This is a genomic window from Nocardioides baekrokdamisoli, from assembly GCF_003945325.1.
GTDB classification, from domain to species: Bacteria; Actinomycetota; Actinomycetes; order Propionibacteriales; family Nocardioidaceae; genus Nocardioides; species Nocardioides baekrokdamisoli.
Map to the genome: position 1 here is coordinate 1479866 of NZ_AP019307.1, position 461373 is coordinate 1941238.

The 461373-nt window shown below is 66.7% G+C and carries 452 protein-coding genes, 13 tRNA genes and 3 pseudogenes (2 of these 468 only partly in view); 270 read left to right on the plus strand and 198 right to left on the minus strand.

Translation table 11 applies throughout. The features are described from left to right. From nirD to KCTC_RS15025, 5 genes are all read right to left on the minus strand, one after another. Nucleotides 1-247: the 5' portion of a nitrite reductase small subunit NirD gene (nirD, locus tag KCTC_RS07175; protein WP_125568121.1), read on the minus strand. The gene continues 125 nt to the left of window position 1, outside the view; 247 of the gene's 372 nt are visible here — the first part of the coding sequence; its start codon is at nt 245-247; its stop codon lies beyond the left edge, outside the window. Next, nucleotides 247-2787, minus strand: a complete 2541-nt coding sequence (gene nirB, locus KCTC_RS07180; protein ID WP_125568123.1) for a nitrite reductase large subunit NirB — start codon at nt 2785-2787, stop codon at nt 247-249. The genes nirD and nirB overlap by 1 nt, the downstream gene beginning before the upstream one ends. Next, nucleotides 2784-4214 carry an FAD-dependent oxidoreductase gene (locus KCTC_RS07185; protein WP_231998873.1) on the minus strand — a complete coding sequence of 477 codons (1431 nt, stop codon included), beginning with the start codon at nt 4212-4214 and terminating at the stop codon, nt 2784-2786. The genes nirB and KCTC_RS07185 overlap by 4 nt, the downstream gene beginning before the upstream one ends. 235 nt (nt 4215-4449) lie before the next feature. Then, complete coding sequence (locus KCTC_RS07190) at nt 4450-6522, minus strand: molybdopterin oxidoreductase family protein (RefSeq protein WP_125568126.1); 2073 nt, start codon at nt 6520-6522, stop codon at nt 4450-4452. A gap of 3 nt (nt 6523-6525) precedes the next feature. Then, on the minus strand, nt 6526-8181 hold the full coding sequence (locus tag KCTC_RS15025; protein ID WP_231998630.1) for an MFS transporter: 1656 nt from the start codon (nt 8179-8181) through the stop codon (nt 6526-6528). 333 nt (nt 8182-8514) lie between these two features. Here KCTC_RS15025 and KCTC_RS07200 point away from each other — a divergent pair, with 333 nt between their 5' ends. Continuing rightward, entirely contained in the window at nt 8515-9336 is an 822-nt protein-coding gene (locus KCTC_RS07200; RefSeq protein WP_125568128.1) for an endonuclease domain-containing protein, read from the plus strand. A 119-nt stretch (nt 9337-9455) separates the two neighbouring features. Here KCTC_RS07200 and KCTC_RS07205 read toward each other — a convergent pair whose 3' ends face one another. Then, nucleotides 9456-9659: a cold-shock protein gene (locus tag KCTC_RS07205; RefSeq protein ID WP_125568130.1), complete on the minus strand. Its 204-nt coding sequence runs from the start codon at nt 9657-9659 to the stop codon at nt 9456-9458. A gap of 166 nt (nt 9660-9825) precedes the next feature. On the opposite strand from KCTC_RS07205, the gene KCTC_RS07210 reads away from it, so the two are divergent. From KCTC_RS07210 to KCTC_RS07220, 3 genes are all read left to right on the plus strand, one after another. Further along, on the plus strand, nt 9826-11577 hold the full coding sequence (locus KCTC_RS07210; RefSeq protein ID WP_125568132.1) for an MFS transporter: 1752 nt from the start codon (nt 9826-9828) through the stop codon (nt 11575-11577). A gap of 26 nt (nt 11578-11603) precedes the next feature. Next, a tRNA-Lys gene (locus KCTC_RS07215) sits at nt 11604-11677 on the plus strand. A 31-nt stretch (nt 11678-11708) separates the two neighbouring features. After that, on the plus strand, nt 11709-12248 hold the full coding sequence (locus KCTC_RS07220; RefSeq protein ID WP_125568134.1) for a DUF2510 domain-containing protein: 540 nt from the start codon (nt 11709-11711) through the stop codon (nt 12246-12248). A gap of 24 nt (nt 12249-12272) precedes the next feature. Here KCTC_RS07220 and KCTC_RS07225 read toward each other — a convergent pair whose 3' ends face one another. Then, the gene (locus tag KCTC_RS07225; RefSeq protein WP_125568136.1) at nt 12273-13055 is read right to left on the minus strand and encodes a DUF2127 domain-containing protein; all 783 of its coding nucleotides are present in this window, start codon (nt 13053-13055) and stop codon (nt 12273-12275) included. Nucleotides 13056-13136: 81 nt separating this feature from the next. Next, nucleotides 13137-13430 carry a helix-turn-helix domain-containing protein gene (locus tag KCTC_RS07230; RefSeq protein WP_125568138.1) on the minus strand — a complete coding sequence of 98 codons (294 nt, stop codon included), beginning with the start codon at nt 13428-13430 and terminating at the stop codon, nt 13137-13139. A gap of 148 nt (nt 13431-13578) precedes the next feature. Here KCTC_RS07230 and KCTC_RS07235 point away from each other — a divergent pair, with 148 nt between their 5' ends. The 3 genes from KCTC_RS07235 (at nt 13579) to KCTC_RS07245 (ending at nt 16714) form a co-directional block, all read left to right on the plus strand. After that, nucleotides 13579-14247, plus strand: coding sequence for a response regulator transcription factor (locus KCTC_RS07235; protein ID WP_125568140.1), 669 nt, complete (start codon nt 13579-13581; stop codon nt 14245-14247). Nucleotides 14248-14399: 152 nt separating this feature from the next. Further along, nucleotides 14400-15215, plus strand: a complete 816-nt coding sequence (locus KCTC_RS07240; protein WP_164512519.1) for an alpha/beta fold hydrolase — start codon at nt 14400-14402, stop codon at nt 15213-15215. After that, the gene (locus KCTC_RS07245; protein ID WP_125568144.1) at nt 15212-16714 is read left to right on the plus strand and encodes a flavin-containing monooxygenase; all 1503 of its coding nucleotides are present in this window, start codon (nt 15212-15214) and stop codon (nt 16712-16714) included. The genes KCTC_RS07240 and KCTC_RS07245 overlap by 4 nt, the downstream gene beginning before the upstream one ends. Before the next feature lie 57 nt (nt 16715-16771). Here KCTC_RS07245 and KCTC_RS07250 read toward each other — a convergent pair whose 3' ends face one another. The 3 genes from KCTC_RS07250 to KCTC_RS07260 form a co-directional block, all read right to left on the minus strand. Further along, nucleotides 16772-18337, minus strand: coding sequence for a fibronectin type III domain-containing protein (locus KCTC_RS07250; RefSeq protein WP_125568146.1), 1566 nt, complete (start codon nt 18335-18337; stop codon nt 16772-16774). A gap of 141 nt (nt 18338-18478) precedes the next feature. Beyond that, the gene (locus tag KCTC_RS07255; protein WP_125568148.1) at nt 18479-19999 is read right to left on the minus strand and encodes an adenylate/guanylate cyclase domain-containing protein; all 1521 of its coding nucleotides are present in this window, start codon (nt 19997-19999) and stop codon (nt 18479-18481) included. A gap of 8 nt (nt 20000-20007) precedes the next feature. Further along, complete coding sequence (locus KCTC_RS07260; protein ID WP_125568150.1) at nt 20008-21390, minus strand: NAD(P)/FAD-dependent oxidoreductase; 1383 nt, start codon at nt 21388-21390, stop codon at nt 20008-20010. A 112-nt stretch (nt 21391-21502) separates the two neighbouring features. Here KCTC_RS07260 and KCTC_RS07265 point away from each other — a divergent pair, with 112 nt between their 5' ends. From KCTC_RS07265 to KCTC_RS07275, 3 genes are all read left to right on the plus strand, one after another. Continuing rightward, nucleotides 21503-21991 carry a fluoride efflux transporter FluC gene (locus KCTC_RS07265; protein ID WP_197715153.1) on the plus strand — a complete coding sequence of 163 codons (489 nt, stop codon included), beginning with the start codon at nt 21503-21505 and terminating at the stop codon, nt 21989-21991. Continuing rightward, a complete protein-coding gene (crcB, locus tag KCTC_RS07270; protein ID WP_125568154.1) occupies nt 21988-22344 on the plus strand; it encodes a fluoride efflux transporter CrcB in 357 nt (118 codons plus the stop codon). The genes KCTC_RS07265 and crcB overlap by 4 nt, the downstream gene beginning before the upstream one ends. 86 nt (nt 22345-22430) lie before the next feature. Next, a complete protein-coding gene (locus KCTC_RS07275) occupies nt 22431-24752 on the plus strand; it encodes a right-handed parallel beta-helix repeat-containing protein (RefSeq protein ID WP_125568156.1) in 2322 nt (773 codons plus the stop codon). 55 nt (nt 24753-24807) lie between these two features. On the opposite strand, the gene KCTC_RS07280 is transcribed toward KCTC_RS07275, so the two are convergent. From KCTC_RS07280 to KCTC_RS07290, 3 genes are all read right to left on the minus strand, one after another. Next, a tRNA-Asp gene (locus tag KCTC_RS07280) sits at nt 24808-24881 on the minus strand. Nucleotides 24882-24976: 95 nt separating this feature from the next. Next, nucleotides 24977-25618, minus strand: a complete 642-nt coding sequence (locus KCTC_RS07285) for an Ig-like domain-containing protein (protein ID WP_164512520.1) — start codon at nt 25616-25618, stop codon at nt 24977-24979. A 203-nt stretch (nt 25619-25821) separates the two neighbouring features. After that, nucleotides 25822-25894 (minus strand) — tRNA-Glu (locus KCTC_RS07290). 97 nt (nt 25895-25991) lie between these two features. On the opposite strand from KCTC_RS07290, the gene KCTC_RS07295 reads away from it, so the two are divergent. Continuing rightward, nucleotides 25992-26068: transfer RNA gene (locus KCTC_RS07295), tRNA-Phe, on the plus strand. 103 nt (nt 26069-26171) lie between these two features. Here the strand turns inward: KCTC_RS07295 and KCTC_RS07300 are convergent. Then, nucleotides 26172-27392, minus strand: coding sequence for a DUF6575 domain-containing protein (locus tag KCTC_RS07300; RefSeq protein WP_125568160.1), 1221 nt, complete (start codon nt 27390-27392; stop codon nt 26172-26174). Nucleotides 27393-28174: 782 nt separating this feature from the next. On the opposite strand from KCTC_RS07300, the gene KCTC_RS07305 reads away from it, so the two are divergent. From KCTC_RS07305 to KCTC_RS07325, 6 genes and pseudogenes are all read left to right on the plus strand, one after another. Then, complete coding sequence (locus KCTC_RS07305; RefSeq protein ID WP_125568162.1) at nt 28175-28432, plus strand: helix-turn-helix domain-containing protein; 258 nt, start codon at nt 28175-28177, stop codon at nt 28430-28432. Then, complete coding sequence (locus tag KCTC_RS07310; protein ID WP_125568164.1) at nt 28429-28698, plus strand: hypothetical protein; 270 nt, start codon at nt 28429-28431, stop codon at nt 28696-28698. Before KCTC_RS07305 ends, KCTC_RS07310 begins: the two co-directional genes overlap by 4 nt. Further along, a pseudogene (locus tag KCTC_RS15255) lies at nt 28695-29207 on the plus strand (bifunctional DNA primase/polymerase); the annotation flags it as partial. The gene KCTC_RS07310 and the pseudogene KCTC_RS15255, both read left to right, overlap by 4 nt. A gap of 285 nt (nt 29208-29492) precedes the next feature. Then, nucleotides 29493-31130, plus strand: coding sequence for a DNA primase family protein (locus KCTC_RS07315; protein WP_231998631.1), 1638 nt, complete (start codon nt 29493-29495; stop codon nt 31128-31130). Nucleotides 31131-31465: 335 nt separating this feature from the next. Next, on the plus strand, nt 31466-31696 hold the full coding sequence (locus KCTC_RS07320; protein ID WP_125568168.1) for a hypothetical protein: 231 nt from the start codon (nt 31466-31468) through the stop codon (nt 31694-31696). Nucleotides 31697-31951: 255 nt separating this feature from the next. Continuing rightward, nucleotides 31952-33127, plus strand: coding sequence for a site-specific integrase (locus KCTC_RS07325; protein WP_125568170.1), 1176 nt, complete (start codon nt 31952-31954; stop codon nt 33125-33127). On the opposite strand, the gene KCTC_RS14690 is transcribed toward KCTC_RS07325, so the two are convergent. The 3 genes from KCTC_RS14690 to KCTC_RS14890 are packed head-to-tail and all read right to left on the minus strand — an operon-like array spanning nt 33124 to nt 34318. Then, nucleotides 33124-33288, minus strand: coding sequence for a hypothetical protein (locus tag KCTC_RS14690; protein ID WP_164512521.1), 165 nt, complete (start codon nt 33286-33288; stop codon nt 33124-33126). The genes KCTC_RS07325 and KCTC_RS14690 overlap by 4 nt on opposite strands. Further along, entirely contained in the window at nt 33285-33635 is a 351-nt protein-coding gene (locus KCTC_RS07330) for a hypothetical protein (RefSeq protein ID WP_125568172.1), read from the minus strand. Before KCTC_RS07330 ends, KCTC_RS14690 begins: the two co-directional genes overlap by 4 nt. Further along, complete coding sequence (locus tag KCTC_RS14890) at nt 33632-34318, minus strand: SHOCT domain-containing protein (RefSeq protein WP_197715154.1); 687 nt, start codon at nt 34316-34318, stop codon at nt 33632-33634. The genes KCTC_RS07330 and KCTC_RS14890 overlap by 4 nt, the downstream gene beginning before the upstream one ends. 66 nt (nt 34319-34384) lie before the next feature. Here KCTC_RS14890 and KCTC_RS07340 point away from each other — a divergent pair, with 66 nt between their 5' ends. From KCTC_RS07340 to KCTC_RS07350, 3 genes are read left to right on the plus strand one after another with little or no spacing between them, the layout of a single operon-like run. Then, nucleotides 34385-34603 carry a helix-turn-helix domain-containing protein gene (locus tag KCTC_RS07340; protein WP_125568174.1) on the plus strand — a complete coding sequence of 73 codons (219 nt, stop codon included), beginning with the start codon at nt 34385-34387 and terminating at the stop codon, nt 34601-34603. A 59-nt stretch (nt 34604-34662) separates the two neighbouring features. After that, nucleotides 34663-35394 carry an HAD family hydrolase gene (locus tag KCTC_RS07345; RefSeq protein ID WP_125568177.1) on the plus strand — a complete coding sequence of 244 codons (732 nt, stop codon included), beginning with the start codon at nt 34663-34665 and terminating at the stop codon, nt 35392-35394. Then, nucleotides 35391-36005: a hypothetical protein gene (locus KCTC_RS07350; protein ID WP_125568179.1), complete on the plus strand. Its 615-nt coding sequence runs from the start codon at nt 35391-35393 to the stop codon at nt 36003-36005. Before KCTC_RS07345 ends, KCTC_RS07350 begins: the two co-directional genes overlap by 4 nt. Here KCTC_RS07350 and KCTC_RS07355 read toward each other — a convergent pair. From KCTC_RS07355 to KCTC_RS07365, 3 genes are all read right to left on the minus strand, one after another. Continuing rightward, nucleotides 35981-39346: a Swt1 family HEPN domain-containing protein gene (locus KCTC_RS07355; RefSeq protein WP_125568181.1), complete on the minus strand. Its 3366-nt coding sequence runs from the start codon at nt 39344-39346 to the stop codon at nt 35981-35983. The genes KCTC_RS07350 and KCTC_RS07355 overlap by 25 nt on opposite strands. Nucleotide 39347: 1 nt before the next feature. After that, a complete protein-coding gene (locus KCTC_RS07360; RefSeq protein ID WP_125568183.1) occupies nt 39348-42101 on the minus strand; it encodes a DUF1156 domain-containing protein in 2754 nt (917 codons plus the stop codon). A 133-nt stretch (nt 42102-42234) separates the two neighbouring features. Next, nucleotides 42235-45498, minus strand: a complete 3264-nt coding sequence (locus tag KCTC_RS07365) for a helicase-related protein (RefSeq protein ID WP_231998632.1) — start codon at nt 45496-45498, stop codon at nt 42235-42237. A gap of 272 nt (nt 45499-45770) precedes the next feature. Between KCTC_RS07365 and KCTC_RS07370 the strand changes: the two genes are divergently transcribed. Both KCTC_RS07370 and KCTC_RS07375 read left to right on the plus strand, forming a co-directional pair. Then, the gene (locus KCTC_RS07370; RefSeq protein ID WP_125568187.1) at nt 45771-48401 is read left to right on the plus strand and encodes a DEAD/DEAH box helicase; all 2631 of its coding nucleotides are present in this window, start codon (nt 45771-45773) and stop codon (nt 48399-48401) included. Nucleotides 48402-48572: 171 nt separating this feature from the next. Further along, nucleotides 48573-49382, plus strand: a complete 810-nt coding sequence (locus KCTC_RS07375; RefSeq protein WP_125568189.1) for a hypothetical protein — start codon at nt 48573-48575, stop codon at nt 49380-49382. Between the two features lie 254 nt (nt 49383-49636). Here the strand turns inward: KCTC_RS07375 and KCTC_RS07380 are convergent, their stop codons facing one another. The 17 genes from KCTC_RS07380 to KCTC_RS07460 all read right to left on the minus strand — a co-directional run bounded on the left by KCTC_RS07380 (nt 49637) and on the right by KCTC_RS07460 (nt 66102). Beyond that, entirely contained in the window at nt 49637-51103 is a 1467-nt protein-coding gene (locus KCTC_RS07380; protein WP_125568191.1) for an ArnT family glycosyltransferase, read from the minus strand. Then, complete coding sequence (locus tag KCTC_RS07385) at nt 51100-52533, minus strand: hypothetical protein (protein ID WP_125568193.1); 1434 nt, start codon at nt 52531-52533, stop codon at nt 51100-51102. The genes KCTC_RS07380 and KCTC_RS07385 overlap by 4 nt, the downstream gene beginning before the upstream one ends. Before the next feature lie 8 nt (nt 52534-52541). Beyond that, nucleotides 52542-53426: a type II secretion system F family protein gene (locus KCTC_RS07390; protein ID WP_125568195.1), complete on the minus strand. Its 885-nt coding sequence runs from the start codon at nt 53424-53426 to the stop codon at nt 52542-52544. Nucleotides 53427-53429: 3 nt separating this feature from the next. Then, a complete protein-coding gene (locus tag KCTC_RS07395; protein WP_164512522.1) occupies nt 53430-54416 on the minus strand; it encodes a type II secretion system F family protein in 987 nt (328 codons plus the stop codon). A gap of 2 nt (nt 54417-54418) precedes the next feature. Beyond that, nucleotides 54419-55882, minus strand: a complete 1464-nt coding sequence (locus tag KCTC_RS07400) for a CpaF family protein (protein ID WP_125568199.1) — start codon at nt 55880-55882, stop codon at nt 54419-54421. Then, nucleotides 55879-56715, minus strand: a complete 837-nt coding sequence (locus KCTC_RS07405; RefSeq protein WP_125568201.1) for an AAA family ATPase — start codon at nt 56713-56715, stop codon at nt 55879-55881. Before KCTC_RS07405 ends, KCTC_RS07400 begins: the two co-directional genes overlap by 4 nt. Before the next feature lie 6 nt (nt 56716-56721). Beyond that, nucleotides 56722-57492 (minus strand): Flp pilus assembly protein CpaB, encoded by a 771-nt coding sequence (gene cpaB / locus KCTC_RS07410; RefSeq protein WP_164512523.1) that lies wholly within the window; start codon nt 57490-57492, stop codon nt 56722-56724. 77 nt (nt 57493-57569) lie between these two features. Beyond that, a complete protein-coding gene (locus KCTC_RS07415) occupies nt 57570-57764 on the minus strand; it encodes a Flp family type IVb pilin (protein ID WP_125568206.1) in 195 nt (64 codons plus the stop codon). Nucleotides 57765-57832: 68 nt separating this feature from the next. Continuing rightward, nucleotides 57833-58027, minus strand: a complete 195-nt coding sequence (locus KCTC_RS07420) for a Flp family type IVb pilin (protein WP_125568208.1) — start codon at nt 58025-58027, stop codon at nt 57833-57835. A 264-nt stretch (nt 58028-58291) separates the two neighbouring features. Next, nucleotides 58292-58483 carry a Flp family type IVb pilin gene (locus KCTC_RS07425; RefSeq protein ID WP_125568210.1) on the minus strand — a complete coding sequence of 64 codons (192 nt, stop codon included), beginning with the start codon at nt 58481-58483 and terminating at the stop codon, nt 58292-58294. Nucleotides 58484-58645: 162 nt separating this feature from the next. Then, on the minus strand, nt 58646-59938 hold the full coding sequence (locus KCTC_RS07430; protein ID WP_125568212.1) for a pilus assembly protein TadG-related protein: 1293 nt from the start codon (nt 59936-59938) through the stop codon (nt 58646-58648). Continuing rightward, nucleotides 59926-60324, minus strand: coding sequence for a TadE/TadG family type IV pilus assembly protein (locus tag KCTC_RS07435; protein ID WP_125568214.1), 399 nt, complete (start codon nt 60322-60324; stop codon nt 59926-59928). The genes KCTC_RS07430 and KCTC_RS07435 overlap by 13 nt, the downstream gene beginning before the upstream one ends. A 41-nt stretch (nt 60325-60365) precedes the next feature. Next, nucleotides 60366-60557 carry a Flp family type IVb pilin gene (locus KCTC_RS07440; protein ID WP_125568210.1) on the minus strand — a complete coding sequence of 64 codons (192 nt, stop codon included), beginning with the start codon at nt 60555-60557 and terminating at the stop codon, nt 60366-60368. Nucleotides 60558-60770: 213 nt separating this feature from the next. After that, nucleotides 60771-62189 carry a gamma-aminobutyraldehyde dehydrogenase gene (locus tag KCTC_RS07445; RefSeq protein ID WP_125568216.1) on the minus strand — a complete coding sequence of 473 codons (1419 nt, stop codon included), beginning with the start codon at nt 62187-62189 and terminating at the stop codon, nt 60771-60773. Next, a complete protein-coding gene (locus tag KCTC_RS07450) occupies nt 62186-63556 on the minus strand; it encodes a flavin monoamine oxidase family protein (RefSeq protein WP_125568218.1) in 1371 nt (456 codons plus the stop codon). The genes KCTC_RS07445 and KCTC_RS07450 overlap by 4 nt, the downstream gene beginning before the upstream one ends. Nucleotides 63557-63631: 75 nt before the next feature. Beyond that, nucleotides 63632-64699, minus strand: a complete 1068-nt coding sequence (locus KCTC_RS07455; RefSeq protein WP_125568220.1) for a threonine aldolase family protein — start codon at nt 64697-64699, stop codon at nt 63632-63634. Beyond that, nucleotides 64696-66102: a DUF6421 family protein gene (locus KCTC_RS07460; protein ID WP_125568222.1), complete on the minus strand. Its 1407-nt coding sequence runs from the start codon at nt 66100-66102 to the stop codon at nt 64696-64698. Before KCTC_RS07460 ends, KCTC_RS07455 begins: the two co-directional genes overlap by 4 nt. A gap of 106 nt (nt 66103-66208) precedes the next feature. On the opposite strand from KCTC_RS07460, the gene KCTC_RS07465 reads away from it, so the two are divergent. Then, complete coding sequence (locus tag KCTC_RS07465; protein ID WP_125568224.1) at nt 66209-66679, plus strand: Lrp/AsnC family transcriptional regulator; 471 nt, start codon at nt 66209-66211, stop codon at nt 66677-66679. Nucleotides 66680-66843: 164 nt separating this feature from the next. Here KCTC_RS07465 and KCTC_RS07470 read toward each other — a convergent pair whose 3' ends face one another. The 4 genes from KCTC_RS07470 to KCTC_RS07485 all read right to left on the minus strand — a co-directional run bounded on the left by KCTC_RS07470 (nt 66844) and on the right by KCTC_RS07485 (nt 70174). Next, nucleotides 66844-67053, minus strand: coding sequence for a hypothetical protein (locus KCTC_RS07470; protein ID WP_125568226.1), 210 nt, complete (start codon nt 67051-67053; stop codon nt 66844-66846). Nucleotides 67054-67463: 410 nt separating this feature from the next. After that, nucleotides 67464-68402, minus strand: a complete 939-nt coding sequence (locus tag KCTC_RS07475; protein ID WP_125568228.1) for a nitrilase-related carbon-nitrogen hydrolase — start codon at nt 68400-68402, stop codon at nt 67464-67466. A 25-nt stretch (nt 68403-68427) separates the two neighbouring features. Then, on the minus strand, nt 68428-69474 hold the full coding sequence (locus KCTC_RS07480; protein WP_197715155.1) for an agmatine deiminase family protein: 1047 nt from the start codon (nt 69472-69474) through the stop codon (nt 68428-68430). Between the two features lie 103 nt (nt 69475-69577). Continuing rightward, on the minus strand, nt 69578-70174 hold the full coding sequence (locus KCTC_RS07485) for a TetR/AcrR family transcriptional regulator (protein ID WP_125568230.1): 597 nt from the start codon (nt 70172-70174) through the stop codon (nt 69578-69580). 100 nt (nt 70175-70274) lie between these two features. Here KCTC_RS07485 and KCTC_RS07490 point away from each other — a divergent pair, with 100 nt between their 5' ends. Both KCTC_RS07490 and KCTC_RS07495 read left to right on the plus strand, forming a co-directional pair. Next, nucleotides 70275-71846, plus strand: coding sequence for an APC family permease (locus KCTC_RS07490; protein WP_125568232.1), 1572 nt, complete (start codon nt 70275-70277; stop codon nt 71844-71846). Beyond that, on the plus strand, nt 71843-73219 hold the full coding sequence (locus tag KCTC_RS07495; RefSeq protein WP_125568234.1) for an NAD(P)/FAD-dependent oxidoreductase: 1377 nt from the start codon (nt 71843-71845) through the stop codon (nt 73217-73219). The genes KCTC_RS07490 and KCTC_RS07495 overlap by 4 nt, the downstream gene beginning before the upstream one ends. 20 nt (nt 73220-73239) lie before the next feature. On the opposite strand, the gene KCTC_RS07500 is transcribed toward KCTC_RS07495, so the two are convergent. The 12 genes and pseudogenes from KCTC_RS07500 to KCTC_RS07555 form a co-directional block, all read right to left on the minus strand. Beyond that, nucleotides 73240-74808 carry a lipase family protein gene (locus tag KCTC_RS07500; RefSeq protein ID WP_125568236.1) on the minus strand — a complete coding sequence of 523 codons (1569 nt, stop codon included), beginning with the start codon at nt 74806-74808 and terminating at the stop codon, nt 73240-73242. A 38-nt stretch (nt 74809-74846) separates the two neighbouring features. Further along, nucleotides 74847-75221, minus strand: coding sequence for an ArsR/SmtB family transcription factor (locus tag KCTC_RS07505; RefSeq protein ID WP_197715156.1), 375 nt, complete (start codon nt 75219-75221; stop codon nt 74847-74849). Further along, nucleotides 75205-76500 (minus strand): permease, encoded by a 1296-nt coding sequence (locus KCTC_RS07510; RefSeq protein WP_164512524.1) that lies wholly within the window; start codon nt 76498-76500, stop codon nt 75205-75207. The genes KCTC_RS07505 and KCTC_RS07510 overlap by 17 nt, the downstream gene beginning before the upstream one ends. 302 nt (nt 76501-76802) lie before the next feature. Further along, nucleotides 76803-76988, minus strand: a complete 186-nt coding sequence (locus KCTC_RS07515) for a DUF3073 domain-containing protein (protein ID WP_125568240.1) — start codon at nt 76986-76988, stop codon at nt 76803-76805. 128 nt (nt 76989-77116) lie between these two features. Further along, nucleotides 77117-78172, minus strand: coding sequence for a phosphoribosylformylglycinamidine cyclo-ligase (purM, locus tag KCTC_RS07520; protein WP_125568242.1), 1056 nt, complete (start codon nt 78170-78172; stop codon nt 77117-77119). A gap of 10 nt (nt 78173-78182) precedes the next feature. Beyond that, nucleotides 78183-79625: pseudogene (gene purF / locus KCTC_RS07525) on the minus strand (amidophosphoribosyltransferase); the annotation flags it as partial. An 84-nt stretch (nt 79626-79709) separates the two neighbouring features. Then, a complete protein-coding gene (locus KCTC_RS07530; RefSeq protein WP_125568246.1) occupies nt 79710-81044 on the minus strand; it encodes a dipeptidase in 1335 nt (444 codons plus the stop codon). Nucleotides 81045-81175: 131 nt separating this feature from the next. Then, a complete protein-coding gene (locus KCTC_RS07535) occupies nt 81176-81511 on the minus strand; it encodes a sterol carrier family protein (protein WP_164512525.1) in 336 nt (111 codons plus the stop codon). Continuing rightward, nucleotides 81508-83799: a phosphoribosylformylglycinamidine synthase subunit PurL gene (gene purL / locus KCTC_RS07540; protein ID WP_231998633.1), complete on the minus strand. Its 2292-nt coding sequence runs from the start codon at nt 83797-83799 to the stop codon at nt 81508-81510. Before purL ends, KCTC_RS07535 begins: the two co-directional genes overlap by 4 nt. 59 nt (nt 83800-83858) lie before the next feature. Then, complete coding sequence (locus tag KCTC_RS07545) at nt 83859-85115, minus strand: flagellar basal body-associated FliL family protein (RefSeq protein ID WP_125568248.1); 1257 nt, start codon at nt 85113-85115, stop codon at nt 83859-83861. A gap of 18 nt (nt 85116-85133) precedes the next feature. Then, nucleotides 85134-85568, minus strand: coding sequence for a hypothetical protein (locus KCTC_RS07550; protein WP_125568250.1), 435 nt, complete (start codon nt 85566-85568; stop codon nt 85134-85136). Between the two features lie 81 nt (nt 85569-85649). Further along, on the minus strand, nt 85650-86219 hold the full coding sequence (locus KCTC_RS07555) for a TetR/AcrR family transcriptional regulator (RefSeq protein ID WP_231998634.1): 570 nt from the start codon (nt 86217-86219) through the stop codon (nt 85650-85652). 135 nt (nt 86220-86354) lie between these two features. On the opposite strand from KCTC_RS07555, the gene KCTC_RS07560 reads away from it, so the two are divergent. Both KCTC_RS07560 and KCTC_RS07565 read left to right on the plus strand, forming a co-directional pair. Then, complete coding sequence (locus KCTC_RS07560; protein ID WP_125568252.1) at nt 86355-87782, plus strand: MFS transporter; 1428 nt, start codon at nt 86355-86357, stop codon at nt 87780-87782. A gap of 137 nt (nt 87783-87919) precedes the next feature. Next, entirely contained in the window at nt 87920-89323 is a 1404-nt protein-coding gene (locus KCTC_RS07565; RefSeq protein WP_125568254.1) for a glycoside hydrolase domain-containing protein, read from the plus strand. Here the strand turns inward: KCTC_RS07565 and purQ are convergent. The 14 genes from purQ to ald all read right to left on the minus strand — a co-directional run bounded on the left by purQ (nt 89320) and on the right by ald (nt 103443). Continuing rightward, entirely contained in the window at nt 89320-89988 is a 669-nt protein-coding gene (gene purQ, locus KCTC_RS07570) for a phosphoribosylformylglycinamidine synthase subunit PurQ (RefSeq protein WP_125568256.1), read from the minus strand. The two genes, KCTC_RS07565 and purQ, sit on opposite strands and share 4 nt — an antisense overlap. Further along, entirely contained in the window at nt 89988-90230 is a 243-nt protein-coding gene (purS, locus tag KCTC_RS07575) for a phosphoribosylformylglycinamidine synthase subunit PurS (protein ID WP_125568258.1), read from the minus strand. The genes purQ and purS overlap by 1 nt, the downstream gene beginning before the upstream one ends. 119 nt (nt 90231-90349) lie before the next feature. Continuing rightward, entirely contained in the window at nt 90350-91915 is a 1566-nt protein-coding gene (locus tag KCTC_RS07580) for a long-chain-fatty-acid--CoA ligase (RefSeq protein ID WP_125568260.1), read from the minus strand. Nucleotides 91916-91981: 66 nt separating this feature from the next. Beyond that, nucleotides 91982-92707: a TetR/AcrR family transcriptional regulator gene (locus KCTC_RS07585; RefSeq protein ID WP_125568262.1), complete on the minus strand. Its 726-nt coding sequence runs from the start codon at nt 92705-92707 to the stop codon at nt 91982-91984. A gap of 9 nt (nt 92708-92716) precedes the next feature. Then, entirely contained in the window at nt 92717-94396 is a 1680-nt protein-coding gene (locus tag KCTC_RS07590; RefSeq protein ID WP_125568264.1) for an aldehyde dehydrogenase family protein, read from the minus strand. Between the two features lie 77 nt (nt 94397-94473). Next, complete coding sequence (locus KCTC_RS07595; protein ID WP_125568266.1) at nt 94474-95361, minus strand: phosphoribosylaminoimidazolesuccinocarboxamide synthase; 888 nt, start codon at nt 95359-95361, stop codon at nt 94474-94476. A 32-nt stretch (nt 95362-95393) separates the two neighbouring features. Then, nucleotides 95394-95867 carry a hypothetical protein gene (locus tag KCTC_RS07600; RefSeq protein ID WP_125568268.1) on the minus strand — a complete coding sequence of 158 codons (474 nt, stop codon included), beginning with the start codon at nt 95865-95867 and terminating at the stop codon, nt 95394-95396. 62 nt (nt 95868-95929) lie between these two features. Next, nucleotides 95930-97348 carry an adenylosuccinate lyase gene (gene purB, locus KCTC_RS07605; protein WP_125568270.1) on the minus strand — a complete coding sequence of 473 codons (1419 nt, stop codon included), beginning with the start codon at nt 97346-97348 and terminating at the stop codon, nt 95930-95932. A gap of 18 nt (nt 97349-97366) precedes the next feature. Next, a complete protein-coding gene (locus KCTC_RS07610) occupies nt 97367-98086 on the minus strand; it encodes an ABC transporter ATP-binding protein (RefSeq protein ID WP_125568272.1) in 720 nt (239 codons plus the stop codon). Further along, nucleotides 98076-98858 (minus strand): ABC transporter ATP-binding protein, encoded by a 783-nt coding sequence (locus KCTC_RS07615; RefSeq protein WP_125568274.1) that lies wholly within the window; start codon nt 98856-98858, stop codon nt 98076-98078. Before KCTC_RS07615 ends, KCTC_RS07610 begins: the two co-directional genes overlap by 11 nt. Further along, complete coding sequence (locus KCTC_RS07620) at nt 98851-99990, minus strand: branched-chain amino acid ABC transporter permease (protein ID WP_125568276.1); 1140 nt, start codon at nt 99988-99990, stop codon at nt 98851-98853. The genes KCTC_RS07615 and KCTC_RS07620 overlap by 8 nt, the downstream gene beginning before the upstream one ends. Beyond that, nucleotides 99987-100973 carry a branched-chain amino acid ABC transporter permease gene (locus tag KCTC_RS07625; protein WP_125568279.1) on the minus strand — a complete coding sequence of 329 codons (987 nt, stop codon included), beginning with the start codon at nt 100971-100973 and terminating at the stop codon, nt 99987-99989. The genes KCTC_RS07620 and KCTC_RS07625 overlap by 4 nt, the downstream gene beginning before the upstream one ends. A 72-nt stretch (nt 100974-101045) precedes the next feature. Beyond that, nucleotides 101046-102176: a branched-chain amino acid ABC transporter substrate-binding protein gene (locus tag KCTC_RS07630; protein WP_125568281.1), complete on the minus strand. Its 1131-nt coding sequence runs from the start codon at nt 102174-102176 to the stop codon at nt 101046-101048. A 151-nt stretch (nt 102177-102327) separates the two neighbouring features. Further along, complete coding sequence (ald, locus tag KCTC_RS07635; RefSeq protein ID WP_125570066.1) at nt 102328-103443, minus strand: alanine dehydrogenase; 1116 nt, start codon at nt 103441-103443, stop codon at nt 102328-102330. Between the two features lie 67 nt (nt 103444-103510). On the opposite strand from ald, the gene KCTC_RS07640 reads away from it, so the two are divergent. After that, the gene (locus KCTC_RS07640) at nt 103511-104023 is read left to right on the plus strand and encodes an Lrp/AsnC family transcriptional regulator (RefSeq protein ID WP_125568283.1); all 513 of its coding nucleotides are present in this window, start codon (nt 103511-103513) and stop codon (nt 104021-104023) included. Here KCTC_RS07640 and purD read toward each other — a convergent pair. The 5 genes from purD to lysS all read right to left on the minus strand — a co-directional run bounded on the left by purD (nt 104020) and on the right by lysS (nt 109928). Beyond that, complete coding sequence (gene purD, locus KCTC_RS07645) at nt 104020-105309, minus strand: phosphoribosylamine--glycine ligase (RefSeq protein WP_125570067.1); 1290 nt, start codon at nt 105307-105309, stop codon at nt 104020-104022. The genes KCTC_RS07640 and purD overlap by 4 nt on opposite strands. 29 nt (nt 105310-105338) lie before the next feature. Beyond that, nucleotides 105339-106178, minus strand: coding sequence for an alpha/beta hydrolase (locus KCTC_RS07650; RefSeq protein WP_125568284.1), 840 nt, complete (start codon nt 106176-106178; stop codon nt 105339-105341). Next, nucleotides 106175-106807 carry a hypothetical protein gene (locus tag KCTC_RS07655; RefSeq protein ID WP_125568286.1) on the minus strand — a complete coding sequence of 211 codons (633 nt, stop codon included), beginning with the start codon at nt 106805-106807 and terminating at the stop codon, nt 106175-106177. The genes KCTC_RS07650 and KCTC_RS07655 overlap by 4 nt, the downstream gene beginning before the upstream one ends. A gap of 66 nt (nt 106808-106873) precedes the next feature. Next, a complete protein-coding gene (locus tag KCTC_RS07660; protein WP_125568288.1) occupies nt 106874-108196 on the minus strand; it encodes an adenylosuccinate synthase in 1323 nt (440 codons plus the stop codon). Between the two features lie 199 nt (nt 108197-108395). Continuing rightward, on the minus strand, nt 108396-109928 hold the full coding sequence (gene lysS / locus KCTC_RS07665) for a lysine--tRNA ligase (protein WP_269461413.1): 1533 nt from the start codon (nt 109926-109928) through the stop codon (nt 108396-108398). A 65-nt stretch (nt 109929-109993) separates the two neighbouring features. Between lysS and KCTC_RS07670 the strand changes: the two genes are divergently transcribed. After that, nucleotides 109994-111475 carry an MFS transporter gene (locus KCTC_RS07670; protein WP_197715157.1) on the plus strand — a complete coding sequence of 494 codons (1482 nt, stop codon included), beginning with the start codon at nt 109994-109996 and terminating at the stop codon, nt 111473-111475. A 59-nt stretch (nt 111476-111534) separates the two neighbouring features. On the opposite strand, the gene KCTC_RS07675 is transcribed toward KCTC_RS07670, so the two are convergent. Beyond that, nucleotides 111535-113379: a S53 family peptidase gene (locus KCTC_RS07675; protein WP_164512526.1), complete on the minus strand. Its 1845-nt coding sequence runs from the start codon at nt 113377-113379 to the stop codon at nt 111535-111537. 202 nt (nt 113380-113581) lie between these two features. Here KCTC_RS07675 and KCTC_RS07680 point away from each other — a divergent pair, with 202 nt between their 5' ends. Then, on the plus strand, nt 113582-114433 hold the full coding sequence (locus KCTC_RS07680; protein ID WP_125568292.1) for a hypothetical protein: 852 nt from the start codon (nt 113582-113584) through the stop codon (nt 114431-114433). A 64-nt stretch (nt 114434-114497) separates the two neighbouring features. Here the strand turns inward: KCTC_RS07680 and fbaA are convergent, their stop codons facing one another. Next, the gene (gene fbaA, locus KCTC_RS07685) at nt 114498-115520 is read right to left on the minus strand and encodes a class II fructose-bisphosphate aldolase (RefSeq protein ID WP_125568294.1); all 1023 of its coding nucleotides are present in this window, start codon (nt 115518-115520) and stop codon (nt 114498-114500) included. Nucleotides 115521-115610: 90 nt separating this feature from the next. Further along, complete coding sequence (locus KCTC_RS07690) at nt 115611-116249, minus strand: TrmH family RNA methyltransferase (RefSeq protein ID WP_125570070.1); 639 nt, start codon at nt 116247-116249, stop codon at nt 115611-115613. Between the two features lie 157 nt (nt 116250-116406). Here KCTC_RS07690 and KCTC_RS07695 point away from each other — a divergent pair, with 157 nt between their 5' ends. The 3 genes from KCTC_RS07695 to KCTC_RS07705 all read left to right on the plus strand — a co-directional run bounded on the left by KCTC_RS07695 (nt 116407) and on the right by KCTC_RS07705 (nt 117819). Continuing rightward, the gene (locus KCTC_RS07695; RefSeq protein WP_125568296.1) at nt 116407-117084 is read left to right on the plus strand and encodes a DedA family protein; all 678 of its coding nucleotides are present in this window, start codon (nt 116407-116409) and stop codon (nt 117082-117084) included. An 85-nt stretch (nt 117085-117169) separates the two neighbouring features. Then, the gene (locus KCTC_RS07700) at nt 117170-117418 is read left to right on the plus strand and encodes a type II toxin-antitoxin system Phd/YefM family antitoxin (protein ID WP_125568298.1); all 249 of its coding nucleotides are present in this window, start codon (nt 117170-117172) and stop codon (nt 117416-117418) included. An 8-nt stretch (nt 117419-117426) separates the two neighbouring features. After that, nucleotides 117427-117819: a type II toxin-antitoxin system VapC family toxin gene (locus tag KCTC_RS07705; protein ID WP_197715158.1), complete on the plus strand. Its 393-nt coding sequence runs from the start codon at nt 117427-117429 to the stop codon at nt 117817-117819. Here KCTC_RS07705 and pyrE read toward each other — a convergent pair whose 3' ends face one another. After that, nucleotides 117820-118347 (minus strand): orotate phosphoribosyltransferase, encoded by a 528-nt coding sequence (gene pyrE, locus KCTC_RS07710; protein ID WP_125568302.1) that lies wholly within the window; start codon nt 118345-118347, stop codon nt 117820-117822. Between the two features lie 17 nt (nt 118348-118364). On the opposite strand from pyrE, the gene KCTC_RS07715 reads away from it, so the two are divergent. After that, complete coding sequence (locus tag KCTC_RS07715; protein ID WP_125568304.1) at nt 118365-119522, plus strand: aminotransferase class I/II-fold pyridoxal phosphate-dependent enzyme; 1158 nt, start codon at nt 118365-118367, stop codon at nt 119520-119522. On the opposite strand, the gene KCTC_RS07720 is transcribed toward KCTC_RS07715, so the two are convergent. From KCTC_RS07720 to KCTC_RS07745, 6 genes are read right to left on the minus strand one after another with little or no spacing between them, the layout of a single operon-like run. Further along, nucleotides 119509-120483 (minus strand): hypothetical protein, encoded by a 975-nt coding sequence (locus KCTC_RS07720; RefSeq protein ID WP_125568306.1) that lies wholly within the window; start codon nt 120481-120483, stop codon nt 119509-119511. The genes KCTC_RS07715 and KCTC_RS07720 overlap by 14 nt on opposite strands. Nucleotides 120484-120527: 44 nt before the next feature. Beyond that, complete coding sequence (locus tag KCTC_RS07725; RefSeq protein WP_125568308.1) at nt 120528-120818, minus strand: YciI family protein; 291 nt, start codon at nt 120816-120818, stop codon at nt 120528-120530. A 31-nt stretch (nt 120819-120849) separates the two neighbouring features. Continuing rightward, nucleotides 120850-121071, minus strand: coding sequence for a hypothetical protein (locus KCTC_RS07730; RefSeq protein ID WP_125568310.1), 222 nt, complete (start codon nt 121069-121071; stop codon nt 120850-120852). 8 nt (nt 121072-121079) lie between these two features. After that, the gene (locus KCTC_RS07735) at nt 121080-121421 is read right to left on the minus strand and encodes a TfoX/Sxy family protein (RefSeq protein WP_197715159.1); all 342 of its coding nucleotides are present in this window, start codon (nt 121419-121421) and stop codon (nt 121080-121082) included. An 8-nt stretch (nt 121422-121429) separates the two neighbouring features. Next, a complete protein-coding gene (locus KCTC_RS07740; protein ID WP_125568314.1) occupies nt 121430-122401 on the minus strand; it encodes a TIGR03086 family metal-binding protein in 972 nt (323 codons plus the stop codon). After that, a complete protein-coding gene (locus KCTC_RS07745) occupies nt 122398-122703 on the minus strand; it encodes an ArsR/SmtB family transcription factor (RefSeq protein ID WP_125568315.1) in 306 nt (101 codons plus the stop codon). The genes KCTC_RS07740 and KCTC_RS07745 overlap by 4 nt, the downstream gene beginning before the upstream one ends. 52 nt (nt 122704-122755) lie before the next feature. Between KCTC_RS07745 and KCTC_RS07750 the strand changes: the two genes are divergently transcribed. Both KCTC_RS07750 and KCTC_RS07755 read left to right on the plus strand, forming a co-directional pair. Then, nucleotides 122756-123409 (plus strand): response regulator transcription factor, encoded by a 654-nt coding sequence (locus tag KCTC_RS07750; protein WP_125568317.1) that lies wholly within the window; start codon nt 122756-122758, stop codon nt 123407-123409. Continuing rightward, nucleotides 123400-124671: a HAMP domain-containing sensor histidine kinase gene (locus KCTC_RS07755; RefSeq protein ID WP_125568319.1), complete on the plus strand. Its 1272-nt coding sequence runs from the start codon at nt 123400-123402 to the stop codon at nt 124669-124671. The genes KCTC_RS07750 and KCTC_RS07755 overlap by 10 nt, the downstream gene beginning before the upstream one ends. Before the next feature lie 27 nt (nt 124672-124698). Here KCTC_RS07755 and KCTC_RS07760 read toward each other — a convergent pair whose 3' ends face one another. After that, entirely contained in the window at nt 124699-126006 is a 1308-nt protein-coding gene (locus tag KCTC_RS07760; RefSeq protein ID WP_125568321.1) for a carbohydrate binding domain-containing protein, read from the minus strand. 168 nt (nt 126007-126174) lie between these two features. Between KCTC_RS07760 and KCTC_RS07765 the strand changes: the two genes are divergently transcribed. Next, a complete protein-coding gene (locus tag KCTC_RS07765) occupies nt 126175-127509 on the plus strand; it encodes a COG4705 family protein (protein ID WP_231998635.1) in 1335 nt (444 codons plus the stop codon). 66 nt (nt 127510-127575) lie between these two features. Here the strand turns inward: KCTC_RS07765 and clpB are convergent, their stop codons facing one another. The 11 genes from clpB to KCTC_RS07820 form a co-directional block, all read right to left on the minus strand. Continuing rightward, nucleotides 127576-130158 carry an ATP-dependent chaperone ClpB gene (gene clpB / locus KCTC_RS07770; protein WP_125568323.1) on the minus strand — a complete coding sequence of 861 codons (2583 nt, stop codon included), beginning with the start codon at nt 130156-130158 and terminating at the stop codon, nt 127576-127578. An 80-nt stretch (nt 130159-130238) separates the two neighbouring features. After that, a complete protein-coding gene (locus KCTC_RS07775; protein WP_125568325.1) occupies nt 130239-130919 on the minus strand; it encodes an enoyl-CoA hydratase/isomerase family protein in 681 nt (226 codons plus the stop codon). A 6-nt stretch (nt 130920-130925) separates the two neighbouring features. Beyond that, nucleotides 130926-131786, minus strand: a complete 861-nt coding sequence (locus tag KCTC_RS14895) for an Abi-alpha family protein (RefSeq protein WP_197715160.1) — start codon at nt 131784-131786, stop codon at nt 130926-130928. Nucleotides 131787-131803: 17 nt separating this feature from the next. Beyond that, nucleotides 131804-133126, minus strand: a complete 1323-nt coding sequence (locus KCTC_RS07785; protein WP_125568327.1) for a hypothetical protein — start codon at nt 133124-133126, stop codon at nt 131804-131806. An 87-nt stretch (nt 133127-133213) separates the two neighbouring features. Beyond that, complete coding sequence (locus KCTC_RS07790) at nt 133214-134101, minus strand: Abi-alpha family protein (RefSeq protein WP_125568329.1); 888 nt, start codon at nt 134099-134101, stop codon at nt 133214-133216. Continuing rightward, nucleotides 134101-135381, minus strand: coding sequence for a hypothetical protein (locus KCTC_RS07795; protein ID WP_125568331.1), 1281 nt, complete (start codon nt 135379-135381; stop codon nt 134101-134103). The genes KCTC_RS07790 and KCTC_RS07795 overlap by 1 nt, the downstream gene beginning before the upstream one ends. Nucleotides 135382-135511: 130 nt before the next feature. Then, nucleotides 135512-135952, minus strand: a complete 441-nt coding sequence (locus KCTC_RS07800; RefSeq protein ID WP_125568333.1) for a heat shock protein transcriptional repressor HspR — start codon at nt 135950-135952, stop codon at nt 135512-135514. Then, nucleotides 135949-137088 (minus strand): molecular chaperone DnaJ, encoded by a 1140-nt coding sequence (dnaJ, locus tag KCTC_RS07805; RefSeq protein WP_125568336.1) that lies wholly within the window; start codon nt 137086-137088, stop codon nt 135949-135951. Before dnaJ ends, KCTC_RS07800 begins: the two co-directional genes overlap by 4 nt. Before the next feature lie 135 nt (nt 137089-137223). Beyond that, entirely contained in the window at nt 137224-137814 is a 591-nt protein-coding gene (gene grpE / locus KCTC_RS07810) for a nucleotide exchange factor GrpE (RefSeq protein WP_231998636.1), read from the minus strand. Further along, entirely contained in the window at nt 137811-139649 is a 1839-nt protein-coding gene (gene dnaK / locus KCTC_RS07815) for a molecular chaperone DnaK (protein ID WP_125568338.1), read from the minus strand. Before dnaK ends, grpE begins: the two co-directional genes overlap by 4 nt. Nucleotides 139650-139949: 300 nt before the next feature. Further along, on the minus strand, nt 139950-140561 hold the full coding sequence (locus KCTC_RS07820; protein ID WP_125568339.1) for a hypothetical protein: 612 nt from the start codon (nt 140559-140561) through the stop codon (nt 139950-139952). Between the two features lie 58 nt (nt 140562-140619). Here KCTC_RS07820 and KCTC_RS07825 point away from each other — a divergent pair, with 58 nt between their 5' ends. The 5 genes from KCTC_RS07825 to KCTC_RS15160 all read left to right on the plus strand — a co-directional run bounded on the left by KCTC_RS07825 (nt 140620) and on the right by KCTC_RS15160 (nt 149574). After that, nucleotides 140620-141702: an HpcH/HpaI aldolase/citrate lyase family protein gene (locus KCTC_RS07825; RefSeq protein WP_125568341.1), complete on the plus strand. Its 1083-nt coding sequence runs from the start codon at nt 140620-140622 to the stop codon at nt 141700-141702. 2 nt (nt 141703-141704) lie between these two features. Further along, complete coding sequence (locus KCTC_RS07830) at nt 141705-142565, plus strand: HpcH/HpaI aldolase/citrate lyase family protein (protein ID WP_164512528.1); 861 nt, start codon at nt 141705-141707, stop codon at nt 142563-142565. A 78-nt stretch (nt 142566-142643) separates the two neighbouring features. Further along, nucleotides 142644-145097: a hypothetical protein gene (locus KCTC_RS14900; protein ID WP_125568343.1), complete on the plus strand. Its 2454-nt coding sequence runs from the start codon at nt 142644-142646 to the stop codon at nt 145095-145097. A 12-nt stretch (nt 145098-145109) separates the two neighbouring features. Further along, nucleotides 145110-146270: an MFS transporter gene (locus KCTC_RS07840; protein ID WP_231998637.1), complete on the plus strand. Its 1161-nt coding sequence runs from the start codon at nt 145110-145112 to the stop codon at nt 146268-146270. Between the two features lie 94 nt (nt 146271-146364). Further along, nucleotides 146365-149574, plus strand: a complete 3210-nt coding sequence (locus KCTC_RS15160; protein ID WP_125568345.1) for a (Fe-S)-binding protein — start codon at nt 146365-146367, stop codon at nt 149572-149574. A 216-nt stretch (nt 149575-149790) separates the two neighbouring features. On the opposite strand, the gene KCTC_RS07850 is transcribed toward KCTC_RS15160, so the two are convergent. After that, nucleotides 149791-150399, minus strand: a complete 609-nt coding sequence (locus tag KCTC_RS07850; RefSeq protein WP_125568347.1) for an NAD(P)-dependent oxidoreductase — start codon at nt 150397-150399, stop codon at nt 149791-149793. Nucleotides 150400-150500: 101 nt separating this feature from the next. Here KCTC_RS07850 and KCTC_RS07855 point away from each other — a divergent pair, with 101 nt between their 5' ends. After that, nucleotides 150501-151361: a helix-turn-helix domain-containing protein gene (locus tag KCTC_RS07855; protein WP_164512529.1), complete on the plus strand. Its 861-nt coding sequence runs from the start codon at nt 150501-150503 to the stop codon at nt 151359-151361. On the opposite strand, the gene dcd is transcribed toward KCTC_RS07855, so the two are convergent. Further along, a complete protein-coding gene (gene dcd / locus KCTC_RS07860; RefSeq protein ID WP_125568351.1) occupies nt 151352-151927 on the minus strand; it encodes a dCTP deaminase in 576 nt (191 codons plus the stop codon). The genes KCTC_RS07855 and dcd overlap by 10 nt on opposite strands. Before the next feature lie 67 nt (nt 151928-151994). On the opposite strand from dcd, the gene KCTC_RS07865 reads away from it, so the two are divergent. Together KCTC_RS07865 and KCTC_RS07870 are read left to right on the plus strand one after the other, a co-directional pair. Next, a complete protein-coding gene (locus tag KCTC_RS07865; RefSeq protein ID WP_197715161.1) occupies nt 151995-152765 on the plus strand; it encodes an SGNH/GDSL hydrolase family protein in 771 nt (256 codons plus the stop codon). Between the two features lie 40 nt (nt 152766-152805). After that, a tRNA-Gly gene (locus KCTC_RS07870) sits at nt 152806-152881 on the plus strand. Nucleotides 152882-152902: 21 nt separating this feature from the next. Here the strand turns inward: KCTC_RS07870 and KCTC_RS07875 are convergent. Beyond that, complete coding sequence (locus tag KCTC_RS07875; protein WP_125568355.1) at nt 152903-153826, minus strand: esterase/lipase family protein; 924 nt, start codon at nt 153824-153826, stop codon at nt 152903-152905. A gap of 47 nt (nt 153827-153873) precedes the next feature. On the opposite strand from KCTC_RS07875, the gene KCTC_RS07880 reads away from it, so the two are divergent. The 5 genes from KCTC_RS07880 to KCTC_RS07900 all read left to right on the plus strand — a co-directional run bounded on the left by KCTC_RS07880 (nt 153874) and on the right by KCTC_RS07900 (nt 158650). Further along, nucleotides 153874-154488 carry a DUF2461 domain-containing protein gene (locus KCTC_RS07880; RefSeq protein WP_125568357.1) on the plus strand — a complete coding sequence of 205 codons (615 nt, stop codon included), beginning with the start codon at nt 153874-153876 and terminating at the stop codon, nt 154486-154488. 55 nt (nt 154489-154543) lie between these two features. Then, entirely contained in the window at nt 154544-155035 is a 492-nt protein-coding gene (locus tag KCTC_RS07885; protein ID WP_125568359.1) for a PH domain-containing protein, read from the plus strand. A gap of 98 nt (nt 155036-155133) precedes the next feature. Then, nucleotides 155134-156993, plus strand: coding sequence for an acyl-CoA dehydrogenase (locus tag KCTC_RS07890; protein ID WP_125568361.1), 1860 nt, complete (start codon nt 155134-155136; stop codon nt 156991-156993). Nucleotides 156994-157120: 127 nt separating this feature from the next. Beyond that, nucleotides 157121-157717, plus strand: a complete 597-nt coding sequence (locus tag KCTC_RS07895) for a LysE/ArgO family amino acid transporter (protein WP_125568363.1) — start codon at nt 157121-157123, stop codon at nt 157715-157717. 27 nt (nt 157718-157744) lie between these two features. Then, nucleotides 157745-158650, plus strand: coding sequence for an oxidoreductase (locus KCTC_RS07900; RefSeq protein WP_125568365.1), 906 nt, complete (start codon nt 157745-157747; stop codon nt 158648-158650). A 68-nt stretch (nt 158651-158718) separates the two neighbouring features. Here KCTC_RS07900 and KCTC_RS07905 read toward each other — a convergent pair whose 3' ends face one another. Genes KCTC_RS07905 through KCTC_RS07920 form a run of 4 tightly spaced genes read right to left on the minus strand, consistent with a single transcriptional unit; the run spans nt 158719 to nt 162695 of the window. Then, complete coding sequence (locus KCTC_RS07905) at nt 158719-159513, minus strand: crotonase/enoyl-CoA hydratase family protein (RefSeq protein WP_125568367.1); 795 nt, start codon at nt 159511-159513, stop codon at nt 158719-158721. Between the two features lie 54 nt (nt 159514-159567). Next, nucleotides 159568-160371, minus strand: coding sequence for a lysophospholipid acyltransferase family protein (locus tag KCTC_RS07910; RefSeq protein ID WP_231998638.1), 804 nt, complete (start codon nt 160369-160371; stop codon nt 159568-159570). Beyond that, nucleotides 160368-161570: a fatty acid desaturase family protein gene (locus KCTC_RS07915; protein WP_125568369.1), complete on the minus strand. Its 1203-nt coding sequence runs from the start codon at nt 161568-161570 to the stop codon at nt 160368-160370. Before KCTC_RS07915 ends, KCTC_RS07910 begins: the two co-directional genes overlap by 4 nt. Nucleotides 161571-161573: 3 nt before the next feature. Next, a complete protein-coding gene (locus KCTC_RS07920; RefSeq protein WP_231998639.1) occupies nt 161574-162695 on the minus strand; it encodes a ferredoxin reductase in 1122 nt (373 codons plus the stop codon). Nucleotides 162696-162778: 83 nt separating this feature from the next. Between KCTC_RS07920 and KCTC_RS07925 the strand changes: the two genes are divergently transcribed. Together KCTC_RS07925 and KCTC_RS07930 are read left to right on the plus strand one after the other, a co-directional pair. Beyond that, nucleotides 162779-163906 carry a helix-turn-helix domain-containing protein gene (locus KCTC_RS07925; protein WP_125568373.1) on the plus strand — a complete coding sequence of 376 codons (1128 nt, stop codon included), beginning with the start codon at nt 162779-162781 and terminating at the stop codon, nt 163904-163906. A 25-nt stretch (nt 163907-163931) separates the two neighbouring features. Beyond that, the gene (locus KCTC_RS07930) at nt 163932-165344 is read left to right on the plus strand and encodes a carboxyl transferase domain-containing protein (protein WP_125568375.1); all 1413 of its coding nucleotides are present in this window, start codon (nt 163932-163934) and stop codon (nt 165342-165344) included. 7 nt (nt 165345-165351) lie between these two features. Here KCTC_RS07930 and KCTC_RS07935 read toward each other — a convergent pair whose 3' ends face one another. The 5 genes from KCTC_RS07935 to KCTC_RS07955 form a co-directional block, all read right to left on the minus strand. Then, nucleotides 165352-165735: a hypothetical protein gene (locus tag KCTC_RS07935; protein ID WP_125568377.1), complete on the minus strand. Its 384-nt coding sequence runs from the start codon at nt 165733-165735 to the stop codon at nt 165352-165354. 22 nt (nt 165736-165757) lie between these two features. Next, the gene (locus tag KCTC_RS07940; protein ID WP_197715291.1) at nt 165758-166927 is read right to left on the minus strand and encodes a dihydrolipoamide acetyltransferase family protein; all 1170 of its coding nucleotides are present in this window, start codon (nt 166925-166927) and stop codon (nt 165758-165760) included. Beyond that, a complete protein-coding gene (locus tag KCTC_RS07945) occupies nt 166924-167910 on the minus strand; it encodes an alpha-ketoacid dehydrogenase subunit beta (RefSeq protein WP_125568381.1) in 987 nt (328 codons plus the stop codon). The genes KCTC_RS07940 and KCTC_RS07945 overlap by 4 nt, the downstream gene beginning before the upstream one ends. Beyond that, nucleotides 167907-169025: a pyruvate dehydrogenase (acetyl-transferring) E1 component subunit alpha gene (pdhA, locus tag KCTC_RS07950; RefSeq protein WP_231998640.1), complete on the minus strand. Its 1119-nt coding sequence runs from the start codon at nt 169023-169025 to the stop codon at nt 167907-167909. The genes KCTC_RS07945 and pdhA overlap by 4 nt, the downstream gene beginning before the upstream one ends. Before the next feature lie 123 nt (nt 169026-169148). Further along, the gene (locus KCTC_RS07955) at nt 169149-169598 is read right to left on the minus strand and encodes an Lrp/AsnC family transcriptional regulator (RefSeq protein ID WP_164512530.1); all 450 of its coding nucleotides are present in this window, start codon (nt 169596-169598) and stop codon (nt 169149-169151) included. A gap of 159 nt (nt 169599-169757) precedes the next feature. On the opposite strand from KCTC_RS07955, the gene KCTC_RS07960 reads away from it, so the two are divergent. Further along, the gene (locus tag KCTC_RS07960; RefSeq protein ID WP_125568385.1) at nt 169758-173264 is read left to right on the plus strand and encodes an indolepyruvate ferredoxin oxidoreductase family protein; all 3507 of its coding nucleotides are present in this window, start codon (nt 169758-169760) and stop codon (nt 173262-173264) included. Here KCTC_RS07960 and KCTC_RS07965 read toward each other — a convergent pair. After that, nucleotides 173261-174082 (minus strand): HAD family hydrolase, encoded by an 822-nt coding sequence (locus KCTC_RS07965; protein ID WP_125568387.1) that lies wholly within the window; start codon nt 174080-174082, stop codon nt 173261-173263. The genes KCTC_RS07960 and KCTC_RS07965 overlap by 4 nt on opposite strands. 4 nt (nt 174083-174086) lie before the next feature. After that, nucleotides 174087-175358 (minus strand): serine--tRNA ligase, encoded by a 1272-nt coding sequence (gene serS / locus KCTC_RS07970; RefSeq protein ID WP_125568389.1) that lies wholly within the window; start codon nt 175356-175358, stop codon nt 174087-174089. Between the two features lie 43 nt (nt 175359-175401). On the opposite strand from serS, the gene KCTC_RS07975 reads away from it, so the two are divergent. Further along, nucleotides 175402-176934, plus strand: coding sequence for a diacylglycerol kinase family protein (locus KCTC_RS07975; RefSeq protein ID WP_231998641.1), 1533 nt, complete (start codon nt 175402-175404; stop codon nt 176932-176934). A gap of 38 nt (nt 176935-176972) precedes the next feature. Next, complete coding sequence (locus KCTC_RS07980; RefSeq protein ID WP_125568391.1) at nt 176973-177722, plus strand: hypothetical protein; 750 nt, start codon at nt 176973-176975, stop codon at nt 177720-177722. A gap of 15 nt (nt 177723-177737) precedes the next feature. On the opposite strand, the gene KCTC_RS07985 is transcribed toward KCTC_RS07980, so the two are convergent. Beyond that, nucleotides 177738-178160, minus strand: a complete 423-nt coding sequence (locus KCTC_RS07985; RefSeq protein ID WP_125568393.1) for a DUF4446 family protein — start codon at nt 178158-178160, stop codon at nt 177738-177740. Between the two features lie 22 nt (nt 178161-178182). Between KCTC_RS07985 and KCTC_RS07990 the strand changes: the two genes are divergently transcribed. Then, nucleotides 178183-179034, plus strand: a complete 852-nt coding sequence (locus tag KCTC_RS07990; RefSeq protein ID WP_125568394.1) for a prephenate dehydratase — start codon at nt 178183-178185, stop codon at nt 179032-179034. Then, the gene (locus tag KCTC_RS07995) at nt 179034-179630 is read left to right on the plus strand and encodes a TMEM165/GDT1 family protein (protein ID WP_231998642.1); all 597 of its coding nucleotides are present in this window, start codon (nt 179034-179036) and stop codon (nt 179628-179630) included. The genes KCTC_RS07990 and KCTC_RS07995 overlap by 1 nt, the downstream gene beginning before the upstream one ends. A gap of 54 nt (nt 179631-179684) precedes the next feature. Here KCTC_RS07995 and KCTC_RS08000 read toward each other — a convergent pair whose 3' ends face one another. Next, entirely contained in the window at nt 179685-180296 is a 612-nt protein-coding gene (locus KCTC_RS08000; protein WP_125568398.1) for a nuclease-related domain-containing protein, read from the minus strand. 180 nt (nt 180297-180476) lie between these two features. Between KCTC_RS08000 and KCTC_RS08005 the strand changes: the two genes are divergently transcribed. Both KCTC_RS08005 and KCTC_RS08010 read left to right on the plus strand, forming a co-directional pair. Further along, complete coding sequence (locus KCTC_RS08005) at nt 180477-180851, plus strand: Crp/Fnr family transcriptional regulator (RefSeq protein WP_125568400.1); 375 nt, start codon at nt 180477-180479, stop codon at nt 180849-180851. Then, entirely contained in the window at nt 180852-181847 is a 996-nt protein-coding gene (locus KCTC_RS08010; protein WP_231998643.1) for an adenylate/guanylate cyclase domain-containing protein, read from the plus strand. It begins immediately after the preceding gene. Here KCTC_RS08010 and KCTC_RS08015 read toward each other — a convergent pair. Further along, on the minus strand, nt 181844-182626 hold the full coding sequence (locus tag KCTC_RS08015; protein ID WP_125568402.1) for a glycerophosphodiester phosphodiesterase family protein: 783 nt from the start codon (nt 182624-182626) through the stop codon (nt 181844-181846). The two genes, KCTC_RS08010 and KCTC_RS08015, sit on opposite strands and share 4 nt — an antisense overlap. A 109-nt stretch (nt 182627-182735) precedes the next feature. On the opposite strand from KCTC_RS08015, the gene KCTC_RS08020 reads away from it, so the two are divergent. Next, entirely contained in the window at nt 182736-183602 is an 867-nt protein-coding gene (locus KCTC_RS08020; protein ID WP_125568404.1) for an Fpg/Nei family DNA glycosylase, read from the plus strand. 1 nt (nt 183603) lies between these two features. Here KCTC_RS08020 and KCTC_RS08025 read toward each other — a convergent pair whose 3' ends face one another. Continuing rightward, nucleotides 183604-183942 (minus strand): hypothetical protein, encoded by a 339-nt coding sequence (locus tag KCTC_RS08025; protein ID WP_125568406.1) that lies wholly within the window; start codon nt 183940-183942, stop codon nt 183604-183606. A gap of 20 nt (nt 183943-183962) precedes the next feature. After that, complete coding sequence (locus KCTC_RS08030; RefSeq protein ID WP_125568408.1) at nt 183963-184580, minus strand: TetR/AcrR family transcriptional regulator; 618 nt, start codon at nt 184578-184580, stop codon at nt 183963-183965. Between the two features lie 64 nt (nt 184581-184644). Between KCTC_RS08030 and KCTC_RS08035 the strand changes: the two genes are divergently transcribed. Further along, complete coding sequence (locus KCTC_RS08035; RefSeq protein WP_125568410.1) at nt 184645-186462, plus strand: oxygenase MpaB family protein; 1818 nt, start codon at nt 184645-184647, stop codon at nt 186460-186462. Here KCTC_RS08035 and aat read toward each other — a convergent pair. Beyond that, on the minus strand, nt 186459-187133 hold the full coding sequence (gene aat / locus KCTC_RS08040) for a leucyl/phenylalanyl-tRNA--protein transferase (protein ID WP_231998644.1): 675 nt from the start codon (nt 187131-187133) through the stop codon (nt 186459-186461). The two genes, KCTC_RS08035 and aat, sit on opposite strands and share 4 nt — an antisense overlap. Nucleotides 187134-187187: 54 nt before the next feature. On the opposite strand from aat, the gene KCTC_RS08045 reads away from it, so the two are divergent. After that, nucleotides 187188-187880, plus strand: coding sequence for an EcsC family protein (locus KCTC_RS08045; protein WP_125568414.1), 693 nt, complete (start codon nt 187188-187190; stop codon nt 187878-187880). Nucleotides 187881-187939: 59 nt separating this feature from the next. After that, nucleotides 187940-188398, plus strand: a complete 459-nt coding sequence (locus KCTC_RS08050; RefSeq protein ID WP_125568416.1) for a glutathione peroxidase — start codon at nt 187940-187942, stop codon at nt 188396-188398. A gap of 66 nt (nt 188399-188464) precedes the next feature. Here the strand turns inward: KCTC_RS08050 and KCTC_RS08055 are convergent, their stop codons facing one another. Beyond that, nucleotides 188465-189151: a hypothetical protein gene (locus KCTC_RS08055; RefSeq protein WP_125568418.1), complete on the minus strand. Its 687-nt coding sequence runs from the start codon at nt 189149-189151 to the stop codon at nt 188465-188467. 121 nt (nt 189152-189272) lie between these two features. Here KCTC_RS08055 and KCTC_RS08060 point away from each other — a divergent pair, with 121 nt between their 5' ends. Next, on the plus strand, nt 189273-190778 hold the full coding sequence (locus KCTC_RS08060; RefSeq protein ID WP_231998645.1) for a DHA2 family efflux MFS transporter permease subunit: 1506 nt from the start codon (nt 189273-189275) through the stop codon (nt 190776-190778). A 139-nt stretch (nt 190779-190917) separates the two neighbouring features. Here the strand turns inward: KCTC_RS08060 and KCTC_RS08065 are convergent, their stop codons facing one another. From KCTC_RS08065 to KCTC_RS08075, 3 genes are read right to left on the minus strand one after another with little or no spacing between them, the layout of a single operon-like run. Next, entirely contained in the window at nt 190918-192870 is a 1953-nt protein-coding gene (locus KCTC_RS08065; protein WP_125568420.1) for a M13 family metallopeptidase, read from the minus strand. 3 nt (nt 192871-192873) lie between these two features. Then, nucleotides 192874-193506, minus strand: coding sequence for an alpha/beta hydrolase (locus KCTC_RS08070; protein WP_125568422.1), 633 nt, complete (start codon nt 193504-193506; stop codon nt 192874-192876). A gap of 24 nt (nt 193507-193530) precedes the next feature. Continuing rightward, a complete protein-coding gene (locus tag KCTC_RS08075) occupies nt 193531-194148 on the minus strand; it encodes a nitroreductase family protein (RefSeq protein WP_164512531.1) in 618 nt (205 codons plus the stop codon). A 75-nt stretch (nt 194149-194223) separates the two neighbouring features. Between KCTC_RS08075 and KCTC_RS08080 the strand changes: the two genes are divergently transcribed. Further along, a complete protein-coding gene (locus KCTC_RS08080; RefSeq protein ID WP_164512532.1) occupies nt 194224-196005 on the plus strand; it encodes a phosphatidylglycerol lysyltransferase domain-containing protein in 1782 nt (593 codons plus the stop codon). A gap of 8 nt (nt 196006-196013) precedes the next feature. Here KCTC_RS08080 and KCTC_RS08085 read toward each other — a convergent pair whose 3' ends face one another. The 3 genes from KCTC_RS08085 to KCTC_RS08095 all read right to left on the minus strand — a co-directional run bounded on the left by KCTC_RS08085 (nt 196014) and on the right by KCTC_RS08095 (nt 199946). Continuing rightward, the gene (locus KCTC_RS08085; protein WP_164512533.1) at nt 196014-196898 is read right to left on the minus strand and encodes a glycoside hydrolase family 16 protein; all 885 of its coding nucleotides are present in this window, start codon (nt 196896-196898) and stop codon (nt 196014-196016) included. Between the two features lie 85 nt (nt 196899-196983). Further along, nucleotides 196984-198408, minus strand: coding sequence for a Re/Si-specific NAD(P)(+) transhydrogenase subunit beta (gene pntB, locus KCTC_RS08090; RefSeq protein ID WP_125568430.1), 1425 nt, complete (start codon nt 198406-198408; stop codon nt 196984-196986). A gap of 2 nt (nt 198409-198410) precedes the next feature. Continuing rightward, nucleotides 198411-199946 (minus strand): Re/Si-specific NAD(P)(+) transhydrogenase subunit alpha, encoded by a 1536-nt coding sequence (locus tag KCTC_RS08095; protein ID WP_125568432.1) that lies wholly within the window; start codon nt 199944-199946, stop codon nt 198411-198413. A 135-nt stretch (nt 199947-200081) separates the two neighbouring features. On the opposite strand from KCTC_RS08095, the gene KCTC_RS08100 reads away from it, so the two are divergent. The 4 genes from KCTC_RS08100 (at nt 200082) to KCTC_RS08115 (ending at nt 202533) form a co-directional block, all read left to right on the plus strand. After that, nucleotides 200082-200480 (plus strand): DUF1304 domain-containing protein, encoded by a 399-nt coding sequence (locus KCTC_RS08100; protein WP_231998646.1) that lies wholly within the window; start codon nt 200082-200084, stop codon nt 200478-200480. After that, complete coding sequence (locus KCTC_RS08105; protein WP_197715163.1) at nt 200477-201367, plus strand: SDR family NAD(P)-dependent oxidoreductase; 891 nt, start codon at nt 200477-200479, stop codon at nt 201365-201367. Before KCTC_RS08100 ends, KCTC_RS08105 begins: the two co-directional genes overlap by 4 nt. Nucleotides 201368-201521: 154 nt before the next feature. Then, nucleotides 201522-201749, plus strand: a complete 228-nt coding sequence (locus KCTC_RS08110) for a hypothetical protein (RefSeq protein WP_125568434.1) — start codon at nt 201522-201524, stop codon at nt 201747-201749. Between the two features lie 61 nt (nt 201750-201810). Further along, nucleotides 201811-202533 carry a L,D-transpeptidase family protein gene (locus KCTC_RS08115; RefSeq protein WP_125568436.1) on the plus strand — a complete coding sequence of 241 codons (723 nt, stop codon included), beginning with the start codon at nt 201811-201813 and terminating at the stop codon, nt 202531-202533. A gap of 63 nt (nt 202534-202596) precedes the next feature. Here KCTC_RS08115 and KCTC_RS08120 read toward each other — a convergent pair. Then, a tRNA-Leu gene (locus KCTC_RS08120) sits at nt 202597-202679 on the minus strand. Nucleotides 202680-202823: 144 nt separating this feature from the next. On the opposite strand from KCTC_RS08120, the gene KCTC_RS08125 reads away from it, so the two are divergent. Genes KCTC_RS08125 through pknB form a run of 7 tightly spaced genes read left to right on the plus strand, consistent with a single transcriptional unit; the run spans nt 202824 to nt 211475 of the window. After that, nucleotides 202824-203534: an FhaA domain-containing protein gene (locus KCTC_RS08125; protein WP_164512534.1), complete on the plus strand. Its 711-nt coding sequence runs from the start codon at nt 202824-202826 to the stop codon at nt 203532-203534. Further along, a complete protein-coding gene (locus tag KCTC_RS08130; protein WP_125568440.1) occupies nt 203531-204028 on the plus strand; it encodes an FHA domain-containing protein FhaB/FipA in 498 nt (165 codons plus the stop codon). The genes KCTC_RS08125 and KCTC_RS08130 overlap by 4 nt, the downstream gene beginning before the upstream one ends. Then, nucleotides 204025-205275: a PP2C family protein-serine/threonine phosphatase gene (locus KCTC_RS08135; RefSeq protein ID WP_125568442.1), complete on the plus strand. Its 1251-nt coding sequence runs from the start codon at nt 204025-204027 to the stop codon at nt 205273-205275. The genes KCTC_RS08130 and KCTC_RS08135 overlap by 4 nt, the downstream gene beginning before the upstream one ends. Continuing rightward, complete coding sequence (locus tag KCTC_RS08140) at nt 205272-206675, plus strand: FtsW/RodA/SpoVE family cell cycle protein (protein ID WP_231998647.1); 1404 nt, start codon at nt 205272-205274, stop codon at nt 206673-206675. Before KCTC_RS08135 ends, KCTC_RS08140 begins: the two co-directional genes overlap by 4 nt. Further along, nucleotides 206672-208171, plus strand: a complete 1500-nt coding sequence (locus KCTC_RS08145) for a penicillin-binding transpeptidase domain-containing protein (protein WP_125568445.1) — start codon at nt 206672-206674, stop codon at nt 208169-208171. The genes KCTC_RS08140 and KCTC_RS08145 overlap by 4 nt, the downstream gene beginning before the upstream one ends. Next, nucleotides 208171-209754, plus strand: coding sequence for a serine/threonine-protein kinase (locus KCTC_RS08150; protein WP_125568447.1), 1584 nt, complete (start codon nt 208171-208173; stop codon nt 209752-209754). The genes KCTC_RS08145 and KCTC_RS08150 overlap by 1 nt, the downstream gene beginning before the upstream one ends. Next, nucleotides 209751-211475 carry a Stk1 family PASTA domain-containing Ser/Thr kinase gene (pknB, locus tag KCTC_RS08155; RefSeq protein ID WP_125568449.1) on the plus strand — a complete coding sequence of 575 codons (1725 nt, stop codon included), beginning with the start codon at nt 209751-209753 and terminating at the stop codon, nt 211473-211475. The genes KCTC_RS08150 and pknB overlap by 4 nt, the downstream gene beginning before the upstream one ends. Here pknB and KCTC_RS08160 read toward each other — a convergent pair. After that, nucleotides 211472-212248, minus strand: a complete 777-nt coding sequence (locus KCTC_RS08160) for a DUF881 domain-containing protein (protein WP_231998648.1) — start codon at nt 212246-212248, stop codon at nt 211472-211474. The genes pknB and KCTC_RS08160 overlap by 4 nt on opposite strands. Before the next feature lie 42 nt (nt 212249-212290). Between KCTC_RS08160 and KCTC_RS08165 the strand changes: the two genes are divergently transcribed. Next, complete coding sequence (locus tag KCTC_RS08165) at nt 212291-212761, plus strand: cell division protein CrgA (RefSeq protein WP_125568451.1); 471 nt, start codon at nt 212291-212293, stop codon at nt 212759-212761. A 182-nt stretch (nt 212762-212943) separates the two neighbouring features. On the opposite strand, the gene KCTC_RS08170 is transcribed toward KCTC_RS08165, so the two are convergent. Together KCTC_RS08170 and KCTC_RS08175 are read right to left on the minus strand one after the other, a co-directional pair. Then, nucleotides 212944-213660 (minus strand): rhomboid family intramembrane serine protease, encoded by a 717-nt coding sequence (locus KCTC_RS08170; protein ID WP_164512535.1) that lies wholly within the window; start codon nt 213658-213660, stop codon nt 212944-212946. 116 nt (nt 213661-213776) lie between these two features. After that, the gene (locus tag KCTC_RS08175) at nt 213777-214325 is read right to left on the minus strand and encodes a peptidylprolyl isomerase (RefSeq protein WP_125568456.1); all 549 of its coding nucleotides are present in this window, start codon (nt 214323-214325) and stop codon (nt 213777-213779) included. 86 nt (nt 214326-214411) lie between these two features. Between KCTC_RS08175 and KCTC_RS08180 the strand changes: the two genes are divergently transcribed. Beyond that, entirely contained in the window at nt 214412-214678 is a 267-nt protein-coding gene (locus tag KCTC_RS08180) for a hypothetical protein (RefSeq protein ID WP_125568458.1), read from the plus strand. Here the strand turns inward: KCTC_RS08180 and KCTC_RS08185 are convergent. Beyond that, nucleotides 214639-215016: a DUF3817 domain-containing protein gene (locus tag KCTC_RS08185; RefSeq protein ID WP_125568460.1), complete on the minus strand. Its 378-nt coding sequence runs from the start codon at nt 215014-215016 to the stop codon at nt 214639-214641. The genes KCTC_RS08180 and KCTC_RS08185 overlap by 40 nt on opposite strands. Next, nucleotides 215013-215708 (minus strand): SURF1 family cytochrome oxidase biogenesis protein, encoded by a 696-nt coding sequence (locus KCTC_RS08190; protein WP_125568462.1) that lies wholly within the window; start codon nt 215706-215708, stop codon nt 215013-215015. The genes KCTC_RS08185 and KCTC_RS08190 overlap by 4 nt, the downstream gene beginning before the upstream one ends. Nucleotides 215709-215839: 131 nt before the next feature. Between KCTC_RS08190 and KCTC_RS08195 the strand changes: the two genes are divergently transcribed. Beyond that, nucleotides 215840-217183, plus strand: a complete 1344-nt coding sequence (locus tag KCTC_RS08195) for an FAD-dependent oxidoreductase (protein WP_125568464.1) — start codon at nt 215840-215842, stop codon at nt 217181-217183. A 71-nt stretch (nt 217184-217254) separates the two neighbouring features. On the opposite strand, the gene KCTC_RS08200 is transcribed toward KCTC_RS08195, so the two are convergent. Further along, complete coding sequence (locus KCTC_RS08200) at nt 217255-218175, minus strand: SPFH domain-containing protein (protein WP_125568466.1); 921 nt, start codon at nt 218173-218175, stop codon at nt 217255-217257. 153 nt (nt 218176-218328) lie between these two features. Between KCTC_RS08200 and KCTC_RS08205 the strand changes: the two genes are divergently transcribed. Together KCTC_RS08205 and KCTC_RS08210 are read left to right on the plus strand one after the other, a co-directional pair. Continuing rightward, complete coding sequence (locus KCTC_RS08205) at nt 218329-218604, plus strand: FitA-like ribbon-helix-helix domain-containing protein (protein ID WP_125568468.1); 276 nt, start codon at nt 218329-218331, stop codon at nt 218602-218604. Beyond that, on the plus strand, nt 218601-219014 hold the full coding sequence (locus KCTC_RS08210; protein WP_125568470.1) for a type II toxin-antitoxin system VapC family toxin: 414 nt from the start codon (nt 218601-218603) through the stop codon (nt 219012-219014). The genes KCTC_RS08205 and KCTC_RS08210 overlap by 4 nt, the downstream gene beginning before the upstream one ends. Before the next feature lie 75 nt (nt 219015-219089). Here KCTC_RS08210 and KCTC_RS08215 read toward each other — a convergent pair whose 3' ends face one another. The 4 genes from KCTC_RS08215 to KCTC_RS14695 are packed head-to-tail and all read right to left on the minus strand — an operon-like array spanning nt 219090 to nt 222059. After that, nucleotides 219090-219269, minus strand: a complete 180-nt coding sequence (locus KCTC_RS08215) for a hypothetical protein (protein WP_125568472.1) — start codon at nt 219267-219269, stop codon at nt 219090-219092. 23 nt (nt 219270-219292) lie between these two features. Beyond that, nucleotides 219293-221377, minus strand: coding sequence for an acyltransferase family protein (locus tag KCTC_RS08220; protein WP_125568474.1), 2085 nt, complete (start codon nt 221375-221377; stop codon nt 219293-219295). Between the two features lie 22 nt (nt 221378-221399). Next, on the minus strand, nt 221400-221783 hold the full coding sequence (locus KCTC_RS08225) for a YccF domain-containing protein (RefSeq protein ID WP_125568476.1): 384 nt from the start codon (nt 221781-221783) through the stop codon (nt 221400-221402). Between the two features lie 33 nt (nt 221784-221816). Further along, nucleotides 221817-222059: a mycoredoxin gene (locus tag KCTC_RS14695; protein WP_164512536.1), complete on the minus strand. Its 243-nt coding sequence runs from the start codon at nt 222057-222059 to the stop codon at nt 221817-221819. Nucleotides 222060-222101: 42 nt separating this feature from the next. Between KCTC_RS14695 and KCTC_RS08230 the strand changes: the two genes are divergently transcribed. After that, nucleotides 222102-222890, plus strand: a complete 789-nt coding sequence (locus KCTC_RS08230) for a CHAD domain-containing protein (protein WP_164512537.1) — start codon at nt 222102-222104, stop codon at nt 222888-222890. 54 nt (nt 222891-222944) lie between these two features. Then, on the plus strand, nt 222945-223163 hold the full coding sequence (locus KCTC_RS08235) for a hypothetical protein (RefSeq protein WP_125568481.1): 219 nt from the start codon (nt 222945-222947) through the stop codon (nt 223161-223163). A 22-nt stretch (nt 223164-223185) separates the two neighbouring features. On the opposite strand, the gene KCTC_RS08240 is transcribed toward KCTC_RS08235, so the two are convergent. Together KCTC_RS08240 and arfB are read right to left on the minus strand one after the other, a co-directional pair. Next, nucleotides 223186-223258, minus strand: a tRNA-Ala gene (locus KCTC_RS08240). Nucleotides 223259-223343: 85 nt separating this feature from the next. Next, a complete protein-coding gene (arfB, locus tag KCTC_RS08245) occupies nt 223344-223742 on the minus strand; it encodes an alternative ribosome rescue aminoacyl-tRNA hydrolase ArfB (RefSeq protein ID WP_125568483.1) in 399 nt (132 codons plus the stop codon). Between the two features lie 86 nt (nt 223743-223828). On the opposite strand from arfB, the gene KCTC_RS08250 reads away from it, so the two are divergent. Beyond that, complete coding sequence (locus KCTC_RS08250; protein WP_125568485.1) at nt 223829-226921, plus strand: DUF3427 domain-containing protein; 3093 nt, start codon at nt 223829-223831, stop codon at nt 226919-226921. 68 nt (nt 226922-226989) lie between these two features. Beyond that, nucleotides 226990-227724 (plus strand): nuclease-related domain-containing protein, encoded by a 735-nt coding sequence (locus KCTC_RS08255; protein ID WP_125568487.1) that lies wholly within the window; start codon nt 226990-226992, stop codon nt 227722-227724. A 75-nt stretch (nt 227725-227799) separates the two neighbouring features. Here the strand turns inward: KCTC_RS08255 and KCTC_RS08260 are convergent, their stop codons facing one another. Further along, nucleotides 227800-228207: a hypothetical protein gene (locus KCTC_RS08260; RefSeq protein ID WP_125568489.1), complete on the minus strand. Its 408-nt coding sequence runs from the start codon at nt 228205-228207 to the stop codon at nt 227800-227802. Nucleotides 228208-228592: 385 nt separating this feature from the next. Then, nucleotides 228593-229372 (minus strand): TIGR04255 family protein, encoded by a 780-nt coding sequence (locus tag KCTC_RS08265; RefSeq protein WP_125568491.1) that lies wholly within the window; start codon nt 229370-229372, stop codon nt 228593-228595. A gap of 251 nt (nt 229373-229623) precedes the next feature. On the opposite strand from KCTC_RS08265, the gene KCTC_RS08270 reads away from it, so the two are divergent. Beyond that, nucleotides 229624-231171, plus strand: a complete 1548-nt coding sequence (locus KCTC_RS08270; protein ID WP_125568493.1) for a phytoene desaturase family protein — start codon at nt 229624-229626, stop codon at nt 231169-231171. A gap of 137 nt (nt 231172-231308) precedes the next feature. On the opposite strand, the gene KCTC_RS08275 is transcribed toward KCTC_RS08270, so the two are convergent. The 10 genes from KCTC_RS08275 to dnaA all read right to left on the minus strand — a co-directional run bounded on the left by KCTC_RS08275 (nt 231309) and on the right by dnaA (nt 242937). Next, nucleotides 231309-231382, minus strand: a tRNA-Ile gene (locus KCTC_RS08275). Between the two features lie 78 nt (nt 231383-231460). After that, nucleotides 231461-231871 (minus strand): VOC family protein, encoded by a 411-nt coding sequence (locus KCTC_RS08280; protein WP_125568495.1) that lies wholly within the window; start codon nt 231869-231871, stop codon nt 231461-231463. After that, nucleotides 231864-232346: a DUF3566 domain-containing protein gene (locus tag KCTC_RS08285; RefSeq protein WP_125568497.1), complete on the minus strand. Its 483-nt coding sequence runs from the start codon at nt 232344-232346 to the stop codon at nt 231864-231866. Before KCTC_RS08285 ends, KCTC_RS08280 begins: the two co-directional genes overlap by 8 nt. Next, nucleotides 232346-234919: a DNA gyrase subunit A gene (gene gyrA / locus KCTC_RS08290; RefSeq protein WP_125568499.1), complete on the minus strand. Its 2574-nt coding sequence runs from the start codon at nt 234917-234919 to the stop codon at nt 232346-232348. Before gyrA ends, KCTC_RS08285 begins: the two co-directional genes overlap by 1 nt. A gap of 16 nt (nt 234920-234935) precedes the next feature. Further along, nucleotides 234936-237035 (minus strand): DNA topoisomerase (ATP-hydrolyzing) subunit B, encoded by a 2100-nt coding sequence (gyrB, locus tag KCTC_RS08295; protein WP_125568501.1) that lies wholly within the window; start codon nt 237033-237035, stop codon nt 234936-234938. Nucleotides 237036-237284: 249 nt separating this feature from the next. Beyond that, on the minus strand, nt 237285-237854 hold the full coding sequence (locus KCTC_RS08300) for a DUF721 domain-containing protein (protein WP_231998649.1): 570 nt from the start codon (nt 237852-237854) through the stop codon (nt 237285-237287). Then, nucleotides 237844-238983 carry a DNA replication/repair protein RecF gene (recF, locus tag KCTC_RS08305; protein ID WP_125568503.1) on the minus strand — a complete coding sequence of 380 codons (1140 nt, stop codon included), beginning with the start codon at nt 238981-238983 and terminating at the stop codon, nt 237844-237846. Before recF ends, KCTC_RS08300 begins: the two co-directional genes overlap by 11 nt. 24 nt (nt 238984-239007) lie before the next feature. After that, a complete protein-coding gene (gnd, locus tag KCTC_RS08310) occupies nt 239008-239892 on the minus strand; it encodes a phosphogluconate dehydrogenase (NAD(+)-dependent, decarboxylating) (protein WP_125568504.1) in 885 nt (294 codons plus the stop codon). A gap of 33 nt (nt 239893-239925) precedes the next feature. Continuing rightward, complete coding sequence (gene dnaN, locus KCTC_RS08315; RefSeq protein ID WP_125568506.1) at nt 239926-241065, minus strand: DNA polymerase III subunit beta; 1140 nt, start codon at nt 241063-241065, stop codon at nt 239926-239928. Between the two features lie 408 nt (nt 241066-241473). Further along, complete coding sequence (dnaA, locus tag KCTC_RS08320) at nt 241474-242937, minus strand: chromosomal replication initiator protein DnaA (protein WP_125570086.1); 1464 nt, start codon at nt 242935-242937, stop codon at nt 241474-241476. Nucleotides 242938-243249: 312 nt separating this feature from the next. Between dnaA and rpmH the strand changes: the two genes are divergently transcribed. The 8 genes from rpmH (at nt 243250) to KCTC_RS08360 (ending at nt 248344) form a co-directional block, all read left to right on the plus strand. Continuing rightward, nucleotides 243250-243387, plus strand: a complete 138-nt coding sequence (rpmH, locus tag KCTC_RS08325) for a 50S ribosomal protein L34 (protein WP_125568508.1) — start codon at nt 243250-243252, stop codon at nt 243385-243387. A 17-nt stretch (nt 243388-243404) separates the two neighbouring features. Beyond that, entirely contained in the window at nt 243405-243770 is a 366-nt protein-coding gene (rnpA, locus tag KCTC_RS08330) for a ribonuclease P protein component (RefSeq protein WP_125568510.1), read from the plus strand. After that, entirely contained in the window at nt 243767-244012 is a 246-nt protein-coding gene (yidD, locus tag KCTC_RS08335; RefSeq protein WP_269461414.1) for a membrane protein insertion efficiency factor YidD, read from the plus strand. Before rnpA ends, yidD begins: the two co-directional genes overlap by 4 nt. A gap of 3 nt (nt 244013-244015) precedes the next feature. After that, nucleotides 244016-244978 (plus strand): membrane protein insertase YidC, encoded by a 963-nt coding sequence (yidC, locus tag KCTC_RS08340; RefSeq protein WP_231998651.1) that lies wholly within the window; start codon nt 244016-244018, stop codon nt 244976-244978. After that, entirely contained in the window at nt 244978-245466 is a 489-nt protein-coding gene (locus tag KCTC_RS08345; RefSeq protein WP_125568512.1) for a Jag family protein, read from the plus strand. The genes yidC and KCTC_RS08345 overlap by 1 nt, the downstream gene beginning before the upstream one ends. 17 nt (nt 245467-245483) lie before the next feature. Beyond that, a complete protein-coding gene (gene rsmG, locus KCTC_RS08350; RefSeq protein ID WP_231998652.1) occupies nt 245484-246212 on the plus strand; it encodes a 16S rRNA (guanine(527)-N(7))-methyltransferase RsmG in 729 nt (242 codons plus the stop codon). Nucleotides 246213-246293: 81 nt separating this feature from the next. Beyond that, nucleotides 246294-247307, plus strand: a complete 1014-nt coding sequence (locus tag KCTC_RS08355) for a ParA family protein (RefSeq protein ID WP_125568514.1) — start codon at nt 246294-246296, stop codon at nt 247305-247307. Beyond that, entirely contained in the window at nt 247307-248344 is a 1038-nt protein-coding gene (locus KCTC_RS08360; protein WP_125568516.1) for a ParB/RepB/Spo0J family partition protein, read from the plus strand. The genes KCTC_RS08355 and KCTC_RS08360 overlap by 1 nt, the downstream gene beginning before the upstream one ends. 121 nt (nt 248345-248465) lie before the next feature. Here KCTC_RS08360 and KCTC_RS08365 read toward each other — a convergent pair whose 3' ends face one another. The 6 genes from KCTC_RS08365 to KCTC_RS08390 all read right to left on the minus strand — a co-directional run bounded on the left by KCTC_RS08365 (nt 248466) and on the right by KCTC_RS08390 (nt 256450). Beyond that, entirely contained in the window at nt 248466-249785 is a 1320-nt protein-coding gene (locus tag KCTC_RS08365; protein ID WP_125568518.1) for an aminotransferase-like domain-containing protein, read from the minus strand. A 181-nt stretch (nt 249786-249966) separates the two neighbouring features. Next, nucleotides 249967-250296 (minus strand): thioredoxin, encoded by a 330-nt coding sequence (gene trxA / locus KCTC_RS08370; RefSeq protein WP_125568520.1) that lies wholly within the window; start codon nt 250294-250296, stop codon nt 249967-249969. A gap of 46 nt (nt 250297-250342) precedes the next feature. After that, a complete protein-coding gene (gene trxB, locus KCTC_RS08375) occupies nt 250343-251323 on the minus strand; it encodes a thioredoxin-disulfide reductase (protein ID WP_125568522.1) in 981 nt (326 codons plus the stop codon). A gap of 56 nt (nt 251324-251379) precedes the next feature. After that, nucleotides 251380-252897: a protein kinase family protein gene (locus KCTC_RS08380; protein ID WP_125568524.1), complete on the minus strand. Its 1518-nt coding sequence runs from the start codon at nt 252895-252897 to the stop codon at nt 251380-251382. Next, nucleotides 252894-254504 carry a murein biosynthesis integral membrane protein MurJ gene (gene murJ / locus KCTC_RS08385; protein WP_125568526.1) on the minus strand — a complete coding sequence of 537 codons (1611 nt, stop codon included), beginning with the start codon at nt 254502-254504 and terminating at the stop codon, nt 252894-252896. Before murJ ends, KCTC_RS08380 begins: the two co-directional genes overlap by 4 nt. Beyond that, complete coding sequence (locus KCTC_RS08390) at nt 254501-256450, minus strand: hypothetical protein (RefSeq protein ID WP_125568528.1); 1950 nt, start codon at nt 256448-256450, stop codon at nt 254501-254503. The genes murJ and KCTC_RS08390 overlap by 4 nt, the downstream gene beginning before the upstream one ends. Before the next feature lie 92 nt (nt 256451-256542). On the opposite strand from KCTC_RS08390, the gene KCTC_RS08395 reads away from it, so the two are divergent. Genes KCTC_RS08395 through KCTC_RS08405 form a run of 3 tightly spaced genes read left to right on the plus strand, consistent with a single transcriptional unit; the run spans nt 256543 to nt 260492 of the window. Further along, a complete protein-coding gene (locus tag KCTC_RS08395) occupies nt 256543-257955 on the plus strand; it encodes a CCA tRNA nucleotidyltransferase (RefSeq protein WP_125570088.1) in 1413 nt (470 codons plus the stop codon). Then, nucleotides 257952-259997 (plus strand): acyltransferase family protein, encoded by a 2046-nt coding sequence (locus KCTC_RS08400; protein WP_125568530.1) that lies wholly within the window; start codon nt 257952-257954, stop codon nt 259995-259997. The genes KCTC_RS08395 and KCTC_RS08400 overlap by 4 nt, the downstream gene beginning before the upstream one ends. Before the next feature lie 9 nt (nt 259998-260006). Continuing rightward, nucleotides 260007-260492 carry an SRPBCC family protein gene (locus KCTC_RS08405; RefSeq protein WP_197715165.1) on the plus strand — a complete coding sequence of 162 codons (486 nt, stop codon included), beginning with the start codon at nt 260007-260009 and terminating at the stop codon, nt 260490-260492. 62 nt (nt 260493-260554) lie between these two features. On the opposite strand, the gene KCTC_RS08410 is transcribed toward KCTC_RS08405, so the two are convergent. Next, nucleotides 260555-261637, minus strand: a complete 1083-nt coding sequence (locus KCTC_RS08410; RefSeq protein WP_125568532.1) for an inositol-3-phosphate synthase — start codon at nt 261635-261637, stop codon at nt 260555-260557. Between the two features lie 64 nt (nt 261638-261701). After that, nucleotides 261702-262268, minus strand: a complete 567-nt coding sequence (locus KCTC_RS08415; protein WP_125568534.1) for a PadR family transcriptional regulator — start codon at nt 262266-262268, stop codon at nt 261702-261704. A 133-nt stretch (nt 262269-262401) separates the two neighbouring features. Between KCTC_RS08415 and KCTC_RS08420 the strand changes: the two genes are divergently transcribed. After that, entirely contained in the window at nt 262402-264732 is a 2331-nt protein-coding gene (locus tag KCTC_RS08420; RefSeq protein WP_164512539.1) for a transglycosylase domain-containing protein, read from the plus strand. Between the two features lie 35 nt (nt 264733-264767). Next, entirely contained in the window at nt 264768-265970 is a 1203-nt protein-coding gene (locus tag KCTC_RS08425; protein ID WP_125568539.1) for a glycosyltransferase 87 family protein, read from the plus strand. On the opposite strand, the gene KCTC_RS08430 is transcribed toward KCTC_RS08425, so the two are convergent. Both KCTC_RS08430 and KCTC_RS08435 read right to left on the minus strand, forming a co-directional pair. Further along, nucleotides 265931-266932 (minus strand): alanine racemase, encoded by a 1002-nt coding sequence (locus KCTC_RS08430; protein ID WP_125568541.1) that lies wholly within the window; start codon nt 266930-266932, stop codon nt 265931-265933. The genes KCTC_RS08425 and KCTC_RS08430 overlap by 40 nt on opposite strands. Next, nucleotides 266929-268059, minus strand: a complete 1131-nt coding sequence (locus tag KCTC_RS08435; RefSeq protein WP_164512626.1) for a lipid II:glycine glycyltransferase FemX — start codon at nt 268057-268059, stop codon at nt 266929-266931. The genes KCTC_RS08430 and KCTC_RS08435 overlap by 4 nt, the downstream gene beginning before the upstream one ends. A 151-nt stretch (nt 268060-268210) precedes the next feature. Between KCTC_RS08435 and KCTC_RS08440 the strand changes: the two genes are divergently transcribed. The 10 genes from KCTC_RS08440 (at nt 268211) to KCTC_RS08485 (ending at nt 274736) form a co-directional block, all read left to right on the plus strand. Continuing rightward, nucleotides 268211-268741, plus strand: coding sequence for a hypothetical protein (locus KCTC_RS08440; protein ID WP_125568545.1), 531 nt, complete (start codon nt 268211-268213; stop codon nt 268739-268741). 146 nt (nt 268742-268887) lie between these two features. Then, on the plus strand, nt 268888-269175 hold the full coding sequence (rpsF, locus tag KCTC_RS08445; RefSeq protein ID WP_125568547.1) for a 30S ribosomal protein S6: 288 nt from the start codon (nt 268888-268890) through the stop codon (nt 269173-269175). 114 nt (nt 269176-269289) lie between these two features. Beyond that, a complete protein-coding gene (locus KCTC_RS08450; RefSeq protein ID WP_125568549.1) occupies nt 269290-269811 on the plus strand; it encodes a single-stranded DNA-binding protein in 522 nt (173 codons plus the stop codon). Nucleotides 269812-269873: 62 nt separating this feature from the next. Beyond that, on the plus strand, nt 269874-270110 hold the full coding sequence (gene rpsR / locus KCTC_RS08455) for a 30S ribosomal protein S18 (protein ID WP_125568551.1): 237 nt from the start codon (nt 269874-269876) through the stop codon (nt 270108-270110). A 14-nt stretch (nt 270111-270124) separates the two neighbouring features. Next, entirely contained in the window at nt 270125-270574 is a 450-nt protein-coding gene (gene rplI, locus KCTC_RS08460) for a 50S ribosomal protein L9 (protein WP_125568553.1), read from the plus strand. A gap of 461 nt (nt 270575-271035) precedes the next feature. Beyond that, nucleotides 271036-272433, plus strand: a complete 1398-nt coding sequence (dnaB, locus tag KCTC_RS08465) for a replicative DNA helicase (protein WP_125568555.1) — start codon at nt 271036-271038, stop codon at nt 272431-272433. A 245-nt stretch (nt 272434-272678) separates the two neighbouring features. Then, the gene (locus KCTC_RS08470) at nt 272679-272960 is read left to right on the plus strand and encodes a transposase (RefSeq protein WP_125568557.1); all 282 of its coding nucleotides are present in this window, start codon (nt 272679-272681) and stop codon (nt 272958-272960) included. A gap of 23 nt (nt 272961-272983) precedes the next feature. Further along, nucleotides 272984-273832, plus strand: coding sequence for an IS3 family transposase (locus KCTC_RS08475; RefSeq protein WP_125568559.1), 849 nt, complete (start codon nt 272984-272986; stop codon nt 273830-273832). A 104-nt stretch (nt 273833-273936) separates the two neighbouring features. Continuing rightward, nucleotides 273937-274407, plus strand: coding sequence for a hypothetical protein (locus KCTC_RS08480; RefSeq protein WP_125568561.1), 471 nt, complete (start codon nt 273937-273939; stop codon nt 274405-274407). A gap of 26 nt (nt 274408-274433) precedes the next feature. Next, on the plus strand, nt 274434-274736 hold the full coding sequence (locus tag KCTC_RS08485) for a hypothetical protein (protein WP_125568563.1): 303 nt from the start codon (nt 274434-274436) through the stop codon (nt 274734-274736). 293 nt (nt 274737-275029) lie between these two features. Here the strand turns inward: KCTC_RS08485 and KCTC_RS08490 are convergent, their stop codons facing one another. Both KCTC_RS08490 and KCTC_RS08495 read right to left on the minus strand, forming a co-directional pair. Next, complete coding sequence (locus tag KCTC_RS08490; protein ID WP_125568559.1) at nt 275030-275878, minus strand: IS3 family transposase; 849 nt, start codon at nt 275876-275878, stop codon at nt 275030-275032. A gap of 23 nt (nt 275879-275901) precedes the next feature. Continuing rightward, nucleotides 275902-276183: a transposase gene (locus KCTC_RS08495; protein WP_125568557.1), complete on the minus strand. Its 282-nt coding sequence runs from the start codon at nt 276181-276183 to the stop codon at nt 275902-275904. Between the two features lie 70 nt (nt 276184-276253). On the opposite strand from KCTC_RS08495, the pseudogene KCTC_RS08500 reads away from it, so the two are divergent. After that, nucleotides 276254-276664 (plus strand): annotated as a pseudogene (locus tag KCTC_RS08500) (transposase); the annotation flags it as partial. Nucleotides 276665-277933: 1269 nt separating this feature from the next. Beyond that, nucleotides 277934-279553, plus strand: coding sequence for a hypothetical protein (locus KCTC_RS08505; RefSeq protein WP_125568567.1), 1620 nt, complete (start codon nt 277934-277936; stop codon nt 279551-279553). A 579-nt stretch (nt 279554-280132) separates the two neighbouring features. Here the strand turns inward: KCTC_RS08505 and KCTC_RS15260 are convergent. Continuing rightward, nucleotides 280133-280573, minus strand: coding sequence for a transposase (locus KCTC_RS15260; RefSeq protein ID WP_197715294.1), 441 nt, complete (start codon nt 280571-280573; stop codon nt 280133-280135). On the opposite strand from KCTC_RS15260, the gene KCTC_RS08515 reads away from it, so the two are divergent. From KCTC_RS08515 to KCTC_RS08545, 7 genes are all read left to right on the plus strand, one after another. Then, on the plus strand, nt 280539-280820 hold the full coding sequence (locus tag KCTC_RS08515; RefSeq protein WP_125568569.1) for a transposase: 282 nt from the start codon (nt 280539-280541) through the stop codon (nt 280818-280820). The two genes, KCTC_RS15260 and KCTC_RS08515, sit on opposite strands and share 35 nt — an antisense overlap. 29 nt (nt 280821-280849) lie before the next feature. Continuing rightward, nucleotides 280850-281692: an IS3 family transposase gene (locus KCTC_RS08520; RefSeq protein ID WP_125568571.1), complete on the plus strand. Its 843-nt coding sequence runs from the start codon at nt 280850-280852 to the stop codon at nt 281690-281692. Next, nucleotides 281676-282557, plus strand: a complete 882-nt coding sequence (locus tag KCTC_RS15165) for an RHS repeat-associated core domain-containing protein (protein ID WP_125568573.1) — start codon at nt 281676-281678, stop codon at nt 282555-282557. Before KCTC_RS08520 ends, KCTC_RS15165 begins: the two co-directional genes overlap by 17 nt. A gap of 14 nt (nt 282558-282571) precedes the next feature. Beyond that, nucleotides 282572-282802: a hypothetical protein gene (locus KCTC_RS08530; RefSeq protein ID WP_125568575.1), complete on the plus strand. Its 231-nt coding sequence runs from the start codon at nt 282572-282574 to the stop codon at nt 282800-282802. Nucleotides 282803-283321: 519 nt separating this feature from the next. Continuing rightward, nucleotides 283322-284143, plus strand: a complete 822-nt coding sequence (locus tag KCTC_RS08535) for a sigma-70 family RNA polymerase sigma factor (protein ID WP_125568577.1) — start codon at nt 283322-283324, stop codon at nt 284141-284143. A 60-nt stretch (nt 284144-284203) separates the two neighbouring features. Continuing rightward, nucleotides 284204-284920, plus strand: a complete 717-nt coding sequence (locus KCTC_RS08540) for a GAF and ANTAR domain-containing protein (RefSeq protein WP_269461415.1) — start codon at nt 284204-284206, stop codon at nt 284918-284920. An 84-nt stretch (nt 284921-285004) separates the two neighbouring features. After that, nucleotides 285005-285697, plus strand: a complete 693-nt coding sequence (locus tag KCTC_RS08545) for a GAF and ANTAR domain-containing protein (protein WP_231998653.1) — start codon at nt 285005-285007, stop codon at nt 285695-285697. A gap of 8 nt (nt 285698-285705) precedes the next feature. Here KCTC_RS08545 and KCTC_RS08550 read toward each other — a convergent pair whose 3' ends face one another. Continuing rightward, entirely contained in the window at nt 285706-286197 is a 492-nt protein-coding gene (locus tag KCTC_RS08550) for a DUF1003 domain-containing protein (protein WP_197715166.1), read from the minus strand. Between the two features lie 94 nt (nt 286198-286291). On the opposite strand from KCTC_RS08550, the gene KCTC_RS08555 reads away from it, so the two are divergent. Continuing rightward, nucleotides 286292-286498 carry a hypothetical protein gene (locus KCTC_RS08555; protein ID WP_125568583.1) on the plus strand — a complete coding sequence of 69 codons (207 nt, stop codon included), beginning with the start codon at nt 286292-286294 and terminating at the stop codon, nt 286496-286498. 83 nt (nt 286499-286581) lie between these two features. On the opposite strand, the gene KCTC_RS08560 is transcribed toward KCTC_RS08555, so the two are convergent. Continuing rightward, nucleotides 286582-286767, minus strand: coding sequence for a CsbD family protein (locus KCTC_RS08560; protein WP_125568585.1), 186 nt, complete (start codon nt 286765-286767; stop codon nt 286582-286584). Nucleotides 286768-286956: 189 nt separating this feature from the next. Here KCTC_RS08560 and KCTC_RS08565 point away from each other — a divergent pair, with 189 nt between their 5' ends. Genes KCTC_RS08565 through KCTC_RS08590 form a run of 6 tightly spaced genes read left to right on the plus strand, consistent with a single transcriptional unit; the run spans nt 286957 to nt 293314 of the window. Then, nucleotides 286957-287766 carry an alpha/beta hydrolase gene (locus tag KCTC_RS08565; protein ID WP_125568587.1) on the plus strand — a complete coding sequence of 270 codons (810 nt, stop codon included), beginning with the start codon at nt 286957-286959 and terminating at the stop codon, nt 287764-287766. Beyond that, nucleotides 287763-288566, plus strand: coding sequence for a 1-acyl-sn-glycerol-3-phosphate acyltransferase (locus KCTC_RS08570; RefSeq protein WP_125568589.1), 804 nt, complete (start codon nt 287763-287765; stop codon nt 288564-288566). Before KCTC_RS08565 ends, KCTC_RS08570 begins: the two co-directional genes overlap by 4 nt. Beyond that, a complete protein-coding gene (locus tag KCTC_RS08575) occupies nt 288563-290176 on the plus strand; it encodes an AMP-binding protein (protein ID WP_125568591.1) in 1614 nt (537 codons plus the stop codon). The genes KCTC_RS08570 and KCTC_RS08575 overlap by 4 nt, the downstream gene beginning before the upstream one ends. Further along, nucleotides 290173-291621: a WS/DGAT/MGAT family O-acyltransferase gene (locus tag KCTC_RS08580; RefSeq protein WP_125568593.1), complete on the plus strand. Its 1449-nt coding sequence runs from the start codon at nt 290173-290175 to the stop codon at nt 291619-291621. Before KCTC_RS08575 ends, KCTC_RS08580 begins: the two co-directional genes overlap by 4 nt. Then, a complete protein-coding gene (locus KCTC_RS08585; RefSeq protein WP_125568595.1) occupies nt 291618-292625 on the plus strand; it encodes an alpha/beta fold hydrolase in 1008 nt (335 codons plus the stop codon). Before KCTC_RS08580 ends, KCTC_RS08585 begins: the two co-directional genes overlap by 4 nt. 56 nt (nt 292626-292681) lie before the next feature. Then, nucleotides 292682-293314, plus strand: a complete 633-nt coding sequence (locus tag KCTC_RS08590) for a TetR/AcrR family transcriptional regulator (protein ID WP_164512540.1) — start codon at nt 292682-292684, stop codon at nt 293312-293314. 20 nt (nt 293315-293334) lie between these two features. Here the strand turns inward: KCTC_RS08590 and KCTC_RS08595 are convergent, their stop codons facing one another. Both KCTC_RS08595 and KCTC_RS08600 read right to left on the minus strand, forming a co-directional pair. After that, nucleotides 293335-295020 (minus strand): ricin-type beta-trefoil lectin domain protein, encoded by a 1686-nt coding sequence (locus KCTC_RS08595; RefSeq protein WP_125568599.1) that lies wholly within the window; start codon nt 295018-295020, stop codon nt 293335-293337. Nucleotides 295021-295157: 137 nt separating this feature from the next. After that, entirely contained in the window at nt 295158-295934 is a 777-nt protein-coding gene (locus KCTC_RS08600; RefSeq protein ID WP_125568601.1) for an SDR family NAD(P)-dependent oxidoreductase, read from the minus strand. A gap of 49 nt (nt 295935-295983) precedes the next feature. On the opposite strand from KCTC_RS08600, the gene KCTC_RS08605 reads away from it, so the two are divergent. Then, the gene (locus tag KCTC_RS08605) at nt 295984-296289 is read left to right on the plus strand and encodes a DUF1905 domain-containing protein (protein WP_125568603.1); all 306 of its coding nucleotides are present in this window, start codon (nt 295984-295986) and stop codon (nt 296287-296289) included. A 9-nt stretch (nt 296290-296298) separates the two neighbouring features. Here the strand turns inward: KCTC_RS08605 and KCTC_RS08610 are convergent, their stop codons facing one another. The 3 genes from KCTC_RS08610 to KCTC_RS08620 form a co-directional block, all read right to left on the minus strand. Beyond that, complete coding sequence (locus tag KCTC_RS08610) at nt 296299-297339, minus strand: LLM class F420-dependent oxidoreductase (RefSeq protein ID WP_125568605.1); 1041 nt, start codon at nt 297337-297339, stop codon at nt 296299-296301. Nucleotides 297340-297417: 78 nt separating this feature from the next. Beyond that, entirely contained in the window at nt 297418-298974 is a 1557-nt protein-coding gene (locus KCTC_RS08615) for an acyl-CoA carboxylase subunit beta (protein ID WP_125568607.1), read from the minus strand. After that, complete coding sequence (locus KCTC_RS08620; RefSeq protein ID WP_164512541.1) at nt 298971-299558, minus strand: TetR/AcrR family transcriptional regulator; 588 nt, start codon at nt 299556-299558, stop codon at nt 298971-298973. Before KCTC_RS08620 ends, KCTC_RS08615 begins: the two co-directional genes overlap by 4 nt. 168 nt (nt 299559-299726) lie before the next feature. Between KCTC_RS08620 and KCTC_RS08625 the strand changes: the two genes are divergently transcribed. After that, nucleotides 299727-302222, plus strand: coding sequence for an MMPL family transporter (locus KCTC_RS08625; protein ID WP_125568611.1), 2496 nt, complete (start codon nt 299727-299729; stop codon nt 302220-302222). On the opposite strand, the gene KCTC_RS08630 is transcribed toward KCTC_RS08625, so the two are convergent. After that, nucleotides 302199-303584 (minus strand): alpha/beta fold hydrolase, encoded by a 1386-nt coding sequence (locus tag KCTC_RS08630; RefSeq protein ID WP_164512542.1) that lies wholly within the window; start codon nt 303582-303584, stop codon nt 302199-302201. The two genes, KCTC_RS08625 and KCTC_RS08630, sit on opposite strands and share 24 nt — an antisense overlap. Before the next feature lie 56 nt (nt 303585-303640). Here KCTC_RS08630 and KCTC_RS08635 point away from each other — a divergent pair, with 56 nt between their 5' ends. Then, complete coding sequence (locus KCTC_RS08635; protein ID WP_125568615.1) at nt 303641-304723, plus strand: chromate transporter; 1083 nt, start codon at nt 303641-303643, stop codon at nt 304721-304723. Nucleotides 304724-304755: 32 nt separating this feature from the next. After that, on the plus strand, nt 304756-304938 hold the full coding sequence (locus KCTC_RS08640; RefSeq protein WP_125568617.1) for a hypothetical protein: 183 nt from the start codon (nt 304756-304758) through the stop codon (nt 304936-304938). Between the two features lie 28 nt (nt 304939-304966). On the opposite strand, the gene KCTC_RS08645 is transcribed toward KCTC_RS08640, so the two are convergent. After that, on the minus strand, nt 304967-305470 hold the full coding sequence (locus KCTC_RS08645; protein ID WP_125568619.1) for a bacterial proteasome activator family protein: 504 nt from the start codon (nt 305468-305470) through the stop codon (nt 304967-304969). Next, nucleotides 305467-306462: an NAD(P)H-quinone oxidoreductase gene (locus KCTC_RS08650; RefSeq protein WP_125568621.1), complete on the minus strand. Its 996-nt coding sequence runs from the start codon at nt 306460-306462 to the stop codon at nt 305467-305469. The genes KCTC_RS08645 and KCTC_RS08650 overlap by 4 nt, the downstream gene beginning before the upstream one ends. Before the next feature lie 200 nt (nt 306463-306662). Between KCTC_RS08650 and KCTC_RS08655 the strand changes: the two genes are divergently transcribed. The 4 genes from KCTC_RS08655 (at nt 306663) to KCTC_RS08665 (ending at nt 311578) form a co-directional block, all read left to right on the plus strand. Next, complete coding sequence (locus KCTC_RS08655; RefSeq protein WP_125568623.1) at nt 306663-307442, plus strand: carbon-nitrogen hydrolase family protein; 780 nt, start codon at nt 306663-306665, stop codon at nt 307440-307442. Between the two features lie 18 nt (nt 307443-307460). Next, nucleotides 307461-308495, plus strand: coding sequence for a hypothetical protein (locus KCTC_RS15045; protein ID WP_231998654.1), 1035 nt, complete (start codon nt 307461-307463; stop codon nt 308493-308495). After that, on the plus strand, nt 308492-309391 hold the full coding sequence (locus tag KCTC_RS08660; protein ID WP_231998655.1) for an amidohydrolase family protein: 900 nt from the start codon (nt 308492-308494) through the stop codon (nt 309389-309391). The genes KCTC_RS15045 and KCTC_RS08660 overlap by 4 nt, the downstream gene beginning before the upstream one ends. A gap of 156 nt (nt 309392-309547) precedes the next feature. Further along, nucleotides 309548-311578 (plus strand): phosphocholine-specific phospholipase C, encoded by a 2031-nt coding sequence (locus tag KCTC_RS08665; protein WP_125568627.1) that lies wholly within the window; start codon nt 309548-309550, stop codon nt 311576-311578. A 36-nt stretch (nt 311579-311614) separates the two neighbouring features. On the opposite strand, the gene KCTC_RS08670 is transcribed toward KCTC_RS08665, so the two are convergent. Next, the gene (locus KCTC_RS08670) at nt 311615-312292 is read right to left on the minus strand and encodes a FadR/GntR family transcriptional regulator (protein ID WP_125568629.1); all 678 of its coding nucleotides are present in this window, start codon (nt 312290-312292) and stop codon (nt 311615-311617) included. Between the two features lie 170 nt (nt 312293-312462). Between KCTC_RS08670 and KCTC_RS08675 the strand changes: the two genes are divergently transcribed. From KCTC_RS08675 to KCTC_RS08705, 7 genes are all read left to right on the plus strand, one after another. After that, a complete protein-coding gene (locus KCTC_RS08675) occupies nt 312463-313452 on the plus strand; it encodes a substrate-binding domain-containing protein (RefSeq protein WP_125568631.1) in 990 nt (329 codons plus the stop codon). Between the two features lie 88 nt (nt 313453-313540). After that, entirely contained in the window at nt 313541-315052 is a 1512-nt protein-coding gene (locus KCTC_RS08680; RefSeq protein WP_125568632.1) for a sugar ABC transporter ATP-binding protein, read from the plus strand. Next, a complete protein-coding gene (locus tag KCTC_RS08685; RefSeq protein ID WP_164512543.1) occupies nt 315042-316046 on the plus strand; it encodes an ABC transporter permease in 1005 nt (334 codons plus the stop codon). Before KCTC_RS08680 ends, KCTC_RS08685 begins: the two co-directional genes overlap by 11 nt. Beyond that, complete coding sequence (locus KCTC_RS08690; RefSeq protein WP_125568636.1) at nt 316043-316702, plus strand: RraA family protein; 660 nt, start codon at nt 316043-316045, stop codon at nt 316700-316702. The genes KCTC_RS08685 and KCTC_RS08690 overlap by 4 nt, the downstream gene beginning before the upstream one ends. Before the next feature lie 24 nt (nt 316703-316726). Further along, nucleotides 316727-317812 (plus strand): mannonate dehydratase, encoded by a 1086-nt coding sequence (locus KCTC_RS08695; RefSeq protein WP_125568638.1) that lies wholly within the window; start codon nt 316727-316729, stop codon nt 317810-317812. Continuing rightward, the gene (locus KCTC_RS08700; RefSeq protein ID WP_125568641.1) at nt 317812-318618 is read left to right on the plus strand and encodes an SDR family NAD(P)-dependent oxidoreductase; all 807 of its coding nucleotides are present in this window, start codon (nt 317812-317814) and stop codon (nt 318616-318618) included. The genes KCTC_RS08695 and KCTC_RS08700 overlap by 1 nt, the downstream gene beginning before the upstream one ends. 3 nt (nt 318619-318621) lie before the next feature. Then, the gene (locus KCTC_RS08705; RefSeq protein WP_125568643.1) at nt 318622-319491 is read left to right on the plus strand and encodes an SMP-30/gluconolactonase/LRE family protein; all 870 of its coding nucleotides are present in this window, start codon (nt 318622-318624) and stop codon (nt 319489-319491) included. A gap of 11 nt (nt 319492-319502) precedes the next feature. On the opposite strand, the gene KCTC_RS08710 is transcribed toward KCTC_RS08705, so the two are convergent. Further along, a tRNA-Ser gene (locus KCTC_RS08710) sits at nt 319503-319590 on the minus strand. 29 nt (nt 319591-319619) lie between these two features. Continuing rightward, nucleotides 319620-319994, minus strand: coding sequence for a hypothetical protein (locus KCTC_RS08715; protein WP_125568645.1), 375 nt, complete (start codon nt 319992-319994; stop codon nt 319620-319622). Nucleotides 319995-320072: 78 nt separating this feature from the next. Between KCTC_RS08715 and KCTC_RS08720 the strand changes: the two genes are divergently transcribed. The 3 genes from KCTC_RS08720 to KCTC_RS08730 all read left to right on the plus strand — a co-directional run bounded on the left by KCTC_RS08720 (nt 320073) and on the right by KCTC_RS08730 (nt 320854). Further along, nucleotides 320073-320531: a hypothetical protein gene (locus KCTC_RS08720; protein WP_125568647.1), complete on the plus strand. Its 459-nt coding sequence runs from the start codon at nt 320073-320075 to the stop codon at nt 320529-320531. 44 nt (nt 320532-320575) lie between these two features. Next, nucleotides 320576-320668: transfer RNA gene (locus KCTC_RS08725), tRNA-Ser, on the plus strand. A 112-nt stretch (nt 320669-320780) separates the two neighbouring features. After that, nucleotides 320781-320854, plus strand: a tRNA-Arg gene (locus KCTC_RS08730). On the opposite strand, the gene KCTC_RS15265 is transcribed toward KCTC_RS08730, so the two are convergent. Next, a complete protein-coding gene (locus tag KCTC_RS15265) occupies nt 320813-321157 on the minus strand; it encodes a helix-turn-helix domain-containing protein (RefSeq protein ID WP_408636117.1) in 345 nt (114 codons plus the stop codon). The two genes, KCTC_RS08730 and KCTC_RS15265, sit on opposite strands and share 42 nt — an antisense overlap. A gap of 112 nt (nt 321158-321269) precedes the next feature. On the opposite strand from KCTC_RS15265, the gene KCTC_RS08740 reads away from it, so the two are divergent. From KCTC_RS08740 to KCTC_RS09015, 62 genes are all read left to right on the plus strand, one after another. Continuing rightward, nucleotides 321270-321503, plus strand: a complete 234-nt coding sequence (locus KCTC_RS08740; RefSeq protein WP_125568649.1) for a MerR family transcriptional regulator — start codon at nt 321270-321272, stop codon at nt 321501-321503. 113 nt (nt 321504-321616) lie between these two features. Then, nucleotides 321617-321952, plus strand: a complete 336-nt coding sequence (locus tag KCTC_RS08745) for a hypothetical protein (RefSeq protein WP_125568651.1) — start codon at nt 321617-321619, stop codon at nt 321950-321952. Further along, on the plus strand, nt 321949-322296 hold the full coding sequence (locus tag KCTC_RS08750; RefSeq protein WP_197715167.1) for an HNH endonuclease: 348 nt from the start codon (nt 321949-321951) through the stop codon (nt 322294-322296). Before KCTC_RS08745 ends, KCTC_RS08750 begins: the two co-directional genes overlap by 4 nt. Continuing rightward, nucleotides 322293-322640: a hypothetical protein gene (locus tag KCTC_RS08755; protein ID WP_125568653.1), complete on the plus strand. Its 348-nt coding sequence runs from the start codon at nt 322293-322295 to the stop codon at nt 322638-322640. The genes KCTC_RS08750 and KCTC_RS08755 overlap by 4 nt, the downstream gene beginning before the upstream one ends. Nucleotides 322641-322666: 26 nt before the next feature. Then, nucleotides 322667-322834: a hypothetical protein gene (locus KCTC_RS14700; protein ID WP_164512544.1), complete on the plus strand. Its 168-nt coding sequence runs from the start codon at nt 322667-322669 to the stop codon at nt 322832-322834. Between the two features lie 217 nt (nt 322835-323051). Then, nucleotides 323052-323822, plus strand: a complete 771-nt coding sequence (locus tag KCTC_RS08760; protein WP_125568655.1) for a DNA polymerase III subunit beta family protein — start codon at nt 323052-323054, stop codon at nt 323820-323822. Then, nucleotides 323822-325324 carry a ParB/RepB/Spo0J family partition protein gene (locus tag KCTC_RS08765; RefSeq protein WP_125568657.1) on the plus strand — a complete coding sequence of 501 codons (1503 nt, stop codon included), beginning with the start codon at nt 323822-323824 and terminating at the stop codon, nt 325322-325324. Before KCTC_RS08760 ends, KCTC_RS08765 begins: the two co-directional genes overlap by 1 nt. Next, a complete protein-coding gene (locus KCTC_RS08770) occupies nt 325321-325665 on the plus strand; it encodes a hypothetical protein (protein WP_125568659.1) in 345 nt (114 codons plus the stop codon). The genes KCTC_RS08765 and KCTC_RS08770 overlap by 4 nt, the downstream gene beginning before the upstream one ends. Beyond that, on the plus strand, nt 325662-325919 hold the full coding sequence (locus KCTC_RS08775; protein WP_125568662.1) for a DNA translocase FtsK: 258 nt from the start codon (nt 325662-325664) through the stop codon (nt 325917-325919). The genes KCTC_RS08770 and KCTC_RS08775 overlap by 4 nt, the downstream gene beginning before the upstream one ends. Next, nucleotides 325919-326197: a hypothetical protein gene (locus KCTC_RS08780; RefSeq protein ID WP_125568664.1), complete on the plus strand. Its 279-nt coding sequence runs from the start codon at nt 325919-325921 to the stop codon at nt 326195-326197. The genes KCTC_RS08775 and KCTC_RS08780 overlap by 1 nt, the downstream gene beginning before the upstream one ends. Continuing rightward, nucleotides 326194-326541 (plus strand): hypothetical protein, encoded by a 348-nt coding sequence (locus KCTC_RS08785; RefSeq protein WP_125568666.1) that lies wholly within the window; start codon nt 326194-326196, stop codon nt 326539-326541. The genes KCTC_RS08780 and KCTC_RS08785 overlap by 4 nt, the downstream gene beginning before the upstream one ends. Then, the gene (locus KCTC_RS08790) at nt 326538-327398 is read left to right on the plus strand and encodes a helix-turn-helix domain-containing protein (RefSeq protein WP_125568668.1); all 861 of its coding nucleotides are present in this window, start codon (nt 326538-326540) and stop codon (nt 327396-327398) included. The genes KCTC_RS08785 and KCTC_RS08790 overlap by 4 nt, the downstream gene beginning before the upstream one ends. Then, nucleotides 327395-328672 (plus strand): hypothetical protein, encoded by a 1278-nt coding sequence (locus KCTC_RS08795; RefSeq protein WP_125568670.1) that lies wholly within the window; start codon nt 327395-327397, stop codon nt 328670-328672. Before KCTC_RS08790 ends, KCTC_RS08795 begins: the two co-directional genes overlap by 4 nt. Continuing rightward, nucleotides 328669-329754 (plus strand): ParB/RepB/Spo0J family partition protein, encoded by a 1086-nt coding sequence (locus tag KCTC_RS08800; RefSeq protein WP_125568672.1) that lies wholly within the window; start codon nt 328669-328671, stop codon nt 329752-329754. Before KCTC_RS08795 ends, KCTC_RS08800 begins: the two co-directional genes overlap by 4 nt. Beyond that, on the plus strand, nt 329751-330110 hold the full coding sequence (locus tag KCTC_RS08805; RefSeq protein ID WP_125568675.1) for a hypothetical protein: 360 nt from the start codon (nt 329751-329753) through the stop codon (nt 330108-330110). The genes KCTC_RS08800 and KCTC_RS08805 overlap by 4 nt, the downstream gene beginning before the upstream one ends. Further along, nucleotides 330107-330475, plus strand: coding sequence for a hypothetical protein (locus tag KCTC_RS08810; protein WP_125568677.1), 369 nt, complete (start codon nt 330107-330109; stop codon nt 330473-330475). The genes KCTC_RS08805 and KCTC_RS08810 overlap by 4 nt, the downstream gene beginning before the upstream one ends. A gap of 302 nt (nt 330476-330777) precedes the next feature. Beyond that, nucleotides 330778-330930, plus strand: coding sequence for a hypothetical protein (locus KCTC_RS14705; protein ID WP_164512545.1), 153 nt, complete (start codon nt 330778-330780; stop codon nt 330928-330930). Then, nucleotides 330927-331145, plus strand: coding sequence for a hypothetical protein (locus KCTC_RS08815; protein ID WP_125568679.1), 219 nt, complete (start codon nt 330927-330929; stop codon nt 331143-331145). Before KCTC_RS14705 ends, KCTC_RS08815 begins: the two co-directional genes overlap by 4 nt. Further along, on the plus strand, nt 331145-331435 hold the full coding sequence (locus tag KCTC_RS08820; RefSeq protein ID WP_125568681.1) for a hypothetical protein: 291 nt from the start codon (nt 331145-331147) through the stop codon (nt 331433-331435). The genes KCTC_RS08815 and KCTC_RS08820 overlap by 1 nt, the downstream gene beginning before the upstream one ends. Further along, on the plus strand, nt 331432-331668 hold the full coding sequence (locus KCTC_RS08825) for a hypothetical protein (RefSeq protein WP_125568683.1): 237 nt from the start codon (nt 331432-331434) through the stop codon (nt 331666-331668). The genes KCTC_RS08820 and KCTC_RS08825 overlap by 4 nt, the downstream gene beginning before the upstream one ends. 196 nt (nt 331669-331864) lie before the next feature. Then, nucleotides 331865-332167 (plus strand): HNH endonuclease, encoded by a 303-nt coding sequence (locus tag KCTC_RS08830; protein WP_125568685.1) that lies wholly within the window; start codon nt 331865-331867, stop codon nt 332165-332167. 147 nt (nt 332168-332314) lie between these two features. Further along, entirely contained in the window at nt 332315-332845 is a 531-nt protein-coding gene (locus tag KCTC_RS08835; protein WP_125568687.1) for a hypothetical protein, read from the plus strand. Beyond that, complete coding sequence (locus tag KCTC_RS08840; protein WP_125568689.1) at nt 332826-334547, plus strand: hypothetical protein; 1722 nt, start codon at nt 332826-332828, stop codon at nt 334545-334547. The genes KCTC_RS08835 and KCTC_RS08840 overlap by 20 nt, the downstream gene beginning before the upstream one ends. Nucleotides 334548-334586: 39 nt before the next feature. After that, nucleotides 334587-335960, plus strand: a complete 1374-nt coding sequence (locus KCTC_RS08845) for a phage portal protein family protein (RefSeq protein ID WP_125568691.1) — start codon at nt 334587-334589, stop codon at nt 335958-335960. After that, on the plus strand, nt 335957-337330 hold the full coding sequence (locus KCTC_RS08850; RefSeq protein ID WP_125568693.1) for a head maturation protease, ClpP-related: 1374 nt from the start codon (nt 335957-335959) through the stop codon (nt 337328-337330). Before KCTC_RS08845 ends, KCTC_RS08850 begins: the two co-directional genes overlap by 4 nt. Further along, the gene (locus tag KCTC_RS08855) at nt 337323-337685 is read left to right on the plus strand and encodes a capsid cement protein (protein ID WP_125568695.1); all 363 of its coding nucleotides are present in this window, start codon (nt 337323-337325) and stop codon (nt 337683-337685) included. Before KCTC_RS08850 ends, KCTC_RS08855 begins: the two co-directional genes overlap by 8 nt. 18 nt (nt 337686-337703) lie before the next feature. Further along, nucleotides 337704-338624: a phage major capsid protein gene (locus tag KCTC_RS08860; protein ID WP_125568697.1), complete on the plus strand. Its 921-nt coding sequence runs from the start codon at nt 337704-337706 to the stop codon at nt 338622-338624. A gap of 3 nt (nt 338625-338627) precedes the next feature. Next, the gene (locus KCTC_RS08865) at nt 338628-338948 is read left to right on the plus strand and encodes a hypothetical protein (RefSeq protein ID WP_125568699.1); all 321 of its coding nucleotides are present in this window, start codon (nt 338628-338630) and stop codon (nt 338946-338948) included. After that, entirely contained in the window at nt 338948-339211 is a 264-nt protein-coding gene (locus KCTC_RS08870; protein WP_125568701.1) for a hypothetical protein, read from the plus strand. The genes KCTC_RS08865 and KCTC_RS08870 overlap by 1 nt, the downstream gene beginning before the upstream one ends. Next, complete coding sequence (locus KCTC_RS08875) at nt 339211-339678, plus strand: hypothetical protein (RefSeq protein WP_125568703.1); 468 nt, start codon at nt 339211-339213, stop codon at nt 339676-339678. Before KCTC_RS08870 ends, KCTC_RS08875 begins: the two co-directional genes overlap by 1 nt. Nucleotides 339679-339687: 9 nt before the next feature. Continuing rightward, nucleotides 339688-340107, plus strand: a complete 420-nt coding sequence (locus tag KCTC_RS08880) for a phage virion morphogenesis protein (protein WP_125568705.1) — start codon at nt 339688-339690, stop codon at nt 340105-340107. Beyond that, complete coding sequence (locus tag KCTC_RS08885) at nt 340107-340667, plus strand: hypothetical protein (RefSeq protein ID WP_125568707.1); 561 nt, start codon at nt 340107-340109, stop codon at nt 340665-340667. The genes KCTC_RS08880 and KCTC_RS08885 overlap by 1 nt, the downstream gene beginning before the upstream one ends. Before the next feature lie 42 nt (nt 340668-340709). Then, the gene (locus KCTC_RS08890) at nt 340710-341822 is read left to right on the plus strand and encodes a hypothetical protein (protein ID WP_125568709.1); all 1113 of its coding nucleotides are present in this window, start codon (nt 340710-340712) and stop codon (nt 341820-341822) included. 3 nt (nt 341823-341825) lie between these two features. Then, nucleotides 341826-342227, plus strand: coding sequence for a hypothetical protein (locus KCTC_RS08895; RefSeq protein ID WP_125568711.1), 402 nt, complete (start codon nt 341826-341828; stop codon nt 342225-342227). Beyond that, nucleotides 342227-342733, plus strand: a complete 507-nt coding sequence (locus KCTC_RS08900) for a hypothetical protein (protein WP_125568713.1) — start codon at nt 342227-342229, stop codon at nt 342731-342733. The genes KCTC_RS08895 and KCTC_RS08900 overlap by 1 nt, the downstream gene beginning before the upstream one ends. Before the next feature lie 56 nt (nt 342734-342789). After that, entirely contained in the window at nt 342790-342957 is a 168-nt protein-coding gene (locus tag KCTC_RS14710; protein ID WP_164512546.1) for a hypothetical protein, read from the plus strand. A gap of 6 nt (nt 342958-342963) precedes the next feature. Continuing rightward, a complete protein-coding gene (locus tag KCTC_RS08905; RefSeq protein WP_125568715.1) occupies nt 342964-344853 on the plus strand; it encodes a phage tail tape measure protein in 1890 nt (629 codons plus the stop codon). Beyond that, nucleotides 344850-345410, plus strand: a complete 561-nt coding sequence (locus KCTC_RS14715; RefSeq protein WP_164512547.1) for a hypothetical protein — start codon at nt 344850-344852, stop codon at nt 345408-345410. The genes KCTC_RS08905 and KCTC_RS14715 overlap by 4 nt, the downstream gene beginning before the upstream one ends. Before the next feature lie 7 nt (nt 345411-345417). Next, nucleotides 345418-346728: a C40 family peptidase gene (locus KCTC_RS08910; protein ID WP_164512548.1), complete on the plus strand. Its 1311-nt coding sequence runs from the start codon at nt 345418-345420 to the stop codon at nt 346726-346728. Next, nucleotides 346719-347012, plus strand: a complete 294-nt coding sequence (locus KCTC_RS08915; protein WP_125568719.1) for a hypothetical protein — start codon at nt 346719-346721, stop codon at nt 347010-347012. Before KCTC_RS08910 ends, KCTC_RS08915 begins: the two co-directional genes overlap by 10 nt. 11 nt (nt 347013-347023) lie before the next feature. Beyond that, nucleotides 347024-347500 (plus strand): GPW/gp25 family protein, encoded by a 477-nt coding sequence (locus KCTC_RS08920; protein WP_125568722.1) that lies wholly within the window; start codon nt 347024-347026, stop codon nt 347498-347500. Nucleotides 347501-347513: 13 nt separating this feature from the next. After that, nucleotides 347514-348842, plus strand: coding sequence for a hypothetical protein (locus tag KCTC_RS08925; RefSeq protein WP_125568724.1), 1329 nt, complete (start codon nt 347514-347516; stop codon nt 348840-348842). Between the two features lie 4 nt (nt 348843-348846). Next, complete coding sequence (locus KCTC_RS08930; protein WP_125568726.1) at nt 348847-351693, plus strand: hypothetical protein; 2847 nt, start codon at nt 348847-348849, stop codon at nt 351691-351693. 18 nt (nt 351694-351711) lie between these two features. Further along, the gene (locus KCTC_RS08935) at nt 351712-352857 is read left to right on the plus strand and encodes a baseplate J/gp47 family protein (protein WP_125568728.1); all 1146 of its coding nucleotides are present in this window, start codon (nt 351712-351714) and stop codon (nt 352855-352857) included. Continuing rightward, nucleotides 352854-353468: a hypothetical protein gene (locus tag KCTC_RS08940; RefSeq protein ID WP_125568730.1), complete on the plus strand. Its 615-nt coding sequence runs from the start codon at nt 352854-352856 to the stop codon at nt 353466-353468. Before KCTC_RS08935 ends, KCTC_RS08940 begins: the two co-directional genes overlap by 4 nt. Continuing rightward, nucleotides 353465-354340, plus strand: a complete 876-nt coding sequence (locus KCTC_RS08945; RefSeq protein WP_125568732.1) for a hypothetical protein — start codon at nt 353465-353467, stop codon at nt 354338-354340. Before KCTC_RS08940 ends, KCTC_RS08945 begins: the two co-directional genes overlap by 4 nt. A 6-nt stretch (nt 354341-354346) precedes the next feature. Continuing rightward, entirely contained in the window at nt 354347-354616 is a 270-nt protein-coding gene (locus KCTC_RS08950; protein ID WP_125568734.1) for a hypothetical protein, read from the plus strand. Between the two features lie 106 nt (nt 354617-354722). Next, on the plus strand, nt 354723-355433 hold the full coding sequence (locus KCTC_RS08955) for a C1 family peptidase (RefSeq protein WP_125568736.1): 711 nt from the start codon (nt 354723-354725) through the stop codon (nt 355431-355433). Between the two features lies 1 nt (nt 355434). Further along, entirely contained in the window at nt 355435-356142 is a 708-nt protein-coding gene (locus KCTC_RS08960) for a DUF6424 family protein (protein WP_125568738.1), read from the plus strand. Continuing rightward, complete coding sequence (locus KCTC_RS08965; RefSeq protein WP_125568740.1) at nt 356139-357317, plus strand: glycoside hydrolase domain-containing protein; 1179 nt, start codon at nt 356139-356141, stop codon at nt 357315-357317. Before KCTC_RS08960 ends, KCTC_RS08965 begins: the two co-directional genes overlap by 4 nt. Next, nucleotides 357317-357736 carry a hypothetical protein gene (locus KCTC_RS08970; protein ID WP_125568742.1) on the plus strand — a complete coding sequence of 140 codons (420 nt, stop codon included), beginning with the start codon at nt 357317-357319 and terminating at the stop codon, nt 357734-357736. The genes KCTC_RS08965 and KCTC_RS08970 overlap by 1 nt, the downstream gene beginning before the upstream one ends. 120 nt (nt 357737-357856) lie before the next feature. Further along, nucleotides 357857-358171, plus strand: coding sequence for a DUF4429 domain-containing protein (locus KCTC_RS08975; protein ID WP_125568744.1), 315 nt, complete (start codon nt 357857-357859; stop codon nt 358169-358171). A 354-nt stretch (nt 358172-358525) separates the two neighbouring features. Beyond that, nucleotides 358526-358888 (plus strand): hypothetical protein, encoded by a 363-nt coding sequence (locus tag KCTC_RS08980; protein WP_125568746.1) that lies wholly within the window; start codon nt 358526-358528, stop codon nt 358886-358888. Further along, nucleotides 358885-359049: a translation initiation factor IF-3 C-terminal domain-containing protein gene (locus KCTC_RS14720; RefSeq protein ID WP_164512549.1), complete on the plus strand. Its 165-nt coding sequence runs from the start codon at nt 358885-358887 to the stop codon at nt 359047-359049. The genes KCTC_RS08980 and KCTC_RS14720 overlap by 4 nt, the downstream gene beginning before the upstream one ends. 2 nt (nt 359050-359051) lie before the next feature. Beyond that, entirely contained in the window at nt 359052-359222 is a 171-nt protein-coding gene (locus KCTC_RS14725) for a hypothetical protein (RefSeq protein WP_164512550.1), read from the plus strand. Beyond that, nucleotides 359219-359407: a hypothetical protein gene (locus tag KCTC_RS08985; protein ID WP_125568748.1), complete on the plus strand. Its 189-nt coding sequence runs from the start codon at nt 359219-359221 to the stop codon at nt 359405-359407. The genes KCTC_RS14725 and KCTC_RS08985 overlap by 4 nt, the downstream gene beginning before the upstream one ends. Further along, on the plus strand, nt 359404-359760 hold the full coding sequence (locus tag KCTC_RS08990; RefSeq protein ID WP_125568750.1) for a hypothetical protein: 357 nt from the start codon (nt 359404-359406) through the stop codon (nt 359758-359760). Before KCTC_RS08985 ends, KCTC_RS08990 begins: the two co-directional genes overlap by 4 nt. Further along, nucleotides 359750-360121 carry a hypothetical protein gene (locus tag KCTC_RS08995; protein ID WP_125568752.1) on the plus strand — a complete coding sequence of 124 codons (372 nt, stop codon included), beginning with the start codon at nt 359750-359752 and terminating at the stop codon, nt 360119-360121. The genes KCTC_RS08990 and KCTC_RS08995 overlap by 11 nt, the downstream gene beginning before the upstream one ends. Next, nucleotides 360118-360471, plus strand: a complete 354-nt coding sequence (locus KCTC_RS09000; RefSeq protein WP_125568754.1) for a hypothetical protein — start codon at nt 360118-360120, stop codon at nt 360469-360471. The genes KCTC_RS08995 and KCTC_RS09000 overlap by 4 nt, the downstream gene beginning before the upstream one ends. Next, nucleotides 360464-360739: a hypothetical protein gene (locus KCTC_RS09005; protein WP_125568756.1), complete on the plus strand. Its 276-nt coding sequence runs from the start codon at nt 360464-360466 to the stop codon at nt 360737-360739. Before KCTC_RS09000 ends, KCTC_RS09005 begins: the two co-directional genes overlap by 8 nt. After that, complete coding sequence (locus tag KCTC_RS09010; protein ID WP_164512551.1) at nt 360736-361575, plus strand: tyrosine-type recombinase/integrase; 840 nt, start codon at nt 360736-360738, stop codon at nt 361573-361575. Before KCTC_RS09005 ends, KCTC_RS09010 begins: the two co-directional genes overlap by 4 nt. After that, a complete protein-coding gene (locus KCTC_RS09015; RefSeq protein ID WP_125568760.1) occupies nt 361572-361850 on the plus strand; it encodes a hypothetical protein in 279 nt (92 codons plus the stop codon). Before KCTC_RS09010 ends, KCTC_RS09015 begins: the two co-directional genes overlap by 4 nt. On the opposite strand, the gene KCTC_RS09020 is transcribed toward KCTC_RS09015, so the two are convergent. The 10 genes from KCTC_RS09020 to KCTC_RS09065 form a co-directional block, all read right to left on the minus strand. Then, nucleotides 361847-362764: a tyrosine-type recombinase/integrase gene (locus tag KCTC_RS09020; protein WP_164512552.1), complete on the minus strand. Its 918-nt coding sequence runs from the start codon at nt 362762-362764 to the stop codon at nt 361847-361849. The genes KCTC_RS09015 and KCTC_RS09020 overlap by 4 nt on opposite strands. A gap of 663 nt (nt 362765-363427) precedes the next feature. Then, nucleotides 363428-363652, minus strand: coding sequence for a hypothetical protein (locus KCTC_RS09025; protein ID WP_125568764.1), 225 nt, complete (start codon nt 363650-363652; stop codon nt 363428-363430). Between the two features lie 394 nt (nt 363653-364046). Further along, the gene (locus KCTC_RS09030) at nt 364047-364610 is read right to left on the minus strand and encodes a hypothetical protein (RefSeq protein ID WP_125568766.1); all 564 of its coding nucleotides are present in this window, start codon (nt 364608-364610) and stop codon (nt 364047-364049) included. An 8-nt stretch (nt 364611-364618) separates the two neighbouring features. After that, complete coding sequence (locus KCTC_RS09035; RefSeq protein ID WP_125568768.1) at nt 364619-365203, minus strand: hypothetical protein; 585 nt, start codon at nt 365201-365203, stop codon at nt 364619-364621. A gap of 147 nt (nt 365204-365350) precedes the next feature. Further along, nucleotides 365351-366778: an AAA family ATPase gene (locus KCTC_RS09040; protein WP_125568770.1), complete on the minus strand. Its 1428-nt coding sequence runs from the start codon at nt 366776-366778 to the stop codon at nt 365351-365353. 283 nt (nt 366779-367061) lie between these two features. Further along, entirely contained in the window at nt 367062-367256 is a 195-nt protein-coding gene (locus KCTC_RS09045; RefSeq protein ID WP_125568772.1) for an excisionase family DNA-binding protein, read from the minus strand. A gap of 359 nt (nt 367257-367615) precedes the next feature. Beyond that, nucleotides 367616-368179: an RES family NAD+ phosphorylase gene (locus KCTC_RS09050; protein ID WP_125568775.1), complete on the minus strand. Its 564-nt coding sequence runs from the start codon at nt 368177-368179 to the stop codon at nt 367616-367618. A gap of 5 nt (nt 368180-368184) precedes the next feature. Then, nucleotides 368185-368544, minus strand: coding sequence for a hypothetical protein (locus KCTC_RS09055; RefSeq protein WP_125568777.1), 360 nt, complete (start codon nt 368542-368544; stop codon nt 368185-368187). A 121-nt stretch (nt 368545-368665) separates the two neighbouring features. Beyond that, a complete protein-coding gene (locus KCTC_RS09060) occupies nt 368666-369442 on the minus strand; it encodes a TIGR04255 family protein (protein WP_164512553.1) in 777 nt (258 codons plus the stop codon). A gap of 311 nt (nt 369443-369753) precedes the next feature. Next, nucleotides 369754-371040: a tyrosine-type recombinase/integrase gene (locus KCTC_RS09065; RefSeq protein ID WP_164512554.1), complete on the minus strand. Its 1287-nt coding sequence runs from the start codon at nt 371038-371040 to the stop codon at nt 369754-369756. A 131-nt stretch (nt 371041-371171) separates the two neighbouring features. Between KCTC_RS09065 and KCTC_RS14730 the strand changes: the two genes are divergently transcribed. From KCTC_RS14730 to KCTC_RS09100, 8 genes are all read left to right on the plus strand, one after another. Further along, nucleotides 371172-371246: transfer RNA gene (locus KCTC_RS14730), tRNA-Arg, on the plus strand. Nucleotides 371247-371493: 247 nt separating this feature from the next. Then, nucleotides 371494-374997: an Ig-like domain-containing protein gene (locus KCTC_RS09070; RefSeq protein WP_125568782.1), complete on the plus strand. Its 3504-nt coding sequence runs from the start codon at nt 371494-371496 to the stop codon at nt 374995-374997. A gap of 453 nt (nt 374998-375450) precedes the next feature. Further along, entirely contained in the window at nt 375451-377583 is a 2133-nt protein-coding gene (locus tag KCTC_RS15050) for an ATP-binding protein (RefSeq protein ID WP_164512555.1), read from the plus strand. A 196-nt stretch (nt 377584-377779) separates the two neighbouring features. Continuing rightward, nucleotides 377780-379075 (plus strand): ABC transporter substrate-binding protein, encoded by a 1296-nt coding sequence (locus tag KCTC_RS09080; RefSeq protein ID WP_125568786.1) that lies wholly within the window; start codon nt 377780-377782, stop codon nt 379073-379075. A 4-nt stretch (nt 379076-379079) separates the two neighbouring features. Next, a complete protein-coding gene (locus KCTC_RS09085) occupies nt 379080-380021 on the plus strand; it encodes a carbohydrate ABC transporter permease (RefSeq protein WP_197715168.1) in 942 nt (313 codons plus the stop codon). Then, nucleotides 380014-380844, plus strand: coding sequence for a carbohydrate ABC transporter permease (locus KCTC_RS09090; protein ID WP_125568788.1), 831 nt, complete (start codon nt 380014-380016; stop codon nt 380842-380844). Before KCTC_RS09085 ends, KCTC_RS09090 begins: the two co-directional genes overlap by 8 nt. A gap of 10 nt (nt 380845-380854) precedes the next feature. After that, the gene (locus KCTC_RS09095; protein WP_125568790.1) at nt 380855-381955 is read left to right on the plus strand and encodes an ABC transporter ATP-binding protein; all 1101 of its coding nucleotides are present in this window, start codon (nt 380855-380857) and stop codon (nt 381953-381955) included. Nucleotides 381956-382029: 74 nt separating this feature from the next. Further along, on the plus strand, nt 382030-383061 hold the full coding sequence (locus KCTC_RS09100; RefSeq protein ID WP_125568792.1) for a mannonate dehydratase: 1032 nt from the start codon (nt 382030-382032) through the stop codon (nt 383059-383061). A 19-nt stretch (nt 383062-383080) separates the two neighbouring features. Here KCTC_RS09100 and KCTC_RS09105 read toward each other — a convergent pair whose 3' ends face one another. Then, nucleotides 383081-383788, minus strand: coding sequence for a GntR family transcriptional regulator (locus KCTC_RS09105; protein WP_125568794.1), 708 nt, complete (start codon nt 383786-383788; stop codon nt 383081-383083). A 344-nt stretch (nt 383789-384132) separates the two neighbouring features. Here KCTC_RS09105 and KCTC_RS09110 point away from each other — a divergent pair, with 344 nt between their 5' ends. The 10 genes from KCTC_RS09110 to KCTC_RS09155 are packed head-to-tail and all read left to right on the plus strand — an operon-like array spanning nt 384133 to nt 392512. Next, complete coding sequence (locus KCTC_RS09110; RefSeq protein ID WP_125568796.1) at nt 384133-384897, plus strand: SDR family NAD(P)-dependent oxidoreductase; 765 nt, start codon at nt 384133-384135, stop codon at nt 384895-384897. Nucleotides 384898-384913: 16 nt separating this feature from the next. Next, complete coding sequence (locus tag KCTC_RS09115; RefSeq protein WP_125568798.1) at nt 384914-385792, plus strand: fumarylacetoacetate hydrolase family protein; 879 nt, start codon at nt 384914-384916, stop codon at nt 385790-385792. Continuing rightward, on the plus strand, nt 385770-386795 hold the full coding sequence (locus KCTC_RS09120; RefSeq protein WP_125568800.1) for a phosphotransferase family protein: 1026 nt from the start codon (nt 385770-385772) through the stop codon (nt 386793-386795). Before KCTC_RS09115 ends, KCTC_RS09120 begins: the two co-directional genes overlap by 23 nt. Continuing rightward, nucleotides 386792-388072, plus strand: a complete 1281-nt coding sequence (gene eno / locus KCTC_RS09125) for a phosphopyruvate hydratase (RefSeq protein ID WP_125568802.1) — start codon at nt 386792-386794, stop codon at nt 388070-388072. The genes KCTC_RS09120 and eno overlap by 4 nt, the downstream gene beginning before the upstream one ends. 20 nt (nt 388073-388092) lie before the next feature. Next, complete coding sequence (locus KCTC_RS09130) at nt 388093-389052, plus strand: DUF4432 family protein (protein WP_125568805.1); 960 nt, start codon at nt 388093-388095, stop codon at nt 389050-389052. Beyond that, nucleotides 389049-389864, plus strand: coding sequence for an SDR family NAD(P)-dependent oxidoreductase (locus KCTC_RS09135; protein ID WP_125568807.1), 816 nt, complete (start codon nt 389049-389051; stop codon nt 389862-389864). Before KCTC_RS09130 ends, KCTC_RS09135 begins: the two co-directional genes overlap by 4 nt. 5 nt (nt 389865-389869) lie before the next feature. Continuing rightward, nucleotides 389870-390712 (plus strand): SMP-30/gluconolactonase/LRE family protein, encoded by an 843-nt coding sequence (locus KCTC_RS09140; RefSeq protein ID WP_231998901.1) that lies wholly within the window; start codon nt 389870-389872, stop codon nt 390710-390712. Beyond that, nucleotides 390709-391338, plus strand: a complete 630-nt coding sequence (gene eda / locus KCTC_RS09145) for a bifunctional 4-hydroxy-2-oxoglutarate aldolase/2-dehydro-3-deoxy-phosphogluconate aldolase (RefSeq protein ID WP_125568811.1) — start codon at nt 390709-390711, stop codon at nt 391336-391338. The genes KCTC_RS09140 and eda overlap by 4 nt, the downstream gene beginning before the upstream one ends. Beyond that, complete coding sequence (locus KCTC_RS09150; RefSeq protein WP_125568812.1) at nt 391335-392249, plus strand: sugar kinase; 915 nt, start codon at nt 391335-391337, stop codon at nt 392247-392249. The genes eda and KCTC_RS09150 overlap by 4 nt, the downstream gene beginning before the upstream one ends. Before the next feature lie 26 nt (nt 392250-392275). Next, nucleotides 392276-392512 (plus strand): WhiB family transcriptional regulator, encoded by a 237-nt coding sequence (locus KCTC_RS09155; protein ID WP_125570093.1) that lies wholly within the window; start codon nt 392276-392278, stop codon nt 392510-392512. Here the strand turns inward: KCTC_RS09155 and KCTC_RS09160 are convergent. Further along, nucleotides 392509-393249, minus strand: a complete 741-nt coding sequence (locus tag KCTC_RS09160; protein WP_231998656.1) for a PaaX family transcriptional regulator C-terminal domain-containing protein — start codon at nt 393247-393249, stop codon at nt 392509-392511. The two genes, KCTC_RS09155 and KCTC_RS09160, sit on opposite strands and share 4 nt — an antisense overlap. A 53-nt stretch (nt 393250-393302) precedes the next feature. Between KCTC_RS09160 and KCTC_RS09165 the strand changes: the two genes are divergently transcribed. From KCTC_RS09165 to KCTC_RS09180, 4 genes are read left to right on the plus strand one after another with little or no spacing between them, the layout of a single operon-like run. Then, entirely contained in the window at nt 393303-394961 is a 1659-nt protein-coding gene (locus KCTC_RS09165; RefSeq protein ID WP_125568814.1) for an acyl-CoA dehydrogenase family protein, read from the plus strand. Then, entirely contained in the window at nt 394958-395746 is a 789-nt protein-coding gene (locus KCTC_RS09170; protein WP_125568816.1) for a crotonase/enoyl-CoA hydratase family protein, read from the plus strand. Before KCTC_RS09165 ends, KCTC_RS09170 begins: the two co-directional genes overlap by 4 nt. Next, nucleotides 395743-396723 (plus strand): crotonase/enoyl-CoA hydratase family protein, encoded by a 981-nt coding sequence (locus KCTC_RS09175; protein WP_125568818.1) that lies wholly within the window; start codon nt 395743-395745, stop codon nt 396721-396723. The genes KCTC_RS09170 and KCTC_RS09175 overlap by 4 nt, the downstream gene beginning before the upstream one ends. Nucleotides 396724-396728: 5 nt before the next feature. Then, nucleotides 396729-397190: a DUF4383 domain-containing protein gene (locus tag KCTC_RS09180; protein ID WP_164512556.1), complete on the plus strand. Its 462-nt coding sequence runs from the start codon at nt 396729-396731 to the stop codon at nt 397188-397190. Here the strand turns inward: KCTC_RS09180 and KCTC_RS09185 are convergent. Further along, the gene (locus tag KCTC_RS09185; protein WP_231998657.1) at nt 397147-397749 is read right to left on the minus strand and encodes a TetR/AcrR family transcriptional regulator; all 603 of its coding nucleotides are present in this window, start codon (nt 397747-397749) and stop codon (nt 397147-397149) included. The two genes, KCTC_RS09180 and KCTC_RS09185, sit on opposite strands and share 44 nt — an antisense overlap. Before the next feature lie 86 nt (nt 397750-397835). Here KCTC_RS09185 and KCTC_RS09190 point away from each other — a divergent pair, with 86 nt between their 5' ends. From KCTC_RS09190 to KCTC_RS09295, 22 genes are all read left to right on the plus strand, one after another. Beyond that, nucleotides 397836-399308: a flavin-containing monooxygenase gene (locus KCTC_RS09190; protein WP_231998658.1), complete on the plus strand. Its 1473-nt coding sequence runs from the start codon at nt 397836-397838 to the stop codon at nt 399306-399308. A gap of 11 nt (nt 399309-399319) precedes the next feature. After that, a complete protein-coding gene (locus KCTC_RS09195; RefSeq protein ID WP_125568822.1) occupies nt 399320-400192 on the plus strand; it encodes an SDR family NAD(P)-dependent oxidoreductase in 873 nt (290 codons plus the stop codon). Further along, the gene (locus KCTC_RS09200) at nt 400189-401442 is read left to right on the plus strand and encodes an NADH:flavin oxidoreductase/NADH oxidase family protein (protein ID WP_231998659.1); all 1254 of its coding nucleotides are present in this window, start codon (nt 400189-400191) and stop codon (nt 401440-401442) included. Before KCTC_RS09195 ends, KCTC_RS09200 begins: the two co-directional genes overlap by 4 nt. A 53-nt stretch (nt 401443-401495) precedes the next feature. Next, complete coding sequence (locus tag KCTC_RS09205) at nt 401496-402584, plus strand: lipase family alpha/beta hydrolase (protein ID WP_125568824.1); 1089 nt, start codon at nt 401496-401498, stop codon at nt 402582-402584. A gap of 22 nt (nt 402585-402606) precedes the next feature. Next, entirely contained in the window at nt 402607-403146 is a 540-nt protein-coding gene (locus tag KCTC_RS09210) for a maleylpyruvate isomerase family mycothiol-dependent enzyme (RefSeq protein ID WP_231998660.1), read from the plus strand. Between the two features lie 89 nt (nt 403147-403235). After that, entirely contained in the window at nt 403236-405263 is a 2028-nt protein-coding gene (locus KCTC_RS09215; protein WP_125568826.1) for an ArnT family glycosyltransferase, read from the plus strand. Between the two features lie 65 nt (nt 405264-405328). Continuing rightward, the gene (gene nudC, locus KCTC_RS09220) at nt 405329-406162 is read left to right on the plus strand and encodes an NAD(+) diphosphatase (RefSeq protein WP_125568828.1); all 834 of its coding nucleotides are present in this window, start codon (nt 405329-405331) and stop codon (nt 406160-406162) included. A 208-nt stretch (nt 406163-406370) separates the two neighbouring features. Next, a complete protein-coding gene (locus KCTC_RS09225; RefSeq protein WP_197715169.1) occupies nt 406371-407309 on the plus strand; it encodes an alpha/beta fold hydrolase in 939 nt (312 codons plus the stop codon). A gap of 110 nt (nt 407310-407419) precedes the next feature. Further along, nucleotides 407420-409249, plus strand: coding sequence for a phosphoenolpyruvate carboxykinase (GTP) (locus KCTC_RS09230; protein WP_125568830.1), 1830 nt, complete (start codon nt 407420-407422; stop codon nt 409247-409249). A gap of 118 nt (nt 409250-409367) precedes the next feature. After that, nucleotides 409368-410150, plus strand: coding sequence for a COG4705 family protein (locus tag KCTC_RS09235; protein ID WP_197715170.1), 783 nt, complete (start codon nt 409368-409370; stop codon nt 410148-410150). A 36-nt stretch (nt 410151-410186) separates the two neighbouring features. After that, nucleotides 410187-410792: a DedA family protein gene (locus KCTC_RS09240; RefSeq protein ID WP_125568834.1), complete on the plus strand. Its 606-nt coding sequence runs from the start codon at nt 410187-410189 to the stop codon at nt 410790-410792. 30 nt (nt 410793-410822) lie between these two features. Continuing rightward, nucleotides 410823-411227, plus strand: coding sequence for a DUF805 domain-containing protein (locus KCTC_RS09245; RefSeq protein ID WP_231998661.1), 405 nt, complete (start codon nt 410823-410825; stop codon nt 411225-411227). A gap of 46 nt (nt 411228-411273) precedes the next feature. Beyond that, nucleotides 411274-414525, plus strand: coding sequence for an exodeoxyribonuclease V subunit gamma (gene recC / locus KCTC_RS09250; RefSeq protein WP_125568837.1), 3252 nt, complete (start codon nt 411274-411276; stop codon nt 414523-414525). Then, nucleotides 414522-417752, plus strand: a complete 3231-nt coding sequence (locus KCTC_RS09255; RefSeq protein ID WP_125568839.1) for a UvrD-helicase domain-containing protein — start codon at nt 414522-414524, stop codon at nt 417750-417752. Before recC ends, KCTC_RS09255 begins: the two co-directional genes overlap by 4 nt. Beyond that, nucleotides 417745-419472, plus strand: coding sequence for an exodeoxyribonuclease V subunit alpha (recD, locus tag KCTC_RS09260; RefSeq protein WP_125568841.1), 1728 nt, complete (start codon nt 417745-417747; stop codon nt 419470-419472). The genes KCTC_RS09255 and recD overlap by 8 nt, the downstream gene beginning before the upstream one ends. A 43-nt stretch (nt 419473-419515) precedes the next feature. Further along, entirely contained in the window at nt 419516-420124 is a 609-nt protein-coding gene (locus KCTC_RS09265; protein WP_125568843.1) for an ACT domain-containing protein, read from the plus strand. A 113-nt stretch (nt 420125-420237) separates the two neighbouring features. Further along, complete coding sequence (locus tag KCTC_RS09270; RefSeq protein WP_125568845.1) at nt 420238-421203, plus strand: 1,4-dihydroxy-2-naphthoyl-CoA synthase; 966 nt, start codon at nt 420238-420240, stop codon at nt 421201-421203. A 482-nt stretch (nt 421204-421685) separates the two neighbouring features. Continuing rightward, nucleotides 421686-424139: an Ig domain-containing protein gene (locus tag KCTC_RS09275; protein WP_125568847.1), complete on the plus strand. Its 2454-nt coding sequence runs from the start codon at nt 421686-421688 to the stop codon at nt 424137-424139. A 222-nt stretch (nt 424140-424361) separates the two neighbouring features. Beyond that, on the plus strand, nt 424362-426125 hold the full coding sequence (locus tag KCTC_RS09280) for an RNA polymerase sigma factor (protein WP_164512557.1): 1764 nt from the start codon (nt 424362-424364) through the stop codon (nt 426123-426125). 94 nt (nt 426126-426219) lie between these two features. Next, nucleotides 426220-427434 carry a fatty acid desaturase family protein gene (locus tag KCTC_RS09285; protein ID WP_125568853.1) on the plus strand — a complete coding sequence of 405 codons (1215 nt, stop codon included), beginning with the start codon at nt 426220-426222 and terminating at the stop codon, nt 427432-427434. Nucleotides 427435-427491: 57 nt separating this feature from the next. Then, complete coding sequence (locus KCTC_RS09290) at nt 427492-428199, plus strand: LolA-like protein (protein ID WP_125568855.1); 708 nt, start codon at nt 427492-427494, stop codon at nt 428197-428199. A 60-nt stretch (nt 428200-428259) separates the two neighbouring features. Beyond that, on the plus strand, nt 428260-429405 hold the full coding sequence (locus tag KCTC_RS09295) for an acyl-CoA dehydrogenase family protein (RefSeq protein WP_125568857.1): 1146 nt from the start codon (nt 428260-428262) through the stop codon (nt 429403-429405). 71 nt (nt 429406-429476) lie between these two features. On the opposite strand, the gene KCTC_RS09300 is transcribed toward KCTC_RS09295, so the two are convergent. Further along, the gene (locus KCTC_RS09300; RefSeq protein WP_231998662.1) at nt 429477-431018 is read right to left on the minus strand and encodes a M4 family metallopeptidase; all 1542 of its coding nucleotides are present in this window, start codon (nt 431016-431018) and stop codon (nt 429477-429479) included. Between the two features lie 210 nt (nt 431019-431228). Here KCTC_RS09300 and KCTC_RS09305 point away from each other — a divergent pair, with 210 nt between their 5' ends. The 7 genes from KCTC_RS09305 to KCTC_RS09335 all read left to right on the plus strand — a co-directional run bounded on the left by KCTC_RS09305 (nt 431229) and on the right by KCTC_RS09335 (nt 436309). Then, the gene (locus tag KCTC_RS09305; RefSeq protein WP_125568859.1) at nt 431229-431948 is read left to right on the plus strand and encodes a VIT1/CCC1 transporter family protein; all 720 of its coding nucleotides are present in this window, start codon (nt 431229-431231) and stop codon (nt 431946-431948) included. 116 nt (nt 431949-432064) lie between these two features. Beyond that, nucleotides 432065-433729 carry a fatty acid--CoA ligase gene (locus tag KCTC_RS09310; protein ID WP_125568861.1) on the plus strand — a complete coding sequence of 555 codons (1665 nt, stop codon included), beginning with the start codon at nt 432065-432067 and terminating at the stop codon, nt 433727-433729. A gap of 56 nt (nt 433730-433785) precedes the next feature. Then, on the plus strand, nt 433786-434268 hold the full coding sequence (locus KCTC_RS09315) for a tRNA adenosine deaminase-associated protein (RefSeq protein ID WP_125568864.1): 483 nt from the start codon (nt 433786-433788) through the stop codon (nt 434266-434268). Between the two features lie 14 nt (nt 434269-434282). Next, a complete protein-coding gene (tadA, locus tag KCTC_RS09320; protein ID WP_269461416.1) occupies nt 434283-434729 on the plus strand; it encodes a tRNA adenosine(34) deaminase TadA in 447 nt (148 codons plus the stop codon). A gap of 39 nt (nt 434730-434768) precedes the next feature. Beyond that, nucleotides 434769-434855 (plus strand) — tRNA-Ser (locus tag KCTC_RS09325). Nucleotides 434856-435059: 204 nt separating this feature from the next. Continuing rightward, complete coding sequence (locus tag KCTC_RS09330) at nt 435060-436016, plus strand: hypothetical protein (RefSeq protein WP_125568866.1); 957 nt, start codon at nt 435060-435062, stop codon at nt 436014-436016. 17 nt (nt 436017-436033) lie between these two features. Then, the gene (locus KCTC_RS09335; protein ID WP_125568868.1) at nt 436034-436309 is read left to right on the plus strand and encodes an Lrp/AsnC family transcriptional regulator; all 276 of its coding nucleotides are present in this window, start codon (nt 436034-436036) and stop codon (nt 436307-436309) included. Here KCTC_RS09335 and KCTC_RS09340 read toward each other — a convergent pair. Further along, complete coding sequence (locus tag KCTC_RS09340) at nt 436306-436707, minus strand: phage holin family protein (protein WP_164512558.1); 402 nt, start codon at nt 436705-436707, stop codon at nt 436306-436308. The two genes, KCTC_RS09335 and KCTC_RS09340, sit on opposite strands and share 4 nt — an antisense overlap. A gap of 38 nt (nt 436708-436745) precedes the next feature. Between KCTC_RS09340 and KCTC_RS09345 the strand changes: the two genes are divergently transcribed. After that, a complete protein-coding gene (locus KCTC_RS09345) occupies nt 436746-437336 on the plus strand; it encodes a hypothetical protein (RefSeq protein ID WP_125568872.1) in 591 nt (196 codons plus the stop codon). On the opposite strand, the gene KCTC_RS09350 is transcribed toward KCTC_RS09345, so the two are convergent. Continuing rightward, nucleotides 437287-438222, minus strand: a complete 936-nt coding sequence (locus KCTC_RS09350; protein ID WP_231998663.1) for a sterol desaturase family protein — start codon at nt 438220-438222, stop codon at nt 437287-437289. The genes KCTC_RS09345 and KCTC_RS09350 overlap by 50 nt on opposite strands. A gap of 58 nt (nt 438223-438280) precedes the next feature. Between KCTC_RS09350 and KCTC_RS09355 the strand changes: the two genes are divergently transcribed. Next, nucleotides 438281-438922 carry a TetR/AcrR family transcriptional regulator gene (locus KCTC_RS09355; RefSeq protein WP_125568874.1) on the plus strand — a complete coding sequence of 214 codons (642 nt, stop codon included), beginning with the start codon at nt 438281-438283 and terminating at the stop codon, nt 438920-438922. A 123-nt stretch (nt 438923-439045) separates the two neighbouring features. Here KCTC_RS09355 and KCTC_RS09360 read toward each other — a convergent pair whose 3' ends face one another. Then, nucleotides 439046-440344: an MFS transporter gene (locus KCTC_RS09360; RefSeq protein ID WP_231998664.1), complete on the minus strand. Its 1299-nt coding sequence runs from the start codon at nt 440342-440344 to the stop codon at nt 439046-439048. A 154-nt stretch (nt 440345-440498) separates the two neighbouring features. On the opposite strand from KCTC_RS09360, the gene KCTC_RS09365 reads away from it, so the two are divergent. From KCTC_RS09365 to KCTC_RS09375, 3 genes are read left to right on the plus strand one after another with little or no spacing between them, the layout of a single operon-like run. Further along, nucleotides 440499-440864: a YciI family protein gene (locus tag KCTC_RS09365; RefSeq protein ID WP_125568879.1), complete on the plus strand. Its 366-nt coding sequence runs from the start codon at nt 440499-440501 to the stop codon at nt 440862-440864. A gap of 32 nt (nt 440865-440896) precedes the next feature. After that, nucleotides 440897-442048, plus strand: a complete 1152-nt coding sequence (locus KCTC_RS09370) for an RNA polymerase sigma factor (RefSeq protein WP_231998665.1) — start codon at nt 440897-440899, stop codon at nt 442046-442048. 19 nt (nt 442049-442067) lie between these two features. Further along, nucleotides 442068-443984 carry a M3 family metallopeptidase gene (locus tag KCTC_RS09375; protein ID WP_125568883.1) on the plus strand — a complete coding sequence of 639 codons (1917 nt, stop codon included), beginning with the start codon at nt 442068-442070 and terminating at the stop codon, nt 443982-443984. A gap of 247 nt (nt 443985-444231) precedes the next feature. Here the strand turns inward: KCTC_RS09375 and KCTC_RS15170 are convergent, their stop codons facing one another. Then, complete coding sequence (locus KCTC_RS15170) at nt 444232-444366, minus strand: hypothetical protein (protein ID WP_269461417.1); 135 nt, start codon at nt 444364-444366, stop codon at nt 444232-444234. Nucleotides 444367-444557: 191 nt separating this feature from the next. Here KCTC_RS15170 and KCTC_RS09380 point away from each other — a divergent pair, with 191 nt between their 5' ends. Both KCTC_RS09380 and KCTC_RS09385 read left to right on the plus strand, forming a co-directional pair. Next, nucleotides 444558-446360, plus strand: a complete 1803-nt coding sequence (locus tag KCTC_RS09380; RefSeq protein ID WP_125570103.1) for a DEAD/DEAH box helicase — start codon at nt 444558-444560, stop codon at nt 446358-446360. A 70-nt stretch (nt 446361-446430) separates the two neighbouring features. Then, a complete protein-coding gene (locus KCTC_RS09385) occupies nt 446431-447933 on the plus strand; it encodes a penicillin-binding transpeptidase domain-containing protein (protein ID WP_125568885.1) in 1503 nt (500 codons plus the stop codon). 41 nt (nt 447934-447974) lie between these two features. Here KCTC_RS09385 and KCTC_RS09390 read toward each other — a convergent pair whose 3' ends face one another. From KCTC_RS09390 to KCTC_RS09410, 5 genes are all read right to left on the minus strand, one after another. Next, nucleotides 447975-448607, minus strand: a complete 633-nt coding sequence (locus KCTC_RS09390) for a pirin family protein (RefSeq protein WP_125568887.1) — start codon at nt 448605-448607, stop codon at nt 447975-447977. After that, nucleotides 448604-449014 (minus strand): HIT family protein, encoded by a 411-nt coding sequence (locus tag KCTC_RS09395; RefSeq protein WP_125568889.1) that lies wholly within the window; start codon nt 449012-449014, stop codon nt 448604-448606. Before KCTC_RS09395 ends, KCTC_RS09390 begins: the two co-directional genes overlap by 4 nt. A 96-nt stretch (nt 449015-449110) precedes the next feature. Further along, entirely contained in the window at nt 449111-451129 is a 2019-nt protein-coding gene (locus tag KCTC_RS09400) for an NADPH-dependent 2,4-dienoyl-CoA reductase (protein ID WP_125568891.1), read from the minus strand. Beyond that, nucleotides 451126-451641, minus strand: coding sequence for a PadR family transcriptional regulator (locus tag KCTC_RS09405; protein ID WP_125568893.1), 516 nt, complete (start codon nt 451639-451641; stop codon nt 451126-451128). Before KCTC_RS09405 ends, KCTC_RS09400 begins: the two co-directional genes overlap by 4 nt. 106 nt (nt 451642-451747) lie before the next feature. Further along, nucleotides 451748-452257, minus strand: coding sequence for a helix-turn-helix domain-containing protein (locus tag KCTC_RS09410; RefSeq protein WP_164512559.1), 510 nt, complete (start codon nt 452255-452257; stop codon nt 451748-451750). A gap of 322 nt (nt 452258-452579) precedes the next feature. On the opposite strand from KCTC_RS09410, the gene KCTC_RS09415 reads away from it, so the two are divergent. Together KCTC_RS09415 and KCTC_RS09420 are read left to right on the plus strand one after the other, a co-directional pair. Then, nucleotides 452580-453710, plus strand: coding sequence for a CaiB/BaiF CoA transferase family protein (locus KCTC_RS09415; RefSeq protein ID WP_125568897.1), 1131 nt, complete (start codon nt 452580-452582; stop codon nt 453708-453710). A gap of 10 nt (nt 453711-453720) precedes the next feature. Next, nucleotides 453721-455235 carry a flavin-containing monooxygenase gene (locus KCTC_RS09420; RefSeq protein WP_125568900.1) on the plus strand — a complete coding sequence of 505 codons (1515 nt, stop codon included), beginning with the start codon at nt 453721-453723 and terminating at the stop codon, nt 455233-455235. An 18-nt stretch (nt 455236-455253) separates the two neighbouring features. Here KCTC_RS09420 and KCTC_RS09425 read toward each other — a convergent pair whose 3' ends face one another. Further along, nucleotides 455254-455871, minus strand: a complete 618-nt coding sequence (locus tag KCTC_RS09425; RefSeq protein ID WP_231998666.1) for a TetR/AcrR family transcriptional regulator — start codon at nt 455869-455871, stop codon at nt 455254-455256. 87 nt (nt 455872-455958) lie between these two features. Between KCTC_RS09425 and KCTC_RS09430 the strand changes: the two genes are divergently transcribed. The 5 genes from KCTC_RS09430 to KCTC_RS09450 form a co-directional block, all read left to right on the plus strand. Then, complete coding sequence (locus KCTC_RS09430; RefSeq protein ID WP_231998667.1) at nt 455959-457122, plus strand: acyl-CoA dehydrogenase family protein; 1164 nt, start codon at nt 455959-455961, stop codon at nt 457120-457122. Between the two features lie 110 nt (nt 457123-457232). Then, nucleotides 457233-458276 carry an AurF N-oxygenase family protein gene (locus KCTC_RS09435; protein ID WP_125568904.1) on the plus strand — a complete coding sequence of 348 codons (1044 nt, stop codon included), beginning with the start codon at nt 457233-457235 and terminating at the stop codon, nt 458274-458276. Nucleotides 458277-458368: 92 nt separating this feature from the next. Further along, nucleotides 458369-459442, plus strand: a complete 1074-nt coding sequence (locus KCTC_RS09440) for an AurF N-oxygenase family protein (protein WP_125568906.1) — start codon at nt 458369-458371, stop codon at nt 459440-459442. A gap of 1 nt (nt 459443) precedes the next feature. Further along, nucleotides 459444-460244, plus strand: a complete 801-nt coding sequence (locus tag KCTC_RS09445; protein WP_125568908.1) for an alpha/beta fold hydrolase — start codon at nt 459444-459446, stop codon at nt 460242-460244. Next, a protein-coding gene (locus KCTC_RS09450) for an AMP-binding protein (protein WP_125568911.1) crosses the window boundary here: on the plus strand, nt 460241-461373 show its 5' portion. Its footprint extends 475 nt past the window's final position; only the first 1133 of its 1608 coding nucleotides appear in the window; it begins with the start codon at nt 460241-460243; its stop codon lies off the right edge, out of view. The genes KCTC_RS09445 and KCTC_RS09450 overlap by 4 nt, the downstream gene beginning before the upstream one ends.

Genomic DNA, 461373 nt, shown 5'->3' on the forward strand with positions numbered 1-461373 from the left:
CCTTGTAGATCGGGCTGGCGACGAAGTCGACCGACTCACCGTCGACCGTACGCGTCCCGACGATGCCTCGCGACAACACCGAGGCGTGCGAGAAGGGATCGTAGTTGGACAGCGCGAAGACATCGCCGGCGTACGTCCGGAAGACGGCCACCGCCTCACCGTGTACGAGCGCAGCCACGCCGGTCTCCACGTCGATGGCATCGACGGGACAGATCTCGATCATCTGCCGAGTCGGGTCGAGTGTCATCACAGCGACGCTCCGATCTGCGGCATGCCCAGTGACACTGGCCCGGCTGACTCCTCCGGCACGATCTGGCCGCGGGTCGTCCCGAACGAGATGTTCGGGTCCGGGGTCTCGGGTGCGTTCACGAACGACATGAACCGGCGCACCTTCTCCGGGTCCTCGATCGTCGCCTTCCACTCGTCGAAGTAGGAGTCGATGTGGGAAGCCATCGCGCGCTCGAGTTCCTCGGCAATGCCGAGGGAGTCCTCGATGACCACCTGACGCAGGTAGTCCATCCCGCCCTCGAGCGAGTCGAGCCAGGTCGAGGTGCGCTGGAGGCGATCGGCCGTACGGATGTAGAACATCAGGAACCGGTCGAGGTACTTCCGCAGGTCCTCATCCGACAGGTCCTCGGCGAGCAGCTGTGCGTGCGCCGGGATCGCGCCGCCGTTGCCGCCGACGTACAGGTTCCATCCATTGGTCGTGGCAATGATGCCGAAGTCCTTGCCGCGAGCCTCAGCACACTCACGGGCACAGCCCGAGACGCCGCCCTTGAGCTTGTGCGGGCTCCGCAGACCGCGATAGCGCAGCTCCAGTTCGATGGCCATCGCGACCGAGTCCTGCTGGCCGTACCGGCACCACGTGGAGCCGACGCACGACTTCACCGTACGCAGGGACTTGCCGTACGCGTGGCCACTCTCGAAGCCCGCGTCGACCAGTCGCTTCCACACCGCCGGGAGCTGCTCCAGCCTGGCTCCGAACAGGTCGATCCGCTGGCCGCCGGTGATCTTGGTGTAGAGCCCGAAGTCCTTGGCGACCTCGCCGATCGCGATCAGACCCTCGGGTGTGATCTCGCCCCCCGCGATGCGCGGGACGACCGAGTAGGTGCCGTTCTTCTGCAGGTTGCCGAGGTACGCGTCGTTGGTGTCCTGCAGCTGACGGTTGCCCTGATCGAGTACGTGGCTGTTGAGCTGCGAGGCGAGGATCGAGGCGACCGCGGGCTTGCAGATGTCGCAGCCGCGTCCCTTGCCGTGGGCCTCGATGATCTCGTTGAAGCTCCGGTAGCCGTGCACCAGCACCACGTCGAAGAGCTCGGCCCGCGTCATCGGGAAGTGTTCGCACAGGCTCTTGTCGACGACGACACCCTGAGCGGCGAAGTGGTCCTCGATGATCTTCTTGACCTGCACCTTGCACGAGCCGCAGGTCGACCCGGCCTTGGTCTCCTTGGTGACGTCGGCCTGGGTGGTGCAGCCGTTGTCGGCGGCGCCCTTGATCTGGCCCTTCGTGACGTTGTTGCAGGAGCAGACGACGGCCTCGTCCGGGAGCTCCATCTTCGACAACCCACCTGAACCCGCCGGCAGGATCAGGTCCTCGGGGTTGTCCGGAAGTGGCAGGCCGCTGGCCACCATCGGGCGCAGGATTCCGTACGCGCTCGCGTCACCGACCAGGACGCCGCCGAGGAGTCGCTTGCCGTCCTCCGAGATGACGAGCTTCTTGTAGATGCCGGCGACCGCGTCGGAGTAGACCAGCTCGAGCGATCCCGGGGTCTCAGCGTGCGCGTCGCCGAAGGAGGCGACATCCACGCCTAGCAGCTTGAGCTTGGTGGACATGTCGGCACCCTCGAAGGTGCCCTCGCCACCCAACATCGAGTCGACCACGACCTCGGCCATCTGGTAGCCAGGCGCCACCAAGCCGTACATCTTCCCGTTGGGAGCCGCGCACTCGCCGATGGCCCAGATGTGCTCCTCGGACGTACGGCAGTGCTCATCGACCAGGATGCCGCCGCGCTCCGCGATCTCCAGGTCGGCCGCGCGGCCGAGGGCGTCCTGCGGCCGGATGCCAGCCGAGAACACCACGATGTCGGCGTTGAGCGTCGCGCGATCCTTCAGGGCTAGACCGCTGACCTTGCCCTTGGTGCCGAGGATCGCCTCGGTCATCGCACCGGTGTGGACGGTGAGGCCGAGGTTCTCGATCTCACGGCTCAGGGTCTTGCCGGCGCCGGAGTCGATCTGGACGGCCATCAGGCGGGGAGCGAGCTCCACGACGTGCGTCTCGAGCCCGAGCTGTTTGACGGCGTTGGCCGCCTCCAGGCCGAGGAGTCCGCCGCCGATGACGACACCGGTCTTCGCCTTCTTCGCGGCCTTCTTGATCGCGATGAGGTCCTCGATAGTCCGGTAGACGAAGACGTTCTCGAGGTCCTTGCCGGCCACTGGCGGCACGAACGGGTACGCACCGGTGGCGAGGACGAGCTCGTCGTACTCGACCTGGCGGCCGTCCTCCAGCGTGATGATGCGGGCGCGGGGCGAGACGGCGACGGCCTTCGCGTTGAGTTCGAGGCTGACCCGCGGATCCGCGTACTTGCCACTCGGCAGGAACGAGAGCGCCTTGTCGCCGACCTCGTAGTAGGAGGTGAGTGCGACACGGTCGTACGCCGCCCGCGGCTCCTCGCCCAGGATGACGATGTCGTACGTCTCGGTCAGGCCACGTTCGATGGCGGCCTCGACGAATCGGTGCCCGACCATGCCGTGCCCGATGACGACGATCCTCTTGCGGTAGCTACTCATGCGACCGTCTCCTTCATTCCGAGATTCGTGGTGGTGATGAGCTGTTCACACACGGAGCGGCAACCGCCGCAACCAGTGGTCGCTCGGGTGGTGGTGCGTACGTCCTCCATCGAGGAGCAGGCGCGGATCCGGCCGGCGGTGACGCCTGCGCAGGCGCAGACCTCGGCGTCGTCCGGGAGGTTGATCGTGGCGCTGGCTGCCGACCGCGGCGGCAGCAGGAGCTGGCCGGGCTCGCCCGAGCTCAGCCGGGTGCACTTGTCGAAGTGCTGGGTGATCTGGCCGACGCGACTCAGATCGCCGACGAGCGTCGCAGCGACGATGACACCGTCCTTGACGACCAACTTCTTGTGGACGCCGGTAACCGGGTTGGAGACCTGGACGATCTCCCCCTCGGCGTGCTCCGGGTCGCCCAGCACGGCGACGTCGAGGTCAGTCGCGCGCAACCGGGCGACGACCCGGTGCCCGTCGTACTCGACCGCTTCGCCAGCCAGGCCCGCGGCGAGGACGGCTGCCTGCTCCCAGGCCGGGCTGACGTGGCCGGCGGTACGCCCGTCGTGCTCGACGCAGTCGCCGATGGCGTAGATGTGCTCGTCGCTGGTGCGGAGCTGGTCGTCCACGATGACCCCGCGACGGGTGTCGAGCGATGCGCGGCGGGCGAGGTTGATGCTGGGGCGGCCACCGGCAGTGAGGATGACGAGGTCGGTGCTGAGCACCACCCCGTTGTCGAGGACCAGACCCGTCTCCGCCATCTTGACCGCACGCGTCTCGGTGTAGACCGCCGTGCCGAGTTTGGTGAGGCTGCGCTCGAGCACCTTGCCTGCGGCAGTGTCGACCTGGCTCCGGAGCAGGTGATCGCCACCCTCGACGACCTCGACACTCAGGCCCCGGATGCTCAGCGCCCGCGCCACCTGGAGGCCGAGCAGACCGCCGCCGACCACGACCGCGCTGGCCGCCCCCGGGAGGGCGGCCAGGAGGCCCTCGCAGTCAGCCAGCGTCCGGAACGAGTGCACCTTCTCGTGCAACTGACCATCGACCTGGACGAGACCGCGGATCGGGGGAAGGCTGGGAATGCTGCCGGTCGCCAGCACGAGCCGGTCGTACGCCACCTCTGAGCGGTCGGCGAGTTCGAGGACCCGGCGTTCACGGTGGATGTCGACGACGCGCGTGCCCAGACGCAACTCGACGCCGCGGTGCTCGAACCACTCCTGCTCGGCCATCGTGATGGCGCCGCGACGGTGCGTACCTTCGAGGACCGCGCTCAGCAGGATCCGGTTGTACGGGGCGTACGGCTCCTCGCCGATCACGGTGATGCCGGTGACGCCCCGCGCCAGGAGCTCCTCGACCAGGCGTACGGCGCCCATGCCGCAGCCGACGATCACGGTGCGCACAGGGGTGCCCGTGCGCTCGCGAAGGTCGGAGATGGTCATGACTCGATGGTGTCCCGGCGGCGTAACGGCCTCCCGCGTCCGACGATCACCTCAGAGCAACGTTTTTCTCACAGCCTCACGGCGCGTCGCGAAAGGTGAGGTTTTCACGCTCGAGAGGTGACGTTTTCCTCCTCGACAGGGGCTCGGACGGCGACATGAGGTGCATCACACGGGGCAGTCGCGGCATCTGCTCACCTCTCGGGCCGGAATTCCTCACCTCTCGGAGGTGAAAACCTCACCTTTCGGCGCTGACTTCACAGGCGCACAGCTTGAACTCCGGCATCCGACTCGACGGATCCAACGCGTCGGAGGTGAGCTTGTTGGCTCCCACCCAGTGGAACGGCACGAACACCGTGTCGGGGCGGATCGTGTCGACGACCTTCGCGGGAGCCGTCATCACGCCGCGGCGCGTACGCACCTGCACCGGCTCGCCGTGCGTAGCACCGAGGCGCCCCGCCAACTGCGGGTGCATCTCGACGAAGGCCCCCTCGTCAGGCAGGTCCTTGATCCGCCGCGTCTGCGCCCCCGACTGGTACTGGGCCAGGACCCGGCCGGTGGTGAGGTGCACCGGATAGTCCGCCGACACCGGCTCGGCAGGGCCGAGGTAGTCGACCGGGATGAACTTCGCCCGCCCGTCCGGATGCGCGAACGCCTCGGCGAACAACCGCGGCGTCCCTGGGTGGTCCTCGGTGGGGCAGGGCCAGTAGACCCCGTCCTCCGCCTCGATCCGGGCGTACGTGATCCCGGCGTAGTCGGCTTTGCCGCCGGCGCTGGCGGCACGCAGTTCGGTGAAGACGGTCTCCGGGTCGGTGGACCACGTGCTCGGCGCATCCAGCCGCGAGGCGAGGCCGACGATGATGTCGAGGTCCGACTTCACGCCGTCGGGCGGAGTGACGGCCTGGTTCCGCTTGATCACCCGACCCTCGAGGTTGGTCATGGTGCCGGACTCCTCGGCCCACTGGGTGACCGGGAGGACGACGTCCGCGAGCGCGGCGGTCTCGCTCATCACGATGTCGGCCACGACGAGGAAGTCCAGCGACTGCATGCGCTCGGTGATGTGGGAGGCATTCGGAGCCGACACGACGATGTTGGAGGCGAACACCAACAACGCCTTGACGTCGCTCCCGAGCGAGTCGAGGAGTTCGTACGCACTCCGACCCTTGCCGGGGATGACCGCAGGATCAACGCCCCAGACGCCGGCGACGTGCGCGCGTGCCTCGGGGTTGTCGATCATCCGGTAGCCGGGCAGTTGGTCGGCCTTCTGGCCGTGCTCGCGTCCGCCCTGGCCGTTGCCCTGGCCGGTCAGACAGCCATAGCCCGCGTACGGGCGGCCCGGAAGGCCGAGCGCCAGCGCGAGGTTGAGCCACGCCAGAACGGTCGCGGTGCCGTCGGCGTGCTGCTCGGCTCCGCGGGCGGTGAGGAACATGACCTTCTTGCTGCTCATCACGAGCGCGGCCAACTCGCGCAGCTCATCCGAGCTCACGCCGGTCACCCGCTCCACCCGTTCAGGCCACCACGAGGCGGCCCGCGTACGCGCCTCCTCGAAGCCTGTCGTCCGGGCATCGACGTAGTCGTGGTCGACCGCCCCGGCGGCGTCGACCAGGTGCAGCAGCCCCAGCGCCAGCGGCAGGTCAGCGCCCGGCACCGGCTGGAGGAAAAGATCGGCCCGGTCGCCGGTCGGCGTACCCCGCGGGTCGATGACGACGACCTTGCCGCCACGCGCCTTGAGTTCGTCGAGATGGCGCGCGGCAGGCGGCATCGTCTCGGCCAGGTTGGAGCCGATCAGGACGACCACGTCCGCCTGCTCGATGTCCGCTAGCGGAAACGGCAGGCCGCGATCCACTCCGAACGCCTGGTTGCCGGCTGAGGCAGCCGACGACATGCACCAGCGGCCGTTGTAGTCGATCTGCGAGGTACCCAGCGCCAGCCGGGCGAACTTGCCGAGCGCGTACGCCTTCTCGTTGGTGAGTCCGCCACCGCCGAAGACGGCTGTCGCGTCAGCTCCGTGCTCGGCGCGGACCGCCGACAACCGGGAGGCGATCAGGTCGAGGGCCTCGTCCCAACCGACAGCGCTGAGCTCTCCGGTGGCGCGGTCGCGTACGAGCGGGGTCGTCAGTCGCTCCCGCGAACCGCGAAGGCCGCCCGCCGTCCATCCCTTGCGGCACAGGGCGCCCTCGTTGACCGGGCTGTGCTGATTGCGCTGCGTACGCGCCGCGACCTCCAGCGCGGGACCACGCTGCGACTGCTTGGAAACAGTCAGCGTCATCCCGCACTGGAGGCTGCAGTACGGACAGTGAGTGTCTGTCACGGGTTAGATGTGGCCTTCCGCCAGTTCGAGGACGTGGGCCGGCTTCGGGCGAAGGTAGACCGCTGCCGTCACGATGGCACACAGGACGTAGAAGCCCGTGAAGACCCAGAACGCCTGCTTGGTGGCATCGGTCGGGTTGGCGACCCACGGTGCACCGAACAGCAGCGGGATGAGGAACCCACCGAAGGCACCGATCGCCCCGATGATGCCGAGTGCTGCGGAGGCCTTCTTGCCGGCCGCCAGGACAGCGGCTGCCCGATCGGGGGTGTTCGGCGTGGTCGCCAGCTCGGCGTCCCGACGGAACAGCGACGGGATCATCTTGTAGGTGGAGCCGTTGCCGATGCCGGCCATCGCGAAGAGGAACACGAAGGCGAGCAGGAACCAGATGAAGATGTGCTGGTTGTGGTGCACGGCGGCGTTGATCGCGGCGACCGTCTTGTCGCCGACCGGCAGGCCGGTCTTCGTGTGCCAGCCGGCGGCGGCAGGCGTACCGAGGATGTCCGGCCACTTCGGCAGCGGAGTGCCCGCCTTCTTGGCCGCACCGACCAAGCCCTTGAGCGCCAGCAACGACGGCTTGTCGAGACCCGGGACCTTGGTGAGGGAGTTCAGCGACCACAGGATGCCGGCGGTGCCGGCGATGATGCCGATGAACGAGGCGAAGGTGACCTTGGCGCCGCCGATCTTGTCGGCGAGCAGACCGCCGAGCGGGCGGGTCAGCGAGCCGACCAGACCACCGATGAAGGCGTAGAAGGCGAAGTTGACGCCGAACGGGACGATGCCGATCGGGTTCTTGTCCAGCAGTGGCTGGCTGGCGAAGTTGAGCTTGATCAGCAGCGGCATCGCAGCCGAGTAGCCGATGAACGAACCGAACGTCCCGATGTAGAGGAACGACATCACCCAGACGTGCTTGCTCTTGATGATCTCGACCTGCTCCTTCACGGAAGCCTTCGCCACGACCAGGTTGTCCATGAAGAAGTACGCGCCGAGCGCTGCAGCGATGCAGAGAACGATGTAGATCCAGCCCGCGTACTCGAGGTGCAGGATCGGCTTGCCGTGCACCTTGGTCTGGGTGAGCAGACCGAAGATCGCGGCCGAGCCCACGACCGCCGGCAGGAAGAACTGGATGGTGGCCACACCGAGGTTGCCACCAGCAGCGTTGAGACCGAGCGCGAAGCCCTTCTTGTCAGCCGGGTAGAAGCTGTTGATGTTGGCCATCGAGCTCGCGAAGTTGCCGCCGCCGAGGCCGGCCAGGCAGGAGATCACTGCAAAGACCCAGAAGGGCGTACCGCTGCTAGTGACGGCGATCATGAACGCGACCGTCGGGATCAGGAGCAGCAGGGCCGAGATGATCGTCCAGTTGCGACCGCCGAACTTCGGCACCGCGAAGGTGTACGGGATGCGCAGGAAGGAGCCGATCAGGTTCGGCAGCGAGGTGAGCAGGAAGAGCTGGCTGAAGGTGAAGCTGAAGGACCCGTTCTGGGTGATCAGCAGGGGCGTCGTGACCGACCAGAGCAACCAGATCGAGAAGCCGAGGTGCTCGGCGAAGATCGACCAGATCAAGTTGCGGCGAGCGACCTTCGCGCCGGTCTGTTCCCAGAACTCGGCGTCCTCGGGGCGCCAGTCGTCAATCCAACGGCGGGTGCGGTGAGTAGCTGTCATACCGAGGACTGTGAGGTGCGGAGGTTTCGCCCGGACCGCACTGCACGGGGCCCTTTGATCAACTTGTCCTCACGGCCTCACAGCCCGTTTCCCGGTTTTGTGAATCAGTTCACAAGACTGAAACAGTCCGACAGAGGAGCGTTTCGGCGAGGTCACGGCGCGCTCACGTACGCCCAGCTTGACGCGGACGCAGTGGCACGCGACCGTGCCACTCTCCGGACATCCCGACCCGATGCGTACCACTTTCTTCCACAACCGATGCGGTTGAGTCGGTCCTCCACACGACCCGGCCGCCAGCCGGCGTCAACGGGTCACGACCACAACCCTTGCCGCATGGACATGGAACTCCGCGCCCGGATGGCCAGCCTCGCCCCGAGCCTTCCCCGCGGCGGGATGTTCACCGGACTGGCTGCGTGCGCTGCGTACGAACTGTGGCTCCCTCCCACACCGACCGAGAGCCCACTGAGTGTGTCGGTTCCATCGACCGTCCGGGGAAGCCGACGCGCCGAACTCGGCGTCGTACGGATCGCACACCCACCAGCACCCTGGACGTGGGCAGGGATCCCGGTCGCGCCGGTTGAGGAGGCCATCCTCGTTGCCGCATCCGATCTGGGAATGCTTGACACCGTGGTGCTGATCGATTCGGCGCTGCGCGCGAAAGCTGTCACGCCCGAGGTCCTGACCAATGTCGCCCAGCAGCGGCGACGCGGCGCACCAGCACTGCGGAAGGCGCTTGCCAAGGCGGACGCACGGTCGGAGTCACCGTGGGAGACGCTGTTGCGACTCTTCCACCGTTCCATCAACGTGCCTGTGGAACCCCAGGTCAGACTTCACGCTCCGGATGGCCGCTTCATCGCCCGCGCGGACCTGCTCATCAGCGGCACGCGCACTCTGCAGGAGTACGACGGCGCCGATCACCGCGAGCCCGATCAGTACCGCGAGGACCGTCGGCGCGACGCGGACCTCGCGGCCCATGGCTTCATCCGCCATGGCTGGACCGCTCCAGACGTGACCCGAGATTTCGCCCGGGTCATGGCCTCGGCTGATCGCGCCCTTGGTCGGCGCTCAGAAGATTCCCGGCTGGACACATGGCGTGCTGAACTCGGCCAATCCTGGTTCGGTCGCCGGAAAGTGGTACAGAAGCGTGCCAGTTAGCGGATCTCGGGCCCCTCGACGTGCCACTTCGCCGCACGACGGTTGATACCGAACGCAGAACCGCCCCCGGCCGAGGCCGAAGGGCGGTTCTGTGGACCGTGGTTCTGAAGGAGCAGCGATCAGACGGGGCGTACGTTGCTCGCCTGCGGGCCCTTCGGGCCGGCCTCGATGTCGAACTCCACACGCTGTTCCTCGTTGAGGCTGCGGTAGCCGTCGGTCTTGATCGAGCTGTAGTGCACGAACACGTCCTCGCCGCCGCCATCCTGGGCGATGAAGCCGAAGCCCTTGTCGTTGTTGAACCACTTGACGATGCCTTGAGCCATTGCTCGCCTACTCCTTCAATCTGAATCGCCGTGGACACAAGCCCCGTCGGCGGGTGAGACCACCTGGAGCTTGCACCGATTGCGTTCAGATCATGACCAATCCGGCCCGATCCGTCTACCCCGTCCGGAGGACGTTCAAAAGGTGTTAACCACTAGCATCACCGGGGTGAGTCGCATCGTGTCGCTGGGCCGTACGACTCCGGCGCGGACCATCCTGATCGTCCTCAACGTCTCCCTCGCACTCCACCTCCTGTGGCTGTGGGGTCTGGCCACCACCGGCGGCGATCTGGCTGCCCAGGACTTCTGGGCCGAGCAGGTCCGGGCGCACCCCGGGATCGCGTACAACTTCGCCTGGTACGGCGGGCTGCCCCCGGTGTCCTACAGCGCCATCACGCCGTATGTGATGGGGCACCTCGGCGTACGACCGACGGGCGTCATCTGCGGCGTGATCAGTTCGGTGATCATGGTGCTGATCCTGCGCAGGATGATCGACGTACGTCACGTGTTCTGGCCGTCGATGGTCGCGATGCTCGCGTTGTGGTGCAACACCGTCTCCGGGCGGATCACGTTCTCATTCGGTCTGATGTTCGCGCTGGCCACGCTGTGGGCCCTGGTGAGTCAGCTACGTCCCCGCTGGCTCCGTGCAGCCCTGATCGTGATCGGCGCGGTCGCGGCGACCGCGGGCAGTGCTGTCGCCGGACTCTTCCTCGGGCTCCTCGCGGGCGGTCTCTGGTTGAGCCGCCGACGTACCGAGGCGTACCTGCTCGGTATTCCGCCGGCCGCATACGTCGTGGCTACGACCTTCACGTTCCCGTTCCAGGGCGATCAGCCGTACCCGTGGTACCTGGTGCTGCCGACGGTCGTGGCCGGGTACGCCGTCTGGGCGACGGCGCCACGCGAATGGAAGTGGGTACGCCGGGGCAGCCTGGTCTACATCGCGGCCGTGTTCGGCACGTACGTGATCACGTCCCCGATCGGCAGCAACATCGACCGGATGGCGATGATCTTCGCGCCGGTCATCCTCGTGGTCACGCTCGAGTCCGGACGCGCGCGCAGCCCGTTCACGCGGTTCACCCGACTCCGGGCGATCCCAGTGTGGGGCTTCGTCGCCTTCATGTCCTTGGCATCGTTCTCCTGGAACTTCATCCAGGCCGGCCTCGACCTCGGCACGAACTCGACCGCCACCGTCCTCGACACCGAGCAGCAGACCGTCGTGAAGGTCCTGCAGGCCCACCACGCCGCCACCTGGATGGTCGAGTTCGTCCCGACGGCCAGCCACCGCGAATCATCCGAGTTCGCGTCGTCCTTCAACATGGTGCGGGGTTGGAACCGGCAGGCGGACAAATCTCGCAACGCGCTCTTCTACGACCCCAGCCCGCCTCTGACACCGGAGATCTACAACCGCTGGCTGCATCGATGGCCGGTCGGCTTCGTCGTTCTCCCCCCGGGCAACCTCGACTACGCGGCGAAGCGCGAGGGGCAGATCGTCGCCTCGGAACCGTCGTTCCTGCGTCTGGTGTGGAGCGACAACGGGTGGCGGGTGTACGCAGTGCAGGCGCCGACGCCCGTGATCGCCGCACCGGGCGTGCTCGCGGAGTTCGAGTCCGACCACCTCACAGTCCGCGTGCCTCACCCGGGCAGCTATCTCATTCGGGTCTACTACGCCGGCGTCCTGGCGATCCTCGATCCGGCGGGCGACGCGTACCCGGCCCCGAAGAAGATGGCCGGCGGCGCGTACGAAAACCCCCACGGCTGCCTGCTCGAGACCCACACCGCCATTCCCGACCTCGTGAATCCGGTGCCGACCGGCGCACAGAAAACGGACCAGTGGACGACGCTGGTGGCCCCCAGAGCCGGGAAGTACGTCATCGAGGGTCCGTGGTCGATCGACGCCGGGACCTCCTGCCCGACGAACTGAGATCACCGCGCCGGTAGACTCCGCAGGCCCCCTTAGCTCAGTTGGTTAGAGCAGCGGACTTTTAATCCGCGGGTCGTCGGTTCGAGCCCGACAGGGGGTACCGACGAGCCAACGATGCGCAAGGGGAAGCCGTGTCGAATCCTCCGGCAGGCTGGTATCCCAACCCCGACCTGGGCAATGCGAGCAGTCACCGCTTCTGGGACGGATCACACTGGACCGAGCACGTACACCTGATCCCGGCACGGCGGCGATGGAAGCGTGTCGTGCTCTGGATGGCGATCGCGATTGTCGCGTCGCCTGTCGTGCTGTTCGTCGCATTCATGGTGATCGGCATCGGAGTCGCGGCCGTGACCGGCGACAACTGTGCGTTCGACCCTCCCCCGGGCGATGTCAGCACCATGACGTTGGTCAACGACACCCGCGGGCCGGTCGAATTCGTCGAGTGCGACAACGCCACGTGCAGTGCGTACAACCACGTCGACGGCGGGGGCACGGTGGCGGCCGGTCAGGAAACCGACTGGAACCACGAGAACTGCGGGCGCGAACCGGTCGGCATCGTTGACGGATCGGGCGCGCTGCTCGGCTGCATCATCCTCCCCGTGGATGACCTACCGAAGGTGACGACCTGGCGGGTGTCACATCGCGCTCCCTGTAGCGGACCGATTGGCTGATCGAGCCGCGCAGGGGCCCGACGGCTACGGCGTACGCTCGGCGGCCGTCTCGACCTCCAGCAGGGACACGCTCCGGCGTTCCGCTTCGTACGCGGCCAGCCCACCGCGTACACCGAACAGCCGCTTGGACCAGACGAGGTAGACCACCGCGGCAACGTTGACGAGGAAGAGGACGACTCGCAGAAGCGTGGTCTTGTCGACGATGTCGTAGATCTCCAGGGGCAACAGGACCGACGTACCCACAGCGCCGACGTACTCGCCCCACCGCTTCAACGACCAGAGGCCGACGCCCTCCAGCAGTTCGAGGGCCGCGTAGGCGACCAGCGCGATCGCGACCCAGATCAGGGTGTGATGCGAGTAGGACAGAGCCTTGTCCATGAGCCGCATCGGCGTGGAGTTCGCCAGATTGATGCCGAGTTTGTCCTCCAACGGCTGGAGGAGGGGCAGGTCGGCACTGATCGTCCGAGCGAGGCTCTCCTTGTCAGCCGCGAACCGGAAGACACCGTAGGCCGCGAGACCCAGAAAGAGTGCGCGAATGATTCGCTCGGCAGCCAGAAGTCTCAGGATCGTGGCATCCTTCAACGCCTTGCCGCGCAGCACGATGGGTGCGTCAGCAGCTGGGCCGACCACGACCGAGGCAGCGTCCGGGACGTACGCAGCGCACCGCAGGCACCGCCACGCATCGCCGGCGGGCGTCATCACATGGAGGCGGGCCGCGAGATCTGGCTCAGTCGGTTGGTAGAGGACGTGACCGTGCCGTCCGCAGGCACGGACTTCCCAGTTGTAGCGAGCGAACGGGCGGGGCATTCCAGCAGAATGCAGCATCGGAAGCGGACCCTGCGAACGGCTCGCGGTAACCCATCAGAAGCACGGCACAAGGCCAGACCGCTACGCCTTGCCGTTGCGCCTGGCCCGGATCAGGGCATCGCGCCAGGCACCCACCTCGACCTCCGGGATCCGCAGCGCGCCGAGCAGCGTCGCGAAGACCTTCGGTTGGGTCAGCGGCGGCAAATGCCGACCGCTGAAGTAGCCGCCCAACGTGGACGTCGGAATGCCTGTGGCTCCGGCGACTTCGCGCACAGTCAGACCAAGACGGTTCCGCACCGTGCTCAGAGCAGCCGCAAGGGCAGCTGGTGATTCAACGTTCTCAGGCCCCGAGAGCCCAGATGACTCTGTGCTCATGGTCACAGGGTAAAGGCTTGACGGCGTTTGTACGACCTTGTACGGACTCCGGCGTATCCCGCGAAAAGGGGAGTCTGAAAGGTGTCTGATAGATCTGTTCGACGACTCGGCACCGTCACCCCCAGTTGATCAACGGAAGAGCACGCCGATGTTCGCACTCGAACGGACCCTCACCGCCGACATCATCCCTGCCTCGCGCACCGAGACGACGCTGGTGACGGTCGTCGATCAGGACGAAGTCGTACGCCTCGGCGTGGTGGCCGCCCTGCGGGCCGCCGAAGGTTTCACCGCCTCTGCGGCGCTTGCGCAGGCCGATGAGGTCATTGTCGGCCGTGGCCTGATCCTGCTCGGCGCGCGCGCGATGTCCGCGCACGAGGCCCGGCCAGCAGTACGAAGCCTGACTGCGGGTGGCGCGACCGTGATCCTGCACTCGGCCGACGAGCGCCCCGTCCCGCTCCGCTCGGCCATCGCTGAAGGTGCCAGCGGAGTGGCTCTACGTCGCGACGGCATCGCCGGACTGCTCAGCACCATGCGCGCGGTCCTGGCCGGCCGGCTCGCGTACAGCAGCCAGCACGCCGAACGTCTCTGCACCGAACGAGACCTCGCAGCGCGACTCTCGGCTCGCGAGTCGGACGTCCTGGCGTGCCTGTCGGATGGTCTCACTCACCGCCAAGCCGCGCGCCGTCTCGGTATCGACGAGGAGACCGTGAAGACCCATCTCAAATCGGTCCGGGCCAAGTACATGTCCCTCGGACGCGCCGTCACGAACGTCGGCACGCTGATGCGCGAGGCCCGCACGGACGGCTGGCTCGTCTGAGGTAACCGGGTGAGGCCTGCGCCACACTTTGCGTTTACCTACTGGAAATCTGCAAAGTAACCGATACGCTGTGTCGCAGTAACCGCATCGCCCGCCATCCCGGCCTGCCGATGCGCAAGTCGTTGGCGCGTGTCGCGCAGGGCGGAGCAGTCGTGGTTCTTGCATACGAGGTGCATGGCACCGGCGAGCCGATCGTGTTGATTCACGGCGTCGGCCACCGCCGACAGGCCTGGGACCCGATCGTCCCGTTGCTCGCCAACGACTTCCAGGTCATCACGATCGACCTCCCGGGGTTCGGGGAGTCCGGTCCCCTCGTGATGAAGAAGGGCCACGCCGAGGACGCGCTCCGCAAGGAGCTCATCGAGACGGTGGCTTTCCTCGGCATCGAGAACCCACACGTCGTCGGCAACTCCCTGGGCGGCCTGATCGCCCTCGAGATCGCCCATGACGGTCGCGCGAAGTCGGCGACCGCGCTGTCGCCTGCAGGCTTCTGGGACGGCGAAGCCGACTTCACCTACATCAACCTGCTCTTCAACTCGGTGCTGACCGCCGCCACGTTCGCGCGACCGATCGCCCGGCCCCTCCTGAGCACCGCTCTCGGCCGCAAGGTGCTGCTCTCGTGGTTGAACACCCACGCCGAGAACATCCCGCCCGAGGTGGCGTACGGCGACTTCAAGGCGCTCGCCGCAGCCGCTCCGAACGTACGTCGACTCCTCGCCGAGCACTATCAGTTCGAGGGCGACATCGACGTGCCGGCCACGGTCGCCTGGTCCGAGAAGGACCGAGTACTGCTCCCGTACCAGGCCCGCCGCGCAGCTCGCCTGCTGCCCAACGCCCAGCACATCACCTTGGCCGGCGTCGGTCACGTCCCGATGTGGGATGACCCCGAGCTCGTCGCCGAGACGATCCGCGACACCGTCGCGCGCGCGTCCGCTCCGGCTCGCAAGAAGAAGGTCGCGCGCGCATGAGTACGCGCCACACCACCGACGTCGTCATCATCGGCGCCGGCATCTCCGGCGTCGGCGTGGCCTCCCGCCTGCGGATCGAGCACCCCGAGCTCGACGTCACCCTGTTCGAGCGTCGCGACGCGATGGGCGGCACCTGGGACCTCTTCAAGTACCCCGGCATCCGCTCGGACTCCGACATGCTCACCTTCGGGTTCGGTTTCCGTCCGTGGCACGGCACCAAGGTGCTCTCGGACGGCCCCAGCATCAAGCGGTACGTCGAGGACACCGCGGCCGAGTACGGCATCACCGAGAAGACGTTGTTCGGCACCACTGTCGAGTCGGCGAACTGGGACTCCGAGTCCCAGCGTTGGTCGACGACGGTCGTGAACGCCGCAGGCGAGACCGAGATCTGGACCTCGCAGTACGCCGTCCTGGCCACGGGCTACTACGACTACGACAACGCGCACCGGCCGACGTGGACCGGGGAGAAGTCGTTCAAGGGCGAGTTCGTGCACCCGCAGTTCTGGCCGGAGGACCTCGACGTCGCGGACAAGAAGGTCGTCGTCATCGGCTCCGGCGCCACGGCGATCACATTGGTCCCCAGTCTGGCTGACGCCGGCGCCGAGGTGACCATGCTGCAGCGGTCCCCCACCTACATCGGCACGGTGCCGGAGACCGACCCGGTGTCGATCCTTCTCGACAGGGCCCACGTCCCCAAGATGGTCAGCTATCACGTGGGGCGCGTACGCAACATCGCCCTGCAGCAGGGGCTCTATCGAGCCTGCAAGGCTGCCCCGGGACCGATGCGCGCGCTGCTGCTCGCCCAGCTCAAGGCCCAGATCGGCGACGTCGACATGGAGCACTTCAAGCCGAACTACAAGCCGTGGGACGAGCGTCTCTGCGTGGTTCCGAACGGCGACCTGTTCCGTACGCTGCGCCGCGGCGAGGCCCGGATCGTCACCGACCACATCAAGAAGTTCGACCGCACCGGCATCGTGCTCGAGGGCGGAGAGCACCTGGACGCCGACATCGTCGTCACCGCGACCGGTCTCACCATCAAGGTGGGCGGCGGCATCGACATCACGGTCGACGGCCAGGCGGTTCCGGTGCGCGACCGGATGCTCTACAAGGGCGTCATGCTCGAGGGCGTACCGAACGCGATCCTGGTGCTCGGCTACACGAACGCCTCCTGGACGCTCAAGGTCGACCTGGCCGCGACGTACTTCTCGCGACTGGTGTCGCACCTGCGCAAGGGCGGTTACACCTCGGTCGTCGCGACCGCCGACGCGGACGAGCGTCGCGAGGTCTCGGTGATGGGTGACTCGATGCGCTCGGGCTACATCGCACGCGGCGACGCCGTGATGCCGCGCCAGGGCAAGTCCGGACCGTGGCGGATCAAGAACGACTACTTCCGCGACTGGCCGATGCTCAAGCGCTCGAAGATCGACGACGGTGCACTCACGTTCACACGCCAGGGCACGGCCGTCGAATCCATCGAGTCCGACTCGGTCGGCGTCTGACCGACGTACAAAAGGGGCCCCGGGAGCATTGCTCCTGGGGCCCCTTCTGCGTCTCGGTCAGTTGACCAGATAGAACGAACGGGCGGTGCCGGTGCCCAACCGGTTCACGGCGCGCACCGTGATCAGGTAGCGGCCGCGGCGCAGATTGGACCAGCCGAACGAGCGTGCCGACGGGGACACGTACCGGCTGCCGCCCGGGCCGGTGATCATGTATTTCGTGACCGCGGAGTAGTTCGCGGGCGCGGTGGCCCAGCCGATCACCGGCGACGTGCCGCCGCGGAGCGTACGAATCCACGTGACGGCGCCAGGCGTCGACACTGCCACAGCGTGGGAGGAATTGGACTGCTTCTCCGACGACGGGTCGGTCGCGTCCTGCCCCAGACCCAGAATGTTGAACGTCTGAGTGCTTCCGAGCGTGTAGGCGCCCGTCTGGTAGCTCAGCGTGGTGCTGCCCACCTGCGTGATGTACTGCCACGAGTTGCCGTTGAGTCGGAAGATCGCGTACCCGTGGACCGGGTTCTGGGACGCATCAAGGGGCGCGGCCCACGTCAGGCGGAACCGGCCACCGGGCGTCTGAGCCACGCTGAGACCCCGAGGCGGCGCGGGTACGCACGCTTTCCACTGCGGGGTGAAGATCTGCTGGACCGAGAACCAGGTGCCCGACCCGTCCTGGTAGTTGACGGACTCAACCGAGTTGGCGGCCGGAGACAAGCCGGACTGGCAGATGTCGCCGTTCTCGCCGTAGTTCAGGTCGTACCAACCCAGCGGGGCCTGCGGGCCAGTGGCCAGGGAGACCTGCGGGTCGGTGATGGTTTCGGCCAACTCGTGCGATGCGACCGACTCGGTCGCGTTCAGAGCTCCCGAGTGGGGGCCGCAGCCGCCCTGGTAGTACGCATCGGCGTACGGCAGCACGACGTACAGGATGTGCAGGCCGGTCGCCGGATCGGTTGCCGACGTCGCCCCGTGGTAGCCGCAGAAGGCGTTCGTGTTGTCAGCGCCCTGGACTGGTGAGCAGGCTTCCGGCGAAGCACCCATACCCGCGTCGCAGACGGTGGTGCCCTGCGGGAAGTGCAAGGTGTAGATCGTGTTGGCGGTCGGCGTACCCAGGTGGCCCGCCGCGATCTGACTGAGCAACTCGGCCTGGATCGCCGAGTCCTCGACAGTCGTTCCACTGGCCGCGAGGCTGGGGGTGATGCTGGTCCGGCCGGTCACGGTGCCAGCGCCGATCGTGTAGCCGCCCGCACTGTACGAGGCCAGGTTCTTGCCCCACTGGGAGGCAAACATGTCGCTCATGGCCGTATTGATGTCGCCGGGGGCCACCGGCAGCGCCACCTGGCTGAGATAGGTCCCGGAGGCGCCCCACAACACATTCTCGACAGCAGCACTCGTGACCAGCGGCCCACCGAAGTACTGCAGATTGACGGCTGGGGGGCTCGACCGCGGCGCGAAACTCGCGGTCGACCGACCGACCGCGTGCCGCATCGGCATGAATCCGACCCTCAGGCCCGTACTCGGGTTGATCCGTGAGCCGCCGCCGGCGGCGTCGGCGCGCGAGATCGGAGCGACGGCAAGCGTGGTCGCGATCAGCGTGAATGCAATGACGAAGCGGCGTACCAGCGCCATCTCGAATCCCCCAGGTCAAGATGCCGAGTATCCCTCGGGCGCGCCGACACTATCGACGCCACCTGAGTTTCTGCCAAGAGACTTTCAGATCGGATCGACCTCCGAGCCACCGTGACCGGCCAGAAAGGACCACAGGCCGTCTCAGGTACGCAGCGTCGCCACGGGCGTCGGCTCGGTACGCCCACGGACCACCACCGGATCGATCACCATCCAGCGGTACGCCTCCCCCGCCGGCACGGCCTCCAGCAACGTGGCCCGCGCCAGCACCAGGGTCGGTTGCAGCTTCGCCAACTCGGTGAGCCGGGCAGCCTCGTTCACCGGGTCGCCGATGACGGTGTACTCGTACCTCTCGGCCGCACCGACGTTGCCGGCGACCGCACGGCCCGCAGAGACCCCGATCGCCGCCGGGAGATCGGGCAGTTCGCCACGCAGACGTTCGCTGAGTACGCGAGCGGCGGCGATGATCGAGCCCTCCAACTCGTACGGATCTCCGGGTGCTCCCCAGATGGCGAGGGCGGCGTCGCCCTCGAACTTGTTGATCAGGCCACCGTGGGCGTGCACGACCTCGATCACGACTGCGAAGAACTTGTTGAGCAGCGCGACGACTTCTTCAGGAGGCCGATTGAGCGCGATCGACGTCGACCCCACGACGTCGACGAACAGGGCGCCGACGTGCCGCACCTCACCGCCGAGGCGTACGCCCTTCTTCAGGGCTTGTTGGGCGACGTCGAGTCCGACGTGGCGACCGAAGAGATCGCGGATGCGCTCGCGTTCGCGCATCCCCTTGAGCATGTCGTTGACGCCGGCCTGCAGGATGCCGATCTCGGTGCCGTCGTAGATCGACACGTGCTGATTGAGATCGCCCTTCTGCACCCGACGGATGGTGGCTCGCAACGACCGGATCGGCTCGGACAGCGCATGCGCCTCAAGGATGCTCATGAAGCCGCCCAGACCGACACCGATCAGCCCGAGCACGACCATCGTGAGGGACAACCGCCACGAGCTGACCTGGTGCCCCTCGACGAATCCCGCCAGCCCCACGGCGACGATCCCGATCAGCACGACGCCGGAGCCGAGGAACCAGGCCAGGAAGGAGCGGATGCCGATGCGCATACCCACGCGGGCAGGCACTCCTTGTGCCAGTACGCGTCGGACCAACGGACGCTGCAGGCGCTCGATCATGAGATAGCTGACCGAGCTGGTGATGAGGCCGACGGCGACGCACAGCCCGCTCACCCCGACCCAGACGACCCAGTTGTGGGAGCGCACGAAATCGAAGACCCCGAAGACGACGCCGGCCAGCCACCAGAACACGATCTGCAGGAACGCGACCTTGCGCGGGACGCTCAGGACCAGGCGCCGCTCGGAGAGCTTGGGCCGCCGTCGGTCGATGACCCACCGTGTCGCCCCGGCACTGAGCCGGATGCCGATGATGACGCCGAGGACCGCGGAGACTGCGGCGTAGATGAGCGCCAGCCACAGGTTGTCGATCAGCAACCCGCGCGGGTCGCGGATGGGCGGCCGCGGCAGCACGTACCAGGCGATCAGCGGCACGGCCGCCGCGCCGATCAGGTTGATCCCGGCCACGACCGCGGCGATCAGCAGACGCAACGTCCCGATGTCCATCCGGGAGAGGCGCCTTCGCCAGGTCTGGCGGACCATCTGGGGCTCTAGCTGACCTCGGAGTCGACAGCCCGCGACTCCTCGCGTTCGCGCTGCAGGGCGTTCCGGGCCAGGACCTGCTGCATGGTGACCGTACGCTCCGCGCGGTCGTGGCCCAGGACGAACGAGGTGATCCAGTGCAAGGTCGCGGTCACCCGGTTGCGGAAGCCTGTCAGGTACGCAAGGTGGACGGCGAGCCAGCCGACCCAGGCGAGGAACCCTGACATCTCGAACTTGCCGACCTTCAGAACCGCATTGAAGCGGCTGATCGTCGCCATCGAGCCCTTGTCGAAGTACTTGAACGGCTTGTCGAGACCGTCGCGACCTTGCTGGCGCGCCAGGATCGTCTTTGCGGCGTACTTGCCACCCTGGATCGCCACCTGGGCGACACCGGGCAGCGGGTGGCCGTTGTGCGGGTCGATCAGGTTGATCATGTCGCCGACGACGAAGATCTCCGGGTGGCCCGGAAGGGTGAGGTCCGGAAGCACCGCGATGCGTCCGGCGCGGTCGAGTTCGGCGCCGGTCTGCTCGCTGAGCGTCCGGGAGAGTTCGGAGGCCTGCACGCCGGCGGCCCAGATCTTGGTGGCGGACTCGATGTGCTGGGTACGCCCGTCCTGGAACTTGAGGTCCACGCCACCGGAGTCCAGGTCGGTCACCATGGCGCTGAGGATGATCTCGACGCCACGCTTCTCGAGCGCCTTGTGCGCCTTCCTGCCCAGCTTCGGCCCGAACGGCGGCAGCACCTGAGGCGCACCGTCCACGAGGATGACGCGAGCCTTCTTGGCCTGGATGTGTCGGAAGTCGCTGGCCAGGGTCGTACGGGCGAGCTCGGCGATCTGTCCGGCCATCTCGACACCGGTGGGGCCGGCGCCGACGACGACGAACGTGAGCAGCGACTCGACGTTGTGGCCCATGGCAGCCTCGAGCTCGGCGAACTCGAACGCGCCGAAGATGCGCCCACGCAACTCAAGGGCGTCGTCGATCGACTTCATGCCCGGAGCGTGCTCCGCGAAGTGGTCGTTGCCGAAATAGGACTGACCGGCGCCTGCAGCCACGATCAGGGTGTCGTACGGCGTGACCTTCTCGATGCCCAGCACGTCGCTGGTGACCGTCTTGGCGGCGATGTCGATCGAGGTCACGTGACCCAGCAGCACGGTCGCGTTCTTCTGCCGGTGCAGGATCTCGCGCGTGGTCGGGGCGATCTCGCCCTGGCTGAGGATGCCGGTGGCGACCTGGTAGAGCAGCGGCTGGAAGAGGTGGTGCGACGACTTCGCAATCATCGTGATGTCGAGGTCCGTGCCCTTGAGCTGCTTGGTGGCAAACAGCCCACCGAAGCCGGAACCGATGATCACCACTCGGTGACGTGCGTTCGTTGCTACCGACTCGGTCATGCCGCGCCTTTCAAAACCGTTGCGAACCAGGACTGGCTACGCACGTAGTCTGCCAAAACGCGCGCCGTCGTGCGCATCCCGTCTACGGGAGCGGAACCGTAAACTCCCACACGTGCGATTCGGGAATATCTGGAGGGAAATCGATCTCCTTCCGATCAACCCCGATGTCGAGGCCGCGCCCACTCCCCATCCGTGGTCGCTCGTACGTGCGAACGCCGATCTGCTCCCGTTCATCGCGGTGGGTGGAGCCCTCGGATCGCTGGCTCGGTGGGGCCTCGGCAAGGCCATGCCGCATGCGTCCGAGGCCTTCGCGACCAGCACGCTGGTGACCAACGTCGCCGGCTCCCTGCTGCTCGGGATCCTGATGGCACTGGTGCTCGAGATCTGGTCGCAGACCCGCTACATCCGGCCCTTCGTCGGCACCGGGATCATCGGCGGCTTCACGACCTTCTCGACGTTCGCTCTCGACATCCGATATGAAGTCGCCGACTCGTTCCCGGTGGCAATGGCGTACGCCCTGGCAAGCGTCGGCGGAGGCCTGCTCGCGGTCCTCGTCGGGCTCGTCACCACCCGCGCCGTCATCGACCGGGGACGCGCGTGATCGTCCTCGCCGTCCTGGTCGGCGGTGCGATCGGCTCGACCCTGCGCTACCTCACCGACCTCATCGTCCAGTCCCGGCACGCCTCCCGGATGCCGTGGGGCACCTTCGCCGTCAACGTCACCGGGTCGTTCGTGCTCGGCATGGCGGCTGCCTCCTGGGCGAGCAACAGCACCGCGTACGCGCTGTGGGGGACCGGATTCTGCGGGGGCCTGACGACCTTCTCCACCTTCAGCCTCGAGACCGTGCGGCTCAGCGAGAGCGGCGCGGTCAGGATCGCCGTCCTCAATGTCGTGCTGTCACTCGCGGTCGGCCTGGCGGCCGTATCCCTCGGCTGGTGGCTGGTCCGGCTGTAACACGTTCTAGAAATGTTCCCATTTGTGTGACCTGTGAAGCACCTACGAAGTTAGAGTGACGCGGATCACAACGAAGGAGGACCCTCGTGGCCCAGTTCTCAGGGAAGCGGAAGAAGTTCGGGACGTACGGCCTCGCGATCACGATCGCAACGCTCGTCACCGCGCTCACACCAGGCGCGGCATCGGCCCACGTCGAGCGGCCGTCGTACTGGCCGAACCCGAAGGCCGACTGCTCGATCTCGCCGTGCGCCGGCGGCGCGGTGCCCACAGCCCGCAGCCTGACTTCGGCGCTCCAGCCCTCCTCCAACAGCACCACCCGGGTCGTGTGCCACAACGATTCCCTGACCCGTGCACACACCGCGATCATCAACGCTCTGCACAACGGCTACTACGACCGTCCGACCGTGCACAGCTTCATCTCCAACACCCAGGCGACGGCACTGTGGCGCCTGAACCAGGCGTTGTTCCACACGTGCACCTTCCACGAGATCCAGCCGGCGGTGAATGCGTCGCACAACAACGACCGTGTCGTGGTCATGCCGGGTCTCTACACCGAGCCGACCACCCGCAAGGTGCCGGATCACAGCGCCCAGTGCGCGAAATACTCCGTCAAGTCCGACGGCGGTGACCCCGGCGCACTCAGCCACGACTACCAGGTGCACTGCCCCAACGACGCCAACCTGGTCGCTGTCATCGGCCGCGGCCTCGACACCGGCGCGCCGCCCTCGCCGCCGCTGGTGAACCGGCACGGCATCCCTGACGTCGGCTCCTGCATCCGCTGCAACCTGCAGCTCGAGGGCTCGGGCGTCAGCGCAGATGACGTCATTGTCGAGGCCGGCAACGCGGCCGCTGGCAACGGCGGCCCCTCCGCAGCAGGCCACGCCAAGGACGTCGCCCTGTTCGTGGACCGTGCGGACGGATTCGTCATGCAGGACATGACCTTCCGGCACGCACGTGAGCACGACGTCTACATCCTCGAGACCGACGGGTACCTGTTCAACCGGTTCAAGACGTTCTACGCCGGCGGGTACGGCGTACTGACCTTCGTCGAGGACCACGGGTTGATCCAGAACTGCGACGCCGCGGGCAATGGCGACTCGGGCATCTACCCGGGTGCCGGCGCCGACTCCACGGACAAGCGCTACCTGCCGTTCTACCCGGTCTTCCGCTACAGCCAGACCGTGCAGTACTGCGACAGCCACCACAATGACGGCGGCTTCTCGGGGACCGACAGCCACGGCACCCTGGTGCAGTACAACAACTTCTACGACAACGCTCTCGGCTACACCACGGACGTGTTCACGGCACCCGGCCACCCCGGGTTCCCCCAGCACGGCAACGTCGTCAGGAACAACAACTTCTACTCGAACAACTTCAACGTCTACTCCCCCACGAGTGACGTCCAGCCGTTCGTCGGATCACCGGTCGGCACCGGCCTGTGGCTTGCCGGTGGCAACAACAACTCGGTCGAGGGGAACTACTTCTGGAACAACTGGCGCCGCGGGGCCATGCTGTTCGCGGTCCCTGATGCCACCGTGTGTGGTCCGCCGCCGGTGGGTTCGAGCACCCCGGTCCCGGGCTGCAACCCCCTCGGGATCTCCACCTCGTACCGCAACGTCTTCCACGGCAACACCATGGGCGTCACACCTCACGGGGCGGTGAGCCCGAACGGCGTGGACTTCTGGTGGGACTCGTTCGCCGGCAACACCGGCAACTGTTGGTACGGCAACCACGCAGCGCCCGGAAAGACGCTGAACAACTCGCCGGCCTCACTCCCGGACTGCACTGGCGGTACGAACCCGTCGAGCAGCATCGGCCTGGGCGACGCCGCCAACGAGGTCGAACTGGTCTCCTGCCTGGCCGGCTTCCAGGTGTCCGGTTACCCGAACGGGAACTCGACGATCTGCACGTGGACGGCCACGCCGAGCAAGCCGGCCGTCAGCAGCGCGTCCCCGCGGTTCACGTCAGCCCAGGCGCCCAACCCGGCGATGGCGCAGGAGTACGGAGAGATCTGCTCTGCAGGTCTGGCTGTGCGATTGTGCGGCGGCCTGCCGGACTTCTACACCTCGGTGCTCGGAACGCTGCAGGATCTCTCGATGACGCTGCAGTCACCTGTCCTGACCGCCACGCCGCAGTACACGCCCGGTCGACTCAGCCAGTTCACCTGCGACTGGTGGCGCAAGGCCACGCCGAACCAGAAGCTCGGCATGGTGCAGCGCATCCAGCAGGTCGCGGGTGCGCCGATCAACGGCTCCCCGGGCGACCAACTGCTGGGCTACGGCGCTTCGATGAGTACGAACCGGGCAGCCCTGCTGTTCGAGGACCGCTGCAGCACCGCGTACGCGGGTCCGTTCGCGCTGTACAAGATCTACGGAGCGGCAGCCCCGTTCGCAGCCTCGTCCAACTGATCCGGCACGACAAGCAGAAGAGCCCCTCCCAATCGGGAGGGGCTCTTCGCATCTGCGACCCCGACCGGACTTGAACCGGCGACCTCCGCCGTGACAGGGCGGCGCTCTAACCAACTGAGCTACGGGGCCAATGTGGTGCTCCTTGCGGAACGCCGAAACCTTAGCCGATCACGGCGTCGACGACCCAATCGCGGTCGATGACCGTGCGGTCCCAGCGGGCGGCGTTACTCGCGCACGCGTACGGGTTGCGCCGTGCGGCGGCGACGGTAGACCGCAACGACGCCCATAGCGAGCGTGACGGCGATGCCACTCACGATCATCCGCAGGGTGTTGACGTCTACTCCGGCAATGGTGCCGAACGTCGACAGGCCGGCATCGACGCCATGGGGCAGACCGGATGTCGGTGTCCCTCCGCAGACGGGGTGGACGCCGTTGTTGGCCAGGATCACGACCTGCCCGGTGGAGTGGGAGGGGGCCCAGTTGCCGCTCGGGATGAAGTCGACTGCGAAGTGGTGCGTACCCACTGACAGCGGCGCACTGAGCCTCGAGCCACAGCACCCGACCATCTCGGTGAAGGTCCCGCTGCTGGGCAACGCCCGGGTGTCGACGACGACGCCGTCAATGGAGAACTTGACCGTTCCGGTCGGCGTGCCGGCGTCTGACGTGATGGCGACGCGGACCGGCACGCAACTGCCGTACTTGAAGCTGGGTGCGTTGCTGATCGAAGCGGCCGTCGAAGCCGGCCCCTGATAGGCAGCCTGGGTCAGTCCACCCACAGAAGGCGCGCCGGAGGTGGCCAGCAGGAATGCGGCCGCGAGGACCGCGGCCAGGTTGGTGAGACCGACGAGTCGAGCGAACTTCTGCACCATACGAACCCCCAGTTAAGGACGGCAGTCACGGCCGCACCACTTCTGATGGACATTAGTCGCGAACGTCGTTGTGCGTGTGTCCTTTGTCACAAAGAGAACGACCTTGTCGGCACCGGGGTTACGCGGTGGACTGAGTGCGAACGACGAAGGCCCGCCGATCTGCGTTTCGGCAGATCGACGGGCCGTCACTGAACTCGTCGTACCCCGTACGGGATTCGAACCCGTGCTACCGCCGTGAAAGGGCGGCGTCCTAGGCCGCTAGACGAACGGGGCTAGGGCTGGATCAGAATAGGGCCGCGCCCGACTGCGTACCCAATTGGGCACGATTCGGCGCGTACGGACGGTGTCCGGTAACGTTCACCCTCGGTCCGGCCAGGTAGCTCAGTTGGTACGAGCGTCCGACTGAAAATCGGAAGGTCGGCGGTTCGACCCCGCCCCTGGCCACCAGACAAGAGGTCCCTGACCTGCGGAAACGCGGGACAGGGGCCTCTCTGGTTGCAGCAAGTGTCGAAGCGGCGTCACGGATGTGTCACGGGCGTGGAGTCCACAGCTACTCGGCAAGCGCCGCAATTGCCAGCAGCGTGTAACGCCGGCCCGTCTCCGCGTCGTCGGCGGCAAAGTCGATTTCGACGCGAACTGTGGCGGACACAAAGGCGGTCTGACCGACGTGCAGGCCGTCGACCTGAGAGTAGGCCGCGGGCGCGACCTTGCCCGCGTACCGTTGCGCTGTCGCCAGATCAGTCAATTCAAAGGTGTGCAGTCGGGTATTGAGCCCGATTAGCGCACCTCGGCGCACGGGAATCTCCTCAACCGAAGGCTCCACCGCGTCGATTGCCGTGAGCGCTGCCACAACTTGTCGGGGCGTCATCGTTGCGGCAGAAGCTGGGCCACTCTGTGGCACTGTCACGATGCCGATTCCGCTGCCAGCTCCGTTAACCGCGCGCAGTAGGCTCGCGAATTTGTTACGGGCGCGCGCGCCGTACTGCCTCAGTGCTGCAGTTAGCTCCTCAGCGTTGGCACCGAGACCTACCAGTGTCGTTAGTCGGCTCAGCGTGGCCTCAACGAAAGGACCGCTGTCGACCATCCCGCCGCGCTTATCTGCTCCAATCACCACGGCAAATGAAGCTGCGCGAAGGCCTATCACTGACATCTGAACGTGCTCCGTGATTGCCGGGGAGATGGCCCCTCGCTCTGTCGGACGACCCTGGTGCTCCTGCGCCAATGAATCGACCGAGTCCTGGAGCGCAGCCCCGACCACACCAAGGGACCGAAGCGGGAACTCGGTTGCGTTCTCCGAATAGGCCTCCAGCTCAATCGCGGCAACAGTGCGAAGGCCTTGGACGGCAATCTCACGCAGTTCGCCCAGATCCAAAGCCGCAGCGGTCGGGGTGGGAATTGCCAATCGAGCGCCTCTGGCGGGGAGGTCCGACTCCGGGATCTCCTCAGCCGTTATGAGCCGCGCTGTCACAGAGTCTGAGCGCCCGCCGGAGTAGTGCTCGATGCGCCAAAGACACCCACGATCAGCGGCGAAGATGGCCTCGCGAAGGCTCATGTGCCCTGCTCGAACCTCGAAGTAGCGGCGAGCGCCCATGACGACGTAGATGAAGGCGAGAGAGCTCTCGCGTTCATCCTCGTCGATGCAGATTGCAATGATGCGGAGCCCAAGAACTGCAGAGCGGAGACCGAACAACTTCGGCCCGTCGTGCTCGAAGAACACCTCCTCAAGGGCGAGACGACCGTACGGGAGTGCTGCGGAGGCGTCGAGGTTCATGCGACCTGCTCCGCTACTACCGTGGTCGGGGGCACTAGGTCGTCTGTCGACGGCCACCAATCGTGGTGGCTTGGCCCGATGGGGCTCCACGTTCGAAGCGTCCGTCCGAGCGGCGGGCTCAAGTCAACGCGAGCGATGGTCTTCTTGCGCGCCCAGCCGATCAGTTCTCGTGCGGCAATCAAGTCCTCAATGTCACGGAACACCGAGTACGCGTAAGCGAAGCAGTTATCCAGCTGTTGGTACGCCGCGCTGGTCTTGTTGGCGACAGGGAGAGTCCAGCCTTCGTCCGCTGCCTGCCCGACGGACAGACCTGGACTCGTGAGGCGATAGAAGGTCCCCTGCGCTGCGGCGTGACCTAAGGGCGGGCAGCCCGGCGGGAGTCCGTGACCAGCCTGCATGGCCGCACGTTACCTCGCACGGACACCACCGTCCGGTACTTGGCACAACCGGTCGGCCGACGTCGGTGCTAGAGTTAGCACCGAAGTGCCGCGGTCGCGTGGGGCTTCAAAGCTGTAGCAGGGCTGAAGCGCCCCGGGTTGAGATCCTCTGAGGGTGAGCGACGCTCCGCCTGGTGCGGAGTTAAAGTCAAGTGGTTCTGTCTACGCTGGTTCGAGGCCGAAGACGTGTTGGACGTCGCCCGGGTGGGCGACATGAGCCGACGAAGATAGGCACAAGCTGGCGGCAGCAGCGCACCTCTCCAATGTGCTCCCGTTAGGGGACGCAGGTTCCGGCTGGTTCGAGGGATTGCGCTGCTACCCGACAGCACGGACCTGCACCCCCAGATGGACTACTCCGTCGACCTTCTCGCGTTCAAGGAACGCGAATACCTGTCGCCCGCACAGGCTGCGGCATATCTCGGCATCGCGCTCTCCGTACTGCGCGCGTACGTCAGGGAGGGCGTGCTCCCTGCCGCCCAGTTCGTACGCGGAGGGCGGATCCTCGTTCGTCGCAGCGATTGCGATGCCTTCGTTGATGCCCATCGCGTCGGGGGTTCGGCCGCGGTCGAAGCCTCCCGTCAGCATGCTGGCGGTGCGGCGTGACCACGATCGAGCACGGCACCGGAGAACGCGGCTCGGGAGACCTCGTCTTCATCGATGAGGAGTCCGGCCTCACTCGGATGATCGATGTCCGGAAAATTCAGGGCGTCCGCTATTGGTTCCACGACGGTTGTTTCGAAGGCATGGTCATCGAGTTCGGTGACTGCGACGGCGAACTCGACTCGTTCATGTGCGAAGGAATCCACTCGATTGTCGAGATGACGGACGCGGCATGGGATGAGATCCATCCGATCGAGGTGAAGGGATGACCTCGAAGCGGAAGATTGCGGAGAGGGACCGCGGGCTTGGGTGGGAAGTCATCCCTGTCGTGCCCGGCGGAAAGTCTCCTACCGCGTCGGCGGTCGGTCGCACCGGCCACGCAGGCGTTGCAGCGACCGATGAGGAGTTCGCCGCATGGTGCGAGAACGACTGGTGTGAAGAGTTTGAGGAATCAGCCGCCAATGTTGCTAGGCGTCTGGCCGACACCTTGATCGTGATCGACGTCGACAACATGAAGGGGAAGCTCGGCGGCAAGTACTTGGCCATCCTCGAAAAGACGCTGGGTGTCCTTCCGCGGACCTACAAGGTGACGCGCTACAGCCCCGACGACGTCCATGGGCACCTGTACTTCCGGGTGCCGGGCGGGCGCCGGTGGTTGAGCACGGTTCAGAACAAGTACGACGGCAGGACCGTGTCGTTTAACATCGACATCCGCTCGCGTGGGGTCAGTTACGTCCTGGCACCCGGGTCGACGATCGACGCAACCACCTACGTCGCGTACGACCAGCGCTCTGGGATGCCTGCGTACGACGTGGGGCCGGACTCTAAGGTGATCGCCGACCTTCCGCAGCCGTGGATCGAGTACCTCTCGCGTGGACGTATCTCGGACCGGCCGCCGGCCGCCGCCGACTCGTCGGCGTCACTGTCGGAGTGGGTCGAATTGGTGCGGCCCGGGAAGCAGTCGTCGCGCGTCGAAGCCGTCGTAGCCGGCTTTCGTCAGTCAGTCGCGACAGGGGGTTCGGTTCATGAACTGATGGTTCCGGTCACGGCGAAGCTCGTGGCGATGGCCGCACAGAACGAACCCGGTGTCGTCTCTGCGCTGGAACAGATCAAGTCGGAATTCATTCGGGCCCTTCCCGCGCATCGGGCGCGTGGCTGGACGGATGCACGGTCCGTCGCCGAGTTTGATCGTGCGGTTCTTGGGGCGATCCAGAAGTACGGCAACCTCCCGCAACTGCGGGCCTTGAGCGAGAACAGGTATCGGCTGCCGGACATTGAAGTGGCGCTGCCCGACGGACAGCAGCCCGGTGAATTCACGGACGCCGCGCTCGCGCCGCGCATCGCCCGTGAGCTCTCTGACCTCGGATCGCCTGTGGCATGGAACTCCGGCCTGGGCTGGTTGCAGTGGACCGGCAAGAAGTGGCTCACCTGCGATGTCGCGTCTGTCACCGAGTCGGTGCGCAGGCATGTGCAGGAGTGGTTCGGTCGGGAAGTGAACGCTGGCTTCATCGAGAAGGACCGTTTCGCCGCCCTTCGGGCCATCCAGGCACGCGGGCGTATCAACGCAGTCGTGGCGTTGATGCAGGGTCACGTGGAGCGCGAGCAGGAGGCATTCGATCGCCACCTCGATCTCCTGAACGCACAGAACGGAGTAGTTGATCTTCGTACTGGTGAGGTCAAACCGCACGATCCCGAGTACGGATTCACCCGCATCACCGCGGTCGACTACAACCCGGCCAGCGCTGGAACCAGCGCCGACTGGGCGTTGGCAAAGGAGGCGCTCCCCGAGCTGGAGCGCGAATACCTGCTCGCGCGCTTGGGGCAGGCCGTCACGGGCTATCCGCCCGACGACGACCGGTTGATCTTCCTTGTCGGCGGTGGCGCCAACGGTAAGACGACCCTCATGAAGCCCGTGATTGAAGCGTTGGGCGAGTTCGCTGGGGTTGCTCGCCAGGAGATTCTGATCTCGAGCAGCGGGCAGCATCCTGAAGTCTTCATGGATCTGTTCGGTCGTCGCGTCATGCTCCTCGACGAAACCGCCGAGGGAAGGCTCGATTCACTTCGCCTCAAGCGCCTCGTCGGGACGGAGAAGATGACCGGACGTCACATGTATCGGTCTGCGATCGTGTGGGATCCGACTCACGCCATCTTGGTCGCATCCAACCACCTGGCTGAGATTCCTGATTCCGATCGTGGGACCTGGCGGCGGCTGCTCCTGATCAAGTTCCCATTCGTTTTTGGTGGGAACGAGGACGTCCATGGTGATTTGGCGCGGCCGATTGACGTCAACCTTCGGCATCGCTTGAACAGCACGGTCGTGCGCGAGGCCGTCGTCGCTGAACTGGTCCAGCACGCGATGAACTGGTTCGCCTCAGGAATGAGGCTGCCCGCACCGCCTACGCCGGTCCTGCGGGAGACGCACGCCTGGCGTGACGAGTCCGATCTCGTCGGCCAGTTCGCGGCTGACTGTCTGGTCGCCGATCCTGGCGAAGGGGTGGCACTTAGTCGGGTGACGGCGGCATACAACGCATGGGCCGCCGGTCGTGGTCACGCGGAGATCAGCCAGACCATGCTGAAGAAGCGGCTGATCAGCCATGAGCGCCTGCCCGAAGGGCTGAAGTTCGTCGAGCAGCGCAAGCGGCTTGCCGGCAACAGGAACCCGATTGCGGCCTGGGTCGGAGTTCGTCTCTCGCAGGGCTGACGGCTGTGCCGGGTGTGCTCGCTCGGATTGAAACCTCTCCGAGACCACGTACTTCGAGAACTCCTTCAATCGGCGAGCACACCCGGCACACCACCGCTATTTCGCCTGTCCCCATGGAGTGATTCGCCGTTCCAAGAGGACCGGGGCCTCTACGCGACTTGAATCGCGCAATTTCGTCAACAACACGCGAAGGGAGCAAGCCGATGGCAAAGGCTCTGATCACCTGCAAAGCACGGTCGAAGCAGACCGGGAAGCGGTGCGGCCGTCACCCGGTGCCGTTCTCGTTGGAAGCAGGAAGTCCCCTATGCCACATCCACGGCGGTTGGGCTCCGTCGATGGTCATCAAGACCGACGCGGCGTTTGACCACTACCTGCGCTTCGGCGCCGAGCACTGGGAACCGCCGTGGCTTCGCAACACGAAGATTCGAGCAAAGCTGCGGAGCGACGACCGTCGTAGTGCACGTTGGCTGAAGAAGCATGCGCCGGAGTTGGCGGCCGGCGCAAAGGCGCTTCCACCCATCCCGTACGTGGAGGCCGAAGAGTGGGATTGGTCCGATGTCTGGTGACATTCGCACGCTCAGGGTCGTGACACCGAAGGCTACGCACTGCTCTGACCAGCCCTTTCGCAGCGCTGTCGTCCGACTTCCTGTCGGAAGACTTATAAGTCTCATTTCTGGTAAAATCGCGCTCGCGAACGGCGGTCGTCCTGAGCTGTCGGCGATCCGTGCAGAACCCGGAGCAGACCGGTTGATCGCAGCTCACCACTCAGTCCACGAACCGAGGCCCTTCGCGACTCTTCACCTCCTCGAAGGGAGTTACTCATGACCCGCGTACTCACACCGAAGGCACACGAACCGATCCGGCTGGTCGAGGCAGTTTCTGGCCCCCGGTACCGGGTCGTCATAGACACGGCACCCAAGGGAGTCCCGCGAAAGCAGGTCAGTAGGAACTTCACCTCCTTGCCTGAAGCCCGCGCCTTTGTTCGGAAGACGCGCGAGGAACTCGCCAACGGAAGCTTCACCAAGCCCGCCAAGACCACCGTCAACGAACTGTGCGAGGAGTGGGTGCAGTCGAGGCGGGACGTGCGGGCGAAGACCGCCCGGGGCTACCGCGACGCCCTCGGCCCCGTCCGCGCGCGTCTCGGCAATCGTCCTGCCCAATCCCTTCAGCCGAAGGACGTCGAGGATCTCGTCGATTGGTTGGGAAGCGCCGGCCGCGATGGTCAGCCGTATGCGCAGCGCACGATCGCCCTCACCCTCGGAACGCTGAAGCAAGTCCTCAACTACGGCGTCCGGACCGGCACCCTGCGCTCGAACGCGGCTGACGGGGTGAAGCCTCCTCGGCGAACAAAGCGGGATCAAAAGCGGATCGTTCCTTGGGACCGCGATGAGCTGATGGCCTTCCGGGCCGCGGCCGATGACGACGAGTACGCCGCCGCCTGGCGCCTCACGCTGTGCGGTCTCCGTCGGTCTGAGATCCTCGGGCTCTCCTGGGACGACATCGACTTGGATGTCGGCACCGTTCACGTCGGCTGGTCGCGCGTCGTCGTCGCCAGCGGCGAGACTGCACGAGACGACACGAAGAGCGCAGCCAGCGAGCGGACGGTCTATGTCGACGAGCTCCATCCCGGCACGAGCCGCCTGCTGCGGGGTCTCCGCCGGCAACAGCGCGAAGACGCCCTCGAGTTCAGGGGCACTTATGCCAATGACAGCCGCTTGGCCGTGGTGGACCGGCTCGGCAAGGCGATGTATCCGGACGTGTACAGCGCTCGCTTTCGTGCGCTGTGCGAGAAGGCAGACGTGCCCAGGATCGGCATCCACACCGTTCGCCACTCGGTGGCGCGCATCATGCACTTGGCCGGCGTCGCTCCTGCAGATGCCGCGGCACTCCTCGGCCACACATTGGCGGTGCATCTGAACGTGTACGTGACTCGCACCGAACGCGGCGCACAAGCCGCGGGCGCGGCACTGGGAGCGGCGCTCTCCGCCGCAAACTAGGCCCGAGAGATTCCCAGCACCTCCAGGCTGAAGAGCGCCGAGGGATCTCCAGACGCCGCCCGTCGCCTAAGTTCCGCGGCGGCGCCCGCGTGCCCGTTGGCGGCAGCAGTGAACAACTCACGCTGATCCGCGGCGATCGGATCGAGGTCCTCGACCGTCATGACTCGTCCTCCGGCGCCGAGCGGTACACCTCGTCGGCGTACTGGGGGGTGGAGTACCACTCGGTCTCGCCGTTGTACCGGATGACGATGAAACAACCATCGAGATCCGAACCGCTGTTCGACGCGGCGTAGAAGCACCATCCACCGCCACTTGCAGGGAGGCCCTCGTCGTCATCCACCGTGAGGTCGCCCGCCTCGGCGGCTTGCTGCGCGAAAGCCCGAGCCCGCCTCGCTCTGTCGTGGTCAGCGACATTGACCTCAGTACCGTCAGCACGTCGCACAACGATCCCGACCACGTCGTCGTCACTAGTGGTGAACTTGTCACTCGTCGACCAGTCATTCGTCACGCGTCTACTCCTGCGGCATCGAGCCTGAGCACCTGTCGCTTCTTCGCCGCGAACTCGTCGTCCGTAAGGATTCCGCGCTGATGTAGGTCCGCGAGTTGAGTCAAGGCGGCAACATCCGTATCCGCACCACGGGCGGGCGCCGACACCTCGGTGGGGGCAGATCGCTGATCGTAGGGAGCAACGACCTGCGCACACGCCTCGATGTACTCAGCCAATGTGATGTGACGCAGATCCACCTGTGAGCCGAGCGCCCTCACCTCGGCCAGCATTGCCCGAAACTCTTCCTGCCCTATGACGAGGTCCTGGAAAAGAGACTGAATTCGGGCAAACGTGGGCTCGCCCGCCTTCGACAGCGGCTCCTTGAGTGGCTTACGGACGTGCACCGGCGCAGGCGTGCGCTCGGCTACCGGAACGCCGCGGCGGGTCTTGGCGCCGGGTTGTTTCGGCTCACGGTCGCCTCGCCACCACGTGTAGCCGACGATCAGCAGAGCGAGCCAACCGATTTCGGCCACCGCAGCCAGGACGGCGTGCCCGGTGGTCCAGTGCGCACCGCTCTTCGGCCCGAAGACCGCAATGGGCCACCCGAAGAACAAGATCACGGCCCCGCCGACGAGCAGGAACTTCAGGAACCACCCGAAGCTGCGCACTGCGGCCTTCTCGACTTGGTACTCCAGGTAGCCCACGCATCGCCTCCGCTACTTATAAGTCTGTAGACCTAAGAGTAGCGCCGCGGAAGCGTCGGCGTCGCTATGTATGTCCTCCAACAGCGCCTCGGGCACAACCTGCGGCGTTACCGCGAGGCGCAAGGCCTTTCCCAGGAAAAGTTCGCCGACCAACTCGGCTGGCATAGGACGTACGTCGGCGGGATCGAGCGTGGAACGCGGAATCTGTCGCTTCAGGCCCTTGAGGACCTGGCAGGGAAGCTCGGCGTCGATCCGCTCGTACTCCTTCGCCCCTCGTCCGATTGACCTGCCCTCACCAGCACCTTGCGAGCAAAATGTCGGTGCTGCCCCATACGGTCTAGTACATGACGAAGCAGGCACTCATCGTCTTCGACGCAGACGACACACTTTGGGCGACTGAAGTGCTGTACGACCGTGCCCGTTCAGAAATTGCGCGGCTCGTGGAATGGGCCGGACTCGATCCGCTGCAGTGGGACCGGGATTGTCGGCGACTCGACCTCGAACGCGTCCAGAGGAGTGGCTTTGCGTGGCATCGCTTTCCTGGTTCGTGTGCACTTGCCGTGCTGGCGCAGCACAGGGCACGTCGCCTGCGGACAATCGGCCTCGCACTGCTCGTCATTGCCATCGCTATGCGGGTTTTTTTGCGGCGCGCACAGGTGGATCCTGCTGCCCGCACGGTTCTGGCGAGCCTCAGTGACCAAGCTGATCTAGTGCTCGCAACCAAGGGACAAAGGTGGATTCAGCGGCGCCGAATCCGCGCATCGGGACTACGGGAGTCGTTCACGATGTGTCTCATCGTCGATGACAAGGACTCCTCAACTTTTGCCGCAATCGCCGCCCGGTATCCGGATCACCCCGTGCGTATCTCGGTCGGGAACAGCCCAGCCTCCGACCTCCTGCCCGCGCAGGCCGTTGGGTACTTAACCGTTCTCGTTGAGTCGCACGCATGGACCCACGAGACCCGATCCGGCGCACTCGACGTCTCGCCGACGGCCATCGCGTCTAGCCTTGCCTCCGTGGAACCCATCGCACTCGATCTCGTTGCCGAGCCCACGATGTCGCTCGTTTCGGCATGAGCTCGTCTAAGAACACGGTCGATGTCACCGGTCTGTCGTTCGTCGATCTGCTGTTCGCGCTCGCGGTGTCTGAGTACCTCACCGTCATCGACAATCGCACGCTCAGTGCCGTCGATTGGTGGCATGTCGGCGTCGGGGGGACCCTCACGATTGGCAGTTGGATCGGCTTCCACAACAGTCGGTTCCGGACGACGACGCGGATCGAATTCTTCAACCGCGCACTGTTCGCGACTCTGATCGACATCGCGCTTGTCGTCATCTACTGGCTGCTCCCGTCCAAATGGATCGGCGGAACCAACGGGATCCCGCGCACGCCCGACGCTGTCGGTGTCGCTGTCTTGGTCGGACTAGCGTTCCTTCTCTACAGCGCTTGGGATGCCCTGAGCCGACGACCGAGCGACGCCCGAAGGCACAAGACGCGTCGTGCGGTGACGTACGCATTCACTGCAGCGAGCATCGCGATCGCTGCCGGCGTAATGCTCTGGAGTCCGACCGCGCCCTGCAAGGTGATCGGCGTCGATGTCGCCCTGATCTGTCTACTGCTCGGCTATCGCTGGACAAAGGACGCTGTCCGCGCTCGGACGGCTCAAGCCTCCTCGAATCCGGACTGATCGAACTTCAGCGTCCGCGCGTTCTCTGAGACGGTCCGCACGCGACTCTCGCTGAACCCTTCCGAGTCGACTGCCTCGATTTCGATACGAACCGTGACTTTCGTGTTCTCGCCCGAACGGAGATGGGAAAGCACCTCGTCCGACAGGTTCTTGAAGTCGAGCGCAACCTTGTCCGAGTTGAGCGTCTTGGTTCCAAAGAATCGCGTCTTCGGCTTGGTGAAGCCGATGTCGATCTTCGGGGTATTCGAGTTGCCGGTTTCGCTTCCGCCATGCTCCGCGATATGAGCCGCAAGCTGAGCCTCGGGAGTCGAAGCCGGTCCTGGCTCCTCTAGACGCTGCTTCTGCGCGACGTCGGGACGGACCAACAGCAACGCATCGCTCGCGACCGGAGCTGACTCCTTGTCGTCCGGAGTCCAGAGACCCACATACCGACCGGCGGACTCGTCGTAGCTCGCGGCCAGAGCGAAGGCATCCGTTTGCCAGATCATTGGAAGGTCGTAGATGCCGTCGTTGAGCACGGAGCGATCCCGGAGCCGTGGCATGTAGGGATACTGCGAGTACAGCCCCCACAGAGCCCCGAGCGCTACGTGGCCGTCTTTCCAGATCTGCGGAACCTTGCCGATCGCCAACCGGATGGTGGCCGCCGCCTGGCGGGTGGAGAGGTCACCATCGTTCCCCAGACGCTTCGATACCCGGTCCGCCAGCGACTCGGACTGACCTTCGACCTTGGTCTCGCGGGTGACGAACGGAGCCCCGGGGTCTGGTTGCGCCGGCACCAAAGCCCAGGTGAACGTCTGTAGCAATCGGGAGTGGACCGTCCGATCGGCTTGAGTCGCTCGGTGTGACGCCTGATTCTTTTGGTTTTGAGTCAGGTCGAGATCGACGCTCTCCAATACGTGCTTCCAGCCGAGGTACTCCCGCGCCGCGTTGTCGAGCTCTTCGAGGCGGGCTTCATCTGCAGCCAGGTAGACCAGCGCATTCCGGTGCGTACGGTTTGAGCTGCCGCGATGCTCAGTGGCCTTGTGGGCAAACTCCTTGGCGGCGGACTCGGCTCCGCGCTTGTGAGCAACCTTGGGGTGCAGGATGACGAGACGAGCCTCATCCGTGTCCGGGATGTCGGCGTTGGACTCAGGGCAGACGTGTACGCCGGCGAAGTCGCCTCGCCTGCGGCCTTGGTCCTGAAGTCGTCGAACGATCTCGGCCCAGACGTCCTCCTTGTGCAGGCGCTCGGCCTGGTCCTTCGCTGTACGGGTGATGTTGGGCTGGACGTCGTACCAGTATTTCCCGGACCCCGAGTAGAAGTAGGTCGCGCGGTCGCCCAGCTGAGTCAGCGCGGAATGGAAGTTGCCGGGGACGTCGCCCGGGATCGCCGTCCCGAGGAACACACGCTGAGTGCCGATGCCCTTGTGAACTGAGCCTGGCGCGATCGTGGGCGCTGCCCCGAAGAACACCGTGCGGGCGAGACGCTTGGTGAGCGCGCGTTGCCCAAACAACGGCTTCTCCTTGTCGATACGTGCCGGCTCGGAGTTGGAGCCGTCGACGTCGGCGTCGATGATCGCCTTCCATGAGTCCTGGAGGTACTGAGTGAGCTCGGAGTTCACGTTCGAGGTGGCCAGCGGGATCGAGGCAGGCATGATCATCGGCGACTGGTCCTCGCCGGTCCACAAGGCGTGGATGACAGTGCTCATCAGGCGAAGGACGCCTCGGGTTCGCTGGAAGCGTTCCAGCGATGACCACTCCTCGTAGAGGGTGTCGAACAGTTCCGGGTGGATCGGGTAGGTCCGCTTGATCCGGTCCTCGTACGCACTATCGCGGGCTTCGCGCGGGAAGTCGTCGGAAAACTTGCGATACATCTCGACATACGCCTTGGCGGTCGCGCCGATGGCGGCGAGTGCGGCTGCGTCGGGCTGCTTAAACAGTCGCTGCTTGACGATGTGATATGCCTCGTCGGACGACGCGGGACGCCACTGGTCGGCGACACGGCGCACGACGTTCTGGAGCCGCTTGAGTGCTTCGAGGCCGTTCTGACCGCCCACCTCCTCGGCGTTGCCAACGGCGATCTTGTCGTTCGCGTCTCCGGTCTCCGATGCCGGGATCGAGATAGCGAGCAGGACACCCTTGGTGCCCTTGGCAGCCTCGGTCAAGGACTGGGCGAATGTGAACTGGTCGTCGAAGGTGCCGCCCGCCAGGTCGTCACGCCCGACGAGCGAACGCGCGTAGGCAACCCACTCGTCGATGAGGATGACGGCAGGCGCGTACTTCGCCAGAAGCTCGTGAAGAGCGTCGCCTGGGTGCGTCCGGTCTCGATCGGACTTCGCCACAACCGCATAGGCCTCGGGACCACCGAGCTGCCATGCGAGTTCACCCCAGATGGTGTTGACCTGAGTGCCGTCGTCCTTCGTCGCGCCGGACGGACTGAAGTGGTTGCCGACGATGGCGACCCGGTTGACCTTGGTGCCGGAGTAACCGTTGGCGGTGAGGAGTTCCTGGGTCTCCTGAGGGAAGTTGCCAACTGGAAGACCGGCGGCGACGTGCCAGAGAGAGAGCATCGAGTGGGTCTTGCCACCACCGAAGTTGGTCTGCAGGTTGATGACGGGCGAGGCGTTGTCGTCGCCGGCGAGGCGACGGACGGCCCGGCCGATGAGGTCACGCAGACCTTCAGTCAGGTAGGTGCGCCGGAAGAACTCGACCGGGTCAGCGTAATCGGCGTCGACCTCCCCGCCGGTCGCGACCTTGTAGAGGTCTGCGGCGAACTCGGAGGCGTGGAAGTTGCCTGTAGCGACGTCGTCGTGGGGCTGGAGCACCTCGCGCCATGGGCGCAGGCCTGCGGCCTCGGGGTTGTCGACGGCAGCCTTGAGGACCTTCTTGTCGTCCTTGTCGGCAGTCACCCGGCGGAGGTTCAGCCGAATGCCTCGGACCTCATCCGCCTCCTTGGCAGCACCAATCAGCTTGAGAAGCCGTTCACCGGTGTCGAGGGCGCGGTACGCGTCGTCGTCAGTGAAAGTCTTGTTATGTGCCCACTCGTTGCGCACCTCGCGCAGCTCGCTGGCAAACGTCTCGCCCGCGCGCCCGATCGCCTGGTTGAACGGGTACCAGCCCGGCTTGAACCCGGCTGTGATGTTGCCTTCGGTCAGAATCCTGAACTGCACTTGCGGATCGAGCGCGTCGTACAACTTCGTCGGTGCGGCCCCGTTCTTGCTGTCCTTCGCCTGGACAAGCTTGGTCCAGACGGCACCGAGCGACGGGTCTCCCTGGCCAACGACGGTCGCGATGAAGTCATCGAGCGCCGGAGCCAACACTTGGAACATGCGGTCGATGCGGTCGCGGTTGCTCAGTGCCATGTCAGTCGTCTTCCCCTTCGAAGTCGAATGCGCCCTGTTGCGCGGGCGGCCTCTTCGCCGACCGTGCAACCTCAAGGATCTCGGGCCAAGTCGTGACCAGTGTGTTGAAGTTGAGCGCATCCTTCGTCCACCCGTTGCCCTCAGCGATGCGGAACAGGAGGTGCGCGAGTTCCTTAACCAGGTCGGCGTCAACGGCACCATCCGGACGAGTCAGCGCGGCCTGGAGGAAGTCACCCGCCGGCGCGATGCCGTCACGCTCCAGGACCTTGATCAGATGGTGCAGGGCTTCCCAGTTGCTGGTGTGCAGATCCTTGAGGACGTCGTAGTCCCACGAGAGTTGGGACGACTTGATGAGCTGTACGTTGCCCGCACGACTGGTGAGGATCTCATCGCGATCCATGGTGTCCACACTCGTGTTGCGGGCGCGAGCGAGGTTGTCCGCGTCCCCGAACTTGCCGACTCCGTAGCCGTGCTGTCGGTACCACGCAATCGCAAAACGAGTCGTCGGGTCGAAGTCACCCTCCTGCTCATTCAGCACCTGGTCGAGAATCTCGTTGATCCGCGTTAGCGCGGAACGAACCGTCATCTTCGTACCGTCTGGCTCGAGAACGGCGCCGTAGCGGCTGAACACGGCCATCCCAGGGCCGATGGCCGCCTGAGGGAGGTCGACAGGGGCGATCTGGCCCTGCTGCAGCTTTCTCAGTGCATCTGGCAGCTCAGCTTCGAGGGCTGCGATGAATCCCCTTCGGTCGGCGGTAGGCGCCGAGGGGCGACGTGGACGCAGTGACAGCACGATAGATGACGCCAGTGCATTACGACCGCTCGCAATCATTCGGTTGCTCAACTCGGAGCGATTGGGCCAGGTCGAGGTGATTTCCCAACCTGACCGAATCATGCCTTCAAGCAGGGTTTCCCAACCGGTGGATGCGTCGCCATGCTCATCGCCGTCAGACTGCTTGAACGCATACCAGACGGTGATCGGGAACTGCTGACTTGCGCTCTCCCGGGCATGTGCGAAGACCTTGCGGAAACCGTCCTCAAAGAACGCCTTAGCCTCGTTCTTCCCGTGACGATATGGATTCGCAACGAGTTCCTCTGCCTTGGGGACAAGCATTGTTGCGAGCAGCTCAGGGTAGATGGGGCGAAGCGAGCGTCGGAGCCAAACGTAGAAGAAGTCCGAGAGGTCCGAATAGCCGATGTTGTCGTAGTACGGCGGGTCCGTACTAATGACCAATCCGTCATAGCTACGAGCAGACGCGTCAGCTTGCTGAACCACGCCACGAGGGCCGCCGGTATCGGTGATTGCTTTGGCCAGATTGCCCAGACTGACTTCGAATGACCCCGCCGCCTTTCCAAATGGGCGTGTTTCGGCGAAGTCCCACAACATTGGGATGGCCTGACGTCCGAAGAGGTTGCGGACCTGCTCCTTCGTGTTTTCCCAACGGCACAACGCGTTCGAAATGTCCGTCATACGGCTAACGCCCAGGCCGAGGTAGGTCGCAACAGCATTCGCATATATTTCAGAACCGCCATCGCAGATGACCTTGGCACGAGCCTCAAGGACCAGGTCACTGAAGGCGGTCAACACCACGAGCTGGCGTCGTGTGAACAGGTCAGAGAACTCCGTGAGACCGTACGTCGGCGCCTTCAGATCCCGAGGGTAGTAGCCCAGCGATCCTCCGATGGTGTCTGCCGGTATCTCAACCTCCGCCGCCGCGATCTGTTCAGCCGTTGGCGCAAGATACGCGCGTCGTCGCCCACCATCAGCAACAACCGCCATCATGGAAGCACCGATGCGCTTCGCGCGGCCTTCGTCGCGGATGAATGCCAGCTTCACCGACGTTCCGCAGGCAATGCATGTGGCCCCCGTTCGGCCAACCGTGCCGAGATCGACATTGGCGGGCAGCTTCTGCAGGTCGCGGCCGATCTCGAAGACGACCCGCTGGCCCGCAGGATCATTTGAATCCTGAACAACAGACGCAAGAATGAACGCTTCATTCCCCGTGCGCTTGGAGAGCCACCAAGAGCGCACGAGTGGCATGGCGATACCGCAGGCGGGGTTGGGACAGCGGACCGTCCGCGCCCAGACCCAAGCCACCACCGGCGCCTCTCCACCCCCTGGCATCTTCGCTGCCGGGTAGAGCGAAGCGACCCCGCGTTCGACCTCGCTACTCATCCACGAGCCATACGCACGGACGTCGGCTGCAAGCCCCGCGGCACCGCGCCAGCCACCGATCTCCGACTCCGCAACTCCGGGGAAGACAGGCGGGTGGTTCCGCACATCTACGGGGATCTCGATAAGCGCCTTGTTGATCAGGACTGCAACTGGGTTCAGATCGGATGCATGCGCCTCTAGGCCGAGGCGCTGCGCCTCGAGCGGGATCGTCCCGCCGCCTGCGAACGGATCGAGGATCCGCGGCGGGTGCCCGCCTGTCGACCGGAGAATTTCAGCGTTCGCCTCGGCTAGAAGCGTTTCATCACGGATATTCTCCCAGACCACGAGCCGTTCGATCAGCACGTGCAGCCGATCGCGCTCCTTGCGCTGAAGTTCCTCGGTCGGGAACTCCTCCGGCCGAGCACTCGGGTCGTCAACCAACTGCGCGAACAGAACCGCCCGTGCAGCAGCCAGGGGCCGGCGCGCCCACCACAGGTGCAGCGTCGACGGGTGGCCGTGCCGGATCGACTTCTCGCGAGCTGACTCGCGGTTGATCGCTTCCAGCGGCAAAGCCACCTCGATCAGCTTGCGCTTGTGCACTTGTTCCTCGACCCTCCGCGCCCGAGGTGACGGGCGAACCTCACCGACGATGCGGCGTGTGATGTGTGCATGAACTTACCGGTGACGTCCGACGCTTTGAGTGGAACGGGAGTGGGTGGGGGAGCCGCGAACATCAGAAGGGCCCGGTGCCCTTCGCCCAGGTCTTGGCCCAGTCGCCCCTGATGCCCGTTGCCTCGAAGTCGCCGAGGTCTGTGGTCGCGAAAGGGTCTCCGACATAGCGGACCTCGTCATACTGCGAACCCCGCTGATCGACCCGGACGAGCGCGAGCCGGTAGCGCGGCGCGGCGTTCTTGCCAGTCATGACCTCGTTGTGGGTGACGAAGAAGTCGACAGAGCCCTCAATGCGCGCCTTAACCTCGATCCGATAGGTGTCGCCAGAGGAGTCGGTCGACAAGATGTCGAAGCCTGGGTTGTTGAAGGCCTGTTCGACCGGCTTCCTCCCCAGCTCGCGCTCACGAGCAAGGACTAGATCGACCCCTCTCCGCTCGACCTCTTTTGTCTCCTTTGCGTGGATCGGCGCCACCGCGGAGAGTTCGTTCTCCACCAGCGAGACCGGGAGGACGAGCGCTGCCGTGACGATGTGCGGCGGCTTCGTCGACATCAACTGCTGCTGGTCCAGGAGCGTCAGGCGCCTGCGGAGTCGGGCGTCGAGTTCCACCGCCTTACGGTTGAGGCTGTCCGACGATTCCTTGGGCTTTTCGCCCTTCTGTTCCTTCTCCGAAGCGACGGCCGCCTCTAGCAACAAGCGCTCGCTTTCGCTGCTGAGGCGCTTGCTCACAAGCTCTCGCGCTTTGGTCAGTTCTGCAAGCCGTCGGGGCTGGACCTCCGCCAGATACTCGGGCAGCCGGTTAGCGATGATCCAACTCATCGCCCGGTCCTCAGCGTCCGGCAGCCACGAGAGCGCCCGAGCGGCATCGACCGCGGGGCCTGCTGGTGCGGCGACGCAGTCGAGATACGGTGCGGGACCGGCTGGGGTCACGGTTCCCAGGTGGTCGACATAGGCGTACCCAAAGCGGCGCGAGACGGAGTCTCCTGCTGCGTCAGCCACCTCCTCGACGACGCCCACCAGCAACTGAGGCTCGTCGATCGTTGGCGAAACGAGGACGGTGCCTTGATTGAGGGCTCCGCCAAAGTTGCGGATGGCCTCGGCCATCACCGCGTCGTGCAGGGGGTGGCCCGGCGCGAGCAGGTCGGCGCGAGTTTGGCCGTCAGGCTGGACGTGGCTCAGATCGAACGTGACGCGGTCGTACTTGGTCGCGATCGGACCGCTGACCGCTGACCGAATGTGTTGAGGAACGTTGGCGATTTCGTACCGGCCCTGCTCACGCTTGGCGATCCGGCCGCCAAGCCTCGTGAACGCCGCCTTGAACGCGAGTTCGATGTAATGGGGTTGCAGGCGTCTGGCTCGGGCTTCGTCCATCGCAGCCCGAAGAGCATGGAGGTCAGCTTCGCCCAGGTTGTCCGCAGCGAGCGCTCGCTCATCGAGGAGCTCTCGCAGCCCGTCGCCAACTGAGGAGTCGATGACTTCGTGCATCTTCGCCTTCACGTCGGCCCGCTCGCCGTACTGGATAGCGTCGAGGAGCAACTCGCGCAGCGGGGTGTCGGTGAATGCCTCCCCAAGGACGTCGAAGACCTTGCCTCCGTAGGTCTGGCGCATCTGCTCCAACTTTTCGAGCAAGCGCGTGAAGACCTCGCCTTCGCGGGTATTCGACGCCACGAGATTCCAGAGACGGCAGACTTCCTCCTGGCCAATGCGGTGTACGCGACCGAAGCGCTGCTCGATGCGATTTGGGTTCCAGGGCAGGTCGTAGTTGACCATCAGGTGAGCAGCCTGGAGGTTAAGACCTTCGCCAGCCGCGTCGGTCGCGAGCAGGATCTGGCAGTCGCGGTTCTTCGTGAATTCCTCTGTAATGACCCTGCGCTCGGATCGCCGTACGCCACCGTGAATAGCGCGTACGGCATCCGGTCGACCCAGTAGCGACCCGATCTTGGCTTGTAGGTAGTCCAGGGTGTCTCGGTGCTCTGTGAAGATGATGAACTTTCGCGGCCAACCGTTCCGGTCGGTGACCAGCGCTTCCTCTTGGAGGATGCTCGAAAGTTCCATCCATTTGCGGTCGGTGCCGGCTAGGCGAACGAGACGGGCCGTCTCGACCAGGTCGGCGAGTTCCAGGATCTCGGCGTCCAGCTCCTCAATCGTTTGAGCAGCGGTTGCCGAGTCAAGCAACTCCTCCTCCATCTCCTCGATCTCGGCGGCGTTGAAATCATCGCTGTCGTAATCGGCGAGATCTGCGTTTGGCTCAACGTCGCGCCAGGTGCCGTTGACGATCTCCTGCTTCTTGCGTTCCAGACGCTCTATACGGCGAACTAGGCTTTTGTAGATCGCCTCTGGGCTGGATGCCAGCCGGCGCTGGAGAACGGTGAGCGCGAACCCCACCGTGTTCTTGCGCTTGCCGCCGATGCGGTCGGCGCGATTCATCCCCTCGCGGACGTACTCAGTGACGTCCTCGTAGAGGGACTGTTCGAGAGCGGTGAGCTCGTACGGAACGGTTTCAGCGATGCGCTCAGGGAACAGCTTCTTACCTTCGAAGGTGAGGAGCTCTTCCTTGACCATGCGGCGCCAGATCCCATTGAGGTCGACCTTGGCTTTGCTTTTGCCGGCGAAGCGATCGGGATCCAGCAGCGTCAGGAAGAGTTGGAAGTCTTCCTCCTTTCCCGAGTGCGGGGTGGCTGTCATCAGAAGCAGGTGCCGAGTGATGCCGCCGAGGACCTCGCCGAGCTGGAATCGCTTGGTCTTTCGGAGCTCGCCGCCGAAGTAGTGCGCACCCATGCGGTGCGCTTCGTCGACGATGATCAGGTCCCACTCGGTTTCCTTCAGCTGCGCCTGGAGCTGCTCATTACGAGAGAGCTGGTCCATGCGGGCGATGAGGAGCGGGTGCTGCTCGAAGACGTTGAAATGGAAGTCGCTGTCGATCATCTGGTTAGTCAGAAGCTCGAAGCCGAGGCCGAACTTGAGGAACAACTCGTCCTGCCACTGCTCGACCAGACCACCCGGCGCGATGATCAAGCACTGCTTCACGTCGTCGCGGAGCAGGAGCTCCTTGATGTAGAGGCCAGCCATGATCGTCTTGCCAGCACCCGGGTCGTCAGCGAGCAAGAAGCGGAGCGGCGTGCGCGGAAGCATCTCCCCGTACACCGCTTGAATCTGGTGCGGGAGTGGCTGAACGTCGCTCGTAGCCACGGCGAGCATCGGGTCGAACAGGCCGGCCAGCGAGATGCGCTGAGCCTCAGCCACCAGCTTGAAGTCTCCAGCGCTCGCATCGAACGCGCGGCTTCCCGAACTGGCGATGCTCAGGTCGCCCTCGTCCTTGCGGAACACGACCCGCTGCCCGAGTGTGCCGTCGGCAGTCTTGTAGGTCAGCTCAACAGCGTCAGCGCCGTGATGCTGGGCCGCGATGACCGTGACGACTTCGGCCGGGATCAGACCACCGATCCGCAGACCAGGCTTGAGCTCTTCGAGCAGCACCTTCGAACCTCCTTGTAAGCAGTTGACGAACGTTACGCGGCGGGTCCGACAATTTCGACGACTCGGGCGATTCTGTCGGTATCGATCACTAACCTTCTCAGCAATCGCTTATTCGAGCAGGGGTCATGGATCGGAAAGAACGCCAGAATCTTCGCAGCGGGTCCAAGGACTTCGGCGAACTCATCAAATGGGCTGAGAAGGTTCGCTCCTACCGCGACACGGTCGTCTTCCAGGGGCACGGCTCCCTGGAATACCTGACGGCACGGATCCGGAGCCATGGGAGCCCCACCAGCCCACAATGGCGTTCGCTCCTCCTTTCACCGGGCGACGCCGATCACGGCACAGCAATGGCCCGATGGCACGCGCTTCCAGACCTGAGCGCCGAGGCTCAGCAGACCCTGGCAACCCTCACATCTCCTGAGACCAAGCAAGCTGTCAATCAGGCAAAGGCCGTCTACGGCGGCGCCCGAATGTTCGCCGGCAAGGCCCGGAAGGAAGCTGCCGGGCAGGCCGCACAACGACTCGCGGAGCTGTCAGCGACGCTGCAAAGCGATGGCTATCTCGAGGAGATCAGGGCGATCGCCAGCTGGGATGCCTCAACAGTGGCACCCCTCGATCAGACTGCCATCTTCGGAGCCGAGCTCGGTTTGGCCGAAGTCATCGGTGGCGAGACGAGGCTGATTGACCGACGCGACGCGGAATCCATCGTCGAGGCGATCGGGGCCATCAGCCGCGCAGCCGGTCGAGAGCTCGAGTTTCGAAACGCTGTCGCAAGCGCCGCGACGGCGACTCGGCAAGCAGAGGCACGGAAACTGGTCTCCGAGATGCCAATCGAGCGCCTCAAGGACGCGACGAACGGCCAATTGCGGCTCGGAGCGCTGCAAGGCGCCGGGATTCGCAACGTGCAGCAGGTCATCGATCGCGGGAGCCAGATCCTCTACCTCCCGGGTATCGGGCAGACGACTGGAACAAGGATGGTGGCCGCCGCCCGCACAATCCTCCAGACCACCATCGATGAGATGCCCGTTCGAATCGACATCAAGAACCGGTCGGGCGCCACCGCGGATCTGCTCCGCGCGATGCAGACCTGGGAGGGCTCTCGAACCGTTGCAAGCGGATCGCCCGCCCGAGTCGCTGCGGAGCGCATCCAGCCCGCCTTCACCGGAATGGACCGAGCGACGTCCCACATCGCTCTGATCGAGGGGGCATCCTCCTTCACTGAGTTCGACGCCGCCGTCGACATCGTGAAGAAGCAGGCATCGCTATTCACCTCCACGGGGCCGCAGGCCGCTGATCCTTGGGAAGACTTCCTCGCGCGCCCAGCCGACTACTACGCGATGCTCTCGGAGCTCGGCCTTCTGACCGATGACGAGGACGCGAGCCTAGGCGACCTCCCCGACGAGATCCTCGAAGCAATCCGAGACATGCGGCTCGAGACCCAACATCTGAAGGCTTCCCTCCGCGGCTATCAGTCCTTCGGCGCACGATTCGCGATCGTCCAGAAGAAGGTGATCATCGGCGACGAGATGGGCCTCGGAAAGACCGTCGAGTCGCTTGCGGTTCTTACACATCTGCGGGCTAAGGGATCGACTCATTTCCTGGTCGTGTGCCCAGCCGCCGTGGTTACCAACTGGGTCCGCGAAGTCGCCGGCAAGTCAGACCTTCGCCCGCACAGGCTCCACGGCTTCGGTCGCGATAGCGCCCTGACGTCGTGGATTCGTACCGGCGGAGTTGCCGTCACCACGTACGACACCCTTGCGTGGCTCGAAGGACAGATCCCACCGCGGGTCACCGTCGAATGTGCCGTCTTCGACGAGGCTCACTACATCAAGAACCCCGATGCCCTCCGAACCAGGCGCTCTAGGGCACTGATCCGCCACTCAGAACGAGCGATCCTGCTGACTGGCACACCCCTGGAGAACCGGATCGAGGAATTCCGGAACCTGGTCGGCTACCTCAGACCTGATCTCACGGTGAGCGCGTCAGAGTTCGCGCCCCGTCAGTTCCGCAAGCAGGTCGCTCCGGCTTACCTTCGGCGGAACCAGGAGGACGTTCTCACCGAGCTTCCCGAACTGGTGGAGGTCGATGAGTGGATGCCGATGTCGCCAGAGGACGCGGACCGCTACCGATCGGCCGTGCTCGACAGCAACTTCATGGCCATGCGCCAGGCCGCTCTGCAGTCCGGAGCGAAGTCTCAGAAGATGCAACGCCTTCTAGACATCGTCGAGGAAGCCGAAGAAAACGAAAGACGCGTCCTCGTCTTCTCGCACTTCCGCGGCATCTTGGACGATGTCGCAGCCTCGCTGCCGGGCAAGGTCTTTGGCCCGCTGACGGGCTCCGTGCCGGCCAACAAGCGCCAAGAGATGGTCGACGAGTTCTCCAAGGCCCCCCACGGAGCAGTGCTTGTGGCGCAGATCGTGGCGGGCGGCGTCGGGCTGAACATCCAGTCGGCGTCGGTCGTCGTGATCTGTGAGCCACAGCTGAAGCCGACGACCGAATGGCAAGCCATCGCAAGGGCGCGGAGAATGGGGCAACTGGAGTCAGTCCAGGTCCACCGCTTGCTCTCCGAGGAGAGCGTGGACCAAAGGATCATGGACATCCTGGCTCGCAAGAAGGAACTGTTCGCCGACTTCGCTCGGGTATCGGAGACCGCCGTCAGCGCGCCCGAGGCCTACGACATCACCGATGCTGAGGTCGCCCGAGCGATCGTGGCGGCCGAGCGGGAGCGTGTCCTCGCATTAGAACCAGGCAGATGAGTATGAACCATGCAGTGCACCCGCCGACCGGCACCTTCGGCTCATTGCCTCGCGGCGCGATAGTTTCGTCTCGCACCGCAACCGAACTGACAAACCCACCTATCAGCCTTGGAGCAAGATCGAAGTGTCCCGATTGCCGACGGATCCGATGCGCCGATGACGCACCAAAGAATGTACGCCGACGCTGACGGAAATCCGGCGATCCAGGAATCTGTGCTCCTCTATCTCGACGAACTCGGGACGAAGGCTCGGCTGCCGACCCTCAATGACGATGGATTGCGAGCCTCGCTCCGTGATTACAAAGACATTGACCATTGGTTTATAGGCGATCCAGACCTGGACTCGGTTCAGCGCTCACTGCGATTCAGCGACAACACCGTCGTCGCCAGCCCTGTGACCGACAGTGACGACGGCGGGGCGTTCAACCATGTTTCCGCCGCAGCGCATTATCAATTCGCCTTGGCTCTTCGCGGCCATTTCCTCAGGGGCGCGATAACACGTGGACCGGTGTACATCGCTAGCGGCTACGTCACCGGTCAGGCACTTGCCGAAGCGGTACTTCTAGAAGAGACCCAAGCCATATTTCCACGTGTGCTCCTGCAGCGATCGCTGTGGCACGGAATCATCCGCGAGAGCCAATACGAGGCGATCCCCTCCCACAGCCCGTACAACCAATACGTGCTTGTTGACTCAGACGGAGAACTCTTCGTCAACTATCTAGGCGCCAGCCTCGAAGAGTTGATGCCCGAGGATCCGCTTCACGGCCGCGGGATCGCGGCCAGGCACCGCGACGCCGTTGCGGCAAAGCTAGACGAGCACGCAAACAACGAGCACGTCCGCCGCAAATACGCCTGGACGGCCGGCTATCACAACTGGGTGTGCGCCGCCCTCTTCGATGATCCAGAGGAGTTCCTCATTGGCACATCCCTGGACCACCTTGAGACCACGTACCCGAGAACCTTTCGCACTGTCGTAGCTTGAGGATGAACTGCCAGCGACGTGCCACATTTGTGTCACGGAACGGCCCGAAACACGTCGTCACAGCCCACCAGAGAACAGCGGCCCAGTCTGCCGACCAGTGCTCAGGACACCACGGCGCAGCCCAGCCCGGCACCTCGCCAGCGGCCTGAAAATCGGAAGGTCGGCGGTTCGACCCCGCCCCTGGCCACCACAGACAAGGTCCCTGACCTGCGGAGACGCGGGACAGGGACCTTGCCGTTTCGGCCAGGACGGCGCTACCGACTCACCACCTGCAGGTGCGCGCCAGCGCCGCGATACTGCAACTCCCAACGGACGCCTGCCGGACAGTCGGGAAGCGTCGTGTGGATACCGCAGAACGTCAGCGCGTGCCCGCCGCAGGCGGGATCACGATCTGCGAAATAACGCAGCGCCGATGGATACGCGACCGTCTGGTTGTCGATCATGGATCCGGGAGCCCGAAGGCAGGCCTCGTGCACAGCCTGCTCCTGCTGGTCGATGCCGGGACCGACGCTCGTACGGTCGCCGGCATCGCGGTTCAGCTGCACGTGCCAGGACACCACCAGGAAAGCCTGCAGTGCCACGGCCGTGCAGACCGCCACACCCAGCAGGCGCCGAGCCCGGCTCGGCCGCTCACCTGACGCTCCCAGGAGGAGCACGATCCCGGCAGGCACGATCCACAGCGTCGGCCATTCATAGTGCGGCTGGGGCGGGATGCCCTTCGCGGCTGCGATCACGAACCCGCCGACGGCAGAGCCGATCGCGAGCAGGCTGGTGCGGCGATACATCGGACGAGGACTCCGCAGGCCTGACCGGATGCCAGTTGCTGCACCCAAGGCCACCAGCAGCATCAGGGGCAGGGCGAATCCCGGGCGGGCGGTGACCGCAGCAAGTCCGCGCAGACCTGTCCACGAAGCACTCAAAGGGCTGCTGGCGGACTGCGGCACCCAATCCGCCACGATCCCGACGAGGTACGCGACCCCGTCGCCAAGAGCCGGACCGAACGAATGCTGGGGCGGCGGTTGCTCACCCAGCCACAGCAGCCACGGCACATTCACCGCCACGAACGGCGCCAGGAAGGCCGCCGCAGCCGCGAGGCCACGGCGGGCCTGATGCCGATGCTCGTATCCAAGGACAGCGACCACGCCACCGACCAGCGGCAATGCCATCGGGTGCGACGAGACAGCCAGTCCGCTCAACAGCCCGAGCACAGCCCACCAGCGGATCCGGACCACCGCCAAGCGGACCAGCATGCCGACCATGACTGAGCCGATGACCAGGACCGATTGGTCCCACGCCAGCCGTGACCAGAGGTGGAGATACCGGGACCCGGCGTACGCCGCCACGAGGACTACAAAGGCGACCCGGCGGTGACGAGGAAGCAGTCGGGCGAGCGAGTCGCAGAGGAAGATCTGGCTGGCCGTCACGACCACAGCCATCGCGACGATTGCCGTCCGCGGGTCGGACCCGAAGAGCAGATCCACCAGACCGTAGAACCAGAACACCGTCGGGCCGTAGGTGATGCCCTGAGTCCCGGGGATCGGCGAGTGACTCAGCCAATGACCGGTGACGACCTGCTGATGGGCAGCGGCGAGGAAGGTCGGCTCGTCCTGGATGAACGGCGCGTTGCCGATGTCAAGCAGGCGCCATCCGACGAGGAGAAGGAAGGCGCCGCAGACCCAGGCAAGGGTCGCGCGCTGCTCCCGGTCGAGCCCGCCGGTCACAGATCCGGGGCGTGCAGCAGCTGGTAGGCGGAGTCGGACTCCACGACCTTCCAGTGCAGGGTATGCACCAGACCGTACGCCAACGGCGAATCGGCTGCCAGCAGAGCAACATGCGCGCCGGAGGTACGTACGTCATCGATCCAGCCGGGCTGCAGGTGCACGAGCCGTTCGAACCGGGTGAACTCGGCGTCGGTGTACGTGTCGAAGTATCCGTACGAAGAGATCGACAACCCGGGGTAGCGCCACAGCAGATACCCGCCGAGGGCCTGTTCGTTGAGCACGACGGTCCCGGACGGCATCGCGTCCAGTGCGGTCGTCTCCCAGCTCTTCGGCTGGAACGGTGCTCCCGGTTGGCTGGTCACGCTGAACGCGAGGACCGCAGACATCGCTGCGAGGAGGCCGCCGACGATCCAGCGCTCCCCCGCGAAGGAACGGCGGGTGCGTACGCCTCTCTGCAGGAGCCGTGCCAGATGCGGCACCAGGATCACCGCCGCCACCGGTACGCCCCGGGCGCAGTAGAGCGCCCACCCGAGCCCGAGGACCAGCAGCAACGTCTCCACCCATGGCAACGCTGACTGCCGACGGAGCCCGACGACCAGAACGCCGACGATGCAGACCGCCAGAATTGCGTTCGTCGGCGACATGAAGTTCGTCGGCGCCCATTCGGTGATGTAACTGCGGCGCGATGAGACCGCCAGGACGGCCTCGTACGCCCGGAGGCCCATCGGCGTGACCGCCGCGGCGACCACGACCAGCCCGACAAGGAGGGCCATCCGCCGCGCGATCTCACGACTGCGCGTCTCCAGCACGATCCCGACGGCGCCGACACCGAGGATGGAGAGCCCGACCGGCCACATGCCGTGGGCGGTGACCCAGACCCACATCAGCGGGATCAGCCACCAGCGGATCCGACCGTCCTCGCGCATCCGCATCATTGCAGCGACGAACACAGCGGTGAGGAGGTAGCTGATCAGTTGTGCCCGCAGCGACAGAGACACCGACGCCATGATCATCGTCAGCGTGGTCACCAGCGCCGCCACCAGGGCGCCGCTCTCCATCCGCGCCAGGCGATACAGGGCGACCAGCAGCAGCAACCCGAGCGTTCCCATCACCCAGCAGACCCCGGCCAGACCGAAGTGGTTGTTGAACCACGCCATCACGATCTCGCTGCTCCACTGCGTGGGAGTCCAGTGCGCAGTCGCGAACGGTGTGGGCGAGCCGGGGTTGGTCAGGCTCCAGTGTCCGGACAGGAACTCCTGCCCGTATCTGATGTTGAAGTAGGTGTCCGGCATGACCAGCGGCGCGGCTGCCACCTTGACCCACACCATGAGCGTCAGCCCGAGCAGGACGTACGGTGCCGCGCCCAGCAGGCGGCCGATCCCGGACGACGCCTTCGGCGGGTCCGACGCCACCGAAGGCTGCTCGAGCATGGTCGCCATCATCCTGCCTTGGAGAAGAAGCCGACAATGCTCATGATCGCGGGGCCGAGGACGATGACGAACATCGCGGGCAGGATGCAGAGGATGAGCGGCGGCAGGATCTTGACTGGAAGCTTCTGCGCCTTCTCCTCGGCGCGCTGGCGACGCTTGATACGCATCTGGCCGGCCTGAGCGCGCAGGACGTCACCCATCGAGATACCGAGCTCGGTCGACTGCACGATCGAGGAGACGAAGGTCCGGAACTCGCTGACCGACGCTCTGGCGCCGGCGTCACGGAGAGCGTCGACCCGGGACCGGCCGAGTTGCATCTCCTGCATGACCCGGGCGAACTCAGCCGCGGCGGGATTGTCCAGGTTCGACACGACCCGGCCCAGTGCGGCATCGAAGCCCAGACCCGCCTCGACGCAGACGGTCAGCATGTCGATGACGTCCGGAAGCCCGTTGCGCAGTTCAGTCTGACGACGCTCGCCCAGGTTCCGGATCAGAATGTCCGGGATGAAGAAGCCTGCGGCGGCACCGATGACCGGTCCGAGCAGCGCCCAGATCCCGCCGAGTTTCGCACCGTAGAGCAGGCCGAGGACGACACCGGCGATCAGACCCGCGCCCTTGAGTGCCAGAACGCGATCAGCAGGCCACGCCGGCGGGTTGCCCGCGACGTCCAGCCGATGCTGGAGGCGCGACCGGTATCCGTCCTTCGTCATCCGGGCGGTGAGTCCTGCCGAGCGCTCCAACAAGGACTGGACCAGGCTCGGCGACGGTTCCGTCTCCACGGTGGCACGTCGCGAGGGCATCGAGGCCGGCAGTGCCGCCCGCTGGGGCCCGAGAAGCACGATCAGCATCACAAGCGCCGCGCAGATGCCGACGCATCCAATGATCAACAACATGGATCACACCTCGATCTTGACGAGTCGGCTGAGCCAGAAGACGCCGGTGGACAGAAGGCCAGCTCCCGCGGCCATCAGGATGTAGCCGGTGGTGGTGTGGAACAGCGGAGTGAGGTACGTCGGGTTCATCACCATGACCGCTGCGGCGACGACGAACGGCATCGCCGTCAGGATCTTCGCGGACGTCACGCCCTCGGCACTCAGGCTCTTCACCAGACCGCGGAGCTCGGCCCTCTGACGCATCGTCGTGACGGTGGTTCCGATGACCTCGGAGAGGTTGCCACCGACCTCGCGCGAGACCTTGATCGCGATCACGACCCAGGCAAGGTCCTGGCACCGCATCCGCTGGGCCACACCGTCGAGGGCGTCCTCGAGGTTCGCGCCGAGTCGCGCCTCGGTGAGGGCCCGGTTGAACTCGCCGGCCGTCGGCTCGGTGCCCTCGCGGACCACGGTGCCCAACGACTGGCCGAGCGAGAAGCCCGCCTTCAAAGAGCCGCTGATCAGCTGCAGCGTCTCCGGGATCTGCTCCAGAAACGCAGCCTCGCGCCGTGAGCGGCGCATCCGCAGGTACGCACGGCAGGCGAACCATCCGACGACGGCACCAACCGGCACACCGAAGATCGATCGCACCAGGAAGTAGAAGAGGGCCGCGGCGATGATGATCACGCTGAGCTGGATCGCGGCCCACTCCTCGGGCCGGATCCGTACGCCTGCGCCCTCGAGGTCGGCAGTGATGTCTCCGCGACTGCCCCGGGCCCGGATCGCCCGGTCGAACACGCGCAGCGCTTGCTGGCCGACCGCAGTCGTCTCAGCAGCCCGCTTGCCCGGCGCGATGACCTCTGGCTCACCGATCTTCTGCCGGAATCGCTGCACGTCACCGAGGCGCGCGGATCGCGCCTTGCGCTCGGCAGCGGCCGCCGGCACCCGGAGTGCCAGCAGGACGAGCGCAAGCAGGACGACGAAGACGCCGACCATGAGCAGGAGCACCATCATCAGAACCACCCCTCGAACAGGTTCTCCGGAGTCGCAATACCGTGGTCGGCGAGCTTGTCCAGGAAGTACGGACGGATGCCGGTCGACTTCAGACCCCCGACGAATCGACCCTCGTCGTCGACGCCGGCGCCGTAGTCGAAGGTGAACAGGTCCTGCAGGGTGACCACGTCGCCCTCCATGCCGGTCACCTCGGTGATGTGGGTGATCCGGCGGCTGCCGTCACGCAGTCGGCTCTGCTGGACGATGAGGTCGACAGCGGACGCCACCTGCTCACGAATCGCCCTGGTCGGGAGATCGAAGCCGGCCATCAGCACCATGGTCTCCAGACGCGAGAGTGCGTCACGCGGAGAGTTGGCGTGCAGGGTGGTGAGCGATCCGTCGTGGCCGGTGTTCATGGCCTGCAGCATGTCGAGGGCAGCTCCGTCACGGACCTCACCGACGATGATGCGGTCGGGGCGCATACGCAGCGAGTTGCGCACCAGGTCGCGCGTGGTGATCTCACCGCGGCCCTCGATGTTGGCCGGACGAGTCTCCATCCGGCCGACGTGCTCCTTGTTCAGTTGCAGCTCGGCCGCGTCCTCGATGGTGACGATGCGCTCGCTCTCGGGCAGGAAGGACGAGATCACGTTGAGTGTCGTGGTCTTTCCGGAACCCGTACCGCCGCTGATCAGGATGTTGAGGCGCCCTTCGACGCACGCGCGCAGCAGGTTCGCGGTCGGGCGGCTCAGCGTCCCGAACCGGATCAGGTCCTCGACGCCGTACGGATCGGCGGCGAACTTACGGATCGTGAGCATCGAGCCGTCAAGGGCGATGGGGGCGATGACCGCGTTGACACGGCTGCCATCAGGCAGACGGGCATCGACCATGGGGCTCGCCTCGTCGACGCGACGGCCGACGCGGCTGACGATCTTGTCGATCGTGCGGCGCAGGTGCGACTCGTCGACGAACGCGGCGTCGACCTTGACGAGTCGACCGCTGCGCTCGACGAAGATCGTGTCCGCACCGATGGCCATGACCTCACTGACCGACGGGTCGCGCAGGAACGGCTCGAGCGGGCCGTACCCGAGAATCTCGTCTGAGATCTCAGCCTCGATCCGGCGGCGCTCCGCGCCACCCAACAACGTCCGGTGGTCCTGCATCACCTGAGCCAGTGCCTGCTTGACCCTGCCGTCGAGGTCATCCCCCTCGGCCTGCGGCTCGTAGAGGCTCGGGCCGAGGGACTCGAGCAGGGCGGTGTGCACCTCACGCTTGATCTCCGCGTGCGGGTCAACGCGGGGAGCCGTCGGCTTCTCCTCGCGATGTACGACCGGCGCCGGCACCTCCTCGAACCGCGGCTCCGGCTGCTGGAGCGGTGCCGCAGCGGCGGGGAGGTCGACCAGATCGACCTCGAGGTCCGACAGCGATTCCGGCAGGTCCGGATCCTGGGGCATCCGTCGCGCTGCAAGTCGATCTGCGATGTTCATAGTTTGAATCCCTTCCGACGATGAAGCGGACGCACCTTCGCGGTGCCCTTCTTGCGTGCGACCCAACGGTCGACCAGGCGGTCGATGTCGGAGGTGAACGGCGAGTTCGGCTCGGCCTTGACCATGGCTTCGCCACGGTTGCCGGACCGCGCCACCATCGGGTCACGTGCGATCCGTACGGCGATCTCGACACCCAGTCCGGCGGCGATCTCCTCGGCCGGCATACCCTCGCCGCGCTCGACCTGGTTGAGGACGACCACCGGCCGTGGCGCATTGAGCGCAATGGAGCGGTCGAGCCCGATCGTCAACCCACGCAGCGAGGAGACGTCCGGAGTGGAGACGAGTACGAGCACATCAGCCAGTTCGAAGGCCGTCCGGGTGTGGACGGACATGCTGGTCGGCGTATCGATCACGACGGCGTCGTAGATGCTGCGCAGGTACGGGATGAGGTCCGCCAGCACGTCCCCGGGCAGCTCGGCCGGGTCCGTCGACTGGGCGGGAGCAAGGATGCAGTTGAACCCCGGCTCGACGATCGTCCGCAGGATGTCGATCGGCTCCTCGACCTCCTCGTCGGTGTCGTCGGCGAGGACGTCGAGGATGGTGTTGCGCGGCTCCAACCGGAGCGCGACCGCGACATCCCCACATCCCAGATCGAGGTCCACCAGACAGACCCGCCGACCGCGAGCGTGCATCGCAGCAGCGATGTTGACCGCGACCGTCGTCGTACCGACTCCGCCCTTGGCGGAGTGGACGACCACGACCTTCCCCGCGGCGGCGGAGTCCGGAGCGACAGGATCAGGAGCGACGGAGGGTGCCATGACTTCGGCAGTCATCGCCCATCACCGCGTGAACAGCAGCGATGGGCTGAAGATGCCAGCGGCGATCGTGCCGCCGTCTTCGGCGGTGACCGAGGAGTCGGTCAGGAGCGTCAGGTAGAGGTCGCCGACCTTCTGCGCCACCAGAAGGCGCTCGGCCTGCTGCTGGTCGACCGCGAGCGTGACAAGCAGGCTGCCGGTGGGAGCGGGGCCACCACCGCTGACACTGGTCGGAGCCGGCTGGCTCACCGCGATGACGGTCACCCGAGGGATCAGCAACTTGCTGACGATCGGGTTCGTACCGACCTGCTGGTTGGCGTTGGGCGAGTGCTGCAACTGGACGAGGGCGTAGACCGCGACCTGGGACCCGTTCTGGACAAAGCCCATGACGTCGGCAGGGAGCGGAACGGAGATCGTCAGGGCCTGCAACTTGCCGGGGATCTGGAGCGCGCCGACCGTCGCCGCCTTTGCCGCGAACATCTCGCGCGTCAGCAGCTGACCCGTGTGAATCGCGAACGTGGCCATGAACGTCGGCGTGATGTCGGCGGTGGTCGAGGAGAGGGCGGTGCTGGGCGCGGCTGAGGCCGGGACCGACTCCGTGGTCACGTACCCACCGGAAGCGATCGAGCTCCAGGGGGTGCCGACGGGGATCTCCTTCGAGACCACCAGGACGCTGACGGCCTTCATGCCGTTGACGGCGCGGCTGTCAGCAGTGTGGACGTAGGCGTAGACCGCACCGGTTCCGATCAGCGCGAGCAGAACAGCGAGGGCGATGAGAATGGGGCGACGCTTCATGTGGGATTCCATTCAATGGTGGGAGTTCGTGGAGCAAGTGACGGGCGCTTCGCATGGATGCGCCCGCCATAGTCAGTTCACGGTGAGACGGAACTGGCTGCGTTCGCGAAGAGGGCGGTCAACTGGTTGCCGAACACACTGAGCGACGCGATGATCGCGATGGCGACGAGCGTCAGGAGCAGTGCGTACTCGGTGGAGGTGGCCGCGCGCTCGTCATGGGTGGCGACGATGCGGGCCTGGAGCGTTCCCAGGTGACTGAAGATGGTGTTCATGTGTCCCCTTGTCGTGATGCGCAGCACCCGAGTGCTGCCCATCGCGAACGCTTGAATTTGGTGTTCGATCAGGGAGCGATCGAGCTGGCGGCGTTGTTGAACAGGCCGGTGATGTTGCTGCCGAGCAGGGTCACGGCGACGATGATCACGATGGCGATGAAGGCGAGGAGCAGCGCGTACTCGGTGGCGGTCGCACCACGCTCGTCGTCGATGCCGAAGAAGCGAGCCTGAAGGGCAACGATGGCGGCCTGGATGTTGTTCATGTGAGTTCCCCCTGAGTAATTGATCAAGCACCGAGTAGTGCCACTCCGACGTTATGAAGTTGTGGCCTCGGTCACTTCCCACGCGAGACCAGCGCTTCCTTATCCGAAAGCACTAGACGAGTTGTCTGACCGTTGGTCGCGCTGAGCCGGCGTCCGTCCCTGAAAACGCCGATCGGCGACGCGGGCACAAGCAGGTGGAGCTGCTGTGGCCTGCGCCGCCGATCGAAACCCCAGGAGGGGTGACAACAGCCGCAGTGGGCTCGATCAGGCGATCGAGCTCGCAGCCTTGTTGAAGAGGCCCGTGATGTTGCTGCCGAGCAGGGTCACAGCGGTGATGATGACGATGGCGATGAAGGCGAGCAGCAGCGCGTACTCGGTGGCGGTCGCGCCACGCTCGTCGTCGGTGGCGAAGAAGCGAGACTGCAGGGCAACGAAGGCGGCCAAGATGTTGTTCATGTGGGTTTTCCTCCCCTAGTGGTTGATGTGCAGGTCCCGAGTTCTGCTACTGAGAACGCTATGGACATGTGGCCCGCGCCACTTCCCACACAGGCACTGACCCACCTGATCCGAAACAACCATGCCGACCATCCCGAGAGGCGTACGGCCAGGCGACAACGGTCAGCCTGTGAGCGCGACCGACTCGAGGCCGAGGTTCCCGCCCGGCCCGGGGCCGAACACCCCGGCGGGCACCAGTACGTGGGTGAAGTAGCCATAGACGCAGCTGTTCGACGGCGAGCCTGTGTACGTCTTGCCGCAGTACTGCGTGTCTGAGGCCTTCAGGCCGCTGTCGGCGAGCGCGATCGAGGACGCTGCCTTCCGGGATGACGGCCCGGTGCCCCAAGTGGAACCGCCGGTGCCCACGTCCCAGCCGGTCACGACGAACGCCGCGAGACCGGCCAGGTGGTAGACGGTGCCCGAACCTCCGCCGGTGTAGCTGTCGTACACCGGGATGTAGATCGGTGTGCCATTGGTGCGCGAGGCATCGAAAACCGAGTAGCAGTCGTTCGCCGCGTTGCCCGGGGCGCCGGCATACGTCGAGTTGACGATCGCCGTGGAACACGTCGTGCCGGAACTCGGCGCAGTCCAGCCGAAGCCACCTGCTGGAGTCGAGGCGCCCGGGCAGTTGTTGGTCGACCCACCGTGGATGTACAGCACGGTCTCGCTCCCGGCGATCGAGGCGTTGCTCGGCGCCGGCGGTGAGAGGTTGTACTTGTTGGCGGGGTTGCGCGGATCGTAGATCCCGTCCAGGACGTACAGATTGAGCAACGAGAGGCCGTACGCCGGGTTGCTGCGCCGCGCGGTGATCGTGTCGAGATAGGTCGGAACAGTGCTGGCGGCGAACGAGGTGCCGTTGGCTGTGTCGAGGTTCCACTCGCACAAGGAGATGGTGATCCCCACGCAGGTCACGCAGGACCCGGCGGTGATGAGGCCGGCCTGGGCGCACGCCGAGACGCGTTGGGTCCCCGATGCCAACAAGTTCTTCATGGTCGGGTTGCCGTCAGTCCTGGGCGTGACCAGGACATCGACATAGCCGGTCGAAGGGCCCGTGGCGGGGCAGCCGGTCGAAGAGTTGAGGAATGTCATGGAACACGCGGTCAGACCCGGAAGGGTCCCGCAGACCGTCTGTGCCCACTGGGCGAGTCCGCCGTTGGATGAGCCGTCGGCGTAGTGCGCCGCCACCGTTTGCGCCTGGTCCTGGGAGCAGAGTTGGCCCGCCGAGAGTTGGGTGCCGCACCATTCTGCGACAGCTTCGGCAGCGGAGTCTGCTGCGTTCTGGTCCATGGTCCGGGCGACGTACCAGCCGCCGACCGTGATCACCAGGTAGCCGAGGCTCATCAGGAGGCTGGACACGACGAGCGCCATGATCAGGGCTGTCGCACCGCGGTCATCGGTCGAGTTCAGCCTCCGCATGGCGCGGTCGCCGTTCCGGTCACTGTCGACATCGGTATGAAGGACGGCATCGGGAAGTAGGCGCCGACCGAGACGGTGACGGTGACATCCGCCGCGTAACCCGAGGTCGCGCTACAAGTGGTGGATGCCCAGGTCCACGTCGGCGCAGGTCCCGAGTAGATGGAAAGTGCTCGGGTCTGCGCCGACGTTGGACATCCGGTACCGCTGCTCAGGCAGATCGCCTGAACTCGAGCCGCTTCACGGGCCAGCTCGGCCATCGTGATCTTCTGATGGAGAGCGAAGCCGAGACCGATGATGCCGTAGAGCATGGGTCCGATGACCAACGCGAAGAGCAGTGCGAATTCCACTGCCTGCGCGCCGTGCTCGTCATCGGCCGGCTCAGGCATCGGTGATCCCGTGATGCGGACGTCTTACATGCGCAGCTCGATCAGGCGATCGAGCTGGCGGCCTTGTTGAACAGGCCGGTGATGTTGCTGCCGAGCAGGGTGACGGCGGTGATGATGACGATGGCGATGAAGGCGAGGAGCAGCGCGTACTCGGTGGCGGTCGCGCCACGCTCGTCGTCGGTGGCGAAGAAGCGAGACTGCAGGGCAACGAAGGCGGCGAGGATGTTGTTCATGGTGTTTCCTTTGCTTGTTGTGTGGAACCGGATTTCCCGAGTTCTGCCACTGAGAACGCTATGGAGATGTGGCCCCCGTCACTTCCCACACAGGCACCGACCCGCCTGATCCGAAACAACCACGCCGACCATCCCGTTCTCCGTACGCGTTGACCCGTCGATCGGAGTACGCCGAAGGCCCCGACTCACGTCGGGGCCTTCGGTCGGGAGCCGTCAGATGTGGGCGTGCATCACGTGCTTGACACGCGTGTACTCCTCGACCGCGTAGTGCGAGAGATCCTTGCCATAGCCGGACTGCTTGAAGCCTCCGTGCGGCATCTCCGCGACCAGCGGGATGTGCGTGTTGACCCAGACACAGCCGAAGTCGAGCGTGGCCGAGCAGCGCATCGCCGTACCGTGGTTGCGGGTCCACACGCTGGCCGCCAGCGCGAAGTCGACACCGTTGGCCAGGTCCATCGCCTCGTCCTCGGACGCGAACGTCTGGACCGTGATGACCGGCCCGAAGGTCTCGCCCTGGACGATCGCGTCACTCTGGCGTACGCCCACGACCACGGTCGGTGCGTAGAAGTAGCCCTCGGTCCCGACTCGATGGCCACCGGTGAGTACCCGGGCGTGAGCCGGCAGAGTCTCGACCACGGCCGACACCCGCGCGAACTGTGCCGCGTTGTTGAGCGGGCCGTACGTCGCGTCCGGATCCTCCGGGCCCGCCGTCCGCAGCTCCGAGACGGCCTTCACCAGCCGCTCGGTGAAGTCGTCGGCGATCTCCTCGGCCACCAGGACCCGGGTGACCGCCGTGCAGTCCTGGCCGGCGTTGAAGAATGCTCCGACGCAGATCCCCTCGATCGTGGCGTCGATGTCCGCATCGGCGAAGACGACGGCCGGAGCCTTGCCACCCAACTCGAGATGCGCCCGCTTGAGGTCGACCGCGGCGGCGGCCGCCACCTGCTTGCCAGCGCCGGTCGAGCCGGTGATCGACACCAGCGCCGCGGCCGGGTGCGACACGACCAATCGGCCGGTGTCGCGGTCACCGCAGACGACGTTGAAGACCCCCGGAGGCAGGATGTCGGCGGCGATCTCGGCCATCAAGGACGCCGTCACCGGGGTGGTGTCCGAAGGCTTGAGGACGACCGTGTTGCCCGCGGCCAGCGCGGGTCCGATCTTCCAGATCGCCATCTGCCAGGGGTAGTTCCAGGGAGCGACCTGACCGACGATGCCGACCGGCTCGCGACGCACGTACGAGGTGTGGCCCTCGAGGTATTCGGTCGCCGCCGAGCCCTCGAGGCTGCGCGCTGCACCAGCGAAGAATCGCAGCTGGTCGATGCCGCCGACGATCTCCTCCGAGCGGGTCATCTCGACCGGCTTGCCGGTGTTGCGTACCTCTGCCGCGAGCAGGTCCTCGGCACGGGCGTCGAACGCATCGGCCAGCTTGAGCAGGTACGCCTGGCGTTGGCTCGGCGTCGTCCGACGCCAGGTCACCTGCGCGCGGGCCGCTGCGGCGTACGCGGCGTCGACGTCGGCCTCACGGGAGAGCGCCGCGGTCTCGTACGGCTGCCCTGTGACCGGGTCGACGAGGTCGGTGGTCTGACCGCTCGCAGCCGGCACCAGCTTCCCGTCGATGACGTTGTGGATCATGCGTGGTCTCCTTCAAGGATGGTGCGAGCCAGCAGCGAGCCCATGCGAACGGCACCGTCGACGTGCTGGAAGCCGAGCCCCGCGACGTCGCTGCTGCCGAAGTGGATGCGGCCGACAGGCTCGCGGAGGGTGTGGCCGTACCTGGTCATGCTGCCGACGTCGAACGACGTGGCGTACGCGCCGCCGGTGAGCTCCTGGTGCTGCCAGTCGCTCTCCTTGTAGACGCGCGGGTGCAGGGCGCGCTCGCCGAAGTAGGTCGCCAGGCCCTCGAGGATCCGGGATCGTCGCTCGTCCTCGGGGAGCCGGCCGACCTCGTCGGCGTGAAGGCCTGACACGAATGCGACCAGCATTCCGCCGTCCTCCCCGGCACCGCTGGCCCAGGTGTTGTCGTACACCTCGTGGACCAGTTCGTACGGACCGAACCCGGTGCCCGACAGGCCCGACTCGCGCCAGAACGGGGTGGCGTACTCGGCCTGCACCTTGATCACGAGGCCGAACGACTGGTGTTCGCGACCACTGCGGTGCTCCCACGGAAGGTCGGGGGCGATCCGGATCCGGCGTACGTGCGTCGGCGGGAGCGCGAGGATCACGTGGGCGGCAGCGATGTCCTCACCGTCGACCGTCACGACGACACAGTTGTCGTCCTGGCATACGTGGGTCACATCGGCATTGAGACGGACCTTGCCAGCGAGCCCGGATGCGAGTGCCGCCGGCACCGACGACAGCCCGCCGACGACGCGCTTGTCGAGGATGAAGTCGGCGTCGACGAGGTGCGTGAACGAGCCGGCGCTCGCACACATCAGGACAGCGGTGAGGGCCGAGAAGGACCAGACCGGCTTCGTGATCATCGCTGGGCCGATGTAGAGCGCGATGTTGTCGCGCGCCTCGACGTCGTCGGTCTGCGCCTCGAGCCACTGGCCGAAGGTGACCTGATCGAGCTCGGCGGCCAGCGGGTGAGCCCACGGTCGGTCCGGGTCCATGTCCGCCGACAGCTTGTCGAGGATGTCGATCAGGCGATCGATCTCGGCGTTGGTCTGTTCGCTCACCGGGAGCACCTCGCCGGTGAAGCGTCGGGCGGTCCGGTCGGCGGCGATGTAGAGGGACTCGCCTTCGCGGAAGCGCGAGTACGTCTCGAGACCGAGCTCCTCGACCATCTCGATCAACGCGGTCTGGTCCGGCGAGACCCACTGGCCGCCGATCTCGAAATGGGCGCCGTCGTGCGTCTCGGTACGCAGACGTCCTCCGACCCGGTCGCGGGCTTCGAGGACGAGTACGTCCTGGCCCGCCTCGGTCAGCCGCCGTGCCGCGGTCAGCCCGGTCACGCCGGCGCCGACGATGATCGTGTCGACGGTGTGTGTCTCAGTCATGTGCGATTCCCGTTGTTTGAATGCCGTTCAAAACTGCATTCACTGTACGGCTCGAAGATGTGATGCGCAACACCCTCAGGTTCGGGACGTCTCCTGGGCGACCGCCGCGACAAGTGCGTCGACATCGGCCTCGGTGGTGTCGAAGCTGCACATCCAGCGCACCTCGCCGGTAGCGACATCCCAGTCGTAGAACCGGAACGACTCCCGCAGCCGGTCGGCCACACCGGGCGGCAGCGTCGCGAACACCCCGTTGGCCTGGGTCGGTCGCGACAGCACGACATCGGTGATCGACCCGTCCGCGATCCCGGCCTCGACGCCGGCGCGCAACCGCTGCGCCATCGCGTTCGAGTGGGTCGCGTTGCGCAGCCACAGGTCTCCCTCGAGCAGTGCGATCAGCTGCGCCGACACGAACCGCATCTTCGAGGCGAGCTGCATGTCCAGCTTGCGGAGGTACTTCAGCCCGGTCGACGCCGCAGGATCGAGGATGACCACGGCCTCACCCAGCATGGCTCCGTTCTTGGTGCCGCCGAAGCTGAGCACGTCGACGCCGGCATCGCGGGTGAACGTACGCAATCCGACACCCAGGGCGGCCGCGGCGTTCGAGATCCGCGCACCGTCCATGTGCACGCGCATGCCGAGCCCGTGCGCGTGCGCAGTGATCGCCCGGATCTCCTCGACCGTGTAGAGCGTGCCGAGTTCGGTCGACTGCGTGATCGAGACGACCAGCGGCTGGGCGCGGTGCTCGTCGCCCCAGCCCCAGGCCTCCCGGTCGATCAACTCGGGGGTGAGCTTGCCGTCAGGGGTCGGCACGGTGAGCAGCTTGATCCCGGCGACCCGCTCTGGTGCACCGGCCTCGTCGGTGTTGATGTGCGCGCTGGTCGCGGTCACGACCGCACCCCACCGCGGCAGCATCGACTGCAACCCGACCACGTTGGCGCCGGTCCCGTTGAAGACCGGGTACGCCTCGACTCCGTCGCCGAAGTGGCGTACGAACACCTCCTGCAGGTGCTCGGTGTACGCGTCCTCGCCGTAGGCGACCTGGTGGCCGCCGTTGGCTGCCGCGATCGCCGCCAACACCTCGGGATGGATGCCCGAGTAGTTGTCGGACGCGAAGCCGCGGACGTCGGGGTTGTGCAGACTCATGGTTTCTCCTGGTCGGTGCCGACGATGCCTTCCGTGGACGCGATGACAGCACTCATCTTCTTGTCCAGTGACTCGTAGAACATCGACAACGGGAACTCGTCGTCAAGTACGGAGTCCGTGTAGCCCTTCGGCGGGCCGGCAAGGATCTCGTCCGGCAGGCCACGCGCCCACAGCGACGCCGGAGCCGGCGTCAGGGTCGAGCGGACCAAGTCGTATGCCGCCAGCCAGTGCGCGGTCTTCGGTCGGTCGATCGAGCGCCAGTAGAGCTCGTCGATCGTCTCGCCGAGAGCGACCACGGCGGCCGGGACTCCGTCCCAGTCGAAGGTGAGCGACGTGTCGGTCCAATCGAGTACGCCCCGCTGGTGCAGCCACGCGAAGAGCAGCTGGCCGCCGAGCCCGTCGTAGTTGCGTACGCGTGAGCCGGTGATCGCGAACCGGAAGATCCGGTCGAAGATGATCGCGTACTGGACCAGCCCGGCATGCGTGAGGGTCGTGGCCTCGGCCTCGTCGAGATCGTCGCGGGCGGACAGCACCTGCCGGATGCGTACCGACTCCCGGAACGCAGTCAGGTCGCAGCGCAGCTCCTCGAGGGAGTAGAGGAAGTACGGCATCCGCTGCTTGATCATGAACGGATCGAACGGCAGGTCTCCGCGCATGTGGGTCCGGTCGTGGATGAGGTCCCACATCACGAACGTCTGCTCGGTGAGGGCCTGGTCGTCGAGCATGTGCGCAGCGATCGGCGGGAGCTCGAGCCTGGTGATGTCGGCGGCTGCGCGGACGACGCGGCGGTAGCGAGCGGCCTCACGGTCCTGGAAGATCGCGCCCCACGTGAAGGTCGGGATCTCCCGCATGGCGACCGTCTCCGGGAAGAGGACGGCCGAGTTGGTGTCATAACCGGGCGTGAAGTCGATCAGCCTCAGCGAGAGGAACAGCTTGTTGCCGTAGTCGCCCGCTTCGAGGTCGGCGACGAACGCAGGCCAGATGACCTCGACGATGAGCGCCTCGACGTACCGGTTGCTCGATCCGTTCTGGGTATACATCGGGAACACCACCAGGTGGCGCAGGCCGTCGATGCGGTGCTTCTGCGGCTCGAAGGCGACCAGTGAGTCGAGGAAATCGGGCACACCGAAGCCGCCGTCGGCCCAGCGCTCGAAGTCCTTGACGGAGGCACGCAGGTACGCGTCGTCGTGCGGGAAGTGCGGGCGGAGGGTCTCGATCGCGTCGATGATCGTGGCGACATGTACGCGGGCCTCGGCATAGGCGTCCGGGATCGATCCGTCCTGCTGCTGGAGGGCCTGGAGCTCGATGGCGGCCTGCTTGAGCGCCTTCCACGCGGCGCTGTCCTCGAGGACCTCGGGCTCTCCGATGATGGCTGCGGACGTACGCTGCGTGCTGATGGTCATGGGAACCTCCGATCCTGGGCTTCTATTACAAGCGTAGCCGGAATCTTTCCGTTGTTTATAGTTCCGGACCGGATGTTTTCCGTCTGCATTGCGATAATCTGTGCTCATGCTCGTACTCCCTGAGCCGCTGGGCCCCCTCGACGACACCGTCGACGAAGGGATCGTGCGCGCCCTGTCGGCCGACGCGCGAGCGACGCTCGCCGACCTCTCGACCGCGGTCGGGTTATCGGTGTCGGCGGTCCAGAGCCGCGTACGCCGCCTGGAGGCACGCGGGGTGATCACCGGCTACCGAGCGATCATCGATCCGGCTTCCGCCGGCCGACCACTCTCAGCCTTCATCGAGATCACGCCGCTCGACCCGGCGCAGCCGGACAACGCTCCGGAGTTGGTGGAGCACCTGAGCGAGATCGAGGCATGCCACTCGGTGGCCGGCAAGGCGAGCTACATCCTCTTCGTGCGAGTTGCTTCGCCCCGGCGCCTGGAATCACTGCTCGGCGAGATCCGTACGGCTGCGTCGGTGAGCACCGAGACGACGGTGGTGCTGCAGACGTACTACGAGAACCGGCCGATCGCGTAACTTCTGGCTGGTCATCACTACGAGGCGCAGGGTTCCGATGGCAACAAGAGGCCATACGACGAGTCTTTCAGCCGTCATTCGGGGTTTCGTGTTTTTGCGACGCACACAGTCGTCGCCCGCATGAGAGCATCGGCTCGCTTCGCCACGAGGTCAAGGAACGGCCGTCAGATCCAGCCAACGAAGAGGGAAAAGAGCATGCGCACCAACTGTCGCGATATTGCGATCACGATGACGGCGGCCGCCATCGGCTGCCTCGCACTGGCTGGTTGTGGCGGGTCCAGTTCCACCGCCGCAAGCAGTTCCTCCGTCGCCGTCGCCAGTACCCCCTCGCCGGTCGCGACGACCGCTTCTTCGTCGCCCGCGGCGGCGAACACTCCTCTGGCCGCTGCTCAGGAATTCACGGCGGCGATCCAGGCACATGATGGCGCGCGAGCCTGTGCGGTCGTTGTCGCCAGCGAGCGGGCGATGTGCACATCCCAGTACGTTCCGCTGATGTCAGAAATGACGTTCACACATGCTGCGTTCCATCAAACAGTCGTGTCCGGTAGTCGCGCCCTCGTGTCCATCACGGGGCACATGTGCGTCGCCGGGCACTGCCAGGACATTTCGGACCCGAGCAGCGGGATGCCTTCAGCTGCACTCACTTTTGATCAGGCGTGGGCTCTCACGAAGACCGCGGCGACTGCGGCGACCGCCGCTTCGCCGTGTCAGCGAGTCAGTGGAAAGTGGTATGTCGTCATCGTCTAGCGGTGATGGCGGGCCCGCGAGGTCCGCGCATCTCGCCCTACTGCGCCGTGAGGCTCTCGTACGTGTCAGGCCGCCGCGTCCGCAGGAACGGGAACAGTTCGAGCCAGTCGCTGCGCTGCGCCAGGTCCAATTCCGCCACCAGCGCGTAATCGCCGGCACGCGGTGCCTGGACCAGGATGCGGCCGTACGGGTCGCTGATGAAGGACGAGCCGTAGAAGGTGATCCGGCCCTCGTCACCCCAGCGGTTCGGCACACACATGAACAGCCCGTTGGCGATGCCGTTGCCGACGATCACCGACTGCCACAGCAGTTGGGTGTCGAAATCCGGGTGGTCCGGCTCGGACCCGATCGCGGTCGGGTAGGCGAGCACCTCGGCCCCCGCGAGCGAGTACGCCCGGGCGAGCTCCGGGAACCACTGGTCCCAGCACGTCGGCAGACCGAGCTTGGGAGCGCCGGCCAGATCGACGGTGTGCACCGGGTACGGCACGTCGGCCGGGCCGTGACGGAAGTACTGGTCCTCGAAGTAGCCCTCGGTCACCGGGATGTGGAGTTTGCGCGTACGCGCCACGATCTCGCCGCTCGGCGCCACCAGGATCGCGGTGTTGTAGCCGAGCCCGTCCTCCCCCGCAAGACCTTCGGCTGCTTCGTAGAGCGAGGCGTGCACGTACACGTCCTGAGCAGTGGCGACCCGCGCACAGAACGCGTGCGTCGGTCCACCTTCGAGCGGTTCGGCGGTGTCGGCCGGGCGACCGGCTGGCCGGATGTCGGCCGGGTAGCGCGAGAGCGTCAGCTCCTGGAGGAAGACGACCTGGGCGCCGGCGCCGGCGGCCTGGGCGATGCCGTCCTCAAGCACCGCCTGATGCACGAGGACGTCGTCGTGCCAGCGGGTCTGGATGACGCCGACGGTGAGGGTACGACCGTCGGCAGGCTGCACACGGGCCAGCGACGGCTGGGCGGAAGCGACTCGAAGTTGCATCGGATGTCCTTGTGAGTGATCGAGATCAGACAGCGGGCTGCTGCTGGGTGATGCAGTGGATGCCACCACCGCGGGCGAAGAGGGGCCGGGCGTCGATGCGTACGACCTCGCGACCGGGGTAAGCCTCCGCGAGGATCGCGGCTGCGCCGCCGTCGACCGGGTCGCCGAACGCGCACATGATCACGGCGCCGTTGCAGACGTAGTGGTTGATGTAGCTGTAGTCGACCCACCCCTCGGCGTCGCGGAGGGTGGCCGGAGCCGGCATCCGGACCACCTTGAGCGGCCGACCGTCGGCGTCCGTACTGGCTTCGAGCGTCGCAATCAACTCCGCGCTCACGGCGTGATCCGGGTGCTCAGGGTTGCGCTGGTCGTGGACCAGGACGGTCGCGGGGCTGATGAAGCAGGCCAGCAGATCGACGTGCCCGCGGGTGCCGAACTGTTCGCTGTCGCGGGTCAGGCCGCGCGGCAACCAGATCACCTTGCGGGCACCGATGGTGCGCGCCAACTCAGCCTCGACCTGGGCCTTGGTCCATCCACGGTTGCGACCCGGGTCGAGCTGGACGGTCTCCGTGACGAGGACGGTGCCGGCACCGTCGACCTGGATCCCGCCGCCCTCGTTGACCATACGGCTCTCGATCCGACGTACGCCCGCCTCGCTCAGCGCAGACGCCGCCGCCCACTCGTCCTCGCGCCAGCTGGCCCACTCCTGCTGGCCCCAGCCGTTGAAGATCCAGTCGACGCCGGCGAGTACGCCGTTGTCGATCACGAAGGTCGGACCGATGTCGCGGAACCAGGCGTCGTCCAACTCGACCTCGTGGACCTGGACCTGCGGCTTGAGGAAATGCGCGACGACGTCGCGCTCACTCGGCGGCACCAGCATGTGCACCGGCTCGAACGCGACGATCGCATTCGCCACGGCGGCCCAGGTCGTACGCGCCTCGAGGGCATCCGCCTCGGTCTCGCCCAGCGTGTACGACCTGGACGGCCAGGCCATCCAGGTCGCCTGGTGCGGTTCGGTCTCGGCAGGCATCCGCAGAGTCGCAGGCTGCAGAGTCGTCAGTCGCGCGGTCATCTCGACGCCACCTCTCATGTTCTTCGTCGATGTTTGAACGTCGTTCAAACAAACGTAAGGCACGTCACAGAGCAGCGCAAGCCCCTGCGCCGAAACAGGAGGTTCAGCCTGAGACGCGGAGGTCCTCGGGCAATGAGGCAATCGCGTGCTCGATCGCCTCGTCCACGCTCACGTCGGTCTGGCCGAGCACGATCGCCACGGCGAGCCCGTCCAGCAGCCAGCAGACCCGGCGCGCCAACGACATCGGATCGGGTACGCCGGCGTCAGCCAACATGTCCGCGAGCTCGATCCGCCAGGCTTCGTCGAGTTCGTCGAAGGAACCACGCAGGTCCTCGACCCGCAGTCCGCGGGGCCACAGCTCAAGCCACACCAGCCACCGCGGGTCGCCCTCGCCGGCGGGCAGGAACTGCCGGCAGAAGGCTCGGTACACAGCCAGAAACTCCGCCTCGCCACCGCGTACGAGCCGCCACTGGCGCCAGAGATCGGCCTCGTTGCGCCGCAGCAGGTCGAGCAGCAACTCGTCCTTGCTGCCGAAGTGATAGAGGAGGTGGCCGGCACTGGTCTCGACACGGCGCCCCAGTTCGGCAAGAGTCAGGTCGGCCACGCCGCGCTCGATGAGCAACGCCCAGGCCTCATCGAGTACGCGATCACGCAGACCGTCGAGTTTCCGCTTCGGTCGGACGACCTTTGTTGATGCCACCCCTTGACCTTATCTGTGACTGGGGTCATAGTGGATCCACTATTTGTATGTTGTTCAAATCACATGGGTGACCAAGCCCGCACCAAGACATCGAGGTGATATGTCCACGACCACGACCCTGACGCCCGCATCGAGCAGGGAAAAGGGCCTCAAGCGGGGCGCGGTGGGGCTCGTCGGGAGCGTCGTCGTCGGCATCGCGTCGACGGCACCGGCGTACTCACTGGCAGCCACCCTCGGCCTCGTCGTTGTCAGCGGCGCCGGCCTCAAAGCGCCGGCGATCATGCTGCTGGCCTTCATCCCGATGTACTTCATCGCCGTGGCCTACAAGGAGCTCAACGAGGCGGAGCCCGACTGCGGCACCACCTTCACCTGGGCCAGCCGCGCGTTCGGTCCGATCGTCGGGTTCATGGGCGGCTGGGGGATCGTCATCTCCGACATCATCGTGATGGCCAACCTCGCTCAGATCGCTGGCAAGTACTCCTTCACACTCGCCAACGAGTCAGGGATCCACAACACCCTCGACCAGAGCACCCTGTGGTCGACGATCGCCGGCGTCATCTGGATCGCCGTCATGACCTACATCTGCTTCCGTGGTATTGAGGTCTCGGCCCGACTCCAGTACGCCCTCCTCGGGATCGAGATCGTGACTCTCTCGGTCTTCGCCGCCGTAGCGCTGATCAAGGTCTATGCACACCACGCCACCGCCAGTTCGCTGCATCCGTCACTCAGCTGGTTGTGGCCCGGCGGACTCGGCATGTCCGCGATCGCCTCCACGGTCCTGCTCGCCGTCTTCATCTACTGGGGTTGGGACACTGCTGTCTCCATCAACGAGGAGTCCGACGACCCCGGCCGTACGCCGGGCCGCGCCGCGGTCATCTCCACCGTCATGCTGCTCCTCATCTACGTCCTGGTCACCGTGGCCGCGATCGCGTACGCGGGCGTCGGCACCGACGGCATCGGCCTCGGCAACGGCAACAACGGCAGCGACGTCTTCAGCGCGATCGGTCCGTCGCTCTACGGCCACAGCGCCCTGGGTCACATCGGTCTGGCGCTGCTGGCGATCACGATCCTGACCTCGTCCGCAGCCTCCACCCAGACCACGATCCTGCCAACGGCTCGCACCGCCCTCTCGATGGCCTCGCACCGCGCGATCCCGACGAAGTTCGCCACGATCCACAAGCGGTTCCTGACCCCGACATGGGCAACGATCGGCATGGGTGTCGTTTCGATCGTCTTCTACGTCGCGATGACCCTGATCAGCCAGAACCTGCTGAACGCGATCATCGGCGCGATCGGCCTGCAGATCGCGTTCTACTACGGCCTCACCGGCATCGCATGCTTCTGGTTCTACCGCAAGCAGGTGCTCACCGGACTCACCCTCTTCACACGGGTGCTGTTCCCGCTGCTCGGCGCCATCTTCCTCTTCGTGATGTTCTTCTACGCAGCCCACACCTACCTGGCGGTCGACTACCTCGCCGACGACGCCGGCAACAACGTGACCATCTGGGGCTACGGCGCCGTCGGCGTCGTCGGCATCGTGTCGCTGCTGTTCGGCTTCGTCCTGATGGCCCTGCAGTGGGCATTCTCGCCGGACTACTTCCGCGGCAAGACCCTGCCTCGCAGGAGCGCTGAGGAGCTGAGCGCCGAGGACCTCGCAGCCGATATCGCATGACCCATCCGGCGCTGGTGGGCGCACGTCGGGAGCCGTACTGGCTCGACACCGACCTGCGCCCGCCGGCCCGCTCACACCTGCGAGGCACGGAGCGGTGTGACCTCGCGATCATCGGTGGCGGCTTCACCGGCCTGTGGACTGCGGTCCTGGCGAAGGAGGCCGACCCCGATCGCGACATCGTCCTGATCGATGCCGAGCGGGTCGCGGGCGCCGCCACGGGCCGCAACGGAGGCTTCTGCGATGCCAGCCTCACTCATGGTGAGGCGAACGGCCGCGCCAGGTGGCCCGATGAATTCGAGACTCTGCAGCGATTGGGGCTGGAGAATCTCGACGCCATCGAGGACACGATCCGGCGGTACGGGATCGACTGCGGCTTCGAGCGGACCGGAGAGATCGACATCGCCACCCAGCCGCACCAGATCGACGAACTCCGCGAAGAGGTCCCCGGCAGCGACGCGATCTTCCTCGATGCGGCCGGGCTCCGGGCCAAGGTGGAGTCCCCGACGTACCTTGCCGGCTCGTGGCGTCCGGACTCGGTGGCGATCCTCGACCCCGCAGCACTCGCCTGGGGTCTGGCACGGGTCGCCGAGGCGCTCGGCGTACGCATCTACGAAGACACTCCTGCGCTGAGGCTGCGATCCCGGGGGCATGGAGTCGACGTACGTACGCCCGAGGGTGTCGTCGTCACGCGCCGGGTGGCCATGGCCACCAACGCCCACCGACCCCTGCTGCAGCGGCTCCGCTGGCACATCGCACCGGTCTACGACTACGCGCTCATGACCGAGCCGCTCAGCGACCAGCAGCTGGCAACGATCGGCTGGGAGGGGCGCGAAGGGCTGGCCGATGTCGGCAACTTCTTCCACTACTACCGGCTCACCACGGACAACCGGATCCTGTGGGGCGGCTACGACGCGATCTATCACTTCGGACGGCGGATCAGCCCGGCGTACGACCATCGCGCTGCCACGTACGACGTGCTCGCCGAGCACTTCTTCGAGACCTACCCGACGCTGACCGGCCTGCGATTCTCTCATGCCTGGGGCGGTGCGATCGACGCGTCGACCCGCTTCTGTGCCTTCTTCGGCCTCGCCAGACGCGGCCGGGTGGCGTACGCGCTCGGCTACACCGGGCTGGGCGTGGGCGCCAGCCGTTTCGGAGCCGCGGTGATGCTGGACCTCCTGGACGGGCGCGAGACCGAGCGCACCGCACTACGCATGGTCCGGCGACGCCCCGGCCCGTTCCCGCCGGAGCCGATCGCGGCGCTCGGGATCTGGATGACCCAGTGGTCGCTGGGTCGCGCCGACCGCAACGGCGGACGGCGCAACCTCTGGCTACGACTGCTCGACGCGCTCGGGCTCGGCTTCGAGTCCTGACGCAACGGCCGCTGAGGCGGCTAGGACGCCGTCCGATAGGCCGAGACGCTCGACGGCTGGCAGGTCGTGCTCCCGTGGTAGAACGCCTTGACCGCAACCGATCCCCGAGCCGTGGGCTTCACGTACACGCTGTAGACGCCCTTCATGCTCGGCGTGAGCGTGACTGTCCGCGAGATGTTGATGCCGGGGCCGGTGATCTGGATGGTGAGCTGCCCGGTGACCATCGACATCGGGTGCGCTGCGAACGTGATCCGGTTCGACGCACCAACCTTGAGCGGGTCCGAGCCGTAGGTCAGACCGACATAGGTGCGTGCACGCGCCGGCGGGCAGTTCTGCGGTGCCGGGACGCCGGCGAACCGGGAGGCCAGCCAGGTCTGCGCAGCAGCCATGAACGCCAGACCGACCTCGGTGTGGGCACCGGGAGCCTCCTGGAACTGCACCGGCAGACCCGCCTCGCAGTACTGCTGCTGCAGCCACCGCTGGTCGCTGAGGATCATCACATCGTCACCAGTGCCGTCGTGGTTGCCCGCCATCATGAAGAACGGCGTCTTCGGGTTGCCGGGCGCGGTGCTCATCACCAGTTTGGCGGCGGTGTCACGGAGGAGCGGGACGCTGAAGGGGTCCGCGTACTGCGGCTTCATCAACTGGCTCGCCCGCAGACCCGGCCAGGCGCCCGAGAAGTCCCCGATGCACTGATCGGCGACGATGCCGGTCAGCTTCAAACCGTAGGCGGACAGGTAGGGGGTGAGGTCGATGTGGAACGAGCGCGCGATGCCGACGAGCGCGGCCGGCATGACGTCCGACCAGGCCGGCGTACCGTCTACGTACTTCAGGTTGTGCTGCAGGTTGACGGGGATGCCGCCGATGGCGGTGCCGATCAGGTTGAGCGAGGGCGCGTACGCCGGCGCCAACTCGGCCGCCCAGTCGCTGCCGATCGAGCCGCCGGAGTAGCCCATCAGAGCGATTGGCGTGGACGCCGCGAGCTTGAGGTAGGACTCGGTCGCCTTGAGGGAGTCGAGGGTCGACTGACCGGACTCGGTGCCGGCCACCCAGTCATTGGTGATGTCCTCGAAGTCCGGCACGTTGACGACGTACCCGGTCGCCCACAGCTCCTGGACGACACCCTGCTCGACCGACGACAACTGCCGGTTCGCCGCGCCCGGGTCGCCGCCCTGGAGGGTGTACGACGGGTCGCACTTCTTGCCCAGTGAGTCGTAGAAGCTCTGGTAGCTCACCACCCGGGCGTTCGCCGTCCCGGTCAGCGGGACCAGCACGGTCGTCACGCTGTACGTCGGCTTCCCGGTCGCGTCGGTGGTCTTGTAGAGCAGCTGGGTCGCGGGCACCGTCGTCGGGATCGCCGGGATCCCGGCACCGCCCGAGCTCGCCGGCCCGAGCGAGAGGGTGACCTGCCGCGTACGCAGGATCGCGCCGTTCGCCTTCGACGCCAGCGAGGCGGTCGGGTAGGAGTAGAACGGGTCGCTGTCAGGGGAGACCACGGAAGCCGCCTGGGCGGCGGTCTGGGGAAGGCCCGCCAGGGTGAGCGCCGCGAGGGCAACAGCGAGAAGCAGACGAAGACAGGTGCGGCGCATACAAGTAGAACGAGTTACACCTCAGAACGTGACGGCGATCACCGCCGCGTGATCGCCACCAATTGCCGCAGGCAGTGGTCGCGCAGCGGCTCCGGGAAGTCCTCGGCCAGCCGGTTGAACACCACCCTCCCCTGCTTCCGCGTGACGACGAGCCCCGCGCTGCGCAGCAGTTTCAGCGCGTACGAGACGGAGTCCTCGCTCACCTCCAACGCGATCGCGAGGTCGCCGACGCAGAGCTCCTCGCTGACGTCGAGGGCATAGATCAGTCGCAGCCGGACCGGGTCGGCCATCATCGACAGGAGGCTGGTCAGCCGGCCCGCGTCCTCCGCCGACGGCACCCTGGCCTTCGCGTGTGCGACCCGCTCGGCATCGATCGGGTGCGGGTGCTGCGCCTTGTCAGACATGGTGGCCATGGTCTTCCCTCTCGGTCGGCGGCCGCAGACCGATCTGCAGCAGTGGCTGTTCCGGGACCACGGCGGCCGGCGCCATCGGTGCCGGGCCCTGGCCCTTGTCCCACCGATCCGCACACCGGTCTGCGCAGAAGTACACGGCCCCGTCCGGGCCCTGGCGTACGGCTGGGGCATGGGCGATCTCGACCTGCATGCCGCAGATCGGGTCGATGGCGTACCCACTGGACTCCTGCCGCGTCCGCGCGAGGACGACCACCACGATGAGCAGGATGACGGCGACGATGTTCAAGTACGTGGTGTGGTCCCAGGCCAACTCCATCGAGGCGAAGCCGGCCCGACGCCCGGGCACAATCCCCCACCAGCTGAAGAGGACCTCGACGACCAGACCGGCGACGGACATGATCGCCCACAGCGCAGCGGCCAGCCGGAGCGTGATCGCGGTGCCGTAGTACTTCCGGTAGATCACCAGAAGCGGCAGCGTGATCAGGTCGGCGAAGACGAAGGCAATCACACCGCCGAAGCCGATCCCGCCCGTCCACAGCGCCGCTGCGAGCGGCACGTTGCCGACCGAGCAGACGAAGCTGATGATCGCCAGGAACGGGCCGACGATCGCGTTCTCGACAGCCGTCACCCAGCCGTGCCCCGTCAGGAAGAGCGCCTGCCACACACTGGTCGGGACGGCGGCCGCCAGGATCCCGGCCACCACGAACCCGATCACGAGCTCCTTCCGGAGCATCGTCAGATCGGCGATCGTGTACGACGCGGCGTCCCGGAGGTTGCCGCGCGCCTCCGCAGCTCCGTGATCGTGGGCGCCGTGCGCGTGATCTCCGTGCGCCTGCCCGCCGTTGAGCCGCGTACGCGCCTGATCGATCAGCCGTGCCGGGATCACTCGCGGCAGCACGTACGCCATCAGCACCACCATGACGACCCCACCGACGAACTCGGCGAGCGCGAACTGCCAGCCGAGAAGGAGCCAGAGCACCAACCCCAGTTCCACGACCAGGTTGGTCGAGGCCAGCATGAAGACCATCGCGGCGGTGAAGTCCGCCCCGCGGCTGAAGAGTGTCTTGGCGAGGGCCGCCGCTGCGTACGAACACGACGAGGACACCACCCCGAAGAAGGTCGACCGCCCGATCGCGGCCGGGCCGTGATCCCCGAGCACCGCCTGCATCTTCGAGCGGCTGACGTACGCCTGGACCAGGCCGGACAGGACGAAGCCCAGCACCAATGCCCACAACGTCTGCCAGAACATGAAGAACGCCTGGTGCGCTGCTTCAGCCATCGTGTGCATGGTCATCTCCCTAACATCCAAACATCCGTACGGATATAGCAACAATGACATGCGCCGAATTCATCCGCAAGATGGTACGGATGTTGTGTGCGTGTGGACACTGTCGAACCCCTGCTGGATGCTCCTGGCGTGCCTGACAGCACAGGAGGATATGGAGCACCAACTCACTCACATGTGAGTGAGTTCACGGGAAGGCCTACAGGATGTCGAGGACGAATCCTGACCGGGTCACGCTGACGCGCGGCTGGGCGGCCGCCGAACGAGCAGTGGCGCGCGTCACGCGCCGAGTTGGCTCAAGATCGGTAGTCGGCCCATTTGTCGTCGACACCAGTTTCGTCGAGGTCGTCATCGACCTCGGACGACGCACCCTCGCTGCCGTGAAGCTCACGGGCGAGCGCACCGAAATCGGTGTCGAGCGTCTGGTACTTGAGGTCGCGAGCGACCTTCGTCTGCTTGGCTTTCTGACGGCCGCGACCCATGGCAGCACTCTCCCGCGCCTGGCCGGGATGCAATCCCGGACTTACTCAAAAGGTTTTCGTGGTACCCAAACTACCGGCTCGAGCAAGCATCCCGCACACGGGTCTCGCTTGTCGGCGTCAGCGGACTGTCAGACCCAGCCCTGATAGGTGCCAGAGAGGTTCACGACACCGCCCGGCGTGTCGGTCACGCGACCCGCGACCCAGGCCGAGATGCCGTACCGACCCAGCGCAGCGATCGCCGCGTCGACATCGTCGCCCGGCAGCAGCGCGACCATGCCGACGCCGCAATTGAGGGTCATCTCGAGGTCCGCGAGCGCGACGTCGCCGGTCTTGCGGACGAGGTCGAAGATCGGCTGCGGAGCCCACGTCGAGCGATCGATCTCGACACCGACCGTCTTCGGGAGGACGCGCTCCAGGTTGGCTGCCAGGCCCCCGCCGGTGACGTGCGACAGGGCATGGATGCCGGTCGTACGCGCCAATTCCAGCGACGGCTTGGTGTAGAGGCGGGTCGGGACGAGCAACTCCTCGCCGAGCGTGTGACCGAGCTCGTCGATGTGCCTGTCGAGCGGTATGCCCGCGTTGTTGAGCAGCACGTGCCTGACCAACGAGTACCCGTTGGAGTGCAGGCCGCTGGCGGCCATCGCGAGGACAACGTCTCCGGCACGGACCTTGTCCGGGCCCAACATCGCATCGGCCTCGACGACGCCGGTAGTGGCGCCAGCGACGTCGTACTCACCGGCCTTGAGCAGCCCCGGATGCTCGGCGATCTCGCCGCCGACCAGGGCCACACCGGCCTCGGCGCAGGCGTTGGCGATGCCGGTGACGATCGAGGTGATGACCTCGGGCACGACCTTGCCGGTCGCAATGTAGTCAGTCATGAAGAGCGGCTCGGCGCCACAGACGACGAGGTCATCGACCACCATGCCGACCAGATCGAATCCGATCGTGTCGTGGATGTCCATCGCCTGCGCGATCGCGACCTTCGTGCCGACACCATCGGTCGAGGTCGCCAGAACCGGCTTGTCGAAACGCTTGAGGGCGCTCGCGTCGAACAGACCGGCGAAACCGCCCAACCCCCCAATGACCTCCGGCCGCTTCGTCTTCGCCACGGCGCCCTTGAACATCTCGATCGCCGCATCGGCGGCGTGGATGTCGACACCGGCAGCGGCGTACGCGTTGGTCATCAAGGCTCCGTTACGGGTTGTTGAGGACAGGCAAGGCCTTGCCCTCTGTCGGGGACGTCAGGGTCATCTCGAGCAGGTGCTTGCCGAGCTGGCTCGACTCAGGCAGTTCGATCGGGTACTCGCCGGTGAAGCAAGCCTTGCAGAGCGACTCGGTCGGCTGATGGGTGGCGCCGACCATGCCCTCGAGCGTGATGTAGCCCAGGGAGTCGGCCCCGATCGAGCGGGCGATCTCGTCAATGGCCATGCCATTGGCGATCAGTTCGGCGCGGGTCGCGAAGTCGATGCCGTAGAAGCACGGCCACGTGACCGGCGGGCTCGAGATGCGTACGTGCACCTCGGCAGCACCGGCCTCGCGCAGCATCTTGATCTGCGCCTTCTGGGTGTTGCCGCGGACGATCGAGTCGTCGATCACGACGATCCGCTTGCCCTTGACCACGTGCTCCAGCGCGTTGAGCTTGAGCCGGATGCCGAGCTGACGCAGCGTCTGCGAGGGCTGGATGAAGGTCCGGCCGACGTACGCGTTCTTCACGAAGCCCTGCGCGTACGGAATCCCCGACTGCTCGGCGTAGCCGGTCGCCGCCGGGATGCCCGACTCCGGGACTCCGATGACGACGTCGGCGTCGACGGGGTGCTCGTACGCGAGCTGGCGGCCCATCTCGACGCGTGCCTCGTGCACGTTGCGGCCGGCGATGGTCGCGTCCGGGCGGGCGAGGTAGACGTACTCGAACACGCACCCCTTGGCGCGCGGCTGGGCGAACTTCGTGCTGCGGAGTCCGTTCTCGTTGATCGCGATCAACTCGCCCGGCTCGACCTCGCGGACCACGGTGGCGCCGATGGTCGCAAGTGCCGCGTCCTCGGATGCCACGACCCAACCGCTGGCGAGCCGGCCGAGCACGAGCGGCCGGATGCCCTCGGGGTCGCGCGCGGCGTACAGCGTGTCCTCGGTCATCCAGACCAGCGAGTACGCGCCCTTGATCATCGGGAGCAGCTCCATCGCACGGGTCTCGGCGTCGGAGTCCGGGTGGTACGCGAGCAGCTCGGTGAGCAGGCTGGTGTCGTTGGTGGAGACCGGCGTGTGCCGACCCTCGGCATGCGCCGGGAGCTGGGTGGCCCACTCACGGAGTTCGGGGACGTCCACCAGGTTGCCGTTGTGGGCCAGTGCGACGCTGCCCTCCTGGGTCGGGCAGAAGATCGGCTGGGCGTTCTCCCAGACACTCGCACCGGTGGTGGAGTAGCGGGCGTGGCCGATCGCGAGGTGGCCGCTGAGGGTGTCGAGCGTGGCCTCGTCGAAGACCTGGCTGACCAGACCCATGTCCTTGTAGACCAGGATCTGCCGACCGTTGCTGACCGCGATGCCGGCGCTCTCCTGGCCGCGGTGCTGAAGGGCGTAGAGACCGAAGTAGGTCAACTTCGATACGTCTTCACCTGGGGCCCATACTCCGAAGACGCCGCACACGTGGGTGAGTCTAGTTGGCGGTGCCGCACCGGGGAGATTCGCGGAACGAAATCGGTCGCTCGGACGACCGGATTCGTGCCGTCACAGAGCCCCGAGACGCTGCAGAAGCAGCGCATGAGCGGTCACGACCCGCTCGAACTCAGCCAGGTGCAGACCTTCGTTCGGTCCGTGGGCGCGCGTGTCAGGGTCCTCGACACCCGTCACCAGCACGCTCGCCTGCGGGAAGGTGTCCAGGAACTCCGCAATGAAGGGGATCGAGCCGCCGACACCCATGTCGACCGGCTGCGTACCGTCCCAGGCCTCGGCGAAGGCCGCCCGGGCCATGTCGTACGCCGGGCCGTCGGCCGGGATCGCGATCGGCTCACCGGTGTCGACCACCGTCGTGGAGACATGCGCACCGAACGGAGTGTGTTCCTCGAGGTGCTCCAGGAGCCGCGCCACCGCGTTCTCGCCGCTGTCGCCGGGTGCGATGCGTACCGTCACGCGAGCTCGTGCGGTCGGGATCAGGGTGTTGGAGGCGCCCGCAACCTTGGGGGCGTCGAAGCCGGTGATGCTGATCGCCGGCTTGGTCCACAACCGCTCCACCATGGGGCCGTCGCCGACCCACGAGACGCCGTCGAGGATCCCGGACTCGGCGCGCAGCCGGTCCTCGGGATAGTCCACGTCGGCGGCCGGACCGCCGACAAGCCCCTTGACCGCCGGCGAGCCGTCCTCGGTCCACAGACTGTTGAGCAGTCGGATCATCGCCATGATCGCGTCCGGCGCCAGACCGCCCCACATACCGCTGTGCACGGCGTGGTCGAGGGTCCGGACCTCCACGTCCACGCGGATCAGGCCGCGCAGGCTGGTGGTGAGTGCGGGTACGCCGATGTCCCAGTTGCCGGAGTCGCCGATGACGATCACGTCGGCGCGGAGGCGCTCGACGTTCTGCTCGAGGAGCTGGGGCAGGGTTGCGCTGGCGACTTCCTCCTCGCCCTCGATGAAGAGTCTGACGGTGACGGGAAGGTCGGCACCGAGCGCGCGTACGGCTCCGAGGTGGGTCATGATGCCGGCCTTGTCGTCGGCGGCACCGCGGCCGTAGAGGCGGTCGCCCCGGATGGTCGGCTCGAACGGCGGGCTGTCCCAGTCGGCCGGGTCGTTCTCGGGCTGCACGTCGTGGTGCGCGTACAGAAGCACCGTCGGGGCTCCCTCAGGACCCTTCTTCTCCCCCATGACCGCCGGGGGGGCGCCATCGAACGCACGGACGATGTCGACGTCGAAACCCTCGGCCCGGAACAGGTCAGCGGTCTTCTGCGCGCTGACCTCGACCTGGTCGAGCCGGTCCGGATCCGCGCTCACCGACTGGATCCTGACGAGGTCCTTGAGGTCCTCCAGAATCGCGGGCATGAGGTCGTGAACGGTCGCCTTCAGATCCATGTGACGAACCTATCCCCGCGACCTTGACGCTTCACAAATTGGACGTCAAAGGACCTGCCGCATCGGGGCGGCTCCTGAGGTGTTCTGGCGACGCACCCGGTACGTCGTACGGACACACGAATGAGGAGACCTCACGAGAGCGGCAGGTACGTGGAGAGGTCCGTACGCTCCCCGCTGGCGCGAACCTTCCCGGAGGCCACCGCGTCGGCCCAGGGGAGCGCGCCCGAGGCGGTCGCGATCCAGGTGTCCGGGTCCATCTCGATGACGGCCGGCGGCGTTCCGCGGGTGTGGCGTACGCCCTCGATGCACTGGATCGCCGCGTACGGCGGGATCCGGACCTCGACGGACTTCCCGGGTGCTCGGGACTCGAGCACAGCGAGGTAGTGCTTGGTCAGCGCGCGACGATCGGCCGCCTCGACCGCAGCCGCCAGCGCGACCGGGTCGAGAGGTTGAAGCCGACGGCTCACAGGTGACCGAAGATCGCCTCGCGTACGGGGACGGTCTCACCGAGCGCGTTCGGGAGGGTGCCGCGCCACGCCTCGGCGACCTCGGCGATCGGCAGCTCGAACTCGCCCTCGACGATGATCGACGAGCCGCCGGTCGTGCCGAGCTTCGCCACCGGGACACCGAACTTCGCCGCCAGAGCCTCGAGGTCGGCCTCACGTCCAGCAGCGACGGTCACGATCGCGCGAGCGGTCGACTCCGAGAAGAGGCCGAGGAACGCGTCTCCCTGAAGCGAGACGGATACGCCGACACCGTTGCGGATGGACGACTCGACGAGCGCGTGGGAGAGGCCGCCGTCCGACAGGTCGTGCGCCGCCGTCAGGAGCCCGACGCCTTCGACCAGCACCTCCGCAAGTGCCTGCTCCGCCGCCAGATCCACCTTCGGCGGCAGACCACCGAGGTGGCGGTGCACGACGTGGGCCCACTCCGACCCGGAGAGTTCCTCGCGGGTCTCGCCGAGCAGGAAGACGGTCTCACCCGCGGCGACGAAGGCCGACGGGGTACGACGGGTGACGTCCTGGATGACGCCGAGGACGGCGACCACCGGCGTCGGCAGGATGGCGGTGTCACCGGTCTGGTTGTAGAGCGACACGTTGCCGCCGGTGACCGGCGTACCGAGGACCGCGCAGGCGTCCTTGAGGCCGCGGCAGGCTTCCGCGAACTGCCACATCACCGCCGGGTCCTCCGGCGAGCCGAAGTTCAGGCAGTCCGAGACGGCGAGGGGACGCGCTCCACCAGTGGCGACGTTGCGGTACGACTCCACCAGCGCGAGCTGCGCGCCGGCGTACGGGTCGAGCTTGGCGAACCGTCCGTTGCAGTCGGTCGAGATCGAGACGCCGAGGTTCGTGTCCTCGTCGACCCGGACCATGCCCGAGTCGCTGCCGGCCGAGAGGACGGTGTTGCCGCGTACGTAGTTGTCGTACTGCTGCGTGATCCAGGTCTTGTCGCACAGGTTCGGCGAGGCGGCCAGCGTGATCACGGTCTCCCGGAGCTCGGCACCGGTCGTGGGACGGGTGAGCTTCTCGGCTCCGTCGGCCTGCAGGGTGTCCTGCCAGTCCGGTCGGGCGTACGGCCGGTTGTAGACCGGACCTTCGTGCGCGACCGTGCCCGGCGGAACGTCGACGACGGTCTCGCCGTGCCAGTCGATGACGAGACGGCCGGTTTCGGTGACCTCACCGATGACCGCGGCCTCGACATCCCACTTCGCACACACCGCAAGGAAGGCAGCGACGTGCTCCGGCTCGACGACGGCCATCATCCGCTCCTGCGACTCGCTCATGAGGATCTCCTCGGGCGAGAGCGTGGAGTCGCGCAGCGGCACCTTGTCGAGGTGGACGTACATGCCGCCGTCACCGGCCGACGCGAGCTCGGAGGTGGCGCAGGAGAGGCCAGCGCCACCGAGGTCCTGGATGCCGTTGACCAGACGCTTGGCGAAGAGCTCGAGGGTGCACTCGATCAGGAGCTTCTCCATGAACGGGTCGCCGACCTGGACAGCCGGGCGCTTGGCCGGACCGTCGGCGTCGAAGGTCTCGGACGCAAGGATCGAGACACCGCCGATGCCGTCGCCGCCGGTACGTGCGCCGTACAGGATCACCTGGTTGCCCTCACCGGACGCCTTCGCGAGGTGCAGGTCCTCGTGCTTGAGGACGCCGACGCAGAGAGCGTTGACCAGCGGGTTGCCGAGGTAGGTCTCGTCGAAGACGGCCTCGCCGCCGATGTTCGGCAGGCCGAGGCAGTTGCCGTAGCCACCGACGCCCGCGACGATGCCGGGCAGGACGCGATGGGTGTCCTCGGCATCCAGCGGGCCGAAGCGCAGCGGGTCCATCACCGCGACCGGGCGAGCACCCATCGCGATGATGTCGCGGACGATGCCACCGATACCGGTCGCCGCGCCCTGGTAGGGCTCGACGTACGACGGGTGGTTGTGGGACTCGACCTTGAAGCTGACGGCGTAGCCCTGACCGATGTCGAGCACGCCCGCGTTCTCGCCGATGCCGGCGAGCATCTTGCCCGCCGACGTCTCCTGGGCCAGCTCACCGAACTGCTTGAGGTGCACCTTCGAGGACTTGTACGAGCAGTGCTCGGACCACATCACCGAATACATCGCGAGCTCGGCACCGGTGGGCCGGCGACCGAGGATCTCGCGGATCCTGGCGTACTCGTCCTCCTTGAGGCCGAGCTCCGCCCACGGCTGCGAGCGATCGGGGTCGGAAGAGGCAACGGAGACGGTGTCCAGCTGGGCCTGAGTCACGCCCCTCAATCTACCCGGGGAAGCCCGCGGAACAGCCTTCGCGACCAGCCCCCGGTCCCCTAGGAGGTGGACCCTGACGTACCCGAATCCGACATCGAGGCATTGAACCGCGACGTGAGGTACGAGACCGCCGCCTTCTGCAGTGCGGTCGCGTGGGCAGAGAGCGCGGCAACTGCATTCACGTAGGTCGCGACCGGGTCCAGTTGGTACCCGCCGTTGACACTCTTGAGCATGAGCACGACGCCGTTGAACCCCGCCGCCGAGGCAATCTCCGCGGGCACGCACTGCGGGCCGTTGTCGCTGACCATGCACTTGTCCTTGAACACCTTGGTCGTGGTCCTCCCCGACGAATCCGTCGAACTGAAGGTCCCGCCTGTGAACGTGGCCGCCGTTTCGCCGTTGCGCGGAGCGGTCGTCACCTGGAGGCTGGTGACGCCGACCGAGTCGCCGGACCGTCCGCCCTTGTTCGCCTCGTAGTCGAAGAAGGCACCGAACGGGTAGAGCCCGCGGACCTCGTCCTGGGGCAGGTTGGCCAACAGTTGACTGAGGCTGTGGGCGTTGGCCGCTGTCACGAAGTTCTGCACCACACCGTTGGCGTCCGCACCGACGATCGGCTGAGGCGGATTGGCGTACTTGCTCCAATCGACGGCAGGCACGTTCGCATCACTCTTCTTCGCCTGCTGGTAACCCATGTTCGCGATCGTCGCGAAGAGGGAGACGTACCAGCCGCCGTCGTGCTTGACCACGATGATGTCGCGCGAGGGCAGGTTCGCCCGGTCGAAGAGGTCGACGATGTTGCCCCGGCGCTCGAAGGTCGGCTGCGGCGGCGCGCTCGGCATGCCCTCTGCCATCGAACTCGGCACTGACTTCATCAACGCTGCATAGGCCTTCTTCAGATCGACCTTCAGGTCGTACGTGCCACCCGTGATCGTCACGCCCGAGACACCGTTGGCCAGACTCGTCGTGGCGTAGGTGACGCCCCTGATGTTGAGGTTGACCGCGTTCAGGACATCGGCCCCGTTCCCGCCAGCGCGGCCGAGACTGGCCTTCGCGCTGTCAGCAAGGTTGGTGAGTCCGCCGACCTCGCCCGGATCGATGGCCGAGGCGAGCGCAACCACGTCGTGGCTCTGCAAGGCGCTGACGACCGTACCGACCGCGGCCTCCGGGCTCTTGGCACCGCCGCTCTTCCCGAAAAGCTGCCAGGCTGCGAATCCACCCGCGGCGAGCGCGATCACGGTGACGATCGCAGCGATCAGGACGAAGCGCTTCCGCGACGAAGGACGCGGGCCATCGACGGGTGGATGTTCGGCAATCATGTGAGCGGCCCCCTCGGACTAGGAGGCGGACTCTATCGGCCGACGGCGGATCACGAGGAAGAACCCGTCGATCACGACGCCCGTCGCCGCAGCGACGACGCCGGCCATCGCCAGCCAGGCGCCCGGCCCGAAGGCGGAACCCTCACCCTTCCCGAGACCCGCGATCAGCGCGATGGCCGTACACACTCCGCCTGCGGCCACAGCGATGCGGACCCATGCGACAAGGCGATTGCGCCACGCGCAGAGAGCCCCCAGAGCCGCCCCGAGGACAGGCACGGCGGTGATGGCCATGACGTTGCCGGGCGACACGTGCGCCTCGTGAGCGCGGGCGAGACGCACCACGTCGGCCAGACTGGACGATGCGAGCGTCCCGTGCGTCCGCCAGGTCACGAAGTCGACCATGAGCCAGGAGACGCCGGCGACGGCGTACGCGAGCGTTCGAGCAGCGAACATCCGTGCCTCCGACCGTCGCAGCAACATGTGAGCGCGGTCATCACACCACATCGGGTTCGTGGCGGCCGTCGACGGCGAGGGTCACGCCTCGAGGAAGCCGTCGGCCAGGACGGTGATCAGCGGCTCGACGGCCTCTGCGTTCAACTCGCTCTGATCCGCCACCGCGGCCACGCCACCGACGACCCGGCACATCTGCATCGCATCGACAGTCGGCCGGATCGAGTCCAGCCCGGCAATGACGCGCTCGTTCGCGTGGAGATAGGTCGTGCACTTCGTCGCGTACGCCGACCCCGGGTCGCCCAGCGACGCGGTGATCCGCGCGGCCGCGCCCTTGTGAGCGGTCAGCAGCGATACGTACGTCCGCAGCCAGTTGAGCAACCGTTCGCGGTCGTCGAAGCTGGAGGCCAGCGCTTCATCGGCTCGGGCGTTGACGGTCTCGGCCCAGGCCTGGATCGCGGCGTCGTACAGCTCGTCCTTGGTGGCGAAGTGTCGGTAGAGGGTGCCCGGGCCCACGCCGGCGCGCTTGGCGACCTCGTCCATCGAGGTGGCGTCGAGGCCCTTCTCCCGGATGAGCTCGCGAGCGGCGTCGATGATGCGGCTGCGGTTGCGTTGTGCGTCGGCGCGGAGGGGCTTGTCCGTCGTGATGGTCACTGCGGCTCACCCTTTCTACGATGTCGACTTGCTAAACGGAGACTGTCTCCGTATAGTTCATGGAACCGGAGCCCGTCTCCACATAAGTCTACGTACTTCTCTCCAAAACTCCAGTCCACAGAATGAGGACACACCATGACCTCGCTTCTCGCCGAGAGCCGTAGCGTGCGCACCCAAGCCGCTACTGCGTACCGGTCTCACAACTACGGCATTTACATCGTGCTGCTGGCCCAACTCATGCTCGTACTCGACTCTGCCGTGATGAACGTCGGGCTCCCCCACATCCAGGCCGACCTGCACATGTCGACCGGCGGACTCTCCTGGGTCCTTAACGGGTACGCCCTCACCTTCGGCGGCCTGCTGCTCCTCGGCGGTCGCCTCGGCGATGTCTTCGGACGCCTCCGGGTGTTCTGGTGGGGCCTGGCCGCCTTCACGCTCTTCTCGCTCGTCGGCGGCCTCGCGCCGAATGCCGAGATGCTGATCGCAGCTCGCGCGCTGCAGGGTGCCGGCGCCGCGATCGCGGCCCCGTCCGTACTCGCCCTGCTCACCACGAGTGCTCCCAATGAGCACGCCCGCAACCGCGCGTTGTCGCAGTTCACGGCGGTCTCCGCCGGTGGTGCCGGCCTGGGCCTCCTGCTCGGCGGCGCCCTGACCGACCTGGCGTCGTGGCGCTGGACGCTCTTCATCAACATCCCGATCGGCCTCGCCGTGCTGGCCACCGTCCGTCGCTACGTCACCGAGACACCGCGCCGCCCGGGCAAGTTCGACTTCATCGGGGCGCTCACCGCGACCGGCGGTGCCGCCACGGTCGTCTGGACCGTCATCAAGGCCCAGGATTACGGCTGGGCCTCAGCCCACACGATCGGCGGCTTCGTCCTCGCGGCGCTGCTCTTCACGATCCTCGGTTACACCGAGAGCCGCCACCCGCACCCGCTGCTCCGGCTCAGCCTCCTCAAGGACCGCCGCCGGGTCGCAGCCTTGGTCACCATGTCCGGTGCGTACGGCTCGATGATGGCGATCTTCTTCCTCCTCGTGCTGTTCTTCGAGGGCACGCTGAAGTTCGGTCCGATGACCGCTGGCCTGGCGTTCCTGCCGATGCCGGTGACGATCTTCGTACTCTCGAGGATCGTGCCGAAGCTCGTCGAGCGGTACGGCCAGACCCCGCTGATCCTCATCGGTGCTGCGGGACGCGTCCTGTCCTTCGCTCTGCTGCTCGGCCTGCACGACACCACGAACTACTGGGGCGTCGTTGGTCCGCTGTGGATCATGGCGATCGCCTCCGGCCTGAGCTTCATGCCGCTGACCTCGCTGGCGCTCAAGGGTGTGGAGCCGGAGCATGCCGGGGCCGCCTCCGGACTGCTCCAGACGATGCAGCAGCTCGGTGGCGCGATCGGCTTCGCCGTGATCGCCTCGGTGTACGCGACCTTCGGCAAGGTGGGCGACTTCACCGCCGGCGGTCACCCGGGCTTCATCGCGGCACTGGTGATCGGCTTGATCTCGCTGGCCAGCGCGCTGACCCTGATCCGTTGGCCGTCGCGTACGCCGGCACTCGCCGTCGACTGATCCACCGCACCCGTGGGGGTCCGAGGCGCCACGATCTGGCCGCCCTCGGGCCCCTTCGGCATGCGGCACTGACAGAAACCCTGTGCGCGCCGTGTGATGAATGAGACTGATGTGACTCATGTGGTTACCCTGTTTCGGTGACCACCGAACTTCGGCACCACGAGCGCGCCAGGCCTACGCTCGTCGTCCTCGTGCTCACACTTGCCCTCATCGCAGCCGGCGCGTACGCGTACGGCCCGCGGATCGCGCGGTCGTTGGGGTGGCTGAGTTCGGCTCAGGCCCCGAACCCGATCACACCCGGCAACTTCACCGGGTACGCCTTCGACCAGTGCAACGCACCCTCGCAGACGGCAATGGACGCCTGGATGAAGTCGAGTCCGTACCTCGGCGTCGGCATCTACATCTCCGGCGCCTCCCGCGGCTGCCTCGCCCAGCCGAACCTGACTGCCGGATGGGTGCGTACGCAGCTCGCCAAGGGCTGGAAGCTGTTGCCGATCACCCTCGGACCGCAAGCTTCCTGCAGCGGACACTTCCCGCGCTATGGCAACGATCCGGTGATCAGCGCCAACTCCACGAACTCCTACGCCACGGCGTACAACCAGGGCGTCCTCGAGGCCCGGCGCGCGGTCACGGCCGCGAGTGCACTCGGCATCGTCAAGGGAAGCACGCTCTTCTACGACCTCGAGTCGTACAACACCGGCATCACCTCGTGCAGGGTCTCGGCGCTGCGCTTCCTCACTGGCTGGGTCAAGTACCTGCAGTCGGTCGGGTACGCCTCAGCTGTCTACTCCAGCGCCTCCTCCGGCATCGCCTCCCTGGCCGACGCCAGCTCCGACAAGTCGTTCGCCATGCCACGACAGGTCTGGATCGCGGACTGGGACGGCGTGCCCGGCACGGCCTCGGAGTACATCAGCGACACCGTGTGGAACCCGCACTCGCGGGTCAAGCAGTACCGCGGCGGTCACAACGAGACCCACGGCGGCGTGACGATCAACGTCGACAACGACTTCATCGACACCGGGCTCGGCTCCGTCGCTCCCGGGGTCGCCCACTGCGCCAGCACCCAGAGCCGGTACGGGGTCAAGGTCGACTTCTCCTCGTACGCGCCGCTGCAACCGTCCTTCCCGGGCCACCCGGTCAACGCCGCTCAGGTCCAGGCGCTGCGCTGCCTGCTCAGCGAACGCGCCGGCTTCACCGGCGGGGTGAGCAGCGCGTACGACCGCACCCTGATCAACGCCGTGAAGACCTGGCAGATCTCGAAGGGCTTCACCCCGAGCGGCAAGTTCACGACGCAGAGCTGGATCGCCCTGTTCGCGTCGAACAGTCATCCGCTGCTCAAGTACGGCAGCGGATCGGAGGAGGTCCGCGACCTCCAGCGTGCCCTCGATGCCGCGGACCCGCGGCTCGGACTGCCGGAGACCGGGGTGGCGCTCGACATGACCGCCACGGCCGTACGCGCCTATCGCGCCAGGCACGGTTTGACGCAGGTCAGCGTCGTGGATCCGGCCCTGTGGGCGTTGCTCGCTGCCGGAAAGGCCTAGGCGAAAGCGCCGGCCGCGAGGCTGGTGAAGAAGCCGAGGCCATCGAGGCCGGAGCCGGTCAGGGCCTCAGTGGCGTGCTCCGGGTGCGGCATCAAGCCGACCACGTTGCCGCGGTCGTTGCGGATGCCGGCGATATCGTTCATCGAGCCGTTCGGGTTCACGTCGAGGTAGCGCGCGACCACGAGGCCCTCGCCCTCGAGGCGCTTGATCGTCTCGTCATCGGCGACGTACTGACCCTCTCCGTTCTTGAGGGGGACGACGATCTCCTGATCCTTCGCGTACGCGGCGGTCCACGGCGTCTCGTTGTTCTCGATCCGCAACTTCTGGTCGCGGCAGATGAAGGTCCGGTGGTCGTTGCGCAGCAGGCCGCCCGGAAGCAGGTGGGACTCGACCAGGATCTGGAAACCGTTGCAGATGCCGAGGACCGGAAGGCCCTTGCCTGCCGCCTCGATGACCTCGGTCATGATCGGCGCGAACCGAGAGATCGCGCCGCAGCGGAGGTAGTCGCCGTACGAGAAGCCGCCGGGCAGTACGACCGCGTCGACGCCCTGGAGGTCGTGGTCGGCGTGCCACAGGGCAACCGCCTCGTGGCCACCGATCCGGACGGCGCGCTGGGCGTCGACGTCGTCAAGCGTCCCCGGGAAGGTGACGACCCCGACGCGCATCAGGCGTCGGTCCGGACGACGAAGTTCTCGATGACCGTGTTGGCCAGGAAGGTCTCAGCGAGCTTCTCGACGTCCGCGAGCACCGCGTCGGTGATCTCGGCAACCTCGAGCTCGAACCGCTTGCCCTGGCGTACGTCTGCGACGCCGGTGAAGCCGAGGCGCGGCAGCGCTCCGAGGACGGCCTTGCCCTGGGGATCCAGGATCTCGGGCTTGGGCATGACGTCGACAACGATGCGCGGCATGGATACATCCTACGGGCGGTGTCCTCGGAGGCCGCCTTCGCGGCCCAGCCGCGAGAGGAGCCGGGCGATCGGCGAAGGTTTCGGCCGCCTGATGACCGAAACCTTCGCCGTTGATCAGGTCAGGAGAGTTCGCGCTTGAGGATCTTGCCCGTGGCGGTCATCGGCAGGGAGTCCACGATCGCGACGATCCGCGGGTACTTGTACGCCGCCATCTGGTCCTTGCTCCAGGCGATGATCTCCTCGGCCGTCGCGGACGCACCCGGCTTGAGGATGACGTGCGCCTTGACCTCCTCGCCGTGCGACTCGTGCGGGACACCGATGACGGCAGCGAGCGAGATCGCCGGATGGGTCAGCAGGACCTCCTCGAGCTCACGCGGGTACACGTTGAAGCCGCCGCGAATGATCATGTCCTTGGCTCGGTCGACGATGTAGTACCAACCCTCGGCGTCGCGCTTGCCGAGGTCGCCGGTGCGGAACCAACCGTCCGGGCTGATCGCCTCCTCGGTGGCTTCGGGGCGCTTGTAGTACCCCTTCATGATGTTGTGACCCTTGATCGCGATCTCGCCGATCGCGTCGTCGGTCCACTCCACCTGCTCCCAGGAGCCCGGCTCGATGAGCGTCATCTCCACACCGGGGACCGGCACGCCAATCGAGCCGACCTTCGGCTCGGTCCCGAGGGTGGAGAAGCTGGCGACCGGCGAGGTCTCGGACAGCCCGTACCCCTCGAGGATGGTCACGCCGAGACGCTTCGCAACCTCGCGGTGCACCTCGACCGGCAGGGCTGCACCGCCGGCGACGGCCACCCGCAGGTTCGACCGCAGCGCCTCGACGTCGACGGACCCGTCGAGGGCGCCGAGCAGTCCCCAGTACATCGTCGGGACACCGCCGAAGAAGGTGACCTTCTCGCGCAGCATCAGTGCGAGCGCCTGCTGGGCGTCGAAGCGCGGCAGCATCACGACGGTGCCGCCGTACAGGAAGGCGCCGTTCTGGATGACGGTCTGGCCGAAGGTGTGGAACAGCGGGAGCACGCAGAGGTACGTGTCCGGCGTGTCGGCATTGGCGCCGAACAGCGGCGTCCCGAGCCGGGTGTTGTCGCGCACGTTGCGGTGGCGGAGCTCGGCGCCCTTCGGGCGGCCGGTCGTGCCTGAGGTGTAGAGGATGACGGCGGTGTCGTCCTCGTCGGTGGCCACCGTGTCGAACGTCATCGGCTGCGACCCGACGGCGTGGCCGAAGGTCGTACGCCCCTCAATCGGGGACGGACCGGCCGGGTCTGCGGTGATGACGAAGAGGTGCTCGCAGCTCGGGGTGGCGAGCACACCCGCGTTGGCCTCAACGCCGATGGCGAGGTCCGGGGTGCCCTCGAAGGCGAAGAGGACCTTCGCGTCCGAGTCCTCGAGGTGGTACGCGACCTCGCGGCCCTTGAGAAGCACGTTGAGCGGCACGGCGACCGCGCCGGCCTTGAGGATGCCGAAGTAGATGATCGTGAAGTACGGCAGGTTCGGGCACATCAAGGCGACCTTGTCGCCGGGCTCCACCCCGCTCGCCACGAGCAGGTTCGCCACCTGGTTGGCGACCGCATTCACGGCCGGGTACGACAGCCGGGTGTCGCCGAAGACGATCGCGGTCCGCTCGGGGAACTTGGCTGCGCTGTCCTCGAGAAGGGACGCGAGGTTGTAGGTCGTCATGCGTGGAACCTTAGTGATCGAAGGCGGCGAGCCGCCTGGGTTGTGATGGCTACGTGCGGTGACGAGTCAGGCGCCGATGCCCTGCTCGCGCCAGATGTGGACGAGCCCTGCGAACGGCTCGTCGGCGTCGATCTCCAGCCCGTACCGGGCCGCCAGATCAAGGGTCTGCTTGAGGATCCAGTGGGACAGCAGGCTGGTCAAGGCTTCTGCGCTGACCAAGTGCTGGTCGTGCAACACCCAGTGCGTGGTGGTTGCTCGGACCTGGCCGATCAGGCCGATGTAGAGGAGCCGCGTCTCAGCGATCTGCCGCTCGTCGAGGATCAGCCCGAACCCGCTCGCGATCAGGGCGTTGAGCGCGGTCAGCTGCTCGGCGAACTCGTTGATCGTCCGCGACAACTCGCTCGGCTCGCCGTCACCGAGTTCCTTCTCCACCAGGACGTGCAGTTTCGGATGCTCGGCGACCCAGCTGACGGTCGCGGCGACGAGGTCGTGCGACAGGGCGCGATAGGTCGTGAGGCTTTCGGTAGCGGAGGAGATCCGCGTGAACGCCCGCGCGACCACGTCGGCCTGCACGGCGCGTACGAGGCCGATCCGGCCGCCGAAATGGCGCTGGACGACCGTACGCACCAGGCCGGAGCTGTCGGCGACGTCCTGCAGGGTCAGTTCGGCGCCGATCGGAAGTTCCTCGACCAGGGCGACCGCGGCGTCGACGATGTGCCGGCGCCGCTGCTCGCGGTGGTCGTCCCAGCGCGCGTTGCGCCCGTCGCGGTCGTCGTTGAGGGCAGCAGTCATGACCGCGGCTCAGCCACGCAGGGCCGGCGGGAACACCTTGAGCGTGTTCCACCAGCTCCGCTTGCCTCCGAAGCGGGCCAGCGCTTCGCCGGACTTCGCGGAGGTCTTGTTCGTAACGAACCACGGCGGCTTCGGGCCCAGAGCCATCTCGCCGTTCGCGACTGACCGCGGGAACGGGCGGAACGGGCCGCGAGCGACCGTCTTCTCCGTGTGCGCGATCAGGTGCGTGTTGTGCACGATGCCGATGCCGGAGCCGACCTTGTCCAAGGTGTGACCCGGGTACGCACCCCAAGCAGCGCCGGGGAGCAGAAACGCGATCCCGCTCCAGACGTTGATGCCGACGGCGCCGTACTTCATCTCCGCGACGATCTCGTCGAAGCGTGCACCCATCGCCTTGATGTCCTTGGAGTCCACGATGATCGAGCCACCGAGGGTGCCGTCAAGGCGCTCGTTCGCGAAGTCCACCGCAGCCTTGAAGAACGTGGAACCGATGCCGGCGAGTTCGGTGACGCCGAGGACCGCGGCGAAGTACTCGCCGTCGTACAACTCGCTCGGCGACTCCTTGTCGAGAGTGACGAGCAGGCAGCTGCCGACCTGCTCGGCGTCGGGGTACGTCGCCTTCGCCCGGTCGATGCTGGCCTGGCCGTTGGGGTACCACGGCGCACGCGGCTGGATGGTGGCCAACACGTTGCGCACCTCGGCGAGGAAGGCATCCTTCTGACCCCAGTCACTGCTGACGATGAGTGCCTGACCGCCGATGCAGTTGTGGCCCGCGTTGTGCATCCGCTGGGTGACCGCGTGCTCGGCCTGGAACCGCAGGTCGGCCTTCGTCCAGTCGCCCGGGATCACGATGATCGGCGAGACACCGCCGAGCTCGGAGGTCATCTCCTTGCCGAGCTTCGGCGTACCTGCCGCCTTGTTCTTCTCGCCCTCCTCGCCCGGGCCCCACACGATCGCATCGTGGGTACGCCCCGAGCCGGTGATGTGGACGTGGCTGATCTGCGGGTGATCGGCCAGGTAGCCGCCGACCTCGGGGCCGCCGTTGACGATGCGCAGGAGGTTGCGCTCGATGAGCGGCGCGAGAGCCTGCTCGTACGCGTCCTTCAGGTGGGCGAAGGTCGGGTTCAGTTTGAGGATGCTGGCGCGGTTGTACGCGACCAGTTCGTACGCGATGTCGAGCGGGCCGATCGAGGAGATGTTGCCGGCGCCGAGGACCAGCCCGACGCCACCGTTCTCGCCGACGTTGCGTGCGTGCAGACCGGCGTCGGCCTTCGCCTGCTCCGGGCCGATGCCCTCCTGCAGCCACACGTCAGCGGTGAAACCACTGAACAACAGGACATCCTTCGGGTTGCCCGGCAGCACGCGGACGGCGGTGCGGCCACCCGCCACCGTGCTGAGCTTGAAGCCGTCGATCGTCGACTTGCCTGCGGCCAGCCGATCGAAGCTGAGTGCGTACTCGGCGAACATCGGACCCGTCGCCGCCGGACCAGACATCCACTCCTCGCCCTCGTAGGAACCGGAGGGGACACTCTTGGCGGCGAAGGCGGCCGCCGCCCACGCGTCAGCAGCCCTGCCGACCGCCGCCTGGGTGAGGCGCATCAGGTCGGCGCGCTCGGTGAGCGACATCCGGGCCCATTCCTGGGCGCCGATGGTGAGGTCGTCGATCGCTTGGTCGAGTTCGCGAGTCATGCCGCCAGAGTACACGGTGCGGAACGCACCGGATACTCCCGAACCGAGAAAATCTGCCGCCCCTTTGGAGCTTTCTACTAAAAGCGCTCACCCGTGAGGCGCTCGTACGCCTCGATGTAACGAGCCCGGGTGCGCTCGATCACCTCGGGAGCAAGGGCCGGCGGCCGCGTACCCGACTTGGGGTCCCAGTTGTCGAGCAGCCAGTTGCGCACGATCTGCTTGTCGTACGAGGGCTGGGTCTGGCCGGGCGTCCACTCGTCCTGGGCCCAGAAGCGTGAGGAGTCCGGGGTCAGCACCTCGTCGGCCAGGACGAGAGCGCCGTCCGCGGAACCGAACTCGAACTTCGTGTCGGCCAGGATGATCCCGCGCTCCTCGGCCAGTTCGCGGGCGCGGCCGTAGATCGTCAGGGTGGCCTCGCGCAGCGCGGCTGCATTCGCCTCGCCCGCGGTCGCGACCACGGCCTCGTACGAGACGTTCTCGTCGTGGTCACCGACAGCGGCCTTCGCGGCGGGGGTGAAGATAGGCTCGGCGAGCCGGCTGCCGTCGATGAGACCGGCGGGAAGGGGTACGCCGCAGACCTCGCCGGTGGCGCGGTAGTCGATGAGACCGGAGCCGGTCAGGTAGCCGCGCGCCACGCACTCGACGGGGTACATCTCGAGTTTGCGGCAGATGACCGCACGGCCCTTGACTGCCTCGGGGACGTCGGTGGAGATGACGTGGTTGGGCGCGATGTCCTTGAGCTGGTCGAACCACCACAACGACATCCGGGTGAGCACCTCACCCTTGTCCGGGATCGTGGAGTCCAGGACGTAGTCGAAGGCGCTGATCCGGTCGCTGGCAACCATCAGCAGGTGCCCGGCGTACTCGCCCTCGTTGATCTCGTACAGGTCGCGGACCTTGCCCGAGTGCAGGTGGGTCGTGCCCGGGATCGCGGGGGCATCGGGGATGTTGAGCTCGTTCGCCACTGGCTCAGCCTACTGACCGCGGCGGCCGGGCCTCACGACATGCACTTGCCGGTCGCGGCGGAGTCCGCGTTCGGGTCTTTGCTGTGGTTGATCTCCTTGCCTGCGAAGGCGAAGTACTCGTAGCTGTTCGGCTCGTTGCGGATCCACAGGTTGGGGCCGGTGTTGCAGTCGAGCATGTGCTCGTCGGCCTTCGAGTCTCCGGTGCAGCCGTGGTACGTGGCCGGGAGAGTCCCGCCGTCGACCCAGACGCTGCTGCAGGCAGGCTTCGGGGCATTGGCATCCGGGATCGTCGGGGTGGCGAACGGCGACGGATTGGCCTCGCCGGTCTGCTGCGGGGCGGTCTTGGTAGCCGTCGGGGTGGGCGTGGGCGTCGGAGTGATCACCGTCGTGGTCGAGTCCGTCGGCAGCGGTGACGTCGTCGCCGCGGCGTTGTTGAGCGGATTCGAACAGGCCGCGAGGGCTCCGAGCGTGAGAACCACAGGCCCCATCAACACCATGCGTCGCATGAGTCGACGGTACCTCGGGGCCACACGCACCAGTGAAGAGGCTCGCTGAGGCGCGTTTGTGACTAGAGGATTCCGCCGGGGGCGTAAGCGGCTGCGTCGGCATACCTCGCGACGATCGCGTCGACCTTCGCGACCACCGTCTGCACCTGGGCGACAGCGGCACCGGTGAACTCAATCGGCGCTGCCACCAGCGACGCGAGCTGCTCACTGGTCAGACCGAGCCGCTCATCGGCGGCGAGCTTCGCGAACACATCGTTCTCCGGCTGGCCCTTGCGCATGGCCAGCGCTGTGCCGACGGCTGCCTCCTTGATCGCCTCGTGGGCGTACTCGCGCCCGACACCGTTGCGAACCGCGGCCATCAGCACCTTGGTGGTGGCGAGGTACGGCAGGTAACGGTCCAACTCTCGCTGGATGACCGCCGGGAACGCCCCGAACTCATCGAGCACGGTCAGGAACGTCTCGAACAGCCCGTCGATCGCGAAGAACGCGTCCGGCAGGGCGACGCGGCGTACGACGGAATCGGAGACATCGCCCTCGTTCCACTGGTCGCCGGCGAGCTCGCCGATCATCGACAGGTGGCCGCGCAGGATCACCGACAGGCCGTTCACGCGCTCACAGGAGCGGCTGTTCATCTTGTGCGGCATCGCCGACGAGCCGACCTGGCCCTCCTTGAAGCCCTCGGTGACCAGCTCGTTGCCGGCCATCAGGCGGATGGTGGTCGCCAGGTTGGACGGCGCCGCAGCGAGCTGGACCAGCGCGCTGACCACGTCGAAGTCCAGCGAACGCGGGTAGACCTGACCGACCGACGTGAAGACGTGGTCGAAGCCGAGGTGCCTCGCGACCGCGGTCTCGAGCTGGGCCAACTTGGCCGCGTCGCCGTCGAGCAGGTCGAGCATGTCCTGGGCCGTGCCCATCGGACCCTTGATGCCGCGCAACGGGTAGCGCGCGATGAGTTCCTCGACCCGCTGGAAGGCAACCATCAACTCGTCGGCGACCGTGGCGAACCGCTTGCCGAGGGTGGTCGACTGGGCGGCGACGTTGTGGGAGCGGCCCGCCATCACGGTGGTCTCGTGCTCGGCGGCGAGGCGGCCGAGGCGCGCAAGGACTGCTACGGCGCGGTCACGTACGAGTGTGAGGCTCGACAGGATCTGCAACTGCTCGACGTTCTCGGTGAGGTCGCGCGAGGTCATACCCTTGTGGATGTGCTCGTGGCCCGCGAGGTCGGAGAACTCCTCGATCCGCGCCTTCACGTCATGGCGGGTGATCCGCTCACGAGCGGCGATCGAGCCGAGGTCGACGGTGTCGATGACCTTCTCGTACGCCTCGATGACGCCGTCCGGGACGTCAATGCCGAGCTCACGCTGCGCCTTGAGGACAGCGATCCACAGCTGCCGTTCGAGCACGATCTTGTGCTCCGGCGACCAGATGGCCGCCAGTTCCTTCGAGGCGTAGCGAGCGGCGAGGACATTCGGGACGGTCACAGGAGGATTCTCCCAGACTTAGATATCGCCGCCCAAGTACGCGGCTTTCACCGCAGGATCGGCCGACAGGTCCTTCCCGGTCCCCGACTTCACGATCTCCCCGGTCTCGAGCACATACGCCTGGTGCGCGCGCTTGAGCGCCTGCGCGGCGTTCTGCTCGACCATCAGCACCGTGGTGCCCTGCTGGTTGATCTCGGTGACGATCGAGAAGATCTGCTGGATGAGTTTGGGGGCGAGCCCCATCGACGGCTCATCGAGCAGGAGCAATTTCGGCCGAGCCATCAGGGCGCGACCCATCGCGACCATCTGCTGCTCACCGCCGGACATCGAACCGGCCGCCTGCTTCTCGCGCTCGCGGAGCCGTGGGAAGAGGTCGAAGACCCGGTCGAGGTCGGACCGATATTCGGCTGATTTGCGGTCCTTGCGCGCAAATCCACCCATGTCGAGGTTCTCGCGCACGGTCATCCCGGGGAAACAGCCGCGCCCCTCAGGCGACTGCGAAAGCCCGAGAGAAACGCGCTGGTGTGCCGGCGTCTTGGTGATGTCCTTGCCGTCGAGCAAGATTCGACCGGCTCGTACGGGCCGCAAGCCCGAGAGGGTCTTCAGAGTGGTGGTCTTCCCCGCTCCGTTCGCACCGATGAGAGCCACGACGGTGCCTTGTTCGACGCCGAACGAGACATCACGCAGCGCCTCGATGTGGCCGTAGTTCACTGACAGCCCGGACACCTCAAGAAGCATCGTCGTCCTCCTCCACACCGAGGTACGCAGCGATGACTGCGGGGTTGTCGCGGATCTCCGCCGGCGTACCCTCAGCGATCTTCTTCCCGAACTCCAGCACCACGATCCGGTCGCACACGCCCATGACGAGACGCATGTCGTGCTCGATGACAAGGACCGTGTAGCCGTCGTCGCGAACCTTCCTGATGAGCTGCATGAGCTTCTGCTTCTCGGCCGGGTTGAAGCCTGCAGCCGGCTCGTCCAGACAGAGCAACTTCGGGCCGGTTGCCATCGCGCGCGCGATCTCCAACCGCCGCTGGTCACCGTAGGGAAGGTTGGCTGCCAACTCGTCCTCAAGAGCAGCGACACCGACAAAGTCGAGCAGTTCGCGGGCACGCTCGCGCGACGCGCCTTCGGTCGACCTGAATCGTTTGGTACGCAAGAGCGCGTCCCAGACTCCGACCTTGCTGTGCACGTCGGTGCCGACCATGACGTTCTCCAGAGCCGTCATCGACTTGAAGAGCCGGATGTTCTGGAATGTGCGTGCGAGGCCAAGCTTGGTGATCTGATGCCGTTTGAGCTTGTTCAGCTTCGTACCGTCAAAACGGACTTCACCCGACGTCGCCTCGTAGACCCCGGTCATCACGTTGAAGCACGTGGTCTTGCCGGCACCGTTGGGACCGATCAAGCCCAAGATCTCGCCGGGGACGATGTCGAACGACACGCTGTCGAGCGCAACCAGACCTCCGAACTTGATCGTGACATCGTCGACTTCCAGCAATGCGTCAGGCATCAGCCACCTCCTCAGCCTTGAGTAGCGCTTGAACCGCTTGGGTTCGACGAGTCCGCCGTGGCGGGAACAGGCCTTGTGGCCGCCAGATCGCGAGCGCCATCAATGCAAGACCGAAGAACAGCACCCGCCAGTCAGAGAAGCCGACGAACCGCAATGGCAGGTACGCAACGACGACGCCGCCAGCGATAGCCCCCCAACGGTTTCCCGAGCCGCCGAGAACGACAGCTGCCACAAACAACTCGGACAGGATGATCTGGAACGTCGAAGGATCGATGAAACTCTGCCGGGTGGCAAACATCGCGCCTGACAGCCCGCCGATGGCCGCGCCCATGGAGAACGCGAGCAACTTGAACTTGAAGGTCGGGACGCCCATCAGTTCCGCGGCGTCCTCGTCCTCCCGGGTTGCCTCCCACGCCCGGCCGACCCGGCTGTTCTTGATCAGGATGTCGGCGATCAGGACGACGATCAGAGCAGTCAGCACGAGCCAGTAGAACGGGATCGCGTCCAGTACTCCGAACGTCAGCACCCTGGTCTGCTTGCCGGTATCGATCAGCGGCTGGCCGTTGACCCAGGCGAGGTGTGGAATCTGGAACAGGCCGTTGCTCAACGTGTCGCCGTGGTTCGCCGGGATGCTCGGTGGCGCCGGGATGTTCTTGATACCGGCCGAGCCACCAAGCCACTGTGTGTTGGTGATGACCAGTCGGATGATCTCGCCGAACCCCAGCGTGACGATCGCCAGATAGTCGCCGCGTACGCGCAGCGTCGGAGCACCGAGGATCACTCCGGACAGCATCGTCACCGCGATCGCGACCGGTAGTGCGAGGAAGAACGGCCAGTGCCAGTGGTTCGCCGTGAGCACGCCGGTCGTGTACGCCCCGCAGGCGTAGAAGCCGACGTAGCCGAGGTCCAGCAGCCCGGCGTACCCGATCACGATGTTGAGCCCGAGCGCCACCAACGCGTAGGAAGCGCAGGTGAAGAGGACGCCGCCGAAATCGCTGTCAGGGGTGGTGATGAACGGAATATTCAACAACGGCAGCGCGTACGCGAGGAGCACCGCGAGCGCGATGATCGGAGTCCTGGCGCTCTTCGGAAGCGGACGGCCCGGGCGACGGGTCGGCAGTGCGATCTTCATGCGCGTGCCTTCCCGAGCGACTCACCGAGCAGTCCGGACGGCCGGAACAGCAAGATCACGATGAGAAGGACGAACGCGACGACGTCCTTCCACTGGCTGCCGATGAGGGCCGATCCCCAGTTCTCCGCCACTCCGAGGATCAGGCCGCCGAGAAGTGCTCCCCGCAGGTTGCCAATGCCCCCCATGACCGCGGCGGTGAACGCCTTGACGCCGAGCAGGAAGCCCGAGTTCTGCCGGGTGACTCCGTACTTGACCATGTAGAGCGTTGCAGCGACACCGGCCATGATGCCGCCGATGACGAATGTCCACTGGATGACCCGAGTGGAGTTGACTCCCATGAGCGCCGCGGTCTCCGGGTCCTGGGCCACCGCGCGCATGCTGCGCCCGATTCGCGTACGCCTCACGAACACGTCAAGCGCGAGCATCATCACCAAGGCGGCGGCGAGGATCAACAGGTCGATGTTCGTGACCTGATAGTCACCGATCGTGAAGAGTGGTCTCGGGTTCGGTAGTTGTAGCGCGTAGATGTCGCGGGCATTGGCGACATACGGGGCGAGCGCGTCACCCAGGCCGACAGCGTTGGCGATCTTGTCGCGCAAACCCATCAACTCCGACAGCGCGAACGATGCGCCGATGGCTGAAATGAGGGCCACGAGTTTCGGCGCCTTGTTCTTGATCAAGGGGCGGTACGCGACGCGCTCCAGTACGAGGGCGACTCCCGCGGACATCGCGGCGGCCGCCAAGGCGCCGACGATCACCATCCCGATCAGGGCCCATGCCCCGGTCTGCGGACTCGCGCCGAACGCGACCAGTACCCAGGCGAAGGCAAAGGTGCCGAACATGAAGACTTCGGAGTGAGCGAAGTTGATCAGTTGCAGCACGCCGTACACGAGTGTGTAGCCCAGGGCGACCAGGGCGTAGACCGAGCCGAGCACCAGGCCGGTGATCGTCAGTTCGAAGAAGGAATGGATGAGGGTATGCACGCAGGCTCTCCGTCATGTGGCCGCGGCCGGGAAGGTGATTGCCTTCCCGGCCGCGGTCTTGTGGTGGTTCTTTTACTCGATCGGCTTGCCGGGCTGGATCACGCCACCCTTGACGACGTACGCGTAGATCGTCTGCGTGGTGACCTCGCCGGTCGAGGTGAACTTGATCTGCTTCGTCACGCCCGGCTTGTCGTAGCTGTTCACGAAGGCGAGAACGTCGGCGCGGGTGGTCTTGCCGGCGGCGATCGCATCCAGGAACACGTTCGTGGCGTCGTAGGCCTCAGCGGAGTAGAGGCCCGGCTCCTTGCCACCGTTCGCAGCCTTGTAGGCGGCCGTGAAGTCGGCCGTCGCGGGTGCCGCAGCCGCAGTCAAGATGGCGCCCTCTGCCGCAGCCTTGCCCGCGACGTCGATGAACTTCGGGTCCTCGGAGCCGTCACCGGACTCGAACTTGCCGGTCCAGCCGGCCTGACGCAGCTGCTTGGCGATGAGTCCGGCCTCCTGGTAGTAGCCGCCGACGAAGACCGCGTCCGCACCCGAACTCTTCACCTTCGTCACCGTGGCTGCGAAGTCGGTCTGCTTCTGCTGGATGCTGTCGGTGCCAGCCACGGACGAACCGAGGGCCTTCTTGACCGCAGTGGCCAAGCCGGTGCCGTAGTCCTCCGAGTCATCGATGACGAAAACCTTCTTGGCGCCGGCAGCGGTGAGGTACTTCGCCGCAGCCGGTCCCTGAGCGTCATCGTTGGCGAGTACGCGGTGGAAGGTCTTCCAGCCGTTCGTGGTCAGCTTCACGTTGGTGGCCGACGGCGACACAGTCGCAAGCCCCGCCTGTGAGAAGGAACCTCCGGTTGCCGCCGACTCCTTGGAGAAGCCGGGACCGACAACACCGATGACGTTGGCGTCATCGATCAGGGTCTTTGCCAACGGAGTCGCCTGCGCTGCGTCACCCTGCGAGTCCTCAGACATCACGCTGACCTTGCAGTCGGAGTGTGCGGCGTTGTACTTCGCGAGCGCGGTGTTGATCCCGCCGAGCATGTTCTGACCAAGAGCACCCGCGTCGCCGGTCAGGGCACCCAGATAGCCGATCTTGACGCTGCATGCGCCTCCACCGGTGCTCGAGTTGGTGGTGCCGCAGGCGGTCAGCGCCAGGGCCGCGGTCGCTCCGACGGCTGCGAAGACCGCGCCGCTCCGGGAGATGCGAGACATGAGAATCCTCCAAAGTTGTGAACTGCGTCACGGCGCGCAGTTCCCTGACCGGGAACGTACTCCTGTGCGGCCGCTGAGGCGAGCACCCCTGACAAGTGGATACATAACCTTTACCTGAAAAGGTCGTTAGCAACCGCCCGGGGCGACGGTGTTAACCGAGGACGGACTCCGGGTCGGTGGAGTCCAATCCGAGGGCAGTGCCGACGGGCAGATTCGTCAGCAGTCCGGCGTGCGTGTTGAGGCCGCGGGCCAGCGCCGAATCGTTCCGCAGTGCCGCTTCCCAGCCGCGGTCGGCGATCGCCGTCACATACGGCAACGTCACATTCGTGAGGGCGTACGTACTGGTGTTCGGCACGGCCCCCGGCATGTTCGTCACGCAGTAGAAGACACTGTCGTGGACCCGGAACGTGGGGTCGGCGTGGGTGGTCGGGCGCGAGTCCTCGAAGCAACCACCCTGATCGATGGCGATGTCGACCAGCACGCTGCCGGGCAGCATCCGTCGGACGAGGTCGTTGCTCACCAGTCGCGGGGCCTTCGCCCCCGCCACCAGGACGGCACCGATGACCAGATCGGCGCTCAGACACTGCTCCTCGATGGCGTACGGGCTGGACGCGATCGTCTGGATCCGGCTGCCGAAGATCTGTTCGGCGCGGTGCAGTGCGGGGACCGAGACATCCAGGACGGCGACGTCGGCGCCCATGCCGGTTGCGATCCTGGCCGCGTTGAGACCGGATACGCCGGCGCCGAGGATGACGACCTTGCCCTGCTTCACGCCGGGCACGCCTCCAAGGAGTACGCCGCGCCCGCCGTTGGCGCGTTGCAGAGTCGCTGCGCCCACCTGAGGTGCCAACCGGCCCGCGACCTCGGACATCGGCGCCAGCAAGGGCAGCGAACGGTCGGCCAGCTCCACGGTCTCGTACGCCAGCGCGGTCACCTGGTTGGCGAGCAACTCCTTCGTGAGGTGCTCATCAGCCGCGAGGTGCAGGTAGGTGAAGAGGACGAGGCCGGGGCGGAGGCGGGAGTACTCCTCGGCGATCGGTTCCTTGACCTTGAGGACGAGCTCGGCCTCTGCCCAGACCTTGTCCGGATCCGGCTCGATCTGCGCACCGGCGGCACGGAAGTCGTCGTCGGAGATGCTCGACCCGATCCCGGCTCCGGCCTGGACCGTGACCGTGTGACCTCGAGACACCAGCGCATGGACACCGGCCGGCGTGATCGCGACGCGATACTCGTGGTTCTTCAGTTCCTTGGGCACACCGATCCTCATGCCCTCATGGTTGATGTTCTTCGTCACATTGGCCAGATGGTCAGCGATCATTTTGTAGAATGACCTCATGGTCACTGTTTCTTCGGTCCAAGGATTCGCAGTCGGCGACCAGCCGAAGGATCTTCGGCTCGATCTCGATGAGATCGACATCCGACTGCTCCGCCAGTTGGCCGAACACGCGCGTACGCCCAACAACGCCCTCGCCGATGCCGCCGGTGTCGCGCCCTCGACCGCCCACGCGCGGCTGCGGGCGCTTCAGGACAACGGGGTCATCCGCGGCTTCCACGCGGACATCGATCCGGCCCGCGTCGGGCGCTCACTCCAGGCGATGATCTGCGTCCGGATGCAGGGGCACGCGCGCGCGAAACTGTCGGCGTACCTCCGCGGTTTCGCGAAGCTGCCCGGCGTACTCAACGTCTATCTGCTCGGCGGGGCCCACGACTTCTTCATCCACGTCGCAGTGCCGGACACCGAAGCCCTCAACGACTTCGTGATCGAGCATCTGTCAGCCAACCCGGACGTGGCCCTGACGGAGACCAACCTGATCTTCCAGCACGGGCACGCGCCGGCATTCCACTAGAGGACTGACGCACCTTCGACGACACCCAGCGGCTCGGCCGCGATGTCGCTACGGCGCTGCATGCCGCGGAACGAGATCAGGTCAGCGGCCGCGTACGCACGGGTCCGCGCGTCCTCGACGTCGTAGCCGCGAGCCCGGACGGCGAGTACGCGACCGCCTGCCGTCACCAAGTGCTTGTGGTCCGGGTCGTTCTCCTCGGGGGCAGCGATGATCGCGGTACCCGCGTGGATGACGTCGACGTCGTTGACCCCGTTGGCGTTGCCGACGCCCCTGATCACGTCACCCTTGGAGGACGACTCCGGGTAGCCCTCCGAGGCCAGCACGACGGTCACGGCCGCATCAGCGCTGAACATCGGCGCCGCGACGGTCTCGAGACGTCCCTCGGCAGCTGCTAGCAGCAACTCCCCCAGAGAGGACTCGAGGACAGCGAGCACCGGCTGGATGTCCGGGTCGCCGAAGCGGCAGTTGAACTCGATGACCCGCGGGCCCTTGGCGGTCAGCGCAAGGCCGACGTAGAGGCACCCGACGAACGGGGTCCCGCGCTTGTTCATCTCGGCGAGGGTGGGGCGTACGACCTGCGCCAGCACGACCTCGGCAAGGTCGGGCTGCGCCCAGCTGAGCGGCGTGTACGAACCCATGCCGCCGGTGTTCGGGCCACGGCCGCCGTCGAAGATGCGCTTGAAGTCCTGTGCCGGTTGGAGTGCGTACGCACGCTCGCCGTCGCAGATCGCGAACAGCGAGACCTCGGGGCCGTCGAGGAATTCCTCGATGACAACCCGCCCGCAGGACGCAGCGTGGGCGAGCGCCTCGTCGCGATCACGGGTGACCACGACGCCCTTGCCGGCGGCCAATGCGTCGTCCTTCACCACGTACGGAGCCCCGAACTCGTCGAGGGCGGCGGCGGCTTCCTCCGGCGTGGTGGCGACGCGCGAGCCGGCAGTCGGCACGCCCGCAGCGGCCATGACCTCCTTGGAGAACACCTTCGAACCCTCGAGCTGCGCCCCGGCCTTCGACGGTCCGAAGACTGCGATGCCGGCCGCGCGTACGGCATCGGCGACGCCCGCCACCAGCGGAGCCTCGGGCCCGATCACGACCAGATCGGCGCCGAGCTGCCGGGCCAGCGCGGCGACAGCGGCGCCATCCATCGGGTCGACGTCGTGAAGTGTCGCAACGGCCTTGATCCCCGGGTTGCCCGGCGCGGCGTGCACCTCCGCGCCTTCGTCGGAAGCCAACTTGAGAGCCAGTGCGTGCTCGCGGCCGCCGGTACCGATCACCAGAGTCTTCAAACCCACAGTCTTCACGGGGGTCAAGCCTCTCAGAGACCGTGCTTCGCGAGGAACTCGATGGACCGCTCGGCCAGGTCCGCCCAGTTGTGGTCGACCACGAAGGAGTGCCCGGCACCGAGGATCTCGACGAGTTCGGTCGGGTGCGGGTTCTTCTTCTGGCGCTTGTACGCGGCCTCCACGATCGCGTACGGGGTCACGGTGTCGTTCTCGCCCGCGACCATCAACAACGGGCCGCGGTCGGGCTGCCGGGTGTCGACCGCGGTCACCGAACGCGGGGTCAGGTTGGCCGTGCCGACCTCGAAGAGAGGCTTCGCCGGCGCCGGTACGCACTCCTGATAAAGCTCGCGAGCCTCGGCCTCATCGAGCGTGGTCGCGAAGATGTACTTGTGCTGGTCCTCGCTCAGCATCACCGTCCGGTTGATGTTGCGCGGGTCGCCGAGGATCGGCAGCAGGGCCTTCAGGACGCTCGCTGGCAGCGTCCAGACGCCCTTCATCTGGGCCGGGCCGATGGCGATCGTGGCTGCCGCAACACCGGCGCCCGCGACGATCTCGACCACGAGGCCACCCATCGAGTGGCCGATCAGGATCGGCTTGCGCTCCAGGAGCGCGACGACCTCGCGTACGTGCACGGCGACCGTCGCGGCCGAGATCCCGGCCAGGCTCCCGCCGCCCTCACGAGCCGACTCGACCGTGACCGGGTCACCCGGCCAGTCGACCGCCACCACGGCGTACCCGCGGTCCTCGAGGAACGCCTGCCAGTTGCGCCAACTCGATGCGAGACACCACAGTCCGTGCACGAGCACGATCGGCCGACGGCCGGAGGTGTTCGCGGCGGTGATCTGGTTGAACTCGCGGGCGGTGACGCTCATGCGCGCATGGTGTCAGACCGCGACGTGCTGCGTCTGCCCCTCATCCCGGCGAACAACACCAACGCGGCCACAGCCATTTGGACAAGGACCCCCACAGCAGCAGAGCGGTCGAGGGTGTAGCCGGTGAGCGGGCCGCTCCGTGGGACCGCAAAGTGCCACATCGGTTCGATGAACCCGAGCACGGCCACACCGACCAGCAGGAGACGACCGCGGCCGCGGCGCTCCAGCAACGAATACGACGTCGCCATCCCGACGCCCACGACCACACTGATAGTGATCCAGCCGTCAGGACGCAGGACGTTCAGCCGGAGGTAGTTGTCGATCGCGGCCCGCAGCACCTCGCTATGGGAGGCGGACCGGGGCAGCCCCAACTGATCGGCAGTCGCCGACAGCAGCCGGAAGACGTTGTAGAACCCGAGGACCATCGATGCCATCGCGGTCGGCGCAAGCAGGAGGCGCGTCCACCAGCGCCGAGCGAGCACACACCCGAGTCCACCGGCGAGCAGGTACGGCCAGGACCAGTTGCCATTCCAGAAGTGCGCGGTGTCCGGCACTCCAGGAATGCTTGCGGCGGCCCATCCGAACAGGAACGCAACGGGGATCAGACCAATGGCAGCTGCACGCCTCACAGGTTCACTCTGCCACGACTCGCTGCACGAATTGGGTCACCGGAGCGACCAGATCCGTGTAGCCAATCAGCCAGATCCGACGAGTGAGTGGATGACCACCGTCTCGTCGCGGGCCGGGCCGACCCCGACGACCGAGATCCGCGCACCCGAGATCGACTCGAGGTACGCGATGTAGTCCTGGGCGTTCTTCGGCAGATCGCTCAGGGTGCGGCAGCCGGAGATGTCCTCGGTCCAGCCGGGGAGGTATTCGTAGATCGGCTTCGCGTGGTGGAAGTCGGTCTGGCTCGACGGCATCTCGTCGTGGCGTACACCGTTGACGTCGTAGGCCACGCAGACCGGGATCTGCTCCAGGCCGGTGAGCACGTCGAGCTTGGTGAGCACGAAGTCCGTGACCCCGTTGATCCGCGCGGCGTACCGGCTGATCACCGCGTCGTACCAACCGCAGCGACGCGGGCGCCCGGTGGTGGTGCCGAACTCGAAGCCCGTCTGGCGCAGGAACTCGCCGGGACCCGGGTCCTGAGCCGTGTCGAAGAGTTCGGTCGGGAACGGACCCTCGCCAACGCGAGTCGTGTACGCCTTGACGATGCCGACGATGGTGGTGAGGCGCCTCGGCGGAATCCCGGACCCGGTGCAGGCGCCGCCCGCGGTCGCGCTGGACGAGGTCACGAACGGGTACGTGCCGTGGTCGATGTCGAGCAGGGTCGCCTGGCCGGCCTCGAGCAGCACCATCTTGTCGTCGTTGAGCGCCTCGTGCAGCAGCAGTGAGGTGTCGCAGACGTACGGCGCGAGGCGCTCGTTGTACTGCGTCAGGTCCGCGACGATCGCATCGACGGTGAAGCCGCGACGGTTGTAGATCTTGGTGAGGATCTGGTTCTTGAACTCCAGAGCGGCCTCGACCTTGGCGCGCAGGATCTTCTCGTCGAAGAGGTCCTGGACGCGGATCCCGATCCGGTTCATCTTGTCGGCGTACGTCGGGCCGATGCCGCGGCCGGTGGTGCCGATCTTGCGGGACCCGAGGAACCGCTCGTGCACCTTGTCGAGGTTGCGGTTGTAGTCGGGGATGACGTGGGCGTTGGAGCTCAGCTTGAGGAGGCTCGTGTCGACGCCGCGCGCCTCCAGCCCGTCGATCTCGTGGAACAGCACACCGAGGTCGACGACGACCCCGTTGCCGATCACCGGGACGACGCCCGGCGTCAGGATGCCGCTCGGCAGCAGGTGCAGCGCGTACTTCTCGCTGGTGCCGTCGGCCTGCTTGATGACCACGGTGTGCCCGGCGTTGTTGCCGCCGTTGAACTTCACGACGTAGTCGGTGTGCTCACCGAGCAGGTCGGTCGCCTTGCCCTTGCCTTCGTCGCCCCACTGGGCGCCGATGATCGCGATTGCTGGCATGTTCTACCTCCAGTCGGCGGAGCCGACTCCACGTTAGGCGGAGTCCCTCTGGCGGTAGTTCTTCACATGCCAGCTGCTCGACGCGGTCCTGCTGTTGAAACAACCCTGTTTGAAATGCCGAAAGCCCCGGCAAGACCGGGGCTCTTGCGACAGGAGACTACCCCGACCGCCCGGACGTTGTCACACGCTTGCGCGCAGATCAGGCCTCCGGCTTGAGCAGCGGGAAGAGGATCGTCTCCCGGATGCCGGCTCCGGTGAAGAGCATGACCATCCGGTCGAGGCCGAGTCCGAGGCCGCCCATCGGCGGCGCTCCGTACTCCAGTGCACGCAGGAAGTCCTCGTCGAGTTGCATGGCCTCCGGGTCGCCGCCGGCTGCGAGCAGCGACTGCTGGGTCAGGACCTCGCGCTGGACGACCGGGTCGACGAGTTCGGTGAAGGCCGTACCCCGCTCGACGCCGCCGATGATCAGGTCCCAGGCGAGCACCTTGCGCGGGTCCTCGGAGTTGAGGCGCGCCAGCGGCTGCGCGATGGCAGGGAAGTCGCAGAGGAACGTCGGCTGGATCAGGTACGGCTCGACGAGCTCGCCGCAGAGCTCCATGACGACCTTGCCGGCCGACCACTTGGGGTCGATCTCGACCTCGTGCTTGGCCGCGAGAGCGACCAGGTCCTCCAGCGAGGTGTCGGGAGTGACCGTCACGCCAACGGCTTCGGACACGCCCTCGTACACCGGGAGCCAACGCCAGTCACCGTCGAGATCAATCGTGATCGTCTCCGGCTCGCCGGCCTCGTCGGTCGCACCCGTCGGGACCTCGATCTGCCGGGAGCCGATCGCGTCGGCGGCGTTGAGGTAGAGGGTCCGCATGATCTCCGCCATGGAGAACTGGTCGCCGTAGGACTCGTACGCCTCGAGCATCGTGAACTCGGGGCTGTGGGTGGAGTCGACGCCCTCGTTGCGGAAGATCCGGCCGATCTCGAAGACCTTGTCGACACCGCCGACGACGGCCTTCTTGAGGTTGAGCTCGAGCGCGATCCGCAGCGTCATCGGCTGGTCGAACGCGTTGAGATGGGTCTTGAACGGGCGCGCATGCGCACCGCCGTGGATGAGCTGCAGCACCGGCGTCTCGATCTCGAGATAGCCCGCGTCCTCGAGCGTGTGCCGGACAGTGCGAGTGATCAACGACCTCATACGAACGATGTCGCGTGCCTCCTGGCGGACGATGAGGTCGGCGTACCGCTGACGGACGCGGAACTCCTCGGAGGTCTCCTTGTGGAACACCGGCAGCGGCCGCAGTGCCTTCGACGCCATCTCCCACGACGTCGCCATGATCGACAGCTCACCGCGACGCGACTGGATCACCCGTCCGGTGACGAACACGTGGTCACCGAGGTCGACCGATGCCTTCCAGTCCTCGAGCGACTCCTCGCCGACCTCGGCCAGCGACAGCATCACCTGCAGGCGGATACCGATGCCCTCCTGGATGGTGGCGAAGCAGAGCTTGCCGGTGTTGCGTACGAAGATCACCCGACCGGCGATGCCGACCACGTCCTGCGTCTCCTCGCCGGCCTCGAGGTGGGCGTACGCCTCGCGGATCTGCTCAAGGGTGTGTGTGCGCTTCACGCCGGCCGGGTACGCCTCGCGACCCGCGTCGAGGAGGCGCTGCCGCTTCGCTCGGCGCACCAGCATCTGCTCGTTGAGATCCAGCTCGGGCAGCTCGGGGGTCGTGTCGCTCACCCGCCCAGATTAGTGAGTGTGCACGGGGTGGACTAACTGTCGGCGGTTGGGTGTTGACTCCTCTTGTGACCCAGACGACCGCGGCTCAGGCCCCCTCCACCGAGAAGGACCCGTGGCCAGCGCTGTTCGCGCTCGTCGTCGGCTTCTTCATGATCATGGTCGACACGACCATCACCGCGGTGGCAACGCCCGCGATCATCAAGGACCTCAACGCGAGCGTCACGTCCGTGGTCTGGGTGACCAGCGCCTACCTGCTGGCGTACGCAGTCCCCGTGCTGATCACCGGTCGACTCGGTGACCGGTACGGCCCGAAGAACCTCTACATCATCGGTCTGACGGTCTTCACGGCCGCGTCGCTGTGGTGCGGTCTGACCACGACCGTCGGCGCGCTGATCGTCGCTCGGGTGGTGCAGGGCCTCGGTGCCTCGATGATCACCCCGCAGACGATGGCGATCATCACCCGCATCTTCCCGGCCGAACGGCGGGGCAAGGCGACCGCACTGTGGGGCGCGACCGCGGGTGTCGCCCTGGTCGTCGGCCCGCTGCTCGGCGGCATCCTGGTCGACTGGCAGGGCTGGCAGTGGATCTTCTACGTCAACATCCCGGTCGGCGTCATCGCTCTGGCGATGGCCGTACGCCTGCTGCCGAAGTTGGACAACCGCAGCCATCACTTCGACTGGTTGGGCGTCGTCCTCAGCGGTATCGCGATGTTCGGCATCGTGTTCGGCATCCAGGAGGGCCACGACTATCACTGGGGCAAGGTCACCGGCTTCATCTCGGTGCCGCTCTTCATCATCGGCGGCCTTCTCTTCGGTGCGGTGTTCGTGCTGTGGCAGGCGCGTGGTGCAGCCGAGCCGCTGGTGCCGCTCTCGCTCTTCCGCGAGCGGAACTTCAGCCTCTCCAATGTCGGCATCATGGCGATCAGCTTCTCGTTCACCGCGATGGGCTTCCCGCTGATGATCTGGGCGCAGGTCGTACGCGGCCTCAGCCCGACCCACGCGGCGATGATGATGCTCCCGCTCGCGATCATGTCGATCGTGCTCGCGCCGAAGGTCGGCCAGTTGACCGACCGCATCCATCCGAGCCTGATCGTCGGCACCGGCTTCGCGGGCGTGATCCTCGGCTTCGTCAGCCTGTCACTGCTGATGAACCCGCACCGCAGCCTCTTCATCCTCGCGATCCCGATGGCGATCATGGGCGCCGGCTCGGCCGGTGTCTGGGCGCCGCTGACGGCGACGGCGACCCGAGGTCTGCCGATGTCGCTCGCCGGTGCGGGCGCGGGCGTCTACAACGCGGCCCGTCAGATCGGAGCCGTCCTCGGCTCGGCGGCGATCGCAGTGCTCATGGACTCTCGGCTCGCAGCCCACGGTCTCGACCAGGATCTGAGCAAACTCCAGCAATTGAAGCCGACCCCGGCCCAACTCGAGGCGTTCCACCAGCACTTCAGCGACTCGATGGCCCAGTCATTGTTGTTGCCGCCGGCGATCCTCGTGCTCGGCCTCGCTGCGGTCCTGTTCTACCGGAAGCTGCCGACTCCGACCGCCTGAGTCGTACGCATTGCAGAAGGGGCTCCGCTTGTCGGCGGAGCCCCTTCGCGTTGTTCGACTTATTGGACCCAACCCGAGCGGGGACTACCCCAGCCCGTCTCGGAGTCCCAACCGGCCCCGACCTTGAGTGAGGTCGTGGCGCCGTTGAAGGTGCGGATCGAGTAGAGGTAGCCACCCGACGGATCCAGCCCGTTCGCGTAGTCGACCCGGATGTTGCCCGCGTCCATTCCAGCACCGGTCACGTCGGTGAAGCCGGAGTGATCGGTGTAGATCAGGTTGTTGAGCAGACCGAGCCCGTGTCCGGACGACTGAATCTTCAGAGCCGTCATGCCGGCAAACAACGGCGACGCCAAGCTGGTGCCACCGATCCGGTAGGTGTCGTAGTAGCCCCCGTCCGGGAACGCCTGCGTCTGACCGACGAGCATGCCCGTCGTCGGGTCGGCATCCATCGAGATGTCCGGGACAGCGCGGCCGCCGTTCGGGCTCACGATGCCGGCGGCCGTCTGATAGGCCGGCTCAGGGATGTTGGACGAGTAGCCGCCGCCACCGCCGTACTGGAACGGCGCGACCAGGCTCCACGCCCCGTTCACGAGTGAGTACTTCGATGTCTGCCAACCGGTCTCACCGGTGATGCCCGCCGAGGTGATCTGGGTCGAGGTGCCACCGACAGCGGTGACGTACGGGTCGGACGCCGGATAGTCGGTCTGCGGCGTACCGAGGTTGGTGGACTCGTCGCCGCTGTCGCCGGAGGAGAACGTGTAACTGATGCCTTCGGCGGCGGCTTGGAGGAACGTCGCCTCGTACGCCTGGAACAGGCTCGGCTTCACGACGTCACCGACGCCGCCCCACGAGTTCGAGACGATCGTCGCGATGCCCTCGTCGTTGACCCGCGCGAGGGCGGCCAACAGGTCGGGGTCACTGCAACTCTTGCCTCCGTAGTAGCGGACGTTCGCATCAGGTGCCATCGCGTGTGCCGCCTCGACGTCGAGGGTTTCCTCTCCGTACCAACCGTTCGCGGTGCACCCGTGCTTGCCGCTGCCCACGTGGGTGTAGCTGGCTGGCAGGTTCTGGCTGAACTGACCTCGCCTGAACGCCTTGTCGCCCGTCGAGATCGCATATTGATTCGCATCAGCGAGGATCGTCGGGGAGGCGTACGCGTCCACGATCGCGACTGTGACACCTCGGCCGGTGAGCCCGTGGACACCGGCCTCGTACGCCGTACGCAACTGCTTCCCGGTGTAACCACAGACCGCGAACGGAAGTGTGGTGCCGTTGTACTTCGGGAGGGCGGTGCCGTCGGGGCCAGTCGCCGACGAACTGTCGCCGTACGCCGCCGAGCACGGCTTCCCGTTGCGGAAGCCGGCCGGAGGAGGTGACGGCTTCGTGGTTGCCGGAGCGTTCACCTCGGGCGTGGTGTCGACTCCGCTGATGGAGAGCACCGCGGACGCGAGCCCGCCGGGAACACTGAGGGGGCCGGTCGGGGCCTGGACGGTGATGTCGTCGTGGGTGAAGGTCCCGATGCTGGCGCCGAAGGCCTGCTGCGCGGCGGCGACGGTGCCGGAGATCTCGACGTAGCGAGCTTGGGCCTCAGTCCCGGTGACCTTGAACCCGGCGCTCGTCAGCCACTGCTTGACCGCAGCGATCGTGGCGGGCGACGCGTCGAACTGCGCGTGGTACTGCGCCGGCGTCAGATACCGCCCGTAGTTCGCCGATCCCGGTGTGGAGACCGACTGGGCGAAGGACTGGAGCGCCGAGAAGCCGCCGTTCGGCGCGAGGTAGACCCGGGCGTTCACAGCAGCGTTGGCGGCGGGGGTGCCAACCCGGTGGGCATGGGCCAACCAGCCCGGCGAGGAGCCGGGGAGCTGGTGTGGACCGGGAGCGGCCTGGCTGGGTGTGGCGGCCATGAAACCGAGTCCAAGAGTTGTTGCTGCGAGCAGCGAGCACGTTGTGACATGTCTACGCATCGAGATTCCCTCCGAGTGTGGGTGTGGCTGTGCGCGGTGGCGCACCGTTCCTCAACGTAGACCTCGTTGGACGCCCAAGTAACCCCCCGGATCGGACACCCAGGTGGATGACAACGGCCTCCGCCGTACCCACAATGCGAGCATGGAACCTGCCACCGCCCCGCGCCGAGCTGTCGTCGTTCTGGTCGCCGCTGTCGCCCTCGCCGCCACCGCCGTCAGCGCAGACGCGTTGAGTACGCCCCGCACCACCCCGAAGGGGTGGGTGGGCATCAACCCCTGCCGCGTGGCCGACACCAGGACAGCGGGCGGGGTGTTCTCCGGCATCAAGATGTTCTCGATGAGCGACGGCACCGGCCAGGGCGGTGCGTCCGGCTGCGGTGTCCCGACCGGAGCCTCGGCTGTCACCGTCAACGTGACCGTGACCGGCACGACCGGCGGAGGGTACGTGGCCGCCTATCCGGGCGGTACGCCCTGGCCCGGCAACTCGACCGTCAACTTCAGTGGCGCAGGAGTGACCGTGGCGAATGGTGCGACGGTCCTCATGGGGTCCGGGGCGAAGGTCGCGATCAAGGCGTCGACCGCAACCAACGTCCTCATCGATGTCACCGGCTACTACGTGGACGCGCCGGCTCCAAAGGTCTCGGAACAGGTGAACGCCGTGGACATTCCCCGCGGCAACGCCGGCGTGATCGCCACGACCACCACGACCGCGCCAGGCTCGTACGTGGTCACGGCGTCGGTCCAGGGCTCGAGCACGGCAGCAGCCCTGAACTGCACGCTGTTCGACCAGTTCGGCAGTACGCAGTACGGGGCCTTCGGCGTACCCGCGGCGGCGTTGTCCGTGCCCGGCTCGGGAACGATGGTGACCGTCGTGACCGTGGCAACCACCGCCACCTGGCAGGTCTCCTGCACCGACACCGGAACGGCCACCCAGCAGAACCCGTCCGATCACGTGTCCGGAACCGTCATCGCCCAGCAGGTCACCACGCAATGACGTACGGCATCTGACGCACGAAGAGCCCTGCCGGAGTGGCAGGGCTCTTCGGGTCAGGCTGGATTCAGCCGATGGTCTGACCGGCGCTGAGCAAGTTCTGGGCTCCCTCGACGACGCGAGCTGCCATGCCCGCCTCGGCCGCCTTGCCGTACGCGCGCGGGTCGTAGGCCTTCTTGTCGCCGACCTCGCCGTCGACCTTCAGGACGCCGTCGTAGTTGTTGAACATGTGCGCGGCGACCGGACGCGTGAAGGCGTACTGGGTGTCGGTGTCGATGTTCATCTTCACCACCCCGTACGAGACTGCGGCGGCGATCTCCTCGGGGGTCGAGCCGGAGCCGCCGTGGAAGACCAGCGAGAGCGGCTTGTCCCCAGCGGCCGAGCCGTACTTGGCGACGATCGCAGCCTGAGCGTCCTTGAGGATCTCCGGGCGGAGCTTGACGTTGCCCGGCTTGTAGACGCCGTGCACGTTGCCGAAGGTGAGGGCGGTCAGGTAGCCCTCGAGGCCGAGCGCCTCGACAGTCGCGAGCGCGTCCTCAGGGGTCGTGTAGAGCTTCTCGTCGATGGCTCCGACGATGCCGTCCTCCTCGCCACCGACGACGCCGACCTCGATCTCGAGGACCACGTTCGCGGCCTTCGACTTCGTGAGCAGGTCCTCGGCGATCCGCAGGTTCTCGTCCAGCGGCACGGCCGAGCCGTCCCACATGTGCGACTGGAAGTACGGCAGACCGCCCTGCGACACCCGCTCGGCCGAGGCAGCGAGCAGCGGACGTACGAAGCCGTCGAGCTTGTCCTTGGGGCAGTGGTCGGTGTGCAGCGCGATGTTGACCGAGTAGCTCTTCGCGACCTCGGCGGCGTACGCGGCGAACGCGAGCGAGCCGGTGACCATGTCCTTGATTGTCGGACCAGACAGATACTCGGCGCCCCCGGTGGAGATCTGGATGATGCCGTCGGACCCGGCTGCCTGGAAGCCCGCCAGCGCAGCGTTCAGGGTCTGCGAGGAGGAGACGTTGATCGCCGGGAACGCAAAGCCCTTGGCCTTCGCGGTGGCCAGCATCTCGGCGTACTTCTCGGGGGTTGCGATGGGCATGCGAGGAGCTCCTGGACTGAATACCTGGGTGCGTCAGCGACGCACCGGCGGGTGGAGGCTCGTACGAGGCCTCCCGGACCGCGGGTGACTCTACCCGCGCCAGGCGTCCGTGGACGAGAGGTCGGCGTACGTCCTGATCCAGCTGTGCATCGCGATCGCTGCCGCAGCCGACGCGTTGATCGACCGGGTGGATCCGAACTGCGCGATCGAGAACGTGCCGTCACACGCCTCCCGCGCCTGCTCCGACAGGCCGGGACCCTCCTGACCGAAGAGGAAGCAGACCTTCTCGGGGATCTCCATCGACTCCAGGTGCAGGCTGCCGGGCAGGTTGTCGATGCCGAGCAACTGGACCCCCTGCTCGTGGAGGTACGCCGCGAGTTCGGGGACGGTGTCATGGTGCTTGAGGTGCTGGTAGCGGTCGGTCACCATCGCCCCGCGGCGGTTCCAGCGTTTGTTGCCGACGATGTGCACCTCGGCCGCAAGAAATGCGTTCGCGGTCCGGACGATGGTGCCGATGTTGAAGTCGTGCTGCCAGTTCTCGATCGCCACGTGGAACGTGTGCCGGCGACTGTCGAGGTCGGCGACGATCGCCTCCATCGTCCAGTAGCGATAACGGTCGACGACGTTGCGGCGGTCGCCGTTGCTCAGCAGCTCAGGGTCGTACTCGGGGCCGGTCGGCCAGTCGCCCTCCCACGGGCCGAGTCCGACCTCGGCCTGCCCGTAGGGCATCGGGTCGTAGGGCGACCGAGCGAGGTCGATGTCGACGCTCGCGTCGGCATCGCGCCGAGAGAGGGAGCCCGCCGCGCCCGCGGCGCGGCCCGGCGCGCGCTCCTCGTTGCCGTCGTTCACCGCACGAACGGTAGACCCTTCCCCGTACAGTGACCGCGTGCACGATCTCCTGATTCAGCTGCCCAGCCTCTCGATCACGAGTTGGATCTCCCCTGACTTCCTGCTGACGAAGTTCGGCGGAGACCTCTTCTGGCTCGGCATCATCCTGCTGGTCGTCGAGTGCGGGCTCTTCTTCCCGTTCCTGCCGGGCGACACCTTGCTGTTCGCGATGGGTCTGTTCATCGGGGTGGACAAGATCCACTTCCTCGGCGGACACCGTTGGGTCGAACTGGTCGGACTGCTGGTGATCTACACCGCGTCCGCCTTCGCCGGGAACGTGCTCGGGTACGAGATCGGCCGAAAACTCGGGCCGTCGTTCTACAACCACACCGGCAAGATCATGAAGCGCGAGTACCTCGACGACACCCAGGCGTTCTTCGAGAAGCACGGTCACTCCGCGCTGGTCATCGGCCGGTTCGTGCCGCTGGTGCGTACGTACATCACCGTCGTAGCGGGCATCACCAAGATGGACCGCCGCGGGTTCTTCGTATGGAGCTTCATCGGCGCGGCCGGCTGGGTCGCCTCGATCTCGCTGATCGGCTACTTCCTCGGCAAGCAGTTCCCGGGCCTGGGCCACTACATCGACCTCATCACGTACGGCCTGCTCGCGGTGACCGTGGTCGTGATCGGCTTCGAGTTCCTGCGGAAGAAGATGCAGGACAGCAAGACCGCCTGATCCAACAAGAACGGTCCTTCCCGACCCCGGGGAGAGCCGTTCTCGTTTCGGTTGGTTCAGACTGGTCTACGACTAGTCTGAAACCATGACCGCAGCAACCGTGGGCGCCTATGAAGCGAAGACCCATCTGCCCGCCCTCTTGGCACGGGTGGAAGCAGGCGAGACCGTCACCATCACCCGGCACGGCCACCCGGTCGCGAAGTTGGTCCCGATCAGCGACGTACGCATGAGCGATGCCGAGTGGGAAGCCCTGCTCGCGCGGCGCTCAACCACCAAGGTGCTGAACCCGGGCGAGACAATGCGCGACCTCATTCACGAGGGCCACCGGGTTTGATGCCATTGGTGGTGGATGCCAGCGTTGCCCTGGCTTGGGTCATCCCCGATGAACGGACCGCGGCGACCGACGGACTCCTCATGACCGCGCGATCCGACGGAATCGTCGTACCGACGATGTGGACCTACGAGGTGGCCAACGCGCTCACTCTCAGTCTGCGACGCGGCCGTCTTGGGCGAGACAGCCTCGACGATGCCTTCGCCGTGCTCGGAGCCCTTCCCACCGTGGCGATCCCTGATCCCGGGGTCGAGCGGTTGGCACGGCTTGCCGTCCAGACAGGCCTGACCGCCTACGACGCTGGCTACATCTGGGTCGCTGAGCGTGAAGCGCTCCCCCTGGCAACGTTTGACGGCCGTATCAGGGACGCCGCATCCGCGCGCGGCATCACCGTCCTGCTCTGATCAGCCCTCGGCGGCGTCCAGATCGGCGCGCGTCAACACCGACCGGATCTCGAGGTCGACATCGCGCAGCGACTCCCCCGGCTCCGGGGAGCGGTCGATCGCACAGATCACCGTCTCGACGATCGCACCCGCGGGACGCAACTCGTTCACGGCGTCGCGGACTGCACCGCCCGAGGTGATCACGTCCTCGATGAGGGTGACCCGCTTGCCGTTGAAGTCCGGGCCCTCCGCGAGCTTCGCGGTGCCGTACTCCTTGGCCTTCTTGCGGATGAAGATCGCCGGGATCCCGGTCTTGGCCGACACCATGGTGGCGATCGGGATGCCGCCCATCTCGAGACCGCCGAGCAGTTCGGTGCCCTCGGGCAGGAGTTCGACCATCCGGGACGCCACCCGCTCCAGCAACTCCGGCTGCGCCTCGAAGAGGTATTTGTCGAAGTAGGTGTCGGACACCTTGCCCGAGCGCAGCGTGAACGTGCCGTGCAGGCGGCAGGTTGCGTTGATATCGGCGGCAAGGGAGGCGTCGGTCATGGCTCTAGGTTATTGACATGACTCTGTCGCAGCGTCTGCACGGTATCCCGCCGACGATCTTCACCGAGATCTCGGCGTTGGCCGTACGCACCGGGGCGGTCAACCTGGGCCAGGGATTCCCGGATGAGGACGGACCGGCGACGGTCCTCGAGGCAGCCGCAAGGGCGATGCGCGACGGTGCGAACCAGTACCCACCCGGTCCGGGCATCCCGGTGTTGCGGGAGGCGCTCGCACGCCACCAGCAGCGGACGTACGGGCTCGAACTCGACCCGTTCTCGCAGGTCGTGGTCACCACCGGTGCCACCGAGGCGATCGCCGCCGCGATCCTGGGGCTGATCAATCCGGGCGATGAGGTGCTGGTCCTCGAGCCGTACTACGACTCGTACGCCGCAACGATCCAGATGGCCGGCGGCGTCCGACGGACAGTGCCACTGCGCGCACCCGACTTCCGGCTCGATCCCCAGGAGTTCGCCGCGGCCGTGACGCCGCGTACGAAGGCAATCCTGCTCAACACCCCGCACAACCCGACCGGCACCGTCCTGTCGGCCGACGAACTGCGAGCGATCCGCGACCTCGCCGTCGCGCACGACCTGATCGTGATCAGCGACGAGGTGTACGAACACCTCACCTACGAGACACCGCACACGCCGATCGCCACCCTGCCCGGCATGGCCGAACGGACGCTGACGATCTCGAGCCTCGGCAAGTCGTACTCACTCACCGGTTGGAAGGTCGGTTGGGCCACCGGTCCGCAGCACCTCGTCGCCGCCACGCTGTCAGCCAAGCAGTGGCTCACCTTCACCACCGCGAGTCCCCTGCAGCACGCCGCGGCGTACGCCCTCGACAGCGAACCGACCTGGCCTGACCACCTGCGCGACGAGCTCCACGAGAAGCGGGACCGCCTCGTGTCCGGGCTCAACGGCCTCGGCATCCCGACGACAACTCCTCAAGGCACCTACTTCGCCGTGTCCGACGTCAGGACGCTCGGCTGGAGCGACGGCGACGCGTTCGCGCGTACGCTCCCCGACCGAGCCGGAGTGGCCTGCATCCCACTGAAGGGATTCCACGATTCCGACGCCGGCGCAACTCTGGTGCGGTGGGCCTTCTGCAAGAAGTACGACGTGGTCGACGGTGCGCTCGAACGCCTCGCGAGGGCTGATCTCAGCGCTGTTTGAACCACTCGGCCGAGTCCGATGCGCCGAGGCCGAGGAGCACGGACACGGCGCCGGCCAGCCAGATGATGCTGATGACCGAGGTGATCATGAGCACGCTGATCACCGCGGAGATCGCGGACAGGACGATCAGCGCGATCCGCGCCTGCGGGGAGCCGCGGAGCACCAGTACGCCCGCGAGGACGCCGGCCAGACCAAGGATGACTATGACGGCGGCTGCGATCGCCGCAAAGGGCAACTCGCGGTTCAGGTCGGACAGCGACACCGACATTTGAAGCGCTTGCGTCCGGTCAACGACGCTCTGACGAAGGTCCGGTTGAGCCAGAAGCGCGACCAGACCGATCCCGCTCAGAAGCCCGCCGATGGCCGCGAGCGAGGAGAGCACGATCGCCACCACAGCCGAGTAGGTCACTCGCGATGGACGCGGAGGCTGGGTTGCAGACATTGCCGCTGGCGGTGGCGGCAAGGGGGCCGGGTACGAGTACCCGGGCGGGCTGGTCCGAGCCGGAACGGTCGGAGGCGAAGACACCCGAGGCGCGACCGCAGCTTCGCCCGCGAACCACGGAGCGGCGTTGCGGGACCACAGCAGCCCGATCCCGACGAGCATGCCCAGCCCTGCGAACCCGCTCGCCATCAGGCACACGATCAGGATCGGCAGGGCAAGTACGGCGAGCGCGATCCGGGACTGACGCGATCCGCGGCTGGCAAAGATCGCCAGGACGGCGACCGCGGCGGCCAGCACCGCCGAGATGTTCGCGCTCACGCGGAGAAGGTCCTGAAGGGTCGTCACGCTGAGGTGCGACGACTTCGCCCAGCCCATCGACAGTGCCTTGTTGAGCGCGGCGACCGTCTCCATGGAACCGATGTTCCGCAGCGTCGAGACAGCCTTGATGACCGTCAGCACCGCCGACACCACGATCAGGGCCGTGGCGGCGCGTACGACAGGAGGTTGTGGGGCTGGCACCCTCAGAGTCTCCCAGAATCGGACGCGCCGTCAGGCCCCGACGATCACATGCCCGGCATGGCCAGGAACTCGGCGACCTCGATGGTGCCGATCTGCAGGTGCGGGTGGCCTTCAAGGACCGCGTCGAGGGCCTCGCGCGAGTCGGCCTGCAGGATCGAGTAGCCACCGATCTCGCCACCGTCGACCGGCGAGCCGCCGTCGACGATCGCGTCGCCAGCCTTGCCGAACCACTGCATCCACGCGTCCATGCCAGCCTGGGCCTGCTCGGGGGTGCCGTTCGCGATCTGCTCGCGAGCAGTCGTGTCGGACTTGTACAGAACGAGGAACTTGCTCATCTCATGTCTCCTTGATTCGTCGGGTTGTCGGTCAGGCCAGGGAGGCCTGAGCCCTCGCCCAGGCGGCGTCAGCTCGCGCAGCGCTGCCCGGGATGATCTGGAACAGCGTCTTCGGCACGGCGCCGAGGAAGCCGTACGTGGTGCCGTTCTTCTCCACGAAGTACTTCGGGTTGGCGTCGGGGGCGCTCCTGATGCCACCGACCGACACTGCGAACGCGCACTTGCCGTCGAAGGCCATGGTCTGATCCGTCATGTCTCTGCTCACTTCTTCTTGGGGGTCTTGGGAGGGAGGGCGCCGACGTACGCCAGCGCGCGCTCGATCCACGGCTCGGCAGCAGCGTTCGCGGGGATGGTGAGGTAGCCCCCCATCGGTCGGACCTCCGGTCCGAAGGGGTTTCCGCCGACCGCTTCGAGAGCGCTGAGCCCATCGGCGTCAAGTTTCACGCCGGTGGTGTCGCCGAACAGGCCGGCGAACATGTTGCCGTTCACGAAGGCGCCCAGCTGGCCGAACATTGGCTTCACCTCGACGCTGGGGGACGCCGCGGCGAACGGCTCGAGCAGATCCCGGAATGCCTGCTTCGAAGCCTCAGAGGCTTTGGGCATCTGCATGCTCAGGCCGCCTGCTCGATCCGGGTCCGACCAGCGAACGCGGCCAATCGGTCGAGCGCCGACCCGCTCCCGGACACCGCGACCTCGGGCTTGAACGAACCGCGGTCGCGACCAGCCACGATGATCGGCGTGACAAGCTCGGTCACGTACGCCACCAGCTCGTCGCTCACCCGCATCTGCTGACCCGACGCCTCGGCAAGGTCCCATCCGTGCAGCAGCAGTTCGAGCGAGATGATCGCCTGCGCCATCGACGAAGGCAGGTGCCCACCGACCGCCATGTCCTCGTCGTACGCGAGCCAGGCCGTGATGACCTGAGCGGCCATCACGGACACCTTGTCCTCCAACGACCCAGCCTCGGGTCGGGTGACCGTCACGCCGGCCATCTCCCCCAGCGAGGCCAGGCTGCCCATGAGGTGTTCGGCGAGGCCGTGGCAGTCGAAGTCCTCGCACGGGGTCTGCTTCGGTCGATCCTCGGCGGTCAGTCCGCGCAGGATCGGCTGGAGGACGGCCAGCGACGCCTCTGCCGCGATCAGCGGGTCGATCGGGTCCGGCGCCCAGGCCCATTCGTCGGGACCTGCGTCGCCGGTCGTCGCCAGCTTCTCGAGGCGATCGAGGAAGTGGGTCCAGCCCTCGGCATGAGCCGCAGCTTCCTCCAAGGTCAGATCCTCATGGGTCAGCGTCACCCGGGTCCCGCTGTCGGTCGGCTCCAATGTGATGGTCACGGTGGACGCATCGGGTGCCAGGTCGCCGTCCTCCCAGCCCCAGCCGAAGACGACCCGCTTGCCGGGCTCGATCTCCTTGAAGGTGCCCGCCGCGCGGTGGCCGGGGGTCACGGTCCAGCGGTATTCGCCGCCGACGCGCAGGTCGACAGTCGCGGCCACCGTCTGCCAGCGGCGAAGCCGCTCGGGCTGGGTGACCAGTGCGTACGCCTCGTCGAGTCCGACAGGGAGGTCGGCGCTCTTGGTGAACGTCATGCGTGTTTCCTCATCTCGTGAGCATCGGCGACGAGCTGGTCGAGCTCGTCGGTCCAGAAACGATCGATCTCGGCCTGCAGCGCTCGCAGACCGGACGGCACGACTCGGTAGTGCCGTTCGCGCCCGACCTTCTCGGCCTCGACCAGCCCCACTCCGGCGAGCAGGAGGAGGTGTTGGGAGATGGCCGAGCGGGTGACGGTGAACTCCGCGCTGATCTGACCGACCGTGCGGGGCCCCCGAGCCAACAACTGCAGGATCCGACGCCTGGTCGGCTCCGCAGCTGCACTCAGCGGGTCGTTCACGTGAAATACGTTAGTCACCACTAACGCATTTCGCAAGTGTACGGTTTCCCGCATGGCGCTGGTCGCGGTCTGCGAGGACGACAACGCTGTACGCAGCGTCCTGCGACGCGCACTCGAACAGGACGGCCACGAGGTGGTGGCGGTGGGCTCCGCCGAGACACTCCTCGCGCGCCTGGAGCCGCGGCCGCAGGTCGTCATTCTCGACCTCGGCCTCCCCGATGCCGACGGGCGCGACGTGGCCGTGGCTCTGCGTGCCCGCGGCTGCGACGCCCCGATCCTGATGCTCACGGCTCTCGACGGGCTGCACCACAAGATCCAGGGCTTCGAGGCCGGCGCCGACGACTACATGACCAAGCCGTTCGACATCCCCGAACTGCTCGTCCGGGTCCGCGCGCTGGTCCGCCGGAGCTCGGTCGATGTCGGCGTGGACGACCTCGTCCTCGATCCGGCGCGGCACGTCCTCTCCCACGGTGCGGTCACGGTCGATCTCACGCCGACGGAGTTCAGGGTGGCGGGTCGACTGCTGGCCGCCCGAGGAGAGGCCGTACGCCGGCACGCGTTGGTCGCCGCCGGGTGGCCGCACGGCGCGTACGTCAGCGACAACACGCTCGACTCCTATGTGCGTCGTCTGCGGACAAAACTGGGGACACTGGGCATGGCCGAACGACTGGTCACCGTCCGTGGGGTCGGCTACCGATGGGACTGAACCGGTTCCGTGCCCAGGTCGTCTCTCTGGCGGTGGTGATCGCCACCTGCGTGATCGGCGTCGGCGTGGTGGTCACCGATGTCCTCGTCGGACACATCACGAGCGCCGAGGCCGACGCGCTGGCTCGTACCCGCGCCGAAGCAGTCGCAGCCAACGTCGAACTGCTCGGCGGCCGGGTGGCGTTGACCGAGGGCGGCAGCGAGGCCCTCGACTCCGTCACCTGGGTGTACGCCGACGGCCGACTGATCGACGGGACCGTGCCGAAAGCTCTCGCCACCGAGGTCGCGGCGCTCTCGACGAGCACCCGCGAGCAGATCACCCGCGGTCCGCAGTATCTGTTGCTCGCCCGACCTGTTGACGTCCCGGGCCACCGGGTGGCGGTCGTGGTCGGCGTGGATCTCACCGCGTTCCGGACCTCCGAACACCGAACGCTGGCGGTCACCCTGATCCTCGGCGCCCTGACCGTGCTGCTCGTCGGCGTGATCGCGTACATCGCGATCCGGCGGGTGCTCCGGGTGGTCCGCGAGATGGCTGCGCTTGCCGACGAGTGGGGCGATCACGATCTCGGCCGGCGGTTCGCGCTCGGCGAACCGCGCGACGAGTTCGGGGAGCTCGCGCGCACGCTCGATCACCTGCTGGATCGGGTCGAGGACGCACTGGCCGACGAACGGCGGCTGACCGACGAGATCGCGCACGAGTTGCGTACGCCGCTGACCGTGCTCCGCGGAGAAGCCCAGCTGGCGCACATGTCCGGAGAGGCCCTCGATCCGACCGTCGTGGTGGCATCGGTCGACCGGCTGACGAGCTCTGTCCAGACGATTCTGAGTGCGGCGCGTACCCGACTGCACGGCAGTACGTCCTGCGAGTTGCGACCGGCCGTCGTCGCAGCCGTGGCGGACCGCCGGATCGCGGTGGACGTACCAGCGGGTCTGCGCGTCGGCGTGGCCGACGACGTCGTACGCGCGGTCCTCGGACCGCTGCTCGACAACGCTCTGCGGCACGCGCGGTCCGAGGTACGCGTGGACGCGATCGGAGACCCGGACGGTGTCATCGTGAGCGTGCTCGACGACGGTCCCGGGTTCAGCGACGACAGCGTCGAGAGTGCGTTCGAGGTCGGCGCCTCCGGCGGGCCCGGACACGGTCTCGGCCTGGCGGTGGTACGACGGATCGCGAACGCGACCGGCCTGGACGTGCAGGCCGTCGCCAGCGGACGAGGCGAGGTCACGGTGCGGTTCCCGGCACCGAACACCCCAACCCAGTGACCGCCCGCACAGGGCACGGTTTGCGTGCTACTTGACGTTGATCGCCGAACTCCCGGCCTGCGCGTACCCGGGGGCAGCCAGCGCGATCGCGCGATAGGTGCCAGCCGGAACGGCCACCGCCCACGCCTTCGACCAGCCGGTCGAGGGCGCCACCCACGTACGAATGACCGCCCAGGTGCTCCCGACACGGCGGAGCAGCTCGACCTTCTGGCCGCCGACTCCGGTGACGGTGGTGGTGACCGTCCGGGCCTTGGCGGAGACGGTCACGTGGGTCACCGCAGTCATGCTGACGTCGTCGACGTACGTTGCAGACGGCGTGTTCGCTCCGGTGATGAAGAACGTCGCCGTATGACCGGAACCGGTGGTGAAGGTCCTCGTCGTACGAACCCAGAACCTGTTGCTGACATTCGTCGTCGCGAGCCTCAACACGTTCCCCGGGTTTCCGGACACGTTGGAGAGGACGAAGTGGAGGTCGTTCTTCGCAGGTGCCGTGTTGGAGTTGTACTCCACCCAGAACGACAGCGTGTACTGGGTGTTCGGGTGCACGGCGAAGATCTGGTACCACACGTCATCAGCACCTGACGATGCGAACGCCAGTGACCTACCACCGGTGTTGGCGGTGGACGACGAAACGAACGAATCAATCGGGGTCCCGTTGCGGACCCACGGGCTCAAGGACCCGGCCTCGAAGCCGCAGTCGCCGATCAGATTGTTCTTGATCGGTGCGCAGCCGACCGTCTGCTGCGCGACGACATAGACGTCATCGACGTACGACCCGGACGGCACGTTGGCGGCACTGACGGTGAGCGTCATCGTGTGGGCCGAGCCGGTCGTGACGATGCTCGACCCCGTGACCCAGTCCAGGTCGACGTTGTTGGAGCTGAAGATCGTGGCAGCAGCGCCGGGCGCACCAGCCACATTCGTGACCGTGAAACGGATGTGGTCCTGGGCAGAAGCCGCACTGCTGTGACCGGAGGAGAAGCGCGCGCCGACCAGGTACTGAGTGTTCGGGGCGACCGCGATGGTCTGGGTCCATACGTCATCGGCACCGGACGAATAGAAGCCGAGCGCATGGGTTCCGCTGTGTGCCTCGATGGTGTTGACATTCGAGAAGTCGCTGACGTTGTGTGTCCAACCGGGAACGACCCCGCCGGTGACGGGAGCCTCGAATCCACAGTTCTGGACGAGGTTGCCGGCTACCACCGCGCAGTTTCCACCGAGGATCGGATCGGTGAGCAGGAATGCGTTCGCAGGCGCGCTGCACAACCCTGTCACCACCGTGACCACGAGGGCCGTCACCAGCGCGCCCCTACGAATCCGACGGATGTTCGCCATGGTGTTGCTCCCTCTGCTCCACCGCACTACGAGCCCCCGACAGGTCACGCTAGACCTCCGGGCGGCATCGCAGGAGGGGTCGCAGCGACCTTCCTTCGGTGACCGGGGTCACCCGTTCAGGGGATACCAGTCAGGTTAAAAGCAGGTTCTCGCCGCCACCATCGGGCTATGACGACCACTGATGTCACACCCCGCGGCGCCGCCACCGGCCGCGCGATGCTCAACAAGGTCCCCGAGGTCACCATCTGGTTCTGGATCATCAAGATCCTGTGCACCACGGTCGGTGAGAGCTTCGCGGACTTCATCAACGGCAAGTTGGCCAACGGCCTCGGCCTGAGCGACCCCGCCGCACTCGGCTGGACCGCGGTGATCTTCACCGCCGTGTTCGTCGCCGTGATCGGCTGGCAGTTCGCCACCAAGCGCTACACCCCGTTCCCGTACTGGCTGACCGTCGTCGTGGTGAGCGTCACCGGCACGCTCTACACCGATCTCCTCACCGACAACCTGCACGTACGCCTGTGGGTGTCCTCGGCGGTCTTCTCGGTCCTGCTCGCGATCGTGTTCGGCATCTGGTGGCTGCGGGAGCGTACGCTCTCGATCCACTCGATCACGACCGTGCCGCGCGAGGCGTTCTACTGGCTGACCGTCCTGGTCACGTTCGCCCTCGGCACCGCGACCGGCGACTGGACGCTGGAGCTCACCAACTGGACCCCGGCCCACTCCGTGCTGCTGCCGTTGGGCCTGATCATCTCGATCACCGCCCTGTGGAAGTTCGGCGCCAACCCGGTGCTGTCCTTCTGGCTCGCGTACATCCTGACCCGGCCACTGGGCGCGAACATCGGCGACTGGCTGGCTGCCCCCAAGGTCGCCGTCAACGCCGGCGACCCGACCGGTCTCGGCCTCGGCACCCTGGTCACCTCGCTGATCTTCCTGAGCGCGATCCTCGCCACGGTCGTCTATCTGACGATCAGCCGCAGCGACGTCGTCGAGACGTACGAGGCGACCCACGTGCCGACGGTGACGACCACTCCGCTCAAGGAGCGCCTCGGTCTGGTCGGCTTCGTCGTCGTCGCCGTCGCCACCGCGGGCATCATGATCTGGGCCCACAACCAGCCGCACGCCACCTGCGACCCGAGCGGTGCCAGCGAGACCATGCCGGCCTGCCCGAAGGCTGCGGCCACGAGTGCCTCGGCTGCGAGCGACGTCGCTCACTACGAGCTGCTCGCCCAGCAGACTCTGGCAGCGACGAAGTCCGGCGACTCGGCGGCCGCGAAGGCCAGCGCCCAGAGCCTGCTGGACGCGTGGGACGCCGATGCGACCTCGCTCCAGGTGCTCGACCACGGCACGGTCGACCAGCCGAACGCGGTCTGGACGCTGTTCGACGACCAGCTCAACACCATCTCGACCGACTACGCGCTCGACCACGGCAAGCCGGTCGCCGCCGCCACCCAGGAGAAGGACCTGAACGCGCTCCTCGCGCTGTTCAAGGCGCACGCGTTCTGATCCGTACGAACCAGGAAGGGCGCCTCCTCTCGGGGAGGCGCCCTTCTGTTCGTTCTCGAGGCTGTTTCAGACGGTCAGGGTCAAACCGTGTTCGCCACGATCGATCCGCACTGAACCACCATCGGCCACCTGACCGCTGATCAACAGCTTGGCCAGCTCGTCCCCGATCGCACTCTGGATCAGGCGGCGCAAAGGCCGGGCCCCGTACGCCGGGTCGTACCCGGTCTCGGCCAGCCACGCCTTCGCGGCGTCCGTGACATCGAGGTCGATCCGCCGCGACGCCAGCCGCGAGGTGAGGCCGGCGAGCAGCAGCTCGACGATGTGGGTCAGCTCGTCCTTCGACAGCGCCTCGAAGATCACGATCTCGTCGAGCCGGTTGAGGAACTCCGGCTTGAACGATGCGCGTACGACTGCCATCACCGACTCGTCCCGTACCTCCGGCGCCAGACTCGGGTCGATCAGATACTGCGATCCGAGGTTGGAGGTCAGGATCAGGATCGTGTTGCGGAAGTCGACCGTACGCCCCTGGCCGTCGGTGAGCCGTCCGTCATCCAGCACCTGCAGCAGGACGTCGAAGACTTCCGGATGCGCCTTCTCGACCTCGTCGAGCAGCACCACGGAGTACGGCCGGCGACGAACCGCCTCGGTGAGCTGACCACCCTCGTCGTACCCGACATAGCCGGGAGGCGCACCGACCAGACGTGAGACCGAGTGCTTCTCGCCGTACTCACTCATGTCGATGCGGACCATCGCGTGTTCGTCATCGAAGAGGAAGTCAGCGAGGGCCTTGGCGAGCTCGGTCTTGCCGGTGCCCGTCGGGCCGAGGAACAGGAACGACCCCATCGGCCGGTTCGGGTCCGCGATGCCGGCGCGCGAGCGGCGTACCGCATCGGACACCGCCTCAACGGCGGCCTTCTGACCGATCAGGCGTTGGCCGATCACGGATTCCATCTCCAGCAGCTTCTGGGTCTCGCCCTGCAGCAGCCGCCCGGTCGGGATGCCCGTCCAGGCCTCCACGACATCAGCGATCTGCTCGGCTCCGACCTCCTCGCCGACGAGCTTGTCGTCGATCTGCGCTGCCTCATCAGCCGCTTCGATCCGATGCTGCATCTCGGGGATCTGCCCGTACAGGATCGCGCTGGCACCAGCCAGGTCGCCCTCACGTTGCAGCCGCTCGGCGTCGATCTTGAGCTGGTCGAGCTGGCGACGCAGTTCGCCGGCACCCTCGTTGGCCGACTTCTCGCGCTCCCAGCGGACGTTCAGCGCGTCGAGTTCCTCGAAGCGGTCCGCGAGGTCGCGGCGCAACGACGCCAACCGGGCCACCGATGCCTCGTCCGACTCCTTCGCGAGGGCGTACTCCTCCATCTGCATCCGGTCGACCTGACGTTGCAGCTGGTCGATCTCCTCCGGGCGTGACTCCTGCTCCATCCGCAGACGCGAGGACGCCTCGTCGATCAGGTCGATGGCCTTGTCCGGCAGTTGGCGACCCGGGATATATCGCGCCGATAGAGTCGCAGCGGCTACCAGCGCAGCATCAGTGATGCGTACGCCATGGTGCGCCTCGTACTTCTCCTGGATGCCCCGCAGGATCTGGATGGTGTCCTCGACCGTCGGCTCGCCGACGAACACCTGCTGGAAGCGCCGCTCCAGCGCCGGGTCCTTCTCGATCCGCTCGCGGTACTCATCCAGCGTGGTCGCGCCGACCATGTGTAGTTCCCCACGGGCCAGCATCGGCTTGAGCATGTTGCCGGCGTCCATCGAGGAGTCGCCACCGGCACCAGCGCCGACCACCGTGTGCAGTTCGTCGATGAAGGTGATGACCTGGCCCTCGGCTGCCTTGATGTCCTCCAGGACCGCCTTCAGGCGCTCCTCGAACTCACCGCGGTACTTCGCTCCCGCGACCATGCCCATCAGGTCGAGGCTGAGTACGCGCCGGCCCTTGAGGCTGTCCGGGACATCGCCGGCCACGATCCGCTGAGCCAGCCCCTCGACCACAGCGGTCTTGCCGACGCCCGGTTCGCCGATGAGCACCGGGTTGTTCTTCGTACGCCGGGACAGGACCTGGATCACCCGGCGGATCTCCTGGTCGCGGCCGATGACGGGGTCGAGCCTCCCCGACTCCGCGGCAGCGGTCAGGTCTACGGAGAACTTGTCCAGGGCGTCGTACGTGGCCTCGGCCGCCTTGCTGGTGACACGGCGGTCGCCGCGGAGGGCCTTGAGCGCATCGGTGAGCAAGTCGGCCGTGAGGCCGGCGTTCGCGATCACCTTCTGGGCGCTACTGGTGACCTCGGCCAGCCCGAGGAACAGGTGCTGGGTCGCGGCGAACTGGTCTCCCCGCTTCTCCGCGACCGTGATCGAGCGACCGAGGACCTCCTCGAGCGCGGGGTTGGCACCGGCCTGGCGCACGGTCGTACCGGTCGCCTTCGGGAGCGCGTCAGCAGCGGCACGTGCGGCAGCGGCGAAGGCTGTCGGCTCGGCCCCGGCCTGGCGGGCCATCTGGGTGGCCATCCCCTCGGTGTCCGACAGCAGCACGACCAACAGGTGGAGCGGATCGACCACGGGGCTGCCCGCAGCAGTGGCTGCTGCCTGGGCCGATGCCACGGCCTCGATCGCCGCGTCGGTGAACTTGTCCTGGGTGAACTGACTCATGCCTGCTTCCGTCGATCTCGAGGACGCACCGGATGTGCGCTACTGATCTGTCAACGTCCTCAGAGTTGAGTCTGTTCCACTCAACTCTGAGGAAGCGTGACGCCACCCGGCTGAGCCAGCCGAGCAACGGCGACGTCGTACATCTGCGCCTTGATCGCTGCGATCGTCGCGGGGTCCTTGTCCCCCAGCGGCACGACCCTTGCGAGCGCGCTGGCCACCAGGTCGGCCTCGGCGGCAACGTCATCGACGATGCCGACAGCCTCCGCCTCAGCGCCGCCGTAACGGTGCCCGGTCGACATCGAGTCCAGAGCCGTGCGCGGTGACACCTTCGCCTGGATGAGGGCCGCCATGCCCGGCGTGAACGGGATCCGGATGTCGGCCTCGGGGAAGCAGAAGAAGCCCCGGTCCTCGCGCATGAAGCGCCAGTCGCACGCCATCGCCAGCATCGCTCCGGCACCGAAGGCGTGTCCGTTGATCGCGGCCACGGTGGGTACCGGCATCACCAGCAGGCGCGCGAGCAAGCCCTGGACGCGCCCGACGTACCACGTCGCCTCATCGGCATGAGTCAACAACCAGTCCAGGTCGAGGCCATTGGAGAAGAACTTGCCCTCGCCGGTGACGACCAGCGGCAGCGGCTCGGCGACCACCTGATCGAGCGCGGCATCCGCGGCGTCGAGCCACTCCGGCGAGAAACGGTTCTCGTCGTCGCCGAGCGTGAGGACGTACGCACCCTCGCGGGGGAGAAGGGAAGGAGTCGACATGATCGGTCAGCCCTTGGGTGGAGCCGACTCCTCCGAGGCCAGCGGCGCGGCGTGCTCCGGCAGCTCCTTGTCGGCGTTCGCGAGCAGCACCATCCGTGCGAAGCCCTCACCGAACGGGGTGAGGTGGATCGAGCGACGGACGACCTTGGGGAATCGCACCGAATGGAACGCGTGCAGTACCTCGGGCTGGGCCTCCAGCACCTGGTAACCCTCAGGGTCGTCGATCGGTTCCTTGGAGAACCAGATCAGACCCAGGCGGAACAGGTTGTTGAGGTACGCCGGCACGTTGCCCACCTTGCGTACGCCGGCGCGCGGCCCGATCATCTGCAGCCCGGACGCCACCAGTTCGCTCGAGCCGAACCCACCCGTACGCACGTCGACCGACGGCTGCGGGCCACCCTCGATCATGAGGCGCAGGATGCGGGCCTCGTCCGGGGCCAGCTCGGTCAGGATGCGTGAGTACGCGGGGTGGCCGTCGTCCTGGATGGTCACATCGGCCGAGCGGTCGAGCAGCGCGGCACCGCGGCGACGCAGGCCTTCGGGGCTCTCATCGACCGGTCCGTCGAATCCCAGCGGGACCAGTTCGGTGACAGCGGCGACACCCGGGACCCGGGCCAGGCTGGCGACAGGTGTGCCGAGGACAGCGTTTGCGAAGACGACGACGTTGTCCAGGACACCGATCGCATCACGGGTGAGTGCGGTCAGCTCACCGCGGTCGACCGTCGCCTTGGCCAGGCGCCAGGAGGTGCGCAGAGACGTACGCGCCCCCCAGAGGGCAGTGTTCGCAGCAGCGGCGCCGGCGACGCGGGCCAGACCGGGAACAGTGGCGGCGACGGGTACGACGGAGCCGCTGGGGTCGCTGGCCACCGCCGAGGCGGCATCGGTCAGCCGATTCCGAACAGAGCCAAGTGAAGGAATCCGCCCGCCAGTCCCATGATCGCCCCGTGGGCGTACAGCATCCACTCGTCCTCCTTGATCGCCGACCGCATCATGTCCACAAAGTCTGCGGGCGGAAGTTCTCGTGTCCGTTGTGCGACGAGCCGTTGGATGTTGCCGGCCTGCTTCTGGCTGAACTCCGCGTCACGGAATGGCACCAGCGTACGGTCAGCGGCTTCCTGCGCGACACTCGCGCTGATCCGTGCGTACCGGTCCTTGCCCATGATCGCCCAGGCGGCCGGGCGGTAGAAGCCGATCGCCTGATCGACGACCGGTGCCAGCGCAACGCCGAGGAGTCGCTTCGTGGCGTCGCCGTGCGGGCCCTCCATCAGGAAGTCGCCGATCCGCTCCAACGTGATCACCTCGGCGGCGATCAGGTCCGCGTAGACCTCCGCGGCCTCGGACTGTCGGCGGGGGAACAAGCCCTGGATCTTGATGCCCAGGAAGTAGCGCGGCTCGGCCGGGTCGAAGATCAGCCACATGCCGAGCAGGTTGGTGATCCAACCGACGACGATGCCCATGCACGGCAGCAGCCAGACCAACTGCGACTTCCACGAGGTCTCGTGCACCAGCGAGTCGATGATCGCCACCGGGATCCCGAGCAGGAATCCGAAGATGAAGCCGAAGACGACCATGAGGCGCAGTTCCTTGGCGCCGAAGTCGCGGAAGATCCGGACGACCAGCTCGGGATGGTCCCGGAAGTGGTCGATGACCATCAGCTTCGGGTCGAGCAGTTCGTCGATATTCTCGCCGATCTGATCGGTGACCCGCCCGACGATCGATGGCAACTGGCCCTGGACCCGGTCGATCATCGCGGCCTTGAGCGGTGCCGGGATGTCATTCCAGAGGCGCGGGTGCTCCTCCTGCATGATCTGGTCGACGATGACCGGCAGCTGCGGCTCGAAGATCGTGACGATGTGCTCGGCGATCTTGTCCGGCTCCAGTTGCTGGAAGAACTCGGCGGGAGTGCCCAACTTGGCGATGGCCTTGTCGACGGCGATCGACCCCATCTTGGCCGCGCGGGCCGGGACGATGCCCTGCCAGCCGACCTTGCCGAGCGGAAGCCCCGGGACCTCGTGGATCTTGCGTGGAAGCGGCGCGATGATCGCCTTCAGACCGGGCACGTTCCAGCCGTGGAAGTGGACCGGGGAGAACAACATCCACAGGCCCGACCAGTTGATCAGCCAACCGATGACACCCGTGAAGACCGGGATCGTTGCCATCTGGACCCAGTTGATGTGGTGGAACCACTCATTCAGCCAGTGCAGCACGTCCGCATCCCTTCGCCGGTGGGGGCTTCCAGCCGGGCGAGCCTAGCGTTCAGCACGCGGCGGACGCCATGAACCATCTCAGGGCGTCTAGTCACCCACGCGGCGCAACGGATCCGGATCCGCGGGGACCGCGTGCTGGGGACGATCGACCAGACCCTCGAAGTCGGCGAAGCAGGCGACCGCGAAATCCACGCCGAAGGGAGTCAGGTGCAGGCTCTTGCGCAGCACCTTCGAGCGGCGTACGGACCTGGCCGCCTCGAGCACATCCGGCTGGGCTTCGACGACCTGGTAGCGCAGCAGGTCCTTGACCGGATCGTCGCTCTCCCAGACCAGCCCGAGTCGGGTCAGGTTGATGAGGTAGGTCGGGATCGAGTCCGGCGAGCGGAGCGAGGCTCGGCCCCCGATCATGCTCAGGCCGCTGGCGAGTACGCGCTTGGAGTTGGAGACGATCACGTCGACGGTCGGCTGCGGGCCTTCCTTGAGCAGCAGGACGAGCATGCGTGCCTCGTCTGGCGCGATGCTCTTGAGGATCCCCTCGAACGCCGGGTGCCGCTCCTCCTCGTGCCAGACGTCACGCGAGCGGCGCAGCAGGTCCTCGCCGGCCCGCCGCAGGCGATCGGAGTCGCTCTGCTCGACCGGCTCCCCGGTGCCGAGTTGCTCGGCGATGCCCTTCGCGCGGTCCAGCAGGATCGCGCCGAACTCGGCAGCCCCAGCCAACGGCGTGTTCGCGGTGACCGCGCGGGCGAAGTCGGCGACCTGACCGGTCACCTTCGCGACGTCGTCCGCCAACTCGGCCGCGGCGATCGGGTCCACCGCCGCCTGGGCGATCCGGCGAGCACCCTTGCTGTACTGGGTCACACCCCAACCAGCGGTGCGTACGAGCGTGGTGGCGCCGATCCGCGCCAGACCCAGGCCCGACGTCAGGACCAGCCCGCCGTTCGTCTGCGGTGTCTCCTTCTTGCGTGCTCCAGCCATCAGCCAACTCCGAAGATCGAGAGGTGAATCAACCCGCCGACGAAGCCCATGATCGCCCCGTGGGCGTAGAGCATCCACTCATCCTCTTTGATGGCGGCGCGCATCATTTCAACGAACACCGGCGCCGGAAGTGACCGGCATCGGTCGGCGATGAGCGCACGGATCTTGTGCGCCTGCGCGGTGGAGAACTCGACGTCCCGCAGCGGCTCCATCGTGAGCTCGACCGCCTGCTCGGCGACCGAACTCCGGATCGCGTCGAAGCGGCTGCGACCCATGGCGATGCGTACCGCCGGCGCGACGAAGCCCAGGGCATCGTTGATCGCAGGCTCCAGTGCCTCGACCAGCATCTGCCGGGTACGGTCCGCCGACGGGCCGACCAGGAGGTGGTCGCCGATCCGCTCAAGCGTGATCACGTCCATCGCGATGTGGCGACCGTAGACGTCGGAGGCCTCCCACTGGCGTCGGGCGAACAGCGCGTGGATCTTGAACGGGCCGAACCTCTTGGGCTCGGCCGGCTCGAAGATCAGCCACATGCCGAGCAGGTTGGTCATCCAGCCGACGCCGACGCCCAGCACCGGCAGCAGCCACCACTGACCGAAGATCTGATCGGCCAATGCCACCGGAACGCCGAGCAGGAATCCGAAGATGGCGCCGAAGAGCACCATCAGGCGCAACTCGCGCGCACCGAACTCCTTGAAGATCCGGACCACGATCTCCGGGTTCTCCTCAAAGTTGTCGATCACCATGATCTTGGGATCGATCAACTGATCGATGTGCGTCCCGATCTCGGTGGTGACGTTGCGTACGACGCCCGGCAACTGCTTCTGGACCCGGGAGATGACCGCGTTGCGCAGCGGCTCGGGCAGATCGCCCCACAGCCGCGGGTGCTCCTGCCACATGATCTCGTCGACCAATACGGGGAGCTCGGGGCGGAAGGCCTTGACGATGTGCTCGGCGATCAGCTCCGGATCGAGATGCTCGTAGAAGTCCGACGCGGTCGCCATCTTCGACAGAGCCCGGTCCACCGCGATCGAACCCATCTTGGCTGCCCGCGCCGGGACGATGCCCTGCCAGCCGAGGTCACCGCGCAACCAGCCGGGAATCTCCTGGAACTTCCGCGGCAGCCGGAGTGCAAGCTCGCGCAGGCCGGGCACGTGCCTGCCGTGGAACCGGATTGGGGCGAAGAGCATCCACAGACCGGTCCAGTTGATGAGCCAACCGATGATCGCGGTGAAGATCGGGACGGACCAGAAGTGCACCCAGTCGATGTGCAGTGACATCTGGGGGCCTCCTTCGTCCGGTCGTCAGTGGTACGAACCGGCCCCCGACAGTTCTCGTCGCCGAATTTTACGGTCCGGCTTCCGTGAGAACTAACCCGAAAGGGCTACTGAGACCACTCTCACACAGCCTTCACGACGGGTTGCGCCGCCAGACGACGACGGACTGACCGGGCTCCGGCGCCCGCAACACCGGGAGACGCGAGGCTGGCGCGCTCGTCTGGGAAGCGCGAGTGAGCGCCACCGTCTGGCGAGTGACCTCCAGTTCGGCGGCGAGCTCGCGCACGCGCGTACGCAGGGCGTCAACCTGGTGCTCCAGATCCATGATCCGGCGTACGCCCTCAATGCCGATGCCGGTCGACGTCAGCGCTGCGATGTGGCGCAGGACGTCGATGTCGTGCGCGCTGTACCGACGGCCGCCGCCCCCGGTCCGGCCCGGAGTGATCAGGCCGAGACGTTCATACGTCCGCAGGGTCTGCGGGTGCAGGCCGGTGAGCTCGGCCGCCACCGAGATCACGTAGACGGCGTGGTCACGCTCCGGTTCGGGAGTGTGGCCGTACAACCCGGTGGTCATGCTTCCTCGAACAGATTGGCGCGCAGCGGCTTGTCGGCGGTTGCGGTGCGGTACGCCTCGACGGCGGCGCGCGTGGCCTCATCGAGATGCGCAGGCACCTGGACCTGGACGGTCGCCAGCAGGTCGCCGCGTACGCCGTCCTTGCCGGGGACGCCCTTCCCGCGGACGCGGAAGGTGCGGCCGGTCGGGGTGCCGGCCGGGATCTTCAGCGTGACCGGAGCGCCACCGAGCGTGGGGATCTTGATCTCGGCGCCGAGTGCGGCCTCGTCGAAGGCCACCGGGACGTCGATCGTCAGGTTGCTCGCCTTGCGGCCGAAGATCCGGTGCGGGCTGACCCGGACCGTCACGTACAGATCGCCGGCCGGACCGCCGTTCGACCCGGCGCCACCCTTGCGCGGCAGCCTGATCCGCTGGCCGTCGTTCACGCCGGCCGGGATGCGGGCCTGGATCACCCGATCGCTCTGCCCGCGACCGGTGCCGTGGCAGGTCGGGCAGGCCTCGTCGTAGACGAGTTGGCGTCCGCCGCACGTCGGGCAGGTCTCATTGATCGAGAAGCCGCCGAGGTTGTTGATGACCTGGCCGGCTCCCTCACAGGTCGGACAGATGTGCGGGCGCGTACCCGGCTTGCCGCCCGTGCCGCTGCAGGTCGCGCAGGGTGCCTCGCTGGCCAGCCGGAGACTGACGGTCACCCCGTCAACGGCGTCGGTGAAGCCGATCGTGGTGGTCGTCTCCGCGTCCGCGCCCTTGCGTGCGGCCGGCCGCGCCTGCTGGCGGCGCTGCGTACCGAAGAGGTCTCCGAACATGTCGCCGAGACCGCCCTGCTGGCCGCCGAACAGGTCACCGAAGTTGACCCCCTGGCCGCCGCCGGCGCCACCGAAGCCGAACCCGCCGCGTGACATCGAGCGGAACTCGTCGTACTTCTTCCGCTTCGCCGGGTCACTGACGACGTCGTTGGCCTCGGACGCAACCTTGTAACGGTTGTGCCGCTCGGTGTCGCCAGGGTGGGTGTCAGGGTGGTTGTCCTTGGCGATCTTGCGCCAGGCCTTCTTGATCTCCGTCTCGGTGGCGTCCTTCTTGACGCCGAGTACGGCGTAGAAGTCCTTGTCGGCCCAGTCGGCGCGGTATTCGTCACTCATCCTGACCTCCTCCCAAAGTCGAAAGGTGAAGAAATTCGGTTCGAGAGGTGAATGGATCCGGGACCACTGCAGAAGACGGGCGGCGCGTACGCGATCCGCTCACCTCTCGAACCGAACTTCTTCACCTTTCGATCTCTATTCGGGGTCGACGACGAGGACCTGGGCGGCGCGTACGACGCGGTCGCCGATCCGGTAGCCGGACTTCGCCAGCAACTTGATCGTGGTGACCTCGACGTCCGGGTCGGTGCCCAGATGGCTGAGCGCCTCGTGGAACGTCGGGTCGAACGGCTCGCCGACCTCGCCGAACTTCGCGAGCCCCTGTGCTGCCACGACCCGCTCGAGCTGGTCGGCGACCTGCTTCAGGTCCTCACCCAGGTCGCCGTGCTCGCGGGCACGGTCGATGGTGTCGAGGACCTCGACGATCGGCGAGAGCGCCCGGTACGCCGCGTTCTCCGCGATCAGGTCGCGGTCGCGATCGACACGACGCTTGTAGTTCACGTACTCGGCCTGCAGACGCTGGAGGTCCTCGGTGAGCTCGGCGACGCGTGCATCGAGGAGTGCGTCGATCGACTGGGTGTCCACCGGCACTTCCACCTCGGTGTCAGGGATCGGCTCGTCCGTCGGGTCGACGTTCAGGGTGTATGCCGATTCCGGCTGAGGGGCCGGGGTCTCCTCGACCCCGGCCACCTCCTCCGGCTGCTCGCCGTTCAGCGGCTGATCGGTCACTTGCCGTCCTCGTCGACGATCTCGGCGTCGACCACGTCGTCGTCCGACTCGCCGGTCGCTCCGGTGGAGCCACCCGCAGCCGAGGCATCCGCGTCAGCGGCGGCGTACAGGGCCGCGCCGAGCTTCTGCGAGGACTGACCGAGCTTGGCGATCGCCGTCTCGAGCTCCTCCTTGGTGGCGTCCTCCTTGGCGAGGACCTCCTTGAGCGCATCGACGTCGCCCTGGACCTCGGTCTTGAGGTCGTCGGCCAACTTGTCGGCGTTCTCGGTGAGGAACTTCTCGGTCGAGTAGACCAGCGAGTCCCCCTGGTTGCGGGCTTCGACGGACTCACGACGGGCGGCGTCCTCGGCGGCGTACTGCTCCGCCTCCTTCACCATCCGGTCGATCTCGTCCTTCGACAGGGCTGAGCCACCCGAGATGGTCATGGACTGCTCCTTGCCGGAGGCGGTGTCCTTGGCCGTCACGTGCACGATGCCGTTGGCGTCGATGTCGAAGGTGACCTCGATCTTCGGGATGCCCCGCGGTGCCGGCGGCAGACCGGTGAGCTCGAAGTTGCCGAGGGCCTGGTTCTGGGCCCAGATCGCACGCTCGCCCTGGGCGACCTTGATCTCCACCGACGGCTGGTTGTCGTCGGCGGTGGTGAAGACCTCTGAACGCTTGGTCGGGATCGTGGTGTTGCGCTCGATCAGGGTGGTGAAGACGCCGCCCTTGGTCTCGATGCCCAGCGAGAGCGGGGTGACGTCGAGCAGGAGTACGTCCTTGACCTCGCCGCGGAGCACGCCGGCCTGCAGCGCGGCACCGACGGCCACGACCTCGTCCGGGTTGACACCCTTGTTCGGCTGCTTGCCGCCGAGCAGGCTGGTCACAACCTCGGTGACCGCCGGCATACGGGTGGAGCCACCGACGAGGACGACGTGGTCGATGTCCTTGATCGCGATGCCGCCGTCCTTGAGGACCTGCTGGAACGGAACCTTCGTACGCTCCAGAAGGTCCTCGGTCAGCTTCTGGAACTCCGAGCGCGAGAGACGCTCCTCGAAGTGCAGCGGGCCGTTCTCGCCGTGGGTGATGTACGGCAGGTGCACGGTGGTGTCGCTGGAGGACGAGAGCTCGATCTTCGCCTTCTCAGCCGCCTCCTCAAGGCGCTGAAGGGCAATCTTGTCGGCCGAGAGGTCGACGCCGTGAGCGGCCTTGAACTTCTTGACCATCCACTCCACGACGCGGGCGTCCCAGTCGTCACCACCGAGGTGGTTGTCACCGGAGGTCGCCTTGACCTCGACGACACCGTCGCCGATCTCGAGCAGGGACACGTCGAAGGTGCCGCCACCGAGGTCGAAGACGAGGATCGTCTGGTCGTCACCCTTGTCCAGGCCGTACGCGAGCGCAGCCGCGGTCGGCTCGTTGACGATGCGCGCCACGCTCAGGCCCGCGATCTCGCCGGCCTCCTTGGTGGCCTGGCGCTGGGCGTCGTTGAAGTACGCCGGGACGGTGATGACGGCGTCGGTGACGGTCTCACCGAGGTATGCCTCGGCGTCCCGCTTGAGCTTCTGGAGGACGAACGCGCTGATCTGCTGCGGCGTGAAGTCCTTGCCGTCGATGTCGACCTTCCAGTCGGTGCCCATGTGGCGCTTGACCGACTTGATGGTGCGGTCGACGTTGGTCACGGCCTGACGCTTGGCGACCTCGCCGACGAGCACCTCGCCCGACTTGCTGAATGCGACGACCGACGGCGTCGTACGCGCGCCCTCGGCGTTGGTGATGACGGTGGGCTCGCCACCCTCCAGAACTGACACCACGGAGTTGGTGGTGCCGAGGTCGATGCCGACCGCTCGTGCCATGGGATTTCCTCCTGTTGGGCGCTGAATGTCTCCATCCTGCGCCGCTCGTCCTGATCTGGCAATTTAGTTGAGTCGGAATGACTCAACTTCACTGAGTGCAACGGGCGACTTCAGGAAAAGATTCCCCTCAGAAGGGGAAATCTGCGAGCCAGGGGCCACAACCGGCCCCGACCCAGCCAGGACACGCCGGCGCGGTCGGCGAGTCGGCACACATTCCGGGCCCGATGCGGCCGTCCGGTTCTCCGTCGATCAGCGATGCCAGGGCCGCCAGCGGAAATACGCGCCCACGGCTCTGCCGACTCAGCCGACATTGACGGAGACGGAGTTGCTCACGTCGCCGTTGCTGACATTGCGTACCCGGAACTGCTCGAGGCCCTTGCCCGTCGGCGTGATCGACCCGGAGAACAACCCGCCCCCGACGACGAACTGGCCGGTCTGACCCGGCGGAGCGAAATCGACCCAGGTGCCGGTGACGAGTTGTTGCACCTGGAGCACCGCACCCTCACCCTGCGGATACGTGCCACTCAGATCCAGCAGGATCGTGACGTTGCGCTCCCCGCTCTGCAGGTTGATCGGGAACACCCCGGACTGGTCGGACGGCAGCGGCTGACTCGAGACGGTCGGAGTTGAGGAGTCGGTGTACTCATCAGTCGGCGTGGCACTGGCGGTCGGCGGCACGGATCGCAGCACGACCGGCTGCAACTGGTTCGGTTCCGACGTGAAGGGCGGCATCGACAGCGTCATCCCGGAGTCGATCGCACTGCGATCGCGACCGATGGCCGACGTCTTCACCGCCACCGCCACGGCACCCGCGGCGACGACTCCACCGATGACGGCAACCAGCACGAGAGCGCGTACGCCCGCGGCAATCGGCCGGTCCTGCATGGTGGCCCTCCCCGAGTCAGTGGACACGGGCGCATTCTGCCCCGCGAGGGAACGGTACGCTGCCGGGGTTCGTGAGGAGACTGACATGAGCCTGAAGAGCCCCAAGGCCTTCTTCGCCCCACTCGCTGTGGGCGCCCCCCAACCGCTGCGTGAGATCCCGGCCCGTCCGAGCCGCGCGATCCACTTCTTCGACCCGTCCAACCCGAAGATGGTCGACAAGATCCCGCAGATGGTCGGGACCGTGGACGTACTCCTGGGCAACCTCGAGGACGCGGTCAAGGCGGACAAGAAGATCGACGCCCGCAACGGCCTGATCGAGATCGCGAAGAACACCGACTTCGGTCCGACCCAGCTGTGGACCCGGATCAACTCGCTCGACTCGCCGTGGGTCCTGGACGACCTCAACGAGCTCATCCCGGCGATCGGCCAGAAGCTCGACGTCGTCATGGTCCCGAAGGTCCAGGGACCCGAGGACATCCACTACATCGACCGGATCCTGGCCCAGCTCGAGGCCAAGGCCGGGATCACCAAGCCGATCCTCGTCCACGCGATCCTGGAGACGGCTCGTGGTGTGGCCGAGGTCGAAGCCATCGCGCTCGCCTCCCCGCGTATGCAGGGCATCTCGCTCGGCCCGGCCGACCTGGCTGCGGACCGCAAGATGAAGACCACCCGCGTCGGCGGCGGCCACCCCGGCTATCTCGTACGCCAGGACGCACCGAAGGGCGCGGACGGGACCGCCGACATCCACGCGGCCCGCGCAATCTTCCAGCAGGACCTGTGGCACTACACGATCGCCAAGATGGTCGATGCCTGCGCCGCCGCCGGGATCTACCCGTACTACGGCCCGTTCGGCGACATCACCGACGTGGTCGCCTGCGAGGACCAGTTCCGCAACGCCTTCCTGCTCGGCTGCGTCGGCACCTGGTCGCTGCATCCCAAGCAGATCGAGATCGCCAACCGTGTCTTCTCCCCTTCGGTCGAGGACATCAAGCACGCCCGCCGCGTGGTCGCTGCCATGGGCGACGGCACCGGTGCCGTGATGCTCGACGGCAAGATGGAGGACGACGCCTCGCTCAAGCAGTGCCTCGTACTCGTCAAGCTGGCCGAGGAGCTCGCGGCGATCGACCCTGCTCTCAAGGCGACGTACGACGCGATCGAGGTGGACTGACCGTGACTGAATTTCGTCCCCGCCGCTCGGTCCTCTATATGCCGAGCTCCAACGAGCGCGCCCTGGAGAAGGCCAAGACCCTCGCCGTGGACGCGCTGATCCTCGACCTCGAGGACGCCGTCGCGCCGGACGCCAAGGCCGAGGGCCGCGTGAACGCCTGCGCGGCCGTCACCTCCGGTGAGTACGGCGCCAAGGAGCTCGCGATCCGCATCAACGGAGCCGACACCGAGTGGCACGTCGAGGATCTCAAGGCCGCGGCCGCCGCCGGCCCGCACGCGATCCTCGTACCGAAGGTGAACTCCGCCGACGAGGTCCGCTCGCTGGTCGCGTCGATGGAGGCAGCGGGCGTCCCCGAGTCGACGAAGCTCTGGGCGATGATCGAGAGCCCGTACGCGATCCTGCACGCCGAGGAGATCATGGGTGCCTCCGAGCGCCTCACCGTTCTCGTCCTCGGCACCAACGACCTGGTCAAGGAACTCTTCGTCGACCACGTCCCCGGTCGTACCAACCTGGTGACGTCGCTGCAGCTCGCGGTCCTGGCTGCACGCGCCACCGGCAAGGTCATCCTCGACGGCGTCTACAACAACGTGAAGGACGAGGACGGCTTCCTCGCGGAGGTCGAACAGGGCCGTCAGTACGGCTTCGACGGCAAGACGATCATTCACCCGGGCCAGATCGAGGGCGCGAACAACGGTTTCGCTCCGTCGCCGGAAGCCGTCGAGAACGCCAAGGGCCTGATCGAGGCCTGGGACGCGCGTACGACCGGCGTCGCCACGTACAACGGCAAGCTCGTCGAGAGCCTTCACGTCGAGTCGGCGCAGCGTACGCTCTCTATCGCGGAGGCCATCGCCTCACTGGGATGATCAGGTATACGTGACGATAGTCACGGAGAACCGTTGAACATTCCGGGCGGTCGCCGTCCCGGATTCTTGGAGGAAGTCTTGGCGGGCAACGAAGAACACCCGTTTGCCAGCATCGTTGCTGCGTATCGCGAGTCGCAGGCGCCTGCCCCCGACACGGACGACGCTGCGACGGAGACTGCACCCATCGACGAACCGGCCGTTGTCGCCGCCTCACCCCAGGCTGCGACCGTCGAGCAGCCCGCTCCGATCCAGGAGCCGGCTGCCGTGGAGACCGCCGCAGCCTCCGAAGAGCTGACCGACGACCCGACCCCGGCCGAGCCGACTGCGACATCGGCCGCCGAACCTGCAGCCGAGACAGACGTCGTGGCGCCCGTCGAGGAGCCAACCCCGGCCATGGCGGCCGAGGATGTCCCGGAGGCCGAGAAACCGTCAGCACTCGTGGACCCGTTCAAGAGCATCCTCGCGGCGTACTACGCCCAGAGTGTCGAGGAACCGTCGGCGCCGAAGGTTGACCCAGCGCCTGTCGACACTCAGCCAGAACCGGAGCCGGTCGAGCCCGAGGCGGTCGAGCCCGAGCCCGTTGTCGAAGCATCCGACGCAGCGGCGAGCGTTCTGGCGGCGTACTACGCCGACCCACCCGAAACACCCGCGGACGTGTCCGCCGTTGAGCCTGCCGCTGAAGCCAGCGCAGAGCCGTTCGTGACCCCCGAGGAACCGGCCATCGTCGACGCCGTCGAGATGCCGGCGGAGATCGCGGCCGTCGAGGAGCCCCCTGCGGACGAGCCCGAGCCCCCGTCCGACGCGCATGCGACGGGCGCCTGGGGCCGCCACGCGGTGCCCGCGGCCGCAACTGGAGCGGCGGCGAGCGTTCTCGCTGCGTACTACGCCGGCTCGCCGGAAACGCCTGAGGACGTGCCGGCCGCTGAGCCTGTCGATGAAGCCGCCCGCTCAGTCATCGAGACCGCAGCTGCCGAGGCCGCACCGACCAGCACCGACGCCACCGCTGTGCTGCCCACGGTCACCGACACCAGCTTCCTCGCCACCCCGGCAAATCCGCTGGGCAACCGGCCGGCCAGCCGGGGCTGGGGCGAGCAGGCGCTCGCAGCTGCGGCGGGCGGAGCGACCTCGCCGATCGAGCCGGCCAACGAAACCCTGCCGGCGGCAGTACAGCACCGAGCGACCGAGTTCATCGACACCTCAGCTGAGGAGGAGAAGAACAAGGAACGCTCCGAGGCGCGTCGCAAGTTCCTCATGCTGGCTCCGATCGGCGCCATCGCGGCACTGGCCGTCCTTGCCGTCCTCCTGTGGAACGGCGACAAGTCCACGCCGAAGTCCACCCAGTCCCCGTCGACGACACCGTCGATCGTCCTCGTGGGCAGCCCGCTCAAGCGCACGCAGGAGGCGTACGCCAGCGTGCTGACCCGGTTCAACAATGCCAACGACGCCGGCAGTGCCGTGGTCGCCGGCGGTGCCGCTCACGACACGCTCAAGCTCCTGAAGGACTTCAAGGGCGCGACCGCTCACGAGAAGGCCCTGCTCGCCGCCGAGCGGGCCCACCTCACCTCGCTCTCCGACCTCGCGACCGCCTCGCCCGGCGGTTTCGGCGGAGCGGCGGGTCAGGCGAAGAACGCTCTCGCGGCGGTACGGAAGGCTGCCGCCGCAGACCCCAAGGCCGGAGCGCCCAACGGCAGCGCGGCGACGGCCCAGGCGATCGACCTGCTCGGCGAGGGCAACGTCAACAAGCTCCAGGTCTCGCTCAACAGCCTGGTCTCGCGCGCAGACACCGCCCTGCTCACCGCGCAACTCCGCGGTGTCGCTTCGGACGCGGCCGGGGATGCCGACGCGGCCAACAGCATCTCGTCGGTCATCAAGAACCCGAGCGTGCAGACCACCGCATCGCAGTTGGCCACCAAGTTCTCCGCCATGGCGCCGATGGCTCGGCTCAGCGGCGACACCCTGAGCGACTGGTACAACATTCGGCCCGGAATGGCCTCCGCGTTGGGCGCGGACCCGGTCAACCACATCGACAACCTGATCGCGAGCGCGAAGCAGAAGATCGCGGCGTGGCAGGCGAATCAGGGCAACAACGCGGACACGCAGGCCATCAACGCGTACGCCAGCGCGATGCGGTCGCACTTCGGGGCATTCGGCAGCGCACTCGGCCAGATCCCGTCGCTCAACCCCGGCGAGAGTTGCTCCGCGGGTGCAAAGGACGGCACCCGATCCCGCGCCGGCAACGCCGCCCTCGCGGTCAGCCGGGCCGCCTTCGGCGGCAATCCGCCGGCCTCGCTCGTGGCCGCCCACAACTCCTTGGTCAACGCGATCAACGCCGGCACTGCCGCAGCCACGGCGGGCCAGAACGTCACCGTCCTCTGCGGCAACGGCACCTACGGTTCCAGCAGTGACTGGGGCACGTACTCCAACAACATCTGGATCAAGGGTGGTTGGGGCGGCAAGGTCGGTGCCTGGGAGTCGGCGGTCTCCGCCGCGTTGCAGCAAGCCTCGGCGTCCGGCACCAAGCCGGTCGTCTGACACCTCGAACTGGTGAGCTCCCGCCCCTGGACGATCCTCGGCGTCAGCACGTTCGCCCAGACGGCCGCCTCGGCCTCGATGAGCGGTGCGCCGTTCCTGATTCCGGCGCTGCACCATCAGGGTCTGACGGTGGCACAGGCGTCGCTGCTCGTCGCCGCGCCTGTAGCCGGCGTGATGCTCACGCTGGTCGCGTGGGGATGGTTCGCCGACCACGTCGGTGAACGCGTGGCGCTCATGGCTGGCCTGTCGCTCACGGTCCTGGCCGACGTGGGTGCAGCCTTCGCCCATTCGCACCTCCTCCTCGGCATCTGCTGGCTGATCGCCGGTGCGTCCGCGGCGGCCGTCCCGTCTGCCAGCGGCCGCGTGGTGGTCGGCTGGTTCCCCCCGCACCGCCGCGGACTGGCGATGGGCATTCGACAGATGGCACAGCCCGCCGGGTTGGCCGTCGCCTCAGCGACGCTTCCTGCGGTCGCGGCGGCGTACGACCTGCGGACGGCGCTCCTGATCCCGGCTGCCTTCGCGGCGGCCGCACTGGTCGCCGTGGCGATCTGGGTGGTCGATCCGCCTCGCGGGGAACGCACGGCACACGTCGCGACGAATCCATACCGGGGAGACCTCTTCCTGACCCGCGTACACGTCGTGTCGGTGCTGTTGGTGATTCCTCAGTTCGTGGTGTGGACGTTCTCGCTCGTCTGGCTCGTCGACGGTCGCGGATGGGCACCGGCCGCCGCCGGGCTTGCGGTCTCGATCGCCAATCTCCTCGGCGCCTTCGGTCGCATTGCCGCGGGCCAACTGTCGGATGCCGTTGCCAGCCGGATGCGGCCGATCAGGTGGATCGCGTACGCCGCTGCAGCGACGATGACCATCCTGGGCCTCATCGCCGGTGGACCGATCTGGGTCGCGGTCGCCGTGATGTTCATCGCATCCGTACTGACCGTGGCGGACAACGGCCTCGCCTTCACCGCTGTCGCCGAACGCGCCGGGCCCTGGTGGAGCGGGCGCGCCCTCGGCGTCCAGAACACCTCCCAGTTCCTCGCCAGCGCGATCGTCGCGCCGCTCGGCGGCCTCGCGATCACCCATCTCGGCTTCGGGTGGACGTTCGGCCTGGCCGCGATCCCTGCACTCGCGGCGATCGCACTGGTGCCGGTACGCGACGAACGTCCGCTGAGTTAGGTCCGGCTCGGCTGGCCGGTCGGCCCGCCGCGGACGATAGGATCCGGGTCATCGTGGGCGCCCTGCGCCCGCCGGCAGATCCAGAGGAGTCGCCTTGCTGCAGACCATCGCCATCGTGGTGAGCCTGGCCATCAGCGCCGTAGCCATCTTCCTGACGGTCAAGGCCGTCCGGTCGATGCTCGCGGTGATCAAGGTCGGGCAACCGGCCGTTGGCCGCACCGACAAGCCGGGCAAGCGCCTGCTGACCATGCTGAAGGAGACCGCGCTCCACACCCGGATGCTGCAGTGGACCTGGGTCGGCATTCTGCACTGGTTCGCCTTCGCGGCGTTCCTGATCCTCTCGACTGCCGTCATGCAGGGCCTGGTCCAGCTCTTCGACCCGGAGTTCTCGTGGCCTCTGATCGGTCACTTCTTCCTCTTCGAGTGGGTCGAGGAGTTCATCGGTCTCCTCGGTGCGGTCGCGATCCTCCCGCTCATCGCGTACCGCCTGATGCACCGCCCCGGCACCATGTCGGCCCGGCGTACGCGTTTCTACGGCTCGACCATGTGGCAGGCGTACTTCGTCGAAGCGATGGTCTTCATCGAGTCGATCGCGATCCTGTTCATCCGCGGCGCGGAGCGGAACCTCGAGCGGCTCACCGAGCCGGGCAAGTACTCCGACTTCCACTACCCGCTGTCGCAGGGCTTCTCGGGCCTCTACTCCACGACCAACGAGCACGACATCAAGAACGCCATCGTCGTGATCGCAGCGTTCAAGGTGATCTCGGCGATGGTCTGGCTGATCGTCATCTCCTCGAACCTGACGATGGGTGTCGCCTGGCACCGCTTCACCGCTTGGTTCAACATCTACTTCAAGCGCGAGTCGACCGGCCGCGACACTGACGGCGCGACTCTGGCGCTGGGCGCACTCAAGCCGCTCGTCTCGGCCGGCAAGGTGATCACCCTCGAGGACGTCGACGACCTCGATGAGGACGCGAAGCTCGGTGTCGGCGCGATCGAGGACTTCTCCTGGAAGGGCATCCTCGACTTCACCACCTGCACGGAGTGTGGCCGTTGCCAGTCGCAGTGCCCGGCGTGGAACACGGAGAAGCCGCTCTCCCCGAAGCTCATGATGATGGGCCTGCGCCAGCACGCGTACGAGAAGGCCGCCGGTGTCGAGGGTGCTGCCGACCGTCAGCTCGTCGGCGCGGTCGACCTCGAGGACGGTCACCTCGATGACGCCCAGTCGTACTTCTACAACCCCGAGGGCGGCAACTTCGTCATCTCCGAAGACGCCCTGTGGTCCTGCACGACCTGTGGTGCCTGTGTCCAGCAGTGTCCGGTCGACATCGAGCACGTCGACCACTTCGTCGACATGCGTCGCTACCAGGTGCTGGTCGAGTCGAACTTCCCGTCCGAGCTCAACGGCCTCTTCAAGGGCCTGGAGAACAAGGGCAACCCGTGGAACATGGCGCCGAACGCCCGTATGGACTGGGCCAAGGACCTGCCGTTCGACGTCAACATTGTTGGTGAAGACATCGATGACCTGGACAGCGTCGAGTGGCTGTTCTGGATCGGTTGCGCCGGTGCGTACGAGGACCGCGCGAAGAAGACGGCCCGCGCCGTCGCCGAGCTCCTCAACATCTCCGGCACCACATTCGGCGTGCTCGGCAATGGCGAGACGTGTACGGGTGACTCCGCGCGTCGCGCCGGCAACGAGTTCCTGTTCCAGAGCCTGGCGGCCCAGAACGTGGAGACGTTCAAGGAGTTCAAGGTCAAGAAGGTCGTCTCGACCTGTGCTCACTGCTTCAACACGTTGAAGAACGAGTACAAGGAGTTCGGTATCGAACTCGAGGTCGTGCACCACACCCAGCTGCTGAACCGCCTCGTACGCGAGAAGAAGCTCAAGCCGGTTGCCGGCGGCGCCGGCGCGCACAGCCGCTCGATCACGTACCACGACCCCTGCTACATCGGTCGTCACAACGGTGTCTACAACCCGCCTCGCGAGCTGCTGGAGATCCTTCCCGGCGCCAAGGTCGTCGAGATGGAGCGCAACTCCGAGAAGTCCTTCTGCTGTGGCGCCGGTGGCGCCCGGATGTGGATGGAGGAGACGATCGGTGAGCGGATCAACCTCAACCGCACGGCCGAGGCCGTCGGTACGAACGCCGACCAGATCGCTGTCGGTTGCCCGTTCTGCCGCGTGATGTTGGCCGATGGTCTGACGAAGATGCAGGCCGACGGCGCTGCTCGCGAAGAGGTCGAGGTCCTCGACGTCGCGCAGATGCTGCTGGCATCGGTCAAGGGCGAGCAGGCCACCAAGTTGCTTCCGGGTCAGGGAACGCCCGTCGGCGCCCCCGTTGCTGCTCCGCCTGCCGCTCCCGTCACCGCGCCGGCTGCTGCTGTCGCGGTCGAGGAAGCTCCGGCTGCTCCGGTGGCACCCGCAGGTCCGGCTGGTGGCTCGCTCTTCGGCGACGCCCCGGCTGCGGCTCCGGCAGCTCCTGCCTCGACTGGTTCGTCCCTCTTCGATGCTGTTCCGGCTGCTCCCGCCGAGACCAAGCCGGCTGGTGGGTCGCTGTTCGACACCCCGGCGTCCACGGGCGGATCGCTGTTCGACACCCCAGCACCGGCGGCAGAGTCGGCGCCGGCGACTGGTGGCTCGCTCTTCGACGTCGCTCCGACCGAAACCGCCCCGGCTGCTGCGCCTGTGGCTCCTGCGGAGCCCGCAGAGCTTGCGTCGGACCTCAACGCCGGCGGTTCGCTGTTTGATCTGGCGCCGACCGAGGCCGCTCCGGCTGCCGTACCGGCCGCTCCCGCCGAGGCACCGAAGGCGGCCGAACCCGCAGCCCCGGCTCAGGACCTGAACTCGGGTGGCTCGCTGTTCGACCTCTCCGCGCCGGCTGCTCCAGCTGCTCCTCCGACCCCGGCGGTCGAGGAGCCGAAGGTCGCGGCACCTGCCGCAGAGGCTCCAGCAGCTCCCGCGTCGAGCGGTGCTGCGAGTGCGCCAGCCACGGACGTGGACATCCACGCGATGGGTTCGCTGTTCGACATCGCGGCTCCGGCCGGCGGTGTCGCTGCTGCGCCCGCTGCAGATGAACCTGTCGTAGCCGCGGTGCCGGAAACCGCTCCGGCGGAGGAAACTCCGTCGGAGGCTGTCGCCGAGGTACCGACCGATGCCGCGCCAGCAGATGAGCCGGTGGAGACCTCGACCGAGGCGGAGCCAGCCGCGGCGCCGACACCGGCCGAGGCCCCGAAGTCATCAGGCGCGACGAACACGCCGCGTACCGACGCCGACATCCACGGTGCAGGCTCGCTGTTCGATCTCTGATCGCAGGCAACTGAAAGGCCCGCTCCCCCACATGAGGGGAGCGGGCCTTTCGTCGTCCTGCGGGTGCTGATTCACTCCGATCGGTGACGGAGGTCCCGACGGCGGTCAACGTCGAAGCTTTCGGTCACCTGGTGGCTGAAACCTTCGACATTGAGCGCCAGGTGCCGTGAGGTAGCCGACCGAATTGCCACGCGGAGAGCGCTCCGTCCGTCACCATCAGTAGGCGACGTGGAGGCGCTTGTTCTTGTGCTTTCCGTTCTCGATCTCGTCGACGTACGCCTTGGCGTAGTCGGCTCCACCGATGGTCGAGTTCCCCTCGGCGTCGGTGATCAGCACGTCATCCGACACGCGGTACGAGCCGGTCTTCTCACCCTCGGCCCAGGCGCCGAAGGCCGCGGCCGGCGAGACGTAGAACCACTCGGCGTCCTTGGCGTCTGCCCGAAGCGCATCCAGCACCGCGCCGTGCGCCAGCGCGACGGCTTTGTACTCCGCGGGGAAGGTCGGTGTCTCGACGAGCTGCGGCCCGCCCTCGGCGACGAGCGTCGAACCCGCACCGCCGACGAAGCTCAGCCGCGCTCCACCGGTGCGCGCGCCCTCCAGGAGAGTCGGCAGAGCGTCGAGGAGACCGTCAGGCTGGGTCGCAATGACGATCTGGTCGTGGTCGCGGGCGACGCCGTTCACGAAGTCGGCATCGGCGAACGAGCCCTGGAGGTCCGCCCCCGCAGAGCGAGAGATGACCGAAACGGTGTGGCCGCGCTCAGCAGCCTCGCGTGCGATGTGGCCGCCGGCGTACCCGGTGCCTCCGAAAATGGCGATCTTGGCCATGTCTGTGTCCTCTCCATGGGGTTGCTTGTAGAGGGTTCAACGGTGAAATCGGTCCGCCCCATCCCTCAAATGCGGTCGGTGGGCGACGTACGATGGTAAATATGCGACACGCTGCGATCACTCCGGTCGCCTACCAGCCTCCCGAGGGCAAGGCCGGCGAGGTCGAGGTGACCACCGTCGCGACGATGCTGGCGCGCGGCGGGGCGCAGTTGTTCGACCACGTGCAGCGCCCGGAGTTCAACTTCGTGCTCCTCACCACCCGTGGCCGCGGAACCCACATGCTCGACTTCACCGACCATCCGCTCACGCCGGGTTCGGTTCTCTGGGTACGCCCGGGGCAGGTCCAGCGGTGGGGCGACACAGCGGCGTACGACGCGTGGGTACTCATCTTCCCGGCCGGACTGTTGGCGACCACCACCGCACAGCTCACTGAGGCAGGCTCACCCGGCGCGCCGTGTTGGTGGTCGCCGGGCGACGCGGCGGCTGCAGACGCGGCGACCTTGGTCGAGGCGATCGCCTCCCTGGCCGACGACGCATCGATCCCCCGAGAGCTGCGTGCCGCGACCCTGACGCACCTGCTCTCGGCGATGCTGCTCCGGCTCACCGCGCAGGCGCGTACACGCCCGGACGCACCGACCGGCTCCGAACCCTGGGTCGCCTTCCGCGACCTGCTGGACCGGGAGCACGTACGCCATCACGACGTCGCCTGGTACGCCCAACGCCTCGGCTGGTCCACACGGACGCTGGCGCGAGCGGCGCGAGTGGCCACCGGCAAGAGCCCCAAGGATCTGATCGACGAGCGCGTACTCCTCGAGGCGCGGCGCTTGCTGGCACACACGGACCTCACCGTCAGGCGGGTGGGTGAATCAACCGGCTTCGACGACGCGTCGAACTTCGGCGCCTGGTTCAGGCTGCGGACCGGTCAGACCCCGAAGGAGTTCCGCCGACAGGCTCAGATCTGAGTCCGATGGAAGTTCTGGAAGGACCGCGAGGCGGTCGGACCGCGCTGGCCCTGATACCGCGAGCCGTACTTGGCCGACCCGTACGGGTTCTCCGAGGCCGACGTCAGCTTGAAGAAGCAGAACTGACCGATCTTCATCCCCGGATAGAGCTTGATCGGCAGGGTCGCGACGTTGGCGAGCTCCAGCGTCACGTGCCCCGAGAAGCCCGGGTCGACGAAGCCGGCGGTGGCATGGGTCAGCAGGCCGAGGCGCCCGAGGGAGGACTTCCCCTCGACACGAGCAGCGATGTCGTTCGGGAGAGTGATGACCTCATAGGTCGAGGCGAGGACGAACTCTCCCGGGTGCAGGATGAACGGCTCGTCACCCTCGGTCTCGACCATGCGGGTCAGGTCGGACTGGTCGGCGGCCGGATCGATCGCGGCGTACTTGTGGTTGTCGAAGACCCGGAAGAAGCGGTCCAGGCGTACGTCGATCGACGAGGGCTGGAGCATCTCCTGGTCCCACGGGGCGAGCTTGATCCGCTCGGCATCGATCTCGGCGAGGATGTCCCGGTCACTCAACAGCACGCGCCACACGCTACCTGTTGCGCACGTCACGCTCACGCGCAGCCACGGATCGGCCACAATCGAGAACGTGACTTTTCATCGGTACGTGGCACTGGGGGACTCGTTCACCGAAGGCGTGGGCGATCCGTCCCCGACCGCGCCCAACGGGTGGCTCGGCTGGGCCGACCGCGTCGCCGGAGCCCTGGCAGCCAGGACGGATGACTTCGCGTACGCCAACCTGGCGATCCGCGGCCGCAAACTGCCGGCGATTCTGGCCGAGCAGGTCGAGCCGGCGATCGCGTTGCAGCCGGACCTGATCTCCATCCATGGCGGCGGCAACGACCTGCTGCGACCCAACATCGACATCGACGCGCTCGCGGCCGCGTACGACGAGGCAATCGGTCGGCTGGCCGCCAACGGCACCCACGTGATGATGTTCACCGTCGCGGATCCGGGCCTCAACTCGGCCATCAAAGTCATCCGCGGACGTACCGCGATCTTCAACGAGTGGATCCGCGAGATCGCGGAGAAGCACGACGCGACGCTGGTCGACACCTGGCGGATGCGCGGCTGGAAGGTCGCCGAGGTGATGGACGTGGACCGTCTGCACCTGAACCCGGTCGGCCATCAGAACATCGCCATTGCCGCGCTCGATGCGCTCGGCGTCGAGCACGACCTGCAAGCCCTGCCGGTCGTCGAGGCTTCCGAACTGACCCGGCGCGAACAGCGGGCGGTCGACATCGCCTGGGCTCGCGACCACTTGGCTCCGTGGGTGAAGCGCCGGATCACCGGCCGCTCGTCAGGTGACGGCGTGAGCCCGAAGTATCCGGTTCTGACTCCGCTCCACCCGGTGGGATAGCATCGCCCCGCACCCGCTGCTGCAAGGCGAGCGGGGGTACGCGGACGTAGCTCAGTTGGTAGAGCGCAACCTTCCCAAGGTTGATGTCGCGAGTTCGAGTCTCGTCGTCCGCTCCACTGATTCCCGCCGTGCCGGGGCTAGAAGCCCCCGACGAACGGCAGCACCAGACTGCAGGTCACCGGCTTGGCGTGCGCCGGGTCCAGAGTGTTGAGCACGATCTGGGTGGCGTTGCGGTCAGCCGCGATCTCGAAGTGCTCGGTGTAGTCCATCGCGCAGACGTTCTGCAGCACGTAGTTCTTCATGCCGGACTGCAGACCGCTGGTGTACGGCACGACCAGCTCGTCGTACTTGCTGGTGATGTTCGTGTAGCGGACCCCCGGTGTCGCCACGACCCCTCCGGCCCGGATCTTCCCCATGAACGCCGACGTCGGCGCGAATTCGCCGCAGGCTACGCAGACCGGCACCAACGTGTCGACCGGGACGCCGCCGACTGCCGCCAGCACGCTGGCCGCGGCGGAGACATTGGTCCCGTGCCACAGCGGAGCGAGCGAGATGTAGTTGTCGACGTACTTCGCACCGCCGAGGTAACGCACGTAGTACTGCGGCATCAACGTGCCCTGCGAGTGCCCGACGAGGTCGACCTTGGTGGCACCGGTCGCCTTGAGCACCTTCGCGACGAACGCGGCCAACTGCTTGGCGCTCTGCTCCATCGGACCCATTCCGCCGGCGACGTACGAGATCGGCAGGTTGCCGTACGTGCCGTAGGTCAGGGCGAACACGCAGTAGCCGTTGTTCTTCAGCAGCGGCCCGTACGTCTGCCAGTTGGTCGCCTGGTTGCCGATCGTGCCGTGGACGAGGATGACCGGCCGCGGGTGCGCGGCGCTGGGCTTGCAGGTCCAGATGTTCGTGCCCGGCGCGTTGGCACCGGGGGCACCTCCGGCGATCGCCGACGGCAGGAATTGGTACGGCACCGGCAGCGGTGCGGTCGCCGCACGAGCAGGGCCGATCAAGGAGGCAAGGGTGACAAGGCTCACGGCAGCAGCAAGCAGCATTCGGCGCATCATCCGATCGTAGGTGCCCGGACCCGTCTGAGAGGCAGAATGTGTCGGTGACCTTCTCCGGCATCCCGATCGCGGCGCTCGATTTCTATGACGATCTCGAACAGGACAACACCAAGACCTTCTGGGAAGCCCACAAACACGTGTACCAGGAGTCGGTGCTGGAGCCGATGAAGGCGCTGACCGGGGCACTGGCCGAGGAATTCGGGTCCGCCAAGATCTTCCGGCCGTATCGGGACGTCCGCTTCGCCAAGGACAAGACTCCGTACAAGACCGCACAGGGCGCGTTCGTCGGCGTCGCACCCGAGACCGGCTTCTACGTGCAGATCTCAGCTGCGGGTGTACGCACCGGGGCGGGCAGTTATCACCTCGAACCGACCCGACTCGCTCACTTCCGTGCCGATGTCGCCAACGAGCTCCGGGGGCCGGAGTTGGAGCGGATCCTGGCGGAGTTGGGTGCGTACGAGATCGGCGGCGAGACGCTCAAGACGACACCGAAGGGCTACGACAAGGAGCACCCGCGGCTTGAGCTCCTGCGGCACAAGTCGCTGACTGCGGGTCGGAACCTGGGCTTCGAAGCGGTCATCCACACGCCGGAGTTGCTCGATGTCGTACGCGCTGACTGGCAATCGCTGACGCCGCTCGTCGAGTGGCTGTCGCGCTGACCTGACCGTCGTGATTCGCCTCATCTGGTGATGCGCGCAGTGCCATGATGCGACCATGGCGATCTCTCCCCGGCTGCTCAGCGACGGCGAATCCGTCGTACTCAGCGTGCGTACGCACCCCAAGGCGCTGGTGCTTCCGGGACTTGCCCTGACCGTCCTCCTCGCGATCGGCATCACCGCACAGGTCGAGCTGCACTCCGCGGTCCTTCGCTACCTCATCTGGGCCGTCGCCCTGGTCGGCGCCATCTGGTTCTTCGTCCGGCCGCTCCTGACGTGGTTGGCCGCGACGTACACGATCACCAATCACCGGTTGCTCACCCGCCATGGCGTCCTCACCCGCCGCGGCCACGACATCCCGCTCACCAGGATCAGCGACGTCGCGTACGAGATGGATCTGCTGGATCGCCTGCTCGGCTGCGGCACGCTCAGGATCAGCGATGCCAGCACCGACGGGGAGGTCACCCTGCCGGACATCCCGCACGTCGAGGACGTCCAGCGCACGCTCAACGAATTGATCCAGCGCGGCAGTGGCGCAACACACACCTGAGCGCAAACACGCCGTCTTGCAAGCACTTGCAAGCGGATTTATGATTCCTAAGTTACTGGCGAGTAGCCTTTTCGGCTCCGACACACAAAGGTGAATCTGTGACTCACTACAAGAGCAACCTCCGCGACATCGAGTTCAACCTCTTCGAGGTCTTCGGACGCGACAAGGTCTACGGCACCGGTCCGTTCGCCGAGCTCGACGTGGACACCGCCAAGGAGATCCTGGCGCAGATCGAGCGTCTCTCGAGCAACGAGCTGAGCTCCTCCTACGTCGAGGGTGACCGCACCCCGCCGGTCTTCGACCCGAAGACCAACACGGCCCCGGTCCCGCCGCTGTTCAAGAAGTCGTACGACGCCCTCGTCGAGTCGGGCATGTGGGCCATCCAGACCCCGTCCGCCATCGGCGGCATGGACGCACCGGCCTCGCTCGTGTGGGGCTCCGGCGAGATGATGCTCGGCGCGAACGCCCCGGTGTGGATGTTCTGCATCGGCCCGTTCTTCGCGAGCGTCGTCTACAAGAACGCCAACGGCGTCGAGCGTGACATCAAGATCGCCAAGCACATGGTCGAGCGCATGTGGGGCGCCACCATGGTCCTGACCGAGCCCGAGGCCGGTTCGGACGTCGGCAACGGCAAGACGTACGCCACCGACAACGGTGACGGCACCTGGAACATCTCCGGCGTGAAGCGCTTCATCACCAGCGCCGAGTCGGACCTGCAGGAGAACATCGTCCACCTCGTCCTCGCCCGCCCGCGCGGCGTGGACGGCGTCGGCGGCCCGGGCACGAAGGGCCTCTCGCTCTTCCTCGTCCCGAAGTTCCACTTCGACGTCGAGACCGGTGAGCTCACCGGCGAGCGCAACGGTGCGTACGTCACGAACGTCGAGCACAAGATGGGCATCAAGGCCTCCAACACCTGCGAGATCACCTTCGGCGACCCGCAGATCGGCGGCGGCGAGGCGGCCCGCGGTTACCTCCTCGGCGAGGTCCACGACGGCATCCGTCAGATGTTCGATGTCATCGAGAACGCTCGCATGATGGTGGGTACGAAGGCGATCGCGACGCTGTCGACCGGTTACCTCAACGCGCTCGAGTTCGCGAAGAGCCGCGTCCAGGGTGCCGACCTCACCGACGCTGCGAAGGACGCCCCCCGTGTGACGATCACGCACCACCCGGACGTCCGCCGCTCGCTGCTGGTGCAGAAGACGCACGCCGAGGGCATGCGCGCGCTGGTCCACTACACGACCTCGTGGCAGGACGACGTCCTGATCTCCAAGGCGAACGGCGAGAAGAACGAGCTCGCGGAGGCGGTCAACGACCTGCTCCTCCCGATCGTCAAGGGCTACGGCTCGGAGCGGTCGTGGGTGCTCCTCGGCACCGAGTCGCTGCAGACCCTCGGTGGCTCGGGCTTCCTCCAGGAGTACCCGATCGAGCAGTACATCCGTGACGCCAAGATCGACTCGATCTACGAGGGCACCACGGCGATCCAGGGCCAGGACTTCTTCTTCCGCAAGATCGTGAAGAACCAGGGCGCCGCGCTGGGCCACCTGTCCAACGAGATCAAGGCGACCATCGATGCTGCGTCGCAGGCCGAGCTGAAGGAGACGTACGCGCTCCTCCAGACCGCCCTGGATGACGTCACCGCGATCGTCGGCCACATGTTCAACGACCTGATGTCGGCTCAGAACGAGATCCGCAACATCTACAAGGTCGCTCAGAACACCTCGCGTCTGCTGCTGGCCGTCGGCGACCTCGTCGTCAGTTGGCTGCTCGTCCGCCAGGCGGAGGTCGCGCTCGAGGCGCTGGCCACCAACGCCGGCAAGGACACCGACTTCTACACCGGCAAGGTCGCGGGCGCGAAGTTCTTCGGCTCGTACGTGCTGCCGAAGTTGACGTCGGAGCGCGCGATCGCGGAGTCGATCGACAACTCGATCATGGACCTCCCGCTCGAGGCCTTCTGATCGCAGGCGCCTCGGCGCCGACATCCTCCACGCCCCGTCCGGCGCCGCATCCTCCAGATGCGGCTCGGGCGGGGCGTCGGTGCTTTCCGGTGTCGGTTGCACCGGCCGCGGCGCCTAAGGTGCACGGGTGGCTGGTCTCGTCGTCGTCGGTTTCTTCACCGGACTCTCGCTGATCATCGCGATCGGGGCGCAGAACGCGTACGTGCTCCGACAGGGGATCCTCCGCTCCCACGTGCTGCCACTGGTCGCCCTGTGCGCACTGTCCGACGTCGTCCTGGAGTTCTCCGGGGTGGCCGGCATCGGTGTCCTCATCACGAACGCTTCGTGGGTCCTGACCGTCGTGCGATGGTTCGGCGTCGCCTTCCTGCTCTGGTACGCGGCATCGTCGCTTCGTCGTGCCCGGCACGCAACTGGCCTGGCGGCTGCGGCCGGCGAACCGCCCCGCAAGGTCCTGGTCCGAGCGGCGGCGCTCACCTGGCTGAATCCGCACGTCTATCTGGACACCGTGATCCTGCTGGGCTCGATCGCGAACGCCCACGGCAGCAGCGGTCGGTGGTGGTTCGCCGCCGGCTCGGCACTGGGCAGCATCGTCTGGTTCACGCTTCTGGGCTATGGGGCGCGCCTGCTGGCTCCGCTCCTGGCGCGACCGCGGGCCTGGCAGATCCTGGACGTCCTCATTGCGATCCTGATGGTGGGTATCGCCGCCGGACTCGCATTCCCCTAGTCATCGGGCCGGGACTAGGTTTGAGCCATGCCGTGGACCACTGCTCAGATCCCGAACCTTTCCGGCAGGACCGCTCTGGTCACCGGCCCGAGCACCGGCGGGATCGGCTTCTACACCGCCCGTGAACTGGCTCGCGCGGGCGCACACGTCCTCCTCGCGGGGCGTACGCCGGCCAAGTTGGACGAGGCGGCAGCGGCGATCAGCGCCGAGGTGCCGAAGGCGTCCACAGCGCCGGTCGTCGTCGACATGGCTTCACTGGAGTCGATCCGGTCGGCAGCGGCCTCGGTCACCGGTCCGTTGGACATCCTGGTCAACAACGCCGGCGTGATGGCGACGCCGCACACCCGCACCGTCGACGGGTTCGAGCAGCAGTTCGGCACCAACCACCTCGGCCCGTTCCTGCTGACCGGACTCCTGCTCCCCCAGCTCGCCGAGGCGGGCGGCCGCGTGGTCAACGTCGCCAGCATCGGTCACAACGCCGCCGTACGTGCGCCCCTGCGGGACCCGTCGGTCGCCCCGCAGGTCTACAGCCGCTGGCAGGCGTACTTCCAGTCGAAACTGGCGAACCTCTACTTCACCTATGAGGGCGCTCGCCGCTTCGCCGCAGCCGGCCTCGACGTGAGCACGTATGCAGCCCACCCCGGTTTCGCCGGGACCCACCTGGTCGGGAACGGGACCAGTTTCGGGTTCCTGTCGGCACCGGGCGATCGGGCCTACAAAGCGATGTCGCAGTCAGCCGAGGACGGCGCCCAGCCGTCGCTGATGGCGGCCACGGCCGAGCTGCCCTCGGGCACGTTCGTCGGCCCGTCCCGTCGGATGACTCTCATCGGCCACCCCGAGGTGCAGAAGTCGTCCAAGCTCTCCTACAACGAGGCGTACGCCGCCCGGCTGTGGGAGATCTCGGAGAAGGCCACCGGAATCACCTACCCCTGACAATCTTCCGAACGTTCGGATGGCAGGCGGGACGACCTTCCGAACGTTCGGAAGATCGGCGGAGGGGGTCAGCGGGAGCGGGGCTTGAAGGCCGGCTCCACCTTCTTGGCGACGGCCTTCTGGATGATCTTGGTGTTCGCCCCGAAGAGCAGCGGGAGTTGCTCCCGGCGCTCGCGGGCGAACGTACGCCGCGGTGAGGCCGACCAGGTGTCGTTGAAGAGCCGCTTGGCAGCTGCCAGAGCATCGGGTGACTTGGTGGCCAACTGCTGGGCGAACGCAGTTGCGGCGGTGATCGGGTCCTCGGCGATCTCGGTGACCAGACCGAGTTCGGCAGCGCGCGTACCGGAGAACATCTCGGCGGTCATGGTGAGGCGCTTGGCGGTGTCGATGCCGACGACCTCCGACAGCGACTGGATGCCGCTCATGTCCGGGATGATGCCCCACTTGCCCTCGAGCACCGACCAGTTGGAGTCAGCGGTCGCGAAGCGGAAGTCCGCACCGAGCGCGATCTGGACACCGCCGCCCAAGCAGTGACCCTTGACCGCGGCGATCACGGGTACCGGGATCCGGCGCCACGCCCAGGCGGCGTCCTGGAAGATGTTGGTGCCGTGCCACGGGCGAGGGATGAAGGTACGCGCGACGCGGCCGGGCTGCTTCATCACGGTCGCGAAGTCGAGGCCGGCACAGAAGGCGTCGCCGTTGCCCGCGATGACGACCGCGCGCACGGACTTGTCCTTGCGCAACCGGTGGGCGACCGCGACCAGTTCCTCGAGGACGTCGAGGGTGAGTGCATTGAGCTTGTCGGGCCGGTTCAGCCGGACCTGGGCAATGCCGTCGGTGATCTCGCAGGTGACTACAGACATGCAGACAATGCTACTCGCGAGTAACTTAGCCGCGCCATGTGAAGCAGCACACGCCTAGCGGCCGGCTGCGGCTTTCGCTGCCTTGCGCTCGGCCCGCAGGCGGAGCTCCTCGGTGTACGCGGCAGCCGCCTCGTCCAGCGTCGGGGCGCCACCCCCGTACGCGGCCGGAAGCCACCACGCCTTCTCCGCGACACCCTGCTCGAAGTTCGGGTCGGCGAAGATCATCGGCTCCAGGAGTGCTTCCATCCGACGCCGGAGTTCGGCGGTCTCGGCGACCGGGTCCTCCCCCGTGACGGCCAGCGGCTCGCCCACGGCGATCTGCACGTGGTGGTGGCGCGGCTCAAGTTTGCGGCCCTTGGCCATGATCCGCTGCGTACCCCACACGACGACCGGGATGACCGGCACGCCGGCCTCGGCGGCGATGCGTACGGTGCCGGTCTTGACGTCCTTGATGACGTAGCTCTGGGAGATGGTGCCCTCGGAGAAGATCCCGACGACCTCACCGTTCTTGAGGCGTACGACGCACTCAGCCATGCCGTCCGCGCCGGCTGCCCGGTCGAGGCTGATGTGGTTGCAGCCGCGCATGATCGGACCGGTCTTGCTGTTGTCGAACAGCTCCGACTTCGCCACGAACCGGGTGAAACGACCACGCTTGACCCCCGGGAAGCCCTGGATCAGGTAGTCGACGAACGACAGGTGGTTGCACGCCAGCAACGCCGGCCCATCAGCCGGAATGTGCTCGAGGCCGGACATCTCAACGGTGATGTCACCGACCCGGAACCACGCCAGCGCGGCACGAATGATCGTGCGGTACGTCCGGTCGCGGTTCTTGTAGGGACTCTTCTCCATACGCATCATGCGTCGAGTTCCTTCTGTAGCGCCTCACGGGTCGCCTGGTCGGAGTTGGTCATCTGCTTCAACAGCCGGAGCTGCTTCGGAAGGGTGCGGACGGTCGTCTTCTGCAGCCAGTTGTTGGGCAGCGACAACCGGACGATGCGGTGCCAGGCCGAAGCGACCTGAGGAATGAACGGGCGGCTGTTGTAGTCCAGCGCGTACCGCTCGAAGAGGTTGCGCACCCGCGGAGCGACCTGGGCGTACCGGTTCGACGGCAGGTCCGGCCAGATGTGGTGCTCGATCTGGTGCGACAGGTTGCCGCTCATCAGGTGCAGCAACGGCGGGCCGGAGATGTTGGCCGAGCCGAGCATCTGGCGCAGGTACCACTCGCCGCGGGTCTCGTCGGGGTCGATCGCCTCGGTCTCGAAGGTCTGGACGCCCTCGGGGAAGTGCCCGCACATGATGATCGCGTGGGACCAGACGTTGCGGATCACGTCGGCGGTGAAGTTGGCTGCGAGCGTCGTCAGGAACGAGGGGCCGGACAGGGCCGGCAGGAGTACGTACTCCTTGAACGCCTGGCGCTTCACCTTGTCGAGCGTGCGCTTGGCATCGCTGTGCCATTCGGGGGAACGGTCCTTCATCGGTACGCCCTTGAGCTGACCGACGTTCAGGTCGTACGCCGCGATGCCGTACTGGAAGAACAGCATGTTGAAGAAGTTCAGGACTGGCTGCGCGAGATGACGCGGCTCCCAGGTCTGGTCCTCATCGACCCGCATGATCCCGTAGCCGAGGTCGTTGTCCTGGCCGACGATGTTCGTGTACGTGTGGTGGGTCTCGTTGTGGCTGCGCTGCCAGAGGTCCGTCGGGGTGGCGGAGTCCCAGTCCCAGACCGTCGAATGGATCTTCGAGTCCCGCATCCAGTCCCACTGACCGTGCAAGACGTTGTGGCCGATCTCCATGTTGTCGAGGATCTTGGCGATCGACAGGCCAGCGGTGCCGAGCAGCCAGGCCGGCGGGAAGATGCTCACCATCAGGACCGCGCGCGACCCGATCTCGAGGTAGCGCTGCGCCTTGATCACTCGACGGATGTACGCCGCGTCCGCTGCACCACGACTCTCCATGACCTCGCGGCGGATCTCGTCCAACTCACGGCCGATCGCCTCGATGTCAGCGGCGGTCAGGTGTGAGATCGGCGAGTTCGCCTGCTTCGTCACAGCGGTCATGAATCATTTCCTCGCGGTAATGGCGCAGGCCCCGGCAGCACCGTTGATGCAAGTCTGCACCGAGACGCCGTTTTCCGCAGTCTCCCCCGGACGCGCCTCGACAATCGTGCCAGTCCGGAGGTCGCGCACCGCGCCCTCGGTCATCGGCAAGACGCATCCCATGCAGATGCCCATCCGGCAACCGCTCGGCATCAGGACCCCCGCTGCCTCTGCAGCGTCGAGGATCGTGCTGCCCGCCGGAACGTCGATGACCTGGCCGGCGATCGCGACAGTGCCGCCTTCTGCCGGGGTGATCGTCGAGACCCGGAACTGTTCGATCTGGAGTTCGAGACCACGCTCGTCGTGGTGCGTACGCAGTGCGTCCAGGAGGGGGCCGGGACCGCAGGCGTACGTGACGCGCTCGGCGAGGTCCGGGACCAAGGACCCGAGCTGCTCGACGTCGAAGAAGCCGTACTCGTCGTCATAGTGGGTGATCAGGTTGATCGCGCCAGCGGACCCGAGCTCCTCGAGGTTGCGCACGAAGATCGAGTCCGGGTGGCTGGGCGCGAGGTGGACCACGGTGACGTCGAGGTCGGAGTGCGGGCGCACCCCCTCGTCGGTCACCGGGTAGAGGTTTCGCAGCATCCCGATGACCGGGGTGATGCCCGACCCGGCGGTCACGAACAGCAGTCGTCGGTGGCTCTGATCGAGGACGAACTCGCCGGCTGCCTGCTCGAGGTGCACGATCGTGCCGGGCTTGGTCTGATGCACCAAGAACGGACTGACCACGCCATCCCGGACGGCCTTGACGGTGATCGAGATCCGACGATCGCGACGCGGTCCGTGGGTCAGTGAGTACGCCCGCCAGTGGCGTACTCCGTCGACATCGATGCCGATCCGGATGTACTGCCCCGGAACGTGCCCGGCCCAGTCACGACCGGGCTGCAGCACGATCGTGGCGGCGTCGCGGGTCTCCGGCTGGACCTCGACGATCCGGGCACGGAGCGGTGCACCGGAGCGCAACGGGGCGACCAGGTCGAGGAAGTCGTCGGGGTCGTGCGGCGTCAGCGCCATCTCGGCGAACCGGCGTCCGCGGGCACGGACGAGCGCGCCGAACCCGCTGGGTACGTCGTTGGTGATGGCCATGTATCCCATCCTGAATCGGGATGCGTCTAAAGTCCTGTGTATCAGGCGTGAATAACCAGCCGCAGATTGTTCGTGGAGAACAAATGAGTACGAGTTTTGAAACGCTACCCCCGGAGCTGATCGATCAACTCCGGACGAGTCTGCCGACCGTCGCCGACGAGGTGGTAGCGGCGGTGATCGCGGGGGTGCCCAGCTATCAGCGGGCGCTGCAGGGACCGATGGGCCAGACCATCGCCAACGCGGTCCATCTGGCCCTCGACGGCTTCCTCAACCTGGGGCCCACCGAGGCCGGCCCCACGCCGCCGGCCGTCGACGGCGCCTTCAAGTTGGGTCGGGGCGAGGCTCGGTCCGGGCGTACGACGGAGGCGCTGCTGGCCGCGTACCGGATCGGCGCGCGTACGGCGTGGGAGCGCCTGTCCGGGATCGCCGTGGACAACGGCATGAGCCCGAAGGCTCTGGCCGAGTTCGCTGGCATGACCTTTGCGTACATCGACGTACTCTCGGACGCCTCCGCGGCCGGCCATGCCGAGGAGCAGGCGACCGCCGGGCGTGCGCGGCAGCGGTATCTCGAGCAGCTCGCGCGGCTGCTCGTCGAAGGCGCCTCAGCCGACGCGATCGAGGCCTCTGCGGAAGCCGCCGAATGGCCCCTCCCGACCAACCTCACCGCGATCATCACGCCGCTGGCGCAGACCGGGACCGTGCTCGCGGGCCTGCCGGCAGCGACCCTGGCGTTGGCCGAGGCGCCCGGCGCGGCAGACGCATTGCTGCTCTGGGTGCCCGATGCGGGCAGGGGCCTACTGAAACGCGCAGCCAGCGGGCTCGGCGCCGTGATCGGCCCGACGCGTCCGTGGCGCGAGGCCGACGCGTCCTTCAACCGGGCCGTACGCGCCTGGCAGAACAACCTCCTCGGTGACACCGACGACCATCTGGTCACCCTGCTGCTGCGCTCGGATCCTGCGGCGCTCGCGGATCTGCGCGTACGCATGCTGGCGCCGCTGGAATCGCTGCGGCCCTCGGCCGCCGAGAAGCTGACCGAGACGCTGCGGTCGTGGCTGCTGCACCACGGGCGCCGTGAGGACATCGCGGCGGCACTGTTCGTGCACCCGCAGACCGTGCGATACCGGATGCAGCAACTGCGGGATCTGTATGGCGATCGGCTCGAGGATCCGGAGACCGTACTCGCGCTGACCGTGGCGCTGGGTGATGGCTGATGCGCGGAGTCATTAGGGTTTCGCCGTGCCTCGCGTGACCGCCCGTGACCTGATCGGCCAGCTCTTCGACTCCTGGGAGTCGTGGGATGTGCCGGCGTCGTACGTCGGGCTGCCCGAGACCTACTCGTACGAACTGGCGACCGCGGCACACAAGGCGGGCGTCGATGAGTCCGTGCTGACCGGCGAGGCCGTGCTCGGTGGGATCCGGGTCGCGGTGCTGGTGTCGGAGTTCGGGTTCCTGGCAGGGTCGGTCGGGCGGGCTGCGTCCGAGCGGCTGATCGCGGCGATCGAGCGGGCCACTGCCGAAGGCCTCCCGCTGATCGGGCTGCCCTGCTCCGGCGGGACCCGGATGCAGGAGGGCACTCCGGCTTTCGTGCAGATGGTGCGGATCGGTGCCGCCATCGCAGCCCATCGGGCCGCGCACCTGCCGTATGTTGTCTGGCTGCGGAACCCGACCACCGGTGGCGTGATGGCCACCTGGGCGTCACTGGGTCAGATCGTGTGGGCGGAGCCGGGCGCGCTCGCCGGCTTCCTCGGACCGCGGGTGTACGAGGCGATCCACGGCGAGCCGTTCCCCGAAGGAGTGCAGGTCGCGGAGAACCTTGCCGCGCGCGGCGTGATCGACGAGGTCGTGCCTCTGGCATCGCTCCGGTCGCGGCTGATCGAGGTGACGTCGGTGCTGGCGCCTCCCGCCGGACCGCGCGCGGGCGAGCTGAGCCAGGTCGCGAGCTCCACCGATCCCGATGCGTGGGACTCGATCCTCACCACCCGATCAGCCCGCCGCCCCGGGATCCGCGAACTCCTCACCGGCGTCCCGCACGTACCCCTCAGCGGCACCCAGGCCGGCGAGGCCGACCCGGGCATCCTGCTGGCCGTGGCTCGATTCGGTGACCAGCCGTGCGTCGTCGCCGCCCAGGACCGGGCGATGCAGGCGCGTACGCCGTTCGGGCCCGCGGGGCTTCGGACGGTACGTCGCGGGATCCAGCTCGCGTCAGAGCTGGGCGTCCCGCTCGTGACAGTGATCGACACCCGAGGGGCAGCTCTGTCGGCCGAGGCCGAGAACGGGGCGATGGCTGGCGAGATCGCCCGCACCCTGTCCGACCTCGTCAGTGCAACCTGTCCCACCGTGTCGGTGATGCTCGGCGAGGGCAACGGCGGCGGCGCGCTCGCGATCCTGCCGGCCGATCGGATCATCGCCACCGAGGCTGGCTGGCTCTCACCGCTGCCACCCGAAGGTGCCTCGGCGATCGTGCACCGCGACATCGCCCATGCCGACCAGATGGCTCGCGCGCAGAAGGTACGGGTCCAGGATCTGCCGATCGACGTGTTCGTTCCGGAGGGCGAGCGCCTCACCCAGCGCGTACGCGCCGCGATCGGTGCGGCCGTCGCCGGACTGGTGGCCGGGACCGCGCAGAGCCGCGCCGACCGGTTCGCCTGAGTGCTGCCTAGCAGCCCGTGACCGTACCTAGGACCACTGGATCGACGTCCGGAGCGTCGTAGCCGTAGTGGATGTCGGACGGCACCGACTTCAGCAGTCCGGCAAAGACCAGCGTCTTCATGTCAGGGGCATAGATCCCGTTCTGCCGGTGGTAGAGCTCGGTCGCATTCGTCACCTCGGTGACATCAACGCGGCACTGCGCGACCGCGGCCTCGTCGCTCGGAGCCACCGAGACCGTCGGGAACGGTGACGTCCGGATCGGCGGCAGGCCGTCGGGCGTGCTCGGCCCGATCGTCGGAGACGATCCGCCACCTGCCGACGAACTGCCGCACGCCGTCAACACCGCCATGGCGACAGCCATGCCGAGGGCGTACGCACTGCGAGAAGTCATTGCTCCATCATCGCGTGTCGGCCTAGAAGGTGAGAGCCGTACCCGGTTCCTCGATCATCCGGACGATGTCCCGGAGGAAGCGCGAACCAGCCTCGCCGTCGATGTGACGGTGGTCGAAGGTGAGGCTGACAGTGACCACATCGCGCGGAACGACCGCGTCACCCACGACCCACGGGCGCTTGGCGACCGCGCCGATACACAGGATCCCGCTCTCGCCCGGGTTGAGCAGCGGCGTACCACCCTCGATCCCGAACGGGCCGATGTTGGTGATCGTGAAGGTCCCGGCGACCTGCGCCTCGGGTTGGGTACGCCCGGCGCGCGCGACGGCGACGAGGTCATCGAGCGCCGACTCGAGGCTCGCGAGGTCGAGACGATCGGCTTCGCGGATGTTCGGCACGATCAGGCCGCGTGGGGTAGCCGCCGCGATGCCGAGGTTCACGCGTTCGTGCAGGGTCACCCCGTCCGCGGTGAACGTCGAGTTCAGCAACGGGTGTCGCTGCAGCGCGATGACCGTCATCCGGGCGATGACGGTGAGCAATCGACGGCCGACCCGCTCGGCGAGCTCGAGAGTCCGGGTGGCGTCCGTGCTCGCCCAGATGGTCACGTGTGGCACCGCTGCGGAGGCGACCATCGCCTCGGCCATTGCCTTGCGTACGCCGCGGATCGGCTCGAAGGTCTCCATCGGCGGCTCGGCGACGCGCGTGAGATCGTCGGTGGTGATCACGCCGTCAGCGCGGGTGGCGACCACCGCCTCGAGCTCGATGCCGCGCTCTCGGGCAGCCAGCCGAGCCGCAGGTTTGGCGAGGACGACGCGGGAGGCCCGGATCTCCTTCGGCCCGGACCCGACCAGCGTGAGGGGTTGTGCCGAATCGTCCGAACGTTCGGATGATGCAGAGGGGACCGTCCGAACGTTCGGAAGATCGGCGGGGGGTGTTGATGGGACCGACACCACCTCGTCCACCGCTCCGATCCGGACCAACGCAGTCCCCACGGGCACCGTGGTGCCGACTGGCACGAGGATCTCCGAGACCACGCCGGCGTACGGCGTCGGCAACTCGACGACCGACTTCGCGGTCTCGATCTCGCAGATGATGTCGTTGATCGCGACGGTGTCGCCGACGTCGACCCGCCAGGTCACCAACTCGGCCTCGGTCAGGCCCTCACCGACATCGGGCAGCGCGAACTCATTCACCACGACCAACTCCGATCGATCGCCTCCAGCACCCGGTCCACATCAGGCAACCACGACTCCTCGACCCGGGAAGGCGGATACGGGGTGTCGTACCCGCCGACCCGCAGCACCGGCGCCTCCAACGAGTGGAAGCACTCCTGCATGACACGGGCCGCGACCTCGGACCCCATGCCGAGATTCACATGCGCTTCATGCACCACCACCACATGACCGGTGGCGCGGGCGGCGGCGAGGACCGGGTCGAGGTCGAGCGGCGAGAGCGTACGCAGATCGATGACGCCGACCGACCGCCCTTGACGTTCGGCCTCCTCGGCCGCCGCGACACAGGTCGCCACCGTCGGCCCGTACGCCACCAACGTGGCCTCCGAGCCCTCGCGTACGACCCTGGACGCCCACAGCGACTGCGGGCTCTCGTCGAGGGAGATGTCCGCCTTCGCGGCGTGATACTGGCGCTTGGGTTCGAGGAAGATCACGGGGTCGTCCGAGGCGATCGCCTGCTGGATCATCCAGTAGCCGTCGACCGGGTTGGAACAGGCGACGACGTTCAGCCCCGGGGTGTGCGCGAACTGCGCCTCGGGCGACTCCGAGTGATGCTCGACTGCGCCGATGCCGCCGCCGAACGGGATCCTGATCACCACCGGCAGACTCCACCGACCGCCCGAGCGATAGTGCAGCTTCGCGAGCTGGCACACGATCTGGTCGTACGCGGGGTAGACGAAGCCATCGAACTGGATCTCGACCACCGGCCGGTAGCCACGCATCGCCAGGCCAATCGCGGTGCCGACGATCCCGGACTCGGCCAACGGGGTGTCGATGACCCGCCCCTCGCCGAAGTCCTTGAGCAGGCCGTCCGTGACCCGGAAGACGCCACCCAACGCGCCGATGTCCTCCCCGAGGAGGACCACCTTGGGGTCGTCCTCCATCGCCTTCCGGAGGCCAGCGTTGAGCGCCTTCGCCAGTGTGATCGACGTGAGGGTGGTCATCGCGCCGCACCAGCCCGCTGCAAGAACGCCGCCTGCTGGGCCGCCAACTCATCGGTCTGTTCGACGAAGACGCGGTCGAAGAGCGCCGCGGGATCAGGATCGGGCAACGCCTTGCAGCCCTCGCGCATCTTCACGCCCAGCGCGTCAGCTTCAGCCGCCAGCGACTCGAAGAACTCCTCGCCCGCCAGACCACGACGGCGTACGTACGCCTCGACCCGCGCGAGCGGATCCTTCAACTTCCAGTGCTCGACGTCCTCGCTGAGCCGGTAGCGGGTCGCGTCGTCGGAGGTGGTGTGCGCGCCCATCCGATAGGTGTACGCCTCGACGAACGTCGGGCCGCCGCCCTCGCGAGCCCGCTGCAGAGCGGCCGACATGACGGCGTGCACAGCCAGCACGTCGTTGCCGTCGACGCGTACGCCGGGAAAACCAAAGCCTTCCGCGCGGTGATACAGCGGGATCCGGGACTGGCGTTCGGTCGGCTCACTGATCGCGAAGTGGTTGTTCTGGCAGAAGAACACCACCGGCGTCTGGAAGGACGCGGCAAAGACAAAGGCCTCGTTGACGTCACCTTGGGAAGTGGCGCCATCACCGAGGTGCGCGACCACCGCCGTGTCGCGGTTCGAGTCGCCGGTGCCGACGGCACCGTCGTGGAGCACCCCGAGCGCGTACCCGACGGCGTGCAGCGTCTGGGCGCCGATGACGATCGTGTACGGCGCCAGCCTCGTCGTGGTCGGGTCCCAGGTGCCCTGGTCGACCCCGCGGTAGAGCGCCAGCAACTTGAGCGGATCGACACCGCGACACCAGGCGACGCCGTGTTCGCGGTAGGTCGGGAAGACGAAGTCCTGCGTCCTGAGCGCGCGACCCGCACCAATCTGCGCGGCCTCCTGGCCGAGCAACGGCGGCCACAGCCCGAGTTCGCCGTGACGCTGGAGGGCAGTCGCCTCCCGGTCGAGTCGGCGTACGAGATGCATGTCCCGGTACAGGCCGAGGATCTGGTTGTCGGTCCCCGCGAAGGTGTAGTCCGGATGGCTGACTCGTTCCCCTTCGGGAGTGAGCAACTGGACCATTTCGGCCTCGCTCGGCATCGGTGCGAGGTAGTCATCCAGAGACGTCATTACGTACTCCTTCAAGGGCGGTGCGGGGTCTCCGCGAGTGCCGTCAGGTGCCTGGCGGGGTGAGCCAGATCACTTGATTCGAGAGTACTCCCGAGGTTGCCGGGAACGGCGACACCAGAGCGGTCAGACCGCCTGACTCCAACGGTCCAGGACGACCATCGTCTTCGTACTGGCCACCCGTCCGGACGCACGGAGTTGCCGCACGATCCGGCCCAACTCGTGCACGCCGGACACATTGATCCGCACCATCGCGTCCGGATCGCCGGCGAGGGTCAGCACCTCGCCGACCTCGGGGATGTCGCCGATGAGCTCGAGCAGCGCAGGCAGTTCGAGGCCTGCCTGATAGCGGAGTTCGACGACCGCCTCGATCCCGGAGGCGACCCGGCTCTGGTCGACCTGGACCGTGTAGCGCTCGATGACGCCGGCGTCCTCGAGCCGGGCGATCCTTCGCTGGACCGGAGCGACGGTGAGCCCGACCTGTTCAGCGATCGAGCGCAACGGTCGGCGCGCATTCTCCTTCAGGAGCCGCAGGATCTGGTGGTCGACATCGTCGAGGGCAATCGGATCGCTCACGCATAAAAGAATACGTCGCTCGCAACAAATGAGACAGGTTGGCGCCTCCAACGTCGGGATTGTCACGCATTTTCGCTAAATGCCGAGGCCGCACTGGTGAGCCACGCCACATATCGCGCATGGTGGTCACGCGCCCCCGCGAACACCCCTTGGAGCATCATGGCAACGATCCCGACCGTAGGCCCGGCCCCGAGAGACACCGCCGTCGAGCCGATCGCCGACTACGACCTCGGTCGACGCTTCCGGGTCGGGAGCCAGCCGATGCTGCTCACCGGGGTACAGGCACTGGTGCGGATGATGGTCGAGCACAGGGCGTTGGACCGACGCCGGGGTCGCCACACGGCCTCCTTCGTGTCCGGCTACCAGGGCAGCCCTCTCGGCGGGTTCGATACCTTGCTGAACGGCATGCCCGACGTACTCGAGGACAGCGCGATCACGTTCGTACCCGGGCTGAACGAGGAGCTCGCGGCCACGGCCGTGTGGGGCTCGCAGTCGGTGATCCCTGGTGCCGCTGCGCGCTACGACGGTGTCACCGGCTTCTGGTACGGCAAGGGTCCGGGCTTCGACCGGGCGACGGACTCGTTCCGCCACGCCAACATGTACGGCGCCAACGCTGACGGCGGCGCCGTGCTCCTGGTCGGCGACGACCCGGCGTCCAAGTCCTCGACCGTCCCGGCGGTCAGCGAGCGGACCGCGTCCACGCTCGGCATTCCGGTGCTGTTCCCGCGCAATGCCGCCGAAGTCGTCACGCTCGGTATGCATGCGGTCGAGATGTCCCGTGCGTCCGGTTGCCTGGTCGCGCTCAAGATCGTGGCGGACGTGGCCGACGGCGCGTGGTTGGTCGACTACCGAGCCAGCGACATCGACCCGGTCCTTCCGGAGATCGAGTGGAACGGCAAGCCGTGGACGTACACCCAACGACAGGTGATCGTCCGGCCCGACGCGATCATCGGCGCCGAGGCCGAGATGGTCGGCCCGCGTACCGAGATGGTCAAGGCGTACGCGGCGGCCAACGGACTCAACGTGATCGAACTCGACGCCCCGAACGCCACGATGGGCTTCGTCGCCTCCGGCAGTTGCTACGACTCACTGCGGCAGGCCTTCCGCGATCTCGGCGTCAGCGACGACGACCTCGCACTCGGCGGCATCCGGATCCTGCGCCTGGGGATGATGAGCCCGATCGAGCCGACGATCATCGAGACCTTCGCCGACGGGCTCGACACGATCGTGGTGGTGGAGGACAAGACCTCCTTCATCGAGACCCAGATCCGCGACATCCTGTACCGCACCCCGAACGCCCCGAGGATCATCGGCAAGAAGGACGCCCAGGGCGCTCGTTTCATCCCCGACGACGGCGAACTCACCTCCGGCCGACTGTTGTCGCCGATGCGCCACCTGCTCCAGGGCCGCCTCACGGTGACCCCGCCGGCCCCGAGCCGTACGCCACTGCCGATGCTCTCGACGAGCCGCGCGGCGTACTTCTGTTCGGGCTGCCCGCACAACCGCTCGACCGCGATCCCGGAGGGCTCCATCGGCGCCGGCGGCATCGGCTGCCACGTCATGGTGACCACCTCGCAGCGCCAGGACAGCGCGGTGGTCGGCGTGACCCAGATGGGCGGCGAGGGCTCTCAGTGGATCGGTCAGGCGCCGTTCACCGAGGTCGACCACATCTTCCAGAACCTCGGCGACGGCACGTTCTTCCACTCCGGACAGCTCGCGCTGCAGGCCTGCGTGGCCGCCGGAGTGAACATCACCTACAAGCTGCTCTTCAACGAGGTCGTCGCGATGACCGGCGCCCAGGACGCCGAGGGCGCCCTCGACGTCCCGCACCTCACCCACAAGCTCGCTGCGGAGAAGGTCGCCAGGATCATCGTCTGCAGCGACGAGCCGACGAAGTACCGCAAGCGTGACCTCGCCGCGGGCACGGTCCTGTGGGATCGCGACCGGCTCGACGAAGCGCAGCGCATTCTGCGGGAGATCCCCGGCGTCACCGTGCTCATCTACGACCAGCACTGCGCGGCCGACGCCCGCCGTCAGCGCAAGCGCGGCGGCATCAAGGAGCGTACGAAGCGCATCGTCATCAACGAGGCGGTCTGCGAGGGCTGCGGCGACTGCGGCGTGAAGTCGAACTGCCTCTCGGTCCAGCCCGTCGAGACCGAGTACGGCCGCAAGACCCAGATCGAGCAGACGTCCTGCAACACCGACTACAGCTGCCTCGACGGCGAGTGCCCGTCCTTCGTCTCGATCGAGACCGCGCCCAAGCGACGCAAGAAGATCAGGTCGAAGAAGCGCGTCATCCCGACGCCGCCGGAGGTTGCTCCTGCCGCGGGCGAAGTCAGGGTCACCACCACCCAGAACGCTTTCCTCGTCGGCGTGGGCGGCACCGGGATCGTGACCGTCAACCAGGTGCTGGCGACGGCCGCCGTCCGCGCCGGCTACCAAGCCGAGTCCCTCGACCAGACCGGCGTCAGTCAGAAGGCCGGCCCGGTCGTCGGTCACCTGCGTTTCAGCGGGGCCGACCTCGAGCCGGCGAACCGGCTGACCCCCGGATCAGCCGATGTGTTCCTGGGATTCGACCTGCTCACGCTGGCCGAGGCCCGCAACCTCGCCTACGGCGACGCATCGCGTACGCACACGATCGTGTCCACGTCGCGCACGGCCACCGGTGCAATGGTCTACGACCCCGCGGTGCAGCACCCGGACGAGGCGGACCTGCTCGACCGCGTACGCAGCGTCAGCGCTGCGCTGTGGGACTTCGACGGGCTCCACGCCGCCGACGCGATCTTCGGGAACCGGCTCGCCGCCAACTTCCTGTTGGTCGGGGCCGCGTACCAGGCGGGCGCTCTCCTGCTCCCCGCCGCCGCGATCGAGGACGCCATCACCATCAACGGCACCGCAGTCGCGTCGAACATCGCCGCCTTCCGCTGGGGCCGGGCTGCCGTCGCCGAGCCGGCAGCTTTTGCCGCAGCCATCGCCGGTCGCACTCCGCGACCGCTACCGGCCCCGCCGGCCTCGGTCGCAGCGGCCTCGCTGCCGGCCGATGTCGCTGAGGTCGTCGGGCGGCGTGCTGCGGACCTGGTCGCGTTCCAGAACGAGGGGCTGGCTGACTCGTACGTCGCCGTCGTTGAGCGCGTCGCGACTGCTGAGGCCTCACTCGGCGTGGGCACCGATCTCGCCCAGGCTGTCGCGCGGAACCTGTTCAAGCTGACTGCCTACAAGGACGAGTACGAGGTCGCGCGGCTCATCACCGACCCGGGCTTCCTGGCCGACACCGAGGCCGCGTACCCGGGTGCCACTGCCTCCTTCATGCTCCACCCGCCGGTCCTGGCCGCGATGGGACGCAAGAAGAAGATCGCTTTCGGCCCGCGCAGCCGACCGGTGCTGCGGACCCTGGCGAAGATGAAGGGGCTGCGAGGGACGGCCTTCGACCCGTTCGGGTACGCCGAGGTTCGGAAGGTGGAGCGCGAGCTGCGCGACCACTACCTCGGGCTGGTCACGGAGCTGACCGCCTCGCTGACCGCCGACAACCACGACCGCGCGGTGGAGATCGCCGGACTGCCGGACATGGTGCGTGGGTACGAGTCGGTCAAGCTCGGCAACGTCGAGCGCTACCGCCAGGCGTTGGCCGACCACGGCGTCGAGCTGGGCACGCTGGCACGGAGCTAGGCCGGGAACCAGCGACGCAGTTCGACCGCGACGCCGTCGTCCTCACAGCTCGCGGTGACCGCGTCGGCCGCTGCGATCGCCTCGGGCAGTGCGTTGCCCATCGCGACGCCACGGCCGGCCCATTGCAACATTTCGACGTCGTTGCGACCGTCACCCATGGCCAGGACGTCGGCAGCGTCAACGCCGATCTCCCGGCAGACGTACGCCAGGCCCGAGGCCTTGTTGACTCCGGCGGCAGCGATGTCCATCCAGGCGGTGAAGCCGACCACGTACTCGATGTCATGCAGCCCGAGTCGCTCCGCGGCGCGTACGAAATCCTCGACCGACGCACCGGGATCGCGGACGATCACCCGGTCGACCGGCTGGGCCAGGAGCTCATCGAGAGGCACGACCCGCATCTCCCCGATGAGTTCACCCGGCGGGAAGAGGCCGTTGAGCCGGTAGCCGACGCCACGCTCCTGGACGGCGACCAGTGCGTCGGGATGCATCTGCAGGATCTCCGCGACCACCGGCCCGGCGTCAAAGGTCGTCTCGTGGACGGCCTCAAGCGGCGGCCACGTCATGACGGTCGAGCCGTTGCCGACGACGAGCCAGATCCGGTCACCCTCGTCCGGCAGGCCAAGCAGGTCGGCGGCGTTGATCATGCCGAGCGCGGAGCGCCCCGAGCAGAGTGCGATCGTCGCGCCTGCGTCGTACGCAGCCCTGACCGCAGCGACCACCGCGGGCGAGACCTGTGTCGACGCCTGACCGACGCCGTCAATCCACTGGACGACCGTCCCGTCGAGATCGAGAGCGACGACGCGCGGCTTCCAGGTCACGCCGTCACGCTAGCGGCGTGAGGACCTCGCGGCCCATCCATTTCTGCAGGGCCAGGGGCACGCGTACGGAACCGTCCGGCTGCTGGTGGGTCTCCAGGATGGCGACGATCGCGCGCGTGATCGCGGTCAGCGTGCCGTTGAGGGTAGCCACAGGCGTGGTGCCGTTCTCGCCACGCATCCGGGTGTCGAGGCGCCGGGCCTGGTAGTCGAGACAGTTCGAGGTCGAAGTCAGTTCGCGGTACTTGCCCTGCGTCGGGATCCACGCCTCACAGTCGAACTTGCGGCTGGCGGAGTTGCCGAGGTCGCCGGCGGCCACGTCGATCACCCGGTACGCGAGTTCGAGCTTGTCGAGGAAGGCCTTCTCCCACGCCAGCAACCGCTCGTGCTCCGCGTACGACTCCTCGAGGGTGGTGTAGACGAACATCTCCACCTTCTCGAACTGGTGGACGCGGATGATGCCCTTGGTGTCCTTGCCGGCCGAGCCGGCTTCCTTGCGGAAGCAGCTGCTGAAGGCCGCGTACCGGCGCGGAAGGGTCTCGGGATCGAGGATCTCGCCGGAGTGGTAGGCCGCCATCGGCACCTCGGACGTACCGACGAGGTAGAGGTCCTCGCCCTCGATCCGGTAGACGTTCTCCTCGGCCTGCTCGAGGAAGCCGGTGCCCTCCATCGCCTCGGGGCGGACCAGGGCAGGGGCGATCACCGGAATGAAGCCGGCCTCGCGGGCCTGCTCCATCGCCAGGTTGATCAGGGCGAACTCCAACTCGGCACCGACACCGGTCAAGTAGTAGAACCGGCTGCCGGAGACCTTGGCGCCACGCTCCAGGTCGATGGCGCCCAGCAACTTCCCCAGCTCGACGTGGTCACGCGGCTCGAAACCCTCCGCCGCGAAGTCACGGGGGGTGCCGACGGTCTCGACCAGAGCGAAGTCGTCCTCGCCGCCCGCCGGGGTCTCCTCAGCCGTCACGTTGTGGATCGACTTGAGCAGCCGGGTGTAGTCGGCCTCAGCGGCACGCTGGGTCTCCTCGAGCGCCTTGACCTCGGCCGAGAGCTCCTTGGTGCGAGCCAGCAGCACCTGCTTCTCCTCGCCCTGGGCCTTCGCGACCTGGCCTCCGAGCTGCTTCTGCTCGGCGCGCTTGGCCTCGAACGATCCGATCGCCTCGCGGCGTGCCTTGTCGGCGGCCAGCGCCTCATCGACCACGGACCCGCTCAGCCCCCGCTTGGCCTGCGAGGCGCGTACGCGGTCGGGCTCGTCACGGAGAATGCGCGGGTCGATCACGCGCAGAGCCTATCGGCCCCAGCGGGGCCCCTAAACTTCTCGCGTGCTGCGTCGGACCCGTCTGCTGGTGCTCGAAGGGGCTGGGATCGCGTACGCCCTGATGGTCCTGCTCGGTGTCGGCGTCCGGCACGGTTGGTTGTCCGGGATCGACCGATGGCACCCCGCCGTACGGCTGAGCGACACCTGGCGCCTGGTCGAGGTCCTCGGTGGCACTGTCGGTGCCCTGGTCGCCGCCGCCGCCGTCGCGGCTCTGCTCTTCCGGAGGCACCGCCGGGCCAGTCTCTATGTGCTCGGTGTGGTGATCGTCGCCGAGATCCTGCACCGGATTGTCGCGTCGTCCTTCGACCGCGCCCGACCACCGTGGCAGTTCGCTGAGCATCATCTGTCCTCGCCCGGCTATCCGAGCGGGCACGTCACCGGCGCGATGGCCGTGGTCGGCGCAACGCTGGTGACGGTCAAGATGCTCACGCGTCGTCCAGCCTTCCGTCGGCTCTGGTACCTCGTCGGTGCCGTCATCGTCGTCCTCATCGCGTACGACCGACTCGCACTCGGCCGCCACTACGTGACCGACGTCGTCGGTGGGCTACTGCTCGGCGGAGGGACCGTCCTGCTCGGCCTGATGCTCTACAGCCCGTTGCCGAAGCCCGAGTGGCAACCGGAGATGGATTCAGCGCCCCGCGGGCGGCGGCTGGCGGTCGTACTCAATCCGATCAAGGTCGAGTCGGTACGCCAGTTCCGGCACACGGTGCGCCAGGTCGCGCGCGAGACCGGTTGGGACGAGCCCGACTGGTACTTCACCACCGTCGAGGACTCAGGCACCGGGATGGCCGCAGCCGCCGCCGTGGCGGGAGCCGACCTCGTGGTCGTCTGTGGTGGCGACGGCACCGTACGCGAGGTCTGCGCCGAACTGGCGTCGACGGGCATCCCGGTCGGGATCATTCCGGCCGGCACCGGCAACCTGCTCGCCCGCAACCTGCAGATCCCGCTCTACCTCCGCGCTGCGATCGGCGTCGCCCTGACCGGCCAGGACAGGGCGATCGATCTGGTCGAGGTCAGTGGCGACGGGTTCGAGGACAGCGCCTTTCTGGTGATGGCCGGGATGGGCTTCGACGCCGCGATCATGTCCGGCGTCGACGAGGGCCTGAAGGCCCGGATCGGCTGGATGGCGTACATCCTGTCGGGTCTGAAGGCACTGATGTTCCCGGCCATGAAGCTCGAGGTCTCGGTCGACGAAGGCCCCTGGACCAAGCACCGTGCACGCACCGTCGTGATCGGCAACGTCGGCCAGCTCCAGGGCGGCATGCCGCTCATCCCGGACGCGGAGATCGACGACGGCCTGATTGACGTCGTCCTGCTTCACCCTCAGCGATTCCTGTCGTGGCTGCCGCTGTCGTACCGGATCATCACCAAGCGCCCGCACGTCGACGAGACGGTCATGCGGCTCCGCGGACGTACGGTCCACGTCCGGGCGTCCGCGGACAACCCGCGCCAGCTCGACGGCGACCCGATCGCCGACGGCCGCGAACTCCTCGCGCGCTGTGCACAGGGACGGTTGCTGGTGCGTGTTCCGCGCTAGCAGGGAACCGAATGGCCGATCTCGCGCATCATGTCCTTGTGAATCGGTTGCTCACCGCCCTTGCTGCGACCCTTGCGATCGGGGTCACCGGGTGCGGATCGAAGGCGAGCGCACCTGGACCAACCGGCTCGGCGATCAGCGCTCACGCGGCTCCACAGACCGAAGCATCGCTGCGTTCGATCCTCCTCGAGCAGGCACGTCTCGCGCGAGACACGCATCCGACCAGCCTCTTCTACGCACAGCCGACGCCTCAGCGGGCCTCGTACGTCCTGCTCGCCAAGGGCTGGTTCACCGGCGGGCAGCCGAAGGCCACTGGTGTGGTGCTCTGCCTCACGGTGCCCGTCGGTACGACCAGCCCGAGTTCGGTCGTCGTCGGCGAAGCCGACCTGTGCGCCCACGACATCGGTCCGTTCGTTCGCCTCGCCGGCGTCCCGCAGCCGCACGATCCTGTCGATGAGCTTCGGGCAGTCGTTCTGGAAGCAGCAGCAGAGTGCCGGGCCACCCACCCGACTGGGATGGCCTATCGGCGGACGACGCTGGGGGTTGCTCAGCGTCTCTTCGGCCGTTCATCAGTCGATCCACCGCCGACCACGCCGAAATATCTCCTGGTCGCGCACGGCACGTTCCGGTGCCCGTGGGGAGGGACGCTCTACCAACCGTTCGCAACCGGTGACGTGCTCCTGATCGCCGTGGACGTCCACAAACCGTTCGTCAAGCCATGGCCGGAAGAGCTGCCACCAACCAGCGCAGTCACCTCAATCATCGGCCCGATGACCAGTCTTGAATGAGCCAGCCCGTGCCACTCAAGCCGCAGGCTTCGCCTGACTGAGGGCGGCTTCTTCCTGGGGCGACAGCGTGGTGGAGCACTCCCACCCCCGCAGAGCCTTGGCGTACGAGCGACCCTCGGTGCGGCCATGGATCGAGGTCAGCAGCAGGCCGTCTCCGGTGCCGTCGGCGATGACGAGCGACCAGGACAGCTGCCCTCCGACGTCGCCGAAGGCGTCGTAGCGCACGATCGCGATGTGCTGCAGGTTGCGCGAGTTCTCCACCCCGAGAGCTGCGACCTCTGACCGCAGCGCAGCCACCTCGGCCCGCAGACCGGGTACGTCCTCCGGCAGACCGTTCAGGATCAGGGGCGAGGACGCCAACCGCTGCCGGCGCTCGAACACGGCCAACCCGAGGGCAGCACCGGCGATCAGCAGCGAAATCAATGCGAGGACGACCACGTGTCGACCCTAAACTGCCACCGTGTCGTCCCCTCGAAGCATCGCCTACCAGGGCGAGCCCGGTTCCAACTCACACAGCGTCTGTGTACGCGACTACCCGGAACTGGAGTCCATCCCGTGCGCGTCCTTCGAGGACGTCTTCGCGCTGGTCGAGGGCGGCGAGGCCGATCTCGCACTGATCCCGATCGACAACTCCCTCGCCGGCCGGGTCGCCGACATCCACCATTTCCTGCCCACCAGCAGTCTCTTCATCATCGCCGAGAAGTTCCTCCGGATCCGGTTCAGCCTGCTCGGCCTGCCGGGCACGGACATCAGCGAGATCCGGACCGTACACAGCCATGTCCACGCGCTCGGCCAGTGCCGGAAGGTGATCAAGGAGCTCGGCCTCAAGCCGATCATCTCCGGCGACACCGCCGGCGCGGCACGCGAGATCGTCGAGGCCGGTGACAAGAGCCAGGCCGCGATCAGCCCGCCGTTGGCCGCCGGGATCTACGGCCTCGACGTGCTGCGTGAGGAGGTCGAGGACGAGGACCACAACACGACCCGCTTCGTCGTCCTGAGCCGCGAGTTCGTCCCGGCGCCGACCGATGCGCCGGCGGTGACGACGTTCATCTTCAACGTCCGCAACATTCCGGCTGCGCTCTACAAGGCCCTCGGCGGGTTCGCGACCAACGGCGTCAACATGACCAAGCTGGAGTCGTACATGGTGGGCGGGCACTTCGCCGCGACGCAGTTCCTCGCCGAGGTCGACGGCCACCCGGATGATCCGGGACTCAAGCGCGCCCTCGACGAGCTGGCGTTCTTCACCACCGACATCAAGGTGATCGGCGTCTATCCCGCCGATGCCGCACGTGACGAGCACAGCCGCGGCTGATGCTGACCATCGCAGCCGTCACGTTCGCGGCGATCTTCATCGTCGAACTGCCGGACAAGACGTTCTTCGCGGCACTGATGCTGGCGACCCGTTACAAGGCCCTCAACGTCTGGGCCGGCGTCTCGCTGGCGTTTGCTGTCCAGACACTGGTCGCGGTCGCCGCAGGCACGGTGATCTCGAAGCTCCCTGCCCATTGGGTGCACCTCGGTGCTGGCATCGGCTTCCTCATCGGTGCGGGATGGCTCCTGTACGAGGGCCTCAATTCACGCAAGGGCAGCGACGACGACAGCGGCGATGAGTACGCCGAGAAGGCCGTGGCTGCAGCTGGCTGGCACCAGATCGGGAAGTCGTTCCTGATCCTCTTCGCGGCCGAGTGGGGCGATCTCTCTCAGATCCTGACCGCGGTCTTCGTGAGCAAGTACCACGAGCCGATCCCGGTCTTCATCGGCGCGCTCGCGGCCCTTGTCACGGTGAGCGGGCTCGCGGTCCTGCTCGGCGGCCAGATCACGAAGTTCCTCCGCCTGCACGTCCTCCACTTCGCCGGTGCCACGCTGTGCACCGTGCTGGGCATCTGGACGTTGGCCACCGCCTTCTAGGCAGGGTGGCACTCGGCCGGCGCAACTCCCACCAGCGCGCCGACCGAGAGTTCTCTAGGCCGCTTCCCAGGTGGAGGAGCGGCGCGCGATGTCGTACGCGCTGTCGGCCACGTCGCTGGGCCACGGCGAGGCCAACTGGCCCAGCCACCAGGTGAGGGCGTCCGGCTCGACGACGGCGACTCCCTCGGACATCAGCGGAATATCGACGTGCGAAGCGCCGACCGGGACGACGATGGCGCTGACCGGCACGTTGAAGCCGAGCTTGAGCTCCATCAGAGCGCGGGCGCACAGCGCCGTCGCGCGAGCATCGACGATGGTCGAGCGGCGGCGGCCCTCGACGATGAAGGCGTCACCGCCGGCCCAGACGCGAGCGTCGTGCGTGTACACGGCCTGGACGATGAAGACACCGGCCGGGCCGACGACGACGGCATCCAGGTCGACGTCCATGGACGGGATGTGGACCGAGTGCAGCACGTGCCAGCCCTCGTGCGAGTCGGCGAAGGTGTTGAGGTGCCGACCGATGATCATCTCGTCGTCGGTGTCGCCCCACCAAGCCTGCTTCTTGCGAACCCGAGCCCCGTAGCCCGGCTCGTTCAGAGCCAGGTCGATCGAGCCGTCGTCGGCGAGCAGCCCGCCGAGGTCGTGGGGAAAGCTCAGGATCGTCATGTGAACAGGCTCACGTACTCGGGAGCGTGGAGCCTCCCCGCAACGTACGAACGTGCGGTAGTACCTTCGAACTATTCCAGTGGTCGCGATTTCTCGGCATTCCTAGCGGGCCGTCCTCCGATCCCACTAGCATCTGCTTGATGTAGCCGGCGTCACAACGCCAGACCGAAGGGACACCCCGTGGCCGAGACCTTCTTCTCCCTGTTCACTCCGCAGGAGATTGCCAAGATCAGCTCCTCTGGCACCCGCGTGAGCCTGCCCGAGGGCTGGTCGCCGATCTGGAAGGACACCCCGGCGGACAAGGCGTACATCATCCTGTCCGGCACGGTCAGCGTTCGGATCAAGGGCCAGGAGATCGCCCAGCTCGGCCCCGGCGACATCATGGGCGAGCAGGCGATCCTCAACCACTCGCTGCGTACCGCCTCGTTGGTCGCCCTCACGCCGCTGGACCTGATCCACCTCACCGCCGAGACGCTCACGAAGCTGTACATCGAGATGCCGTCGTTCCACAACGCGCTCGAGAAGGTCGCGGCTGAGCGCTTCGGCGACAAGTAAGTGCCCGACGAGGTCGCCCCGCCGGACTGGGCGGGCTACCTCGACCTGATCGAGGCATTCCTCCTCGGTGAACCACCGACCCTGACTCGGCATCAACTGTCCGAGTTGTCCGGAGTCCCCACCGAGGAGGCTGCGGAGCTGTGGCGCGAGCTCGGTTTCCCGCAGGTGCCCGACGATGTCGTCGCCTTCACCCCGGCCGACGCCGACGCTGAGCGCGAGGCTCAGGAACTGATCAACCTGGGGATCCTGTCCGAGGACCGAAAAGCGGCCTTGGTACGCACCTGGGGCCGGTCGTACGCCCGCCTGGCGGAATGGCAGTCGGCGCTCCTGCTCGACGTGGCGACCGAACGCAAGGGCAACCCGACCGACGAACTCGTCTGGCTGGCGGCTGAGATCGTGCCGCGGGTGGAGCGGCTGCAGGCGTACGTCTGGCGTCGTCACCTGATCTCCGCCGCGGCCAGGATCGTCGCGGATCCCGAGGCGCTGGGCAGCGCCAAGCAGCAGCTCGCGGTCGGGTTCGTGGACATCGTCGGCTACACAGCGCGATCCAAGACGTTGTCGGAGGAGGACCTCGTCGCCTGGATCGAGCAGTTCGAGGACGCGATGACGCATCTGGTCACCGATGCCGGCGGACGGGTGATCAAGAACCTCGGCGACGCGGTGCTGTACGTGTGCGAGAGCCCCCTCGCCGCTGCCGAAGTGGCCCTCACCGCGGTCACCCGCGGGGCTGACGACGAGGACTCCTTCCCCGAGGTCCGGGCAGGGGTCGCGTACGGCGACGTGGTCACCCGCCTGGGCGATGTGTTCGGACCGACAGTGAATATCGCCTCGCGGCTCACTTCGGTCGCCCGACCGAGCACGGTGGTGGTCGACGAGGGCATGGTCGACGAACTCGAGGACGTCCCGACGATCGAGACCCGGAAGCTTCGGAGGGTGGGCGTGAAGGGCTACTCCCGGCTGACCATGTGGCACCTGCGAAGTGCCGGCGGGTCCTAGCCAGCTGCGCCCATGGGCGTACGCCCCAACTGCTCCATCACGTACGCCGGCCGATCGGTGATGATCCCGGCGACTCCGAGACGGAGACAGCGCTGGACGTCGGCGGCCTCGTTGACGGTCCACACGTGGACCGGCCGCCCGGTCTCGACCAGACGGCGCGCCCACTTGGGGTGGTCGCGGATCTCCTTGATCCCCGGCCCGAGCCACCAGTCCTCTCCGATCACGCGACGGAGCATCGGCCAGTACTGCGCCTTGTCCATGAGCATGACCATGTTGAGGTCGGGCGTGAGCCTGCGCATGCGGTGCAGCGCGGCGTAGTTGAAGCTCATCACCCTGACCGGACTGTCAGCACCGTCGAGCCCGTGATACTTCAACGTCCGAGCCAGTTTGTGCTCAACCAGGCCCCCGAAGCGGGTCGGGTGCTTGGTCTCGATGGCCACCTCGACGCGCCGACCCGCGTTCATCACCGTCTCGAGGAGGGTGTCGAGCGTCAGGATCCGGGTGTAGCGGTCATCGATGTCCGGCTGAAACGGTCCTTTCCAACTGGCGAACTCGAAGCTCTCGAGATCTTTCAGTTCCATCTCGGACACCAGGGCCGGCACCCCGGCCGTCCGATTCAGGGACCGGTCGTGGACACACACCAGATGGCCATCGGCCGTCAGGCGTACGTCGCACTCCACGGCATCGGCACCGATCCGGAGAGCTTCCACGTACGCACCGAGCGTGTGCTCGGCGATGTCATGACTCGCGCCTCGATGGGCCACCACTTGCGGGCTCATGCTTGCCATGGTGAAGCCTCCGGGGCGAGGAAAGGCGCATTACGGGCTACAAATCGGCGAACCCCCTGTGAATCTAGTGGGGAGAATCCGGCTTCACTACGCTGAACCCGTGCCCGAACTGCCCGAAGTTGACGCTCTCGTCGCCGACCTCCGGCGCCGGTTGGACGGCCGGGCCATCGTGAAACTGCACGTGCCGCAGTTCAGCGCGCTCAAGACGTTCGACCCGCCGCTGCACGCACTGGAGGGGACCCTGGTCGACGGGGTCTCGCGCCACGGGAAGTTCCTCGACATCGAGGCGTCCGGGCTGCACCTGGTGATCCACCTGGCGCGGGCGGGCTGGATCCGATGGCGCGACTCCATGCCCCCGGTGCCACCGAAGCCGTCGACCAAGTCGACGCTGGCCGTACGCGTGGTCCTCGACGACGACTCGGGCATCGACATCACCGAGGCCGGCACCAAGAAGTCGCTGGCCGTCCATGTCGTACGCGACCCGCAGGACGTGCCGGGCATCGCCTCGCTCGGCCCTGATCCGCTCACCGACGACTTCACGGTCGACGTCCTGGCCGGCATCCTCAGCGACGCCGGCGGGAAGCAGTTGAAGGGCGTTCTGCGTCACCAGGGGACGATCGCAGGGATCGGCAACGCGTACTCCGACGAGATCCTGCATGCGGCGAGGATGTCGCCGTTCAAGCCGTCGAACGGCCTGTCGCCCGACGAGGTCGAGGTGCTCTGGCAGGCGATCCGGACGACGTTGTTCGACGCCGTGAAGCGTGCCGACGGCGTCGCCGCGAGCGAACTCAAGGGCGAGAAGAAGTCCAACATGGCCGTGCACGGACGGACCGGGTTGCCGTGTCCGGTGTGCGGCGACACCGTACGCGAGGTGTCGTTCGCGGACTCGTCGTTGCAGTACTGCGCGACGTGCCAGACCGGCGGGAAGCCGTTGGCGGATCGCCGGATGTCGAAGCTGCTGAAGTAGCTCAGGCCTGGGCGGCCAGGTGGCTCTCCATCAGGGCCAGGGTCTGCTGCGTCTGGAGCAATGTCGCCTCGGCGACGGCCACCATCTGCTGGACCTTCTCGCTGACGCTCACAATCTCGGCGAGGCGGGCATCGACGTCAGCGAGGCGCGCGTCCACGCTCGCCAGCACATGGTCGACCGATGTCAGGGTCCCCTCAACCGTGCCCAACGTCCCCTCGACCGTCGCGAGCGTGCCGTCGACCGTGGAGAGGGTGCCACCGACCGACGAGAGCACCTTCTCGGCGTCGTTGAGCGTACGGCTGGCGGTCTTGAGGACCTCACCGATCGGGTTCAGTGCCATGGATCTTCCTTCCGAATGGTTCAGTCGCGACGCGGCCGGAGACCGCGTACGAGGTCATCGAAGAGCTGGCCCACGACGTCGACATCGACCGAGTCGGGGGAGGCGACGAAGGAGCGGCCGAAGTGTTCGGCTGCCGCGACGAACGCCTGCGCTGCAGCGAGGTGGCGGGGCATCTGGTCGCTGCCGTACGCACCGGCGAGGGCCTGCGCCAGGGCGGCCGTCACGGTGTCACGTCCCTGACCGATCCGCTGCAGCACCGCGTCGGGCGTACCCGGCCCGATCCTGAGGATCGGCGCCCACGTGTTCGGGTGCTCCCGGACGATCGTCAGCCAGGCGCGAGTCATCTGCGAGGGCAGCATCGAGGGACCCGTCACAGCTGCCAGTAGCTGCGAGAGGGCGTCGTTCTGGGTGCGGTCGAGCAGATCCTTCAGGAGGGCAGCCACGGTTGGATAGGCGGAGTACAGGACGGGCTTTGTGACCCCGGCGGCGGCCGCGATCGCCTCGACGGTCAGCCCCTGGTACCCCTGCTCGCCGATGAGACGCAGCGCGGCTGAGCGCAGCTGTTCGCGGCGCTCCTCGACCGGCATGCGAGGCGCGTACGCCCGCCGCTGGCGCGGTGCCGCGGGTGCTGTCGTCATGGCCACGAACGTAATCCAATCGCTGGTTCTTCACAATACTACTCCACGGTAGTAATCTGCCGTCATGAACTCGACCACTCCTGCACACCCCGGCCGCGGCCTCGCCGCCGGACTCGCCGGCGCAGCAGCTCTCGCCGCAGTGGTGCTCCTCTTCACCGACACCTGGGTGATGTGGGCGTGGCGGATCAACGAGCACGCCTCTGCCACTGCTCTGGCGGTGGCGTTCCTCGCCGGCGCACTTCTGCTCGGCGCCGCCGCATTCGTGGGGACCGCCGGCGCGATGCGACTCGCGTTCGCGACGATGCTCGTCTTCAGCGGCATCGCCCTGTGGGTGACCTTCGGTCACCACCTCGTCGGGGACACCAGCCCGGGCATCCCCAAGAGCGTGGCCTTCCTCTGGGAGGCGATCCTGATCGTCGGCGTACTCGGGTCGGCGGTTCAGCTGATCACCGCAGGGCGGCGCGGACCGCGTACGCCCAACGCCGAACTGCCGCTCGTCCTCGTCGCCCCGGCCCTGATCCCGGGCGTGCTTTTCGGGTACGCAGGGCTGAAGCTCCTGTCCGGGCCCGAGTCGGCACACTCCTTCATCCCGTGGCAGGCCCAGCCGAACGACCTGCGCCTGTTCGGCGCGGTCCTGGTCGCAGTCGCCGTCGGAAGCCTGATGGCGATCCTCGAGCGCGACGCCAACAGCATTGCCGGCGGAGCCTTCGGCGCCGGCGCCCTGGGCATCGGGATGCTCGTGGTCGCCGCGCAGGACCGGCACACCTTCGGTTGGCAGACCGCCGACGGGATCCGCTACCTGGTCGCGGCGGGCGTACTCATGGTGCTCGGCGCGATCGGCACGACGCTCCACGCCGTGATGCCGAACGCCCAGCGCTGGGAGGCGTTCGTACGCGCCGACCACGGCCCGCGCTCGACCAAGGTCGGCGCCGCTGCGGACGCCGGGTTCTTCGGCCCCGACTCCGTGGCCTGGCGGGTCTGGTCGTACCCCACCTCCCCGGTCATGGGCTTCCAGCGAGCTGTCGGCATCGAGGAGCTGGACCCGTTCCTCGTGGCCGCCGTCGATGCGACCAAGCGCATCCGCGAGTACCCGGCCAAGCGTTACGACTACACGCTGCTGTACTTCGCCACTGTTGCCTTCGGTGACACCCGTTCGGTGGTGAAGGCCTCGCAGGCGCTCACCCGGATGCACGCCCGCAACACCGGCACCGAACCGTTGTCGGGCAAGCCCTTCGATGCCAACAACCCCGACTCACAGCTGTGGATCCTGGTCACCGGCTGGCACTCCGTCCTGAAGGCGTACGAAATGTACGGCCCGGGCCCGCTCACGGAGGCCGACGAAGCCGAGTGGTGGGCAGCCTGCGCGCTCGCCGCGGAGTTCCAGACCTGCGACCCCGCCGCCGTGCCACGCAATCGCGCCGAGCTCCGGGCGTACTACGCCCGGGTGAACCCGGGTCTGGTCGCCAGTCCGGTCGCCGTCGACACCTTCGAATACCTGCTCAACCCGATCAACCTGATGCCCGACCTGCCGGCGATCCTGCGGCCCGGCGCGAAGGTGATCAACGCGATCGGGCGTGCCGCGGTCATCGCCACGTTGCCGACGTGGATGCGTCAGCAGACCGGCATCAACCAGCCCGCTTGGGTGGACAAGGCTGTGGCTCCATGGATCCGGATGTCCTTCGGGTTCGTCTCGCGGCTCCCGTGGCTCGAGATCCAGATCCTCAAACTGATCTCACCCAGCACCATCAAGGTCGTCGAGCCGGTCCTGTACGGCGTCCACCCCAGCCGCACGCAGGTGTCGTCGCCGGCCGCAGCCTTCGCTGCACACGACGTCCCGACGCCGGCGGCGATCATCGCCGGGAACGACCGCCAGGAGGCCTAGGAAGGCGCCGAAGGCCACGCCGGCGAGGGCTTGTCCAATGCGACCCCGAGCAGGGTCAGGTAGTCAGCTCGACTGATCTCGATGACCCCGAGGCTGGCCAGATGATCGGTCTGCCACTGGACGTCGAGCAGACGGGAAGTCCCGTCGGCCCCGAGGAGGTCGACCAGCCCGACGAGAGCCGCCTTCGAGGCATCGCGTACGTGGTGGAACATCGACTCACCGGCGAACAGCCCGCCGATCGACAGCCCGTACAGACCGCCCACGAGGACACCGTCCTGCCACGCCTCCACGGAGTGGGCCCAGCCGAGCTCATGCAGCTGCGCGTACGCGCTGATGATCTCCTCATCGATCCAGGCTCCGTCGCGGGACGGATCGGCGCAAGCGCGTACGACCTCCACGAACGCGGTGTCGACCCGGATCTCGAAGCGCTTGAGGGACTTCGTCAACGACCGGGTCACACGCAGACCGTCCAGCGGCAGAATTCCGCGGTGGACCGGGGAGTACCACCAGATCTCACCCTGGGGGCCCGGCATCGGGAAGAGGCCACTGCGGTACGCGGCGAGCAGGGTCCCGGGCGCCAGGTCGGCTCCGACCGCGACCAGATCGTCGTCGAACTCCGGCGAACGTGCGTCCGGGAAGATCCAGGGCGACGGCTCGGGCTCGATCGGCACGCCCCAAGGCTCCCACAGGGTGGCCGCGACCAGATCCCTCCTAGGCTTGCCCCCATGAGTCGCAGGACCAACTACGCCAAGGCCATCGGTGGGGCCCTCGCCCCCAAGGCCATCGAGCTCGCGCCCGGCGCGACCGCCTCGGTCATCCAGGCCGCCCTGCATCGCGCGATCGTCGGCGTGGGCCCACTGCCCGGCGCAGCCGAGTCCGCCGAGCGGCAGCTCGTACGCAATGACGGCGACGTCAATCGCGCGATCAGTGACCTCATCCGCATCCACGTCGCGATGGCAGGGACCGCGGGCTTCGCCACCAACATCGGCGGCCTGGTCACCGTGGCCGTCACGCTCCCGGCGAACCTCACCGGCCTCGCCGTGATCGAGAGTCGGCTGGTCGCCTGCATCGCGCACCTGCGGGGCTACGACATCAATGACCCGCGGGTACGCAACGCCATCCTCATGGCCGAGCTCGGTGACGAACGCGTACGCAAGCAGATCAAGGCCAAGAAGCTCCCGGGGACGCCGATGGCGGTCGCGACTGCTCCGGCGTACGACCCGAACCTCGACCGTGTGGTCGCGGCCGAGGTCGCGGCCGAGATGCTCACTGCGATCGCCGGCAAGCGATTGGCGACCACGATCGGCAAGCACGTCCCGATCATCGGCGGCGCGGTCGGAGCCAGCACCGACGGCTGGGAGACGTACCAGATCGGGCGGTACGCCCGACGCGAGTTCCTGCCGCGCCCCAAGGCCTGACCCTCGATCATCGACTCCCACCCGGTCATCGAGCTTGTCGGGATGCCTAGGCTGGCCGCATGAGTCTTCTCGACCTGCCCATCGCCACGCTCGACGGAACGCCCGGCACGCTCGCCGACCTCACCGGCGGCAAGCCCGCCCTTCTGGTCAACGTCGCCTCCAAGTGCGGTCTCACGCCGCAGTATTCAGGCCTTGAGGAGTTGGCGCGGACGAACCCGGACGTGGCTGTCGTCGGCTTCCCGTGCAACCAGTTCGGCGGCCAGGAGCCGGGCTCGGCCGAGGAGATCGCCGAATTCTGCTCCGCGACGTACGGAGTCACCTTCCCGATGAGCGAGAAGATCGACGTCAACGGACCGGGTCGGCACCCGATCTACCAGGCACTGGTCGGCGACGGACCGGACATCGCCTGGAACTTCGGCAAGTTCCTCATCTCCGCCGACGGCACGCATGTCCAGCGTTTCGAGCCGGGCGTCACCACCGCCGATGCCGAGCTGATCGACGCCATCGCCGCACTCTGACCGAGCAACAACCAAAGAGGCTCCCCCGCCAACCGGCAGGGGAGCCTCTTTGGTTGTTGCTGGGTGTCAGCGAACGACGAGGTCCGGCAGAGCGGTCTGACCGTTGACGTCGACGAACGCGCCGAGGTCGTGGGCGGCGTTGAGGTAGTACGTCCGCAGCGTGCTGACAGCGCCGGCGGCCGACCCGTGGGCCGAGTCGACAGTGAGGTACGGGCGGAGTCGAGCGTCCGGGAAGTTTGCCGTCGAGACGGTGACCACGAAGTGGTTGCCCCAGGTGGACACCTTCGTCACGGTGAAATTCCGCGTGAAGGAGGAGCTCAGCGACTCGACCCGGGGGTGCTGAGCGCTCACGCCGAGCAGCGGCTGGAAACCGAGCTCGTACGAGTAGGAGTTCAGGCGTCCGGTGGTCGTGTTGACTCCGCGGAAGGCCACCAGCACCACGCAGCTGCGTCCACCCGTGCGCACGCAGTTCGTCGAGTTGATCGGGGCGTTGGTGGTGATGCTGATCGTCATCGTCCGCGCAGCGCGATCGGCGGTGATCGACGCGGCCCGCAGGTCCATCACGGTGCTCGCCGGGGGCGGCGGCACTTCTGTGCCGGTGTCGAAGTTGAACGACTCCGCCGACGTGTCACCCGGCAGAGCCGGGTCGGTCAGCGAGAGCGAGGTGCCCACGGCGGCGTCGGCCGAAGACAGCGGAAGAATGAGCAGGGCGCTGACAAAGGCAAGCGCCAAGGTGCGTACGCGAGTGGACATGCGACCAATAGAACGCCATTCGGCATCTCAGACAAAATTCAGGTGGCGTTTCATCGAATGTGAGCGAGCACTCACTCACTAGGACTGGGAGATTGTCGGCTCTCGCAGTTAGCGTTGCTCCGTGACTACCGCCGTCAAGACGCCCGACGCCGCTGATGCGGCCCTTCCCGCCGCAGACGAAGGCTTCTCCAAGCACGTCTGGCTGACTGCCGGTGTGATCGTGCTCGGCGCCATCATGTCGATCCTGGACATGACGGTCGTCTCCGTCGCGCAGCAGAAGTTCATCGACGTGTTCCACTCCAACCAGGCGCAGGTGGCCTGGACGGTCACCGGATACACGCTCGCGCTCGCTGCGGTCATTCCGCTGACCGGGTGGGCCGCTGACCGCTTCGGCACGAAGCGCCTCTACCTGATTGCGATCGCGGCGTTCGCCGTCGGTTCCGCGCTCTGTGCTGCGGCCACGACGCTTCCGATGCTCGTCGCGTTCCGCGTCCTGCAGGGTCTCGGCGGCGGAATGCTGATGCCGCTCGGCATGACGATCATGACCAAGGCCGCCGGGCCGGACAAGGTCGGCCGGATCATGGCCGTCCTGGGCATCCCGATGATGGTCGGCCCGATTGCGGGACCGATCCTCGGTGGCTGGCTGATCGACGCGGCGTCGTGGCAGTGGATCTTCCTGATCAACATCCCGGTCGGCATCGCGGCGTTCGTCTACTCGCTCGCCGTCCTCGAGAAGGACGACCCGAAGCCGTCCGAGTCCTTCGACTTCGTCGGCATGCTGCTGCTGTCCCCCGGTCTGGCGACCCTCCTCTACGGCATCAGCTCAATCCCGGAGAAGGGCACGTTCTTCACTCCGAAGGTCGAGATCTTCACGGCAATCGGCGCCGTACTGACCATCGCCTTCATCCCGTGGGCGTTGCGCAAGAAGAACATCCACCCCCTGATGGACCTGCGTCTCTTCAAGAACAAGGAGATGACCATCGCAGCCGTCTCGATGACGCTCTTCATGTTGGCGTTCATGGGCGCCAGCCTGTTGTTCCCGCAGTACTTCCAGTTCGTACGCCACGAGAACTCGCTGCACGCCGGTCTGATGCTGGCCCCGCAAGCCGTCGGCTCGATGCTGACGATGCCGATCGCCGGGATCATCTCCGACAAGCGCGGACCGGGCAAGGTCGTCCTGGTCGGCATCGTCGTGACGGTCGCCGGCCTCGCGATGTTCTCGATGCTCACCGACACCACGCCGTACTGGTACCTGCTGCTGGCCCTCTTCATCATGGGCCTCGGCATGGGATCCACGATGATGCCGATCTTCTCGGCAGCTCTCGCCACCCTGCGCGATGCGACCATCGCCCGCGGCTCGACCCTGACCAACATCATTCAGCAGGTCGCCGCCTCCATCGGCACGGCGATCTTCGCAGTGGTGCTCACCAACGGCCTGCGAGCCAAGGGCCTGGGTCAGGGGATGACCCCGACCGGGACGAACCCGCTCCATGACATGGCGCACGCCTACAGCAGCACGATGTGGATCGCGACGATCCTCGTCGCCCTCGTCTTCATCCCGGCGCTGTTCCTGCCGAGGACCAAGATCGAGAACCCGGATGCGGCCAACATCCCGATGGGGCACTGACCCTCTGCAGCCGGACCCACTGGCATCGGCTGCCGCCGATAGGGCATGATCGCAGTCACAAGAGCCACCCGGCTCGCTCGGACCCGAGACCGAGCGAGTCGGGTCTTGTGTTTCTGAGCGCGTGCGGGTCAGCCCGCGATCACCAGATGCGTACGCGCTCCGCCGGGTCGAGCCAGAGGCCGTCGCCGGGCTTGGTCTCGAAGAGGTCGTGGAACTCGTCGAGATTCCGCACGATGTTGGCCCGGAACTCCGCAGGGCTGTGCGGGTCGACGGTGATCAACTGCAACAGCTGCTCCTTGCGCCGCTTGCCGCGCCACACGTGAGCCCAGTTGAGGAACAGCTTCGTCTGGTCCTCGGCACTGGCTGATCCGCCTGCGGCGAGATTGAACGCCTTCAGGGCGATGGTCAGGCCGCCGAGGTCACCGATGTTCTCGCCAACGGTGAGCTGCCCGTTGACGTGCTCGCCCGGGAGGTCGCGCGGGGAGAACCCGTCGTACTGCGCCACGAGAGCCTTTGTCTTCACCTCGAAGGCGGCCTTGTCCTCCGCCGTCCACCAGTCATTGAGGTTGCCGTCCGGGTCGAACTGCGCACCCTGGTCGTCGAACCCGTGGCCGACCTCGTGGCCGATCACCGCACCGATGCCGCCGTAGTTCTCAGCCACCTCCGCATCGGGGGCGAAGAACGGCTTCTGCAGGATGCCGGCAGGGAAGCAGATCTCGTTGGTGCCCGGGTTGTAGTAGGCGTTGACCGTCTGCGGAAGCATGAACCACTCGTCGCGGTCGACCGGCTTGCCGATCTTCTCCAGCTCACGGTCCGTTCCCCAGGCGGACGTGGCGACGATGTTGGTGAGGAGGTCGTCGGCAGTGATCGTCAGCGCCGAGTAGTCCTTCCACTTGTTCGGGTAGCCGATCTTCGGCATGAAGGTGTCGAGCTTCGCGTACGCCTTCTGCTTGGTCTCCTCGCCCATCCAGTCGAGCTTCTCGATCGAGGCGCGGTACGCGGCAAGCAGGTTGGCGACGAGGTCCTCCATCATCGCCTTGGACTCGGCCGGGAAGTGCCGGGCCGCGTACTCCTTGCCAACGGCTTCGCCGAGGGCTCCCTCGACGAGCGAGACGCCGCGCTTCCAGCGCTCGCGCAGCTCCGGGGTGCCGTTGAGCGTACGTCCGTAGAAGTCGAAGTTGAGTTCGACGAAGTCATCGGTCAGGTACGAGGCAGCCCACTTGAGCACCTTGCACTTCAGGTAGATCCTGACGTCCTCGATCGGGGTCGCGGCGAGGACCTTGGAGAGATGGTCGAAGAAGCTCGGCTCACGGACAGTGGCCTCGGCCAGCAGCTGCTCGGCGGTCCGGGCGCCGCCGGCGAGCGCGCCGATGTACGCGCCGAAGTCGAACCCCGCGGCGAGCTCGGTGATCTCGGCGAGGGTCTTGAGGTTGTACGTCTTCTGCGAGTCACGGGTCAGCTCGCGTGCCCAGTGACCCAGGGCGATCTCGGTCTCCAGCCCGATCACGGTCCGGGCGCAGGTGAGGCCGTCCGGCAGGCCGCCGAGGGTGAAGAGCTTGTCCAGGTAGGTCTCGTACGCCGCTCGGATGTCGGCGAACTTCTCCTCGCGGTAGTACGACTCGTCCGGCAGCCCGATCCCGCCCTGGAGCAGATTGAAGATGTAGCGGCTGGAGTCCTTGTCGTCGTTGTCGATGTAGGACCCGAAGAAGCCGCCACCGCCGAGGCGCTCGAACTCACCCAGGAACGCAGCGACGTCGTGGAGATCGACGATGGCATCCACCTTCGCGAACCACGGCTCCAACGGTGCGGCGCCACGAGCGTTGACCGCGTCGATGTCCATGAAGGAGGCGAACAGATCACCGATCTTCTGGGCCTCCGATCCGGGCTCGCCGCCCGAAGCAGCGAGCTCCTCGATGATCGCGCGGACCTGCGCCTCGGACTGATCGGCCAACATCGCGAACGGTCCCCACGCCGACTTGTCGGCGGGAATCTCCGCCGTGGCGAGCCAGGTGCCGTTGACGTGACCGAACAGGTCATCCTGCGGGCGTACGGACAGATCCATGCCCTCGCGGGCGTCATCAAGGATGGTCACACCTCACACCGTATCCGCGCCGACAACCAGCTCGGTCACGGTGTGCAACAGATAGGTCTCCCAGCGCTTGCTCCGCAACATGTAGTGCGTGTCGCGACCCATGTTCTGGACACGGACATCCGCGGTCTCGCTCGCCCTGGCCAGGAACTTCTTCATCGAGGGGTAGGGGCAGTCCCAGTCCCACTCCGCGAAGGCGACCCGCAACGGCATTCGCGCCGGCGGTACGACCTCGTTCGCCGGGTACCAGGGGCAGAGCGCGATCAGGCCGATGAGAGAGGGATCTTCGGCCACCCGCAGGGACGTACGCGCCCCCATCGAATGACCGACGAGGATGACCGGCACCCCCGGCCGCAGTCGGCGTGCTTCGTCCAGCGCCCATTGCAGATCGGGGACCGGTGACGGGTGGGCGTCGGAATTCCACCCGGCATAGCGATGCAGAAGCCCCCACATCTCGACGCCTCGCGCGGCGAACCTGGTGGACAGCCGGTCCTGGAAGTACCGGGTGTGGGGCCAGCCGATCGAGGGATGCCCCTCGTGCACGGGCAACTTGGAACGCACCAGCCCGCCGTGGACCAGCAACACCAGCGCGCGCGGCTGATCGACCTCGATCACCCGGCGCAGACGAGGTGCTCCCATGGCGAGTGAGGGTACGCCCGCGGATCAGTCGGTGAGCGTCGAGTCGTACGGCACGCCGAAGCGGTCGCCGAAGGCGAAGGCCGCGAGCGGTTTGCGGGTCCGCGGACGGTTCTGCTTCTCGACCAACGCGTCGGTCGCGGCTGACACGTCCCCGGGCGCCCCGACGGCGACGGCGCACACGATCTGGAACCAGTCGGGTACGCCGAGGGCGAGGGCCAACTCGCCCGCGTTGTATCCGCCGAACGGATGCGTGGCCAGGCCGAGGGCGGTGGCCTCGATGAGCAGCGAGGCCGCCGACAGGCCGGTGTCGAAAGCCGCTGTCAACGGACGGTCGCGACCGTTGCCATCCGGGTCGGTCGCGATCTGCGCAGCCGCGACCAGGACGGCCGATGCCGCCGGCACCCAAGGCACGTTCCCGTCGCTCAGTGTCTCCAGGAGACGACGGTGACCCTCCGACCCGCGAGGCAGTACGAACCATGCCCACGGCTGGGTGTTGCCACCGCTCGGCGCCCACTGCGCCGCACGGAGCAGTCGTTCGAGGTCGTCGCGGCGCAACTCGTACGCGGGGTCGAAGATCGTCACGCTGTGGCGGTCGCGCAGCGCCGGCGTCAACCCTTCGACGCTCGGGTGGGGGGTGGTCACCACATCATTCTTGCCGACCGGCCCCGGCCTCGACCTCGCGGGCTGGCACGGTCCGAGGCACTAGGCTCATCCTCCGTGGCTACCACTGGTTTGAAGCGCTTCTGGGACGGCGTTCGTACGCCTGTCTGGGTGAGTCGCATCGTCTTCTTCGTCGGCCTTGCGAACCTGTTGAGCGCGTACTTCCCGATCGAGGTGGGCCACCGCGTCCGCTGGATCGAGCAGATGGTGCCGGATGCGTTCCCGGCGGCCGCGACCACCGGTTCTGCGGCCCTCGGTCTGCTCCTGATGGTCCTGTCCCGAGCGATCCGTCGCGGCAAGTTCCGCGCATGGCTGGTGGTCACGATCTCGACGGTGCTGACCATCGCGCTGCACTTCTTCCGCGGCGTACGCGGCACGCCGGAACTCCTCTGCATCCTGTTGCTCATCCTGCTGCTCGCCGCCCGGCCGAACTTCCAGGCCCGACCCGACCGCCGCTCGGTGCGCCGGTTCCTGACGGTCGTCGTCCTGGGCCCGATCGTGGCCACCGGAATGGGTTGGCTGTGGCTGCAGGTGTTCGACGGGCAGCAGGCTCACGGCACCACCTCCTGGGAGCGCCTCCAGCATGCGTTCGTCGGACTTGCTGGGTTCACCGGGCCGGTCAACTACGTCGCCAGCAACCGCCACCCGGCGTCCTACTACGCCGACCACGCCGCGGTCGCTCTGGTGGTCCTCGGAGCAGCCGTGCTGATCGCAGCCATTCTGACGGCGATGGAACCGGCCGACGGGCCGACGTTCATGTCTGCCGACGACAGCGAGCGCGTCCGAGCCATGCTCGACAAGTACGGCAGCAACGACTCGCTGGGCTACTTCGCGACTCGCGACGATCGGCACGTCATCTTCAGCCCGTCGGGTCAGTCCGCGATCTCCTACCGGGTCGTGGGCGCAGTCTCGTTCGCAGCCGGGGACCCGCTCGGCGTACCGGCAGACTGGCCGGAGGCGATCAATGCCTGGCTGGCCGAGGCCAAGACGTACGGGTGGACGCCCGCCAACCTCGGCGCCAGCGAGCGCGGCGCCGCCGCGTTCCACAAGGCCGGGCTCGACGTGCTCGAGCTCGGCGACGAGGCGATCCTGCACACGGATGACTTCTCGCTGGAGGGCCGCTCGATGCGCGGCGTACGCCAGGCGGTCGCGCGGGTCAACCGCGCCGGGATCACCGCCGAGTGCCACCGCCTCGCCGACCTGACCCCGGAGCAGCGTCGTGCGCTGCGCCAGAAGGCGGTCGAATGGCGTGAGGGCCCAGTGGAGCGCGGCTTCTCGATGGCGCTCGGCCGGTTCGGGCAGATGCGCGACAGCCAGTCGGTCGTCGTCGTCGCCACCCAGACCACCGAGAACTCCCAGGAACAGGTCGGCCTGCTCTCACTCGCCCCCTGGGGCAAGGACGGCGCCTCGCTGGACCTGATGCGGCGGACTCGTGGCGCCGCCGGGTTCGGCACCGAGAACGGCATCGTCGAGCTCATGGTCACCCAGCTGATGGCAGACGCTCCCACCCTGGGCATCAAGCACGTCTCGCTCAACTTCGCGGTCTTCCGGAGCGCGTTCGAGCGCGGCGAGCGCCTCGGCGCCGGCCCGTCGACGCGGTTGTGGCGCGGCGTACTCATGCAGGCCTCGAAGTTCGCCCAGATCGAGTCGCTCTACCGTTCCAACGCGAAGTACCAGCCCGAGTGGCTGCCGCGCTTCATCGTCTATCCGAGCGTGAGCGACATTCCCAAGATCGCCACCGCGGCCCTGCGGGCCGAGGCGTTCCTGGTCGCCCCGAACTGGTACCTGCGCCTCACCGGTCAGGCTCCGTCGGACATCGACACGATCGAGCGGGACTAGGTCGCGAACTACTTCCAGACGCGTACGTAGTCGACCAGCGTCGTCGCCGGGATCGGCGTCTTGTCGCTCATCGAGTTGTGTGACTCACCCAGCGCTGCCGTGAGGTTGAGGATGTAGCGCTCGGCGAATGCCACCGGGTGTGCGGTGTTGACCAGACACACCTTGCCGTTCATCGAGATCGTGAGCGCCTTCCGGTCCCACTCGAGCGTGTACGTGTTCCACTCGCCACGCTCGGCGGCGCAGGTCCACTGGGTGTTGACTCCCTTGATCCAGCCGTCGTTGTCAGTCGCGCCGTAGTGGAGGTATGGCAGCCCCACATGCGGATAGAGGGAGTACGTCTCCACGACGTCGAACTCGCCGGTGGAGGGCCAGTTCAGCTTCACGTAGCGGTCGTCGGGCCAGAGCCAGAACGCCTCATGCAAGCCCGGGACCACTGTCGCCGTGTTCTTCATCCGGACCTCGAAGCGTCCGTACTGCTGACTGAACCGGTGATAGGTGTTGACCATGCCGGCGATGTACGGGGTCGGCTTCGGGAGCCCTTGGCAGCTGCGCATCGTTCCGGTCTTGCGCACGGTCAGATGGAGGGTGCCGCCGCCGACGCTCACCGCAGCAGGGTCGTCGATGTAACAGGCATACCCGTCGTGCACGCTTCCCGAGACGAACTCGGTCTGCACCTGCCACTTGCTGCGGTCGAGCGACGTGCCGTCGAACTCGTCGTCGAACGTGCAGGCCCACGCAGTGCCGTCGGCCTTGTAGATCGGCGGGCCGCAGGGCTGGGTCAGAAGAGCCGCGACGTCAGCCTGGCGTTGGTGCTGCCAGAGCAGCGCGGCCACGACCGCGACGAGCACGAGGGCGGCCGCCAGTGCCGGCGCAGCACGGCGCGCGTTGATCACTTGCGCCCTCCCCCGTGGCTGATGACGCACCCATGGCCCGAGGAGTGCACGTACACCCTAACGACCGGACCATGCGGTGAGTTATTCAGCGAGCGAGAGCTCCCACGATCTCGTCGACCTTGGTCTTGGCGTCGCCGAAGAGCATCGCCGAGTTCTCACGGAAGAAGAGCGGGTTCTGCACACCTGCGTAGCCCGCGGCCATCGACCGCTTGAACACGATCACGTCCTTGGCCTCCCACACCTTCAGCACCGGCATGCCGGCGATCGGGGAGGTGGGGTCCTCGGATGCGGCCGGGTTCACCGTGTCGTTGGCGCCGATGACCAGCACCACGTCCGTCGAGGCCAGGTCGTCGTTGATCTCGTCCATCTCCAGGACGATGTCGTACGGCACCTTCGCCTCGGCGAGCAGGACGTTCATGTGACCCGGCAGACGACCCGCGACCGGGTGAATGCCGAACCTGACGTTGACGCCCTTCTCCCGCAGGATCCGGGTCATCTCCGCGACCGGGTACTGCGCCTGGGCGACGGCCATGCCGTACCCCGGGGTGATGACGACCGACGAGGCGTTCTTGAGCATGTCCGCGACGGTCTCGGCGTCCACCTCGCGGTGCTCGCCGTAGTCCTTGTCCTCCGCAGGGCCCGCCTCGATACCGAAACCACCCGCGATGACGGAGATGAACGACCGGTTCATGGCCTTGCACATGATGAAGGAGAGGTACGCACCGGAGGAACCCACCAGGGCACCGGTGACGATCAGCAGGTCGTTGTCGAGCAGGAAGCCCGACGCCGCCGCAGCCCAGCCGGAGTACGAGTTGAGCATCGACACGACGACCGGCATGTCGCCTCCGCCGATCGAGGCGACCAGGTGCCAGCCGAGGCCGAGGGCCAGGATCGTGATCAGCGCGAGGATGAACCCGTCGGTGCCGTGGTTGTCCACGGCTACGTAGACCGCAGTCAGGACCGCGAACAGCCCCAACGAACCGACGTTGATGAAGTTCTTCCCAGGCAGCATCAGCGGGGCCGACTTGATCCGCGCCGAGAGCTTGAGGTTGGCCACGATCGACCCGGTGAAGGTGACCGCACCGATGAAGATCCCGATGGCGACCTCGGCCTTGTGAATGTTCACCAGGCTGCTCAGCTCGCCGGCGGGAGCGCCGAGGAGGTGGCCGTTCCAGCCGATCGCGACCGCTGCGAGACCCACGAACGAGTGCAGCAGCGCGATGAGTTCCGGCATCCCGGTCATCTCGACGATCTTCGCGCGCCAGAACCCGATGCCGGCGCCGATGCCGACCGCAAGCAGCATCAGCACGATCGCCAGGGTGCGGCCCGATTCGCCGTTGCTCAGTTTGATGACGGCAACGACCGTGGCGGCGAGCGCCACACCCATACCGACCATGCCGTACGTCAGCCCGTGACGGGCAGAGGTCTGCTTGGAGAGCCCGGCCAGGGCCAGGATGAAGAGCAGAGCGGCAACGATGTACGCCGCCTCAGTGATCGACACGATTCCCATGGTCAGTGCCCCTTGCTGAACATCACGAGCATGCGGCGGGTCACCGCAAAGCCACCGAACACGTTGATCGACGCGAGCAGGATCGCGACTGCGGACAGGATCGTCACCGTGGTGTTGCCCTGCGCCACCGACAGCAGCGCGCCCACGACCACGACACCGGAGATGGCGTTCGTCACCGACATCAGCGGGGTGTGCAGCGCGTGCGCGACCTTGCCGATCACGTAGTAACCGATCACGATCGAGAGCATCAGCACGGTGAAGTGCGTACGCAGCTCCGTGGTCGGTGCGATGGCATTGAGCAGGCCGAAGACGGCGATTCCGGCCAGGGCAAGGATGAGCTTGCCGCGCGGGGTCATGGTCGCCTTCTCGGGCGCCTTCTCCACGACGGCTGCTGGAGCAGCGGCGGGCGCGGCCGAGACCTGGACCTGGGGCGGAGGCCACATCTTCTCGCCGCGTACGACCACGGCGATGCCGCGCTGGACGACGTCCTCGAGGTCGAGGGTGAACTGACCGTCCTTGCCCGGGGTGACGAGCTTGGTGAGGTTGACCAGGTTCTGGCCGTACAACTGCGACGACTGCTGCGGCAGGCGACCGACGAGGTCGGTGTAGCCGATGATCGTGACGCCGTTGGCGGTCGTGACGACCTCACCGGCGACGGTGCCCTCGACGTTGCCACCGTTGGAGGCGGCCATGTCGACGATGACCGAACCGGACTTCATCGACGCGACATCAGCCGCGGTGAGCAGCCGAGGCGCCGGACGTCCCGGGATCAGAGCGGTGGTGATGATGATGTCGCAGTCCGCGGCTTGCTCGGAGTAGATCTCCGCCGCACGGCGGTCATACGCCTCCGAGGTCGCCTTGGCGTACCCGTCGGTCGACTGCTCCTGCTCGACATCGACCAGCAGGTACTCGCCACCGAGCGACTTCACCTGGTCAGCGACCTCGGCGCGGGGGTCCGTGGCGCGCACGATCGCGCCGAGCGAAGATGCGGCACCGATCGCAGCCAGACCGGCCACGCCCGCACCGGCGACCAGGACCTTGGCCGGCGGGACCTTGCCCGCAGCGGTGACCTGACCGGTGAAGAACCGACCGAACTGGTGGGCCGCCTCGACCACAGCACGGTAACCCGCGATGTTGGCCATCGAGGACAGCACGTCGAGCGACTGGGCACGAGAGATACGCGGCACCGCATCCATCGCCAACACCGTGACCGGGCGCCCCGCCAGGGCGTCGACCAACTCCGGGTTCAACGCCGGAGCGAGGGTGCAGACGATCGTCACCCCGTCCGGGATGGAGGCAACCTCGTCCAACGTCGGGCCGTTGACCCGGAACACGACGTCGGAGTTCCACGCATCGGCGTTGGAACCGACCGTCGCGCCGGCAGCGGCGTACGCGTCGTCGAGGAAAGAGGCAAGGGATCCGGCTCCGGCTTCGACGATGACGTCGTAGCCGAGACCGATCAATTGAGCGACAGTCGCCGGGGTCGCGGCAACGCGCGTCTCTCCGGGCTTGCTTTCGCGGGGCACGCCGATTCGCATCGTCAGGCTCCTTTTGTCTGAGGGTGCAGACGATCAGAGTGCCAGTGAATCTGTGCGTTTTGCGATCCCTCACCGCAAACTGAGACACCGAGTTACGCATGTCTCATTCGGTTGCGTACGCGTAGATTGCTGCGCGTGACCTCCCTCTTCTGGGGCCTGACGCTGACATTCGCGTCCTTGGCTGCCGTTCTGCACGTCTACATCTTCTGGATGGAGTCCCTCGCCTGGGAGACGCCGAAGGTCCGTCGTACGTTCGGCGTGACCGCTGAACAAGCCGCTGCCAACAAGCAGTTCGCGTACAACCAGGGCTTCTACAACCTGTTCCTGGCGATCATCACCGGCGTCGGAGTCGGCATCGCCTGCCGGTCGCACGCGCCGGGGATCGCACTGATCATCGCCGGTCTCGGCTCGATGGTCGGTGCTGCCGCGGTACTCATCTCCAACGACCGCAGCAAGCTGCGCGCGGCGATGGTGCAGGCGACCTTCGCCAAGCTCGGCCTGATCTCGCTGCTCGTCTGGGCGCTGGTCAAGTGAAGTTCTCACCCGCCGACCTGCCGGACCTGACCGGCACTTCCTCGATCGTCACCGGCGCCAACGCGGGGATCGGTCTGATCACGGCCCGCGAACTCGCTGCCAAGGGCGCTTCGGTCGTCCTCGCGTGCCGCAACGTCGTCGCCGGTGAGGCTGCCATCAAGGACATGACCGGAGACGTACGCGTCGAGGAACTCGACCTTGCCTCGCTCGCATCGGTACGTGCCTTCGCGGCCCGCTGGCGCGGCCCGCTGGATCTGCTGATCAACAACGCCGGCGTGATGAACCCGCCGACGTACCGCGAAACGGCCGACGGTCACGAGCTGATGTTCGGCACCAACCACCTCGGCCACTTCGCCCTCACCGGTCTGCTGCTGCCGACGCTGCTGCACTCCACCCGGGCTCGTGTGGTGACGGTGTCCTCGATCGCCCACCACGGCGGCAACGAGAAGGTCCTGCTGGCCAACCCGAAGGACAAGTACAAGCCGGAGCCGTACTACGGGAACTCCAAGCTCGCCAACCTGCTGTTCGGGCTCGAACTCGGTCGTCGCGCGACCCGCACCGGCCTGATCTCGACGATGGCGCACCCCGGCATCTCGGCCACCAACCTCGTCGCCTCTCAGGACGGGATGGGTGCCAACCGGGCGATTCGGGCCGCTGCTCCGTTCGTGATGCCGCTGATCTTCCAGTCGGCCGACAAGGGCGCGAACCCCACGCTGTACGCGGCCACGCTCGGCGAGCCCGGGTCGTACACCGGTCCGCAGAAAATGGGCGAGAGCCGGGGTCCGCTCGGCCCGGCCAGGTTGAGCACGTACGCCCAGGATGCCGATCTGGCAGCGAAGCTGTGGGACCTCAGCGAGGACCTGACCGGGGTCGAGTTCGCGCTCTGAGTGGTCCGCCGACGCGCTGGGCGGCATGGTCCGTTCGGGTCATCTGATCGAGTACGCACTGCGATCCCTCGGGCATCCGCGTCGGCGTAGCGTCCAAAACCTCGGACAGGCCGCTCGCCCACACTGGGCGGACCTTTGGGGGAAGGACCGAGAGATGACCAAGATCGATCAGCACTTGCTCGCCCACACGCGCGGCGACATCGCCGTCTGTGCCGCCGCCTACATCGCCGGATTCTTCCTGCTCGTGGCCGGCATCAAGCTCGGTGACATCTGGGCGCTGGCCCTCTGTACGCCGCTCGCCGCGATGCTGATGTTCGCCGCGAGTGCAGGCCTGCTCGAGGCCGGTCGGGTCGCCAACGCGTACGCGGAGAAGACGTTCTGAACCCACCCCGGTGGCCGCGATCAGCGGCTAGCGTCGGACCGTCGAGGGTTCGGGGGACGACATGAAGTTCGGGGCAATGATCACGTCGACGGCGGTGGTCGCCGCGACCGTGGTGACATTCGGGTCGCAGGCAGCAGGCGCCGCGGTGGCACCGGTCTGCGGGCAGGTACGCGCTCCCGGCACGACCATCTACTCGAACACCTCCGCGAAGGTGAGCCAGGTCCTCCTGGCCCATGTCGTCTCCGGCCACGCCGGTTGGTACAACCGCTTCCAGTGGGACCCGGCGACGTGCCGGTGGGTGAAGGTCGGCAGCTCCTCGGCCGTGTTCGGCTCCGCCGGGATCATCGCCGCGAAGAACCGCGTCGCCAACGACAACAAGACCCCGGCGGGCACCTTCCAGCTGTACGGCGCCTTCGGCGTCGGCAATCCGGGGACGACCTGGCCGTACACCCGGTTGACACCCAACCTGTGGTGGGACGGTCGGCAGTGGGCGTGGTCGTACAACCACATGCTCGCCAGCCAGAGCGGATGCGACCTGGTGAACTGCGAGCAGCTGATCCGCGACACCCCTGCCTGGGGCGGCTACCAGTACACACAGGCCGTTGAGATCGGCTACAACATGCCGGTCCGGCACCGCTACGGCGGCGGCTCGGGGGACGGCATCTTCCTGCACTATGCGCACTACTTCACGACAGGTTGCGTCGGGCTCGCCAACCTGACTGAACTCACCAACACCTTGCGCTGGTTGAAACAGTCGGCGAACCCGCGCATCGTGATCAACTGACCGGCTCCGCACACCGGAGAACGACGAAGGCCCCCGGGATGAACCGGGGGCCTTTCGTTCGCGTGCGCGAGGGGGGATTTGAACCCCCACGCCCTTTCGGACACTGGCACCTGAAGCCAGCGCGTCTGCCGTTCCGCCACTCGCGCGCAATGCGACTGAATCCAATTCAGCGCATCGGAAGGCTAGCCCACCCCGAGGGACAGACCCAAACCGCCGCCGCACGGTCCCACAGCCTCCCGATGCCTACCCGATACGATCGCCGAGGACACACGTGCCTTGAGGAGGTGACGATGAGCGGGTTGCAACGGTTCGAGCGCAAGCTCGAGACGATGATTTCGGGTGGTTTCGCAAGGGTCTTCCGGAGCGCCGTACAGCCCGTGGAGATCGCCGCCGCGCTCCAGCGCGAGGTCGACAACAACGCCCAGATCCTGTCCCGTGAGCGCCGGATCGTGCCGAACGAGTTCCACGTCGAACTCTCGTCGGCCGACCTGCAGCGCTTCGGCCAGTTCGGCCCAGCATTGACGCAGGAACTCAGCGATCAGATCACCGAGTACGCCCGCACCCAGGGCTACGTGTTCCCGGGTGTCGTCAGCATCCGTTTCGCCGAGGCAGCCGACCTGACCGTCGGCCGCTTCCGCGTACGCAGCAGCGCCAAGGCCAAGGTCGAGTCCGATGCGATGACCAACACCCAGATCGGGCGTGCGTACGCCTGGCTCGAGGTCAACAACGGTCGTCATCCGCTCACCGGCAACGTCGTCGTGGGTCGCGGCGCAGACGCCGACCTGCGGATCAACGACCCCGGCATCAGTCGCCGCCACATCGAGTTCGTCGCCCGCACAGACCACATCGAGGTACGCGACCTCGGCTCGACCAACGGCATGCTTGTCAACGGCGCCAAGATCCCCGCTGCGACGGTCGTCGACGGCACTCACGTACGCATCGGCAACACCACGTTGATCGTCAGGGTTTCGCAAGAACCCAGTGAGGGGGCGTCCGCGTGAGCCAACTGACCCTGTTCCTGATCCGCATCGGCTACCTGGTGGCCCTGTGGATCTTCGTGTTCGCCGCGCTGAGTGTCGTCCGCACCGACCTCTTCGGCGTACGCGCATCCAAGGCTCAGAAGGCTTCCGCCAACGTCAACACGAGGTCCAAGACGCAGGGTTCATCCAAACGGGCGGCCAAACCAGCGAAGAAGAGCAAGCGCACCCCGACCCAACTCGTCGTGACGGCCGGATCGAGCGCGGGCACCAGCGTGCCGCTCACCGAGGTCCCGATCGTGATCGGTCGTGGCGCAGACGCGCGGATCATCCTGGACGACGACTACGTCTCGACCCGGCACGCGCGCGTGGGCTATTCGGGCGACCAGTGGTTCGTGGAGGACCTCGGATCGACCAACGGCACGTATCTCGGCTCGGCGCGCATCCATCAGGCAACGGCTCTCGTGATGGGTGCCCAGATCCGGATCGGCAAGACCATCCTGGAGCTTCGCCCGTGAAGTTGGCCTTCGCTGCGCTCTCCGACGTCGGACGGATCCGCAAAGACAACCAGGACAGTGGATACGCCGGCCCCTGGCTGATCGCGATCTGCGACGGCGTCGGCGGCGCCGCCCGCGGCGACATCGCCTCGGCGACCGCGATCGGCCAGATCAAGCGACTCGACATCCGGCCGCCGGAGGGCACCTCCGAGGACGACCTGATGAGTCTGGTCGCGAACGCGCTGCACCGCGCACACGACCGGATCGGTGAGCTGGTCGAGGTCGACCCCAACCTCAACGGCACCTCGACGACGGCGACCATTGGCCTCTTCGACGGCTCGCGGTTCGCGATCGGCCACGTCGGCGACAGTCGGGCGTACTTGCTCCGTGGCGGACTGTTGCATCAGCTCAGCAAGGACCACACCTTCGTCCAGAGCCTCGTCGACGACGGTCGGATCACCGAGGAGGAGGCGCGGGTTCACCCGCACAAGAACCTCATCCTCAACGCGCTCGACGGCGTACGCGACCTGGACCCCGACCTGTCCGTGATGGACCTGGAGATCGGCGACCGACTCCTGTTCTGCAGCGACGGTGTCAACGGCTTCCTCACCGATCCGCGGATCGCGGACATCCTCGGCACCTCGACCCCGTCGTACGCCACCGTCGAACTGCTGCGCGCGAGTCTCGAGGCCGGCAGCACCGACAACGTCACCTGTCTCGTGGCCGACGTCGTCGAGGACGACGCCCCGGCGCCCACGATGCCGATGACCGTCGGTGCCGCGGCCGAGATGCGTCGCAAGCCGAGCCTGACGTCGAAGTTCCGCGGTCACCGGATGGGCGACACCGGCGAGCTCGAGCCGATCGACAGCGAGATCCCCGAAGGCGCGGTGGACTCGGACCCCGCCGAGCGCGAGCAGGCTCGGTACGCACTCCTGGCGCCGACCCGGCAGACCTGGGTGCGCCGCGTCCTGGCTCTCCTGCTGATCGTCGGGCTGTTCTGGACCGCCGTCGCCGGCGCGTACTCGTGGACCCAGACCCGCTACTTCGTCAAGGGTGGCGGCGACGGGTACGTGACCATCTACCGCGGCATCAACGCGAACGTCCTCGGCCTCCAGTTGTACGACGCCTACGAGACCAGCACGCTCAAGGTCTCGGACCTCAGCAGCACCGGCCAAGCCACCGTGGACAAGGGTGTCGACAAGGGCAGCCTGACCAACGCCGAGACCTGGGTCCACCAACTCGCCAGCCAGTTCGGCGCGGCTCAGTGAGCGGCACCACGCCCGGCGCCCCGCTGGAGTACGGCCAACGCCGCGGCTCGGAATTCTGGCTGTGTCTCCTTGCCCTGCTGATCAGCGTGGCTGGCTACGCCGCGATGAGCGTTGGAGTGAACGGTCGCGTCGGCACGGACATCGCCACCTTCAGCGGATGGCTCGCCGGCCTGACGCTCGTGGCGCACGTGGCCGTACGCCGACTGGCGCCGCACGCAGACCCGGTGATCCTGCCGATCGCTCTCTTCCTCAACGGTCTCGGCCTGGTCATGATCCAGCGCCTGCACCTCGGCCCGCGAGGCACCGCAGAGCACTACTTCCCGCAGGGCTACACGCTGCAACTGATGTGGATGTCCGTCGGGGTGGTGCTCTTCGTCGCCGCCCTGTGGGTGATCCGTGACCACCGCATGCTGCAACGGTTCACTTACACCTTCGGCCTCGCGGCGGTCGTCCTGCTGCTCCTTCCCGCGATGCCCGTGATCGGACGTACCGTGAATGGCGCCCCGGTGTGGATCCACATCGGTCCGCTCACCGCCCAGCCGGGCGAGGTCGCGAAGGTGCTCCTGGTGATCGCCTTCTCGGGTTACCTCGTCGTCCACCGCGATGCTCTGGCGTTGGCCGGTCGTCGTGTCCTGGGCATCGACCTTCCGCGCGGTCGGGATCTCGGTCCGATCCTGGCGATGTGGCTCATCGCCGTGGCCGTCCTGGTGTGGGAGTCCGACCTCGGCATGAGCCTGCTGTTCTTCGGCGTCTTCGTGATCCTGCTGTACGTCTCGACGGAGCGCCGCGGTTGGATCGTCGTCGGAGGGGCACTGTTCGTCGTGGGTCTCGCCGCCGCGTACACAGCCGTCGGACACGTCCGGGTCCGCTTCGAGATCTGGCTGCATCCGTGGCAGTACTTCCACGCGGCGTCGGGGCCACAGTCCGACCAACTCGTGTCCTCGCTCTACGGGATGGCGTGGGGCGGCCTCCTGGGCCGCGGCTACGGCAACGGCATGCCCCGGCTGACGTCCTTCGCGAACTCCGACTTCGTCATCGGCTCCATCGGTGAGGAGCTCGGACTGACGACTCTCTTCGTCATCCTGGTGTGCTACGCGCTGATCGTCGCGCGCGGGCTGCGGACCGCGATCATCTGCCGCGACGACTTCGGCAAGTTGCTGGCCGTGGGGCTGTCCACGTCGATCGCGATCCAGGTGTTCGTCATCGTCGGCGGCGTCACCCGCCTGATCCCGCTCACCGGTCTCACCACGCCGTTCCTGGCGTACGGCGGATCCAGTCTGGTGGTCAACTGGGTGATCATCGCGCTCCTGCTACGGATCTCCGACCAGGCGCGTCGCCCGGCCCCGACCTTCTCGATCGACTCCTCGATGGAGGAGACGCAGGTGGTGAAGCTCGGATGAACCGACAGATCCGCGTACTGACGATCGCCTCGCTCTGCCTCCTGCTCGCCCTGATGGCGAACATCACCTACGTCCAGTACTTCAAGCAATCGGAGTACAACAAGAAGGCCGACAACGCTCGGGTGATCCTGGAGGGCCTCAAGCGCCAGCGCGGCGAGATCCTGGCCGGCTCGATGGTGATCGCCAAGAGCGTCCCGTCCAAGGACGGGTTCAACTTCCTGCGGGTCTACGGCAACAAGATCGACCCCAAGTACGCCGCCGACGCTGCCGCCGAGTACGCGCCCGTCACCGGCTACCTGACGCTGGGAGCCGACTGGGGAACCGAACAGGCGCAGAACTCGATCCTCTCGGGCACCGACGACCGGCTGTTCATCGACCGGGTCAGCGACCTGCTCAACAACAACCAGCCCCAGGGCGGCAACGTCGAGCTCACCATCGACCCGAAGGTCCAGGACGCTGCGTACCAGGGTCTGGCGTCGCGCGGGTTCACCGGTGCGGCGGTCGCGATCGACCCGACCACCGGCAAGATCCTCGCGATGGCGAGTACGCCCTCCTACGACCCGAACCGGGTGGCCTCGCACGACGCGTCCGCCTCGGCGAAGGCGTACGCGGAGATCCTGAAGAGCAACGCGCTGCTCAACCGCGGCGCCCAGCGACCGCTGTTCCCCGGGTCGACGTTCAAGTTGGTGACTGCGGCGGCGGCGATCCAGGACCTGCACATGAACCCGCAGTCTCTGGTCAACGGCAACGCCACCACCACGATCCAGGGCACCAACCGGATCACCCAGAACGAGGACAAGGTCTCCTGCGGCTTCCTCAACCAGCCGCAGGTCAGCTTCATGACCGCGCTCGACTACTCGTGCAACGTGGCGTTCGCGGAGATCGGCGCCCGACTGAGCGCCGACCAGCTGACCTCCATGGCTGACTCCTTCGGCTTCAACACCAACCCGTTCCTCGACGTGTGGCCCTCGAGCGCCAGCAGCTACCCGAACGAGACGGACAAGGCGCTGCGCGCGCTGTCGGCGTACGGCCAACTGAGCGTCCAGGCGACGCCGCTGCAGATGGCGATGGTGGCGGCTGCGATCGGCAACCACGGCAAGCTGATGAAGCCGTACATGATCAACCGGCTCACCTCGCCGACGCTCGACGTCATCTCGCAGACGCAGCCGACGGCACTGTCGAACCCCATCTCCGGCTCCACCGCCGACCAGCTCACCCAGATGATGGTCGACGTCGTGAACCGCGGCACGGGTACGCGGGCGCAGATCCCCGGGATCAGCGTCGCCGGCAAGACCGGTACCGCCGAGACGGGCACCGGCGGGTCGCCGTACGCGTGGTTCGTCTCGTTCGGTCCGTCGGACAACGCGAAGATCGCGATCGCGGTGCTGGTGGAGAGTTCCAGCACCGTCAAGGACAACGTCGCCGGCGGGGCGCTCTGCGCGCCGATCGCCAAGGCGATGATGCAGGCTTATCTCAGCGAAACGGGGACGCAGTAATGGCAGGGCGTTACGTCTTCGGCGATTTCATCGCCTCCGGTGGCATGGCGGAGGTGTGGCGAGCGCGTGACAACGACTACAGCCGCGACGTCGCCATCAAGCTCCTCAAGCCGGAGTACGCGGACGACCCCGCGAGCCGTGCCCGCTTCGACGCCGAAGCGCGTCACGTGCAGAGCATCGATCACCCCAACGTGGCCGCGGTGTACGACGTCGGCGAGATGCCGACTGCGTCCGGGCTGATCCGGCCGTACCTGACGATGGAGTACGTCGCGGGCCGGCCGCTCTCGGCGATCATCGGCGACGGTCCGCTGGCTCCCGAACTGGTGCAGTCGTTGCTCGCGCAGGCAGGCGATGGTCTCGCTGCTGCCCACGGGTCCGGGATCGTGCACCGTGACGTCAAGCCGGCGAACCTGCTGGTCACTGACTCCGGGACGCTCAAGATCACCGACTTCGGGATCGCCCGGTCGGCATCCCAGGGTGCTGTCACGGTGACCGGCCAGGTGGTCGGCACGCCGCAGTACCTGTCTCCCGAGCAGGCGCGCGGCGAGGTCGCCACGCCAGCGTCCGACGTGTACGGCCTCGGTGTGGTCGCCTTCGAAGCCCTCACCGGCTCACGTCCGTTCGACCGTCCGACCGCCGTCGCCACGGCCCTGGCCCACCTGGAGGACCCGGTCCCGGCGCTGCCGGACACCGTCCCCGCTGGTCTTGCCGCCGTGGTCGAGCGCTCACTCGCCAAGGATCCGGCCGACCGGTACGCCACCGGTGCGGAGTTCGCGGACGCGATGCGGGCCGCGAAGCTGACCTCGGCGTCATCGGTGCCGGTCGACAATGCCGAGCCGACTGTGGTGGTCGCGCCCGTGGTTCGGGGTGGGCACGAGGACGTCCCGACGCAGGCGATCGCCGCGATCGACGTCCCGATCCCGATGACGCCGGTCGCGGACGCAGCGCCAACCGACTTCGTACCGGCCACCCAGGCACCCCTCGCGCAGCCGATCGATCCGCTCGCGCCGCAGCGTTCCAACGCCAAGCCGGCTGTCGAGCCCGAGGCCCGCGCCGACGGACCGACCCATTCGCGGACCACGGTCGTACGCCTCCCGAAGTCGGTCAAGCCGCTGGCCTCAGCCGTCAACAAGAAGACGAGCGCCTGGCCGTTCGGCACCCTCGACACGGTGCTGGTGGTGCTCGGCGCGCTCACCATCCTGGCCCTGGGCTGGGTCGCGTACTTCCTCAATTCCGGAGCGCCCACCTCTCCGACAACGCCGACACCGACGGCGACCCAGACGTCCCACCCGACGAAGACGTCCAGTGCCGCTCCCACTCCGCCGGCTTTGGTCAACATGACCTGCGGACCGGTGACGGCTGACGGCAAATACCTCAAGGGGCGGCAGTTGAGCGACGTCGAGTCGATCCTCACCGGCCTGGGCGTGAAGGTGCAGGCCAACGCCGAGAAGGGCACCCCGATCAACACCGTCAGCCGGGTCACGCCGTGCCGCGGCGTACACGTCGGTGACACCGTCCAGATCTACTACTGGTCCGACCTGGCCACGAGCAGCAGCAGCCCAACGAGCGGAGCAACACCATGACGGACGGCCTGATCGGCGGACGGTACGAGCTGGGCGAGCTCCTCGGGCGTGGCGGTATGGCGGAGGTCCGCAAGGGGACCGACAGCCGACTCGGACGTACGGTCGCCATCAAGCGCCTGCGGACCGACCTCGCCAGCGACGCCACGTTCCAGGCGCGCTTCCGTCGCGAGGCCCAGTCCTCCGCGGCGCTCAACCACCCCGCGATCGTCGCCGTGTACGACACCGGCGAGGAGATCACGGCCGACGGGATCCATCAGCCGTACATCGTGATGGAGTACGTCGCCGGGCGTACGCTGCGCGACATCCTCCGCGAGGGACGCAAGATCCTCCCCGAGCGCGCACTCGAGATCGGCTCGGACGTGCTGTCGGCGCTGGAATACAGCCACAAGGCCGGCATCATCCACCGCGACATCAAGCCCGGCAACGTGATGCTCACGCCGAACGGCGACGTCAAGGTGATGGACTTCGGCATCGCCCGGGCGATGAGCGACGGCCAGCAGACGATGACCCAGACGGCGGCTGTCGTCGGCACCGCGCAGTACCTCTCCCCGGAGCAGGCGCGCGGCGAGACGGTGGACTCCCGTTCGGACGTCTACTCCGCCGGCTGTCTGTTGTACGAGCTCCTCACCGGTCGGCCGCCGTTCGTCGGCGATTCGCCGGTGGCGGTCGCGTACCAGCACGTGCGCGAGAACCCGCAGCCGCCGTCGGCGCTCGACCCCTCGCTGCCCGGTGCGATCGACGCGATCGTGCTGACCTCGCTCGCGAAGCGCGTCGGCGATCGCTACCAGTCGGCTGCCGCCATGCGCGACGACATCGAGCGCTACCTCGGCGGGCGCCCGGTGACCGCATCGATCCCAGCCGTCGTGGCACCGCTCGCTGCCCCGGCGGCCGCCGCTCCGACCGGAGTCGTGCCGGCAGTCTGGGAGACGCGTCCCGAGGAGCCCAGCGGCCCACGTACGGGTCTGCTGATCGGACTCGCCCTGCTGGTGCTGGCGCTGATCGTCGGCGGAGTGCTGCTGATGCCAAAGCTCTTCCACCACAAGGCCGCCCAGATCTGCATCGACTCGACCGTCAACGGGATGAGCCCTGCCCAGGCGCAGCAGAAGCTGAGCGGGCTGACCACGTCCGTGCAGCCGAAGACAGGCACCGCCCAGGACAAGGGCCAGATCATCGATGTCCTCGACAGCAGCAACAACGAGGCCGTCGGGCGCTGCTTCGACAGCGGCGCAGCGGTGATCCTGGTCAAGTCGGTCGGCCCGGCCAACGTGAGCGTCCCGGACGTACGCGGCTACACCCAGCAGGGTGCTCAGAACGCGCTCGGCGGTGCGCCGTACAACCTCGTCGTGAAGATCAGCCAGGTGTTTGACCCGTCGGCGGCGGGCAACGTGCTCAGCACCGATCCGGTCGCTGGCACCAGCGTGGCGCCGGGCTCGACCGTCACGATCACGGTGTCCAAGGGGCCGCAGCCCGTGGTGCCGAGTGAGGTCGGTCAGACGAAGGACGCGGCCACCAGCGCCCTGCAGGCCCTGGGTTACAAGGTGAAGTGGCTGGCGGACCCGACGTCGTCGCTGCCCGCCAACACGGTGTCGCAGCAGGATCCGCCCGCGGGACAGGCGGTCGACGACCCGACGAAGACGACGGTCACGCTCTACATCTCGTCCGGCTCCGCTGGCGGACCGACGGACTCGGGCTCGCCGACTCCGAGCGGCTCACCTACCTAAGGCGTCGGCTCGGTGGCGTACGACAGCGCGGTGATGCCGGTGTACGCCGGAGCGCTCACCTGCGTCTGACGTACGCTCCAGCCGAGCTGGATGTCGGGGCTGGTGGCCGCCTCGACGATGAACCCGACGTCGCGGCTCGCGGCCAGGGCGGCGTTCAGCTTCGTCGGATCGCCGACTGCCTGGACGACGAACGGCTCCGGGTACGGCACCCCGCCCAGGAGGACGGTGCTGCCCGAGCACTTGATGCCGGTGGTGGAGATGATCCGTTGTCCCTGGATCGTGATCGCCGTCGCGCCTCCGGACCAGAGTGCGTTGACGACCGCCTGGATGTCCTGCTGGTGGATCACGAAGAGGTTCGGGTCGAGTCGGGTGGTGTTGACCAGTGAGGTGGGCGAGTCCGCCAGGGAGATCGACAATCCGGGGCCATTGACCTTGGCCAGGCCGGCAGCCGGCATCGCCTTCTCCCGCAGCGCCTGCGCAGCGCGTACGGCCGCATCCGGGACGGCATTGGTGAGGGCGTTGATCTCGTCCTGGAGTGTGGCGGCCTGGCGCTGGTACGCATCGGCCTGTTGCTTCTCCGACGCGACCAGCCCGCTGACGCCGACGTAGCGACCCGGACGGAGGTCGGTGCCGTGGCTGTTGACGGCGCTGATGATGAACAGCGCCCCGCAGGCCGCAGCGACAGCAGGGGTGGCCCACCGCCACCGCCGGGCCCGCCACGGCATGCCCGAAACCGGCTCCGTCGGCCCTGTCTCGGTCGGCGGTGTGGTCATGGTGGCTAGGGTATGCCGTTGTTGACTACGAGGAGGACGACGATGGTCAAGGCGAAGCGTTCAGATCTTGCGTTGGGTGGCACCGGGGAACCGATCTTCACAGTTCGGTTCATGGCCGCGCTGGCGCTGGTCGTACTCGGGCTCGCATGGGTCCTGTACTACTACTTCGGCGTGCACCCGTCGCACAACGCGAACGCGGTCAACCCGCCGTTCCGCGGGATCCAGCCGCTGAAGTGGCTGAAGGACTGGAACTACCTGATCGGCTTCGGACTGTTCTTCCTCGGCCTGATCATCACCGCCGACAAGAGCACCCCCCTGGGTCGCAACCGTGGCGTCGTGGTCTCGATGCTCTCGTGCTTCCTCTGCGCGCTGGTATGGATCTGCGTGTTCTACATCTTCAACGGCACGCATCTGGACAAGGTCTGGGTGTTCAACGACCTCGGCCAGAAGAACCTGTTCGTCGGGTTCGGCTTCCTGATCTGCGGGTTCTTCTTCGCCACCCGGTGGGAGTGAGCCTGCGCTGACTCCGATCAGCGCCCTCTTGCCTCGAAGCCCCGTCGGCTCAGGTCGGCGGGGTTTCGGCGTTCGTCCACAGGTGGTCTAGTCATCCACAGGTTATGCACGATCTGTGGAGAATTACACGTGTGTAGTTCTCCACATGACAGTCCACAGCTGTGTACAAGTCGTGCTGTCGATCAGCGCTGGAGGATGCGGCGGCGTCGCCCGAGAGGCGTGTACGCGTACAGCGCGCCGATCGCGAGGCCCGTGAGCAGCCCGCCGATGTGGCCCTGCCACGACACGACGTTGTGCAGCGCGAAGGTCAGGACCAGGTTCAGAGCGAGAACCGACCCCAGTTGCTGCAGGGGTAGCCCCCGACGAATGAAGAGGACGACGAGGATCCCGAGCAGTCCGAAGATCGCTCCTGAGGCCCCCAACGTGTAGCCCACCTGCGGTCCTGCTGCCACAACCAGGAGCGATCCGCCGAGACCGCACACGAGATACGCCACGAGATAGCGCCAGCGCCCAAGGGCCTGCTCCACCAGAGGCCCGATCATCCACAGCGAGATCATGTTCGTGGCGATGTGCCACGCCTGTTGATGGGTGAACGCCGAGGTGATCAGCTCCCAAGGGCCGCCATGCCATACGCCTGGCGCGAACGTGCCGCCGTAAGCAGCGCATCCAGCGCTGTCGAAGCCCAGCCGTGGATAACCCTGAGAGGAGCAGTAGTCGGCCAGGTGCAGGCTCAACAGGTGAGCCACAGACGGCGCGATCAGGATCAGTGCCCACACGGCCAGGTTGATCCCGATCAGCGCGTACGTCACCACAGGTCCCGAGGGCCCGAAGTTCAGCGGTCGGCCCTGACGGACCGACCGCTGACCCTCGCGTACGCACTCCGGGCACTGAAAACCCACAGCCGCCGACTTCATGCAGTCGGGGCAGATCGGCCGCTCGCACCGTTGGCACCGGATGTGGGACTCCCGGTCGGTGTGCCGATAACAAACCGGCGCGGCCTCAACGCTCATCGAGGTCAGATGATCTCGACGGAGTTGATGACGACGTCCTCGACCGGGCGGTCGCCCGGTCGGGTCGCCACGACACCGATGGCGTCGACGACGGCGCGCGACGCGTCATCGGCGACCTCGCCGAAGATCGTGTGCTTGCCGGTCAACCACGGCGTGGCCGCGACGGTGATGAAGAACTGCGAGCCGTTGGTGCCGCGACCGCCGTGCGAGCCCGCGTTGGCCATGGCCAGCAGGTACGGCTTGGTGAAGGCGAGGTCGTTCTGGACCTCGTCGTTGAAGTTGTAGCCCGGGCCGCCGGTGCCGGTGCCCTGCGGGCAACCGCCCTGGAGCATGAAGTCGGCGATGACGCGGTGGAAGACGAGACCGTCGTAGAACGGACCCTCACCAACCGAACCCTCGCGCGGCGAGGGGAAGTACGGGCCCTCGGGGGAGACCGTCACCGGGTTGCCGGTGGCCAGACCGACGAAGCTGTCGACGGTACGCGGCGCGTGGTCCGGGAACAGGTTGACGGCGATGTCGCCCTTGGACGTGTGGAAGATGGCCTGGGTTGCCATGACGTGCCCTTCTGCTGTCTGCATTGACGCCCACATCCTTCCACGGCCCCCTGACGGCTGGTCCGGGGATGTGGTGGGATGGGGGGATGAAGTTCGTGAAGCTCCTGCTCGGGTCAGGCCTGATCGCCGGTATCGCGTACCTGCTCTACCAGCAGTGGCACGACGAGTCCGCCGGGGCAGCCGAGTGGATCTCGACCGGTCCGGCGGAGCGTACGTCCTCGGCCGTCCAGTCGATCCCGCAGACCGAGGACGAACTGGCCTTCAGCGACGCCGAGGAAGAAGGCTGGCCCGACGTCAAGGACCCGTTCGAGGGTCAGGACCCGTTGACCGCGCCCTTGCCCGAGGACATCTGAGCCGCTTCGGCTTCTTCCTTGATCCAGGGCTGTACGCGCTCCTCGACGAGGCGCTCGACCCAGAAGATCAGGCCCGGCACCAGGCCCGCGATCAGCAGCACCGCGAGGAACCGCAATGTCCAGCCTGCGTGCCGGCTGAGGACGAACGCGACGATCACGTACACGATGTAGATGAAGCCGTGTCCGGTGAAGACGAGTCGGTCCCAGGTGGAGCAGAAGTGCTGCAGTGAGCTGCCGTCGGTGACCGCGTACTTGCCGATCAGGAAGATCGTGCCGAGCAGCAGCAGTACGCCGACGATGTAGGCCAGCGGACGGTAGAGGTTGAAGAGCTTCTTCACGACTCAGAGGGTACGGGTGTCGCGGTCATGTCCCGGACTTGTCGCGACCAGATGAACGCCGCGAAACACGCGAAGAACCACCACTCGATGGCATAGAGCCAGTTCCGCAGGCCGGTCCAGAAGTCCGCCTTCGGCAGCGTCGGCTCGGGTACCGCCGTCATCCACCCCGGCGGCGCGGACGCCACCACGTACGCGTCCAGCAGGGGCGTCGACGCGAACGCTGCGGTGAGACCGTTCGACATCACCGGGAGTACGCGGCCCTGCGCCGGGTCGATCGAGGACTGGTCCGGCTGGAGCCAGCCGACGACATCCGCCGTCAACGGGCTACCCACCCAGGAACGGTCCTCGGGCCGGTCGGTGGCTCCACGGACGACGTAGATCGAGGAGTCGCCGGAGCGTACGGCTGTGGCCACCCAGTAGCCGGAGCCCGCGTGGACGAAGACCGTCGAGGACGGCACCCATTGGCCCGTCACCCGCACCGGTCGACCGAACTCGGAGGCGGGGAACGAGGCTCCCGGCGCGATCACCGACGCCAGCGGTGCCGGAGCGGCGTGTGCATACTCGTGGGACTGCGTGCTCTTGCGGCCGTCGCCGACGTTCCACTGCCAGATCCCGAGGATGACCGCCGCGGCCACAGCGGCGAGGCCGAGTGCATGCACACCCCACAGGCGGGGGTGGAGAGCAGCGATCACGCGGCGAGCGTACGCGGGCCTCGGCTGGCTCGTTCCATCGCCGGACGACGAATCGGGAGGCGGGCCGTACCGCCGGTACCCTCAACGGTGGTTTTGCACGACCAGAGGCAGCCACGGAGGTAGTAGGACACATGCGCAACATCCGCGTCGCAGTCATCGGCGCCGGCCCTGCCGGCATCTACGCCAGTGACATCCTCTGTCGCGAGCACGAGGGTGCGACCGTCGACATCTTCGACCGGCTGCCGGCCCCGTACGGACTCGTCCGGTACGGCGTGGCCCCCGACCACCCGCGCATCAAGGAGATCATCAAGGCTCTGCGCCGCGTCCTGGGCAACGAGCGGATCCGCTTCTTCGGCAACGTCGAGTTCGGCAAGGACCTGAGCGTCGACGACATCCACGAGTTCTACGACGCGGTCATCTACGCCACCGGCGCGATCGGTGACAAGGAGCTCACCATCCCGGGCATCGACCTGCCGGAGTCGCACGGCGCGGCCGACTTCGTCAGCTGGTACGCCGGGCACCCGGACTACCCGCTCGAGTGGCCGCTCGAGGCCGACGCGGTTGCCGTCCTCGGCGCCGGCAACGTGGCGCTCGACGTCGCCCGCATGCTCGCGAAGACCGCGGACGAGCAACTCGTCACCGAGATCTCCGACAACATCTACCAGGGCCTGGCGAAGAACCCGGCGAAGAAGATCCACGTCTTCGCCCGCCGCGGGCCGGCACACATCAAGTTCTCCCCGATGGAGCTGCGCGAGCTGTCGCACAGCCCGAACGTCGACGTCTTCGTCACCGAGGAGGGCTTCCAGATCGACGACGCCGGTCAGGCCGAGATCGGCAAGCACAAAGCCACCAAGCTCGTGGTCGACGGCCTGCTCAAGTACCTCGAGTCCGAGGGCACCGGCGCTCCGCACCAGATCCACATCCACATGATGCAGAACCCGGTCGAGGTCCTCGGCGAGGACGGTCATGTCGTCGCCCTCCGCACCGAGGTCACCGAGTACCAGGGCGATGGCTCGGTCAAGGGCACCGGCGAATTCATCGACACGCCCGTCCAGGCCGTCTACCGCGCCATCGGTTACCGCTCCGACGCGCTGCCCGGCGTACCTTTCGACAACCGCGACGACGTCATCCCCAACATCGAGGGGCGCGTCACCGACGAGGACGGCCAACACATCGCCGGTACGTACGCCACCGGCTGGATCAAGCGCGGTCCGGTCGGTCTCATCGGCCACACCAAGTCGGACGCCACCGAGACGATCCGTCACCTGATGGAGGACCTCGACCAGCTTCCGGTCCCGATCCACGGGTCGCCGGACGCCGTCCTGGAGAACCTCGCCGCCAAGGGTGTCGAGTTCACCACCTCGGAGGGCTGGGACAAGCTCGACGCGTACGAGATCGCGCTCGGTGAGCCGCAGGGCCGCGAGCGGGTCAAGGTGCAGTCACGCGACGAGATGATGCGGGTCTCGCGCGGCTGACCAGTCGCTGCATCCGAAGGCCCGCCCCTAGAACCCAAGTAGTGGAGGCGGGCCTTCGGCGTTTCGCAGGACTACTTGGTGGCCGACGGGATCACGACGCCGCTGCCGGAACCCGGCCAGCACGAGAAGCCTGCCGGCGGGACGAAGGCACCAGCGGCGAGCTCGTCAAGACACTTCGAGACCAGGACGGCCGGATCGCGCAGGCTCGCTGCCAGCAGCTGGTTCGCCTTGGCCTGGGCACGCGCGGTCTGCTCGGCCTGGATTGCCTGCTCTGTCTTCGCAGCCTGCGCCACGATGCTGTTGATGCGCTGCTCCGTCGCCGGCGAGTACTGGATGCCCGCGACCGTGACGCCGTCCAGGACGACCAGTGGTTCACCGGTTGCGTCCTTGACGCGGTCGATCATCGACGCGGTGATCGCCTTGCCCATCTCCGCGTAGTTCGGTGAGAAGCTCAGCGCCGTGATGTTCGCCGTCGGGTTGTAGCTGGAGAAGACCTGATTCACCGCCGCCTTGAACTGGGTGTCGACAACGGCGTCGCGCAGACTCTCGGCCGGGTTGTCCGAGCGGTAGTTGGCATAGATGTAGTCAGCCGCCGTCGGGTCGACGTGCCAGCGGATCGTGGCAGACACGCTCGCGGTGTTGCCGTCGCCGAGGCGCACGGGCAGGGCATTGTTGTCGGAATAGGTGTCGGTGAAGATCGTCTCGTTGATCTTGGTGACTGACTGCCACGGCCATTTCAGGTGCAGTCCGGCGCCGATCTCGCCGGTCGGCCGGCCGAAGGCGGTGACGACTCCGATCTCCTTCGCGTGAACCTGTACGACGGTCGATCCGATGAGGATCACCCCGCTGACCACGATCGGGATGACGGCGAGGAACCGTAGCGGCTTGCGTGGCGACGCCGCCGCGCGTACGCCGGGGAAGCCGTTGATCGGCCGCAGCCACAGGAAGACGCCGACGGCGATGAAGAGGACGGAGAAGACGAGAGCACCCACCGCACGAACTTCTCACGCTGTGGTTTGCGCCGCGCGTGGACGCGCCGACCGGCTATTTCTTGCGGCTGAACTTCGCCAGATTGAACCCGTAGCCCCGCCAGAGCTGGTCGTTGAGGTCGACGAATGTTTGCTGTCATTGCTAGCATTGCTGTCGTGGCCACGATCACCGTCCGTCAGCTCTCTGACGACACCCACGCCCGCCTACGGATGAGGGCGGCCGAGCATGGTCGTTCGGTGGAGGCCGAGGTGCGAGCGATCCTCGATGAGGTTGTGGAGCCGCCACGAGTCGACTTCAGTTGGAGAGACGACCTGTTGGCGCTCGGCGACAAGTACGGCGACGCAGGCCTGGAACTCGAAAGCCTCATTCCGCCTCGGACGGGAAATGCCTGGGACTCTCCACGCATCCCCGACTTCTCCGACTTCGAATGATCGTCGTCGATACCAACGTTCTCTCCGAGCTCATGAAAGGGACGCAAGCGCGCAGCGCGCGAGTGACGTCGTGGCTCGGAGAGCAGGACAAGCGACCAGTGACCGCCGTTGTCTGCCTGGCTGAACTCCTTGAAGGTGCGCACAGGCTCGTCCCGGGACGCCGTCGCGAAGCCTTGCTCGCCGCGATCGGTGAAGCGGTCAGCCTGCTCGCCGGGGTGCTCCCCTTCAACGAACCGTGCGCCGAGGCGTACGCGATGGTGGTCGCATCGCGACGGACCATGGGGCGCCCCATCAGCATCCCGGACGCGCAGATCGCGGCGATCGCGCTCGTCAATGGTGCGACGCTGGTCACGCGGAACACGAAGGACTTCGCAGGTCTGGGGATCACGCTCGTCAACCCCTGGGACTGACGCCTTTTGGGGCCGCGCGACGGCTCTCGTGCGCATCTCCGGGGGCTATGACCCCCGCTGGTGCGCACGAGCCGGCTACTTCTTGCGGCTGAACGTCGCGAGGTTGAACGCATAGCCCCAGCCGTACGCCCGCGGGACGACGAATTTGTCGTTCTCCGGGTCCCACCAGGTCTTCTTCTCGCGCTGCATCGTCGGCCTGTTCCAGTTGTACGGAATGCCGAGGAACGTGCCGGTCTTGTCTCCGTTGGATGCCATGCCTCGAGCCTACGGACCGGTGCTCAGCGCAACAATGCCGCGATCGCGGGGCGCAGGTACGGCGCGAGGGTGGCGTTGAAGGTCGTCGTCATGTGCGAGTCGTCGTAGTAGACGATCATGTCGCCGATGACCGCGGGGCAGATCGTCGCGGTGCAGAGGTGGTCGTTGAGATCAACCAACCTGACGCGCGGCGAAGCAGTCGCCGCGACTGCTGCCGCCCACGGGTCCGGCCGGATCCAGGCCCGGGTGCCGTCACAGGCTGCGAGGTTCCCGTGGTGAGCGTCGAGGCACTGCGGGATGGACACCTCGGGGGTCGGGGCGTCGCGGATCACCAGTACGGGGATCCCTGCCGCGGCGAAGCGCCGCAGGACCACGGTCGCTGCAGTCGTGTACGTCCCACCGGCTTGCTTGCGGGACACCCCTTCGATCGCGAGGAAGGTGCGGTTGGAGAGCACCACGAGGTCCGGTCGTTCCTGGATCACTCGTGCGAGCGTCCCCGCCTGCCAGCGCTGGCACCCGTCGATCCAGGCCGCGTTGCCACCCAACTGCCGTACTGGCGCGAAGTTGCACCCCGAGGCGACGTGGGTGGTGATCCGGAACCCGTCCTGCGCGGCCACACCCATCAGAGCCGCAAGCCACTGCTGGGCGTGGGAGTCCCCGACGAGCGCGACCGTCCTGGGTGCGGCGGCCGGGCCGAAGGTGCACTCCAGCAACGACCAGTTGTTCTGCGCGTTGCCGGGACAGTCGCGTACGCCGTTGATGCTCTTGTGCGTCTGCGGTTGGTCGGACATCGCGACCTGAGGCGGTTCGACCAGCGTGGCGAAGGTGCTGGCAGGACAAGTGGTACGCCCCAGCGCCGCGGCGCCCACACACGAACCCGGCTGGAGGGCGTGGTTGACCACGTCGTTGCGGTGGGCCAGGAACGCGTCGAGCTGATCCTGCTGGTGCTGGATCTGCATGCTGGTCACACCGACGACGACACCCATGCCGAGCACGCCGGCGGCGTACACCCACCCCAAGGCGGCGTGCGGGCGCCAGAACTGCGCCGGGTCCTCGACGAGGCGCTTGGTGAGCGCTGCGAGCACCAGGGTCGCCGCGATGATCAGCGCCTTCGAGGTGGCGCCCGTGATGTGCGGGAAGACGGACGGCCACAGGATCAGCAGCGGCCAGTGCCACAAATAGATCGAGTACGAGATGTCGCCGAGCCACTGGATCGGGCGGACCGCGAGTACGCGCGCGATCCGGGACCGGTTGGGCACCATTCCGGTCAGTGACGGCTGGGCCGCGATCACCGCGGCGGCGCCGAGCACCGGCAGCAACGCCGAGTAGCCGGGGAACGGAGTGCTCGCGTCGAACGTCACGAACGTCACGACGATCGCTGCGAGGCCGGCGGCGGCCACCGCGGTCCGCGCCGGGGGCGTCCAGGTCGGGTGCCACGTGACCCAGGCACCGAGGAGCGCGCCGACGCCGAGCTCCCAGATCCGGGTCTCGGTGACGAAGTACGCAGCGGACGGGTTGGTGGTCGTGAGGTGGATCGAGGCTGCGAGCGATGCGGCCGTGACGACGCCGAGGCCGAGCGTGACCGTCAGCTTCGGTCCCCGTCGGACGGCTCGCGCCAGGAGGACGAGGACGAGGAGCAGCACCGGCCAGAACGCGTAGAACTGCTCCTCGACCGACAGGGACCAGAAGTGCTGGACGGCGGTCGGAGCGTCGGACGAATGCAGATAGTCGACCGAGTCGCCGGCGAGCAGCCAGTTGATCCAGTACGTCGAGGCAGCTCGGGCCATCCGCGCGGTCGGCGCGATCTGGGATCCCTCGCCGAGCCACTGCACCGCAGCCACGGTCGTGATCAGCACGAGCAGCGCGGCCGGCAGAAGCCGCCGGATCCGCCTCGCCCAGAACGCGGCCAGATGGCGGGGTGTGGTCGGCGGGGACGCCACCAGATGGGAGGTGATCAGGAATCCGGAGATCACGAAGAAGAGATCGACTCCGGTGAATCCGCCCGGCAGGGCACCCGGGAAGCAGTGGTAGACGACGACGGCTCCGACTGCGAGCGCGCGGAGGGCCTGGACGTCAGTACGGAAGCCCCGTTGAGATGCCCCCGTCACGAGGACCGATGGTAGTCGTCGGTCAGAGCCAACTGCCGTTCGAGACGATCTCGCGACCCAGCGGGGTCAGCGACACCGGGATGAGCTTGAAGTTCGCGAGGCCGAGCGGGATGCCGATGATGGTCAGGCAGAGAGCGACGCCGGTGACGAGGTGGCCGATCGCGAGCCACACTCCGCCGAAGATGAACCAGATGACGTTGCCGATCGTGCTGCCCGCACCAGCGGTCGGCTTGCGTACGATCTGCCGGCCGAACGGCCACAGCGCGAAGCCGGCGATCCGGAAGCACGCGATCCCGAACGGGATGCCGAGGATCGTGATGGACCACAGCAGTCCGACCAGGACGTACCCGCAGAACATCCAGAAACCGCTGAGGACCAGCCAGATCAGATTGAGCAGCAGTCGCATGTCGCTGACTCTGCCACGGACCGCCGACAACCGTCAGAGTGCAGCGAGCTTGGCTCTCACCTGGGCGACCGAGGGGTTCGTGTGGGCGCTGCCGTCGGCGTACACGAGCGTCGGCACGGTCTGGTTGCCGTTGTTGACCGCCTCGACGATCTCAGCCGCGCCGGGGGTCTTCTCGATGTCGATGACCTGGTAGGCGATGCCCTCGCGGTCGAGCTGGGACTTGAGGCGGTGGCAGTAGCCGCACCAGGTGGTGCTGTACATCGTGACGGCAGTCATGCGCCCATTCTCCGGACGCGGCCAAGGGCGGATGATGGAGGGGTGCGGGTACGCCGCCTGCTGCAACCGCGGATCCGGTCGCTGGTCGACCGGATCGTTGACGGGTGCGCCCGGTTGGAGGGCGGATCGGGCGACGTGCACGACCTGCGTACGGACTGTCGGCGGCTGCGCTCGATCCTCAGCGCGTACGCACCGATGCTCAAGGCGTCTCCGGCGCGTCGGGTCGACCGGGATCTGCAGCGGTTGATGGCGATGCTGGGCGTCTGCCGCGATGCCGAGGTCGCCCGCGACTTGCTCGAGGCGCTCGACCCGGACGGTCGGGACGAACTCGATGCCTTGGAGGCAGCCTTTGCTGGTGCTCTGGCGCAATTGAGGTCGTGGCTGGTGTCTCCCGAGGGCCGCCACGCGACCGAGCGGCTGCGGGCGTACGCGGCGAACGTGCCGTGGACGCACCACGCGGAGCGTCCCGCGAAGCGCGCGGTGGCTCGCACCCTCGATCACGAACGTCGTCGGATCCGCCGGCGCGCTCACCGCGCCCGTCACACCCATCCGGGCGACACCCAGGATCGGCGGTTGCATGCTGTACGCAGGGCGGTGAAGCAGGCGAACGACGCCTCCGCCGTCGCCTCTCTCGCCCGGTCGCAGCGACGCCTGTCGAAGGAGTGGCGCGAGGCGCAGGACGTCCTCGGTCGGCATCACGATCTGGTGATGCTCCGAGCAGAACTGCGCCGCTACGAGGCCGACGAACAGGTCCATCTCGAGGCCGTGAACGCGGAGGCCGAGGCAGCTCATGCGGACGCGATGCGTACCGTCCGGAGCCTGGGTCGGTAGCCGGCGGAGGTCGCCAATCCTCGCGTACGCCCGCGAGGGCGCATACTCATCATGATGAGCACCTCACCCCCGAAGCGTCGACACCTCGCCAGCAGCCCGTTCCGGCCGGATCCCGAGCCCTTCATCGAGACGTTCGTGTTCGATGAGCTCGTCAACCACGACTCGTACGGGATGGGCCGGATCATTGCGGTCGAGGCCCATGCGGTGACCGTCGACTTCCGCCCCGAGGTGGTCCGGATCGTCAGCCCGTACAAGAAGCTGTCGAGGCTCTGACCTGCGGCGTTGCCGTGATCGGTGGAGCCTAGGAGATTCGAACTCCTGACATCTGCCTTGCAAAGGCAGCGCTCTACCAGCTGAGCTAAGGCCCCTCGGCAACGAGTGCCTTGGTTGTGGCGCCGAGTTTAGCGGCGAGTACGCGTCCCTCCGAATCGCGCGCGGAGCCTCGGACTGGGGTCAGTCCTCCGGACGACCTCGCAACCGCTTGGTCTCGCCCCGCGCCTTCTTCTCGTCGAGCCGCCGTCGTTGCGAACCCTTCGATGGCTTCGTCGGTACGCGCTTGCGCGGAGGTGGCTTCATCGCCGCCTCCAGGATCGCGACAAGCCGTTCCTCGGCCGCACGCCGATTGCTCAACTGCGTGCGATGCTCCGAAGCTGTGACCACGACCTGATCGCCAACGCGGGCGAGCATCCGCTGCTTGAGGTGCTCCGGGAAGGCGTCTGAATTCGCAAGGTCGAAGGTCAGTTGCACGCGACTGTCGGTGGTGTTGACGCCCTGACCGCCCGGCCCGGATGCGCGGGAGAAGCGCCAGGCGAGGTCGGCGTCCGGGATGTCGTACGCGCCTACCGTGATCACCGGCGAGCTCCCCTCAACACCCTGCCATCATGCACGCAGACGCCGAATCCGGACGAAGTGTCAGCGGGAGCTACTACGGTGCGGACATGCGTATTGAACGGATCGAATCAGGCATCCACGAATCCCTGATCACGTCCGACCTCAACGCGAAGATCATCGCTCTCGACGGCGTCGATGCCTCCACAGCTGAAGTGGACGCAGCGGACCTCGCACACGTCCTCGCGCAGCACGTGTACGCCTCGGCGCAGCGGGCGTTCGCAGGACGCAAGCCGGTTGAGGCAGTCGCGCTTGCTAACGAACTCGTCGCCGCCCTCGAAGGCGCAGGCTCCCAGGTCGACTCGCCGGCTGCTCAGTTGCTGCGCGTCAGCCCGTCGCCCGGACCCGGGGTTGTGACCTATCCCAACGTTCGGCCGCGAACCCCACTGGCCGAGGCCGCCTTGATGACAAACGCCAAGAGCGAGCCGAGTCTCGGGCCTGAACTCCGCACCGAGATCGATACCTCTGACCACGTCGATCTCCTCTGCGCGTTCGTTCGGTGGGCGGGCTTGCGGCTGCTCGATCCTGAGCTCCGCCGACTGCGGGAGCGCGGCGGCAAGCTTCGGGTCATCACGACCACTTACACCGGCTCGACCGAGCGGCGCGCACTCGATCACCTGATTCGTGAGTACGGAGCGGAGGTCCGCGTTCAGTACGACGCCCAGCGGACCAGGCTCCACGCCAAGGCATGGATGTTCCACCGGGCCACTGGTTTCGACACGGCTTACGTCGGCTCATCGAATCTGACCCACACCGCCATGCTTGAGGGCGTTGAGTGGAACGTACGACTCTCCCGCATCGCCACGCCCACGCTGCTTGAGAAGTTCAACGCCACCTTCGACACCTACTGGAACGACTCCGCGTTCGAACTGTACGACCCAGATCGGGATGCAGATCGCCTCGATCTCGCGCTCGCAGAAGCTGGCGGCCGGGCGTCATCGGGTCGCGTCACTCTGTCGCTCTCCGGCTTGGAAGTCACGCCGTACCCCTACCAGCAAGAGATGCTGGACGAACTCGAAGCTGAACGCGAGATCCACGGACGGCATCGCAATTTGCTGGTCGCCGCGACCGGCACCGGCAAGACCGTCATTGCGGCGCTTGACTACAAGAGGCTGTGCCGCGGAGGATCCGATCGACCTCCCCTTCTCTTCGTTGCGCACCGCAAAGAGATCCTCACTCAGTCACTGCGTACGTATCGCGAGGTCCTGTCGGACGCGAACTTTGGCGAGCTCTACGTCGACGGCGCCTTCCCCACTGAATGGAAGCACGTCTTCGCCAGCGTTCAATCTCTGACCGCATATGGCGTCGATCAACTTCCTCTGGATGCTTTCGACATTGTCGTGATCGACGAGTTCCACCATGCGGCCGCCGTGACCTATCGGCGTCTTCTCGACCATCTCACGCCCAAGGAACTCCTCGGTCTCACGGCGACTCCCGAGCGCGCCGACGGAGTGAACGTCCGCGACGCATTCTTCGACGGCCGCATCGCGTCAGAGCTACGTCTCTGGGATGCCCTCGGTGCCGAGCTGCTGTGTCCGTTCCATTACTTCGGCGTAGCCGACAACACCGACTTGAGTCAGGTGACGTGGCGTCAAGGGCGCTACGACGACCGCGAGCTTTCCAACCTCCTCACCGGCAACGACGCACGTACACGCATCGTTCTCAAGCAGCTGAACGACAAGGTTCTCGACACGGGATCGATGCGCGCACTTGGCTTCTGCATCACCATCGAGCACGCCCGCTACATGACCCAGGCATTCAACGATGCCGGTATCAGCGCGAGGGCTGTGACGGGCAACAGCTCAGCCGAGGAGCGCGCATCCGCGCTCGAAGCGCTCCGCGAAGGTTCGGTCAACGTCCTCTTCACGGTCGACCTCTTCAACGAGGGTCTCGACATTCCAGGGGTGGACACGATCCTGTTCCTCCGCCCAACCGAAAGCGCCACGATCTTCCTTCAGCAGTTGGGTCGCGGACTTCGGCGGACTGCAGACAAGGCCGTCCTGACCGTGCTCGACTTCGTCGGCTTCCAGCACAAGTCGTTTAGGTGGGACCTCAAACTCACCGCCCTCACTGGTCTGTCTCGCAGCCGCCTGGAACCTGCAGTCGGGCAAGAGTTCCCGTTCCTCCCAAGTGGCTGTCAGATCGTGATGGACAAGGAGACGCAAGCCGCGGTCCTGGCGAACCTTCGAAGGCAGCTGGGTAATCGCTGGAGCGATCTGCTCACGGAGCTCCGGTCCATCGGGAACGTCGACCTCAACGAGTACCTCACCGAGTCCGGCGCCTCCTTGCCTGACGTCCTTCGAGCGAACCGCTCGTGGACGCGGTTGCGTCGCGAAGCTGGATTCGAAACGCGCCCTGCCGGACCTCGCGAGGACGAGTTGCTCAAGCGTGGCCGCTCGCTCGTGCATGTCGACGACCCAAATCGGGCCGCTGTCTACCGAAGTCTCCTGACACACGACTCCGACATCGTCGGCTGGGCGGAACACGAGCGTCGTCTGGCGGAGATGCTGTTCTTCTCCCTCTGGCCAAACGGCGGTGGCTTCGCCAGCATCAGCGAAGGTCTCAAGGCCGTCGCCGCTGAGCGACCGGCCGCCGGCGAACTGTCCTCAGTCGTCGATATCGGGTTCGACCGAGCGCGGCGGGCGACAGTCGCCCTCTCGGGAGACCTCGCCGCTGTACCTCTTCAGGTCCATGCACGGTACCGACGCGAGGAGGTGCTCGCTGCCCTGGGCGATGCCACCCTCGCGAAGCCGCCCGTGAACTTCCGCGAAGGCGTCCTCTGGGTCCCGCATCTCAACGCCGATGTGTTCTTCATTCAGTTGAAGAAGTCCGAGGCTGCGTTTTCTCCCACGACGATGTACCGCGACTTCCCGATCAGTCCACTCCTGTTCCATTGGGAGTCACAGAGCCGGACGACAACCTCGTCGCCGACCGGTCAGCGATACCTCAGCGGATCCAGCAACGTCCTGCTTTTCGTCCGCGAAACCTCTGTCGACGAGTACGGCACGGGCGCTCCTTACCTGTTCCTCGGCCCCGCTAAGTATGTGAAGCACGAGGGCGAGCGTCCGATCGCAATCACGTGGAAGCTGGAAACCACAATGCCGATCGACTTCTTTACTGCCGCAAAGATCGTCACGAGCTAATGCGACTGAGCCAACCGCGGTTTAGGCCGTTTCCTCGGCGGGTGTATCGAAGACTGTTCAAAGCGTGGATGCTGCGCAACAAGCGGTTGCTCGCGGCCACGTCTGCCGCTGTGGTCGTACTGATGGCCGTCGAGACGGTGGTCGCTGTGTACTTCATGCGTGGTGGCGGGTTCAGGTGGTGGCTCCTTGGCGTGCTTCAGACAACCTTCGTGGCGGTGGCGCTAAACCTCGTCCTCACAGCATTCCTGACATACGAGGGATCGGCGATCCATCAACTGCGTGGTGCGTGGGGCGAGGAAGCAACACGTGACGAGCTCGCGCGTGCCAAGCGCAAACGCATCATTTGGGGCTGGGTTGACAGCATCGATCTACAGATCGGGGACATCGACCACATCGTTGTCAGTCGAGCTGGTGGCCTCATTGCGATCGACTCGAAGTGGCGAAGCGATGTCGGTGACGTCGATGGGATCGTGCGGACGGCGGTCCGCTTACGTACACGCGCGGAGGGCGTCATTCGCACCCAATTCACCTATGAACGCGGTGGCCACCGGGCCAGGGTCAACCCGCTGCCGGTCAAGGTTGTAGTTGTGATCTGGGGAGCTGCCCGTACGCAGATGCCAGCGTCCGCGAACGGGGTCGAATTCGTCGATGGCGCGAAGCTCGGGACGTGGCTCGGTTCTCTCCGGGGCGATGTCGTCGACCAGGCCTACGCCGGGGACGTGCTTTCGAAGTTCGAAGAGTTCCGAACAAGGTCACGCACGGCCAGCGAACAACAGGCCAATCGGTCGATACATCGGGCCTGATTCGATGATCGGGCCGTTGCAATCCGGCAGTCAGAGACCACGTCCCGAACGAAATCTCGACGTCGGCCTAGCGAACTACTCGTCGCCAGAAGCAGTGGGCTCGAGCTCTACACCGATCCACGTAGCTGCCCACTTCTGGTGGAACAGATCGAGATCCTGATTGGTCAGCTTCTCGACTCGCGAATCATTGAAGGTGATGGTCAACCGTAGGTCGGTCAAATCCTCATTGACGGCGACCAGCTCCGGCTGAAACAGAACCGCGGGCAAGGTGAACGGCTCTGCTAATGAGGCGTATGACTCTCCGACCTCTGCGACGTCCCCGATGTACTGGACGGCGTGCGGGGCGACCGCACGACGCACCCCGCACCGGCGGAGTTCGGCCGCAGCGTGCGCGTTCTCTGCTGCTTTCGCCGCGACACTTAGCAGCGGTACAAACGTTAGAAACTCGCAACGCGACTTACCGGCACCCGTGCGCTTATCCATGATGCATCCGTGGCTCACAAGCATCGCTGGACCGCGTTGCATTTCTTGCCGAGAGAGTGCACCCGCTCGAATGATCGGCACCGTTTTGAAGATGTCGCCTTGGCTCAGCCACGAATCATGAGGACACGTCGCGCTGAACGCGGAACCGGCTGTCACCAGTATTCGGAGTCATCTTCCGCTGCCGGTCGGGCCTTGACCTTCGGCAGAACTACCTCGTCGAAACACATCGAAACGACGCGTTCAAATGCCGCGCCGCTCGACCTGGCGACCGACGCGTCTATCGCCGAGCCGCTGAGCGCAGGCAACTGATACGTGCGAAGCGCGCGACTCGGAACGAGGGCTGACTCGCGGATCGCTTCTCTCGCCACACCTGCGTAGATTGGCATCAGCCGATCAGCCCTCTCGTCGCGTCGGTAATACAAGCCTCGAACACGTAGTTCTTAGTGTTGCGCAGAGTGGCAAGAGTAGCGCGCAAATCTGCGTCAAATGACTCGGAGCGCGGAGAGAGCGCCACATCAGCTCGAACGTCAATATCGAGCAGCAGCGCTAGCGAGTCCGCGTTTTGGGTGAACGCGGAGCTGATCCTTGCGATCGTTCCGACCTCGACGAACGGAACCTCTACCTGCATGAACATGTCACTCACGCTCTGCGGTAGGTACGCAGACACCTCAACGGTGGTTCGCAGATAGTCACGGATCTCGACCACCTGGGTCGGCATCGGAATGTGGTTCACGAACCGAACGCTCGCGCCCGACACTAAGACAGGCCGAGTTACCGCCTTGTACCTAGACCAAGCAGCATCCGCGGCGGAGTCGAAGGAGTCCCACCCCACGTAGTGCCCACGTTGCGCAAATGCGAATCGATCCAGCGACACGAAGGACATGTGCGACTGCTCGCGGAGACCCAAGGAATATCCAACTAGCTCGCCAGTGGCGTCGAGCCCGTCGGTTACTAACGGAACGAACTGGCCACCGACGAGCTGCATTGGCATCGCCGTCTCTCCTGGACCGGCAACTGCCGGGAGGTTGGCGAGCACACTCGACTCCTCGCATTCCACCCTGAGCTCCACGATGGCTTCCACGATCGGAGCGTTGGCGTAATGACAACCAAGCGTGAGACCACCTGGAAGGCGATCCCAGAACTCGTGTGGTGTGTTCGCGGTCAGCGCTCCTCCTCAGACAACGACGCACGCTCCGCCGGATATCGGCAGCCTATCCGGCGAGCTCTGCACCAGTGAGCAACTCGACCACACGGCGTCGATCGATGGCACCAGTTCCGAAGCTGAGTACCGGATCCACGTTCGCGCTTCACTAACTGCTGAACCGTCCGTGCGTCCGCAACCTCGTATTGGCTCAGCACGCGCAACGCCCTCACGGAGCATCGCCTCTAGGCGTCTCGGCGACATAACCTTCGAGCATGACCGATGCCTGGCTCAAGTACAACGCGGTCATCATCGGCGGCGGACACAACGGCCTCACCGCAGCCGCGTACCTCGCCAAGGCCGGACTCACCACACTCCTGCTCGAGCGCGACGACCACCTCGGCGGCGCGACGATGTCTGCGCAGGCGTTCAGGGGCGTCGACGCCCGGCTGTCGCGCTACTCGTACCTGGTCAGCCTCATGCCGCGCCAGATCATCGACGACCTCGGCCTCGATATCACGCTCGCGCGGCGTCGGTACGCCTCGTACACGCCGCTGCCCGGGACTGACACCGGGCTGCTGATCGACCACGGCGACCCGGCGGCAACCGCGGCATCGTTCAATGCCGTCGGAGCAGAAGCCGACGCTGGCGCCTGGTCCGACTTCTACGCACGCACCAGCCACCTCGCCGCCACGATCTGGCCGACCATGACCCAGCCGCTCCAGCGCCGGTCCGCCATCGAACAGGCGATCGGCGACAACGAGATCGTCGCCGACTTCATCGACCGCCCACTCGGCGAGGTCCTCGAAGATACGTTCACCGACGACCTCGTCCGCGGCGTCGTCGCTACCGACGCCCTGATCGGGACGTTCGCCGACGTGCACGAGCCCGACCTGCGGCAGAACATCTGCTTCCTCTACCACGTGATCGGCGGCGGCACCGGTGACTGGGACGTGCCGATCGGAGGCATGGGCGCGGTCGCTGGCGAGCTCCACCAGGCGGCGGCCCGGGAAGGCGCCGACCTCCGGACCAGCTGCGACGTCACCCACGCAGCACCCGACCAGGTCACCTGGATCCAGGACGGCGTGGAGCACACCGTCACCACCGACCACCTGCTCTGGGCGGCCTCGCCCGCGGCGCTCGACCAACTTCGGGGCCAGGAGCCGGGGCTGTACGAAGGCTCCCAGATCAAGGTCAACCTGATGCTCACCCGACTCCCGAAACTCAAGGACGGGGTCGAGCCGGCAGCGGCCTTCGGCGGTACGTTCCACATCAACGAGTCGTACTCACAGTTGCAGGACGCCTACCAACAGGCGCTCGACGGTGAGTTCCCCGACCCGATGCCCGCGGAGATCTACTGCCACTCATTGACCGACCCGAGCATCCTCGGCCCGGATCTCCGCGCCTCAGGCGCCCAGACCCTCACAGTGTTCGCCCTGCACGTGCCCCACCGACTCATCACAGGCACCGACAAGGAACGCGCTGACCTGCAGCAGCGCGTACTCAACTCCCTCTCAGCGGTCCTGGCCGAGCCGATCGAGGACGTCCTCCTGCGCGACGCCGATGGCAACCCGTGCGTCGAGACGAAGACCACCCTGGACATCGAGAACGCGGTCGGCATGACGGGCGGCAACATCTTCCACGGACCGCTCACCTGGCCATGGGCCGAGGAGGACGAACCCCTCGACACCCCGGCTCAACGCTGGGGAGTGACCAGCAAGTACGACGGGATCCTGCTCGCGGGTGCCGCGACGCGACGCGGCGGCGGAGTCAGTGGCCTCGGCGGATATCACGCAGCGCAGGCCGTGCTGGAGAGCCGCTGATCACACCTCGTCAGTCACCTGAGCCCACACCTGAACTGGCGGGGCAGGAGACAGCGAACGCTTCGCGAGGATGGCAGTTGCGGCAGCCAGAGCCACCAGAGCGATGCGCTTCATGGGGCTCCTGGAAGGAGAAGGGGTGGGCCTAGGAGGACTTGAACCTCCGACCCCCACATTATCAGTGTGGTGCTCTAACCGTCTGAGCTATAGGCCCGGGTGGAACGTAGGTGGAAGCCCTACGAACCGAGGTGGAACGTTACCGGAGCGCGGCCCGTACGGACAAAACGACGGATCAGCGCCGCACTTCCTGGAGCACCCAGCCGTTGCCGTCCGGGTCGGTGAAGTCGGCGAAGGAGTTGTACGTGGTGTGCTCCGGGTCCACGCCCGGCTGCCGGCCCGAGGCCGTCATGTGCCGGACCGCGGAGACGTCGACGCCGCGGTCGACCAACTCCGCCCGAGTCGCCTCGATGTCGGTGACGACGAGGTGGAGCCCCTGTACGGATCCGGGCGGCGTGGTCACCAGACCGACACCGAAGGAGACCGAGCATGCCGAGCCGGGCGGCGTCACCTGGACGACCCGGAACGATTCACCCGCGGTGTGGTCGACGTCCAGGACGAATCCGCACGCATCCACGTAGAAGGCCTTCGCCCGATCCACATCGGTGACCGGGAGGAGGACGAGCTCGAGCCGGAACTCAGTCATCTTCCGGTCCGGGGACCTCGCCTGCCAACGTCAGGTTGATGCCACCCACCGTCTCGGCCGCCAGGTTGTAGAGGTACGCCCCCAGGGTTGCGCCGGTGGTCACCACGACAACCTCGACGAGCGACACGACCAACATGAATCCGATCACCCGGAACGTCGACAGGTAGTCCGTCACCGAGAACGTCGAGCCGTTGTTGAGGATCGTCTGGACCGACCGGTTGATGTCGTCCCAGACCCCGATCGCACCCAGCACCCACCACAGCACGACGGTCGCGATCATCATCGCGATGCCGATCCCGATCGAGATGACGAAGGCGATCCGCCCGACCGACCACGGGTCGACGCGTACGACCTTGACCTTGGCGAAGCCTTGATGAGTCTCCGGCGTCACCGAGCGTACGGCGGCCGCGATCCGGCCCATCCGGGTCTGGGTGTCGTCCACAGACTCATGCACGCGGGTGGCGTCGTCGTTCATCAGGCCTCAGTCTCCTCCACGGTCTCGACAGGCTCGACCACCGAACCTTCGTCGCCTTCGGCCTCCTCGTCGGCTGCCTCCACCGAGCGTGCGACCACAGCGACCGTGTCGCCCTTCTTGGGCGACACGAACTTCACGCCCTGAGTATCGCGGCCCGTCGGGCGGAAGTCATCGTTGATCGGGGAGCGTACGACCTGGCCCGATGCGGTGATCGAGAGCACCTCGTCGCCGTCGCGGACGATGAACGCACCGACCAGGCCGCCACGGTCCTCGTTCGCCAGCTTCATCGCCTTGATGCCGATGCCGCCACGGGACTGGGTCCGGTAGTCCGAGATCCGGCTGCGCTTGGCGAAACCGCCGTCGGTGATCGTGAAGACGTACTGGACGTTCTCGTCCGACTCCTCCGCCGCGACATCCTCGGCGCGGATGATCGACATCGAGAGCAACGAGTCGTCACCGCGGAACTTCATGCCCGTGACACCACCCGTGACACGACCCATCGGCCGCAGCTGCGAGTCGTCCGCCCGGAAGCGCACAGACTGACCGCGACGCGACACCAGCAGGATGTCGTCCTCACCGTTGACCAGTTCGGCACCGATCAGCTCGTCGTCGTCCTCGCGGAAGTTGATCGCGATGACGCCGGCCTGGCGCGGAGAGTTGTAGTCACCGAGCTTCGTCTTCTTCACCAGACCCGACCGCGTCGCCAGCACCAGGTACGGCGCCTGCTCGTAGTCGCGGATGGCGAGGACCTGGGCGATCGACTCGTCCGGCAGGAAGCTCAGCAGCCCGGCCACGTGACCACCCTTCGCGTCACGCGACGCCTCCGGGAGGTTGTACGCCTTGGTCCGGTAGACCCGACCGGCCGTGGTGAAGAACAACAACCAGTGGTGGTTGGTCGTGGAGATGAAGTGCTCGACCACGTCGTCACCGCGCAGCGACGCACCGCGTACGCCCTTGCCGCCACGCTTCTGGGTCCGGTACTGGTCCGCGCGGGTGCGCTTGGCGTACCCACCGCGGGTGATCGAGACGACGAGCTCCTCATCGGGGATGAGGTCCTCCATCGACAGGTCGCCCTCGGACGCGATGAACTGCGAGCGACGGTCGTTGCCGAACTTGTCCGTGATCTCGCCGAGCTCGGTGATGACGATCGAACGCTGACGCTCCGGGCGGGCGAGGATGTCATTGAGGTCGGCGATGATGAGCTCGAGCTCAGCCAACTCGTCGAGGATCTTCTGACGCTGCAGCGCTGCCAGTTGGCGCAGCTGCATGTCGAGGATGGCGGTCGCCTGGATCTCGTCGATGTCGAGCAACGCGATCAAGCCGGTGCGAGCCTCGGCGACGTCCGGCGACCGACGGATGAGCGCGATGACCTCGTCGAGCATGTCCAGCGCCTTGGCCAGACCCCGGAAGATGTGCGCGCGCTCCTCGGCCTTGCGCAGCCGGAAGGCCGTACGCCGCTGGATGACCTCGATCTGGTGGGCCACCCAGTTGGAGATGAACTGGTCGATGGTCAACGTACGCGGGACGCCGTCGACCAGCGCGAGCATGTTCGCGCTGAAGTTGGTCTGCAGCTCGGTGTGCTTGAGCAGGTTGTTGAGGACGACGCGGGCGACGGCGTCGCGCTTGAGTACGACGACGAGACGCTGACCCGTACGCGAGGAGGTGTCGTCGCGTACGTCCGCGATGCCCTGGACCTTGCCGGAGTCGGCCAGCTCGGCGATCTTCAGCGCGAGGTTGTCCGGGTTCACCATGTACGGCAACTCGGTGATGATCAGGCAGGTGCGGCCCTTGTTGTCCTCATCGACCTCGATGACAGCGCGCTGGGTGATCGAGCCGCGACCGGTGCGGTACGCCTGCTCGATGCCGGAGCGACCAACGATGAGCGCACCGTTGGGGAAGTCCGGGCCCTTGATCCGCTCGACGAGAGCATCCTGGAGTTCCTCACGCGAGGCATCCGGGTGCTCCAGCGCCCACTTCGCGCCTTCGGCCACCTCACGCAGGTTGTGCGGCGGGATGTTCGTGGCCATGCCGACCGCGATGCCGGCGGAACCGTTGACGAGCAGGTTCGGGAACCGGGCCGGCAGGATGACCGGCTCCTCGGTCTTGCCGTCGTAGTTCGGCTGCATGTTGACGGTGTCTTCATCGATGTCGCGCACCATCTCCATGGCCAGCGGCGCCATCTTGCATTCGGTGTATCGCATCGCAGCCGCGGGGTCGTTGCCCGGCGAACCGAAGTTGCCCTGCCCGCTGATCAGCGGCGCCCGCATCACCCACGGCTGCGCCAACCGGACCAAGGTGTCGTAGATCGCCGAGTCGCCGTGCGGGTGGTACTGACCCATCACGTCACCGACGATGCGGGAACACTTGTTGAAGCCACGGTCCGGGCGGTAGCCGCCGTCGTACATCGCGTAGAGCACTCGACGGTGCACCGGCTTCAGGCCGTCGCGTACGTCCGGGAGGGCTCGGCCGACAATGACGGCCATCGCGTAGTCGATGTAGCTGCGCTGCATCGAGGTCTGCAGTTCGATCGGGCGGATGCGAGCGTCGCCCAGGTCGTTGTTGATCTCAGTCATCAGTCTTCAGTCCAGATCAGATATCGAGGAAACGTACGTCTTTGGCGTTGCGCTGGATGAACGTCCGTCGCTGCTCGACGTCCTCTCCCATGAGGATCGAGAAGATCTCGTCCGCGGCAGCGGCGTCCTCCAGCGTGACCTGCAGCATCAGCCGTTGGTCCGGATCCATCGTGGTCTCCCACAACTCATCGGCGTTCATCTCACCAAGACCCTTGTAGCGCTGGACCGGGTTGTCCTTCGGCAACTTCTTGCCCTGGCCGAGACCGTCCGCCATCACCGCGTCGCGCTCGGCGTCGGAGTAGACGAACTCGTGCTCGTGCGGCTTGTTCCACCGGAGTCGGTAGAGCGGCGGCTGCGCGAGGTAGACGTACCCACCCTCGATCAGCGGACGCATGAAACGGAACAGCAGCGTCAGCAGCAGGGTGTTGATGTGGTGGCCGTCGACATCTGCATCGGCCATCAGCACGACCTTGTGATACCGCAGTTTGGCGATGTCGAAGTCGTCACTCACGCCCGTGCCGAGTGCGGAGATGATCGCCTGGACCTCGGTGTTGGCAAGCACCTTGTCCAGGCGCGCCTTCTCGACGTTGAGGATCTTGCCTCGGATCGGGAGGATTGCCTGTATCCGCGGATCGCGACCGGACTTCGCCGACCCACCTGCGGAGTCACCCTCGACGACGAAGACCTCGCACTCCTCCGGGTTGGTCGACTGGCAGTCAGCCAACTTGCCCGGGAGCGAGCCCTTGCCGAGCAGCCCCTTGCGATCACGCGCGAGGTCGCGAGCCTTGCGAGCCGCGATACGTGCGGTCGCGGCTGCCATGGCCTTGCGGATGATCTCCTTGCCGTCGTTCGGATTCTGCTCGAGCCAGGCACCGAGCTGGTCGTTGACGATGCCCTGGGTGAACCCCTTGGCCTCGGTGTTGCCGAGCTTGGACTTGGTCTGCCCTTCGAACTGCGGCTCGCCGATCTTGAGGCTGATGATCGCGGTGAGGCCCTCACGGATGTCGTCACCGGTGAGGCGGTCCTCCTTCTTCTTGATCAGACCCCAGGTCTCGCCCCACTTGTTCATCAGGGTGGTGAGCGCCGCCCGGAAGCCCTCTTCGTGCGTACCGCCCTCAGGTGTGTTGATCGTGTTCGCGAAGGTGTGGACGCTCTCGTTGTACGTCGAGACCTGCCACTGCATCGCGACCTCGAGGCTCATGTGGTTGTCGACCTCGGGGCCGGTCTCCGCCTCGAACGAGATGATCGAACTGACCGGGCTCTTGCGCTTGTTGAGGTGCTCGACGTAGTCGACCAGCCCGCGCTCGTACAGGAAGACCTGCTCGAGTACGCGCTCCGCGCCTTCGGCCGCGTGCAGCTCATCGGCTTCGTGCTTGGTGTCGTCGACGTACTCGGCGTCCTCCTCCAGCGCCTCGACGATGTCGGCCACCTCGGGCCGCTCGTCGCGGAGCACGATCGTCAGGCCCTTGTTGAGGAAGGCCATCTCGCGGAACCGGGTCGAGATCGTCTCGAGGTTGTATTCGGTGGTCTCGAACGTGTCCTTGCTGGCGAACCAGGTGACGCTCGTTCCGGTCTTCTCGTCGTCCGCGAGGTCGCGGACCTCGCGCAGGGCGTAGTCCGGGGCGCCGTGGGTGAATTCCTGCTCCCAGAGCTTGCCGCGGTTCTTCACCTCGAGGTGGAGCTTGCTCGAGAGCGCGTTCACCACGGAGACGCCGACGCCGTGCAGACCGCCGGACACCTTGTAGCCGCCGCCACCGAACTTGCCACCGGCGTGCAGGACGGTGAGCGCGAGCGTTGCCGCCGGCAACTCCTGACCGGGCGCGGTCCCGGTCGGGATGCCTCGACCGTTGTCGTCGACCCGGACGCTGCCATCAGCCTGAAGGGTGACGGTGATCGTGTCGCAGTAGCCGGCCAGTGCCTCGTCGACGGAGTTGTCGACGATCTCCCAGATCAGGTGGTGAAGGCCCCGTACGCCGGTGGAACCGATGTACATACCGGGCCGCTTGCGTACGGCCTCCAGACCTTCCAGGACCTGGATGGCGGAAGCGTCGTACTCGACACCTTCGACCGTTCCCGACCCCTTGACCTCGCCTGCGGGCTGGTTCTCGTCGACCACTCCGGACCCCTTCTGTACGCGAATCGGGCCGACCCTGCTTTGCGCACCCTGGTGGTGCACACGTGAGGGGCTGGCCCGGAGGCTCAGTTTAGCCTTCAAGGGCCCAGAACCGAGTGAAGTGCGTACGGAATCTGGGGATCTGGGACGAAAAGTGTCCCTCTGTGGCCAAAAAATGGCCTTTCGCGGCACTTTCCAGGGTCCAGACGACTCCCTATACGTCCCTCCCGCCGCTGACGCGCCCACGAGCGATCATCCGTAGGTGTCGCGCGGCCCTCTCCCCTTGACCGAATAGCGGCCCTTTTTCCACGTCGGTCCCTGGGGTCCGACGACGGCGATCGCGGTCACCGTGCCGTGGCCGAGTTCGTCGTTGAGACGAGCCACGATCTGGGGCGCGAGCAGGGTCAACTGCGTCGCCCACGGCGTGGAATCCGTACGCACCGTGAGCACGCCGTCGTTGAACGACTCGGGTGTCGCATGCTCGCCGATGTCGTCCCCGACGAGCTCGGTCCACCTTCCGAACAGGCTGTGGACCCGCAGGTTCACGTCCCACCCGTGGTCGCCGATCAGGCGCTCAAGGAGGTTCTTGACCAGCTGAGGGTCGCGGTCGTCCGGCCCGCTCCCGGTCGTCCTGGTGTTCCGGATGGGGTAGCTGGTGCGCAGCCGGGCGCGGGTCGCCGGGGTCGTGCCCTGGACCACGCGGTTCATGGTCCGGGCGAGATCCAGACCGTCCACCTCGTGCTCGTCGTCGACCTCGGCGGGCTCGGCGGCGTCTGCATCGTCTGTTGATCCCGTCGAAACCACCGGGTCGTCAGGATTCACGTGAAACCTCGCCCTCCGACACCCGGTACCGCACCGCGTGTTCGCCCAGCGACTTCGGTACGTCCTCCGCGACTGCCGCCGTCACCAGGACCTGCTCGGCTCCAGCGACCAACTCGCCCAATTGCTCGCGTCGAGCCGCATCGAGCTCGGCAAACACATCATCAAGAATCAGGATCGGGTCGTCGCCCTCGGAACGCAACAGGTCGTACGACGCCAACCGGAGCGCCAACGAGAACGACCAGCTCTCGCCGTGGCTGGCGTAGCCCTTCACCGGAAGGGTCCCGAGCTCGCAGACCAACTCGTCGCGATGTGGTCCGACGAGCGTGATCCCGCGCGCGAGCTCCTCGTTGCGTCGGGTGCCGATCGCGAGCAGCAACGACGTCTCGATCGACTCAGCGGCATCGCCTTCCGAGATCGCTTCGACGCGCGGCGCGTACGCGATCTTGGCGTCGTCACGGGTGGACCCCTTGGCTACCGTCGCGTACGCCTCGCCGAGGTGAGGCCGTAGTGCGGCGACCAGCTCGAGCCGTGCATGAGTCAGCTCGGCACCGAGTCGGGCCAGTTGCTCATCCCAGACCAGCAGGGTATCGAGCGCTGCTTCGCGCGAGGAACCCCGGGCGAGGCCAGCCGTCTTGAGCAGCGAGTTCCGCTGGCGGAGCACCCGGTCATAGTCCGACTTCGTGCCCGCGAGCCGCGGAGTACGCAGGACCAGCAGGTCATCGAGGAACCGTCGCCGCTCGGACGGATCGCCCTTGACGAGAGCCAGATCCTCGGGCGAGAAGATCACGGTGCGTACGAGGCCGATCAGGTCGCGCGTACGCGGGACCGGCGACTTGTTGATCCGTGCACGGTTGGCGCGTCCGGGATTGAGTTCGATCTCGAGCGTCGCGGAGCGACCGTCCCTGATCACGGCGGCGCGGACAACAGCCTGATCCGCTCCCTGCTTGATGAGTGGGGCGTCGGTCGCGACGCGGTGCGATTCGAGCCGCGACAAGTAGTCGATCGCCTCGACGAGATTGGTCTTGCCTTGTCCGTTGCGGCCGATGAACGCCGTCACGCCCGCCTCAAGCGGCACGTCCGCCGAGGTGTACGACCGGAAGTTGTGGAGGGACAGGTGGGATACGTGCACTAGGAGCCGTCCATGAGCCGGAAGCTATTCGCTTCGGACAGCATGGCCGCCGAAGCCGTTGCGCATGGCCGCGATTGCCTTCATTGCGGGCGAATCGTCCTGGCGGGAGGAGAAGCGGGCAAATAGCGAGGCTGAGATCGCCGGCATCGGCACCGCGTTGTCGATCGCGGCCTCGACGGTCCATCGGCCTTCGCCGGAGTCCTCGGCGTAGCCCGCGATCTTGTCGAGATGTTCGTCGGCGTGGAGTTGGTCGACGAGCAGGTCGAGCAGCCACGAACGGACCACCGTGCCCGTCCGCCAGGAGGCGAAGACCTCCGGCACGTTCTCGACGATGTCGACCTTGTCGAGCAGTTCCCAGCCCTCGGCGTAGGCCTGCATCATCGCGTACTCGATACCGTTGTGGACCATCTTGGCGAAGTGGCCAGCCCCCGGCGTCCTGCCCGCATGGACGCAGCCATCGGTGGTGTCCGCGGGTTTGAGGGCGTCGAACGCCCATTGGACCTTCGCGACATCGGCGTCGGATCCACCGAACATCAAGGCGTACCCGTTCTGCAGACCCCAGACGCCACCGGAGGTACCGCAGTCGACGAACCCGATCCCCTTCGTCGCCAGGTACGCAGCGTTCTCCGCATCGTCGGTGTACTTCGAGTTGCCACCGTCGATGACGACGTCGCCCTCGCCCAGCAGATCGCCGAGCTCCATGATCGTGGAGAGTGTGGGGTCACCCGCCGGCACCATCAGCCAGACGATCTTCGGGCTAGGCAGCGCATCCACCATCTCCTGCAAGGAGTGGACGTCGGCGAGGTCGGGATTGCGGTCGTACCCCACCACCGTGTGTCCGGCGTTGCGGATCCGGGTCCGCATGTTGCCGCCCATCTTGCCGAGTCCGACGAGTCCGAGCGTGGCCATGGCGTACTTCCTTGGGTGGATCGTCGGGGTGGATCAGTTCAGCAGGCGACGCGGCATCAGGAGGTAGCGGAACCCCGGGTCATCCTGGTCCTCCGCCGGCTTGCCACTGATCACCACGGGCTTTGAGGCCTGCGTGAACGACAGGACGACCTCGGCCTCGTCGATCGCACCCAAACCATCGAGCAGGTACGCCGGGTTGAAGCCGGTGGTCAGCGACTCACCGTTGATGACCGCCTCGACGGACTCGGTCGCCTGGGCCTCGTCGCTGGAGCCGGCGTCGAGAGTGATCCCACCGTCGCCGAACGTCATCTGGACCGCGGTGTTGCGGCCGGCGACGAGCGCCACGCGCTTGACGGACTCGACCAACTCAGCCTTCGAGACCACTGCGGTGGTCAGGTGCTCGGCCGGGAACAGCGCCCGGACCTTCGGGAACTCGCCGTCGAGCAGCCGAGTGGTGGTCCGCCGTACGCCGCCGGCGACCTGACCTTCGAAACCGATGATCCCGTCGCCCTGTCCACCGGCGCTGAGCGCAATGGTGATCTCCGAACCCGTGGTGAGGCTCTTGGCTGTGTCGGCCAGGATCTTGGCTGGCACCAACGCGGCGAAGCTCGCGTCGGGAGTCTGCGGAGTCCAGGTCAGCTCGGTGCTGCTCAGACGGAAGCGGTCGGTCGCCAGGAGTGCGATGGTGTCGCCCTCGATCTCGATCCGGACACCGGTGAGCACCGGCAGCATGTCGTCGCGACCGGCCGCGGTGACCGCTTGGCTGACAGCGTGCGCGAAGTCGTCGCTCTTGACCGTGCCGGAGGCCGTCGGCATGTCCGGCAGGCTCGGGTACTCATCCACGGGCATCGACGGGATGCTGAACCGCGCGCTGCCACAGGTGAGCTGGACGCGGGAACCGTCGAGCGACACGTCGACCGGCTTGGCCGGGAGGGCGCGAACGATGTCGGCGAGCATGCGGCCGGGCACCAGGACGGTGCCTTCTTCGATGACGTCCGCGTTGAGCGTTGCCCGCGCAGAGGTCTCGTAGTCGAACGAGTTGAGGATGAGGCCGTCACCGGCCGTGATCATGAGACCGGCGAGAACTGGCTGGCTGCCGGGGCGGGTCGGGAGAGTACGCGCGGCCCAGGCCACAGCGTCGGCGAATACGTCGCGGTCAACGCGGAACTTCACGTCGCATGTCCTTTTGTTGTCCAAAGGTCACACCCGCGCGGCTAGGCCTGCAGGTATGCGGACTTGAATCCTGCCACGAGTACGGAAGGGACGCAGCCACGAGGTGTGATGCCAGGCCGTTGGATTGAAGGTTTTCCCCAGATCGGGCGGTTGGTGGTGTTTTCGGGATCTTGGACCTAGTAACAGTACGTAGGAGTAGTAGGGCCTGTGGATCCTGTGGATGAAGGGCGTTTGTGCAGGTCATCGTGGGTGTGGGTGTGGGACGTACCTGTGGATCAAGGACGCATCGCGTGGCCCGGCGTGTGTGCGAACGACACGTTGTGGAGGGGCGTTGCGAGGACTCCGCAAATCCTCCCCGTGTAGTTCGTACCTCCGGGGTGGGGTTTATCCACAGGACGTGGCGTGGTCTCAACCCTGTCGGGCCTGCAACTTGATCCGGTTCGTCAGCTCGGTGACCTGGTTGAACACCGCGCGACGCTCAGCGAGGAGTTGGTTGATCTTCCGCTCGGCGTACATCACCGTCGTGTGGTCGCGCTTGAACTGCTCACCGATCTTCGGGAGGCTCAGCTGGGTCATCTCGCGGCACAGATACATGGCGATCTGTCGTGCCATGACCAGGTGTCGCCCACGGCTCGGCCCGGTGAGCTCCTCGATAGAGAGGCCGAAGTACGCCGCCGTCTGGGCGATGATCAGGCCGGCCGTGATCTCGGGCTCAGCACCTTCGGGGATCAGATCCTTGAGGACGATCTCCGCCAGCGTCATGTCGACTTCTTGACGGTTGAGGTTGGCGAACGCGGTTACACGGATGAGTGCGCCCTCGAGCTCGCGGATGTTCGTCTGGATCTTGGTGGCGATGAATTCGAGTACGTCCGGCGGCGCGGACAGCCGCTCCATCGCTGCCTTCTTGCGAAGGATGGCGATCCTGGTCTCGACGTCGGGGGGCTGCACGTCGGTGATCAGGCCCCACTCGAACCGGTTGCGGAGCCGATCCTCCAGCGCCTCGAGTCGCTTCGGGCTCCGGTCGGACGTCAGCACGATCTGCTTGTTCGCGTTGTGGAGCGCGTTGAACGTGTGGAAGAACTCTTCCTGAGTCTGGGTCTTGCCCTCGAGGAACTGGATGTCGTCGATCAGCAAGACGTCGACATCGCGGTAACGACGCTTGAAACGGTCCTGTCGGTCGTCGCGAATGGCGTTGATGAACTCGTTGGTGAATTCCTCGCTGGAGACGTACCGAACCTTCGCGCTCTTGTAGAGCGACCGGACGTAATGACCGATCGCGTGCAGGAGGTGGGTCTTGCCCAGGCCACTGTCTCCGTAGACGAGCAGCGGGTTGTACGCCTTGCCCGGCGCCTCGGCGACAGCGACGGCGGCAGCGTGCGGGAAGCGGTTGCTGCTGCCGATGACGAAGGTGTCGAACGTGTACTTCGGGTTCAGGCGCGTCTCGATCGGACGCTCGATGTGCTTGGGCCGTTCATGGCTCGGCGTCGGAATGAAGACTTCGTCAGCCGATCTAAAAGTCGATAAAGCACTTTGTTCACTTGTCGACAGATCTACGAGCTCATGTCTGGGTTCGGGAGCCGGGCTCTGGTCGGTGTCGAGGCTCGAGTCGACGGTGACCGCAATGCTGATGGGTCGGCCGAGCAGGGAGGTCAGCGCGTCGTCGATCTCGGCACGTAGCCGGCCCTCGAGTTGATTGCGGGCGAACTCGCTCGGCACTGCGATGATCGCGCTGCTGCTGTGAAGGGCGACCGGGTGTCCCATGCGTGCCCAGGCGGATTGGTTGGGCTGGAGCTCATCGACGACCTTGGGCCATGCCGCAATCAGTTCGTCGGTGCCGGCGCTATTCGCGTCCACGCTCTCGTTCCCTCCCAGGTGCGTACGCCCCCAAGGTCCCGAGTCAGTTCTCCACAAGGTTGTCCACAGAATGTGGGGTTGCCAAGGGGAAGGGGGCAATCCCTGCGAACCTAGACGCTCCGGCAGTGTGCAGCAACCCTTATCCACAGGGTGGAGACTTGTCAGAGGACGTCATTCGGCGTGTCTGTCGGTGCGTTCGGCAGTTTGACCCGGCGGAGTGGTAGCGCGTACCGTTTGGCGGTCGCTGGAAGGTCATTCGTGACCGCCGCGACCATTGACTTCGACCATGGCTCCGGGCAATTTCCGGGGCGAGAAACAAGGGGTAAACCCATGAGCAAGCGTACGTACCAGCCGAACAACCGTCGTCGGGCCAAGGTGCACGGCTTCCGCCTGCGTATGCGCACCCGGGCCGGCCGCTCGATCCTTTCGGCGCGCCGCCGCAAGGGCCGCAACAAGCTCGCTGTCTGACGGTTCTCGCCAGACTCGTGCTGCCGCGGGCGCATCGGATCACCGAGCCCGCCGAGTTCCGCACAACTGTGCGCGCCGGCAGGCGATGCGGTGGGGCTCTGCTCACCGTTCATCTCGCGTCACCTTCTGTGGATGACACAGGTGAGGCTGACGCTGCTCGAGTCGGTTTCGTCACGTCCAAGGCCGTTGGTTCGGCCGTCGCCCGCAATCGGGTGAAGCGGCGGCTGCGTGAACTCGCTCGGACCGAGCTCGATTCACTTCCGCCTGGGTCGCGCCTGGTCGTACGTGCTCAGCCCGCGTCCGGCGCTTCCTCGTATGAGGAACTTCGCGGGGAGTTCCGACGTTGCCTCGATCGAGTGCTGTCGTCTGGGAGGACCGTGTGAAGTACCTCCTGATCGGGTTTCTCAAGGCGTACCGGACTGTTGTCAGCCCGATGTACGGCCAAGTCTGTCGCTATCACCCCTCGTGCTCGGCGTACGCACTTGAAGCTGTCCAGGTCCATGGATCTGTCCGCGGCGTCTGGCTCGCCATCAAGCGACTCGCTCGCTGCCATCCATGGGCTCCCGGGGGTTACGACCCGGTGCCTCACCGTCGTAACACCTCAACCATGACTCAAGGAGTCTGATCCGTGGGCGCGTTATTCCATGCCATTGCTTTGCCGCTGTATTGGGTGATCTCAGGGATCCTGGTGCTCTGGCACAAGATCTTTGCGTTCTTGCCATCGGAGGGTTGGGCCTGGGCGCTCGCCATCGTTGGTCTGACGGTCACGATCCGCGCCCTCCTCATCCCGGTGATGGTCAAGCAGATCAAATCCATGCGCAACATGCAGCTGATCCAGCCGCAGATGAAGGCCGTGCAGGAGAAGTACAAGCACGACCGTGAGCGCATGTCGCAAGAGATGATGAAGCTCTACAAGGACAACGGCACGAACCCGTTCGCCTCGTGTCTTCCGATCCTGATCCAGATGCCGATCTTCTTCTCACTGTTCGCGTTGCTGCGGCACGCGGTTCAGGGTCATGGCAACGGCTTCCTCAGCGACAGCGCAGCCGCCTCATTCGGCCAGTCGCACTGGCTCGGCACGCTTCTGGGCGCCTCGCTCACCAATACCCACGGCTACCACAGCACCCAGATCATCGCCCCGGTGCTTGTGGTGCTGATGACGCTCACGCAGTTCCTCACGTCGCGCCAGATCCTCACCAAGAACATGCCGCCGGCGGCGATGACTGGCCAGTACGCGCAGCAGCAGAAGATCATGATGTACGTCCTGCCGGTGGTCTTCTCGGTCGGTTCGTTCGGCTTCCCGATCGGCTTGATGCTGTACTGGACGGTCTCGAACCTGTGGACGATGGGCCAGCAGTACGTCGTGATCAAGGCGTCTCCGACGCCGGGTTCACCCGCGGCCATCGCCAAGGAGAAGCGTGACCGTGAGAAGGCCGCGCAGAAGGGCGCCGTGGCAACCACGAGCAGCGCTGTGTTCAACGGTGAGGAAGCCGTCGAGGCTCCCCGTGCGGCGCAGCGCGCTCAACCCAAGCGCCAGACGAAGGCTCAGCGCCAGTCCGGCACCAAGACTCCGAAGAAGAAGGACGACTGATGACTGAAACGACTGAAGCAGCCGCTCCCGCCCTGAAGTTGCTCGAGCGCGAGGGCGATATTGCTGCCGACTACCTCGAGGGCCTGCTCGATATCGCTGACCTTGATGGCGATCTGGACATGGACGTGGACGGCAACCGGGCAGCGGTGTCGATTGTCGGTGCTGACCTGGCGCAGTTGGTGGGCGACCATGGCCAGGTGCTCGATGCCCTCCAGGAGCTCACCCGCCTCGCCGTGTACCGCGAGACCGGCGAGCGCTCGCGTCTGATCCTCGACGTATCCGGGTTCCGGGCTTCGCGCCGTGAGGTGTTGACCGCGCTGGCCTCTGAGGTGGTCGCTCGGGTCAAGGAATCCGGCGAGAAGGAGTCCCTGAAGGCGATGTCTGCATATGAGCGGAAGATCGTTCACGACGCAGTCGCTGCTGCCGGCCTCACGTCGGAGTCTGAAGGCGCCGAGCCGCGCCGCCGCGTCGTAGTCCTCCCAGCCTGACGTTTCACGTGAAACCAGTGACGACCGAACTCCCCGACATTCCGGAGGTCGGTCGTTCGCTGTTTCACGTGAAACAACTGCCTCTGGTTGAGAAGTACGCAGCCTTGCTGGCCACTGACGGTGTCATCCGCGGGTTGATCGGGCCACGTGAAGTGCCCCGCCTGTGGGATCGACACATTCTCAACTGCGTCGTGATGGCTGATCTGTTGGTGACAGATTCGACTCTCGCCGACATCGGTTCGGGCGCCGGCCTCCCTGGCCTTGTGCTGGCTATCGCGCGGACGGACGTGCGAGTCACGCTGATTGAGCCCCTGCTGCGCCGGACCACCTTCTTGTCCGAGGTAGTTGCAGAGCTGGCTCTCGAAAATGTCGAAGTCGTGCGCGGACGGGCGGACGAGCTGCATGGCAAGCGCACCTTCGACGCGGTGACTTCGCGCGCTCTGGCACCTCTGCCGCGGCTGCTCACGTGGTCGATGCCGTTGGTGGCCCAAGAGGGCAAGTTGCTCGCCCTCAAGGGATCGAACGTCGCAGATGAACTGCAGGAGGTCCGTGACGTTCTGCAGCTCGGCAGGTGTGCGGAGCCCGTCATCCACACGCTGGGCGGTTCCGACGGGTTGTCCACAACACATGTTCTTCAGGTGGCCTGGGCAGGTCCGCGCTCGGTAGATTGGCCCCCTACCCACAGAGCAGCCGGATCTGGTGCTCGTGGTCGTACGTCACGTCAAGGTTCGGGTCGGCGCAGATAGCGCCTGGCTTATCCACCGCTTCGCCACCCGGCTCACGCGTGACATCCACAGATCAACGCAACTTATCCACAAGGTAGGCCGATGGACGACAGCACCAGCGAGACCCCGCAAACCGACGTTTCACGTGAAACCAGCGGCCTCGGCGGCCTTACCGCCGGCCTCGGTGCCACGCGGACGGCAGCCGATATCGCCGCGAACTCGACGCTTCTGGACGACACGGAGACTCCTCTCGCCCGCGCTGCCGAACATTCCGTGCTGGCGCGCCAGTCCGTCTTGAACCGACCGGCCATCCCACGCCCGGCCACGCCACGCATCTTTGTGGTGGCGAACCAGAAGGGTGGTGTCGGCAAGACCACCTCGACGGTCAATCTCGCGGCGGGGCTGGCACAGCTGGGTCAGCGCGTACTGGTCATCGACCTTGACCCACAGGGCAATGCGTCAACAGCTCTCGGTGTCCCGCACCCTGTCGGGACGCCTGGCACATACGAAGTGGTCGTCGATGGCGCGGCCATCGACGACGTGGCCGTTCCGTGCCCCGACGTGGATGGCATTGATGTGGTGCCGGCGACGATCGATCTGGCAGGTGCCGAAATCGAGCTGGTACCGGCAGTTGCACGTGAATTCCGGCTCAAGAACGCCCTCACAGCCTCCAAGCGCACGTCGCCGGACAACGAAGACCGCTGGGACTTCGTCTTCGTTGACTGCCCACCGTCGCTCGGTCTGTTGACGATCAACGCTCTGACGGCGGGCAGTGAGGTCCTGATCCCCATTCAGGCCGAGTACTACGCCCTGGAGGGCCTCGCACAGCTCCTGAACACGGTCGAACTGGCGCGGAAGGCCCTCAACCCGGTGATCAGGGTCTCCGCGATGCTGATCACCATGTACGACGCGCGTACGCGCCTGGCGGCTGGAGTCGCCGATCAGGTGAGGGACAGCTTCGGTGACATCGTCCTCAACACGTACATTCCGCGCTCAGTCCGCGTCTCCGAGGCTCCGTCGTACGGGGAGAGCGTCATGACGTATGACCCGGGATCACCAGGTGCACTGTCGTATCTTGAGGCTGCACGTGAACTCGCTCTGAAGGGAACCAGCTGATGTCCCAGCCGCCGCGCCGTGGTCTTGGTCGAGGCCTTGGCTCCCTGATCCCCAGCGCTCCTATCGAAACCACTTCCCCGGCCTCGGCGTTCGCAGAGGGCGTACCAGCGACGTCGGGGGCGCCCGCTCCGGCGCCTTTTGAGCGCACTTCCCAAGGATTCGGGGGCCCGGCCACACAGCCGCCTACGGCTCAGCGCGACCTGTTGCCGGTCGACGGCGCCTACTTCGCTGAACTCCCAGTGGAGAAGATCCACCCGAACCACGCCCAGCCTCGTACGGTCTTCGATGAGACCGACATGGCGGAGTTGGTCCACTCGGTGCGTGAGATCGGCGTCCTGCAGCCCATCGTGGTCCGTCCCGACGGTGACGGCTTCGAGTTGGTCATGGGTGAGCGCCGCTGGCGTGCGACCCAGGCTGCCGGCCTCGCCACGATTCCGGCGATCGTCCGTCAGACCGACGACGTCGACATGCTTCGGGACGCCCTTCTGGAGAACCTGCATCGCTCGCAGCTGAACCCACTCGAAGAGGCGGCGGCATACCAACAGCTCCTCGATGACTTCGGTTGCACGCACGAGGAGCTGGCGGAGCGGATCGGTCGCTCACGTCCGACCATCAGCAACACCTTGCGGCTCCTGAAGCTCTCGCCGGGCGTCCAGCGCCGTGTCGCCGCCGGCGTTCTCTCAGCTGGCCACGCGAGAGCACTCGTCGCCGTCCAGGACGCCGAGGTGCAGGACCGCTTGGCCTCCCGCGTTGTCGCTGAGGGCATCAGCGTCCGCGGCCTCGAGGAGCTCGTCTCGCTGGGTGACGACGGCGGCCCGAAGCTGCGGGCGACTCCGGGTCCGAAGGTGAACGCGCCTGGTCTCGGTGACCTGAGCGACCGCCTCGCCGACCGCCTGGACACACGAGTGAAGGTCGAACTGGGGCGTACCAAAGGCAAGGTGACCATCGAGTTCGCGACCTTCGGTGACCTCCAGCGCATCGTGAATCTCATCGACCCGCGCCCGGTTCAGGCCACGCCGCAACCCTATGGCGATTGATCAATAAGTCGATAAAACGATAAAACGCTAAATAGATACTGTTGACGAAACCGCAGGTCAGCGGCCACAAGCAGAAGGACCCGCTCCCCGTTGGGGGCGGGTCCAGTGCGTTGGAGAGCGGCTATCGCAGGTCGGTAGGGGGAGCTTCGTCGCCGCGGATGGGTAGCCCGGGGATGCCCTCGGCGGTGCCGAACGTCTGCAGCATGTCGAGCTGCCGCTCCACGACACCGGCAAGCCGACGTACGCCCTCGCGAATCTTGTCCGGCGGCGGGTAGCAGTACGACAGCCGCATCGCACCCGACCCGAAGCCATCGGTGAAGAACGCCGTGCCCGGCACGTACGCAACGCGCTCCTTGACGGCGTTCGGGAGCATGGTCTTGGTGTTGACGCCCAGCGGCATCGTCATCCAGACGTAGAAGCCACCGTCCGGGACGTTCCACGAACACCCGGCGGGCATCAGGTCGGTGAGGGCGCCGACCATCGCGTCACGGCGTTCGCGGTACATCTCGCGGAACTGCTTGATCTGGCCCTGCCAGTCAGCCTTGTCGAGGTAGGTGGAGATCGCCATCTGCGAGAACTGCGGCGGACACAGCGTCGCCGACTCCTGTGCCAGGACGAGCTTCTCGCGTACGGACGCCGGCGCCAACGCCCAGCCGACCCGAAAACCGGGGGCGAACGTCTTGGAGAAGGACCCCAGGTAGATGATCCCCTCGGACTCCTCGGCCCGCATGGCCCGCATCGGGTCGCGGTCGAAACCCAGGAGGCCGTACGGATTGTCCTCGAGGACCAGTACGCCCTCAGTGCGACAGATCTCGAGGATCTCCAGCCGGCGCTGCGCAGACAGCGTCACACCGGCGGGGTTGTGGAAGTTCGGGATCGTGTAGAGGAACTTGATCTTCTTGCCAGCGGCCTTCGTGGCAGCGATCGCCTGACGCACGGCTTCCGGGATGAGACCGTCGGCGTCCATCTCTGCGTGCACGATCTCGCACTGGTAGGACTTGAAGACGCCGAGGGCGCCGACATACGACGGCGCCTCACAGATGATCACGTCGCCCGGGTCGCAGAACACACGCGTCACGAGGTCGACCGCCTGCTGGGAGCCCACGGTGACCACGACGTCGTCCGCGTGGGCCTCGATGCCCTCCAGACGCATGATGTCGGTGATCTTCTCGCGCAGCTCGGGGAGTCCCTGGCCGGAGCCGTACTGCATCGCCACCGGGCCGTTGGTCAGCACGAGCTCACGGAGCGCCTCACCGACCACGTCCAGTGGCAGGCCAGAGATGTTGGGCATGCCGCCCGCGAGGGATACCACCTCGGGGCGTGAAGCCACCGCGAATAGTGCCCGGATCTCCGAGGCCGTCATTCCGGCCGTACGCGCTGCGTAGCGATCGACGTAGGGGTCTAGTCGATGGGCGGGCCGGGAGACAGGAAGATCGCTCATGGGAGCAACCATGGTCGCATACCGACGGCATGCCTGCCGAGATTAGATCGCCGTTGAAACGGTCACACAACGACAGAACCCCGCCACCCGAAGGTGACGGGGTTCCACGTGGAACAGGCTCAGCCGATACTGCACCCTTGGTACATCGGGTCAGCCGATACTGAACTCTTGGTACATCGGCTCAGCCGATGTACGGAGCGAGCTCCGCGAGCAGCGCGGCCTTCGGCTTGGCGCCGACGATCGTCTTCACGACCTGGCCGCCCTGGTAGACGTTGAGCGTCGGGATGCCGGTCACCCGGTAGGAAGCCGGGGTCACCGGGTTCTCGTCGACGTTCATCTTGAGGAACGTGATCTTGTCGCCGTGCTGCGACGCGATCTCGTCGAGAATCGGGGAGACCTGGCGGCACGGGCCACACCACTCGGCCCAGAAGTCGACCAGGACCGGCTTGTCGGACTGCAGCACGTTCGCGGTGAACTCGGCGTCGGTAACGGCGGAAATGTTGTCAGCCACGGTGGGCCCCTTCTTTCAAGTTGGACGGAACGTCTGCGGGTAGAACCTACGCGGTCGCGGGGACATTCCCGGCAGACGCACGATTCTGGGAAGCGTGGTGCTCCCGGACTGCCAGCCAGCGCTCAGCGTCGAGCGCAGCGGCGCAGCCTGACCCGGCAGCGGTGACCGCCTGGCGGTAGGTGTGGTCGACCAGATCGCCGGCCGCGAAGACGCCCTCGAGGTTCGTCGCAGTCGAACCCGGCTGCGTGAGGACGTACCCCTCGTCGTCGAGGTCGACCTGGCCCCCGATGAGTTCGGACCGCGGCTCGTGGCCGATCGCGATGAAGAGGCCGGTGGCGTCGAGCTCACGCTTCTCGCCGGTGACGGTGTCGACCAGCGTGACCGAGTCCAGGCCGTTCTCGCCGTTGAGCGAATCCACGGCCGAGTTCCAGACGATCTCGATCTTCTCGTCCGCGATCGCGCGATCCTGCATGATCTTGGATCCACGCAGCTCGTCGCGACGGACCAGCAGGGACACCTTCGAGCCGAACCGCGACAGGAACGTCGCCTCCTCCAAGGCCGAATCGCCGCCGCCGACGACGGCGATGTGCTGGTTGCGGAAGAAGAAGCCGTCGCAGGTCGCGCACCAGGACACGCCACGGCCGGACAGCCGGTCCTCGTCGGGCAGACCGAGCTTCTTGTAGCCCGAACCCATCGCCAGGATGACGGCCGTGGCCTCGTAGGTCGCCTCGGCGGTCTTCACGATCTTGATGTCGCCGGTCAGGTCGACCTCGATGACGTCGTCAGCGATCAGTTCGGCACCGAACCGCTCCGCCTGGGCGCGCATGTTCTCCATCAGCTCAGGACCCATGATCCCGTCGCGGAAGCCGGGGAAGTTCTCGACCTCGGTGGTGTTCATCAAGGCACCGCCAGCCGTCACCGAGCCTTCGAAGACGAGGGGGTTCAACGCAGCCCGGGCGGCGTACACCGCGGCGGTGTAGCCGGACGGGCCGGAGCCGATGATGATGACGTTGCGGGGCTCGCTCACGCTGGATCCTTCGAGACGGTTGTACGCGGTGGAACGGTGCTTTGTAGCAACGGAGTCTAAGGCGCGGGTGTTCCCGTCACGTCCACCTCGGCGATCGCTCCACGGTATGAACCACCCACCTTCGGCAGGGCGGTGAACCAGACGACGACGTACCGACCCTTGGTCCCGGCCGGGAGCGTGATCGTCGGGTGCGTGCCCCACGGACCGGACGCTGCCGGCGCCACACCTGCCATCGTGATCGGGTTGCCGGTCCCGACGGTGCTCGCTGCCAGTGCGGGTTGGTCCGGAAGCACGTAGATGGAACCGGCGCTGCCGTCGCCGACCAGGGTCAGCTCGACCGAGGTGACGTTCGACGACTGGTGCAGGTCGAGGACCAGCCCGACACCGAGCTTGTCGCCCTTGGGTCCGAGCTGCTGCAGATAGGTCATGGTCGTCCAGGAGGTGGACGGATAGCCGTCGACGGCGTACTTCACCTGGTCGGGGTTCTCCTGCAGATTCCCGAGCGGATCGAAGTCGGTGGCACCGAAGGACATCTGCGGACCAGGGCCGGCGGCGCCAGAGCCGCTCTTGTCATGCCCGAGTTGGAAGGCGAAGAACACGCCCACCACGAGGAAGAGCACCATCGCGGCCGCAAGGGCGATCTGCATCCAACGGCTGCCGGGCAACGAGCTCGGTGCGTCCGGGGCGGGAGCGATCGCGGACGGCATGGGGTCGTCCCGGCGTACGATCCGCGGCTCTGGGGCGGTCGCGGCGGGTGGTGCCGCGTGCCGACCGGTGTCCCTGATCGGCGTCAGGTCGAGCGCGGTGTCCGTGGTCACGTCGCCCGCGTGAGCCTCGACGTGTACGCCGAGCCACGTGGCCAGCGTCGCCTGCAGATCCGACAGCGATCCGCCGGGCTTCGCGACCCGCGCGACCGCCTCGTCGAGGACTGGGGGTACGCCGGCGCGTACCTGGCGTACGCGAAGGAACCGTCCGTCCGGCCCCCGCGGAGCCGTCGGCAGACTCGACTCGGATCGCCCGGCCCACTTGCCGGTCAGGGCCGCGTACAGCAGGCCGACGACGTCGGCGGTGTCCTGGGCGACCGTGGAGCGGGGCAGGCCCAGGAGGGCAGCCTCGATGGCAGTGCCGATGATGCGTACTTCGCCGGCCTCGTCGACGAGGACGTTCTCAGGCGCGAGCCGACCGTGGGTGACCCCGGCCGAGTGCGCGTGACTGATCGCTCGGGAGATGTGTTCGGCCATCCTGGCGGCACGTTCATGGTCGAGAGGACCGTGCGCGACTGCGTGGTTGAGGGTGAGGCCCGCGCCCCACTCGCTGACCACGTAGAGCGTGCCGGCCTCGACGTCGAAATCCAGGACGCGCAGCAGACGTGGGTCGTTGGCCAGGGCGGCCGCCCGCGCGGCGTTGCGCATCTTCTCCGCGCGGACATCGGTCTCGGGCACTTCGTGGATCGAGATCGATCGGCCGAGCACCTTGTCGTGGGCGAGCCACGCGGCACCGGCCCCGGCGTCGACCAGCAACTCCGCCAACTGATAGCGCCGACCGAGGACATCTCCTGCGTGATGAACGGTCATCGGAGCCCTGGTAGACGTCGCGTCACGGAATCCACGATGCTCGTGATCTCGGCGAGACGGAAGAGATGAGCCGACACGATCAGCGCGACGGCGCCCGCACCGCCGGCAACGACGAGGGTCACGAGCGATCCGCCGATGGTGTGACCCAGCCCGACGCCGAGTTCGACCACGTACGCCGCGCCCGCGGCCAGTGCCGACACGAGCGTGATGCGTACGCAGAAACGAATCGGTTCGGCCCACGACCAGCCGCCGAGCCTGCGGGCGAGGTAGGTGACAGAGAGCGTCGTGCCGACGAGGTACGAGAGTGAGTACGCCAGTGCCAGCGCGCCGGCGGTGTCCTTGCTGGGGATGCCGTTCACCAGCCAGAGTGCGGCGCCGATGTTGACCGAGGCGATCGCGATCTGGATGAGCAGCGCCTGCCGGTTGAGTTCGTACGCGTAGAAGGCGCGGAGCACCAGGTACTGGATCGTCCAGAGCAGCAGGCCCGGGGCGAACCAGGCCAGCGCCGGCGCGTACATGTCGATCGTGGCGACGTCGCGGGAGGCGCCGTAACCGAACAGCAGGCGCGCCACCGGGACGGCGAGGAGCGGCAGGAGGGCGGCGATGGGCACGATCAGAGCCATCGCATTGCGCATCGTCCGGCCGAGCTGCTGCTTCACCGCGGCTGTGTCGTTGTCGGCCGCGAACCGCGACAGCATCGGCAGGATGGCGGTGGCGAGCGACACAGTGATGATCGAGTGCGGGACCTGCACGACCAGCCACGCGTTTGAGTAGACGGTGTAACCGGCGCCGCCGCCGACTGATCCATCGCTCGCCAGCGCGGTGATCACCAGGAATGCCACCTGGTTGACGATCACGAAAAGGATCGTCCAGGCACCCAACTTCGCCGTCTGGGACAGGCCGACACCGCGGAAGTCCCACCGGGGCGAATAGCGGAACCCGGCGGCGCGGAGGGCGGGAAGCAGGACCACGAACTGGGCCACGATCCCCAGCGTCGAACCCAGACCGAGCAGAGTCTCCTCACCGGAGCTGTAACCACCCGTGCTGGAGGTCCCGAAGGCGACCAGGTACGCGATCAGCACCCCGATCGCGATGATGTTGTTCGCGATCGGCGCCCACATCATCGGCCCGAAACTGCCGCGAGAGTTCAGGATCTGGCCGACGAGCACGTACATCCCGTAGAAGAAGATCTGTGGCAGGCACCAGCGCGCGAAGGCAATCGTCGAGTGCAGTTGGGCGGCGTGGTCCGGGGCGTACCAGGATCCGTGCAACCAGAGGTGGAGCAGCAGCGGGGCGGCGATCACCAGGAGCGCGGTGACCACGGCAAGGAACGCCCCGGCCAGCGTGATGATCCGGTCGGCGTACGCCTGGCCGCCGTCGGCGTCGTTCTTCATCGACCGCACGAGTTGCGGGACCAGTACGGCGTTGAACACCCCGCCCGCCAACAGGATGTAGAGCATGTTGGGAATCGTGTTCGCGAGATTGAACACGTCGGCGTGCAACGTGGAGCCGATCGCCGCGGCCAGCAGGGCGGTGCGTACGAACCCGCTCGCGCGGGAGAAGATCGTGCCGACCGCCATCACGGCGCTGCTGCGCGCGACGCTCATGCGCGGCTCCTGATCCGGCGGACCAGTCTCATCGAGATCGCGATGCCGAGCAGGGCCAGCCCGCCGGCGATGAAGGCCCAGATCAGTCCGCTCACCTGCACGGATCGAACGGCGACGTCCACCGTGACGCCGATCGGATGTCCTGCGGAGTCAGTCACCGAGAAGTGCACTCGGTGATTGCCATGGGCGTTGATGGACACGTTCGCGAGCGGCGCTGCGGCCCCGTGAGCCGGCAGCGGGACGTTGCCGAAATGGCCGATCGAGGTGTCCTGGTCCGTCCAGGCCTTGAGGCTGACCGTGATGGGCACCGCGAGCTTGTTCTCCAGGGCGAGCGAGAAGCGACCACTCGACCCGGACAGGGTGACACCGCGGGGCGCCGTGACGGTGATGTTGTTGGAGATCAGGTCGGCGAGCTGAACGCTGACGCTCTGCGCGGACGGGCCGTGCACCATCGCCCGCGACATCGCGGGGAGCACCGTACGGCTCACCGGTCCGTTGACGTCCAGGCCGGTGAGGTTGTGCAGCGTCGCTGCTGTTCGGATGGCAGCGACGTACGCGGCCACACTGAGGTGGACGAGCGGTGACTCGGCGGCGGCCTTTGGCTGGTCGGGGAAGGTGCCCATGGTCAGGCCGTTGAGCGCCTGCGGCAGCGTGTCGAGCGACACCCACGGGGCTGCCAGGCTGGCTGCGAAGCCCGCTGGGTCCGCCGGAGAGAACGTCGACGGGATGACCACGACGACCGGGGCGGTGGTGCCGAGGTGCAGCGCGGCCTCGGCGAGGATCTGCTGGCGCAGTGGCACCGGCGCGTACGCCTCCCCGGGCTTCGGGGCGCCGAGCGAGGCGAGGGCTGTGCCGACGACGCGTACGCCGTTGGCGCTCGATTGTGAGCCGGCAACCCGCGCGTCCACGAATGCCGTACTGCCCTCTGGTCCCAGGACTGCCGCTCCGGATGCGGTGAGGTCGGCGGAACGCCGGGCGGGTGCGGCATGGACACCGATCGCCGTGAACGGCGCCATCGCGATGCTCTCGGCCGAGGCCGCGATGTCCGGGCGGTCCGCGGTGGCGGTGATGTCGACGTCGCCGTACGGAAGGCCCCACACCTGATGGGTCCGGGCGACGTACTTGAACGACGCCAGCCAGGACTGGGCGGCGGCCTTGGTGTCGGCCAGGGCACCGGCGTCGCCGAGCCAACCGGGGTTACCGTCAGCCAACCGGCTCGCAGCATCCACGACCGCGGGATCGACGAGCAGATCTGCACCCGGAGTGCTGTTCACGACCTTCAGGAGTCGGGCCAGATGACCGCTGAACTCGCTGACCCACGTCGGAGCACCGGGTGCGTACGAGGTCGTCTCGAGCAGGTGACCGGTGGCGTCGTACTCGATGGGCTCGGTGATCTCGACGATCAGATGAACTCGCGCCTTCTGGGTGGTCGGTCCAACCACCGGGAGGAACGTACGCGCGCGGCCATCGGCGGTCTGGCTGACACCCGCGCTGCTCGTGCCGAGGGCATGGACGCCGAACCAGTAGACGCCGCCATGGACGTGTGGCAGCACCGAACTCGGCACGGTCAGGGACCAGGTGGTCGTCTGGCCGGGGTCGAGCTGCTTGATGGTGGTGAAGACACTGAGGATCCGCTTGCCGACGGGCGCATCCTCGGGCATCTGCATCGCAGCGGCGAGCGCGTCCGTGGTCTGAATGGGAGTCGGCGCCAGGAACGGAAGGACCTGGATCTGCGTCCACGTCTGGTCGTCCGCGTTCGTGATGTGGCCGCTCAGACGGATGTCCCCGCTGGAGGTGCTCGGGGTCATCGCATCGATGGTGATCGTCAGCGGGTCCGTCGTCCCCGCGGCGTGCGCACGACCGCTCACGGTTGGAAGGAGCGCGCAGATCAGCGCGATGAGAGCCACGAGACCCGCCCGGATGCGGACGGTACTGGCCCCAGACATGCTGGCGAGGATATCGGGCCGTTGGCCCTGCGCTTCTAGACTCGGTGGCTGTGTCCGGACCTGTGCAGCCAATCTCGTGGTCCGTGGTCGACATGCAACGGGCCGTGGAGGCCCAGCTCGACCTCCTGGCACCAGTCCTCGAGCCGCTCGGAGAGGCCTTCGCCGCCGAAGGACACGAACTCGCCCTCGTCGGCGGACCGGTCCGTGACGCGCTCCTCGGTCGTCCGGTGACCGACCTCGACCTGACCACCTCAGCGCGCCCGGAGCAGACCGAGGCCATCCTCAAGCGCGAGCGCGGACCGATCTGGGACATGGGCCGTGCCTTCGGCACGATCGGTACCCGCCGCGGCGAGTGGACGATCGAGATCACCACCTATCGCTCGGAGATCTACGACCCGTCCTCCCGCAAGCCGGAGGTCGACTTCGGCGACTCGCTGCCCGGAGACCTCGGCCGCCGAGACTTCACGATCAACGCGATGGCGGTGTCACTGCCGTCCCGCGAGATCGTCGATCCGTACGGTGGCGTCGTCGATCTGGCCCAGCGCGTGATTCGTACGCCGGGCGCACCTGAGTCGTCGTTCTCCGACGATCCGCTGCGGATGATGCGCGCAGCCCGGTTTGCCGCGCAGCTCGGCTTCACCGTCGCCCCCGAGGTGATCGCCGCGATGACCGCGATGGCCGCCCGCATCGAGATCATCTCCGCGGAGCGCGTACGCGATGAACTGGTCAAGCTGATCCTGGCTCCGTACCCGCGCCTCGGCCTGACGTTGCTGGTCGAGACCGGGCTGGCTGACCATGTCCTGCCCGAACTGCCTGCGCTGAAACTCGAATCCGACGAGCACCACCGGCACAAGGACGTCTACGAGCATTCGTTGACCGTGCTGGAACAGGCGATTGCCCAGGAGTCGCGCCTGGGTGGCCCCGACTTCGTGTCCCGCTTCGCCGCGCTCATGCACGACGTCGGCAAGCCGCGTACGCGCCGCTTCGTCGACGGCGGTGTCGTGACGTTCCACAACCACGACGTGGTCGGCGCCAAGCTCACCCGCAAGCGGATGCAGGCACTGAAGTTCTCCAACGATGAGATCGCGGCGGTGTCGCGGCTGGTCGAGCTGCACCTGCGGTTCCACGGGTACGGCGAAGGCCAGTGGACCGATTCAGCGGTCCGGCGGTACGTACGCGACGCCGACGACCTGCTCGAGCGGCTGCACATCCTGACCCGTGCCGACTGCACGACCCGCAACGCCCGCAAGGCGGCACGGCTCGCGGCCACGTACGACGAGCTCGAGTCCAGGATCGCGCGGCTGTCCGAGGAGGAGTCGTTGGCGTCGCTGCGGCCCGACCTCGACGGCAACCAGATCATGGAGATCCTCGGACTGGCACCCGGTCGCGAGGTCGGCGAGGCGTACGCCTTCCTGATGGAGCGCCGCCTGGATCACGGTCCGTCGACGCCCGAGGAGGCCGAGGCCGCGCTGCGTACCTGGTGGGCGGAGCGCCAGGCCCGGTGAGCACGTCCACCGGCTTGCGCGGGGAGATCCAGGCGCTGCGAGCACTCGCGGCGTCGATGGTCGTCCTGTTCCACGTGTGGCCGGCCCTCGTGCCGGGTGGGTACGCCGGGGTCGACGTCTTCTTCGTCATCTCCGGCTACCTGATCACGGCGCACCTGTTGACCGAGCGCGAGCGGCACGGCCGGATCCACTTCGGTGCGTTCTGGGCCCGGCGGGCGCGGCGCCTCCTGCCGGCGGCGTACACGGTGATCGTGGTGTCGGCGATCGGCGTGCTGCTGTGGATCCCGCTCGGTGAGCGGGTGGTGAACTTCCGCGAGCTCGTGGCCTCCTCGGCGTACTTCGAGAACTGGCGGCTGGCCCACGACGCGGTCGACTACCTCGCTCAGGCCAACGCACCGTCGGTGATCCAGCACTACTGGACGCTCTCGGTGGAGGAGCAGTTCTACCTGGTGTGGCCGCTGCTGATCGCGGGTGCGCTGATGTTGCGCCGTTGGCTGCGCTGGGGTGTCCCGGCCGTGGTCGGGACCGTCACGGTGGCGAGCTTCGCGTACTCGCTGTGGATGACCGCGACGCATCCCGCGACGGCGTACTTCGTCACGCCGGTCCGGGTGTGGGAGTTCGGCGTCGGCGCGCTCGTGGTCATGGGCGATCGTCGCCTGTGGCCGTCGCTGCCGCCCTGGCTGGCGGACCTGCTCGTCTGGGGCGGGATCATCCTCGTCGGACTGACGTCCTTCGAACTGTCTGGGTCGACGGCGTTCCCCGGGTGGGCCGCCTTGATGCCGACCCTGGGCGCGGCCGCCGTGATCGCAGGCGGTACGCGGCCCGGCCGACTGTCGCCGCAGCGACTGCTCGGACTGTGGCCGATCCAGGAGCTCGGGGCGATCTCGTACGCGGTCTATCTGTGGCACTGGCCGCTGCTGATCCTTGCTCCGCACGCGCTCGGCCATCGGCTCACCGAACTCGACCGCTGGGTCATCGTCGTGCTGACGCTTGTGTTCGCCGAATTGTCCACGCGGACCATCGAGCAGTGGTTCCGCACGACCCCGCGGATCGCCGGGGCGAAGCCGGTGTGGGCGCTGAGCGGCGCTGCGATCGCCGCTGCGGTGACGGTCGGCCTGTTGGCCTCGGCGCAGTCGAACGCCTCGTCGCAGATCTCGGCGAACGAGGCCCGCGTCGCCGCGATGATCGCGCATCCGCCGCCGTGCTTCGGTGCCGCAGCGATGGACCCGACGCAGTCGTGCCCTGTCGGCCCCATCGGCCAACTGGTCCCCACCCCCGCGACGGCGAACGCTGATTTCCCGTCGATGCCGAACTGCTTCAACGACTACACGACCTCGACCCTGCTCTCCTGCACCTACGGACCCGTCGGTGACCCACGCGTCCCGGTGGTCGCGCTCATCGGCGACTCGCACGCGCTCTCGTACCTGCCGCCGCTGATCCGCCTCGCACAGGAGCACAAGCTTGTCGTGATGGCTCAGTTGAAGGCGCACTGTCCGTGGGTCGACACCGCGTACGCGGCGGCGATCTCGGCGTCGTGCGGCCAGTTCCAGCAGAAGGTCGACGGCTGGTTGCGGACGAACGCTCACCGCATCGACGTGGTGCTGACGCTCGGCCGGTACGACACCATGCCCGGTGACCTCGCCGCGCGGGTCAAGGCGGTGGCGGCGGCCTGGCGTACGGCCAATGCCGATGGCATCCCGGTCGCCGGAATCGTCGACCAGCCGTACCGCGCCGACGCGCCCACGCCCTGTCTGGCGCTGCTCGACCGGGTGGAGGCGACGAGTTGTTCGGTGCCGCGCGGCGGCCCGATCGGTGCGCTGCGCGCGGGCGACCCGACGCGGGGTGCGGTGGCAGCAGTACGGCGCGCGGTCGCGATCGATCTCACCGACTTCTTCTGCGGGCCGACGATCTGCCCGGCGGTGATCGGTGGGGTCACTGTCTATCGCGACCCGAGCCACATGACGTCGACGTTCGCGGCAACGCTGGGCCCGTACGTCTGGCGCGACCTGGTTGCCACCGGCTGGCTCACAGCGGCGCACTAGGGTCGACGCGTGACTGAAGCTTCTGCCTCTGCCCGTGGCACCGAACTCTGCGCGATCATCGACGTCGCTGCGGCTCCTGAGGACGTCTGGCGGTTCGTGACCGACGTCGCCGCCTTGTCGCGGCGCTCACCGCAGGTACTGCGCACCAAGGTCGTTCCCGTGCCCGTACGCCTCGGCAGCTGGATGTTCAACGTCAACCGCTCCGGCTGGCGGGTCTGGCCGACGTCGGCCCGCGTCGTGCGCTACTCCCCGTTCGAGGAGTTCGCCTTCCGGATGAACGAGAACTTCACGATCTGGTCGTTCCGCCTGGAGGCGGTCGAGGGCGGGACCCGGATCACCCATCGCCGGGAAACACCGCAGGGCATCTCCGCGCCGGTACGCGCTGCGATCCCGGTCGTGTTCGGCGGCCATGAAGCATTCACTGCGACGTTGCTGGAGGGCATGGCGCAGACACTCGAGGCCCTCAAGGCCGAGATCGAGTCCGCCGCAGTCTGACGGTCCTACAAACGAACGAAGGCCCGCCTCCCTCGCAAGGGAAGCGGGCCTTCGTGTTGAGATCACTCGCCGCGGATGAACGCCTCGAGCTGGGAGCGACCGAGGTCGTCCTCCATCTGCACCGGGGGGGACTTCATCAGGTACGCCGAGGCTGACAGGATCGGACCACCGATGCCACGGTCCTTGGCGATCTTCGCCGCCCGAACGGCGTCGATGATCACACCGGCCGAGTTCGGGGAGTCCCACACCTCGAGCTTGTATTCAAGGTTGAGCGGAACGTCACCGAACGCGCGACCCTCGAGGCGGACGTACGCCCACTTGCGGTCATCGAGCCACGCCACGTAGTCCGACGGACCGATGTGCACGTTCTTCGAGTCCACCAGGCCAGACAGCGGGCCGGTGAGGTTGGACGTCACGGCCTGGGTCTTGGAGACCTTCTTGGACTCAAGACGCTCGCGCTCGAGCATGTTCTTGAAGTCCATGTTGCCGCCGACGTTGAGCTGGTACGTACGGTCGAGCACGACACCACGGTCTTCGAAGAGCTTCGCCATCACGCGGTGCGTGATGGTGGCGCCGACCTGCGACTTGATGTCGTCGCCGACGATCGGGACGCCAGCGTCCTCGAACTTCTTGGCCCACGCGGGGTCAGAGGCGATGAAGACCGGCAGGGCGTTGACGAACGCCACGCCTGCGTCGATCGCGCACTGGGCGTAGAACTTGTCGGCCTCTTCCGAGCCCACCGGGAGGTAGGACACGAGCACGTCGACTTCGGCCGCCTTGAGGGCAGCAACCACGTCGACCGGCTCAGCAGCCGACTCCTCGATGGTCATCCGGTAGTACTTGCCGAGACCGTCGAGCGTCGGGCCGCGCTGGACCTCGACGTTCGCGAACGGGACGTCCGCGATCTTGATCGTGTTGTTCTCAGAAGCGTTGATCGCCTCCGAGAGGTCCTTGCCGACCTTCTTGTCGTCGACGTCGAACGCCGCGACGAAGGTCACGTCGGAGACGTGGTAGTCGCCGAACTTGACGTGCATCAGTCCAGGGACGGTGCCACTCGGGTCCGCGTCCTTGTAGAACTCGACACCCTGCACCAGGGACGTGGCGCAGTTGCCTACGCCGACGATTGCTACTCGTACCGAACCCATGAGGGCTCCCTTCCTCTTACTTCTCTTTGTGCTGTTCCAGACCAGGTGGGCTGGTCGGTGGCTCTTAGGTGTTCTCGACGGACGCGGGTGCGGCCGACGTACGCTCTGCATCGATCAGCGAGGACAGCCAGCGCACTTCGCGCTCAGCCGACTCCAGACCGTGGCGCTGGAGCTCCGCGGCATACTGATTGACTTCCTTCTGGGTCATCGCCAGCTGCTGCTGGACCCGATCCAGTCGCTCCTGCAACCTGCTGCGCCGACCCTCGAGCACGCGGAGACGGATCTCCATGTCCGTTCGGCCGAAGAAGGCGAAACGGATGTCGAAGTTGTCGTCCTCCCAAGCGATGGGGCCGACCTCCGACATCAACTCGGTGAAGGCCCGCTGTCCTGCTTCGGTGATCTCGTAGACGATCTTCGGGCGGCGGCTCAGGCCGGCGTCGCGAACCGTGGTCTCCTCGATCAGATCAGCGCGGAGCATCCGCTTGAGCGTGGGGTAGAGCGAGCCGTACGACAGCAGGCGACCCCACCCGAGCATCAGGTTGAGTCGCTTGCGCAACTCGTATCCGTGCATGGGTCCTTCGTGCAGCAGTCCGAGGACTGCGAGCTCGATTGACTCTGCACGACGTGCCATGCGACATATCGTACCGATATATCTGTCGTAGATAGCAAATCGATAGGACATGTGCGAGATACCTCGTGTTCACCTGCTGTCTGAGAGCCGGAATTCACGGGGCACTCAGGGCAAGTGCGTACGCTGCTCTCTCGTGAGCAACCCTGCGAAGAAGCCCGCTGCGCGCCGACCGGCCGCACCGCAGGGCGCCTGGGACAAGTTCCGCGCCATGAACAGCAAGAGGCGGTGGATCCTTGCCCTCAAGTGGTCCACCGTGATCAGCCTGAGCTTCGTCCTGTTCATCGTCGCCGCGGGCTTCGTGATGTATGAGACCACCAAGATCCCGGACCCCAACGCGGCGTACGAGTCGCAGGCATCGCTGGTCTACTACAGCGACGGCAAGACCGTGATCGGCGACTTCTCGAACCAGTACCGAATCTCGTTGACCTACAACCAGATGCCGGCCACCATCAAGGACGCGGTCGTCGCTGCCGAGGACCGTACGTTCTGGACCAACAACGGCATCGACCTGCGCGGCATCCTGCGCGCCCTGGTCAACAACGCTGGCGGCAATTCTCTGCAGGGCGCCTCCACGATCACCCAGCAGTACGTGAAGTTGGTGTACCTGAACTCGGAGCGGTCCTACACCCGCAAGGTCAAGGAAGCCATCCTGGCGTTGAAGCTCGAGCAGTCGATCTCGAAGCAGGAGATCCTCACCCGCTACCTCAACGCCGTCTACTTCGGGCGGAGCGCGTACGGCATCGAGGCGGCCTCCGAGGCGTACTTCGGCATCCACGCCGCGAAGCTCAACACTCGCCAGGCCGCGATGCTCGCCTCGATCATCAACAACCCGAACAACCTCGACCCGCGAGGGAGCAAGGCGGAGAAGACCAACCTGACCAAGAGGTACGACTACGTCCTCCAGGGCATGGTCAGCACCGGCAACTTGAAGGAGGCCGTGGCGCAGCACTACATCGCGCTGGGCCTGCCGGACAGCAAGCCACAGTCGGTGAACCGCAACACCCTCGGTGACCAGAAGGGTCACATCCTCCAGTTGGTCAAGAACCAGCTGCTCAGCCTCGGATTCTCCTCGGAGCAGATCGATCGCGGCGGTCTGCGGATCACCACGACCCTGCAGAAGAAGGGGATGGACGCGGCCGAATGCGGCGTCATCGGCCGTCCCGGCCCGAACGAGACTCGCGCAGATCCGTGCCAGGAATTCGGCGCAGCTGTGCCTGCGAACTACAGCGGGGAGCGTCCCAGCTCGTGCTACTACGGCACAGGCGACGCCTGCCTGTCGGACAAGAACCTGCACATCGGTGTCGCGATGGTGAAGCCCGGCACCGGTGACCTCGTCGGCTTCTACGGCGGCCAGGACTATGTCGAGTCCCAGCTCAACTGGGCTGCCACCGGTGGCATGGCGGGTTCCTCGATGAAGCCGATCACCTTGGCGACGGCCATCGAGGCCGGTTACACACTCAAGTCCACCTGGACCGGTGGCGCGACGTACGGCTTCTACGGCGCGAGCTGCCAGCCGTTCGTACCGTCGAGCTGCGTACAGAATGAAGCCGACGCTGCCGGTCAGCCGACCGGATATGGCCACCCGCTGACGTCCGTCGAGGCGTTGGAGAACTCGGTCAACACTGCGTTCTCGGACATGACTATGTCGATCCCCAACGGTCCGAAGGCGATCTACAACAACGCATTGGCCATGGGCCTGACGCCGAACACGGCCGACCCGAAGCACCCCGTCGGCATCCCGACCAGCACCACCGACCTGCTGCCGGACGACGTACGCATCACGCTCGGCAAGGCGCACGTGAGCCCGATCAACATGGCCAACACGTACGCGACCATTGCCGACGGCGGCCAGCGCGCGGACGTGCACGTGGTCCAGACGGTGACCGACGCCAACGGTGCTGTGAAGTATCAGTTCAAGCAGCACACCACGCAGGCCATTCCTCAGGACGTGTCTGACGACGTCTCGTACGCGATGCAGCAGGTGGTCCTGAACGGAACCGGTAAGAATGCGATGGCGTTGGGCCGCCCGGCAGCCGGCAAGACCGGTACGGCGACCAACGGCAACAACGACGTGTCGTCGGCCTGGTTCAGTGGATTCACGCCGCAGATGGCCACATCGGTGATGTACGTACGCGGCAACGGCACCGAGAAGATCGACCGGTGGATGCCGTCGTACTTCGGCGCCGACTACCCGACCCGGACGTGGACCGAGGTGATGAAGCTCTACCTGACCGGGGAGCCGACGGAGCAGTTCCCGCCGCCGGCCAATGTGAGCGGTACGGCTCCGCAGTCCGGCCACACGTACACGCCGCCTCCGCCGCCTCCGCCGGCCCCGAAGCCGACGAAGACGCCGACCAGCAAGCCGACCAAGACGAAGACGCCGAAGCCGAACCCCGGTGGCGGCAACAGCAGCGGCACGCCTTCCAGCAGCCCGACCGGCCTCATCCTGCCTCGTAAGCCGTGATCGAACCCGCGCAGGCTGACCCTCTCGTCGCGACCATGAGTGCCGCGATCGGTGGCCCGCGCGGTCGGCACGCTCACGGCTACGTCGACTGGTTGCCTGCTGGCGCGGTCGTGCTCGTGCTGACCACGCTCACGTTCGCGGTCGGGATGCTGCAGAAGACGTCCTGTGCGACGAGGGGGTGGGACTCCGGGATCCGTTACACGCATCTGTGTGCCTCGGAGGTGCCAGGTGCGTACGCGGCCCAGGGTCTCGACCACCCGGTCCTGACGACGTACTGGGCCTCGGTCATGGCGCAGCTCACGCGCTGGATCCATGACTCGACGACCATGTTCGTCATCGTCAATGGAGTCGGGTTCGCTCTCCTGGCGGTCCTTGCCGCCTTTCTGCTGACCCGGGTCCGGCCCGATCGGCCGTGGGAGATCGCGGCCTTCGCCGTGTCGCCTGCGCTCCTGCTCACCGGCCTGGTGAGTTGGGAACTGCTCGCGGTCGCGGCCGTCGCGGCGGCGCTCTGGGCGTACTCGCGCGGCGATCTCGGCCTCACCGGCGTAGCGATCGGCCTCGGCACCGCTGCAGATGTCTATCCCGTAGCGCTGCTCGTGGCTCTGCTGATCCTGTCGATCCGACGCCGTGAGCTGGGCTCCTGGGCCATCGTCACCCTGGTCGCTGGGGCGTCGTGGTTCATCCTCAACGTGCCGGCGATGTTGAATCGGTGGGACGCCTGGAAGGGGTTCTGGTCCCAGCTGATCCATCACGGTGCCGGTGCCGGTTCGTTCTGGTTGCTGCTCCAGGACTCATCCGGGACCTCGATCGCCCCAGCCACGCTCAACATCTGCGCGGGGATCGTCCTCGGAGCGCTCCTCGTCGGCATCCTGACGCTCGGCGTACTCGCACACCGCGAGCCGACGTTCGCCGAACTCGGGCTGCTGTGCGTGCTGGCCGTCGTCCTGGTGGACAAGGTGTACGCACCTCAGTACGTGCTGTGGCTGCTCCCGCTCGCCGTCCTGGCTCGGCCGCGGTGGCGCGACCAGTTGGCCTGGCAGGGAGCCGAGGTGCTGTTCTTCTGCGCCACTGCCTGGAACCTCGCGGGGCTGATGTCCTCCGGCGACGGGCCGGCGGCGATGTATGACATCACGATCGCGATCCGCCTGTGTGCCGAGATCGGTCTTGGCGGCGCGGTCGTGTTCAGCCTGCTGAGGCCTCAGACGATGACGGTTTCGTCGAATGTCGTCGTGGTGTAGCGGATCCTGAGATCGAGGCGATCGCCGCGATCAGGGACGCGGGCGCCCATCGGCAGCCAGAGCAGCGAGGCCTGCATGTGCGGCGGCTCGGCGAATCGGAGCGGCTCGCCGTCCCAGATGAACGGTGACCGGTGCCAGCCGGTGGCTTCCAAGGTGCCCTTGATTGCGGTCTTTGCCCGGGTCTTCAGCGAGGTGTCGCCGGCGGGCGCCTCCAGCCCGATGCCGTGTGCCGTGCCGCCGCTGACGACCAGGAGTCGCCCGGGCCGAGGTGCGTGGCGTCGGCGGTAGCCGAACTCATCACCGCGGCTGACCTCGTGCACCTCGAGCACCGTCGCGCTCACCTTGAACGCGGCCAGGTCACCGAGCCACAGCTTGGTGCCGACGCGCGGCCGGATCCTGAGGTCGTCGCGCTCGAGCTCCAGCACATCGGCGCCTGACAAGTGACTCACGTACGCGGTGCCCCGGTGATGCGCGAGCAACTCCCGTGCTTCGGAGAGGTTGTCGCCGACGAGCGGAAGGTGCAGGGTGACGCCGTCCTGCAGGTGATGCTCGCTCCGGAGTTCGGCGGCCGTCATGCCGTGCCGGCGCATCGAGGTCGCCATCTCCAGGACGTACCGGATCCGCGGGTGGATGTCGCGGAGCGCCTGGGCATCGCCGGGGTGGGCGATCGTGTGGATCAGCCGCCGCGCGACCTTGGAGTCCTCGGGGATCGCCTGACCTGGTGTCCACGGTGTGAGGACGAGGACATCGCCGCTGAAGCGGTCGATGACCTCCGGGATCTCGGTGTACGTCCCGACCGCGATGGTGTCCACGCCGAGCCATTCGGCCCGGCGTGCGAGCGAGGCCAGGCCGAAGCCGTACCCATTGCCCTTCGCGACCGGGACCAGTCCAGGGTTGGTGAGCGCGACCCGGCGCAAGTGCGTACGCCAGCGGTCGCCGTCGATCTCGAGGCGGACGGTCATCGGGAACCCATGTACATCTGGAAGGCCTTGTGGATCAGCGGCCGGAGCGGCAGGTCCCACTCGCCGACGTACTGCACGGCCTGCCCGCCGGTGCCGACCTTGAACTGGATCAACCCGACGTGACTGTCCGCGGGATCCAGCGTCGGGGTGATGCCGCGCAGGTCGTACACCGCGGCGCCGTCCTCGAGCGCGGCCCGGATCATCGCCCACTGGATCGCGTTGGAGCCGCGTACGTCGCGCTTCTCGGTCGAGGAGGCGCCGTAGGAGTACCAGGTGTGGGCGCCGACCTGGACGTAGATGGTGGCCGCGACGAGGTCGCCCTCGTGGTGGGCGAGGAAGAGTTGGAAGCGCTGGTTGCTCTCGCTCTGCATGGCGTCGCGCATGACCTTGAAATACGTCACTCCCCGCGGGGTGAAGTGGTCGCGCTCGGCCGTGTGGACGTACAGGTCATGGAATGCCTGCAGGTCGTCGTCGGTGCCGCCGAGGACCCGGGTGACGACGACGCCCTCCTTGTCGGCCTTCTTGATGTTGCGGCGCCAGAGCTGGTTCATCCCGCTCAGCAGGTCCTGCTCCGTCCTGCCGGCGAGCGGGATCTCGTACGTGAATTGCGGCTGGCCGGCACCGAACCCGTCCTCGGGGCTCTGCAACTGCCAGCCCGCGGCCTTGAGTTCGGTGGTCAGCTTCGCACCGGCCTCGTTGGTGGTGCTCGGCGTGAGGTCGGTCAGACGCGCGATCGATTCGTCGGCGATGCCTTGCTTGACCTGCTCGGCGGTCCACGTCGCGACGACGACCGGAGGGCCGATGCGTACCGCGAAGGCGCCGCCCTTCTTGAGGTACGCCGCGAGGCTGGTCAGTGCGTCGGCGGTGTCACCTTCCCAGTCAAGGACGGGCCCCTCGGGGACGTACGCCAGCGTCGTCTTCTTCAACTTCGGGACGGGGCGGTGCAGGACGAGCGCGACGCCGCTGAGAACCTCGCCGGGGAAGAAGCCGAGTGATTCCGCACGCCATTCGGTCTTGACCCGCGCCCAGGCCGGCGTCTGCAGGAAGCTGACGCTGGCGTCACCGATGCGTTGATCCAGGTACGCCAGATGCTCGGCGGCGCTGATGGGTCGAACGATCACGGCCAGAACGCTACCCGTCCGCGCAGGTACGGCCGGGGACCGGCGCACGGTCCAATGTCGCGTGAACTGGTCGACATTGATCGTGATTTGAGCCGGACCTGTTGATTTCACAGGATCGGTGCGAGAAATTGAGAACCCCCAACCTGAAGGGTTCGTCATGTCCGATCAGATGGTTCCTCCTCCTCCTCCGCCCCCGCCGTCACCGTCGTCCGGAGGCGGTGGCTTCGACGCCAACGCGGCCGTTGACCAGTTCAAGGGCGCCGACCCGCTCGACCTCGCGGTCGTGGGTGCGGGCGTACTGGCGCTGATCTTCTCCTGGTTCAGCAGCTTCTACACCGTGCACGTCTCCTTCGCGGGTTACAGCGCAGGCGGCGGTACCTCGGCGTGGCACGGATTCTTCGGCTGGGCCGGCGTACTGCTGCTGCTCGCGGCTTCGGCCGTGGTAGCTGCCAAGATCGTGAACATCACTGTCCCGAACGAGGACCTCATCGTTGTCGGGACGTCGGTCGTCGGACTGCTGTTCGTACTTCTTGCGCTCTTCGTCGACGTCGGCAACACCGGAGCGCTGGCAGGCACGGGCATCAGCGAGGGCCGTGGCTGGAGCTACTGGATCGTGCTGATCCTGGCGATTGCCTCCGGCGGCATCTCTGGCATGAAGTTCGCGAAGGCTCGCGGCCTGATGAAGTAGCCCAATACCCCGCGTACGGGATTGGACCGGCGGGCGCGCAGGCAGTTAGCCTTGCGCGTCCGCCGGTTTCGTTTCCGGTGGGCAACGCAGTAGTCCTCCTGCCATGGAAAGACCATGGCCGCTGAGTCCGTAGGAGGTGGAGACACATGCGTGCATACGAGCTCCTGGTCATCCTTGACCCGAGCACCGACGAGCGTACGGTTGCCCCGTCGCTCGACAAGTACCTCAACGTGGTCCGGAACGACGGTGGCACCGTCGAGTCCCTGGACGTGTGGGGCAAGCGTCGTCTTGCCTACGAGGTCAAGAAGAACGCCGAGGGCATCTACGCTCTGGTGAACCTCACCGCCGAGCCGGCGACCGTCAAGGAGCTGGACCGCCAGCTGACCCTGAACGAGTCGATCCTGCGCACCAAGGTCATCCGCCCGTCCAAGTGACGCGCGGCTGATCCCCGTTGCGGCGACCGGCATCCGGTCCTCACCGAAATTGTCGGGGCTCCCTGCTTAGGTAGGGGCTATCGCTGCAACAACGATCGGAACTAGGGAGACACCATGGCAGGCGAGACCACACTCACCGTGATCGGCAACCTCACTGACGACCCGGAGCTGCGTTTCACGCCCTCCGGCGCGGCGGTGGCCAACTTCACGGTGGCCTCGACCCCGCGCACGTTCAACAAGCAGACGAACGCGTGGGATGACGGCGAAACGCTGTTCCTGCGGTGCTCGATCTGGCGTCAGGCCGCCGAGAACGTGGCCGAGTCCCTCACCCGAGGCACTCGCGTCATCGTCTCGGGTCGCCTCAAGGCCCGTTCGTACGAGACTCGCGAAGGCGAGAAGCGTACGGTCATGGAGCTTGAGGTCGACGAGATCGGTCCGTCGCTGACCTGGGCAACTGCCAAGGTCACCCGTGCAAGCCGCTCCGGCGGTGGCGCGGGCGGTGGCTTCGGTGGTGGCGGCCAGCAGGCTGCTCCCGCCAACGACCCGTGGGCAACTCCGGCTCAGTCGGCTCCGGCCGCTGCAGCCAACGACCCGTGGGCGACTCCGGGCGCGAGCAACGACGAACCCCCGTTCTGATCCACAACCCATCACCTCAACCATTCCGACTTCGGTCGGGCTTCTAGAAAGGAAGCACCACAATGGCCAAGGCAGTGATTCGCAAGCCCAAGAAGAAGGTTTGCCAGTTCTGCAAGGAGAAGGCGACTGGCGTCGACTACAAGGACGCCAACCTCCTTCGCAAGTTCATCTCCGACCGCGGCAAGATCCGCGCCCGTCGCGTCACCGGTTGCTGCGTGCAGCACCAGCGCGACGTTGCGATCGCCGTCAAGAACGCGCGTGAGGTAGCCCTGCTGCCGTACACGTCCACCGGTCGCTGAGAGGAGGCACCACCATGGCGAAGATCATCCTGACCCAGGAAGTGTCCGGTCTCGGCTCCGCTGGCGATGTCATCGAGGTCAAGGACGGGTACGCCCGCAACTTCCTGCTCCCGCAGGGCCACGCCATCGCGTGGACCCGTGGCGCGGAGAAGGAAGTCGAGTCGATCAAGGCGGCCCGCAAGGCCCGCTCGGCTCGCGACCTCGGCCACGCTGGCGAGATCAAGGCGAAGCTTGAGGCTGCTCCGGTGGCCGTCAAGGTTCGCGCGGGCAAGGACGGCCGTCTCTTCGGCGCCGTCACCGTTGCTGACATCGCCGGCGCCCTCGAGGCGTCGACGGGCGAGGCGATCGACAAGCGTGCCATCGCTGTCGGCGCCGCGATCAAGTCGCTCGGCGCCCACTCGGTTGCCGTGAAGCTGCACGACGAGGTGTCGGCCCAGGTCTCGCTCAACGTTGTGAGCGCCTGAGTCACCACACCGTCAATCAATCGCTGATTGAGGCACTGCAAAGGGCCGGTCCTTCGGGGCCGGCTCTTTGTGTTTCTCTGGTCTAGACAACCGGTGGAAAAGGTGTGCAGAAGCACGGTTTCCGACGCTTTGTCGACATACCGCCAGAATGACGGCGTGTGTACGCCGGGTGAACTGGGTCACAGTCGAGATATTTTTCCTCCACAATGTCCACAATGCGTTTCCGCAGGTCAGAGGCATGTTACGCGTGAGTACTCCACAGTTATCCACATCTTGTTCCGCAGTCCTCCCAACCCCCGTCGCGTGTCCTCCACGGTGAACGGACAGTTATCCCCACCCCCTGTGGATAACCAGGGCCTCGCCGCTTTCCCCGCACACACCGCCGGCCGTAGCCTCATCAAAACTGTCGGACCTCAGACCTACGGTGTGAGAGACGGTCCAGGCTGATCGGGGAGGGAAGCATGAGCGTCACCGAGGCACCTGCGTACGACACCTGGGGCGACGGTCCAGCACCGTATGAGCCGGGCGAGGCTCCCCGCGGCGAGAACGATCGGACGCCGCCGCAGGACATGGCGGCTGAGCAGTGCGTACTCGGCGCGATGCTCATCTCCAAGGACGCGATCGCCAACGTGACCGAAGAGCTCAAGGGCTCTGACTTCTACCGGCCGTCGCACGAGGCGATCTACGACGCGATCACCGATCTGTACGGCCGCGGCGACGCCGTCGACATGATCACCGTCAAGAACGAGCTGGAGCGTCAGGGCGAGCTGCAGCGCATCGGTGGCGCTGCGTACCTGCACACCCTGGCTGCCAACGTGCCGATTGCCGCGAACGCTCCGTATTACGCGCAGATCGTGCGCGACAAGGCCGTCCTGCGCCGCCTGGTGACGGCCGGCACCAAGATCGTCCAGACCGGGTACGCCGGCGAGGGCGAGGTCGACATGATCGTCGACGCGGCCGAGGCCGAGATCTTCGGGGTGAAGGACAAGCGCAGGACCGAGGACTACGCCCCGCTCGGCGACTTCATGGACAAGGTCCTCGAGGAGATCGAGGCGCTGAGCAACCGCGAGCAGGGGACGTACGGCGTCCCCACAGGCTTCGCGGACCTGGACGAACTCACCAACGGCTTCCAGCCCGGCCAGATGATCATCGTGGCGGCCCGTCCCGCGATGGGCAAGTCCACTCTTGCTCTCGACTTCTGCCGGTCGGCCTCGATCGCCAACAACATGACGAGCGTCTTCTTCAGCCTCGAAATGACGCGCTCGGAGATCGCGATGCGCATGCTGGCGGCAGAGGCGCGCGTCCCGCTCGGTCACATCCGCGGCGGCCAGATGGCTGAGGACGACTGGACGAAGCTCGCCTCCAAGATGGGCAAGGTTTCGGGCGCTCCGCTCTTCATCGACGACTCGCCGAACATGACGATGATGGAGATCCGGTCGAAGGCCCGCCGCCTCAAGCAGCGGCACGATCTGCGGCTCGTGGTCATCGACTACATGCAACTCATGTCGAGCGGCAAGAAGGTCGAGAGCCGTCAGCTCGAGGTCTCGGAGTTCTCGCGTCAGATCAAGCTGCTGGCGAAAGAGCTGGAGGTCCCGATCATCGCGCTGTCGCAGCTCAACCGTGGTCCCGAGCAGCGCGCCGACAAGCGCCCGATGCCGTCAGACCTGCGTGAGTCCGGCTCGCTCGAGCAGGACGCCGACATGGTGATCCTGCTGCACCGCGAGGACCACTACGAGAAGGAGTCGAGCCGCCCCGGGGAGGCCGACCTGATCGTGGCCAAGAACCGTAACGGGCCCACCCGCGACGTCATCGTCACCTTCCAGGGGCACTACAGCCGGTTCGCCGACATGGCGCGTTGATCCCCCACACGTGTCGAGATGCAGCGAACTTGTCATTTCTCGTCGGGCAGGACGTCATACCGGCGGTATGAGTGGGCGAGGGTAGACGGGTGCCTAGAAGCATGGGATGTATGAGGTTGCGGGCCGCAAGCGCGGAATGGCAGTAGATCGAGCCCCGAGCTACTTGATCCCCGGTGTCCGGCCCCCCGAAAACTGGTCCAAAACTTGTGAGGATCCATCCATGAGTGAGAGGACCGGTGTCAGTGATGGCTGCGGCGAAGAGGTTGTCGCCTGAGCAGATCGTGGCGAAGTTGCGGGATGCGGAGAAGCTCCAGGGCCAAGGCGCGACGATTCCGCAGGTGTGTAAACGGCTCGGCGTCAGCGAGCAGACGTTCTATCGGTGGCGTTCGAAGTACGGGGCGTTGAAGGAGGACGAGGCGATCCGGCTCAAGACGCTGGAACAGGAGAACGCCCGGCTGAAGCGGATCGTTGCTGAGCAGGCGTTGGACATCTCGATGTTGAAGGACCTGTCCAAGGGAAACTTCTAAGCCCGGCTCGTCGACGCGATGCGGTGGCTCACCTTGAGAAGAAGTTCAAGGTCAGTGAACGGCGTGCGTGTCGTCTTGTCGGGCAGCCCCGATCCTCCAACCGTTACGCCCCGGTGCCGTCGGATTTCGAAGCTCATTTGGTCGCGCGGATGACCAAGCTGGCCGGTCGGCATCCGAAGTGGGGCTACCGGATCATCCACGCACTCTTGGTCGAGGAAGGCTGGGAGATCAACCGGAAACGCATCGAGCGGTTGTGGCGCCAAGAAGGGCTCCAAGTGCCCCCACGACGGAGCAAAGATGCAGGTCAGAAGGCACGTGGGGACGACGAGAACTCGTTGTGGAAGCTGCCACCGTTACGTCGCAATCACATCTGGTCCTATGACTTCGTGACCCGTAGGACCGATGACGGCCGCGCGGTGCGGGTGCTGAACGTGATCGATGAGTTCACCCGTGTCGCGCTCGGGTCGTGGGTGGCCAGGTCGATCGGTGCCGTCCATGTCCAACGTCACTTGGAGGTCCTCTTCGAACGTCACGGGAAGCCTTCGTTGATCCGAGCCGACAACGGCCGGGAGTTCGTGGCCGACTCCCTGCGTGAGTGGCTGACCGAGCAAGGCGTTCGGGCGGTGTTCGTGGCCAAGGCCTCGCCGCAGCAGAACGGGTACATCGAACGCTTCAACGGCACGATGTCGCGGGAGCTGTTCGGGCACGAGATCTACCACTCGGTCCTGGAAGTTCGACACGTCGTCAACGAGTGGACGCAGATGTACAACACCCGCCGACCCCACCGGGGATTGGGTGGCAAGACCCCAGCGGCGTACGCGAAGATGTACCCCGACACAGTCGATCCCGAAGAGGATGGTGGTTGCCCGTGAGAGGGACTACCACCACTGCGCCTGGACCAGTCCGATCGCAGCCCAGGATCGGAGAGTCAGCCCGGAAGTCTCACACCGGGCGGACCAGAAAACAGGGGCCGGACATGGGACTCCTGCTCGGAGGGTTTAAGCAGTACTGCTTCGTCGTGGCGATCGACGACACAAACGGAAACCTGACCGCAGGCACGACCGAGACCACTACCACTGGTCGTGCACTACAAACGCCCGGAGTTGGGGTCTCGCTGAGTGGAGGGCCGTCGAGTGCTCGGACCGTCGACCAACAGGGAGGTCCGTTCTACTACGGCGGCGGGTCGGCGGAGATACGTTCCCACGTCAGCGTCGGCGGCGGCGGCTACTACGGTACGAATCCGTGTGCGCCGGGAGGATTTGTTGCAGGTTACGAGGGTTCCGTTGGGACGGGCCTTGGGCCTAGCTTTGAGGTCCACGGAGGAGTCAGCAACACGACTACACACACGTTCCTGAGCGTTCCACTAGTACCGTTGCTTCAGGGGATCATGACGTCTCCGTCGACGGTAGTGACCAGTATGTGGGGTTTGGTTGGTGGCTTCCTATGAGGCGGACGTATGTAGGTGGCTTGTGGATGTCGGTGTGGATGAGACTCAGCTGGCCACTTGTTCGCCTCCAGGCCACGGAGGACCGGATCACGTTCGAGGCGCGCTTCGGAATCGGCATCTTCCTCGGGCCATGGATTGTTAAGAAAGAGGAGATCTCCGCGATCCGCATGAACCCTTCGTGGGGCGACATCGAGATTCACTTCCGAGAGCCGAGGCGGACCTTTCTTTTCAGTTCAAAGAAGTACACATTCGGATCGCCGGTGTTCCGTCCGGCCGAGTTGCTCTCAGAGCTCCACAGTCTCGGGTACCCGGTCGAACTCGGACACTGATGGTAGCCAGCCCTAGCGGTGTCCCAAATGTGCTGTGCTCGACATTCCGGTTACCCGCGTGTCCTACCCCCGATTTTCGGTCCACATCTCGCGTGGGTGCTCGAAACGTTGAGAGTGCTGTGGAGGTGTGTGATGGCTGCAGTTGAGCGGTTCATTTTGGGTTACCGAGGGTGCACGATTTTAGGATTTGTCCGGCCCCTGTTTTCTGGTCCGCCCGGTGTGAGACTTCCGGGCTGACTCTCCGATCCTGGGCTGCGATCGGACTGGTCCAGGCGCAGTGGTGGTAGTCCCTCTCACGGGCAACCACCATCCTCTTCGGGATCGACTGTGTCGGGGTACATCTTCGCGTACGCCGCTGGGGTCTTGCCACCCAATCCCCGGTGGGGTCGGCGGGTGTTGTACATCTGCGTCCACTCGTTGACGACGTGTCGAACTTCCAGGACCGAGTGGTAGATCTCGTGCCCGAACAGCTCCCGCGACATCGTGCCGTTGAAGCGTTCGATGTACCCGTTCTGCTGCGGCGAGGCCTTGGCCACGAACACCGCCCGAACGCCTTGCTCGGTCAGCCACTCACGCAGGGAGTCGGCCACGAACTCCCGGCCGTTGTCGGCTCGGATCAACGAAGGCTTCCCGTGACGTTCGAAGAGGACCTCCAAGTGACGTTGGACATGGACGGCACCGATCGACCTGGCCACCCACGACCCGAGCGCGACACGGGTGAACTCATCGATCACGTTCAGCACCCGCACCGCGCGGCCGTCATCGGTCCTACGGGTCACGAAGTCATAGGACCAGATGTGATTGCGACGTAACGGTGGCAGCTTCCACAACGAGTTCTCGTCGTCCCCACGTGCCTTCTGACCTGCATCTTTGCTCCGTCGTGGGGGCACTTGGAGCCCTTCTTGGCGCCACAACCGCTCGATGCGTTTCCGGTTGATCTCCCAGCCTTCCTCGACCAAGAGTGCGTGGATGATCCGGTAGCCCCACTTCGGATGCCGACCGGCCAGCTTGGTCATCCGCGCGACCAAATGAGCTTCGAAATCCGACGGCACCGGGGCGTAACGGTTGGAGGATCGGGGCTGCCCGACAAGACGACACGCACGCCGTTCACTGACCTTGAACTTCTTCTCAAGGTGAGCCACCGCATCGCGTCGACGAGCCGGGCTTAGAAGTTTCCCTTGGACAGGTCCTTCAACATCGAGATGTCCAACGCCTGCTCAGCAACGATCCGCTTCAGCCGGGCGTTCTCCTGTTCCAGCGTCTTGAGCCGGATCGCCTCGTCCTCCTTCAACGCCCCGTACTTCGAACGCCACCGATAGAACGTCTGCTCGCTGACGCCGAGCCGTTTACACACCTGCGGAATCGTCGCGCCTTGGCCCTGGAGCTTCTCCGCATCCCGCAACTTCGCCACGATCTGCTCAGGCGACAACCTCTTCGCCGCAGCCATCACTGACACCGGTCCTCTCACTCATGGATGGATCCTCACAAGTTTTGGACCAGTTTTCGGGGGGCCGGACAGTAACAAGATCGTCGGCTACTCCATCGACTCACGGATGAAGTCGAGCCTGGCCGCGTCTGCGATGCGCAACGCGATCGCGCTGCGATCACCGGTCGCGACGGTGTGCCATTCGGACAGAGGCGGTCAATTTCGCGCGAAACGGGTTCAGCGACTGCTCGCGAACAACGGGCTCGTCGGATCGATGGGCCGCTCCTACGGTGCCGGCGACAACGCCTTCATGGAGAGCTTCTTCTCCCTGCTCCAGAAGAACGTCCTCAACACCAGGCGGTGGGAAACCCGGGAGGAACTGCGCCAGGCGATCGTGACCTGGATCGAAACCAAGTACAACCGTCGACGTCGTCAACGCGGCCTCGGGAAGCTCACCCCGGTCGAGTTTGAGATGATCTACCAGGCCGCAGAAGCGGCCTGATCAACGCAAACCCTGCGTGTCAACCAAAGCGGGGGCAGACCCTCGCGGCAAAAGAGTGCACTTGGGCTTAGCCGGGCGAGCACTGCCGATTGCAGATTGCGGCAATGGTCGGGGTTGAGCGACCTTGGCTCTAGAACCCGCCCTTCTGATGCTGAGCCTGATGGTCGGTTCATGCTCTCGGGCGCGTAGGAGATGTCGCGGTTTCCGTGCTCCACCCCCGTCTTGTTGGCGGAGTTGTGCGTGGTCGTCTTAGGCTGCTGAGGTAGCTATTTTGGGGTGGGAGAGTAGATGCGCAAGGGATGTGGTTTCGCACGGCGGCGGCTGGCCTTGGCGCGCACTGTTAGTGCCGTGGCGGCGAGCCTGTTTGCTGCTGGGCTTGCGTTGACGATCGAACCCTCGACCCTCGGAGCCAGCGCACTGACTAGTTCGCTGACAGCACCCGCCATCGCACAGGGCGGCCGGGTGAACATTCATGGGGGCGTGCTTCACCGGACCGGCTGCCTGCGCCCGGTCGTCGTGCAACAGCACGCGTCGGGTGCTTGGCGTCCAATCGCGCAGGCGAACGCGACCGTGAACGGCTACTTCTCGATCGCATTGCCGACCTCTCACGTCGGCACGTTTTCGTTTCGAGCGGTGGCTCCGGGGCGGTGTGGCTATGCGGCGGCGTTTGGATCACCGCTATCGCTGAACGTGACTGTACCGATGCCACCGAGGCCAGCGAACCCGATCACACATGCAACGGCATCACCTACTGATCCAGGAGTGGCTGTCCAACTTGTGTGGACGCCGACAACTATCGGCGCAACTCAGATAGTGATCCGACGTGTCTCCGGATCAACTCCCGCGTCGTCGCCCGTTCAGGGGACATTGGTTGACACGTTGACTCCCGCCGATCAGACGGTCGGTAGCTTTATTGACACGCAGGGTCTGACTCCCGGCGGAACCTATTCATATTCTTGGTTCTATCAGGACTCGACCGGCGCGTGGTCTCCGCCGGTCTCGGCAACCGCCGTCGCCTCTGCGCCCCCAGCGGGCTTTAGTTGGACCCCCGGGGCCGTACTGGAGCCAATGACGTCGGCCGCCCGAGGGTTCTCGTGCGCTACCACCAATTTTTGCATGGCTACCAACGGGCACTCTTACTACACGTTCAATGGCACTGCGTGGAGTTCCCCGGCAACCTTCCCCCTCGACGTCCCTTCTATGACCGCGTCGGCGCTTGGCCCCACCGGTGAGCTCCTCAGCTGCGGCAGCCCCACCTTCTGCGTCGCTGTGGGTGCCGACCAGATGTCGATTTGGGACGGGACCTCCTGGGCGCCTGCCACCTCGCTCGATTCGATCTTTCCCACGAACGTCAGCCTTTCCGGCCCGGACGTCCACGCTCGGGCTGCGGGGCTGTCGTGCGTGTCGGCAACCTGGTGCATGCTGGTGAACGAGGACCTTCAGTCGGCGATTTGGGACGGCTCGACCTGGACGACACTCGCCTCAATCAGACCGGGTGAGAACGCTTTTGCCATGGGCCTGTGGTGCAATTCCCCGACCGCATGCATTCTTGATGGTTTCGATTCGATCGATGCCGCATGGAACGGGTCCACTTGGACCAACCTCGGGCCCTCCATCGGCCTCGCCGCTGACGCCTGTGGATCCGCCACGATGTGCATCGGATTTACCAATGACGGCACGCCCCTCACCTCGTCTGGCAATACCGGATCGTGGTCACGCGGCCAGGCGTCCCTGTGGCCCGGCCAGCAGGTCAACGGAATCAGAGCCAGTTGCAGTTCGGCGACTTCGTGCGTAGCCGTAGCTGCGGTCGGATCGGACCTTGAGCGCACGTCCTACAACGGCATTGCCTGGTCTACGCCGGCAGTGTTGCTAGCAGGAGCCAACAACACCGGGTTCGTGCAATGCGACTCGAGTCGATGCGTCGCGATCGCACACGAGGCAGGCGACTTCTCCAACGAAGTAGCGTTTACTGAGACTCTCGGACTCTGGGGCGGCCCTCACACCATCGTTCACGACAACGTGGAAGTAGCTGCCGCCTGCAAGCCCGGCGGGGCATGCGCGGTCGTCGACTCGACCGGCAATGTCCGCGCGCTCCTTGGCTCAACATGGTCCGCGCCGCTCAACGTTGATCCGTCAGCCCAGGTGACCGGCGTCGCTTGTAACGCAGTCGTCTGCGGTGTGATCGATGCCGGAGGCGGTGCGGTGATGTATTCGGCGAACGGCTGGCAGGCCCGACAAGTTGTTGACTCGGTCGGTTTGGACGCAATCACCTGCGCCTCGGACGGTTCATGTGTAGCGGTCGACGGGAACGGCGGAACTGTCCGCTACGAGAATGGCGTCTGGTCGCCGCCCGCTCCGCGCCCGGCGCCGCAGAACAACCCGATGGCGACAGCGGGCTGGAAGATCGGCTGCGGTTCGGCCAACTATTGCGTTCTCGCCGATCCTTACAACGCGTGGATAAATGCGGGTACTGGCTGGACCCTCCTCACAAGTCCGCCAGGCGAAGGCGTCGACACTACGACCGCATTCGCAGCGCCAGGCGCGTTGGCATGCTCTGCTCCGACAACGTGCACATTGACCGGTGACCAGATCCCGTACCTGTACGCGAACTGGTTGCCAGATGATTCATGGTCCGGGCGACCGATTCAACTTCAGGACACCTACGCCCCGCAGTACTTGAGCGATGGACTCTCGATGGCCTGCCCCGCCGCTGACCTATGCGTCGTGACCGAAACCGCAAATGGAGATATCGCCACCATTTCTCAAACAGGTGCCACATCCACCAGCAGCCCTATCAACCTCAACGGAGCCGACAGCGTCGCGTGCTCATCCACGAGCTTTTGCCTCGGACTCGACAACTACGGAGTTATCGCGACCGCTACCCGATGAGCGGAACGAGGTGCGCAGCGATGTGGATGGCTATTGACCTTCACAGGCGGCGCCATCCGCTCGGTGACGGCCACGCGAACTAACATCCCTCCAGTCACGTTGCGGCAGATCAGGATGGATCGCCGTGTCACGATTGCGCCATGCAATCCGGCGCGCAAGTCGTGAGAGCCAAGTACGCCTTCCGGGGGATGGCGGCTTCCCTAGGAGCAACCATCCCGCTTGCTCCCAACACGCGAATAACTCTCAGCGGGATTGCCCGATGGCACGTGCAGGGCATGCCGCGCACTGCCTATGTTCGACTCAGCGACGATCGCCTCTCAGTGCTCCTGCATTTCGCGTTCAGGCCCGACCAGGTCATCGACATGCCACGGACGGCGATTCGGTCTGTTCGGTGGAGTGGCGGAATCACTGAGATCGACTACCAAATGTCTTCTGGAGCAGAAGAACTGCTGCGGCTGGGTGATTGGCGCGGTCGGTTCGGCGCTCCTTCCCAGCCCATCGAGTGCCGAGCCCTGGCCAGCGCACTCGGCTGGGATGCGTCCTGACTCGTCGCGGCAGACATCCCAGGTTCTGTTTGTGTCAAGCAGCGCGGTCGATGATGTGTGACCAGGCTGCTTTCTCGTCGTAGAGGGTGTCGGTTTTGAGGCAGCCGTGGAGGATGCCGATCCACCGGTTCGCGAGTTGTCGTAGGGCGGCTTGGTGGCCGGTCCCGCGGGCACGGATTTGTTGGTAGTAGGCCTTCGCGCCGGGTGATCCCCGCATCGATGAGAACGCCCACAACTGGGCGGCGTCCCCGAGGCGTTTGTTGCGGGCATAGCGAGCCAGGACGACCTTCTTCGTCCCGGACGCACGGGTGATGGGTGCGGTGCCGGCGTAGGCCTTTCGGGCCTTGGCGTCGGCGTATCGGTTCGGGTTGTCCGGCCCCCCGATTTCTGGTCCAAAACTTGTGAGAATCCATCCATGAGTGAGAGGACCGGTGTCAGTGATGGCTGCCGCTAAGAGGTTGTCGCCTGAGCAGATCGTGGCGAAGTTGCGGGATGCGGAGAAGCTTCAGGGGCAGGGCGCGACGATCCCGCAGGTGTGCAAACGGCTCGGGGTGTCTGAGCAGACGTTCTATCGCTGGCGTCAGAAGTACGGGGCGTTGAAGGAAGACGAGGCGATCCGGCTCAAAACCCTGGAGCAGGAGAACGCTCGGTTGAAACGGATCGTGGCTGAGCAGGCGCTCGACATCTCGATGTTGAAGGACCTTGCGAAGGGAAACTTCTGAGCCCGTCCCGTCGACGCGACGCGGTGGCGATGCTGACCAGGAAGCACAAGGTCAGCGAACGTCGCGCGTGCCGGCTGGTCGGGCAGAACCGATCCTCGAACCGCTACGTCGCGGTGCCTTCGGATTTCGAAGTCAAGCTCGTAGCGCGGATGACGAAGTTAGCTGCGCGGCATCCGAAGTGGGGTTACCGGATGATCCATCTGATTCTGGTTGAGGAGGGCTGGGAGGTGAACCGCAAACGGATCGAGCGGTTGTGGCGCCAAGAAGGCCTGCAAGTGCCCCCGTCGAGGGCTAAAGACGCAGGTCAGAAGGCGTTGGGGGCCGATGAGAACAGTTTGTGGAAGCTGCCACCGCTGCGTCGTAATCACATCTGGTCCTATGACTTCGTGACCCGCAGGACCGATGACGGGCGGGCGGTGCGGGTGCTGAACGTCATCGATGAGTTCACTCGGGTCGCGTTGGGGTCGTGGGTGGCGCGGTCGATCGGGGCGATGCACGTCCAGGAACACCTTGAAGCGCTGTTCGAGGTCCACGGGAAGCCGTCGCTGATCCGGGCCGACAACGGTCGGGAGTTCGTGGCTGATTCGCTGCGTGAATGGCTCACCGAGCAGGGCGTCCGGGCAGTGTTCGTGGCGAAGGCGTCGCCGCAGCAGAACGGGTACATCGAACGGTTCAACGGCTCGATGTCACGCGAGGTGTTCGGGCACGAGATCTACCACTCGGTGCTCGAGGTTCGACACGTGGTGAACGAGTGGACCGAGGTGTACAACACCCGCCGGCCTCATCGAGGACTTGGTGGCAAGACCCCGGCGGCGTACGCGAAGATGCATCCAGACACAGAAGATCCGGAAGAGGATGGTGGTTGCCCGTGAGAGGGACTACCACCACTGCGCGTGGACCAGTCCGCCCACGGGCCCGGATCGGATGTTCTGCCCGGAACTCTCACACCGGGCGGACCAGTTTCTTGGGGCCGGACACTACGACTCTCAGCACGGCACCACTCGACTCATCAATGATCAAACCGGTGATTACATCTACGGGCCCGACAACCAACTTCTCGAAACCACCACCGACCTCGTCATCCCCTCCCAAGACGGCTTCCCAGGTGCACCCACCAGCTACGCCCTCACCGACGCCATCGGCTCCACCCGAGCCCAAATCAGCCCCACCAACACCATCACCGGACACAACTTCAGCCCCTACGGCACCAGCACCGACCCAGGTGCCCCGCAATACGCCCAAGGCAACACCGACCCACTCACCGGCTACAACTACCTCCTCAACCGCAACTACGACCCCGCCACCGGCACCTTCACCAGCATCGACCCGATGGTTGATCTCACCGGCCAGCCCTACACCTACGCCGGCAACGACCCCACCAACCGCATAGACCCCACCGGACTCTGCGTCGGCTGTGGCCACGGCTTGAGTCCGATGAAGGGAGACGTGACCGGGAGATGTGATCACGGTGCAACCGACCAGGCATCAGATTCGGGCGACCTTCCCGCGGACCCTAGCCAGCAGTCGGCCGATGACTCTGGACAACAGTTCGGAGCCGGTCTGGCCGGCGGGAGCCTGGGATTTGGAGGTGCTGAACTCGCATCGACTGGCGTCGAGGCAGCGACCCTCGGCGTGGAGGTAGGGTCGACGGCGGCGATCGTCTCTGGGGCGGTTTTGGTGACAGGCGGAGCCGCCCTCATCGTTGTTGCAGTCTTTGTCGTCGCGAATTGGTGGTAAACAGGATGGTTAATATGTCCCTGACCTCCGACCGCGATCGTCTCGTTCGTCTGTCTCGGTACGTTGCCCTCGGCGCAGGTGTGCTGGGTCTGGTCGTGTCGGTGGCTTTGCACAGCCGCCTGCTGATGCTGATAACAATCGGCGTAGAAGTGACGGCGATCCTTGGGACGAGGGTCTTTCTCGTCGTTGCTGGTAGCGGGCATCGCGCCGAAGGGCGTCGACTTAAGGCTGACCTGGACAAGTAGTCGGTATCCGCGTTGCCTGGCCTCCCGAAAGCAGGTGCCGGACCGTTGGTTGATGGTGTCGTTTGTTGAACTGTCTCGGGGATTCGAATGGCTTACCGGTGGATCGGGAACGGACACGATGGTCGGCTTGTGGAGTCAATGACCTGTAGGCGCTTACCCGGACGCTGAGTGAGGCGCAGATTGACCCGCCCCGGGTGGCTCAGTTTCTCGGGACCGGACACCGGATCGCTTTGACTGCGCCCGCCTCGATCCGGCCAACGGCGCCAACAACGCATGTGAGTGGCTGCCTCGCTACTTTGACGCCGCGGCGCCAGCACAGTTATCTCGTCAAAGTTCCCTGCGGGAGGGTCTTCAATCTTCGGTGCATCTCGACAACGCCATGTCAGGAGCTGGTGAGCTGGCGTACGAGGTGCTGAGCATCTCGTAGCGGTGGCGGAGGGTGCCGACGTCGGAGTACGGTGAAAAGGCAGTTCTGCCTCGGACCCCGGCGGACCATTTCCGTACGAAGGCGATGAGGGTTTGAACACCCAGGTGGTTTCCGAGCAGTACGTGACGCGCGCGCGTGGACAGACTGTAGGTGACCTGCTCCAGCGCGAGCAGACGAGCGGCTATTTCGCGCAGGCGTGCCATGCCACTGATCCGGCAGCCAAGGTCAGATCACTCAACCAGGTCGTACTGGTGAACCTTCCTGTCGCCGATCGTCTGGCGCGGCACTACTCGGACCGAGGGATCCTGGTGCAGGACCTGATCCAGGTTGCTCGACTCGGATTGGTTCTCGCGGTCCGCCGGTTCGATCCCGATCTCGGGTCCGACTTCCTCTCCTTTGCGGTGCCGACGATCCGCGGTGAGTTGAAGCGACATTTCCGCGACCGCGGTTGGGTCGTGCGTCCGCCCCGGGCGGTTCAGGAGTTGTGCCCGAGGATTGTCGACGCGTCGTCGCTGTTGACTCAGCGGTTCGGCCGGACCCCGACCCGTGTCGAGATGGCGACACATCTCGGGGTCGATGAGCTTTCCGTCGCTCGTGCCTTGCTCGCCGACGGCTGTTTCGCGCCACCTTCTCTTGACTCCACGCTCAACGTCGAGGCAGGAGAAGACGGCGGCGGGCCGTGGGGCGCGAGAGTGGGTCGCATCGATCCGGGTCTGGAGTGGGTCGATGCGAAGGTGACGCTCGCTCCTCTGTTCCGGGGCTTGTGTGAGCGTGACAGGCGTGTGCTCCGGTTGCGGTTCGTTGATGAGATGACGCAGGAAGAGATCGGCGAGGTAGTCGGTGTCAGTCAGATGCAGGTCTCGCGGATTCTGGCTCGCATTCTGTGGCTCGCGCGGAACGAACTCGCCGCGTGAACTGATGGCCTGCCTCCGTGACGGCGACGCCAGCCTCCGGGCCGCACTCGGGGTGCCGTCGTGAGGACGGCCGGCCAGATCCTTGCGTCGCTGGAGTTCGCCGGATGTGACTCGCGCTCCCTGCCTGATCACCTGTGTCATCAGTGCATGGAGGCACTGCCGGTCAACGGAGTCGGGCTGGCGCTGATGAACGACGCCGGCCATCAGGGGGTCATCGCAGCAACAGATGGCCCGGCGAGGCTGATGGAGGAACTGCAGTTCACACTCGGTGAGGGACCGTGCCTGGATGCCTCGCGCAGCCGTCGACCGATCATGGAACCCGATCTCGCCGGGACCGCACGCACGCGATGGCCGGGCTTCGGGCCGGCAGTCCTGGAGGCTGGGATCGCTGCCATTTTTGCTTTCCCTCTCCAGATTGGAGCGATTCGGCTCGGGATCCTTGATCTCTACCGGGCGACTCCCGGCGCCCTTGATGACGAGCAGCTCGGCGACGCACTCGCCTATGGCGATGCCGCGGCGGTCGTCTTGTTGCGCATGCAGAGCAAGGTGCCACCTGGAGGTGGATTGCACCCGCTACTCGGGGCGTCGGTTCAGAGCCACGCCGAGGTGCACCAGGCCACCGGCGCGGTCGCTGTGCAAGCGGGCGTCAGCCTGAGCGAGGCATTGCTGCTGTTGCAGGCTCACGCGTACGCCGCCGACCGATCACTACGCGCGGTCGCACGGGACGTGCTTGAAGGAGCCCTTCGCTTCCAGCTCTCGGCGGAGGATCATGAATGAATCGGATCCAGCCTTGCAGTGCCGAGGGTGGTCCAGACAGGAACAAACAGAATGAACGCAGAGCGGCGTATCACGCAGGTTTTCGTGGAGCTCGCAGACACACTGGTCGATGAATTCGATGCGTTGGACTTCCTCCACACGCTGACCGAGCGGAGTGTCGAGCTCCTCAATGCCGACGCCGCCGGGGTGATCCTCAGCGACCAACACGGCCGCCTGCAAGTTGCGGCCTCGACGAGCAATCAGGCGCAAGTACTCGAACTCTTCGAGTTGCAGAGTGCTGAGGGTCCCTGCCTGGACTGCTTCAACAGTGGACACGTGATCGCCAATGTCGACCTCGCTCAGGCCGAAACTCGCTGGCCCAGGTTCACCGAAGCCTCTCTTCTCGCTGGCTACAGATCCACCCACGCGATCCCGCTGCGCTTGCGCGACCACGTCATTGGCGCGATGAATCTCTTCTGCCTCCACCAGTCGACCCTGAGCGAGGACGACCTGGCACTTGCGCAAGCTCTCGCTGATGTGGCGGCGATCGGCCTGCTTCAGGAGCGAGCGGTACGCGAGTCCCAGCTCATCGCCGAGCAGTTGCAGACCGCACTCAACAGTCGGGTGCTCATCGAGCAGGCAAAGGGGGTTCTGTTGGCACGGTCGGGAGTCAGCGTTGATGACGCCTTCAGGTTGATGCGGGCCCACAGTCGCAGAAACAACCAACGATTGAGCGACGTCGCTCTGGCCGTGATCAACGGAACCCTCACGCCGCGTCCGCCGGGAATCAGCGACTGAGTTCAGCGCTAGCCAGCAGAGTGGTTGCCGCACACGTGCTCGTGGATCTGCGTCGCAAGTTCAGCGACGGTCGTGGTGAGCACGGTGTTCGCCTCGATCAGTTCCTGCAGTTGCTTCGTGTTGTCGAGGGTGTGAATAGCCACCTCGCTGCTGATCGAGTCGGCGCGTTTGGCCGAGATCAGCAAGATCGCACCCTGCAGTCCGGCGACCATCGACAGGAACAGGTTCAGGAGGATGAACGGGTAGGGGTCAACGCCGTGCTTGCCGTTGACGGCCGCCCAGACGGCCATGAAGCACAGGAAGACAAAGACAAACGGCCATGACCCCATGCCATTGCGCATCAGATCTGCGGCCCGTTCGCCGACGGTGAGCTGACTGTGGTGGCGGACGCCGGGATGTTCGTGCCAACGATTCATGGTGGGCTCGGTTTCGTTCGAGACGGCGCCACCGGGGTCCGGGGTAGCAGGACATCTCCAACCTACCCGCAGGTCGGCCCGCACCTCCCGAGTTCCTGTCGCTCGCCTGTTTGAGGTTCGTCGGATACGGGTAAGGAAGACGTGCCCGGCCCTCGTCCATCAGCCTTGGAGGATCACCATGCGTATTGGCGGAAGTCTCGCCCTGATCTTTCTCGGCGCCGTTCTGAGATGGGCGATCACGTACACGCCTGCGGGAGTCAGCATCCCCACGGTCGGCACGATCGTGATCGTCGTAGGTGTCATCGGGCTGCTCCTGACGTTGACCTTGATGCTGACGAGGCGCCGCGGCGACGTCGTTCTCGACGACACGGACCCGAACGAGTAGCCGATGACGGCGTCCCTCTGATCGGGGTGGCGCGATGCTGGGGGCGCCGCGCAACGGTCGTCACGCGGCGCTCAAGCTTCACATCAACGGACTTCGTCGGCTCTCGCCTGGAGTCTGTCCTTCAGGCGACTGATCCTGTCTTTCAGGTCGGCCTTGCGTTGGTCAGCCCGCCCCGCGGCCTTCAAGTCGTCGTCATCAACAACGACGCCCGCTGCTTCCTTGGCGCGACCCGCGATTCGTTGGGTGCTGTTCTTGGACTGGTCATTCATGGTGGTGTGCCTCCGTGCTTGCGATTGTTCGGTCACCACCGCCCGTACCCGCTTTTCAGCCGCCCACTCACCGCCGTTCCGCCTCTTGCCGGTACGCGGTGCAGATCCAGGCGCTCACCCGGTTGCCGAACCGCCCTCCGCCGCTCATAATCCTTATCAAACTAGAACGTGTTCTAGAAAGGGGTTGGGGTGTACGACTTTGAGGGCGAGACCGGGCACGGCGGCGACGGGACGATGCCGTCGCGGTCACTGCTGTTGTTGGAGCTTCCGCGCTGGATCGGTGAGTACGCGGCGTCGAGCACGCTCGACCGGGTCCGCCCACGTCGAGGAATCGGCTCTGGCCGCCCTGTCCTTGTGCTGCCGGGATTCTCCGCAACCGATGGAATGACCGGTCGCCTCCGGTCGCACCTCGATCACCGCGGGTTCGCAGCGCACGGGTGGGGCCAGGGCCGGAACATCGGCCTGACCGACACCCTCATCGACGGTCTCCACGCTCGCTTCGAGGACTTGCGCACGCGCTACGACCAACCGGTGAGCGTGGTGGGGTGGAGCTTCGGAGGAGTGCTCGCCAGGCACCTCGCGCACACGTACCCCGACGACGTCCGGCAGATCATCTGCCTCGGCTCACCGTGGCGTCCCGACGGCGAACGTACGCGCGCGACTGCGATGTTCGAGAAGTCCCGCGAGAAGCACGGCATCTCGGACCGGGCGCGGCCGATCGTGGAGCAACTCCGTCAGCCCGTCCCGGTGCCGACCACCGCAGTCTGGTCGAAGAGCGACGGCGTCGTGCCTTGGCGCGGCTGCATGGTGGACGCCTCGTCGGATCCGATCGCCGAGAACATCGAGGTCGTGAGCAGCCACGTCGGCATGGTCGCGAGTCCGCTGACGCTGATGGCGACCGTTGACCGACTCTCACAGGACCCCAACGGGTGGCAGGCCTTCTCGTGGCGAACCTGCGCAAGCGGTCAGGGCGCCCCGCGTACGGAGGTGTCGGCATGACGAGCGCTGAGAACCTCGAGATCCTCGCGCACCGCGACCCGGCGTACGTCGCGAAGTTGATGCCGCTGCTGCGCCTGCCGATGAAGCGGTACTTCCGCTCGCAGGTGCGCGACATCGGCCGGGTGCCAGCCGGCGGAGCACTCGTCGTCGGGAATCACTCCGGCGGGCTGCTCGCGATGGACGTCCCGATCTTCGCGGTCGCCTTCTTCGAGGAGTTCGGAAGCGAACGCCCGCTGTACTGCCTCGCACACGACCTGCTGTTCACCGGCGCGGCGCGCGCGGTCATGCTCCGCTGCGGCTTCGTGCCCGCGACCCGCGACAACGCGCACGCGGTGCTGTCGTCGGGCGCGGTGACCATCGTGTTCCCTGGCGGCGACTACGACGCGTACCGCCCGTCCTCGAAGGCGAACGTCATCGACTTCAACGGGCGCTCAGGCTACGTACGCACGGCGCTCGAGACGGGCGTGCCGATCGTGCCGATCGTCAGCATCGGTGGCCAGGAGGCGCAGATCCACCTCAGTCGAGGCGAGTGGATCGCGAAGCTCCTGCGTCTCGATTCGTTGGTACGCAGCAAGTACTTCCCGATCACGTTCGGATTCCCCTTCGGCCTGACCGCCGCGTTCCCGCCGAACCTGCCGCTGCCGACCAAGATCGTCACGCAGGTGCTCGAGCCCATCGACCTGATGGCGGAGTTCGGGGCCGACCCCGACATCGCTGAGGTCGACGCCGAGATCCGGCGCCGGATGCAGGTTGCTCTGGATCAGTTGGCATCCGAGCGCCGATTCCCGGTGCTCGGATGAGTGCGCCGGGGCGCCTTCGTTCGCAGTTGTGGGCAGCCCGTCAGTTGACGCGCAGCGGCATGCTCGCGCCGCTGCGGCCCGACAAGTACGTACAGATGGCCAAGGTCCTGCGGAACTACGGCCCGCATGCGACCTCCGGCTTCGCGCTGGCCGCGGCGCGGCGACCCGACGGTGTCGCGCTGATCGATGAGCTCGGGTCGCTCACCTGGCGTCAACTCCAGGACCGGGCCGATGCCCTCGCCGCAGGACTCAGCGGACTGATCGAGGACGGCGCGCCGATCGCGATTCTGTGTCGCAACCACCGTGGGTTCGTGGACTCGCTTCTTGCGAGCGCGCGGGTGGGGTCGTCAGCGTTGCTGCTGAACACCGGATTCTCCGGCCCGCAACTGCTGGACGTCATGCGGCGCGAACAGGCTGGCGTCCTGATCTACGACGACGAGTTCGCGGGGGTCGTCGACGCGGTTGCCGCGGGCTTGCCGGAGTTGAAGCTCGTACGTGCGTGGATCGACGGTCCCGGAGAGACCCCGACGGTCGAGGGCCTGATCACGGCGCATGCCGGAGAAACCCCTCCCGTACGCCGCCCCGGCCGGATCGTGCTGCTGACCTCGGGCACCACGGGGACGCCGAAGGGCGCCAGCCGTAGCGGAGGGTCGACCTCGGAGTTGGCCGCCATGCTCGAGCGGATCCCGTGGCAGGCGGAGCAGACGGTCGTTGTCGCCGCGCCGACCTTCCACGCCTGGGGATTCGGACAGCTCGTGATCGCGGCGACGATGACCTGCACGGTCGTGATGCGTCGTCGGTTCGACCCCGAAGCGACCCTCGCTCTCGCCCAGGAGCATGGCGCAGCCGGCATCTCCGTCGTGCCGGTGATGTTGGAGCGGATCATCGACCTCCCGCCGGACGTGCTCGATCGTTACCCGCTGCCGGCGCTCCGATTCGTCTCGGCGAGTGGCTCGCGGATGCGTGCCGATGCTGTCGTCGCGTTCCTCAGGCGCTTCGGCCCGGTCGTCTTCAACAGCTACAACGCGACCGAGGCCGGTCAGATCACGGTGGCATCTCCTGCCGATCTCGCCGAGGCTCCGGACACCGCCGGCCGCGCGGTGACCGGCACGCTGCTGCGCATCCTCGACGATGACGGCCAGGTCGTCGCACCGGGACAGGTGGGTCGGATTGCGGTGCGCGGCGCGTCCGAGTTCGACGGTTACACGTCTGGCGGCAGCAAGGCGTCGGCTGATGGCTACATGATCTCCGGAGACCTCGGCAGGATGGACGACCACGGCCGTCTCTTCGTGGTCGGTCGCGACGACGACATGATCGTCAGCGGCGGCGAGAACGTGTACCCCAGCGAGGTCGAGCGGGCGATCGCCGACATGGATGCGGTACGCGAGGTCGTGGTCATCGGAGTCGACGACGAGGCCTTCGGCCAAAGGCTGGCGGCGTACGTCGTCCTGCACGACGATGTGACCGTGACTGCTGATGCGGTGAAGGCCCACGTCAGGGACCGGCTCGCCGGCTACAAGGTGCCTCGTGACGTGATCGCGCTGGACCAACTGCCCCGCAACGCCTCCGGCAAGGTGGTCGTACGAGAGCTCCCCGGAGTGGTGTCGTGACGACGCCGAATGACCGCAGGCGGATCGTGCGGATGACAGGTGTGGACGCGGGGTTCCTGTACATGGAGACGCCCACGACCCACATGCACACACTCAAGATCGCGATCGTCGAGGCATCCAGCGGGATGACGTACGACCGGCTGGTCGCGGGCACTCTGGCGCGGCTGGATCGACTGCCACCGATGAGGCGGCGGATCGTACCGATCCCGGGCGCACTGAATCACCCAGTCATGATCACCCAGCGCAAGATCGATCCGACGCGCCACTTCTTCCACCACCAGGTCGGTGGGGGCGGATCGATGGCAGATCTGGAGCAGTTGATCGGCGAGATCGCGAGCGTCCCGCTGGACCGCTCCGTGCCGCTGTGGGAGATCCACCTGTGCGAGGGGCTGGCGACCGGCGAGACCGCGGTCGTGTGCAAGTTGCACCACGCCCTCGCCGATGGGATCGCAGCGAATGCGCTGCTCGCCAACGTCATGGATCTCTCCTCCTCGGAAATCAGGCGGGCGGTTTTCACCGACACCGAGGAGGGCCAGGACCTCCCCGATCGCGGATTCCTGATGAGGGGTGCCGTACGCGACGCTGCGAGGCAGGCGCCGTCGCTGCTCGGGCTGGTGCGTAGAACGGTTGCTGCACTGTTCGGCGTGGTCAAGCTCCGACGCTCGTCTACCAGCAAGGTGCCGATGCCGATCAAGGACGCGCCACGGGTGTCGTTCAACGGGCCGCTGACCGCACGCCGGAGCTTCGCCACGGTGAGCCTTCCGCTCGCATCTCTCAAGGATGTACGCAGTGCACACGCGGCCGACTGCGAGGCCACGCTCAATGACGTCGTCCTGGCGGTCATCTCCGGTGCGCTGCGGCGCTGGCTGGAGCATCAGGGCGAACACCCGCGGGCATCGCTGACCGCGGGGGTGCCGGTGGGCCTCGACCCGCGCGACAGCGATCCGCGCCTGTTCGGCAACAACGTCTCGAACATGTTCACCACGCTGGCGACCGACATCGATGACCCCGTGGAGCGGCTCCGGACGATCGCGGAGACCACGCGGGCTGCGAAGGCGATCAGCGCACAGCTCGGGTCGTCCTTCGGGGACTGGTCGCAGTTCGCGATGCCTGGGCCGTTCGCCGCCTTCATGCGTGCGTACACGCGGTTGCGTGGCGCCCGCTTGCACCCGGCCCCATTCTCCGTGATCGCATCCAACGTCCCGGGCCCGCGCGAGCGGGTGAAGGTCGGTGGCGCGATGTTCTCCGACGTCTTCAGCGTCGGACCGCTGATCGAGGGTGTCGGTCTCAACGTGACGGTCTGGTCCTACATCGACCGGATGAATTTTTCCTTGCTCGCGTGTCCAGACCTCCTTCCCGACGTCTATGTACTGGCAGGTTTCTTCCCGGCCGCCCTGGCTGAACTCATGCCCGGGGAGCACCACGATTCGAGGGAGTCAGCATGAGGTTCGAGTTGCTGCGCAGCACAGCCGGCCAGGTCGTCGGCGTGGTCGGCCGAGCCGCGGCCACCCGGCTGCGTGAGTACGTGGAGAGCGCGGCGGACGTCGAGTCGTTGCCGACGATCGACTCGTTGCCGCCGGCCGTGCTCCTCGAGGTGCCCGGGTACGGCCCGATGCACATCGTCGACATCCCGGGTCCGACTCCCGAGGCGCCGACCATCCTGCTGTTCCACGCCATCGGAACCACCGGCTACCTGACCTGGTTCCCGGTCGTCCATCGCCTCGCGGAGAGCCATCGGGTCGTGTTGCTCGACCATCGTTGGCATGGTCGCGGGACAGCGTCGGACGCCTTCAGCCTCGAGGACTGCGCCGACGACGCCGCTGCGGTCCTGCGTCATCTGGAGATCGAGCAGGCGATCGTGGCCGGCTACTCCATGGGCGGAGCCACCGCCCAGATGATGTGGCACCGGCACCCGGACCTGGTCGGCGGTCTCGTGCTGTGTTCGACCTCAGCGCAGTGGAGCCACAACCGGCTCGACCACGGCTTCTTCACGGTGCTCGGCGTCCTGAATCGCACCGTTCTCGGCGGCGCTGCCGGTCACGTCCAGGCGTACCAGGAACGGCAGGCCGAGGCTGACGAGGCCGTGACGGACATCGTCGGGTGGTGCGTACGCGAACTCCGCAGCACGAGTCTGTGGGCCTTCTCGGGTGCGTTGCATGCCCTTGGCGTCTTCGATTCCACGGGCTGGCTCCCCGACGTCGACACCGCGACTGCGGTGGTCATCACGACCAAGGATCGGGTGATCCGGCCTCAGCATCAGCGCGAACTGGCTGCGGCAGTCCCGGACGCGACCGTCTATGAGGTCGCCAGTGGTCATGCTGCGCTGATGTTCGCCAGGGACACCTGGCAGGCGGCCTTCCTCGCTGCGGTCGCTGACATCACCGAGGTATCGGCTCTGTCCGGACGTACGTCAACCCGGTACGCGACCTCCGGCAGCGCCAGCCAGTAGCTGCGTCAACCCGCGCCACCGCGGGCGAGCAACCGTTCATGTGTCACTATCCGCACATGAGCGAGGGAGTCATCGGCGCGCGGCCGTACGGGGGCGTTTCTGCCGAATCGCGTACCGCTGAACGCAGGAAGCGGATGATCGCGGCGGGCGTCGAGGTCTTCGGCAGCGTCGGCTACCGAGCTGCCACGCTGGCTGCAGTCTGCGCGGAAGCGGGGCTCGCGAAGCGCTACTTCTACGAGTCCTTCGAGACCATGGAGGACCTGCTCGTCGCGGTGTACGACCACGTCCTTGCCGACCTGCGCCAGCGGGTTGCAGAGGGTGTCGCGGAGGCTTCGGATGGCCTCGCGGTGGTCACCGGCGCCCTTGACGGGCTCTTCGCCTGGGTTGAGGACAACCCGCGTGCCGGCCGGGTCCACCTCTTCGAGGTGCTCGGCGTGAGCCCCCGGGTTGACGCCGTGTATCGAGCGGCGACCCGGGAGTTCGCCGATCTGCTCGTGCTTGTCCTTCAAGCGACCGAGCCCACGATCGCCCTGACCGAAGGTCAGCAGAAGACCCTTGGCATGGCGATCGTGGGCAGCGGCCTGCAACTTGCTCAGGACTGGGTGCTCGGAGAGTTCCACCCGAGTCGTGCGGAATTGGTCGAGGACGCCCGAGGGCTCCTCGTCGCCCTGGCGACAGGTGGCGCCTGAAGGCGCCACCTGTCAACGGGTCAGGCCTCTCCGTACCACCACTTCTGGTTGTCCGTACCGCCGCAACCCCAGATCAGGAGCTGCGTACCGTTGGACTGGCCACCGCCGTTGGCGTCGAAGCACGCGCCCGTGGCGTCGTTGATGATCTGCTGACTGGCGTTGAGCGTCCACCGCTGCAGGCTGTTGTTGGCATCACAGTTCTGCATGATCACGCGCGTGGCCCAGGCCGTGGAGTTGTTCTGCAGCCCGAAGCACAGGCCGGTCTGGCTCCCGGTGCCGTGCAGTTGCCGTGCGGTCAGGTCGTAGGTGAAGTTCTGGTTGCCGCCCCCGTTGCAGTCGTACAACTCCAACACCGATCCGCTCGACGAGGAGTTCCCGGGTACGTCGATGCAACGACTCGATTGCGGTCCACCGATGTTGAACAGGCGGTGCGGGGGCTGGTAGCCCGCCGCGTACGTGCTCGAGAACGTCATGTTCGGCTCGCCACCGGCGTTGTTGCCCCAGGCGTACGAGGGCTGGCACCAGCCACTGGTCGGGCTGCCGTTGTTCCACGCCTGGCGCAGGCAGTTGCGCAGCGCCAGCTGGCCCCAGTAGTTCGGGTGCAGGGACTCCTGGATGAAGAAGTCGCTGTTGGACGCGGACACCGTGTGGATCTGGTTGATCCACTCCTCCTTGGCCGAGGCCAGCGGGTCCTGCCACGGGCTGCTGTAACCCATGTTGTCCGCCAGGTCGACCCCACGCTGACACAGCCGGTGGTTGTCCATGGCGTGGTCGAGGTAGAGCCGCTTCAGGTTCGGCAGGTTGGCAGCGTCGGCCGCAGCCCACACCGTGTTGTTGATCATCGGCAGCATCACGTTCGCCGCGTAGTTGAGGTCGCCCTTCCAGAACCCGCAACCGCCGGTGCTCTGCGCGGTGTAGCCGGAGTCGCCGTAGCGAGCCTCGGTCGAGCGCTCCAGCGGCATGGGGTAGTCCTGCAACATCAACGTCCACTGCGAGGAGGTGTAGCCCGCGTTGGTCATGGCGGTGTTGATGTTGAGCAGGGCGTCGCGGATCCGGTCGCGGATCGCGTTGGCGTTGGTCTGGTTGATCCGCGACGTCGTGGTGTTGTCGTCGTAGCAGTAGTCGGGCGACGAACTCGGCGAGTAGAGGAAGTCGGTCACACAGTTCTGGACGATGTCAGCGAAGCCGAAGTCGTTGCCGCCGATGCTGAGCACGACCATCGTGACGTTGTGGCCGGCCGCGAAGTTCTGCAGCATCTTGGCCTGGCCCTGGTGGCCGCTGCCGTCATCGTAGAAGTCGATGCCGGGCTTGAAGTTGTTCTTGCTGTCCCAGTGGGTCGCGGTCGTCGCCCCCGAGCAGGCGAGGTTCTGGCCGTACGTACCGCCGCCAGCGGTCCGGTCGAGGTAGATCTCGGCCGAGCCGGAGCGGTGACACCGGGTGATGGTCTCCGCACTGTGGTCCGGGGTGTCGTTGTACGCGCCGCTACCGAGGGCGTCGATCGGCGGCTCGTTGGTGCCGCTGACGTTGCCGGCCCAGCGGCCGGCCTCACCGGAGATGTAGGAGTCTCCCAGGGCCACTGAGTAGGCGGTCCCGCTGCCCGGACCGTCGGCGTGCGCAGCCGGAGCGGCGACAAGGCTGAGACCCGACGCCACCATCGCAACCGCGGCTGCGACCCTGAGGCGTCTGTGCGGACGAAGAACTGACATTGAAGCACCTTCCTGAACTGATCCCCCGCGGTCGCATTCTGCGACCAGCCGGACTCAGTTTGGAGTAGAAAGGTGTGATTGGGAACACATTCGGGCAACGAATTCATGAACCCCGGGCTCGACGGCCCCTTCGTCGCCTACTTCGGAGGCAGCCGCGCACCGCCGTCGACGCGTACGACCTCGCCATTCATGAACGAGTTCGTCAGCAGTTCGACGGTCATGCTGGCCAGCTCACTGGCGCTGCCGAGACGCTTGGGGAAGAGGACGTTCTGGGCGAGGTTCGCCTTGAACGCCTCCGCCGGCTCACCCTCTCCGTAGATCGGGGTGTCGATCAGACCGGGCGCGACGGTGTTGACCCGGATACCGGTGGCGGCGAGGTCGCGCGCGATGGGCAGTGTCATTGAGACGATGCCGCCCTTGGAGGCCGAGTACGACGCCTGGCCGATCTGGCCGTCGAACGCCGCGACGCTGGCCATGTTGACGATGGATCCGCGCTCGCCGGACTCGAGAGCGTCGTGTCGGCTCATGGCGGTGGCCGCGATCCGGATCGCGTCGAACGAACCGACGAGGTTGATCGCGATCACGTCCTGGAACGCCTTGAGGCTGTGCGCGGAGGCGTACGTGCCGTCGCGACCGATGGTGCGCTGCGCCCAGCCGATGCCGGCCGAGTTCACCAGGATCCGCAGCGGTGCCAGCGCATCCGCGGCCTCGACAGCCGCCTCGATCTGCTCGGTCTTCGTCACGTTGACCTCGACGAAGGCGCCGCCGACCTCAGCCGCGAGGGCGGTGCCCTTCTCCACATTGAGGTCGGCCACGACCACCTTCACCCCGCGAGCAGCGAGGGCGCGTACGACCCCCTCGCCGATGCCCGATGCTCCACCTGTGACGACGGCGCTTGCGCCTGAGATCTCCATGGTCCGCAGACTAGAACAGGTTCTTCGGACAACTGGGCAGAATCACCTCATGGGTCCGACCGTGTATGCCTTCGAAGCCGAACTCTGGCGCTGGCGCCCGGAGGAGGGTGGCAGCTGGTTCTTCGTCAGCGTTCCGTTCGAGATCGCCGACGAGATCGACGAGACCTCCGGCCCCAAACGGGGCTTCGGGAGCGTACGCGTCGGGGTCACGGTCGGGAGCGTGACGTGGCGTACGTCCTTGTTCCCCAGCAAGGAACACAAGACGTACGTCCTCCCGGTGAAGGCGGCAGTACGCAAGGCCAACGATCTGGCCGAGGGCGACCTCGCGAAGGTACGACTGACCCTCGTCGATTGACGTCGGGGGTCAGCCCCCGATGAGTTCCTTCATCTTCGCCACCAGCGCGGGGGCGTCATCGGCAGCCGGGGTGATCTGCAGGTTCGTGACGCCGCTCTCCCGGAAGGCTTCGATGCGCTCCTTCACGTACGACTCCGGCCCGACCAGGTTCATCGCCTCGAGGAAGTCCAGCGGGATGGCCGCCTCGGCCTCGCGCTTCTTGCCGTCGAGGTAGAGGTCCTGGATCTCCTTGGCCTCGGCCTCGTACCCGTAGGAGACGAAGAGATCGTTGTAGAAGTTCTTGCCGCGAGCGCCCATGCCGCCGACGTACAGCGCGACCAGGGGACGGGCGAAGTCGAGCAGCGACTTGGTCTCAGGTCCTTCGCCGATCGCGCACATGCCGCCAGCGACGACCTCGAGCGGTGCCAGGGCGTCGGGCCGCCTGGCCGCTCCGAGGGCCAGCGAATCTCCCCACACCTGCGAGGCGCGCTCAGGGTGGTAGAGGAACGGCAGCCAGCCGTCGGCGTACTCGGCCGCTCCCTCGACGGACTTGCCGCCGAGCGCGGCGACGTAGAGCGGGACCGAGGAGCGCTGCGGGTGGACGAGGATCTTCAGCGCCTTGCCGAGGCCGTTGCCGCCGTGCTCCTTGGTGAGCGGGAGGTGGAAGATGCCGTCCGACGTGAGGGGTTCGCGACGCATGCCGCTGCGGATGATGTCGATGACCTCGCGGGTACGCGCGACCGGGGTCGCGTACGGCAGACCGTGGAAGCCCTCGATCACCTGCGGGCCTGAGGCGCCGAGGCCGATGATCGCGCGACCGCCGCTGACGTTGTCGAGGCCGGCCGCGGTCTGCAGCAGCGCGCCGGGCGTACGCGAGTAGACGTTGAGGATCGCCGACCCGATCTCGATGGTCTCGGTCTTGGCGGCCAGATACCCCATGAGAGTCGGGGAGTCGAAGCCGTACGCCTCGGCGACCCAGATGGTGTCGAGGCCGGCCTTCTCGAGGGAGGCGACCTGGTCGGCGGCGTCTCGGGGATTGCCGGCGTACATCAGTGCGCTGGAGAGTTTCATGTCGGGATCGTCCTCACGATTGTCACTGGCAGTGATGCTGTCAGCATCCTGCACAGTTGTCGGATGTGTCGACTGCGGTCAGATTGGAGAGATCGTGCGGCGCCGCCCCGGCACCCGTTCCGGCCGCCGTCGCGGTGTTCGGGTCAAGGTCTCGGCGATCAACGCTCGCGTGTGCGAGGGGAGTACTACGTCGTCGATGCCGAAGCTGTCGGCGGCGATGAGCGGATCGATGTTCGCGCCGAAGAGCTTGATGAGCTCTGCGCGCCGTGCGGCGGGGTCGGCCGCCGACTCCCAGTCACTACGGAACGCCAGATCGACCGCGCTCTCGACCGGGATCGCGCAGATCTCGGCCGTCGGCCACGCCAGGGAGAGGGTCGCCCCCAGCGACCGTCCACCGCCCATGACGACGTACGCGGCGCCGTACGCCTTGCGCATCGTGATCACGATCAGCGGCACCGTCGCGATTGACAGTTCGTACGCGAGCCGGCCGCTGCGGCGGGCAAGGCCGGTGGCCTCGGCCTCCGGGCCGACGAGGAAGCCGGGCATGTCGATCAGGTTGACGATCGGAAGCCCGAAGGTGTCGCAGATGGCGATGAAGTGGGCGGCCTTCTCGCACGCGAAGACGTCGATGGCGCCCGCGCTGAACTGGGGCTGGTTGGCGACGAAGCCGACGGCGCGACCCTCGACGCGGCCGAAGGCAGTGACCATGTTCCGCGCCCAGTCGGGCTTGATCTCGAAGACGGTCTCGTCGTCACACAGGCCTTCGATGACGTCCCGGACGTCGTACGCCTCGCGCGTGTTGGCCGGGACGATCGTGTCGATCTCCTCTGCCGTCCCGCCGAGGACGAAGGGTCCGACTGCGGTGTTCGGGTCGCCGTCGCACCATGACGGCAGGTAGGAGAGGTAGAGGCGGATCGCGTCGAGCGCCTCCTGCTCCTCGTCCACGACCAGGTCGACGATGCCGCGGGAGGCCTGGAGGTCGGCGTCCCCGAGTTCGTCGTTGGTGACGTCGAGTCCGGTGCCGGCCTTGACCAGGATGTCCGAGGACATTCCGATGTGGGCCGCCTTGCGCCGGATGACGACGAAGTCGCAGCCGGCCGCCATGTTGGCCGGGGCGCCGAAGCCGGGGCCGAGGAACGCCGCGATCGTGGGGACATAGCCGTTGAGGTCGCCGAGTTGGATGAATACGGGCGCGCCCGGAGCGGCCAGACGGGAGTCGAGCGCCTCCTGCATCCGGTGTCCGCCGCCGTCCATGATTGCGATGAACGGGATCCGGTCGATCAGCGCCCGCTCGGCCATCCGGCCGAGTTTGGCGTTGCCTGCGGCACCCTGGCTGCCGCCGAGCACGGTGAAGTCGAACGCTGCGATCGCGACCGGGCGGCCGTCGACGTACCCGATCCCGGTGACGATGCCGTCGGCCGGCGCGACCAGCGGCGGTGCGCCGTTCTGGCTCGGTCCCGGGCCGGCGAGGCCACCGAACTCGGTGAAGCAGCCGCCGGTGAGGTACGCGATCCGCTCGCGAGCGGTCCATTTGTCGCGTTCGTGCTGCTTGGCGATCTTGTCCGCGCGAGCCTCGTCCGTGAGGGCCGCGTGGGCAGCGACGATGCGCTCGTTGAGCTCGTGGGAGGTGGTCATGAGAGTGCCTTCAGGAGGAGGGGCTTCATCTGGGTCCAGGCGTAGTCGATGCCGGTGTCGCCGTAGAGCGCGCGCCGCATCGCCAGGCCGCGCATCGACGCGACCGCGAATCGGGTGCCGCGGATATCCTCCTCGCCGACCGCGCCGGAGGCGAGCTCGGACATGAGGGCCAGGGCCTCGCGGTCGATGTTCTCCTCGACGCGCAGCAGGTGGTCGCGCAGTTCGGGGTCCGTACGCGCTGCATTCCACAGCTCGAGGGCGACCAGGAACGTCGGGCCGCGATAGAAGGACCAGCCGATGTCGAGGGCAGCGTCGAGGCCCGAACGGGGGTGCTCGACGAGTTCTGCGCGCATCGCCGTGATCCGCACGTCCGCGAGATGGTCGACCGCCGCAGCGACGAGCGCAGACTTGGTGCCGAAATGGTGCAGATGAGTGCCGACCGAACGGCCCGCGCGTTCGCAGATGTCGGCGACTGACAGGTTTGCGTACCCGACCTCGTCGAGGAGCTCGAGCGTCGCGCCGATGAGCGCGGTGCGGCTGGCGTCGCGGCGCTCGTGCTGCGTACGCCGGGGCGCGGAGGTCACGGTCACATCTCCTACGATAACAACAATCCGATACGTACGTAATGTTTTGTGAATGGTGGAGTGTCATGCGGCACAGGCGACTCGTGACACCTGTCATGGAAGAGTGAGCGGACGCTCACTTAGGCTCGACCGGACGCGGGATTCTGCCGCGACGTGGAGGAGACGTACATGCACAAGTTCTTTGCCTGGATCGGCGAGTTCTCCGTGAGGTTCCGGTGGGCCATCGTGGCGTTCTGGATCGCTGCCCTCACCGGCGCGATCTTCGCGATGATCAACGGCCACTCGCTCACCAGTGTGAGCCAGAGCGACAACAGCTCGTTCCTGCCTGACAAGGCTCCGAGCCAGCACGCGATCAAGTTGTCCGAGGTGCTGCAGCCGAAGAACACGCAGAGCATCCCGATCATCGTCGCGAACAAGAACGGCCTCACCGCGAAGGACAACGCCGCAATCGCTGCGCTGATCGCCAAGGTGTCGAAGATCGACAAGGTCACGGACGCGGTGATCGCGCCCGGCGGCAACGCGAACGCACAGATCATCAACGTGCAGGTCACCGGCATCAAGAACGGTCCGAGTTCGCAGAAGGACTACGAGACCCTGGTGAAAGCGCTGCGATCGTCGATCACGGCGACCGAGAACAGCAGTGTCACTCCTCATGACAGCGGCTTCGAGGCCCACGTGATCGGTGCGATCGCGGATGAGGTCGACAACGCAGCCAAGTCGGGCAACAACAACACGCAGATCGAAATCTTCTCGTTCGTGCTGATCCTGCTGATCCTCTTCCTGATCTACCGGTCGATCCTCGCTCCGTTCGTGACCCTGCTGCCGGCCGCCGCTGTCGCGATCATCGCGCAGCCGGTGACCGCGGTCGCCGCCGAGAACGGCCTCAAGGTGTCGGCCCTGGCCACCATCCTGATGTCGGTCCTCGTCCTGGGGGCCGGCACCGACTACGGGCTCTTCCTGGTCTTCCGCGTACGCGAGGAGGTCGAAGCGGGCCGCTCGCCGCGGAACGCAGTGGCCTACTCGGTTGCCAAGGTCGGCGAGTCCGTCGCCTTCTCCGCTGGCACGGTCATCGCGGCGTTGCTGTCACTGCTCGTGGCCAGCTTCGGTATGTACAAGACGCTCGGCGCCCCTCTCGCCATCGGCATCGTCTTGATGCTGCTGGCCGGTCTGACGCTGACGCCGGCGCTGTTGGCCATCCTGGGCCCGAGCGCCTTCTGGCGTCCGCGTACCTGGAAGCACCGCTTGATCTTCCTCGCAGTCGGCGTTGTCGCCGGCCTGCTCTCCGGAGTTGCTGGTGCCGTCGTTCCATCCGGCTGGGTGCGGACGCTCTTCAGCGTGATCCTCGGCATTCCTGCCGGCGTCGCGCTCGCCCTGTTCGTGATGAGCTTGATCTGGTGGCTCCTCGACGTGATCGGCGCCAAGATCGGTGGCCGCGGACCGAAGATCTCGTGGGGCCGCATCTCGGCGGCGGTGGTCCAGAAGCCGGTGCCCGTCCTCCTCGTGGGAGTCGTGCTCTTCAGTGCACTCGCATCGTTCACGTTCGGCTTCAAGGCCTCCGGTTTCGGCGACGGTGCGAGTGCTCCCACGGGTACCGACTCGGCTGTCGGCGAGGCGCTTCAGAAGCAGTACTTCCAGGGTCGTACGGGCGACCAGACCACGGTCATCATGGTGTTCAAACAGGACGTCTGGACCGATGGCTCGGTCATCAAGGACGCGAAGGACGCACTGGCAGCTCACACCGAAGCCTTCACTTCGGTGAGTAGCCCGCTCGACCTCGGCGCGAAGCAGCTCAGCCCGGCCGTACTGCCGCTCCTCAAGGCTGGCACTCCGATCCCCGGATTGACCCCTGTCGTGGAGGACAGCCTCCGCAAGGCGCTGGCGCACTCGATCAGCGCGGACGGCCACACCGTCTTCTTCGCAGCGAACCTGACGGCTGGAGATCCGTCGAAGACGGCCGCTCTGGACGCGACGCCGACGATCCGGAATGCGGTCAACGCCGTGGCCGGCAAGGTCGGCGCTGCTGACAGCGGAGTCATCGGCATGTCGACGGCGGTCTACGACATCAGCCACATCTCCTCGGACGACCTCAAGAAGGTCGTTCCGATCGCGATCGTGGTGATCGGCCTCCTGTTGATGATCGTGATGCGCAGCGTGGTCGCCCCGCTCTACCTGATCGTGTCGGTCGGCCTGTCCTACCTGGCAGCGCTCGGCACGGCGGTGCTGGTGTTCATGACGATCGGCGGTGAGCCCGGCCTCGTCTTCTTCCTGCCGTTCATGATGTTCATCTTCTTGCTGGCACTCGGCGAGGACTACAACATCCTGGTCATGACCCGTATCCGCGAGGAGGCGCACCACAAGCCGCTGAAGGAGGCCGTACGTGACGCGCTCAGCGCGACCGGAACGACAGTCACCTCAGCCGGACTTGTGCTGGCGGCGACCTTCTCCGTGTTCGCGGTCGTCGGAGGCAGCGGCGGTGGGTCACAGATCCGCGACCTCGGCGTGGGCATGGTCGTAGGCATCCTGATGGACACGTTCCTCGTCCGGACCTTGCTGGTGCCGTCGACCGTGATCCTGCTCGGCAAGTGGAACTGGTGGCCGTCGAAGTTCAGTCACGACCACCAGAAGGAGGTCGTCGTACCGTCAGGGGCGGAGCTCGCCGACTAGCGCGAGGATCTGCTCTACCGTCGTGGCCGCGGGCTGACTGTCCGCGGCCACGACGGCGACGCGTACGCCGTCCCGCGCGAAGTCGGTGCGCAGACGCTTGGTCGAACGCTCCAGCACGGTGTGCGGCGGCTGCGCGACGTTGATGATCGTGCCGCCCTCGGCGTACGAGGCGATCAACTCGGCGAAGCCTCGAGCCAGAGTGCGGCCCGCGTTGTTGATGACGACGTCGGGTACGCCCCATGACTCGCTGACTCGAGAGACCAGGTCAGCGTCGACGTCATCGCCCAGAACGGTGCCGTTCTCGCCGACCAGGGCGGCGGTCTCTGCCAGCGCCGCCTCATGAGTCCCGCTGAGACCGACGCGGGCGCCCTCGCGGGCGAATGCCAGCGCCGCGACCCGACCGATCGCCGAGTCGGCGCCCGTCACCAGCACGCGCTGGTCGGAGTACGCACCGTTGCCGGTCGGGTGGTGCAGCGTGGCCGGGAGTTCGCCGCCCTCGGCGTACGCCATGAACTCGCGGACCTTCGTCGCGATCATGTCCGGCCGGTGCTGGACGACCCAGTGGTTGCCGACGACCGTGCGGGTGTGCAAGTCCGTCACGAATGGTTTCGGAGCCTGCGTCTGCAGGGCCACGGTCACGTGCGGGTCATGGATCGGGGCCAAGACCTGGACCGGCACCGTGGTCGAGCGCGGCTTGGGTGAGAGCAGCGCATCCACGAAGTTGGCGCGATAGAGGTTCACGCCGTTGGTGACGTTCTGCTCGGGGCGCCGCTCGGAGCCGATCTTCAGCGGCAGGCCCTTGCGGAATGACAGGTTCGCGAGGCTGTCGATGAGACCGATCCGCGCCATCAACTCCGGCACCACCGGGACCTGGAAGATCCCGATGTAGTAGCTGTGCAGCAGTTGACCGACGCTCGCGCGGGCGTTGAGCGGGTTGCGCAGCCAGCGTGACGCGTGGTCCAGGCACGGCCCAGAGATGCTCGTGTACGAGATCAGCCGGTCGCGAGCATCGGGGTCGGTCACGGTCTCCCAGGCTTGGATCGAGCCCCAGTCGTGGGCGACCAGGTGGACCGGGGCGTCCGGGCTGACCGAGTCGATGACCGCGACCAGGTCGGCGGAGAGCTGCTCCATCCGGTAGTCGGCAATCTTCGCCGGCACCTCTGACTGGCCGGCACCGCGTACGTCGTAGGTCACGACGCGGGCGTGCGGCTTGAGCTCCGCGACGACGCCGTCCCAGACGGTGTGGTCGTCGGGGTAGCCGTGGACCAGAACGACGGTCGGGGCGTCGGCCGAGGGGCCGGCGGTGACGTAGACCTTCAGTTTGAGGTCGTCGGAGGTGGTGACCGTACGTGCTCTGCTCACCCGGGAACGGTACCGCTCGGCCTCGTGGCCGTCGCCGCCTCTCATAGGCTGGCCCCGTGGTCGCGATCCGGCAGATCCTCCTGGGCTGGGGTCGCATCGGGATCGTCGGCTTCGGCGGCCCTCCCGCGCACATCCGGCTGCTGCGGGAGTTGTGCGTCGAACGCAACGAGTGGATCGACGCGGTTGAGTTCGAGGACGCGATCGCCGTGTGCAATCTGCTGCCCGGACCGGCCTCGACACAGCTGTCGATCTGGTCGGCATGGCGGGTCGGCGGGCGCCTGGGTGGTCTGGTCGGTGGACTCGCGTTCATCGTCCCGGGCTTCGTGGTGATCCTCGCCCTGTCGATGGTGTTCCTCTCCGGTCATCCGCCCCGCTGGATCCTCGGAGCCGGTGCGGGAGCCGGCGCAGCCGTGGCCGCCGTCGCGCTGCATGCGGGCTGGACGCTGACACCCACGTCCTGGCAACGCACACCGTCGCGTGTCCGCTGGGGGGCGTACGCACTGGCGGCCGCCGTGGCCGCAGCTGTGCTCGGGCCGTGGGTGGTGGTCGTGCTCCTCGGCTGCGGCGTTGCGGAGCTGGGGTGGTCCCGGTACGGCCTCCGGCGTACTCAAGGGACGATCAACGCCTGGACCCTGCCGGCACTCCTGTGGACCGCGGTCAAGGTCGGTGCGCTGTCGTACGGCGGGGGCTTCGTCATCATCCCGCTGATGCGGGGGGATGCGGTCGACAAGTACGGGTGGCTGAGCTCGCAGCGGTTCCTCGACGCGGTCGCGCTCGGTCAGATCACCCCGGGTCCGGTGGTCCACACAGTCGGCGCTGTCGGGTACGCCGCGGCCGGGGTGCCGGGGGCAGTCCTCGCGACAGTGGTCGCCTTCACGCCGTCGTTCCTGTTCGTACTCCTCGGGGCACCCAGGTTCGACCGGATCCGTGGCGCGCGCGGACCCCGGGCGTTCCTAGCCGGTGCCGGTCCTGCCGCGATCGGTGCCATCGTCGGCTCGTCGATCCCGCTGGCTCGCGCCCTCAACGAGCCCTGGCAGTGGGTGGTCCTGGCCACCGCCCTCATCCTGCTGTTCGTGGGTCGGGTCGGCATCGTCACGACGTTGGTGATCGCGGCAGTCGCCGGAGTACTTGCGCTCTGAGCGCGCTCAGGTGCGTCTGGCAGGCTGGAACCATGGCCACCAAGGCACCGCGCTCGTGGGCGCCGTACGCACTGATCGCGATCGTGATCGGCGTGCTGATCCTGCTGGCGAAGCTGATCATCAGCATCATCTGGGCGCTGTTCGTCGTGGTGCTCGTGGTGATCTGTGCCGCGGGTCTGGGGCTGCTGATCGCCGGTCGACTCTCGAAGAGATGACCGCCACCTCACTCACATGTGAGTGAGGTCAGAGGTACAGACCTCCTTGCGGACCCTGGTCGGGCCCACCCTCGAGATCGCTGTGGCCGGTCGGCAAGCCGCGGCGCATCTGCTCGAACTGTGCCCGCGAAGCGACCTGCTGGGCATAGATCGCGGTCTGGATGCCGTGGAACAGACCCTCGAGCCAGCCGACGAGTTGCGCCTGGGCGATCCGCAGCTCGCCGTCCGACGGCGTCTGCTCGTTGAACGGCAACGAGAGCCGCTCCAGCTCCTCGACGAGCTCGGGCGCGAGTCCGCTCTCAAGCTCTTTGATCGACGCCTTGTGGATCTCCCGCAGACGATTGCGGGAGGCCTCGTCGAGCGGAGCCGCCTTCACCTCTTCGAGCAGTTGACGGATCATCGAGCCGATCCGCATCACCTTCGCCGGCTGCTCCACGAGGTCCGCCAGGTTGGTCTCGTCACTGTCCGACAGGGCGCCCGGCTCGACTGCCTGGCCGACGATGATCTGCGAGTCCTGCGGCTGCTCGGTCATGCATCCACCTTAGAGGCGCCCATGGTGAGGATCAGTTTGCCGACGTGGGACCCGGACTCCATCCGACGATGCGCGGCGGCGGCGTCCTCGAGGGCGTACGCACTGTCGATCGGCACCTCGATCTCGCCGGCGGCGACCAGCGGCCAGACGTTGGCCTCGACCTCGGCGCAGATCTCCGACTTGGACTCCACCGAGCGTGACCGCAGCGTCGTACCGATCAGCGAGGCTCGCTTGCGCATCAGGGCGTTGAGGTCGACCTCGCCGCGTACGCCGCCCTGGAGGCCGATCACGACGATGCGGCCACCGTCGCGAAGGGCAGTGAGGTTCTTTTCGAGGTATGCAGCGCCCATCACGTCGAGGATGACGTCTGCGCCGCCGAGCGCCTGGACCTCCGCGACCCAGTCGCCTGCGTAGTCGATCGCCACCTCGGCACCGAAGCCGCGGCAGGCGTCCAGCTTGCCGGCCGACGCCGTGGCGATCACCCGGATCCCGCGCGCCCGCAGCAGTTGCAACGCGAACGACCCGACCCCGCCCGCGCCCCCGTGGATCAGGACGGTCTCGTGCGGCTGGACGCGCGCGATCATGAAGAGGTTCGACCAGACCGTGGCAGCGACCTCGGGCAGTGCCGCCGCCTTCTCGAGCGAGACGCCCGGGACGGGCAGACACTGGCCTTCCGGCACGGCCACCTTCGATGCGTACGCTCCGCCGGCGAGCAGGCAGCAGACCTCGTCGCCCACCTGCCAGCGGGTCACCCCGGCCCCGACGGCCGAGACGATCCCGGAGCACTCGAGCCCGATGACGTCGGAGGCGCCGGGCGGCGGCGGGTAGAACCCCATCCGCTGCAGCAGGTCCGCTCGGTTGAGTCCCGCCGCGGCGACGTCCACGACCACCTCGCCCGAGGCCGGCGTGGGGTCGTCGAGCTCGACGACATGAAGGGAATCGGGACCTGGGATCTGGCCCGGCTCTGCCGGGCTCACCGCTACGGCGCGCATGATGGTCAGCCTAGGAGCCACGACCTAGGGCTTGTCTGACATATCGGTGGCCTGCTGCGCGCCGCCCCGCCAGGCCGTCGGCTTCGTTGTCGTCCCTCGGCGTGGCCACCGCCACGCCTCCCTCCTCCGCCTTGCCCACGGCACAGCCGGAACGCCGCTCGCTACGGCCAGATATGTCAGACAAGCCCTAGGGTGAACGAGTGGCCTGGGATCGAGTACGCATCGCGCTGGTTCAGGCCGCGTCCAGCCTTGAACCCACCGAGAACGAGCAAGCCCTCGATGCGCTGGCCCCACGCGACGCCGACCTCATCGTCTTCCCGGAGGCGTACGCGCGCGACTTCGGCTCGATCGGCAGCGATCTGAGTCCGTACGCGCAACCGCTCGACGGACCCTTCGCCACCGAGGTCGCCCGGGTCGCGGCGGACCGTGGCGCGACCGTGATCGCCGGAATGTTCGAGACGAGCGACGATGGCGATCGGCCGCTGAACACACTGGTGGTCCGGGGAGCGGCAGACACGGAGTATCGCAAGATCCATCTCTACGACTCGTTCGGCTATCGCGAGTCCGACTCCGTCCAGCACGGCCCGATCGTGCCGACTGTCATCGACGTCAATGGTCTGCCTGTCGGACTGATGACCTGCTACGACCTGCGATTCCCGGAGATGGCGCGAGCCCTTGTCGAGCGCGGCGCCGAGCTGATCGTGGTCCCGGCGGCGTGGACTGCCGGCACCGACAAGGTGACGCACTGGGAGACGCTGCTGCGCGCGCGGGCCATCGAGAACACCGTGTTCGTGGTCGGAGTCGGGCAGCCCGGACCTCGCTACTGCGGGCACTCAATGGTGGTGGATCCCGCGGGGCACGTCCTGGCCGAGGCCGGTCCGGACGCTGCGATCGTCAGCGGCACCATCGACCGCGAACGACTCGAGGACGTACGCGCCATCAATCCGTCGCTCGCGAACCGTCGGTTCGCGGGTCACTAGGACTACTCTGCTCGCGTCATGACACAGGTCGCTTCTCGCCGTGCATCCAGGTCGGTGCTGCCGCCTCGGCTGCAGATCCCGATGTCGGAGATGGCGACCTGGTGGTCGGTCTTCGGTGTCGGCATCGGGCTGATGGCCCTCGGCATGGTGACCCCGCGCGTGGTCGCCGAGTTCGGCGGCGCGTGTGTCGGACTCGCGTTCACGTGGGCGCTGGCGGCGCGTACCGGCGGGCCCAAGTTGCTGGTCTCCGGGCTGGCCGCCGCGGTCGGGCTGGTCGCGATCGCCTCCGATCTGGATGCGTTGCGCACGGGAGCCTCGATCACGACAGCCGTCATCGCCTCGATCCTCGGCATCGTCGTGACCCGGCCCGCGACCAACCTGTTCGGTGCGCTCAAGGAGACCTTGCTGGCGCTGGTCGTACCGCTCATCGGCGGCTTCGCTGCGCTGGCGTTTGCGCCGCGGTACGAGAGTTTTGCGCAATACAAGTGGGGCGTCGGCGGGATCGCGGCCGTTGGACTGTTCTGGTTGGTGTTCCGGCTCGGTGCGGGCCTGCACGGCCTCGGTCGTCGTGGTGTCGTCATTGTGATCGGCGGCGCGTTCGCGCTCGCGATGGTGCTGGCGTACGCAGAATTCCTCCGGACGTACGGCTCGCACGACGTCGTGAACTGGATGCAGGTGCGTACGCAGTGGATGCGCGCGCATCTGGGTGCGTATCCCCGACCGATGATGGCCCTGATCGGCATCCCGGCGCTGATGCTGGGCGTGCACATGCGGTCGCGTCGCGGGCAGGGATGGTGGGTCAGCGCGTACGGCGTCGCCGCGACAGCCACGCTCGCCGCCACGATCAACAACCCGGACGTCGGCTTGCGCGAATCCGGCCTGGAGCTCGTCTACTCACTCGTGGTCGGCGTGCTGATCGGTGTACTCCTGATCCGTGTAGACCTCGTCCTGAGCTCAGTCGGTCGGCGATCCTCCGGCCGTCGGGTCGCCGATGTGGATCCCGAGGCCGCCGGCGTACGCACCGAACCGGCCCGGACCCAACCGCTGCTGTGACCTCTGCCTCCGACCACGGCGGCGAGGCCGCCTGCCTCCACACGATCGCTGCCGACCTGGCGATTCCCGGGATCATCGATGTCCACACCCACTTCATGCCGAAGCCGATGCTGGACAAGGTCTGGGCGTATTTCGACGGCATCGGGCCGCTCACCGGTGCACCGTGGCCGATCGCGTACCGCCTCGAGGAGGACCGTCGGCTGGCGATCCTGCGCGAGTTCGGAGTGATGGGTTTCACCGCGCTGAGCTATCCGCACAAGCCGGGCATGGCTGAGTGGCTCAACGGCTGGGGCCGCGACTTCGCCGCTGCTCATCCGGATGTGATCTCGTCCGCCACGTTCTACCCGGAGCCCGGTGCCGGTGCGTACGTCCTCGACGCGATCGAGGACGGGGCGCGGGTGTTCAAGGCGCACGTCCAGGTCGGCGACTACGACCCGAACGACCCGCTGCTCGACGACGTGTGGGACCTGCTGCAGCAGACGTCGGTCCCGGTGGTGATCCACAGCGGTCACGGCCCGGCCGCGGGTCGGTTCACCGGCCCGGAGGGGATGGCTGCGCTGCTCGCGCGGTTCCCGCAGCTGGTTCTGGTGATCGCGCACATGGGGATGCCCGACTACACGCCGTTCCTGGACCTCGCCACGCGGTTCGAGGGCGTCCATCTCGACACCACGATGGCGTTCACCGACTTCGCGGAGGGGCGTACGCCCTTCCCGGTCGGCGAACGTGGGCGGCTGCTCGAGGTGGGGCCGAAGGTGCTCTTCGGCAGTGATTTCCCGAACATCCCGTACCCGTACCAGCACGCGGTCGAATCGATCCTGCGCCTGGATCTGGGTGACGACTGGGCGCGGGGCGTGCTGCACGACAACGCCGCCCGGCTGCTCTCGTTGGCCGAGTAGCGGACGTTCGCATCCGGAGCCAGAATCCTCGGTTGTCTGTACACCTTTGATTGTTGTTCACGCTTCAGATACCGCGATTCCACCCCCACCCACTTCGCTTGTACATACAACTTGCCCCGATGCCGGGGAACTCGCGAATCAGACAAGGTGGTCACGATGTCAGACGTAGTGGATCGACGTACGCTACTCGCCGGTGCTGCCGGCGCGGCCTTGGCAGGCGCCCTGGGTGGACCGCTCGTTGAGGCACTCACCCAGTCCGCGACCGCGGCCACCGGGACGATCGCCGACGTCAAGCACGTGGTCATCCTGATGCAGGAGAACCGGAGCTTTGACCACTACTTCGGCTCCCTGAACGGCGTACGCGGCTTCGCGGACCGCAGCACGATTCTTCTGCCTGGTGGCAACTCGGTGTTCAACCAGCCGAACGGCGCTGGGCGTCAGTACCCCTTCGCGCTGGCAGCCTCCAATGGTGAGTTGTACGCGCAGTGCCAGGGCGATATCGATCACGGCTGGTCGTCCCAGCACGCCGCCTGGAACCACGGCAAGATGGATTCCTGGATGTCCGCGAAGGGCAAGATCGGCGCGCTGGGTTACCTGACCCGCGCGGATCTGCCGCTCCACTACGCACTTGCCGACAACTACACGATCTGCGACGCGTACCACTGCTCCGGCCTGACCGCCACGGGACCGAACCGCACCTACCTGTGGAGCGGATCGATCCATGCCGGAGGCGGACAGGGTGGCCCGGCGTACGACGGGGGCGACGAGTCCGGGCTGAGCTGGCAGACCTACGCCGAAACCCTGCAGAACGCCGGCGTCTCGTGGCGGGTCTACCAGAACGCCAGCGACAACTTCGGTGACAACGCTCTGGCGTACTTCACGCAGTTCGCCAATGCCTCGCACACGTCTCCGCTGTGGGTCAACGGGATGTCGAGCGTGCCGGCCACCAGCGGTGTCACGCCGACCGACATCCTTTCGGCCATCCAGGCCGACGTCACCAACAACACGCTTCCGCAGGTGTCGTGGGTGGTCACCGATCAGATCACGTCCGAGCACCCGATCGGTCCGCCGGTCAACGGTGAGCGGTTCATCTCGGGTCTGCTGCAGGCGCTCGCCGCCAACCCGGCGGTGCTCAACAGCACCGTGCTGCTGATCAACTACGACGAGAACGACGGCTTCTTCGACCATGTTCCTCCGCCGGTGCCCTCGGGCGGCCAGGCTGACGAGTTCATGAACGGAACGCCCGTGGGCCTCGGCTTCCGGGTCCCGATGATGGTGATCTCGCCGTGGAGTCGCGGTGGCTGGGTGGACTCCCAGGTGTTCGACCACACCTCGGTGATCCAGTTCCTCGAAAAATGGACCGCGGCCATCGGCACGCCGGCCACCTGCCCGAACATCAGCGCCTGGAGGCGGTCGGTCTCGGGGGACCTGACCTCGGCCTTCGACTTCACCAGTCCAGTGACAGGGCTCCCGACGCTACCTACCCCCGGGGCGGCCGTCAGCGGGGCGACCTGCAACCCGTTGCCGAATCCGTCGCCGACCACCAACGCCCAACCAACCCAGGAATCGGGCACCCGCAAGGCGCGCCCGTTGCCGTACCAGCTGAACGCGGACGTCTCGTCGTGGTACTACTCCGGCAGCACGATCCAGCTCAACATCGCCATGACGAACAGCGGTGCATCAGGCACCAACGCAGCACACTTCGCCGTGTACGCAAACGCGTTCCGGTCCGGTGGTCCCTGGCAGTACACCGTCCCCGCGGGCACGACGACCACGGACTTCTTCAACGTCGGGGCCGGGTACGGAAACGGCCCCTACGATTTCACCGTCGTCGGCCCCAACCGCTTCTTGCGACGGCTCACCGGCAACGCCACCAGCGCCAGCAAGAACGTCGAAGTGGCGACCCGCATTGCGACCGCCCCGAGCACCGGCAAACTGGCGATCTGGCTCGACATGGCAAACAACTCCAACCAGAGCGTCACCGTCACCGTCGCGGCCGGCAACTACCGCAGTGATGGTCCGTGGACCTACACGATCCCCGCCGGTACGACCACATCCGACTATTGGAACGCCGTCGCCTACACCGATGGCTGGTACGACCTGACCGCGACAGTCGACGTCGATTCGACCTGGTCGCGACGATTCGTCGGACACATCGAGACGGGCCTGCCCAGCGTGACCGGCTGACACCGCTCTACGTGACGACGTTCAGCGCTTCGGCGGTTACGCCTGGATCTGACCCAGCGCCCAGATCGCCGACCGGATGTGCGTGGTCATGGCGCGGCGGGCTGCTCGGCTGTCCCTGGCCTCGATCGCGTCGGCTATGACGCCGTGCTCATGAAGCGCCCGTTGAGCTGCGGCTGGGATCGCCCCGGTGGCGATGCGTGAGTTGATGAGGAGGTCCTGCATCGGCGCGAGGATCCGCGGCAGGACCGAGTTGTGGCTCGCCACGGCCACGGCGTCGTGAAACTCAAGATCCGCCTGCCAGATCGGCTGCTTGCTCTCGTGCGCAAGACGGAAGTGGGCGTGGGCACGCTTGATCGCGACGAGTTCCGCGTCGGTCCGGTGGGTTGCGGCGAGAGCTGCGGCTGACGGTTCCAGCATCAGACGTACGTCGTACAACTCGCGGAGAGTTTGGCTCCCGAGTGTGATCGCGAGAGCCGAGCTCGCAAGGGCGTTCTCGGCGCTTCCATCGAGCACGCGCGCACCCAGGCGGGGTCTGATCTCGACGAGGCCCAAGGCCCGGAGACCCTGCATGGCCTCTCGCACAGTGTTGCGTCCGACCGTGTATTCGGCCATGAGTTCCTGCTCGGAGGGAAGCCGTGAGCCCGGGGGGAACTCACCCGTCGAGATGCGCGCGAGCAGTGCATCGGCAACTTCCTTGCTCAGACGTTCGCTCACTCCGCCCCCTTTTCGAGCATTTTTTGGTGTGACGCTTGACACTAGCGGAATCAGGACTAGTTTTGTCCCAATCGTAGGACAAATAGAACTAGCGGCGTACGCCCCGACTGCCCGGCAAATCGGTCGACTCGGTGCGAAACTCGCCCAGGTTCGGAAGGAGCAGACAGTTGATGAAGAAGTTCACGGCACTGGTCGGCCTCGTGGCCTCGGCCGCAACACTTGCCGCGTGCGGCTCGACGTCGGGACCCTCGGGCTCGGGGAGCACGGGCTCCCATGGTGGTGGCGCAACGATCGGCCTCGTCATGCTGCAGAGCGACGACTACTTCCAGAGTATTCAGAAGACCGTTGAGGCTCAGGCGTCTGCGGCTGGCGATTCGGTCATCGCCGTCACGAGCAACGGCGACGCGGGCACCGAAGCCTCCAACGTCCAGACCTTGATCCAGCGCGGCGTCAAAGCGATCATCATGCAGCCGGTCGACCCGACTGCTGGCTCGGTGGCCACGATGAAGTCGATCGCTGCGGCCGGGATTCCGTTGATCTGTTACGGCAACTGCACGGGCGACGCCGCCAGCAACGTGGTGGTCAAGGGCGTCGTCCAGTCGGACAACACCGCGCTGGGTACCGGAACCGGAAAGGTTGCCGCTGACTACATCAAGGCAAAGCTCGGCGGCAAGGCGACGATCGCGATCCTCAACTGTGATGTGGCTGCGGTGTGCAAGCTGCGCAAGGCAGGTTTCAAGGCTGCCCTCGCTGCTGCCGGCGTTCAGGCGGACTACGTGTCCGACCAGTCCGGATTCCTCGTGGACAAGGCCACGCCGGTGGCGACGAACATCCTTGCGGGCAACCCGAACATCAACCTCGTCTGGTCGGCCAATGAGGGCGGCACCGAAGGTTGGGTTGCATCCGAGGTCAACAGCGGCAAGCAGATCCCGGTCTTCGGCACCGACATCAGCAAGCAGTTGGCTCAGGAAGTCCTGGCGAGCAACAACCTCCTGCAGGCGACGACTGGTCAGGACTCCGTCGGGACGGCGACCAAGGCCTTCGAGATGGCGTCGAACGCAGTCGCCGGCACCGCCAACACCCCGTTCGAGGTTGACCTTCCCGGTATCACGTACACCCGCGCGGACCCCGCTCCGGTGAACAAGTACCTGGGTAAGTGACCCTCTCGTCGGGTGGGCGCGGGCATCCTCCTCGCCGGCGCCCACCCGGCACCCAACGTCAGATTTCGATCAAGGAGCTACGTGCGACATGAGTGCCTCTCCGGTAGCGCTCGAACTCAAGCAACTGCACAAGAGCTACGGCGAAGTGCAGGCGCTGCGCGGCATCGACTTCACGGTGCAGTTCGGTGAAGTACGAGCCCTGCTCGGCAAGAACGGTGCCGGAAAGTCCACCCTGGTCAATCTGGTCTCCGGCGGTGAGCGACCGACCAGTGGCGAGATCTGGCTGGCTGGGGAGAAGGTCGCGTGGCACTCGCCCGGGGCGGCGCGCGACGGCGGAGTCAGCGTTGTCCACCAGGAGCTGTCACTCGCCCCGAACCTGTCGGTCGCCGAGAACATCAGTCTGGGTCAGTGGACGCGCAAGGGCATCATGGTCGATCGAGCCGCCATGGCTCGACGGGCCGAGACAGCCCTGGCTCGACTCGGGATCGACCTGCCCTTGTGGCGTGAGGCGTCGAAACTCAGCCTCGCGCAGCAGCAATTGGTCGAGATCGCCAAGGCCGTGGCTCAGGACGCCCGCCTTCTCATCCTCGATGAACCCACCTCGGCCCTGAACGCCAAAGAGGTCGACGAGCTCATCGGTCTGGTGCGCAGGCTGGCGGGTGATGGCATTGCCGTCATCTACGTCTCGCACCGCATGCAGGAGATCCCGCGGGTCGCGGACAGTCTGACCGTGCTTCGTGATGGTCAGGAGGTCGCGACGCTGGCGAGCAGCGATGCCTCCCCGGAGCGGGTGGCGGCTCTGATCGCCGGTGACGAACTGGGCCATCGTCGTGCCGCGAACGTGTCGGCCTCGTCCGACGAGGTACTGCTCGAGGTCCGTGACCTCGTGCCGGAGGGTGGGAATCACACCGGCAGAGCATCGTTCGACGTGCGCGCCGGTGAGGTCCTGGGCCTCGCCGGGGTGCTCGGGTCGGGCCGGTCGGAGATCCTCGAAGCCATCTACGGAGCCCGGCGGGCCACGGGGACGGTGGTGCTTTCGGGCCGCAAGCTCACCCGACGTCAACCGGCACGAATGCTGAGCCTGGGAATCGGCATGACCCCTGAGGACCGCAAGGGCGCCGGCATCATCGCGCCCCTGTCGGTCGGGGAGAACTTGTTGCTCTCGGCTCGCGGTCGCACGCTGCCGGCCGGACTTCTCAGACTGCGACGTGAGCGCGCCATCGTGGACGAATCCATTGCCGCCTTCAGCATCGCCACCTCCACATCACACAAGCTCATCGCGAAGCTCTCCGGCGGGAACCAGCAGAAGGCCGTCATCGGACGCCTGCTGGCCAGCCATCCGAAGGTCCTCCTTCTGGATGAACCGACTCGCGGGGTCGATCTCCACGCCAAGGCACAGATCTATGAACTCGTCCGAAACCTCGCGGTCCAAGGGGTCGGGGTCGTATTCGTCTCCTCGGAACTCGAGGAACTCGGCGAGGTGTGCGACCGGGTCCTCGTCATTCGCGAGGGCCGCGTCACCGCCGAGGTTCTGGGCGCCGATGCGTCCGCCGAAAATCTTCTTTCTCTATCCATCGCAGGAGCCACCCATGCTGACTGACGCAGCCCAACCGCCAACCACCGCGGCCACCCGAGCCGCATCTGCCCTCCGTCGACTCGTCGAATGGGAGAGTTTCGGGCTGCTCGTCGTGGTCGCGGCCGTCTTCTTCTGGCTGACGGCGTACGCGCCCTACTTCCTGACGCAGTCGAATCTGCTGAACGTCCTTCAACAGGCCGCGTTCTTCGGGATCATCGCGCTGGCGATGACCCTGGTCATCGTGGCCGGCGAGATCGACATCTCGGTCGGGTCACAAACGGCGCTGACATCGGCGCTCCTCGGCGTACTGATCGGCAACCACGGCTGGCCACTGTGGCTGGCCTGCCTGGCAGTCATGGCCGAGGCGATGGCGCTGGGAGCCGTCGCCGGCTGGATCCGCTCGAAGTTCGAGGTCCCGACATTCATCATCACGCTCGCGCTCTACATGGCACTGCGCGGCGCGGCTCAGCTGATCACCAACAACTACTCCATCCCGATCAACGGCCACTTCTTCTACTGGGGGACCGGACACGTCTTCGGCAAGATCCCGATTGCCGCCGTCTACTTCGTGGTCGCCTTCATCGTGTTCGGCTTCCTTGCCCGCTACACGGTGCTCGGGCGGTCCGTGTACGCAGTCGGCGGTAACGCCCGGTCCGCCGAGATGTCCGGCATTCGCGTACGACGTATCCGCGTCCTCGTCCTGGTCATGTGCGGATTCACCGCAGCTCTCACGGGCATGCTCCAGACCGCCCAACTCTCGTCCGGCACACCCACGATCGGTGTCGGTCTCGAGTTCAGCGCCATCTCCGCGGCGATCATCGGCGGCTGCTCGTTGGCCGGCGGCAAGGGGACGATCACCGGGACGTTCATGGGCGTGATCTTCGTGGCGATGCTCAACGACGGGATGGTGCTGAGGGGCATCAACCCGAATGCGCAACCGGTCGTCCTGGGTGTCGTCGTCCTGGTTGCTGTCCTGATCAACGTGGTCCGTGCGAACCGGGTGGCGAAGCGTTCATGAGTACTCCTGACGAGGTGCTGTTCAGCACGATCAACGACCGCTTGTACACAGCCGTCATCGGCGATGTCATGGACACGATGGGCTACTACCACCAGTTCCTGCCCCCGAGCATCCGCCCGTTGCGCCCGGAGATGCGGGTCGCAGGCCGCGCGATGCCCGTGCTGGTGGCCGACGTGTACGGCCCCCAGACGAAGCCCTTCGGGCTTCTCACCGAGGCGCTGGACGATCTGCGACCCGGCGAGGTCTACCTGGCCCGAGGCGGCGCCCAGCCGGCGGCGATGTGGGGCGAGATCCTCACCGCGACCGCCCAGAAGCGCGGTGCCGTCGGTGCCGTCGTGAACGGGTACCACCGCGACGCAGCCAAGGTGCTCGGCCAGGGATTCCCCGTCTTCAGTGCCGGCGCGTACGCACTCGACTCGAGCGTTCGTACCGTGGTCCTCGACTTCCGGGTGCCGATCGAGGTCGGCGAGGTACGCGTGACGCCGGGGGACCTCGTGGTGGGGGACATCGATGGCGTGCTCGTGGTTCCGAAGAGCATCGAGGCGGAAGTCATCGAGCGAGCCATGGAGAAGGCCAGTACGGAGAACGTCGTACGTGCGGCGATCGAACGCGGAATGTCAGCGACCGAGGCGTTCGCGCGCCACGGCGTGCTGTGATGTCACGGATCTAGGAGACGGACGATGGTTCAGCTGAGCGAAATGCTTCCCCCGCGCCCAGAGGCGTGGTGGCCGCTGCTCAAACAGTGCGGTGTCGACACGGTTGTCGGTCTGCTCAACGGCGCGGAACAGGACCAGCGGATGTTCGCCGCGGTCGGCGCCCAGGACTTCGGCGCCGCTGGGAGTGGGCCTGCCCCCTGGAGTTTCGAAGCGATCAGGCGTGACAAGGCGTTGTTCGCCGAGCACGGCTTCAAGCTGATTGGGCTCGAGGACACCGCGCCGATGGACAACGCGCGGCTCGGCCTCCCGGGCCGCGACCAGGAGATCGAGAGCGTGATCGAGCAGATCCGCGCCATGGGCCGGCTGGAGATCCCGACGCTTTGCTACAACTGGATGGCGATCAGGACCTGGGGACGCACCGACGTCTCGATTCCCGCACGCGGCGGTGCTCTGGTCTCGGGGTTCCGGCTCGCGGATTCAGAGGCTCTGCCCCCGTTCGTCGCGCCGGGTGAGGTCACGTCGGACCAGCTGTGGTCGGCGCTGAAGTACTTCCTCGACGCGGTCATCCCGGAGGCCGAGGCGGCTGGCGTACGCCTTGGACTGCATCCGGACGACCCGCCACGGCCGCCGAGTCGCCAGCTCGACCGCAACCTTCCCCGCATCATGGGGACGGTCGATGCCTACCGGAAGTTGCTGGCGCTGCATCCCTCGCCGAGCAACGGCATCACGTTCTGTCAGGGCAACTGGGCGTTGATGGAGGAGGTCATCTCGGGCCAGACGTCGTTGCCGGACCTGATCACCGAACTGGCACCGGAGCACATCGCCTTCGTCCACTTCCGCGACGTACGCGGCACCTTGGACGACTTCCGCGAGACCTTCCACGACGAGGGTCAGACCGATCTCCCGTCCTGCATGAAGGCCTACGCCGGGGCGGGCTTCGCGGGGCCGATGCGACCCGACCACGTCCCCACCATGGAGGGCGAGTCGAATGCGCGGCCCGGCTACGAGACCCTCGGTCGCCTGTTCGCGCTCGGCTATATCCGCGGTCTGCATCAGGCCGCGTACGGCTGCCACCCCGCGGCCGGACACCACGCGGAGGAGGTCTCCTGATGAGTGAGCTCGACGGCTGCGTTGCGCTGGTGACCGGCGGTTCCAGCGGGATCGGCGAGGGGGCCTCGTACGCCCTTGCACGACACGGAGCTGCGGTGGCGGTCCACGGGCGCGACCTGGCGGAGGCTGAAGGTGTCGCCGCCGGCATCCGGGCTCTCGGTGGACGGGCGATCGCCGTCGCCGGGCCCATCGATGTGGCACAGACCTCGATCGACGCGGTTGCTGCGACGGTCGCTGCCTTCGGGCGACTCGACGTCCTCGTGACCAGTGCGGGCATCCAGCGCTACGGCGATGCGGTGAGTACGACGGAAGCGCTGTGGGACGAGGTGCTGGACGTCAACACCAAGGGTGTCTTCCTCGCCGCGAACGCCGCACTTCCCGTGATCAGACAAAGCCCCGGAGGAAGTGTCGTCATCGTCGCCTCCGTCCAGGGCTCGGCCTCGCAGGCCAACGTCGTCGCGTACACGACGAGCAAAGGTGCGCTGCACTCCATGGGGCGGGCGATGGCGATCGATGAAGCTGCCTACGGCGTCCGGGTCAACACGGTCAGCCCCGGGTCGGTCGACACCCCGATGCTGCGCCACTCCGCAGCCGAGTGGAGCGACGGTACGCCTGAGGGCGTCGAGCGCACGATCGCGAACTGGGGCACTGCGCATGCGCTGGGACGAGTCGCGTCCATCGATGAGGTCGGCGAGGTGATCGCCTTCCTCTCTGGTTCCCGGGCGAGTTTCATCACGGGTTCCGACGTCCGGGTCGATGGCGGTCTGCTCGCCAGGATCGCGGCCGCGCTTCCCGAGAAGGAGTGAGTCATGTCGGGCGACCTCACCATCACGACCGTGGTCCGATCCCACGCTCGAGTGGGTGAAGGACCGGTCTGGCGCGAAGGCCAACTGCACTGGGTGGACATCCTGGGCGGGCAGGTGCACGTCAGTGATCTCGAGGCAGGTGCCACGTCCACGTCGACGGTGCCCACCTGGGTGGGTGCTGCGGTGCCGATGGCGGGCGGCGGCCATGTCGCGGCGACGCGGGAGGGCTTCGCGACGATCGTCGACGGTGTCCTCGACACGGTCAGCGGGTTCCTTCCCGAAGGGATCCGGATGAACGACGCCAAGTGCGATCCGACCGGCCGGTTCTGGGCAGGAAGTTGCGCTGAGGACTTCGCTCCTGGCGCTGGCGCGCTGCACTGTCTGGAGGCGGACTGGACGCACCGTACGGTGCTCGACGGGCTCACCCAGCCGAACGGCATCGGGTGGAGCCCCGATGCCTCGACGATGTACCTGATCGACACTCAGGACCTCGCGCTCTACGCCTACGCCTTCACGGCGGCGGACGGATCCGTCGGCGGTCGTCGCGTCGTCGCTCGCTTCGACGTGGAGCGCGATGGCTACCCGGACGGGTTGGCCGTTGATGCCGACGGCGCTGTCTGGATTGCGATGTGGGGCGGCGGTGCCGTGATCAGGGTCAGCCCCACGGGTGAGGTGCTGCGCCGAGTAGCGATGCCGGTGCTCCAGACGAGTTCATGCGCCTTCGTCGGGCCGGACCTCAGCGAACTCTGTGTCACCAGTGCGTCGGAGGGACTGGAGATCGGCGAGGACTCCCTCGATGGTTCGGTCTTCGTCGTTGCGGGCCTGGGCGTACGGGGGACTCCGGTGGCGACCTTCGCCGGGACGCGATCCTGAGATCGAGTTCGTGGCAGAGGGTGAGGGATTTGAACCCCCGGTGGGTCTCCCCACGACCGCTTTCAAGGCGGTTCCGATAGGCCGCTCCGGCAACCCTCCACGCCGCGGCAGGACCGCGACGCCTCAGCCTATCCGGCAGCGGTGGCAGCCCGGGATTCGGCTGCGACATCCTGCAACAGGCGGACGTAACGGGATGCGTCTGCCATCAACCGACGCAGATCGGTGCGTACGTCCTCGATGTCGGCTCGATCAAGGACTCCGTCGGCCAGGTCCGAGGCGCGGGTCAGGAGAGCCCCGCGCTCGCGCAGAGCGGTGTGGGCGGATGGCGTGTCCGAACTCCCGGCGGGCGCCCCGTTGACCACTGCCTCGCGTACGCCGCCGAGCCTCTGACGTACGCTCCATCGCCAGTTGCCGAGGGACGAGCCGGGTCGCGGCGGCGCGATCGCAGCCTCCAGCGCACGGAGGGCCGCGGTGAGCGCGACGATCTCCCGAGTCGGATCCATTCGGCCAGTGTGAGTCAGGTCACGCCATCCGGCAAGAGGGTGTGCTAACTGGTTGTTTGCATGCGGGAGAATGCCCCGGTGAGCAGCGCCCCCCAGATCTACCGTCCGCATCGCGCCCTGATCGCCCGCCTCCTGGGCACCGGCATCCTCGTGCTGGCCCTGTTGGTGATCGTCGCGACGGTCGTGCTGACGGTCATCGGCGCACCGGAATGGGTGCTGGTCATCCTGGTCCTGATCTACATCGCCGCGTTCGCTGCGCTGGCCGCCTGGGCGGTGAAGACCGTCTGGTTCGTGAGGCTCGACGAGGTCGGTTATCGGGTCCGGTTCGTCCGAGGGGCCGGCGTACGCTCCGCTGCCTGGACCGACGTCGCCGGCCTCGCCGCGACCGAGCCGAAGGGGATCCCCTGCCTCGAACTCACCCTGAACGACGGTGGTGTCACACTCATCCCGGTCGAGGTGCTGGATGCCGATCGGGAGCAGTTCGTACGCGATGTGCGCGAGCACCTGCGGGCCACGGAGCCCAGACTTCAGCCCTGATTCGCCGCAGTCGCTGGGACGTTAGTAGTCTGTGCGGGCTGTATGGAGACGTCGCATAGTCCGGTCGAGTGCGCTTCACTGCTAATGAGGTATGGGTTAAAAGCCCATCGAGGGTTCAAATCCCTCCGTCTCCGCCAGCGAAGCCCCCGGGGAGTGATCGCCGGGGGCTTCTTCATTGGCCGATCGTGCTGAGGATTTCGGACGTACGGCACTCCGCGCTAGAGTTCCACGGTCGTCCTCGGACGGCATGCGGCTGTAGCTCAGCTGGATAGAGCATCTGACTACGGATCAGAAGGTCTGGGGTTCGAATCCCTACAGCCGCGCAACATCGCGGAGCCACGCTCCGCAACGAGGAATAGAGAGCCTCCGCCAGCACCACGGCGGGGGCTCTCTGCATTTGTGAGCCACTCGATCGGTACGCCGGTCTTGAGCGCCCAGACGACGAGCGTCGCCCGGTTCGGGACTCCGCGACCGTTGATGTAGCGGCCGACAGTGTTCCGCTCCACCTCCAGCTCGTCAGCCATTTCCTGAACGCCGACGCCTGAGACGCGGAGCGCCTTCCGCAGCCGGTCGGCCAGGTCCCATTGCAGATCGGCCCCAAGGCCCTCTGTTGTCGCTTCCGTCATGCATCAAGTGTTGCATTCCGATGTAGCGAAGCGCAACGGATACCGCATTGCGACACGCCCAAACATCCCGACATCCATCGCTATCGAATGCAGCAATGCAACAGTTCCCCGCATGGCTACCAGTGAGACCGAGATGGTCGGCACCGCGGAGATGACGGCGGCGCTCGACGTCGACCGCGCGACCGTCGCTCGCTGGGTCCAGCGCGGGATCGCGCAGCCTGCCGGGAAACTCCCCGGACCGAACGGCGCCTACTTCTTCGATCGCTCCGAGATCGAGCGCCTCCGCGTGCTGCGCGGCGACCGGAAGCAGATGCCAGCCCCGGAGGCGCTCATGCGCACCGCCTAGAGCCGGGACGCGGCCGCCGGCACTCACCGGATCACACGGCAGCCGATCATCTGCCGCCACGCCGCCGGCCGCGCCCCAACAACAGAACGAACCCGACAACCAAGGAGCCACCCTTGAACAGCAACACCCCCAACGCGCACTACGACGTGATGCAGGGCGAGCCACTGGTCGCCCGATCCCACATCGGCCAGGTCGTCCGAGCGGGCCGCACCCCCGACGGCGACGTCGTCCTCCTCCTCAGCCCCTACGCGGCCGAGCAGCTCGCGAAGAACCTCAGCCACTACGACATGCCCTGTCTATGCGGCAACCGCGACAAGGTCGACGGGTACGACACGGACCTCTGGGGTCACCATGTCCCACTCGGACTCCAGATGGCCACTGCTCTCAGCCTCCACGCGGCGGACGCGGCGGCGAAGGTCGTACATGTGCCCTTCGGGGAGCCGAAGTGAGCGCCGCGATGCTCGAGCGGCCGGCGACCCGCGGCACCTCGAACAGCAACCAGCGCGGCTCGTCCTATTCGCGGCGTCGGCGCCGTGAGTGGCTCGTCGAGAACTATCGGGCCGACGAGGACGCGGTCTACTACGTCGCCGGTCCATACGGACCTGAGCGTGAGGTGCGTCCCGCGTGCCGCTGCTACCGGTGTGGAGATCTCCTGACCGTCGACGACGTCACAGTCGACCGGATCATCCCGGGATGCCAAGGCGGGACATACCGCCGCAACAACATCCGGCCGGCCTGCATGGCTTGCAACAGCGAGACCGGCGGCTCGACCCGATCGAAGGCCAAGCGATGAGCGCCGCCGAGGGCGCGACCCTGCGCGACCAGGGGATGGAGCTCGCGACCTGCGCCGCCGACTCCCGCGTCGTGGCGATCATCGACCAGAAGATCCAGGACGCGATCGACTCCGGCCGGAAGTTCTCCGCGAACACGATCCGCCACCAGCTGCCGACCAGCGATGGCCACCTCGTCGGCGCCCGGATGAACTCCTTCGCCTTCCGCCGGGTCGACGGCCACCCAGTCATGAAGCGCATCGGGACCGAGCCATCAACCCTCGCGTCCACCCACCACGCCGAAGTCAAGGTCTGGCTCGGCTGGGACGCCTTCCAGACCCTCAACAACCTCCGCACCACCGTCTGAGCCACCAGAACAGAGAGAGCAGTCCCATGCCCAAGACCAGTCCCAACCCGGACCTCGAATTCACATTCGAGAAGTTCCAGGTCTCCCAGACCGACATCAACCAAGCGATCACCTCGATCCTCTACGTCATCTGGCTCGCCCTCATCGTGACGGCACCGGCGGCGGTCATCTTCGCCTGGAAGGCCGCACTCTGATGGGCGTCCTAAACCCGACCTACACGCGCGGTCCAGGCGGCATCGCAGCCTGGCTTTACCGGAAGTCGCGTCGCGCGGACGTGGAGTACGCGTTCAACGGCGACTCCTACAAGACCGCTGGCCGCCGCACTCGCCGGCGTCCCAAGTTCACTCCCACGGTCCGTGACCGATCCCTCAGCGGCAAGACGCGCCGCGTGGCCAGGAAGGCGGCTAGCTGATGAGCGACCGCGACAAGCAGATGCAGATCTCCATCACCGTGCGGCAGCTCCAGGAGCTCGTCGGACCGGTACTTCCCTGCGCGGGCGTCGACGAGATGCTGCCGGTGCTGACCGCGGTCGACGTGTGGACAGACGGCAAGTGGATCTTCGCGGCGACCACTGACAGATTCCGTGCCGCCCTGAAGCGTGTCGCCGCAGCCGAGGGCGCATCCTTCCCGGAGTTCCACGCCCTGATCCCGACACGGGTCCTCGAGTCGATCACCAAGCTCTTCCAGGGCCAGCGCGGCTCGGACCCGATGCTCACCCTCACGGTCCACAAGGACCAGCTGACGGTCGAAGCTGGCGGCGGACTTGTGGACCTGGGATCAGCAAAGGCCACCTACTGGCTGATGACGGCGGACAACTTCCCCGACGTCGTCTCCCTGATCGCCAAGGCGATCGCCGCCCAGGGCGACGACCTCGGTAGCCAGTCGGGGTTCAACTTCGAATACCTCGCCTCGTTCAAGAGCGCCACGGTGCGCCGGCACGAGCCGCTCCAGCTCAAGCTGACGTCCACCGCCAGTGGCAAGGCAGGGCCGGCGTTGATCCTTGGCGAGGACTTCGCCGGGATCCTCATGCCGCGCGTGTTCATCGGCGATGTCGCCGACGCTGCCTACGACGGGTCTGACTGGCTGCCATCGATCGAGCGACGCTCGGCGGCCATCAAGGCCTCCCATAAGGACCGGAACGCTGCCGCTCAGAAGAAGCTCCAGAAGGCAGGGGTCGCCTGATGGCCAAGACAGCCGCCGAGATCCCGGCAGAGACCAACATGGCGCAGCGGTCGGAGTACGACGCGAACGTCCTCTTGGGCCTGATCAAGCCTCACCCGAAGAACATCCGCCGCAAGGCCGTCGCTGACGACGAGCTGGTGGCCTCCATCGAATCGCAGGGACTCCTGCAGCCCCTGGTCGTCGTACCCCACGGCACCACCCAGGACGGCAAGCCATTCGGCGCGGCGGCACCTTCGCTCGCCAACCAGACGTACCTCCTGATCGCCGGACACCGACGCCTCGACGGACTCAAGAAGGCCGGCTTCACCCATGCGCCGGTGATCATCCGTCACGACCTCACGAACGAGGGCGACCAGATCGCCGCGATGCTCGTCGAGAACGGGCGCCGCACCGACCTCACCGCGCTCGAGGAAGCCGAAGGGTACGGCCAGCTGAAGTTCGACTACGGGTGGAAGCCTGGAGCGATCGCCAAGATGTCCGGCCACACCGCGGAGACCATCAACAAGCGACTCAAGCTCCTCAAGCTCGACGACGGCATCAAGACCAAGGTCGACAAGGGACAACTCAACCTCGAGGACGCCGCGGCGATCGCCGACCTCCCCGCTGCAGAGCAGGCCAGAGTCGCCCGCACCATCAACGGCGGCTACTCGAGCGTGAAGTTCGAACTCGCCCAGGCACGGGAACGGGTCAAGCTCGGCGCAGAGGCAGACAAGCTCGGCGCCGACCTGAAGGCCCAGGGCATCGAGCAGCGAAGGATGCCGGCGACCAAGAGCCGGTACAACCTCAACGACGCCGACGACGGCATGACGCCACTGGGTCAGACGTTCTCGGCCGAACCGTCCGATCACGACGGCTGTCTCGCGTTCATCGATGACAACAACGGGCACCGGCGCGAGATCGTCTATGTCTGCACCGATGTCGCCCGGCATGACGACCAGCTCGACGATGTGCGGCGAGCGAAGCGCCTCGAGGAAGAGCGCCTGCAGCGTGAGTACGACGCCCACCATGCGGCGCTCGAGATCGCACGCAACCTGCGACTCGACGCGGTCATCGACTCCATCAAGCCGGGCATCAAGATCGACCCAGCTCTCGCACGGATCGTGAAGGTCCTCGTGGGCTACCGACTGCGGCAACTCGACACCGCGGCGCTGACCTACTACTTCGACCGCGCTGGCCTCGCCGACGAGCAGCGTTGGAGCACCGGTGTGTGGAACCGGAAGAAGGTCGACGTCGAGCGCTTCGAAGCCCACCTGCAGGCGATCCTCGACGGCCCGGCCTACGGGATCCTCCGCACCCTGATCGAGATCGACCTGGTCCACCTCGAGACCTGGGCGGTCAACAGCGTGAACCACGACGCGAAGTCCACCGAAGCCTGGACTCACGCCAACGTCAACCAGGTCGCGGCCTACCTCGGAATGACCTTCGAAGCCGGCCACGAGCCAACGCCGATCGACGACGAGATCCTCGCCACGATCGCCGGCACCGAGGAGGCAGAGTCATGAGCGACGCAGCGCACTCGATCCTCTGGACAGCAGGGATCATCCTGTTCGTCATCCTCGCGATCTGGCTCGGCGACAACGTCAACGTGTCCCCGGGCGGCATCGTCCGTCAGCAGCCCAAGGAGCCGCGACCACTGCTCTGGTGCGACCCCGCGACCGGGAACGTCTACCAACGCGACGACGCCGGCACCTGGACACTCGCCGACGCCGGCGCCCGACGCTCCGCTGGTCGACCGGACCCGACCGGCCAGATGGCATCCCAGGCCGACGACGCCGCCACGTTCCCGTACCTCTGGGATGAAGCCCTCCCGTCGCTCGTCGCACGCGAGAGCGGTGCCGCATGACGGGCAACGACGCCACCCTGAGTGGCCCGCTCCTGCGTGCCGGCTGCGAACTCGTGGTGACCCACCAGCTCGCCTCAGCCACCTACCTGCACCGCAAGCTCGGGATCCCCTTCGATGGAGCGCTCGCCCTCATCGCTGAACTCGAGAGAGCCGGCGTCATAGAGCCCCACAACGGCATGGCCGCCTCCCGAGGGATCAGGTACAGGGCCGACCAACTCCGCGATGCTCTTGCGGCACTGGAAGGGGCGAACTGATGGGTGACCTCAACCTGCCGTTCGAGGCACACGACCCGACGCCATTCATGGATCAGGAGTATTTGCTCGCTGGTGGCGTCGTCGTCATGCCTGCGGTCGTGAGACCGCCAGGCATCGACCCACTGCCAGCACTGGTCTTCCGCTTCGCTCGAGCTGACGGCGAAGGCTTTTACACCGCGACCATGCTCGCGACGGCCGCCGACGACCTGAAACTCCTGACGCCATTGATCGCACAAGCCGTCGACAGCGCCGTGACCACGGCCCAGGCGGCACGATGAGCAGCCCAAGTCGCCGCCGGCAGCGCAAGGAGAAGGCGCGCCAGCTGCGGCGCATGGAGGCGCTGCTCAAGCAGTCCGGTGTCCGCCTCGAGCCGTGGCAGCGTTCGCGGCTCGAGGCCGCGATCGCGCAGGAGAAGCTCGAGGACGCGGTACAGGTCGACACGCGGTCACGCGTCGCAGAGATCGAGCGGTTCCGCCATCTTCAGCAGGTCATGGACGCCCTGATGGTCAACGGCCACGCCTTCGTGAGCACGCCGCGACGTGGCGGCCGCCAAGCACTCCAGAACCTTGTCGCCGCGGAACTCCGATCCCGAACCAACCGCTCCGAGGGAGAGAACCAATGAGCGGCCACCTGATCGGGTGCGTCAAGGGCCAGAACCTGGCACCCAGCCACAAGCTCGCGCTCCTGGCGTTCGCGGACTCAGCCGACGACCGCACTCACATCGGCTTCGCCGGCTACGAAGGCGTACAGGCCTGGACCGGGTGCTCCCGAGCACGCGCAGCGAAGCTGATCAAGGACCTCGTCGAATGGGGGCTCCTGAAGCGCCACAAGACCGCTAGGCCCGGCCAGCGAGCCGAATACGTCGTCTTCCCCGCCGGCTGCTGCGACGTCCACCGCACGCCCGCCGAGGAGCCGCCTCTCGACCTCGAGCACATCGCTCGCGCTGCTGGCGTCGACGTCGAACGGGTGCGCCAGATGTTCGACGCGATGGCGCGCGTACAACTCGACGCCGAAGACGGATATCCACAGGAAAACGGGTCTACAGGAATGGACACGTCGAGCGTGGACGCGTCTACAGGAATGGACCCATTTGGCGGCGCGTACACCGAAACAGCCGCTGAGGCTGTGGATAACCCGGGAATGGGTCCACAACGGGTCTCGGAGTCACGCTCAAATCGGAACGCCTTCACTTCTTCAAACAACAATTCCCCCCTTCCCCCGCCGGCAAGCCGGCAGGGGCGATGCCCGGCACATCCCAACGGCCGAGCCAACTGCCGGTTCTGTGGCACCACGCCACGCCAGATCGCCGCAGCAGCGAAGAAGGCAGCGGCCGACCAGGCCGCCGGCACCAAGGTCGCCAAGCAGCTCGAGAACCGCGTGGCCGCAACCGAGCGCAAGCGCAACGCCGCCGCCGTGAGCACCGGCATGGCCAAGGCGCTCCAGGAGCGGGCACGACTCGACCGTGAGGCCGGCCGATGAGCGGCAACGCCAAGCACCAGACCGCGATCGCTACCGCCGAGGACCGGACCATCGGCCTGCGGGCCGAGATCTCTGAGTGGATTCGACTGATCCTCGAGGCCACCAGCCACCTCGAGGCGCTCGTCGATACCAAGCAGGCGATCGCGATCGGCCACCAGAACGCCGACACCGCCGCCGCCAGGGCCAAGCAGGAAGCCACCGACCGGAAGGCCGCTAGGACACCCGTCAGTCAGCTCGCAGACGCCCGCCCGGGCCTCGACTGGCTCCGCGCCGTCCCGGGCCGCGCAGGGGCCAACACGAAGACGCCAGGCACGATGCCGGCACTCTCTGCGCTCGCCGAGATCTCCTTCACCCTCCAGCACAACGTCCGCCGCATCGGCCGCAAGCACCTCCTCGCAGTCCTCGAGGCTGAGCAGACCGCGATCGAGGACCACGAGTACTGCATCTGGCCACCACGACGCCTCGCCCTCACGGTCGACCACGACGCCGGCAGCTACCAGGTCACCCAGGTCCTCGCCGCCAACGACGTCGTCTGCGCCTGGCCACGCCGCTACTTCGTCCACTTCAAGCAGGGCGACGAGAACGGCATCCGCCACCTAGCGCAGCACCTCACCGCCCTGGCCGCCGTCCTGAACAACCGCCGCGAGCTCCACGCGATCGTCCGCGACCTCGAGCACCTCCACGACATGGCCACCACCGTCATCGACGGCGAACCCGCCAAGCAACCCGCACCACGCCCCACATGCCCCTGGTGCGGTCGCGACAGCCTCGTCCTGGTCAACCGCGACCCGAAGAAGCCGTGGCAGACCTACAAGGTCATCCGCTGCGAAGGAACCCACCCCTGCGAATGCCCAGGCGACCGCGACTGGTGCAGCTGCCACCGCAACGCCACCGCCAACCGTCACGAATGGGTCAACGCCGGCCGACACGGATCCGCCGGCGCCAGCTTCAGCCTGCTCAACGAACTACAGAACGACTACGAGGAGATCAGCCGCATGGAAACCGCCGCTCTCGACGCCGTCGACCGGATCAAGCAGCTGCACACACCCATCGACATCTACCCGTGGTCCAGCTACTGCCAATCGCCCCAGGAGCACGGCAACGCCTGGATCGAAGCCGAGGACGGCCCCGACGTCTGCACTGCGTGCGAGCCACGAGCCACGATCTGCGCCCATTGCCGCAACCACTACGCCGAGAACGACCTCGACTGGGGCACCTACCCCTGCCCGACCATCCGAACGCTTGAGCCACCAACCGAAGGAGAAGACCGATGACGACCACAGCCACCGATACGCCGAAGATCATCATCAACACCCCGCCTGGCACGCAGGCCGGGATTCTCGAGCGCGTACTGAACGCCCCGCACCCACGGATCGCGCTCCCCGAGATCGCTCACCACTTCGACATGTCGCTGGCCGACCTCCAGACGCTTCTGAACTACCGCGGCTACCCCAACCCCGGTGCCATGCGGAGCAGCGTCACAACCCTGCGCAGCCTGGCGAGCCCGTCGGCCCCACCGGACCGCGTGAACGCCATCATCGAAGCCAACGAGCAGACCACGCTGGTTCGTGTCGCTGTCGCTGACCTGCAGCCGGATCCCAGCAACCTTCGGGAGGACGTCCACGGCCGATCTCCCGACAGCAACGGCACCAACCGCATCGACGACATCGAGCAGCTCGCCGACTCCATTCGCGAGGTCGGTCTCCTGCAGCCCATCGTCGTCCGACGCACCGGATCCGGCCGATTGGTCGTCGTCGCCGGCCACCGGCGTCTTGCTGCCATCCAGCGCCTTCGCTGGACCGACGTCGACGTCATCGTCCGACCACCCATGCGCCCAGACGACGTCATCGCCGCCATGCTCATCGAGAACGGCCAACGCCGCGACCTCGACCCGATCGAGGAGGCCCGTGGAATCCGCCGCCTCAAGGCCGAACACCACATGACCGACATCGAGCTCGCACGCAAGATCGGACGTTCGCAGTCCTACGTCTCGGCGCGACTGGCGCTCCTGAACCTCACACCGCAGGAACAGGAAGGCATCCGCTCTGGAGAACTCACCCTCGGCGGCGCGACCAACCTCGGCCGACTGAACGCCGGCAAGGTCCGCCACGGATCCAAGGGCAACATCAGCATCGCCCACTACGGACCAACCCACGAGCTCGCAAGCCGAGCAACCGCGCGCTGCAAGCGCCTCGGTCACACCCACAAGCTCGCCGGCGGCGTCGCCTGCGGACCGTGCTGGGAATCCGTCATCCGTGCCGACGAGCGCGACCACCTCCAGGAGCTCAACGCCCACCGCACCGACTGTGTGACCTGTGGAGAGCCCATCGACCAGAATCACGCGGCCGAACTGTGACCGAGGAAGCAGCGCTCGCCACCGAGCAAGCACTGCTCATGAGCTACGAACTCACGATGCTGGACAGGGTAATTTCTGGCTCATCAACCCGCGAGCGACTTGCCCTCTATGACGCGGTGACCGCAATCGTCACCGCCCGCACCGCCGAGGCTCACGAGGCAGGCCGTCGCGACGAGGCCGAGAGCCGTGAGTGGCACAACAAGGTTGTCGCGCAGCGGGATGCTCTCTCGGGTCAAGTCGGACGGGTCGAGCGCCTCCTCAGGAGCGATGGCAACAGCGCCGCGCCCGGCTGGCATGCGGTGGTTCGGCACGCTCTGGCTGACCCACGCTCACGGGACGCCGAGGCGACGCCATGAGCATGTGGGCCGATGACGCTGAGGTGTGCGCCAACTGCGGACTCCGGGTCGAGAAGACGGGCGCATCACCCTCGGGATGGAGCCACTATCAAGGCGACGAGTCGTCGTGGATGGGACCGCGCTGCTTCCAACGCATGACATTCGCCGAGGGCAGCGGCAAGCGATGGACCGACCGCAACAAAGGGGACGCTGAGGTGTGCGCGAACTGCGGACGCCGGGTCGAGAAGACGGGTGCTTCGCCCTCGGGATGGAGCCACTATCAAGGCGTCGAGTCCTCGTGGATGGGACCGCGCTGCTTCCAACGCATGACATTCGCCAAGGGCAGCGGCAAGCGGTGGATCGACCGCAACTCTAGGGACGCTTAGATCGGCCCGATCCTCCGGGAAACTGATTGTGTTTACAAGTAGACACAGAGGGAATTGGCGTGTAAACTTGTAAACACAACAGAAGAAAGGAGGACCGCAAGATGAGCGAATCTCAGATCGCGTTGCTGATCGCAGCAGCCAGCGTCATCGTCCAAGCGGTCGGGGTCTGGCAAAGCCGGAACCCGAAACGCAAGCGGAAGAAACGCAGGCGGTAAGCCAAAGCCCCGGATCGACGGTAACGATCCGGGGCCACGGCCCCACCAGTGTCACACGGCCCTCCATAAACACGAAAGGATCAACCAATGTCCATCATCACCAACCGAGGCGTGCAGGTATCAGCGGCGGCCGGCGCCACCCTTGCGGCTACCTCGGTCGTCACACCGCTCCCGTGGGCGCTCTGGGCCGCCTGGACAGCCCTGTCGCTCATTGCAGTAGCGAAGTCCTTCCGCGGATGACGCACGACGAGATCGTCGCCGAGCTCGAAGCGGCCGGGCGCGAGCTCGAGGCTGCCGACACTGCACGAGCAGCGGCCTTGGCGCGCATGAAGGCCGCGATGCTCGAAGGTGACAAGGACCAGCTCGTCGACGTCAAGACGATGGCTGCGGCAGCCGGCGTCAGTCGGGTAACGACCTACCGGCTGCTCGGCCGGACCAAGGTTGGCGATCGCTGATGGGCTACCAGGTCATCAAGCAGCCAGACGGCAAGCTCGCGATCTTCTCGAGCGGCACCGACCGTTGGGCCGTCTATGACGGAACTCCTGAGGAGATCATCCAGTTCTTCGTCGACCGAGCTGCCCGCGATGCGAAGCGGTCGGCTGAGCAAGTTGTGGATGCGGTGATCGCCGACGAGCCGAGGAGCATCTACTTCCAGTTCGCGCTCACGTTCAAGGAAGCCGACGAGACCCACCGTAAGAGTGGCGGCGAGACTGTGCCGTTCGAATACCTCCAGCAGCATCCATGACGGGCAGCAGCCGACGCCTGACGGCGGCCGAGTTGAGTGAGGCCACTGGTGTGCCCATCAAGCGGATCGAGCGGTGGCGCGCTCAGGGCTGGATCGCATCGGCCGGGCAGATCCCGAGCCGCGGCCGTGGGGCGCTTGCCCATGTGTACGACCCGCACGCGGCTGACGTTGAGCGCGAGATCGCTCGCTACCGTGAGCGCGGAATGAAGGACGACACGCCGACCAAGGGTTGACATCCCGCCACGACGGTCCACCGTTTCGTACCATTTCGCCAGCGGGACAACTGTCTCCACACCAAGGCCGGGACGCATCAAGCGCCCGGCCTTCCTCGTTCTCCTGGCTGGCCCACGCAATCCTCCGGGTCGGTGGCTCGGCCACGTTGAGCAGGCGATGCGGCCAGCCAGGACGACCCGGCCCAACGGAGCGGCCATGACCACCACTTCGGATCCACGAGGCACGCGCGCCTGGCGCGCGCTCCGCGATCGCGTCGTCGCTGAGGAACCAGACTGCACGCTGCGCCTGCCAGGCTGCACCCGAGCCAGCCAGACCGGCGACCACATCAAGCCAGTCGAGACCCACCCGCACCTGGCGCTCGAGCGGACCAACGTCCGCGGCGCGTGCACCAGCTGCAACCGGCTGCGGGGAAGCATCCCCAACGAGTCTCTCGTCCTGGGCGACCCCACGACACACCGCGCACGAGCGCTTGACATCTTCAGGCCGCTCACTCCCTGATCGACGGCCGAAAAATCTAGGCCCCCGGCCTTGCAGAGACGGAGAGAGGTCTGGCCGTCGTTATCCCCCCGGAGCATCGACAAGTTGACCTGAGCGCGTACTGCACGCCGCCTTATCTGTCAACCAGCGACGCGCCGGGAGGTCTCGATGGCCAATTGCCTCCGTTGTCAGACCGTTATCCAGGGTCGAGCGAAGATCTGTCCCCCGTGCAAGGCGGGCACCGAGCCGCCGCTGGCGCAGGCTGAACCGGCCCCGACTCCCGAGGGCCTGCACCGCCGCGGTGCCGCTCTGTGGAAGTCCCTCGACCTCGAGGCTGGCACCCACCTCGGCGAGATCGGACTCGAAGCCTGTCGCGCGGCCGACCGACTCCAGGAACTCGACCGGATCATCGCCGGCAAGGGTGTGCTCAATCTCCTGACGTTCCGACTCCACCCCGACTGGTGGGATCACAACGGCGACCAGCACGTCAGCGTCACGGTCGGCTTCCAGTCCGTCCTGCAGGAAGCACGGATGCAGCAGATCGCCTTCAAGGAGCTCCTGAAGGACATCCGAGTCGCCAAGGCCGCCGCCGCGGCCAACACCCCGGCTGCTCCTGCGCCTGCCGCCCAGGCCGCACCATCGACAGGACTGGATCAGCTCGCGGAGAGACGCGCAGCTCGTGAGCAAACGACCAGCTGAACCGGACCTCCGCCGGCTCCAGGGCATCCCTCGAGTCAAGTGGTGCCAGACCACCGGGGCGAGCAACTACGAGGACGCCGACGATGCCGTCTTTCTGGCCGGTCAGTACGGGCTCATCCCAGATCCCTGGCAGGTCGACATCCTCCGCCAGTGGCTGGCACGCCGCGGCCGCGGGAACGCGCGCTGGGTGCACCGGTCCTGCGGGCTCGCCGTGCCCCGCCAGAATGGCAAGAACGGCGCTGTCGAGGTCCTCGAGCTCTACTGCCTCATCGTCCTGGGCGAGTGGATCCTCCACACCGCTCACGAGCTCAAGACCAGTCGGAAGGCCTTCAAGCGGCTCAAGCACTTCTTCGGCGAGAAGCGCGATGACCCCAACGCCAAGTTCCCCGAGCTCAACGCGCTCGTTGCTGACGTCCGCAACGTCAACGGCCAAGAAGCCATCATCCTCAAGGACCTGTGGCGAGTCGATGGCGCACTTGTCCGATCCATCGGGCGTCCGCTCGGGACCACCGTCGAGCACGTCGCTCGCGGCGGCCTCATCGAGTTCGCTACCCGAACCGGCGGCGGCGCGCGAGGCACCACCTACGACCGGCTGATCATCGACGAAGGTCAACACCTCGCAGAGGAAGACCTCGCCGCCGTTCGGCCGGTTATCTCGTCGGGCGCCCTGGGCAACAGCCAGATCGTCTACCTCGGGACGCCTCCCGACCCCGACAAGTTGGGCGACGGCTTCGGCGCCGCCTTCTCACGAATCCGTTCCAACGCAGGCAACGACAAGGGTCTGTGCTGGATCGAATACGGGGCGCCCGACGGACCAAGACCCGACCTCGAAGATCTCGTCCTCCTCTACGCCTGCAACCCGTCACTCGACATTCGACACGGCAACGGCGACCACGGCCTGGACTGGGAAACCGTCGAAGGCGAACGCCTCGAGCTCAACCCGGACGCATATGCGCGCGAGCGCTACGGATGGTGGGGGAACCCCGAAGCAAAGAGCCACCGGGGAGTGATCGACATGGACCAGTGGCGTTCGCTCCGAGTCGCCGGCGACACGCTCCCCGCGCGCGGCCTCATCGTCGTCGACGTCGACCCACACCTCGAGTGGACCAGCGTCGCGATCGCCACTGACGGTCCCAACGGTCGACCACTTGGCCTCGTTGATCGCCACGAAGGGCAGGGCTGGGTCGTCAAGCGCGTCAAGCAGCTGTACGACGACCTGGGCAAGAAGAACGTCCTCGAGGTAGCGCTCACGCCCACAGCCAAGATGTTCTCCGCTCCGCTGACCGCCGCCGGCATCGACCACAAGCAGCTCACGGCCGGCGACGTCGGCGCGGCCTGTATGGCCACCCAGAAGATGATCAAAGACGGCGAGCTCGCGCACGTTGCCCAGCCCGAGCTCGACGACGCAGCTCGATCGGCGATCACGAAGCTCACCAGCGAAACCCAGCAATGGGAACGCCGCGGCAACAAGACCGACATCAGCGCGCTGGTCGCCTTCTCGGTAGCGATCCATCGATGGGCGCTCACCGTCGCCGTGAAGCCCCGGACGGTGCCGGCGCCACGCACCAAGAGCAGCGCCGGGACAACAGCAAGAACGAAGCGTCCGGCCGAAGCCGCCAACCCCCTCGAGCAGAGCCCCAGCAGCCCTGCGCGGCCGCGCAGGGCCACAGGCGGGTTCGACCCCCGCTCGTCCGGCTTCTAGGCCGCGTTGCGGGCCCACAGAGACCCAGAGGGAGGCGTAGTGGCCACCAAGAAGAAGGCTGCCCCGAAGGCCGCAACCTCAGCGGTCCGCGAGATGGGCTACACCGTCTCCACCCCCGGCCCGTTCTGGGCGATGCTGCAGACCGAGAAGACTCCCGAGCTGCGCTGGCCTCAGTCGCTGCAGGTCTTCGAGGACATGCTGGCTCAGGACGGCCAGGTCGACGCAACACTGAAGTCGATCACGACCCCGATCCTCCGGGCCGGCTGGCGTCTGGACGGTGCCGGGTGCCGTCCAGAGGTTGTCGCCCACGTCGCCAAGGACCTCGGCCTTCCCGTGGTCGGCCAGGACACCGACGTGCCGGCGACTCGCACCCGCGGCCGGTTCTCCTGGACCGAGCACCTGCAGATCGCCGTCCAGGATCACCTGCAGTTCGGTCACGCTGTCTTCGAGCAGCTGTACTACCTCGACCCCAACGACAACCTGCTGCACCTCCGCAAACTGGGCTTCCGTCCGCAGCGATCCATCTTCGCCTGGGACATCGCCTCCGACGGCGGTCTCGTGTCCATCACGCAGTACGCCCGGGGCTTCCTCGCGCCGGCGTTCGGTGAGTGGGCCGGCGGCGGCGCAGTGGGCGCGACGCTGCCGGTGAGCCGACTCGTCGTGTACGTCAACGAGAAGCGCGGCGGGAACTGGATTGGCCGCTCCGTCCTCCGGTCGTGCTACAAGAACTGGCTCCTCAAGGACCGGCTCCTGCGAATCCACGCACAGTCCGCCGACCGCAACGGAATGGGCATCCCGGTCTACACCGCCGCCACCGATGGCGACACCGAGATCGAGGCCGGCCTGGAGATCGCCAGCAACATCCGCGCAGGCGACAACTCGGGCGTCTCGATCCCTAAGGACGCCGAGCTCGAGCTCATGGGTGTCACCGGGCAACTGATCGACCCGCTGAACGGCGTGAAGTACCACGACGAGCAGATCAGCCGCTCGATGCTGGCGAACGTCCTCAACCTCGGGCAAGCGAAGGCCACCGGATCCTGGGCGCTCGGGACGACCCTTATGGACATCCTGTCGCTCGCGATCGAGGCCATCGCCGAGAACGTCCGGGACACCGCGACGAAGCACATCATCGAAGACCTCGTGGACGTCAACTACGGCCCCGAGGAACCCGCACCGCGGCTCGTGTTTGACGAGATCGGATCCAAGAACGAGCAGGTAATCGCGGCAATCGCCTCCCTCGTTGAGGCCGGCGTGCTTCAGCCCGACGAAACCCTCGAGACCTTCATCCGCACCACCATCGGTCTTCCCTCCCGCGGCGGCAAGATCCTGCCCCCGCCAGCCACGGGCGCACCCAAGCCGCCACCCCAGATCTCTGTCGAGAACGACACCAGTGACCCCCAGGAGGACTCGTGACTCGTCGAGTGAACACCGCCGCACCGATTGAGCTTTCGGCCGCGCTGCCCGCAGCGGGCAGGCTCGCGATCGGCCGTGAGGCGCAGGCCTCCGCGGTCCCGAAGGTGTCGGTCGACGGCACCAAGGCCACGATCCGCATCTACGGGTCGATCGTGTCGTACTCCAGCTGGTGGGGCTCGGCGTCGGTGTGCGCGAACGACGTCGCCCAGGCGCTCGACGAACTCGACCCGGCCGTCACCGAGATCCAGGTCCGACTCAACAGTCCGGGCGGCGCCGCCTTCGAGGGCGTCGCCATCCTGAACCTCCTGCGCGCCCACCCCGCCAAGATCACCGCAGTCGTCGACGGCCTCGCAGCCTCGGCCGCGTCGGTGATCGCCGTGGGCTGTGACGAAACGATCATGTCGCCCGGCTCCGCACTGATGGTCCACAACCCGTCCGGCGGCGCCTGGGGCGAGGTCTCCGACCTCCAGAAGGTCATCAACCAGCTCAACTCGCTCACCGGCAACATGGCCGCCCTGTACGCCGAAGCCACCGGCTCCGGAACCGCCGATGACTGGGCCGCCGTCATGGACGCAGAGACCTGGTACACGGCCACCGAGGCCGTCGAGGCCGGCCTCGCGGACTCCACCCAAGTCGTGCCCGACGCCGGCAAGACAATCACCGCCGGCGGCACCGACGACGAGTCTGAGATCGAGGTCGACTTCGAGGACGACGAGCTGATGTCGGCGCTCTTCGCACGCTTCGGCTACCGCTACGCCGGCCGCGACGCCGCCCCGGCACCCACCCAGATCGCCGCCGCGGCGCTGGCCCACATTCCCCCGACCGCGTCCGCGGACGGGCACACCAAAACCGCACAGAAGGAGACCGCGATGGCATTGCCGGAGCTGATCACCAACGCGCGGCAGGAGCTCGGCCTTGCCGAGACCGCGGACGAGGCCACCGTTGTGGCGGCTCTCTCCGAGGCTCTTGGCATCCAGCCGGCCGCCCCTGTCGCAACCGCCACGGCGGCGATCCCGGAGGGCATGTCCCTCATCGAGACCGACGTCCTCACCGAGCTGCGCACCGGCGCCGAAGACGGCCGCGCAGCCCGCGCCCAGCAGATCGCGTCCCACCGCGACAGCCTGATCACCGCGGCCATCGCCGCAGGCAAGATCTCGCCGGCCCGCAAGGACCATTGGATCAAGCAGTTCGCGGCCGACGCGGAAGGTGCCGAGCAGGTGCTCGCGCAGCTCGAGCCCGGCCTGATCCCGGTCGACGAGCGTGGCCACGCCGGCGACGTCGACTCGTCCTCTACGCCGCAAGTCAGCGCCGACGCCCTCGACGCCCTCGGCGCGACGTTCGGCCTCCAGAAGGGAGCCCTCAATGGCTGAGTACCTGCCCAAGACCGATGACGCGATCGCGTGGAAGGTTCTTGCGACCGCAGCGATCACCGGCGGCCTCATGGTCGACAACAACGGTGCGATCGCCGGTGCCAACTCCGCGATCTGGCTTGGCATCGCCGGCCACGACGCGAACATCGGCGACACCGTGACCACCTTCCTCGACGACATTCAGCGGCCGATCGCGGCCGCTGGCGGTGTCGCCAAGAACGACCGCCTCAAGTGCGCTGCCGGCGGAACGCTCACCACCTGGGTCTCCGGCACCGACGCCGCCGACCTCCTCGTGGGCTTCGCCCTCGAGGCAGGCGCCGCAGGCGCCAAGTTCGCCGCGAAGTTCATCCGCTGAAAGGGGTCTGAATTAGCCATGGCAAACCAGGACTACTCGACCAACCCGTCCCTCAACAACGGTCAGATCACCGTTGACTACCTGATGAACAACCCGGTCATCCTCTACCGCCTGCTGCGCACCCTCGTGCAGCAGCGACTGGTCGGCGGGCGGCTGCTCACGGGTCGCGTCAACCTGACCGGCACCGGTTCGGTCGTCTACGAGACGAACGAGTCGATCTTCACGAACGACGTTCCGGAGATCATCGACCAGCTTGGTGAGTACCCGCTCACCGACACGACCGGCGCGGTCACCAACATCGCCACGAGCCTGAAGCGCGGCCAGGCGACGCTCGTCTCCGACGAGCTCGTCGCACGCAACCGCATGGACGTGCTCCAGCGCAAGCTGATCAAGCTCGCGAACTTCCTGGTGTTCAACTTCGACTCTGTCACCCTCTCGGCGATCGCCACCGCGGTCACCCAGACGCAGGGTGCGAGCGTCGCGTGGAACGCCGCGGGTGCCGACCAGTTCCTCGACCTCCTGCTTTCGGGCGCCAAGGTCGACGCGTTGAACCAGGGGTACGCCGTCGACAGTGTCGCGGCCGAGCCGATCTCGTGGGCGCGACTGGTCGCATCGCTGGCGAAGACCTTCGCGGGCGCGCTGGACTTCGAGGGCATCCTTCGGACGGGCACGGTCGTCGAGATCGCGGGCCTGACCCTGATGAAGACCACGAACCTGCCGTCCGGCGTCAAGGTCATGGTCGCCGACTCCACCCAGCTCGGCTCCATCGGCTGGGAGGACCTCGGTGGCGGCTACCAGGGCGACCCGTCCGACCCGACCGCGGCCGAGTTCAAGCGGATCCGCAAGGACGAGAACGACGGCTGGAAGATCCAGGGTCGCAAGACCGGCGTCCCGCTCGTCCAGGAGCCGAACGCGGCCGTCATCGTGACGGGGGTCTGAGCCATGGCGAAGATCCTCATCGGCAAGTCCCCGCTAACCATCGTCAAGAACCTCGACGGGACGCACCGGTACGTCTACCAGGGCAGCGGCGTTGACGCCGCAGCACTGGACCAGGCGGACGCCGAGCGCCTCATCGAGGGCGGCCACCTGGCCGTGGCCGACGCAGTTCCGTCGGACGGCGACATCGACCTGGCAAAGGCGAACAAGGCCGCGCTCCTGGCGCACGCCGAGACGCTGGGGCTCAGCCTCAACGAGTCGGCGACCAAGGCCCAGATCGTCGAAGCCATCGAGGCCCATGTGGCTGAGCAGGACGACGAGGCCTGATGTCCACCGCGACGGTCCCGACCCACATCCGCACGACGGACGGGGTCGTCAAGGTCGACGCTGGGCAGCGCATCCCTGAGGGTGCGCTGCCCAGCGAGGTCGTCCGCCTCGCGGCCGCCGGCATCATCCAGCCGGATGCCGTCAACTTCAAGGCGATGAACCTCGCCGACTTGAAGGCCTGGGCGGCCGACCATGGCGTCGACCTGGGCGAGGCGACCAAGAAGGCCGACATCATCGCTGCGCTCGAGGCCGCAGGCGTCTGATGGCCCTCGTAGACGACATCACCCAGACGAAGGTCGCCGGCCTGCTCGAGGAACGCGAGCCCGCGATCCTCACCAGCACCGACTCCGACGAGATCGCTCGCTTCCAGGCGCGCGTGCTGGGTGCCTCTGTCTACGTCCGTGTCCTCACTGGCGGCGACCCGCCGGCTGGTCCCATCCGGGACCTGGCTGTCGAGGCGATCGCCGTGCAGACGGCGTCGGAGATCGAATACGCCGAGTACCCCGAACAGCAGGCTCCCGGCGACCCCGGCCGCGGATACCACCTGCACCAGCGGTACCTCGAGCTGCTTGGTCAGCTCACGAACCTCATCAAGAACCTCGGCGGGATTCCCACCGACGGCGGTGCCAACGGCGTGAACATCACACCGAGGCCGCGAGGGAACTTCCCGCCGGCGGAGTGCTACCCCGACCGGGTCATCGACTACACGCGTCGCCGCGGCCCGAACTGACAGGTCGCGATGTCCCTCGACATCGTCGTTGACGACACCCGGGTACTGCATCGCCTGCAGACCGTCCAGGAACGCCTCGAGGACGACAAGCGCCTCCTCGGCCACCTGTCCGAACTTCTGACTGGCTACATCAAGGAGACCTACGACACCGCGGACGACGGCAAGTGGGCGCCCGACGACGTCGTCACCACGTCAGAGAAGGGCAGTAGCCGCATCCTCATCGACACCGGACTCCTGCTCCGCAGCCTCACCGACCCGCACATCGACGGGGAAGCCGTGAAGGCCACCAGCGGGCCCGCCAAGTACGCCGGGTACCTCAAGGCCGGCGCCCGTGGAACCGCGAAGCGCGACCCCCTCCCCGCGCCGTCGGAGCGGCTGGTCATCGACTGGGCGTCGTCCCTCCTGAAGCACATCGTCGAGGAGCTCTGATGGTCACACCGATCCGCTCCGTCGACGAGCTCTGCACTGCAGCCGAGACGATCCTCAAGACCTACCTGGTCAACACGATGACCGGCTTCGGGTACACCACCGGTGCTGGCTACAAGCCGATCAAGACATGGCAGCAAGTCCCGACCGTCACAGCGCTGTCGACCGCCGACCTCCCGGGCATCGCGATCGTCGCCTCCGACACCGTGGGCGACCCCATCTACCAGGCGGTCACCGACACCTGGCTCACGACCTGGCGGATCTCCACCGGCCTGTACGTCCGGGGCGGCACTCACGACGAAACCCAGGCCCGCGTGCGGAACTACATCGCCGCGATCCGAGCCACCTACCTGACCCACAAGAGCCTCGGCGGGTACTGCAGGCCTATCCAGTGGAAGGGCGAGGGCTACAACCTTCTCCCGGCCCGCAACGAGGCCCGCACGATCGCCGCCGGCGCCTGCACGTTCGACGCCACCGTCGAAGTCACCACCAAGCCGCTGCAGCTCGACCTGCCGACTGTGGCCACCACACAGACCACCGTCACCGCCCACCCGGGCTCCTGACGGCCAAGTGCAACACCCCAACTCACCCCTCAAGGAGGAACCGTGACGCGACCCCAGGTCCTCGTCAACGTCGCCGCCGCTCTTCAAGAGCGCGGCGCACCCACCGACACCGGTGTCGCCTTCATGGTGTACGCCGGCGCCACCGGCTCGACCACCCCGGTCGACTGCTACAGCAAGACCGACGCCCTCGCATCGTTGGCGCCGGACGCGATCGCGACCTACGTCGGGGATGCCCTCACGCAGGGTGCCCCGAAGGTGACGCTCCTGCGCGCGGCCGCGGTCGACGCGTCCGCCGTCACGCAGGCTGAATGGGCGACGGCCCTGGCGATGCTCACCATCGACCTCGGCCCCGGTCAGGTCCTCATCCCGGGCATCACCACCACGGCAGCCCACGACGCTCTGTTGGCTCACGGGGCGGCGACCGGGCGCTGTGTGCTCCTCGACGCCGCAGAGGACGCTGCCGCCGCCGACATCGCCACCCTCGCGGTGTCGTTGGCCGCGGCCGCCGGATCCACCAACGCCGGCCTCATCGCCGGATGGTCGGTCTTCCCGACGACCAGCGGCGCTACCCGTGTCGTCCCCGGATCCGTCATCGCTGCTGGCCTGTGCGGCCGCGGTGACGCTGCCGCCGGGCACGCCAACAACGCACCCGCCGCCGACCAGGGCCGCGGAGCTGGCTACGTCCACGGTGCGTCGACCCTGTCGGTGCTCTACAGCGACAGCGATCACGACACCCTCAACGACGCCGGCGTCTGCGTCTTCAGGGTGTACCTCGGCCAGCCCCAGCTCTACGGATGGGTCAGCCTCTCCACCGACCCGAACTACCGGCAGCTCAACTGGGGCCGCATGGCGATGCAGCTCCGAGCCGGTATTGCCGCCGCCGCATCCACGTTCCTCTTCCGGCAGATCGACGCCCAGGGCTTCCTGTACAGCGAACTCGCCGGGATGCTGCGCGGCTACCTCGCCCCGCTGTGGGCCGCCGGCGCCCTCTTCGGCACCAGTGCCGCCGATGCCTTCGGCGTCGACGTCGCCGGCGTCAACACGCCCAGCACGGTCGCCGCCGGCGAGCTGCACGCCGCCGTCGACGCCTCCCTGTCCCCGCACACCGAGAAGGTCGTCATCGACGTGGTGACCAACATCGCCCAAGGAGCCTGAGCCATGGCAAGCAAGAACCAGTTCCGCACCACGGTCGTCGTCGACGGGAAGTCGATCGGCGCGTTCAACGACCGCACCGGCGGCGACACCGACTCCGACCTCAACAAGCGGATCACCGTCGACGGAGTCCGCATCTACAACGGGCGCCCGACCGTCAACGACGTCACCGTCACCCGCGACTACGACCGCGAGCGCGACGTCGAACTGCTTCGCACCCTCGAGCAGCGGGCAGGCAAGGCCCCCATGTCGGTCACCGAGCAGCCGCTCGATGACGACGGGAACCCGTGGGGCAAGCCGAAGGTGTGGACGGGCAAGCTCAAGTCCGTCAACACCGGCGAGGCCAATGCTGCCGGCGCGGACCCGCGGGACTACACCCTCGTCATGATGTGCGACGCGGTCCACTGATGGGCACCGAGAAGGATCAGGTTGCCGGCGCACCCGGAAGCCTCCTCAGCTCGATCCGCGATCGGCGAGCCAAGGCCAAGGAAGAACTCTTCATCGACTACCCCGTCCCGGGATACGAACCGAAGATTTTCGTCCGGTACGCCCCGCTCGACCAGCCCACCATCGCTACCGGCTACAAGGTCATCGAGAACAAGAAGAAGGACCAGGACGCCGTCATGCGCGTCCACGCCACCTTCCTCGTCAACGCCTGCATCGGGATCTACGAGCTCGACGACGACGGCGACCCGATCTCGATCGACCCGGAGGACCGCAGCCCGGACCCGGCCGACTGGGTCAAGTTCGACCACCGGCTCGCAGAGATCCTGGGCGACGACGTAACGCGGGCGGCCGACATCGTGAGGGCGCTCTACATCAAGGACGGCGACGTCCTCGCCACGTCCAACAAGCTGTCGGAGTTCTCCGGCTACACCGGCGAGCAGCTCGACGAGGACTACGAGGGAAACTGAGTAGCGACGGCGGCATCGAGACAGCCGCCGTCGCGCTCACCCACGGGTTCGACCCCATGGCCTTCCTAGGCCTCGGGCCTGACGACCTACGCATCGCCGCCGCGACGCTGCGGCGCGCCCAAGAGATGCGCATCGAACGCGAAGACCGCCTGGTTAAGAACCTCGCCATCGAGACCGCCAACAACCTCGGCAAGGTCCTCGCACCGCTGTTCAAAGGGGGGTGATCCGGCATGGGCAACGCCAACGACGCCGAGATCTCCATCCGGATCTCCATCAAGGACCGCCGCGCCGCAGCCAAGGACCTCGGCGACACGAGCAAGGACGTCGAGAACGTCGGCGCCAAGGCCGAGAAGTCGGCCAAGGGCCTCGCCCGCTTCGGCGGCGGACTCAAGAAGGCTGCCGAGGGCGGCCACTCTTGGATCAAGTCCGCGGCCGGAGTACTCGGCGCGTTCGCTGGATTCGAGGCGATCGAGAAGGGCACCGAGTTCCTCAAGGAGTCGGCCCGATCGGCGATCGAGGACGAGGCGGCTCAGCGGAAGCTCACGATCGCGTTGCGCAACAGCGTCGGCGCGAACGAGGAGCAGGCCAAGGCGGTTGGTGAGTCGCTCGGCAAGATGTCCGAGCAGTACGGCGTGTCCAAGGACGAGCTCATGCCGGCCTACGAGCGACTCATCGAGTCCACCCACAACACGGCCCGGGCCCACGCCGAGCTGAAGCTCGCCATGGACGTCTCAGCTGGCACCGGGAAGTCGCTCAGCGTCGTCTCCGCGGCCCTGATGAAGGCCAACAACGGCACCACCGCGTCGCTGGCCAAGCTTGGGCTCAAGACGAAGGACGCCCAAGGGCACACCCTGAAGTTGACCGACGCCCTGAAGCTGATGGCTCAGACGTTCAAGGGTCAGGCCGAGGCGAAGGCCAACAGCCTCGACGGCAAGATGCAGCGGCTGCACATGACGATCCACGAGCTCCAGGTGCGCATCGGGACGTGGCTCCTCCCGATCCTCACCAAGGTCGCGGACTTCATCATCGGCAAGGGCATTCCGATGCTCGAGCACTTCGCCGACCAGTGGCAGAAGAACGAGGGCGTCCTCGGGAAGGTCCACCAGGCTCTCAACTTCGTTGGCGGTCTCGTCAAGGACGTCGGCGGCTGGATGAAGAAGCACAGCGAGGACGTGAAGACCTTCGCGACGGTGATGGGGATCCTCGTCGGCGTCACCTGGGGGCTGTCGTTCGCTCTCGACGCCATCGAGGCGATCCTTGCCATCAACCCCTTCGTGCTCCTGGGCATCGCGATCGCCCTGGTAATCACCTGGTTCGTGCATCTCTACAAGCACTCGACCGGGTTCCGGAACTTCATCAACGGCATCGGCAACGTGCTCAAGATCGTCTGGAACTGGATCAAGCACAACTGGCCCTATCTCCTCGGCGCCCTCATCGGCCCGATCGGGATCGCCGGCGTGTGGATCGCCAAGCACTGGACCCAGATCACCAACGGCATCAAGCACGGTTGGAACAACGTGATGGGGTTCCTGAAGAAGATCCCCGGCGAAGTCGGCGGCCTCTTCGCGGACGCCGGGAAGTGGCTCCTCCACTCCGGCGAGGACCTGATGAACGGCCTCTGGAAGGGCATCAAGAAGGGCGCGTCCACTGTCGGCGGGTTCGTGACCGACCTCGGCAAGCTCATCGTCAACGCCGTCATCGGGTTCATCAACTCCACTGTGATCGACCCGTTCGACTCCGCCCTCCACGGCATCGGCGCCTTCGGCGTCCACCCGTTCGGCAACAAGACGATCCCTGACATCCCCGCCCTCGCCGAGGGCGGCATCATCAAGGCCCGCCCCGGCGGCACCATCGTGACGATGGCCGAAGTCGGCCACGACGAAGCAGCCGTCCCGCTCAACGGGCAGCGGTACTACATCGATGGCAGCGGCGTCACGAAGCTCCCGGCGGTCAAGCCCCTGCAGGCGAAGCCCGCCAAGCTCGACGAGCGCCATCTGGCTCTCGCCGGCGCACCCGGCAATAGAGATCGCCGCGACCTGCACGTCCACCTCGAGGTCGACGGGCACGAGCTCACCGAGGCTGTGCTCGAGGACATCGACAAGCGAGTGGGTCGCAAGTGAAGCCCGGTGACATCAAGGTCAGCCAGATCTCCCCGCCGGGCCCCTACGTCCTCCTCGAGCCAACTGACTTCCCGGGCCTTTCCGGTGGCGTCGGCGGCTGGACCAGCGTCGCCAGGCCTCGCCAGGTCGCGGCGACCAGCTGGGCTGGGGGCACAGAGAAGACGCTGCGACTCCCGGTCATCCTCGACGGGGTCGAGGCCGGCGGTACGGGCATCGACAGGTCCGTGGAGCACCGGTGCGCGGTCCTGATGTCGTGGGGCAATGCCATGACCAACGCACCCGAGCCGCCCTGGCTCACGATCCAAGGGGTCCCCGGTGTCTCCCCGCACGAGCGGTGGGTACTTCAGGACATCGCATGGGCAGACGCGTTGATCAACGGCCACGGGCAGCGGATCCAGCAGGCGATGGAGCTCGCGTTCACGTCCTATGTCCCGCCGAAGAAGACGAAGAGTCCGGCCCAAGGTTCTCGCCGGCGCACCAGCAAGGGCAAGAAGTCGTCAGGCACTCCGCAGCCCACGGCGGCTGACTGGGCGTCGTTCATCTCCGCAGAGGGCTGAGGTCCCCGTGACAATCGACACCACGGCACTCGTCGCCGGGCTGCAGCTCGTCGGATGCCCGAACGCCGACGCGATCCTCGAGGCCGTGACGCAGCCGCCGAAGCTCGACCTGAGTATCGAGTCGGCCTCAACCCTGAAGCTGTACCTCGACGACAAAGACCGCGCGCTCATCACCAGCACAGCGGCGATCGACCGCCGCTGCTGGGCCGTACTCGGCGGACTGCACTACGAACTCGTCGGGGTCAAGAAGGTCGGCAGCGGCATCTCGGTCACCTTCGAGGACGCGATCCCCGCGGCGCTTCGACGTCGCACGAGCCCCCTCGCCGTCCCGCCCGGCACGGTATCCCGCCACGGCTGGTTCACCCGCCTCGCCCACGAAGCACGCGTACCGCACGCCGTCGACAACATCACCGAGCTCGGGAAGGTAGACACCGTCCTTGAACGCTCCAGCAGCGGTGTCATCACCAACAGCTGGGACGTCCTGGGAGACAGTGCCCAAGCCGCCATCACACCCTGGCGAAGGTTCTCCGACGGCACCCAACTGGTCGCAGGATCCGACGAGTGGCTCACGACCCTCTACAAGACGCCCATCGCCGTCAACGAGAACAGTGACGGAGTCCAGCACATCGACTTCGACCTTGACGCCGCCACGCCAGCGTCCAAGGCCACGATTCACGTCGACACCGAGACGGTCACCTACGCCGCCGGCCAGCCGATAATCCTCGAGGACTGCGGCCCCGCAGACGGGCTCTGGATCGTCTCGAGCTTCAAGGCAGCAGTGACGACCAACCGCGGGCACGCGACGCTCACCCGCGGTCCCCACGTCCTCGACGAACCCACCCTGCGGCCCGGCACGATCCCGAACAGTCGCGACAGCGACTCAGGGGACACCGACTACCTCCCCGGCCAGACGGCCACCGACCTCGGCGGCGTCGTCGACGGCGCAGCGCGCGCCCGCCTGGTCGCGTTCGCACTGCGACAGGTCGGCAAGCCGTACCAGTGGGGCGCGACCGGACCGGGAGGCTTCGACTGCTCCGGCCTCATCGCAGCGGCGGCCGCGGCCGCCGGGAAGCCGGTCGAGCGGCCTGCCGCAGCTCAATGGATCGCCTGCGAGGCAGCTGGCGCAACCATCCCCGTTGCCCAGGCACTTCAGATCCGCGGCGCTCTCCTGTTCCGGATCGTCGCCGGCGGACCGAACCACGTAGCCATCAGCCTCGGCAACGACCTCACAGTCGACGCCCGCGGCCCCGGCTACGGCGTCGACGTCTTCACCAACGCGGCGCTGCAGGGATGGACAGGGGCGGCGCTATGGGTGTGAACGACCCGATCCAGAAACTCTGGCGCGGCTACCAGGCGATCGAACGCCCACCGGTCACCGCCAAGGTCGTCAAGATCAACAGCCGCGGCATCTATGCCACACCGCTGCGTGGAGACACCCGAACCCCCATCGGGCCATGCCGCGGATCCAGTGACACCGCCGTCGGCGACATCTGCCTGGTCATCTTCACCCTCGAGCGTCCCTGGGCAATCACCGACGGCGCGCCCGGACCTGGATCGATCGGCATCCGAATCGACACCGACGGGGTTCCCTACTTCACCTGATGGAGGCGACCGTGCCCGCACATCTCGCGTTCCCGCTGACCGTTGGCGCCAAGGGGCTCAGGACGGTTGTCCAGGACAGCGCTGCAGACATCGTGCAGTCGGTCGCGTTGCTCCTCGACACACGCCCGACCGATCGACGCAGCGTGCCCGACTACGGGCTGCCGGATCCGACGTTCAGCGGGCTTGGAGTGTCCACACTGGCTGCGCTGATCGACGAGTGGGAACCCCGCGCCGAGCCAGCAATCCTCGAACAGGTCCTCGCCGGCGTACTCGAGGTGATCAACGTCGCCCCCCTCGGCGCTGCCGCGTCGGCGACCTTCGCTCCGCCAGCCCGCGCCGGGATCGCCTTCGACGCCGACACCATCCCGTTCATCGGCCCGAAGGGGTCGCTCGGCGTCGGAACCGATCTCGACGGCGTCCCCTACATCACGTCCAGCGACACCACGGTCTTCGGGACCGAGGCCGACGGCGTTCCGTACTACAGCTGAGAGGGCACTCGACATGACGCAACCCCCCAACAGGCGCCTCATCACCGAGGCGACCGTCGAAGGCAAAGTGGCGACGAAGGTTGGTACCGGAGGCGCCCTGGACGCTGCTCTCGGCGAGGCATTCGTTCCAGTGGGTTCGGCCGCCCCGCTCGCACGAGCAGGCCAGACGCCCGCCCAGGAGCCCGTCGCAGCGTCCGGAACCGTCGGCCATGTTGGCGTACTCGGAATCGCGGCTCGAGCCGACCACATCCACCCGGCGCCACCTGGGATGGGCTTCGGGACCTTCCTTGGTACCCCTGCTGGTTCGTACCCGTCGATCGTGCTGGACGGCACTGATCAGACCCAGGACTGGTACTCGCGTCTGAGCCTGGTGGATCTGGCGCTGAGTCACTGGCTCGGACGTGCGGGCAGCGTCTACTACCCCCAGTTCCTCGGCGGGGGCCAGTTTGGCGGGGCAGCCCCGTTCCACTGCGGCGACCTCACCATCGACGCCGGCGTGACCTTGGAGGGCTACTACTGGGGCGGTGGGATCTCCCGAGCTGGGATGCCCGTCGTGATCGTGTCCAACGGCACCGTCACGATCAACGGCACGATCGACACTCGCGGCGAGTCCCCGGCCGCCGGGGCAGCGCCGGCGCAGGCTGGTGGAGCAGGAACCCCGACCCCGAACGACCTCTGGTACGGCGGATATGCGGGTGCGGTCGGTGGCACCGGTGCCGGTGCTGCAGCACCAGCAGGCGCCGACCCAACATGGTGGGGGCTCGGCGGCTGCGGAGGTGCCGGCGGGGCCTCCGGTGGCAACGCCGGCGGTGCAGGCGGTGGTCAGTACCACGTCGCGAACTCCGCGTGGAACCCGGAGGCCGGACCGGTTGGCCTGATGTTCCTGATGAATCCGTCTGTGGAGTACCCGCAGGAGAACACCTCCCCGCGTGGCGCAACCGGTGGGCTCGGCGGCGCGGCCGGCGCGGGTGACGGGGCAAACAAGGGCGGATCCGGAGGCGGTGGCGGCGGCAACATCGTGATCATCGCCAAGCGGATCGTCATCGGTGCGACCGGGATCCTCAACGCGTCCGGCGGCAATGGTGCACCAGGTGCTGGCGGCAACGCTGCAGGTGGCGGCGGCGGCGGTACCGGGATCATCAACCTGCACGCCACCGAGATCGACATCGACCCTGCTGCCCAGCTGATCACACTCCCGGGCAACGGCGGCGCAGGGGTGGGCACAGGTGCGGCTGGATCCGCCGGCCCGACCTTCACTGGCTTGGTCCCGGTCGTCGGGGATCCGCCGCCGCCGTTCGGCCGCGGGTACGGGGCCGGCAAGATCATCATGGCGTGGGCATAGCCCGATGACTTGGGCCTTCCCGTATGGGGCAGCGGCCTCCGCCGCCAACCCGACGCTGAACGCGGCCACTGGGGTCTACTACGCCGACCAGAACCCGGTCATCCGGGTCACCCCTGCACGACAGACCGTGACCCGGATCGAGGTCCGCGACTGGTACGACAACGTCGTCACGTCGCTCCCCTTCGTGGCGGGTCGGGTCGTCAGTGGTGACGAGTACTCGGCCACCACGACGCCCGGAACGATGTACGCCATCCCGGCACCGTCCGGCGGGTGGAAGCCGGGCTGGTACCGGCTCTACCAGTACGACGACATCAACACCGCCGACGTCGGCGCCTATGGCACCTGGAACGGCGGGGTTGCGGTCGGAGCCACAAACATCGTCATCCTTCGCACACAGCTGGCGTCGTTCCCGCCATTCGACCCGACAGTTCACCCCGCCGACTGGACGGTCCCCACCACCGGGTCACAGGGCACGACCGACTTCCTCACCGCCCTCTTCCCCACCGGGGCGCCCGGGCTCGGTGGCGGGAGCATCAACCTGCGCCTCCGGGCCGCGATCGGCGCCTCCACTGCGAGGTTGACGATGGACAGCGCCCTGGACTTCAAGGGCGGCGCCTACCACGTCACCCAGAAGCAGATCACCGGCAACGTCGCTACGTTGACCCTCGGCGAGGCACACACGCTGCAGGTCGGCGCCGCGATGGGCGCCTACGGCATCGGTGCGCCGTTCACCGACGGCGCGTACACGATCACCGCGAAGACCTCCACCACGGTGTCATTCGCGCTCACCGCCGCCGACCTGGTCGCCACGGCCGGATCTGGGTACGTCTACAGCAGCCAGTCGGATGCTCTGGTCAACAACCGGATCCAGCAGGCCATCAGCAACGAGGTCTATACGGTCCCGAACACGTCGCCGCACTACGACCCCGCTCGGTCGGCGCTTCGGCAGACATGGGTGGAGTTCCCGAACCTCGCCGTGGACTTCCTCCAGGTCATCGTCGGGGGAGCCGGGTTCAACGTCCTGCCGGCCGACCCGTCGCGCGATCCAGCCACGTACAGGGTGGTCGTGACCGCTGGCACCGTGTCGGGGTTCAAGATCGTGGTCACGCAGGCCGATGGGGTGACGCCGATCGAGACCTACGACAACGTCGCGGACATCGCACATGCGCAGGCGGCAATCAACTGGGTGTCGGCCTACATCTGGCTCAACGGCCCCGAGCTGGTCAACACGCCGGCACCGGTCCAGGTGCCGAACGCGGCGTACCTCGGCGTCCGGGCGACCGTCGCGGCACTCACTTCCTTGGGCCTTGACCGGTTCGAGGGCCCGGTCAACGAGCCGTCGCCACAGCCGCAGTTCATCACCGACAACCTCAAGGTCTGGCAGCTGTTCCACAAGGCCGTGAAGGACGAGAACTCGTCCGCGAAGGTGCTCGGCCCCGGGTACGTGGAACTGTTCGGGGTCAATCCTCTCGACCCGACCGACACGCCCGCCAGCTGCTGGTTCGGGCAACTGCTCGCGGCAGGGTTCGCGGACTACGTGGACGAGTGGTCGACCCACATCTACAACGTGCAACCCGGCGGTGACTTCAACGTCGCGCGAGCCTTGATCCAGGGCTGGTTCGACGTCCTGGACCACTTCGGCGTCAACGACCGACCTGTCTGGGTCACCGAAGGGCTGAACCCCGAGCACATCATCCACAACGGGGGCGTGTGGTCCCCACGGTTCGGCCGCGAGATGACGCTGCAGACCCTGCTGTGGGAGCAGTTCGGTGTCCCCCGCGAGCGGGCGGTCCTCTGGTACGACATCAGCCACGGGTTCTGGGACTACCCGACGTGGATGCTCGACGCCGACCAGACGTGGGAACCGGGCATGGTGCTCATGCGGGTCCTGGCCGAAGAGACCTGGGGCAAGCTCCACCACACGGCGATGTCGTTCGGCCCGATCGGCGACCGCATCTTCCTTGGATCCGTCTACCGGAACCCCTCGGACCTGACGTCGGTCGCCGTGATGCAGGCGCAGAGTTCGCTGCAGGTCGACGGCGGCTCATCCGTCACCCTCGAGGTGTCTGACTCCACCGTCCTCGACTTGGAGGTCGTCAACGGCCTCGGCCACCAAAGCACTCTCGAGCGCGACGTCCACGGATACTTCCGCGTCCCCGTCGAGGACATCCCCACCTACGTCCACCTCCCTGCGCACGTGACCGCAACGGTGGTCACCTGCAACGACTGGCCCCACACAATGAGTGCGCTCATCAACAGCGCTAGCGCGGCCAGCGGCGTCGTCCCGACAGGTCGCACGGGAGGCGTGTTCGTCAAGGCCATCAACGACGACCAGTGGGAGCTCTACCCGGTGCAGTCGACCCAGCCCGGGTCGGTGTATTGGGCCGACACCGCGAACTCGGGGACCACGCTCCCGGACACCGTCACGCTGGACTGGCCGAGGCTCACGCGCGTCGACCGGGTGATCGTGTGGTCCGGCAACCTCTCTCTCAACCAGAACGCTCTGTCCGACTTCGACGTCCAGACGTCGATGGACGGCACCACCTGGACCACACGGGCCACTGTCGCCCGCGAAGCCACCTGCCGGCAGTGGTCGACCGACAGCAGTTCCCACGGCTGCAGGTACGAGACGTACTGGAGCCGCCAGTGGATCCACGACGTGAAGTTCCCCGACGGGCCGGTGTACGCCAAGTACGTCCGGCTCTACGTCCGGCACACATCCCACGGCGAACTCCCCGACGCCACCGGCTTGTCCTACGTCGCCGACCCGTTCAAACCGTCGGTCGTGCTCCAAGAGGTCGCTGTGCTATGCGACCGGAACGCGCAACCCACCTACGCAACGCTCACCTAGACCAGGGAGGCCCAGGCCATGTCGTTCCAACCGCCGCAGCTCGAGACCGACGAGGACGCCGTCACCGCCAGGATCCTCGACGGCCTCGCCACTCGGCTGCCCGGCTGGGTTGCCATCGAAGGGGCCCCGGAGGTCGCCCTCGCCGAGGAGCTCGGCCGCGAGATCGCCAACCTCAACCAGGCCACGGCCCTCGTCATCGACACTGCGGCCGCCGCCGGCCTCGGACAGACAGCGTTCCAGTTCCCTGCCTACACCGGAGCCACCGCCACGATCGCGGCCGAGGTCACAGTCGCCAGCATCGGCGTCATCATCCCCGCAGGGTTCACCGTCATCGGGACCAACCTCAATGGCGACGAGGTCGCGTTCGTTCTGCCGGCAGACGTCGCCGCCACCAGCGTGACCATGCCCGTGACGATGAACGCTCTCGTTCCCGGCGACGTCGGCAACGGCGTCCCGATCGGGTCGCTGGAGATCCTTAGCGCCAACACCAACATCGCCGCGGTCGACGCGACGGCAGCGTCCTCCAACGGGGCAGACGCCGAGGACGTCAACACCTACCTCGGCCGACTCGTCGACTACCTCTCCGCACTGCGACCCGGCGGCGTCAACGGAGCCGACCTGGCCGCACTCGCCCGAACCGTCCCGGGCGTCCACCGTGCACTCGGCGTAGACCTCTACGACCCGGCCGCCCCCACGACCCCGACCGAGCGCACCGTCACGGTCTTTCCGATCGACACCGCCGGCCGGCCAGTCAGCTCGCCGATCGCCACGCAGGTCCAAGCGGTCATCGAGGGCGCCCGCGAGGTCAACTTCATCGTCCACGTCGCCGACCCGGAGTACACCGCCGTGCACATCGCCTTCGCGATCGTTGCCGAGACGGGGGCGGACACCAGCCTCGTGCACACCGAAGTGATCGCCGCCCTCTCAAAGTGGCTCAGCCAGTGGGGCGTCACGAGCTCAGATGATCAGGCATGGGTCGCTACCAACACCGTCAGGTTCACTGACGCCATCCGGGTCGCGGGCGCCGTCGCCGGCGTCGCGTACATCTCGTCCCTCACCGTCAACGGCAGCACCGCCGACCTGGTGCTCGCCGGCGTCGCTGCACTTCCCGCGCCGCTCGACGACCCCACTGCACCGTCGACGGTGACAGGGACAGTGTCTTGACCAGCACGGCCGTCGCGGCCCGCGTCTACGCGGCCCTCGGCCAGGCGTTCGCGGCCCACGCTGGGCCGCTCTTGGACCCACTGGTCGACGTCCTCGCGGCACCTCTCGACGACAGCGACCAGCGCTTGCAGCTCACAGCCGCGGGATGGGCTCGTGCGTTCGACCTCAACCAGAGCCCGGACCCGGCTTGGATCGGGAGACTGCTCGGCACAGCCGTACCTGCAGGTCTCACCGCCGACCAAGACCGCGCCTTCATCATCGGCCGGGCCTACTGGAAGCGCGGAACGCCAGCGGCGATCGTCGCGGCCATCAAGCCCCTCCTCGGAGGACAGCAGACAGTCACCCTCGTCGAGCGTGACGGTTCGCCCTGGCGACTGACAGTCCGCGTCTACGCCAGCGAGGTCCTGCCCGGCGTCACCGTCGACGACATCGCCGCGGCCGCCGCAACTCAGAAGCCCGTCGGGATCATCCTCACGGCCCAGATCTCGGCCGCCGCAACGTTCGCCCACCTGAAGGCCGAGCACGGGCCGACCTTCACAGCCGAAGCCGCCGCCTTCCCGACATTCGAAGCCGAGATGACCCACATCCCCGAGGAGGGCACGATCGCATGAGCACGACGACCAGCAAGGGAATTGAGAAGCCCAGCCTCGACGGGAGCGACACCAACGACGCCCCGTACTACATCGGGAAGGTCGCCGACTGGCTCAACGCCAACCCAGGCGTCGCCAGCCACACGACCGCAGAACGCAACGCACTGGTCGGAATCGACATCTGGCAAGGCCGGATCATCGTCAACGCCGACACCGGACTGCTCGAGGTCAACGACGGAACCGCCGGCGCCGCCCACTGGCACCCCCTCGCCCTCACCTCCTACGTCGATGCGTCGATCAACACCGAGGCGACGCGTGCCACCGCGGCCGAAGGCTCCCTCGCTGGGGCAATCAACACCGAGGCGACGCGTGCCACCGCGGCCGAAGGCTCCCTCAGCACCCGGATCAACACCGAGGCGACGCGTGCCACCGCGGCCGAAGGTTCGCTTGGAGGGGCGATCGGCTCTGAGACGTCGCGTGCGACAGCCGCCGAAGGCACACTGGCGGCCGCGATCGCGAACGAGATCACTCGCGCCCAAGCCGTCGAAGGGGCACTGGGTGCCGGCGCTCGCTTCACAGGCAACGAGCCCGCCCCACTCGCCGGCGCCGCACCCGGCAACGGGACCGTCAAGATCACTCGGCAAGGCTCCGTCATCGTCTCCGTCGTCAACGGGTCTGGTGGATTCGCCTTCGGTTTCCACGATGCCTTCGCGAACGGGGTCGTGTCAGTGCTGATCTCGCCCGGCGACAACGCTTCGGGTCTGGCATCGGTCGTACCGCTGGCGTCGAACTACACCCTCCACGGGGGTAGCGGCGTCGCACACCAGGCATCCGGAGCGGCCGTCCCCAACGGGGCCAACATCCGCGTGAACTACATCGCTGTCGGCTGGTAACCGCCCGTGCTTCACCTGAGCTCCACCGTCGGAGCTGCCCTCATCGCCGCCGTCCCCGCGACCATCGCCGCCGGCGCAGCCTGGCGTGCCCAGCGCGCCGTCACCCGCAATGGCGGCAAGAGCAAGAAGCCGACCATCCAGGACAAGCTCTCCAACCTCACCGCAGGTCAGGCCGAGTTCGTCTCGCTCCTCTCTGACCACATCGCGTGGTGCGAGACCGAAAACCAGCGGCTCTGGAAAGCCGTCAGCCGTCGCCGGCGTGGGCCTTTCCAGTAGACCGCTCCACCGCCTAGCGCCCTGGTAAGCCGTCGGCCGATACAGCCTCGGACCTTTCCAGGCGCCGTCGCACCACCCCAGACAACTCAACAGAGAGCAGGCCCACATGACCGTCATCCGTCATCGCTACGAGCCCACCGACCCGCGGCTCGGCCGCCACGTCGAGCACGACGAACGCAGCCGCGACTACACCATCCCTGAGCCTGCCGGCGTCGCCCATCTCGTGTCGATCAAGCACCCCCGGTACGTGCCCGTGTTCGACCAGGGCAAGATCGGCTCCTGCACCGCGAACGCCGCGATCGGCTGCCTCGGCACCGGCCCCTTCTACGAGGCGATCGGCAAGAAGCTCCTCAGCGGGTCGTCGCTGGCCGACGAGTCCTTCGCGCTGGCCTGCTACAGCGACGAGCAGCAGCTCCTCGGCTACGGCCCGTTCCCGCCGAACGACCACGGCGGCAGCGGTCTGGCGATCGCCAAGGTCCTCAAACGCCGCGGCTTCATCCCGAGCTACCACCACGCGCTCTCTCTGCACGCCACCCTCGCCGCCCTGGCCAAGCAGCCGGTCATCATCGGCATCCCGTGGCTGTCCGGCATGTCCACCCCGGACCTCACTGGGAAGCTCACCGTCGCAGGCACCGTCCGGGGCGGTCACGAGATCGTTCTCGACGAACTCGACGTGGAGAACCAGCGCGTCTGGCTCACCAACTCCTGGAGCACCAGCTGGGGCGTCAACGGCCGCGCATGGCTCGCCTGGACCGACCTCGAGCAGCTGCTCGCCGACCGCGGCGACTGCACCGTGTTCACGGTTCCCGGGGCCTGACATGCCCAAGGAATCGGTAGGAGAGGCCGCGGTCCTCTACACGGCCGACCACCCGGCCCGGAAGGACTCTCCGGAGTACATCGCTGCCCGCAAGGTCCTGATGAACCAGCGGAAGGGCGGCTGCATCGTCTGCGGTGGCATCCCCGACATGACCCACCCCGAGATGGAGAAGGTCGGCAGCCCGAAGGGGTTGCAGGACCACCACGGCGGCGGGATCTACGTCAAGGACGTCCTCGTCGGGCTCACGCCGTTCGGGATGGAGTGGTCACTCGGCTGGTCGGCATCGCCGGCGAAGGTCGCACAGTTCGTCGCCAACCTCAATGTCGTGCTCGAGGCGCTCGGCGAACCCACCTACGACTCGGTCATCAAGGACACCCCGAGTGTGATGGCGTTCGTCGACTCGAAGTACAACGCCAACGTCAAGCTCTGCGCCCCGCACCACGTCGGGCGCATGGACAAGCCGTCGAAGGACGCCCAGGGCCACGAGGCGGTCGGGATCCACGAGATCCCCTACCCGATCTGGCTCGGCCAGATGACGTGCGACTGGGACCGATGGGACATGTGGGCCGGCACGTCCGGCACGATCGCCGTCGCCCCGAACCCCGACGGCACCGTCGCAGTACTCCACGCCAGCGACGCCCACCCGGACCTCAACCGCGGCGACGTCCTCAAGGCCGACCACCCGCTCGCCATGGCGGCACGGCGATGACGACGTTCCGAGGGCTCCCGACCTGCGAGTGCATGGCCGAGTGGCTACCCCGCTATGAGGCCGAGCTCCAGCGCCGCGGCCTGATCGTCGGACCACTGCACATCTACCAGCTGACCGGCAACGCCACCCAGTCCGCCGGCGTCGCGGCCGGAGGCGGCCACTGCGACTACGTCCCGCGGAACAACAGTCCAGCCGACGCCGAGGTCTGGGTCGCCGACGAGATGGGCGCCCATTGCGAGGCCCGGTACACGCCGACCTTCTCGATCCGGCACAACCACCTCCTGCTCCGAGGCTGCCCGCACCTCGCGCAGGTGGCGAAGGACCAGATGGCCGAGTTCGACCGGGGCGAGGACGGACTCCTCGACCACAAACCATCCGCCGGTCCGACCGGCATCCCCAAGCGCACCTGGCAACAGGGCCTCGCCTGGGCCGACCAACAGAGAAAGGCAGCGCCCATGAAGACCATCGTCGACACCGCGCTCGAGTTCGACGCCGAGCACATGACCCGAGCCTGGCTGGCCAGCTACATCACCAAGATCAAGGCCAAGGGCCACGAGGGCGTCGCGCTCTACGCCGGCCCTGATCCCGAGAAGGTCCCGCCCAAGTGGGCCGTCCTGATGTTCCTCCAGGCCCAACTGGCGCTGACTGCCGTCTACGAGCACACCACCGAAGACGCCCTCGCCGGCTACCAGGCTGGCGTGGACAACGCCAAGATGACCATCGCCCAGTGGGTCGGCTACGGCTGTCCGCACAACATCGTGCTCTGGGCCTCCTCCGACAAATCCGACGCCACCGTGGCGCAGACCAAGGACTACGCCCGCGGGTGGATCGACACCGTCACGGCCGCAGCGTTCCTCGACGGCGGCTACGGCGACTCGGCGTTCATCCAGCTCTTCCGCTACCGCTGGCGCCCCGCCACCTGGGGGACCGCGTCCGCCCACATGATCCAGCTCGTCGGCGCCCAGCCCAACGATGTCGAGGGCTGCGATGTCAACGTCGTTGTCCACGGCTTCCCGATGTGGATGCCGATCCCGCCGGCGGTCGCACCACTCGCGCAGACCGCTGTCCACGTCCACAACGCGCTCCGTGAGCTCGCGATGGTCCCCGCCACCGAGACCGCGTCCCGGCTCGCCCTGATTCACCACGCACAAACCGACCTGAAGGGAATCCACTGATGAAACTGACCCCCGCCCAGGCGCGCACCATCGTGTACGCGGCCGCCTCGATCGCATCGCTGATCGCTGCCTACCTCCTGACCAAGCACGTCATCGGCCAGGACGAGGTCACCCTCGAGGCCGGCATCGTCTCCGTCGTGCTCGGCCTCGCCGGGTTCAAGGCCATGAACCCGGACGCACCCAGCGTCCCGATCGCCGAGCCGACCCCCGACCCGATCGTGACCACCGTCGGCAGCCTCGGCCCGAACACGCCCCTGGCCGACGACCCAGCCCCGGTCGCCCAGGACGGCACCGTGGTCAACCCTGACGCAGCACCCGAGGTCGCCACGCTGCTCCCGGCGACCCTGCGTGCTCCGGCGAAGAAGGCGGCAGCTCGTCGAGCGCCTGCCAAGAAGAACTCCAGCGCGCCCACCACCTGAAGGAGCCACGAGCTCCTGTAGTCCGCGCTCGAGAGCGAAGACGCCCCCGCCCACCGTGGCGGGGGCGTTCTTTCGCGTTGGCCTTCCCTGGTCGACCGCGGCGCCGCTACGTTGTCGGGCATGACCACCGTCAAGGGCTACATGGGCAGCGTCTCGTTCGACGGCACGACCGTCATCCTGAAGAAGTCGATGCGCGGTGAGCAGATCATCCCGCTCGCCGGCATCGCAGCCGTCCAGATCGAAGCCGCCGGGCTCGGCATGAAGGCGATCCGGTTCTCTGTCGCCGGCGGCAGCGCCGCGGGCACCATCAAGGCGATGGGCAACCACAAGAAGGCCGCCGAGGACCCGTTCGCTCTGACGTTCATGGTCACCAAGCAGGCCGAGTTCCGAGCACTCGCCTCGGAGATCCTGACGGCTAAGGCTGCGAGCGCGTGATCCAATAGCGTCATGGCCAGAACCAGAAGCTGCGGCGAGCCCTTGGTGCTCGTCGACGGTACGGCGCTTGGCAGGTGCGATCTGGATCTGGACCCGACTCCACGAACGCGCCTCGGGCTCCGCATCGGCGGAGACCGTCCGCACCCAGGGGCGCACCGCACTTGGATCCGCGGTCCGATCGGCCCAGACGCGCGCACGTTTGCCCAGCCGGTCTTCTGGGGAGATCCGGCTGAAGAAGCCGCCCTCCTCGATAGGTTCTTTCCATCCCTATAACAACAGTTACAGGGATTCCGGCGTGGCGGGCGCCCGAACGACCCCGCCGGCAGCGAGCATGGGACACATGATCAAGACCCAGTGACCCGCGTCGTTGCCCGCCTCCAGCAGCCGAGCAACCACGAACTCGTCGCTCTCGCACGCGACGGCCGCCAGATTCTCTACGTCGCGGAGAACCATGTCCGGCTCCGCGATCGCCTCCACGGTCTGGACGCCGCCGCTCAGCCGCTCCATCGAGGCGACCGCATCCGTCGCGCCTTCGGTGCCGAAGCATTCAGGTCCGTCAACGACGGCTCCATCGTGCTCTGCGCCCCGCTACGTGATCGGTGGCGCGGAAGGCGCTACGACCTGATCTACATCGAGGTCGGCGTCTCAGAGTCGTTGGTCGAGCTCCTGCAGCCGGCACTCCGACCGGACGGCACGCTGATCCGGATCTGGTCGTGATGCCGCAGCTCACCGTCCGGTTCCTCGGCCGCGAGATCGTCCACCTGAACCTCGGCTCGTCGACGTCGGCCGAGGATGGCCACAGCGACGTCGTCACCAGCCTCGTCACGTTCGGCTTCCACGCTGATGACCTGCCCGACGGCCACCGGCGGGGATGGTGACCGTGGAGGGCACGTCGACCAGGCGCTGGCGGCTCCGTGGGTACGCGGCCGACGACAACAAGAAGCTCGTCCACCAGTCGATCTGCCGCGGCGATCGCGCACTCGACGAGTCGATGGCCGCACTCGAGCGCGACAAGAACGTCGGCCGCATCACCGTGGAGCCCGGCCGATGATGCGCGCCGTCGTGACCGCGGCCGCCGCCACCTTCGGCACCATGCTCGCGCTGGCCGGCGCCGCGGTCTGGACTGCAGGCGGCAACCTCGCGACGCACCTCGGAGAGAGCGCCGCCCTCGCGTTCTTCCTCACCTTCGTCCTGGCACTGGTCGCGGTGGCCCTCAAGTACGGGGACCGGGAATGACTGCGCGCGATCGCCTCCGCGCCGAGCTGCTCGAGGTAGCGGAGTACTTGCACCCGCGGCTCCGCGACGAGATCGAGTGGCTTTACGGCGAGCACGACGTCCTGCAGGCCCGCAACGAGGAGTACTCCGAGCTCGCGCGCCGGCATCACGTCGCCTCCGTCATGGTCGGCGAGCTCCGGCAGCAGCTCGTCCGCGCCGAGCGCAAGCTCGAGGACTGCGCGGTGCAGGAAGTCGCGAAGGCCAAGCGGGTGGCCACCTTCCGAGGCAACGGCTACCTGCAGGTCACATCCCTGGGCGGTGGCAAGTACACGATCAAGCATGTCTGGATCGACGAGGTGCGCCGTGCAGACTGACCCGAACAACCTTCGTGAGATCCCCGCGCCGGCGAACGCCCGCCACTCCTGCAGCTCTTGTGGCCGACCGATCATCTGGGCCATCACCGTCGCCAGCCCGAACGGCCGCGGCGGGAAGCTCATGCCACTCGACCCGCTCGAGGACTCCGCCGGCAACGTCGCCATAACCCAGCCCCACGGCCGCGGATCCAGACTCCACGCCCGCGTCCTCATGAAGGACGAAGCCCGGGACCGCTCCGGAACCCAGTGGATCGCGATGCCGCACTTCGCGACCTGCGCCGGCAAGACCAAGCCCGAACTACCCGACAACGTGATCGACATGGCAGCTCACCGGCGACGTCGACGAGGAGGAAGACGATGACCAGCATCGCCCACATCGAGACCGCCTGGGCCCGGGGCGGCGTCAAGATCGGGATCGGCCGCCGACCAGACTCCAGCCAAGGCCCCCGACTGGTCCTGCGGTTCGCTCCACCCGAACTCGAGACGGCCCCTGACGACTTCGAGTCGATCGACGGCAGGCTGTTCCTCGCCGATGAGGACGCCCGGGCCCTGTACGAGGCGCTCGCGGAGCATTACGGGCACGCGGAGAACGACGTCAGGGCCCTGCGCCGGGACTACGACGCCGAGCGCTCACGCGTCGACCGTCTCGTCGGCGCTCTGATTGATGGCGTCGGGGTCTTGTCGCGAAACGGGGGCCAGAGCCATGGCTGACCTACCTGAGCTGAACCGAGGCGCGCTGGGGACTGCCGTGCTGGCGTTCATCGAAAACGACGGAATCCCTGCACAGCGACTCGAGACGGCCATCCGCGCCTACCTCTGGTCGATGGAGGAGGCCGACGCGACGGGTCTGCACCCGTCGTACAACGATCTGCGTCGGGCGCTCGGCAAGGAACCGATCCCGACGTGCCCGAAGTGCGGCGAGCGCGTACCGCACCGCGATGACAGTCGATGCGTACAGCCTCACGCGGGGCGCGAGTGACTCGAGGGCCGCAACCTCTCGCGGATCCGATCGCCCAGGCGTTCGTCGACTGGTCGACCGCTGAGAGGCATCCCGACACGACGGTGTCGCGGCGTCGTAGCGTGCTCCGATCGGTCGGCAACCCGGGGACGGCCACGCGCGAGGAGATCGAGGAGTGGTGGGCCTCCCAGCGGCACCTGAAGGACTCCAGCCGGGCCAACGCCCTGGCGATCCTGCGCGGGTTCATCAAGTGGTGCCAGATCTGGGAGTACCGCACCGACGATCCTACGGTCCGGATCCAGGCCCCGAAGGTGAACCCGGGCAAGCCGAACCCCACAAAGAAGCACGAGCTCGACCTCATCTTCGAGCATCTGCGCGACCCGGCCGTCCGCGACTATGTGCAGCTGCGCCGCGCAGTACTCCTCGGCGTCGCGGCCGGCCTGCGGCGTGCGGAGGCCGCCGGGCAGGACTGGTGCGACATCGACCCGGCGACCAGGACTGCGCGCGTGACCGGGAAGGGCGGGAAGGTCCGTAACGTCAAACTCTCCGCGAAGTTGCTCGAGGAACTCGGACCGCCGATGCCGCGCGGGAACGTCATCACCCGCGAGGAAGCCGCGTGGCGGCCGGACACGCTCGGGCGGAAGGTCAACCGGGAGATCCGTGCCGCCGGCGTCGCCTCGACCATGCACAAACTGCGCCACCGGTACGGCACCGACGCATTCAGGGCCACCAAGGACCCGCGGGCAGTCGCCGAGCAACTCGGGCACGCGTCCCCGTCGACGGCCCTGCTGTTCTACATCGACGCCGACGACGAAGCAGCCGACATCATCGCGACCGCGGCCTCGGCGAACTGGTGAGGCGGCTCGACCTCAGGCCGAAGCCGAGGCACCTGTACGACCCTCTCGCTGACGAACCTGAACTCAGCGACGAGGACCGCGTCGACGGCGAACCGCTCACCCAGCACTACGAGGCCGCGCGCCGCCGGATCCAGCAGCATCTTGAGCGCACCGATCTCGACGAGGAGACCAGGACCAAACTGACCGGCCACCTGCAGATCTTCCGGCTCCTCTGGGAGCGGGAGACGATCGAGGATCACTGGACCAGCGGCGAGGGCGACAGGAAGCTCTTCTAGACCGCGGTGGACTCCCCGTCGTGCCGCGCCATCGGGACGACCACGTTCTCGCCCATGCGGCGCTCATACTGCCGCTCCTGGGCCGCCGCCCGCGTCGAGTAACCGGCGTTGACGGCCGCCCGCCACCGCTTCTGGTTGACCTTCACGTACAGCATCGTCGTGTTGAGGCCGGCGTGCCCAAGCAGTTCCTGCACGACGCGCATGTCCCCACCGGACGCCTCGGCCATGTTCGTGCCGGCACGGTGCCGCAGCTTGTGCATCGTCCACCCACCCTCGAGAGCGCGGGAGACTAGGTTCCCCACCCTCTGGGGCGACAGGTGCCCGTCGATCCGACCAGGGAATGCGTATCCGGCTGGTGCCCGGAGCAGCTTCATGGCTGTCGTTGCCTCGAGGGGAACGATTCGAGTCTTGCCGCCCTTCCCGTGCACGATCAACGACCAGCCGTCCAGGTCCTCAACGAGGTCGCGCTCCGGCCACACCAACGTAACCTCGCCGCGACGTAGACCATGGCCAGCCGCGAGCTCGAGCATCAACTGCAGCCGGTCATCGGCGTCGAGAAGCGCGTTGTCGTAGACCCGGTCCGGGCACGGCATCGGATTGGGCGGCGGCGGATCCACCTTCGGGATCACATTCGCCGGCGACGCCACGACGAACTCGGCGTCCATGGCCCAGCGGTAGAACGCCCGCATCGTGGTCCGCTTCGACCGGTACGTGTTGGCGGCCCAGTCATGCGCCGCGAACCAGTGCAGCAGCTCGTCGCCGGTCAACTCCCAGGGCCCGACCTCGATGCCTTTCGCCAGCTGCTGAAGGTGGTCAGAGCGGGTGCGGATAGTGGCCGGCGGGTAGCGGTGAAGCCGGCCCCATTCTGAGAACTCCGCGATCGCGGCGCGCCAGGACGCCAGATGATGCGTCAAACCCCCAGCCCCCCAACTCGCCCGAGAACCCATCCATGTCTAGTCCTCAATGACGGCTGAGAAAGGGCCCGAGGAACATTACGGAGCGGTCCATCTGAAACCTATGAACCGATCGGGCGAACACTGCCTAGTTCAAACGAACTAGAGTGCAATGCCGCATAGCGAGCGTGCCGAGAACACACATGAGTCCAGCGGGCGAGGCCTCCGCCGGCGTCGCGCTGGCGGACGCTCTCGGTCGCTTGCGCGAGACATAGCCCGAAGGCGCAGCGCTCATTCAAGCCGACGCCTTGCCGGATTCTGGCCGAACGGAGGATGCGCGAGCAGCCCGGATCTCGGAAAGATAGATGACCTCGGCTACCCTCGGCTCAGCGAGGGAGGGAACCATGCCAGACCACAGATCAGAAGGTCTGGGGTTCGAATCCCTACAGCCGCGCAAGACGGGAAACCGCCTCTGAACTGCGAAAACGTGGGTATCAGAGGCGGTTTTCTTTTCGCAAAGCACTCGCCGTGCGCTCGGTCGTGCAATCTCCGTGCAATCAGACCCGGCCTGATACGGCCCCAGACGCACGAACGCCGGGCGGTCGCTTCCGTTGCTGGCGCGAGCCGTCCGGCGTCGTGTTTGGCCACCTATTTGGCCGGCCACCTGTTTGGCCGTGGTTCTGGTCAGACCAGCGCGAACAGGTCGCTGAACTCCTTGCCTGTGGCGATCATCAGCGCGGCGACAAGTTCGGGGGTAGCGCCGCCCTCGTCGTCGAGCAGCCCATAGGAGTGGAGAGACTCCGACGAGTGCAGTGCGGCCAGCGGGGCGAGGTTGCTGGCCAGTCGGGCGCGCCCCGGGTCGATGGTCTGGAGCGCCTCAAGGGCGGTGGGCTTCGGTTTGATGGTCATGCTGCGAGCCTTGCTGGCCAGTCCACAAAACGCCAGGCGATCTCACTAGCCGGGGGTGCTCTCCGGCGTGTCGCAGTTGCCGTGGACATCCCCCCGGGTTTCTTACGCTCAAAACCAACCAGATGCTTCCACTATCGCCAGGCTGGCTCACAAACTTCTGCCACTTCGGCATCCGCTTTCTATTTACCTGGAGCAGCGAGAGGGGCATTGTGTGGCCCCGTAGCGAGCGCGCCAGCGCTCAGCGAAGCGGGACGCATTGTGCCCCGGCAGTGTCAGTGCCAACACCGAATGGTTCTCGCTCGCTGACCGCGCCCGCACTCAATGCTCGGCAGAGGGCCCAGCGCAAGCGGCGAGCTGGTTGCTCTTTGGTGCGACCACGCGTCGCCGGGTTCGTTCAGCCGATTTCGGCAACCAGCCGGCGGGCGGCCATGTTTGCTCGCCCGTAGACGAGCAGCCAGTTGTGCTTGGCCGTTTCAGTGAACTTGCCGGGGTTGAGCGCGTCCAAGACGATAGCGCCGTAGACCTGGTGGGCGTTCACTAAGTGCTTCCGCAGTTCGACCCAATCAGCGCTTGTCGCAGCGGTCCCCGAGCTTGCGGCCAGGTCCGACAACAGCCGTGGCATCCGAGCCGTTATGTCGGTGACGTCGTTATAGAGCTGCTTCGCCTGCTCATGTGTGTCTTCGCTGGGTTGTTCCCTCCAAAAGCGCCAGTTGTCGCTAAGCATTTGCACGCCGGCAGACATAAAGGCGAGTTCATCCATGACGTTCTGGCACAGCGCGCGAGCGTCGTCCCGGTTGCGTGATTGCCGTTCGTATTCGTGTTTGTCGCGATCATGCTGGAGGCGTTCTCGGTCCAGGTCGCGTTGACCACCAGCGACCTTCAAGGAGATAGCGGCCGACACGGCTGCGGCGACAACCGATGAGGAAGCTGCGGCTGCCGCGATTGCTTCGAAACTCATGTGACGTCCTAGTTCGGTGGCTCGCCTTGAGCGAGCAGTCGACGCGCCTCATTCTCCTCAAGATCGAAGTCGGAGTCGTACCAGTGCTCCCAGCCAGCCGCTCGGGCGATCACGACCAGCCCGGCAACCATGCCGGCGAGGCTGCCGACTGGGAGATTGCCGCCGATCAGTGCAAGGGCTTCAATCTTGTCGATCACTGCATTGAGTTCGCGTGCACAAACCACGTCAACGAACCCGGTGCGTTCTACTTCTCTGGCAATCGACTCCATCGCATCGGTCACGAGCGCATTGAAGCCGTCGAAGCCGTTGTCGAAAGTGACTGCAGCGTCATTGCCTCCGAGCGTCACTGCAGCGCTGGGAAGTTCGGGACGGGAGAGGATCTCGAGACTCTCGTCGTAAGCGGCCCTGTGGTCGGCGTTGAGCAGCAAGACAGCGGCTCGCGCCCTGCTGGAGTCGGCCTCAAAATCGTGCGATGCGCCGTTCGCCTTGATGTCAGTGATCGACTCGGCGACGAATCGCTGAGTCGCCTCGGCAATCTCGACAATCGTTGCGCTCTGACGGACTCCCAGGAGGTCGTACAGGGTCGTGGGCACCGTTGCGGCTCCTGAACGGTTTCGAGGGGCCCGCCTGGCCCGAGATGGCGCGCATCGCAACGTATCGCGTCCAAGGCTGCCTGTGCGCGGTTTCCGTACTCCGCTAGCGCCGAAGAATCCTCCGAAGGGACCGAAGAATCCACGCCTCTAAGACGTGGATTCTTCGGGTTCTTCGTCGTCCCTTGGTGGCAGGGAGTCGCTGAGAGACCAGACCCACCCGGACCCGAAACCGGCTTTGCTCGTCACCACACCAGCGGCTTTCCGAGCGCGTGTCAGGGCCGTCTTGCCGATGCCCGCAGCAGCGCCGGCCTTGATCGTTTCGCCGGCGCCGGACGATCCTCCGTGCTCCGACAGGTAGCCCTTCAACCACTCAGCGGCTTCTGACGCCTCGTCAGCCGCATCAGGGTCCCGACCGGACTCACGGAGGATCTGCTCCACACTGCGATCTGATGTCCCAGTGAACACGAGGCGGCCTGTCTCGGCCTGTCCTCGCGGAGTCGCGATTGCCGCCGTCTCAATGGCGTAGGTCAGTGACGGCAGGTTGTCCCGGCCGAGGCTGTTCTTCACTTGCGACATCACGCGTCGTCCGGCGTCGTCCTCGGACTCGTCCCGGGCGAAACCGAAGATGGCGCGTGGCACGTCCTTGAATGCGCCAGAGCCAGAGATGAGGCTGGCCGGGTCGCTGCCGTTGCTCTTGCCGAAGTGGGCGATACCCAAGATGATCGCGCCCGTTGATGAGGCCATCAGAGCCAAGGGGTCGAGAGCTCTCCTGACCTCCCGGTTCTTGTGGGTGTCGATCCCTTCGCCCATCACCGACATGAGCGGGTCGATGACCACCAGCGCCGCGGCGTGTTCGGCGATTGCTGCCTCGAGCTGCTTGTTGTCCGTGGGGAGCGAGAGGGTCACTTCGCTGTCGTCAGACCGCACAGCGTCTACCCGATAGATCCGTGACAGGTCCGCTCCGGCGGCCATCAGTCTCGGCACGAGGGTATGACTCCAGGAGTCCTCCACCGCGACGTAGAAGACCACGCGCGGTCCCCCGTAGAGGTTCCCTGGCAGCGTGCCCGTGCTGATCCTGGCGGCCTTCCAGATCCCAAACGACGACTTGCCAGTGCCCTCGCGCCCCGCAGCCATGACGAGCGAGCCAGACGGGATCCGGCCCTCCCCGCCGTCCTTCCAGGCCCACACAACCGGCTCAGGGTCGATGTCGCTGGCACGCGTCAGTCGGAGCGTACGGACCTCGCCGCGCCGGGCCTGCTGGTCGGTAGACGCCTCCTGCGGCCCAATGGCAGAGCCTTCCGGCGACCAATCGACCCCCACGCGCTTGCATGCCCACGCCCACCGTTCGTCGTGTTCTTTCCCAGCATGGCCGGGCGGTGTGTGCGCCCTAAGGTCGGCCTCAGCCCTCGCCAGCGAGTAGCCCGACTGTGTCGAATTGGCAATCCGGACCAGGCTTTCGGCCGCATCGGCGGCGGCCTGCTGCGAGGAGGCGTCCGCCCAGACCGCCGGGAGGCTGGCAAGGCGCCCCAGCGCGTGGTCGACCATTCTCGGCGCGTGCGCTCCGAGGCCGCTCATGGGGCAAGGGTGAGATGGGTAGGGATCTGGAGGCAGGCCAGCGGGTAGACCCGCGTGCCTGCAGCCCTGGCCCGCCGAATCGCTGCCCTGGCGCCGTCGACCGTGTGATAGGTGCGGTGACTCGTTGTGCCCGCTGCCGAATGGAATGAGAGTTGGAGGACCAAGTCACTGCCGACGCGCTGCTCCTCCTCTTCGGTGAGGTGACGGTGTGTTGCCGGGGGTGTCAGGTCGAAGCTCTCCGTGGCGGGCGGGGTCTTCAGGGAAATCTGGGGGCCCTTGCTCATTACGAGGCGCCGTTCTGGATCGGAGCCATCCATGCGTCGACCGATGCGACGCTGAGGCGGATGATTCTCCCGACCTGGAATCCCTCGATCTCTCCTCGCGAGAGGGCTCGGCGGATCGTCCTGTCGTTGATCTGGTTGCGTGCGGCGGCTTGCTGGATGGATTCCAGGGGCCCGCGCGGGGTGCGGTTGGTCATTGACCGTCCTTCCGATAGGTATCAGAGAGGTCTTCGTCGTACGGCTCGCAGGAACGCAGTACGCGAGTCCAGTCAGGCGCACGCCAGACATGCCCCGACGTCCTCGCCGGATCTGGTCTCACGCTGAGTCGGACCGCTTTCGCTAGTCGCTACCGGGTCCAGAGAAAGCGAGTATCCCGGCGTACTCAATTGCGTTTCCGCAGGTCAGGGGCATATTTCGGCCCACCCACCAAGGGCGAATATGTGCCGACGAGGCACCTTCCCATTCGGGGAGCGCACAATCCGAGGTCCCAACTCCTCCGCCAAGCCTGAGGACTGACGCACTGCGTACCGCCCAGAACGACGCTCTCTCCCTCTGCTCACGAGCCGGTCAAGAAGCAGACGACGGCGGGATCGATCGTCGGGCGTCCAACCTCAGCAACGTCCACGACGGTCCACGTGGAGACGTCGGGCTCGTCGAATAGAACTAAGTTCCACGAACCCGCTGACGCGGCAGACGGATACACGATCCCGACGGCGCCGTCAGCCCGGGCAGCAGCGGCGAACTCTTGGCAGGCCTTCCACCTCTTGGCCGGCTCTGGATCCGACGAAACCAATTCCGCTGGGTCTATGCCTGCAGCAAACGCATCAGCGGTACTCCGCACGTCGACTAGTCGTCCCCAGACCTCAATCTCGATTTCAAAGACGGTGACCTTGACACCACCCTGAACGCTAAGAAGCGAGGGATTGATCCTGAAGAACTCCGCCATTGCTGCCGCCGATGACTCTGCGAGGTAGAGCGTGGGCCAGCCTCCGGCACCGAAGCGGCCGACTGAGTAGGGGTTCGGCGCCGCCGGTGAATAGACGGGCACGTCGACGTCCCGCATGAATTTGTATAGACGCAGCCTGGTCTCGGGCGCGCCCGATCCCGACTCCGACGACATGTTGGCTAGCTAAAGGATGTCTGCGAGAAGTGCTCAGCTAAGGCGGCGACTTTCGCGCGGTCCCGCGAGTTGCCGGTCAGGCACTTAAGCGGTGTGTTTCCTTGCAGATCGGGAGTTGGCGTCCTAAGCCAGGTTTCCAGATACTCGTCCTCTAGCACCAGCCGGACCTGAGCGAGCACGTCGGCGAGCGGTTTCCATTTGGCAGCGACCGTCTTAGGAATCGAAGTGCGCCCGTGAACGAGTCGCTCGAGGTGCGCGGGCTTAACGTCCAAAAGCTTGTAGAGCGTCTCGCTCTCGACGCTAGCAAGCTGACCGACGACTAGGCCTAGTAGGGCGAGCCCATCCCCAGACTTCAGCGACTCCACTGCCTTGATCTGAGTTGCATCGAGGGGAGTCTCGCGTACTTCTGTCGCTCGCATACTTCGCTGAGCCTCCACTGCTCCTGCAACGGAAGAAGGACGGGTCACATCTAGATCGACGGTCAAACTATTCACCCCTCGGGGTCGGCCGCAGTGTTTCTTTGTACGGTTCTTTCAATGCCCACTCGAAGAAGCTAGTTATACCGTTCGACAGGTGTCGAACCAGGTCGCGGATATCAGCCGAGTCCTTAACCGCATACGGCACTTCGGTGTGGTAATCCATATCCAAGATGAAGAAGGCCTTGTCCTCGACGCTTCCTTCGATCGCGTAGCGAACCGCGAGTTGCTTCAGGTCTTCCTCAAAAATCAGCTGGCCGCTGGCACCTTTCACAAGCGCGGGCCAGTCATCACGTGCAATCGGACCCAGTAGGTCCTCGCGGATGCGCGCCGTGAGCGATGCGGGGCTCGACGGATCAGGCAGGGGTACGGCGTTGATTTTTCGCAGGCCGATCCGCCGACTAGTCGACGGCATTAGCGTTCGGTCAATTGCGGCGAGAAGGAAACCCAGTTGGCCGAGAAAATCGCCGAAGTTGGTGTAACTGGGAGTCTCAAGCGCGATGAAGTCGTGCGACAGGCTTGCCTTGTAGTCCGCCGCCGCCGTCGAGAAGGACCACACCGGTGCGGTCTGTCGCACGCTCATGTGCCGCGGGGCCATCTCGAGCGCTAGTTCTTCGATCTTCTTGGGACCTTCTGGATAACGGCTTCGGATCACGCTATGGAATCCAGTTGTGCCGGCCTCAGTGAGAAGCGAAGGAATCGGGTCGAAACGGATCTGTGCGAGCACAGACCTAAGTGGAGCGTCCTTGAAGACGCGGTCGGGATGCTCGCCGAAATCGAGGGCCACTCCGACTCCCTTCGCGCCTACTTGGTTACCAATGCGGCATGCGGCTCACAACCGATCGTAGTGCGGCCTGCACAAGACAGTATGAGATGCGGACCCGACCCTCGGTCATGTGGCGCCGTCGGGCGCGTCAGATCGCCGCGACCACAGCGGGGCCGGAGTTCTAGCGTGGTGTTCTCTGCCTCGTGCCGGTGAGGCGACGCTGGGCGGGGTTCCGCCTCCGTCGCCAGGTGAACACCGATGACCGCGACGACACTTCTCCCGTACCAACCAGACACGATGACCACGGCCCAGCTCGCGCGCTGGCGGCGTCCTTACTGACGCTTCCTGATCGGCGATGCGGTGGGTTTCGTCGTCGGCGTGGGTGCGGGCATTCGGTCTGCGATCTCGCGAAGCCGATCCTCCGCGGCGTGCTGATAGGCCATTGCCGCCTGTGTCGTGGAGTGTCCGAGGAAGGCCATCGTTTCCTTCTGGGTCGCGCCACTCTGGGCGTGCAGCGTTCCGGCGAACCCTCGGAGGTCGTGTTCACGAACAACGTTCTCCCAGGCGATGACGTTGCCGTTCTTGTCGTGCTTGGTCGCGAGGCGTAGTCCCGCGGCTTCGCGTGCTGGGTTCCAGGCGTCGCGGAACGCGCTGTCGTGGATGAACTCGGAGCGGCCCTGCGGGGCGAACACTAGGTCGTCTGGGAAGGGCCCTACATGCGCGGCCAGATGGGCCGAGACGTCTTTGCTCGCCCACGCAGGCAGGCTTACGACACGGACCCCTTCCGCACTCTTTGGCGGCCCGACCACCCATGATCCGCCGATGTACTGGGCCTGCCGTTCGATGTTCAACAGGTAGCGGTCGCCGTCTTTGATCAGGTCTTTGCGGCGGAGCGCGCGCCACTCAGACAGGCGCAAGCCTCCGTACGCGCTCAGGAGGACCGCAAGGACGTAGCGAGACTCGATCACGCCGAGGATCACGTTGAGTTCGGCTTGCGTCGGAGGACGGTGCGCCTTGCCTGTTGTGGTCCGTGTGAGGTTTGTTGGCACCGGGTTCCGGTCCACGATCCCATCAAGGGCGGCGGTATTCATGATGGCCCGCAGTAACCGGGCCTCTGCGCCTGCCGCGGTCGGTGCGACGCCGGCGCGCGTTGCATGCCAAGCCCGCACCCTGGCGGGAGTGATTGCGGGCAGGCGGTCGCTGGAGAACTCCGCGAGGCCCCTGCTCAGTTGGCGGCGGTACTCGGTCGCGGTCTTCGGTCGGAGCGCGTCACCCTTGCCGGATCGGCGTTGCTCGACCCATGCCGCCGCGTACTCGCCGAACGTCTCCGCGTGGGCCGTCTTCTCCTCTTCGGCCTGACGGCGCGCCACCTCGTACGGGTTCTCCCATTGGCTGCGCTCAATGTCGACGCGGATCCCTCGCAGCCAGTCGCGCGCCTTGTCCTCGCCTGTCACGACTCTCGTCTTGCCCGGCAGCGGCTTCGCATCGTCGCTGAATGTGTGCGGCGCTTTGAAGCGCTCTCCGTCTACGACGTACGTCGCTTGGTAGCGGCCAGACGGCAGGCGGCGGATCGCGCCCCATGATTCTGGCTTGCGCCTCGCCTTTGCTGGCTCCGCCATGGCTCGGCTCCCGTTCGTGCAACCTACGTGCAATCGGCTGAGTGCATCTGAGTTCATCCTAGGGTACCGAATCAGAAGGTTTGCGAATCGTATCCGCGAATCTACGCGTGAAATGGCATCTGAGTCCGCCAGTGTCTATGTATGCAATCCGGCTCGCTGGCTGACTACGGATCAGAAGGTCTGGGGTTCGAATCCCTACAGCCGCGCAGAACCAAGAGAGGCCCGTGCGAATGCACGAGGCCTCTTTTGCGTCGGGCACGTGAAGCGGCTCTGGCCGCGGAAACGCAGAGACAAGGCGCTTCACTGTTGCGCGCACCCTGCCTGTGGAAACTGCCAGGTTCAGGAAGCAACCATGGTCAGTTCGGGTGATGGCGATGCGTCACTCGGCCGATGCCGGTGGACCGCCCGCTCTAGTTGGATCGAGCCTGTTGTGTCCGTATCTGGGAGGCCTTGATGTCCCTGCGTGTCCGAGAACGGATTGCCGTGCTCGCCTTGTCCACCGTGGTGATGGGCGCCAGCGCAGTGCTGATCGTTCCGGCGGCCGCCAATGCCTCGGTGGCCACGCCAACGATGCTCGCGCCGATCGGAGCGGCCCCCTCGAGCGCCCCCACCTTCAGTTGGGCTCGTGTTGCCGGAGCGGTCAACTACCAGATCGTGGTGCAGAACAGCTCGGGCCAGCAGGTCGTCAATCAAACGACGGCCAATAGTCGATACGCTCCGACGTCCCTTCTGGCTGACGGCTCATACACCTGGGAGGTCCGAGCCAATGGGTCCGCTGGCAGCGGTTCGTGGGCAAGCGCGACCATGACGGTCTCTCCGACAGCCCCACCGACGCTGATCAGCCCGGTCGGCGGACAGACGTTGGCACAGCCGACTCAGCCGGTCCTGTTGAAATGGTCGTCGGTGGGCGGAGCCGTGGACTATCAGATCCAGGTCGACAGCTCCGGTACGACATGGACGAGCCCCACGAATTACGAAGCGAAGGGCAACCAGTACTTCGTGGACACTCCGGCGGCTCCGGGGACGTGGTACTGGCGCGTCCGTGCGGTACGCGGCCAGGGTCTCTACACGTCGTGGAGCGACCCGGCGAGCTACATGGTGGGCACGCTCGCCGACCCGACTGCGGGTGCGGACGTGAGTGGCAGTCCGGTGATGCAGGACGTACGCATCGACTGGCAGCCCGTGCCGGGAGCGATGACCTATCAGGTGCAGGTCGGACGTGACACGGACTTCAACAATCTGGTCGATGACCGGGTCGTGGACGGCACCGCGTACTCACCCTCGACCACGTACGACAACGGCCAGTACTACTGGCGGGTCCGGGCCATCGACGCCGGGCAGAACCGGATGCCCTGGACGACTGCGGCACCGTTCACGTTCCAGCGGAACTGGCCTGACCGACCGACCCTGGAGTATCCGGCGGATCGGCTCTCGCCGGCCGTGAGCAAGCCGATGTTCTATCAGTGGACGCCGGTTCGGCATGCCACCCGGTACCAGGTGGATGCCTCGACCGATGTGAACTTCTCGCCGGCAACGGTACGAACGTGCGTCACCTCGTCGACGACGTTGTCGCCGTTCGAGTCCGCCCCGGTCGACGACGGCGGATGCGGGCCGGCCGCCTTTGGGCAAGGAGTCGCGATCTACTGGCGCGTCCGCGCGATCGACGACCCGCGAGGGGTGCTGGGGATCTACTCCACCATCCGCAAATACGTCTATGACAGCGGAGCGGTCGTCCAGACTGCGCCCGCCAATGGCGCGACCGTGGACGTCCCCACCTTGCAGTGGAACCCGGTCCGGGATGTTGAGGCGTACGAGGTCATCGTCAGCGACAAGAACGGTGGGCGGGTCGCCGACGTCACCACCCGATCGACGTCCTGGACGCCGGAGGGGCAGTGGCCGAGCGCGAGCAGCCCCTACTCCTGGACTGTGCAATCGGTCGATGCTCGCGGCTCCAAGTCGCCCCTGTCGGTGTCGGGCGCACCAACGTTCACGCTCTCAGGCAACCTTCCGACGTCGACCCAACCGCCGCTCACCCCGCTCACCGGCGTGGCCGGTGACCCGCCCACACTTCAATTTCCGAATCTGACGTGGTCGCCCATGCCGGGTGCGGCGTACTACCGGATCAAGATCGGGGCCGCCGGGTCCCAGTTCTGGGACGCAGCGAACATCTCCCACATCACGGCCGCGAACTACTACTATCCGGCAGCCACTGACACCGACACCCACTACCTGGCCGCGGGTGACTACGTCTGGCAGGTGACGGCGTACAACGGCTCCAACGTGCCGCTCGGCACCAGCCCGGGCAACGGCGCGTTCACGATCGCACCTCTGGCAGCGGCCACAGGGCAGCGGATCAGCCTCGCCGGCACCGACAGCACCGCCGGCGCGACCTGCGACGCTGCGCTGTCCAACTCCGACCCCGCCCACCAGGTCTGCAACGGAGTGCCGGCCACGCCAGTGCTGAGTTGGAGTCCAGTGCCCCAGGCGTCGGGCTACTTGGTGTACTTGGCGAATGATCAAGCGCTGACGAACGCGGTGATCAACCCGTACGCGATCACGACCAACACGATGTTCCGTCCGCCGTCGGACCTGGCGGACAACACGGCGGGCAGTTCGTACTACTGGTACATCCGGCCGTGCAAGAGCATGGCTCCGCTTCTCGGCTGCACCGCAGACCCGGCTTCGTCCTCGGCAGAGGCCACCAACGCCTTCCGCAAGGTGTCCCCGGCAGTGAGCCCGACGTCCCCCGGAGTGCTGGTCGGTGGGTCTGCTCCGGTCCCGAGCGTTGTGAGTCCGCCGACCTTCTCGTGGACGGACTACTGGGACACCAACCAGGGGATCACCTATGCGAACGGCGTTGAGCATTCCCCGCAGGCGGCCCGCTCGTACCACCTGCAGATCTCACAGTCTCCGACCTTCACCAATCTGGTCGATGATCAAGGAGAGCTGGACCAGCCGTTCTACTCCCCGTGGGGCAGGACTCTCCCGCAGGGATTGCTGTACTGGCGGGTCCAGGCACTCGACTCTGCGTCGAACCGACTGATCTGGAGTCCGACGTGGACCTTCAGCAACGACCAGCCAGCCATCGACCTTGCCAACGCCACCACGGCGCCCGCCGCCGGTTCGACAGCCACGGGGACGCCGACATTCCAGTGGGCGCCTGCGAACGGCGCGAGCTCGTACCAGATCGAGGTCTATCGGAGCGGCGACCTGACCCATTCCGATGCCAACCGCTTGATCCAGGCAACGGTCCGGGTCTCGGCGTACGTTCCGCAGAACTATCTGCCCGCTTCCTCCAGCGCGTACGTCTGGCGGGTTCGCTGGTTTGATGCCGATGGTCAGCCTCGCCCGTGGTCCCATGACTCGCTGTTCACCGTGAGTCCCGGGGGTGTCACGCAGACGGCTCCGGCGAACGGCAGTTACCAACCGGCAAAGGGGCTGTATCTGAGTTGGCAGCAAGTGCCGCTGGCCGCCTCGTACAGCGTCACGCTCCGTGACGCCCGGAGCCAGAACGTCCTGGCGCAATGGTCAACGGCTGCCACTTCGTACGCGCCGGACCAGGTGGCCGACGGCGGGTACCAGTGGCGCGTCACAGCGTTGGACCCGAATGGGAACCCGCTCGCGTACGGCAGCTGGCTCTCCTTCGCCGTGGACAGTCAGCCCCCGACGGTGGCTGCGTACTCGCCGCACACGACGGCGTTGCCGAAATCACCGGTGAAGGTGAATTTCAGTGAGCGCGTGCTCGGGGTGTCAGCCGCGACGGTTCTCCTGACGATGCGCGGCAGTACGAGACCGCTTCCCGCCCGCCTCCAGCTGGACAGCTCAGGTCGCTTCCTCACCGTTGCCCCGAGTGCGGCGTTGGTGAAGGGCCGCATCTACACCGTGCGTCTGACGTCCGCGATCCATGACTTGGCAGGCAACCGCTTCGCCGGGCTCGCGTGGTCGTTCCGAGTCTGACCACCGACCCTCCCGAATGCGTACCCCACATCCGTAGGACTACGGATGTGGCACGAGGCACGGATCCCGCACCATGAGCGCGGGTCGGCCTCGCTCCCTCAGTTCGGTGCTGGCCCGTTCCTGATCACGGTTGTGATCTCGGGACGGCTGGGAGGTTGTCATTGGGGGCCCTCCCGGCCGCCTTCCGAGTGGTCAGGAATGACGACCCGGGGTATCGGATTCTTTCGCATTGCGATGGCTGTCCGCCGGCCACCGTCAGGGCCCCGACGCATCACGGACAGAAGCGTCGGGGCTCTCCGGGGGCGCTCCGGGATCATGCGAGCTCAAGTGCTTGCCAGGCGTCTACTGAAGGCAGTACGAAAGAGCGTGGCGCGAACCTTTTTCCTGACGTCCTTCGTTGGTCGGGCCGACGAGACACGGGATCTCAGAGCCCTACTGGGCCAGCATCGGCTCGTGACGCTGGTAGGTCCCGGAGGCGTGGGCAAGACCCGGCTCGGTTACGAGGTCTTCGACCTGGTGGGTGCCGCTCTCGACGAGGCGGCATGGGCCGTTGAGTTGGCTGACCTCACCGATCCGGCGCTGATCGGTCACGAGGTCGCGGCCGCTGTCGGCGCACCGGTGTTGACCGAGGAGTTCGACCCGTCGGTGCTGGCGGATCGGATCGGCAGTCACTCCGCACTGCTCTACCTCGACAACTGCGAACACCTCATCGACGAGTGCGCCGAGTTGATCAGCGTGATGTTGGCCAGGTGTCCGGGACTCCGCGTACTCGTCTCGAGCCGTCAGACGCTCGGGATCGTGGGCGAGTACGTCTTCGCGGTGCCGCCGTTGGGTCAGACCGACTCCGTCGCACTCTTCGTCGCCCGGGCCCGTGAGGTCGTTCCGAACTGGGAGCCGAGTGCACGCGAGGCGAGCACGGTTGCCTCCCTGTGTACGCGGCTCGACGGGATCGCGCTCGGCATCGAGTTGGCTGCGTCCCTGACGCGGAGCCTCCCGCCCGAGGTCATCGATGCCCAACTGAGCGGGCGCTTGAGTTCGGCGCTGCCGGACTCGCGGTCGTCCGCGGCTCGGCACGTGTCGCTGGACGCCTGCTTCGAGTGGAGCTACGACCTGTGTACGCCCGAGGAACGGCTGTTGTGGGCCCGTGCCTCCGTCTTCGCCGGTAGTTTCGCCCTCTCGTCGGCTCAGGACGTCTGCGGCGTCGACGGCCTCACGCCTGAGTCGGTCACGCTCGCCGCCGGTGGACTCGTCCAGAAGTCGCTCCTCGAGCGCGACTACACGGATCCGCAGGGGCGCTATCGGATGCTGGAAGTGGTCCGCCAGTTCGGCACCGCCCAGCTCGGCGACGCCGAGGCGACCCGGGCCTGGCACGTTCGACACCGCGACCACTACCTCGGCCTTGCCGAGGAGTTCGATGCGACGTGGCTCGGGCCCGGCCAGTTGGCGTGGATGGATCGCTTCCGAGCCGACGTGGCGAACCTGCGCCTGGCCTTCGAGTTCAGTTCTGCCAGTGCCGATGAGGCGGTGGCGGCTCTGCGGATGTGCGCCGTACTCGAACACTTCTTTGCCTCCACCGGCGGCGGCAGCGAGGCACTGCACTGGCTGCGACTGTCGATCAAACAAGGCGGCGGTACGGAGCGCGAGCGGGCTGCGGCTCTCCGCGTCGGATGCTTCATCGCGTGCCTGCTCCAGGAACTGGGCGTCGCGGCTGAGTTCCACGAGGAGTTGGTGCCGCTGGTCGCCGCCACCGACGACCCGTACGTGCATGCTCACGCCTTGTACGCCGAGGCCGTACTGCGGACCTGGCAGAACGACGCCGAGACCGGTGCCCAGGTGGCCGCGAAGGCGATCACGGTGTTTGCCGAGCTCGGAGACCTGAATCGCGGGACCAACATGCATTTCCTCCGGGGAATGATGCTGGGCTGGGCAGACCGACCGGTGGAAGCCGCCGAGGCCTATCAGCGGTGCCTCGACGCCACGCAGCCGCTGGGCGAGCGCTGGCTGTCGAGCTACTCCCAGTGGGGGCTCGGCGTGGATCGCCTCTTGACTGGACATCTCGAAGAGGCGATCGATCTCGAACGACGCGCCCTGGCGACCAAGGTGGAGTTCGGCGACCAACTGGGTACGGGCCTCGCCATCGAGGCGCTTGCGTGGGCAGCCGTCGAGCAGGATGCGGTGCCGTTGGCGGCCCTTCTGTCAGGGGCCGCTGATGCCATCTGGGAAACGCTCGGCGTGCCGGTGGCGGGGATGCCGTACCTCCTGCGTCGTCGCGAGCGGGCAGGCCAGGCGCTGGTGGAGAGCGATGTCCCTGATCTGAGCGAGTTGCGTGCCCTCGGTGCGACGTTGCCGCTCGCCCAGGTCGTGGAGATCGCGTGCGGTCGCGCGCCCGTCCCGGATGCCCGGCAGACGTACGACCTCACTCGTCGCGAGCGGGAGGTCGCCTCCCTGATCGCCGGCGGGGCGTCGAACCAGGCCGTCGCGGACACCTTGGTCATCTCTCGTCGGACCGCGGAGTCGCACGTCGAACGGATCATGCGCAAACTCGGCGTGCGCTCGCGCGGCGAGATCCGCGATCTGCTGCGGTAGCTCGGCCGTCGCCCGCAAGTGCGTGCGAAACAGTTCGAAAAGGATGCTTGTTGTTTGCGTGCTTGTATGCAAGTATGCGACTATCCGGACTGTGTGATCCAACTCACTCCGGGGTCGCAGTACACAACCGGACACCGGGCGCGGACGTTCAACCACCGCAACCGATGACTAAAGCAAACGCACATATGGAGGACTCATGGCCTTGTTTGAAACGCGCAAGCGGCGCTCGATCGTCGCTGCGGGTGCGGCGGCCGCCGTTGCGCTCATCGGCCTGACTGCCTGTGGCAGTTCAGGCGGCAGTGGAAGCGCCACCGGCGTCACCCTGAATCTTTACAGCGACAACCCGCAGTGGGCCGATGGCTTCGCCAAGACCGGCGCTGCGATCAAGACCGTGACGGGCAACGACTGGAAGTCGATCGCGCTGCCGTCGACGGCCAACTACACCCAGGTCGTCCAGAACTCGCTCAGCACGAGCAAGCCCGGTGACATCATCAAGTGGTGGAGCGGCCTGCAGATCCAGAAGCTCGCCGCAACCGGCAAGCTGACGGACCTCACCGCGATCTGGGACGCCGACGTCAAGAAGGGCTGGCTGAACGACAGCCTCAAGCCGTACTACACCTACAACGGCAAGGTGTACGCGCTTCCGCTGACCAACGCCAACTGGGTCGTCTACTACAGCAAGTCCGCCTTCAAGAAGGCCGGCATCGCTGCCCCGCCGACCACGTACGCCGAGTTCGAGGCGGACGCCGCGAAGCTCAAGGCCTCGGGAACGACCCCGATCTGGACCGGCCAGGCCGACCAGTGGACCTCGTTCATCCCGTACATGCTGCTCGCCGGTTCGGCGTCGCCGGACTACTACACCAAGCTGACCTCGAACCAGGCCTCCTTCGGTGACGCGACCGGCAAGCAGATCCTGCAGACCTGGCAGACCTGGATCAAGAACGGTTGGACGGCTTCGCCGGACACCAAGTTCACGGACGCTCCGGCCATGATGAAGTCGGGCAAGGTCGCCATGTTCCCGATCGGAACGTGGGACGGCTCGGGCATGAAGGCGGCTGGGATGACTCCCGACGTCGACTACGGAGCCTTCCTGCTGCCGCCGGCAGCCGGCCAGCAGCAGGCGCTCTTCAACGAGGGTGGTGCGCTCGCAGTACCGACCGGTGCTCCGAACCACGCCGCTGCGATGAAGGTCATGGAGAGCTGGCTCGACCCGACCGTCCAGACCGTGTGGTCGGACTACCTCGGTGACAGCTCGCCGAACCCGATGGTTCCGGTCAAGGACCCGGTGATCGCTGGCCTCAACAAGCAGATCGCAGCCGCCAAGCCGGTGCTCCTCAACCGCTACTTCGAGGCGCTCCCGCCGAGCCTGGTGACGGACTCGACCACGATCCTCGACGGCTTCATGGTTGACCCGAGCAACATCGACAAGGTGATCAGCGACCTCGTCTCAGCGGAGACGAAGGACTGGACCGCTTGGAAGTCAGGAAACTGACACAGTGGCACAAACAACCATCGCTGCTGCCCCGGGTGACCCCCGGGGCAGCAGCGGGGCTGCCTTGAAGGTCCGTCACCCGAGGCGTCCCGCCGTCGAATTTGTGGGACCGGTCGTCTGCCTGACGCTGGCAGTCGTCCTGATCGTCGGCGTTCTGCTCGTCCCGTTCGGTTTCACCGGCTATCGCAGCTTCTTCTCGAACGGCCTGAACCCCGTCTACGTGGGATTCGCCAACTACAAGACCATTTTCCACGACCCGATCCTGGTCAAGTCTCTGATCAACACCCTGATGTGGGTCGTGGGCTCGCTCGTCCTGCCCGTGGGGGTCGGCCTCGGCATCGCCGTGATGACCAACCAGTTGAAGTGGGGCAAGGCGGCTCGCCTTGCGATCGTTCTTCCCTACGCGCTGTCGGGCACCGCAGTCGCTGTCGTCGGTGGCTTCATGCTCCGCTCCGACGGTGCCATCAACCAGATGCTCGGCGCCTTCGGGCTCGGCGGACTGCAGCACCAATGGCTGCTGACGTGGCCCAGCAACACGATCTGCGCGATCCTGGTGAGCGTCTGGCAGGCGACCGGCGTCGCCGTCGTGCTCTACATGGTCGGCCTGCAAGGCATTCCGGCCGAGACCCTCGAAGCCGCCGCCCTCGACGGCGCTGCCGGCCTCAAGCGGTTCCGCTACATCATCATTCCGCAGTTGCGTCCCGTCACAGCGGTCGTCGTGGGGATCACGCTCGCCAACGCCCTGAGGGCCTTCGACGTGACCTGGGTCCTGACCAACGGTGGGCCCGCTCGAACGTCGGAGACGCTCGCGCTCTCGATGTACAGCGAGACATTCCTCGCCGAACGGCCCGGCGTCGGCGCCGCGATCGCGATCCTGTTGACCGCCATCGTCCTGGCGAGTTCGTGGGCGTACCTGCGCAAGCAAACAGGAGATGCACATGAGTAGGCCTCGACTCCGCCTCAGCAGCGTGGCGCTCAACCTGTCGGTCGCGGGCCTCGCCCTGATCTGGCTGGTTCCGGTCTACCTGATCATCGTCAACGCGATCAGCGACCAGTCCAAGTACACCGGAACCCCGCGGTGGTTCCCCGCCAAGTTCGGCTTCTTCGGGAACCTCAAGTCGGCCTGGCAGGCCGCGAACTTCGGCCAGACGGCCGTCAACAGCCTGATCTACGCGACCTTCTGTGCCGCTGCGGCTGTCCTGATCGCCACCTTGGCGGCGTACGCGCTGGTGGCTCTCGACCTGCGCCGCCCGTCATTGTGGTTCTGGATCATCTACTCCGGCACCCTGCTGCCGCTCCAGGTATTCGCGCGTCCACTGTTCCTCGCCGAGGCCCAGGTGAACCTGTACGACACCAAGTGGGGCCTGTCGATCGTCTACATCGCGCTGTGCATCCCGTTCGCGATGTTCGTGGTGCGCAATGTGCTGGTGTCGGTCCCCAAGGAGATCCCCGAGGCTGCGCGCCTCGACGGAGCCAACTGGTTCCGGATGTTCCTGCACGTCCACCTGCCGCTGGCGCGTTCGGCGATGGCTGCCGCGTTCGTGTTCCAGTTCGTCTACATCTGGAACGAGTTGTTCTTCGGCATCACGCTGTCGATCAGCCCCAACGTCCAGCCGGTGATGGCCTCGCTCGCCACGCTTGAAGGTCCGTACAGCACGACGAGCCAGCCGGCGGTCCTCGCCGTCGCGATCGTCGTTGCCCTGCCCACGATCGCGCTGTTCCTCGGATTCCAGCGGTTCTTCGTTTCCAGTCTCAAGACCAATCTCTAGGAGGCCAGCGATGGCTGATGTCGAATACGTCAACGCGACGTGTCACTACCCCGGAACTCCGACACCTGCGGTGAGCGACCTCAACCTCACCATCAACGAGGGCGAGTTCATGGTCCTCGTCGGACCGTCCGGATCCGGCAAGTCCACCGCCATGCGCATGCTCGCGGGGCTCGAGAACGTCACCAGTGGTGAGATCCGGGTCAACGGCACGGACGTGTCCCGCGTCCAGCCCAAGGACCGCGACATCGCGATGGTCTTCCAGAACTATGCCCTGTATCCGCACATGAGCGTGCGCGACAACATGGCCTTCGCGCTCAAGCTGCGCGGGGTCAGCAAGGCCGACCGTGAGGTCAAGGTTCTCGAGGCCGCGCGGCTGTTGGACCTCGAGCGCTTCCTTGACCGCAAGCCGAAGGCCCTCTCCGGGGGCCAGCGGCAGCGCGTCGCCATGGGGCGCGCCATCGTGCGCGAGCCGAGCGTCTTCCTGATGGACGAGCCGCTCTCCAACCTCGACGCGAAGTTGCGTGTCGAGACCCGTGCGAACATCGCCGAGATCCAGGCGCGGCTCGCGACGACCACCCTGTACGTCACCCACGACCAGGTCGAAGCGATGACGATGGGTCACCGGGTCGCCGTCCTCAAGGACGGCATCCTGCAGCAGGTCGACACTCCGCGGGCGTTGTACGACACCCCGGCCAACGTCTTCGTCGCCGGCTTCATCGGCTCGCCGTCGATGAACCTGCGACCGGTCACGGTCGAGGGTGCCGGTCGGGTCAAGCTGGCCGAGGCCTCGGTGACCCTGCCCGGTGCACTGGGCGCAGCTGTCGTGGCCCAGGGACTGGACCACCTCACGATCGGGTTGCGCCCGGAGTCGTTCAGGGTGAGCGAAGTCCAGGCCGACGGTGCCCTGCGCCTGCAGGTCACGTTGGTCGAGGAGCTCGGTTCGGACTCGTTCATCTACGGGTCCCTCACCACCGATTCCGGAGATCAGGCACGCCTGATCGTGCGCTCGCACGCCCGCACCGTCCCGCGGATCGGCGACGACGTCGCCATCGACATCGATCCGGCCCAGATCCATGGCTTCCATCCGGAGTCCGGGCTGCGGCTCGCCTAGAACCTCTCTCCTCGACCACCTTCTCCGGCTCCAGCCGGGGACGGTCTGATCACCTCACCCTCAGGAAGGCCCGCATGCGCGTCTCGCTCGGACACATTGACATCTACGACGATCGCGTTGCCACGTTCGCCAAGCAGCTCGGCCTGCGCAGCGTTCAGTTGCACACGCCGAACCTGCTCCCCGGTACGGGCGGCCACTGGACCCTGGAGGAACTCACCTCCCTGCGGGAGCGGTGTGATCGTGACGGCCTGATGATCGAAGGCCTGGAGAACGTCCCGCTGGCGCACTTCTACAAGGTGCAGCGCGGTCTCCCGGGACGCGACGAGCAACTGGAGAATTACCAGAAGACGATCCGCAACATCGCGGCCGTCGGCATCCCGTTGCTGGGCTACAACTTCCTGCCGACGTTCGTGTGGCGTACCAACATGCTCGACACAGGTCGAGGCGGCGCCATGGTGACGAGTTTCAACCTCGACGACGCGGTCCACGGGAACGCGCTGGAGGGCTATCGGCTGACCCCGTCCGAGCCGCTCACCGAGCCGATCGACGCGGACCAGATGTGGGCCAACCACCAGTACTTCCTCGACGCGGTACTGCCGGTGGCAGAAGAGGTCGGCGTACGGCTTGCCCTGCACCCGGACGACCCGCCGGTGGATGCTCCTCTCGGCGGAGCGGCGCGGATCTTCACGACGCCGACCGCCTTGGTGAAGGCGTGGGATCAGGCTGGACGCAGCTCCGCGTGGGGCCTGAACTTCTGCCTGGGGACGGTCTCGGAGATGGGCGGCGAGGACGCCGTCAACGCGGTGATCGACGCTCTCGGTCCGGACGGCGCGATCGCGTACCTGCACTTCCGTGACGTGCAGGGGACGGTGCCGGCGTTCAAGGAATGCTTCCTCGGCGAGGGCAACTACTCACCGACGCGGGTCCTGAAGCGGTTGCACTCGGTGGGCTTCGACGGCTTCCTCATCGACGACCACGTGCCTGCGGTGATCGGTGACCCCGACACGTGGATGGACATCAGCCCGGAGGCGTACTGCAGCCGCGGCCGCTCGCACGCGATCGGCTACCTCCAGGGCATCCTGGAGGCTCTGGAGATCGCGAACTGACGGTGCTCCGGGGCTGCGCTCAGGCGAACAGGTCGGGGTGCTCGCGGCGCAGCTCCGGGCCGTAGCGCAGGACGCGGCGGGCGTGCTTGCTGACCGCCGCCTTGCCGCGGCGAATGTCTGCAGTCTCGAGCGCCGCCAGGATCGCGCGGTGCTCGTCGATCAGTTCGGCGACCGTGCTCGGCTCCGGCAGGCTGAGTCGGCGCAGCCGGTCGAGCTGCAGCTTCACCGGCTGGAGTGCGCGCCAGGCTCCCGGATAGCCGCTCAGTTCGAAGATCGCGGCGTGGAAGGCCTCGTCCGCTGCGAAGAACGCGGCGTAGTCGAGGTGCTTGCGGGCACGCTCCTGGCGATCGAGGGTTGCGTAGATCTCGCTGAAGTCGCGGTCCTCCTTGCGGCAGGCCGCGTCGAAGGCCGCCACCTCGAGGTGCTCGCGTACGAACTGCGCCTGCTCGACATCGGAGAGCTTGATCAGCGCCACGTGGGTGCCGACCTGCGGCACCACCGTGACCAGACCGACCTCGACCAGGCGCGCGATCGCTTCGCGCAGGGGCGTACGCGAGACCTGGAGGTGCTCGGACAGTTCGGTCTCCGACAGGGAGGCACCCGGGCGCAGGCGAAGATCGCGGATCCCGGTCAAAAGTTCGTCGTAGACGCGATCAGACGTCCGGACCCGAACTGCGGGCCGGGCGACAGGAGTCAGGCTCGAAATCGCCGATGCGCGGCTGGTCATCGTTCCACCTCCACAGTCGGATCTTGTCATGGTTGCACCTTTCAATACTTGTATGCAAGTACGGAGGCTTCGCCTCATCCCGGCATGGCGGGACCGAGCCGACATGACGCTTGAACAGTGGTGCTGGCTCGAGTATGTTGGAATCTATTCGTAGGACAAATAGGACTAGAAGTGGACATGCAGAACTCGTTCGTGTCGACCGGCACCCAGAGAAGTTCCAAAACCGCGATGCCTCTAGCCGTCCGTATACTTGTATGCAAGTATGATTTCGAACACATGATCTCTCGCCTCGCCACGCACTTACGGCGTACGCACATGAAGGCCTCAAGAAGAAGGGTTACCGCATGACCACGGCAGAGGGCGCTCGATCGAGTGGCGCCGACAACTTCGAGGGCCGACGCGCACTTGTCACCGGGGCCGGCTCCGGCATCGGGCTGTCGATCGTGACGAAGCTGCTCGAGCGCGGCGCCGACGTGGTCGCGTTCGACCTGGACCCCAGTGCCGTGCCGGCCGAGGTCACGAAGGTTGCCGTGGACCTCAGCGACGTGACCGCGGTCCGGGAAGCGGTGGCATCGCTCAACCCCGACGAGCCGATCGACACCTTGTTCAACAACGCCGGCATCGGCTCCACCAAGAATCTGGTCGACTGCAGCGTCGAGGAGTGGGACCGGGTCTTCGACGTCAACGTCCGCGCGACGTTCCTGATGTGCCAGCTCCTGCTGCCGTCCATGCTCGAGCGGCAGCACGGCGTGATCGTCAACACGGCCTCGGTCGCAGGAATGATCGGACTCACCGATCGCGCCGCGTACTGCGCCAGCAAGGGCGCCGTCATCGCCCTCACCAAGCAGATCGCCGTCCAATGGGCCGGCCACGGGATCCGCTGCAATTCGGTCTGTCCGGGGACGGTCGACTCCCCGTGGGTCGGACGCCTGATGGCCGAGGCCGAGGACCCCGAGGCGCGTCGCGCCCAGTTGGTCGGCCGACAGCCGCTGGGCCGACTCGGCAAGCCCGAGGAGATCGCCTCAGCGGCGATCTATCTCGCCAGCGATGCAGCGGCCTTCATCACTGGCACCGATCTCGTCATCGACGGCGGCATCACCGCCGCCTGAAAGGAACACAACAGACATGAAGTTGGTCAACCACCGAGGCTCCGCAGCCCTTCTCGTCAACAGCGGCGTCGTCGACATCGCGCGAGCCAGCGCCGGACAGTTCGGTCCGGGCATCCACGACGTCCTCGAGGACTGGCCGGCGTTCGTCGCCTGGGCCTCGGAGCCGCGTCCGTACGACGCCGTCAGTGCGCTGGAGGGGGACGCACTGGACGCCGTCGTGCCCAACCCGAGCCAGATCCTGGCCGTCGGGCTCAACTACCGCCTGCACGCTCTGGAATCCGGTCTGCCGCTCCCCGAGGTCCCGCTGGTCTTCACCAAGTTTCCGAGCTCGGTTGCGGCTCCGGTCGGGATCGTCGAGCTCCCCACCGATGCAGTCGACTGGGAGGTCGAGGTCGCCGTCGTGATCGGTGTCGAGGCTCGCCGCGTGTCCAAGGCCGATGCGTGGAGCCACGTCGCCGGCATCACCGCGGCGCAGGACTACTCCGCGCGCGACGTCCAGCTGGCCGGCGGCGCCAAGCCGCAGTTCAGCCTCGGCAAGTCGTTCGAGGGCTTCACCCCGCTCGGCCCGGTTCTGGTGACGCCGGATGAGTACGAGGACCGTGACGCGATCGCGCTGTCGTGCAGTATCAACGGTGAGGTGCTGCAGAACAGCTCGACCTCTGACCTCGTCTTCGACGTCGCGACCCTGGTCTCGTACCTGTCGCACATCGTCACCCTGCGTCCGGGCGACGTGATCCTCACGGGTACGCCCTCGGGAGTCGGTCTCGGGTTCAACCCGCCGCGCTACCTCTCCGACGGCGACGTCGTCGTCACCACCGTCGAACTCGCAGGCGAGTTGCGGCAGGTCGCGCGTACGCCCGCCGAGGCCTTCGATGCCGTCGCCCTCCTCGCCTGAGGCCGCGGTCGCCGCGTCGCAGCAGGCCCGGGTGGAGGCGTTCCTGGTCGATGCCGGGATCGTCTCCGACGTGAGCGACCTGACGATCGAGCCGCTCAGTGGCGGGGTCTCCTCCGACATCTGGCTCGTCTCCGACGGGGCCACTGACGTGGTCGTCAAGACGCCGCTCCAGCAGCTGCGGGTCGCGGCTGACTGGCAGGCGCCGCTGACGAGGTCCGACGCCGAGGCGCGGTGGCTGGCAACGTCATCGCGCCTCGTCCCCGGCATCTGCCCGGACGTCCTGGCTTACGACGCTGACCAGCATCTGCTGGCTCTCAGCTATCTGGAGCCGTCCGACCATGAGGTCTGGAAGACGGCGATGCTCCACGGTGACGTCGTTCCGGACGTGGCTGCCCAGGTCGGGACCCGCCTGGGACTCCTGCACCGACTGGCAGCAGCCGAGCCGGCCCTTGCTGAGGAGTTCGCGAACGAGGACCTCTTCCGGGCTCTGCGGATCGCGCCGTACTTCGAGAGTCTCTTCGACAAGCACCCCGATCTGGTCGCGCAGATCAGCGCCGTGATCGAGACGACCCTGGCGACGCGTACGACCCTGGTCCACGGCGATGTGAGCCCGAAGAACATCCTCGTCGGACCGAACGGCCCGGTGCTGCTCGACGCCGAGACCGCGCACTGGGGCGACCCGGCGTTCGACGTCGCGTTCTGCGTCAACCACCTGCTGCTCAAGTGTCTGCTCCCCGAGGCGCCCGTCGGCGACCTGATGGAGGCGGCCGAGCAGCTCCTCCAGGGCTACCGCAGCGCCTCCGACGCCGACGTCGCGCTCGAGACCCGGGTCGCACACCTGCTGCCGCTGCTCATGCTCGCCAGGGTCGACGGCCGCTCGCCGTTGGAGTACCTCGCCGAGGCCCAGCGTGGCCTGGTCAGAGAGTTCGCGGCCGCGTTGATCCTTCAGCCGCACAGTCAGATCGCCGCGGTTTTCGCGGCATGGAAAGAGGTAGTTCGATGACCGAGAAGATCACCCGCGTCCAGGGACGTCGGGTCTGGGACTCCCGGGGCCGCCCGACGGTCGAGGCCGAGATCACCACGACGTCCGGCCGCCGCGGTCGAGCGATCGCACCTGCCGGCGCTTCGCGCGGGTCCGGCGAGGCCACCGATCTTCGTGACGGTGGCGTACGCCTGGGCGGTCTGGACGTGCGCGGTGCCGTGCACAACGTCGAGACGCGTATCGCCGACGCACTGATCGGACACCCCGTGGCCGATCAGGAGGGGATCGACGGGATCCTCGATGCCCTCGACCCCACACCGACCCGCAGCGACCTCGGCGGGAACGCCACGGTGTCGGTCTCCCTGGCTGCCCTGCACGCGGCGGCCGCTGTCGCAGACCTCCCGGTGTGGCGACACCTCAACCCCAGCCCGACCCGGATCCCGCGTCCGCAGATCCAGATCATTGGCGGCGGGGCGCACGCCGCCCGTCGAGTCGACCTGCAGGACTTCATGGTCGTCCCGTTGTCCGCGACCCGGATCGACGATGCGCTGGAGCAGGTGGCCGAGGTCTACCTGAGCGTCGGCCGAATCTTCGCCGAGCGCGGTCCGTCGCTCGGCGTGGCCGACGAGGGCGGCTTCTGGCCGGCAGTCGCCGCCAATGAGGAGGCCCTCTCGATCCTGACCCGCGGGATCGAGCAGACTGGTCTGGTGCCAGGCGTGGACGTCGCGATCTCCCTCGACATCGCTGCCAGCGAGTTCGAGACGCACGGCCGTTACACGCTGGCGTCGGAAGACCGTGTCCTCGACGGTGACGCCTGGCGCTCGGTCGTCGAGGGATGGCTCGCCGTGTATCCGATCGTCGCCGTGGAGGACCCGGCCGGCGAGCACGACGCCCCGGGCATGCGTGCGTTCACCCGTTCGCTCGGCGACCGTTCCCTCGTGGTCGGTGACGACTACCTGGTGACCGATCCGCAGCGCATCGAGCGGGCCGCAGCCGAAGGCGCCTGCAACACGGCGCTGATCAAGGTCAACCAGGCCGGCACGGTGACGCGTACGTCCCAGGCCCACGCCGCGGCACGTCGCGCCGGATGGTCCACCATCGTGTCGGCCCGGTCCGGTGAGACCGAGGACATCTCGGTGGCGCATCTGGCGGTCGGCTGGGACGCCGACATCCTCAAGGTCGGGTCGATCACTCGCGGGGAGCGTACGGCGAAGTGGAACGAGCTGATCCGGATCGACTCCGAGATGGGCGGTCTGCCGCTGGCACCGTTCCCGACGACCGCGGCGCGCGTGGGCTGACGCAGCGAGAGGACGAGACCATGCGTACGACGACGAACTCCCGATTGATCACGCTCACCGACGAGCTCATCGAGGTCGTCGTCGACCCTGCGAACGGTGCCGATGTGCTGTCGGTGCGGCACCGTCCGTCAGGTCTCGACGTCCTCTTCACCACCCCGTGGCGGTCGCACGCCGATGACGTCGTCTCGGGCACGCGTACGCCGACGACCACTGATCCCGTCGCGGGCTACCTCGAGCGCTACCGGGGCGGGTGGAACACCTTGTGCCCCAACGCCGGCGCTCCGCGTACGGTGCACGGCGCGCCGCTGGGCTTCCACGGTGAGGTCGTCACCGCGCAATGGGACGTCATCGACCGGTCGACGACCTCGCTCCGTCTGCGACTGAAGCTGTTCTCGGTGCCGGTGCTCCTCGAGCGGGAGTTGCAGGTCGAGGATGGCGGGCTCGTGATCATCGACCGGCTCCGCAACCTCAGCGATGTCCCACTCGACATCGACTACGTCTCGCACCCGGTCTTCGGTGGCGCGTTCCTCGACGGTCACGTGACGCTGGACTCGAACGCAGGGACGTTCACCGCCGACCCGGGGACGCCGAATGGACCGGTGCCGGCAGGAACGTCCGTGGCCTGGCCCGGCTCCGACGCTGAGGTGGACCTGCGGGTGTTGCCCGCGTCTCCGCACGTGGCCTTCGGCTGGCTCTCCGGCTTCGACGGCCGCCCGTGGGCGATGGTGACCAACCACGATCTCGGCCTCGCCGTCCGGGTCACGTGGGACGGGACGAACCTCCCACATGCCTGGTTCTGGCAGGAGTTGGGCTGGACCGAAGGGTTCCCCTGGCATCGCCGCGCCCGAGCGGTGGCCATCGAACCGGCCAGCACGGTCACGAGCGGCCCCGGCCGTGGTCACACGCTTCACTTGGACCCGCGGCAGGTGGTCACGCTCCCGGTCGCGCTCTGCCTCATCGAAACGGAGGATCGCTCATGACGGACGAACTCGAGGGCACGGTCGCCCTGATCACCGGTGCTTCCCGCGGGATCGGAGAGGGCGCCGCCTTCGCCCTGGCCCGCCGCGGTGCGGCAGTCGTCGTCCACGGGCTCGACCTCGCTGAGGCGGAGGGGATCGCGGCGCGTATCCGGGATGAGGGCGGGCGTGCGATCGCCGTCGCCGGCCCGATTGATGCGGCAGCGACGTCGACAGAGGCCGTGGCGGCCGCGATCGAGCACTTCGGTCGACTGGACGTACTCGTGACCAGTGCCGGGATCCAGCGGTACGGCGATGCCGTCGAGACCACTGAGCAAGTGTGGAACGAGGTCCTCGACGTCAACCTGAAGGGTGTCTTCCTGGCGGCGAAGGCGGCGCTTCCCGAGATCCGGAAGAGCCCGGTCGGCAGCGTTGTCATCGTGGCCTCGGTCCAGGGCTTCGCCTCGCAGGCCAACGTGGTGGCGTACACCGCGAGCAAGGGCGCGCTGCACGCGATGGGGCGCGCGATGGCGGTCGACGAGGCCGCGTACGGCGTGCGCGTCAACACCGTCAGTCCCGGGTCAGTCGACACCCCGATGCTTCGCCATGCCGCCGCTGAATGGAGCGACGGGACCCCGGAAGGGGTCGAGAGCACCATCGCCGACTGGGGCCTGGCGCACGCACTGGGTCGGGTGGCGACGATCAACGAGGTGGGTGAGGTGATCGCGTTCCTCGCCGGGTCGCGGTCCAGCTTCGTCACCGGCACGGACGTACGCGTGGACGGCGGCATGCTGGCCCGGATCGCGGCCGCGCTCCCGGAGAAGAATCGCTCGTGACGTCCATGAGCGTGGCGGTGAAGGTACGCAGTCGGGTCGGGGAAGGTCCGACCTGGTCCGGCGACGCCCTGCACTGGGTGGACATCCTCGCCGGCCGGATCCACCGCAGCGACCTGGCCTCCGGCACGACCTCGACGATCGAGGTGCCGACGTGGGTCGGTGCCGCGGTCCCCATGGCCGGCGGCGGATATGTCGCCGCGACCAGGGAGGGGTTTGCGACCGTCGTCGACGGGCACCTCGACACGTTCGGTGCCCACCTGCCCGACGGCATTCGGATGAACGACGCGAAATGCGATCCCGCCGGCCGTCTCTGGGCTGGAAGTTGCGCCGAGGACTTCGCCCGGGGAGCCGGTGCGCTCGAATGCCTCGACGTCAACTGGACCCATCGCACGGTGCTCACCGGCCTCACCCAGCCGAACGGCATCGGGTGGAGCCCGGACGCGACCACCATGTATCTCATCGACACCCAGGACGGAGCGCTGTACGCGTACGAGTTCGATCTCGAACGCGGATCGGTCGGAGAGCGCCGGACCGTGGTCACGTTCGACGTCGAGACCGACGGCTACCCCGACGGACTGGCGGTCGACGCCGAGGGCTTCGTCTGGATCGCGATGTGGAGCGGGTCTGCCGTCGTACGCGTGAGTCCTGACGGAGTGATTGTTCGGCGGATCGCCCTCCCGGTGTCACAACCGACCTCGTGCGCGTTCATCGGTCCCCGGTTGGATGCGCTGTGTGTCACCAGCGCTGCCGAAGGACTGGCACCTGATGATGCGTCGGACGACGGATCCGTGTTCGTGCTGCGCGACCTCGATGTCGTCGGCCTTCCTGTCGCGACGTTTGGGGGATGACGATGATCACCATGCTTGAGGGCTTCCGCACGATCCCCGTCTGCACTCTTCGCTCGCCTGCAGAGGCGCGACCGCTCGGAGAGGCCCTGGTCGCGGGCGGTCTTCCGGTGGTCGAGGTCACCCTGCGTACGCCGGACGCCCTCGCCGGGCTTGCGGAGATGTGCAAGGTCCCGGGACTGACCGTCGGGGCCGGCACCGTACGCACGGCACAGCAGATGCATGAGGTCCTCGAGGCGGGGGCTGCATTTGCCGTGAGTCCTGCGCTGACCGCTTCGCTGGCGGACGCAGCGCACGCGCTCGGGTTGCCGTTCATCCCGGGCGTCGCGACGCCGACCGAGATCCAGACAGCGGTGGACGCGGGCTTCGACACGGTCAAATTCTTCCCGGCGGAGGCGTCCGGGGGCGTACGCGCTTTGAAGGCGCTGACCGACGTCTTCGTCGATGTGCGGTTCATGCCGACCGGGGGGATCACCCAGGACAGCGCGCGCGATTACCGCGCACTGGACCAGGTGTTCGCCGTCGGCGGGAGCTGGATGCTGCCTCTCGCCGCCCGCGAGGCCGAGGACTGGGAGGCCGTACGCCTCGCCGTTGCCGCCTGCGTGGCCTCCGCGGAGGCGGAGCGATGACGGTCGTCCAGTCAATCGGTGAGTGCATGGTCGAGGTGGCGCGAGGAACGGGCCAGGCGCGCATCGACTACTCGGGCGATACGTTCAACACCGCCGTCTATCTCGCACGGGCCGCGCGCAGTCGGCAGACCCCCGTCGACGTCCGCTACCTCACTGGCGTCGGCGACGATGCCGAGTCAGCCCGGATGCGCGCGCGTTGGCGTGAGGAGGGCATCTCGGACGACGCGCTCGTGGTGCCCGGCCGTACGCCTGGCCTCTACATGATCACCACCGACGGCGGCGGCGAGCGGTCGTTCTCGTACTGGCGCAGTGAGTCGGCTGCCGCGGCGATGTTCGCCGGCTCCGAGTGGGTCGATCTGGTCTGCGGCGACTATGTCTATCTCTCCGGCATCACACTCCAACTGACCTCGGCCATCAGTCGGCACCGGCTGGTGTCCCGACTGTCCGCGCTGCGCGAGAGCGGCACGAAGGTCGTGTTCGACAGCAACTTCCGCCCCCAGGGGTGGGCTTCGGTCGAGCACGCGCGAACTGCCATGGATGAGGTGCTCCACGTCACCGACATTGCGCTGGTCACGTGGGAGGACGAACACATGCTCACCGGGTGCGAGGACATCGTCGGCTGCGTGGAGCGACTGGTCGAGCTCGGCATCCACGAGATCGTCGTCAAGGACGGCGAGCAGGGGTCCTGGGTGGCCGGGGACGGACATCTGACGCACGTCGCGACTCAGGCGGTCGTACCGGTGGACACCACCGCGGCCGGTGACAGTTTCAACGGCGCTTACCTGGCGGCGCGCATCGCCGGTGAACCACCACTGGTTGCCGCTGCCGCCGGCAGCGTGCTCGCCTCCGAGGTGGTCCGCCATCGCGGCGCGATCATCGATCTCTCCCACGCTGTCAGCGGGCTGGCGTGAAGGGCGACCTCAGCCCGCTCCCGTGGATGCGCGAGGCTGCCTGTCGGAACGAGGACCCCGACCTGTTCTTTCCTCCGGGAGAGTCGAAGAGGGGAGCCGCGCAGTCGGACGAGGCCCGCGGAGTGTGCGGAGTCTGCGGTGTCCGTCAGCCGTGCCTCGAGCTCGCGCTGCGGACGAACGCGGAATACGGCATCTGGGGCGGTTTCAGCCCCAAGGAGGTCGGTCGCATCCGTGGCCCGCGATCGAGAACCGTCCGCTTCTAGGCCCCGCGGAATGAATCGGCGAGCGCGATGACCTCGGTCTGATAGGCCGCGTACGTCTCGCGCAGCTCCCCACCCGGCCACTCGGCCGGGAGCAACTCCGCCGGCAGGACCGGGTCGCTCGTGAGGTGGTGCACCATCGCGGCAGCGGCGGTGAGGCGTACGAGCGGGTCTGCCGCGTCGACGAAATGGGTGAGCAGGGCGCGTCCGGTGGCCGCCCAGGACGGCAGATCCCACAGCGTGGCGGCCAGATCTGACGCGCCGCCGGCGGGGCGGACCGTGAAGCGAGCCAACTGGGCAAGATCATCAGGCCAGGGGCGGTCCAGGTTGGCAGGACGCATCCAGACGCCTTCCCGCAGTTCTGCCAGCCGAAGTCGCGTGAGGTCCGTACGCAGCTGAGCACGATCGGCCGCCGTGCGACCACTCGCCATCACGACGACCTGCTCCCAGTCGCCGTTCCAAGGCACCGTTCGGGAGCTGATCGCCTCGTCCTGTCGACGCTGGCGCTCGAGCAGTCGTGCGTTCAATCGGTAGACGCCGTCGTTGCGTTCCAGCTCGCCGGCCGAAGCCATCCGGGTGAGTGCGACCCGTAGCGCGGACTCGGACACCCCGAACTGCTCGGACGCCAGCAGCAGGTGGCGTACGTGCATCTGCGGCGGGTGCGCGCCGAGCAGCAGGCTGAGCACGATCGACCGGGCGGAGAGCGGCTGAAGGAGCGACGGGTCGACAGCGGCGGGCACGACCGAAGATTACACTATCGACACGATCGTTGCAGATATGTAATGATCGAATCATGACTGAGCTCTCTGCTCCCCGCACGGCCACCCACGACGTCACGAACCAGGCGCCGCCGCTGGCACCGTACGACTCCTCGCAGGACGCAGCCCTGATCGAGGCCCTCCGCCGCGAGGGTGGCGGCTGGGCCGAGGACGACGTACGCCGAGTCGGCCGTCTCGCCGGCGGTGAAGAGGCGCAGCGCTGGGCCCAGGACGCGAACACCTTCACGCCCGTGCTCAAGACCGTCGACCGGTACGGCAACCGGATCGACGAGGTCGAGTTCCATCCGGCCTGGCACAACCTGATGCGCGTCTCGGTTGCCGAGGGCGGAGCGGGTGCGACGTGGGCTGAGAACAAGCCGGGAGGCCACGTCGCGCGGGCCGCGACCGGTCTCGTCTGGCAGCACACCGAGGCTGGACACGGCTGCCCGATCACGATGACGTACGCCGTCATCCCGGCCCTTCGGCATGAGCCGGCTCTGGCTGCGGTGTATGAGCCGCTGCTCACGTCACGCGTGTACGACCCGGGTCTGCGGATCCCCACGGAGAAGCGCGGTCTGCTCGCCGGCATGGGCATGACCGAGAAGCAGGGCGGTTCGGACGTACGCACGAACACGACCGTCGCGGTGCCGCACGGCGACCACTACCTGCTCACCGGTCACAAATGGTTCACCTCTGCCCCGATGTGCGACCTCTTCCTCGTCCTGGCCCAGGCTCCGGGTGGGCTCTCCTGCTTCCTGGTCCCGCGGATCCTGCCCGATGGCACCCGCAACACGTTCCGGATCGTGCGGCTCAAGGACAAGCTCGGCGACCGGTCGAATGCCTCGAGCGAGCCGGAGTTCGACAACACCGTCGCCTGGCTCGTCGGCGGTGAGGGCAACGGCGTCAAGACGATCATCGACATGGTCAACTTCACCCGCCTTGACTGTGTCATCGGTTCAGCTGGACTGATGCGCAAGACGTTGGTCGAGGCCGGACACCACGCCCGTCACCGCGCCGCCTTCGGTGCGAACCTGATCGACCAGCCGCTGATGCGCAACGTCCTGGCCGACCTGGCCCTGGAGTCCGAGGCCGCCACCACGCTCGGGATGCGCCTGGCAGGTGCTGCAGACCGGTCGATGCACGGCGACGAGGCCGAGACGTCCTTCCGTCGGATCGCCAACGCGGTCGGCAAGTACTGGGTCACGAAGCGGACCCCGGCCTTCACTGCGGAGGCCCTCGAGTGCCTCGGCGGCAACGGCTACGTGGAGGAGTCGGGCATGCCGCGGCACTACCGCCAGGCGCCGCTCAACTCGGTGTGGGAGGGCTCGGGCAACGTCAATGCGCTCGATGTCCTGCGCGCGCTGGGCCGCGAGCCCGACACCGCGGAGGCCTTCCTCGGCGAGCTCACGCTGGCCGCCGGTGCCAACCAGCACCTCGATGCCGCCGTCGGCAGGATCCAGCGCGACCTGATGGCGTCGGCCGCCGACCCGACAGGCGCGCAATTGCTCGCCCGTCGCCTGGTCGAGTCGATGGCGCTGGCGCTGCAGGGCTCCCTGCTCGTACGCCACGCTCCGGAGGCCGTCGCCGACGCGTTCTGTGCCAGCCGTCTAGGCGGCGACTGGGGCCACGCTTTCGGCACCCTGCCGGCCTCGGCCGACGTCGCTGCGATCCTCGACCGCGCGCTGCCGGCATGACGATCGTCGTTGAGAAGCGCGGGCCGATCACCGTTGTCGCGATGGACCGCCCCGAGGCTCGAAACGCTGTCGATGACGAGCACAGTGCGGCCCTTGCAGAGGCGTTCGCCGAGTTCGATGCCGACCCCGATCAATCGGTGGCGATTCTGCACGGGCGCGGCGGCCACTTCTGTGCGGGCGCTGACCTCAAGGCTGTCGCAGCGGGGGAGCGTACGGTCACTGAACCGGGCTCTGGTCATGGCCCGATGGGGCCCACACGGATGGCGTTGTCCAAGCCGGTCATCGCTGCCGTCGATGGATACGCGGTGGCCGGTGGGCTCGAGCTTGCGATCTGGGCCGATCTCAGAATCGTCGATCCGGAGGTCACGTTCGGTGTCTTCTGCAGACGGTGGGGAGTTCCGCTGATTGATGGCGGCACGGTTCGGCTGCCGCGGCTGATCGGCCACTCGCATGCGCTGGACATGATCTTGACGGGCCGGCCCGTGGGGGCCGAAGAGGCGCATCGGATGGGTCTGGCGAACCGGATCAGTCAGCCGGGTAGGGCGTTGGAGGAGGCCATCGAACTGGCCGAGCAACTCGCCGCGTTCCCGCAGACGTGTCTGCGTCAGGACCGCCTGTCGATGTTCGAGCAGGAGGGGCTGACGTTGGAGGCGGCGATCGCGAACGAGTGGGGTCATGGTGCGTTGTCCCTCGTCGATGCCTTCGCTGGAGCTGCACGTTTTGCCGAGGGCGCAGGGCGACACGGCAGTTTCGGGCAGACGGCCGTCTCAGGCATTCAGGCATGACCGACGTCGGAGCCGCGGTGTGGCGCGGCGGATCTGGCGACGACAGCACTGACGCGCCGATCGACTACGCGACCCTCACCTACCAGCGCACCGGACGGGTCGCGCGGCTCACCTTCAATCGTCCCGAGCAGGGCAACTCGATCACGCCTGACACTCCGCTGGACCTGACGGCCGCAGTCGAGCGCGCTGACCTCGACCCACGGGTCCGGGTGATCCTGGTGAGCGGCCGCGGGAAGGGATTCTGCGGCGGTTACGACCTGGCTGCCAGCGCCGAGGGTCTGATGGACGGGGACATGGTCGGCAGTCGTGATGCCACCGGCACCGTCCTGGATCCGCTCGTGCAGATGGCCAACCACGACCCGTCCGGGACCTGGGACCCGATGGTCGACTACGCGATGATGAGTCGCTTCACCCGCGGCTTCGCGAGCCTGCTCCACGCCAACAAGCCGACGGTCGCGAAGATTCACGGCTTCTGCGTGGCGGGTGGCACCGACATTGCGCTGCACTGCGACCAGATCCTGATCGCGAGCGACGCGAAGATCGGCTACCCGCCGACGCGGGTGTGGGGCGTACCCAGCGCCGGCATGTGGGCACACCGACTCGGCGATCAGCGCGCGAAGCGGCTCCTGCTGACCGGCGACTGCCTCAGCGGCAAGGAGGCGTACGAATGGGGTCTTGCGATCGAGGCGCCAGAGCCCGATGACCTCGACGTACGTACGGAGAATCTCGTCGAACGCATCGCCGCGATGCCGCTGAATCAGTTGATGATGGTCAAGCTGGCGCTGAACTCGGCACTGCTGAGTCAGGGCGTCGAGAACAGCCGGATGATCAGCACCGTCTTCGACGGCATCTCCCGCCACACCCGCGAGGGGTACGCGTTCCAGCAACGGGCTGCCGAGGTCGGTTTCCGTCAGGCCGTACGCGAGCGCGACGGAGCGCCGTACGACGACGCCGGTCCATCAACCAATAAGGGATGAGCCAGATGACCAGCCAAGCTCTGCATCGCCTCGGATCTGCCAGGACCGCGGCTCAGTGGACCGCCCTTCTGTTCGGGCTGTGGTTCACCGTCGGCAACTACGTCGCCGGCACGGTCATCTGGCCGGGAACCATCACGGACCCGAACGGCATGTATTTCATGCACCTGTTCGGCTTCATCCCGGTGATGGTCAACGGCTGGCACCTGTACTTCCACCTGATCACCGGCCTGATCTGCCTGCTGGTCGCATCGAGCGATCGTCGCGCCCGGATCGGTTGCGGAGCAGTCGCGGCGATCTATCTGGCGACGGGCATCGTCGGGCTGGTGACTCGAGGGGACATCTACGGGTTGATCATGGCCGACACGTTCGGCAACGGGGTCCACGTCGTTGAGGGCACCGGACTCGCGTTGGGCGCCGTCGTGGTCAGGCCGAGACCGCTCCGAGCACTCCTGCGAGTGAGCGGGTGAGTGAGGCGACGATCTCGTCCTCGCTCAGGTCCTGCGGGTCGTTGATCCAGTTGAGGACGACGTCCTCGACCATGGCAGCCCAGCTCCGGGCGAACATCCGCACGCGGGGGAGGTCGCTGATGCCGTATGCGGCGAGTTCCTCCGCGGAGCAGGAGTCGAAGATCCGGTCGGTGAGTGCCGCGCGTGCCGACAGGTAGATGTCGCGCACCTCGTTGTTGCCGCGCTGTGCCTCCTGCAGGAATGACACATACCCGGTGAGATTCGCGCCCACCCACCGCAGGTAAGCCTGGATCGAGACGCGGAGTCGTACCTCCAGGGACGGGTCGTCGACGGGCGCGGTCGCCTCGAACAGGCCGTCGGCCATCCGGCGCAGGACGGCGCGTACGAAGTCCTGCTTGCTGCCGAAGTAGTGATAGAGCAGGCCGCGCGAGATCGAGGCGTCGTGGGCGAGCGCATCGATGGAGAACTCGTCGATCGGGCGCTCGCCGATCATCGCCACGCCGAGCTCGAGCAACTGCTCGCGGCGGTCCTCGGGCGTCAGGCGGATGCGGGTGCTCACGAGCCCAGCCTAGGCGCAATTCTCACTACTGAATGTGATTCAGTAGATATTGACACTCGTTCAACAGTGCACGTACCGTCGACGTCATGAGTATGGAAACCATCTCCGTCGACCACCTGATCGTCGGCGCCGGCTTCGCCGGACTGTGCGCGGCGATCAAGTTGGACGAGGCGGGGGAGCGCGACTTCGTCGTCATCGAGAAGGACAGCGACGTCGGCGGGACCTGGCACATCAACACGTATCCGGGTGCGGAATGCGACGTCCCGAGCCAGCTGTACAGCTACTCCTTCGCGCTCAACCCGGACTGGTCGCGGGTTTACTCACCGCAGCAGGAGATCTGGGAGTACACCAAGCGTGTCGCCACCGAGGCCGGCATCCTCGACCGGGTCGTGCTCGACACCTCGGTGCAGAACTCGACCTGGGACGCCGCCCAGCAGCGCTGGATCGTGACGACCAGTGGCGCGACGTACGCCGCGCGCACCCTGATCTCCGGTTCGGGCGGGCTCTCGGAGCCGTCGCTCCCGGACATCAAGGGCATCGAGTCGTACACCGGTGAGACGTTCCACTCCGCCCGCTGGGACCACAGCGTCGACCTGGAGGGCAAGCGCATCGCTGTCATTGGCACCGGTGCCTCCGCCATCCAGCTGGTGCCCGAGCTGCAGAAGATGGCTGCGCGGGTCGATGTCTACCAGCGCACGCCGAACTGGATCATCCCCCGCAACGAGCGCCGGTTCACGGCCATCGAGAAGCAGGTCTTCCGCCGGGTCCCGCTGGCGCAGCGCGCTGTTCGCGCCGCGGTGTACGCCACCCTCGAGGGTCGCGTCCCGGCGTTCAACCGGTTCCCGGTCTTGTTGAAGGCGGTCGAGGCGCAGGGGAAGGCCAACATCGCGAAGGCGATCAGTGACCCGGAGCTTCGCGCCAAGGTCACCCCTGCGTACCGCGCCGGCTGCAAGCGCATCCTGGTCTCCAACAAGTGGTACCCGGCGATTGCCGCCGACAACGTCGAGCTGATCACCGACGGCATCGCCGAGATCCGCTCCGGCTCCATCGTCACGACGGCCGGTGAGGAGCGGGAGATCGACGTCCTCGTCATCGCCACCGGCTTCCACGTGACCGACCCGCCGATCGCGCAGCACGTCGTCGGCGCCGATGGCCGGACCCTGGCCGAGCAGTGGCGTGAGACCGGCATGCGGGCATACAAGGGCACCACCATCCACGGGTTCCCGAACCTGTTCCAGCTTGTCGGCCCTAACACCGCGCTCGGCCACAGCTCGATGATCTTCCAGATCGAGTCGCAGGTCCGGTACGTCGTCGACGCGGTCGTGACGATGCGCCGCACGGGGCTGGCGACGGTGCAGCCGAAGCTCGAGGCGCAGGACTCCTGGACCGGTGCCGTTCAGGAGCGGATGAAGCCGACCGTCTGGCTCACCGGCGGCTGCGCCAGCTGGTACGTCGACGAGCACGGCAACAACACCACCCTCTGGCCCGGCCAGACCTTCACCTTCCGTCAGCAGCTCTCCTCCTTCGACGTCGACCAGTACGTCGTCACCTCCGCCTGAAAGGCACAGCCATGAAGACCCTCAACAACAAGGTCGCCGTCGTCACCGGAGCCGGATCCGGCATCGGCCGCTCGCTCGCGCTGGCGCTCACCAAGGCAGGCGCCCGCGTAGCGATCAGCGACTGGAGCGAGGCCGGTTTGGCCGAGACCGTTGCCCTCTGTGCCGAGATCGGCGAGGCGCCGCACTCGCGGATCCTCGACGTACGCGACCGCGCTGCGGTGACGGCGTACGCGGCCGACGTCGCCGAGCACTTCGGTGGCGTCAACGTGGTGATCAACAACGCCGGCATCACCATCTTCGGCACGGTGGAGGAGTCGCCGTACGAGGACATCGAGAAGGTCATGGACGTCGACTTCTGGGGTGTGGTGCACGGGACGAAGGCGTTCCTGCCGCACCTGATCGCCTCGGGCGACGGCCACGTCGTCAACATCTCGAGCATCTTCGGCTTGTTCGGCGTGCCGACGCAGAGCTCGTACAACGCGGCGAAGTTCGCGGTCCGTGGGTTCACCGAGTCGCTGCGCCAGGAGATGCTCATCGCCGGTCACAAGGTCGGTGTCACGTCGGTCCACCCGGGTGGCATCAGGACCAACATCGTCAACAACGCGGTGGCCAGCAACGCCGCCGACCTCGGCTCGATGCAGAAGCTCTTCGACACCGTCCTCACCCGCACGTCGGCTGATGAGGCCGCCGCGACGATCCTGCGGGGCGTACGCGGCAACAGGGCCAAGGTGCTGATCGGCCTCGACGCCCACGTGGTCGACCTGCTGATCCGTGCCCTCGGCTCGGCGTACCAGCGTCCGTTCGCCGCCGTCTCGCGCCGCCTCACGAGCAAGCTCCAGGCTCCGGCCGCAGCCCCGGCTTCCGCGAAGGTCTCGGCCAAGTGACCTCCTCGACCCACCATCTCGCTCAGCCGCTCCTCCTTCCGGGCGGCCACAAGCTCCCCAACCGCTTCATGAAGTCGGCGTTGAGCGAGTCGCTCGGCGACCGTGACTGCGGCCCGACTCCGGAACTGGAACGGCTCTACGCGCGCTGGGCGAACGGCGGCTACGGCCTCGTCGTCACCGGCAACGTGATGGTCGATCGCCGTCAGCGCGGTGAACCCGGCAACGTGGTCGTCGAGGACGAGCGGCATCTGGAGGGGCTGCGTCGGTGGGCGGCGACCTTCGCCGACAGCGAGGCGCAGTTGTGGGCCCAGATCAACCACCCGGGCCGCCAGGCGAATGCCATGGTCAGCAAGAATCGGCCGGTCGCGCCCAGTGCGATCCAGGTGAAGATGCCCGGATCCACCAAGCCGCGGGCGCTGAGTGATGCCGAGATCCGCGAGCTCATCGAGCGGTACGCGACCACGGCGGCGGTTCTGGAGAAGGCCGGCTTCGACGGTGTGCAGCTGCACGGGGCGCACGGGTACCTGATCACTCAGTTCCTGTCGCCGCTCGCCAACCAGCGCGATGACGCGTGGGGCGGCGACGCCGAACGTCGACGCCGCTTCGTCCTCGAGGTGCTGCGCGCCGTCCGGGCTGCGACCGGCAAGGACTTCGCGGTCGGGATCAAGCTCAACTCGGCCGACTTCCAGCGCGGCGGCTTCTCCGAGGAGGAGTCGCGGGAGGTCGTACGCGCGCTCGTCGCCGAGGGCATCGACCTGATCGAGGTCAGTGGCGGTACGTACGAGAACCCGATCATGATGGGCAAGATCGCGGAGTCCACCCGTGCCCGGGAGGCCTTCTTCCTGGAGTACGCGGCGGCGCTGCGCGATTTGGCGCCGAACACGCCGATCGCGGTCACCGGCGGCTTCCGCTCGACGGCAGCCATGGACGGTGCGATCGCGAACGGCGACTGCGACATCGTCGGGCTCGGGCGTCCGACGTGTGTCTTCCCGGATGCGGCTGCGCAGATCCTCAGCGGCGCGACCGATCGGCTGGAGAGCCCTGGCGTACGCGTCGGCCTGCGACCGGTCATGGGTCGGGTCCTGGACCTGAAGCAGATGGACGGGGGCCTCGACCTGTCGTGGCACACCGACCAGTTGCACCGTCTCGGCGCCGGCAAGGAGCCCGATCTCAACCGTGGCTGGAAGACGGCGCTGGGAGCCATGGTCCTGCGCAACGGACCCGAGGCCTTCCGCGCCAAGCGCGGCTGAAGCAGTTGTCGACCCGGCCGACCGAACACCCCCACAAGAACGAGGAACCTGTCATGCGATCCGTGTGCACACCCGTGGCAAAGCTCGCTGTCGTCGCCGCAGTCTCGACCCTGGTCGTCGGGCTTCTTGTCGGTACGACCGGGGCGCCTGCACTGGGCTCGACAGCCCGAGCATGGGCCCCACTGACCCAAGCGGGACCGGCGTTGTCGGTGCCGTCGGCGAGCTTGACCAAGGCTGTGGCCTGTTCTGGTCCGTTCCGCGGCAACAACCTCGAGCCGGTTCTCCTCGAGCCGGCCACCGGCGTCACCCCGACGGAGAACTACTCCTGGAACTGGGAGCGCGTGTTCACGGCGCAGCACCGACCGTGGTGCGCGGTCACCGAGCCGTTCCACACACTCGGGGATCTCCAGGTGGGCGGTGAGTACGTCGTCTACGCGATCCGACGCTTGCACGCCCTCACTGGTCGCAAGATCGCCGTTATGGGTCACAGCCAAGGCGGACAGACGATGCGCTGGGCCCTGCGCTTCTGGCCCGACACCCGTTCCATGGTCGACGACGTCATCGGGATGGCCGGCGACAACCACGGCACCACGTTGCTCGATGGCTTCTGCGTGGCCAGCTTGACGACGTGCACTCCGCAGGGGTGGCAGCAACGGAGTACCTCCAACTACCTCCGCGCCCTCAACAGTGTGACGGAGACGTTCGCCGGCATCTCGTACACGGAGATCTACAGCCACAACGACGAGGTGGTCCTCCCCAGCACCGGGCCGCGGCCGTCGTCGGCCCTGCACAGCGGCGCCGGCCTGATCACCAACGTAGCGACGCAGGACCTCTGCCCGTCCGACGTGTACGAGCACCTCGCGGTCGGGACGATCGATCCGGTCACCTACGCCCTGGCGACGGATGCACTCAGCCACCCCGGACCGGCGCTGCCCAGTCGGATCAGCCGGTCCGCGTGTTCGCAGATCCTCATGCCCGGCGTGAGTGCCGCTGCCGCCCAGCAGAACCTCAGCCTCCTCGGTGGGCTCCCCAACGTCCTGTTGGTGCCGGTTCCGTTCGTCAATCTCGGTGGCGCACCCCAACTGTCGAACGAGCCAGCTCTTGCGTGTTACGTCTACGCCGGTGGATGCCGCGGCCGCTGAACCGCTGTGACACCCTGAACCGGTGCCGATCGATCCCATGGGCGTACTAGCGCTCCAACGAGCCCTCACCCAGGCCGCCGAGCTCCTCGACACCGTCACCGAGGCGGATCTTGCCAAGCCGACGCCGTGCGAGGAATGGGACGTACGCAAGCTCGCCAACCATCTGATCGCGCAGCCTCGGATCTTCGTGACGATGCTCCAGGGGTCGCCTCCCGGGTGGAACGGTCGCGAGGACTACACGGCGCACCTCGGTGAGGAGCTCCGTACGCGTGGAAATGTGCTGGTCAACCTGTGGCGCCAGATCGATGATGCGATGCTCGACCCGGACTGGCATGCGGCCGAGATCGCGACCCACACCTGGGATCTCGCGGTCGCCCTCGGCCGGACCACGGACGACCTCGACCAGTCCGTCGCGCAACGTGCCGTGATCACCATGGACCGGGTCCTGGGACCGGCACGCAAGGGCCGCGCCTTCGCCGACGCGAAGGCTGCGCCGGCCGGTTCGGACGCGTACACCCACCTGGCCGCGTACGCGGGCCGCACCGTGCCCTTCGCCGGCTGAGTCGGTCACAGGATCTTCCCGACAACCTGCCAAGGAGGTCTGGGGAGCGACACAGGATCACCACAGATCCCGGTCGGATCGTCGGTGGCATGACATCAACACTGCCCCCTCCCGAGCCGTCCACTCGGGCCCGCTGGGAACGCCCGGCACATCTCGGCCTGCTCCTGTCGACGGCGGTCCTCTACGTCTGGAACCTGTCGGCCAGCGGATGGGCGAACTCGTTCTACTCCGCGGCCGTCCAGGCCGGATCGGTCAGCTGGAAGGCGTTCTTCTTCGGTTCCAGCGACGCCGCCAACTCGATCACCGTCGACAAGCCGCCGGCCAGCCTCTGGCCGATGGAACTCTCGGTCCGCATCTTCGGCCTGAACTCCTGGGCCATCCTCATTCCCGAGGCTCTGATGGGCGTCGCGACAGTTGCGATCGTGTACGCCTCGGTCCGGCGGTACTTCTCCGCGCAGGCCGCCCTCTTCGCGGGTGCTGCGCTGGCACTCACTCCCGTCGCGGCGCTCATGTTCAAGTTCAACAACCCTGACGCGATGCTGGCTCTGCTGCTCACAGCGGCGACCGCGCTGACCGTCAAGGCCATCGGCACCGGCAAGGCACGCTGGCTGGTCTGGGCCGGCGTCGCGATCGGCTTCGGGTTCCTCACCAAACAGTTGCAGGCGTTCCTGGTGCTCCCGGCCCTGATCGTCGTTTACGCGTACGCCGCTCCGCACCCGTTCCTCGTCCGGGTCAGGCACTTGCTGTACGCGTTCGGCGCGATGATCGTCGCCGGCGGCTGGTGGGTGGCGATCGTCGAACTGGTCCCGGCGTCCGATCGGCCCTACATCGGTGGCTCCCAGACCAACGACTTCCTCAACCTGACCTTCGGCTACAACGGGCTCGGTCGGATCACCGGCAGCGAGACCGGCAGTGTCACGCCGGGTGGCGGTGGTGCCGGCCGTGGCATGTGGGGTGTGACCGGGCTGTGGCGCCTGTTCGAGAACGAGATCGGCGGACAGATCGCCTGGTTGCTGCCGGCGGCGCTGGCACTCACGCTGGTCGCCCTGTGGGTCACTCGAGCGGCGCCGCGTACCGATGCCCGTCGGGCCCTGGTCCTCGCCTACAGCGTGTCGATGCTGACGACCGCGATCGCGTTCAGCTTCATGGCCGGGATCTTCCACGCCTACTACACGGTCGCTCTAGCGCCCGGGATCGCCGTCGCGGTGGCGGTCGGCGGCGAACTCCTCTGGGAGCGCCGCGAGGCGTGGTGGGCCCGGATCGTCGCGGCGGCAGTCGTGCTCGGCAGCGCGTGGTGGGCGTGGATCCTGCTGGATCGCGCCTCGGGTTGGAACCCGTGGGTCAAGGTCCTCGCCGTCGTCCTAGCGGTGGTCGCCTCGGCTCTGATCGTGCTGGGGTCGAAGGTGCGGATCGCGACCGCTGGCGCGGTCCTTGTGGCGATGGCCGCTGTGCTGGTCGCCCCCACCGCGTACAGCCTGGAGACTGTGGGGGTCGGGCACTCCGGCTCGATCGTCACCGCCGGTCCGACGGTTGCCTCCGGTATGGGCGGCCCGGGTGGCGGGGGCGGGATGCGCGGCGGGCGAGGCTTCGCGGGAGGTACGCCGCCGGCGGGCCGGATGATGGCAGCTGGGCACATGCCACCCATGCCGACCGGCGGTCAGATGCCGGCCTTCCCTGGCGGGCAGGTGGGTACGCAGGCCGGCGCGACGCGGGGCGGGTTCGGCGTCGGGGGCGGGCTGCTCAACAGTTCCAGCGTCAGCGCGGAACTGAGGACGCTGCTGGAGCAGAACGGCACGACGTACACCTGGGTGGCTGCCGCGGTCGGCTCCAACGAGGCCTCCGGCTACCAACTCGCGACGCAGTTCCCAGTGATGCCGATCGGTGGTTTCAACGGCTCCGACCCCTCACCGACGCTCGCGCAGTTCCAGGCGTACGTGGCCGCCAAGAAGATTCACTACTTCTTGGGCGGGCACGGCATTGCGGGTGGGATGGGGATCGGCCGGTCGAACGGCGGCAGCAATGTCTCCTCGCAGATCAGCACCTGGGTCGAGGCGCACTTCACCGCGAAGACGGTTGGCGGGGTGACGCTCTACGACCTCACCACGCCCAAGGCCTGATCCTCGTGTGGTTGGGCGGGTGTCACGGCGCCCGCTCAACCACACGAGGCTCCTAGGCTGGCCGGGTGGATCCCGCCTCGTACGTCCTTGCCTCCCACGATCGCGCCGCTCATCTGCGCGCCGATCCGGTCGAGGCTGATGTCTGGATCACCGTCGGCAACGGTCGAGTCCGGGTTTCGAACGGCCGGTTGGATCGCGGCGATACGTCGGCAGGCGGCGCTGATGTGTTCCTCGGAGTGATCGACGGCACCCGAGTCGCAGCCAGCGTGGTGGAACGGATCGAGCCGAAGGAGGAGGCCGTCGACCTGCGGGCAGGCTTCGGTCTGCTCGACACCGCCGAGATCGGCCTTGCCGCACACGCCGTCGCGATGGCCCGCTGGATCGAGGCGACCAGATTCTGCGCCAAGTGCGGTCATGCCCTCACTCTCACCAAGGGCGGCCACATCGCCCTGTGCGCGAGCTGCTCCACGGAGCACTACCCGCGTACCGACTCCGCCGTCATCATGGCGCTGACCGATCAGGACGACCGGCTCCTGTTGGCCCGCAACACCGCCTGGCCCGCCGGGATGATGTCGGTGCTCGCCGGCTTCGTGGAGCCCGGTGAATCGCTGGAGGACGCCGTACGCCGAGAGATCGCCGAGGAGGTCGGCCTCCACGCGACTGACGTCGAGTACGTCGGGAGCCAGCCGTGGCCGTTCCCGAGTTCGATCATGTTGGGCTTCGCGGCGCGTACGTCCGAGGTCGAGATCACCATCGACCCCACCGAGATCGCCGAGGCGCGCTGGTTCACCCGCGCGGAGCTGCAGCAGGCCGTCAAGGAGGACGGCCTCTGGGTGCCTCCGCGCGGTGTCTCGATCTCCACGCATCTCATCGAACGCTGGTACGGCGGCCCGGTCTGAGGCCCTGACGGCGCGTCTGCTGCGTTGCTCTTCGGTCGCGGGCCCGCGAGGCCCGCTTCCCTCCGGCGCCTTGCAGCCGCGCGCGTCAGGACCTCAGACCCCCGAGGCCAGCTTCGCTCGCGCTCCTTGTGACCGCGCGCGTCAGGGCCTCAGGCTCTCAGGGCCGTGCCTCTGGCGCCCGCCGCGGTCCACGCGGGAGAGTGGCGTCGTGGATTACACGGAGCAGACCGCGTGGCGCGACATCCAGGCCCACCTGCCGGCCGACTTCCAGCTCACGCCGGCGACCATGCCGGACACCGAGTGGTGGTCGCACAACGGCCACCGCATTCATCTGGACACTTATCGCAACCCCGACGCGAAGGTGAAGGTGATCCTCTTCCACGGCGTCGGCACCAACGGTCGTCAGATGACCACGATCCTCGGCCGACCACTCGCCGCACGCGGTCACGAGACCATCGCCATCGACATGCCGACGTACGGCGTCACCGAGGTCGCTGCCCATGCGCTCGTGACCTACGACGACTGGGTGCAGATCGGGTCCGATCTGATCGACCGCGAACTCGCCCGCGACGATCGTCCGATCGTCCTCTACGGCCTGTCAGCGGGCGGAATGGAGACCTTCCACGTGGCTGCGGTCAACGCCAAGGTCCACGGGATCGTCGGGATGACGTTCCTCGATCAGCGAGTGCCGCAGGTCGCCCGCGAGACAGCGTTCGACCCGGTGACCGGTGCCATCGGCGGCAGGCTGATGCGGCTGCTGGCGCGTACTCCGCTGCGTCGGCTGCGGTTGCCGATGCGTCTGGTCAGCAAGATGCGGGCGCTGGTGAACGACAAGGCCGCGCTGCGTACGTGCTTGAAGGACAAGACCTCGGCAGGCAATTCGGCTTCCGTCGCGTTCCTCGACTCCTACCTGAACTACCAGCCTGCGATGGAGCCTGAGGACTTCGATGTCTGCCCGATCCTGCTCACCCAGCCGGCCGCGGATCGGTGGACGCCGAAGTACCTCTCCGATCTCGTGCTGGACCGGGTCCGCAAGGTCCCGGTGAGCGTCGTGGAGCTCGAGAACGGCAGTCACTACCCGATCGAGGAGACGGCGCTGCGACAGATGGTCGACGCTGTGGACGCGTTCGTCGCCGGTGTCGGATAGGTCACAGAGGTACGCCCGCCCACGCGTTCGCGCGTGTCTCACGATGCAGCGCCGACGCGTAGGTCCGGTAACGTGCCTGCAATCCATCCGTTCGCGAAGGGCTCTTTTTCATGGTTGACGTTCAGTCTGTGCTCGCTGATGCGGGCCTGACCAACCCCCACGTCGTCGAGTTCGTGACCTACTGGGCCGGTATCACCCAGCCCGACCGTGTCGAGGTCGTCAGCGCCTCCGACGACGCGCGCCTGCTCGAGGAGTCCCTCGCAGCCGGTGAGTTGCTTCCGGTTTCGGGTGACCGCTACTTCTCCCGCTCGTACTACAAGGACACCGCCCGCTCCGAGGAGCGCACGGTCGTCGCCACGAGCAACCCGGCCGACAAGGGCATCTACAACAACTGGAAGCCCGCCGAGGACACCGTCGCCACGCTCACCGAGCGGATGACCGGTCAGTCCAAGGGCAAGACCATGTACGTGATCCCGTACCTGATGGCTCCGCAGGGCAGCCCGCTGGAGGCGTACGCCGCCGGCGTCGAGCTGACTGACAGCCGACCGGTCGTGCAGCAGATGATCCGGATGTCGCGCGTCGGTGTGCACTACATCAACGAGCTCGCGGACCAGTCCTCGTTCGTCAAGGCCGTGCACGTCACGGGCGACCTGCCGAACCTCGGCCAGGGCACTGCCGACGACCAGCGTCTCTTCGCGACCGTCGCCGACCAGCGAACGATCCTGCACTTCGGCTCCTCGTACGGCGGCAACGCGCTTCTGGGCAAGATCGCCCACGGTCTGCGTCAGGCCTGCTACGACGGCCGCGCCTCGGGCAAGTTCCTGGCCGAGCAGTTCCTGCTCCTGGGGATCAAGGACAAGGAGACCGGCAAGACGTTCCACGTCGTCGGTGGTTTCCCGTCGGCCTCGGGCAAGACCAACCTGTCGATGACGATGTCGCCCGACGAGCTCGGTGACCGGTACGAGGTCACCTTCTACGGCGACGACATCGCCTGGATCTGGGTCGACGAGGACGGCAAGCTCCGCGCGTTCAACCCGGAGAACGGCGTCTTCGGTGTCGCCAAGGACACCAACGAGGCCACCAACCCCGGCGCCGTCGACGCGATCGTGCCGGGCACCGGCGCCATCTTCACCAACGTCGCGTACAACGAGAAGACGCAGGACGTGTGGTGGGAGGGCAAGACCAAGCACCACCCGGACGACCTCGACGGCTGGATCGACTGGAAGGGCGAGCGCATCGCAGCCCGCAACCCGGACGAAGCCGGCGACCCGTGGGCGCACCCGAACAGCCGCTTCACCACGACCATCGCGCACGTCCCGAACGCTGCCGATGACTACAACGACCCGGCCGGTGTCGTCGTTGACGCGATCATCTTCGGTGGGCGTACGCGTGACCGCGAGCCGCTGATCCGCGCGATCACCGACGTCGCCGAGGGTGTGTACGACGGTATGACGCTCGGCGCCGAGGCGACGTTCGCCGCGGAGGGTGTCGAGGGCATGCTGCGCTACGACCCGATGTCGATGCGTCCGTTCATGGCGTACGAAGAGGGCGACTACGCCGGCCACTGGCTGAAGATCATCGGTGAAGCCACGGTCAAGCCGATCTTCGCGCACGTCAACTGGTTCCAGCGCGGCACCGACGGCCACTTCCTGTGGAACGGCTACCGCGACAACGTCCGCGCGCTGCTGTGGCTGTGGAAGTTCCAGAACGGCGAGGTCAAGGGCAACCCGACCGCCGTTGGTGTCATTCCGACTGCGGACGAGCTCAACGTCGACGGCATGTCCTTCCAGCCCGGCGACCTCGAGACGCTGCTCTCGATCGACGTCGACCGCTGGAAGCAGGAGATGGGCTTCCGCGAGGAGCACCTCAAGCAGTTCAACCTGCCGGAGGCGATCTGGGAGGCCCACCGCCGCGTGGCGGGCGACCTCGACAAGGCCTGATCTCTCAGCAACTCGAAACAAACGTCGAAGGTTCCGGTCACGTGGTGGCCGGAACCTTCGACGTTCTGCATCCGGGCGCTTTCAGGATTCAGACAGGTTGAGTACGTACCGTCGGCGCGTGCGCCAGTTCGTAGCCCCGAAGGTCCCCGCCGTCCTCCTGTTCTTCTGGGTGACGAAGCTGCTCACCACGGGGATCGGCGAGGCGGCCGCAGACTTCATGGCCAACGACAGCGTGGTCATCGCCGCGGGCATCGGTCTGATCGGGTTCGCCGCTGCGCTGCTGTGGCAGTTCCGGTCGAACACGTACCACCCGATCCGCTACTGGATCACGGTGCTCATGGTCGCAGTCTTCGGCACGATGGTGGCCGACGGTCCCCACAAGCTCCTCGGGACCCCGTACTGGCTGAACGCGCTCGGCTGTTTCGTGGCTCTCGTCGCTGTGTTCGCCATCTGGCACCGCTCCGAGGGCACCCTGTCGGTCCACTCGATCGTGACCGAACTCCGGGAGGCGTACTACTGGCTCGCGGTCCTGCTCACCTTCGGCCTCGGCACCGCGCTCGGCGACCTGACCGCGTCGACGTTCCACCTCGGGTACGGCGGGTCGATCCTGTTGTTCGCGGGAGCGATCCTGGTCCCGCTCGTCGCCTGGCGCGGCGGGGTGAACAGCGTGCTCTGCTTCTGGGCGGCGTACGTGCTGACCAGGCCGCTCGGTGCCAGCGTCGCCGACTGGCTCGGCAAGCCGGCCGCGAAGACCGGCCTCGGATGGGGCGACGGCACCGTGACGATCATCGGTCTGGTCCTGTTCGCTGGGCTGGTGGCGTACGCGGCGATCACCCACAGCGACGAGGATCATGAGGCTGCGGCGGCGCAGTACGCGGAGCTCGCGAACTCCGGGGCGTAGCCCCACGGCGTTGGTGTCAGGGTCCAGACTGGGGCCGTGACCCACCTGCTGGAGCGGCTGCTGAACGTGCCCGACTGGGTCGTTCTGACGGTGGTCTTCCTGCTCCCTGCGGCCGAGGCGGCGATCCTGCTCGGCATGTTCATTCCCGGCGAGATCGCGCTGATCCTCGGTGGTGTGGCCGCGTCGGTCGGGCACGTCTCGGTGCTCTGGGTCCTGGTCTGCGGTGTGCTCGGGGCGATCATCGGCGATTCGATCGGCTACTTCGTGGGGGAGCGCTGGGGTATTCAGTTGCTGCATTCCACGCTCGGGCGCAAGGTCCCTATCGAGAAGCTCGATGCGGCTCGCGCCTTCATCGCCAGGCGTGGCGGTCGCGCGGTCTTCATCGGACGGTTCACCGCGGCGCTCCGGGCCCTGGTGCCGGGCCTGGCGGGGATGTCCGGCGTCCCGTACCGGGTCTTCCTGCCGTGGAACATCGCCGGCGGTGCGGTGTGGGCGTGCGGATCGGTCGGGTTGGGGTACGCCGCCGGTACGAGTTGGGAGCTCGCCGCGCACTACGCCTCGATCTTCGGGGCGACTGTCCTCGGGCTGGTGGCGGTGGCAGTTGCGCTGACTTGGTGGCGCCACAAGCGGAGCCTTGGCTAGTGTGCAAGCATCCAAGCGAAAGGCTTTCCAGTGAGCTATCCCCCTCCTCCGCCCCTCCAGCCGATGTACTCGGCCGACTCCAGCGCGCTTCGTGGCGCGAGCTTCGGACAGGCAGTCCAGCGCTTCTGGACGAAGTACGCGACGTTCGACGGTCGGGCGAGCCGGTCGGAGTTCTGGTACTCCGTCCTGTTCGGTGTGCTCGTCAGCATTGTGTTTGATGTCCTGGAGTTGGCGAGCAACGCCTTCTATTTCCTCGCGATCATCTATGTTCTCGCAGCGCTCGTGCCGAACATCGCCATCGGTGCGCGCCGCCTCCACGACATCGGCAAGTCGGGCTGGTGGCAGTTGATCGCGCTCACGTGCGTCGGCATCATCGTCCTCATCGTCTGGTTCGCCACCGCCGAAAAGGCTGAGGGCGACAAGTACAACGTGTGACCCGGCACGCGCCGGATCTGTCGGAGGTCTCCGTTAGGTTCGGCGCGTGACCATCCACCTCCATCGCGCATCGCGGACGGATCAACTCGCCGAGGGTCTCGGCGAACTCCTCGCGACGCCGCTCGCGGATCCGTTTGCGACCGATGTGGTGGTCGTGCCGACCCACGGTGTGGAGCGGTGGCTCTCCCAGCGGTTGGCCGATCGGCTCGGCGTCTGCGCCGGGGTCGACTTCAAGACTCCGTGGTCGTTGTTCGCAGCACTGCGTGACGACGACGATCCCTGGTCTCCCGACGCGATCGTGTGGCCCCTTCTCGACGTCATCGACGAATCCCTGGGTGAGGACTGGGCCGCGCCGCTGGCCCATCACCTCGGGGAGGACCGCGAGGGTGAGGAGCGCGAGCTGCGCCGCGGTCGGCGGTTCGCGACTGCGCGTCGGCTGAGTCGCTTGTTCGGTGCGTACGCGACGCAGCGACCGAGCCTGATCGTCGACTGGGCCGCGGGGAAGGACACAGACGGGGCCGGGTCCGTACTACCCACGGATCTTGCCTGGCAGCCGCGATTGTGGCGGGCTCTGGCTGGACGGATGGAGGCGGTTCCGCCGCACGTACGCCAGGCGGAAGCAATCCGCCAACTGCGCGAGGAGCCCGGGGCGAGTGACCTTCCGCCGCGGCTGTCACTGTTCGGCCACACCCGGATGTCCGTGGTCGATGCCGAACTGGTCGGGGCCCTGGGCGTGCATCGCGACGTGCACCTCTGGCTGCCGCACCCCTCAGCGCCGATGTGGGAGTCACTGCAGGACCTGAGCGGGTCCGTCGCTCGTGCGGACGACCGATCGCATGAACGCCTGGGCCACCCGTTGTTGCGGTCGCTCGGCCGTGACGTCCGGGAGCTGCAGCGCACCGTCGGCCCGATCGCCGACGAGGTCTCGGTGTTGCCTGACCCGGCCGCGACGGACACGTTGCTCGGCTGGTTGCAGAGTGACCTCCGCGCGGATGCCGTGTCGACACCGCGGACCCTGACGGCCGACGACCGATCGGTCCAGATCCACGGCTGCCACGGGCCGGCTCGTCAGGTCGAGGTTCTCCGTGAGGTCCTGCTCGGACTTCTCGCCGACGATCCGACGCTCGAGCCGCGCGACATCGTGGTGATGTGCCCGGATGTGGAGGCGTACGCCCCGCTGATCCTGTCGGTCTTCGGCTCTGACGGCACCCACCCGGCAGGTCGACTGCGACTCAGCCTTGCCGACCGCGCCGCGGACCAGATCAACCCACTGCTGGACGTCCTGATGCGACTGGTCGACCTGGCCGACGGCAGGGCAGCCGCGGACGTGTTGCTCGACCTCGCTGCGGCGGCCCCTGTGCGGCGCCGGTTCGGCTGGGACGACAGCGATCTGGAAACGCTGGAGGCCTGGGTGCGCGAAGCCGGGATCCGCTGGGGATTCGACGTGGCCCACCGCGCCGAGTTCGGCCTCGGTGAGTTCGTGTCGAACACCTGGGAGTTCGGTCTGGACCGGCTCGCGCTGGGCGCAGCGATGTCCGCGGACTCGCGGGCGTGGGTCGACCGCACCCTGCCTCTCGACGCGGTCGGCAGTGCGGATCTGGAGACTGCCGGTCGGGTGATGGAATTCGTCGACCGGGTCCAGATGGCTGCGGACTCGCTTCGTGGTTACGGGACCGCCTCCGACTGGCGCGACTCACTCGAACGAGCTCTGGACGCGATCGCGTCACCCACCGACACCTGGCAGCGAGGCCATGTGCAGCGGACGCTGCGTGAGCGGCTTCCAGCAACGAGCGCCCATCTCCAGTTGGCGGATGTACGCGCGCTGCTCGCCGACGCCTTCGCCGGTCGACCGACCCGCTCGAGTTTCCGAACTGGGGCGATCACGGTCTGCACGATGGCTCCGATGCGGTCGGTGCCGCACCGCGTCGTCTGTGTCGTCGGCATCGACGACGGTGTGTTCCCCCGCGTCGGCATCACGGATGGCGACGACGTCCTGGCTCGGGCCCCACGGACCGGTGAGCGCGACGTCCGCAGCGAGGACCGTCAACTGCTGCTCGACGCGGTGATGGCGGCGACTCAGACCCTGGTGATCACGTACACGGGCGCCGACGTCCACTCGGGTCAGACCCGTCCGCCGTCCGTCCCCCTCGGTGAACTGCTCGACGCTCTCGATGACACGGCCACGGCGGCCGGCGGCCGAGCGAGCGAGGTTGTCACTCGGCACCATCCGTTGCAGCCGCATGACGCGCGCAATTTCGCCTCGACCGCGCCCTTCAGCTTCGACCGGGTGGCCCTGGCGGCGGCACAGGCAAGCGTGGGCGTACGCACGCGCCACCTCAAGCCGGTGGATGACCAGCTGCCGGCGGAGACGGGCGACATCAACCTTGCGGATCTCGTCGCCTTCTTCGGAGGCCCGACGAGGGCGTACTTCAAGCAGCGTCTCGAGGTCACCCTGCCGCGGGACGAGGAGCCCCTCGACGTGGCCATCCCGATCGAGGCCGTCGGTCTGGATGAGTGGTCGATCGGCGACTGCGTGCTGCGCGATCTGCTGAGCGGTGCGTCGATCGAGGACGTACGCCAGCGGGAGTGGCGCCGGGGCGCGCTCCCACCGGGTCGACTCGGTTGGCGGCGGCTGACTGAGATCATCGAGAACGCCCTGCCCGTCGCCCGCGGGATCGTCGGGCACCGCCAGTCCGAGCCCCGGGTGGTCGATGTCGATGTCGATCTCGGGGCCGGTCGTCGGTTGCGCGGAAGCGTGGCGGATCTGTACGGCCACCGCATCGCGGCCGCGTCGTACTCACGTCTCAATGGCAAGGCTCGTCTGCAGTCCTGGGTCCGCCTCCTGGCTCTGACTGCCGCCGATCCCGATCACGCGTGGGCCTCCGTCACCGTCGGACGGGGTCGGGGCGGCACCGCGGAGATGTCCCAGTTCGGCCACCTCGACCACCGCGCCGACGAGTGGCTGCGCGAGCTGATTGCGGTGTTCGACGCGGGCAGGCGACAGCCGATCCCGCTGCCGTTGAAGAGTTCGTACGCCTATGCCGAGCAGCGACACAGTCGCCGGTCGGTCGAGGATGCCATCAAGCGCGCCGACACGTACTGGTACGCAGACCAGAAGTTCAACCGCCCGGGCGAGCGGGACGAGCCGGTGGCCGTGGCTGCGTGGGGCCACGGTGCCACGCTGCTCGACTTCGGTCCACCGCTGCCGGGTGAGGAGTTCCCCGGCGAGACCACGCGGTTCGGGGCCCTCGCGATGCGGGTCTGGAGCCCGCTCTTCGCGGCGGAGGTCGGCCGATGAAGACCTTCGACATCTGCGGTCCGCTGCCGACGGGGACGACGCTGCTCGAGGCCAGCGCCGGCACCGGGAAGACGTACACGATCGGCGCGTTGGTCACGAGATACGTCGCTGAAGGCGCAGCGCGCCTGGACCAGATTCTCGTCATCACCTTCAGTCGCGCCGCGAGCCAGGAGCTTCGTGAACGGGTCCGGCAGCATCTCGCTGAGGCGGACCGTGCGTTCGAGCGCGGCGCGTCGACCGACGCGCTGCATCAGTTGCTTCTGGACGGCAACGCGGGGACCGTCGAGGAGCGTCACCAGCGCGTACGCGACGCCCTCGCGAATTTCGACGCCGCGACCATCGCCACCACGCATCAGTTCTGTGAGCTGGTCAGACGCTCGCTCGGTGTCGCGGGCGACAGCGACACGTCTGCCCGGTTCGTCGAGTCGCTGGCGGACCTGACTCAGGAGGTCGTTGACGACCTCTACCTCAAGACGTTCGGCGGGCATGACACCGCCGACTTCAATGTGTCCGTCGCTCGACAGGTCGCCAGGGCCGCCGTCGAGGACCCGCATGCTGAATTGGCCGATGCCGACCCGAAGTCGGTCGTCGGGGTCGCTCGAGTGGAGTTCGCCCGCCAGGTTCGTGCGGAGCTCTCGCTGCGCAAACGCAGGGGCGGGTTGTTGTCGTACGACGACATGCTGAGTCAGGTGCGCGATGCGCTGGCAGTGGCAGATTCGCCGGCCGCACAGCGGATGCGTGAGCGCTGGAGGATCGTGCTCGTCGACGAGTTCCAGGACACCGATCCGGTGCAGTGGGACGTCCTCGACCTCGGGTTCCGTGGCCATTCGACGCTGGTGCTCATCGGTGACCCGAAGCAGGCCATCTACGGGTTCCGCGGCGGGGATGTCGTCACGTACCTGCGGGCTGCGGAGACGACATCGGAACAACACGCGCTGGGTAAGAACTGGCGCTCCGACCCCGGGCTGATCGCTCGGCTCAACGACTTCCTGTCGCCGGCGGAGCTCGGTGACCAGCGCATCGCGGTGCACCCCGTCCAGGCGGCGCACGCCGGACCAAGGTTGGAGGGCGCGCCCCGTCCCGAGCCACTTCGACTGCGCCAGGTGGGACGGGGGAAGCTGCCGCGGTCCAACGGAGGCTCGATCCTGGCTGCCGCTGCGCGACAGTTCGTGGCGACCGACTGCGCTGCCGACATCGCTGAGCTGCTGACCTCCACGGCCACGTGGGACGGGCGCAAGATCGCGCCCGGTGATGTGGCGGTGCTCGTCGCCAAACGCACCGAGGGCGCCCTGATCCAGGAAGCTCTGCGCGACCGAGGCATTCCTGCCGTCTTCGCAGGCGGCGACGACGTCTTCTCCTCCGAAGCCGGGGATGACTGGCTGACGCTGCTGAAGGCGATGGAGTCGCCGCAGCGTGGTCCGTTGGTCCGCGCCGCAGCGCTCGGACCGTTCTTCAACGTGCCGGCGAGCGAGGTCGCTCAGGACCCCGAAGGAGTGGCCGCGCGTGCGGCCGATGCCCTGCGTAGCTGGGCTGCGCTGATGCGTACGCGCGGGATCGCCGGCGTCATGGAGGCCGCAGAGGAAGCAGGCCTCGGTGCCCGGACCCTCGCCAGGGTCGACGGCGACCGCTTGATCACCGACCTGCGACACCTGGGCGAGTCACTCCATCATGCGGCGACGGTCCGGCGTCTGGGACTGACGGCGCTCATCCACTGGTTCAGCGACGAACGCTCCGCCGACCGCAAGGAACGTCCGAGGCGGCTCGAGTCCGACGCACAGGCGGTCCAGATCATGACGCTGTTCGCCAGCAAGGGGCTGGAGTTCCCGGTTGTCCACGTCCCGTTCGCGTTCGACTTCTACCGGATGCCGACCTCGGCGGTGAGGTTCCACGACGCGGCGGGCCTCCGTCGCATTGACGTCAGTGGCTCGGGAAGCACATGGAACGCCAACAAGGCACAGGCCGAGGTCGAGGAGGACGGTGAGGAGCTGCGCAAGCTTTACGTCGCCCTCACCCGTGCCCAGTCGCAGGTGGTGATGTGGTGGGCGCCGAGCAACAACGCGAAGTCGGCCTCCCTCCACCGGCTGCTGTTCGGGCGGATGCCCGGAAGTGGCGACGTGCTGCGCGAGGTCCCGGTCGGGCAGGACCAGGATGCGGCGGCACGTTTTGCGAAGATGACGGAGGTCGGCTGGCTGTCTGCCGAGGCGGCGGTCCCAGCGGCTGCCGGACCGTTCAAGACGCTCGCGGAGACCCCCGAGCTGTCGGCCCGCCGGTTCAACCGGACCCTCGACACGGTGTGGCGCAGGACCTCGTACTCCGGGCTCGTGCGCGCGGCTGAGGAGGCTGGTCCGGCCGTGAGTTCGGAGCCTGCAGCCGACCTGATGGCCGACGAGCCTGACGAACTCGCTGACGAGACGCCCGTCAACCCCGACGACCTGGCTCCGATCGGCCGGCTGCCGAGGGGAGCGACGTTTGGTTCGTTGGTGCACGCGGTCCTGGAGCATGCGGATCCTCAGGCCGAGGACCTGCTCACAGAGCTGGCGGCCCATGCCGCGGAGCAGTTGCGTTGGTGGCCGGTCGATGTGACCCCGGACCAGCTGGCCGAGGCTCTGCTGCCGGTCTACGACACTGATCTGGGTCCGGTGGCCGAGGGGTTGACCCTGCGCGAGGTCGGGTTCGGTGACCGGCTCCGGGAACTCGACTTTGAGTTCCCGCTCGCGGGTGGCGACAGACCGATCGCAGCTGAGGAGGTACGCCTCCGAGATCTCGCCTCGGTGCTGCGCGAGCACCTGGCGGCGGACGATCCGATGCGGGCGTACGCCGATGTCCTGGAGACCACGCTTCTCGGTGAACAGGCGCTCCGCGGGTATCTCAGCGGCTCGATCGACGTCGTGTTGCGGTTGCCCTCGGGCCGGTTCGTGATCGCTGACTACAAGACGAACTTCCTCGGCACCGGCCTACCGGAGGAGTACGAGCCACAGCGCCTCGCCGAGGCGATGCTGCACTCGCACTACCCGCTGCAGGCGATGCTCTACTCGGTCGTCCTGCACAGGTATCTGTCACTGCGACTCCCGGGGTACGTGCCGCAGACCCATCTCGGAGGGGTCCAGTACTACTACCTCCGCGGCATGACCGGCGTCGATGCGACCGGCGGCGTCTTCAGTTGGACTCCGTCCGCCGCACTCGTGACGGCCCTTTCCGACACGCTGGGAGGTGGCGCCCATGCTTGAGCGGTGGCAGTCCGATGATGCGTACGACGTCCGTCGAGCCCAGCGCGCTGATGGGCCCCTGGCCGCGTTCAACGCCGCCGGCATCCTGACCTCCGCGGACGTCCACATCGCCCGCCGCATCTGTGACATCGTCCGCGAGACGGACCCCGATGTCCTGCTCGCGCTCGCGTTGACGGTCCGGTCGGTGCGGCACGGGTCGGTCTGTCTCCGCCTGGACGAGTTGGACCGCGACCCCGACCTTCCATGGCCCGAGCTCGACGGTTGGACCGCGAAGGTGGCCGGCTCAGCGATCGTCGGCTCGGGTGCGGTGACTGTTGTCGACGGTGCGATCTATCTGGAGCGGTTCCACCGGGAGGAGACGCAGGTCCGCGACGATCTGTGGAGACGCCTCGATGCTCCGCCGCCGGTCGTCGGTGACCTCACCGCTGCAGCCGAGCGGCTGTTCCCAGTCGGCTACGACGAGCAGCGTGCGGCCGCGATGGCTGCGGCCGGCCAATGGACCACAGTTCTCACGGGCGGGCCGGGCACCGGCAAGACGACGACCGTCGCTGGCCTGCTCGCCCTGTTGCTCAGTGACAACCCCGAGCTGCGGATCGGGCTGGCGGCGCCGACGGGCAAGGCGGCCGCTCGCCTTCAGGAGTCCATCGACCAGGCGCGTACGCGGCTCGCCCCCGAGGACGCAGCCCGCATCGAAGGGCTCACCGCGAGCACCCTGCACCGGCTCCTCGGCCGCGAGCCCGGCCACACGACCCGCTTCCGGCACCATCGGAAGAACACGCTGCCCCACGACGTGGTCGTCGTCGACGAGACGTCGATGGTGTCCTTGTCGATGATGGCGAGCCTGATCGGTGCGGTGCGTACCGATGCCCGATTGATCCTGGTCGGCGACCCGGCCCAGTTGGCCTCCGTCGAGGCCGGTGCCGTGCTGGCGGATCTGGTCGAGGGATTGGAAGTACGCGCGCCGGGTGCCGTCGCCGCACTCACCACGACCCACCGTTTCGGCGGCGAGATCGGTGCATTGGCGGATGCGGTACGCCGCGGCGACGTGGACGCAGCCATGGACGTCCTGCGCTCCGGGACGAACGTGCGTCTGCTGGACTCGGACGCACGGACCACGGTCGCGTCGGTCCGTCGGGACCTGACCCGGCATGCGTTGTCCGTCCGCCGGGATGCGTTGACGGGCGACGCGTCAGCGACGGCGGCGGTGGCCGACGAGCACCGGCTTCTCTGCGCACATCGCGACGGCCCGTACGGCGCTGCCCACTGGAACCGTCAGGTCGAGCGCTGGCTGGCTGAGGAGACCGGAGAGCCGATCGGATCCGGCTGGGGGCGTGAGTGGTACGCGGGCCGCCCGGTCCTGGTCACGACCAACGATTACGGTCTCGGCCTGTTCAACGGGGACACCGGCGTCGTCGTCGCCCGCGACGATGCGCTGGCCGTACGGGTCGGCGAGCGGGAGTTCGCGCCGAGCCGCCTGATGGATGTCGAGACGGTTCACGCGATGACGGTGCACAAGAGCCAGGGCGGACAAGCCAGTCGGATCACCGTCCTGCTGCCCGATGTGGAGTCCCCGCTGCTCACCCGCGAGTTGCTCTACACCGCCATCACTCGCGCCGAGGAGAGCGTCACGATCGTGGCTCCGGCGGGGGCGGTTGAGGCCGCGATCACCAGGCCAGTCCGCCGGGCCAGCGGTCTGGCCCAGAGGCTGGGTGCCCGCTGAGACCTTCGACCGGCCGTAACAATCGAGGGCTAAGGTCGAGATCGTGCCGTACCTGCTTCGCGTTGAGTTGCCCGACGTCCCCGGTTCCCTGGGTCGTCTCGCGACCGCGATCGGTGAGGCCGGCGGCGACATCGAGGCCATCGAGATCGTCGAGAAGGGTCACGGCGGCACCGCAGTCGACGACGTGCTTCTGGAGACGGCGACCGGCGTCATGCCCGACTCCGTCGTCTCGGCCTGCAACGCGCTCGACGGCGTACGCGTCATCTGGATCAGCCGGTACGCGGCGGGCGGCAACCTGTTCCTCGATCTCGAAGCCGTGGAGACGATCACCGAGAGCCCGTACGACGCCCTGAACCGGCTCGTCGAGGTGCTGCCGGTGACCTTCCGTTCGGACTGGGCCATCCGGGTCCAGCGCAGCCACGGCATCGTGTCGAGGACTGACGGCGCGCCGGAGACCCTGGAGTTCCCGGAGGTCGAGCGCGCCGAGCGCCTTCCCGAACTGGACGACGCGCTACGCGCCGCGGTACGCGTCGACGGCAACGAGGTGGTCATCATCGGCCGTCGTGGCGGTCCGGAATTCCTTGACAGCGAGCTGGCTCGGTTGAGTCACCTGGTCTCCCTCGCCTCCTCCATCGCCGGCTCGACGGTCTGACGGCGCGTCCGCTTCGTCGCTCCTCGCTCGACGGCCCGCAAAGGCCGCCTTCGCTCGGGCTTCTGGCGGCCGCGCGCGTCAGACCATCGAGCATTCACCGATAACGTGGCCGCATGAGCGCGCTCCCGTACGTCAGTGACACGTTCGACCCCGAGGTCTGGCAGGACGTCCCCGGTTTCGAGGATCTGACCGACCTCACGTACCACCGCGCGAAGGCACACGGCACCGTCCGGATCGCCTTCGACCGCCCCGATGTGCTCAACGCGTTCCGTCCGCACACCGTCGACGAACTGCTCCGCGTCCTCGATCACGCGCGGATGAGCGCGGACGTCGGCTGTGTCCTGCTCACCGGCAACGGCCCGAGCCCGAAGAACGGCAAGCACTCGTTCTGCACCGGCGGTGACCAGCGCATCCGGGGCCGCGCCGGCTACCAGTACGAGGCCGACACCACAGCGGCGAGCGACGCGACGTACGACGCCGCGAAGACGGGCGCCGAAGAGCCGAGCGTCATCGACAAGGCGAAGCTCAGCCGCCTGCACATCCTGGAGTGCCAGCGGATCATCCGGTTCATGCCGAAGGTCGTCGTCTGCGTGGTCCCGGGTTGGGCGGCCGGTGGCGGCCACTCGCTGCACGTCGTCAGCGACCTCACGCTGGCCAGCCTCGAGCACGCTCGCTTCAAGCAGACCGATGCCGACGTCGGCTCCTTTGACGGCGGGTACGGCTCGGCCTACCTCGCCCGCCAGGTGGGGCAGAAGTTCGCGCGCGAGATCTTCTTCCTCGCTGATGAATACAGCGCTGAGGACGGCATGCGGATGGGTACGGTCAACAAGGCCGTGCCACACGCCGAGCTCGAGGCGACGGCGCTGGAGTGGGGTCGCAAGATCAACGGCAAGAGCCCGACCGCCCAGCGGATGCTCAAGTACTCCTTCAATCTGCTCGATGACGGTCTCGTCGGCCAGCAGCTGTTCGCCGGTGAGACCACCCGGCTGGCGTACATGACCGATGAGGCGCAGGAGGGCCGCGACCAGTTCCTGGAGAAGCGCGAGCCCGACTGGAGCCCGTACCCCTGGTACTACTGAGCTTCCGACGCGCCTCTGGCGCGCAGAGCCGGGGACTCGCGTAGGCCGAAATGCCTAGCCGACACCCTTGGACGGCTGATGCGTCGCCGGTCGGCTCCCCGCTGGAATGTCACCCGGAGCAGCCTCCTGCCCTCCCGCAGGAGGCCGCTCCGCACTCTCCTCGGTCCGCGCTCTCCCCTGCTCGGACAGTCCGTACTGACGCACGTCCTTCCGCGTCGCCGTCGGCAGTAACGGCATCGGAAATTCATCGGAATCCGTTTCGGAAAACGCTGTAATCGTGGCCTGGATCACACGTCTAAGAGGTAGCCGAACCTCGTTCGCGAGGCCGGCTGGGGCGGGGGAGGCTGCCTTTCTTGGTGCTGTTGGCGACCTGTGTCGACAACAGAGGTAGATCGCAACGACGTGCGCGGAGGTCCCGCACACGCGTGAACTCTCGGAGGGAGAATTCGATGCTACTGAGCACAACTTCCCGCGCTCGACGCATGGCCGGCCTTGCCGGCATCGCCGCGCTCGCCACTGGCGCCGTCATGGTGCCCGTCGCCCCGGTCGCCGCGGCTACGCATGGTCACGGATCGTCGCAGGGGTCCGGTGCCATTCCGCCTGAGGAAGGCACCTACCACCACTCGCACTCGACCGTGCGCCACTACACCACCAAGAACCCCGCTGCCCCCCAGGCCGGCGCTGTCGGCACCACTGCAGGCAAGACGCTCTCCTGGCAGGGAGGCAGCAACATCAACGGCCAGGCGGCACAGGGCGTCACCAGCAGCACTCCGAAGGTCTATCTCGTCTACTGGGGCAACCAGTGGGGTACGCAGGGCACCAATGCTGCGGGCAACGTCACGATGTCCAACGACTACGCCGGCGGCGCACCGGTCGCGGAGGCTCTGTTCAAGGGCCTGGGCACCGGTGGCGAGAAGTGGTCGGGCGTGCTGACCCAGTACTGCGATGGCACCTCGGTCGCTGTCGGTGCGACGTCGTGTCCGGCTGCTGCCCCGCACGTCGGCTATCCGACCGGTGGCGCGCTGGCAGGAGTCTGGTACGACAACTCCGCTGCTGAGCCTGTCCCCGCATCGGGCGATCAGCTCAGCAACGAGGCCCTTGCCGCGGCTGCGCACTTCGGCAACACCACCGCAGCCTCCAACCGCTACGCCCAATACATCATCCTGTCGGCTCCGGGCACGGACCCGGACAGCTACAAGGCCGGGAACTCCGGGTGTGCGTGGCACACCGCCGCGTGGTCGAGCACCATGCAGACGCAGGTCGCGTTCACCAACCAGCCGTACAACATGGACACCAACTTCTGCGGCAAGAACTTCCTGACCGCAGGGTCCGGCGGCACCCTCGACGGCTACACGATGACCATGGGTCATGAGTACGCCGAGACCGTCACCGATCAGTACCCGAGCTCGGGGTGGGTCAACACCCAGGCCACCGACGGTGGTGAGAACGGTGACGACTGTGCGTGGTCGGGCTCCTCTGCGTACGTGCAGATGAGCACCGGCTCCTTCGCAATGCAGCCGACCTGGTCGAACGACACGAACGCGTGCGACATCTCGCACGTGATCGTCGGTGGCCAGCAGGCGAACACCGTGACGGTGACCAACCCCGGATCCCAGACCGGCACCGTCGGCACGGCCAAGAGCCTTCAGATCGCTGCGAACGACTCCGGCGGCGCGGCGATGACGTACGCAGCCACCGGCCTTCCGGCTGGCTTGTCGATCAACGCGAACACCGGCCTGATCTCGGGTACGCCGACCACGTCCGGCACCTCGAACGTCACGGTCACGGCCACGGACACCACCGGCGTCTCCGGGTCCACGTCCTTCGCGTTCACCGTCAACCCGGTGGCGCCGCAGGGCAACACGGTCACGGTGACCAACCCCGGCAACCAGACCGCCACGGTCGGCACCGGCAAGAGCGTGCAGATCCACGCAACGGACAGCTCCTCGAGCGCGACGCTGACGTACTCGGCCACCGGTCTTCCGGCTGGCCTGTCGATCAACGCGAACACGGGCCTGATCTCGGGTACGCCCTCAGCGGCGGGTACCTCGAGCACGACCGTGAAGGCCACCGACAACACCGGCGTCTCGAGTTCGGCCACGTTCTCCTGGTCGGTCAGCCCGAAGGCGGCCAACACCGTCGCGGTCACCAACCCGGGCAACCAGACGGGCACCGTGGGCACCGCCGCAAACCTTCAGATGCACGGCACGGACAGCGCCAGCGCAGCGCTGACGTACTCGGCGATCGGCCTGCCGGCTGGCCTGTCGATCAACGCCAGCACGGGTCTGATCTCGGGTACGCCGACGGCTGCAGCGACCACGACGGTCACCGTCAAGGCCACTGACAGCACCGGTGCCTCGGGCTCGGCGCCGTTCACCTGGACGGTCAACCCGAAGCCGAGCGGCAGCTGCACCTCGGCGCAGTTGTTCGCCAACCCGGGCTTCGAGTCGGGCTCCGCGAACTGGGCGGCGACCTTCGGTGTGATCAACAGCGACAACTGGATGTCCCGTTCCGGGAACGGTTACGCGTGGCTTGACGGCTACAGCTCGGCCGGGACCGACACGCTGAGCCAGAAGGTCACCATCCCGGCCGGTTGCAAGGCAACGCTGAGCTACTGGGCGTACATCTACACCGACCAGACCAGCGCCTCCGCGATCGACACCATGTCGGTCACCGTCAACGGCACCAAGGTGCAGACGTTGTCGAACGCCAACGCGAGCAACGACTACGTCCAGCACACCATCGATCTGTCGGCGTATGCCGGCCAGACCGTCACGGTGCAGTGGACGGGTGTCCAGGTCGGATCGACGTCCACGTCGTTCCTGATCGACGACACGGCGCTGAACGTGGCTCCGTCGGCGGCGAGCACGGTGGCGCGGCCGGCGAACGTCAGTGGCTCGTTCGCCAGCTGGTTCGGCTCGGTCTTCGGTATCTGATCGAGGCAAGCGGAACTGACCTCCCACAGAGGCCAAGCTGCGGCAGGACCGTCATCTCGGGCGGCGGTCCTGCCGCACAGGCATGTGTGGCAGGGCATCAGTAGTCAAGATGGGTAGTACGGAGATCGGCGAACGCATCTGTTGTCGAAGGAGCCGCGCATGGCAGGCTCGCAGGGCAATTCGGGTGCAACGGGGGTGATACGAGACGTGGACGAACCATCGATGGTGGACCCCCAAGCGACCCCGGTCGGCGCAGGTTCTGTAAGGGACCGTGACGCCGGACTGCTCGAGGCAGCGCAACGGGGTGATTCATGCGCCTTCGGCGAGCTCTGGACCCTGTACGAATCCACCGCTCGGCAGGTCGCCTCGGCCGTCACGGCGTCAGACCTGGTGGACGACGTGGTCGCCGAGGCGTTCGCGCGGGTGCTGACCCGGATGCGACGCGGCCATCAGATCGACCACTTTCGTGCGTACCTGTTGCAGGTGGTCCGCAGTGTTGCTGTCGACCACTACCGCGCGGTCGGGTCGAAGGTCGTCCCGATCGGCGGTGGGGACGAGTTCGAGCCGCTCACCCAACCATGGCTCCCGCCGGAGCCGGCTGACGGCACGTACGCACGCAGCGCCTATCTCGACTTGTGCAAGTCCGATCGCGAGATCATCCGGATCACGGTCCTGGAAGGGGCTCGGCCTGCCGAGGTGGCCCAGGCGCTGGGCGTGACTGCCGGCGCGGCCGCGGTGAGAGCCTTCCGGGCGCGCGAACGCCTGAGGGAACGGTGGCTCGTCGCGCACGCGCGGGCTGCGGAATCAGTGGAGTGTGCTCGCCAGCGAGCCCGCCTGGGCGCGTACAGCCGCGGGAATCTGGGGACCGCCCGAGTGATCGTGCTCGAGCGGCACCTTGCGTGCTGCGACTCCTGCGCGGCTGCGCTGGATGAGGTCACCTGGGTCAACCGCACTCTGCGCGCGTCGGTGACGCTGCCGGTGGCCGCAGTTCTGGCCGGCGGGAGCCTGGCCCCGAAGGCACTGTTCGGGTCGTTGGCCCATGCCTTCGCGCGGCATTCGGCTGTGCCGTTCGCGACGCGCCCGTTGCGGATCGTGTCGCGCCACGGGTGGGCTCATGCCGCCAGCGGCGGGTGGCTCGTACCGGCGGCGATTGTCGTCACCCCAGCGATGATCGGCGCACTGGTTCTGCCGGTTGCTCCGACGCGAACCGAGTCACAGTCCTCCGCAGCGGTCCAGCCTGTTGCGGTCAGGCCGAAGGTCATGGCACATCGGACTCCCGCGGTCGTGCCGCCTGCCCCTACGCACAAGTCCGTGCCCGCGTCGGCGCCGACTGAGGTGCCGACAGTGCGACCCGTGCCGGTGCGGCCCTCCTCGCCGGCGGTGGTGATTCCCGCTCGTCCGACGCCGCGTCCGACTCCGACGGCGACGCCGACAACGGGGCCGAATCTCGTCGCTCAACGGCGCTTCAACAACCCGTACGTCTCGAACAACGTGGCCACCTTCTGCTCTCCGACCACTGCCGTGACGACGTGCGACGGCACCTCCCTCGCGGGCTGGTCGGTGTCCGGCGACTCGGTCGACCTCAATGCGGCCTTCTACGTGCCGGCGCCGCCGGGCGACCCCGCGGGTACGCAGTGCGTGGACCTGATCGGTCAGGACCAGAACGAGAGCGGACACGACGGTCTGGCACAGACCTTCGCGACGGTTCCCGGCGGGACGTACATGGTGAAGTTCGCGATGGCGCCGGACCCGCGCGCCAACGTGCCGACGTCCTCGGCCTCCATCCGGGTGGCCGGGACCGATGTCGCCAACCTCACGTTCGACAACACGTCGGCGAGTACGGCCAGTTCGCAGGCCATGGGCTGGACGACCAAGGTCTATCGGGTCGTGGCGACCTCGTCGTCCACCACCGTGGAGATCTTCGCGACGAATGCGGGCGACGGCGGTCCGGAACTCACCGACGTAACCTTCCAACGAGTCGGCTGACGTCGCAGAAACTGTCCTTCGCGAACAATTTCGTGAGGATCGATTCACTCCTGAGGCACATGCGTTATCTCGGCTGAGCGCGCACGCTGGACACATGACCGCGATTCAGAAGTTGGCCGACAACCCGATCGCCCACCTCACCCCTCAGGACATTCAGGCGATCGGTGAGGAACTGGACGCGATCCGCCAGTCGGTCATCGACACCCGCGGTGAGCGCGACTCGGCGTACATCCGCCGGGTCATCAAGACCCAGCGCTACCTCGAGATCGGCTCGCGGGCGGTCCTGCTCGCCAGCGTGTTCCCGCCGGCGTTCGTCGCCGGCACCGTCGGTCTCACGATCTCCAAGATTCTCGACAACATGGAGATCGGCCACAACATCATGCATGGCCAGTGGGACTGGATGCGTGACCCGAAGATCCACTCGACGACCTGGGAGTGGGACAACGCCACCCCGTCGGACCAGTGGAAGCACAGCCACAACGAGCTGCACCACACGTACACGAACGTGCTCGGCAAGGACAACGACCTCGGGTACTCGATCATGCGGGTCGACGAGGACCAGCGCTGGCACCCGTTCTTCCTCGCGCAGCCGTTCTGGAACGCGCTCAACGCGTTGATCTTCGAGTACGGCATCGCCGCGTACGACCTCGAACTCGGCAAGAACCTGCCGATCCCGAAGCACAAGCGCAGCCAGGAGTTCAAGACCGCCGCCGCGGGCGTACGCCGCAAGATCCGCGGCCAGGTGATGAAGGACTACGTCATCCACCCGCTCCTCGCCCTTCCGTTCGGCGGAGCGCTCCCGACGCTGGCCGCCAACGCGATCGCCAATGTCGGCCGCAACCTGTGGACCCACTCCGTGATCATGTGCGGGCACTTCCCCGAGGGCGTCGCAGTGTTCGAGAAGGCCAGCATCGAGGGCGAGACCAAGGCCGAGTGGTACCTGCGTCAGATGCTCGGCTCGGCCAACATCACCGGCGGCAACGCCTTCCATATGATGACCGGCAACCTGAGCTTCCAGATCGAGCACCACGTCTTCCCGGACCTGCCGTCCAACCGCTACAAGGAAGTCGCGCCGCAGGTGCAGGCCGTGTTCGAGAAGTACGGCCTGCCGTACGTCACCGGTCCGTTCCACAAGCAGCTCGGCAGCGCCTGGAAGAAGGTCGTACGGCTCTCGCTGCCGAACGGCTTCCTGGCCTCGACGACGACCAAGAACGCCCCGAAGCGGGTGGCGCAGCTCTACAAGATGTCGACCGGTGGCGGGAAGGTACGCCGCGAGATCGGCGCCCAGATCGAGGCCGAGGCAGCCTGATCCGCCGTTCCTGATCACCACGTCCGCCCCGTTGACGGCCGTGGCAGGATCGCCCGCATGCGCAATGCCCTCGGTGCTCTGGCGGCCGTCGTCCTCATCGGAGTGGCCGCCTGCGGCAGCAACCCGACCGACTCGTACAAGAAGACGGACCCGGCGACGATCGCGGCCGATGCGCTCACTGCGCTCAAGGCCACCACGGGCATCCACCTGGCTGGCACGGTCCAGTTGGGCAGCGAGACGATGACCGTCGACCTGACCTCGGACCTGTCCGGTGGTGTCACCGGCACGGTGGTCCTTGCGGGGTCGACGTTGCAGATCCTCGGCACTGGTGGGCCCAGGCGCACGGTCTACATCAAGGCCGGGACGGACTTCTGGGGGAAGATTGCGCCGGCATCCAGCGCACAGCTCGCCGGGAAGTGGGTCCAGAACGTGACCCTGCTGCCGGACGTCATCAAGCAGCTCACGCTGCCGAATCTGATGGCGAATGAAGCCAAGTACCCCTGGGAGTCGGCGAAGCCGCAGCTGCTGGGCATCGGGAACGTCAACGGCACCGCGTCGGTGCAGATCACCGTCACCGACAGAGCCAGCACGAACGGCGCACAGGAGACCTTGGACGTCTCCGCTTCGGTGCCGCACCGTGTGCTCCGGGAGTCGGAGGGAACGGCGTTCAGCCTCACCTTTGATCGCTTTGATGCCACCGTCAGCGCTCCTGCACCCGCAGCGGCCGACGTGGTCGACCTGGTGAAGGTGCTCGCGAAGAAGTAGCCGACCACGTGGTTACTGGTGGGTAGGCCGTCGCGCTCAGGCCGCCCTACACTGAGCGCCATGAAGCGCGAGATCTACAACGAGGACCACGAGGACTTCCGCAGCGCGGTGCGCTCGTGGCTCGAGCGGGACGTGATCCCCAACAGCGAGCAGTACATCAAGGACAAGGCGCTGCCGCGCGAGTTCTGGCTCAAGGCCGGCGAGAACGGCTTCCTCGGCCTGGCGATTCCCGAGGAGTACGGCGGCGCTGGCGCTGACGACTTCCGGTTCAACGCGGTCCTGGCGGAGGAGCTGGCCAAGGTCAACGCGGCCCTGCCCACCTGTGTCGGCATCCACTCCGACATCACGGCCCCGTACCTCGTCGAGCTCGGCACCGAGGAGCAGAAGCAGAAGTATCTGCCGAAGGTTGCCTCCGGGGAGTGCCTGCTCGCGATCGGCATGACCGAGCCGTCTGGTGGCTCGGACCTGGCCGCGCTCAAGACCACGGCCGTACGCGACGGCGATGAGTGGGTCATCAACGGCTCGAAGACCTTCATCACCAACGGGTACTCCTGCGACCTGGTGATCACTGCGGTGCGTACGGCTCCGGAGCTCGGGCCGAAGGGCATCACGCTGTTCGCGATCCCGGCCGACGCCCCGGGCTTCTCGCGCGGGCGCAAGCTCGACAAGGTCGGCATGGAGGAGTCAGACACCGCCGAACTCTTCTTCGAGAACGTACGCCTGACCGACGCCGACATCGTCGGCGAACTCAACAAGGGCTTCATCCACATGATGGTGAAGCTCGCCCAGGAGCGCATTGCGTGCGCCGTGGCGAACACCGCCCACGCGAAGCAGATCCTCGAAGAGACGATCAAGTACGCGCACGACCGTCAGGCGTTCGGTCAGTCGATCGGCAAGTTCCAGCACCTGAAGTTCTGGATGGCCGAGCTGGTCACCCAGATCGAGGTCTGTGAGGCGTACATGGACAAGTGCGTCGAGGCGCACACCAAGAAGGAACTCACCGCGGTCGACGCGGCGAAGGCCAAGTGGTGGTCGTCGCAGGCGCAGGGCGAGGTCCTGGACGCGTGTGTCCAGATCCACGGTGGCTACGGCTTCATGAACGAGTACCGCGTGGCCCGCGCCTGGCGCGACGCCCGCGTGACGAAGATCTGGGCCGGCTCCAATGAGATCATGAAGGAACTGATCGGCCGAGAGCTCGGCTTCTGACACCTGTGTGAGGAAGGCCCGCCCCACGGGGCGGGCCTTCCTCATTCCCGGGGTTGCTCAGAGGTGCGAGCTCAGCATGTCGGCTCTCCGTGCTGGGTCTTGACGGAGACGGCATCCCATGCGGCTTTCACGGTCGCGTATGCGCTGCAGCCGTAGAGGTTCTTGGCCGCCGTCAGCGTCCAGATCCGGTAGCGGGGGTAGCTCGCCCCGGTGGTCTTCTGGAGCATCGCGTTGTACATGATCGTGATCGCCTTCTGGATGCCCAGTCCGTGCACGGTCCCGCGGTTGCAGGTCGGGCTGGCCGGTTGACCGTCACGCGGTGAACTGCCTTCGGCCACGAGGTAGAACCAGTGGTTCCCCGGTCCTGCGGCGGCGTGGACCTCGGTCGAACTGGTCTTCGACGAATAGCAGTCACCGTCGCCGGCCAGCGAGGGGTGGTACATGTAACGGATCGGTCCCTTGCCGATCACGTTGACCTTCTCCCCGACCGTGAAGTCAGGCGTGTCGTACGGCGATGACTCGTGGGCAAACCACTCCGCCGCGGCGCCGAACGTGTCGGCGACGAACTCCTGGGTGCCGCCTCCGGAGATGCCGCCCGGGGTCGTGTCATCGATCCCGTGCCCGAACTCGTGCGCGACGACGTCGATCGAGCTGAGCCAACGCTTCCCGGTCGATGAATGTCCGATCGCGACGCGGCTGCCGTCGTAATAGGCGTTGACGTCATCGAGCCCGACCTGGACCGGCACCCATCCGCCCGCGCCGTTCATGCCGTTGCGGCCGAGCCACTTCGTGAGCATCGCGCGAAGGGTCTGAGCGGCGAAGAGGGCGTCGACGCAACCAGTCTCCCGATTCGTCGGATCACCGTTCCCCCACGTGTCGTCCGGCCCCGTGAACGTGGCCCTGCCGGTGAAGTCCTGGCATCGGAGCGACGTCGCACCGGGCGTCGTCAGGGAGAAGGCTGCGTGCGACTGGACCGTGTCGAGATGGACCGGACTGGGGCCGTTCACGGCGGCCCGACCCTCACCGGCCAGCATGTGTTCCCGTGTCGCCAGTACATGCGCCGTCTGCGCGTCGACGTACACGGTGAGGCGCGACGGCCGACCGTCTCGCGTGCCGCGTACCGACTGCTCCCACGCCAGGCGCGGCGTGGCGATCCCGTCGGCGAAGACCACCAGTCGACCGAGGCCGTCGGCCACGGGAATGCGTACCCTGCCCGCTGCGACCTGCGCGGCGCGCGTACGGCTGACGGCGGGTGTCGTCGATGCCACCGCGACCTGCCGCCGCGCGACCGATGTGCCCACGACGTGCCCGGTGCCCTTGAGCATCACGACGAAATCTCCACCGATGACCGGGAGGTTCCGGTACGCGCGCCGATAAGGCACGTACGTCACGCCGTGCGAGCTCTGGAGCCGCTCCTGGGTCACTGAGACACCCGGAGCCGTCAGACCGGCGCCGCCGCCGGCGACGAAGCCGGCTGCGGTGCGGGCGGCAGCTGTCGAGTCGGACGTCGGACTGGTCGCCTCGGCGCTGACTCCAGGGCTGAGGGATGCCATGGCGAGGGTCGTGGTGAGAGTGAGCAGGGCGGCCGTTCGGCCGCCGGTGATGCGGTGCACAGGAACTCCAGGCTTCGATTCGTGGGACAGGGGAGTCCATTGCAGGCCGCGCTTCGGGATCCGGCCCCACGGACTGGCGCGCCCTGTGGACAACCGTGTCCAGGTCCGCAGCTGTGGGCAGGACGTGGATGGATGGACGCGGTCCGGCCTCCCGCTAAGCCCAGCCTCGCCTTCGTTGCAACGCCTCCCCGGACCCGGAAAACTGGACCCATGACGTCTGACGTGATCGACCTGTCCCAGCACGAGCACGGCGACGTCGAGGGCCTGAGCAACAAGCTCAACTGGCTGCGCGCGGGCGTACTCGGTGCCAATGACGGCATCGTCTCGGTCGCTGGCATCGTGATGGGCGTCGCAGGTGCGACCAGCAACAACACCGAGATCCTGATCGCCGGGATTGCCGCACTGGTCGCTGGCGCACTGTCGATGGCGGCTGGCGAGTACGTGTCGGTCTCGACCCAACGTGACGCCGAGTTGGCCCTCTTGGAACACGAGCGCCACGACCTGGCGAACATGCCGGAGGAGGAGCTGCGCCACCTCGCCCAGATGCTCGAGGAGAAGGGCCTGAACGCGGAGACGGCGATGCAGGCTGCGATCCAGATCCACGAGAAGGACGCCCTGCGGGTGCATGCGGAGTTCGAGTTCGGCATCGACATCGACGATGTGACCAAACCGTGGGGTGCGGCGATCGCGTCAATGAGCGCGTTCGCGGTCGGCGGTCTGCTGCCGGCGCTGACGATCCTGCTGCCGGAGCCGGAGCGGTTCTACATCACCGCGATCACGGTCGCCGTGGCCCTCGCTCTGACCGGCTACGTCTCGGCCAAACTCAGCCGTGCCAGCACGACCCGCGCGATCTTGCGCAACGTGGTGGGGGGGGTTTTCGCCATGGGCGTGACGCTTCTGGTCGGTCACCTGGTCGGCACCGCCGTCTGATTTCGGCGCTGACTGCGTTCTCGTCGACTCGCGGTGCCACCGCACCGCTTCGCTCCTCGGCCTTGCCAGGCGCCGAAATCCTTGTGCGTCGGAGCCACCCATGCGAAGTTGTGCGGGTGCGTTCGACGATGCAGACCCCGCCGCTCCTGATCAGCCAGCTCCTCCGCCACGGTTCGACCGTGCACGGTGCCAGCGAAGTCGTCACCTACACCGGTGACGGCGTCCGCAAGCAGACGTACGCCGAGGTCGGCCTGGACGCTGCCCGGCTGGCCCATGCCCTCAAGGGCCTGGGTGTGAGCGGTGACGATCGTGTCGGCACGTTCATGTGGAACAACGCCGAGCACCTGATCGCGTACCTCGCGATCCCGTCCATGGGCGCGGTCCTGCACGCCTGGAACATCCGGCTCTTCCCGGAGCAGCTCGCGTACGTCGCCAACCACGGCGGGGCGAAGGTGGTCATCCTCGACAACACCCTGGCCCCGCTGGCGGCTCCGTTGTTCCAGCATCTGCCGAAGATCGAGCACATCGTCGTCAGTGGCCCGATCGCCGACGAGACCCGCGATGCGCTCGCCGCCAGCGGCAAGCAGGTGCACGACTGGTCCGCGCTGCTCGACGGCCAGCCGACCGAGTACGCGTGGCCCGAGGACATCGACGAGAACGACGCGGCTGGCCTCTGCTACACCTCGGGTACGACCGGCAACCCCAAGGGCGTCGCGTACTCACACCGCAGCAACTGGTTGCACGCCATGGGGGCGGCGACCTGCGTCGGTTACAGCTCCAAGGACCGGGTGCTGGCCGTCGTACCGCTGTTCCACGCGAACGCCTGGGGCCTGCCGTACGTCTCCTTCTTCCTGGGCTTCTCGCTCCTCATGCCTGACCGGTTCCTGCAGGGAGAGCATCTACTGCCGTTCATCCAGATGGAGCAGGCGACGTTCGGCGCGGGCGTCCCGACGATCTGGAACGACATGCTCCGCAAGGCGGACGAGGGGACGTACGACCTCTCGTCGGTCAAGGGCTTCCTCATCGGTGGCGCCGCGGTGCCACCGGCGCTGCTGCACGGATTCTGGGACCGCCACGGGATCGACATCATCCAGGGCTGGGGGATGACCGAGACCTCGCCGCTCGCATCGACCGCCGTCGAGCCGCTCGGGATCGAGCGTGACCACCCCGACTACTACGACTACCGGCTCTCGCAGGGTCGGATCGCCGGAGGCGTCCAGCTGCGGCTCGTCGACGTCGACGGCAAGGTCGTGCCCTGGGACGGCGAGAGTGTCGGCGAGATCGAACTCAAAGGTCCGTGGATCACCGGCTCGTACCTGGCGATGGGTGGTGAGTCCGACGCCGAGATCGCCGACATGGCCTCGAAGTTCGACGACGGCTGGTTGCGTACGGGCGACGTCGGGACCGTCAACGAACGCGGCTACATCCACCTGACCGACCGTGCCAAGGACGTCATCAAGTCCGGCGGCGAGTGGATCAGTTCCGTCGAGCTCGAGAACGAGATCATGGGGCACCCGGATGTCATCGAGGCTGCCGTCATCGGTGTCCCGGACGCGCGCTGGGACGAGCGTCCGCTGGCCTGCTACGTGCTGTCCGAGGGTGCCACCGCGACGCCTGCCGTCCTGCGCGACTTCATCGCCACCAAGGTTGCGAAGTGGCAGCTGCCCGAGCGCTGGGCGCAGATCCCCGAGGTGCCGAAGACGAGCGTCGGCAAGTTCGACAAGAAGGTGCTGCGCCAGCAGTACGCCGACGGGGATCTCGATGTCATCACGCTCGCCTGAACGCGGCGCCGACAACAGGGGTTGGACAGGGCGACAACCTCTGTCACGCTTGACCCATGTCTGAGCAGTCTGGCGACATCGACTTCGCCCTCGCCGCGTACCGCGAAGAGGGTGTCTGGACGCTTGCCGAACTGGCCCAGGACGCAGTCGTCGACCTGGACACCCTCGCTCACGCGCTGCGCCGCTTCCCCGGTGACGGTGGCGCGATCGGCCTGATCGGTGTGGACGAGGACTTCTTCGTCATCGCCCGTGTCGCCGGCGCGAACGTACGCGTCCTCCTCTCGGACGTGACCGCCGCGGAGGAGTGGGAGCTGGCGGACTCGATCGTGGAGTTCCTCGGCCTGCCCGACCCCGAGGACGACGACGAGTCCGAGCCGGCCGGTGACCTCGCCATCTTCGCGGACGCCGGTCTGTCGGCGATGGATCTGGGCATCATGCTCGACGACAATCTCTACCCCGACGAGGCCATCTCGGAGATCGCCGGCCGCCTCGGTTTCGGCACGCTCTTCGACAGTGCCATCGGCCTGACGAACGCGTGAACCACGCGTCTGCGATGGATTCCCACGACGTGATGGGGCTCGCGCTGGATGAGGCGCGGGCCGCCCTGGAGACCGGGGACGTCCCGGTCGGCGCGATCGTCGTCGGAGCCGATGGTCAGATCGTCGGGCGCGGCCGCAACATCCGTGAAGCGACCCACGACCCCACCGGCCACGCCGAAGTGGTCGCGCTGCGGTTCGCCGCGGAGGCACTGGGGCGCTGGCGCCTCGAGGACTGCACTCTCGTCGTCACTCTCGAACCGTGCACCATGTGCGCCGGCGCGATCGTCCAGTCGCGGATCAGGACCCTCGTGTTCGGCGCGTACGACGAGAAGGCGGGCGCCGTCGGATCGCTGTGGGACGTCGTACGCGACCGGCGCCTCAACCACCGTCCCGAGGTGATCGGTGGCGTACGCGCCGAGGAATCAGCGGCGTTGCTGCGCGACTTCTTCGACCGCATCTGAATTTCGTCGGTCGGTCGCTCCACTTGTAGGCTGCCCCACGGTTGCGTGTCCGAGAGGCCGAAGGTGCATCACTCGAAATGATGTGTGGGGTTAAACCCACCGTGGGTTCAAATCCCACCGCAACCGCCGTACAAAGGAACTCCCGGGGGAATTTCCCCGGGAGTTCCTTACATTACGGAGCGACCTGCAGATGCCGTTGTCGAGAACCTTCACCGTCTTCCGTGTGCTGTCGGCGAGCACGGTTGCCCGCATGCGGAGTGGGCACGAGCCTGCGTGAGGAATATGCCGGTGCGGGAGCGCATGTCACACTCGCCAGCCAGAAGTCGAATCTTGGGGGGAACCTTGATCGCGATCCGTACGGTTGCGGCTGCCGCCGCGACCGCAGTGGTGCTGTTGCTTGCTGCGCCTGCGCATGCCGCTGACCCGAGCAGCAACACCTCGGCGAACGGCCTCTACAACTGCGACGTCAACAGCAGCCAGATCACCGGGGCCTGCCTGAGCGGTGCCGTCTCCGACTTCAACCGTGCGCGCGCGAAGGAAGGGCTGGGCCCGATCAACCTGCCCACGAACTTCCGGTACCTCCCGTTGAGCTACCAGTTGCTGATCCTGGCGAACATCGACCGCGCGGACCGCGGGTTGGCTCCCTTTGTCGGTCTCTCCGCGACGCTCAACGCGTACGCCATGCAGGGTGCACGGACGGACACCGATCCGCCGTTCCCGTCCTGGACGATGTACGGCGCCGGGAACTGGGTCGGATCCGTGAATGCGTTCTGGGCAGAGTTCGAGTGGATGTACGACGACGGCCCGGGCAGCTCCAATCTGGATTGCCCGTCCTCGGGTGGACCCGGCTGCTGGGGTCATCGTCACAACATCATCATGAACTGGCCGGACGCGATGATCATGGGCGCGGCCACCGCGCACGGCGGCGCGGCCACAATTGTTCTGGGTCAAGACGGTCACGACCGGGCCGACCAGTACCAGTGGGTCTCGGCGTTCCGGTACTTCAACAACCGACCGCGTCCCAACGTCGGGATCAGCTTCGCGAGTGCCAGCCCGCAGGTCCTGTACGTAAACATCTTCCGTCACAGCCGGACGACGCTGCTGATCCAGCGCTACTACGGCGGTGCCTGGCACACGGTGAAGACGTACGTGACTCCGGGCGCGGTCGCGGGCAACGTCACCTGGCACGGGCACTTCAACGGGATGACCCCTGGCACCTACCGGGTGGCGTCGAACGAGAACTCGCGCTTCCTCAAGCAGCTCTCGAACTCGACGATCGTCCGCTGAGCCGGGAGACTGGCCTCATGATCACCGCGATCGTGTTCGTCAAGGCCGACACTGCCCGGATCCCGGAGGTGGCCGAGGCCATTGCCTCCCTCGACGGCGTCAGCGAGGTGTATTCGGTGACCGGCCGGATCGACCTCATCGCGATGATCCGCGTCCGCTCCCACGATGACATCGCGGCGGTCGTCGCAGACAAGCTCAACAAGGTTGACGGCGTACGCGAGACCGTCACTCACATCGCCTTCCGCGCCTACAGCCGGCACGACCTCGAGGCAGCCTTCGCCATCGGCGACTAACGCCGGATCTTGTCGAACACCAGCGAGGTCGCCCACGACGCGATCGTGATGATCAGCCCACCTGCGACGGCCGTCCAGAACCCTGCCACGTGCAGGTGGAAGCCGATCGTGCTCTCGTTGAAGTGATTCGTGATCCTGGCCGTGAGGGCCAGCATGGCCGCGTTCACCAGCAGCAGGGCGAACCCGAGCGTCAGCACGATCGCCGGGATCGCGAGCACGGTGACGAGCGGGCGTACGAACTTGTTGATGACGCCCAGGAGTGCGCCGATCAGCACCACGGCGAACACGCGGCGGCCATCGCTCGGCGGGTGGTCGTACTGGATCGACAACCCGTCGAGAAGCGCCAGCGCGACGGTCAGAGCAATGATGTTCACGGCCAACCAGGTCACCCATCGCATGCAACCGATCGTAGGGCTCATCTGCGAAGATCGGTCGCATGCGTACTCCGACCGTTGTGGCTGCGGGTCTCCTCGCCGTGGGTCTGTCGGTCGCACCGGCTGCGGCAGCAAGCTCCGCGCCGAGACCGACCGCGTCGACAGCCACGCCGTCCGCCTGCCCCCTCGACGCGAAAGCGGCAGCGAAGTCGGCCGCCGTGATCGCGGAGGTAGTCGTCGCTCACCCCGCCAGACGGGCGGCCGACGGCACCCTCGTCCTGACGGTGACGATCGAGGACGTCCTCAAGGGCGCGGCGAAGAAGGGCCCCGCGTCCCTCGTTGCGAGCGGCACCGGCTGCGCCTCCAGGCTGCTCGCGGACGCGCAGCCCAAGGACGTACTGCTCGTGCTCGGAGCGCCCAGAGGCACCCAGATACGCCTGAACGGCGCTGCGCCGACGGTCCTGGTCGGCGACCAGGCCTGTCAGGTCGAGAAGGTCCTGGGGAAGGTCTGCGAAGAAGCCTCCACGGGCGTGGTCTTCAACAAACTCGACCCGTCCGACCCGCAGCCGTGGCTGCGCATCGCTGCGCCCGGTCTGGCCGCAGTCATCGTGTCGGTGCTGGGACTGCTCCTGCTCCGTCTACGCCGGAGGTAGCGCGCTCGCCGACCAGGTCGGCCGGAGCCCAGCCCGGCGGCTTGAAGAGGTACTGCATCTTCTCCTTGAAGGAGCGGGCGTTGCGTACGTCCACCCACAGATCGGCGTAGTGGCCGTACTGCAGTTTCCAGACGTTGTACGTGCCGATCGGTGTCGTCAGGCCGTACTTCGGACGCTGGATCTCCTTCTGGAACGTGCCGAACATCCGGTCCCAGATGATGAAGATGCCGGCGTAGTTCTTGTCGAGGTAGAGCTCGTCCGAGCCGTGGTGCACGCGGTGGTGTGATGGCGTGTTCATGACGAACTCGATCGGCGGCCAGAGCTTGTCGACCAACTCGGTGTGCGTCGTGAACTGGTAGATCAGGTTGAAGCTGAAGACGGCGAAGATCGCCCACGGCGGGATGCCGATGAGCGGCAGCGGCAGCCAGAAGATGACGTCGAACCACGGGTTCCACTTCTGCCGCAGTGCGGTGCCGAAGTTCATGTACTCGCTGCTGTGGTGCGCCTGGTGAGCAGCCCAGCCGACGCGGGCGCGATGCAGGAAACGGTGGGTCCAGTAGAAGGTGAGGTCGACGGCGAGGACGGCGATGACCCAGGACCACCAGTGGTTCATCGGCAGATGCCACGGGGCGACGTAGAGGTAGATCCCGATGAAGGCGACAAAGGCCAGGACCTTCACCATCACGGTGGTCACAATGGATCCCAGGCCCATCAGCAGGGAGGCGCGAGTGTCCTTCGGCTCGTAGCCGGTCACGTCGTCGTGGTCCAGGAACTTCAGCGCGGCCAGTTCGATCCCGACGAACAACAGGAAGAACGGGATCGCGTACGTCACTGGGTTGCTCCAGGGACTCAAGAGGTGGGTCAGGTCGTTCATGGGGGTCCTCACGTCGATATGACCCTAGGGTAAGTTACTGCAGGGTCAGATATCAAGTAGGGTGATGCACATGGCACGGGACCGCGGCGTTTCCACGAGCCGTGCAGGTACCAAGGGTGTCCCACGGGCCGATCGAGAGCAACAGATTCTGCTCGCGGCCTGTGAGGTGTTCGGGACCGAGGGCTACGCCGCCACGTCGGTCGTCACCGTCGCCGACCGCGCCGGCATCTCCAAGCCACTGATCTACCAGTACTTCGAGTCCAAGGAAGGTCTCTTCACCGCGGTCATCCACTTCGGCGGGGCGATCCTCGCCGACGAGATCGAGCGGATCGCGCGTACGGACATCGTTGGACTCGAACGCGGTCTGCAGACCCTGCGCGGGATCTTCGCAACGTTGGCTCCGAGGCCGTGGCTGTGGCGGCTCTTCTTCGACCCCTCCGCGCCGAGCAGCGGCCCCGCCGCCGCCGAAGTGGCCGGGTACGTCTCCCGGATCACCGTCCTGGCCGAGGAGGGTGTGGCTGAGCTGATGCATCTGGCCGGCAACGACGACGCCCTGGACATCTCCGCCATGACCGCTGTCTGGATGTCCATCGTCGACGCGCTCGTCACGTGGTGGCTCGACCACCTCGATCAGACGGCGGACCAGATGACCGATCGATGTGCCCGGCTGTTCCTCGCCGTGGTGGCGGCCGAGGTCCCGGCCGGGCTCTAGCCGAAAGGTGAGGGATTCCGGGCCGAGAGGTGAGGAATTCCGGGCCGGGGAGCGCCGGGATGTCAGGCGGCGGACCGATCAAGGGCATGGCCGGAGCGCCGTAGCCTTTCGGCGGGGATTTCCTCACCTCTCGGCGGGGATTTCCTGACCTCTCGGCGCGTGCGTGATCCGGTAGCGGACGAAGCTCGGCACCAGGATCGCGCAGGCGACGATGCCGATCACCACGAGGACGCCTCCGCCGGCAGCTGCAGCTGCCGTTCCGACGGCCACTGCGGCGCCTCCATGAGCGACGTCGGCAATACGCGGCCCGCCGGCGACCACCACGATGAACACACCCTGGAGTCGACCCCGGACGTTGTCGTCCGCGGCCTCCAGCAGCATTGCCTGGCGCATCGACGCCGAGGCCATGTCCGCTGCGCCCCCGATCACCTGGCACAGGACTCCCAGCCAGAGGAACAACGTCAGCCCGTGTGGCGCCAGCCAGACGGTGATGCCGAAGCCGGCCATCGACGCGCCCCAGATGCCGATGCACCAGAGCACCACGTACCCCTGTCGCTCGACCCTCGACAGCCAGCCCGAGAACACCCCGCCGAGGACGGCACCGGCCGGGATCGCCGCGAACAGGAGTGCGAGCGCGAGGCCGCCGGCCGCCGGGCCGTGGAAAGCCTCGTGGGCGATCTGCGGGTAGAGCGCGCGCGGCATGCCGAAGACCATCGCGATCAGGTCGACGACGAACGACATCAGCAGGACGGGTTGCGTACTCAGGTAGGCGAAGCCTTCCCAGACCGCGGAGAGCCCGGGTGTCTTCGCGGCGGCGTTGAGGACCGGTAGCGGGGGTAGCCGGAGCACCGAGTAGAGCGTGGCCAGCAACGTGATCGTGTCGATCAGGTAGAGCCAGGTGAAGCCGGTGAACGGGATGAGGACGCCCGCGACCAGCGGTCCGACGATGGCGCCGAACTGGAACACGGTCATGCCCAGGGCGTTGGCGGCCGGCAGGAGGTCGGTCGACAGCAGCGTCGGCAGGATCGCCGACCGGGCGGGGGAGTTCACCGCGAAGAAGGCCTGCTGCACCGAGAACAGACCCAGCAGGAGCCACGGGTTTCGATTCCCTGCAGCTGCCTGAGCCCAGAAGAGCGCCGAGGTGCCGATCAGACCGACCGTGGTCACGATCAGCACCCGGCGGCGATCGAAGTGATCGACCAGCGCGCCGCCGTACAGACCGAAGATCACCAACGGCACCAGCCCGAACAGCCCGGCGAGGCCCACGTACGCACTGGAGCCGGTGTCCGCGTACAACTGCGCGGGGACGGAGACGACGGTGAGTTGGGCGCCGATCATCGTCACGATCTGGGCAACCCACATCCGACGGAAGTTCGGGTCCTGCAGCGGACGTGTGTCTGCGACGATCGCCCGCCAATTCACTGAACTTCTCGAGCGAGCCACGACGACCTAACCTGCCACACCGCCCGGGTCTTCCCGCCAGTGAATATTTTCGGTTGGGTTGTCGTATCCGCCCCGACTCGTTCGTGGAACGGGTGAGAGCGGCTACCAGGGCCATCCGACGAAGGAGCAGATCATGACGCAGTACTTGCTTTCCGTGTACGACCGTCCGGGCGACCGTGAGCGTCCGCTCGAGACCATGCAGCCCCTGTTTGAAGCAGTCGACCGCTTCAACGCGAAGCTGCAGGCCGAGGGCCACTGGGTGTTCGCCGGCGGTCTCGCCGACCAGAGCACCGCCACCGTGGTCGAGGCCAAGGGTGGGGACGTCGTGGTGACGGACGGCCCGTTCCTGGAGACGAAGGAGTACCTCGGGGGCTTCTGGATCATCGAGGCGGCAGATCTCGACGTCGCTCTGGGTCTGGCCAAGGAAGGCGCGATCGCCTGCACCAACCCGGTCGAGGTCCGTCCGTTCATGGCCGAGGACGAGCTTCCCGTCGAGTGATCGAAGAGGCGTTTCGCGACGAGTGGTCGCGCGTGGTCGCGTCGCTGGCGCGCCGCTTCGGTGATCTGGACATCGCCGAGGAGGCCGCTGGCGACGCATTCCTCGCAGCTGCGGAGCGGTGGCCGATCGACGGCCAACCGGCGAATCCGGGTGGGTGGCTCATGACGACCGCGACCCGCCGGGCGATCGACCGGCTCCGCCGCGAGAACGTACGCGATCAGCGCCATCGAGCCGCAGCCATGATCACGCACCAACCGGACCCGGTCGGGATCGTCGAGGACGATCAACTCCGGCTGATCTTCACGTGTTGCCATCCGGCGCTGGCGCCGGAGGCACGGACGGCCCTGACTCTGCGACTCGTCGCAGGTCTGACGGTGCCGGAGATCGCCCGGGCGTTCCTCATACCGGAGACGACGCTGGCCCAACGGATCACCCGCGCGAAGTCCAAGATCCGTGCTGCGGCTATCCCGCTGAGGGTTCCGGAGCGGGAGGATCTGGCCAACCGGCTCGCCGACGTCCTCGCGGTGATCTACCTGATCTTCAACGAGGGCTATCTCCCCGGCGAGCCCGGACATGCTGATCTAGCCGCGGAGGGCGTACGCCTCGCCCGGCTGATGCGTGGTCTGATGCCGACGGACGGCGAGGTCGCCGGGCTGCTGGCGTTGATGCTGTTGACCGAGTCACGGCGCGGGAGCCGCTACGGCACCTCCGGCGAGCTGGTCACGCTCGCTGATCAGGGTCGCGGGGGCTGGGATCACGCTCTGATCGCGGAGGGGCATGCGCTGGTCCGCGAACGGCTGGCGTCAGGGCTGAGCCCCGGTGTCTATCAACTCCAGGCAGCCATCAACGCCGTCCACACCGACGCCGGCGACGCACGCGACACCGACTGGTCACAGGTGGTCGCACTGTACGACCAGCTGTACGCGCTGCAGCCGACGCCGGTGGTGGCGCTGAATCGGGCGGTGGCCATCGCCGAGATGGACGGACCGGAGGTGGCGCTGGCGATCGTCGAGCCGCTGGACCTCGTCGGCTACCACTCGTGGCACGTCACTCGGGCCGACCTCCTGCGTCGACTGGGTCGGTCCCGTGAGGCGCGGGCTGCGTACGCCCGGGCCATCGAACTCGCCGTCAATCCGGGCGAGATCGCGTACCTGACCCGGAGGCTCGGCGAGCTTGTCGGATGAGCGTGGCAGGCTAGCCCGCATGACGCCCGCACCACTGGTTCTGCCTGCCGAAGCCGACGCCCAGCAGTGGCTGGAATTGAGGCGTGACGCCGCGCTGACGATCGCGCGCGAAGCGGCCGCGGAGTTGAAGTCCGTACGCCCGACCGACGCGATGGCGGTGCTGCGTCGGTGGGACGACGCCGAGCTGGCGCTGCACGGCCTGAGCGGGATGGCGTCACTGCTCGCGAGCGTGCATCCGGTGGAGGCGGTGCGTACCGCCGCCGAGGACGCCGAGGCTGCTGCCGACAAGCTCGACACCGAGCTTTCGCAGGACCCCGAGTTGTACGCAGTCTTCGCCGGGTTGAGGACCGACGGGCTTGACCCGCTCGCGGCGAGGTTCCTGGAGAAGATCCTGACCGACTTCCGCCGTGCCGGAGTCGACCAGTCCGAGGAGGTACGCGCCGAGCTCACGGCATTGGAGGAGCGGCTCACTGAGCTGGATCAGGAGTTCTCGCGCATCACCCGCGACGACGTTCGGTCCATCAAGGTGACCGCCGACCGGCTGGCCGGTCTGCCGCAGGACTGGCTGGAGGCGCACCCGGTCGGCGCGGACGGTCTGGTCACCGTCACCACCGACTATCCCGACACCCTCCCGGTTTTCACCTACTGTCACGACGCCGAGGTGCGACGTGAGCTCCGGCTGGCTTTCCTCAACCGGGGTTACCCGGCGGCGGACAAGGTCCTGCACGAACTCTTCGACGCTCGCCAGCGTCGCGCCGAACTCGTCGGCTACCCGGACTGGGCCTCGTTCGACGCGGCGGTGAAGATGATCGGATCCGGCCCCGCCATCCCGGAGTTCGTCGACAAGATCGCAGCCGCGGCCGTCGACCCGGCCCAGCGCGACCTGGCGATCCTCCTGAAGCGGTACCGGGAGGACAACCCGGAGGCGACCGAGGTGCAGTGGTCCGACAGTGCGTACTACGGCGAGATCATCCGCAAGGAGCAGTACGACGTCGACGCGCAGGTGGTGCGGACGTACTTCGACTTCACCAAGGTGCGCGGCGGTCTGCTGGAGGTCACCGGCCGACTCTTCGGCCTGCGGTACGACGCGGTCGACGTCCCGACGTGGCATGAGGACGTGGCGTCGTACGACGTCGTCCGTCTGGAGGACGGAGCCAGCCTCGGCCGCATCCACCTCGACCTGCATCCGCGCGAGGGCAAGTACAAGCATGCTGCGCAGTTCGATCTCGCTCCCGGCGTCAACGGCAAGTCCGTGGCCGAGGGCGTCCTGGTCTGCAACTTCCCGCGCGGACTGATGGAGCACGACGACGTCGTCACGCTCTTCCACGAGTTCGGCCATCTCGTCCATCACATCCTCGGCGGGCAGCAGGACTGGTCACGCTTCTCCGGGGTGGCAACGGAGTGGGACTTCGTCGAGGCGCCGTCGCAGATGCTCGAGGAGTGGGCGTGGGACGCCGACATCCTGGCGTCGTTCGCCACGAATGCCGCAGGCGAGCCGATCCCAGCCGCCCTCGTGGCCAAGATGCGCGACGGCGAGGAGTTCGGGAAGGGCTACACGGTCCGGATCCAGTGCTTCTACGGGGCACTGTCGTACGCGTTCCACCAGGAGCGTCCGGCAGATCTCACGGAGCGACTCCGGGAACTGCAGGGCCAGTACGCGCCGTTCCCGTACCTGGACGGGACGCATTTCTACGCAAACTTCGGCCACCTCGGTGGCTACTCGAGCGCCTACTACACGTATCAGTGGTCGCTGGTGATCGCGAAGGACTTGTTCAGCGCCTTCAAGCACGACGACATGTTCAATGCCGAGATCGCGGGCCGCTACCGCGACAACATCCTGGCGCCCGGTGGGTCGAAGCCCGCCGCGGAGTTGGTGTCGGACTTCCTCGGCCGCCCGTTCAGCTTCGACGCGTACGCCGAATGGCTGGCTCGCTGAGCCAGCCGGAGGGGTTCAGTCGCGCTGAGGCGTGGCGTACGGGGCTGGTGCGTCGGCGAGCGGGACGAGCTTGCCGAGCGCCGGCACCCAGTGCACGACCAGTTCGGTCTCGGTGGAGCGGGTCTCGTTCATGTCTGTGCCTTTGATCGGGGAAGAAATGCACCGCCCCCGCTGCGTTGAACACAACGGGGGCGGCGGTGCCGCGTCTGCGTGGGTGCAGTGCGGCGCTGGTCTGGGGAGCCTGGCGTCAGGCGACCGAGGCAGAGTGGTCAGCAACCTTCTCGCGGCTCCACGAGCCTTCGAGGTGGAACTCACCGTTTGCATCGAGAACCGGAACCCAGTGCATCTCGAGAACCTTGCGGGTCGTCTTCTGGACCTTCATCGGACACCTCCTGTTTACCGTCCGTTCACCAAATGTAGCGCCTCCCCACTTGAGATGCAAACAACGGGCGTGTCTGGTGGGTCACGCTCCACTTTCGGGATGCTTTTGGGGATCTTGCCCGGTGTGACCGCTCCCTCGTACGCGTGGAATGTCCGAACGCCCCACTCAGCCCGTACCGTTATCAAGTGACCATGGACAACGCCCCTGCCGCCGATGCCCTGACCTTCGCGGAACTCGGCCTCGCGGATGGCGTACTTGCCGCGGTCACCGCCGCCGGGTACGAGACCCCCAGCGCCATCCAGGCGGCCACCATCCCGCTGCTTCTGCAGGGCCGCGACGTCGTCGGCCTCGCGCAGACGGGTACTGGCAAGACCGCCGCCTTCGCGCTCCCGATCCTCAGCCAGCTCGACCTCGCGGTGTCCGCGGGCGCCCCGCAGGCTCTCGTCCTCGCACCGACCCGCGAGCTCGCCCTCCAGGTCGCGGAGGCCTTCGAGGGATACGCGTCGCAGCTGCCGTCGCTCAAGGTGCTGCCGATCTACGGCGGCCAGGGCTATGGCCCGCAACTGACCGCGCTGCGTCGCGGCGTCCACGTGGTGGTCGGTACTCCGGGCCGGATCATGGATCACCTGGCCAAGGGCACCCTCGACCTGTCGGAGCTCCGGTTCCTGGTGCTCGACGAGGCTGACGAGATGCTCAACATGGGCTTCGCCGAGGACGTCGAGACGATCCTCGCCGACACCCCGGCGACCAAGCAGGTCGCGCTGTTCTCGGCGACCATGCCGCCGATGATCCGCAAGCTGTCGCAGAAGTACTTGAACGACCCCGAAGAGGTCCAGGTCAAGAGCGCCACCAAGACCAACGCGAACATCACCCAGCGCTACCTGATGTGCTCGTACCCGCAGAAGGTCGACGCCCTCACCCGCATCCTCGAGGTCGAGAACTTCGAGGCGATGATCGTCTTCACGCGTACGAAGTCGGAGACCGACTCGCTCGCGGAGAAGCTGCGCGCTCGTGGTTTCAGTGCGTCCGCGATCAACGGTGACGTCGCTCAGGTGCAGCGTGAGAAGACTGTCAACCAGCTCAAGGACGGCTCGCTCGACATCCTCGTGGCGACCGACGTCGCCGCTCGCGGTCTCGATGTGGAGCGCATCTCGCACGTCATCAACTACGACCTGCCGACCGACCTCGAGGCGTACGTCCACCGGATCGGCCGCACCGGGCGTGCCGGCCGCAAGGGCGACGCGATCTCGTTCGTCACTCCGCGCGAGCGCTACCTCCTCAAGGCGATCGAGAAGCACACCAAGGCCGCGCCGGTCGAGATGAAGTTGCCGAGCGCCGACGAGGTCAACGCGACCCGGCTCAGCCGGTTCGATGACGGCATCACCGCGGCGCTGAGCGACGAGAAGGTCGCCTTCTTCCGCGACGTCGTCTCGCACTACGTACGCGAGCACAACGTGCCCGAGTTGGACGTGGCAGCAGCTCTGGCCGTGGTGCTGAACGGTGCCGCGCCGTTGCTCCTCGAGGACCAGCCGGAGCCCGTGCGCCGTGAGCGTCCGGTGCGCGACGACCGGGACGAGCGTCCGCAGCGTGGCGACCGATTCGACCGCGACCGTCCCGGTCGCGACGCCCGCCCGAACCGCGACAACGGCCAGCCGATGCAGCAGTACCGGATCGAGGTCGGCAAGCGCCACCGTGTCGAGCCGCGCCAGGTCGTCGGCGCCCTCGCCAACGAGGGTGGTCTGCGCCGCCAGGACTTCGGCAACATCACGATCAAGGAGCACTTCTCGATCGTCGAGCTCCCGCAGGACCTGGACCCGGCGATCTGGGCTGCACTCGAGCAGACCCGGATCAGCGGCAAACTCATCGAGTTGAGCGTCGACAAGGGCCCGAACCTGAGTGCTGCTCGCGGCGGAGACCGTCGCCCGCGCCGCGACTTCGGCGACAAGCCGGCGTACGGCGGGGACAAGTCCCGGACTCGCAAGCCTCGTCACTGATCAGACCGTACGTCTGCCGCGTCAGGGCCGGATTCCGGAACTGTCAGGGGTGCCGGATAGTTTTGCCATCGTGCGCCGCCTACTGATCTCCGCTGCCCTGGTGGCTCCGCTCGCCCTCGCGGGTTGTGGTTCCGGTCCTCAGGCCGACTACAGCGCCGTGCAAGCCTTCGCCAGCGGCCTTGCCGGCGGCAAGGTCACCGTCGCGGGGGCTGGTGCGGCGAAGGAGTATCAGTCGATCCTCACCGCGATGGGGACGAAGCCGACGGTCACCGCCGGAGCAGTCGCCAGGGGCAGCGCCACGCTGCACTGGTCGTGGTCCCTGCCGGGCGGCACCTGGACGTACGACACCTCGGTGTCGGTGGTCGACAAGGGCAGCAACGTGTGGTCGCCGGTCTGGTCGCCGGCAGCCGTCATCCCCGGCATGAGCACCGGTGACAAACTCGCGGTCACCCATCCCCGTGGCGCTCGTGGCACGATCCTCGCCGCAGACGGCCGTCCCGCTCCGGTCGGATCGCTCGCCGGCGTCCTGAGTGGCATCGAGAAGGACCAGGACGACAAGCTCAACGGGATGCCCGGCACGAAGGTGGAGTTGACCCACGCGGGGCACGCCACCGAGCTGGCCTCGTACGCGCCGACGAACGGGAGCAACCTCAAGATCACCGTTCGACGCGACTGGCAGCAGATCGCCGAGGGGATCCTCAACCAGTCCGGACCGCCGTCGGCGATGGTCGCGATCCAGGTGAGCACGGGCAAGATCCTCGTGGCTGCGAACAACAACGCAGCCGGCGGATTCCCGTACGCGACGATGGCTCGGTCGCCCTCGGGTTCGACGTTCAAGACCGTCGACGCGCTGGCGCTGATCCGGCACCGTCATTTCACCGCGGACTCCACGGTCACCTGCCCGCTCCACTTCACGGTGCTGGGCTTCCAGTTCAAGAACGACAAGTGGTACCCGCCATCTTCCCTGGGCAACATTCCGCTCAAGGAGGCGATCGCTCAGTCCTGCAACACCGCGCAGGTGAGCCAGCACGCCTTCGTGCCCTACGCCAGCCTCAAGGACGCCGCTCGGACGCTGGGCCTCTCGCAGGACTACGACCTCGGGTTCCCGGCCTTCCTTGGCCAGCTGCCGCCTCCGGGCAACGAGTTCGTCAAGGCTGAGGACATGATCGGTCAGGGCGATGTCCTCGTCTCGCCGCTGACGATGGCCACCGTCATCGCCTCGATCCAGGCCGGTCACACGGTGGTGCCGTGGATGATCGACGGGATCCGACCGAAGGTCGCAGCCGGTGTGACGCCGATGTCGGCTCATGAGGCTGCTGAGCTCAAGACGATCTTCCGGCAGGTCGTCCTGGACGGCACCGCCCTCGGCCTCAGCGGCATGTCCGGTGCACCGATCATCGCCAAGACCGGCACCGCCGAGTTCGTACGCGGCGGTCAGGTGCTGACCCACACGTGGCTGATCGCCGCACAGGGAGACATCGCGGTCTGCGCGTACGTCGACGTGGGCCACACCGGCGCCGCGACGTCGCTGCCGCTGGTCCGCCAGTTCCTCAGCGCGATCGGTCCCCAGTAGCGCCGAAACCCGACATCCGTCAGGCCGAAACCCGACATCCGTCAGGCGAGCGTCCAGACCAGCAGGATCACGTCGGTCGCTGCGGTGACCGTGACCGGGTCCTGATCATCGATCAGGTACGCGTCGCCCTGGCTCAGCGGCTCGGCGAGCGAGTTGCGCACCAGTGATCCGGACGCCATGAAGACGAACCGACGCGTGCCGCCGGCGATCTCGACGGCGTCGCCAGCGGCGAGCACGAGCCGCTCCAGACGATGCGGTCCGACCGCCAGACCCTCGCTGAGGTCGTCCACCGCGTACGCAGGCTCCTCGGCCTCCGAGGTGAGCCAGAACTGTACGAACCGCGTCGCGGAGGCGGCCGCGATCTCGCTGTGGGTGACGCCGCCCGCCGTCTCGAAGATGCCGACCTGCCCGGGGGAGACGACACGCTCGTTGCCGAGTGAGTCGGTGTGGCGTACGGCTCCTGCCGTCGGAACTGTCACGATCGTCACCCCCTGATGCGGGTGTGTCGAGAATCCCTGACCGTCGCCGAGCAGGTGCTCGTCGCACAGCACCAACGGACCGAAGCTGACCCGGGCCGGATCGTAGAACGGCCCGAAAGAGAACGCATGCCAAGTCATTCGGCCCTGCTCGCGTTCGGTGAAGCGGTCGCCTGAGCGCAGGATCGTGACGGTCACAGCGCGAACTTCGCGCCGAGTGAGGCGAGTTCCTCGGCCGACGCGGGCTTCGGGATCCACGGGTGTCCCACGCGGTCCTTGTCCGAGCCCGTGTAACGCGGGATGACGTGCACGTGGGTGTGGAAGACGGTCTGGCCCGCCGGTGCGCCGCAGTTGTTGATCACGTTGACGCCGTCGCAGTCGAGGACTTCGTACGCGCGCCGCGTGAGCAGCTGAGCCGCGGCGAACACCGCGCTCAGGTCGGCGGGCTCGACTTCGCGAATGTCGTGCGAATGCGCCCTCGGGATGACGACCATGTGGCCTTCGCTCCCAGGCGCGATGTCGAGGAACGCGTACGTCCGCTCGTCCTCGTACACCTTCGTCGAAGGGATCTGACCTGCAGCGATGGCACAGAAGACGCAGTCCATGACCACGACCCTACCCAGACGAGAATGTCCGGCCGAGATGGTGCTCGGCCGGACATTTGTCGGGTCTCGGCCTGACAGATGCCGGGTTTCGGCGCGTCAGAGGCTGGCCGCGACCTCGGTCCCTTGCCGGATCGCGCGCTTGGCGTCGAGTTCGCCGGCGAGGTGAGCGCCGCCGATGAGGTGCCAGTTCGGGATTGAGTCCTCGGGAGAGCCCGACCAGAGGGATCGCACCGACTCCTGGCCAGCGCACAGGACGATCGTGTCGGCCTCGATCACTGAGGGCTGGCCGTCGACGGTGATGTGCAGGCCCTCGTCGTCGATCCGGTCGTACGAGGCGCCGGTGATCATCTTCACGCCGTCCTGCTTCAGGTGCGCCATGTGTGCCCAGCCCGAGGTCTTGCCGAGGCCGAGGCCGATCCGGGTCTCCTTGCGCTGGATCAGCGTGATGTCGCGCACCGGCGTACGCGGCTCGCGCTCGGTCAGGCCACCACGGTGCTCGGCAGGGTCGCCGACGCCCCAGTGCGCCATCCAGTCGGCCAGCGATTCCTCCTCGTGCGCCAGCGCGACCGAGACGTCGACGCCGATGCCTCCGGCTCCGACGACGGCGACGCGCTTGCCGGGAACGACCCGACCCGAGAGCACCTCGGCGTACGTCGCGACGCTGCGGTGGTTGACTCCCGGGATCGACGGGATCCGCGGCTCGACACCGGTCGCGATGATCACCTGGTCGAAGCCGTCGAGGTCATCGGAGTTGGCCTCGGTCTTGAGTCGTACGTCGACGCCGAGCACCTCGAGGCGCCGGGCGTAGTAGCGCAGCGTGTCCTGGAAGTCCTCCTTGCCGGGCACCATCATCGCCAGCCGGAACTGGCCGCCGAGCTCCTCGCTCTTCTCGAACAGGGTCACCGACAGGCCGCGCTCGGCGGCAGAAACTGCGGCGGACAGACCTGCGGGGCCGGCACCGACGACGGCCACGGACTTCTTCGACCGCGTGGGCGCCAGTACGAGCGTGGTCTCGTTGCAGGCACGCGGGTTCACCAGGCAGGAGGACTTCTTGTTCGCGAAGACGTGGTCCAGGCAGGCCTGGTTGCAGGCGATGCAGGTGTTGATCTCGTCGGCGCGGCCGGCCGCGGTCTTGTTGACGAAGTCCGGGTCGGCGAGCAGCGGGCGCGCCATCGACACCAGGTCGGCCTGACCGTTCGCGATGATCGACTCGGCAAGCTCGGGGGTGTTGATCCGGTTGGAGGCACAGACCGGCACGGTCACCTCAGCCTTCAGCCTGGCCGTGTAGTCCACCCACGCGCCGCGCGGCACCTGGGTGATGATGGTCGGGACGCGGGCCTCGTGCCAGCCGATGCCGGTGTTGAGGATGGAGACGCCCGCCTCCTGGAGGCCGTACGCGAGCTCGACGGTCTCCTCCCAGGTCTGGCCGCCCTCGACGAGGTCGACCAGCGAGATCCGGAACATGATCGGGAAGCCCTCGCCGACCAGTTCACGCGAGCGTCGCACGATCTCGATCGGGAAACGCATCCGGTTGACCGCCGAGCCGCCGTACTTGTCGGTGCGCTGGTTGACCCGCTCGGCGATGAACTGGTTGATCAGGTAGCCCTCGGAGCCCATGATCTCGACGGCGTCGTACCCGGCCTTCTTCGCCAGCGCGACCGACTTGGCGAAGTCATTGATGGTGTCCTCGACACCCTTGGTCGAGAGAGCCGACGGCTTGAAGGGGTTGATCGGCGACTTGACCGCCGACGCCGAGACAGACAGCGGGCTGTAGCCGTACCGGCCGGCGTGCAGGACCTGGAGCGCGATCGCGCCGCCCTCCTCGTGCACCTCCCCGGTGATCTCGCGGTGGCGCATGGCCTGGACGCGGGAGGTCATTTCCGAGGCGAAAGGCTTCAGCCAGCCGCGCTTGTTCGGTGCGTACCCACCGGTGACGATGAGGCCGGTGCCGCCGGCGGCGCGCTCGCGGAAGTACGCGGCGAGCTTCGGGATGTCACCGCGACGGTCTTCCAGGCCCGTGTGCATGGAGCCCATCACGATGCGGTTGCGCAGCGTCAGGTCGCCGACGGTCAGCGGCGAGAGCATGTGTGTGAACTGACCAGTCTCGTATGTCATGAGTGTGCCTCCAGATATTCGGTGAGCCAGCTGATCCAGTACTCCTCCATGCGGATGCCTCCGCGCAGGACGAGGTACTGGTCGAGTTCGTGGTCGATCAGGGTGGACGGGTCCGGGTAGTCGCGACGTTGCATCGCTTCGTAGTGCGCCAGTCGGATGCGGTGTTCGGCCACGAGTTCGGCGAGCTCGGACAGCAGGTGCGTCCGGTCGCCGAAGGAGGCGGCGCGCATCTTGACCGCAAGATCGTTGCGCGTCTTCTCGGGCGGCGTGGGTGAGCTGATCCAGTCGGCGAGGACCTGATCACCCAGCGGAGTGAGCGTGTACGTGGTCCGCGCCTGATCGGCGTCGCCCTCGATCCAACCGTCCGCAGCCATCCGGTGCAGGACCTTGTAGATCTGCTGATGGGTGGCGCTCCAGAAGAAGCCGATCGACTTCGCGAAGCGTCGCGCCAACTCACTGCCGCTGGCGGGGTGCTCCCGCAGCGAGACGAGGAGGGCGTGTTCGAGGGCCACGACGCAAGTGTGCGACATTGCAACTCGATGTGCAACTAGTTGCATCGTCGAAGGTGAGGATTTCCCCGCCGAAAGGTGAGGTTGTCTGTCGACCTTGCGTAGAACGTCACCTTTCGGCGGGGAAATCCTCACCTCTCGGCGAGGCCAGGTCACGCAGCCAGCCCAGTGTCCTGTCGAGTGTGCAGTGGTCGGCGCTGACGACGAGCTTCTTGAGGATGTCGTGGCGCAACTCCGGGAACTCGCGGAGCCGGGACTCGGCCAGCGCAGCAACTGCCTCGATCGCAATCCGTTGGGACTCCAGAGCACCCGGATCATTGGCTTCGGTTGCCTCTCGGGCGACCGCATCGCGCGCGCGTTGGAGGCCAGCCTCGTGGATCCGCTGGCGCGCAAGGTCGATGTCGCTGGACAGGTCGAGGGCCTGCTGGAGTGCGGCCAGTGTCCGCTTCTGCGGCATCCCGCCCTTGCGCAGATTGGTCAGCGTCTGAGGGGAGACGCCGGCGCGTACGGCCAGGGCCTCAAGGCTGAGACCGAACTGGTTCCGGCGCAACTCGATGAGGTTCAGCCACTGCGCCGCGACGACCACGCGCGGGTCGAGCGGGGCGAGTGCGGTCGGCATGGATCGATTCTTCCACGAGAGGGCAGAATTGCTGGGGGTTGGGGCAACATTTCTGGGGTTTTCTGACGCAATGTGATTCGTTGTACCCCAGAATTGAGCCGCTGACGGTCGAAAAGCCCGCCTGAAGAGCGTGTGAGAGATTGTGTGGCGGCTCCGCCGCGGGGCTTGTGTACCCCAAGAAACGCGTGTTAACGTCTCCATGTCGCACATTGTGCGCCACGAAAGTCCCTGGGGTACCCGAGAGCCTCAGGGGCTTTCATTTTTTCCGAGCCGATCGAGGGCACGCAGACCCGCGGGTGGTACACGCTGTACCCTCGCCGCCATGGGACCACTTCACGGCATCAAGGTTGTCGAGCTCGCTGGTATCGGCCCTGGACCGCACGCGTGCGCGATCCTTGCTGATCTGGGTGCGGACGTCATTCGGATCGACCGACCCGGCGGCCAGATGATGATGACCGGCCCGCACGACCTGCTGACCCGCAACCGGCCGAGCGTCGCCCTCAACCTCAAGGACCCGGCGGCCGTCGAGACCGTGCTCCAGTTGATCGAGTCCGCCGACGTACTCATCGAAGGCCTCCGGCCCGGAGTGACCGAACGCCTCGGCCTCGGACCCGACGCCGTGCACGCCCGCAACCCCCGGATCGTGTACGGCCGGATGACCGGCTGGGGCCAGGACGGCCCGCTGGCCCAGGCGGCCGGCCACGACATCACCTACATCGCGACCACCGGCGTCCTGAGCCAGCTGGGCCAGGCCGAGAAGCCGCAGTTCCCGATCAACCTTCTCGGCGATTTCGGCGGGGGCTCGACCTATCTGGTGATCGGCATCCTGAGCGCCCTGCTGCACGCTCGCGCGACCGGCGAGGGCCAGGTCGTGGACGCGGCGATCGTCGACGGCACCGCACACCTCGACCTGATGGCGAGCGGGCTGCGCGCCATGGGCCTCGCGAGCCAGCCGCGTGGCGCCAACATGCTCGACGGCGGCGCGCCGTACTACGCGATCTACCCGACCGCCGATGGTCGCCACGTCGCCGTCGGTGCTCTGGAACCGCAGTTCTTCGCCGTGCTGGTCGAGACGCTCGGGGTGAAGGACACCTGCCCGGGTCAGTACGAGTTCACTCGGTACGCCGAGATGCGCGAACTCTTTGCCGCGACGTTCGCCAGCAGGTCGATGGCGGAATGGGCCGAGATCTTCGAGGGCACCGACGCGTGCGTTGCCCCCGTCCTCACCCCCGCCGAGGCCGCTGAGCACCCGCACATGAAGTCCCGGGCTGCGTACATCGAGGTGAACGGCGTGATCCAGCCGGCGCCTGCGCCGCGCTTCAGTCGTACAGTCCCAACGACTCCGGTTCCGCCCGCCACTGTCGCTGGTGCCGACACCACGACGGCGCTCACGGCGTGGGGCATCGACCCGGCCCCGCTGTTGGCCACTGGCGCGGCGGTCCAACCGGAGTAAGTTCACGCCCATGACGACTCCAGTTGAGCAGGTCGACGTACTCATCGTCGGAGCCGGGTTGTCCGGCATCGGCGCCGCCGCCCAGCTGGGGGCGAACTTCCCGGACAGGAAGATCGTCGTGCTGGAGTCGCGTCAGACCAACGGCGGGACATGGGATCTGTTCAAGTACCCCGGCATCCGCTCGGACTCGGACATGTTCACGTTCGGCTACAAGTGGGACCCGTGGCCCGGTGAGCAGGCGCTGGCCGACGGTCGCCACATCCTGTCCTACCTCCGCAAGGTCGCCGACAAGTGGAACGTCGACGAGAAGATCCGGTACGGCCACAAGGTGGTCTCGGCCGACTGGTCGAGCGCCGACAAGCGCTGGACCGTCACGGCGGAGACCGCCGACGGACTGACGACGATCGCGACCCGATTCCTCTGGTCCTGCGCCGGCTACTACGACTACGACCACGGTCACGAGCCCGAGTTCCCGGGGCGCGCGAAGTTCAAGGGCGAGTTCGTGTTCCCGCAGTTCTGGCCCGAGGACCTCGACTACGCCGGCAAGAACGTGGTCGTCATCGGGTCCGGCGCCACGGCCGTCACCCTGATCCCGAACATGGCCGACGAGGTCGGTCACATCACGATGCTCCAGCGCACGCCGACGTACATCCTGAGTCGCCCAGGCAAGGACCTCGTCGCGGTCGGCATCGGCTCCACGGTCGGCAAGCTGCCCAAGATGGTGCCGTTCCGCAACCTCCGCGAGCGGGCCGGTTTCGAGGCGGTCCGCTGGGCCAACGTGATGCTGCAGATCTCGACCTTCAGCCTCGCGCGTACGCAGCCGGACACGGTCAAGAAGATCATCCGCGAGGGCATCATCCGCAGTCTCACGGGTCTGCGCGAGAAGTACATGACGCGAGACGAGGCGATCGAGATCGTCGAGGCGCACTTCACCCCGCCGTACCAGCCGTGGGACCAGCGCCTCTGCTTCGTCCCCGACGGCGATCTCTTCAAGGCGATCCGCACCGGCAAGGCCTCGGTGGTCACGGATCGGATCAGGACCTTCGTCGCGGACGGCATCGAGTTGGAGTCCGGGGACAAGCTGCCGGCCGACATCGTGATCGCCGCGACCGGATTGAAGATCAAGCTGTTCGGCGGTGTCCAGCTGCACATCGACGGCAAGCCTGTGGCGGCGAGTGACACCCTTGCGTACAAGGGCCTGGCGCTCTCCGGGATCCCCAACCTGCTCTTCACGATCGGCTACACGAACGCCTCCTGGACGCTCAAAGCCGATCTGGTCATCGACTACGCGGTGAAGCTCCTCAAGCACATGGACAAAAAGGGGTACGAGCAGTTCCTTGTCGAGCGCGACTACGACGGGGAGGTCCGGCCTCTGATGGACATGCAGTCGGGCTACCTCCAGCGTGCTGCTGCCGAGATGCCACGGGCTGGTGACCGGGCCCCGTGGGGGCTGAAGCAGAACTATCTCGTCGACGTGAAGACGATCACCGGGTCGGTCGTGGACCGACCGCTCACGTTCGCCTAGCCAAACCTCACGGTTCGGCTACGCCTGGGGGTCGAGTCTCAGGTCCTCGGGGACCTGGATGCCCACCGAGTTCAGGGCGTCGCGTACGACCGCCTCCGTCTGTCGGGTCAGTCGATTCACCATGGCGTCCTGACGTTCGTCCTGGTGGTCGAGCCACCAGACAATGGTGCCGTCGGCCATGCCGATCAGCCCGGCGAGCAACCCCTCGGGCACGGAGACCGTGATGTCGGTCCCGCGGAGGTAGGCGCCGATCGAACTTGCGACCACGTCGAGGAACCGGGTCCTTCCGAAGCGTGCGCTGTGCTCGCCCGGGGTCTGCGGCCGCTGAGCCATGAAGCGGTAGAGGTTCGGGTGCGCGGCAGCCCACTCGACGGTCGAGGTCAGGATGCCGTGGACGATCTCGTGGCCCGTTCCCGGTGTCAGGAATGCCGGACGGACGTGATCAAGCAGCAACGTGGCGGCCTGTCGGGCCACCAGCGCGTCGAGGTGTTCGCGACTCTCGACGTACCGGTAGACGTGTGGCCGGGGGATCCCGGCCCGCTCGGCGATCTGCGCGGTGCCGACGGAGACGCCGAGCTCGTCGACCGCCGCGGTCGCTGCTTCGACCACCTGCGTGCGGCGCGCGTCATCTGCCATGGTCGGACAACCTACAGGTACACCCTGTACCATCGGCCGCATCACCAGTGGTACACCGTGTACCACTCCTGCCCGAGAGGACTCCCGATGGCTGGAGCATCCCGACGCTCACCCTGGATGGACACCGAGCTCGACGACCTGCGCGACATGGCGAAGACCTTCTTCGAGAAGGAGGTGACGCCCAACGTCATGCGCTACATCGAGAACAAGCAGGTCGATCGTGACCTGTGGAACAAGGCCGGCGACCAGGGCCTCCTCTGCATCGATGTCCCCGAGGAGTACGGCGGCGGTGGTGGCAACTTCGCCCATGAGGCTGTCCTGATCGAGGAGCAGGCGTACGCCGGCGACAGCTCGTGGGGCGCCTCGCTGCACACGGGCATCGTGGCCCACTACCTCCTCGCGTACGGCACCGAGGAGCAGAAGACGTACTGGCTGCCGAAGATGGCGTCGGGCGAGGTCGTCGGCGCGATCGCGATGACGGAGCCGGGCACCGGTTCGGACCTGCAGAGCGTCAAGGCACGGGCGATCCGTGACGGCGACGAGTACGTCATCAACGGGTCGAAGATCTTCATCACCAACGGTGGCCAGGCTGACATGGTCCTCACGGTCGTGAAGACGAACCCCGAGGAGGCGGCCGCCGGCATCTCGCTGGTCATCGTCCCGACCGACACCCCGGGCTTCGCGCGCGGCAAGAACCTCAACAAGATCGGGATGAAGGGCCAGGACACCTCCGAGCTCTTCTACGACAACGTCCGGGTCCCGGTGAGCAACCTGCTCGGCGCCGAAGAGGGTCAGGGCTTCGTTCAACTGATGCACCAGCTCCCGCAGGAGCGCCTCATCGTCGCAGTGTCCAACGTCGCCGCGATGGAGGCGATCTTCGAGGAGACGATGCGGTACGTCCACGGTCGGCAGGCGTTCGGCCGCTCGATCTGGGGCTTCCAGAACACCAAGCACCGGATGGCCGAGGTCGCCACCGACATGCGGGTCGCGCGCTCGTTCCTCGATGAGTGCATCGGGCTCCACCTCAAGGGCGAGCTCGACATCCCGACCGCCGCGATGGTCAAGCTGCACTGCTCTGAGAAGGCCCAGCAGATCGCGGACAAGTGCCTGCAGTTGCACGGCGGTTACGGCTACATGGAGGAGTACCCGGTCGCCCGTGCTTGGGCCGACCTTCGCGTCTCGCAGATCTATGCGGGTACGAGCGAGATCATGAAGGAGATCATCAGCCGCACACTGCCTGCGCCGAGCTGACGCCTCGGACGTTTGCCCCAAACCTCTTTACTGTGACGCTGCGTCGCATATAGTTCCATGAAACGTGGGACGCCGTGTCACGGATAAAGATCAGCAAGGGGAGTGGGCCGATGGGTGCAGTGGGCGGAACGGTGACGTTGGCCAGGAAAGCGGTCGGCACGGGCGTACGCGCGGTGGCGACGCCGTCGAAGCGGCCCAGTGACCAGGAGTACTTCGAAACCCTGCAGACGCTGTCCCAGGCATCCGTCGACCAGTTCTTCCTGGCGTTCAAGGACGTCGACTGGGACAACCCGGACTACTCGGTCGAGAGTGCGGCGCACGACCCGCGCCTGATCCTCACCGATGCGGACGTCATCGGGGCCCACCCCTGGTACAAATCGCTCCCGCGCGAGGAGCAGATCCGCATCGGCGCGTACCGCTTCGCCCAGGTGGCGAAGGTGGGTCGACAGTTCGAGCAGATCCTGATCGCCGGTGTCATGCACAACCTGATCGGCATGGGGAACCAGAACCCTGAGTTCCGGTACGCGATGCATGAGGTCACCGAAGAGACCCACCACATCCAGATGTTCCAGGAGGCGGTCAACCGCTTCGGGGAGCCGGTCCAGGGGGCGTCGTCGATCTGGGTCAAGCTGACCCCGTTGGTCACCGCGTTCGGCCAGTGGGTGCCCGAGCTGTTCTTCATCGGGATCCTCGGTGGCGAGGAGCCGATCGACCACATGCAGAAGGCGATCATGCGAGCCGGCGGCGGACACCCGCTCATCGACAGGATCATGCAGATCCACATCGCCGAGGAGGCTCGGCACATCGGTTTCGCCCACCAGTACTTGTTGCACCACTGGCCGCAGATGGGCTTCGTACGTCGCCAGGTCCTGACCTACATGTTCCCGGTCGTGATGCGAGTGCTGTGCGACGTGATCATGATCCCGAGCCGGGCCGACATGGAGGCCATGGGGATCCCGAAGGATGTCGCCAAGGAGATCTGGTGGGACTCCGAGGAGTCGCAGAAGCGAATGCGCGACATGTTCGGCGACGTACGCATGCTGGCCGACGACCTCGGCATCCGCCGTGGGCCGGCGCGTGTGCTCTGGAGAGCGATGGGCATCGACGGTCGCCGGAGCCGATTTCGCAGCGAGCCCGCCGTGGCCAAGGCCTGACGACTCGCCGAATTGATATGCGCGACACCGTGTCTCGTGTACCTTGGTGAGTGGGACATGACGTCCCACCTATTTCGGTGAAGGGCGTGAACATGGGTGCTGTCGGCGGTTCCATTGGTCTGGCCAGAAAAGTCGTGGGCACGGGCGTACGCGTGGCTGCGGCACCGCTGGCGGTCGTCCCACTTCCGTCGCTGTCACGCATCGGTGGCGGCAAGCAGGATTACTTCGACACGCTCCGCACGTTGTCCCAGGCTTCGACGACCGGCCCACACTTCGAGGCGTTCATCGACGTCCCGTGGGATCAGCCCGGGTTCGGCCTCGACAAGAACGATGAGCGCTGGCAGCTGCCTGGCATCGACCCGCTGGCTCACACGGACTGGTACCAGTCGCTGAGCAAGGAACGCCAGATCGAGGTCGCCCGTCAGCGGATGACGGCGATGACCAAGACCGGGTCACAGTTTGAGCAACTCCTCCTGCTCGGAGGCACCCAGTTCCTGATGGGTCTGCAGAACGAGAACCCGGAGTTCCGGTACTTCATGCACGAACTCACCGAGGAGTGCCACCACATCCAGATGTTCCAGGAGTTCACCAACCGGTCGGCTCCCGAGATCACCGGCGCGCCGGCGTGGCTGCTCAAGACGATCCCGGTGATCGCGTTGCTCGGATCCGTCTGGCCGACACTCTTCTTCCAGATCATCCTGGCTGGGGAGGAGCCGATCGATCACGTACAGAAGAACGCTCTCCGCGCTGGGGGTAGCCATCCGTTGCTCGATCGAATCATGGCGATCCATGCCGCCGAGGAAGCGCGGCACATCGGCTTCGCACACGCTTGGTTGGAGCACCACACTCCGGAGATGGGCGCGGTGAACCGGTTCGCCGTGGGCCTGCTGACGCCCCTGATCATGCGGATCGCGATCCAGATCATCATGGTGCCGAGCAGGGCTGACGCCGAGTTGATGGGCATCCCCGAGGATGTCATGCGGGACACCTTCTCCCGACGCAACGAAGCCTTCCGCCGGATGATCTCGGACGTCTCCGCGGACGTACGCGCCGGATGTGAGGACGCCGGCATGCTGACGGCGCGTACGCGCTGGGCGTGGCGGAAGTGGGGCGTCGACGGACGCCCCTCCCGCTTCCGCGGCGAGCCGGTCTCGTCGGCAGCCTGAGGTGCTCGCACACGAGATCCACGGCTCCGGTGATCCGCTCGTACTCATCCATGGCCTGACCCACCGTCGGCAGGCCTGGTATCCGGTGCTGGAGCATCTGACCGACCACCGCGAGGTGGTCCTGTTCGATCTGCCGGGGCACGGCGAATCGCCCGACCTCGTCGTACGCGACGGCGACGTCCAGGCCACCCTGCGCGACGATCTGGTGGCGGCTATGGACGCCCTCGGCCTGGATCGTCCGCACATCGCCGGCAACTCCCTCGGCGGCCGGATCTCGCTCGAGGCGGCTGCGGACGGGCTCGTACGCAGCGCCACCACCCTGTCTCCGGCGGCCTTCTGGTGGGGTCCGCTGGATTTCGTCTACATCCGGTCGTTGTTCGCCTGGCTGACGGCGAGCGCGCGGCTCGTGTCCCCGGCGGTTCCGGTCCTCGCGCAGTCCGCGACGGCGCGCCGGGTGATGGGTGCGATGGTGTCGGCGCATCCGGAGAACGTGCCCCCGGAGGCGTTCGTCGGCGACCTGCGGGCGATGAAACGGGCCATACCGGCGATGCGTCGGATCTTCCCGGCGGCGGAGATCTTCGACCGGCCCATCTCAAATGACATCCCGGTGACCATTGCGTGGGGTGAACACGACATGATCCTGTTGCCATACCAGGCCCGCATCGCTGCGCGCCGTATGCCGCACGCTCACCATGTGACGCTGCCCGGCTGCGGTCACGTACCGATGTCGGACAACCCGGAGCTGGTCGCGAGCGTGCTGCTCGAGGGCAGCTCCGTTGGGACACCGATTGGAGCAGCATGATTCCGTCTCGCATCAACGAACTCGCGCACCGCGCAGGCCTCGAGGCCCGGTCCCTGAGCGTGATGGCTCGCGCCGGCCTGATGCCGGTCAAGGCGCCGCACAAGCTGCCGCAACTCGCGTTCCAGATGAAGAAGTACGGCCCCTTCGGTGGTGCCGTCGCGGCTGCCGCAGTGCAGCACGCCGCTTACCCGGCGATCGCCGACGAGCGTGGCGAGATCACCTACGGCGAATTCGACACCCAGATCAACCAGCTGGCCAACGTCTTCCGGGAGAAGTACCAGCCGGGCAAGACGGTCGGTCTGCTCTGTCGCAACCACCGGACTCCGCTGCTGGCGGCGTTCGCGGCCTCGCGCGCCGGCCTCAACACGGTCTGGCTCAACACGGCGTTCTCGGCGAAGCAGGCGGCTGAGGTCGCCACCCGCGAGGGCGTCGACATCCTGATCTGCGACGCCGACCTCGCTGCCGCCGCCGAGGACCTCGACATCCCGGTGATCATCGCGGACATCACCAAGCCCGAGGACGAGCTCACGGCGATGGTCGCCGCCGGTTCTCCCACGCCGCCGCCGTCGCCGGCCAAGCCGGGCCGGATCATCATCCTGACCAGCGGCACGACCGGTACGCCCAAGGGCGCTCCGCGTACCGAGCCGAAGGGCTACACGCTGCCGGGAGCGCTCCTGGACCGGATGCCGATGCGCTCCCGTGAAGCGACCGTGATCGGTCCGCCGCTCTTCCACGGCACCGGGCTGATCATGACGATGATCACCTTCGGCCTGGGTTCCAAGGTCGTACTGCGCCGCCAGTTCGACGCCGAAACGTTCGTTGCCGACATCGCCCAGCACAAGGCGACCGCGCTGTGCATGGTCCCGGTGCTGATCCAGCGCATCATCGCGCTCCCGACCGAGGTGACCAGCGCGTACGACACCTCGAGCCTGAAGGCTGTCTTCTGCTCCGGCTCTGCCCTCCAGGCGGCCGTGTCGAAGGAGTTCCAGGACCGCTTCGGTGACGTCGTCTACAACCTGTACGGCTCCACCGAGGTCTCGCTCGCCACGATGGCGAACCCCGACGTCGTCCGCGCGCACCCCACCTCGGTGGGTACGCCGATGCTCGGTGCACGCGTCGCGATCCTGGA

Bases quoted from the DNA above. Each gene is read 5' to 3' on its own strand.
- nirB (WP_125568123.1), bottom strand. From the start codon at position 2,787: ATGAGTAGCTACCGCAAGAGGATCGTCGTCATCGGGCACGGCATGGTC.
- KCTC_RS07185 (WP_231998873.1), bottom strand. From the start codon at position 4,214: ATGACCATCTCCGACCTTCGCGAGCGCACGGGCACCCCTGTGCGCACC.
- KCTC_RS15025 (WP_231998630.1), bottom strand. From the start codon at position 8,181: ATGACAGCTACTCACCGCACCCGCCGTTGGATTGACGACTGGCGCCCC.
- KCTC_RS07200 (WP_125568128.1), top strand. From the start codon at position 8,515: ATGGACATGGAACTCCGCGCCCGGATGGCCAGCCTCGCCCCGAGCCTT.
- KCTC_RS07205 (WP_125568130.1), bottom strand. From the start codon at position 9,659: ATGGCTCAAGGCATCGTCAAGTGGTTCAACAACGACAAGGGCTTCGGC.
- KCTC_RS07225 (WP_125568136.1), bottom strand. From the start codon at position 13,055: ATGCCCCGCCCGTTCGCTCGCTACAACTGGGAAGTCCGTGCCTGCGGA.
- KCTC_RS07230 (WP_125568138.1), bottom strand. From the start codon at position 13,430: ATGAGCACAGAGTCATCTGGGCTCTCGGGGCCTGAGAACGTTGAATCA.
- KCTC_RS07235 (WP_125568140.1), top strand. From the start codon at position 13,579: ATGTTCGCACTCGAACGGACCCTCACCGCCGACATCATCCCTGCCTCG.
- KCTC_RS07245 (WP_125568144.1), top strand. From the start codon at position 15,212: ATGAGTACGCGCCACACCACCGACGTCGTCATCATCGGCGCCGGCATC.
- KCTC_RS07250 (WP_125568146.1), bottom strand. From the start codon at position 18,337: ATGGCGCTGGTACGCCGCTTCGTCATTGCATTCACGCTGATCGCGACC.
- KCTC_RS07255 (WP_125568148.1), bottom strand. From the start codon at position 19,999: ATGGTCCGCCAGACCTGGCGAAGGCGCCTCTCCCGGATGGACATCGGG.
- KCTC_RS07260 (WP_125568150.1), bottom strand. From the start codon at position 21,390: ATGACCGAGTCGGTAGCAACGAACGCACGTCACCGAGTGGTGATCATC.
- KCTC_RS07300 (WP_125568160.1), bottom strand. From the start codon at position 27,392: ATGAACCTCGACGCCTCCGCAGCACTCCCGTACGGTCGTCTCGCCCTT.
- KCTC_RS07305 (WP_125568162.1), top strand. From the start codon at position 28,175: ATGGACTACTCCGTCGACCTTCTCGCGTTCAAGGAACGCGAATACCTG.
- KCTC_RS07315 (WP_231998631.1), top strand. From the start codon at position 29,493: ATGGCCGCACAGAACGAACCCGGTGTCGTCTCTGCGCTGGAACAGATC.
- KCTC_RS07320 (WP_125568168.1), top strand. From the start codon at position 31,466: ATGGTCATCAAGACCGACGCGGCGTTTGACCACTACCTGCGCTTCGGC.
- KCTC_RS07325 (WP_125568170.1), top strand. From the start codon at position 31,952: ATGACCCGCGTACTCACACCGAAGGCACACGAACCGATCCGGCTGGTC.
- KCTC_RS14690 (WP_164512521.1), bottom strand. From the start codon at position 33,288: ATGACGGTCGAGGACCTCGATCCGATCGCCGCGGATCAGCGTGAGTTG.
- KCTC_RS07340 (WP_125568174.1), top strand. From the start codon at position 34,385: ATGTATGTCCTCCAACAGCGCCTCGGGCACAACCTGCGGCGTTACCGC.
- KCTC_RS07345 (WP_125568177.1), top strand. From the start codon at position 34,663: ATGACGAAGCAGGCACTCATCGTCTTCGACGCAGACGACACACTTTGG.
- KCTC_RS07350 (WP_125568179.1), top strand. From the start codon at position 35,391: ATGAGCTCGTCTAAGAACACGGTCGATGTCACCGGTCTGTCGTTCGTC.
- KCTC_RS07355 (WP_125568181.1), bottom strand. From the start codon at position 39,346: ATGGCACTGAGCAACCGCGACCGCATCGACCGCATGTTCCAAGTGTTG.
- KCTC_RS07370 (WP_125568187.1), top strand. From the start codon at position 45,771: ATGGATCGGAAAGAACGCCAGAATCTTCGCAGCGGGTCCAAGGACTTC.
- KCTC_RS07375 (WP_125568189.1), top strand. From the start codon at position 48,573: ATGTACGCCGACGCTGACGGAAATCCGGCGATCCAGGAATCTGTGCTC.
- KCTC_RS07385 (WP_125568193.1), bottom strand. From the start codon at position 52,533: ATGCTCGAGCAGCCTTCGGTGGCGTCGGACCCGCCGAAGGCGTCGTCC.
- KCTC_RS07390 (WP_125568195.1), bottom strand. From the start codon at position 53,426: ATGTTGTTGATCATTGGATGCGTCGGCATCTGCGCGGCGCTTGTGATG.
- KCTC_RS07395 (WP_164512522.1), bottom strand. From the start codon at position 54,416: ATGGTGCTCCTGCTCATGGTCGGCGTCTTCGTCGTCCTGCTTGCGCTC.
- KCTC_RS07400 (WP_125568199.1), bottom strand. From the start codon at position 55,882: ATGAACATCGCAGATCGACTTGCAGCGCGACGGATGCCCCAGGATCCG.
- KCTC_RS07405 (WP_125568201.1), bottom strand. From the start codon at position 56,715: ATGACTGCCGAAGTCATGGCACCCTCCGTCGCTCCTGATCCTGTCGCT.
- cpaB (WP_164512523.1), bottom strand. From the start codon at position 57,492: ATGAAGCGTCGCCCCATTCTCATCGCCCTCGCTGTTCTGCTCGCGCTG.
- KCTC_RS07415 (WP_125568206.1), bottom strand. From the start codon at position 57,764: ATGAACACCATCTTCAGTCACCTGGGAACGCTCCAGGCCCGCATCGTC.
- KCTC_RS07420 (WP_125568208.1), bottom strand. From the start codon at position 58,027: ATGAACAACATCCAGGCCGCCATCGTTGCCCTTCAGGCTCGCTTCTTC.
- KCTC_RS07425 (WP_125568210.1), bottom strand. From the start codon at position 58,483: ATGAACAACATCTTGGCCGCCTTCGTTGCCCTGCAGTCTCGCTTCTTC.
- KCTC_RS07430 (WP_125568212.1), bottom strand. From the start codon at position 59,938: ATGCGGAGGCTGAACTCGACCGATGACCGCGGTGCGACAGCCCTGATC.
- KCTC_RS07435 (WP_125568214.1), bottom strand. From the start codon at position 60,324: ATGCCTGAGCCGGCCGATGACGAGCACGGCGCGCAGGCAGTGGAATTC.
- KCTC_RS07440 (WP_125568210.1), bottom strand. From the start codon at position 60,557: ATGAACAACATCCTCGCCGCCTTCGTTGCCCTGCAGTCTCGCTTCTTC.
- KCTC_RS07445 (WP_125568216.1), bottom strand. From the start codon at position 62,189: ATGATCCACAACGTCATCGACGGGAAGCTGGTGCCGGCTGCGAGCGGT.
- KCTC_RS07450 (WP_125568218.1), bottom strand. From the start codon at position 63,556: ATGACTGAGACACACACCGTCGACACGATCATCGTCGGCGCCGGCGTG.
- KCTC_RS07455 (WP_125568220.1), bottom strand. From the start codon at position 64,699: ATGAGTCTGCACAACCCCGACGTCCGCGGCTTCGCGTCCGACAACTAC.
- KCTC_RS07460 (WP_125568222.1), bottom strand. From the start codon at position 66,102: ATGACCATCAGCACGCAGCGTACGTCCGCAGCCATCATCGGAGAGCCC.
- KCTC_RS07465 (WP_125568224.1), top strand. From the start codon at position 66,209: ATGCTCGTACTCCCTGAGCCGCTGGGCCCCCTCGACGACACCGTCGAC.
- KCTC_RS07475 (WP_125568228.1), bottom strand. From the start codon at position 68,402: ATGCAACTTCGAGTCGCTTCCGCCCAGCCGTCGCTGGCCCGTGTGCAG.
- KCTC_RS07480 (WP_197715155.1), bottom strand. From the start codon at position 69,474: ATGACCGCGCGACTGACGACTCTGCAGCCTGCGACTCTGCGGATGCCT.
- KCTC_RS07490 (WP_125568232.1), top strand. From the start codon at position 70,275: ATGTCCACGACCACGACCCTGACGCCCGCATCGAGCAGGGAAAAGGGC.
- KCTC_RS07495 (WP_125568234.1), top strand. From the start codon at position 71,843: ATGACCCATCCGGCGCTGGTGGGCGCACGTCGGGAGCCGTACTGGCTC.
- KCTC_RS07500 (WP_125568236.1), bottom strand. From the start codon at position 74,808: ATGCGCCGCACCTGTCTTCGTCTGCTTCTCGCTGTTGCCCTCGCGGCG.
- KCTC_RS07505 (WP_197715156.1), bottom strand. From the start codon at position 75,221: ATGGCCACCATGTCTGACAAGGCGCAGCACCCGCACCCGATCGATGCC.
- KCTC_RS07510 (WP_164512524.1), bottom strand. From the start codon at position 76,500: ATGGCTGAAGCAGCGCACCAGGCGTTCTTCATGTTCTGGCAGACGTTG.
- KCTC_RS07515 (WP_125568240.1), bottom strand. From the start codon at position 76,988: ATGGGTCGCGGCCGTCAGAAAGCCAAGCAGACGAAGGTCGCTCGCGAC.
- purM (WP_125568242.1), bottom strand. From the start codon at position 78,172: ATGACCAACGCGTACGCCGCTGCCGGTGTCGACATCCACGCCGCCGAT.
- KCTC_RS07530 (WP_125568246.1), bottom strand. From the start codon at position 81,044: ATGGATCTGAAGGCGACCGTTCACGACCTCATGCCCGCGATTCTGGAG.
- KCTC_RS07545 (WP_125568248.1), bottom strand. From the start codon at position 85,115: ATGATTGCCGAACATCCACCCGTCGATGGCCCGCGTCCTTCGTCGCGG.
- KCTC_RS07550 (WP_125568250.1), bottom strand. From the start codon at position 85,568: ATGTTCGCTGCTCGAACGCTCGCGTACGCCGTCGCCGGCGTCTCCTGG.
- KCTC_RS07560 (WP_125568252.1), top strand. From the start codon at position 86,355: ATGACCTCGCTTCTCGCCGAGAGCCGTAGCGTGCGCACCCAAGCCGCT.
- purQ (WP_125568256.1), bottom strand. From the start codon at position 89,988: ATGCGCGTCGGGGTCGTCACCTTCCCGGGGACGCTTGACGACGTCGAC.
- purS (WP_125568258.1), bottom strand. From the start codon at position 90,230: ATGCCGCGCATCGTTGTCGACGTCATGCCCAAGCCCGAGATCCTGGAT.
- KCTC_RS07580 (WP_125568260.1), bottom strand. From the start codon at position 91,915: ATGACGACCTACAACCTCGCGTCCCTTCTCGAGGACAGCGCAGCCAAG.
- KCTC_RS07585 (WP_125568262.1), bottom strand. From the start codon at position 92,707: ATGACTGCTGCCCTCAACGACGACCGCGACGGGCGCAACGCGCGCTGG.
- KCTC_RS07590 (WP_125568264.1), bottom strand. From the start codon at position 94,396: ATGACTCGCGAACTCGACCAAGCGATCGACGACCTCACCATCGGCGCC.
- KCTC_RS07600 (WP_125568268.1), bottom strand. From the start codon at position 95,867: ATGCGACGCATGGTGTTGATGGGGCCTGTGGTTCTCACGCTCGGAGCC.
- KCTC_RS07610 (WP_125568272.1), bottom strand. From the start codon at position 98,086: ATGCTTCTTGAGGTGTCCGGGCTGTCAGTGAACTACGGCCACATCGAG.
- KCTC_RS07615 (WP_125568274.1), bottom strand. From the start codon at position 98,858: ATGCCTGACGCATTGCTGGAAGTCGACGATGTCACGATCAAGTTCGGA.
- KCTC_RS07620 (WP_125568276.1), bottom strand. From the start codon at position 99,990: ATGAAGATCGCACTGCCGACCCGTCGCCCGGGCCGTCCGCTTCCGAAG.
- KCTC_RS07630 (WP_125568281.1), bottom strand. From the start codon at position 102,176: ATGTCTCGCATCTCCCGGAGCGGCGCGGTCTTCGCAGCCGTCGGAGCG.
- ald (WP_125570066.1), bottom strand. From the start codon at position 103,443: ATGAGGATCGGTGTGCCCAAGGAACTGAAGAACCACGAGTATCGCGTC.
- KCTC_RS07640 (WP_125568283.1), top strand. From the start codon at position 103,511: ATGGTCACTGTTTCTTCGGTCCAAGGATTCGCAGTCGGCGACCAGCCG.
- KCTC_RS07650 (WP_125568284.1), bottom strand. From the start codon at position 106,178: ATGAGCGTCACCGCCCGCGAGTTCAACCAGATCACCGCCGCGAACACC.
- KCTC_RS07660 (WP_125568288.1), bottom strand. From the start codon at position 108,196: ATGCCAGCAATCGCGATCATCGGCGCCCAGTGGGGCGACGAAGGCAAG.
- KCTC_RS07675 (WP_164512526.1), bottom strand. From the start codon at position 113,379: ATGGCCGCCACACCCAGCCAGGCCGCTCCCGGTCCACACCAGCTCCCC.
- KCTC_RS07680 (WP_125568292.1), top strand. From the start codon at position 113,582: ATGGAACCTGCCACCGCCCCGCGCCGAGCTGTCGTCGTTCTGGTCGCC.
- fbaA (WP_125568294.1), bottom strand. From the start codon at position 115,520: ATGCCCATCGCAACCCCCGAGAAGTACGCCGAGATGCTGGCCACCGCG.
- KCTC_RS07690 (WP_125570070.1), bottom strand. From the start codon at position 116,249: ATGCCCTACGGGCAGGCCGAGGTCGGACTCGGCCCGTGGGAGGGCGAC.
- KCTC_RS07700 (WP_125568298.1), top strand. From the start codon at position 117,170: ATGACCGCAGCAACCGTGGGCGCCTATGAAGCGAAGACCCATCTGCCC.
- pyrE (WP_125568302.1), bottom strand. From the start codon at position 118,347: ATGACCGACGCCTCCCTTGCCGCCGATATCAACGCAACCTGCCGCCTG.
- KCTC_RS07715 (WP_125568304.1), top strand. From the start codon at position 118,365: ATGACTCTGTCGCAGCGTCTGCACGGTATCCCGCCGACGATCTTCACC.
- KCTC_RS07725 (WP_125568308.1), bottom strand. From the start codon at position 120,818: ATGAGCAAGTTCCTCGTTCTGTACAAGTCCGACACGACTGCTCGCGAG.
- KCTC_RS07730 (WP_125568310.1), bottom strand. From the start codon at position 121,071: ATGACGGATCAGACCATGGCCTTCGACGGCAAGTGCGCGTTCGCAGTG.
- KCTC_RS07735 (WP_197715159.1), bottom strand. From the start codon at position 121,421: ATGCCCAAAGCCTCTGAGGCTTCGAAGCAGGCATTCCGGGATCTGCTC.
- KCTC_RS07740 (WP_125568314.1), bottom strand. From the start codon at position 122,401: ATGACGTTCACCAAGAGCGCCGACCTCCCTGTCGGACTCGACGAGGCG.
- KCTC_RS07750 (WP_125568317.1), top strand. From the start codon at position 122,756: ATGGCGCTGGTCGCGGTCTGCGAGGACGACAACGCTGTACGCAGCGTC.
- KCTC_RS07755 (WP_125568319.1), top strand. From the start codon at position 123,400: ATGGGACTGAACCGGTTCCGTGCCCAGGTCGTCTCTCTGGCGGTGGTG.
- KCTC_RS07760 (WP_125568321.1), bottom strand. From the start codon at position 126,006: ATGGCGAACATCCGTCGGATTCGTAGGGGCGCGCTGGTGACGGCCCTC.
- KCTC_RS07765 (WP_231998635.1), top strand. From the start codon at position 126,175: ATGACGACCACTGATGTCACACCCCGCGGCGCCGCCACCGGCCGCGCG.
- clpB (WP_125568323.1), bottom strand. From the start codon at position 130,158: ATGAGTCAGTTCACCCAGGACAAGTTCACCGACGCGGCGATCGAGGCC.
- KCTC_RS07775 (WP_125568325.1), bottom strand. From the start codon at position 130,919: ATGTCGACTCCTTCCCTTCTCCCCCGCGAGGGTGCGTACGTCCTCACG.
- KCTC_RS07790 (WP_125568329.1), bottom strand. From the start codon at position 134,101: ATGGCTGGAGCACGCAAGAAGGAGACACCGCAGACGAACGGCGGGCTG.
- KCTC_RS07795 (WP_125568331.1), bottom strand. From the start codon at position 135,381: ATGTCACTGCACATCGACTGGGTGCACTTCTGGTCCGTCCCGATCTTC.
- KCTC_RS07800 (WP_125568333.1), bottom strand. From the start codon at position 135,952: ATGACCACCGGGTTGTACGGCCACACTCCCGAACCGGAGCGTGACCAC.
- dnaJ (WP_125568336.1), bottom strand. From the start codon at position 137,088: ATGAGTGACGAATACCGCGCCGACTGGGCCGACAAGGACTTCTACGCC.
- dnaK (WP_125568338.1), bottom strand. From the start codon at position 139,649: ATGGCACGAGCGGTCGGCATCGACCTCGGCACCACCAACTCCGTGGTG.
- KCTC_RS07825 (WP_125568341.1), top strand. From the start codon at position 140,620: ATGAGCCTGAAGAGCCCCAAGGCCTTCTTCGCCCCACTCGCTGTGGGC.
- KCTC_RS07850 (WP_125568347.1), bottom strand. From the start codon at position 150,399: ATGGCCAAGATCGCCATTTTCGGAGGCACCGGGTACGCCGGCGGCCAC.
- KCTC_RS07855 (WP_164512529.1), top strand. From the start codon at position 150,501: ATGCGACACGCTGCGATCACTCCGGTCGCCTACCAGCCTCCCGAGGGC.
- KCTC_RS07875 (WP_125568355.1), bottom strand. From the start codon at position 153,826: ATGCGCCGAATGCTGCTTGCTGCTGCCGTGAGCCTTGTCACCCTTGCC.
- KCTC_RS07885 (WP_125568359.1), top strand. From the start codon at position 154,544: ATGGCGATCTCTCCCCGGCTGCTCAGCGACGGCGAATCCGTCGTACTC.
- KCTC_RS07900 (WP_125568365.1), top strand. From the start codon at position 157,745: ATGCCGTGGACCACTGCTCAGATCCCGAACCTTTCCGGCAGGACCGCT.
- KCTC_RS07905 (WP_125568367.1), bottom strand. From the start codon at position 159,513: ATGTCTGTAGTCACCTGCGAGATCACCGACGGCATTGCCCAGGTCCGG.
- KCTC_RS07910 (WP_231998638.1), bottom strand. From the start codon at position 160,371: ATGATGCGTATGGAGAAGAGTCCCTACAAGAACCGCGACCGGACGTAC.
- KCTC_RS07915 (WP_125568369.1), bottom strand. From the start codon at position 161,570: ATGACCGCTGTGACGAAGCAGGCGAACTCGCCGATCTCACACCTGACC.
- KCTC_RS07920 (WP_231998639.1), bottom strand. From the start codon at position 162,695: ATGGCCATCACCAACGACGTACCCAGCGGGTTCGGCGCGCTCGTCCGT.
- KCTC_RS07925 (WP_125568373.1), top strand. From the start codon at position 162,779: ATGAGTACGAGTTTTGAAACGCTACCCCCGGAGCTGATCGATCAACTC.
- KCTC_RS07935 (WP_125568377.1), bottom strand. From the start codon at position 165,735: ATGACTTCTCGCAGTGCGTACGCCCTCGGCATGGCTGTCGCCATGGCG.
- KCTC_RS07945 (WP_125568381.1), bottom strand. From the start codon at position 167,910: ATGACCACCCTCACGTCGATCACACTGGCGAAGGCGCTCAACGCTGGC.
- pdhA (WP_231998640.1), bottom strand. From the start codon at position 169,025: ATGACGTCTCTGGATGACTACCTCGCACCGATGCCGAGCGAGGCCGAA.
- KCTC_RS07960 (WP_125568385.1), top strand. From the start codon at position 169,758: ATGGCAACGATCCCGACCGTAGGCCCGGCCCCGAGAGACACCGCCGTC.
- KCTC_RS07995 (WP_231998642.1), top strand. From the start codon at position 179,034: ATGCTGACCATCGCAGCCGTCACGTTCGCGGCGATCTTCATCGTCGAA.
- KCTC_RS08000 (WP_125568398.1), bottom strand. From the start codon at position 180,296: ATGACGATCCTGAGCTTTCCCCACGACCTCGGCGGGCTGCTCGCCGAC.
- KCTC_RS08015 (WP_125568402.1), bottom strand. From the start codon at position 182,626: ATGAGCCCGCAAGTGGTGGCCCATCGAGGCGCGAGTCATGACATCGCC.
- KCTC_RS08025 (WP_125568406.1), bottom strand. From the start codon at position 183,942: ATGGCACTGAACCCGATCGGTGAGGTCCTCAAGACCGCCAGCCGTACG.
- KCTC_RS08030 (WP_125568408.1), bottom strand. From the start codon at position 184,580: ATGACGACAGCACCCGCGGCACCGCGCCAGCGGCGGGCGTACGCGCCT.
- KCTC_RS08035 (WP_125568410.1), top strand. From the start codon at position 184,645: ATGAACTCGACCACTCCTGCACACCCCGGCCGCGGCCTCGCCGCCGGA.
- KCTC_RS08045 (WP_125568414.1), top strand. From the start codon at position 187,188: ATGAGTCGCAGGACCAACTACGCCAAGGCCATCGGTGGGGCCCTCGCC.
- KCTC_RS08050 (WP_125568416.1), top strand. From the start codon at position 187,940: ATGAGTCTTCTCGACCTGCCCATCGCCACGCTCGACGGAACGCCCGGC.
- KCTC_RS08055 (WP_125568418.1), bottom strand. From the start codon at position 189,151: ATGTCCACTCGCGTACGCACCTTGGCGCTTGCCTTTGTCAGCGCCCTG.
- KCTC_RS08070 (WP_125568422.1), bottom strand. From the start codon at position 193,506: ATGGGAGCACCTCGTCTGCGCCGGGTGATCGAGGTCGATCAGCCGCGC.
- pntB (WP_125568430.1), bottom strand. From the start codon at position 198,408: ATGGGAATCGTGTCGATCACTGAGGCGGCGTACATCGTTGCCGCTCTG.
- KCTC_RS08095 (WP_125568432.1), bottom strand. From the start codon at position 199,946: ATGCGAATCGGCGTGCCCCGCGAAAGCAAGCCCGGAGAGACGCGCGTT.
- KCTC_RS08110 (WP_125568434.1), top strand. From the start codon at position 201,522: ATGACCAAGATCGATCAGCACTTGCTCGCCCACACGCGCGGCGACATC.
- KCTC_RS08115 (WP_125568436.1), top strand. From the start codon at position 201,811: ATGAAGTTCGGGGCAATGATCACGTCGACGGCGGTGGTCGCCGCGACC.
- KCTC_RS08125 (WP_164512534.1), top strand. From the start codon at position 202,824: ATGAGCGGGTTGCAACGGTTCGAGCGCAAGCTCGAGACGATGATTTCG.
- KCTC_RS08145 (WP_125568445.1), top strand. From the start codon at position 206,672: ATGAACCGACAGATCCGCGTACTGACGATCGCCTCGCTCTGCCTCCTG.
- KCTC_RS08150 (WP_125568447.1), top strand. From the start codon at position 208,171: ATGGCAGGGCGTTACGTCTTCGGCGATTTCATCGCCTCCGGTGGCATG.
- pknB (WP_125568449.1), top strand. From the start codon at position 209,751: ATGACGGACGGCCTGATCGGCGGACGGTACGAGCTGGGCGAGCTCCTC.
- KCTC_RS08160 (WP_231998648.1), bottom strand. From the start codon at position 212,248: ATGACCACACCGCCGACCGAGACAGGGCCGACGGAGCCGGTTTCGGGC.
- KCTC_RS08165 (WP_125568451.1), top strand. From the start codon at position 212,291: ATGGTCAAGGCGAAGCGTTCAGATCTTGCGTTGGGTGGCACCGGGGAA.
- KCTC_RS08175 (WP_125568456.1), bottom strand. From the start codon at position 214,325: ATGGCAACCCAGGCCATCTTCCACACGTCCAAGGGCGACATCGCCGTC.
- KCTC_RS08180 (WP_125568458.1), top strand. From the start codon at position 214,412: ATGAAGTTCGTGAAGCTCCTGCTCGGGTCAGGCCTGATCGCCGGTATC.
- KCTC_RS08195 (WP_125568464.1), top strand. From the start codon at position 215,840: ATGCGCAACATCCGCGTCGCAGTCATCGGCGCCGGCCCTGCCGGCATC.
- KCTC_RS08210 (WP_125568470.1), top strand. From the start codon at position 218,601: ATGATCGTCGTCGATACCAACGTTCTCTCCGAGCTCATGAAAGGGACG.
- KCTC_RS08215 (WP_125568472.1), bottom strand. From the start codon at position 219,269: ATGGCATCCAACGGAGACAAGACCGGCACGTTCCTCGGCATTCCGTAC.
- KCTC_RS08225 (WP_125568476.1), bottom strand. From the start codon at position 221,783: ATGCGACTGCTGCTCAATCTGATCTGGCTGGTCCTCAGCGGTTTCTGG.
- KCTC_RS14695 (WP_164512536.1), bottom strand. From the start codon at position 222,059: ATGACTGCCGTCACGATGTACAGCACCACCTGGTGCGGCTACTGCCAC.
- KCTC_RS08235 (WP_125568481.1), top strand. From the start codon at position 222,945: ATGAGCACCTCACCCCCGAAGCGTCGACACCTCGCCAGCAGCCCGTTC.
- KCTC_RS08250 (WP_125568485.1), top strand. From the start codon at position 223,829: ATGCGTATTGAACGGATCGAATCAGGCATCCACGAATCCCTGATCACG.
- KCTC_RS08255 (WP_125568487.1), top strand. From the start codon at position 226,990: ATGCTGCGCAACAAGCGGTTGCTCGCGGCCACGTCTGCCGCTGTGGTC.
- KCTC_RS08260 (WP_125568489.1), bottom strand. From the start codon at position 228,207: ATGGATAAGCGCACGGGTGCCGGTAAGTCGCGTTGCGAGTTTCTAACG.
- KCTC_RS08270 (WP_125568493.1), top strand. From the start codon at position 229,624: ATGACCGATGCCTGGCTCAAGTACAACGCGGTCATCATCGGCGGCGGA.
- KCTC_RS08280 (WP_125568495.1), bottom strand. From the start codon at position 231,871: ATGACTGAGTTCCGGCTCGAGCTCGTCCTCCTCCCGGTCACCGATGTG.
- KCTC_RS08285 (WP_125568497.1), bottom strand. From the start codon at position 232,346: ATGAACGACGACGCCACCCGCGTGCATGAGTCTGTGGACGACACCCAG.
- gyrA (WP_125568499.1), bottom strand. From the start codon at position 234,919: ATGACTGAGATCAACAACGACCTGGGCGACGCTCGCATCCGCCCGATC.
- gnd (WP_125568504.1), bottom strand. From the start codon at position 239,892: ATGGCCACGCTCGGACTCGTCGGACTCGGCAAGATGGGCGGCAACATG.
- rpmH (WP_125568508.1), top strand. From the start codon at position 243,250: ATGAGCAAGCGTACGTACCAGCCGAACAACCGTCGTCGGGCCAAGGTG.
- KCTC_RS08345 (WP_125568512.1), top strand. From the start codon at position 244,978: ATGACTGAAACGACTGAAGCAGCCGCTCCCGCCCTGAAGTTGCTCGAG.
- KCTC_RS08355 (WP_125568514.1), top strand. From the start codon at position 246,294: ATGGACGACAGCACCAGCGAGACCCCGCAAACCGACGTTTCACGTGAA.
- KCTC_RS08360 (WP_125568516.1), top strand. From the start codon at position 247,307: ATGTCCCAGCCGCCGCGCCGTGGTCTTGGTCGAGGCCTTGGCTCCCTG.
- KCTC_RS08365 (WP_125568518.1), bottom strand. From the start codon at position 249,785: ATGAGCGATCTTCCTGTCTCCCGGCCCGCCCATCGACTAGACCCCTAC.
- KCTC_RS08380 (WP_125568524.1), bottom strand. From the start codon at position 252,897: ATGACCGTTCATCACGCAGGAGATGTCCTCGGTCGGCGCTATCAGTTG.
- murJ (WP_125568526.1), bottom strand. From the start codon at position 254,504: ATGAGCGTCGCGCGCAGCAGCGCCGTGATGGCGGTCGGCACGATCTTC.
- KCTC_RS08390 (WP_125568528.1), bottom strand. From the start codon at position 256,450: ATGTCTGGGGCCAGTACCGTCCGCATCCGGGCGGGTCTCGTGGCTCTC.
- KCTC_RS08395 (WP_125570088.1), top strand. From the start codon at position 256,543: ATGCAACGGGCCGTGGAGGCCCAGCTCGACCTCCTGGCACCAGTCCTC.
- KCTC_RS08410 (WP_125568532.1), bottom strand. From the start codon at position 261,637: ATGGGTTCGGTACGAGTAGCAATCGTCGGCGTAGGCAACTGCGCCACG.
- KCTC_RS08415 (WP_125568534.1), bottom strand. From the start codon at position 262,268: ATGGCACGTCGTGCAGAGTCAATCGAGCTCGCAGTCCTCGGACTGCTG.
- KCTC_RS08425 (WP_125568539.1), top strand. From the start codon at position 264,768: ATGAGTGCCGCGATCGGTGGCCCGCGCGGTCGGCACGCTCACGGCTAC.
- KCTC_RS08430 (WP_125568541.1), bottom strand. From the start codon at position 266,932: ATGACCGTCCGCCTCGAGATCGACGGCGACCGCTGGCGTACGCACTTG.
- KCTC_RS08440 (WP_125568545.1), top strand. From the start codon at position 268,211: ATGTCCGATCAGATGGTTCCTCCTCCTCCTCCGCCCCCGCCGTCACCG.
- rpsF (WP_125568547.1), top strand. From the start codon at position 268,888: ATGCGTGCATACGAGCTCCTGGTCATCCTTGACCCGAGCACCGACGAG.
- KCTC_RS08450 (WP_125568549.1), top strand. From the start codon at position 269,290: ATGGCAGGCGAGACCACACTCACCGTGATCGGCAACCTCACTGACGAC.
- rpsR (WP_125568551.1), top strand. From the start codon at position 269,874: ATGGCCAAGGCAGTGATTCGCAAGCCCAAGAAGAAGGTTTGCCAGTTC.
- rplI (WP_125568553.1), top strand. From the start codon at position 270,125: ATGGCGAAGATCATCCTGACCCAGGAAGTGTCCGGTCTCGGCTCCGCT.
- dnaB (WP_125568555.1), top strand. From the start codon at position 271,036: ATGAGCGTCACCGAGGCACCTGCGTACGACACCTGGGGCGACGGTCCA.
- KCTC_RS08470 (WP_125568557.1), top strand. From the start codon at position 272,679: ATGGCTGCGGCGAAGAGGTTGTCGCCTGAGCAGATCGTGGCGAAGTTG.
- KCTC_RS08480 (WP_125568561.1), top strand. From the start codon at position 273,937: ATGGGACTCCTGCTCGGAGGGTTTAAGCAGTACTGCTTCGTCGTGGCG.
- KCTC_RS08485 (WP_125568563.1), top strand. From the start codon at position 274,434: ATGTCGGTGTGGATGAGACTCAGCTGGCCACTTGTTCGCCTCCAGGCC.
- KCTC_RS08495 (WP_125568557.1), bottom strand. From the start codon at position 276,183: ATGGCTGCGGCGAAGAGGTTGTCGCCTGAGCAGATCGTGGCGAAGTTG.
- KCTC_RS08515 (WP_125568569.1), top strand. From the start codon at position 280,539: ATGGCTGCCGCTAAGAGGTTGTCGCCTGAGCAGATCGTGGCGAAGTTG.
- KCTC_RS08520 (WP_125568571.1), top strand. From the start codon at position 280,850: ATGCTGACCAGGAAGCACAAGGTCAGCGAACGTCGCGCGTGCCGGCTG.
- KCTC_RS15165 (WP_125568573.1), top strand. From the start codon at position 281,676: ATGGTGGTTGCCCGTGAGAGGGACTACCACCACTGCGCGTGGACCAGT.
- KCTC_RS08530 (WP_125568575.1), top strand. From the start codon at position 282,572: ATGTCCCTGACCTCCGACCGCGATCGTCTCGTTCGTCTGTCTCGGTAC.
- KCTC_RS08555 (WP_125568583.1), top strand. From the start codon at position 286,292: ATGCGTATTGGCGGAAGTCTCGCCCTGATCTTTCTCGGCGCCGTTCTG.
- KCTC_RS08560 (WP_125568585.1), bottom strand. From the start codon at position 286,767: ATGAATGACCAGTCCAAGAACAGCACCCAACGAATCGCGGGTCGCGCC.
- KCTC_RS08570 (WP_125568589.1), top strand. From the start codon at position 287,763: ATGACGAGCGCTGAGAACCTCGAGATCCTCGCGCACCGCGACCCGGCG.
- KCTC_RS08575 (WP_125568591.1), top strand. From the start codon at position 288,563: ATGAGTGCGCCGGGGCGCCTTCGTTCGCAGTTGTGGGCAGCCCGTCAG.
- KCTC_RS08585 (WP_125568595.1), top strand. From the start codon at position 291,618: ATGAGGTTCGAGTTGCTGCGCAGCACAGCCGGCCAGGTCGTCGGCGTG.
- KCTC_RS08590 (WP_164512540.1), top strand. From the start codon at position 292,682: ATGAGCGAGGGAGTCATCGGCGCGCGGCCGTACGGGGGCGTTTCTGCC.
- KCTC_RS08595 (WP_125568599.1), bottom strand. From the start codon at position 295,020: ATGTCAGTTCTTCGTCCGCACAGACGCCTCAGGGTCGCAGCCGCGGTT.
- KCTC_RS08600 (WP_125568601.1), bottom strand. From the start codon at position 295,934: ATGGAGATCTCAGGCGCAAGCGCCGTCGTCACAGGTGGAGCATCGGGC.
- KCTC_RS08605 (WP_125568603.1), top strand. From the start codon at position 295,984: ATGGGTCCGACCGTGTATGCCTTCGAAGCCGAACTCTGGCGCTGGCGC.
- KCTC_RS08610 (WP_125568605.1), bottom strand. From the start codon at position 297,339: ATGAAACTCTCCAGCGCACTGATGTACGCCGGCAATCCCCGAGACGCC.
- KCTC_RS08615 (WP_125568607.1), bottom strand. From the start codon at position 298,974: ATGACCACCTCCCACGAGCTCAACGAGCGCATCGTCGCTGCCCACGCG.
- KCTC_RS08625 (WP_125568611.1), top strand. From the start codon at position 299,727: ATGCACAAGTTCTTTGCCTGGATCGGCGAGTTCTCCGTGAGGTTCCGG.
- KCTC_RS08640 (WP_125568617.1), top strand. From the start codon at position 304,756: ATGGCCACCAAGGCACCGCGCTCGTGGGCGCCGTACGCACTGATCGCG.
- KCTC_RS08645 (WP_125568619.1), bottom strand. From the start codon at position 305,470: ATGACCGAGCAGCCGCAGGACTCGCAGATCATCGTCGGCCAGGCAGTC.
- KCTC_RS08650 (WP_125568621.1), bottom strand. From the start codon at position 306,462: ATGCGCGCCGTAGCGGTGAGCCCGGCAGAGCCGGGCCAGATCCCAGGT.
- KCTC_RS15045 (WP_231998654.1), top strand. From the start codon at position 307,461: ATGACACAGGTCGCTTCTCGCCGTGCATCCAGGTCGGTGCTGCCGCCT.
- KCTC_RS08665 (WP_125568627.1), top strand. From the start codon at position 309,548: ATGTCAGACGTAGTGGATCGACGTACGCTACTCGCCGGTGCTGCCGGC.
- KCTC_RS08675 (WP_125568631.1), top strand. From the start codon at position 312,463: ATGAAGAAGTTCACGGCACTGGTCGGCCTCGTGGCCTCGGCCGCAACA.
- KCTC_RS08680 (WP_125568632.1), top strand. From the start codon at position 313,541: ATGAGTGCCTCTCCGGTAGCGCTCGAACTCAAGCAACTGCACAAGAGC.
- KCTC_RS08685 (WP_164512543.1), top strand. From the start codon at position 315,042: ATGCTGACTGACGCAGCCCAACCGCCAACCACCGCGGCCACCCGAGCC.
- KCTC_RS08690 (WP_125568636.1), top strand. From the start codon at position 316,043: ATGAGTACTCCTGACGAGGTGCTGTTCAGCACGATCAACGACCGCTTG.
- KCTC_RS08695 (WP_125568638.1), top strand. From the start codon at position 316,727: ATGGTTCAGCTGAGCGAAATGCTTCCCCCGCGCCCAGAGGCGTGGTGG.
- KCTC_RS08700 (WP_125568641.1), top strand. From the start codon at position 317,812: ATGAGTGAGCTCGACGGCTGCGTTGCGCTGGTGACCGGCGGTTCCAGC.
- KCTC_RS08705 (WP_125568643.1), top strand. From the start codon at position 318,622: ATGTCGGGCGACCTCACCATCACGACCGTGGTCCGATCCCACGCTCGA.
- KCTC_RS08715 (WP_125568645.1), bottom strand. From the start codon at position 319,994: ATGGATCCGACTCGGGAGATCGTCGCGCTCACCGCGGCCCTCCGTGCG.
- KCTC_RS15265 (WP_408636117.1), bottom strand. From the start codon at position 321,157: ATGACGGAAGCGACAACAGAGGGCCTTGGGGCCGATCTGCAATGGGAC.
- KCTC_RS08740 (WP_125568649.1), top strand. From the start codon at position 321,270: ATGGCTACCAGTGAGACCGAGATGGTCGGCACCGCGGAGATGACGGCG.
- KCTC_RS08755 (WP_125568653.1), top strand. From the start codon at position 322,293: ATGAGCGCCGCCGAGGGCGCGACCCTGCGCGACCAGGGGATGGAGCTC.
- KCTC_RS14700 (WP_164512544.1), top strand. From the start codon at position 322,667: ATGCCCAAGACCAGTCCCAACCCGGACCTCGAATTCACATTCGAGAAG.
- KCTC_RS08760 (WP_125568655.1), top strand. From the start codon at position 323,052: ATGAGCGACCGCGACAAGCAGATGCAGATCTCCATCACCGTGCGGCAG.
- KCTC_RS08765 (WP_125568657.1), top strand. From the start codon at position 323,822: ATGGCCAAGACAGCCGCCGAGATCCCGGCAGAGACCAACATGGCGCAG.
- KCTC_RS08770 (WP_125568659.1), top strand. From the start codon at position 325,321: ATGAGCGACGCAGCGCACTCGATCCTCTGGACAGCAGGGATCATCCTG.
- KCTC_RS08775 (WP_125568662.1), top strand. From the start codon at position 325,662: ATGACGGGCAACGACGCCACCCTGAGTGGCCCGCTCCTGCGTGCCGGC.
- KCTC_RS08780 (WP_125568664.1), top strand. From the start codon at position 325,919: ATGGGTGACCTCAACCTGCCGTTCGAGGCACACGACCCGACGCCATTC.
- KCTC_RS08785 (WP_125568666.1), top strand. From the start codon at position 326,194: ATGAGCAGCCCAAGTCGCCGCCGGCAGCGCAAGGAGAAGGCGCGCCAG.
- KCTC_RS08790 (WP_125568668.1), top strand. From the start codon at position 326,538: ATGAGCGGCCACCTGATCGGGTGCGTCAAGGGCCAGAACCTGGCACCC.
- KCTC_RS08795 (WP_125568670.1), top strand. From the start codon at position 327,395: ATGAGCGGCAACGCCAAGCACCAGACCGCGATCGCTACCGCCGAGGAC.
- KCTC_RS08800 (WP_125568672.1), top strand. From the start codon at position 328,669: ATGACGACCACAGCCACCGATACGCCGAAGATCATCATCAACACCCCG.
- KCTC_RS08810 (WP_125568677.1), top strand. From the start codon at position 330,107: ATGAGCATGTGGGCCGATGACGCTGAGGTGTGCGCCAACTGCGGACTC.
- KCTC_RS14705 (WP_164512545.1), top strand. From the start codon at position 330,778: ATGTCCATCATCACCAACCGAGGCGTGCAGGTATCAGCGGCGGCCGGC.
- KCTC_RS08815 (WP_125568679.1), top strand. From the start codon at position 330,927: ATGACGCACGACGAGATCGTCGCCGAGCTCGAAGCGGCCGGGCGCGAG.
- KCTC_RS08820 (WP_125568681.1), top strand. From the start codon at position 331,145: ATGGGCTACCAGGTCATCAAGCAGCCAGACGGCAAGCTCGCGATCTTC.
- KCTC_RS08825 (WP_125568683.1), top strand. From the start codon at position 331,432: ATGACGGGCAGCAGCCGACGCCTGACGGCGGCCGAGTTGAGTGAGGCC.
- KCTC_RS08830 (WP_125568685.1), top strand. From the start codon at position 331,865: ATGACCACCACTTCGGATCCACGAGGCACGCGCGCCTGGCGCGCGCTC.
- KCTC_RS08835 (WP_125568687.1), top strand. From the start codon at position 332,315: ATGGCCAATTGCCTCCGTTGTCAGACCGTTATCCAGGGTCGAGCGAAG.
- KCTC_RS08855 (WP_125568695.1), top strand. From the start codon at position 337,323: ATGGCTGAGTACCTGCCCAAGACCGATGACGCGATCGCGTGGAAGGTT.
- KCTC_RS08860 (WP_125568697.1), top strand. From the start codon at position 337,704: ATGGCAAACCAGGACTACTCGACCAACCCGTCCCTCAACAACGGTCAG.
- KCTC_RS08865 (WP_125568699.1), top strand. From the start codon at position 338,628: ATGGCGAAGATCCTCATCGGCAAGTCCCCGCTAACCATCGTCAAGAAC.
- KCTC_RS08870 (WP_125568701.1), top strand. From the start codon at position 338,948: ATGTCCACCGCGACGGTCCCGACCCACATCCGCACGACGGACGGGGTC.
- KCTC_RS08875 (WP_125568703.1), top strand. From the start codon at position 339,211: ATGGCCCTCGTAGACGACATCACCCAGACGAAGGTCGCCGGCCTGCTC.
- KCTC_RS08880 (WP_125568705.1), top strand. From the start codon at position 339,688: ATGTCCCTCGACATCGTCGTTGACGACACCCGGGTACTGCATCGCCTG.
- KCTC_RS08885 (WP_125568707.1), top strand. From the start codon at position 340,107: ATGGTCACACCGATCCGCTCCGTCGACGAGCTCTGCACTGCAGCCGAG.
- KCTC_RS08895 (WP_125568711.1), top strand. From the start codon at position 341,826: ATGGCAAGCAAGAACCAGTTCCGCACCACGGTCGTCGTCGACGGGAAG.
- KCTC_RS08900 (WP_125568713.1), top strand. From the start codon at position 342,227: ATGGGCACCGAGAAGGATCAGGTTGCCGGCGCACCCGGAAGCCTCCTC.
- KCTC_RS14710 (WP_164512546.1), top strand. From the start codon at position 342,790: ATGGCCTTCCTAGGCCTCGGGCCTGACGACCTACGCATCGCCGCCGCG.
- KCTC_RS08905 (WP_125568715.1), top strand. From the start codon at position 342,964: ATGGGCAACGCCAACGACGCCGAGATCTCCATCCGGATCTCCATCAAG.
- KCTC_RS08915 (WP_125568719.1), top strand. From the start codon at position 346,719: ATGGGTGTGAACGACCCGATCCAGAAACTCTGGCGCGGCTACCAGGCG.
- KCTC_RS08925 (WP_125568724.1), top strand. From the start codon at position 347,514: ATGACGCAACCCCCCAACAGGCGCCTCATCACCGAGGCGACCGTCGAA.
- KCTC_RS08930 (WP_125568726.1), top strand. From the start codon at position 348,847: ATGACTTGGGCCTTCCCGTATGGGGCAGCGGCCTCCGCCGCCAACCCG.
- KCTC_RS08935 (WP_125568728.1), top strand. From the start codon at position 351,712: ATGTCGTTCCAACCGCCGCAGCTCGAGACCGACGAGGACGCCGTCACC.
- KCTC_RS08945 (WP_125568732.1), top strand. From the start codon at position 353,465: ATGAGCACGACGACCAGCAAGGGAATTGAGAAGCCCAGCCTCGACGGG.
- KCTC_RS08955 (WP_125568736.1), top strand. From the start codon at position 354,723: ATGACCGTCATCCGTCATCGCTACGAGCCCACCGACCCGCGGCTCGGC.
- KCTC_RS08960 (WP_125568738.1), top strand. From the start codon at position 355,435: ATGCCCAAGGAATCGGTAGGAGAGGCCGCGGTCCTCTACACGGCCGAC.
- KCTC_RS08965 (WP_125568740.1), top strand. From the start codon at position 356,139: ATGACGACGTTCCGAGGGCTCCCGACCTGCGAGTGCATGGCCGAGTGG.
- KCTC_RS08970 (WP_125568742.1), top strand. From the start codon at position 357,317: ATGAAACTGACCCCCGCCCAGGCGCGCACCATCGTGTACGCGGCCGCC.
- KCTC_RS08975 (WP_125568744.1), top strand. From the start codon at position 357,857: ATGACCACCGTCAAGGGCTACATGGGCAGCGTCTCGTTCGACGGCACG.
- KCTC_RS08985 (WP_125568748.1), top strand. From the start codon at position 359,219: ATGATGCGCGCCGTCGTGACCGCGGCCGCCGCCACCTTCGGCACCATG.
- KCTC_RS08990 (WP_125568750.1), top strand. From the start codon at position 359,404: ATGACTGCGCGCGATCGCCTCCGCGCCGAGCTGCTCGAGGTAGCGGAG.
- KCTC_RS09000 (WP_125568754.1), top strand. From the start codon at position 360,118: ATGACCAGCATCGCCCACATCGAGACCGCCTGGGCCCGGGGCGGCGTC.
- KCTC_RS09005 (WP_125568756.1), top strand. From the start codon at position 360,464: ATGGCTGACCTACCTGAGCTGAACCGAGGCGCGCTGGGGACTGCCGTG.
- KCTC_RS09025 (WP_125568764.1), bottom strand. From the start codon at position 363,652: ATGACCATCAAACCGAAGCCCACCGCCCTTGAGGCGCTCCAGACCATC.
- KCTC_RS09030 (WP_125568766.1), bottom strand. From the start codon at position 364,610: ATGAGTTTCGAAGCAATCGCGGCAGCCGCAGCTTCCTCATCGGTTGTC.
- KCTC_RS09040 (WP_125568770.1), bottom strand. From the start codon at position 366,778: ATGAGCGGCCTCGGAGCGCACGCGCCGAGAATGGTCGACCACGCGCTG.
- KCTC_RS09045 (WP_125568772.1), bottom strand. From the start codon at position 367,256: ATGACCAACCGCACCCCGCGCGGGCCCCTGGAATCCATCCAGCAAGCC.
- KCTC_RS09050 (WP_125568775.1), bottom strand. From the start codon at position 368,179: ATGTCGTCGGAGTCGGGATCGGGCGCGCCCGAGACCAGGCTGCGTCTA.
- KCTC_RS09065 (WP_164512554.1), bottom strand. From the start codon at position 371,040: ATGGCGGAGCCAGCAAAGGCGAGGCGCAAGCCAGAATCATGGGGCGCG.
- KCTC_RS09070 (WP_125568782.1), top strand. From the start codon at position 371,494: ATGTCCCTGCGTGTCCGAGAACGGATTGCCGTGCTCGCCTTGTCCACC.
- KCTC_RS09080 (WP_125568786.1), top strand. From the start codon at position 377,780: ATGGCCTTGTTTGAAACGCGCAAGCGGCGCTCGATCGTCGCTGCGGGT.
- KCTC_RS09090 (WP_125568788.1), top strand. From the start codon at position 380,014: ATGAGTAGGCCTCGACTCCGCCTCAGCAGCGTGGCGCTCAACCTGTCG.
- KCTC_RS09095 (WP_125568790.1), top strand. From the start codon at position 380,855: ATGGCTGATGTCGAATACGTCAACGCGACGTGTCACTACCCCGGAACT.
- KCTC_RS09100 (WP_125568792.1), top strand. From the start codon at position 382,030: ATGCGCGTCTCGCTCGGACACATTGACATCTACGACGATCGCGTTGCC.
- KCTC_RS09105 (WP_125568794.1), bottom strand. From the start codon at position 383,788: ATGACCAGCCGCGCATCGGCGATTTCGAGCCTGACTCCTGTCGCCCGG.
- KCTC_RS09110 (WP_125568796.1), top strand. From the start codon at position 384,133: ATGACCACGGCAGAGGGCGCTCGATCGAGTGGCGCCGACAACTTCGAG.
- KCTC_RS09115 (WP_125568798.1), top strand. From the start codon at position 384,914: ATGAAGTTGGTCAACCACCGAGGCTCCGCAGCCCTTCTCGTCAACAGC.
- KCTC_RS09120 (WP_125568800.1), top strand. From the start codon at position 385,770: ATGCCGTCGCCCTCCTCGCCTGAGGCCGCGGTCGCCGCGTCGCAGCAG.
- eno (WP_125568802.1), top strand. From the start codon at position 386,792: ATGACCGAGAAGATCACCCGCGTCCAGGGACGTCGGGTCTGGGACTCC.
- KCTC_RS09130 (WP_125568805.1), top strand. From the start codon at position 388,093: ATGCGTACGACGACGAACTCCCGATTGATCACGCTCACCGACGAGCTC.
- KCTC_RS09135 (WP_125568807.1), top strand. From the start codon at position 389,049: ATGACGGACGAACTCGAGGGCACGGTCGCCCTGATCACCGGTGCTTCC.
- KCTC_RS09140 (WP_231998901.1), top strand. From the start codon at position 389,870: ATGAGCGTGGCGGTGAAGGTACGCAGTCGGGTCGGGGAAGGTCCGACC.
- eda (WP_125568811.1), top strand. From the start codon at position 390,709: ATGACGATGATCACCATGCTTGAGGGCTTCCGCACGATCCCCGTCTGC.
- KCTC_RS09150 (WP_125568812.1), top strand. From the start codon at position 391,335: ATGACGGTCGTCCAGTCAATCGGTGAGTGCATGGTCGAGGTGGCGCGA.
- KCTC_RS09155 (WP_125570093.1), top strand. From the start codon at position 392,276: ATGCGCGAGGCTGCCTGTCGGAACGAGGACCCCGACCTGTTCTTTCCT.
- KCTC_RS09165 (WP_125568814.1), top strand. From the start codon at position 393,303: ATGACTGAGCTCTCTGCTCCCCGCACGGCCACCCACGACGTCACGAAC.
- KCTC_RS09170 (WP_125568816.1), top strand. From the start codon at position 394,958: ATGACGATCGTCGTTGAGAAGCGCGGGCCGATCACCGTTGTCGCGATG.
- KCTC_RS09175 (WP_125568818.1), top strand. From the start codon at position 395,743: ATGACCGACGTCGGAGCCGCGGTGTGGCGCGGCGGATCTGGCGACGAC.
- KCTC_RS09180 (WP_164512556.1), top strand. From the start codon at position 396,729: ATGACCAGCCAAGCTCTGCATCGCCTCGGATCTGCCAGGACCGCGGCT.
- KCTC_RS09190 (WP_231998658.1), top strand. From the start codon at position 397,836: ATGAGTATGGAAACCATCTCCGTCGACCACCTGATCGTCGGCGCCGGC.
- KCTC_RS09195 (WP_125568822.1), top strand. From the start codon at position 399,320: ATGAAGACCCTCAACAACAAGGTCGCCGTCGTCACCGGAGCCGGATCC.
- KCTC_RS09205 (WP_125568824.1), top strand. From the start codon at position 401,496: ATGCGATCCGTGTGCACACCCGTGGCAAAGCTCGCTGTCGTCGCCGCA.
- KCTC_RS09215 (WP_125568826.1), top strand. From the start codon at position 403,236: ATGACATCAACACTGCCCCCTCCCGAGCCGTCCACTCGGGCCCGCTGG.
- KCTC_RS09230 (WP_125568830.1), top strand. From the start codon at position 407,420: ATGGTTGACGTTCAGTCTGTGCTCGCTGATGCGGGCCTGACCAACCCC.
- KCTC_RS09255 (WP_125568839.1), top strand. From the start codon at position 414,522: ATGAAGACCTTCGACATCTGCGGTCCGCTGCCGACGGGGACGACGCTG.
- recD (WP_125568841.1), top strand. From the start codon at position 417,745: ATGCTTGAGCGGTGGCAGTCCGATGATGCGTACGACGTCCGTCGAGCC.
- KCTC_RS09270 (WP_125568845.1), top strand. From the start codon at position 420,238: ATGAGCGCGCTCCCGTACGTCAGTGACACGTTCGACCCCGAGGTCTGG.
- KCTC_RS09275 (WP_125568847.1), top strand. From the start codon at position 421,686: ATGGCCGGCCTTGCCGGCATCGCCGCGCTCGCCACTGGCGCCGTCATG.
- KCTC_RS09280 (WP_164512557.1), top strand. From the start codon at position 424,362: ATGGTGGACCCCCAAGCGACCCCGGTCGGCGCAGGTTCTGTAAGGGAC.
- KCTC_RS09285 (WP_125568853.1), top strand. From the start codon at position 426,220: ATGACCGCGATTCAGAAGTTGGCCGACAACCCGATCGCCCACCTCACC.
- KCTC_RS09290 (WP_125568855.1), top strand. From the start codon at position 427,492: ATGCGCAATGCCCTCGGTGCTCTGGCGGCCGTCGTCCTCATCGGAGTG.
- KCTC_RS09295 (WP_125568857.1), top strand. From the start codon at position 428,260: ATGAAGCGCGAGATCTACAACGAGGACCACGAGGACTTCCGCAGCGCG.
- KCTC_RS09305 (WP_125568859.1), top strand. From the start codon at position 431,229: ATGACGTCTGACGTGATCGACCTGTCCCAGCACGAGCACGGCGACGTC.
- KCTC_RS09315 (WP_125568864.1), top strand. From the start codon at position 433,786: ATGTCTGAGCAGTCTGGCGACATCGACTTCGCCCTCGCCGCGTACCGC.
- tadA (WP_269461416.1), top strand. From the start codon at position 434,283: ATGGATTCCCACGACGTGATGGGGCTCGCGCTGGATGAGGCGCGGGCC.
- KCTC_RS09335 (WP_125568868.1), top strand. From the start codon at position 436,034: ATGATCACCGCGATCGTGTTCGTCAAGGCCGACACTGCCCGGATCCCG.
- KCTC_RS09340 (WP_164512558.1), bottom strand. From the start codon at position 436,707: ATGCGATGGGTGACCTGGTTGGCCGTGAACATCATTGCTCTGACCGTC.
- KCTC_RS09345 (WP_125568872.1), top strand. From the start codon at position 436,746: ATGCGTACTCCGACCGTTGTGGCTGCGGGTCTCCTCGCCGTGGGTCTG.
- KCTC_RS09355 (WP_125568874.1), top strand. From the start codon at position 438,281: ATGGCACGGGACCGCGGCGTTTCCACGAGCCGTGCAGGTACCAAGGGT.
- KCTC_RS09365 (WP_125568879.1), top strand. From the start codon at position 440,499: ATGACGCAGTACTTGCTTTCCGTGTACGACCGTCCGGGCGACCGTGAG.
- KCTC_RS09375 (WP_125568883.1), top strand. From the start codon at position 442,068: ATGACGCCCGCACCACTGGTTCTGCCTGCCGAAGCCGACGCCCAGCAG.
- KCTC_RS15170 (WP_269461417.1), bottom strand. From the start codon at position 444,366: ATGAAGGTCCAGAAGACGACCCGCAAGGTTCTCGAGATGCACTGGGTT.
- KCTC_RS09380 (WP_125570103.1), top strand. From the start codon at position 444,558: ATGGACAACGCCCCTGCCGCCGATGCCCTGACCTTCGCGGAACTCGGC.
- KCTC_RS09395 (WP_125568889.1), bottom strand. From the start codon at position 449,014: ATGGACTGCGTCTTCTGTGCCATCGCTGCAGGTCAGATCCCTTCGACG.
- KCTC_RS09400 (WP_125568891.1), bottom strand. From the start codon at position 451,129: ATGACATACGAGACTGGTCAGTTCACACACATGCTCTCGCCGCTGACC.
- KCTC_RS09410 (WP_164512559.1), bottom strand. From the start codon at position 452,257: ATGCCGACCGCACTCGCCCCGCTCGACCCGCGCGTGGTCGTCGCGGCG.
- KCTC_RS09415 (WP_125568897.1), top strand. From the start codon at position 452,580: ATGGGACCACTTCACGGCATCAAGGTTGTCGAGCTCGCTGGTATCGGC.
- KCTC_RS09420 (WP_125568900.1), top strand. From the start codon at position 453,721: ATGACGACTCCAGTTGAGCAGGTCGACGTACTCATCGTCGGAGCCGGG.
- KCTC_RS09425 (WP_231998666.1), bottom strand. From the start codon at position 455,871: ATGGCAGATGACGCGCGCCGCACGCAGGTGGTCGAAGCAGCGACCGCG.
- KCTC_RS09430 (WP_231998667.1), top strand. From the start codon at position 455,959: ATGGCTGGAGCATCCCGACGCTCACCCTGGATGGACACCGAGCTCGAC.
- KCTC_RS09435 (WP_125568904.1), top strand. From the start codon at position 457,233: ATGGGTGCAGTGGGCGGAACGGTGACGTTGGCCAGGAAAGCGGTCGGC.
- KCTC_RS09440 (WP_125568906.1), top strand. From the start codon at position 458,369: ATGGGTGCTGTCGGCGGTTCCATTGGTCTGGCCAGAAAAGTCGTGGGC.